Source organism: Chryseobacterium sp. 27AL (genome assembly GCF_057815395.1).
On sequence record NZ_JBYRIW010000001.1, the window covers coordinates 232,804 to 694,176 of the forward strand.

General features: G+C 36.9%; 373 protein-coding genes and 2 tRNA genes (1 of these 375 only partly in view). 228 read left to right on the top strand and 147 right to left on the bottom strand.

The features are described 5' to 3' along the window. Positions 1 to 751: 751 nt before the first annotated feature. From AC3WV0_RS01050 to AC3WV0_RS01065, 4 genes are all read right to left on the bottom strand, one after another. Positions 752 to 1,330: a hypothetical protein gene (locus AC3WV0_RS01050; RefSeq protein WP_488843176.1), complete on the bottom strand. Its 579-nt coding sequence runs from the start codon at positions 1,328 to 1,330 to the stop codon at positions 752 to 754. A gap of 268 nt (positions 1,331 to 1,598) precedes the next feature. Continuing rightward, positions 1,599 to 2,003, bottom strand: coding sequence for a hypothetical protein (locus AC3WV0_RS01055; RefSeq protein WP_488843178.1), 405 nt, complete (start codon positions 2,001 to 2,003; stop codon positions 1,599 to 1,601). A gap of 39 nt (positions 2,004 to 2,042) precedes the next feature. Continuing rightward, positions 2,043 to 2,981, bottom strand: a complete 939-nt coding sequence (locus AC3WV0_RS01060; RefSeq protein ID WP_488843180.1) for a hypothetical protein — start codon at positions 2,979 to 2,981, stop codon at positions 2,043 to 2,045. Then, the gene (locus AC3WV0_RS01065) at positions 2,951 to 3,268 is read right to left on the bottom strand and encodes a hypothetical protein (RefSeq protein ID WP_345767728.1); all 318 of its coding nucleotides are present in this window, start codon (positions 3,266 to 3,268) and stop codon (positions 2,951 to 2,953) included. Before AC3WV0_RS01065 ends, AC3WV0_RS01060 begins: the two co-directional genes overlap by 31 nt. A 102-nt stretch (positions 3,269 to 3,370) precedes the next feature. On the opposite strand from AC3WV0_RS01065, the gene AC3WV0_RS01070 reads away from it, so the two are divergent. Continuing rightward, positions 3,371 to 5,905, top strand: coding sequence for a phosphoenolpyruvate carboxylase (locus tag AC3WV0_RS01070; RefSeq protein ID WP_488843182.1), 2,535 nt, complete (start codon positions 3,371 to 3,373; stop codon positions 5,903 to 5,905). 10 nt (positions 5,906 to 5,915) lie between these two features. Further along, the gene (locus AC3WV0_RS01075) at positions 5,916 to 6,668 is read left to right on the top strand and encodes a hypothetical protein (protein ID WP_488843184.1); all 753 of its coding nucleotides are present in this window, start codon (positions 5,916 to 5,918) and stop codon (positions 6,666 to 6,668) included. A 46-nt stretch (positions 6,669 to 6,714) separates the two neighbouring features. Here the strand turns inward: AC3WV0_RS01075 and AC3WV0_RS01080 are convergent, their stop codons facing one another. Then, on the bottom strand, positions 6,715 to 8,325 hold the full coding sequence (locus tag AC3WV0_RS01080) for a S8 family peptidase (protein ID WP_488843186.1): 1,611 nt from the start codon (positions 8,323 to 8,325) through the stop codon (positions 6,715 to 6,717). Positions 8,326 to 8,412: 87 nt separating this feature from the next. On the opposite strand from AC3WV0_RS01080, the gene AC3WV0_RS01085 reads away from it, so the two are divergent. From AC3WV0_RS01085 to AC3WV0_RS01105, 5 genes are read left to right on the top strand one after another with little or no spacing between them, the layout of a single operon-like run. Next, positions 8,413 to 9,537, top strand: a complete 1,125-nt coding sequence (locus AC3WV0_RS01085; protein WP_488843188.1) for a DegT/DnrJ/EryC1/StrS family aminotransferase — start codon at positions 8,413 to 8,415, stop codon at positions 9,535 to 9,537. A gap of 4 nt (positions 9,538 to 9,541) precedes the next feature. Continuing rightward, complete coding sequence (locus tag AC3WV0_RS01090; RefSeq protein WP_488843190.1) at positions 9,542 to 9,961, top strand: hypothetical protein; 420 nt, start codon at positions 9,542 to 9,544, stop codon at positions 9,959 to 9,961. 55 nt (positions 9,962 to 10,016) lie between these two features. Further along, the gene (locus AC3WV0_RS01095) at positions 10,017 to 10,571 is read left to right on the top strand and encodes a transposase (RefSeq protein WP_488843192.1); all 555 of its coding nucleotides are present in this window, start codon (positions 10,017 to 10,019) and stop codon (positions 10,569 to 10,571) included. A 54-nt stretch (positions 10,572 to 10,625) separates the two neighbouring features. After that, positions 10,626 to 11,660 (top strand): UDP-glucose 4-epimerase GalE, encoded by a 1,035-nt coding sequence (galE, locus tag AC3WV0_RS01100; protein ID WP_488843194.1) that lies wholly within the window; start codon positions 10,626 to 10,628, stop codon positions 11,658 to 11,660. Between the two features lie 14 nt (positions 11,661 to 11,674). Next, positions 11,675 to 12,130: an adenylyltransferase/cytidyltransferase family protein gene (locus AC3WV0_RS01105; protein ID WP_089998654.1), complete on the top strand. Its 456-nt coding sequence runs from the start codon at positions 11,675 to 11,677 to the stop codon at positions 12,128 to 12,130. 47 nt (positions 12,131 to 12,177) lie between these two features. Here the strand turns inward: AC3WV0_RS01105 and AC3WV0_RS01110 are convergent, their stop codons facing one another. The 5 genes from AC3WV0_RS01110 to pnuC all read right to left on the bottom strand — a co-directional run bounded on the left by AC3WV0_RS01110 (position 12,178) and on the right by pnuC (position 18,121). Next, positions 12,178 to 14,745, bottom strand: coding sequence for a TonB-dependent receptor domain-containing protein (locus AC3WV0_RS01110; protein WP_488843196.1), 2,568 nt, complete (start codon positions 14,743 to 14,745; stop codon positions 12,178 to 12,180). Between the two features lie 168 nt (positions 14,746 to 14,913). Beyond that, complete coding sequence (gene mltG, locus AC3WV0_RS01115; protein WP_488843198.1) at positions 14,914 to 15,939, bottom strand: endolytic transglycosylase MltG; 1,026 nt, start codon at positions 15,937 to 15,939, stop codon at positions 14,914 to 14,916. 21 nt (positions 15,940 to 15,960) lie between these two features. Continuing rightward, positions 15,961 to 16,728, bottom strand: coding sequence for a diaminopimelate epimerase (gene dapF / locus AC3WV0_RS01120; RefSeq protein ID WP_488843199.1), 768 nt, complete (start codon positions 16,726 to 16,728; stop codon positions 15,961 to 15,963). A gap of 99 nt (positions 16,729 to 16,827) precedes the next feature. Continuing rightward, a complete protein-coding gene (locus AC3WV0_RS01125; protein WP_488843201.1) occupies positions 16,828 to 17,448 on the bottom strand; it encodes a hypothetical protein in 621 nt (206 codons plus the stop codon). Positions 17,449 to 17,455: 7 nt separating this feature from the next. Continuing rightward, positions 17,456 to 18,121, bottom strand: a complete 666-nt coding sequence (pnuC, locus tag AC3WV0_RS01130; RefSeq protein WP_488843203.1) for a nicotinamide riboside transporter PnuC — start codon at positions 18,119 to 18,121, stop codon at positions 17,456 to 17,458. Positions 18,122 to 18,285: 164 nt separating this feature from the next. On the opposite strand from pnuC, the gene AC3WV0_RS01135 reads away from it, so the two are divergent. The 3 genes from AC3WV0_RS01135 (at position 18,286) to hemN (ending at position 22,612) form a co-directional block, all read left to right on the top strand. Continuing rightward, positions 18,286 to 19,806, top strand: coding sequence for an APC family permease (locus AC3WV0_RS01135; protein ID WP_488843205.1), 1,521 nt, complete (start codon positions 18,286 to 18,288; stop codon positions 19,804 to 19,806). A 52-nt stretch (positions 19,807 to 19,858) separates the two neighbouring features. After that, positions 19,859 to 20,869, top strand: coding sequence for a WD40/YVTN/BNR-like repeat-containing protein (locus AC3WV0_RS01140; protein ID WP_488843207.1), 1,011 nt, complete (start codon positions 19,859 to 19,861; stop codon positions 20,867 to 20,869). A 384-nt stretch (positions 20,870 to 21,253) separates the two neighbouring features. After that, the gene (gene hemN, locus AC3WV0_RS01145; RefSeq protein ID WP_488843208.1) at positions 21,254 to 22,612 is read left to right on the top strand and encodes an oxygen-independent coproporphyrinogen III oxidase; all 1,359 of its coding nucleotides are present in this window, start codon (positions 21,254 to 21,256) and stop codon (positions 22,610 to 22,612) included. 260 nt (positions 22,613 to 22,872) lie between these two features. Here the strand turns inward: hemN and AC3WV0_RS01150 are convergent, their stop codons facing one another. Continuing rightward, complete coding sequence (locus tag AC3WV0_RS01150; RefSeq protein ID WP_488843210.1) at positions 22,873 to 24,234, bottom strand: PQQ-dependent sugar dehydrogenase; 1,362 nt, start codon at positions 24,232 to 24,234, stop codon at positions 22,873 to 22,875. 94 nt (positions 24,235 to 24,328) lie between these two features. After that, positions 24,329 to 25,606, bottom strand: a complete 1,278-nt coding sequence (locus AC3WV0_RS01155; RefSeq protein ID WP_488843212.1) for a T9SS type A sorting domain-containing protein — start codon at positions 25,604 to 25,606, stop codon at positions 24,329 to 24,331. Positions 25,607 to 25,766: 160 nt separating this feature from the next. Between AC3WV0_RS01155 and secD the strand changes: the two genes are divergently transcribed. The 8 genes from secD to AC3WV0_RS01195 all read left to right on the top strand — a co-directional run bounded on the left by secD (position 25,767) and on the right by AC3WV0_RS01195 (position 33,921). Then, positions 25,767 to 28,676, top strand: a complete 2,910-nt coding sequence (gene secD, locus AC3WV0_RS01160) for a protein translocase subunit SecD (RefSeq protein ID WP_488843214.1) — start codon at positions 25,767 to 25,769, stop codon at positions 28,674 to 28,676. A 156-nt stretch (positions 28,677 to 28,832) separates the two neighbouring features. Beyond that, a complete protein-coding gene (locus AC3WV0_RS01165; RefSeq protein ID WP_488844690.1) occupies positions 28,833 to 30,095 on the top strand; it encodes a TCR/Tet family MFS transporter in 1,263 nt (420 codons plus the stop codon). A gap of 111 nt (positions 30,096 to 30,206) precedes the next feature. Continuing rightward, positions 30,207 to 30,968, top strand: a complete 762-nt coding sequence (locus AC3WV0_RS01170; protein WP_488843216.1) for a YHYH protein — start codon at positions 30,207 to 30,209, stop codon at positions 30,966 to 30,968. A gap of 97 nt (positions 30,969 to 31,065) precedes the next feature. After that, positions 31,066 to 31,512, top strand: a complete 447-nt coding sequence (locus AC3WV0_RS01175) for a toxin-antitoxin system YwqK family antitoxin (RefSeq protein ID WP_488843218.1) — start codon at positions 31,066 to 31,068, stop codon at positions 31,510 to 31,512. Next, positions 31,484 to 32,131, top strand: a complete 648-nt coding sequence (locus tag AC3WV0_RS01180; protein ID WP_488843220.1) for an SCO family protein — start codon at positions 31,484 to 31,486, stop codon at positions 32,129 to 32,131. The genes AC3WV0_RS01175 and AC3WV0_RS01180 overlap by 29 nt, the downstream gene beginning before the upstream one ends. A gap of 67 nt (positions 32,132 to 32,198) precedes the next feature. Then, complete coding sequence (locus AC3WV0_RS01185) at positions 32,199 to 32,534, top strand: Sec-independent protein translocase subunit TatA/TatB (RefSeq protein ID WP_488843222.1); 336 nt, start codon at positions 32,199 to 32,201, stop codon at positions 32,532 to 32,534. An 8-nt stretch (positions 32,535 to 32,542) separates the two neighbouring features. Then, positions 32,543 to 33,109 (top strand): phosphatase PAP2 family protein, encoded by a 567-nt coding sequence (locus tag AC3WV0_RS01190; RefSeq protein WP_488843224.1) that lies wholly within the window; start codon positions 32,543 to 32,545, stop codon positions 33,107 to 33,109. Next, entirely contained in the window at positions 33,106 to 33,921 is an 816-nt protein-coding gene (locus tag AC3WV0_RS01195; protein WP_488843226.1) for a tetratricopeptide repeat protein, read from the top strand. The genes AC3WV0_RS01190 and AC3WV0_RS01195 overlap by 4 nt, the downstream gene beginning before the upstream one ends. Positions 33,922 to 33,978: 57 nt before the next feature. Here the strand turns inward: AC3WV0_RS01195 and rlmH are convergent, their stop codons facing one another. Then, positions 33,979 to 34,452, bottom strand: coding sequence for a 23S rRNA (pseudouridine(1915)-N(3))-methyltransferase RlmH (rlmH, locus tag AC3WV0_RS01200; protein ID WP_488843227.1), 474 nt, complete (start codon positions 34,450 to 34,452; stop codon positions 33,979 to 33,981). 117 nt (positions 34,453 to 34,569) lie between these two features. Here rlmH and AC3WV0_RS01205 point away from each other — a divergent pair, with 117 nt between their 5' ends. Both AC3WV0_RS01205 and AC3WV0_RS01210 read left to right on the top strand, forming a co-directional pair. Next, positions 34,570 to 35,589 carry a DUF4421 family protein gene (locus AC3WV0_RS01205; protein WP_488843229.1) on the top strand — a complete coding sequence of 340 codons (1,020 nt, stop codon included), beginning with the start codon at positions 34,570 to 34,572 and terminating at the stop codon, positions 35,587 to 35,589. 1 nt (position 35,590) lies between these two features. Next, a complete protein-coding gene (locus AC3WV0_RS01210; protein WP_488843231.1) occupies positions 35,591 to 36,547 on the top strand; it encodes a YihY/virulence factor BrkB family protein in 957 nt (318 codons plus the stop codon). A gap of 11 nt (positions 36,548 to 36,558) precedes the next feature. Here AC3WV0_RS01210 and nhaA read toward each other — a convergent pair whose 3' ends face one another. The 13 genes from nhaA to AC3WV0_RS01275 all read right to left on the bottom strand — a co-directional run bounded on the left by nhaA (position 36,559) and on the right by AC3WV0_RS01275 (position 52,309). Continuing rightward, positions 36,559 to 37,734, bottom strand: coding sequence for a Na+/H+ antiporter NhaA (nhaA, locus tag AC3WV0_RS01215; protein WP_488843233.1), 1,176 nt, complete (start codon positions 37,732 to 37,734; stop codon positions 36,559 to 36,561). A gap of 2 nt (positions 37,735 to 37,736) precedes the next feature. Beyond that, the gene (locus AC3WV0_RS01220) at positions 37,737 to 39,947 is read right to left on the bottom strand and encodes a RelA/SpoT family protein (protein ID WP_488843235.1); all 2,211 of its coding nucleotides are present in this window, start codon (positions 39,945 to 39,947) and stop codon (positions 37,737 to 37,739) included. A gap of 110 nt (positions 39,948 to 40,057) precedes the next feature. After that, positions 40,058 to 40,420, bottom strand: a complete 363-nt coding sequence (locus AC3WV0_RS01225) for a hypothetical protein (protein WP_488843237.1) — start codon at positions 40,418 to 40,420, stop codon at positions 40,058 to 40,060. 164 nt (positions 40,421 to 40,584) lie between these two features. Then, positions 40,585 to 42,492, bottom strand: coding sequence for an acetate--CoA ligase (gene acs, locus AC3WV0_RS01230; protein ID WP_488843239.1), 1,908 nt, complete (start codon positions 42,490 to 42,492; stop codon positions 40,585 to 40,587). A gap of 40 nt (positions 42,493 to 42,532) precedes the next feature. Continuing rightward, complete coding sequence (locus tag AC3WV0_RS01235; protein ID WP_488843241.1) at positions 42,533 to 44,431, bottom strand: AMP-binding protein; 1,899 nt, start codon at positions 44,429 to 44,431, stop codon at positions 42,533 to 42,535. Positions 44,432 to 44,463: 32 nt separating this feature from the next. Further along, complete coding sequence (locus AC3WV0_RS01240) at positions 44,464 to 44,826, bottom strand: response regulator transcription factor (protein ID WP_488843243.1); 363 nt, start codon at positions 44,824 to 44,826, stop codon at positions 44,464 to 44,466. Positions 44,827 to 44,903: 77 nt separating this feature from the next. Beyond that, the gene (gene tnpA, locus AC3WV0_RS01245; protein ID WP_488843245.1) at positions 44,904 to 45,392 is read right to left on the bottom strand and encodes an IS200/IS605 family transposase; all 489 of its coding nucleotides are present in this window, start codon (positions 45,390 to 45,392) and stop codon (positions 44,904 to 44,906) included. A 20-nt stretch (positions 45,393 to 45,412) separates the two neighbouring features. Continuing rightward, positions 45,413 to 48,130: an ATP-binding protein gene (locus AC3WV0_RS01250; RefSeq protein WP_488844692.1), complete on the bottom strand. Its 2,718-nt coding sequence runs from the start codon at positions 48,128 to 48,130 to the stop codon at positions 45,413 to 45,415. Further along, the gene (locus tag AC3WV0_RS01255; RefSeq protein WP_312899961.1) at positions 48,123 to 48,317 is read right to left on the bottom strand and encodes a hypothetical protein; all 195 of its coding nucleotides are present in this window, start codon (positions 48,315 to 48,317) and stop codon (positions 48,123 to 48,125) included. Before AC3WV0_RS01255 ends, AC3WV0_RS01250 begins: the two co-directional genes overlap by 8 nt. Before the next feature lie 84 nt (positions 48,318 to 48,401). Next, entirely contained in the window at positions 48,402 to 48,629 is a 228-nt protein-coding gene (locus tag AC3WV0_RS01260) for a DUF6814 family protein (RefSeq protein WP_488843248.1), read from the bottom strand. 44 nt (positions 48,630 to 48,673) lie between these two features. Further along, positions 48,674 to 50,254 (bottom strand): MFS transporter, encoded by a 1,581-nt coding sequence (locus AC3WV0_RS01265; protein WP_488843250.1) that lies wholly within the window; start codon positions 50,252 to 50,254, stop codon positions 48,674 to 48,676. A 66-nt stretch (positions 50,255 to 50,320) separates the two neighbouring features. Further along, the gene (locus tag AC3WV0_RS01270; RefSeq protein WP_488843252.1) at positions 50,321 to 51,700 is read right to left on the bottom strand and encodes a porin; all 1,380 of its coding nucleotides are present in this window, start codon (positions 51,698 to 51,700) and stop codon (positions 50,321 to 50,323) included. A 192-nt stretch (positions 51,701 to 51,892) separates the two neighbouring features. Then, the gene (locus tag AC3WV0_RS01275) at positions 51,893 to 52,309 is read right to left on the bottom strand and encodes a transposase (RefSeq protein WP_488843254.1); all 417 of its coding nucleotides are present in this window, start codon (positions 52,307 to 52,309) and stop codon (positions 51,893 to 51,895) included. 160 nt (positions 52,310 to 52,469) lie between these two features. Between AC3WV0_RS01275 and AC3WV0_RS01280 the strand changes: the two genes are divergently transcribed. The 8 genes from AC3WV0_RS01280 (at position 52,470) to argH (ending at position 61,905) form a co-directional block, all read left to right on the top strand. Beyond that, entirely contained in the window at positions 52,470 to 53,066 is a 597-nt protein-coding gene (locus tag AC3WV0_RS01280) for a GNAT family N-acetyltransferase (protein ID WP_488843256.1), read from the top strand. Further along, on the top strand, positions 53,038 to 54,225 hold the full coding sequence (gene argG, locus AC3WV0_RS01285; protein ID WP_488843258.1) for an argininosuccinate synthase: 1,188 nt from the start codon (positions 53,038 to 53,040) through the stop codon (positions 54,223 to 54,225). Before AC3WV0_RS01280 ends, argG begins: the two co-directional genes overlap by 29 nt. Before the next feature lie 298 nt (positions 54,226 to 54,523). Then, positions 54,524 to 55,489: an N-acetyl-gamma-glutamyl-phosphate reductase gene (gene argC / locus AC3WV0_RS01290; protein ID WP_488843260.1), complete on the top strand. Its 966-nt coding sequence runs from the start codon at positions 54,524 to 54,526 to the stop codon at positions 55,487 to 55,489. Positions 55,490 to 55,832: 343 nt separating this feature from the next. Next, complete coding sequence (locus AC3WV0_RS01295) at positions 55,833 to 56,972, top strand: aspartate aminotransferase family protein (RefSeq protein WP_488843262.1); 1,140 nt, start codon at positions 55,833 to 55,835, stop codon at positions 56,970 to 56,972. 303 nt (positions 56,973 to 57,275) lie between these two features. Continuing rightward, positions 57,276 to 58,250, top strand: coding sequence for a Rossmann-fold NAD(P)-binding domain-containing protein (locus AC3WV0_RS01300; RefSeq protein ID WP_488843264.1), 975 nt, complete (start codon positions 57,276 to 57,278; stop codon positions 58,248 to 58,250). A 56-nt stretch (positions 58,251 to 58,306) separates the two neighbouring features. Further along, on the top strand, positions 58,307 to 59,101 hold the full coding sequence (gene argB / locus AC3WV0_RS01305; protein WP_488843266.1) for an acetylglutamate kinase: 795 nt from the start codon (positions 58,307 to 58,309) through the stop codon (positions 59,099 to 59,101). Further along, positions 59,076 to 60,158: a M20 family metallo-hydrolase gene (locus AC3WV0_RS01310; RefSeq protein WP_488843268.1), complete on the top strand. Its 1,083-nt coding sequence runs from the start codon at positions 59,076 to 59,078 to the stop codon at positions 60,156 to 60,158. Before argB ends, AC3WV0_RS01310 begins: the two co-directional genes overlap by 26 nt. A gap of 442 nt (positions 60,159 to 60,600) precedes the next feature. Then, positions 60,601 to 61,905 (top strand): argininosuccinate lyase, encoded by a 1,305-nt coding sequence (gene argH, locus AC3WV0_RS01315; protein WP_488843270.1) that lies wholly within the window; start codon positions 60,601 to 60,603, stop codon positions 61,903 to 61,905. Positions 61,906 to 62,051: 146 nt separating this feature from the next. Here the strand turns inward: argH and AC3WV0_RS01320 are convergent, their stop codons facing one another. Beyond that, positions 62,052 to 62,513, bottom strand: coding sequence for an Lrp/AsnC family transcriptional regulator (locus AC3WV0_RS01320; protein WP_488843272.1), 462 nt, complete (start codon positions 62,511 to 62,513; stop codon positions 62,052 to 62,054). 246 nt (positions 62,514 to 62,759) lie between these two features. On the opposite strand from AC3WV0_RS01320, the gene AC3WV0_RS01325 reads away from it, so the two are divergent. From AC3WV0_RS01325 to AC3WV0_RS01360, 8 genes are all read left to right on the top strand, one after another. Continuing rightward, a complete protein-coding gene (locus tag AC3WV0_RS01325; protein ID WP_488843274.1) occupies positions 62,760 to 63,650 on the top strand; it encodes an aspartate carbamoyltransferase catalytic subunit in 891 nt (296 codons plus the stop codon). Between the two features lie 307 nt (positions 63,651 to 63,957). Further along, positions 63,958 to 65,031 (top strand): carbamoyl phosphate synthase small subunit, encoded by a 1,074-nt coding sequence (locus AC3WV0_RS01330; protein ID WP_488843276.1) that lies wholly within the window; start codon positions 63,958 to 63,960, stop codon positions 65,029 to 65,031. Positions 65,032 to 65,336: 305 nt separating this feature from the next. Beyond that, complete coding sequence (gene carB, locus AC3WV0_RS01335; protein WP_488843278.1) at positions 65,337 to 68,516, top strand: carbamoyl-phosphate synthase large subunit; 3,180 nt, start codon at positions 65,337 to 65,339, stop codon at positions 68,514 to 68,516. Positions 68,517 to 68,713: 197 nt separating this feature from the next. Further along, positions 68,714 to 69,583 (top strand): hypothetical protein, encoded by an 870-nt coding sequence (locus AC3WV0_RS01340; RefSeq protein WP_488843280.1) that lies wholly within the window; start codon positions 68,714 to 68,716, stop codon positions 69,581 to 69,583. Between the two features lie 124 nt (positions 69,584 to 69,707). Then, on the top strand, positions 69,708 to 70,313 hold the full coding sequence (locus AC3WV0_RS01345; RefSeq protein WP_089998725.1) for a DUF2911 domain-containing protein: 606 nt from the start codon (positions 69,708 to 69,710) through the stop codon (positions 70,311 to 70,313). Positions 70,314 to 70,323: 10 nt separating this feature from the next. Next, positions 70,324 to 70,851 carry a GNAT family N-acetyltransferase gene (locus tag AC3WV0_RS01350; RefSeq protein ID WP_312899975.1) on the top strand — a complete coding sequence of 176 codons (528 nt, stop codon included), beginning with the start codon at positions 70,324 to 70,326 and terminating at the stop codon, positions 70,849 to 70,851. Continuing rightward, on the top strand, positions 70,848 to 71,219 hold the full coding sequence (locus tag AC3WV0_RS01355; RefSeq protein ID WP_089998728.1) for a cupin domain-containing protein: 372 nt from the start codon (positions 70,848 to 70,850) through the stop codon (positions 71,217 to 71,219). Before AC3WV0_RS01350 ends, AC3WV0_RS01355 begins: the two co-directional genes overlap by 4 nt. 91 nt (positions 71,220 to 71,310) lie before the next feature. Further along, a complete protein-coding gene (locus tag AC3WV0_RS01360; RefSeq protein WP_488843283.1) occupies positions 71,311 to 71,691 on the top strand; it encodes a PEGA domain-containing protein in 381 nt (126 codons plus the stop codon). 67 nt (positions 71,692 to 71,758) lie between these two features. Here the strand turns inward: AC3WV0_RS01360 and AC3WV0_RS01365 are convergent, their stop codons facing one another. Then, a complete protein-coding gene (locus tag AC3WV0_RS01365; protein ID WP_488843285.1) occupies positions 71,759 to 72,502 on the bottom strand; it encodes a dienelactone hydrolase family protein in 744 nt (247 codons plus the stop codon). Positions 72,503 to 72,916: 414 nt separating this feature from the next. Further along, complete coding sequence (locus tag AC3WV0_RS01370) at positions 72,917 to 73,348, bottom strand: type I restriction enzyme HsdR N-terminal domain-containing protein (RefSeq protein WP_488843287.1); 432 nt, start codon at positions 73,346 to 73,348, stop codon at positions 72,917 to 72,919. Between the two features lie 7 nt (positions 73,349 to 73,355). Here AC3WV0_RS01370 and holA point away from each other — a divergent pair, with 7 nt between their 5' ends. From holA to AC3WV0_RS01400, 6 genes are all read left to right on the top strand, one after another. Beyond that, entirely contained in the window at positions 73,356 to 74,393 is a 1,038-nt protein-coding gene (gene holA, locus AC3WV0_RS01375) for a DNA polymerase III subunit delta (protein ID WP_312899977.1), read from the top strand. A gap of 188 nt (positions 74,394 to 74,581) precedes the next feature. Continuing rightward, positions 74,582 to 75,523, top strand: coding sequence for a thioredoxin-disulfide reductase (trxB, locus tag AC3WV0_RS01380; protein ID WP_488843289.1), 942 nt, complete (start codon positions 74,582 to 74,584; stop codon positions 75,521 to 75,523). A 227-nt stretch (positions 75,524 to 75,750) separates the two neighbouring features. After that, a tRNA-Ser gene (locus tag AC3WV0_RS01385) sits at positions 75,751 to 75,838 on the top strand. Positions 75,839 to 76,089: 251 nt separating this feature from the next. Further along, positions 76,090 to 76,623, top strand: coding sequence for a phage integrase SAM-like domain-containing protein (locus AC3WV0_RS01390; protein ID WP_488843291.1), 534 nt, complete (start codon positions 76,090 to 76,092; stop codon positions 76,621 to 76,623). Continuing rightward, on the top strand, positions 76,595 to 77,311 hold the full coding sequence (locus tag AC3WV0_RS01395; protein ID WP_488843293.1) for a site-specific integrase: 717 nt from the start codon (positions 76,595 to 76,597) through the stop codon (positions 77,309 to 77,311). Before AC3WV0_RS01390 ends, AC3WV0_RS01395 begins: the two co-directional genes overlap by 29 nt. Positions 77,312 to 77,505: 194 nt before the next feature. After that, positions 77,506 to 78,810 (top strand): patatin-like phospholipase family protein, encoded by a 1,305-nt coding sequence (locus tag AC3WV0_RS01400; protein ID WP_488843295.1) that lies wholly within the window; start codon positions 77,506 to 77,508, stop codon positions 78,808 to 78,810. Positions 78,811 to 78,887: 77 nt separating this feature from the next. On the opposite strand, the gene AC3WV0_RS01405 is transcribed toward AC3WV0_RS01400, so the two are convergent. The 6 genes from AC3WV0_RS01405 to AC3WV0_RS01430 all read right to left on the bottom strand — a co-directional run bounded on the left by AC3WV0_RS01405 (position 78,888) and on the right by AC3WV0_RS01430 (position 85,957). Next, positions 78,888 to 79,904 (bottom strand): ComEC/Rec2 family competence protein, encoded by a 1,017-nt coding sequence (locus AC3WV0_RS01405; RefSeq protein WP_488843297.1) that lies wholly within the window; start codon positions 79,902 to 79,904, stop codon positions 78,888 to 78,890. 138 nt (positions 79,905 to 80,042) lie between these two features. After that, positions 80,043 to 81,512: a DNA polymerase gene (locus AC3WV0_RS01410; RefSeq protein ID WP_488843299.1), complete on the bottom strand. Its 1,470-nt coding sequence runs from the start codon at positions 81,510 to 81,512 to the stop codon at positions 80,043 to 80,045. After that, entirely contained in the window at positions 81,509 to 83,971 is a 2,463-nt protein-coding gene (locus AC3WV0_RS01415) for an RNA-directed DNA polymerase (protein ID WP_488843301.1), read from the bottom strand. The genes AC3WV0_RS01410 and AC3WV0_RS01415 overlap by 4 nt, the downstream gene beginning before the upstream one ends. Next, a complete protein-coding gene (locus AC3WV0_RS01420) occupies positions 83,955 to 84,962 on the bottom strand; it encodes a ComEC/Rec2 family competence protein (protein WP_488843303.1) in 1,008 nt (335 codons plus the stop codon). Before AC3WV0_RS01420 ends, AC3WV0_RS01415 begins: the two co-directional genes overlap by 17 nt. A 418-nt stretch (positions 84,963 to 85,380) precedes the next feature. After that, entirely contained in the window at positions 85,381 to 85,557 is a 177-nt protein-coding gene (locus AC3WV0_RS01425) for a DUF3606 domain-containing protein (RefSeq protein ID WP_488843305.1), read from the bottom strand. A gap of 91 nt (positions 85,558 to 85,648) precedes the next feature. Continuing rightward, positions 85,649 to 85,957 (bottom strand): helix-turn-helix domain-containing protein, encoded by a 309-nt coding sequence (locus AC3WV0_RS01430; protein ID WP_415326957.1) that lies wholly within the window; start codon positions 85,955 to 85,957, stop codon positions 85,649 to 85,651. A 502-nt stretch (positions 85,958 to 86,459) separates the two neighbouring features. On the opposite strand from AC3WV0_RS01430, the gene AC3WV0_RS01435 reads away from it, so the two are divergent. From AC3WV0_RS01435 to AC3WV0_RS01455, 5 genes are all read left to right on the top strand, one after another. Beyond that, positions 86,460 to 86,990: a hypothetical protein gene (locus tag AC3WV0_RS01435; protein ID WP_488843307.1), complete on the top strand. Its 531-nt coding sequence runs from the start codon at positions 86,460 to 86,462 to the stop codon at positions 86,988 to 86,990. Positions 86,991 to 87,133: 143 nt separating this feature from the next. Further along, entirely contained in the window at positions 87,134 to 87,295 is a 162-nt protein-coding gene (locus tag AC3WV0_RS01440; protein WP_488843309.1) for a hypothetical protein, read from the top strand. Next, entirely contained in the window at positions 87,268 to 88,431 is a 1,164-nt protein-coding gene (locus AC3WV0_RS01445; protein ID WP_488843311.1) for a TlpA family protein disulfide reductase, read from the top strand. The genes AC3WV0_RS01440 and AC3WV0_RS01445 overlap by 28 nt, the downstream gene beginning before the upstream one ends. Positions 88,432 to 88,549: 118 nt before the next feature. Continuing rightward, positions 88,550 to 91,729 (top strand): SusC/RagA family TonB-linked outer membrane protein, encoded by a 3,180-nt coding sequence (locus AC3WV0_RS01450; protein WP_488843313.1) that lies wholly within the window; start codon positions 88,550 to 88,552, stop codon positions 91,727 to 91,729. A gap of 9 nt (positions 91,730 to 91,738) precedes the next feature. Further along, positions 91,739 to 93,133, top strand: a complete 1,395-nt coding sequence (locus AC3WV0_RS01455; protein WP_488843315.1) for a RagB/SusD family nutrient uptake outer membrane protein — start codon at positions 91,739 to 91,741, stop codon at positions 93,131 to 93,133. Between the two features lie 51 nt (positions 93,134 to 93,184). Here the strand turns inward: AC3WV0_RS01455 and AC3WV0_RS01460 are convergent, their stop codons facing one another. Both AC3WV0_RS01460 and AC3WV0_RS01465 read right to left on the bottom strand, forming a co-directional pair. Then, positions 93,185 to 93,499 (bottom strand): hypothetical protein, encoded by a 315-nt coding sequence (locus AC3WV0_RS01460; protein ID WP_488843317.1) that lies wholly within the window; start codon positions 93,497 to 93,499, stop codon positions 93,185 to 93,187. 278 nt (positions 93,500 to 93,777) lie between these two features. After that, positions 93,778 to 94,206 (bottom strand): MauE/DoxX family redox-associated membrane protein, encoded by a 429-nt coding sequence (locus AC3WV0_RS01465; protein WP_488843319.1) that lies wholly within the window; start codon positions 94,204 to 94,206, stop codon positions 93,778 to 93,780. Positions 94,207 to 94,602: 396 nt separating this feature from the next. Between AC3WV0_RS01465 and AC3WV0_RS01470 the strand changes: the two genes are divergently transcribed. The 3 genes from AC3WV0_RS01470 (at position 94,603) to AC3WV0_RS01480 (ending at position 97,907) form a co-directional block, all read left to right on the top strand. After that, positions 94,603 to 96,276, top strand: a complete 1,674-nt coding sequence (locus AC3WV0_RS01470) for a helix-turn-helix domain-containing protein (RefSeq protein WP_488844694.1) — start codon at positions 94,603 to 94,605, stop codon at positions 96,274 to 96,276. 206 nt (positions 96,277 to 96,482) lie between these two features. Then, positions 96,483 to 97,223 (top strand): hypothetical protein, encoded by a 741-nt coding sequence (locus AC3WV0_RS01475; RefSeq protein WP_488843321.1) that lies wholly within the window; start codon positions 96,483 to 96,485, stop codon positions 97,221 to 97,223. Positions 97,224 to 97,538: 315 nt separating this feature from the next. Next, positions 97,539 to 97,907 carry a DUF421 domain-containing protein gene (locus AC3WV0_RS01480; protein WP_488843323.1) on the top strand — a complete coding sequence of 123 codons (369 nt, stop codon included), beginning with the start codon at positions 97,539 to 97,541 and terminating at the stop codon, positions 97,905 to 97,907. Between the two features lie 56 nt (positions 97,908 to 97,963). On the opposite strand, the gene AC3WV0_RS01485 is transcribed toward AC3WV0_RS01480, so the two are convergent. The 3 genes from AC3WV0_RS01485 to AC3WV0_RS01495 form a co-directional block, all read right to left on the bottom strand. After that, the gene (locus tag AC3WV0_RS01485) at positions 97,964 to 98,446 is read right to left on the bottom strand and encodes a DUF6265 family protein (RefSeq protein ID WP_488843325.1); all 483 of its coding nucleotides are present in this window, start codon (positions 98,444 to 98,446) and stop codon (positions 97,964 to 97,966) included. A gap of 126 nt (positions 98,447 to 98,572) precedes the next feature. After that, a complete protein-coding gene (locus AC3WV0_RS01490) occupies positions 98,573 to 99,388 on the bottom strand; it encodes a DUF6597 domain-containing transcriptional factor (protein WP_488843327.1) in 816 nt (271 codons plus the stop codon). A gap of 20 nt (positions 99,389 to 99,408) precedes the next feature. Continuing rightward, positions 99,409 to 101,250: a hypothetical protein gene (locus tag AC3WV0_RS01495; RefSeq protein ID WP_488843329.1), complete on the bottom strand. Its 1,842-nt coding sequence runs from the start codon at positions 101,248 to 101,250 to the stop codon at positions 99,409 to 99,411. An 808-nt stretch (positions 101,251 to 102,058) separates the two neighbouring features. On the opposite strand from AC3WV0_RS01495, the gene AC3WV0_RS01500 reads away from it, so the two are divergent. From AC3WV0_RS01500 to AC3WV0_RS01515, 4 genes are all read left to right on the top strand, one after another. Beyond that, entirely contained in the window at positions 102,059 to 102,793 is a 735-nt protein-coding gene (locus AC3WV0_RS01500; RefSeq protein WP_488843331.1) for an SDR family NAD(P)-dependent oxidoreductase, read from the top strand. 595 nt (positions 102,794 to 103,388) lie between these two features. After that, entirely contained in the window at positions 103,389 to 104,897 is a 1,509-nt protein-coding gene (locus tag AC3WV0_RS01505) for a gluconokinase (protein WP_488843333.1), read from the top strand. 14 nt (positions 104,898 to 104,911) lie between these two features. Then, entirely contained in the window at positions 104,912 to 106,234 is a 1,323-nt protein-coding gene (locus AC3WV0_RS01510; RefSeq protein WP_488843335.1) for a gluconate:H+ symporter, read from the top strand. A gap of 781 nt (positions 106,235 to 107,015) precedes the next feature. After that, positions 107,016 to 107,429, top strand: coding sequence for a hypothetical protein (locus AC3WV0_RS01515; protein WP_488843337.1), 414 nt, complete (start codon positions 107,016 to 107,018; stop codon positions 107,427 to 107,429). Positions 107,430 to 107,902: 473 nt separating this feature from the next. On the opposite strand, the gene AC3WV0_RS01520 is transcribed toward AC3WV0_RS01515, so the two are convergent. After that, entirely contained in the window at positions 107,903 to 108,472 is a 570-nt protein-coding gene (locus tag AC3WV0_RS01520; RefSeq protein ID WP_488843339.1) for a Crp/Fnr family transcriptional regulator, read from the bottom strand. A gap of 164 nt (positions 108,473 to 108,636) precedes the next feature. After that, the gene (locus tag AC3WV0_RS01525; protein ID WP_488843341.1) at positions 108,637 to 109,812 is read right to left on the bottom strand and encodes an MFS transporter; all 1,176 of its coding nucleotides are present in this window, start codon (positions 109,810 to 109,812) and stop codon (positions 108,637 to 108,639) included. Positions 109,813 to 110,730: 918 nt separating this feature from the next. Here AC3WV0_RS01525 and gntA point away from each other — a divergent pair. Together gntA and AC3WV0_RS01535 are read left to right on the top strand one after the other, a co-directional pair. Next, complete coding sequence (gntA, locus tag AC3WV0_RS01530) at positions 110,731 to 111,417, top strand: guanitoxin biosynthesis heme-dependent pre-guanitoxin N-hydroxylase GntA (protein ID WP_488843343.1); 687 nt, start codon at positions 110,731 to 110,733, stop codon at positions 111,415 to 111,417. Beyond that, on the top strand, positions 111,417 to 111,995 hold the full coding sequence (locus tag AC3WV0_RS01535) for a DUF1989 domain-containing protein (RefSeq protein WP_488843345.1): 579 nt from the start codon (positions 111,417 to 111,419) through the stop codon (positions 111,993 to 111,995). The genes gntA and AC3WV0_RS01535 overlap by 1 nt, the downstream gene beginning before the upstream one ends. Positions 111,996 to 112,403: 408 nt before the next feature. On the opposite strand, the gene AC3WV0_RS01540 is transcribed toward AC3WV0_RS01535, so the two are convergent. Next, complete coding sequence (locus AC3WV0_RS01540; RefSeq protein WP_488843347.1) at positions 112,404 to 113,297, bottom strand: SDR family oxidoreductase; 894 nt, start codon at positions 113,295 to 113,297, stop codon at positions 112,404 to 112,406. 132 nt (positions 113,298 to 113,429) lie between these two features. Between AC3WV0_RS01540 and AC3WV0_RS01545 the strand changes: the two genes are divergently transcribed. Then, positions 113,430 to 114,017 carry a Crp/Fnr family transcriptional regulator gene (locus AC3WV0_RS01545; protein ID WP_488843349.1) on the top strand — a complete coding sequence of 196 codons (588 nt, stop codon included), beginning with the start codon at positions 113,430 to 113,432 and terminating at the stop codon, positions 114,015 to 114,017. A gap of 234 nt (positions 114,018 to 114,251) precedes the next feature. On the opposite strand, the gene AC3WV0_RS01550 is transcribed toward AC3WV0_RS01545, so the two are convergent. From AC3WV0_RS01550 to AC3WV0_RS01570, 5 genes are all read right to left on the bottom strand, one after another. Continuing rightward, positions 114,252 to 119,066, bottom strand: coding sequence for a DNA repair ATPase (locus tag AC3WV0_RS01550; protein ID WP_488843351.1), 4,815 nt, complete (start codon positions 119,064 to 119,066; stop codon positions 114,252 to 114,254). 305 nt (positions 119,067 to 119,371) lie between these two features. Further along, positions 119,372 to 121,381: a flotillin family protein gene (locus tag AC3WV0_RS01555; protein ID WP_488843353.1), complete on the bottom strand. Its 2,010-nt coding sequence runs from the start codon at positions 121,379 to 121,381 to the stop codon at positions 119,372 to 119,374. 113 nt (positions 121,382 to 121,494) lie between these two features. Further along, on the bottom strand, positions 121,495 to 122,142 hold the full coding sequence (locus AC3WV0_RS01560) for a hypothetical protein (RefSeq protein WP_488843354.1): 648 nt from the start codon (positions 122,140 to 122,142) through the stop codon (positions 121,495 to 121,497). A 1-nt stretch (position 122,143) separates the two neighbouring features. Beyond that, on the bottom strand, positions 122,144 to 122,845 hold the full coding sequence (locus AC3WV0_RS01565) for a PspA/IM30 family protein (RefSeq protein WP_488843356.1): 702 nt from the start codon (positions 122,843 to 122,845) through the stop codon (positions 122,144 to 122,146). A 19-nt stretch (positions 122,846 to 122,864) separates the two neighbouring features. Continuing rightward, the gene (locus AC3WV0_RS01570) at positions 122,865 to 123,260 is read right to left on the bottom strand and encodes a YbjN domain-containing protein (RefSeq protein WP_488843358.1); all 396 of its coding nucleotides are present in this window, start codon (positions 123,258 to 123,260) and stop codon (positions 122,865 to 122,867) included. A gap of 116 nt (positions 123,261 to 123,376) precedes the next feature. Between AC3WV0_RS01570 and AC3WV0_RS01575 the strand changes: the two genes are divergently transcribed. Beyond that, on the top strand, positions 123,377 to 124,003 hold the full coding sequence (locus AC3WV0_RS01575; RefSeq protein WP_488843360.1) for a helix-turn-helix domain-containing protein: 627 nt from the start codon (positions 123,377 to 123,379) through the stop codon (positions 124,001 to 124,003). A 190-nt stretch (positions 124,004 to 124,193) separates the two neighbouring features. Here AC3WV0_RS01575 and AC3WV0_RS01580 read toward each other — a convergent pair whose 3' ends face one another. After that, positions 124,194 to 125,414: a cation:proton antiporter gene (locus AC3WV0_RS01580; protein ID WP_488843362.1), complete on the bottom strand. Its 1,221-nt coding sequence runs from the start codon at positions 125,412 to 125,414 to the stop codon at positions 124,194 to 124,196. Between the two features lie 336 nt (positions 125,415 to 125,750). Between AC3WV0_RS01580 and AC3WV0_RS01585 the strand changes: the two genes are divergently transcribed. The 9 genes from AC3WV0_RS01585 (at position 125,751) to AC3WV0_RS01625 (ending at position 133,023) form a co-directional block, all read left to right on the top strand. Next, the gene (locus AC3WV0_RS01585) at positions 125,751 to 128,276 is read left to right on the top strand and encodes a cation-translocating P-type ATPase (protein ID WP_488843363.1); all 2,526 of its coding nucleotides are present in this window, start codon (positions 125,751 to 125,753) and stop codon (positions 128,274 to 128,276) included. A gap of 121 nt (positions 128,277 to 128,397) precedes the next feature. Then, positions 128,398 to 129,015 (top strand): class I SAM-dependent methyltransferase, encoded by a 618-nt coding sequence (locus AC3WV0_RS01590; protein WP_488843364.1) that lies wholly within the window; start codon positions 128,398 to 128,400, stop codon positions 129,013 to 129,015. 314 nt (positions 129,016 to 129,329) lie between these two features. Further along, positions 129,330 to 129,566, top strand: a complete 237-nt coding sequence (locus AC3WV0_RS01595) for a hypothetical protein (protein ID WP_488843365.1) — start codon at positions 129,330 to 129,332, stop codon at positions 129,564 to 129,566. Between the two features lie 12 nt (positions 129,567 to 129,578). After that, complete coding sequence (gene trxA, locus AC3WV0_RS01600; protein WP_488843367.1) at positions 129,579 to 129,875, top strand: thioredoxin; 297 nt, start codon at positions 129,579 to 129,581, stop codon at positions 129,873 to 129,875. Position 129,876: 1 nt separating this feature from the next. After that, positions 129,877 to 130,581, top strand: a complete 705-nt coding sequence (locus AC3WV0_RS01605; protein ID WP_488843368.1) for a thioredoxin domain-containing protein — start codon at positions 129,877 to 129,879, stop codon at positions 130,579 to 130,581. A 98-nt stretch (positions 130,582 to 130,679) separates the two neighbouring features. Further along, positions 130,680 to 131,048 carry a hypothetical protein gene (locus tag AC3WV0_RS01610; RefSeq protein ID WP_488843370.1) on the top strand — a complete coding sequence of 123 codons (369 nt, stop codon included), beginning with the start codon at positions 130,680 to 130,682 and terminating at the stop codon, positions 131,046 to 131,048. Between the two features lie 369 nt (positions 131,049 to 131,417). Then, positions 131,418 to 131,954 (top strand): TlpA family protein disulfide reductase, encoded by a 537-nt coding sequence (locus AC3WV0_RS01615; RefSeq protein WP_488843372.1) that lies wholly within the window; start codon positions 131,418 to 131,420, stop codon positions 131,952 to 131,954. A 14-nt stretch (positions 131,955 to 131,968) separates the two neighbouring features. Beyond that, positions 131,969 to 132,577, top strand: coding sequence for a TlpA family protein disulfide reductase (locus AC3WV0_RS01620; protein WP_488843374.1), 609 nt, complete (start codon positions 131,969 to 131,971; stop codon positions 132,575 to 132,577). Beyond that, positions 132,574 to 133,023, top strand: a complete 450-nt coding sequence (locus tag AC3WV0_RS01625) for a DsrE family protein (RefSeq protein ID WP_488843376.1) — start codon at positions 132,574 to 132,576, stop codon at positions 133,021 to 133,023. Before AC3WV0_RS01620 ends, AC3WV0_RS01625 begins: the two co-directional genes overlap by 4 nt. A 361-nt stretch (positions 133,024 to 133,384) precedes the next feature. On the opposite strand, the gene AC3WV0_RS01630 is transcribed toward AC3WV0_RS01625, so the two are convergent. The 3 genes from AC3WV0_RS01630 to AC3WV0_RS01640 form a co-directional block, all read right to left on the bottom strand. Then, positions 133,385 to 134,278 carry a cation diffusion facilitator family transporter gene (locus tag AC3WV0_RS01630; RefSeq protein ID WP_488843378.1) on the bottom strand — a complete coding sequence of 298 codons (894 nt, stop codon included), beginning with the start codon at positions 134,276 to 134,278 and terminating at the stop codon, positions 133,385 to 133,387. Positions 134,279 to 134,387: 109 nt separating this feature from the next. Beyond that, complete coding sequence (locus AC3WV0_RS01635; protein ID WP_488843380.1) at positions 134,388 to 134,771, bottom strand: YidH family protein; 384 nt, start codon at positions 134,769 to 134,771, stop codon at positions 134,388 to 134,390. 243 nt (positions 134,772 to 135,014) lie between these two features. Further along, positions 135,015 to 135,962, bottom strand: coding sequence for a beta-1,6-N-acetylglucosaminyltransferase (locus tag AC3WV0_RS01640; RefSeq protein WP_488843382.1), 948 nt, complete (start codon positions 135,960 to 135,962; stop codon positions 135,015 to 135,017). A 381-nt stretch (positions 135,963 to 136,343) separates the two neighbouring features. Here AC3WV0_RS01640 and AC3WV0_RS01645 point away from each other — a divergent pair, with 381 nt between their 5' ends. The 3 genes from AC3WV0_RS01645 to AC3WV0_RS01655 all read left to right on the top strand — a co-directional run bounded on the left by AC3WV0_RS01645 (position 136,344) and on the right by AC3WV0_RS01655 (position 138,384). Beyond that, complete coding sequence (locus AC3WV0_RS01645; RefSeq protein ID WP_488843384.1) at positions 136,344 to 137,456, top strand: DEAD/DEAH box helicase; 1,113 nt, start codon at positions 136,344 to 136,346, stop codon at positions 137,454 to 137,456. A gap of 52 nt (positions 137,457 to 137,508) precedes the next feature. Next, the gene (locus AC3WV0_RS01650; protein ID WP_488843386.1) at positions 137,509 to 137,703 is read left to right on the top strand and encodes a cold-shock protein; all 195 of its coding nucleotides are present in this window, start codon (positions 137,509 to 137,511) and stop codon (positions 137,701 to 137,703) included. A gap of 222 nt (positions 137,704 to 137,925) precedes the next feature. After that, positions 137,926 to 138,384 (top strand): MaoC family dehydratase, encoded by a 459-nt coding sequence (locus AC3WV0_RS01655; protein ID WP_488843387.1) that lies wholly within the window; start codon positions 137,926 to 137,928, stop codon positions 138,382 to 138,384. Between the two features lie 80 nt (positions 138,385 to 138,464). Here AC3WV0_RS01655 and AC3WV0_RS01660 read toward each other — a convergent pair whose 3' ends face one another. Beyond that, positions 138,465 to 139,310, bottom strand: a complete 846-nt coding sequence (locus tag AC3WV0_RS01660; protein WP_488843389.1) for a transporter — start codon at positions 139,308 to 139,310, stop codon at positions 138,465 to 138,467. A 138-nt stretch (positions 139,311 to 139,448) separates the two neighbouring features. On the opposite strand from AC3WV0_RS01660, the gene AC3WV0_RS01665 reads away from it, so the two are divergent. After that, complete coding sequence (locus AC3WV0_RS01665) at positions 139,449 to 140,144, top strand: DUF1826 domain-containing protein (RefSeq protein WP_488843391.1); 696 nt, start codon at positions 139,449 to 139,451, stop codon at positions 140,142 to 140,144. A gap of 149 nt (positions 140,145 to 140,293) precedes the next feature. Here the strand turns inward: AC3WV0_RS01665 and AC3WV0_RS01670 are convergent, their stop codons facing one another. Together AC3WV0_RS01670 and AC3WV0_RS01675 are read right to left on the bottom strand one after the other, a co-directional pair. Then, positions 140,294 to 140,815, bottom strand: a complete 522-nt coding sequence (locus AC3WV0_RS01670) for a DUF1440 domain-containing protein (RefSeq protein WP_488843393.1) — start codon at positions 140,813 to 140,815, stop codon at positions 140,294 to 140,296. 221 nt (positions 140,816 to 141,036) lie between these two features. After that, on the bottom strand, positions 141,037 to 141,660 hold the full coding sequence (locus AC3WV0_RS01675) for an RNA polymerase sigma factor (RefSeq protein ID WP_488843395.1): 624 nt from the start codon (positions 141,658 to 141,660) through the stop codon (positions 141,037 to 141,039). Positions 141,661 to 141,894: 234 nt separating this feature from the next. On the opposite strand from AC3WV0_RS01675, the gene AC3WV0_RS01680 reads away from it, so the two are divergent. From AC3WV0_RS01680 to AC3WV0_RS01705, 6 genes are all read left to right on the top strand, one after another. Further along, entirely contained in the window at positions 141,895 to 142,848 is a 954-nt protein-coding gene (locus AC3WV0_RS01680; protein ID WP_488843397.1) for a FecR family protein, read from the top strand. 44 nt (positions 142,849 to 142,892) lie between these two features. After that, the gene (locus tag AC3WV0_RS01685) at positions 142,893 to 146,195 is read left to right on the top strand and encodes a TonB-dependent receptor (RefSeq protein ID WP_488843398.1); all 3,303 of its coding nucleotides are present in this window, start codon (positions 142,893 to 142,895) and stop codon (positions 146,193 to 146,195) included. A 291-nt stretch (positions 146,196 to 146,486) separates the two neighbouring features. Further along, positions 146,487 to 147,788, top strand: coding sequence for a hypothetical protein (locus AC3WV0_RS01690; protein ID WP_488843400.1), 1,302 nt, complete (start codon positions 146,487 to 146,489; stop codon positions 147,786 to 147,788). Positions 147,789 to 147,855: 67 nt separating this feature from the next. Continuing rightward, complete coding sequence (locus AC3WV0_RS01695) at positions 147,856 to 148,785, top strand: T9SS type A sorting domain-containing protein (protein ID WP_488843402.1); 930 nt, start codon at positions 147,856 to 147,858, stop codon at positions 148,783 to 148,785. A 135-nt stretch (positions 148,786 to 148,920) separates the two neighbouring features. After that, on the top strand, positions 148,921 to 149,661 hold the full coding sequence (locus AC3WV0_RS01700; RefSeq protein WP_488843404.1) for a hypothetical protein: 741 nt from the start codon (positions 148,921 to 148,923) through the stop codon (positions 149,659 to 149,661). Between the two features lie 12 nt (positions 149,662 to 149,673). Next, positions 149,674 to 151,032 (top strand): S41 family peptidase, encoded by a 1,359-nt coding sequence (locus AC3WV0_RS01705; protein WP_488843405.1) that lies wholly within the window; start codon positions 149,674 to 149,676, stop codon positions 151,030 to 151,032. Between the two features lie 349 nt (positions 151,033 to 151,381). On the opposite strand, the gene AC3WV0_RS01710 is transcribed toward AC3WV0_RS01705, so the two are convergent. From AC3WV0_RS01710 to AC3WV0_RS01740, 7 genes are all read right to left on the bottom strand, one after another. Next, entirely contained in the window at positions 151,382 to 153,106 is a 1,725-nt protein-coding gene (locus AC3WV0_RS01710) for an FAD/NAD(P)-binding protein (RefSeq protein WP_488843407.1), read from the bottom strand. 170 nt (positions 153,107 to 153,276) lie between these two features. Continuing rightward, a complete protein-coding gene (locus AC3WV0_RS01715) occupies positions 153,277 to 154,407 on the bottom strand; it encodes a serine hydrolase domain-containing protein (protein ID WP_488843409.1) in 1,131 nt (376 codons plus the stop codon). Between the two features lie 173 nt (positions 154,408 to 154,580). Next, positions 154,581 to 154,859, bottom strand: a complete 279-nt coding sequence (locus AC3WV0_RS01720; protein ID WP_488843411.1) for a hypothetical protein — start codon at positions 154,857 to 154,859, stop codon at positions 154,581 to 154,583. Between the two features lie 129 nt (positions 154,860 to 154,988). Then, positions 154,989 to 155,861: a helix-turn-helix domain-containing protein gene (locus AC3WV0_RS01725; RefSeq protein WP_488843413.1), complete on the bottom strand. Its 873-nt coding sequence runs from the start codon at positions 155,859 to 155,861 to the stop codon at positions 154,989 to 154,991. A 67-nt stretch (positions 155,862 to 155,928) separates the two neighbouring features. Beyond that, positions 155,929 to 157,050, bottom strand: coding sequence for an alanine racemase (locus AC3WV0_RS01730; RefSeq protein WP_488843415.1), 1,122 nt, complete (start codon positions 157,048 to 157,050; stop codon positions 155,929 to 155,931). A gap of 1 nt (position 157,051) precedes the next feature. Further along, a complete protein-coding gene (locus AC3WV0_RS01735; protein WP_488843417.1) occupies positions 157,052 to 157,498 on the bottom strand; it encodes a GNAT family N-acetyltransferase in 447 nt (148 codons plus the stop codon). 9 nt (positions 157,499 to 157,507) lie between these two features. Further along, entirely contained in the window at positions 157,508 to 158,416 is a 909-nt protein-coding gene (locus AC3WV0_RS01740; RefSeq protein WP_488843419.1) for a universal stress protein, read from the bottom strand. Positions 158,417 to 159,039: 623 nt separating this feature from the next. Between AC3WV0_RS01740 and AC3WV0_RS01745 the strand changes: the two genes are divergently transcribed. From AC3WV0_RS01745 to AC3WV0_RS01755, 3 genes are read left to right on the top strand one after another with little or no spacing between them, the layout of a single operon-like run. Then, a complete protein-coding gene (locus tag AC3WV0_RS01745; protein WP_488843421.1) occupies positions 159,040 to 159,330 on the top strand; it encodes a hypothetical protein in 291 nt (96 codons plus the stop codon). A 58-nt stretch (positions 159,331 to 159,388) separates the two neighbouring features. Then, the gene (locus tag AC3WV0_RS01750; protein WP_488843423.1) at positions 159,389 to 159,796 is read left to right on the top strand and encodes a hypothetical protein; all 408 of its coding nucleotides are present in this window, start codon (positions 159,389 to 159,391) and stop codon (positions 159,794 to 159,796) included. Continuing rightward, positions 159,789 to 160,046, top strand: coding sequence for a hypothetical protein (locus tag AC3WV0_RS01755; protein WP_089998840.1), 258 nt, complete (start codon positions 159,789 to 159,791; stop codon positions 160,044 to 160,046). Before AC3WV0_RS01750 ends, AC3WV0_RS01755 begins: the two co-directional genes overlap by 8 nt. A 1-nt stretch (position 160,047) precedes the next feature. Here the strand turns inward: AC3WV0_RS01755 and AC3WV0_RS01760 are convergent, their stop codons facing one another. Next, a complete protein-coding gene (locus AC3WV0_RS01760) occupies positions 160,048 to 160,512 on the bottom strand; it encodes a hypothetical protein (RefSeq protein WP_488843425.1) in 465 nt (154 codons plus the stop codon). A 72-nt stretch (positions 160,513 to 160,584) separates the two neighbouring features. Here AC3WV0_RS01760 and AC3WV0_RS01765 point away from each other — a divergent pair, with 72 nt between their 5' ends. The 5 genes from AC3WV0_RS01765 to pgl all read left to right on the top strand — a co-directional run bounded on the left by AC3WV0_RS01765 (position 160,585) and on the right by pgl (position 165,619). After that, positions 160,585 to 161,013: a DUF6876 family protein gene (locus AC3WV0_RS01765; RefSeq protein ID WP_488843426.1), complete on the top strand. Its 429-nt coding sequence runs from the start codon at positions 160,585 to 160,587 to the stop codon at positions 161,011 to 161,013. A 21-nt stretch (positions 161,014 to 161,034) separates the two neighbouring features. After that, a complete protein-coding gene (locus AC3WV0_RS01770) occupies positions 161,035 to 161,412 on the top strand; it encodes a DUF6876 family protein (protein WP_488843428.1) in 378 nt (125 codons plus the stop codon). A 555-nt stretch (positions 161,413 to 161,967) separates the two neighbouring features. After that, positions 161,968 to 163,386 (top strand): NADP-dependent phosphogluconate dehydrogenase, encoded by a 1,419-nt coding sequence (gene gndA, locus AC3WV0_RS01775; protein ID WP_488843430.1) that lies wholly within the window; start codon positions 161,968 to 161,970, stop codon positions 163,384 to 163,386. 11 nt (positions 163,387 to 163,397) lie between these two features. Then, the gene (gene zwf / locus AC3WV0_RS01780) at positions 163,398 to 164,879 is read left to right on the top strand and encodes a glucose-6-phosphate dehydrogenase (protein ID WP_488843432.1); all 1,482 of its coding nucleotides are present in this window, start codon (positions 163,398 to 163,400) and stop codon (positions 164,877 to 164,879) included. 26 nt (positions 164,880 to 164,905) lie between these two features. Further along, entirely contained in the window at positions 164,906 to 165,619 is a 714-nt protein-coding gene (pgl, locus tag AC3WV0_RS01785; protein ID WP_488843434.1) for a 6-phosphogluconolactonase, read from the top strand. 136 nt (positions 165,620 to 165,755) lie between these two features. Here the strand turns inward: pgl and arsB are convergent, their stop codons facing one another. From arsB to AC3WV0_RS01805, 4 genes are read right to left on the bottom strand one after another with little or no spacing between them, the layout of a single operon-like run. Further along, complete coding sequence (gene arsB / locus AC3WV0_RS01790; protein ID WP_488843436.1) at positions 165,756 to 166,787, bottom strand: ACR3 family arsenite efflux transporter; 1,032 nt, start codon at positions 166,785 to 166,787, stop codon at positions 165,756 to 165,758. Positions 166,788 to 166,796: 9 nt separating this feature from the next. Then, positions 166,797 to 167,417, bottom strand: coding sequence for a low molecular weight phosphatase family protein (locus AC3WV0_RS01795; protein WP_488843438.1), 621 nt, complete (start codon positions 167,415 to 167,417; stop codon positions 166,797 to 166,799). Between the two features lie 20 nt (positions 167,418 to 167,437). Next, the gene (locus tag AC3WV0_RS01800) at positions 167,438 to 167,911 is read right to left on the bottom strand and encodes a DUF6428 family protein (protein ID WP_488843440.1); all 474 of its coding nucleotides are present in this window, start codon (positions 167,909 to 167,911) and stop codon (positions 167,438 to 167,440) included. Between the two features lie 55 nt (positions 167,912 to 167,966). Then, the gene (locus tag AC3WV0_RS01805; protein WP_488843442.1) at positions 167,967 to 168,293 is read right to left on the bottom strand and encodes an ArsR/SmtB family transcription factor; all 327 of its coding nucleotides are present in this window, start codon (positions 168,291 to 168,293) and stop codon (positions 167,967 to 167,969) included. A gap of 497 nt (positions 168,294 to 168,790) precedes the next feature. On the opposite strand from AC3WV0_RS01805, the gene AC3WV0_RS01810 reads away from it, so the two are divergent. The 5 genes from AC3WV0_RS01810 to AC3WV0_RS01830 all read left to right on the top strand — a co-directional run bounded on the left by AC3WV0_RS01810 (position 168,791) and on the right by AC3WV0_RS01830 (position 175,058). Continuing rightward, on the top strand, positions 168,791 to 170,044 hold the full coding sequence (locus tag AC3WV0_RS01810; RefSeq protein WP_488843444.1) for a hypothetical protein: 1,254 nt from the start codon (positions 168,791 to 168,793) through the stop codon (positions 170,042 to 170,044). A 174-nt stretch (positions 170,045 to 170,218) separates the two neighbouring features. Beyond that, complete coding sequence (locus AC3WV0_RS01815) at positions 170,219 to 171,649, top strand: TolC family protein (protein ID WP_488843445.1); 1,431 nt, start codon at positions 170,219 to 170,221, stop codon at positions 171,647 to 171,649. 86 nt (positions 171,650 to 171,735) lie between these two features. Further along, on the top strand, positions 171,736 to 172,731 hold the full coding sequence (locus AC3WV0_RS01820; protein ID WP_488843447.1) for an HlyD family secretion protein: 996 nt from the start codon (positions 171,736 to 171,738) through the stop codon (positions 172,729 to 172,731). A gap of 15 nt (positions 172,732 to 172,746) precedes the next feature. Continuing rightward, a complete protein-coding gene (locus tag AC3WV0_RS01825; protein WP_488843449.1) occupies positions 172,747 to 173,913 on the top strand; it encodes an ABC transporter permease in 1,167 nt (388 codons plus the stop codon). After that, on the top strand, positions 173,910 to 175,058 hold the full coding sequence (locus AC3WV0_RS01830) for an ABC transporter permease (protein WP_488843451.1): 1,149 nt from the start codon (positions 173,910 to 173,912) through the stop codon (positions 175,056 to 175,058). Before AC3WV0_RS01825 ends, AC3WV0_RS01830 begins: the two co-directional genes overlap by 4 nt. A gap of 200 nt (positions 175,059 to 175,258) precedes the next feature. On the opposite strand, the gene AC3WV0_RS01835 is transcribed toward AC3WV0_RS01830, so the two are convergent. From AC3WV0_RS01835 to AC3WV0_RS01875, 9 genes are all read right to left on the bottom strand, one after another. After that, on the bottom strand, positions 175,259 to 176,689 hold the full coding sequence (locus AC3WV0_RS01835; RefSeq protein WP_488843453.1) for an anion permease: 1,431 nt from the start codon (positions 176,687 to 176,689) through the stop codon (positions 175,259 to 175,261). A 19-nt stretch (positions 176,690 to 176,708) separates the two neighbouring features. Continuing rightward, positions 176,709 to 177,860 carry a porin gene (locus AC3WV0_RS01840; RefSeq protein ID WP_488843455.1) on the bottom strand — a complete coding sequence of 384 codons (1,152 nt, stop codon included), beginning with the start codon at positions 177,858 to 177,860 and terminating at the stop codon, positions 176,709 to 176,711. A gap of 607 nt (positions 177,861 to 178,467) precedes the next feature. Then, on the bottom strand, positions 178,468 to 178,827 hold the full coding sequence (locus AC3WV0_RS01845) for a prevent-host-death protein (RefSeq protein WP_488843457.1): 360 nt from the start codon (positions 178,825 to 178,827) through the stop codon (positions 178,468 to 178,470). Between the two features lie 126 nt (positions 178,828 to 178,953). Then, a complete protein-coding gene (locus tag AC3WV0_RS01850; RefSeq protein ID WP_488843459.1) occupies positions 178,954 to 181,749 on the bottom strand; it encodes a hypothetical protein in 2,796 nt (931 codons plus the stop codon). A gap of 6 nt (positions 181,750 to 181,755) precedes the next feature. After that, positions 181,756 to 182,781 (bottom strand): hypothetical protein, encoded by a 1,026-nt coding sequence (locus AC3WV0_RS01855; protein ID WP_488843461.1) that lies wholly within the window; start codon positions 182,779 to 182,781, stop codon positions 181,756 to 181,758. After that, a complete protein-coding gene (locus AC3WV0_RS01860; protein ID WP_488843463.1) occupies positions 182,774 to 183,583 on the bottom strand; it encodes a fimbrial biogenesis chaperone in 810 nt (269 codons plus the stop codon). Before AC3WV0_RS01860 ends, AC3WV0_RS01855 begins: the two co-directional genes overlap by 8 nt. Positions 183,584 to 183,669: 86 nt before the next feature. Next, positions 183,670 to 184,194 carry a hypothetical protein gene (locus tag AC3WV0_RS01865; protein WP_488843465.1) on the bottom strand — a complete coding sequence of 175 codons (525 nt, stop codon included), beginning with the start codon at positions 184,192 to 184,194 and terminating at the stop codon, positions 183,670 to 183,672. Between the two features lie 281 nt (positions 184,195 to 184,475). Beyond that, entirely contained in the window at positions 184,476 to 184,898 is a 423-nt protein-coding gene (locus AC3WV0_RS01870; protein WP_488843467.1) for a hypothetical protein, read from the bottom strand. A gap of 53 nt (positions 184,899 to 184,951) precedes the next feature. Continuing rightward, positions 184,952 to 185,782, bottom strand: coding sequence for a helix-turn-helix domain-containing protein (locus AC3WV0_RS01875; protein WP_488843469.1), 831 nt, complete (start codon positions 185,780 to 185,782; stop codon positions 184,952 to 184,954). Positions 185,783 to 186,704: 922 nt separating this feature from the next. On the opposite strand from AC3WV0_RS01875, the gene AC3WV0_RS01880 reads away from it, so the two are divergent. The 7 genes from AC3WV0_RS01880 (at position 186,705) to AC3WV0_RS01910 (ending at position 194,764) form a co-directional block, all read left to right on the top strand. After that, positions 186,705 to 187,493, top strand: a complete 789-nt coding sequence (locus AC3WV0_RS01880) for a polysaccharide biosynthesis/export family protein (protein WP_488843471.1) — start codon at positions 186,705 to 186,707, stop codon at positions 187,491 to 187,493. A gap of 8 nt (positions 187,494 to 187,501) precedes the next feature. Then, on the top strand, positions 187,502 to 189,838 hold the full coding sequence (locus AC3WV0_RS01885) for a GumC family protein (protein ID WP_488843473.1): 2,337 nt from the start codon (positions 187,502 to 187,504) through the stop codon (positions 189,836 to 189,838). Then, positions 189,838 to 190,806, top strand: coding sequence for an SDR family oxidoreductase (locus AC3WV0_RS01890; RefSeq protein ID WP_488843475.1), 969 nt, complete (start codon positions 189,838 to 189,840; stop codon positions 190,804 to 190,806). Before AC3WV0_RS01885 ends, AC3WV0_RS01890 begins: the two co-directional genes overlap by 1 nt. A 19-nt stretch (positions 190,807 to 190,825) precedes the next feature. After that, positions 190,826 to 192,115 (top strand): nucleotide sugar dehydrogenase, encoded by a 1,290-nt coding sequence (locus tag AC3WV0_RS01895; protein WP_488843477.1) that lies wholly within the window; start codon positions 190,826 to 190,828, stop codon positions 192,113 to 192,115. Positions 192,116 to 192,374: 259 nt separating this feature from the next. Beyond that, on the top strand, positions 192,375 to 192,980 hold the full coding sequence (locus tag AC3WV0_RS01900) for a sugar transferase (protein WP_488843479.1): 606 nt from the start codon (positions 192,375 to 192,377) through the stop codon (positions 192,978 to 192,980). Positions 192,981 to 192,990: 10 nt separating this feature from the next. Further along, positions 192,991 to 193,587, top strand: coding sequence for an acetyltransferase (locus tag AC3WV0_RS01905; RefSeq protein WP_488843481.1), 597 nt, complete (start codon positions 192,991 to 192,993; stop codon positions 193,585 to 193,587). 16 nt (positions 193,588 to 193,603) lie between these two features. Continuing rightward, positions 193,604 to 194,764, top strand: coding sequence for a DegT/DnrJ/EryC1/StrS family aminotransferase (locus AC3WV0_RS01910; RefSeq protein ID WP_488843483.1), 1,161 nt, complete (start codon positions 193,604 to 193,606; stop codon positions 194,762 to 194,764). A 167-nt stretch (positions 194,765 to 194,931) separates the two neighbouring features. Here AC3WV0_RS01910 and AC3WV0_RS01915 read toward each other — a convergent pair whose 3' ends face one another. Further along, complete coding sequence (locus AC3WV0_RS01915; protein ID WP_488843485.1) at positions 194,932 to 195,360, bottom strand: hypothetical protein; 429 nt, start codon at positions 195,358 to 195,360, stop codon at positions 194,932 to 194,934. 630 nt (positions 195,361 to 195,990) lie between these two features. On the opposite strand from AC3WV0_RS01915, the gene AC3WV0_RS01920 reads away from it, so the two are divergent. The 32 genes from AC3WV0_RS01920 to AC3WV0_RS02075 all read left to right on the top strand — a co-directional run bounded on the left by AC3WV0_RS01920 (position 195,991) and on the right by AC3WV0_RS02075 (position 253,853). Further along, positions 195,991 to 196,716 (top strand): NUDIX hydrolase, encoded by a 726-nt coding sequence (locus AC3WV0_RS01920; protein ID WP_488843487.1) that lies wholly within the window; start codon positions 195,991 to 195,993, stop codon positions 196,714 to 196,716. Between the two features lie 18 nt (positions 196,717 to 196,734). Then, complete coding sequence (locus AC3WV0_RS01925; RefSeq protein WP_488843489.1) at positions 196,735 to 198,219, top strand: xylulokinase; 1,485 nt, start codon at positions 196,735 to 196,737, stop codon at positions 198,217 to 198,219. Between the two features lie 97 nt (positions 198,220 to 198,316). Further along, entirely contained in the window at positions 198,317 to 199,645 is a 1,329-nt protein-coding gene (gene xylA, locus AC3WV0_RS01930) for a xylose isomerase (RefSeq protein WP_488843491.1), read from the top strand. Between the two features lie 95 nt (positions 199,646 to 199,740). Continuing rightward, a complete protein-coding gene (locus AC3WV0_RS01935) occupies positions 199,741 to 202,611 on the top strand; it encodes a SusC/RagA family TonB-linked outer membrane protein (protein ID WP_488843493.1) in 2,871 nt (956 codons plus the stop codon). An 11-nt stretch (positions 202,612 to 202,622) separates the two neighbouring features. Beyond that, on the top strand, positions 202,623 to 204,590 hold the full coding sequence (locus AC3WV0_RS01940) for a RagB/SusD family nutrient uptake outer membrane protein (protein WP_488843495.1): 1,968 nt from the start codon (positions 202,623 to 202,625) through the stop codon (positions 204,588 to 204,590). A gap of 90 nt (positions 204,591 to 204,680) precedes the next feature. Then, the gene (gene uxuA, locus AC3WV0_RS01945) at positions 204,681 to 205,859 is read left to right on the top strand and encodes a mannonate dehydratase (protein ID WP_488843497.1); all 1,179 of its coding nucleotides are present in this window, start codon (positions 204,681 to 204,683) and stop codon (positions 205,857 to 205,859) included. Positions 205,860 to 205,978: 119 nt separating this feature from the next. Continuing rightward, positions 205,979 to 206,794 carry an SDR family oxidoreductase gene (locus tag AC3WV0_RS01950; protein WP_488843499.1) on the top strand — a complete coding sequence of 272 codons (816 nt, stop codon included), beginning with the start codon at positions 205,979 to 205,981 and terminating at the stop codon, positions 206,792 to 206,794. 112 nt (positions 206,795 to 206,906) lie between these two features. Next, on the top strand, positions 206,907 to 208,325 hold the full coding sequence (gene uxaC / locus AC3WV0_RS01955; RefSeq protein WP_488843501.1) for a glucuronate isomerase: 1,419 nt from the start codon (positions 206,907 to 206,909) through the stop codon (positions 208,323 to 208,325). 137 nt (positions 208,326 to 208,462) lie between these two features. Further along, the gene (locus AC3WV0_RS01960) at positions 208,463 to 209,464 is read left to right on the top strand and encodes a sugar kinase (protein WP_488843503.1); all 1,002 of its coding nucleotides are present in this window, start codon (positions 208,463 to 208,465) and stop codon (positions 209,462 to 209,464) included. Further along, positions 209,461 to 210,096: a bifunctional 4-hydroxy-2-oxoglutarate aldolase/2-dehydro-3-deoxy-phosphogluconate aldolase gene (locus AC3WV0_RS01965; RefSeq protein WP_488843505.1), complete on the top strand. Its 636-nt coding sequence runs from the start codon at positions 209,461 to 209,463 to the stop codon at positions 210,094 to 210,096. Before AC3WV0_RS01960 ends, AC3WV0_RS01965 begins: the two co-directional genes overlap by 4 nt. Continuing rightward, on the top strand, positions 210,097 to 211,371 hold the full coding sequence (locus AC3WV0_RS01970) for an MFS transporter (RefSeq protein ID WP_488843507.1): 1,275 nt from the start codon (positions 210,097 to 210,099) through the stop codon (positions 211,369 to 211,371). A gap of 37 nt (positions 211,372 to 211,408) precedes the next feature. Next, entirely contained in the window at positions 211,409 to 213,868 is a 2,460-nt protein-coding gene (locus AC3WV0_RS01975; RefSeq protein WP_488843509.1) for a glycoside hydrolase family 95 protein, read from the top strand. Positions 213,869 to 214,113: 245 nt separating this feature from the next. Continuing rightward, entirely contained in the window at positions 214,114 to 215,832 is a 1,719-nt protein-coding gene (locus AC3WV0_RS01980; RefSeq protein WP_488843511.1) for a glycoside hydrolase family 43 protein, read from the top strand. 216 nt (positions 215,833 to 216,048) lie between these two features. Beyond that, positions 216,049 to 217,659, top strand: a complete 1,611-nt coding sequence (locus AC3WV0_RS01985; RefSeq protein WP_488843513.1) for a glycoside hydrolase family 43 protein — start codon at positions 216,049 to 216,051, stop codon at positions 217,657 to 217,659. A gap of 333 nt (positions 217,660 to 217,992) precedes the next feature. After that, entirely contained in the window at positions 217,993 to 219,918 is a 1,926-nt protein-coding gene (locus tag AC3WV0_RS01990) for an alpha/beta hydrolase-fold protein (RefSeq protein ID WP_488843515.1), read from the top strand. A 415-nt stretch (positions 219,919 to 220,333) separates the two neighbouring features. Further along, positions 220,334 to 222,778, top strand: coding sequence for a glycoside hydrolase family 31 protein (locus tag AC3WV0_RS01995; protein WP_488843517.1), 2,445 nt, complete (start codon positions 220,334 to 220,336; stop codon positions 222,776 to 222,778). Between the two features lie 37 nt (positions 222,779 to 222,815). After that, positions 222,816 to 225,383: a glycosyl hydrolase 115 family protein gene (locus AC3WV0_RS02000; RefSeq protein ID WP_488843518.1), complete on the top strand. Its 2,568-nt coding sequence runs from the start codon at positions 222,816 to 222,818 to the stop codon at positions 225,381 to 225,383. A 1-nt stretch (position 225,384) separates the two neighbouring features. Beyond that, the gene (locus AC3WV0_RS02005; protein WP_488843520.1) at positions 225,385 to 226,506 is read left to right on the top strand and encodes a glycoside hydrolase family 43 protein; all 1,122 of its coding nucleotides are present in this window, start codon (positions 225,385 to 225,387) and stop codon (positions 226,504 to 226,506) included. An 18-nt stretch (positions 226,507 to 226,524) separates the two neighbouring features. Further along, positions 226,525 to 227,916, top strand: coding sequence for a glycoside hydrolase family 43 protein (locus tag AC3WV0_RS02010; RefSeq protein WP_488843522.1), 1,392 nt, complete (start codon positions 226,525 to 226,527; stop codon positions 227,914 to 227,916). A gap of 128 nt (positions 227,917 to 228,044) precedes the next feature. Continuing rightward, on the top strand, positions 228,045 to 230,063 hold the full coding sequence (locus tag AC3WV0_RS02015) for an NPCBM/NEW2 domain-containing protein (protein ID WP_488843523.1): 2,019 nt from the start codon (positions 228,045 to 228,047) through the stop codon (positions 230,061 to 230,063). Positions 230,064 to 230,069: 6 nt separating this feature from the next. Continuing rightward, complete coding sequence (locus tag AC3WV0_RS02020) at positions 230,070 to 231,476, top strand: glycoside hydrolase family 43 protein (RefSeq protein WP_488843524.1); 1,407 nt, start codon at positions 230,070 to 230,072, stop codon at positions 231,474 to 231,476. A 494-nt stretch (positions 231,477 to 231,970) separates the two neighbouring features. Beyond that, positions 231,971 to 233,338 (top strand): glycoside hydrolase family 43 protein, encoded by a 1,368-nt coding sequence (locus tag AC3WV0_RS02025; RefSeq protein ID WP_488843526.1) that lies wholly within the window; start codon positions 231,971 to 231,973, stop codon positions 233,336 to 233,338. A gap of 2 nt (positions 233,339 to 233,340) precedes the next feature. Next, the gene (locus AC3WV0_RS02030) at positions 233,341 to 235,284 is read left to right on the top strand and encodes a glycoside hydrolase family 97 protein (RefSeq protein WP_488843528.1); all 1,944 of its coding nucleotides are present in this window, start codon (positions 233,341 to 233,343) and stop codon (positions 235,282 to 235,284) included. A 241-nt stretch (positions 235,285 to 235,525) separates the two neighbouring features. Continuing rightward, complete coding sequence (locus AC3WV0_RS02035; protein ID WP_488843530.1) at positions 235,526 to 238,048, top strand: glycosyl hydrolase 115 family protein; 2,523 nt, start codon at positions 235,526 to 235,528, stop codon at positions 238,046 to 238,048. 258 nt (positions 238,049 to 238,306) lie between these two features. Continuing rightward, entirely contained in the window at positions 238,307 to 241,048 is a 2,742-nt protein-coding gene (locus tag AC3WV0_RS02040) for a T9SS type A sorting domain-containing protein (protein WP_488843532.1), read from the top strand. 485 nt (positions 241,049 to 241,533) lie between these two features. Next, positions 241,534 to 244,161, top strand: a complete 2,628-nt coding sequence (locus AC3WV0_RS02045) for a beta-glucosidase (RefSeq protein WP_488843534.1) — start codon at positions 241,534 to 241,536, stop codon at positions 244,159 to 244,161. Positions 244,162 to 244,390: 229 nt separating this feature from the next. Next, positions 244,391 to 246,373 carry an alpha-L-arabinofuranosidase C-terminal domain-containing protein gene (locus AC3WV0_RS02050; RefSeq protein WP_488843536.1) on the top strand — a complete coding sequence of 661 codons (1,983 nt, stop codon included), beginning with the start codon at positions 244,391 to 244,393 and terminating at the stop codon, positions 246,371 to 246,373. 218 nt (positions 246,374 to 246,591) lie between these two features. Further along, entirely contained in the window at positions 246,592 to 248,289 is a 1,698-nt protein-coding gene (locus AC3WV0_RS02055) for a ribulokinase (RefSeq protein ID WP_488843538.1), read from the top strand. A 233-nt stretch (positions 248,290 to 248,522) separates the two neighbouring features. Further along, positions 248,523 to 249,221, top strand: coding sequence for an L-ribulose-5-phosphate 4-epimerase (locus AC3WV0_RS02060; protein ID WP_488843540.1), 699 nt, complete (start codon positions 248,523 to 248,525; stop codon positions 249,219 to 249,221). Positions 249,222 to 249,443: 222 nt separating this feature from the next. Beyond that, positions 249,444 to 250,940: an L-arabinose isomerase gene (gene araA, locus AC3WV0_RS02065; RefSeq protein ID WP_488843542.1), complete on the top strand. Its 1,497-nt coding sequence runs from the start codon at positions 249,444 to 249,446 to the stop codon at positions 250,938 to 250,940. A gap of 21 nt (positions 250,941 to 250,961) precedes the next feature. Next, positions 250,962 to 252,122, top strand: a complete 1,161-nt coding sequence (locus AC3WV0_RS02070) for an aldose epimerase family protein (protein WP_488843544.1) — start codon at positions 250,962 to 250,964, stop codon at positions 252,120 to 252,122. Positions 252,123 to 252,125: 3 nt separating this feature from the next. Beyond that, the gene (locus tag AC3WV0_RS02075; RefSeq protein WP_488843546.1) at positions 252,126 to 253,853 is read left to right on the top strand and encodes a sodium:solute symporter family transporter; all 1,728 of its coding nucleotides are present in this window, start codon (positions 252,126 to 252,128) and stop codon (positions 253,851 to 253,853) included. 166 nt (positions 253,854 to 254,019) lie between these two features. Here AC3WV0_RS02075 and AC3WV0_RS02080 read toward each other — a convergent pair whose 3' ends face one another. After that, a complete protein-coding gene (locus AC3WV0_RS02080) occupies positions 254,020 to 254,706 on the bottom strand; it encodes an NUDIX hydrolase (RefSeq protein WP_488843548.1) in 687 nt (228 codons plus the stop codon). A 522-nt stretch (positions 254,707 to 255,228) separates the two neighbouring features. On the opposite strand from AC3WV0_RS02080, the gene AC3WV0_RS02085 reads away from it, so the two are divergent. The 6 genes from AC3WV0_RS02085 (at position 255,229) to AC3WV0_RS02110 (ending at position 265,372) form a co-directional block, all read left to right on the top strand. Then, positions 255,229 to 257,610: a beta-L-arabinofuranosidase domain-containing protein gene (locus AC3WV0_RS02085; RefSeq protein ID WP_488843550.1), complete on the top strand. Its 2,382-nt coding sequence runs from the start codon at positions 255,229 to 255,231 to the stop codon at positions 257,608 to 257,610. A 15-nt stretch (positions 257,611 to 257,625) separates the two neighbouring features. Beyond that, positions 257,626 to 259,536, top strand: coding sequence for a sialate O-acetylesterase (locus AC3WV0_RS02090; RefSeq protein ID WP_488843551.1), 1,911 nt, complete (start codon positions 257,626 to 257,628; stop codon positions 259,534 to 259,536). 28 nt (positions 259,537 to 259,564) lie between these two features. Further along, positions 259,565 to 261,013 (top strand): MFS transporter, encoded by a 1,449-nt coding sequence (locus AC3WV0_RS02095; RefSeq protein ID WP_488843554.1) that lies wholly within the window; start codon positions 259,565 to 259,567, stop codon positions 261,011 to 261,013. Positions 261,014 to 261,021: 8 nt separating this feature from the next. Next, positions 261,022 to 262,137 (top strand): endo-1,4-beta-xylanase, encoded by a 1,116-nt coding sequence (locus AC3WV0_RS02100; protein WP_488843556.1) that lies wholly within the window; start codon positions 261,022 to 261,024, stop codon positions 262,135 to 262,137. A gap of 90 nt (positions 262,138 to 262,227) precedes the next feature. Next, positions 262,228 to 263,202 (top strand): glycoside hydrolase family 43 protein, encoded by a 975-nt coding sequence (locus tag AC3WV0_RS02105; RefSeq protein WP_488843558.1) that lies wholly within the window; start codon positions 262,228 to 262,230, stop codon positions 263,200 to 263,202. Positions 263,203 to 263,338: 136 nt separating this feature from the next. Then, complete coding sequence (locus AC3WV0_RS02110) at positions 263,339 to 265,372, top strand: alpha-glucuronidase (RefSeq protein ID WP_488843560.1); 2,034 nt, start codon at positions 263,339 to 263,341, stop codon at positions 265,370 to 265,372. 120 nt (positions 265,373 to 265,492) lie between these two features. On the opposite strand, the gene AC3WV0_RS02115 is transcribed toward AC3WV0_RS02110, so the two are convergent. Further along, positions 265,493 to 266,089: a hypothetical protein gene (locus AC3WV0_RS02115; protein ID WP_488843562.1), complete on the bottom strand. Its 597-nt coding sequence runs from the start codon at positions 266,087 to 266,089 to the stop codon at positions 265,493 to 265,495. Positions 266,090 to 266,247: 158 nt separating this feature from the next. On the opposite strand from AC3WV0_RS02115, the gene AC3WV0_RS02120 reads away from it, so the two are divergent. From AC3WV0_RS02120 to AC3WV0_RS02130, 3 genes are all read left to right on the top strand, one after another. Next, on the top strand, positions 266,248 to 267,120 hold the full coding sequence (locus AC3WV0_RS02120) for an AraC family transcriptional regulator (protein ID WP_488843564.1): 873 nt from the start codon (positions 266,248 to 266,250) through the stop codon (positions 267,118 to 267,120). An 81-nt stretch (positions 267,121 to 267,201) separates the two neighbouring features. Further along, complete coding sequence (gene galK, locus AC3WV0_RS02125; protein WP_488843565.1) at positions 267,202 to 268,389, top strand: galactokinase; 1,188 nt, start codon at positions 267,202 to 267,204, stop codon at positions 268,387 to 268,389. Continuing rightward, the gene (locus tag AC3WV0_RS02130) at positions 268,373 to 269,425 is read left to right on the top strand and encodes a UDP-glucose--hexose-1-phosphate uridylyltransferase (protein ID WP_488843567.1); all 1,053 of its coding nucleotides are present in this window, start codon (positions 268,373 to 268,375) and stop codon (positions 269,423 to 269,425) included. The genes galK and AC3WV0_RS02130 overlap by 17 nt, the downstream gene beginning before the upstream one ends. 168 nt (positions 269,426 to 269,593) lie before the next feature. Here AC3WV0_RS02130 and AC3WV0_RS02135 read toward each other — a convergent pair whose 3' ends face one another. Continuing rightward, positions 269,594 to 270,043: a PA2169 family four-helix-bundle protein gene (locus tag AC3WV0_RS02135; protein WP_488843569.1), complete on the bottom strand. Its 450-nt coding sequence runs from the start codon at positions 270,041 to 270,043 to the stop codon at positions 269,594 to 269,596. Positions 270,044 to 270,208: 165 nt separating this feature from the next. On the opposite strand from AC3WV0_RS02135, the gene AC3WV0_RS02140 reads away from it, so the two are divergent. The 6 genes from AC3WV0_RS02140 to AC3WV0_RS02165 all read left to right on the top strand — a co-directional run bounded on the left by AC3WV0_RS02140 (position 270,209) and on the right by AC3WV0_RS02165 (position 275,076). Beyond that, positions 270,209 to 270,877, top strand: coding sequence for a MarR family winged helix-turn-helix transcriptional regulator (locus tag AC3WV0_RS02140; RefSeq protein WP_488843571.1), 669 nt, complete (start codon positions 270,209 to 270,211; stop codon positions 270,875 to 270,877). A gap of 2 nt (positions 270,878 to 270,879) precedes the next feature. Further along, positions 270,880 to 272,349 carry a phytoene desaturase family protein gene (locus AC3WV0_RS02145; RefSeq protein ID WP_488843573.1) on the top strand — a complete coding sequence of 490 codons (1,470 nt, stop codon included), beginning with the start codon at positions 270,880 to 270,882 and terminating at the stop codon, positions 272,347 to 272,349. A gap of 5 nt (positions 272,350 to 272,354) precedes the next feature. Continuing rightward, positions 272,355 to 273,191, top strand: a complete 837-nt coding sequence (locus AC3WV0_RS02150) for a phytoene/squalene synthase family protein (RefSeq protein ID WP_488843575.1) — start codon at positions 272,355 to 272,357, stop codon at positions 273,189 to 273,191. A gap of 22 nt (positions 273,192 to 273,213) precedes the next feature. After that, positions 273,214 to 273,669 carry a sterol desaturase family protein gene (locus AC3WV0_RS02155; RefSeq protein ID WP_488843577.1) on the top strand — a complete coding sequence of 152 codons (456 nt, stop codon included), beginning with the start codon at positions 273,214 to 273,216 and terminating at the stop codon, positions 273,667 to 273,669. Beyond that, entirely contained in the window at positions 273,670 to 274,383 is a 714-nt protein-coding gene (locus AC3WV0_RS02160) for a lycopene cyclase domain-containing protein (RefSeq protein WP_488843579.1), read from the top strand. Between the two features lie 345 nt (positions 274,384 to 274,728). Next, on the top strand, positions 274,729 to 275,076 hold the full coding sequence (locus AC3WV0_RS02165) for a hypothetical protein (RefSeq protein WP_488843580.1): 348 nt from the start codon (positions 274,729 to 274,731) through the stop codon (positions 275,074 to 275,076). Between the two features lie 63 nt (positions 275,077 to 275,139). On the opposite strand, the gene AC3WV0_RS02170 is transcribed toward AC3WV0_RS02165, so the two are convergent. From AC3WV0_RS02170 to AC3WV0_RS02195, 6 genes are all read right to left on the bottom strand, one after another. Further along, the gene (locus AC3WV0_RS02170) at positions 275,140 to 276,570 is read right to left on the bottom strand and encodes a sugar MFS transporter (protein ID WP_488843582.1); all 1,431 of its coding nucleotides are present in this window, start codon (positions 276,568 to 276,570) and stop codon (positions 275,140 to 275,142) included. A gap of 199 nt (positions 276,571 to 276,769) precedes the next feature. Beyond that, a complete protein-coding gene (locus AC3WV0_RS02175) occupies positions 276,770 to 279,226 on the bottom strand; it encodes a glycoside hydrolase family 3 N-terminal domain-containing protein (RefSeq protein WP_488843584.1) in 2,457 nt (818 codons plus the stop codon). A 678-nt stretch (positions 279,227 to 279,904) separates the two neighbouring features. Further along, a complete protein-coding gene (locus AC3WV0_RS02180) occupies positions 279,905 to 280,783 on the bottom strand; it encodes an alpha/beta hydrolase (RefSeq protein WP_488843586.1) in 879 nt (292 codons plus the stop codon). A gap of 353 nt (positions 280,784 to 281,136) precedes the next feature. Further along, positions 281,137 to 282,303, bottom strand: coding sequence for an esterase (locus AC3WV0_RS02185; RefSeq protein ID WP_488843588.1), 1,167 nt, complete (start codon positions 282,301 to 282,303; stop codon positions 281,137 to 281,139). Between the two features lie 275 nt (positions 282,304 to 282,578). Further along, positions 282,579 to 284,870, bottom strand: a complete 2,292-nt coding sequence (locus AC3WV0_RS02190) for a glycoside hydrolase family 3 protein (protein WP_488843589.1) — start codon at positions 284,868 to 284,870, stop codon at positions 282,579 to 282,581. Positions 284,871 to 284,880: 10 nt separating this feature from the next. Beyond that, positions 284,881 to 287,142, bottom strand: a complete 2,262-nt coding sequence (locus AC3WV0_RS02195; protein WP_488843591.1) for a TonB-dependent receptor — start codon at positions 287,140 to 287,142, stop codon at positions 284,881 to 284,883. A gap of 81 nt (positions 287,143 to 287,223) precedes the next feature. Here AC3WV0_RS02195 and AC3WV0_RS02200 point away from each other — a divergent pair, with 81 nt between their 5' ends. The 3 genes from AC3WV0_RS02200 (at position 287,224) to AC3WV0_RS02210 (ending at position 288,903) form a co-directional block, all read left to right on the top strand. Continuing rightward, positions 287,224 to 287,436, top strand: coding sequence for a hypothetical protein (locus tag AC3WV0_RS02200; protein ID WP_488843593.1), 213 nt, complete (start codon positions 287,224 to 287,226; stop codon positions 287,434 to 287,436). A 252-nt stretch (positions 287,437 to 287,688) separates the two neighbouring features. Then, entirely contained in the window at positions 287,689 to 288,438 is a 750-nt protein-coding gene (locus AC3WV0_RS02205) for an NUDIX hydrolase (protein ID WP_488843595.1), read from the top strand. Between the two features lie 3 nt (positions 288,439 to 288,441). Beyond that, positions 288,442 to 288,903 (top strand): NUDIX hydrolase, encoded by a 462-nt coding sequence (locus tag AC3WV0_RS02210; RefSeq protein ID WP_488843597.1) that lies wholly within the window; start codon positions 288,442 to 288,444, stop codon positions 288,901 to 288,903. Positions 288,904 to 288,908: 5 nt separating this feature from the next. Here AC3WV0_RS02210 and AC3WV0_RS02215 read toward each other — a convergent pair whose 3' ends face one another. Then, on the bottom strand, positions 288,909 to 289,142 hold the full coding sequence (locus tag AC3WV0_RS02215) for a hypothetical protein (protein WP_488843599.1): 234 nt from the start codon (positions 289,140 to 289,142) through the stop codon (positions 288,909 to 288,911). A gap of 157 nt (positions 289,143 to 289,299) precedes the next feature. On the opposite strand from AC3WV0_RS02215, the gene AC3WV0_RS02220 reads away from it, so the two are divergent. The 6 genes from AC3WV0_RS02220 to AC3WV0_RS02245 all read left to right on the top strand — a co-directional run bounded on the left by AC3WV0_RS02220 (position 289,300) and on the right by AC3WV0_RS02245 (position 296,880). Beyond that, the gene (locus tag AC3WV0_RS02220) at positions 289,300 to 292,191 is read left to right on the top strand and encodes an AsmA family protein (protein WP_488843601.1); all 2,892 of its coding nucleotides are present in this window, start codon (positions 289,300 to 289,302) and stop codon (positions 292,189 to 292,191) included. A 1-nt stretch (position 292,192) separates the two neighbouring features. Beyond that, positions 292,193 to 292,810: an alpha-ketoglutarate-dependent dioxygenase AlkB family protein gene (locus AC3WV0_RS02225; protein ID WP_488843603.1), complete on the top strand. Its 618-nt coding sequence runs from the start codon at positions 292,193 to 292,195 to the stop codon at positions 292,808 to 292,810. A gap of 109 nt (positions 292,811 to 292,919) precedes the next feature. Beyond that, positions 292,920 to 293,138, top strand: coding sequence for a hypothetical protein (locus AC3WV0_RS02230; RefSeq protein WP_089998988.1), 219 nt, complete (start codon positions 292,920 to 292,922; stop codon positions 293,136 to 293,138). 392 nt (positions 293,139 to 293,530) lie between these two features. Then, a complete protein-coding gene (locus AC3WV0_RS02235) occupies positions 293,531 to 293,761 on the top strand; it encodes a glutathione synthase (RefSeq protein WP_488843605.1) in 231 nt (76 codons plus the stop codon). Positions 293,762 to 293,865: 104 nt separating this feature from the next. Next, entirely contained in the window at positions 293,866 to 294,864 is a 999-nt protein-coding gene (locus AC3WV0_RS02240) for an SDR family oxidoreductase (protein ID WP_488843607.1), read from the top strand. A gap of 216 nt (positions 294,865 to 295,080) precedes the next feature. Next, a complete protein-coding gene (locus AC3WV0_RS02245) occupies positions 295,081 to 296,880 on the top strand; it encodes a hypothetical protein (protein WP_488843609.1) in 1,800 nt (599 codons plus the stop codon). Positions 296,881 to 296,975: 95 nt separating this feature from the next. Here AC3WV0_RS02245 and AC3WV0_RS02250 read toward each other — a convergent pair whose 3' ends face one another. The 7 genes from AC3WV0_RS02250 to AC3WV0_RS02280 form a co-directional block, all read right to left on the bottom strand. Further along, the gene (locus AC3WV0_RS02250) at positions 296,976 to 297,329 is read right to left on the bottom strand and encodes a VOC family protein (RefSeq protein WP_488843611.1); all 354 of its coding nucleotides are present in this window, start codon (positions 297,327 to 297,329) and stop codon (positions 296,976 to 296,978) included. A 71-nt stretch (positions 297,330 to 297,400) separates the two neighbouring features. Next, entirely contained in the window at positions 297,401 to 298,687 is a 1,287-nt protein-coding gene (locus AC3WV0_RS02255) for a TolC family protein (protein ID WP_488843613.1), read from the bottom strand. A gap of 92 nt (positions 298,688 to 298,779) precedes the next feature. Further along, positions 298,780 to 301,218, bottom strand: a complete 2,439-nt coding sequence (locus AC3WV0_RS02260; protein WP_488843615.1) for an ABC transporter permease — start codon at positions 301,216 to 301,218, stop codon at positions 298,780 to 298,782. 175 nt (positions 301,219 to 301,393) lie between these two features. Next, complete coding sequence (locus AC3WV0_RS02265; RefSeq protein ID WP_488843617.1) at positions 301,394 to 303,808, bottom strand: ABC transporter permease; 2,415 nt, start codon at positions 303,806 to 303,808, stop codon at positions 301,394 to 301,396. Between the two features lie 102 nt (positions 303,809 to 303,910). Continuing rightward, on the bottom strand, positions 303,911 to 304,633 hold the full coding sequence (locus AC3WV0_RS02270; protein ID WP_488843619.1) for an ABC transporter ATP-binding protein: 723 nt from the start codon (positions 304,631 to 304,633) through the stop codon (positions 303,911 to 303,913). Between the two features lie 83 nt (positions 304,634 to 304,716). Next, entirely contained in the window at positions 304,717 to 305,493 is a 777-nt protein-coding gene (locus AC3WV0_RS02275; protein ID WP_488843621.1) for a GIN domain-containing protein, read from the bottom strand. Between the two features lie 26 nt (positions 305,494 to 305,519). Next, the gene (locus tag AC3WV0_RS02280; protein WP_488843623.1) at positions 305,520 to 306,761 is read right to left on the bottom strand and encodes an efflux RND transporter periplasmic adaptor subunit; all 1,242 of its coding nucleotides are present in this window, start codon (positions 306,759 to 306,761) and stop codon (positions 305,520 to 305,522) included. 350 nt (positions 306,762 to 307,111) lie between these two features. Between AC3WV0_RS02280 and AC3WV0_RS02285 the strand changes: the two genes are divergently transcribed. Next, positions 307,112 to 308,455 carry a sigma-54-dependent transcriptional regulator gene (locus tag AC3WV0_RS02285; RefSeq protein WP_488843625.1) on the top strand — a complete coding sequence of 448 codons (1,344 nt, stop codon included), beginning with the start codon at positions 307,112 to 307,114 and terminating at the stop codon, positions 308,453 to 308,455. Between the two features lie 98 nt (positions 308,456 to 308,553). Further along, entirely contained in the window at positions 308,554 to 309,870 is a 1,317-nt protein-coding gene (locus AC3WV0_RS02290) for a sensor histidine kinase (protein WP_488843627.1), read from the top strand. Positions 309,871 to 309,936: 66 nt separating this feature from the next. Here the strand turns inward: AC3WV0_RS02290 and AC3WV0_RS02295 are convergent, their stop codons facing one another. The 4 genes from AC3WV0_RS02295 to AC3WV0_RS02310 form a co-directional block, all read right to left on the bottom strand. Continuing rightward, a complete protein-coding gene (locus AC3WV0_RS02295) occupies positions 309,937 to 310,407 on the bottom strand; it encodes a hypothetical protein (protein ID WP_488843629.1) in 471 nt (156 codons plus the stop codon). Positions 310,408 to 310,489: 82 nt separating this feature from the next. Then, a complete protein-coding gene (locus AC3WV0_RS02300) occupies positions 310,490 to 312,484 on the bottom strand; it encodes a PAS domain-containing sensor histidine kinase (protein ID WP_488843631.1) in 1,995 nt (664 codons plus the stop codon). A 131-nt stretch (positions 312,485 to 312,615) separates the two neighbouring features. Then, complete coding sequence (locus AC3WV0_RS02305) at positions 312,616 to 313,227, bottom strand: hypothetical protein (protein ID WP_488843633.1); 612 nt, start codon at positions 313,225 to 313,227, stop codon at positions 312,616 to 312,618. A gap of 152 nt (positions 313,228 to 313,379) precedes the next feature. Next, positions 313,380 to 313,601: a hypothetical protein gene (locus tag AC3WV0_RS02310; protein ID WP_488843635.1), complete on the bottom strand. Its 222-nt coding sequence runs from the start codon at positions 313,599 to 313,601 to the stop codon at positions 313,380 to 313,382. 231 nt (positions 313,602 to 313,832) lie between these two features. On the opposite strand from AC3WV0_RS02310, the gene AC3WV0_RS02315 reads away from it, so the two are divergent. From AC3WV0_RS02315 to AC3WV0_RS02355, 9 genes are all read left to right on the top strand, one after another. Next, on the top strand, positions 313,833 to 314,687 hold the full coding sequence (locus AC3WV0_RS02315; RefSeq protein WP_488843637.1) for an AraC family transcriptional regulator: 855 nt from the start codon (positions 313,833 to 313,835) through the stop codon (positions 314,685 to 314,687). 261 nt (positions 314,688 to 314,948) lie between these two features. Next, positions 314,949 to 315,458 (top strand): hypothetical protein, encoded by a 510-nt coding sequence (locus tag AC3WV0_RS02320; protein WP_488843639.1) that lies wholly within the window; start codon positions 314,949 to 314,951, stop codon positions 315,456 to 315,458. Between the two features lie 494 nt (positions 315,459 to 315,952). Next, entirely contained in the window at positions 315,953 to 316,858 is a 906-nt protein-coding gene (locus AC3WV0_RS02325; RefSeq protein WP_488843641.1) for a branched-chain amino acid transaminase, read from the top strand. A 70-nt stretch (positions 316,859 to 316,928) separates the two neighbouring features. Next, complete coding sequence (gene ilvD / locus AC3WV0_RS02330) at positions 316,929 to 318,611, top strand: dihydroxy-acid dehydratase (RefSeq protein WP_488843643.1); 1,683 nt, start codon at positions 316,929 to 316,931, stop codon at positions 318,609 to 318,611. 533 nt (positions 318,612 to 319,144) lie between these two features. Beyond that, on the top strand, positions 319,145 to 320,887 hold the full coding sequence (ilvB, locus tag AC3WV0_RS02335) for a biosynthetic-type acetolactate synthase large subunit (protein ID WP_488843645.1): 1,743 nt from the start codon (positions 319,145 to 319,147) through the stop codon (positions 320,885 to 320,887). A gap of 177 nt (positions 320,888 to 321,064) precedes the next feature. Continuing rightward, entirely contained in the window at positions 321,065 to 321,655 is a 591-nt protein-coding gene (gene ilvN / locus AC3WV0_RS02340; RefSeq protein WP_027384999.1) for an acetolactate synthase small subunit, read from the top strand. Positions 321,656 to 321,852: 197 nt separating this feature from the next. Beyond that, positions 321,853 to 323,334, top strand: coding sequence for a ketol-acid reductoisomerase (ilvC, locus tag AC3WV0_RS02345; protein ID WP_488843647.1), 1,482 nt, complete (start codon positions 321,853 to 321,855; stop codon positions 323,332 to 323,334). Between the two features lie 573 nt (positions 323,335 to 323,907). Then, complete coding sequence (gene ilvA, locus AC3WV0_RS02350; protein WP_488843649.1) at positions 323,908 to 325,176, top strand: threonine ammonia-lyase IlvA; 1,269 nt, start codon at positions 323,908 to 323,910, stop codon at positions 325,174 to 325,176. A gap of 199 nt (positions 325,177 to 325,375) precedes the next feature. After that, a complete protein-coding gene (locus AC3WV0_RS02355; RefSeq protein WP_488843651.1) occupies positions 325,376 to 326,518 on the top strand; it encodes a cysteine desulfurase family protein in 1,143 nt (380 codons plus the stop codon). On the opposite strand, the gene moaCB is transcribed toward AC3WV0_RS02355, so the two are convergent. From moaCB to AC3WV0_RS02400, 9 genes are read right to left on the bottom strand one after another with little or no spacing between them, the layout of a single operon-like run. Next, positions 326,515 to 327,423 carry a bifunctional molybdenum cofactor biosynthesis protein MoaC/MoaB gene (moaCB, locus tag AC3WV0_RS02360; RefSeq protein ID WP_488843653.1) on the bottom strand — a complete coding sequence of 303 codons (909 nt, stop codon included), beginning with the start codon at positions 327,421 to 327,423 and terminating at the stop codon, positions 326,515 to 326,517. The genes AC3WV0_RS02355 and moaCB overlap by 4 nt on opposite strands. A 3-nt stretch (positions 327,424 to 327,426) precedes the next feature. Next, a complete protein-coding gene (locus tag AC3WV0_RS02365) occupies positions 327,427 to 327,864 on the bottom strand; it encodes a molybdenum cofactor biosynthesis protein MoaE (protein WP_488843654.1) in 438 nt (145 codons plus the stop codon). After that, entirely contained in the window at positions 327,851 to 328,966 is a 1,116-nt protein-coding gene (moeB, locus tag AC3WV0_RS02370) for a molybdopterin-synthase adenylyltransferase MoeB (RefSeq protein ID WP_488843656.1), read from the bottom strand. The genes AC3WV0_RS02365 and moeB overlap by 14 nt, the downstream gene beginning before the upstream one ends. A 3-nt stretch (positions 328,967 to 328,969) precedes the next feature. After that, positions 328,970 to 329,200 carry a MoaD/ThiS family protein gene (locus tag AC3WV0_RS02375; protein WP_488843658.1) on the bottom strand — a complete coding sequence of 77 codons (231 nt, stop codon included), beginning with the start codon at positions 329,198 to 329,200 and terminating at the stop codon, positions 328,970 to 328,972. Positions 329,201 to 329,242: 42 nt separating this feature from the next. Beyond that, positions 329,243 to 329,977, bottom strand: coding sequence for a sulfite exporter TauE/SafE family protein (locus AC3WV0_RS02380; RefSeq protein ID WP_488843660.1), 735 nt, complete (start codon positions 329,975 to 329,977; stop codon positions 329,243 to 329,245). A gap of 9 nt (positions 329,978 to 329,986) precedes the next feature. Continuing rightward, on the bottom strand, positions 329,987 to 331,162 hold the full coding sequence (locus AC3WV0_RS02385) for a molybdopterin molybdotransferase MoeA (RefSeq protein WP_488843662.1): 1,176 nt from the start codon (positions 331,160 to 331,162) through the stop codon (positions 329,987 to 329,989). Further along, on the bottom strand, positions 331,159 to 331,755 hold the full coding sequence (locus AC3WV0_RS02390) for a nucleotidyltransferase family protein (protein WP_488843664.1): 597 nt from the start codon (positions 331,753 to 331,755) through the stop codon (positions 331,159 to 331,161). The genes AC3WV0_RS02385 and AC3WV0_RS02390 overlap by 4 nt, the downstream gene beginning before the upstream one ends. After that, on the bottom strand, positions 331,755 to 332,735 hold the full coding sequence (gene moaA / locus AC3WV0_RS02395; protein WP_488843665.1) for a GTP 3',8-cyclase MoaA: 981 nt from the start codon (positions 332,733 to 332,735) through the stop codon (positions 331,755 to 331,757). The genes AC3WV0_RS02390 and moaA overlap by 1 nt, the downstream gene beginning before the upstream one ends. 10 nt (positions 332,736 to 332,745) lie before the next feature. Beyond that, positions 332,746 to 333,864 carry an XdhC family protein gene (locus AC3WV0_RS02400; RefSeq protein ID WP_488843667.1) on the bottom strand — a complete coding sequence of 373 codons (1,119 nt, stop codon included), beginning with the start codon at positions 333,862 to 333,864 and terminating at the stop codon, positions 332,746 to 332,748. A 251-nt stretch (positions 333,865 to 334,115) separates the two neighbouring features. Here AC3WV0_RS02400 and AC3WV0_RS02405 point away from each other — a divergent pair, with 251 nt between their 5' ends. The 18 genes from AC3WV0_RS02405 (at position 334,116) to AC3WV0_RS02490 (ending at position 365,922) form a co-directional block, all read left to right on the top strand. Then, complete coding sequence (locus tag AC3WV0_RS02405; RefSeq protein ID WP_089998804.1) at positions 334,116 to 334,709, top strand: (2Fe-2S)-binding protein; 594 nt, start codon at positions 334,116 to 334,118, stop codon at positions 334,707 to 334,709. After that, positions 334,706 to 335,683, top strand: coding sequence for an FAD binding domain-containing protein (locus AC3WV0_RS02410; protein ID WP_488843668.1), 978 nt, complete (start codon positions 334,706 to 334,708; stop codon positions 335,681 to 335,683). Before AC3WV0_RS02405 ends, AC3WV0_RS02410 begins: the two co-directional genes overlap by 4 nt. Before the next feature lie 29 nt (positions 335,684 to 335,712). Next, positions 335,713 to 337,938: a xanthine dehydrogenase family protein molybdopterin-binding subunit gene (locus AC3WV0_RS02415; protein WP_488843670.1), complete on the top strand. Its 2,226-nt coding sequence runs from the start codon at positions 335,713 to 335,715 to the stop codon at positions 337,936 to 337,938. 199 nt (positions 337,939 to 338,137) lie between these two features. Then, positions 338,138 to 338,620 (top strand): (2Fe-2S)-binding protein, encoded by a 483-nt coding sequence (locus AC3WV0_RS02420; RefSeq protein WP_488843672.1) that lies wholly within the window; start codon positions 338,138 to 338,140, stop codon positions 338,618 to 338,620. Beyond that, on the top strand, positions 338,613 to 339,632 hold the full coding sequence (locus AC3WV0_RS02425; RefSeq protein ID WP_488843674.1) for an FAD binding domain-containing protein: 1,020 nt from the start codon (positions 338,613 to 338,615) through the stop codon (positions 339,630 to 339,632). Before AC3WV0_RS02420 ends, AC3WV0_RS02425 begins: the two co-directional genes overlap by 8 nt. A 29-nt stretch (positions 339,633 to 339,661) precedes the next feature. Next, a complete protein-coding gene (locus tag AC3WV0_RS02430; RefSeq protein WP_488843675.1) occupies positions 339,662 to 341,899 on the top strand; it encodes a xanthine dehydrogenase family protein molybdopterin-binding subunit in 2,238 nt (745 codons plus the stop codon). Positions 341,900 to 342,265: 366 nt separating this feature from the next. Next, complete coding sequence (locus AC3WV0_RS02435; RefSeq protein ID WP_488843677.1) at positions 342,266 to 342,886, top strand: hypothetical protein; 621 nt, start codon at positions 342,266 to 342,268, stop codon at positions 342,884 to 342,886. A gap of 2 nt (positions 342,887 to 342,888) precedes the next feature. Then, entirely contained in the window at positions 342,889 to 347,247 is a 4,359-nt protein-coding gene (locus tag AC3WV0_RS02440) for a coiled-coil domain-containing protein (protein ID WP_488843679.1), read from the top strand. A 5-nt stretch (positions 347,248 to 347,252) separates the two neighbouring features. After that, positions 347,253 to 348,791 carry a hypothetical protein gene (locus tag AC3WV0_RS02445; RefSeq protein ID WP_488843681.1) on the top strand — a complete coding sequence of 513 codons (1,539 nt, stop codon included), beginning with the start codon at positions 347,253 to 347,255 and terminating at the stop codon, positions 348,789 to 348,791. 10 nt (positions 348,792 to 348,801) lie between these two features. Next, entirely contained in the window at positions 348,802 to 349,521 is a 720-nt protein-coding gene (locus tag AC3WV0_RS02450; protein WP_488843683.1) for a tail fiber protein, read from the top strand. 21 nt (positions 349,522 to 349,542) lie between these two features. Next, on the top strand, positions 349,543 to 352,290 hold the full coding sequence (locus tag AC3WV0_RS02455) for a DUF6603 domain-containing protein (protein WP_488843685.1): 2,748 nt from the start codon (positions 349,543 to 349,545) through the stop codon (positions 352,288 to 352,290). A gap of 1 nt (position 352,291) precedes the next feature. Next, complete coding sequence (locus tag AC3WV0_RS02460) at positions 352,292 to 354,301, top strand: hypothetical protein (RefSeq protein ID WP_488843686.1); 2,010 nt, start codon at positions 352,292 to 352,294, stop codon at positions 354,299 to 354,301. Between the two features lie 171 nt (positions 354,302 to 354,472). Beyond that, a complete protein-coding gene (locus tag AC3WV0_RS02465; RefSeq protein WP_488843688.1) occupies positions 354,473 to 354,658 on the top strand; it encodes a hypothetical protein in 186 nt (61 codons plus the stop codon). A 20-nt stretch (positions 354,659 to 354,678) separates the two neighbouring features. Further along, positions 354,679 to 358,035, top strand: a complete 3,357-nt coding sequence (locus AC3WV0_RS02470; RefSeq protein WP_488843690.1) for a response regulator — start codon at positions 354,679 to 354,681, stop codon at positions 358,033 to 358,035. A 193-nt stretch (positions 358,036 to 358,228) separates the two neighbouring features. Then, on the top strand, positions 358,229 to 360,670 hold the full coding sequence (locus AC3WV0_RS02475; RefSeq protein WP_488843692.1) for a PAS domain S-box protein: 2,442 nt from the start codon (positions 358,229 to 358,231) through the stop codon (positions 360,668 to 360,670). Between the two features lie 412 nt (positions 360,671 to 361,082). After that, on the top strand, positions 361,083 to 363,587 hold the full coding sequence (locus AC3WV0_RS02480; RefSeq protein ID WP_488843694.1) for a PIG-L family deacetylase: 2,505 nt from the start codon (positions 361,083 to 361,085) through the stop codon (positions 363,585 to 363,587). A gap of 100 nt (positions 363,588 to 363,687) precedes the next feature. Next, positions 363,688 to 365,379 carry a sodium:solute symporter family protein gene (locus AC3WV0_RS02485; protein WP_488843696.1) on the top strand — a complete coding sequence of 564 codons (1,692 nt, stop codon included), beginning with the start codon at positions 363,688 to 363,690 and terminating at the stop codon, positions 365,377 to 365,379. A gap of 24 nt (positions 365,380 to 365,403) precedes the next feature. Next, a complete protein-coding gene (locus AC3WV0_RS02490; protein ID WP_488843698.1) occupies positions 365,404 to 365,922 on the top strand; it encodes a DUF2911 domain-containing protein in 519 nt (172 codons plus the stop codon). Positions 365,923 to 366,231: 309 nt separating this feature from the next. Here the strand turns inward: AC3WV0_RS02490 and AC3WV0_RS02495 are convergent, their stop codons facing one another. After that, positions 366,232 to 367,641, bottom strand: a complete 1,410-nt coding sequence (locus tag AC3WV0_RS02495) for an aminotransferase-like domain-containing protein (RefSeq protein ID WP_488843700.1) — start codon at positions 367,639 to 367,641, stop codon at positions 366,232 to 366,234. 94 nt (positions 367,642 to 367,735) lie between these two features. Between AC3WV0_RS02495 and AC3WV0_RS02500 the strand changes: the two genes are divergently transcribed. From AC3WV0_RS02500 to AC3WV0_RS02535, 8 genes are all read left to right on the top strand, one after another. Further along, complete coding sequence (locus AC3WV0_RS02500; protein ID WP_488843702.1) at positions 367,736 to 368,644, top strand: EamA family transporter; 909 nt, start codon at positions 367,736 to 367,738, stop codon at positions 368,642 to 368,644. Then, positions 368,641 to 369,150: a GNAT family N-acetyltransferase gene (locus AC3WV0_RS02505; protein WP_488843704.1), complete on the top strand. Its 510-nt coding sequence runs from the start codon at positions 368,641 to 368,643 to the stop codon at positions 369,148 to 369,150. The genes AC3WV0_RS02500 and AC3WV0_RS02505 overlap by 4 nt, the downstream gene beginning before the upstream one ends. Then, entirely contained in the window at positions 369,147 to 369,608 is a 462-nt protein-coding gene (locus tag AC3WV0_RS02510; protein ID WP_488843706.1) for a GNAT family N-acetyltransferase, read from the top strand. Before AC3WV0_RS02505 ends, AC3WV0_RS02510 begins: the two co-directional genes overlap by 4 nt. Beyond that, positions 369,605 to 370,048, top strand: coding sequence for a GNAT family N-acetyltransferase (locus tag AC3WV0_RS02515; protein ID WP_488843708.1), 444 nt, complete (start codon positions 369,605 to 369,607; stop codon positions 370,046 to 370,048). The genes AC3WV0_RS02510 and AC3WV0_RS02515 overlap by 4 nt, the downstream gene beginning before the upstream one ends. Before the next feature lie 107 nt (positions 370,049 to 370,155). After that, on the top strand, positions 370,156 to 370,659 hold the full coding sequence (locus tag AC3WV0_RS02520) for a DinB family protein (protein WP_488843710.1): 504 nt from the start codon (positions 370,156 to 370,158) through the stop codon (positions 370,657 to 370,659). A gap of 6 nt (positions 370,660 to 370,665) precedes the next feature. Beyond that, the gene (locus tag AC3WV0_RS02525) at positions 370,666 to 371,016 is read left to right on the top strand and encodes a nuclear transport factor 2 family protein (RefSeq protein WP_488843712.1); all 351 of its coding nucleotides are present in this window, start codon (positions 370,666 to 370,668) and stop codon (positions 371,014 to 371,016) included. Continuing rightward, complete coding sequence (locus tag AC3WV0_RS02530) at positions 371,016 to 371,555, top strand: AAA family ATPase (protein WP_488843713.1); 540 nt, start codon at positions 371,016 to 371,018, stop codon at positions 371,553 to 371,555. Before AC3WV0_RS02525 ends, AC3WV0_RS02530 begins: the two co-directional genes overlap by 1 nt. 4 nt (positions 371,556 to 371,559) lie before the next feature. Continuing rightward, on the top strand, positions 371,560 to 372,126 hold the full coding sequence (locus AC3WV0_RS02535; RefSeq protein WP_488843715.1) for a DUF1572 domain-containing protein: 567 nt from the start codon (positions 371,560 to 371,562) through the stop codon (positions 372,124 to 372,126). Positions 372,127 to 372,259: 133 nt separating this feature from the next. Here the strand turns inward: AC3WV0_RS02535 and AC3WV0_RS02540 are convergent, their stop codons facing one another. Genes AC3WV0_RS02540 through AC3WV0_RS02555 form a run of 4 tightly spaced genes read right to left on the bottom strand, consistent with a single transcriptional unit; the run spans position 372,260 to position 378,601 of the window. Continuing rightward, the gene (locus AC3WV0_RS02540) at positions 372,260 to 374,395 is read right to left on the bottom strand and encodes a DEAD/DEAH box helicase (RefSeq protein WP_488843717.1); all 2,136 of its coding nucleotides are present in this window, start codon (positions 374,393 to 374,395) and stop codon (positions 372,260 to 372,262) included. Next, positions 374,392 to 375,708: an ATP-binding protein gene (locus AC3WV0_RS02545; RefSeq protein WP_488843719.1), complete on the bottom strand. Its 1,317-nt coding sequence runs from the start codon at positions 375,706 to 375,708 to the stop codon at positions 374,392 to 374,394. The genes AC3WV0_RS02540 and AC3WV0_RS02545 overlap by 4 nt, the downstream gene beginning before the upstream one ends. Continuing rightward, positions 375,701 to 377,698, bottom strand: coding sequence for a tellurite resistance TerB C-terminal domain-containing protein (locus AC3WV0_RS02550; protein WP_488843721.1), 1,998 nt, complete (start codon positions 377,696 to 377,698; stop codon positions 375,701 to 375,703). The genes AC3WV0_RS02545 and AC3WV0_RS02550 overlap by 8 nt, the downstream gene beginning before the upstream one ends. 12 nt (positions 377,699 to 377,710) lie before the next feature. Next, on the bottom strand, positions 377,711 to 378,601 hold the full coding sequence (locus AC3WV0_RS02555) for a BRCT domain-containing protein (protein WP_488843723.1): 891 nt from the start codon (positions 378,599 to 378,601) through the stop codon (positions 377,711 to 377,713). Positions 378,602 to 379,501: 900 nt separating this feature from the next. Here AC3WV0_RS02555 and AC3WV0_RS02560 point away from each other — a divergent pair. After that, complete coding sequence (locus AC3WV0_RS02560; RefSeq protein WP_488843725.1) at positions 379,502 to 383,968, top strand: T9SS type A sorting domain-containing protein; 4,467 nt, start codon at positions 379,502 to 379,504, stop codon at positions 383,966 to 383,968. Positions 383,969 to 384,481: 513 nt separating this feature from the next. Here AC3WV0_RS02560 and AC3WV0_RS02565 read toward each other — a convergent pair. After that, a complete protein-coding gene (locus AC3WV0_RS02565) occupies positions 384,482 to 384,916 on the bottom strand; it encodes an Lrp/AsnC family transcriptional regulator (protein ID WP_488843727.1) in 435 nt (144 codons plus the stop codon). A 111-nt stretch (positions 384,917 to 385,027) separates the two neighbouring features. Here AC3WV0_RS02565 and AC3WV0_RS02570 point away from each other — a divergent pair, with 111 nt between their 5' ends. Then, positions 385,028 to 385,480 (top strand): carboxymuconolactone decarboxylase family protein, encoded by a 453-nt coding sequence (locus AC3WV0_RS02570; RefSeq protein WP_488843729.1) that lies wholly within the window; start codon positions 385,028 to 385,030, stop codon positions 385,478 to 385,480. Beyond that, positions 385,480 to 385,905, top strand: coding sequence for a GNAT family N-acetyltransferase (locus AC3WV0_RS02575; protein ID WP_488843731.1), 426 nt, complete (start codon positions 385,480 to 385,482; stop codon positions 385,903 to 385,905). The genes AC3WV0_RS02570 and AC3WV0_RS02575 overlap by 1 nt, the downstream gene beginning before the upstream one ends. A 244-nt stretch (positions 385,906 to 386,149) precedes the next feature. Here AC3WV0_RS02575 and AC3WV0_RS02580 read toward each other — a convergent pair whose 3' ends face one another. The 3 genes from AC3WV0_RS02580 to AC3WV0_RS02590 all read right to left on the bottom strand — a co-directional run bounded on the left by AC3WV0_RS02580 (position 386,150) and on the right by AC3WV0_RS02590 (position 388,035). Then, on the bottom strand, positions 386,150 to 386,683 hold the full coding sequence (locus AC3WV0_RS02580) for a dihydrofolate reductase family protein (protein ID WP_488843733.1): 534 nt from the start codon (positions 386,681 to 386,683) through the stop codon (positions 386,150 to 386,152). Positions 386,684 to 386,756: 73 nt separating this feature from the next. Further along, complete coding sequence (locus AC3WV0_RS02585) at positions 386,757 to 387,530, bottom strand: DUF6597 domain-containing transcriptional factor (RefSeq protein WP_488843735.1); 774 nt, start codon at positions 387,528 to 387,530, stop codon at positions 386,757 to 386,759. 417 nt (positions 387,531 to 387,947) lie between these two features. Then, a tRNA-Ser gene (locus AC3WV0_RS02590) sits at positions 387,948 to 388,035 on the bottom strand. 187 nt (positions 388,036 to 388,222) lie between these two features. Here AC3WV0_RS02590 and AC3WV0_RS02595 point away from each other — a divergent pair. Next, positions 388,223 to 388,780, top strand: coding sequence for an NADPH-dependent FMN reductase (locus AC3WV0_RS02595; RefSeq protein WP_488843737.1), 558 nt, complete (start codon positions 388,223 to 388,225; stop codon positions 388,778 to 388,780). Positions 388,781 to 388,948: 168 nt separating this feature from the next. Next, complete coding sequence (locus AC3WV0_RS02600) at positions 388,949 to 389,443, top strand: GNAT family N-acetyltransferase (RefSeq protein ID WP_488843739.1); 495 nt, start codon at positions 388,949 to 388,951, stop codon at positions 389,441 to 389,443. A 319-nt stretch (positions 389,444 to 389,762) separates the two neighbouring features. Here the strand turns inward: AC3WV0_RS02600 and AC3WV0_RS02605 are convergent, their stop codons facing one another. After that, on the bottom strand, positions 389,763 to 390,575 hold the full coding sequence (locus AC3WV0_RS02605) for a class I SAM-dependent methyltransferase (protein ID WP_488843741.1): 813 nt from the start codon (positions 390,573 to 390,575) through the stop codon (positions 389,763 to 389,765). Next, positions 390,572 to 390,940, bottom strand: coding sequence for a hypothetical protein (locus tag AC3WV0_RS02610; RefSeq protein ID WP_488843743.1), 369 nt, complete (start codon positions 390,938 to 390,940; stop codon positions 390,572 to 390,574). The genes AC3WV0_RS02605 and AC3WV0_RS02610 overlap by 4 nt, the downstream gene beginning before the upstream one ends. A 99-nt stretch (positions 390,941 to 391,039) precedes the next feature. On the opposite strand from AC3WV0_RS02610, the gene AC3WV0_RS02615 reads away from it, so the two are divergent. The 4 genes from AC3WV0_RS02615 to AC3WV0_RS02630 all read left to right on the top strand — a co-directional run bounded on the left by AC3WV0_RS02615 (position 391,040) and on the right by AC3WV0_RS02630 (position 397,315). Further along, the gene (locus tag AC3WV0_RS02615; protein ID WP_488843745.1) at positions 391,040 to 391,492 is read left to right on the top strand and encodes a hypothetical protein; all 453 of its coding nucleotides are present in this window, start codon (positions 391,040 to 391,042) and stop codon (positions 391,490 to 391,492) included. 95 nt (positions 391,493 to 391,587) lie between these two features. Then, on the top strand, positions 391,588 to 392,673 hold the full coding sequence (locus tag AC3WV0_RS02620; protein ID WP_488843747.1) for an efflux RND transporter periplasmic adaptor subunit: 1,086 nt from the start codon (positions 391,588 to 391,590) through the stop codon (positions 392,671 to 392,673). Positions 392,674 to 392,688: 15 nt separating this feature from the next. Further along, positions 392,689 to 395,850, top strand: a complete 3,162-nt coding sequence (locus AC3WV0_RS02625; RefSeq protein ID WP_488843749.1) for an efflux RND transporter permease subunit — start codon at positions 392,689 to 392,691, stop codon at positions 395,848 to 395,850. Next, positions 395,843 to 397,315 carry a TolC family protein gene (locus AC3WV0_RS02630; RefSeq protein WP_488843750.1) on the top strand — a complete coding sequence of 491 codons (1,473 nt, stop codon included), beginning with the start codon at positions 395,843 to 395,845 and terminating at the stop codon, positions 397,313 to 397,315. Before AC3WV0_RS02625 ends, AC3WV0_RS02630 begins: the two co-directional genes overlap by 8 nt. 99 nt (positions 397,316 to 397,414) lie before the next feature. Here the strand turns inward: AC3WV0_RS02630 and AC3WV0_RS02635 are convergent, their stop codons facing one another. The 7 genes from AC3WV0_RS02635 to xth all read right to left on the bottom strand — a co-directional run bounded on the left by AC3WV0_RS02635 (position 397,415) and on the right by xth (position 406,513). After that, positions 397,415 to 397,786, bottom strand: a complete 372-nt coding sequence (locus AC3WV0_RS02635) for a response regulator transcription factor (RefSeq protein ID WP_488843752.1) — start codon at positions 397,784 to 397,786, stop codon at positions 397,415 to 397,417. A 111-nt stretch (positions 397,787 to 397,897) separates the two neighbouring features. Then, positions 397,898 to 399,925 carry an LVIVD repeat-containing protein gene (locus AC3WV0_RS02640; protein ID WP_488843754.1) on the bottom strand — a complete coding sequence of 676 codons (2,028 nt, stop codon included), beginning with the start codon at positions 399,923 to 399,925 and terminating at the stop codon, positions 397,898 to 397,900. Between the two features lie 43 nt (positions 399,926 to 399,968). Further along, entirely contained in the window at positions 399,969 to 401,276 is a 1,308-nt protein-coding gene (locus AC3WV0_RS02645; RefSeq protein ID WP_488843756.1) for a glycosyltransferase family 2 protein, read from the bottom strand. Positions 401,277 to 401,282: 6 nt separating this feature from the next. Then, the gene (locus AC3WV0_RS02650) at positions 401,283 to 402,236 is read right to left on the bottom strand and encodes a TackOD1 domain-containing metal-binding protein (protein WP_488843758.1); all 954 of its coding nucleotides are present in this window, start codon (positions 402,234 to 402,236) and stop codon (positions 401,283 to 401,285) included. A gap of 8 nt (positions 402,237 to 402,244) precedes the next feature. Further along, positions 402,245 to 403,285: an HlyD family secretion protein gene (locus tag AC3WV0_RS02655; RefSeq protein WP_488843760.1), complete on the bottom strand. Its 1,041-nt coding sequence runs from the start codon at positions 403,283 to 403,285 to the stop codon at positions 402,245 to 402,247. Beyond that, a complete protein-coding gene (locus tag AC3WV0_RS02660) occupies positions 403,285 to 405,309 on the bottom strand; it encodes a hypothetical protein (RefSeq protein WP_488843762.1) in 2,025 nt (674 codons plus the stop codon). The genes AC3WV0_RS02655 and AC3WV0_RS02660 overlap by 1 nt, the downstream gene beginning before the upstream one ends. Positions 405,310 to 405,742: 433 nt before the next feature. Continuing rightward, positions 405,743 to 406,513, bottom strand: coding sequence for an exodeoxyribonuclease III (gene xth / locus AC3WV0_RS02665; protein ID WP_488843764.1), 771 nt, complete (start codon positions 406,511 to 406,513; stop codon positions 405,743 to 405,745). Between the two features lie 194 nt (positions 406,514 to 406,707). Between xth and AC3WV0_RS02670 the strand changes: the two genes are divergently transcribed. Further along, positions 406,708 to 407,328 (top strand): DUF4142 domain-containing protein, encoded by a 621-nt coding sequence (locus AC3WV0_RS02670; RefSeq protein WP_488843766.1) that lies wholly within the window; start codon positions 406,708 to 406,710, stop codon positions 407,326 to 407,328. A gap of 72 nt (positions 407,329 to 407,400) precedes the next feature. On the opposite strand, the gene AC3WV0_RS02675 is transcribed toward AC3WV0_RS02670, so the two are convergent. Both AC3WV0_RS02675 and AC3WV0_RS02680 read right to left on the bottom strand, forming a co-directional pair. Then, positions 407,401 to 408,012, bottom strand: coding sequence for a DNA-3-methyladenine glycosylase (locus tag AC3WV0_RS02675; protein ID WP_488843767.1), 612 nt, complete (start codon positions 408,010 to 408,012; stop codon positions 407,401 to 407,403). 20 nt (positions 408,013 to 408,032) lie between these two features. Beyond that, entirely contained in the window at positions 408,033 to 408,629 is a 597-nt protein-coding gene (locus tag AC3WV0_RS02680; RefSeq protein WP_488843769.1) for a Crp/Fnr family transcriptional regulator, read from the bottom strand. Between the two features lie 211 nt (positions 408,630 to 408,840). Here AC3WV0_RS02680 and AC3WV0_RS02685 point away from each other — a divergent pair, with 211 nt between their 5' ends. Continuing rightward, entirely contained in the window at positions 408,841 to 409,695 is an 855-nt protein-coding gene (locus AC3WV0_RS02685; RefSeq protein ID WP_488843770.1) for a cyanophycinase, read from the top strand. 71 nt (positions 409,696 to 409,766) lie between these two features. On the opposite strand, the gene AC3WV0_RS02690 is transcribed toward AC3WV0_RS02685, so the two are convergent. Together AC3WV0_RS02690 and AC3WV0_RS02695 are read right to left on the bottom strand one after the other, a co-directional pair. Beyond that, positions 409,767 to 410,129 carry a response regulator transcription factor gene (locus AC3WV0_RS02690; protein ID WP_089999106.1) on the bottom strand — a complete coding sequence of 121 codons (363 nt, stop codon included), beginning with the start codon at positions 410,127 to 410,129 and terminating at the stop codon, positions 409,767 to 409,769. 1 nt (position 410,130) lies between these two features. Next, the gene (locus AC3WV0_RS02695; protein ID WP_488843772.1) at positions 410,131 to 411,630 is read right to left on the bottom strand and encodes a PAS domain-containing sensor histidine kinase; all 1,500 of its coding nucleotides are present in this window, start codon (positions 411,628 to 411,630) and stop codon (positions 410,131 to 410,133) included. Positions 411,631 to 411,875: 245 nt separating this feature from the next. On the opposite strand from AC3WV0_RS02695, the gene AC3WV0_RS02700 reads away from it, so the two are divergent. The 3 genes from AC3WV0_RS02700 (at position 411,876) to AC3WV0_RS02710 (ending at position 415,434) form a co-directional block, all read left to right on the top strand. Next, on the top strand, positions 411,876 to 412,643 hold the full coding sequence (locus tag AC3WV0_RS02700; RefSeq protein ID WP_488843774.1) for a Rossmann-fold NAD(P)-binding domain-containing protein: 768 nt from the start codon (positions 411,876 to 411,878) through the stop codon (positions 412,641 to 412,643). 141 nt (positions 412,644 to 412,784) lie between these two features. After that, positions 412,785 to 412,946 carry a hypothetical protein gene (locus AC3WV0_RS02705; protein WP_164462403.1) on the top strand — a complete coding sequence of 54 codons (162 nt, stop codon included), beginning with the start codon at positions 412,785 to 412,787 and terminating at the stop codon, positions 412,944 to 412,946. A 328-nt stretch (positions 412,947 to 413,274) separates the two neighbouring features. Then, positions 413,275 to 415,434: a glycoside hydrolase family 97 protein gene (locus AC3WV0_RS02710; RefSeq protein ID WP_488843776.1), complete on the top strand. Its 2,160-nt coding sequence runs from the start codon at positions 413,275 to 413,277 to the stop codon at positions 415,432 to 415,434. A 55-nt stretch (positions 415,435 to 415,489) separates the two neighbouring features. Here AC3WV0_RS02710 and AC3WV0_RS02715 read toward each other — a convergent pair whose 3' ends face one another. Beyond that, entirely contained in the window at positions 415,490 to 415,810 is a 321-nt protein-coding gene (locus AC3WV0_RS02715) for a hypothetical protein (protein WP_488843778.1), read from the bottom strand. Positions 415,811 to 415,848: 38 nt separating this feature from the next. Continuing rightward, the gene (locus AC3WV0_RS02720) at positions 415,849 to 416,853 is read right to left on the bottom strand and encodes an SDR family oxidoreductase (protein WP_488843780.1); all 1,005 of its coding nucleotides are present in this window, start codon (positions 416,851 to 416,853) and stop codon (positions 415,849 to 415,851) included. 220 nt (positions 416,854 to 417,073) lie between these two features. On the opposite strand from AC3WV0_RS02720, the gene egtD reads away from it, so the two are divergent. After that, positions 417,074 to 418,063, top strand: coding sequence for an L-histidine N(alpha)-methyltransferase (gene egtD, locus AC3WV0_RS02725; protein ID WP_488843782.1), 990 nt, complete (start codon positions 417,074 to 417,076; stop codon positions 418,061 to 418,063). 17 nt (positions 418,064 to 418,080) lie between these two features. Then, complete coding sequence (gene egtB / locus AC3WV0_RS02730; RefSeq protein WP_488843783.1) at positions 418,081 to 419,253, top strand: ergothioneine biosynthesis protein EgtB; 1,173 nt, start codon at positions 418,081 to 418,083, stop codon at positions 419,251 to 419,253. Positions 419,254 to 419,326: 73 nt separating this feature from the next. Here egtB and mnmC2 read toward each other — a convergent pair whose 3' ends face one another. After that, entirely contained in the window at positions 419,327 to 420,001 is a 675-nt protein-coding gene (gene mnmC2 / locus AC3WV0_RS02735; RefSeq protein WP_488843785.1) for a tRNA (5-methylaminomethyl-2-thiouridine)(34)-methyltransferase MnmC2, read from the bottom strand. Between the two features lie 84 nt (positions 420,002 to 420,085). Here mnmC2 and AC3WV0_RS02740 point away from each other — a divergent pair, with 84 nt between their 5' ends. The 7 genes from AC3WV0_RS02740 to AC3WV0_RS02770 all read left to right on the top strand — a co-directional run bounded on the left by AC3WV0_RS02740 (position 420,086) and on the right by AC3WV0_RS02770 (position 427,156). Further along, positions 420,086 to 421,156, top strand: a complete 1,071-nt coding sequence (locus tag AC3WV0_RS02740) for a branched-chain amino acid aminotransferase (RefSeq protein ID WP_488843787.1) — start codon at positions 420,086 to 420,088, stop codon at positions 421,154 to 421,156. A gap of 370 nt (positions 421,157 to 421,526) precedes the next feature. Beyond that, complete coding sequence (locus tag AC3WV0_RS02745; protein ID WP_488843789.1) at positions 421,527 to 422,036, top strand: FKBP-type peptidyl-prolyl cis-trans isomerase; 510 nt, start codon at positions 421,527 to 421,529, stop codon at positions 422,034 to 422,036. A gap of 81 nt (positions 422,037 to 422,117) precedes the next feature. Continuing rightward, positions 422,118 to 423,155, top strand: coding sequence for a peptidylprolyl isomerase (locus AC3WV0_RS02750; protein ID WP_488844696.1), 1,038 nt, complete (start codon positions 422,118 to 422,120; stop codon positions 423,153 to 423,155). Between the two features lie 249 nt (positions 423,156 to 423,404). Continuing rightward, positions 423,405 to 423,980: a hypothetical protein gene (locus AC3WV0_RS02755; protein ID WP_488843790.1), complete on the top strand. Its 576-nt coding sequence runs from the start codon at positions 423,405 to 423,407 to the stop codon at positions 423,978 to 423,980. A gap of 42 nt (positions 423,981 to 424,022) precedes the next feature. Then, positions 424,023 to 424,568, top strand: a complete 546-nt coding sequence (locus AC3WV0_RS02760) for a helix-turn-helix domain-containing protein (RefSeq protein ID WP_488843792.1) — start codon at positions 424,023 to 424,025, stop codon at positions 424,566 to 424,568. 142 nt (positions 424,569 to 424,710) lie between these two features. Continuing rightward, positions 424,711 to 425,874 carry a retropepsin-like aspartic protease gene (locus AC3WV0_RS02765; protein ID WP_488843793.1) on the top strand — a complete coding sequence of 388 codons (1,164 nt, stop codon included), beginning with the start codon at positions 424,711 to 424,713 and terminating at the stop codon, positions 425,872 to 425,874. 118 nt (positions 425,875 to 425,992) lie between these two features. Beyond that, positions 425,993 to 427,156, top strand: a complete 1,164-nt coding sequence (locus AC3WV0_RS02770) for an aspartyl protease family protein (protein WP_488843795.1) — start codon at positions 425,993 to 425,995, stop codon at positions 427,154 to 427,156. Between the two features lie 459 nt (positions 427,157 to 427,615). Here AC3WV0_RS02770 and AC3WV0_RS02775 read toward each other — a convergent pair whose 3' ends face one another. From AC3WV0_RS02775 to AC3WV0_RS02800, 6 genes are all read right to left on the bottom strand, one after another. Next, entirely contained in the window at positions 427,616 to 428,971 is a 1,356-nt protein-coding gene (locus tag AC3WV0_RS02775; RefSeq protein ID WP_488843796.1) for a M20/M25/M40 family metallo-hydrolase, read from the bottom strand. Positions 428,972 to 429,290: 319 nt separating this feature from the next. Next, positions 429,291 to 430,697 carry a M28 family peptidase gene (locus AC3WV0_RS02780; RefSeq protein WP_488843798.1) on the bottom strand — a complete coding sequence of 469 codons (1,407 nt, stop codon included), beginning with the start codon at positions 430,695 to 430,697 and terminating at the stop codon, positions 429,291 to 429,293. Between the two features lie 54 nt (positions 430,698 to 430,751). After that, entirely contained in the window at positions 430,752 to 431,996 is a 1,245-nt protein-coding gene (locus AC3WV0_RS02785; RefSeq protein ID WP_488843799.1) for a DUF1015 domain-containing protein, read from the bottom strand. 3 nt (positions 431,997 to 431,999) lie between these two features. After that, on the bottom strand, positions 432,000 to 432,962 hold the full coding sequence (locus AC3WV0_RS02790) for a D-2-hydroxyacid dehydrogenase (protein WP_488843801.1): 963 nt from the start codon (positions 432,960 to 432,962) through the stop codon (positions 432,000 to 432,002). 109 nt (positions 432,963 to 433,071) lie between these two features. Beyond that, a complete protein-coding gene (serC, locus tag AC3WV0_RS02795) occupies positions 433,072 to 434,142 on the bottom strand; it encodes a 3-phosphoserine/phosphohydroxythreonine transaminase (protein WP_488843803.1) in 1,071 nt (356 codons plus the stop codon). A 120-nt stretch (positions 434,143 to 434,262) separates the two neighbouring features. Further along, the gene (locus AC3WV0_RS02800) at positions 434,263 to 434,613 is read right to left on the bottom strand and encodes a 4Fe-4S binding protein (RefSeq protein ID WP_034682968.1); all 351 of its coding nucleotides are present in this window, start codon (positions 434,611 to 434,613) and stop codon (positions 434,263 to 434,265) included. A 59-nt stretch (positions 434,614 to 434,672) separates the two neighbouring features. Here AC3WV0_RS02800 and AC3WV0_RS02805 point away from each other — a divergent pair, with 59 nt between their 5' ends. From AC3WV0_RS02805 to AC3WV0_RS02815, 3 genes are read left to right on the top strand one after another with little or no spacing between them, the layout of a single operon-like run. Then, positions 434,673 to 435,707 carry an acyl-CoA reductase gene (locus AC3WV0_RS02805; RefSeq protein ID WP_488843804.1) on the top strand — a complete coding sequence of 345 codons (1,035 nt, stop codon included), beginning with the start codon at positions 434,673 to 434,675 and terminating at the stop codon, positions 435,705 to 435,707. Positions 435,708 to 435,744: 37 nt separating this feature from the next. Next, entirely contained in the window at positions 435,745 to 436,194 is a 450-nt protein-coding gene (locus tag AC3WV0_RS02810; protein WP_488843805.1) for a peptidylprolyl isomerase, read from the top strand. A gap of 48 nt (positions 436,195 to 436,242) precedes the next feature. Beyond that, entirely contained in the window at positions 436,243 to 436,929 is a 687-nt protein-coding gene (locus tag AC3WV0_RS02815; RefSeq protein ID WP_488843807.1) for a Bax inhibitor-1/YccA family protein, read from the top strand. Positions 436,930 to 437,060: 131 nt separating this feature from the next. Here the strand turns inward: AC3WV0_RS02815 and AC3WV0_RS02820 are convergent, their stop codons facing one another. The 5 genes from AC3WV0_RS02820 to AC3WV0_RS02840 form a co-directional block, all read right to left on the bottom strand. After that, positions 437,061 to 437,309, bottom strand: coding sequence for a DUF6952 family protein (locus AC3WV0_RS02820; protein ID WP_488843809.1), 249 nt, complete (start codon positions 437,307 to 437,309; stop codon positions 437,061 to 437,063). After that, a complete protein-coding gene (locus AC3WV0_RS02825) occupies positions 437,309 to 437,614 on the bottom strand; it encodes a thioredoxin family protein (RefSeq protein WP_488843811.1) in 306 nt (101 codons plus the stop codon). Before AC3WV0_RS02825 ends, AC3WV0_RS02820 begins: the two co-directional genes overlap by 1 nt. Positions 437,615 to 437,733: 119 nt before the next feature. Beyond that, on the bottom strand, positions 437,734 to 438,366 hold the full coding sequence (locus AC3WV0_RS02830; RefSeq protein ID WP_089855172.1) for a peroxiredoxin: 633 nt from the start codon (positions 438,364 to 438,366) through the stop codon (positions 437,734 to 437,736). A gap of 364 nt (positions 438,367 to 438,730) precedes the next feature. After that, positions 438,731 to 438,913 carry a hypothetical protein gene (locus AC3WV0_RS02835; protein ID WP_488843814.1) on the bottom strand — a complete coding sequence of 61 codons (183 nt, stop codon included), beginning with the start codon at positions 438,911 to 438,913 and terminating at the stop codon, positions 438,731 to 438,733. A 53-nt stretch (positions 438,914 to 438,966) separates the two neighbouring features. Next, positions 438,967 to 440,160: a pyridoxal phosphate-dependent aminotransferase gene (locus tag AC3WV0_RS02840; protein WP_488843815.1), complete on the bottom strand. Its 1,194-nt coding sequence runs from the start codon at positions 440,158 to 440,160 to the stop codon at positions 438,967 to 438,969. A 127-nt stretch (positions 440,161 to 440,287) separates the two neighbouring features. Between AC3WV0_RS02840 and AC3WV0_RS02845 the strand changes: the two genes are divergently transcribed. The 5 genes from AC3WV0_RS02845 to AC3WV0_RS02865 all read left to right on the top strand — a co-directional run bounded on the left by AC3WV0_RS02845 (position 440,288) and on the right by AC3WV0_RS02865 (position 445,523). Then, entirely contained in the window at positions 440,288 to 441,106 is an 819-nt protein-coding gene (locus AC3WV0_RS02845) for a GLPGLI family protein (protein WP_488843817.1), read from the top strand. Between the two features lie 84 nt (positions 441,107 to 441,190). Further along, positions 441,191 to 441,826, top strand: a complete 636-nt coding sequence (gene rsmG / locus AC3WV0_RS02850; protein WP_488843819.1) for a 16S rRNA (guanine(527)-N(7))-methyltransferase RsmG — start codon at positions 441,191 to 441,193, stop codon at positions 441,824 to 441,826. A gap of 59 nt (positions 441,827 to 441,885) precedes the next feature. Next, positions 441,886 to 442,290 carry a hypothetical protein gene (locus AC3WV0_RS02855; protein WP_488843821.1) on the top strand — a complete coding sequence of 135 codons (405 nt, stop codon included), beginning with the start codon at positions 441,886 to 441,888 and terminating at the stop codon, positions 442,288 to 442,290. A 6-nt stretch (positions 442,291 to 442,296) separates the two neighbouring features. After that, positions 442,297 to 442,824, top strand: a complete 528-nt coding sequence (locus AC3WV0_RS02860; protein ID WP_488843823.1) for a DUF922 domain-containing protein — start codon at positions 442,297 to 442,299, stop codon at positions 442,822 to 442,824. A 5-nt stretch (positions 442,825 to 442,829) separates the two neighbouring features. Continuing rightward, on the top strand, positions 442,830 to 445,523 hold the full coding sequence (locus tag AC3WV0_RS02865; RefSeq protein ID WP_488843825.1) for a PD-(D/E)XK nuclease family protein: 2,694 nt from the start codon (positions 442,830 to 442,832) through the stop codon (positions 445,521 to 445,523). Between the two features lie 96 nt (positions 445,524 to 445,619). Here AC3WV0_RS02865 and AC3WV0_RS02870 read toward each other — a convergent pair whose 3' ends face one another. From AC3WV0_RS02870 to AC3WV0_RS02880, 3 genes are all read right to left on the bottom strand, one after another. Beyond that, positions 445,620 to 446,798: an acyl-CoA dehydrogenase family protein gene (locus AC3WV0_RS02870; RefSeq protein WP_312900926.1), complete on the bottom strand. Its 1,179-nt coding sequence runs from the start codon at positions 446,796 to 446,798 to the stop codon at positions 445,620 to 445,622. A gap of 119 nt (positions 446,799 to 446,917) precedes the next feature. Further along, positions 446,918 to 447,709 carry an NUDIX hydrolase gene (locus AC3WV0_RS02875; RefSeq protein ID WP_488843827.1) on the bottom strand — a complete coding sequence of 264 codons (792 nt, stop codon included), beginning with the start codon at positions 447,707 to 447,709 and terminating at the stop codon, positions 446,918 to 446,920. 22 nt (positions 447,710 to 447,731) lie between these two features. Continuing rightward, positions 447,732 to 448,919, bottom strand: a complete 1,188-nt coding sequence (locus AC3WV0_RS02880) for an MFS transporter (protein ID WP_488843828.1) — start codon at positions 448,917 to 448,919, stop codon at positions 447,732 to 447,734. A 177-nt stretch (positions 448,920 to 449,096) separates the two neighbouring features. Here AC3WV0_RS02880 and AC3WV0_RS02885 point away from each other — a divergent pair, with 177 nt between their 5' ends. The 7 genes from AC3WV0_RS02885 (at position 449,097) to AC3WV0_RS02915 (ending at position 460,712) form a co-directional block, all read left to right on the top strand. Beyond that, positions 449,097 to 452,006 (top strand): SusC/RagA family TonB-linked outer membrane protein, encoded by a 2,910-nt coding sequence (locus tag AC3WV0_RS02885; RefSeq protein WP_488843830.1) that lies wholly within the window; start codon positions 449,097 to 449,099, stop codon positions 452,004 to 452,006. Positions 452,007 to 452,018: 12 nt separating this feature from the next. Continuing rightward, positions 452,019 to 453,560 (top strand): RagB/SusD family nutrient uptake outer membrane protein, encoded by a 1,542-nt coding sequence (locus AC3WV0_RS02890; protein WP_488843831.1) that lies wholly within the window; start codon positions 452,019 to 452,021, stop codon positions 453,558 to 453,560. A gap of 11 nt (positions 453,561 to 453,571) precedes the next feature. Continuing rightward, a complete protein-coding gene (locus AC3WV0_RS02895) occupies positions 453,572 to 454,432 on the top strand; it encodes a hypothetical protein (RefSeq protein ID WP_488843833.1) in 861 nt (286 codons plus the stop codon). A gap of 18 nt (positions 454,433 to 454,450) precedes the next feature. After that, positions 454,451 to 455,932 carry a glycoside hydrolase family 30 protein gene (locus AC3WV0_RS02900; RefSeq protein ID WP_488843835.1) on the top strand — a complete coding sequence of 494 codons (1,482 nt, stop codon included), beginning with the start codon at positions 454,451 to 454,453 and terminating at the stop codon, positions 455,930 to 455,932. A gap of 164 nt (positions 455,933 to 456,096) precedes the next feature. Next, complete coding sequence (gene bglX, locus AC3WV0_RS02905) at positions 456,097 to 458,319, top strand: beta-glucosidase BglX (protein ID WP_488843837.1); 2,223 nt, start codon at positions 456,097 to 456,099, stop codon at positions 458,317 to 458,319. A 79-nt stretch (positions 458,320 to 458,398) separates the two neighbouring features. Beyond that, positions 458,399 to 459,205: a glycoside hydrolase family 16 protein gene (locus tag AC3WV0_RS02910; RefSeq protein ID WP_488843839.1), complete on the top strand. Its 807-nt coding sequence runs from the start codon at positions 458,399 to 458,401 to the stop codon at positions 459,203 to 459,205. A gap of 67 nt (positions 459,206 to 459,272) precedes the next feature. Then, entirely contained in the window at positions 459,273 to 460,712 is a 1,440-nt protein-coding gene (locus tag AC3WV0_RS02915) for a glycoside hydrolase family 30 protein (protein WP_488843841.1), read from the top strand. Between the two features lie 124 nt (positions 460,713 to 460,836). Here AC3WV0_RS02915 and AC3WV0_RS02920 read toward each other — a convergent pair whose 3' ends face one another. Next, on the bottom strand, positions 460,837 to 461,373 hold the 3' portion of the coding sequence (locus AC3WV0_RS02920; RefSeq protein ID WP_488843842.1) for an enoyl-ACP reductase FabI. Its footprint extends 279 nt past the window's final position; only the last 537 of its 816 coding nucleotides appear in the window; its start codon lies beyond the right edge, outside the window; the stop codon is at positions 460,837 to 460,839.

The following is a 461,373-nucleotide window of genomic DNA, read 5'->3' on the forward strand; positions in this document are numbered from 1 at the left end:
ACGCTTTTCTCCATTGCATTGCGAAAACGTACTCGAACTGACGTACCTTTTATTTGATAGGGATGCATTTCGTCAGTTCGAGTGAAATTCTGAAAGAATTTTGTATCGAGAACGGATGTCTTAATTATCAAAATTTCTCGATACGCTTTTCTCCATTGCATTGCGAAAACGTACTCGAACTGACGTACCTTTTATTTGATAGGGATGCATTTCGTCAGTTCGAGTGAAATTCTGAAAGAATTTTGTATCGAGAACGGATGTCTTAATTATAAAAAGTTCTCGATACGCTTTTCTCCATTGCATTCCGAAAACGTACTCGAACTGACGTACCCTTTATTTGATAGGGATGCATTTCGTCAGTTCGAGTGAAATTCTGAAAGAATTTTGTATCGAGAACGGATGTCTTAATTATAAAAAGTTCTCGATACGCTTTTCTCCATTGCATTCCGAAACCTACTCGAACTGACGTATTAAAGTATTGTTGTTTGCAAATGGCATTCAGGCATTCAGTTGCGACCATCAACTACTTCGATAAGATCGTCAACCACTTCGAAGTAGCGATCAATCACTCCGAATAAGCAATCAACCAGTCCGAAGTAGCAATCAACCGTTCCGAAGAGCCGATCAACCACTCCGAAGAGACAATCAACCACTCCGAAGAGCCGATCAACCAGTCCGAAGAAGCAATCAAGTACAATTTGTTATTTTTCAATGCTTTATAGCTTCGTTGAAATCGAACAGACGTATTTATTTAATAAGTTCCATTACTTTTTACCTCATGTTTTCCCGTTTTCCTGTTGATTTTAACGAAAAAAGATTCTTTTCCGGCAGCATTATTTGTAAACTTGGTGAGATAAAGAGAAATATATTTATCATCCATTTTATAAGAGCTTCCCAATGAATTACTCGTGTCAACAGTATAACCATAGGTGTTGACTATTAAAATTGCTTCCGGAAGATTATCAACAAATCCGATAAAATCTCTCAGTTGCTGCTCGGTAGAAAAGTATTTTGTTTTACCTTTTTCACAGGCCAGCAGGTAAGAAAAGCAATCTTCCCCCAGGCATTTCTGGAAAAAACCTTTCTCCGGAGCAGGATCATTTAATGTCATAAAATCCGGTGTCTGACTTTCATAAATAACCGCTTTGTCGGGATCCGGATTATTGCGAAGTACCGACCAGTAATCATATTTTTTGTCAGGAACAATAAAAGGAAAAAGCAATTCGGGATTATCCAAAATTTCCGGGATCTTTTTGTAATCTGCGGGAACAGTTTTCTGGCCGAAAGCCAAAACTGAACATAGAAATAAAACCGGAAGTAATAATTTCATTTTAGAGTATGTTTAAATTATAATTTATTTTTAACATTAAGGAATTAAGCCCCTCCAGCTTAAAAAACTTAATAAAATCAATTTATTGATTCTTAACCGTAAAAGTCTAACTTACTAAAATTGACTACGTCGAATCTAAAGATTTCTTAATGTTAAATAAAGAATAAACAAAGTTTATTTAATTTAGAAAATTAAGAAAAAACGATAAAAACTTATTTAGTAAAATTTAAACAATTTCTTATTGTTTTTAAAAGTTAACAAAATAAATTTACTGGAATATAATTTTGTAATACCCGTTTTCATCTTTTACATCAATTCCAACACCTGTAAAGGTAATTTTATTGATCTGAAACCCTTCGCAACCACTGTTAAATTCGGATGACTGTATAGAAAAATCAAAAAGCTTTACATTAGAATAAAACTTATAATTTTTTGTCCCGTCGTATGCGCCCACATTTTCCAGCAACACTCTGTTGTCTGAAGTTTTTGTCAGCTGTACCCCTGCCTGATTTTCATCCTGAATGGAATAGGTAGTTATTGTTCCGTTGGCAATAAGATTTTCACCGGCAGCATTCACGAATTCAAAGACAACGGGTTGGGGAGCATTGTAGCAGTCTTCACCGCAGGCGGTGAAGAGGAGAAGCGGAAGGAGGAATAGGAGTATTTTTTTCATGGGATTGTTGGCAGTAAATAATTCTGTAAGATTTAGAAATTATTTAAAATTAATTGCAATTTTTTCAGCAATTCTTCTTATTACATATAAATACGGAAGTAATTTTTGATCATTAGGTTTTGTAGGTAATATTACTTTGTTTTCGCGAGATTCTCTTAAGTGGACCAATACATTTCTTATTTTTTCAATATTTTTTTTAATTAAAATTAAATCATCAGCTTTTAAATTATCTACTGAGGATGCATCTTTCAATATTTTATTTATTTTCAAACCACCTTCAAACTCTAAATCATTTGCGAAAAATTCTTTATTAGCATCTATTTCATTTTTTACATCCTCAATAGAAACATTTTCAGTGATTGTTTTTTCTAGTTTAACAGAATCATCTTTTTGTGAAAAATGATCCTTCATTTCTTCAATTATTACTTTAGAAAACTCTTCTGGTTTATCATAAATTTCAGGATTTCTAAAAGTTTGAGTAATTCTATTTTGTATTTTACTTTCTAAGTAATAATATGATGAATATTCTAAGATTTGGAAATAAAATATAAATTTTAACCTTACATTATCAGTTAGGTTTGCTACCATAAAGGTATCTAAAAGAGTTGAATCAATATTTACTGAATTTATCTTTTTTGGAAATGAATCAAATAATTCGAAGTAACAGCCTTTTTTAAAGCTTTCATCAGTAGCAGTTTTTTCATAAATTATTATTTTAGGAGAATCTCTATCAAAATATGTCATGTAGAAATTAAGTGATTTAGATAAATTTACAAAATCGTAATTAATATTTTGAAAATCTCCTTCGGCATAAAAACTTACAATTTTATAATCTTTAAAGGCTTTAATTAAGAAATCTTTTGTTAGTACATCTCTAAGAAGTCTAAGATTACGATATTCAGTTGCAGATTCTACATTATTTTCTGAAAAGTTTGTAGCAATAAATTTTAAATCGCTAGATATTTCAGAAAAAAACAATTAAAGATTTCATTTTTATAAATAAACTCGAATTTTCTTTTAAGTAATTTTGAATCTGAATCAATAAGACTGTATATAAATTCGAGCCTATTCTTTTTTTTATCAAAAATTGCGAATAATTGTTCTGGGAAAATTATATTTTCTAAAAAAGATATTTTTGCACCTTTTTTAAAATTTAAAACAATTGATTCATCATTCCAAATATTCTCTATTGTATAATTTCCATCTTTTAAAGAATATTTTGAAGACGGGTTATTCTCCACTAATGCTTTTAAATACTTACTCATGATTATTATAATTAGTTTTTTGATAAATATAATAAATATTATGAAATCTTAAAATATAAATATTATTTACTAATTATCCCAAAATCTCCTACATTTGTTATTATGATACACGACCAACGCGCAGAAAAATTCAGGCAGATCGTGGAAAATAAGTTCCAGATCTACAATTCATTGTTTATGAGCCTGCCTTATGATAAAATGACGAATATCGGGATGCTCCTTCCGTTTCTTTGCGAAGAAAGCAAAATCGGTTACCAGGCCGGAAAAACACCCGAAGAAATCGTTGAGGAATTCTTTAAAAGTCATACCGATCTACAGACGGAAGAGCAGAAACTCGAACTGCTTTTTAAAATCATACAATACATCGAAAGGCAGGTGGTTCTGTTCGACAGCATCGAAGATGCGGCATTTCCCAAGCTTCATTCTGACAGCGATAAAGGGACGGTCACCAATCTCTATGAGCATTCGCTTCAGGATCATAAACTTGAGGAAGTCCGACAGAAGCTGAAGGATTTTACCGTAAAAATTGTTTTTACAGCGCATCCCACACAGTTTTATCCGAACTCTGTTCAGAGAATCCTTCATGATCTGAGAAATGCAATTACCACAGACTCGATCACCAATATCGATATGCTTTTGCAGCAGCTTGGTAAAACGCCATTTGTCAATAAAGAAAAACCCACCCCGATTGACGAGGCGATGAGCATCATCTATTATTTGAGATATGTGTATTATGATTCGATCGGAGAGCTTTTCACACAAATAAAAACAACTTTTGGAAATGAGCATTTCCATCTTCATGAAGATCTCATCCAGCTTGGCTTCTGGCCGGGCGGTGACCGTGATGGAAATCCGTTTGTGACGGCAGACGTTACCAGAAGAGTAGCGGAAGAGCTTCATTCAGCTATACTGAAAGCGTATTACAATAATCTTAAATCAGTAAGAAGAAGATTGAGCTTCAGAGGTGTTTCTGAAGTTCTTACCAAACTGAGCAATGAGCTGTATGCGGCTATTTTCAGAAACGAAAAAATAACAGCGGAAGATATCATCAGAAGAATTGACGAGGCTGAAGAAATCCTTATAGAACAACATAATTCGTTATTTATTGATCTGCTGACTGATTTCAGAGACCGTGTAAAAATTTTCGGAACCCACTTTGCTACGTTAGATGTTCGCCAGGACAGCAGAATTCATCAGAAAGTAATTGATGAGGTTTTTGCTAAGATAAACGGAAATCCTGATGCTGATCATGAAGAAAAGTTCAACACCTTGATTAATGTTTCGGAAAAGGTAAATCCTGATGATTTTGAAGATATCGTTAAAGATACACTACTTACGGTATCGCAGATTTCGGAAATTCAGAAACTCAATGGCTCAAGAGGAATGAACCGCTATATTATTTCCAATTCAGATGCCGTGAAAGATGTAATGAATGTCTATGCATTTTTCAAAATCTGCGGATATTGGGATGAAGCCATCAATATGGATATTGTTCCGCTTTTTGAAACCATGGAAGGTCTTGCCAATGCAGAAAATGTAATGGGCGAACTGTACCAGAATCCTGTGTACAAAAAACATCTTGAAAGAAGAGGTAATCAGCAGACGATTATGCTCGGTTTTTCAGACGGAACCAAAGACGGAGGTTACCTGAAAGCCAATTGGGAAATCTATAAGGCTAAAGAAGTCCTGACAAAACTATCCGAAGAGTGTGGAATCAAAGTCGTATTTTTTGACGGCAGAGGTGGTCCGCCTGCAAGAGGTGGAGGAAAAACACACGATTTTTATGCCTCTCAGGGTAAAACAATTGCCAATCATAAAATTGAATTAACGATTCAGGGGCAGACGATTACCAGCATTTTCGGAAATAAAGAACAGGCAAAATATAATTTTGAGCAGCTCTTAACCGCCGGCGTGGAAAATGATGTTTTTAAGAATGCTAAAAAAGATCTTACAGAAAAGGAGAGGGCATTAATTATAGAATTAGCGGATATCAGCTATAAAAAATATTCAGATTTAAAGGCTCATCCGATGTTTGTACCTTACCTACAGGAAATGAGCACGCTGGAATATTACGGAAAAACCAATATCGGCAGCCGTCCGTCAAAAAGAGGCGCCGGCAACGAACTTAAATTTGAGGATTTGAGAGCCATTCCTTTTGTGGGATCGTGGGCGCAGCTGAAGCAGAACGTTCCTGGATTTTTCGGATTTGGTTTTGCCATGCAGCAGATGAAAGAGCAGGGAAGATTTGATGAGGTGAGAGAGCTTTATAAAGGTTCGGATTTCTTTAAAACGTTGGTCTTAAACTCAATGATGAGTATGAATAAAACGTATTTTCCATTGACGTACTACATTAAAAATAATCCGAAATTTGGCGCTTTCTGGAATGTTTTGTTTGATGAATACAATCTTTCCAAAAATATTATGCTGGAGCTTACAGGCTTCAAAATGCTTCAGGAAGAAGATCCGCTTTCAAGGAAATCAGTGAAGATCAGGGAAAGAATTGTGCTTCCGTTGTTGAGTATTCAGCAATATGCGCTGATGAAAATTCAGAAGGGAGAAGGAAATAAAGAAGCTTATGAAAAACTTGTGACACGTTCTTTGTTTGGGAATATCAATGCAAGCAGAAATTCAGCTTAAAAATTAGAGTATGAAAAATGTATTCTTTTCAGTTTCTGTATTAATCGTTTTACTGTTGCTGGGTTCCTGTAGTAAAGATTCAACACAGAACAAATTGCCGCCTGCTGCCAAAAATGAAGCATTGTCGGTAGAAAAAGCGCTGGAAGATCATGTGAAAACTACCGAGAAGAAACAGCCTTCTGATTTCGTTCCAAAAGGATTTGTGATTTTTGATAAAACTGAAGGTGATCTTAATAATGACGGACGCAAAGATTATGTCCTGATCATCAAAGGAACCGACAAAGATAAAATTATCACCCATGAATATCTGGGAAAACTGGACCGCAACCGCCGGGGAATGATCATTTTCTTTGAAACCGAAGATGGCAGCTATAAAAAGATTTTGGAAAACAAAAGTTGTTTTTCTTCTGAAAATGAAGATGGCGGCGTCTATTACGCTCCTGAAATGGATGTTTCCATTGATAAAAATAATCTCTATGTGAATTACAGACACGGCAGATACGGCTATTGGACGTATACATTTAAATACAGAAATTCCGGTTTCCAGCTGATTGGATATGATTCAAGCGAAAATAGAGGGCCCGTTGTACAAACGCAAACGAGTGTTAATTTTTTGACGGGCAAAAAACAGTTTAAAGATAATATCAACAAAGATCAGGAAGGAGATGGCGATGAGGTTTTCAAAGAAACCTGGACCAAAATTGATCATCAAAAACCAATTCTTTTATCGGAGATTAAAGATTTTGACAATCTTGATTTTTAATAACTCTGAGAAATGAAAAACCTCTCACGACGAGAGGTTTTTTGCGTTATTCTTTGATGAATTTTTCATAATAGACTTTATCTTTCGTCTGAATTTTCAGATAATAGACTCCTTTCGCAAAATCTTCAACCTTCAGAGATTTTTGATGGTTAACTTTTGTAATTAATCTTCCTAAATTGTCATACACTTCCAACGCTAAAACTTCATTTTCCGAAGCAACATTCAGAATGTTTTTCACAGGATTCGGGAAAATAGCAATATTATTTTTCTTTACCAGTTCTGAAGTATTCAAAACATTGTTGTAAAGACTTCCGAAATTCAATATTCCAAAGCCCATCTGGTCGGAATGATTCGGATAAAGAGATGCCGTTTGTCTTAGTTTATTTCTCATTAAATCCCTGTCCATGGTAGAAAATGCCTGTATTAAACAAGCTACTCCTCCTGCGGCAATCGGAGTAGCAATAGAAGTTCCACTCACCAGAACCGTCGAATCGTTGTTATTAACCGTTGTTGCTAAAGTACCTCTTGCGCTGGCATCCGGCTTTATTACTCCTGCAGAATTAGGTCCGTAAGATGAAAAATCAGAAGAAGCTCCACTGGCATCCACGGAACCGATCGAAAAGACTTTTGCATTGTCAGCCGGTGTCATGATATAATGCCATGGCTGTGTTCCCGAATTACCAGCTGCAAATAGTACAAAAATTCCTTTATTAACGGCAATTTCAGCACCGCGCGCAATAAAAGAAGTACTGCCATTCATATTGGAATATGTATAGCTGTATTTCGGATCATCAAAAGTGGAGTAGCCTAAGGAAGTTGTGATCATATCAACCCCTCTTCTGTCCGCTTCTTCCGCAGCTTCGATCCAGTAGAGTTCTTCTTCAGGGATTTCTACGGTAGCATTTTCACTTCGGTAAAGATAAAAGTCAGCATCCGGGGCAGATCCTACAAACGTGTCCTGTACGTAGCCTCCAATTGCTCCCAAGACTACAGATCCATGGGCGCTAAGCGATGCATTGTAGATATCCGTTCCTTTTGTCACAAAATCGTATCCGCCTTTAATGTGGCCGTTATTCCACAATCTTGTGTAGGCTGAACCTGTATTCACGTTTGGAAAGCCTGCATCAATCACAGCGATGGTGACGCCGGTTCCCGTATAGCCGGCAAGGTGCAACGGACGAAGGTTGATCTGATCAATCTGCTCAGAACCGGAACCATAATCAAAAACAGTTAAGTTTTTATTTGTAGCCGATGAAGGATCTTCCCACTTGTTGAAATGCTTAATCTTCGGAACTCCCGAGGAATTTTTAGCAAAACTTTCTACTGAATCAACATAGCTTTGAGATTCCAGTATTGATATTTGAGCCGGAGTCGCATTTACAGCAACACCGTTCAGCCATTTTGAATAGTCGGTGACAGTGAAGCCCAGATTTTGAATGTTGGTGATATAGGATTGCTCAATGGGAGCGTCCTGATCATTCAATGGTACACCCAGTGTTGCTCTACGGTCGAGAGATTTTTGTGAAAGCTCGGAAAGCGGATTGGCATAAAATGCCGCTTTGTTGGGTTTATCATTAAAAAACACGAAAACAAGCGATGTCTGTGCAAAACTTACCGAATAACCTGCTAAGAGACAAAATAGTAAAGTTTTTTTCATATATCTATTTTTAGATAAAGATAAAACAAAATCAATAAAATTTTTGAAAGGATTTTAAATTCCTTATTTTTACAGAAATATTTATTTATGAAAAAGATTCAAATGGTTGACTTACAAAGTCAGTATTACAAGATAAAGAATGAAGTAGACAATGCAGTTTTAAATGTAATGGATTCAGCGGCTTTTATCAATGGCCCTGAGGTAAAGTCTTTCCAGAATGAATTAGAGTCTTATTTGGATGTAAAACATGTGATTCCGTGTGCAAATGGTACTGATGCCCTGCAGATTGCTTTGATGTCGCTTGATCTTAAAGAAGGTGACGAAATAATCACGGCAGATTTTACATTTGCGGCAACAGTTGAGGTCATTCATCTGCTTAAACTGAAATCTGTACTGGTGGATGTTGATTATGATACGTTTACGATTTCGCCGGAAGCTATTAAAAAGGCTATTACCCCAAAAACAAAGGCCATTATTCCTGTTCATATTTTCGGACAATGTGCGAATATGGAGGAAATTTTAAAGATTGCCGAAGAGCATAATCTATACGTTATCGAAGATAATGCCCAGGCCATCGGTGCTGAATTCACCTTTGCAGACGGAACGGTAAAAAAAGCAGGAACAATGTCTACAGTAGGAACGACCTCTTTTTTTCCATCGAAGAATTTAGGTTGCTACGGCGATGGTGGAGCAATCTTTACGAATAATGATGAATTGGCGCACCGTTTAAGAGGGATTGTAAATCACGGAATGTATGAAAGATATTATCACGATGAGGTTGGGGTAAATTCAAGACTGGATAGTATTCAGGCTGCGATTTTAAGAAAAAAGCTTCCGCATCTTGACAATTATAACGAGGCAAGAAGCAAAGCGGCAGATTATTATGATGAAGCTTTTGCCGGTCATGAGCATATTTTAACGCCTAAAAGAGCAGAAAATTCTACTCATGTTTTCCATCAGTATACGTTGAGAATTTTAAACGGAAAACGCAATGAATTGCAGAAGTTCTTAACTGAAAAAGAAATTCCTGCCATGATTTATTATCCTGTAGCATTAAGAAAGCAAAAAGCCTATTATCAGGAAAGCAACGATGCTGATTTTGTAAATACCGATAAATTATTGGATCAGGTGATTTCTCTTCCGATGCATACAGAGCTTGATGATGAGCAGCTGAAATATATTACGGATGCGGTGTTGGAGTTTATGGGATAACTTAATGAAAGATAAAAGACTATTTTCTAAAAAAATTGTATATGTTGTTAGCTTAATGCTTACCATTTTTTCGGCAATACTATATTTAATGGCTATTGTTGTAAGGATAAATAATGAAATTGATTTTTTAGGTTTAACTTTAATATCTCTTATTTTGATTTTATCATTATTCCAATCTTATTTTTTTATTGTAAAAAACAGAAAAGGTATTTTACTTACAAACATTCATCTTTTCTTGTTACTTTGTTTTATGGTCTTTGAACTGGTCACTTATCTGATTGCTTACAGAACTTACGATCAAGGTACAAACGGAATAGTTATGGGTATTCTTTTCATATTAGCTTCACTTTTTATTGTTAATAAGTTTAAAGTTCCAAAAGTAGAATATGAAGATGTAGAAAAAATAGGAACACATAATAATTAATTACAGCACTTTGTCAAAGTTGAAAATCTTTGACAAAGTTTAAAAACACAATTGTATGAAGATAAGAGAAAGCCATTTGGAAATGGATCGATTTTATCATATTTTCAACAGAGGGGTTAACTCTAAACTGGTCTTTTTGAATGATGAAAATTACAAGTATTTTCTTCAGAAAGTGAAGATGTATCTGATTCCCTATTTTGAAATATATGCTTTTTGCTTGATGCCTAATCATTTTCATTTTATTTTAAGACCCAAGCCCATTAATGATGAGTCTTTGACTTTTAGCGAAACAGGTTTACATTCTGAAGAAAACTTCTTCAGTAAAACAATAGGAAAGCTGATCAGCAGCTATACTCAGGCCTTCAATAAAACATATCATCGAAGTGGCCCTCTCTTTGAATCACCTTTTAAAAGGATTCTTATTGATTCAGAAGATTATCTCAGAAATTTAATTATTTATATACATCAAAATCCTGAAAATTTTCAGAATTATAAATTTTCCTCTTATCTTGCGGTGATTTCTGATGCTGAAACAAACATAAAACGGAAAGAAATGATTGAGTTATTTGAGAACCGTGAAAATTTTTTTGAAAGTCACAAAAAAAATTGAATAAAAACTTTGTCAAAGATTTTTAACTTTGACAAAGTGGTAAAAAAATAAAAAATGGCAATACTTGTAACAGGTGGCTTAGGATATATCGGTTCACACACGGTTGTAGAACTTTTGAATAATAATTTTGAAGTTGTTATTGTTGATGATTTATCCAATACCGAGAGATTTATATTAAAAAATATTGAAGAAATTACGGGTAAGCGGCCTGTTTTCTATCCTTTTGATTTAAAAAGAAGGGAACTTTTAACCCAGGTTTTTGATGCTCATCATATTGAAGGCTGTATCAATTTTGCCGCTTCAAAAGCAGTTGGAGAAAGCCAGCTGAAGCCGGTTGATTATTATGAAAATAATTTATTTTCCTTAATCAATATTTTACAGGAGTTTAAAGAAAGATGTATTTCAAATTTTATTTTTAGTTCTTCCTGTACAGTATATGGTCAGGCAGACAAGATGCCGATTGACGAAAATACTCCTTTGAAAATGCCGGAAAGCGTTTATGGAAAAACAAAACAGATGGGAGAAGAGATTTTATCTGATTTTGCAAAAGCTTATAAGAGAAAAGTTTCTTTGTTGAGGTATTTTAATCCGATCGGGGCACATCCTTCTGCAAAATTGGGAGAATTACCTATAGGAATTCCTAATAATCTGGTACCTTACGTAATGCAAACTGCAGCTGGAATCCGTGAAAAGCTTAATATTTGGGGGAATGATTATCCAACAGAAGACGGAACGGCTATTCGTGATTATATTTATGTGGTAGACCTTGCAAAGGCACATGTTGCAGCTCTGCAAAAATTAATGCAAAATAGTTCTGAAGAGGCTTTGATTGATATCTATAATCTCGGAACCGGAAAAGGATCATCGGTCTTGGAAGTTGTAAAAGCATTTGAACTGGCTAATGATGTAGAAGTTCCCTATCAGATATGTGACCGTAGGGAAGGTGATATTACCATAGCGTACGCCAATGCAGATAAAGCAGAAAGGGAGCTCGGATGGAAATCTGAAACTTCTCTTGAAGAAGCCTTAAAAACGGTATGGGAATGGCAAAAATATCTGGAGACCAGAAATACTGAGATTAAATTATAATTAGTTAAAAATATATGAAAACGCAAAGAATAGGCATTACATTTTCTTCATTCGATTTATTGCATGCCGGCCATATCAAAATGCTTGAAGAGGCTAAAACAGTTTGTGATTATCTTATTGTAGGTTTGCAAATAGATCCGTCGCATGATCGACCTAATAAGAACAAGCCTACACAAACTATCGTTGAAAGATACATTCAGCTGAAGGCAGTGGATGCTGTCGATGAAATTATTCCTTATTACACGGAGCAGGATCTGGAAGATATTTTAAAATCATTTGTTATCGATGTCAGAATCATTGGTGACGATTATATGGATAAAGATTTCACCGGGAAAAAATACTGTGAAGAGAAAGGAATCGAAATTTTTTACAACAAAAGGGATCATAGATTTTCGTCAAGTGATTTACGGCGAAGAATTTACGAAGCAGAATTGGAAAAGGTTTCAAGAGCTGAAGCAGCCATAAAATAAAAAAATCCCGAAAGTAATTTCGGGATTTTGCTGTATGTGTAGGAAGTTTACATTGGTCCTCCCTGCTGATCGTCTCCTGCAGCGTTGGAGTTGATGTCTTTTTTTCGTTTAGGCTGTTCGATTTTTTCTCCCTGCTTGAATCTGTAAGTGAAAGAAAGGGCAAACTGTCTTGGCTGCCATTGCATGTATGAATCTCGTACACTGTTTGCAGTATAGGTTGTAGATCTCATCGCTCTCGTATTGAAGATATCCTGGATGTTGAAAGAGATCGTAGCATTATTGTTCCAAATAGTTTTTGATGCTCCGAAATTAATAACATACATATCTTTTCTGTCTTGATATGCCGTTTTTTGTCCGCCTCTGTAGAACCCCTGCAATTGTAAGCTAAATGTTTTGTCAACTTTCACAGTAGAAGTAAGTCTTGCTCTCGTTGAGAATCCTTTTCCTTCAAAATTAGCCAAAGCCTGAATTGGATTTCCCTTCACATCAAAAGTGTCATAAAACGTACTTCCTTTGGTATTATATCCAAATACGTCTACATTACCGAGAAATTTTAACCAATTTGTTGCATCCCAGTTAAAATTTAAATCTAATCCATAACGATCATCAGTGCCAAGATTAATAGGTTTAGTATGAGACTCAATCACTTTAGGATTAATGATATTTCCATTTTCATCCTCGGCTAATTTATTGTATACCAGCATTTTGGTGTCTTCAGTCTGGTGCCTGTAATATAATGTAGGGTTGATTGTAAATTTCTTTTTAGAAATACTGTAGCCAAATTCATAGGAATCTACATACGAAGGATTCAGATCAATATTACCATCAAAAATATTTTGATTGTCATTATAGTTCGGATTAGGAATCATGAAAAATGATCTAGGGCGGTCAATCCTTCTTGTATAATTTAGTAATAACTGATTGTCCTTAGAAAATTCGTAGCTTAGATAAACACTTGGAAATAGATTATTGTAATTTTTTGTAGTATTGATAGCCGGACTATTTGGTACTAAATTTTTATAAAAAATATCAATATTTGAAATTTCATCTCTTAATCCCAGCTGATATCCCAAATTTCCAATTTTACTCTTAAACTGCAAGTAGAAAGCATTAAATGTTTCTTTATATGTTGCATCGTACGTATAAGGTTTTAAAAAAGACAGTATAGGATTGTCTTTTGTACTTTGCTGAACATCATTGCTGTAATCATTATTGTTGATATCTAATCTATATCCCGCTTCAAGTCTGGAATATTCTCCAATAGGAAGTTCATAGTCTGCTTTAGCTATTACAGATCTGTTTATTGTATTTTGGTCAACAATATTTTTTAGTTCAAAAGCGTTGTTACGTGTCTGGTTAATGTCAGTATCATTATAAGAACGGTTTCTCTGTAAGCTTAAAGATAACGATAAGTTCTGACCTTTATCATCAAATTTATGATCTAATCCGAAATCCCCCTGAAATGCGAGATTATTGTTAGATCCTAATGTTATTCTTTTGGAAGTACTGCTGGCAATATTTAAATAATCATAATAATAATTGATATTTCCAGTGCTTTCATTATCAAATGTTCTCACTGTACCTGATGCGTTTACAGAAGTTTTATCTGTAATATCGTATACAAGTCCGGCCGAAGCATTATAGTTATTATTCTTGCTATTGTTTTCAGAATCTGTATTTCTTTGAATCTGATCATCATCAAGTACCGCATTATTGAAATAATCATCGTTTCTGCTGGTATTTTTAGATTCTCTGTATCCGCCGCCGCCATTCAGAAACCAAGTTAAGTTACCTTTTCTCCAGCTTAAATTAGTATTTAAGTTTGTTTGCGGAAGATATCCTACAGTTCCAGTTACACTACCATTGAAGCCGGTCTTTTTATTTTTCTTTAAAATAATATTTAAAATACCTGCTGTTCCGCTTGCTTCAAATTTTGATGAAGGGTTCGTAATTACTTCAATTCTTTCAATTTGGTCAGCCGGGATACTTTGTAATGCATTGGCGCCGTCATCAATTCCTAGCAGTGCAGAAGGTTTACCATTAATTAAGAATCTTACATTAGAACTTCCTCTCATAGAAACAGTACCATCAGTATCAACTTCTACAGATGGAACATTTTGAAGAACATCCTGAAGATTCCCTCCTTTACTTACGATATCCTGAGAAGGATCATAGGTTCTTTTATCCAGCTCGACTTTATATGGTTTTGTAGAAGGTGCTGTAATAACAACCCCCTGTATGTCTCCGGTTTTGATGTTGGTTGAACTTGCTTCAGGATCAATAGAAAGTGCTCCTATATTACCTGCAGCTGTAATTTGTTTCGTAATAACATTCTTTTTATAATCGATTGCCTCTACGGTAATGTCATATTGCCCTGGTGTAAGGTCAAGTTTGTACTGTCCTTTTTCGTCGGTAAGCGTTGCATCACTGAATTGCTTGTTTGCTTTATTACTGAACGTTACAGATGCGTAAGGAACAGGCTGGTTACTCTTACTGACCACCGACCCCGAAATACCTACCTTCTCCTGTGCAAAAGCCAATGCGGCTGCCGAAAGTACAAAAGTAAGCCCTAAGGTTTTTTTTGTAAAAATGTTAATGATTTCCGTCTGATTCATAAGGTATTTTTTTGTGTAAAATCGTGAAAGATTTCTCTTAATATTGTGAAATTATCAATCGGTTTTTAATTTCAAATATTAAGTCTAATTTATTATTTGTAATATATATGTCGCTTTTAAAGGCGAAATGTTAATTATAAAATTGTTAAAAAAAAGTTAATATGGTTATTACTTTATGTTTTTTGAATTTAGCCAGTCCTGATAGGCTTTTGCATTAATCGCATGCTGCTCTGCACTTGCTGTAAATTTGTGGTATCCCAGTCTCGCCGGATCTGCACACATAAAAATATAATCGTTTTTTTCAGCATTTAAAACAGCATCAACTGAATTCTTATCCACCACACAGATAGGTCCCGGCGGAATGCCTTTGTTGGCATATGTATTATATGGTGACGGCGTAGATAAATGTTTATAAAAAACTCTTTTAATAGGCTGTTTGAAGTTAGTTTGTTTATTAATAGCATAAATCACGGTAGGATCAGACTGCAGTTTCATCCCTTTTCTGTAGCGGTTCAGGTATAATCCAGCGATGGTTTTCATCTCATCTTTTTTACCTCCGGATTCCTTATAAACAATGGAAGCCAACGCATAAATCTGATCTCTTGTAAGTCCTGACTGCTGCTCTTTCGCTTTTCTGTCAGCGTTCCAGAATTCATTATACTGATCGTCGAATTTCCTGAAAAACTCTTCAGGAGTTACCGTCCAGAAAAAATTGTACGTATCAATAAAGAAATATTTTTTAAGATCTTCTGCATTATTATAGCCCTTTTCAGTAGCAATCGTATTCAGACCATTTACAAATTTCAAAGAATCAAGCTCTGTTTTTTTTGTTACTTTACCCAACATCTGATACACGTCTCCAAAGTCACCTATTCTGAAACTGTTTTCACTCTGGTTTCCGGCTTTAATCATATTAACGAGATTCGCATTTCCCAAGCCTTTCTGAAAATGATATCGTCCCGCTTTGAAATGTTTATCAAGCTCTTTTTCTTTAGCAACCGCTTCAAACGTTTCTTTATTATCCACATATTTTGCTGCAGAATCAAGAATCTGTTTAAAATTTGCGTTATGGGGAATCAGAACGTAACCGTCATTTTTAATATTGTTCCCATAATATTTAATATAAAATCTAAAACCAAAAAATCCACCTATGACAAAAACAAGCAGGATAATTATGAGTATAGCTTTTTTCATTTACCGTTGATTAAATTTGTTTTAAATAAGGTCAATTTTACCTTTAAAAACCTGTTTTGCAGGACCTTCCAGCCAAATGTTTTTGAAGGAATTTCCGTCTTTTTCAGCGTATACTTTAAGGTTTCCTCCCAAAGTCTTTACTTTTACGGAAATTAGATTGTTATTTTGAAGAAAAGTTAAAGCTGAAGCCGTAACTCCCGTACCACAGCTGTATGTTTCATCCTCAACGCCTCGTTCATAGGTTCTTACGAAGATTTCATCTTCATTAATTTTTTCCACAAAGTTTACATTGATTCCTTTTTCCGAATAATTTTCAGAATTCCGAATGCCATGGCCTTCAGCGAAAACATTGTAGTTGACTAAATCTTCAACGTATTTTACATAATGTGGAGATCCTGTATTCATGACCGTATCTTGTCCGTCGTTGGAAATTGTATCGACATCAGACATCTTTAATTTTACAATACCATTATGAATTTCAGCCACATGCTCTCCGTCGATCGCAACAAATTTGCAATTGCCCTCAAATATGTCAAGAAAAAAAGCAAAAGCTACCGAGCAGCGCGCCCCGTTTCCGCAAAAGCTTTTTGAACCGTCAGAGTTATAATAATCTACTTCAAAGTCAAAGCCTTCTGCTGCATTTATTTTGATCAGGCCATCTGCACCGATCCCGAAACGACGGTCACAAAGCTTCTGAATATGGGTAATAGAAAGGTCATCCCATTCCCCGGAACGGTTGTCGATCATTACGAAATCATTTCCGGTTCCCTGATATTTATAAAATTCCATATCTAATAGCTGATTTATCCGAATTAAGCATGCAAAATTAGTGCAATTAAAACAAAAAACGAACAGTGTTAGCTGTCCGTTTTCTTATTTATAATCGTTTTATCTAAATCCGCCGCCGTTTGTATTCCTGTTGGTATTCGGCTGAGGCGAACTTTGCTGAGTCGATGACCCGGAATTGTTCCTGAATCCTCCGCTGTTGGAATTATTATTAGACGAATTATTCCTGAAATCACTGTTTGAATTGTTGGATGAATTATTTCTGAATCCACCATTATTATTCTGCTGTTTAGGAGTATTCTGTTGCTGGCTTCTGAATCCGTTATTTGATCTTTGATTACTATTTTGTCTGTTACTGTTTCTGAAACTTCCGTTATTGGATGTTCTGTCATTTACATTTCCACGGAATCCGTTATTTGGTCTGGCAGAGGTTGTTCCGTTATCGGATCTTCTCTCAACATAAACTTTTCTTCTGGAATTGTTATAGTTTTGATAGTAGTATGGAATTCCGTTATCATAGTAATAATTCATATTATTTCGGTAATAATATCCATCATTTCCCCAATATCCGCCGCCACCGTAATATCCCTGTGGTGCATAATAATATCCGTTATCATAATACGGATCTCCATATGTATTTGCATACGGATCCGCGTAGGCTGTACACGATGCTAAACTCGCTATGGTGACAACACTGAATGCTATTTTTAATAAATTTTTCATGACTTTCTTAAACTTTTTTTCTTAAACTTTTCTTCCAGGTTATAAAGCCCTGGATCGCCATTATAGTAAATACCAAATATTGAACCGAAGTGATACCGAGACCTTTATAAATCATCATAGGAATACAGATAAAATCTCCGATGATCCAGAAGATCCAGTTTTCAATACGTCTTTTCGCCATAAACCACATTCCGACCAAAAATACGGATGTGGTAACGACGTCCAGCCAATTGCCCCAGTCCAGATGGTATAAACCGAGGCTGATGTTTTTCATTGAAAACTGATTGTCGATATACGGTTTATAATAATATACTATAGTAACTAAGATTAAACTTATAGCAAAAAGTAAAATCCCATACAGCCATTCTTTTTTTGTAGCCCATGTAACATCTACATGCACATGATCATCTGAGTTCTTTGCCCACAAGATCCATCCGTAAACACTCATCACCGTGTAATATACATTGATCATACAGTCTCCCAAAAGTCCGAAGTTAAAGAGAATATATACATAAATCAGTGTTGAAATAATGCCGGTGGGGTAAACCCAGATATTTTTTTTAATGGAAAAATAAACGCTTAAAATTCCGAATACAGTAGCGAAGGCTTCAAGAAAAATCTGCAGTGTAGTGTAGCTTTCGTAGGGTTTTACGAAAAGATCGTATAGATTCATAAGATCAAAAATAAGCAAAAAAAGCTTACTTTGAAATGGTTTAAATAATATGAAAATCAGATTTTTATATTTCTTTGTTTAAAATAAATCATGAAAATCTACTAATAAACGTTAATGTTTCTAAAATTTTTATATTTTCGTAAATCTTTAATAAATAATAAAATATGTCTAAAATTTGGACCAAGAAACCGATGAGTGCTTTCGAAAATGATATGAAAAGCAGTCAGCTCAAAAGAGTACTCGGTAAATGGAGTCTTACGGCTATCGGAATCGGTGCTATTATTGGTGGGGGAATTTTCGTACTTACAGGTACCGGAGCTTACTACCATGCAGGACCCGCATTAGCCATTTCTTTTATCATTGCAGGTATTGCCTGTATTTTCGCAGCATTATGTTATTCTGAGTTTGCTTCCATACTTCCTGTGGAAGGCTCTGCCTATGCCTATGCCTATGGTACGGTTGGTGAAATCTTTGCCTGGATCATCGGATGGGGGCTCATCCTCGAATATGCAATGGGATCAATGACGGTAGCCGTTTCATGGTCGGGCTATTTTAATAAACTACTGAAAATGTTCGGGATACATCTCCCGGATTATCTTACCTCAGATCCTGCAAGTTATACAGGTGGAGGATTCTCAATGAATTTACCGGCTTTCCTTATTGTTTTATTTGTTATCGGTATTTTGATAAAAGGAACAAAAGAGGCAGCAAAAACCAATAACCTTATCGTAATCATGAAGGTATCAGCGGTGCTTTTTGTAATCATTGCCGGTGTTTTCTTTATCAATACAGCCAATTGGGATCCTTTTATTCCTGCTCCGGCAATGGTAAAGGAAGGTGAGAATATGAAAGAAGCCTATGGTGTTCAGGGAATTATCTCAGGAGCAGCAGCGATCTTCTTTGCCTATATCGGATTTGATGCGGTTTCCACACAGGCGGGGGAAGCTATCAATCCTAAAAAAGATGTTCCTTTTGCGATCATCGTTTCACTTTTAGTATGTACCGTATTATATATTTTAGTATCTCTTGTGCTTACCGGGATGATGCATTATTCAGATTTTGATCCTCAGGGGAAATATCCTGATGCCATCAAGGCACCTGTAGCGTATGCATTTGAAATTGCCGGACAAGGCTGGGCAGGCTACATTATCACTATCGCAGCAACAGTAGGTTTGGTGTCTGTGTTAATGGTAATGATCATGGGACAATCAAGGATTTTCTTAGGAATGTCTAAAGACGGACTGATTCCTAAATTATTCAGTGATGTACATCCTGTGAGAAAAACTCCTGCGAAAAGTTTAATGCTTTTAGGAATTGTAATTGCTACCATCGCCGCATTAACTCCTATCAGCAAACTGGCGGATATGACGAGTTTCGGGACACTTTTCGCTTTCACAATGGTTTGTGTAGCAGTTTGGATCCTTAGAAAAAAAGAGCCTCAGTTACCGAGAACATTTAAAGTACCTGCATTGCCAGTAATTGCCACTTTAGGAATCTGCATCAACGTATACCTGATCTGGAACCTGAGCCACGAAGCAAAATACCTTTCATTAGGATGGCTTGCACTGGGTGTTTTGATTTACTTCACCTATAGTCTTAAAAACAGTAAGCTTCATAAAGTTGGTTATGGCGAAACGTTCAAAGCAGAACAGGAACCTTTAGATAAACCTGATTTAGATTTATAAAAAATATCACTTAAAATCCACAGAATTCTGTGGATTTTTTATTTTTGTTCATATGAAAAAGACCGCACTATTTTTATTCCTGTTCTTGGGTATTTTTACATTTTCCCAACAAATAGAAAGCTTTACAACTATTTTAAATGATAAAATAAGCATCAGAGCGATTGAAATATATGAAAATAAAGTCTGGTACAGCGGAACGGATTCTAAATTCGGTTTCGTTGATCTGAAAGATCCTGAACATGAAAATCAGATTAAATTATCCGATGAAAAACTTCAATTCAGAACACTGGCGCAGGATAAAGATTTTTTTTATGCGGCCAATATTGAAAGCCCGGCTCGTTTTTTTAAGATTGATAAAAAGAATCTTACCTATCAGATTGTATTTACGGATGTGAGCAAAGGAGCATTTTATGACGCTTTTCATTTCGTTAGTAATAATTTAGCTTTTGCGTTTAGCGATACCGATGATGCAAGATTAAAACTGGCGATGTATAAAAATGGAGAATGGAGCTTCTTTAAAAATAATATCAAATTAAATGAAGGAGAGGCAGCATTTGCAGCGAGCAATACCAATATTTCTTCGACAAAAAAATATTTGTGGATTGCGACCGGCGGGAAATCTTCAAGAATTCTAAGGTTGAATTTTAAGAATAATCAAATTGATGTTTTCAATACACCAATTATTCAGGGAGAATCTTCTCAGGGAATGTATTCCATAGATTTTTTGAATGATAAATTCGGGATTGCTGTAGGCGGAGATTATACAAAGCAGGAAGCCAATATCAATAATATTGCTACAACCAATGACGGAGGAGAAACATGGCAAATTCAGGCTTCGGGACAAAATGCAGGATATACGACCTGCGTCAGAATTAAACCTAATTCAAAAGGAAAAGAAATCATTGCAGTTGGAGATCAGCATATCAGCTATTCATCAGATTTCGGGAAAACCTGGAGGAAAATTTCCGATGAAAAAGGATTTTTTGTCTGTAAATGGATTGATGTAAATACAGTTGTATTTGCAGGAAAAGACAAAATTTCTGTTATGAAACTGAAGTTTTAAAAGTAAAACTTACTTAAACTAATTTCTAGAGTAACCAAAAGTCACAAAAGATAATTATAACGCAATGATTAGAATACGTAAAGTTCTAAAAAGAATAAAAATCGAAGATTTTTTAAGCTATTGTTGCCTTTTTCATTCATAGTTATCAACTTGAAAATATAAGTTAAACTCATCTTTTGTGACTTTTGTGGTTATATAAAAAGTTTAAACAGACTTTAATTTAATTAAACTTCATTTAGTAATGTTTACCTCTTTTGTAGTTGAAAAACTTTAAATGGTTCTATTTAAAATGCCCTAATATATTTCATGGTTTAAAATTCATCAGATATGCGTAATTTTGCATTATGAAACTTGTTGGAAGTTCATTAAAATTTTAAATCAAAAATGAATTCTTTAATAGATAAATATAATATTCCAGGTCCTCGTTACACTTCTTATCCTACCGTTCCGTATTGGGATGAAAGCAGTTTTTCTCCCGAACGGTGGAAGCAAAGTGTGATCAGAACCTTTAATGAATCGAATGCTGAGGAAGGGATCTCTATTTACATCCATTTGCCTTTTTGTGAGGCACTCTGCACGTTTTGTGCCTGTCATAAGCGTATTACCAAACAGCACAGCGTAGAAATTCCGTATCTGGAAAGTGTTTTGAAAGAATGGCAGCTTTATCTCAACTTATTTAATGAGAAACCAAAACTGAAGGAACTTCATTTGGGAGGTGGTACACCGACATTTTTTTCACCGCAGAATCTTAAGACCTTACTGGAAGGTATTTTTGAAACAGTTGATATCGCCGAAGATCAGGAGTTTTCTTTTGAAGGACATCCTAATAATACGACCAGAGAACATCTTCAGACCTTATATGATCTTGGTTTCAGAAGAGTAAGCTTTGGAGTGCAGGATTATGATTTGAAGGTGCAGAAAGCGATCAACAGGATTCAGCCATTTGAAAATGTAAAGCAGGTGACAGAATGGGCGAGGGAAATCGGATACAGAGGAATCAGTCACGATCTTGTTTTCGGTCTTCCGCACCAGAGTTGGGAAGCGATGGAGTACACCATCCGAAAAACAATGGAACTGAAGCCGGACAGACTTGCTTTTTATTCTTACGCCCACGTTCCTTGGGTAAAAGGTGTCGGACAAAGAGGTTTTGATGAAAACGACCTTCCAAGCGGTGAGGAAAAGCGCAGGTTGTATGAAAACGGCAAAAAACTATTGGAAGATTTGGGATATATCGAAGTGGGAATGGACCATTTTTCCCTTGAGCATGATGATCTCTACCAGTCTCTGATTCAAAAGAAACTGCACCGGAATTTTATGGGATATACATCCAGCAAGACCCAGCTGATGGTTGGCCTTGGAATGTCTGCTATTTCAGATTCATGGTATGCTTTTGCGCAGAATGTAAAAACAGTGGAAGAGTATCAGAAAATAGTGGAAGAGGGTGAGATTCCTGTTGTCAAAGGCCATATTTTAAATGAAGAAGATCTTGTCGTAAGAAGGCATATTCTTAATTTAATGTGTCAGCTTGAGACCAATTTCGATATCAATAATTCATTCCCGGAATTGCAAAACGCATTCGAAATGTTAAAAGAGATGGAGAATGATGAATTGGTTGAAATTCATGACAATCAGATTAAAATTACAGAAAAAGGAAGAGCTTTTACGAGAAATGTAGCGATGGTTTTTGACCTGCGAATGATGCGAAATAAACCTGAAACAAGGATTTTCTCAATGACGATTTAAAAAAAAACAACATTAAAAAATATTGTTAAAATGTTTCTGTCCGAATAGTAAGGCAGAAACATTTTTTTATTATTCTTTGCATGGTTAAAAATATTCATCCGTATAAAGCTCAAAATTTATCCGTATAAATCTTTGAATTTATCCTGATAATTTCGGAAAATCATCAGGATGAATTTTTAAATTCATGAGGGTTAAATTTGAAAGCAAAATTAAACTCCGGCTGAAATACCGGAGCTTAAAGGATTATGGATGTTTATTTGTTATTTAATAATGATTTTTTTACTGTAAGCTTTCTGATTCGCGGAATTGAGGTTGATGAAATAAACTCCGCTCGGAATTCCTGAAATATTTATCCCGTTGTCGCCTTCAATTTTTCCTTGTTCCAGAACTTTTCTTCCTTCAGTATTCACAATTTCCACGGTTGTATTTTTATCTTTTACCCCTTCAATAAAAACCCTTTTGGAAGCAGGATTAGGATAAATTTTTATTTGTGATGAAAGGTCATTTTCGTTCGTTGCTAAAGATGTTGATGTGACTCTGAATATTTTACCATTATTTACTGCTGCTACGAAAAGCTCATTCTGGTTATTGATTCCGAAAGTGGAAAAATTGTTTCCTGAAAAAGCGGGTGTCCATGTAATGGAGTCGTCAGTATTCAGAATTCCGATCTGGGTCGAGCAATAATCGGCAAAGATATATTTTCCCTGCAAACCGGGATATTGTGTTCCTCTGTAAACATATCCGCCTGTGATAGAGCATCTTCCACCTGAATGATTATAGACGGCAACAGGGAACGTCATGGTAGATTGTGCGGCACATCCTGCCGTGTTGTAAGTGCTATTACCTTCATAGCATCTCCATCCGTAGTTGATGCCTGCCTGTGTTAGAGGCATTCTGTTGATTTCCTCAATCTGTCCCTGGCCTACATCCGCAATCATCACATTTCCTGAGGTTGTATCAAAATTAAATTTCCAGGCATTTCTTAATCCGTAAGCCCATACTTCGTCGGCTCCGTCGGTTCCGACAAAAGGATTGTCAGGCGGAATATTGTAGGGACCTGTCGAATTGATATCCAATCTCAATAATTTTCCTAAAAGAGAGTTTTTATTTTGAGAATTATTGTTCGGGTCTCCGCCGCTTCCACCGTCACCGGTCACGATCCAAAGATAGCCATCGGGTGCAAAATGAATACTTCCGCCATTATGATTATCAAATGGTTTTGGCTGATTTAAAATAATTTTTTCAGTTGCAGCATCGGCTACATCAGGATTGGAACTTCTGGTATATCTTGCGACAGTAATATTGCCGCTGGTATCATTGTAATACACAAAAAAATATCCATTTGTTGAGTATTGCGGATGAAATGCGAGTCCCAAAAGTCCTCTTTCGCCACCGTATGTGATCTTGGAACTGATGTTCAGGAAGTTAGTTGAATTTACAGTTCCGTCGGGCTGTACGATTTTAATGATGCCGTTTTGTTGAACTACAAACATTCTGCTGTCATTGGCATTTGCAATTTCTACCGGGGCTGTAAACCCTGTGGCAAATTCTTCAAGATTAATGCTTTGGGCATTAAACATGGTACAGGAAAGAATGCCTGCGCAAAAAAGTAGATTTTTCATAATATTTTGAAATTTAGAGTATTAAGTGAGAATGAAAATTTCATACCATCTAAATACTGAAAAAAACAGAAATAAATTTAATAATGTTTGATAATTAATTCTTTATTATTTTAGAAATAGTAGTATTTTTTGATAATAACCTTAAATAATAGATACCTTTGGCTAATGTAGATAGGTCAATTTTTGGATTTGTTATTTTTTTCTTAAGAACAGTTTGTCCAACACTATTTATAATTTCAATATTTTCACCAATAATTTTGTCAGATTTTATATAAATAAAATCACTAAATGGATTAGGAAATATTTCAAAATAATCTTTTAAAGGGTCATATACTGAAAGTACACATAAAGGATCAATATTTACATTTGTATATCCACAATAATTTGGCCCAACTTGTATATTAAGATGCTGAATTTCTGAGTTTATATTATCTACGCAGATATGTGATAAGTTTGGATTCCCACAAATAGCATAAGTTGTACCTAAAGTTCCATTTTTTAGATTTAAATAGGATAAAGAATTGTTTTGAGCTTCCAAAACTGCTAATGATGGAGATGTAGAAAAATCTAAAGAAGTAATACTATTATTTTGGCACCAAAAATTATTTAAAAGTGGTGTGTTTTGTAAATTGACTGATTGTAGGTTATTATTATAACAACGTACCTCGGTCAAGTATAATAAGTTACTTATATTAAGGGTTGTTAGATTATTATCTATACAGTGAATTGACGCTATTTTACCAGAATTATTAAAATTTAAAGAAGTTAAATCATTGTTGTTGATTTCAAATGTTATCAACTCAGGAAAATTGTAAACATTAAAATTCGTAAGCTGATTATTATTTAAAGATAGAATTGCTAATAAAGGTAGGTTTTGTAGATTTATTGTTGATATTTGGTTGGAAGCAAGGGATATTAAATCTAAATTGCTGCAGTTTGTAATATTAACATTATTTATTTGATTGTTATCTGCAAAAAAATATTTAAGAACATTATTATTTGTAATTGTAATGCTTGTTAATTGGTTATTACTTATCGCAATATCTTTTAAATTTGGAAAACTTGCAAAATTTATTGTAGTAATTAAGTTTTGATATACATCTAAAGTTTCAAGATTTGTAAAATATTCTAATCCATTTAATGAGGATATATTTTTGTTTTCTAAAATAAGTGTGTTAATTAATAATGCTTCATTTAAACTTATTTCTCCATTATTATCTACATCTGCATCCGTATCCGCAGTTCCGTCATTATTTGTATCAACGCATAATGAAGTTATTAATGCATTTTTAAGATTATTATCGGCAAAAATTATATTTTGTCCATTTACTAGTGAAGTAATCAAGATAAAAAAAATAAAATATTTTTTCATGAGAAATTTTGAGGCAAAAATATTCTTTTTATAACACTAAACCAATAAGAAAATAATTATCCTAATATTATTTTACTTTTATAAAAACTTTAGTTAAAAATTTATAATTCTATTGTAAATCATTATATTTGCCGACTTAATTTAACGTAGTTATAACAAAATGCAAGGAAAAGGACTTATTACAATTGTTGCTATTGTACTAGGGTTGATTTGCTTAAATGAGCTATTACCAACATGGTACGCCAGCAAAATTGAAAAGCAGGCGACTGCTATTGCAGGAGACAATCCGGAGAAGTATCAGAAAGAAATTGCTAGACTTTCTAAGGATACGCTGAATCTTGGATTCACAAAACTTTATTACACAAAAGCCAAAGACAAGGAAATGAAACTTGGTCTTGACCTTAAAGGCGGGATCAACGTTCTTTTGGAGATCAACCAGAGAGACCTGGTGAATGATTTAACCAATTATTCTACCAATCCGGTTCTTATCGAGGCTTTGAACAAAACGGATGAAGTTCAGAAGAATTCTACAAAATCTTACATCGACAATTTCTTTGAGCAGTTCGATGCGATTAACAAAGCAAAAGGTACAAATCTTAAGTTAGCAGATCCGGAACTTTTCGGAAACACAACACTTACTGAAGTAAAGTACAATACGCCTGATGAACAGGTAAAAAGCATTGTTAAAAGAAAAATTGATGCGTCTGTAGGAACGGCTTTCGAGGTTATCAGAACGAGAATTGATAAACTTGGAGCAATCCAGCCAAATGTTCAGAGAGTTCCCGGAACAGCAAGAATTTCTGTGGAAATGCCTGGTATGAAAGACATCGATAAAGTAAAGAAGATGCTTCAGACCTCTGCAAAACTTCAATTCTGGGAAGTACAGCAGGTTCCTGAGATTGGTCCATATTTCCAGACCTTGACTACAATGGTTGCTGCAAAAGGGGATTCAATGGGTGTTGCTAAGACAACAAACTTCATGAACCTTTTACATATTGACAAATTAAGAACAAACGGTGTTGCCAACGTAAAATTATCCGATACGGCTGTTGTAAACAAAATTCTGAACAGCAAAGTAGCGCAGTCTTTACGTCCGGCTAACATTAAATATACACAGTTCATGTGGGGCTACAAGCCGGAAGCTACAGATGCGGAAAGCTTAGTATTATATGCAATCAGAGGAAATATCAACCAAAAAGCTCCGGTAGACGGTGCTGTTGAAACTGCTAATATCGGCTATGATGAGCTGAGCAGAGTAGTGGTAGACATGCAGATGGATTCCAAAGGAGCGAAAGAATGGAAAACCTTAACTGAAAAGAACGTTGGTAAACCGGTAGCGGTAACACTTGATAACAGAGTTTATACAGCTCCGAACGTTGTGAATGCGATTCCTAACGGTAGAACGCAGATTTCCGGTAATTTCTCTCAGGAGGAAGCTAAGGAATTGGTTGATGTTCTAGGTGCTGGTAAATTGCCTGCAGGTGCAAAAGTTGTTCAGGCGACAGTGGTAGGTCCGTCTCTGGGACAGGAGTCTATTGATGCAGGGCTTATGTCATTCATGATTGCATTTGCAATTATTATCGTTTATATTATTTTCTATTACGGAGGTGCTGGTGTGTATGCAGTTATTGCAATGATCATTAACCTGTTCTATATCTTCGGAATTATGGATTCGGGCGACTTTACACTTACGCTTCCGGGGATCGCGGGTATTGTTTTAACCATGGCGGTTGCGGTCGATACGAACGTGATTATTTATGAAAGAACTAAAGAAGAATTATTCTCAGGGAAAAGTATCCTTGAAGCCTATAAAGATGGTTTCAAACATGCATTGAATGCGATTATCGACGGTCATACCACTACTTTCTTAACGGCAGTTGTATTGTTCTTTTTCGGAACAGGGCCTATCAAAGGTTTCGCACTGACGTTGATGATCGGGGTTGCAATGACCTTATTCACGTCTGTATTGCTTTCAAGAGTGATGATCTTCTCAAGATTATCTAAAGGAAAGAGCCTTTCCGTATGGACTCCGGCTACGAAGAATTTATTCAGAAACACCTGGATTGATTTTATCGGGAAAAGAAAGTATGCTTATATTTTTTCAGCGGTTCTCACTGTTGTTTGCCTCATTTCGATTGCTACTCAGGGATTCAAATATGGTATTGATTTTACCGGTGGTAGAAACTATGTGGTGAGATTTAATAAAGAAGTGAAAGCTGAAGATATTGAAGGAAAGCTGGTAAAATTATTTAAAACGGAAGATGGTAAAAATTCTTCAGTAGAAGCTAAAACTTTCGGAAGCAACAATCAGTTGAAAATCTCTACCGATTATCTTATCGAAGATGAATCTTTAAAAGCTGATCAGATTATCGAACAAAAATTATATGAAGGTTTAAAAGCAGAATTGCCTGCTGGAACAACTCTGAAAGATTTCAAATCAGCGGATAAAGAACACGCAGGAATTATTTCTTCTGAAAAAGTAGGACCTTCAGTAGCTGATGATATCCAGACACATGGTATTTATGCGGTATTAGGAGCTTTAGGAATTATTTTCATCTATATTCTATTAAGATTCAGAAAATGGCAGTTCTCTCTAGGTGCGGTGGCAGCATTGTTCCACGATGCGATTATTATTCTTGGAGCGTACTCTTTGCTTCACAAATATATGCCGTTCAACATGGAGATCAACCAGGATTTTATCGCTGCAATTCTTACGGTATTAGGATACTCTATCAACGATACGGTAATTATCTTTGACAGAATCAGGGAATATTTAAGAGAGAAGAAATCATTAACATTAGCAGGATTATTTGATGATTCAATTTCCAGTACATTGGGTAGAACATTCAACACCTCATTTACTACGATCTTAGTAATTTTAGCGATCTTCATTTTTGGTGGAGATAACCTAAGAGGATTCATGTTTGCCATGTTAATTGGTATTGGATTCGGTACCTATTCATCAATCTTCGTAGCATCGGCTATTGCTTACGACTTCCTGAAAACCGGTAAGGAAGAAGAAGTTCACGGTAAGTCGACTACCAATAAAGAAGTACTTGCTTCAAAATAAAGTTTACTACAATAAATAAGAAAAGCCTTTCAGTAATGAGAGGCTTTTTTGTTTGATATTTTTATAATTAATGGATAGTTCCTTCAGAATTAATGGTGAATTTAATTTGCTTAAATTTATTTTACAGCATAAAATTGCCAATTGACAATTCAAACTATTCTCCGATTTCATTATTTTTGCACCATTATGGAAAACTCTAGGAAGAAAGCTGCGATGAGCTTTATATTTATTACGCTTTTAATCGATATTACGGGATGGGGAATCATCATTCCGGTAGTTCCTAAGCTCATTGAGGAACTGATTCATAGCGATATAAGTGAGGCTGCAAAATATGGCGGCTGGCTCGGGTTTGCCTATGCATTTACACAGTTTATTTTCTCGCCGGTTGTAGGTAATCTGAGTGATAAGTTCGGAAGAAGACCGATTATTCTGATTTCTCTTTTCGGATTTGCTATAGATTACATTTTGCTGGCTTTGGCCCCTACAATAGTATGGTTGTTTATCGGAAGAATTATTGCAGGAATTACAGGCGCCAGTGTGACGACTGCAAGCGCTTATATCGCAGATATTTCAACGGATGAAGACCGTGCAAAGAACTTCGGGCTTATTGGTGCTGCTTTTGGTCTCGGATTCATCATTGGGCCTGTTTTAGGAGGTCTTTTGGGACATTATGGGGCCAGAGTTCCATTTTATGCGGCAGCCGGATTGTGTCTGTTAAATTTCCTTTACGGATATTTTATTCTTCCGGAGAGTTTAGATAAAGATAAAAGAAGAGAATTTAACTGGAAACGTGCCAATCCGATTGGTTCCTTTAAATTTTTAGGCAAACATCCGGAAATTTCAGGTCTGATTGTTTCTTTAATTTTAATTTATATTGCAGGACACGCCGTTCAGAGCAACTGGAGTTTTTTCACTATGTATAAATTCAACTGGAATGAAAGAATGGTAGGAATTTCTTTAGGTGTTGTCGGTTTATTGGTAGGGCTGGTTCAGGGTGGACTGATCAGGTGGACGACTCCGAAATTTGGTGAACAGAAAAGTATTTATTACGGCTTAACACTTTATGCAATAGGAATGCTGTTGTTTGCCTTTGCTACACAGGGCTGGATGATGTTTGTTTTTTTAATTCCATACTGCCTTGGAGGAATCTGTGGGCCTGCACTGCAGTCTGTCATTACAAAAAGTGTTCCTTCAAACGAACAGGGAGAATTACAGGGAGCACTTACCAGTCTTATGAGTGCAACTGCAATTATCGGCCCGCCAATGATGACCAATTTATTCTACTTTTTTACCCACGATGAAGCTCCATTTAAGTTTTCAGGGGCGCCGTTCTTTCTGGCATTTATTTTAATGGCGGTGAGTGTAGTAATAACTTATTTTAACTTTCAGAAAAAGAAAATTAAAAAAGAGGAAATTTGATTTATTTAATAATGAACTTTTTGGATAATTGGTTTAATATTTACAGTAATTTTTAATAATTGAATTTTTTTCTTGTGTTATTTTTATATATTTGGATAAAATAACATGAATATGAAAATTATTAAAATTTTATTAGCCGTTGCTTATATAGCAACAATCTCTAGTTGTCACAATAATGATGATTCTACACAAGATAACAATACTGGCAATAATTCTGAAGTTCCGGCTATCTATAAAAAAATCTACGGTGCAACAAGTATTACTTCAGATGGCACCTACGTTTATATAAAATCTAGCGGAATACCGGACCATAAAAGTGTTTATTTTCCCGTGGGAAATAGTTTATATGAAAATTTTTCGGGTACAACTTATGGAGGTAATACATTTGCAAAAAATCCCAATTCTATTTCAACAAAGAACTATACATTTAAAATTCCGATAAATCCTGCTGTTAATTCTGCACATTCCTCAACACCGCTTGGTCCTATTGGGATATCATTAAACGGGGTTCCTCTTTTCAATCAATACGCCGGGCCCAATCAACCTTTATCAGGCGAGATTGTTTCTTTTGATCAGTGGTGGGGACATCCTGCACCAAGCGGAGACTATCATTATCATGTGGAACCCAAATATATTACTACAGTAAAGACATCAAAATCTGCATTATTAGGATTTTTGTTAGACGGATTTCCTGTTTATGGGCCGGAAGAGAATGGGGCAACAGTTACAAATGCTTCACTGGATGCTTATCATGGACATTCTGGTATAACGGCAGATTATCCTGGCGGAATTTATCATTATCATATTACAAGTACTGATCCCTATATTAATGGAAATGGGTTTTATGGCACTCCGGGCACTGTTAGTAATTAATTTTTTACTTCTGTTGGTATCATGTGATTCATCAAAAGACAAGAAATTTAATTGTTATAATCTCAGTAAAATTCGTTTAGAAAATAATAATGGATTGATGTTTCATAACAATAAACCCTTTTCAGGAATTGTGTACTCTTTTTACACCAATACAAAAGATACAGCAGAGGTAATGGGATTCAATAACGGTAAAGAGCACGGTGAATGGAAACAGTTTTTTACCAATGGAAGATTGGCTCAACAGCGTTTTTTCGATAATGGTAAAAAAATTAAGACTTTAAAGGAGTGGTGGGAAAACGGAAATATTAAAATCTGCGGTTCTTTTCTTAATGGAGAAAATGATGGAATATATAGGGAATGGAATAAAGAAGGACGCCTAATCAGGGAAATGCATTATAGATTAGGATATGAAGAAAGAAGTCAAAAACAATTTTATGATAACGGCAAAGTAAGGTCAAATTATTTTGTGAAAAATGGGAAAAGATATGGCTTATTAGGAACAAAAAATTGTGTAAATGTTACGGACAGTATTTTTAAAAAGTAGCCTTATCGCTTTGGTGTTAGTTTTATCTTGTAGCGGGCAGAAAGAAGATTTACCTTATTATAATACCCCTGATTTTACTCCTCTGTTTTTATCCAAAGAAGATGCTTCAAAGAAAATAACCCATCAAATCAGTGCATTTTCATTTGTAGATCAGGATAATGATATTATAACTGAAAAAACGGTTAATCAAAAAATACATATAGCAAGTTTTATTTTTACTTCTTGTGGAAGTATTTGCCCTGTCATGATTAAAAATTTAAATTCAGTAAACAGTGAATACAAAAACGATCCTGATGTTGTTTTTTTGTCGTTCAGTGTAACTCCCTGGATTGATACATCACAAAAACTTAAAAATTTTAAAACACATCATAAAATAACAAATTTTAACTGGCATTTTCTTACCGGAAATAAAGGTGAGATTTATAAACTTGCACGCAAATCTTATTTTGCTGAAGAAGATTTGGGCTTTACCCGTGATAGTAGTGAGTTTCTTCATACAGAACATATTATTTTGGTTGATGAAAAGAGGAAGATAAGAGGTATTTATAACGGGACTTTAGAAACTGATATGCAACAACTTATAAAAGATATTAGAATTCTTAAACAAAATAGTTTTTAAAACTTAATATTTTATTAAAACTCAATATTAAGTATTCAGATTCACATATCTTTTGTAATTTTGTATTATGGAACTAAGCATTGGAGAAATGGCATTAATTGCCATAGCGATCGTAGTATTGTTCGGACCGGATAAGCTTCCCCAAATTGCCCGTGATTTGGGCTCAGGGGTAAGAAAGATGCGTGGTGCAGTAGAAGATATTAAAACGGAAATTATGAAAGAGACAGATAATCCCGTTTCTGAGATCAAACGTGAGATCGAAAAAGTAAAGGATGCCGCAAAAGATTTCAATCCGATGAAAGATGTTCAGGAAAATATCCTTACCGATCCGCAGGCTTCAAATGAGTCTCCTAAATCAAAGCCTTCCGAAGATGAAACTTATGAAGGTCCCGTAAGCAGATAATGTGATTTATGGAGGAAATTATTCAGGAAGATAAAAGACTTTTTTTATTTCTTAACAATTTAGGAAACTCATCTTTTGATCAGTTTTGGATGCTGATTTCCAGCACCTGGATCTGGGTTCCGCTTTATATTATTTTCTGTTATTTTTTATTTAAAAATTATAAACTAAGATCCTTAGTCTTTATTCTGATATTTGTCGCAATTGGAGTGGCGGTTTCTGATCAGGTTGCCGGTATTTTCAAGCATGGTATTGAGAGATTAAGACCGTGTCATGACCCTTCTTTAGAGCATCACATGAGGATTGTAAAATGTGGAGGACAGTTCGGCTTTTATTCTGCTCATGCCTCGAACACTTTCTTTTTGGCAACATATTTAAGTATTCTGTTAAAAAATAAGCTTAAATGGTTTCCTTATGCTATATTTGTGTGGGCGGCAATAGTATCTTACAGCCGTATATATTTAGGAGTGCATTTCCCGATAGATATTTTGGTGGGGGCGTTTGTTGGAATTTTATTGGGAGTGATATTTTCTGCGCTCGCCAAAAAAGTGATCAACAAACAAAATAGTACCTCATGAAAAAACATTTACTCTTTTTAACTTTAATATTTTCCAACTTCTATCTGCAGGCGCAGGATAAAAAAATTGCTGAAGAATGCTTTCAAAAAGCAGATTATAAATGTGCGGAAGAAGAATATTCAAAATTAGTTCAAAGTGAAAAAATTCAGAAATTAAAATCTGAATATTATAATTATCTCGGAACTTCACAAAGAAGACTTGGCAAGACCAATTCAGCTTTTAAATCCTATGAATCGGCATTAAGAGCAAATCCTATGTCTGCTGCTGTGTATGCCAACCTGGGTTCTATTCACGGGCAGAAAGGCAACAAGCAGGCTGCATTGGATTATCTTAACCAAGGACTTAAACTCGAGCCGGAAAATGCTGATATGTATCTCACGCGGGCCAGGATTTATGAAACTTTAGGGAAAAAAGATTTGGCCGCTAAAGATCTGAAGCAGATCTTAAGTTTTGCACCCGATAATATTTATGCAAGAACAGGATTGGCCAATCTTAAAAAGAACAGCGGCGATCTAGAAGGCGCTCTAAAAGAATACAATCAGCTCATTTCCGAAAAACCGGAATCGCTTCTGTATACCGGAAGAGGAGATGTTTATTTTAAATTAAAGAAAAATAAAGAGGCGCTCGCAGATGTCAATAAAGCAATTTCGATTGATCCTAAATTTGCACAGGCTCACGTTAATAAGGCATTAATTCTATTTGAAACTTCAAAACCTAAAGAAGCCTGCGCAAGTCTTGACAAGGCGGTAAGCCTGGGTTATGAAAAGCCTTTGCTGATAGAATATTATTCTAAATGTGAGGTTAAGAAATAATATTTGCATGAGATCTTCAGTTTCGGGCGGCAAAGCCGCCCGAAACTGAAGATCTGCTTAATCATTATGATAAGGTTTTCCCTGCAATATCTGATCCGCACGATAAATTTGTTCTACAATAAAAAGCCTGATCATCTGGTGGGTAAAAGTCATTTTTGATAACGAAATTTTCTCATACGCTCTGTTATAAATTTCCTCGGAAAATCCATACGCTCCGCCAATCAGAAGATGGATTTTTTTTACTGAAGAATTCATCCAGGTATCAATTTTCTGTGCAAATTCCCGGCTTGTAAACTGCTTGCCCTTTTCATCAAGAATCATTACCAGATCTGTTTTGTCAATATTATTCATAAACAGCTTGGCTTCTTCCTTCTTTAAAAGATCAGGGGATAAATTTTTTGCGTTTTTTACATCAGGAATTTCCGTGATTTCAAAGTTCCAGTGCTTGGGAAGTCTTTTTAAATAATAATTTATTAAAGAAGTAATTTCCTTATCATCTGTTTTACCGATACAAAGCAAGTTAATCTGCATTTTTTCTTTAAATTAAGTTTCAAAGATATTCATAAATCAAGAAAAGTCATAGTCACATTCTGTCTTTGCCGGTTTCAAGTCTCAAAAAAATTATTATTTTTGTAATACACCGGTCCGATGAAAGTAGCAATTCCATCTTTTTTGTTTTTCGTTTTTCCATTAATTTCTTTTGCACAGGAAGTTAATGATGAAAAGACAGATCATTATCTTGAAGACGACAAAAAGAAAATTTCTGTTGTTGGCGGATTAAGCTATCTTCATAATTCATTTGGCTTGCTGTACGAGGATAAAGTTTTCCGTTTAAGGCCTAATGACGCATTTTATACTGAATTTTTTCTGAGATATCGCTGGGTTGATGTTAGCTTTTCTTTTGCACCTAAACTGACACACATTAATAATGACGATCCGGAAAAGGGGAAATCAAAATATTTCAACTTTGGATTCACTTTTTTTCTTGCTCCGAAAATCCGGCAGTATGTCTATTTCAGCCAGGTTAAAGGTCTTTATTTTCAGGATACAAAAGAATTTATGCGGCTGTTGTATGGAAACGATTATAATGAAGAAGGCTATCTGCAGTTTCCCGATGCAAAATACCGTTCTTTTAAAGGTGAAACGACATATCTGTGGATAGGAAATAAAAACGACTACAGAAGCTTCAACAATATGACGTATCAACCGTTGAAAGATGTTTTTGTAGTGAGTACAGGACTTTTTTATCAGTATAATATTTTAAGTGATATCGGGAAAATAGTGTATTTGGGAGAAACGTTCAGTGATAGTGATAATTCGCCTTCTAAGGATTTCAGAATTGCTTTAAGGTCGGGTGGCGGTGTTCAGAAGAAAATAAAAAACAACTGGTATGCTATTCTGGAAATTTACCCGGAATTATATTATGCAAAATTAGTAGGTGAAAATTTTCATGAATTTAATGTCGGTATATTTTCGAATACTAGGATCGGCTACGACAACGGAAAATGGTTTTTCGGTGGAGGAGCACAGTTAAATTGGGTCAACAGTGCCGATGAAAACTTCTATTCGACGACGCAATGGCTTTTTCGTGCAGGAATTGGTTTTCGTTTTAATTCCCCTACATTTGTAAACAGAAACTTTGACAAAATAGATAATATTTTAAAATAATATGGGTCTGAAACTTCCGAAATTTATAGTAAAAGTTCATGAATTTTTCGATGATATACATATTCCTCTTTTAGGAATATCGCTCTGGCAGATGTTTCAGATTTATATCAGAGGGATTTTTAAAGACAAGATCGGCAGAAAAGCAGCCGCTATTTCCTGGAGTTTTACGATCAGTTTATTTCCTTTTATTCTTTTTATTCTGTCGGTAATCCCCTATATGCCTCATTATGAGAAGCTTCAGTTTTATATATTCGATGTATTGATGCATAATGTTTTTCCTTCCAATATGGAAGGAGATGTCCGGAATTATATTGAGAAAAGTATTATACCTAATATGAAGGGTATCAGTAATTTAACGATCGTTTTGGCATTGGTGTTTGCAACAAACGGAACATTTTCACTAATCAACGGATTTAATGAAAATACACGTGAGAAAATGAGCGATGTAAAAGAATTTATCCTCTCATTTTTTATTACCATCGGCTTTGTACTGATCGTTTTTCTGGCACTTTTCGGGGTATATTATTCTGAGGTGGTTTTAAAGCTTTTTACGCCAGTTTATGATGTTACCTGGCTGGTGGATAATCTTTCGAAAATTATTGGTTTTGTATCTTTTCCTCTTTTTTATTTTATTCTTCTGACCCTTTTTTACTGGCTCGGAACGGTGAGGATAACAAGATTCAGGCAGGCTATACCGGGAGCAATTCTTACAACCGTTTTATTTGTAGTAACAACGTATTTTTTTGCATTATATGTTAAAAATATTGCACGGTACAATGTCCTTTACGGATCGATAGGAAGCATGATCCTTCTGATGGTTTGGGTAAATGTAAATGTGTATCTGCTTCTTTTCGGAAATGAGCTGAACATGGCCATCAGAAAACTGAGAATCGAGAAACTGCTGTCTGACGAATTAAAAAGATCCAGAAATAATGATACCAGTTCCGCTGATAGCTGATGAATATTGTCCTATTGTTCCTCATTAAAACTTTTTCCTGAACTTAGTTTTAATATAAAATAACCTAAAACCGCAGCCAGAAAAGATGCTATTAAGATTGCAAATTTTGCTTCATTCTGAATTTCAATTTCATTTTTAAAAGAAAGCAACGCAATAAAAATTGACATGGTAAAACCTATTCCTGCCAGAAAGCCTACCCCAAGCATTTGGCTCCATGAACTGTTTTGTGGTAAAGAACTCAGCTTTAATTTAATGGCTAATAAAGAGAACAGGTTGATTCCCAGAAGCTTTCCTAAAACAAGCCCGCAAATAATTCCTACTCCTAGTGTACTGGTAAGACCCGAAAGCATTTCATTATTAAAAGTAATATTGGTGTTTGTCAACGCAAATATTGGCATGATTAAATAGCCTACCGGAAAATGAAGCTGGTGTTCAAGTTTTTCTAACGGTGAAATTTCTGTATCGGAAATATTAGTTGGAATTGAAAATGCCAGTAAAACCCCCGCAATTGTCGCATGAATACCTGAATGATGAAGGAAATACCATAAAAACAAACCAGGAATAACGTAAAAAATAATTTTCGTCACCTTTAAGAAATTTAACAGAAATAATAAAGCCGTAACTCCGAAAGAAAGTAATAAATACATCCAATGGATTTGGTCGGTGTAAAATATAGCAATAACTAAGATAGCTCCCAGGTCATCCACAATCGCCAATGCAGTCAAAAATATTTTAATAGAATTCGGTATTTTTTTTCCCAGGAGTGAAATGATAGCCAGCGAAAAAGCAATATCGGTAGCCATAGGAATTCCCCAGCCGTTTCCATACGTCGTTCCGGAATTAAAAATAATATAGATGACAGCAGGAACAAGCATTCCTCCAACAGCTGCAAAAATAGGGAGAGAAGCGTTTTTAAAGGATGAAAGCTCTCCTTCAACCATTTCTCTTTTAATTTCAAGACCTACCAAAAGGAAGAAAACAGCCATCAGGCCATCATTGATCCAAATGCTGACCGGATATTTTAAATGAAAAACATCTGTTCCCGTTTCTTGATCCAAAAACTTCTGAAAGCTTTCTGCTAAGGACGAATTGGCAATAACTAATGAAATTAAAACGCAGAAAATCAGAATGATTCCTGATGCCTGACTACTGCTGAAAAATTTCTTGAAATATTTTGTTAAATTCATAATTAAGATTGTAATCTTCTCACTTTTGAAACACCATCAATATTATTAAGCTTCTTGAATGTCTGCTCGAGCTGGCTTTTATTTTTAACTTCGAGATTGATCGTCCCCGTAAAAATACCATCATTAGACTCGATAGACATGCTTTTCATATCCATACCCATCGCGCCGCTGATCACGGTTGTAATATCATTGATCATTCCCATTCTGTCAAGTCCTTCGATCTCAATTTTTACCCTGTTTTTAAAGCTTTCTGCGTTAACCCACTTGGCTGGAATGACTCTGTAATCATATTGAGCACGAAGATTAATGGCATTTGGGCAGTTATCACTGTGTACTTTTATTCCATCAGAAATCGTGATAAATCCGAAAATTTTGTCTCCGGGAATTACAGTACAGCATTTTGCATAGGTATAATTGAGCTTTTCTTCATCCTTCCCAAAGACGATCATATCCAGATTCTGCTCTTTAGGCTCTACAAAAGTAGTGTTCTTGGCAGGAGATTTCCTGAATCTTGAAAGTAAGTTGTTAAATACATTTTTACTTTCAATATATTTTCTTAAGCTACTTGCATCCAGTTCGTTACTCTGGAATTTAAGGAAGAGCTCCTGAGATGTTTTAAGATGGAAAAATTTCTGAAGTTTATTTACCTCATCATCATTAAAATTGATTTTGGCATGACGGAGTTTTCGCTGAAGAATTTCTTTTCCTTCTTCTACCAGCTGGTTTTTTTGTGAATTTAAATAACTCTTAATCTTAGACTTAGCTTTGGAAGTTACTACAAATTCCAGCCAGTCAGATTTGGGTTTCTGATTTTGTGAAGAAAGGATATCGACCTGATCGCCGTTTTGCAATACATAAGAAATCGGAACAAGTTTACCATTGATTTTTGCGCCTAAACATTTCATTCCCAGATCCGAGTGCACCGAAAAAGCAAAGTCAAGAGCCGTTGCATTGGTAGGCAGTATTTTGATTTCACCTTTTGGAGTGAATACAAAAACTTCTTTGGAATACAAATTCAGTTTAATATTATCCAAAAGTTCAGAAGTGGAAAGATTCTGTTGTTGCTCAAGCACTTCTCGGATTTCCGTTACCCAATTCTCAAAATTTCTGTCTTCAGAGCTTTGTTTGTAACCCTCTTTGTATTTATAATGAGCGGCAACACCTTTTTCTGCGATTTCGTCCATTCTTTCGGAACGGATCTGCACCTCAATCCATTTTTTATCGGGTCCTAAAACCGTTAAATGTAAACTTTCGTATCCTGTAGAACGCGGCTGTGTAATCCAGTCACGCATCCTGGACGGATTACTGTGGTAAACATCAGTTACGATAGAATATATTTTCCAGGCAAGGAATTTTTCGTTCTTAGCGTCTGATTTATAAATAATTCTGATTGCATAATTGTCGTAAACCTCTTCAAAAGAAACGCCCTGTTTCAGCATTTTCCTGTAAATGGAAGAAATGGCCTTGGCGCGGCCTTTTATTTTAAAGTTTAATCCTTCTTCATGCAGTTTTTCAGAGACTTCTTTCTTGAATTCTTCAATGTATCTTTCACGGCTTTCCTTCGCCAGTTCGAGTTTCTCTGTTATTTCCGTGTAAACGTCAGGATTATTGTATTTTAAAGATAAATCTTCAAGCTCGGATTTTATATTATACAGCCCCAAACGGTGTGCCATAGGAGCATAAATATAGACTGTTTCAGATGCAATTTTTTTCTGCTTATCCGGAGCCATGCTTTCCAGTGTTCGCATGTTGTGAAGACGGTCTGCAATTTTGATCAGGATCACCCGGAAATCTTCTGAAAGGGTAAGCAGGAGTTTTCTGTAATTCTCCGACTGAACCGATATATTCTGGTGGTTCATAATGGAGATTTTCGTAAGCCCGTTGACAATATTGGCTATCTTTTCTCCAAAAATTTTCTTCAGATCGTCGTATGTGTAGTCGGAATCTTCTATCACATCGTGCAAAAGCGCACAGGCAATAGATGTGGCTCCCAATCCGATTTCCGTGGCTACAATCTTGGCCACAGCAATAGGATGGTAAATGTACGGTTCACCAGATTTTCTTCGCTGATCTTTGTGCGCATCCAGTGCGATATCGAATGCTTTTCGGATAAGTTTGTTATTTTCCTCATCCAAAGTTCTGTATGTATTAGAAATCAGATCCTTATAGCGGGCCAGGATTTCTTTATTTTCTTGTTCTAAGTCGTAACTCATTCGTGCTAAAGCCTATATTTAACGAAAATACGAAAAATTTAGCACTTTCAAATACAAAAAATCCGTAGATTGATCTACGGATTTGGGTTATTAATTCTTATCATTTGTTTCTAAAACTTTACCTCGGAGTCCATTCCGCTGGTAGCTCCTTTGATTCTTACATCAGGACTGTTGTGGATTTCCGCTTTGTTCCTGACGTTTATATAGTTTTTAATGTCTGTATAATTGGCCTGTTCGAGACTCATATTTTCAAAAAGATAAGTTTTCATGACGGTATTCTGGCTGAAGATATTCTTGGCACTGTCAACCTGATTTTCTTTCACCGCTACACTTACAATATAAGGCGAATGATGATTATCTTCATTCAGATATACAATATAATCTGAATTTCCAAAGCCTGAATTTTCAAGATCGGCTTCTAGTTTTTTATAATCGCTGTGGGGTTCAAATAATCCAGCTAAAATATTTGACATAGCAATAGTTTTTAATTTGTATTAAAGGTAATGAATTTTTCTGAATTATTCAATTATTTTCAATGTAATATTTAATTTATTGTATTGTCTATAATTAAATCTATTTTTATTTAAAATATCTATTACTCGTTAATAAAATGGGCGAAAACATTCCGCCCATTTTTTTAAACTCTTTCATTTTTAATTTCTTCAACAATTTCGGGATTTAAAAGTGTTGTAATGTCACCAAAATTACCGAAGTCACCTTCTGCAATCTTTCTCAGGATTCTTCGCATAATCTTTCCGGAACGTGTCTTCGGAAGACCTGAAACGAACTGTATTTTATCCAGTTTTGCGATCGGACCGATCTGCTCGGAAATCAGTTGATTAATTTCTTTTTTAAGATTATCCCTCTGTCTGCTTTCGCCAGTTTCTTTTAAAACAACATAACCGTATAAAGCATTTCCTTTAATATCATGAGGATAGCCTACAATCGCAGATTCTGCTACAGCCGGATGCTGATTGATACTGTCTTCTATAGGCGCTGTTCCCAGATTGTGTCCCGAAACGATGATCACATCATCTACACGACCGGTAATTCTGTAATAGCCTACTTCATCACGCAATGCCCCGTCACCTGTGAAATATTTACCCGGAAAAGCCGTAAAATAAGTTTCCTTATATCGCTGATGATCTCCCCAAATCGTTCTGGCAATTCCCGGCCATGGGAAACGGATGCAAAGATTTCCGGTTACCTGATTGCCCATGATCTCATTACGTTTATCGTCCATTAAAACAGGTTGTATTCCCGGTAAAGGTAATGTGGCGTATGTTGGCTTGGTAGGAGTTACGAATGGGAGAGGAGAGATCATAATTCCTCCGGTTTCCGTTTGCCACCATGTGTCGACAATCGGGCATTTTTTCTTTCCTACATGATCATTGAACCAATGCCACGCTTCTTCGTTAATTGGCTCACCTACCGATCCAATGACTTTTAGTGTGCTCAGATCATGTTTATCGACCCATTCCACACTTTCTTTTGCTAATGAACGGATTGCTGTAGGAGCAGTATAAAACTGGGTAACTTTATGTTTTTCAATTACCTCCCAGAATCTGTCCGGTTCCGGATATGTTGGTATTCCTTCGAAAATAACGGTTGTCGCGCCATTCAGAAGCGGACCGTAAAGAATGTAGGAATGTCCGGTAATCCAGCCTATATCGGCGGTACACCAGTAAATGTCATTCTCTTGATAATTAAATACATTTTTAAAAGTATAAGCCGTATATACCATATAGCCTGCGCAGGTGTGAAGCATTCCTTTCGGTTTGCCAGTGGAACCTGAAGTATACAAAATGAAAAGCGGGTCTTCTGCATCCATAATCACACTTACAAAATCCGGTGAAGCACTTTCGTAAAGATCTTCCATCCAGAAATCTCTGTGTTCTTTCATTTTGATGTCGTTACGGGTTCTTTTTACAACCAGCACTTTTTCTACGCTTGGTGTTTTTTCTAACGCTTCATCAACGATACTTTTTAAATCTAAAACTTTATTGCCTCTATAACTTCCATCAGAAGTAATCACCATTTTTGCTCCGCAGTCATTCACTCTCGAAGCTACAGCAGAAGCTGAAAATCCTGCAAAGATTACAGAATGAATCGCTCCCAGCTTGGCACAGGCCAGCATCGCAACGGCCAGCTCAGGAATCATCGGAAGATAGATGCATACTCTGTCTCCTTTTTCAATGCCCATTTCCCGTAAAACATTAGCTGTTTTGTTTACTCTGGTATATAATTCACTATAAGAAATATGCTGTGCTTCTTCTTTTGGATCATTGGGTTCCCAGATAATGGCGGTTTTATCTCCTCTTACGGAAAGGTGCCTGTCCAGACAGTTTTTGGTGATATTTAATTTGGCATTTTTAAACCAGGCAATCTTGGCCTCATTCATATCGTATTTTACGACCTTACTCCAGCGCTGATACCATACAAAGTTTTCATCGGCTATTTTATCCCAGAATTTTTTAGGATTTTTAATCGATTTTTTATAATCTTCGAAATAATGCGGTAAATCTTCAATCAGGTAGTTTCTCATATCCCTTAATTTTATTCTTTTTTATATTTTAAATTTAAACTTAATTTCTCTTTTCTGCTCGATACTCTATGATTTTTTGCTGAATTTCCTCAATGATTTTTTCATCATCTATTGTTGACGGAATCTGAAAATCTTTTTTATCCAGAAGAGTTCTGATGAGCTTCCTCAGTATTTTTCCGGAACGGGTTTTGGGTAAGCGTTTGACGGTCATTACATTTTTAAGACAGGCAACAGCTCCAATTTTTTCACGCACATTTTTCACGATGTCTTTTTCTACATCTTCTTCAGAAATTATGGAACCGTTCTTCAGAACGACTGTGGCAAAGGGAATTTGTCCTTTAAGATCATCATCAATTCCTACCACGGCACATTCTGCAACATCGGGATGAGACGAAACGATTTCTTCCATTTCTGATGTCGAAAGCCGGTGTCCTGCAACATTGATCACATCGTCAACTCTTCCGGTAATAAAAATATATCCGTCTTCATCCTTAATTGCACCATCCCCCGAAAAATAATACCCGTGATACTGCGACAGATAGCTGCTTTGAAAGCGCTCATGATCATTCCAGATTCCGAGTAAAGCACCGGGCGGAAGTGGAAGTTTGATCACCAGGTAACCTTCATGGTGCGGATCCAGCTCATAGCCATTTTCGTCAAAGATTTTTATATCATACCCCGGAATCGGTTTTCCGGCGGAAGCTCTTTTGATGGTATAATCATCATTAGAAGTCATTAAGCCCAGCATCGGCCAGCCAGATTCTGTCTGCCACCAATGGTCGATAGCGGGCACTCCGATATGTTCTGCAAACCAGTCCAGTGTTGCCACGTCACATCTTTCACCTGCCAGAAACTGCTTTTTAAAATGGCTTAAATCATATTTTTTCACCAGTTCTCCGGTTGGGTCTTCCTTTTTTATTGCTCTGATTGCCGTGGGTGCCGTAAACATCACAGAAACTTTATATTCTGAAATAATTCTCCAGAATGTTCCAGCATCTGGTGTCATAATGGGTTTACCTTCAAAAATAACGGTTGTATTCCTGTTGATCAATGGTCCGTACACAGAAAAACTATGACCGACGGCCCATCCGAAATCGGAAGCTGCCCAATACGTTTCGCCGGGTTCGACACCATAAATGTATTTCATGGAAAATTTCAGGGCTGTGGCATAGCCACCAGTATCACGGGTGATTCCTTTCGGCTTTCCGGTAGTTCCGGATGTATACAGTAAATAGAGCGGGTGCGTGGATTCAACAGAAACACAATCTGCTGGTTCTGATTGTTGCACCAGTTCTTCGTAATCAATCAGTCCTTCAAACATTTCGTGTTGATTATCTGCTAATTTCCTGTTAAATACAATAATATTTTCAACCTTATCTTGTGCAAGAGCGATCGCTTTTTCAACCAGTGGTAAGTAAGGAATTCTTTTAGCAATTTCAACACCTGCCGTTGCGGTAATTAAAGCTTTTGGTTTACAGTCGTCGATTCTTACCACGAGTTCGTGCGGTGCAAACCCCCCGAAAACAACATTGTGAATGACGCCTATCCGTGCACAAGCCAGCATGGCAAAAAGTGTCTGAGGAATCATCGGCATATAAATAACAGCGGTATCTCCCTTTTTTAAACCTAAAGAAACCAAGCCTCCCGCTAATTTCGAAATTTCCGCTTTTGCCTGATTGAAAGTATATGTTTTCTTTTGCTCTGTGACCGGCGAGTCGTAGATCACTGCTATTTGTTCTCCATGACCGTCATTGATGTGCTTGTCTATGCATAAATAACACATATTCAATCTTCCGTCGGAAAACCATTGGGTGTAATTGTTTTCGTCTTGCGAGAGAATTTGTGACGGAAATTGAAACCAGTCGATTTCCTGTGCCTGGTTTTCCCAGAAACTTTCTTTATCTTCTATACTTCTTTGAAATAAATTTTCTGCATTCATGATATTTTTATTTTGTGTTTCAATCTTAAAAACTATTCAAACATTTCTTCGATCTGCTGCATCAGTTTCTTGATAGAATAGGGTTTGGTAACGTATGCGTCAGCTCCCATTTCCAGTCCTTTTTCAATATCTCTCGGATTATTTTTCGCACTCAGGAAAATAACTTTGGTTTTTTGTAATTTTTCATTTTGTTTAATAATGTCTAACGTGCTAAAACCGTCGAGATTGGGCATCATAATGTCCAGTAAAATAACATCCGGAATCATATTTTTTAAAAATTCCAGAACTTCAGTTCCGTCCCTGGCAATATATACGTCGTAGCCGTTTTTCTTAAAGCTGTACTCCAGCGACATTAATATCTTGTGTTCATCATCTGCAATAATTATCTTTTTCATTCTCTAATTTCTTCTTTATGGTTCAACTTCATTGTTTGTTTTTTTGGGGAACCCGTAAGGGTTGAATGCATTAATGTTCATTCTGATTCAATTCCATGTTCAGCTAAAAGCTGTTTAAATTCATTTTCAAATGTCTCTATTTTATGGCGTTCTTTTTGACTTTTTATATAATTTATAATAGTTTCCTTGTCTTTTATCGAACTGGTAAATGCTCCGTAACCTTCCTGCCATCCGGTAAATTCAGGAAACAGCCCTGATTCTTTCATCCATAAATTTGTTGCCACTTTAATGTCTTTTACCAGATTGCTGAGATTTATATTGGGATGGAGATCACAAAAAATATGAATGTGGTCCGGCATTCCATTAATTCTGTATAATTTACATTTTTTATTTCTTAAAATACCCCAAATATATTTGTATAGCTCTGTTTCATTCTTTTCGTTAATTGTTGATTCTCTATGTTTTGTTCCAAAAACAATATGATAAAATATTTGTCGATACGTTCCCATTTTTTCATTTGTGTTTTTATTATTGAACCCTGCGGGTTCGGGTTTATTTACATTCACCTACCTCATTTCCATAGGTTTTACCTACGGCTATTGTTGTTGAACCCTTCGGGTTCTTTATCACCGTTCTTATTTCTGCTTGGCAAAATAATCGTAAACGTCACGCCCAACCCGCTGTTTTCTGCTTTTATGGTTCCGCCCTGTGCCTGAACTATTTTTTTACAGATTGCTAACCCAAGTCCGCTTCCTGTAGGTTTTAAAATATTTTGATTTTTTGACTGATAAAATTTATCAAAGATCATTTCCAGATCTTCTTCAGGGATATTTTTTCCCGTATTGAAAATCTTAATAATCAGCTGGTCTTCTTTCTCAGATAATTTTGTCTGAATGGTTCCCTGTTCGTCGGTAAATTTTAAGGCATTTCCCAAAATATTCTGGAATAGTTGAATCATTCGGGCTTCGTCATATTCAAATAAAAAATGATTGAGCAGATTAACTTCGCTTAAGTGAATATTTTTCTGATGAATAAGATGCAAAAGCGGATTTAGCGCCTTTTTATAGGTTTCAATAATGTTATTCTCCTGAATGTGTAACGCTATTTCGCCGTGTTCCAGCTTATCCAGATACAGGATATCATTAATAATTTCACTTAACCTGTCGGATTCTGTAATGATATTATTTAAAAATTCTTTTTTAATCTCTAAAGGAATATCATCATCATCGGCCAGAATTTCCCCTGCTGAGCGGATTGCTGTAATCGGTGTTCTTAATTCATGTGCCACAGAGTCTAGAAAATCATCTTTCTGACGGTCTTTGATGATCAGGTTTTCATTGGCATTTCGCAAATCATTAGACAGTTTTTGCAGCTCTTCCGACTGCTCAGTGAGTTTTTTATTAAGGGTAATATTTTCTTTAGATTCTTCCAGAATGTTTAAAACCTCTTTTAAGGAAATTTTATCTTCTTTTGTTACACCTTCAATTAAAATTTTTGCAGAAGCTGTTCCTATTCTTCCTGCCAGAAGGTTTTCGGAGAACTTAATAAATCGGGAATCTGCCGTTTCCGACTGAGAATCAATATTATACTTTAAATTAAATATCCTTAAAGCCTGTTCCGTTTTGTTTTTACCTAAAAATCGCTCCAGAATATTTTTTATATCTGATACATAGGCTGTTCCGCGCCAGATAAAAGCATTCTCATGATTTTGAATGTATTTATCGATATCGACGTACAGTTCGGCAAAATTTCTTTCACGATAGTTCCCTTTGATGCTTACTGAGATAATCCCAAACAAGCCTGTATTCACCAGCAATGACCAAAAGAAAATCTGTGGAATTCTTCCTAAGTAAGGAATGGTGAAAAAATCAAAAGCGTTATACATATCCCTGAGAACCCCTTTAAATTCCTGATTGTAAGAGAAATAGTACTGAGGAATGATTAACCCGAAATAACAAATGATAAGTCCTGCTAAAAGCCCTATGATAGCACCTTTATAACTTCCTCTTCTCCAGAAAATAGCTCCGAAAAAAGAAGGCGCCAGCTGGGCGATAACGACAAATGAAATCAATCCGACTGAATCTAGAGAAGTTTTTAAAATAAAATATTTATAAAAGGCAAATGCCATGATAATCAGGGCGAAAATGCTGAATTTTCTGACGTTGGTAATATTACGGGTATTCTGGACTTCGTTTTCAGATTTAAATTTTCCCAACAATCCATACGGAATAATCAGGTTATTGGAAAGCATAATGGATAAAGTGATGGCTGAAATAATAATCATCGATATGCAGGAACTTAGTCCTCCCAGGAACACCAAAACTGTAATCAGTGTATTGTTGAAATGCTGCGGAATTAAAATGGAATAGAATTCGGGATTTACTTTCTGACCCTTGAAGATCAGTCGCCCGCCCCAAGCGATAGGAAAGATAAATATAGTGAAAATCAATAAGTAAAGAGGGAAAAACCATATCGCTGTTTTGATGTGCTTCTCTTGTCTGTTTTCCACGATTGCGGTATGAAACTGCCTTGGAAGTATGCAGATTGCTGTTCCGGAAATCATACATAACACCATCCAGTTCATCGCACCTTCAATGCCGTTAAACGTATTTTTTTCTTTAAAATCTTCAAACTGACTTGCCTTTTGGTAAATATCCGAAAATCCGTCAAACACAAAATAAATAACAAAAAGTCCTAAAATAATAATGAAAAACAATTTCAGAAAGCTTTCTAAGGCAATCGCGGAAATAATTCCCAAACGTTTTTCCGAAGCATCTACATATCTGGTTCCATAATATGATGAAAATAAAGCGATCAAAACGACCACAAAAGTCGCATTATCTGAAAGAATGTTTTTTGACATTGGTGTTTCTGTCACCAAATGAAAAGTCTCGGAAATTGCCTTGATCTGCAAACCGATATACGGAACGATAGCCAAAAGGCAGACAATCGTAATTACTGCACTAAAGCTTCTGCTGTTTCCATATCTCAGGGAGATAAAGTCTGCAAGGCTGCTGATCTTATTTACCCTTGAAATCCGTACAATCCGTGTATTGATGTAAATCCATGCAGGAATAATGATGATAGGCCCGATATAGATCGGAAGATAATTGAGTCCGCTTGTTGCTGCAACGCCTATGCTGCCGTAGTAGGTCCAGGCTGTACAGTACACTGCCAGCGAAAGTGCATAAATGTAGGGATTGTTGATCCAAAGTTTGCTCTTTTTCTTCTCCGCCAGATAAGCGACTAAGAACAAAAGTGCCAGGTAAAACAAAACCACGGTGAATAATGCGAAACTACTCATCATATTTTTTTATGATTACAAAAGATATAATGATGGAAATCATCCAGAGAACGAAAATATAAATCAGAATCATCGGATAGCCGAGAACTTCCCGGTCACTATTGAAAAGTAGCGAAACCGGAATACTGAATGCTATTAAAAGTCCGATGCTCAGGATGATTAATTTTTGTTCGTGTCTCTTTTTCATGATTAATGATTGATGAATGATAATTGATAGTTTGACGATTTTGAGTTCATCATGTATCAATTATCATTCATTATTTATTATAAATTATTCTTTATGGTCAGAATATTCTCCCGTCAGCGAGTAATATCCGAAAATGGCCATTCCGCCGGAGATAATCGGCATCAGTACAAAGAGGATGATGATTCCGAAAACCAGGTCTTCCTGTTTTCCTGATGTTATTTTCGGGATTCCCATTACCGTGATTCCGAAGTATCCCACTACCAGAGCGATGGCGATCCAGAGTATACCTAATATTTTTTTGATTCCGTTCATTTTAGTTGTTTTAAAATTAATAAAAAAATTTACTGATTCGGTTGCTAATCATGAATATTATTGTTCTTATTTTTAAGATAAAATAATCCGATTAATAAACAGACTCCGGCAACTCCGATAGGATACCAAAGTCCTTCCAGGTACCAAGTTGCATGTCCTGCCTCTTTTCCTGTGGTAACCAGATAAGTTGCTACAGCTGGAAGCAAGCCTCCGAAAACACCGTTTCCGATATGATAAGGAAGAGACATTGAAGTGTAACGAATCCTCACCGGGAACATCTCTACCAAAAATGCTGCGATAGGACCGTAAACCATCGTCACAAATATCACTTGAATGAATACCATAAAAATGAGATACCATTTTGTATTATCGGCCAATTTGATGCTTTGGGAAACTTTCGGTTCTTCCGCTTTTCCGTCTTTTATAACGGGCCCGGTCGGTGACCAGTGTACAACACTGTCTTTTTTAATTAAAGTTCCGTCGGTGTATAATGTTTCTTTATGGAAGTTTATCAGGCTGTCGGTTGTTATTTTATCATGAATTTTAGCTGTTCTCGTTTCTGTAATTCCATTGGCGGCAACCGTTTTATTCTCAAGATTTACGCTTTTAAACATACTGTCATAAATAGGCCTGTAGACCAGAATAGCAATCAGCATTCCCGTCATCATCACGGCTTTTCGTCCGACTTTATCCGACAGCCATCCGAAGAATACGAAGAACGGTGTTCCCAGAAATAATGCGGTGGCCATTAATGAATCAACCTGTGCAGATTCTACATTCATTACTTTCTGAAGGAAGCTCATTGCATAAAACTGTCCCGTATACCAGATAACGCCTTGTCCCATCGCAGCTCCGAATAATGCGAGTAAAACAAATTTAAAATTGAATTTATTCCCGAAACTTTCTTTTAAAGGGTTTTTCGAAGTTTTTCCTTCACTTTTAGCTTTTGCAAACAGTGGAGATTCTTTCATATTTCTTCTGATGATATAAGAAACTCCTACCATTAGAATGGATATCCAGAATGGTACTCTCCAGCCCCAGCCGTCAAATTCTTCTGCGGAAAGAGTTGTTTTGGTCACAAGAATAACGATTAATGAAATGAAAAGCCCTGCGGTTGCCGTTGTCTGGATCCATGAAGTCCAGTAGCCTCTTCTTCCGGGTTGTGCATATTCTGCGACATAGGTTGCTGCCCCTCCGTATTCACCGCCAAGAGCTAAGCCTTGTAATAATCTTAAAATTAAAACTAAAACAGGTGCTAAAAATCCGATGGTCTCATAACTTGGAATACATCCGATAAGGAAAGTTGAAAATCCCATGATCAGTAAAGTAACCAGGAAGGTATATTTTCTTCCGATGATATCTCCCAGTCTTCCGAAGAATAGTGCTCCGAAAGGCCTTACCACAAAACCTGCTGCAAAAGTGGCTAAGGTAGATAAAAATGCTGCGGTCGGGTTATCAGCCGGGAAAAATTTCGTAGCTAAAACGACGGCTAAACTCCCGAAGATATAGAAATCGTACCATTCGATTAATGTTCCGAGTGATGATGCCGTAATAACGCCCCAAATCGTGCGATTTTTTTGCCTTTCGGTCATATTCTCGTAGCTTACTTGATTGTTATCGCTCATATGATGTAATTTTTAATGTTAATTTGAATTGATTAATGAGTTTCTTACTATTTAAATTCAGCATATCTATAAGTAAATTTGAAACTGTACTATGAATTCCCCCTTGGAAGACGGGCTTTCAGTCGGGCTTGTGTACACTGGCCTCGTAGAATATTGAGTGGTGATTTTAGCATGATGACCGTCTATAAACCAGTTCGCACCGATATCAAATTGTGATGAAGATTTATCGAAAGCTTCAAAGTTTTTATGCGTATACGCCGCAAAAGGCTGGATTCTTATTTTTGGTTTTTCTGCCTGGCTCGGTAATAATAATCCCGCCTGTGCGTAGATAATATTACCTGTTCCGATAGTTGGCTGTAGATTTCCCGGACCGGCAATGGCTTTATTTCCAACAAAATTCGGATCGGAAGATGCGATATTCATGATGCCGATATTTCTGATATAATTGGGGCCAAATTGATAATTGTAGTATCCTGCATAAGCTGAAACCGCCATCTTATTTTTGGCATTTCCCAGCGGAATATCTGCGAAAGCATCAACTGCAACAAGTGTAATGTCATGTTTTTCAATATTGGAATTCACAGAAGTTCTCGTTCCGTCTTTCTGATGATAAAATCCGGCACCTACATTGAAAACTTTTTTGGTTCCTAAGTAAGAACCCACTTTAAAAGGCAACAGATTCGATTCTTCATCCAGAAACTGGTATTCAACATATCCTGCTTTTGAGAAGCTCGGATTTCCGTTGTTGTCGACGGCTACTGCTTTTGATGGATCTGTAATATTCGCCGGAACCAGATCGGTAGCGAAAGGTTTGTTTAAACTGAAACGATATTCCAGTTTTCCATATTTTCCTTTGGCAAACATTCCGAGCTGTCTCGCAAACTGGTCGGAATTATCAATCAGCGGCCACGTGAAAATAGGAGAGTCTACCGTAAGGAAATTCAACGTAGAAGCCATTGTCATACGGGAAAGTCCCATATAATAATGCAATCCGGCTCCTAAAGTCAAACTGAATTTTCCGGCTTCTCCAGGCATAATAACAGCATATTCATTCCATGCATCATGGAAAAACATTTGCGGTTTCTTACCGTTTCCGTAGCCTCCCGTGCCCGAAGTTCCTGAGCCGCCACCATTGATAAAGGTCTGGTTATTAATTCCAAAATGGGCTAAGATCATATATCTTTTGGAAATCTGAGCATATGCCAATGCACGCAACCTTCTATTTCCCAGGCTCCATGAATTATCAGTTGGTTCTCCACCAACCATACTGCCGGGATTCATTTCGGTATTCCTCAACCAAAACTGATCCCATAAAATAAATCTGATGTATTTGTCACCTTGCTGATTGAGATTTATTTTTAATCCACTTCCATAATCAGGTGAACCTTGGGAATATAAAGAATTGCTGATTAGAGCCAATCCGATAAAAGTGAGTAATTTTTTCATAAATTATCAATTTTTGGTATCGTTTTTTATGAAAGCCAAATTGTAATTAATAATTTATTTGAAAAAATTTAATATATATTAGTGCTAATGATATAGTTAATGTTTAATATTCTATGTTTTTAGTTTAAGTTTATATTTATATAAGATCATTTTTAAGATTCACAATTAACTTACTAACAATTGAATAAAGAATTATTTTTTAAATCTTTCCCATTTTATCAGCATATATTTATCAGCGAATTGCGTAATGATCAATCCGGAATTTTTAATATTTTCTTCTTTGCTCATATATTCAATCAACTCATTCTGCTTTAAAATTTTGTACACCGGATGAAATTCAGAATGAGGTGGTCTTGTGATATTGTATTTCTTAATCCATGAACTGATGGTCACATGTGAAACACCAATAATTCTCTCAATCTCACGGAAACTTAATCCTTCCAGATAGAGCTGTAACGCTTTGGTTACGTAATAATCATCGATCTGTTTTCCTAATTTCTTTACCGTAAAATAATAGTTGCAGTCTTTACAGAGAAAACGCTGTTTGTTGTTTACAATTCCGCTTTTTACAACCTTAGTATTGTTACATTTCGGACACCAATTTTCCATGACTATATCTTTTTAGCAAATATATAATAAATTAGCAAAATATTAAATTTACATAAAGATAAAATTACCTGTGTATTAGTTTATTTCAATAAAATTATCTTTTATACTTGTTTATTATGGAAATTATATTTTAAATTTGCCGAAAATTTTAGATAAATAAATGGAAATAGAAATTTCCTCATCCATTCATTTGATGTATGTGAATGAAATACAGCAGGAAATGTATGATTCTGCACAGCGTCGGGGGACGGGCATTGCTAAACGTTCTATCGAATACCTCAGTAAAAAAATTATTGAAGGAAATGCGGTAATGGCTACTGATAAAGGAAAATGGGTGGGTTTCTGCTATATCGAAACGTGGTCTCATGGACAGTTTGTAGCTAATTCCGGACTGATCGTTTCTCCTGAATTCAGGCACTTGGGTGTGGCAAGATTAATTAAAGATAAAGTGTTCACTTTATCCCGAAATAAGTATCCGAACGCGAAAATTTTCGGATTAACTACCGGATTAGCGGTCATGAAAATTAATAGTGATTTGGGATATAAGCCAGTTATTTATTCCGAACTTACTCAGGATGAAGAGTTTTGGAACGGCTGCAAAAGCTGTGTGAATTATGATATTCTAATGAAGAAAGAACGGAAAAATTGTCTTTGCACGGCAATGCTTTTTGTTCCGGAAAATATAAAAAACAGTGCTGAGAAATCTCAGTCTGAAAATCAATACAATAATGAACAAGAAAGTAGTTTTAGCATTTAGTGGAGGTCTTGATACCTCTTACTGCGCCAAATATCTTAGTGAAATACTGGGATATGATGTATATGCAGTCACTGTAAATACCGGCGGTTTTTCTAAAGAAGAAGAAAAAGAGCTGGAGAAAAAAGCCCTTAATCTCGGAGTAAAAGAATACAGGTGTGTTGATGCTCAGGAAGATTATTACAATTCTTGCGTGAAGTATTTGATTTTTGGGAATGTTTTAAAAAACAATACTTATCCTTTATCCGTAAGTGCGGAACGTACCATTCAGGCGCAGGAAATTGCAAAGTTTGCGATTGAAGTCGGAGCTGATGCTATCGCTCATGGAAGTACGGGAGCAGGAAATGATCAGGTTCGTTTTGACTTGATTTTTCAGGTCATGTGTCCTGATGCCGAGATCATTACGCCGATTCGTGATATGGCTTTATCCCGCGAAGAAGAAATCGAATTTTTGAAAAGTTATGGTTACGAAATGGAGTTCCAAAAGGCGCAATATTCTGTAAACAAAGGACTTTGGGGAACCTCGGTTGGTGGTAAGGAGACTTTGACTTCAAGAAATTATCTGCCTGAAGAAGCTTTTCCTTCTCAGATTAAAGAAACTCAGCCTTCGGAATTAGAAATTGAGTTTAAAAACGGAGAAGTTGTCTCAGTAAACGGAGAAAATTTTGAACATTCGGTGTACGCGATTCAAAAAATTGAAGAATTGGCTTCTGCTTATGGAATCGGTCGTGATATTCACGTTGGAGATACGATTGTCGGAATTAAAGGAAGAGTTGGTTTTGAAGCAGCTGCAGCATCGGTGATTATCAAAGCCCACCATTTGTTGGAAAAACATACGCTTTCAAAATATCAGCAGATGATGAAGTCTCAATTATCCGACTGGTACGGAAACTGGCTTCACGAAGCGCTTTTCCTGGATCCAGTGATGCGAAATATCGAGTCTTTCTTAGCTGATTCTCAAAAAACAGTCAGCGGAAAAGTCTTCATAACGCTTCACCCTTACCGGTTTATTTTAAATGGAATTGAATCTGAGCATGATTTAATGTCCGATAAATTCGGAAGTTATGGCGAAGCAAACCGAGCCTGGACAGGTGAAGATGTAAAAGGCTACACAAAAATTGTAAGCAATTCCTTAAATATATATCATCAGATAAATAAATAAGATTTGGGCAGCTTTATCCGCCTTCCGCTCCCAATCTTTTATTCGTCGTTCCTCCTCACAAAAGGATTTCCGCTCAAGTCGGGCTGCGACAGATTCGATGACTATGAACCCGAAGGGTTCAATATGAATAGCCGTAGGTGAAACCTATGGAAGACAAACGAATGATCAAATCAGAACCCGAAGGGTTCAATACAAATAGCCGTAGGTGAAAACCTATGGCTGGCAAAATCAACAAAAATACCGAACCCGATAGGGTTCAATAATAATATTCATGGATGAAACTGTGAAAAATAATGAAATGAAACAAAAGATAGGAATCATTGGTGCCAACGGTTATACAGGAAGCGAACTGGTTCGTCTGCTGGCTTTTCATCCTCATGTGTCTTTGAGCTTTTTATACAGTCGTTCAAATTCAGGAACAAAAATTTCAGATTTGTACCCTGATTTAGCGACAGTTTGTGAAATGGATTTAACAGATCAGCCAGAAGATGTAGATATTTTATTTTTATGTCTTCCTCACAAAGAAAGCCAGAATTGGCTGACTCAAAATCCTGTAAAAGATTCAACGTTAGTCATCGATTTAGGAAACGATTTTCGTTTGGACGCTAATTTCGGAGACAGAAATTTTATCTACGGATTACCTGAAATCAATAAAAAACAACTTAAAGGAGCGAAAAGTATTGCCAATCCGGGATGTTTTGCCACAGCAATTCAGTTGGCCTTGTTGCCTTTAGCGCAAAAAGGATTGTTAAATGAGGTGTATACAACAGGAATTACAGGATCAACAGGTGCGGGTCAGTCTTTGCAGGCAACGACGCATTTCACCTGGAGGAATGATAATATTTCAGCCTACAAAACGATAACCCATCAGCATGTAGATGAAATTTTAAAGCAGTTAGTTTCTTTTAATACAAATGAGGTCAGTATGAACTTTGTTCCATGGAGAGGGGATTTTGCGAGAGGGATTTTTACGAGTTCCACGGTGAAAACAGAGGTAGAGCTTTCAGAAATATATCAATTGTTCGAAAATTTTTATGCAGATGAACCTTTTGTAAAGGTAAGCGAAAAAGCAATTGATCTAAAGCAGGTTGTCAATACCAATCGCTGTGTGATTCAGATAGAAAAGAGTGGAAATGTTGCAGTTATTCACTCAGCGATTGATAATTTGTTAAAAGGTGCTTCCGGGCAAGCTGTTCAAAATATGAATATTGCCATGGGTTGGGAAGAAAACCTAGGATTAAACTTAAAGCCGATTGCGTTTTAAAAGTGAATTAAAAATGTGAATTGTCAATAAGTCAATCGTGAATTTTAAAAACTCAAATCAAAACGACATAGGAAAGTGGAGCGTTAAGAAAAATAATTTTGTGAATGTTAAAAAAATTCTACTGTTCGAAGCGCGACACAAATGCTGAATTGAAGAAATAATCTTGATTTCGCGCAAGTTTTAGAATTTTTAGAGAACAAAAATATTTTTTAGCGGAATTTTCCAAGTCTTGAACTTTTGTTTCTTTTGTTTGACTACGTCGAATCTTCGATTTCAAGGCAAAAGAAAAATATAAAAAAGATAAAATCATTCATCAAACATCAATTATCATTTATAAATAAACATGAATTTATTCAACGTATATCCATTATTCAGCATTAATCCGGTAAAAGCTCAGGGATCCTTTCTTTGGGACGATAAAGGTGAAAAATATCTTGATTTTTACGGCGGTCATGCTGTGATCTCTATCGGTCACAACCATCCGCATTATCAAACTCAATTAAAAAACCAGCTAGATAAAATATCTTTCTATTCAAACTCAGTTCAGAATGAATTACAAACTGAATTAGCTGAAAAATTAGGAAAACTTTCCGGCTTGGAAGATTATAATTTGTTTCTATGCAATTCAGGTGCTGAAGCGAACGAAAATGCTTTAAAACTGGCTTCTTTCCACAATGGCAAAAATAAAGTGCTGTATTTTTCAGGGTCATTTCACGGAAGAACTTCAGCGGCAGTTTCGGTTACAGATAATCCAAAAATTGTTGCTCCGGTAAATTATGATGAAAGATTTATTAAATCTGAATGGAATAATATCGAACAGCTTGAGAAAGTCTTCGAAAAACACGGAAATGAAATTTCATCCGTAATCATCGAAGGAATTCAGGGAGTTGGCGGAATTATGATTCCAACGGCCGAATTTTTAACTAAAATCAAAGAATTATGCGAAAAATATAATGTTGTTTTGATTTTAGATGAGGTTCAGTCAGGGTACGGAAGAAGCGGATATTTCTTCGCCCATCAGGAATTCGGAATTGAAGCCGATATCATCACAACAGCGAAAGGAATGGGGAATGGTTTCCCGATTGGCGGTGTTTTGATTCACCCGAAATTTCAGGCAAGCAAAGGTTTGTTGGGAACGACTTTCGGCGGAAATCATTTGGCTTGTGTTGCGGCGATTGCGGTGTTGGACGTGATGAAAGATGAAAATCTCATCGAAAATGTTCAGACAATGGGCGAGTATATTGAAAATAAAATTAAAGATTTTCCACATATTAAAACGATTCGAAGGAAAGGGTTGATGATCGGAATTGAACTTGACAGGGATTGTTTAGAAGTGAGGAATAGCCTGTTGTATAATCATCATATTTTTACAGGAAATTCTAATGATAAGACGGTGTTGAGGATTCTTCCGGCGCTTACCATTAAAAAAGAAGAAACTGATGTATTCATAAATGCTTTAAAAGAAGTGTTGGAGAATATTTAAGCTGTGAAAATTATACGGTTTGTCATGCTGAATATAAACTGAAGGTTTACGAACGTAGTTCAGAAGTGGAGTTAAGAATCTCTAAAAATAAAGCTGAGATTCTTCCTTCGTCAGAATGACAAACGCAATTATCATTAGCTGAGTAAAACGCCCTTGCGAACGAAAATGTTTTCAATTTAATAAAAAAGCTTCGCGATCATAGCGTTAAAAACTCAACATAATAGGTAAGATCAAAAATCTTTAAAATTAATTCAAAATGAAATGGATATTCCATTTGTCCATTGGAAAAATAAAAATTACCAAATGAAAAAATTCACCTCTGTAAGCGATGTTAAAGACTTACAGCAAATTATAAAAAAAGCTTTACAAATTAAAGAAAATCCTCTTTCGGAACCTGAAAAAGGAAAAGGAAAGACAATCGGACTTGTATTTTTAAATTCAAGTTTGAGAACCCGTTTAAGCAGTCAGATTGCGGCTCAAAATTTAGGTCTAAATGTTTTAACATTAAATGCCGCTCAGGAAGCATGGAATCTGGAATTCGCAGATGGTGCAGTAATGAACGGCGATACGGTTGAACATATTAAAGATGCTATTGAAGTGTTAAATCAGTATTGTGATATTATTGCGGTTCGTTGTTTTGCAGGAATGAAAAGCAAGGAAGATGATGTAAATGAAAGTATTTTAAGCCAGTTTGAGCAATATGCAAAAGTTCCGGTTATTTCACTGGAATCTGCTACACGTCACCCTTTGCAGAGCTTTGCAGACTGCATCACAATTACCGAAAACTGGTACTTCGACAAGCTCAGTGTAACCCGCAAACCGAAGGTTGTTTTAACCTGGGCACCTCACATCAAGCCGATTGCTCAGGCGGTTGGGAATTCTTTCGCAGAATGGATGCAGGAAATGGATGTGGATTTTGTCATCACAAATCCGGAAGGTTATGATTTAGATAAAAACTTTACAAAAGACGTAAAAGTAATTCACGATCAGGATGAAGCTTTAAAAGATGCAGACTTTATTTATGTTAAAAACTGGTCGTCTTTTGATGATTATGCTGCCATGCCGAAAGTGAAAGAAAACTGGATGTTAACAAACGAAAAACTGGAAAATACCAATAATGCAAAAGTGATGCATTGTCTTCCGGTTCGTCGAAATGTTGAATTGAGCGATGAGGTGATGGATGGTGAAAACTCGATTATTTATCAACAGGCAAAAAACCGGATTTTCTCGGCGCAGGCGGTTTTTTCTGAAATTTTGGATGAATTGAATTCTAAATAAATCAAACCTCATAGGTTTCAAAAACCTATGAGGTTAACAATCAAAAATGTATAAAAATGAAAGAAAAATTATACATCATAAAAATTGGCGGTGCATTAATCGATGACGAAGAATTGTTAGATCAATTCTTAGAGCAATTTTCTGAAATTCAGGAAAAGAAAATCCTTGTTCATGGCGGCGGAAAATTAGCAACAACTTTAGCAGACAAGCTTGGAATTGAACAGAAGATGGTAAACGGACGAAGAATCACCGATAAAGATACTTTGGATATTGTAGCTATGGTGTATGCAGGAGGAATTAATAAAAATATCGTGGCAAAACTTCAGCAAAAGAAATGCAAAGCAGTCGGATTTTCGGGCGCTGATGCGAATTTAATTAAAGCTAAAAAAAGAGAGCACGCCGAAATAGATTTTGGATTTGTGGGAGATATCACCGAAAAAAGTGTTAATAAAAAACTGATTTCAAAATTGCTTAAACTGAAATTAGTTCCTGTATTTTCGGCAATTACCCATGATAGAAAAGGACATCTTTTCAATACCAATGCAGACACGATTGCTTCGGTAATTGCTCAGTCTCTATCGGTAAAATATGATGTAGAACTGTTGTATTGTTTTGATAAAGAAGGCGTTTTAGAAGATGTAAACAATCCGGAATCTGTTATAAAAAATATTTCTGAAGAAGAATTTTCGAACTTAAAAGACGAAGGAAAACTTCATAAAGGAATTCTTCCCAAACTGGAAAATGCTTTGGGAGCCGTAAAAAATAAAGTCAATAAGGTATTCTTAATTAAAGAAACCGAACTGAAAAACCATATAGAAAACCATCATGCAGGAACTGAAATCTGTTTATAGTAAAGAAGAATTACTGAATAACGCAGTAGAATTGCTGAAAAAACTGATTGAAATTCCTTCATTCAGCAAAGATGAATTTAATACGTCGGTGGAAATTGAAAATTTTTTCAAAAAACATCAGATTCCGACGAAGCGATTTAAAAATAACATCTGGGCGGTGAATAAAAATTTTGATGTTTTCAAACCTTCTATTTTGCTGAATACGCATCATGATACCGTAAAACCGAATAAAGCTTATACGCTAGATCCTTTTTTACCGATTGAAAAAGATGGGAAATTATTCGGATTGGGAAGTAATGATGCAGGCGCTTCTTTGGTTTCGATGGCGCAGGTTTTTTTGCATTTTTTTACTCAAGAAGATTTAAAATATAATTTAGTTATTGCTTTGACGGCTGAGGAGGAGATTTCAGGTTTTGATGGAATTGAAGCTTTATTTCCACAGCTGCCCAATATCGAGCTCGCCATTGTAGGAGAACCCACGCAGATGAATCTGGCGATCGCGGAAAAAGGATTGTTGGTGATAGACGGTGAAATGAAAGGTACGCCTTCTCACGCCGCTCATCCAAATAATGACAATTCGATTGTAAAATGTATGGAAGACCTGCAACATATTCTGAGCTTTAAATTTCCAAAAGTTTCGGATTATTTAGGTGAGGTAAAGATAACGTTGTCAGGAATTCATGCCGGAGTTCAGCATAATGTGGTTCCGGAATCTTGTACTTTTACTTTAGATGTGAGAGTTACAGATGAATATTCCAACAAAGAAGCATTTGAAATCATCCAATCGCAGATGAAATCAACGTTGACAGCGAGATCTTTCAGGCTAAATTCATCAAAAATAGAAATGGAACATCCGTTTGTACAGGCAGGTCTGGAAATTGGAAGGACAACTTACGGTTCCCCAACTTCATCCGATCAGGCAATCATTCCTTGTACCTCAGTAAAAATTGGTCCCGGAGATAGCACGCGCTCTCACACTGCAGATGAATTTATTTTCATCGAAGAAATTGCGGAGGGAATTGAGATTTATATTAAAATTTTAGAGAAAGTTTTATAGGTTGGAAGCAGGGAGATGGAAGCCTATTCTATTGAGTATAGAACAAAGACCTAGGAAATGGAGGCGTTAAGAAAATTATTTCTGTGAACGTTAAGAAAATTCTATTGTTCGAAGCGCAGGACAAATCTTGAACCGAAGAACGAATTTTGAATTCGCGCAAGTTTTAGAATTTTTAGAGAGCAGAATTAATTTTTAGCCGGAGTTTCCAGTCTTGAATTTTTGTTTTTTTGTTTTAAGACAAAAGAAAATATAAAGAAAAAGATTCAATTGTGTCATTCTGAAAGAAACGAAGTAGATTGAAGAATCTCTAATAATATTTATACAGATTCCTCCTTCGTCGGAATGACAAAATTAAATAAATAATAAATAAAAGGAAGATAAAGCATTTGGTAGTAAAACTTCCAACACCCAGCTTCAATCTTCCATCAAAAAAAGAAATTACATGAAAAAAATATGGCAGAAAGACGATAATGCCACAAACATATTAGTCAATACATTTACAGTCGGGAAAGATCTTGACTTTGATGAACGTTTGGCAAAATACGATGTCAAGGGTTCTATGGCGCACTGTAAAATGTTAGCGGAAGTGGGAATTATATCCAATGAAGAATCCAAACAGATGTTGTCTGTTTTAGCGGAAATTTTGGAAGAAATCGAGAACGGAAATTTTAAAATCGATAAAAATGCTGAGGATATTCATTCGCAAATTGAATCTATTTTAATCCAAAAATTAGGTGATATCGGAAAGAAAATCCATACGGCACGTTCCAGAAACGATCAGGTTTTGTTGGATATTAAACTGTATTTATTAGATGAAATTCGTGAAATTACAGCACTGGCAGATGAATTTTTTCAGATCTTAATCAAACTGGCAGAACAACATAAACATGCTTTGCTTCCGGGTTATACGCACTTACAAATTGCGATGCCATCCTCATTTGGATTGTGGTTTGGAGCGTATGCAGAGGCGTTGTTGGATGATCTGGAAATGTTGTTTTCCGTTAAAAATATCATTAATAAAAATCCATTAGGTTCGGCGGCAGGTTACGGCTCATCTTTTCCGATTGATCGTGAGAGTACAACCTATAATTTAGGCTTTCAGTCGATGAATTATAATTCCGTTTATGCTCAGATGACGCGCGGAAAATCAGAAAAAATGTTGTCGATGGCCATGGCAACTTTGGCAGGAACTTTAAGCAAATTTTCTTATGATGTTTGTCTGTATTTGAGCCAGAATTTTGATTTTATCAGTTTCCCTAAAGAATTTACTACGGGAAGCAGTATTATGCCTCACAAGAAAAATCCGGATATCTTCGAATTGGTTCGTGCCCGTTGTAACAGAATCCAGTCGTTGCCAAATGAGTTTATTTTACTGACGAATAACCTTCCTTCAGGCTACCATCGGGATATGCAGGTGACGAAAGAAATTCTTTTTCCTGCCATTGATTCCTTAAAAGAATGTCTGAAAATTTTAAATTACACCTTACCGAATATTCAGGTGAAAGATGGAATTTTGGATGATGAAAAGTATAAATATCTTTTCAGTGTAGAAAAAATTAATGAAGAAGTGAAAAGCGGAAGTTCATTTCGGGATGCCTATATAAAAGTAGGACAGGAAATTGAAAAGGGAGCGTTTGATTTTGAAATTGGAAATCTTAGCCATACCCATCAGGGAAGCATCGGAAATCTTTGTTTAGATAAGATTGAATATCAGTTTAATAAGCTGAGAAATAAATTATTGGGTTGATTGTTTTTAAACCATTAAGATTTCTATTAAGAAGTTAAGCTTAATTAAGAAAAATCTATAGATTTTTAATTACTGTTTTATTATTCGCTTTCGAATCTTAAATATTCTTAACTCCTTAAATAGAACCTTAATGGTTCAATTTTATTTTAATCCAGATCAATCTTAAACTTCGTAGATTTCTTCACCTCGTGAAGCACGATAGAACTGTGATATTGCCCAATATTAGGAATATTTGAAATAACGTTTACCGCGAAATCATTATATGAATTGATATCTTTAGCAATAATTTTCAGCATGTAATCATATTCCCCGGAAAGACTGATGATCTCCTGGACTTCATCATATTTGCCGATATTTTTTTCAAATGCTTCCAAAACTTTTTGTGATTGCTCTTTGAGTCGGATATTGCAGTACACAACAATATTAAGTCCTAATTTTTCACGGTTTAAGAGCCCAACATATTTCTCAATAATTCCATTTTTCTCCAGCTGCTTGATGCGTTCATAGGTTGGAGTAAAAGTAAGACCGATCTTTTCTGAAATTTCTTTCACAGAATACGTAGAGTCTTCCTGAATAATGCTGAGAATCATTTTGTCTTTTAAATCCATATTATATAAACGTTGAATGGTAACAAAAATAGTATTTAAAAATTAAAATTATTTAAAAATCATGGTATTTTAATATTAATGAAAATTGGTTTTGTCAGTTTGTAAAATTGTTGTATCTTTGCACCTAATGAATAACACAGTATTTATATCATTAGAATTACCGGGCGATAGCGCCCTTTACGATATTTATTTATTTTAAGCGAAGATATTTTCTTCGCTTTTTTTTTGTAAAAAAATTAAAATATTATGTTTACGATTACAGAACTAAGCACCGGGAGAATCAACAGGATAGTGACAGAAGCTTTGGCTTTTGCAAATGGAAAAACGGCTAAAATTGAAGGAGAAGTTTTTTGCTCAAATCTTTTTTTCGAAGACAGCACCAGAACAAAAACGAGCTTTGATATTGCAGAAAGAAAACTGGGCTTGCAGGTAGTGCCTTTTGATGCTTCAAATTCTTCCGTTAACAAAGGGGAAAGTTTGTATGACACGGTAAAAACAATTGAAAGTTTAGGGGTAAATCTTGTCGTAATCAGAGATAAAAAAGACAGATATTTTGATGAATTAAAAAATATAAAAATTCCGGTGATCAACGGGGGAGACGGTACAGGAAACCATCCGTCTCAATGCATGCTTGACCTGATGACGATCTATCAGGAATTCGGAAAATTTGAAGGCCTAAAAGTAGGAATCGTAGGAGATGTAAAGCATAGCAGAGTAGCCAATTCCAACGCAGAAGCATTGAGAAGATTAGGAGCAAAAGTATATTTCTCCGGCCCTGAACAGTGGTTTGATGAAGGAGCATTAATCAACGGGACGTATCTTAGTGTAGATGAATTAATTGCTGAAGTTGATGTTTTAATGCTGTTAAGAATCCAACACGAAAGACACGACGCAAAAATGAGTTTCTCTGCTTCCGAATATCATAGAAAATATGGTTTAACCAAAGAAAGAGAAAAAGCCATGAAAAAAGATGCGATCATCATGCATCCCGCGCCAATCAACAGAGGTGTGGAAATTGATACAGACCTCGTGGAATGCGAACGTTCAAGAGTTTTCAAACAAATGCAGAATGGCGTTTTCGCAAGAATGGCAATTTTAAAAGAAGCTCTGGAGAAGGAAGGCTATATTTTTAAATAAGAACCAAGGTAAAAGAGAAAAGTAAAAAGTTAGCGAGCCCCTGAGGGGCGATCTGTTAATAGCCACGGGTGAAGCCTGTAGAAAACAAAAAACATAAAGATTGTCCAAGCCCTGTAAGGGCGACCTATTAATAGCCGTGGGTGCAACCCATGGAATAAAAGGAATAATAATCCGAGCCCCAAAGGGGCGATCTGTTAATAGCCACGAGTGAATTCCCCTCCTCTGGAGGGGTGGCAAAAATTCAAAGAATTTTTGACGGGGTGGTTTAAAAAGATTAAGAATAAATAATAAGAGATAAAAGTTTAAAATGAAGAAAAAATTAATACTGGAGTCCGGTGAAGTATTTCATGGAGAAGGTTTCGGAGCAGAATTGGAAACGGCAGGAGAAGTGGTTTTCAATACCGGAATGACAGGGTATCAGGAACTTATTTCCGACCCGTCTTATTGCGGTCAGATTGTGTGTATGACCTATCCGCTTATCGGAAACTATGGGATTAATAGAGACGATTATGAGAGTATTGAGCCGGCAATTAAAGGTCTTATTGTAAAAGAACTTTGTGATCTGCCATCCAATTTCCGTACTCAGATTACGTTAGATGAATTATTTAAAAAGAAACACCTTTCAGGAATTTCAGGAATTGATACAAGAAGACTGACTAGAATTCTTCGTAATCATGGGGTTGTGAAAGGAAAAATAGTAAACGCTGATGCCGATGAAAGCACAGTGGTTGCAGAATTGAAATTAACAAACTTCCCTACAAACCAGGTAGAGCAGGTTTCTACAAAAACACCTTATGCTAATCCGGGAAGAGGTTTAAAAGTGGTATTGGTGGATTTCGGTTCCAAATTAGGAATCATCAGAGAATTATCTCAAAGAAACTGCGATATCACGGTAGTTTCTCAGGATGTAACGGCAGAAGAAATTTTACTGATGGATCCTGATGGAGTAATGTTGTCCAATGGTCCTGGTGACCCGGAAGATAACCAACAGGCGCTGGAAATGATCAGAGGTATTTTAGGAAAAGTTCCGATTTTCGGAATCTGTTTAGGACACCAATTAATCGGTCTGGCTTGTGGAGCAAAAACATTCAAATTAAAATTCGGACACAGAGGAGGAAATCACCCAGTGTTGGATTTAGAGAAAAACAAAGTCGCCATCACTTCTCAGAACCACGGGTACGCTGTAGATCAGGAAAGTCTGAAAAATACAGATTTAATTGAAACGCACATTGCGCTGAATGACAGAACTAATGAAGGCTTGAAACACAGAATTCATCCTTGTTTCTCCGTTCAGTATCACCCGGAAGCTAGTCCGGGCCCGGAAGATGCGAATTATTTGTTTGATGATTTTATCCAGTTAATGGAGGATTTTAAAAAGTAGAAGATTAATTTGGGCAGCTTAATCCGCCTGTAGTTTATCCTGAGCGAGTCGAAGGACTCCCAATCTTTTCTGCAGAACTTTTCAGCTAAAGTAGAACAAGCAGGATGGCAAAAAAGGATTTCCGCTCAAGTCGGGCTGCGTGCAATTCGTCGCTGAAATTAATATCAGAATTCAACGAATCCGAAGGATTCAATATGAATAGCCGTAGGTGCAACCTATGGAAACGGTGAACCCCATGAAAATGGTAAAACAACCATCATCAGAACCCAGAAGGGTTCAACACTAACAAAAGGATAAATTTAAAAATGAAAAGAAACGACATAAAAACAATTTTAGTAATCGGTTCAGGTCCAATCATTATCGGTCAGGCGGCAGAATTTGATTACGCAGGGACGCAGGCTTGTCTGTCTTTGAAAGAAGAAGGCTACAAGGTAATTTTGATCAACTCAAACCCTGCAACGATTATGACAGATGTTGAAATCGCAGATAAAGTATACATCGAGCCGATTTCACTTCAGTTTGTAAGTCATATCATCAGAAAAGAACGCCCGGATGCGCTTTTACCGACTTTGGGAGGACAGACTGGTCTGAACATGGCGGTAGAATTGGAAAAATCAGGAATTCTTGAAGAGTGCAAAGTTGAGGTATTGGGAACAAAACTTTCAGCGATCAACAGAGCGGAAGACAGAGATTTGTTCCGTGAATTAATGAGAGAATTAAATGAGCCGGTTCCTGAATCGGATATCGTAAACACGGTAGAAGGAGCATTGAATTTTGCTGATAATATCGGGTACCCTGTAATTGTTCGTCCAGCCTTCACCATGGGTGGAACAGGAGGTGGTATCGCTTCCAACGAGGTTGAGTTAAAGGAAATTGCTGAATTAGGATTAAAACATAGTCCTGTTACGCAATGTCTTATTGAAAAATCAATCGCAGGTTTCAAAGAAATTGAATATGAAGTAATGCGTGATGCAAACGACAACGCAATTGTGGTTTGTAACATGGAAAATATAGATCCGGTTGGAGTTCACACAGGAGATTCAATCGTTGTGGCGCCTTCTCAGACACTTTCTGACAGAGAATATCAGTTGTTGAGAAATGCCTCACTGAAAATCATCAGAGCTTTAGGAATCGAAGGCGGATGTAACGTACAGTTGGCATTAGACCCACATTCATTCAACTATTATATCATTGAGGTGAATCCAAGGGTTTCCCGTTCATCAGCTCTAGCATCAAAGGCAACAGGTTATCCGATTGCAAAAATCGCTGCAAAAATTGCGGTAGGTTTAACGCTTGACGAAATCATGAATCCGGTTACAGGGAAAACATACGCTTGTTTCGAACCGGCCTTGGATTATGTAGTTACTAAATTCCCAAGATTCCCATTCGATAAATTCGAAACAGCAGACAGAAGATTATCAACCCAGATGAAAGCGACGGGTGAAGTGATGGCTATTGGAAGAAACTTCGAAGAGTCTTTACAAAAAGCGATCCGTTCTTTGGAAACCGGAATCAGACATATCGGCTTAAAAACGAAACAGGCTGCAGCTTTAACAGCCGAAGAAATCGAAAGGAGAATCAGAGTTTGTGATGACGAAAGATTGTTCATCATCGGTGATGCATTAAGAAGAGGTTACGACTGGGAGCAGATCGTAGAATGGAGCAAAATCGACAAATTCTTCATCTGGAAAATCAAAAAATTAATTGACTTCGAAAAAACGATTGCTGAAAATAAATTCAACAAAGAAATTCTTTTAGAAGCTAAAAAACTGGGTTTTGCAGATTTAAACATTGCTGTGCTTTGGGATGTTACACAAAGAGAAGTTTTCAATTTCAGAAAAGAAAACGGAATAATGCCGGTTTACAAAATGGTTGATACCTGTGCCGCAGAATTCGAATCTGAAACGCCATATTTCTACGGAACATACGAAGAAGAAAACGAAAGTGTAGTTTCGGATAAAGAAAAAATCATTGTTCTTGGTTCAGGACCGATCAGAATCGGGCAGGGTGTTGAATTTGATTACGCAACGGTTCATTCAGTTTGGGCGATCAAAGAAATGGGCTACGAAGCAATCATCATCAACAACAATCCTGAAACGGTTTCTACAGATTTCTCCATTTCAGATAAATTATACTTCGAGCCTTTGACGGAAGAAGATGTAATGAACATCATCGAATTGGAAAAGCCAAAAGGTGTTGTGGTACAGTTTGGAGGTCAGACAGCCATCAACTTAGCAGATAAATTGGCTTCTCATGGAGTTCAGATCTTAGGAACATCTCTTGAAGATCTTGACAGAGCCGAAAATAGAGATAAGTTTGAAAAAGCGCTTCAGGAAATGCAGATTCCTCAGCCTTTAGGAAAGACTTCCACTTCAAAAGAAGAAGCAATAAAAATTGCCAACGAAATTGGTTATCCGGTATTGGTTCGTCCGAGTTACGTGTTAGGAGGTAGAGCCATGGAAATTGTATACACAGAAACAGAACTGGCGCACTACATGGAAAATGCGGTAGAAGCAAGTCCTGAACACCCGGTTTTGGTTGACAAATACATGGTTGGAAAAGAGGTTGAAATCGACGCGATCTGTGATGGAGAAACAGTAATTATTCCGGGAATTATGGAGCACATCGAAAGGGCTGGGGTTCACTCCGGAGACTCCATTGCAGTATATCCTCCACAGAATATTTCACAAAAAGAAATCGAAACTTTAGTGGATTATACGAAGAGATTGGCAAAAGGATTAAACGTGATCGGGTTAATGAACATCCAGTACGTTCTTTTTGAAGGAAATGTTTATGTAATCGAGGTAAATCCACGTTCTTCAAGAACAGTTCCTTTCTTATCTAAAATTACGGAAGTTCCGATGGCGAATTTGGCTACAAAAGCAATTTTAGGTCAGAAGCTGAAAGATTTAGGCTACGAAAGCGGATTGATTCCGAATAAAGAGGGTGTTTTCGTAAAAGTTCCGGTATTCTCTTTCTCAAAACTAACGAAAGTTGACATTTCTTTAGGCCCTGAAATGAAGTCTACAGGAGAGGTTATGGGTAAAGATACAACATTGGAGAAAGCGCTTTACAAAGGATTGGTTGCAGCAGGAAGAAAAGTTCCGATGCATGGCTCGATCTTATTCACGGTAGCGGATAAGCACAAGCAGGAAGCGGCTGATCTGGCGGCGAGATTCCATGAAGTTGGTTTCAGAATCTGGGCAACGGAAGGAACAGCAAAATTCTTCGAAGAAAAAGGGATTCCTTGCAAAATCGGATATAAAATCGGAGAAGAAAGTGTAAATCTCATCGACCTTATTCAAAAAGGAAAAGTTCAATATGTTGTCAATACCATGACGAAAGGAAAACAGTCAGAAAGAGATGGTTTCCAGATCAGAAGAATGAGTGTGGAAAACGGTGTTCCTTGTTTAACATCCATGGATACGGTTGAAGCCATCCTGAAAGTTATTGAAAGCATGAGCTTCAAAATGGAGACGATGTAATTTTCGGGTTAAAATATTTTTTAAACCTCGTAAGTTTTCTTGCGGGGTTTTTTGTTTAAAAACAGAAACAAACTTACCGGAAACTTAAATAATAATGATTTGATTACCTCTGTATATTTCTTTTTCAAATCATTTTTGTAATTACAATTTGTACTTATTTAAAACAAAATGATATTTTTACGCCTTAATAATTATATATGAAAAAATATGTATTAGGAGTTTCGTTTTTCGTTCTTCTTTCTTGCGGAAGCTCAGATGAATCGGAGAATAACAATTTAAATGTTTTAAACACAAAAATTCAGACGCTTACTATAAAAGATGAAGAAATTCAAAATGGAAACACAACATTGTATGAGAAGCTGGATTTTAAATTTGAATACGATCAGAATAACTTAGTAAAAGTCTGGGATCTGAATAACAATTATACGGAAAATCTGACCTATACAAATAATCTTCTGACCAATATAAGTATTACTGGTTATTCCTACCCACAATTGTCTGATCACTTATTTTTCATGGTAAAGAGAAATCTGTCTTATGATACTAATCAGAGAATAATAAAATCTGAAGTTATAGAAGGTACTGGCAACTATAAATATACAACTTTCGAATATCCTTCTGCGGATATTATTATTGCAAAAAATTATTTCCAGAGTTCATTCGACGGTACAATTACATGGTCCCAAAGGTTTATCATTTATTTAAATAATGGGAATGTTACAAGAGTTGAGCAATGGGCTAATACAATTCCTGCTGTTCAGGTTGGTGTCATAAAATACGAATATGATCAGAAAATGAATCCTAATTTTCTAATTAATGAAAACAGAATTTTAGCGTTACCAGAATATTCTTTCAATGTTTTTGAACTTCAGGATTATTCACAGATCTCTAAAAATAATGTAATCAAGAAATTGAAATATACGATAAATAATGGGGTAGAATCTTTAACTGAAACTGTGAATGTTCATTATGATTACCAGAATAATAATCTACCCTCAACCATTTATTTACAGTACGATTATCCCAATAATATGGGTTTAAAAGTCTCGGCTATATATGGATATTAATTTTAACTTAAGACTCATAAAGAAATTTATAAGCTTTTTTTAAAAAAAATTATATATAAATTATCAAATTTTCAGAAGACTTTTCTTTTTTGATTTCGTATTTTTAGACAAAATTTTTTAAAAAGTGAAAAAGATAATAGTTGCACTTTGCATATCAGCATCAGCATTAAGTTTTGCACAGGATTATTCAGTACCGGCGGTCAGTCCGCGTCAGAAAGTGGAGCAGCAGTTTTCCATGTCTAAAATCACAATTGACTATGGAAGACCAGGTGTTAAGGGGCGCAAAATCTTCGGAGAACTTGTTCCTTATGGTCAGGTTTGGAGAGCAGGAGCCAACTCATCCACGAAAATTACTTTCGGACAGTCGGTAAATTTCGGCGGAAAAATCGTTCAGGCCGGAACATACGGTTTGTTTATCGTTCCTACTGAAAAAGAATGGAAAGTGATCTTAAATAAAGATTTCCAGCAGTGGGGAGCTTATACTTATGACCCTAAACAGGACGTGGTAGATGTAACTGTTCCGGTAAATAAACTTGCAGACAAACAGGAGTGGTTTGAAATTACGCTTAACCCGACAGGTGAAAATTCTGCAAATCTTGTATTGAAATGGGATATGGCTCAGGCTGAAGTGGCTTTGAAACCATCAAGTCCCGATGCAGTAACGAAGATTGCAGATAAATTAAAGGAAATCAAAAAAATAGAAGCTGACGCTGCTAAAACAAAGAGCTAGGCGATACGAAATGAATTTCTCGATTCAGACCATATTAGAAAATCAGCAATATCAACTAATCCCCTTACAGCAAGGGGATTTTGAGTCTTTATATGAAGTCGCCTCCAATCCCGAAGTCTGGAAACAGCATCCTAATAAAGACCGGTACCAAAAAGAAGTGTTTGAGATCTTTTTTAAAGGTGCCATGGAAAGTGCCGGCGCTTTTAAAGTTGTTGAAAAATCTACAGGCAGAACATTGGGAAGCACTCGTTTTTACGACTATAATGAAAAGGAAAACAGTATTTTTATAGGCTACACCTTTTATGGAACAGAATCGTGGGGAAAAGGAATCAATCCGCAGATCAAGAAGCTGATGATGGATTATATATTTCAATTCGTAGATATTATTTATTTCCATGTCGGAAAAGACAATATCCGCTCCCGCACAGCTATGGAACGGTTGAATGCAGAAAATAAGGGTGAATTTGAAATTGCATATTTCGGAGAACCTTCCAAAATAAACATCTTATACCAAATCAAAAAAGAAAACTGGTTATGAAAAAATTTAAAATCCAACAATCACCATTTATTGTCCCAACGACAGACGGAAAGCTGATTGAAGAACACTGGGGAAACTCCACAGGAAATTCCGATATTTCGATCGCACACATGATCGCACCTGCAGGTTGGAGCGAGCCGTATCAGACTCCCGAATTTGATGAGTTTACTCTCATTATTTCAGGAAAAAAGCAGTTCGAAATAGACGGTGAAACGGTCGTTCTGGAAAAAGGACAGAGTATCTTAATTGAGAAAGGGGCAAGAATCCGCTACAGCAATCCGTTTCAGCAAGAATGTGAATATATTTCCATCTGCCTTCCCGCATTTTCCATGGAGTCGGTGCATAGGGAAGAAGAAGGGGTGGATTAAAATGTAATATGCTGGCAATATATTATTTCTTGAATATTGGCGAATTATTCGTAAGTTTGCGCAAATTTAAACAGGAAATAGAAAACTAACTATGAAAAACAAGCTGTCAGCAGCCCTTTTAATGGGGGTTACACTTTCTTTGACTTCATGTGCAACCATCATTACGGGAACAAAAGATAAAATAACATTTAATTCAACTCCGGAAGGCGCTAAAGTAATGCACAAAGGAATTGAAAAATGTATCACTCCTTGCACAGCTGAAATTCCCAGATCTTTGAGTAAACAAATGGTAACTTTCGAAAAAGAAGGATTTAATAGTAAAGAGGTTAAACTTACGAAGAAATTTAACCCTGTTACATTGGTCAATATCCTATTAGGAGGAGCTATTGGTGTCGGAATTGATGCTGCAACAGGATCTCTTACCAAATATTCACCAAAAGAATATACTGTTCAACTTGAACAACAAAATTAATTTGTAATATAAAATGTAACATTGTAACAATAATAATTAAGTAATTGTTACAATGTTACATTTTAACCTATTTCAGAATTTCTTTCAAGAACATCAATGTATGATTCCAAGCTCTTTTTGCCATTACAAGATTATAATCCGGTGACTTCGGATCCGTGAAAGTGTGTTTTGAATGGGCGTATGTGATGATTTGCCAATCCGCATTTCCTTCATTCATCTCTTTAACCAGATTATTGTAATCTTCAGGTGTTACACCCTGGTCATCAGCAGGATTTTCAACTAGAATTTTAGTAGAAATCGGTCCGTTTTTCCTTGACTGATCTTTTCCAATACTTCCGTGAATAGAAACCACACCCACCACAGGAAGGCTTCCTCTCGCAGATTCTAACGCTCCTGTTCCACCAAAACAATATCCGATTACTGCAATTTTATCCGGGATTCCTCCGTTTTTCTTCAACTGTTCCAAGGCCAGCGATATTCTTTTCTGATAGGCTTCATAATCTTTTTTATAGAAGCCTGCTGTTTTTGCAGCACTTGCATTATCAGTAGGAATATTTCCCTCTCCGTAAATGTCTGCAACAAATGCAATATAACCTTGTTTTTCAAGTTCTTTCGCTGCCGTTTTTGCTTCATCATCAATTCCTTTCCAGGCGGGAAGAATCAGCACTCCCGGTAATTTTTTTCCGGCATTGGAAGTCACCAGGCCATTCAGTTTCTGCGAACCATCCTCATAAGCAACAGGTTTTAAATTCTGACCCAAAAATCTTCCCGAAGTCATCAGAATTCCTGCAAGTAAAATTGTACGTATCATATTTTGTAATTTAAGTTTTAAAAATTTTTGACTCTTTTGAATGTATTTTATTTTTTGGAGCTATTTGATCACATCGAAAAGCAATATATATTTAATTGAAGCTTTTTGATTTCGTCGAATTGTATTTGCTTATTTATTTTTTAAAGGAGCAATTTCCCGCTTTCGCTACTCGCTTTTCCTGGTTTCGGCGGGCGGAGCCCGCCGAAACCAGGAAAGAGCTCAAACATGCCGCTCAATCGGGGCTAGGAAGTCTGCAATACATTACTTTTTGCCATTCATAATAAACGATATCAACTCAACAATCTAAATTAACAAAATAACTTACACCATAAAAGTAAAATATTCCCGTATCACTATTTAGCTGAACCTCAACTTTGCCTCAGCCTTAACCTCAAGCTTAGCCTATTCCCTCCATCAATCCCGTTTATAAAACTGATATTGCTCATTTTCATAATACGCATTAATATGCTGTAAACCATTCGTTAAAATAATTTCTTTCGCTCCAACGATGGAGTTATATCTTGCCGTTTGTTCAAACGTTTTTTCAGTCAATTTAATTTGCGGAGCTTTACATTCAATCAAGATGATAGGTTCTGTTTTTTCAGTAATAAGGAGATCAATTCTCTTAGTCAAACCATTCAAAACGATTTTTTTTTCAGTGATTAAAGCAGAAGCAGAATAAGCTTTTACAGTAAGATAATAATGAATCCAGTGTTGGCGCACCCATTCTTCAGGAGTAAGCAAAAGGTAAGTTTTACGAACCAAATCATAAATAAAAAACTTATCTTTGTCTTTCTTGAATTTAAAATCAAAAGTTTCCTGAAAATTCAGTTTTGGAAGTTCCATTTATAAGATGAAAGAATTAGATTTAATCCTCAAAAATATTAAAAATAAAGAAGTTTTACCGATTTATTTTTTTCATGGAGAAGAACCTTACTTTATTGATCTTGCTGTAAAAGCACTCGAGCACGATTTTTTGAATGAAGATGAAAAAGCATTCAATCAGACGGTAGTCTACGGAAAAGATACTTCTTATCAGGAAGTTCTTTCGCTGGCAAGGCAGTTTCCGATGATGGGAGACAAGCAGGTGATTATTGTTAAGGAAGCACAGGATTTAAAACTAAATGAAGAAGAAAACAGAATTCTCGAAGCCTATGTGACAAATCCCGTACCTTCTACAGTACTTGTTTTTGCCCATAAACATAAAAAGCTTGATAGCCGTAAAAAAGCGACAAAAGCCCTTGATAAGGCAAATGCTTTGTTTCTGAGCGAATCCGTAAAAGAAAACAATCTTCCAAAATGGATTGCTGATGAATGTATAAAATTAAACATCAAAACCGCACCAAATATTTCCCATTTGCTCGCAGAATATCTCGGAAACGACCTTTCCAGGATTGCCAATGAACTGAACAAACTGAAGATCATCCTTAAGCCGGGTGAAGCTCTCGACGGAAAAATAGTGGAAGATCATATCGGGATCAGCAAGGAGTATAATGTTTTTGAATTGCAGAAAGCATTAGGAACTAAAAATGCCAATGCCGCTTTTAAAATTGCCCATTTCATGGGTAAAAATCCAAAAAACAATCCGTTTGTGATGATGTTGGCAAGTTTATATAATTATTTTTCCAACGTCATTATTTACAACACAATGGCTGGTCAGTCGCCACAGGTCATTGCCGCACAGATGGGGGTGAATCCTTACTTTATTAAAGATTATGCTGAATCGGCAAGGCTTTATCCTTTAAAGCATGCAACGAGAGTAATATCAATTCTTCGTGAATTTGATATGAAGGGGAAAGGATTAGGTGCTGTAAATATGAGTGAAGCGGAACTCATTAAAGAACTGGTTTACAAGATTATCAATGTCGATAAAATCAAGATGAAAGTGTGAAAAAAGTAAATAGTCAATTGTCAATTCGCTTTGCTCATCAATTTCAAAGTCAGAAATTCACAATTGACCATTGACAATTGATCATTCACATATTAAATATTGACAAGTATCATTAAAATAACTTTAAATAAAACTTAAAAATTACGAACTTAGCGGACGTAAATTTTAACATCTTTTTGAGAGCAATTATGGAGCAAAACATTTTAGATTGTGTGATCGTTGGATCCGGGCCTTCTGGCTTTACAGCAGCAATTTATGCAGCAAGAGCAGATTTGAAACCTGAACTGTATACAGGTCTGGAACCGGGTGGTCAACTTACTACAACTACGGAAGTTGATAACTTTCCGGGGTATCCGGCGGGAATTACAGGTCCTGAAATGATGATGGATTTGCAAAAGCAGGCAGAAAGATTCGACACAAAAGTGCATTACGAAATGATCACAAAGGTTGAATTTTCCAAAGAAGTTGGTGGAATTCATAAATTATATGCCGGCAATAAAGAAATTTTTGCAAGAACAGTAATTATTTCCACGGGTGCTACAGCAAAATATTTAGGCCTTGACGATGAAAAGAAATATGCAGGCGGAGGAGTATCAGCTTGTGCTACCTGCGACGGTTTTTTCTACAAGGGAAAAGACGTAGTGGTAGTAGGAGCAGGGGATACGGCAGCGGAAGAAGCTACTTATCTTGCCAAGCTGTGCAAAAAAGTCACCATGCTGGTAAGAAAAGATGTATTTAGAGCATCTAAAGCAATGATTCACAGGGTACAAAATACGCCCAATATTGAAGTGAAATTTCATCACGAACTGATAGCCATTGAAGGTGAAAATAGTTTGGTGGAAAGAGCTGTAGTAATTAATAACCAGACTAATGAAACCTCTACAATTGATGTAGACGGAATTTTTATTGCTATTGGTCACAAGCCTAACACGGATATTTTTGTTGGGCAGATTGATCTTGATGAAAATGGCTATATTCTCACTGAGAAAGGCTCTGCAAGAACCAATCTTCCGGGAGTTTTTGCGGCAGGTGATGTTCAGGATCATATTTACAGACAGGCTATCACAGCTGCCGGAAGCGGATGTATGGCAGCGATGGATGCCGAAAAATATCTTGCTGAATTACATTAATAATTCAATTTTAAATAAAATTTTTAACGCACTTTTCGAAGTGCGTTTTTTTTGCTGTATGTTTAAAGCTTATGTAAAATGTTTGTAACCCGAAATAAAAAAAATAATTTATCTGATTTATAGTAGATTATTAATTTTTGTTAAAATTTCTTTCTTAAATATTTTGGCAGTACACAAAAACATTCTATATTTGCACCACTGAAAACGACGATATCATCGGAGTTTCTGGAGAGTTGGCAGAGTGGTCGATTGCGGCAGTCTTGAAAACTGTTGACTGTAACAGGTCCGGGGGTTCGAATCCCTCACTCTCCGCCAGGTTAGAAACCAAAATAAGCTAAAACGCTGTAAACATCAATGTTTACAGCGTTTTTTGTTTTAACGCAGTATCAAAAAAAATCAAAATAGGTCACGATTTATATGTCCTATTTCGTGTCCCATTCAAAAAATCACAAAAATAGGTCACGAAAAATCAAGGAAAGCCCGACCAATAGGCAGTCTAACAATTGTACATCTTGCAAAAAGTGGTAACAAAAAGTAAATTATTAAACTATTAAAGTTATCACACAATGAACAAAACATTCAACCTGCTATTCTTTATCAAAAAGAATAAAATCAGAACCAACGGAACCGCACCGATCTATTTAAGAATCACTATAGATGGCAAGATAGCGGACATTGCTGCTAAAAGGTATATTGACCCCCAGAAATGGGATGTTAAAGCACACAAGGCATTAGGAAATACTCAGGAAGCTAAAACACTGAATCTCTATCTTAAAACTTTGGAACAAAAAGTTTACGATTACCACTACCAGATGTTGAAAGAGGAGAATGATGTGACAGCAATGAGTTTAAAATCTAAACTGCTTGGAACAGATATTGAGAAAAGAATGCTCATTCCTATCTTTCAGGAGCATAATGACAAAGTGGAAGCCTTGGTCGGTCAGGATTTTGCCCCAGGAACATTGGAGCGTTATAAAACATCTTTAAAGCATACCCAGGAATTCATTAGTTGGAAATACAAAGTATCTGATATCGATATCACGCAAATTGATCACGGTTTTGTAAGCGATTATGATTTCTGGCTGCGCAGTTGTGCGTAAATGTGGAAACAATACCGCTGTTAAATATCTCAAGAATTTCAAAAAGATCATCCGATTATGCATAGCGCACGGATGGATCACGAAAGATCCTTTTCTCGGCTATAAAGCAAAAATAAAGGCTGTGGAACGTCCTTACCTTACCAAAGAAGAAATTCAGATGATCTATGAAAAGAAATTTGCATCAGATCGATTGAACCAGGTTCGCGACATTTTTCTTTTCAGTTGCTATACAGGACTGGCTTACGTGGATGTCAAGCAATTGTCTAAATCTAACATTAATATCGGCGTTGATGGTGACCAATGGATTTTCACCCATCGTCAAAAGACAGATACCTCAACTAGAGTTCCGCTACTACCTTTAGCTCAGGAACTGGTTTTAAAATATGAGAATCATCCGCAATGTGTCAATTCAGATGTTCTGTTTCCTGTTCTCAGTAATCAGAAAATGAATTCTTATCTGAAAGAAATTGCTAATGTCAGTGGGATTAATAAAGAATTGACTTTCCATATCGCAAGGCATACGTTTGCTACTACTGTTACGTTGTCCAATGGTGTTCCGATTGAAAGTGTAAGTAAAATGCTTGGGCATACAAATATTAAAACGACTCAGCATTATGCGAAGATTCTGGATAAGAAAGTGAGTGATGATATGGCGGTTTTAAAGAATGTATTTGATTTTAAAAGATAACATTAGCATTAATGTGCAGTAGTTTTACGTATTCACGATGAGCGAGTATCTAATAGTTGATAGCTAACAAATGTTGAACTATAATTTTTTTTGTATAGTCGAATAAATAAAAGAATATAGTTTCATCGAAATATACTTTGTAGATACAGATTCTAAATTTTATTATATTTACATTTTAAGATATTTAAATACTAATGACCTCTACTAAAAAAATAGGAGTTGCCTTATCAGGAGGAGGCTACCGTGCTGCTGTTTATCATCTCGGGACATTAAAAAAACTCCACTATTTAGGAGTACTTGATAATGTTGAAAAACTCTCAACCATATCGGGTGGTTCAATTACTGGTGCGGCTTATTGTTTGCACGAAGGTGATTTTAAAAGTTTTGAGGAAAAAATGTTTAATGCCCTAACAAACAAGAGTGTTATCGGCTATGTACTAAGTTCTTGGAAGTTTATAAGACTTGTAATATTAGCGCTTGCTTTTGTGGGCTTTGCCCTGTCTCTTCAGTTCACTCATTTCGCTATCTTGTCTATACCTATCATAATTTTGTTTTTTTATCTGTTGATTAAATTTCAGTTTAAACTTTTTCCGGTCAGTGAAATTATAGAAAAAGCTTATGACGAATTTTTTTACTCGGGGAAGGTACTTTCGCAGTTGTGTGAAAAGCCGGAATTGGCAATAGGTTCTACAAACTTGCAGACCCAAAGACCATTTACATTTTCAAAAAGAAAAATGGAAGACAGCCTGTACGCTCACCAAAATAATCCAGTACTTTTTGACGGAAGGAATTTTCCTGTTTCCAGAGCGGTGATTGCCTCTTCATGCGTCCCGTTCGCATTCACACCGATAAGCATAGACAAAAAATTTTATCAAAATCCCGAGCAGTATGGAACGGTGGATCCAAGACTAGTTGACGGTGGGGTCTATGATAACCAAGGTGCACATAAATTAACCCAGAAAAATAGTTCTTACAAATGCGATGTGGTAATCATAAGTGATGCTGGAAATAAGTTACCATTTGCAAAGTTGTATAACAACACATTTACCCTTTTGCTTAGAACGGTTGATCTATTCATGGTAAGGATTAAACATTTCCAGATGATCCAGAATCTGTATACAGGAAGTGATATAGCTGTGAGTTTCCAGTCTATCGGATGGGATTTACATTCCTGTATCCCCGGTTTTTATAATAACATGGTTGCAGGTAATATTCCTAAGACATTGTGCCAATACCATGAAATGGATGAAGATTGGATTGAGAAACCAAAAGATTATAAAAATAAAATTATAGAACACCTTGAAATAAGATGTAGCTATAAAACAATAAAAGCCGACAGTATTTCGCCTGAAAGGCTAAATAATATTAGAAGTGTAGGGACAAATCTCACTCCCATCAACAGAGAGCTTGCGAAAGACTTAATGTCATATGCTGAAAGTATAACAGAGGTGCAGGTAAGATTATATTGCCCAGAAATAATCAAGAATCGCAGTATTTAAAATTGATGTGTTAAACATCGGCAATGCTGGTGCTATAATCTGAACACTAAAAGGATAAATAAAGTTGTTTTTATGTTTTAATCGAAATATCCTAAATAATAGGCGTCAAAAGCTGCATTATGTAATGAATTGCCTAAATTTCGCTTAGGATTATTTCTAAAAACATCGGCAAACTCTTTGTTTTTTACATAGACATTGATTCTTTCTGTCGTAATATCAAGAATTACATATCCTGCCTGATTATTGGTAATTCTGATCTCGGGATAATTACTATAAGCGAGATGCGTGGAGCTGGCATTTCCCATCAGTGTCAATCTTGGATTTAGGGTTGTTAAAAAGCTAAAATCCCTATTACTTCCTCTTCCATGATGGGGAGCCAAAAGTACATCTATATTTGAAACCAGCTGCCTGTGATTGCTAAGAATGTGCGCCCAAGTTTTATCACATCCATCGCCTGCAAAAAGAATCTTCCAAAAACCACCATTCTGCTTCGGTGGTGTATAAAGAATGGCATATGATAGTTCATTAAAGTCATTATTGGCATTAGCCTCTGCGACCAACTGCGGCGTTGGAGAAAGTATATGTAAATGGTCACCACTGTAATAGTCCCCAGAGTTCCCAGAATATAAAGCTAATCTCTTTGTGTTGTTGTATTTTCCATTTCTTAAATCCATATAAAAATCCCAATCTTCACTATTGTATTTTCCACCAGTGCCGCCATCAAGCTCTTTATTATTATTTGTATCCCAAGTATTTGTGACGTTAAAATCTTGATACAAATCTCTTATTCCGTCTAAATGGTCCATATCCGGATGTGAAATGATAAATCGGAAAATATCTTTTATACCATATTTTTTTAAGTACTCTATAGGATTATCGGGAGAATGTTTTTGACGGAAATTTATTTTTCCGTCCGGAACAAAGTTTCTAGCTTCCATCTCCTGACGTTCAGTTGAATTCCTGACCCTTTGTTCTTGAATGGTCCATTGATCATTTGCAGCATTGGAAACATCCATGACAGTTACATGTCCATTATCATGTTGAATAATATTACAGTCTCCTTCTAAAACGTTTAAAAAGTGTATTCGTGGCATAGTTTAATATTAAAAACTAAATATAATAAAAGCTATTTTATTCAGCAAAAACTAGCATAATAAATAAAATAGAAAATATTAAGGTTTATAAATTATAAAGTCTAAGAATTCTTTTACTTTAAGTCCTAAATTATTTGATTAATTCTCAGAATAAAAATTTTTGATTTCTGCTTTAGCATTTAGACTTTTACAAACTAGTTGAAAGTTGTTGGTAAAACATTTATTTATTTCATCTCGGATTATTTGATCTTGGTTTTTATCAATTTCATATAATGCTCCATCATGAAGGGGAATTAGTAGTTTAACCCCTTTAACTTTTTCATATACATCTACTAATGCTTTTTTAAAAATATAAGATGCAGTAGATTGGATATAGTGACTTAGTATCCAAATATTCTCATTTTGATCAATTAGTTTTCTATGGTTGCCGTGAACAAAAGATGTTACAACGCCCTCATTTTTACTTTTTGTAATAAGTTCATTTTTAAATTTTGTCAGAGATGTAAACTGTTCAAAATACTTAACTGTTTTTTTTCCTATTCCTGTTTTATCGCCACTAAAATCATCTCCATAAAGGTATCTATAAAACAATATTTTTGCTTCTTTTCTATTTTTATGATCTTTGGTGTCTTTATTCATAACTTTTAATACAATATCAGAATAAATATCACCTGTATTGTAGAGTGATATAAGCTTTTGATCATTAGATACATGAGCTAGAATTCCTGCTTCAAACTGTGAATAATCTATATATAATAGCTCCTTATCTGTTTCTGGGACTATAATATCTCTATTTTTCTTTCTTAAATTTTGTAAGGATGGTTCTTTTAAAATAATTCTAGAGGTTATACTTCCAAATCCAATGAAATATGGATGAGCATAATCTCTTCCTCCAAATTGGGAAATCATAAAAATTAAACTCTTAAGATCTTTCTTTGTTCTGATCAATTCATAAAATAAATCACATACTTCATCATCTTTTCTAAGTAAACTTATGGTATTACTAACAGAATTCAGTATTTTATAATTTTTACTTGTTATGTAATTAAATTGAGTTTCCTTTTCTTCAGGAGTGAAAATATTATGTTCAAATTGAAAAGTATTTTTTAATTTATACATATATCTATTAAGCTCTTCACACCTATCTTCAACTAATTGGAAATTTATCTTTATGCCACGTAATTCGGTCTCATAGATGATTTTATTTACTTTTTTTTCTAGTTCATTAAATCTCTCGAGTTCGTCATTAGAATTTGAAATGATTTTTTCATACAGAATATTAAGTTTTAGCATAAAATCTTCAATGCTTTCTATCTTATAATTTTCATTAATTACTTCATATCTACGTAATGTTTTTAATATATGCCATTTACTTTCGCCTAAAATATCTTTACCTGTTTGAGAAAATTGTTTATCCAAAGACTCAAAATCTATAATCTCAGGAACTGATGTTCTCTTTTTTGATTTAAGTAGTCTAATAAAATCAGAGACTTGGAATGTTATGTATTTGTTTCGAGGGCTGACAAAAGTATCTTCTGTAAAGCTCCCATCTTCAAGATTCAAAAAATACCATTTATTACCACTATAACAAACTATGTATTGCTTCATATTGAGAATAATTGTTCGGTTAAATCTGAATTACTTTCAGAAATTTCTATATCATGATAGTGTACTAAATCCTTGTGTCCAAATTTATTAGTAAAAGTGAATGATTCCGTCAAACTTTCATGTATTGAGTCCAAAGGAGGTTCAATTAGATTAAATGACCTCAAAGCTATTAAAGCAGCTCTATTTTGAAAATAACCATCTGTAAATTTTTCTTTTAGTTTTCTTAATAATATTCTTTTAAAATTCTTATCTACAGTACTCAAATATAATATCATAGCAGCAGTAGTGGCCTTTTGTGTTTTATCATTTATTTCAATTTTTTGACTTGCTAATTGAATTAAGTCACTCTCAATTATTTTTTGTTTAGCGAACAACAACCAAATTTGAAACTGTTGATATGAATATAAATTAAATTTATCATTCATTATAACTCCTTTTAGCTCGTCAAGAAAGTTTATTTTAAATTCATTTTCATCTACTAAAGATAAAATTTTACAAACTTGATGGGTTATCCAAGGCTTATCTTTTAATGATTTAACCGCTTTTTTCAAAACTAGATGAAAATCTGATTTAGTTGTTAAAGCGTGAGGTTCTAATTTTACTAAAGTTTGTACATTACCGTCGTTCTCTAATTCATTAGTTAAAAAATGGATTTTAGATTTTCCAAGATCTTCTATTATTGTTAAGGCAAACCTTAGATTTTTAGCTTGTTCATCATTTTCATTTCCATCAATGTTAATATTTTCATTTAATAGATTCACAGCGGAATGAAATGCAAGATTTCTATTTTGATAATTATATGATTTTGAGAAAGTTTTAATTTTAGCTAGTTTAAGATTAAATATTTTGTGATGATTTTCCCTAATATTTTCTTCTGGAGTATCAGATTTTATTTCAGTTTGGTGCTCAATTAGTTCAATTATTTTAGTTTTTTGAGAATTGACCGATAAATGACACCTTTTCAATTCTTGTTCTAAAATTATCAAATACTTTCGAGCCTCATATTTATCTCTGCATAAGATTTTTATATCATCTACGAATCTAAAATACCCTAGAGTATGATTCTGCATAAAAGTATCAACTTGATTTAAATAAAAGGTAGCTAATAATGCCGAAGCATCATTGTTTTGAGGAATACCATTACTTTTTTCTGAGTATTGAAAAAGGAATTTATATAGTAGTTCTATACAATTAATTTGATTTTCATTAATAGCCACTCTTTTAAGCTTTTCAATTAAGAGCTTTTTGTCAATATTATCAAAGTAATTTAAGATATCTACATGTAATATACAGCTGTATTTATATTCAGAATTAATTTTAATATTTAATTCTTCAGATAATTTATACTTCAATTTAATCCATTGCTCAACCCCATTTATTAATAATTTATTGGTGTCATGCTTATTAAATCTTGATGCATAAACATTCGGTATTAATGAATCGTCTATTACCTCTGCTAATTCCCCAACAATGCTCATATATACAATTCTATCAATTAGAGGCAATATATAAGCTTCTCTAAGTGTAAAATTGTTCTTAGGAACATAAAACTTTTCTGCTTCACAAGCTTTATAATTATTGTTGTAGAAATATTTACCAAATTGTGCAAATAGATAGTCTGGAGTTAAAAGATCTATATATTGTAAAGAATCATAAAACCAGTCATCTATTATATCTGATTTTATTCTTTTCAAAGCAAGATTTAAATCTAAATAAGAATTGTTAATCGGGGCTTGATATATTTCTACAATTCTACCCTCTATTTCTCTTTTAAGGAAGCTGGCTTCATTATCTAAAGTGACAAGATTAAGATTTTTAAGCTTGATGTTTATTTTTTCAAAAGATATATTAGAGCATTCAATTGTAGAATTTTCAAAGTTTTCATTAGGATATTTTGATATAATTCCAAATAGGATATTTTTATTGTGTATAAATATTCCACTCCCTGAGAAACCGTGTAAAAAGTCTTTAGTAACAGGGCTTGCTAATTCAACTCTTCTATGCTCTGGATCAGAACGTCTAAAACTAAAAGGATTAAGAGTATCTTCATTTGCTTTAAAAATGGACCAACTAGAAAAATCTAGCTCATCATCTTTTAAAATATCTGCAACAAGAATTGAAGGAAAGCTTAATCCCTTAATTTTTTCAATTTTAATGATTATCAGGTCTTCTTTTTCGAAAATAATTAAGTTTTCGTTTAATTTTAATGCTTTACCTTTATAATATGTTAGTTGTTTGAAAACTTTTTCATAATATTCAATTTTAATATCTTGTACTTTTGAGAGGTCAAAATCTGTATTAGAATCTTCAGAAAGGATATGTTTTGCTGTAAAAATGTAATTGTAGTTATAATCACTTGGAGTTTGATAAATTATACCCGAACCAATTGACGGTACACCAGCAATATTAGCAGTTAGTTTAACCGCACATTTTTTTAAATTCTCAGATGGTAATGCCATAACCCCAACGATCTGTATTTGGTTTTAACTTAATTTTATACTCTATCATTTCTTTATCTGTCATTTTTAACTTATGAATAGCCTCCTCATAGTTAAATAAAAATTCTATAGGCTCAGCTAATTTAAGACTTTGTACAATCTTTATAAAAGCTCTTTTGTTAGGAAGATAATGCTTAGAGCTATTTGTTGAAACAACATAATTCCTACAATTTATTTTCTCCAAAGTTTTAGAGTTTAAGCTTCTATAACTTCCGTGATGAGGTAATTTTATCAAATCAAAATCTGCTTTATCCTTATCTTCTCTGATAATATCTACTATTTTGTCTAATCTTTCGGGCGTTACATCTGCTGTTAGAAGTATTTTTTTGTTTTTTATGGTTAGATAAACTACAATGCTTGTTTTATTACTTGGAGACGTATCTTGACTTTTATCATCAATATACTTTACCAATTCTTTTATAGGAGTATTCCAGTCACATCTATAATCGCTATTCAAATAAGCACCTTTATTCGAAGCATAAGTAAGAAGTACTTCTTTACTTGGAGAAAATATTTTTAAGCTCATTTCTCCAAAGGTATCTTTAAATAGTTCATTTACATTACCATCTAACGTAGTAATCCAATTAATTTCTCTGTTTTTAAATAAGACATTCTCGAGGTCATGTGCTTGCTTGTATGATAATAAGTTTGATGAAATTTCTTCTTTTAACAAATTATTTATCTTTTTTGGAGAATTAAATATTATTGTTTCAATTTCAGGACTTTCATTTTTTGCTTCAATATGCTTAAATAGATCTAGAATCCCTTTTATATGGTCATCATCATGATGCGTAACAATTAATAAATTAATTTTTTCCTCTCTTTTAATTACCTTATAATATTCATCAATTAAAAATGTACTGTCATTGCCTCCGTCTATCAAGATATTTTTCCCTTCATTATGAATGAGTATACTGTCTCCTGACCCGGCTTTTAAAAATTTAATTTCCATATAATTATTGTAAAATGAATATATAAATCATATTGTCATTATGATTTATCTGCTTTTTAAAATATAAAATATTAATTGTAATTTATTTTAAGAATAAAATCGCATGTTATTTGATTTAGAAATGTCTTCATTTATTAGTTTTTATAAAAATATAAAAAATTAGATTATGTATGAATTATCATTATCCTTTTTTATTAAGATTCTGTGATATTATATTTAATCCATTAGTTGTAATCATTTAACTAATTATCAATTTAAATTACAAGAGACTTAATAGTTTTATGAAATTGTTAATTACTTATCCTTCAAACTATACATATATTTAATTATTAAGAGCCCTGATAAATAATTATAAATTCTTCGTACAAAACAAATCCCAACTCTCGTCAGGATTTATTGATTAAATTAAAAACTCACATTATTTCTCAAGATACTTTTGAACTGCTGCGGCAGAAGTACCAACAGCTTTAACTGCTTCGTTTAACTTCTCTTTGGTAACACCAAACTTTTTTGACCAGTATTCTAATTCCCAAGTTTCGTTTACATTCACTTTACTTGCATCTTGTGGTCTTCTTTTACTTAAATCGTCGCTCATAATAAATAATTTTTGATTAGTAAAGTAAATATAAAGAGGTTTTATATTATATCATTACGGTTTTCCGTAAAATGAAAAATCCCAACATTAGTCAGGATTTTCTTATATTATGATTTTTAAATTCTTTTTGGAGACGTTCAATTTCCATATTCAAGTCATTTAATTCTTTTTCATTGAGCTTAGTAAATAAATGTAAGATATCAATCTCAAAAAAATTGCAGAATTTAACCACAATTTCTAACGTCGGATTTGTTTCTGCTCTTTCAATTCTACCCACGTGATTGCTTGATAAGTTAAGTTCATTGCTTACCTGTAGCTGTGAAAGTTTATTTTTCAGCCTATTAAATTGGAATAGTTTTCCAATTTGAAATTTTAGTTCTTCTATCTCCCATATATACATTTAGTAAATTTTGTGTTTTAAAAAGTTTTTCATCAACACATATATGTTGTTGTATTCGATTTTTTATTATATTTGTAAAATAAGTTACTGAAACGTAACTTTGCGATACTTCAACGAATATTAGAAGCTATTGCTTAGAATCTCGCTATTGAAAACTGGTAATTTTTAAACACACGAGAAGATAAGCAGAAAGCTCACGACCTAGGCGTGGGCTCTCTTTATCTGTGTGTAAGGTATACCAGTGCCTCAATAGCGGATATTGTAGAGTTCCACGCCGTTTTATTTACTATGCAGTCCGCTATCTCTACAATTCTCTAAGCTGCTTTTACAAAATACAGTATCAGATTAGGACAGATACAATGGCAGCGCAACCATTGCGGCTTTACAGCTTTCATGGGACACAATTTCATTCATATTAATTTAGGCTTGTATGGGCTGGGAGCTTTGTAAGAAAAACTTCCAAGGTTTCCTCCTATGCGGTCATTAAACCAAACAAAAACGATTGAAAAATAAAAGAATAGATTTTGATGCCCGATTTTGGTCCGGCAGCAGGAAACATTCCAGGATAAAACTTATTGAATCCTTCTTCCATTTTAACAACCTCGTTGCCGCCAAACAGATGCTCAATAACATTATGATCTATGCCGGGAAAAAGAAAAATGCGATCAATGAAGACTCTTCAGCAATCTTCCATTTTCATCAGGCCTTGCGGTCTTTTGTGCGGGCGTGCTATGCAATCAGACTGAAAGAACGGACTTGGGAAATGAATTCTAATCCGGTAAACAATTCTCCGTTAATTCAGGCTTCTCTTTCGGATGAGGAATACCGTAATCCAACCCTGGTATTTCAAAATGCTTTTGCAGAATACAGCATCAGGGATTTCGACTACTACATCGCAGTGGCAGTCTATTTCTCAATAGGTATTTATGCTCACGCAGCAGAGAGCAAAATTTTTGCACCCTACATCCATCTTATTAAAATGATGGATGCGGCACACCTTATCCTCGAAAGAAGAATCCAAAAGAATCAATAACCATTAAAAGTAAAAATCAGAGAATGGAAAACAGTACATAGAAAGCATCCCAATATTAAGAAAGCTCTTTCCGCAAGAGTTTGGCGACCAAACGGAAAGAGCATAATCAGTGATTAATAATTATTAAAAACCTATTCAAAAGTATGAAAAATATCTTTTGCAGGGGAATCCTATCCCTTGTTTTTACCCTTGTGGCAGCCACCGCATTCTTTGCCCAGAATAAGCCTATTGAAGTCGGAGAACCTCTTCCTGCCAATTTCTGGACAACACCTTTTCAGTGGTCAACCACTCGCAGAAAACGTTAAATCTTTCAGAGGATAAAAGCAAATTAATTCTAATAGACTTCTGGAATACCTGGTGCAGTGCCTGCCTGATGAATCTTCCCAAGATCACTGCTTTGCAGCAAAAGTTTGGCAACAGGATCAGGATACTCCCGGTAAGCAACCAGGATAAGCCGGAACTGGATAAATTCTTTGCGTCCCAAAACGGAAGGAAGTTTAATACACTAACCTCCGTTTATAACGATTCCTATTTCCATCCGCTTTTTCCGCACGCCGGCGTCCCCTTTATCATCTGGATCAAAGATGGAAGGCTACTCAGTACAACCGATGCCACGCAGCTTACCGAAGAGACCATTAATGAGATCCTCGATGGAAAGCAATCTTCATTGCAAACCATTATCCAGATGGACAGAAAACGTCCCTTGATGCTTTCCAAGGATTATGACCGTCAGAAGAATATCCAGCTTCTCAATTATTCGTTCTTTGCCAAAGGCCCCATTCCCGACATTGGCTCCGGCGGAACATTCCGGACCACACCATCCGGAACGATCAATGGAAGACAATTCACCAACCTTCCTCTTTGGGATATGTATTATGCCATTGGCTTTGAATTATTCAGACAGCAGTCTCATGAATCCTTTACGGGTAAAAGAATGCTTATTGAGGTTAAAGAACTCCAAAAGCTGATGCTTAATCAAAAGACAGGCGGTTCCAATGATACCTCCAACCTTTACAATTATGAATTTATCATTCCTGAAAGTAAGGCTGATGCGCTTTATCAATATATGCTGGAAGATATCAACCGCTATTCCGGCTACACCGTAACACTGGAAAAGAGACCTGTACAATGCCTGGTTTTGGTGAGAACAAGTCAGAAGGATAAATTGGCGAGCAAAGGCGGAGAAAAACGTTCCTCCTTTCCACGGACACCATCCATCCTCAGAAACGCACCGCTTAGGAATATGATCAATATGCTGAACGGCGAAATTCCCATTAAAGAAATCTTTGTCGATGAGACCGGCTATACAGGAAATATAGACCTGGAAGTCTCCGGCATCAAGGATATCCCGACACTCAGGAAAGAACTTCAGAAATATGACCTTGACCTGATCCCGGCAGAACGTAATCTATTGATGATGGTCATTAAAGATAATCAATAATGAAAATTATATATCATCTATTTATCGTCAAACAAGCTAGATCATTGATCTCTTTGATTCTAAGGTTCACATTTACAAATTCCATTGAATTATCAACAACTCAAAACTATATCCAACTATGAAGAAATTATTAATACTTCCCGCCATCTGCTTTGCTTTGCCCGTAATGGCACAGCAGCTGATTACTGGAAGCGTTTTGGATGAAACAACCCGGTTGCCGGTGAAAGGCATAACGGTAGCCATACAAAATACAAAAACTGCTACCACAACAGACCAAAGCGGAAAATTCAGCCTTAGTACAAACGAAAATAATATCAGCCTTGTGATTCTCGGAAAAGGCTATGAGGAAAAGGTGCTTTCTTTGGAACTCCCACTTTCAGAACCTTTGAGGATTTACCTATTAGAGAAAGTGGCACAAATCGATGAAGTGATACTTACTACAGGATATCAGAAAATACCGAAAGAGCGCTCCACAGGTTCGTTCTCCTCCGTCGGTAAGACCGCCCTGAACACACAGGTCTCCACCAATATTCTTGACCGCTTGGCAGCAACCGCCAATGGCATTGTCATCAGCCGTGGGACTTCCCAGGGAACGCCGCAAATTATGGTAAGAGGACTCAGCACGATTCAGGGACCGAAAGCCCCGCTGATCGTTGTGGACAATTTTCCCTACGAAGGTGACATCAGCAATATCAACCCCAATATTGTTGAGAACATTATCATCCTGAAAGATGCGGCAGCTGCAAGCATCTGGGGAGCCAGAGCCGCCAACGGGGTCATCGTCATTACCACTAAGGGAGCAAAATACAATCAGCCGATAACAGTTGATTTCAATACCTTTCTCACGACAAGCCCCAAGCCTGATCTGAATTACCTCAAAGTCATTTCCAGTGCCGATTTCATCGATGTCGAACAGGAACTTTTTAAAAAGAACTTTTATAACACCGATATCAATTCATCAAGCCATCCTGTTTTGTCTCCTGTTGTGGATCTTCTTAACAAGGAAAAGAAAGGTCTGCTTTCTCACGAAACCGTTCAGAAGGAAATTGAACGACTCAAAGGTATTGATTCCCGTGACCAGTTCAAAAGGTATATGTACCAGCCTTTGGAGAACAGGCAGTATTCACTTAGTCTGGCAGGAGGCGCACCGCAATTTTCGTGGACTTCTTCACTCGGCTACGATGACAATACCGGAAACCTGGGTGAGAATTACCAGCGTATGAACCTGCGTTTCCAGAACAACTGGCAACCTCTGAAGAACCTGACCTTGAACACCGGGATCTTCTTTACCCATTCGGCAACCCGAAACGGCAGAAGTGCTTACGGAAGCATCATTATGAAAACCAATGCAGTTCCCTATATGGAGATGACCGATGCGAACGGTAATACACTTATCGTCTCAAAATCTTTTGAACAGGGTTACAAATCGGGATTGGGCAATGGAAAATTACTGGACTGGAACTACTATCCGCTGACCGACTGGCAGCATTTCTCAGGAACAGGCAGAAGCTCGGAGATCATCCTAAATACAGGATTGAATTACAAGATCCTGAAGGGACTGGATGCTGATCTGAAATACCAGTACCAGAGAACTACCGGTCTATCCAACAGTCTTTATGATGAAGAAAGCTACTACGTAAGAGATTATGTCAACCGGTTCACGGTCATCAATTCCAACGGAAGCCTTACCTATAACGTTCCGAAAGGCAGCATACTGGATAAAACGACCTCACAACTGCTCATCAACAATTTCCGTGGCCAGCTGAATTTCAACAGAGGGTTTGGAAAACATCAGGTTACTGCGATTGCTGGCGGAGAAGTGCGGGATGCCAATTCCCAGTCTGCCAATACCAGATATTACGGTTATGACCCGAATAATCTTTCGTTCGGTACAGTGGACTTTAAGAATAAATACCCTCTGATCACGGGTGGTACTTCTTTCATTGATAACCTTAATGCCCTGCGGGAGACCAATAACCGATTCGTCTCCGTATATGCCAATGCGGCCTATACTTTTGATAACCGCTATACCATTTCCGGAAGTGCCAGACGAGATGCAAGTAACCTGTTCGGACTAAAAACTAATGACCAATGGAATCCATTCTGGTCGGCAGGACTGTCCTGGAATGTCTCCAATGAAAAGTTCTATCCTCTAAAATGGCTGCCTGAACTCAAATTAAGAGGTTCTTATGGCTACAACGGTAATATTAACCCTGCAATGGTTGCCGTGACCACAATGGCCATACTGGGTGTTTCCACCTACACCCAGGAACAGATGGCTAGATTTGACAACTATTACAATCCACAGCTTCGATGGGAAACGGTAAGGATGATTAATGCGGGACTGGATTTTGCGACCCGCAACAACAGGATATCTGGCTCTGTGGAATATTTCCGTAAAAAAGGAGAAAATCTATTCGGGCAGGTTCCGCTGGATTATACTATAGGATTAACCAGCCTGGTATGGAATGTTGCAGGTATTGAAGGGAACGGTATTGATGTGGAATTAAGGACCATCAACATCAATAAAGCATTCAGTTGGCAGACCACGGCTAATTTCAGCACGTACAAGGACAAGGTGACGAAATACTATCCAAGCAGCACTATTGCCAGGAACTTTGTGCTGTCAAGCGTTCCCATTTCAGGAATTGAAGGCTTGCCTGTCTATTCCATATTCGCTTACCAGTGGGCAGGGCTTGATCCGCATAATGGTGATCCCCGAGGATATCTGAATGGCGAGGTCAGTAAGGATTACGCCAAGATGATGGGCGCAGATGTAAAAGATCTGCAATACTTCGGTTCTGCCATTCCTACGGTGTACGGTTCATTTACCAATACCTTTTCTTACAAACAATTGACGCTGGATGTAGGAATTACTTACAAACTGGGATATTATTTCAGAAGGCCTTCGATCAATTACACCAGCCTTTTTAAGGATTGGGTTGGGCACAGCGATTATGCCTTACGTTGGCAGAAACCCGGAGATGAGGCATTTACCGATGTGCCTTCCAATCAATACCAGACCAACTCCAACAGGGATGCCTTCTATGCGGGTTCGGCGGCTCTGATTGAGAAAGGTGATCATATTCGTCTGCAATACATCAACCTGGGCTATGAGATAAACAAAAAGCAGTGGCAGCAAATGCCGCTTAAAGCCTTACAGCTTTACGCCAATGTCAGCAACTTGGGAATCCTGTGGCAGGAAAGCAAAAGCGGGATCGATCCTGATTTTAATTTGGGCAGTTACGTGGTAAAGCCTCCTGTAATGTACACTTTAGGATTAAAAGCTAAATTTTAAAATTATTGAATGAAAAAAATCAGAGATATGAAAACGATCAAGACAATGAACATTATAAAAACACTCTTTAAATCATCATTTCTAATACCGGTAATACTATCCGTTTTGAGCTGTAGTGATTTTTTGGACGAAAAATCAGACCTGAAGCTGGCCACACCCGATAAACTGGAAGATAATCAGATGCTGCTTAATAACTACGGTTTTCTGAATGTCGATTTTGCATCTAGCGGTGAAACGAGTTCGGATGACTATTACCTGACGGATGCGGATTATAACGCATTAAGCTTTGAGGCCTCCAAACGCCTTTATACCTGGATGCCGGATAATGTGGCTACTCCTGTTTCTTCAGGAAATGACTGGTCCGCATGTTACCGGAGCATCTATGTGTGTAATGCCGTACTTTTCAATATGAAGGATAAAAACTATACAGGTGAGCAGGCTGATAATATCAGAGGACAGGCATTGGCATTGCGTGCTTTTCGTTATTTGGATGCCGCACAGATCTGGTGTACAGCCTACAATCCTCAAACCGCAGGTACAGATTTAGGACTTCCTCTTAGATTAGATCCGGATATGAATATTACGTCAGTCCGGTCAACGGTTAAGCAGACCTACGAGCAGATCATCAGTGATTTTCAGACCGCCATTCCACTACTGTTACCAAAACAAATTTCTGGAATGCGAATTTCCAAGGCAGCAGCTTATGGTCTGTTAGCCCGTACTTATCTGTTTATGGGAGATTATGAGAAAGCGCTCAGCAATACGGAAGCGGCACTAAACATCAACAGCGAGCTGATGGATTTTAATTCCCTGAATCCTAATTCAGATTATCCTGTTGCCGAAATGAACAAAGAGGTCCTGCTCTGGGCAGCGATGAAATACGAATATCATTTGATTCCTGCTAAGATTCCAGACCACATTTACCAGATGTACGATAATAATGATTTGCGGAAAACCGTATTTTTCAGGAAGAATGCGGCGAATGAAATATTGTTCAAAGCGTATTACAATAATGCCAACGGACCGCTCGTAAGTGTGGCCATCGATGAGCTGTACCTGATGGCGGCTGAATGCAAGATTAGATTAAACCGGGTTCAGGAGGGAATGAATGATCTTAACAATCTTCTCATTAAACGCTGGAAAACGGGAACCTATGTTCCGATAACTGCCAATTCGCAGTCGGAGGCTTTGGATATTGTTCTGAAGGAACGGCGGAAAGAACTTCTGATCCGTGGGCTCCGATGGCCAGACCTTAAACGGTATAACCGGGACGGAGCTAACATCACGCTGACAAGAACGGTGAAAGGACAAACTTACAGTTTACCTCCTAATGACCCTCGCTATGCGATCGCCATTCCGGAAGATATTATAACTCTGAGCGGAATGCCACAGAATCCGAGATAAAACAAAACAGGGCTGGAATTTTTCAGCCCTGCATTGTTAAGAAATGATCGCTTACGGTCTTCTTTCACTTGGGTGAATCGCAAGAACCTGGGCATTGGTCAGCCCATCGATCACATCACTCAGGCTGCTTCCTTCCGGAACGGTCATCGAACAAGGTCTGTTTCCTGAAGTAATACAGGATGGGCTTGTTCCTTCCTGCCAGTTGGCGACTTCTGCGAAAGCGCCTTCTGACACATCACTGCTGTTGTAAAAGTACTGTTTGTCAGCAGACTTTTTTTCCACCACTTTAAAGGACATTACAGCCCCTGAGAATATCACGGCAGCAATGGCTACCGCATTGGCTTTCAAAATTTGATTAAGTTTCATAATTCCGGTCTTTTTGTACATCAAAAAAGATTACCTTAAAAACTTTAGAAGTCTGTCTGAGAAGTACAATTGAGTAGATTAGGTCATTTAATTATACCCATAGATTAGAAAATCTTGTCGTACCAAATATCCTATTCTATATATTCTCAAACAAATTGTTGTTAATAAATTCATTTTAGAATGTCGGATTGTTAAACAGCTTTCGGCTGTCTAATTTTAAGGTTGAACATTAATTGCAAATTCAGTCATAATTGTCCGTAAATATTACGGTAACACACTTATTCAGCAGGCCTGCTGCATCTTAGATTTAAACCTAAAGCAATAATAGTAAGGACAACACAGCCAATATTGAAATACAGATGCTGGTTCCAACTCATTTTCTCCAAAATTCCGCCGCAGGAACAAGGGAGATTTTTACTTGTCCTTAGCAGTAAAGTGATATATCCCGTGAATATGAGCATCAAAAAAAGGCTTCCTATCAGTCCAATTGTTCTGGTTTTCCGGTAGCATAACAATCCTGCTATAATAACTTCGACAATGATTATCGTGTAAGGCAGGAATTGCGAAAATCCATTCAACAATGGTGATGCTGAAATTTGGACCTGGAACTTTTCGAAATCCAATACCTTACTAATAGCTGCATAGCAGAAGAGAATAACAAAGAAAATGCTTACCGCAAATGGTATTATTTTTTTTAAATATTTCATGACATTAGTTTATTGTTGACAGTATTCTGTATAAGTATATGTCTATTTTTCAAACAATTACTGATCAAATGTAAAACAGAAATTCAACAAAAAAAATGATTTACGATGCCTGTTTCCTATGTCTGATGCCAGTTTATAAACTGATCCTCTGTATCAAAATCCCAGAGCGGCATAGCTGTAGGCTATAGTTTTTTTCATAAAAGTGATTATAAGTTGGAATTAGACATTGTGCTCAAAAAGACAAATGATGCTTATTCAGCACATCAAATGTTATTTTGTGTGAATAAGAACCATAATGGATGGTATTTTGGTTATGTAGTTTACAAACAGTTGGATATTCCATAAAAAATAATGTAATTTTATAAAAGGTTTTAATAAAATGAAGATAACGTGCAGATGTTCAGGTTGTTTATATTACTTTTGGTTTCCACTGCGGAATTATGGGTTGCGCAGAGTACAGACAATGTGGCCTATCATCAAATCAGAAAAAAGTACGATTACAAGAAGGTTAATGATACTACAGCACTTTCTTACGTTGACCTTTTAATTGCCCTCGCGAAAAAAGAAAAAAATTATTCCGAATTAACATATGCATACCAAGATGCCCTACATTTTGAGCCATCAGGATACCGCAAAAAGCTGTATGCAGACAGTGCAATAACTTCCGCTCAGCATAGTTGTAATAACGATCTTATTGCCTCTGCTTATCTTGGAAGGGGAATTGTGTCTTACTTTATTTTTAAAGACTATCAACCTGCATTGGATGATTATATAAAAGCGTTATCCTACGCCAGATATAGCACTAGTCCATACATAAAGTATAATATATTATATCACCTGGGTGTAATGAAGAGTTATCTGGGATATTATAATGAAGCGGTCAGTCAATTTGAGGCCTGTTCTGCATTCTTTAGACAGGAAATTTTGAAAAATAATTCCCCAGATATCCTGTACAATATGCGCAAAGGCTATTATAATACTTTACATCAACTTATCTATTGCTACCAGCAAATAGGAGATGATGATAGTGCCGACCGCTTAATTGAAATAGGCAAGAGGGAAATACCCAAAGATTTAGATTTCGTCCAGTTAAGGAGTTGTTTTTTTAAATCAGAAGGCATTTCTAAATTCCGTAAAGGAAATTACGAGCAAAGTATTGCCGATCTCAATCGTGCACTTCCGGAAATGGTCAGAGTAAATGACTTTGCCGGGGTATCAGTGATCTACTTTTATCTGGGAAAGAATAAATTGGCTCAGCACCGAGAACAAGAATCCTTTAGTTTTTTTAGAAAAGTTGATTCTCTTTATCAGAAATACCATTTTTTCTTTCCTGAGCTTACGGAAAACTATGACATTTTACTGGAGAATGCTCTTAAAAAATCAAATATAAATGAGACCTTATCTCTTGCTAATACCCTCCACGAAATTGAAAAAATAAACATAGAAGACAGACATTACCTTTCTACGAGATTTGAAGTGGAACAGGTAAATATTGAATATTCGAGTATTACCCAGCGTTACAGAAATATTCTCTTTGGAGTTGTAACATTCTCTATGGTTTTACTTATATTCACTATAAACACTTATCTGGAAAAGAAGTCCGAGAAAACATACAATGTGGTCTTAGCGGGTGTGGGTGTTGATATTGAGGGATTAAAAACTGATGTCTCTCCACCAAAATCCACATTGAGTGCAGAGATTCGCAACAGAATTCGGAAGAATTTACAGAAATTTGAAGACGAAAAAGAGTTTTTAAAACCGAACCTGAGTTTGAAAAAAATTGCCATAAGAGTAGGAACAAACGCTAATTATCTATCTGCCTATATTAACACAGAGAAAGGAATGCATTTTAACCGTTACCTAAGTGAGTTGCGCATCAAGTATATCGCCGAATTGCTCGCAGAAGATTCTACAGCAGTTCATCAGAAAACGGAAGTTCTTGCCAAGTTATGCGGAATTGCCTCCCGCTCCAACTTTCTAAAACTGTTTTCTGAGATCTATGGTATGTCGCTGCAAGAGTATCAGCATCAGTGCAGAGAGAAGTTTGCTGCGAATGAAGATCTTAATTAAATTGTGTTTGGATGATGTCTACAACGCTCCTCAAATCGTAAGTTTTCTGATATCTCCATTTTAAAATTGCCTAAATCAATTTCATAGATTTTCTTTGATTCAAGAGATTGAAGGAGATTGAGGAAGATTGAATTGCTGAAATCTTGTAGATATTGATTCAATGCGTATATTTGGAATGTTCAAGAATAATTAAATAAGAGATAAATATGGGATTTTTTGACTTTTTCAAGACAAAACAAAAAAAGGAAAATGAATTAAAAGAAAGTGATGACGCAATTTCACAATCGAAAAAAATCATTGAAAATTCTATTCTTGATGACGGATACCATAAACCATCAAATTGGACGTCGAACTATATTTATGGATTCATTAATGGAAATCCTATGCAAAAAATCTCCAATCATAATGATTTAGTAGAAATTATTAGAAACACGATTGGTAATGGAAAAGGTTATATCGCAATAGATTCAATATTTCATCCTTATAATTTAATAAATCATAAAGGTGCTACTGCCTGGGATTTAGCTTGGTTTTGGTTGTATACTCAGGACCAAGGGAAAATTATTTCTGAAATTGCAAGAAATGAAACTGCTACAATTGTTCAATCTGAAAATTTAAACCTACTGGAGAATTTCAGGATTTGGCCAAATGACAACTTAAATCCCCATAAGAATAATCAATATGATAAATTCGTTCCTTTTGTTCTGCCTTATTTAACTTACTCGATAGATGATAAAGATGAAGAATATTGGGTAAAAATGATAAATACTGAATTGCAATTGCAGGGACACGCTCATACGTATATAGAAAATTTCAACCGTGTCTTATCAAATAATGTTGAAGGACACGTTATGACATTAGGTTTTGGAGAATTTAATAGAGAAAATTTAGACGAGCTGATCAATAAATTCACAGATTTTTATGACCAGAATATGAGTGGAAAATAAAACTCTTAGTTTTACGTGTTGAAATAGAGTCGGAAAAACAACTTTGACGAAGAGATTGCACCGTAAATGTTTGTGTGAAGATCATTTTCATTTCAGGTCATTTCTGGCATTATTTTATCAACACTAATGATAAAAATAGTAAATGAAAGATTTGTTATTTGAAAATTGGGAAAAGCTTGGACAGGTCGCATTGATGACCATTGCGTCTTTTGTCATTCTACTCCTTTTTATCAGAATTTCAGGAAAAAGGACACTGGCTAAGTTCAACGCTTTGATTTTGTGGTCACGGTTGCTCTGGGTTCCACATTGGCCTATATGATGCTTGCGATGGTTCCATTAGCAGAGGGTGTTATGGTGTTATTTCTGATAATAGCATTACAATACCTGTTCGCTAAATTGGCAAGCACATCCGATAAGATGGAGCACCTAATCAATTCCTCTCCACGTTTACTGTTCTATAAAGGCAAATACCTCAAAGACAATATGAACACCGAGGCCATAACGGTTGATGAGATTAACGCTGTAGTGCGTCAGGAAGGAATTGAAAAGTTAGATGATGTTCTGGCGGTTGTCATCGAGCTCAATGGAGAAATCAGTGTCATCAAAAAATCGGATACTCCAGGCGGTAAAAGTTCTTTAGAGGATCTTGATATCCCTGACGGTCAGGGCGGGGCCGATCTGTAGAATTTTTGCAGCTACATATTTGAATTTATTAAATTAACCAAAGCTTATCTACATTTTTACCTTTTCACTCGTTTCATTGGGAAGGTCTGCTTGCGTTTTTGTCCGTTTGTTGTTCCTGAAATTTCGGCGATCAATGAATCGGAAGTAATTTTTGTGTAAGCGATGATCTGCGGAAAGTCGTGCTCGGGATTTTCAAAGACCAATTGATTTTCAGAAATGGTTTTGGCGGCAAAACGAACAGGCAGACCATCATTTTGATTTTTAACAGTCGGAATGTAAAACAACTTTTTATTTTCCTGCACGAGCCGGATATTTTCAAAAACGATCGTGTCTTTGCCTTTGATACTATAACTTTTCCCCGACAATTCATTATTGCCAGTTTTGGTCCAGGTTTCATAGATGTTACCTTGCTGGGTTTTATTTTCCCAGGTACCGATCAGCCATTTCGCTTTTTGAATGTCGCTTTCCTGCTTTATTGTCCAGGCATAAAGAATAGTCAAACTAATGACTGTAATAAAAAATTTTGCTCCTGCTTTCATAATATTAGCTCATTGAATAATTGTCATTTTATTCGATTTCCAAACACTGGATAACTTCCTTGCTGAAAGTTCAGATGACAAAGTTGCAATGTTTTTTTAACCTAAAATTGTAAAAATGGGACAAGTCTAATCCGTTCCGTAAAAAAGTGAAGACATCTTAAGGTGACCACCGTAAAATTCTTTGGGTGTAGACCCGGTAAATTCTTTAAACTCTTTGATAAAGTGCGCCTGGTCATAGTACTCGTTTTCGTAAGCCAGTTCTGCAAGGTTTGGGAACTGATCGTTCAGCAGCATTTTGAGCGCAGACTGCAATCGGATCGTCCTGGATAGTTGTTTGGGACTTAAACCGATGGCTGAAGAAAATTTGCGTAACAATTGTCTTCGATTGACTTGGGTAAGCTGGGAAAGTTCATCGACCGAGAGTTGTCCCTTGGCTGTCATAATGGTTTCAACCGTTGATCTCACAATGCGGTCAATGTTTTCTATGTCAGTCAGTCGATCCAGTAAAAATATTTCAATAAGCTTTATTCTCTCTGAAGTGGAATTGGCATTTAAGATCTGTTGCTCAATTTCCTGTCCATTCTTTCCAAACAGCTTTTCCAATGAAACAGCTGTATTTTCCATCTCTTTTATAGGAAATGTGGTAAAAGGCAAAAACCCTTCGGGATGAAAACGGATGGAAAAAATTCCTATCTCGCCGGTCGGCTCGATCTCAAGTGGTCGAGTCAATTGCCCGATGACAAAACATCTGGGCTGGATAATGCTGTTCCCATTATCCAGGTACTGTTTGTATAGATCGCCATAATGAAAGATCATCTCCATACATCCGTCAGGAACGATGGTTTGCTTTTCAGGCGTTTCTTCTTTCGGGCTTTCCAATGTCCAATAACATCTGATAAATGCTGTCAGGTCCTGATCCGGTTCAAATGTCTGGTAATTCATCTGGTTTCGTTTTTGAAGATCTATTCTGGACCGAATTTATAAAATGTTTTTGTAGTTATGCTATTATTACTGTCAGTTCGATCATTGCTGAAGTAATTAATTTCATTTTTACTATTAATATCTAAAAGATAATAGTAGGTATTTGGTAAAATAGATGCAGGATATATATACCAATTGGTTCCTCCATCAAACGATAAAAATACAGATTCATAACCCACTAAATAAATCTCTTTATCTCTTTCAATAATTGTCTTAATATCAGAATAAACAGAAAATTCATCATTTAAAATCATCTTTCCTGAGCCGTTTTTAAAAACCAGCTCGCGATTACTGATTAGCTGAAAATTCTTATATTCTTTTATACTATCTTTTTTTTGAAAATTCTGTTCTTTGGTGGCGTTCTGAATATACCTTTTTTCATCCACTTGAAACTTCCACTTATCATTGATCTTTTTTAGCGATAATTGAAAATCAACATTGTTATATTGATCTGGCCAGTAATTACCTAATATCACAGAGTCATTTTGAATCGATGGTTCATTATATCCAGAAAAATTATTGTTTTTAGGCGTTTTTAGAGAGTCGATAACTTTCATATTCTTTAGTAAATAATATATACCTTGTACCTTTATTCTGTTTTTAGTTTCATTCCTCTCAATAACCTCTTTGTAATAAATTACTGCGTAATCTTTATCAATAAAAGTAAATTTTCTTTCATTTTTGTATTTATCAAAAATTGAATATTTGTCAAATATCTCTTTTGCTTTTTTGTCCTTTTGCCAGGTTTTACCTTCATCTTTTGAGCTGTAAATATATTTTTCTTGCGGTATCTTATCGTATAAAATCGCTGAGCTATAATCATTAGATTCCTGTTTTATCCATACCGGTAAATAGATCACTTTATTGAAAGAATTCACGTAAGGGCTTTCACAGGTAAAATTCGATCCGTCTTTGTCTGGAAGGAAAAGTTCCATCCTATTTTCTTCCTTTTGTAAAGAAAAAGATGTGGTTATATCCCCTGAGATATCAACCATTCCCCAGAAACGATCAGGATCTCTGGTAGATTCAGGTTTTCCCATCCAGGAATACTTTACGGATAGATTATTAATCTTTGTAGGTTCTGTTCTTTTTTCTAAAGTTAGATGTCCATTCAAAAAGAAATGATCGATTACATATTGATCTTCATCAGATTTCCGCTGATTTCCGCATGTATTTTTGTTATATAGTAAACTTGAATTGTAAATGTTTTGAGGGATGATGAAGTATTTCCGGTTTAAGTTGTTCGTATTTAAAAACTGTACTTTTCCGTTTGTTTTAGGTAATTCTCTTAAGATATATTTTATCCAATTTGGAAAATAATAATGTCCGGCTAGAAATGGCAGCTTATAATCTGCTTCAGGCTTCTCACTTAATTTATCCTGCAAATCCCAAGATTCCAAAATACCACCAGTTCCGGAAGGTTGGCATATCAACATTGTATCTTTTTTATAAATGATTTTTATTTCCAGTCGTTTAGTGTTTTCTTCGACAATTTCTTTTTGAGGAATACTTAAAGAAAAGTCATTGATAAGTATTTGATTTTGAAATCCTTTATCGGTACGTGAAACACGTCTTATGGGATTCTGCGGGATATTGGCACCATTATATAAAATACCATCTATCATTATGCTGTAATTTCCATTCTCTTTAAATGAGATTTCCTTTCCGTTTTGATCTATAATTGTATAAAAGTAGCGTTTTGTAGCATCTCGCCATCCAGGTTGTGCTTTGAGTAAGCCAAATTGTAATATTAAAAATAGAATAATATAAAGTGTTCTGAAATTTTGGACTGGGAATTTGTTGAAATTTGTAGATATTTTCATTGGTTATTATTTTTTGATCGCAATTAAGAAAATAGATCATATTTGATATAAACCTTTGATTGGGAATAAGAATTAATGTTAAAAATAAGTGCAATTCCTATCAGAAATTTCAGAAGAATATTTAGATTTCGATTAGAAAAGGATTAAAACAAAATCAGTGCGTTTCGTAATACGGAACTTATAGCCCTGCTTAAAAATTGAACCACTTTTTTGAAAACCGGCTCAAAAATGTTACCACAAAGGGTTTACCTGGCTCAAAAAGTGAGCCGGTCAATTCTAACCCGGTGCAGAATTTAAGCCGGGTACTGTCGATGCGGCTCAAAAATTAAACCGCCATATTGCTAAACTGTATCAAAGAAACTATAGCAACTCATATCCCTGCGCAAAAATTGAGCACCCTTTTTGAAAACTGGCTCAAAATTGTTACCACAACACGCTTGCCTGGCTCAAAAAGTAATCCGGTCGTCCCTAATTAAAAAAAGATTGGAACGAGTTGTTGCAGTCTGTTGCTGGATTAAATAATATTATTCAAAAGATCATTATAAAACATAAGTCGGAAAAATTGGAAAGAAGAAGCCCGTTGATCACAGAAGATATGACTGCACGGTATTTGTCTTTCTTACATCAATATCCGAATCTGGTCAATCGCATTCCGCTGTCCTATGTGGCCTCATATCTTGGAATGAAACAGCAATCCTTAAGCAGAGTGCGAAAAAGCATCCGCTGATCACTTTTTAACAAATGTGAAAAGATTTTATTTTTTGTTGACCCAAATTTGCAACGTCAAATGTATAGATCAACAGAAAGAATGAAAAAAGCATTCATTACAGGAGCCAATAAAGGAATTGGTTTCGCTACGGCAAAAAAACTTTTGCAGAAAGGATTTTATGTATATCTCGGCTGCCGAAACCACGAAAGAGGCTTACAGGCGTTGGAACAATTAAGATCAGAAGGATTGACCAGCGCTGAAATCGTGCAGATCGATATTACCAGTGATGAGTCTGTAAGCAATGCGCGGACTGAGCTTGGAAAATTAACAAATCGATTAGATGCATTGATCAATAACGTAGGAATTACCGGAGATATGCCACAGGATGCGCTCACTGCAACGGTTACTGAATTTGAAAAAGTGTTTGATACCAATTTATACGGCACTTTAAGAGTCGTTCAGGCGTTTACGGACCTGTTAGATAAATCGGAAGAACCGCGCATTATCAACATCAGTTCAAGTATTGGCTCATTGACGCTTCATAGCGACAGGAATTGGAAATATTACGAGAATGCCAATCTTTTTATGGTGTATGCCGTGTCAAAAGCTGCACTTAATATGTATACTATTTCGCTCGCAAACCAACTTCCGAAGTTCCGAATAAATCTTATTGATCCGGGATTTATAAAAACTGACCTGACAAATAATCAGGGGAGTGGAACACCCGAAGATGCTGCAAATACAATTGTGAATACATTGATGGATAAAAATGTACCGACAGGGAAGTTTGTAAGTGAAGACCACGACCCCGAATCAAAAGAATGTCCCTGGTAATAATTTTAGCTATCGGTAATGTAATCTGGTAAAACCATTATAAATCCCATAGGAAGCAGTGATAGTGAGATCATTTTATTGAAAGCTTTCGCGTGATAGCTGTAGATGTAGATTACATTGACAGTTCAAATATTTATAGAGAAACAAATGTATTATATTAGTTGCCGTCACTTAGGAAACGTAAGAAGAAAAAGCTATAAGAAATAGTGGTGGTGATATCAAAATGACTGATAGGAACAATTATTTTCCCTATCATTATGATATTAATTATTCTTTAATATTAATTAATCCTCATAGTGATGGCTCTACTTTTAGTATGTTTAGTGATTTTAATAATAGCAACTATATACTAAAATGTACCAAGTTAAAAGTATAAAATGGTAAGTGCCTATGTTGAAGCTATTTTATTTTGTATTCAATAATAAAACTCATAATTTAGATAAGGTTGCCATTGGTACAATCACCTTAAATATATTAATTATAAAAGTTATATAATGGATATATTTAAATTTACGTTTGTCTTTTATAATGATTGTTAACGTATTGCATAACTTTTGTATATTTAGAACACTCACCTCACAAAACAATTATAATCATGATAATAGGATTAGACATTGGTACTTCATCTACAAAAGCCGTTGCATTTGACCTGGAAGGTAACGTTTTGGCAACACACATTATATCTTATCCTATACTGAATCCTTTGGAAGGACATTACGAACAGGATCCTGAAGTTATTTATAGCGCATGTATCGATTCCGTTGCGCGTGTGATGATCGAATTACAGGACCTTAATAAGATGCTACAGCCTATGTGTATTTCGGTTAGTAGCGCCATGCACGGATTAATAGCTGTTGACAAACTGGGCAAGCCACTCACAAATTGTATCATTTGGGCTGATCGTAGAAGTGAAGATATAGCTATTGAATTGAAGGCCAATGAAAAAGGACGTCAATTATATCAACAGACTGGAACGCCTATTCATCCCATGTCTGTGCTTTGCAAATTAATATGGATGAGGTCCTATGATGAAAAAGTGTTCGTTCGATCCCATAAATTTATTGGCATTAAGGAATTTCTCTTTTACCGACTTTTTGGAATCTATCTGGTCGACCATTCCATTGCATCGGCTACGGGACTATTTGACATACACCAATTAGCATGGTCGGACTTAGCGTTGAATTTAGCGGGAATTTCTGCTGAACAACTATCAACGCCTGTACCGGTTGATCATGTTTCAAGATTGCTAGACCCAGATATCGCAGCCGCTATGCACATCCCCGAAGGTACTTTATTTGTTATTGGCGGTAGCGATGGCTGTCTGGCCAATTTGGGAGTTGGAGCTGTGGAACCGGGAGTGGCTTCTGTAACTATTGGCACTAGCGGAGCTATACGGGTAACCAGCCCTCTTCCAAACCCAGAGACTAAGCAACGATTATTTAGTTATCTCCTTAGACCAAATGAATATATAATTGGAGGAGCTGTTAATAATGGGGGTGTTTTGCGGAACTGGTTTCGAGATACCTTCTTATACGAATCGCTCGAAAAAATACCGGATAATGATGTTACCGCTTTATTAAACGAAATGATAGATTCTATCAATCCCGGATCAGAAGGCTTGATTTTTTTGCCCTATTTAACTGGTGAACGTGCCCCATACTGGAATTCCAATGCAAAAGGCGTTTATTTTGGGATACAATTGCAACACACCAAGTCCCACTTTGCCCGTGCAATGATGGAGGGCATGCTGTTCGCAATCTATAGTGTGGGAATTGCATTGGAGGAAAATACAGGCCCAATTCACAAAATATATGCAAGTGGTGGTTTTGCGCGTTCTCATAATCTGGTTCAAATGTTAGCAGATATTTTTAATAAGCCTGTTTTCATTAAAAACACAGTAGAAAGCTCTGCATGGGGAGCAGCACTGATAGGTATGGAAGCATTAGGATTTGAGTGTAAACAGCCTATCATAGAACAGGCGGTATCGAATGTGGTAGATCATGCTGAACAATTTTATATGCCAAGTGGGGAAAATCACGCTGTCTATTTAAGAAATTTTGAACAATTTCAGCGACTTTATCATAAGCTAGAAAACGAGTTTTAATTAAATCAATCGCTATGCCTCTAATAATTATCATATTTGGAGTGGTTATGCTACTCATTTTAGTAACTGTAATCAGGCTAAACACAGTATTTTCCTTGCTTATAACATCTATAACTGTGGGCTTTGCCATGCGAATGAGCGTTGTAGAAATCCTTAAGTCTGTTGAGACAGGTGCAAGTAGTACGATGGGACAGTTAGGACTTTTGTTGGCCTTTGGATCTGTTCTTGGGAAATTGATGACAGAAGGCGGTGCTGCAGAGCGTATTACAACGGTATTAACAGCAGTATTTGGCAAAAAGAATTTACCGTGGGCAATGGTGCTTACGGGCTTTTTGGTGGGCATACCGTTATTTTACAATGTTGGATTTATTGTATTGGTGCCATTTGTTTTCATGGTTTGTGCGTCTAACAAATTGCCTATGCTGTATGTAGCCATTCCACTGTTGGCGGCGCTATCCGTAACGCATGGTTATCTGCCTCCTCATCCTGGAGCTATGGCCGTAGCGCTTACCTTTAAAGCTGACATAGGCTTGACGATGGCTTACGGTATTATAGTAGCGATTCCTGCAATCCTTATTGGCGGGATGTTATTTTCACGAACGCTTAAAGGCATCGCAACAAACCCTCCCCCAGAATTTTTTCCTCAAAAACGTCAGGATGATGAAAGAAGACTCCCGGGGTTCGGAATTAGCCTGTTCACAGGTCTGTTTCCCATATTGCTTATAGCGTTGGGTTCTTTTTCTTATTTGATATTGCCGGAAGGTTCATTTGGTCTGATAGCCCTGAAGTTTCTAGGAGATCCTGTAATTGCTTTAATGATTGCATCCTTATTGGCTATGTACACGATGGGCATTCGGCAAGGTAAAAGCTTAAAGCAACAGTCGGAAAGTGTGGAAGAAGCCTTCCGTGGCATAACCATGATCCTTTTTATTATTGCTGCATCCGGCGTTTTCAAGCAGATACTAGTGGATAGTGGCGTAGCTAACTATATAGCAAATTTGACCAACAATCTTAGTCTGTCGCCACTGGTCCTTGCATGGTCTATCGCAGGGATTATCCGACTGGTTATAGGTTCAGCCAGTGTTGCCGGGCTTACGGCGGCTGGAATTATGCTACCTATCGTGCAGGCTGGCGAAGTTACTCCGGAATTAATGGTGTTGGCAACTGGCGCAGGAAGTCTGATGTTCTCACATGTTAATGATCCAGGTTTTTGGATGTTTAAATCTTATTTTGGACTTAGTATACAGGATACGTTTCGCTCCTGGACGATTATGGAAACCTTAGTGTCCCTTACTGGATTAGCGGGCGTATTAGTATTACAATGGCTGGGAATTTAATATTCAATGGTTTCTATTCGCTGACGGATTAAATAGAAACTAAAATACTAATCTTTTGAATCTTTAATTCACAAAGTAACTTGGGGTATCTATTCTAAGCAAGACATTAATTCGCAAAATGAGAAACAGTATAAGTGTATTACGGTATCAGCGGACAATTCGTTGTATGAGCCTTACATTGCTCTCTAAGACATTGCTGAAATCTGGCGTTACGTCGGAGGGATACTTCCCCAGGATTATAAGCCCCACACACTTCCTGACGAGACGAACCTAAAACATCTGCTAGAAGAAGCAAAAGAAGTATCAGCAACCTGGAAAGCCTCTAGCAATAGTTAATATTTTATCGAATTATTTCTATAAATTAGATCACTTTTAAATGAATTATTTTATTATTTTTGAATTAACGAAGAATTAGATGTTTATAAATGAGTAATATATGAAGTTGTAGAGTCTATAAATGTTTTAAAAAAGAATAAGAATTACCTAGTTAATACAATACATTATATAGGAATAACCAGAAAATCCTTTTTAGAGTAGGGATAAATTAACAAACAAAAAATAATTATGAAAAATCTTAATAAACTAAACAAGAGAACAACTAAGAACAATTAGCGGAGGAGACGATTATGGAAAATATTTAGGCGATGCCAATTGTCATTGTCATGGTTGCAAACCAAATGATAATCTTCCAAATGGTTTACCACCAAGTGATACAACGGCAACAAGCCCTAGTGACTGCTGGGCGAAGTGTGATAGATACAGATCTCAATGTGAAATATAGATGAAATTGCAAATTTTGACTTTGTATAATAAAAGGGTACTTAGTATCCTTTTATTATTTCTACTAACAAAGATCTACGGTCAACAAATAACCATCGATAATAAGAATGATTTTATTCTTGAAATCAGTAGTAAAGATCAAATAATTAAATTAGACAAAGGCGAGAAAAAGGAATTTTCTGCTAATGGCTATAGCTCAATATCAAAACATTTATATAAAAAAAATACCAGGGAATTGATCAATTCTACAGAATTAGTTTTGGCAGATTATTTCAGTAAAGTTAAATCCTCACTAAATTCCACCAAAATTATGAGAGGTTCGTCTCAATATATTGAGATAGAAAATTATATTACAACCAGCTGGCTTTCATCCTTATTTTTCTTTATAACAGGTGAAAAAATATTGGACAATTAATCCAAGGAACTGATTTTATATTATTTTAATAAGTACATAAAGAAAGATATAGATAGGTACAAATGTGAATATGATGGTCAGTATAACGTCATTAACGAATTAGCTAAGTATAATAAACAACTAGGCATAACGCTTCCCAGATATGATATTAAAGTAAGTTCGGGATATGACCTTATAAATCAATATTTGCCAGAAAGTTGTCGGTTTTAAGGAATCGGCTTAAAACCAAATAATAAATTGTGTAATAAATTATACGAAAAAATCTACTGTAAAGGCAGGTCATAGTTCATTCGGACAAAATCCTGACTTTTTAATTTTATGTGGTAACTATGTTTCGCAATCTTTTCCTTTAGTAAAATAATACCACTTTTAATATTTCTTATTTCTTTTTGTTTTCATTGCCAATATTTTATAGTTGCAAATTTTGGAATTACGGCACCTCAAAAACATTGACTTGAATCAAAAAATGAAAATCAGAGCTTTGATTTTAGCCGACTTAAAGTTTCCTGAGAAATATTGAGGTATGAAGCAACCATCTTATTGGATAACCTGCGGACAATAATCGGGTTTTCATCCAGTAACTGGCGGTATTTTTCTTTGGCATCCAAGGTAAGAAAAGACATCAGTCTTTTGGTGTTGGTAACGTAAGCAATTTCTAAATAAACCCGGTAAAATTTTTCCCATTGCGGAATAATTTCGAGCAGATGATAAAAATTGGTATGAGTAATGTAGAAAACTTCGGTATCTTCCACAGCCTGTATAAATTCTTTGGCCGGCTCAGAAGTAATGAAGCTAACCAATGCTGTTGCAAATTGATCCTCAAAGGCAAAATATCGTGTAACATCCTGTCCTTCTTCCGTAATGAAAAATATCCTTAAACAACCAGAACCAACGAAGAATGTTCGTTGGCTGATTTGTCCGTCAGTGAGAAGAATTTCATTTTTCTTTAGTTTTATAGGCTTAAAATAAGAAAGTATTACTTCCAGTTCTTCTGCACTGACAGTGATTTTACTTTTAATATAATCGGCTAATTTGTCCTCCATTTCCCATTATTAGTATAATCAGAGGTAAATTTACGAAAATGACTAATATCTTTTATAGACAACACCTTTAGTTTGTTACTCAATGCAAAATCAATCACTTGGGATAGTCGGTACATTGGCCGTTATTATTTATTAATTCGCATTTTACGCAACTACAGCCATTGTTATTTTTTATTAAATAAAAGAATCAGAATAGATACTATAACACTGATACCACCGAATAAATATACCGCTTGATAATCGAAACAACCCGCTATTAAACCTGCCAATGGGCCGGCCAAGCCTAGTGACAAATCAACAAATGCTACATAAGCGCCCAATGCGGTACCTCTCATTTGTGGTTTTACTTTCTGTATAGCCAATACACCCAATGCAGGAAAGACAAGCGAAAAACCAATTCCGGTAAGACCACATCCGATAATTGCCATTGTTTTTGAAACCGAAGTCCAAATCATTGCCTGGCCGATTACTTCAATAATGAGAGATATAAAAGCAATTTTAAAACCTCCATATTTATCAGGAAAAGAGGCAAATAAAATTCTTGTCACTACATAACTTGCCCCAAAAACCGTAAAAGCCAATGAAGCTTCGCCCCAATTTTTTTCGGCAAAAAACAATGAAATAAAAGAAGCTATACAACCAAATGCCATTGATGAAAACGCAAGGCTTAAGCCTTGCCCGGCAACAGCTCCTACAACTTTATAAAACGGTGTTCTGATATGGTTTTTATCTACAGGAATGGAAGGCAGTTTTACAGTAGTTAACCAACTTACAAATGGCAACATGACGATAAGTAAAAACGCATATAAATCCCCAGCACTTTTACTAAGCCAAATACTTAAAGGTGCTCCGATGGCTATTCCTGCATACATAGCAATTCCGTTCCAGGTCATTACTTTTCCAGATTTGGAATGTCCTACCAATCCGATTCCCCAAGTTAAAGCACCGGTTACCAAAAAACTTTCCCCCATTCCGTGAATAACACGAGCCAAAAGCAAAAACAGAAGTGCCATAGTTTTATTTTGTTGAAAAGTAACTGCTAGAATATAAGCAATACCAGCAATCACGGCTAATACTACTCCTGACATTTTACTTTTTTTCGCACCTTTTGTATCAGTTATCTTTCCTGAATATGCCCGTGTTAAAAGAGTTGATAAAAATTGAAGCCCAATAACCAAGCCGACTGTAACGCTATCGTACCCTAATATTTTTTGTACAAACTTTGGTAATATGCCTAATGCAATTCCGATAGTTAGATAAACTCCAAAAACGGAAACAATAATGGGCATCACGACTTTATAAAAATTAATTGTCTGCGCTTTTTCTAATGTTACACTCATATTTTTTATTTTTAAAATTATTACGAGTGCAAAAATGCAAGTACCGGATATTGCAAACATTGACCTGAGTCAAAAAAGAAGATTAAAAAAATGTTGTTTATAAAACTGAAATTTTATAATTAAGTTTGTTTAAACTTTTATATAACCACAAACCAAAGGTTCGACATAGTCAAAGTCACAAAAGAAGAGCTTAGCTTTTATTTAAAGTTGATGAATACGAATAAAAAAAGATCACAATAGTTAAAAAGTCTTCGATTTTTAATTCTTTTGAGAACTTTGAATATGAAGTTGTTTAAACTTATTTAGGGAAAAAAGTTCCAAGAAAATTAGCAATTTTGGATTGCAATTTAAAAAACTAATAATCTAGAACTCATCAGAAGATAAAATAGAGAAATGGATTTTACCCCATCTAAGCAAAGGAAAAAGAGAGTTTTCTACGAAGTTTGAGATGGTAAAAATAATTCAGACCATTATAAACGGCTTAAAACCGGTTGCCAGTGGCGGGAAATTTCGGTAAAAGACTATTTCGGGGAAGAAAAAATAAGCTGGCAGAATGTGTATTATTATTTCAATAAATGGAGCAAGGACGACAGTTTCAGGAGTGTTTGGGTTCATCTTTTGAATCGTAACAAGAGATTGTTGGATATGTCTTGTGTTCATCTCGACGGAAGCCAAACCCGGTGTAGAATGGGCGGAGAATCAACAGGATATCAAAGCAGGAAGTCTGCGAAAACCAGCAATATGATTTCTTTACCGATTTGAGCAGAAATTTTAGTTTTACTAAGTAAAATTTAAATTAGGATTTACCAACTGCTCCGATCTATTTTCTGTTCATTATTTCGAAAGTAAATACGAAAGTCTTAATTAGGACTTTCATATTAATATTTCCGGTGGCACATGCTTTGCGTATTTTAAGGTATGACACCAACCAACAATTCACAAAATACAGAGCGTGCCTTGGAAGTAAGAGATGCTTTCAGGTCATTTATCGATGACAAGTTATTTCCTTGTGTAGCAGCTAAGGCTGCGCTTACAAGAGATCAGATGCATATTTTTGTTGCCGGCCATTTGGCCTGTCCAAAAGATGATCAGGATATACTTGATTTTATTTATAAATTTATTGATGAGTATAGAGCGGCAGATAACGATTTTCACACCGTATGTGTGGTTTTCCCCGAAACACACCCGGTCAGTGAGGAGACTTTTGACCGGCTTCTTTGGGAAAGACTGCAGGCATTGTCTGATTTAGATGCACAGAATTATCCTTATGATTCCCGTGTAGATTCAAATCCTTCATCACCACAGTTCAGTTTCAGTCTGAAAGAAGAGGCTTTTTTTATTATTGGCCTTTTCCCGGGAAGTAGCAGAGACGCAAGAAAGTTCCGTTATCCGGCTATAGTTTTTAATCCGCATGAGCAATTTGAAGAATTGAGATCGTTAAAGAGATATGATAAGATGAAAAATATTGTACGTAAAAGGGATATTGCACTTAGCGGTTCCATTAATCCGATGCTTCGTGATTTTGGTGATGATTCAGAAGTGTATCAGTACAGTGGTATGAGATATGATAAAAATTGGGAATGTCCTTATAAATATAAAAATTAATGAATACAATACCACCACGAAGCGGCACTGCATTTATCCTAAGAAAAGGCGAAAAACTTAAAATTACCGATATTAAAGGAGAGCAGGTTTCAGATTTTATATGCTTTAATCTGAACGATACAAGAGAATATCTCTCATCCGGAAGAACTATTGATTATGCAGAAACCATATTTCTTACCAAAGGAAATCCTTTCTACTCAAACAGAAGTAATGTTATGTTTAACATTATAGAAGATACCGTAGGCCGTCATGACTTTCTGCTGACTCCCTGTAGTGCCGATACGTTCCGCATTATATACGGCGATCAGCATCCTCACCGCGGCTGTTTTGGTAATCTTTGTGAAGCGCTGAAACCATTTGGTATTGAACCTGATACTATTCCTATATGCTTTAATGTTTTCATGCATGTAGCCGTTGACGGTGAGAGTGGCAAAATAAGTGTACTTCCTCCAAAAAGTACAGCTGGAGACTATATCATAATTGAGGCAGAAATGGATCTTATTGTAGGTATGACAGCTTGTTCAGCGGAAATGTCTAATAATTATGCTTTCAAACCCATAGGCTACTCCATCATTTGATTCAGATACAATAATACTTAATTCAAACTTTACAAATGTAAAATACTGCAATTATAAAAATATTTTGTGCCGATTTGAATATACTTACAGATCATCTGAAATAGCAACTCATGAGGAAATGATGTACCTGAAATGAAGCTTTTCAGCAGTATTCAATAGCCGCATTATGCAACTCCAGATTTTGGCGGAGCATCTCTAATAATTTAGTGCGTGCTGTTGTACCACAGAAGACCGCAGGTAATGCCTCCAATAAACAGAAACATTCGGACTTAAAGTCCCATAAGAATAAGTCGGGAGATCATAATGATAAACAATACAGTAATTATGAAAAATCCCGGCTTTTTGTTTGCTGGGATTTTAAATTATCTGATCTCATTTTCAATTCTTCGGCGGAAACTTTTCTGAATTTTAGAAGAAATACTGATTCAGTTCTTCTGCAAAACTTCTTTCAGAAGGTGCCCATCCTAATTTTTCTCGGGTCTGTAAGTTTGTTGCCGGACAATCTGCTCCAACAAAAAAAGTCATCCAGGTAAAATATTCCGGTGCTTTTTCCAGAGATATAGATTTTACAGGAATGTCAAGTTTTTCACCAATTAATTCTGCAAATTCTTTCATTGAGAGTTGTTTATCATTATTAACGGCATTATATCTCGCTCCTTTATCACCTTTTTCAAGTGCCAAACGAAATAGTTTTGCAGCATCTACACGATGAACAGAAGGCCAAACGTTTTTTCCCTCTCCAGTGTAAGCCGCAAATCCTTTAGCTTTCGCTAGCTCAGCAAGCATTACGCCAAAACCTCCTTTAAAACCCAATTCGGAATTTCCATAAACACTCGGGGCGAGACGAATGATAGATGCTTTAACGCCGGATTCTGATAAATCTACGAAAGCTTTTTCTGAGAATCTGATTGATTCTGCCGGTGCTTTACTTTCCTCTGTGATTTTTCCGTCGACAAGTGGAAGTCCTAAGGTTCCTCCTGTCACCACAATGGGTTTATCGGTTCCTTTCAACACTTCGCCCATTGCTTCAATGGCTTTCTGGTCTTTTAGCGCATTACTCTGATAATCTGAAAAATCGTGGATAAAGGCTGTATGAATAACGCCATCCGATTCTCTTGCTCCTTTTTGCAAAATCTCAAGATGATCCAAATCTCCCATTAAAACCTCTGCTCCTGCTTCTCTCACAGATTTTGCAGATTCTTCCGAACGCGCCAATCCGACTACCTGATGTCCGTTTGATAATAATTCTTTTACAACTGCTGAGCCTACAAATCCTGAAGCTCCTGTTACAAATACTTTCATATTCTTGAATTTTTGTTATAATTTCTGATACAAATTTAGCTGTGAATGAAGCCCGAAAACGAGGTCATTTGACACAATTTTTATGTTAATTCAATAAAAAGAATTAATTTTAGATATAATTCAGTTTTGAAAATGTCAGAGATTCTTAAAAATTACTTTCAGAAAATCCTTCCCGATTTCACGGATGAAAAGTTCAGTTTCATCCTGTATAAAAGTCAGCCAATAAAACTTCAGCGTAAAGAAATAATATGCCGGCAGGGTGATATTTGTAACTTGAAAATTTTTGTTGCCAGAGGACTTCTTCGAAATTATTCGGTCTCTGAAGATGGCAATGAGCATATTCTTCAGTTTGTGAATGAAATGTCATGGACAACTGATCCCGAAAGTTTCTACAATAAATCGCCTTCCAAACTCAACATCGAAGCAATGGAAGTGTCTGAAGTCTTCGCTTTCAATCTTGAAGATTTTGCTGAATTAAGAGAACAAATTCCTGAACTTAATATTTTTGTAGAGAACATCCTGACAAGAAAATCTATGGAAATTCATAAGCGGCTTTTGATGAATATCAGCAGCAGCCCAGAAGAAAAATACCTGGATTTCATCAACACTTATCCTGATATTTTCAATCGAGTTCCTCTGCATATGGTTGCTTCTTATCTGGGGCTTTCGAGGGAAACATTATCACGCGTACGAAGAAATATTCTGAAAACTGTGATTTAAATTATTACAATCAAACAAAAAAGAGTTTCAAGTCACGAAACAAAAACCCTTGAAAAGGATCAAAAGAAATTCTTCTGTTTTATGCCGGTATCAAAACAAAAATGGCCCAATTTAGATAAATTCGAGCCATTTGCTATTGATAGAAGTTTTAAATATTCTTACTATATAATTTAAAATTCAAAAAATCGCGGATGATAATCCACAAGTGACCAGCTGCACAGATGCGCACTGGTATTAGGAGTTATTTCTCAGTACATCTTTAATTCCATCAAGCCCTTCACTGAACTGAGCCAGTAAAGCAATTACCTGTGTCATCCGGTCATTTTCGCCCAAGCCTTTTATGGTTTTGTTTTTAATGAACGTCTTCTTGATCTCTTGCCAACGCAAATTTTCATCTTCTGAAATGACATTCATTAATTCTTTTAACTTTAGCATATTTGCTTCAGCTCCGGTAGTTAAAGTCTGAGATTCGTTTTGATAGTGACTTAAAACTATCTGAGTGACTTCTTCCTCTTTCAGAATTGGCTGAATTTCGGAAATTAGCTTATTCATATTCCGGTAAGAACCCTGAAGTTTGAAAGCCGGCTCATTTCTATATTCATCTGACATGGCAGCGGAAGCAATGTACTGTTTATTAACTTTTAAAACAATATCTCTCACTCTCAGCGTATTTTCAAGCACTTTTCTGAAATCTGAAATTTCATTTGAACTGAAGTTGCCTGCCAAATCCACATTTGCAGAACCGGACCGGATGCTTTCGTACAGACGGTAAAGATTTTCCATTCCGGGCTGAGTCAGTCGGGTAAGATAATTGTTCGACATCAGAGCATTTTCGATTAAGCTTAAATCAAATAATTCTGTTTTGCTGCCTGAAATTTCTCCTAAATTATATGTATCGGATCGGTTCGCCAGCATATCAGGAATCCTGAATTTTTCACCACTTTCCGTGTATGGATTTCCTGCCATTACAAGACAAAAACGCTTTGATCTTAGATCATACGTTTTGCTCTCGCCATTGTAAATCCCTTCAATTTTTCTTTGTCCGTCTGCCAATGATATGAATTTCTGTAAAAACTCCGGGTTACAATGCTGAATATCATCAAGGTATAACATCACATTGTCACCCATTTCCAAAGCGAGGTTAAGTTTTTCAAGTTCCTGTTTTGCTCCGGCATTTTTCGCTTCATTCGGATCTGTGGAAACAATATCGTGACCGATTGAAGGACCGTTTATTTTCATGAAAACCAGCCCCATTCGGTCGGCCATGTATTCCATCAACGTTGTTTTTCCATAACCCGGTGGCGAAACCAGAAGCAGCATTCCCATTCTGTCGGTACGTTTGTCATTACCAACTGTTCCTAATTGCTTGGCCAGGTTAGCCCCGATCAATGGGAAATATACATCATTAATCAATTTGTTTCTCACAAAAGAACTTAAAACCTGAGACTTGAAAGTTTCGATTTTCAAAGCTTTTTTCTTGTCGCTTACCCATTTCGCCTTCATCTCCTGAAGCTGTTTGTATTCAGGAACTACGGTTTCATTAAAATAAAATAAACGAGAGGTAAATTCATAATAATTTAAAACATAATCAGCATCTTTTTCTAATGATTTTAATCCTTTTAAAACCGTTTCATAAGTGACATGAAGGATATTTTTAGCATCAAAATTCTGCGTTACAAAAAATACCGATGCTTCGTTTTTAATATCATCTTCAAAGTTCGATTCTGAATTAAATAAAAACGCGCTCAAAGCACTTTCAGCAATTGAAAAACAGGCTGCAGGATACTGTTTCAGCGCATTCAGCTGATCGATAAACTCTAAATCTTTTCCTTTTTCTTTTAAATCTTTTAAAAATAATTCATAAAGCATACCTGCTTTCTCCGAAACCAGAAACGTCGATTTGTTTTCCCTTTTCAGGTAAACAGCAGCATTCCGCTCATTTACTCCGGTAAATAGTTGGTTATTCTGAGCAAACGATTGTATTTCCTTAGACAATTCTTCATTGAGGTATTGAAAACCTTTGTCTGTTGTAAATGATGTTGAAATTAAATTTGCCGCTTCAAACTGCTTCTGATAATATTCTTTTCTTTCCTGATTCAAAAAATACCAAAACAGCTGCGCCAAAGCTCTTTCCTGCGGAGTAAACTGCATCAGTCCCAATTCATTATGCATCTGCTGGAGTTTTGAAACAATTGTCAGCGCATCTTCGTCATGAATACCTTTTACCAAACCTTCCCCAAAATGTTCTGTCATAAACTGCTGGATGGCGGTTCGGTTTTGCTCTTCAGTATTGATGTTTTTATTGTCTGAAAAAACATTCCATGCCAGATATTCAAAGCGTTTTACCGTAGAATTCTCTGAGATGTATTCCTGATTCCAGACTTCTTTATAATCTGAGATAGCTTCAAAATATAAAGGCTCATAAAATGCAGTTCCTGTAAGATGATAATAATACTGTGCATTTCTCATCACCAGCGTCAGGTCTAATTTCTGACGGTTGACTGCAAATTTATAATCGCCCAGAGCAATTATATGGTCTCCGTCAGCATAAATTTCTTTTTTGTCTTTCAGCTTTCGTACTGATTCCTGCTGAGAAGTTTTCAACAAAGTCTGGATTTCTTCCGCTTTTGCAGAATCTTCCATTTCTACGAGCTGTCTCGAAATATCACGAACTTTCTCAATCATTAAATCTGTAGCAAAATAGGCATTGATTTCATTTTCAGAATCAAATGACTCAGATTTTGCCTGAACCGATTTTAAAATCCGTTGTGCAGAATCATACAGACTTTGCGTACGCTTGTTTCTGGCTTCAGTCAGCTGAACCCTTTTATTTTGGAAATGTCCGTAAACTTCTTCTCTTTTTTCTTCAATTTTCAGGATAAATTCTTCAAAGTCAACAAACTTTGTTGCCATATCTTCCAGCTGGATGGAAAGTTTCGTAAGATAATCGTCACATTTTTCCGGGGTCTGAGACAATTCAAGGAAATTAATCACGGTCTGGTCGAACAAAGTCATCTGCGCCTGAAAATCGGCAGACAGTTCTTTCCCTGAAATTTCTCTTTTCCTTTTTGAAAGCTCTAACCGTTCCTGATTTAATCTCGCAAAAATCACCGAAATATTTTCAATGATCTGTGTTGACTGTGAGGTGTCTTCGATCTTTAAATTATTGACAATATCCACCAGAAGTTCAAGCTGTCCCGACAAATTATTGATTTCTTCCTCAATTGTTTTGGCATCAATTGCTTTCTGTAAATTGATGATGTTTTCAGAAATCTGCTGTGCTCTGTTTTGATAGGGGAGCAGCGCATCATCCTGAAGAAGGAAATTGACACACGCATTGGAGAGTTCTTCCGATCTTTCCGTTAAGGATTTGTCTAAAGAATCAAGAGTTGCAACATCCACATATTTTAAATCCCTTGCTCCCGTAATTTCTCCCCGCAAGGCCCTGATTCGGGAAAGCATGTCGATATAGTCTGTCAGTTGGGAATAGTTGATTCTTTTGGTATCATCTAAAATTTTTTCGCAGTAAGCTTTCAGCTTTTCGATCGCCTCGCCCGTATTTTTTTTCTGCTCAACAACTTTTTCATATTCATTGATGGCAGAATGTGCAATATTCCTGATTTCCTTTAAAGGCTGATCAAGATTTTCAACCTCATTGTCACCCAAAAAGTAATACGCATCCAGAATGGTTGTGGAAAGTTTAACAATATCGTCATACAGTCCGCTGTAAGAGTCTTTTTTGTTTAAAAGTGTAATAAGCTCCTGGCTTTCTGCCATCATTCTTACGATATCTTTATTTCCGATTTTATAAAGAAGTGTGCCTGATTTTTCTGTATTCGGCTGTAATTCTTTAGAATACGGTGTCTGCCAGATTTGTGCCAGATGATGTTTTGTCGTTTCTACACTTTCTCTTAAATAAATAAGTTTTCCTTCATTTAATAAAGAATATCCGCTGCAGCGAATCGGTGTTTCAATTGTCTGGCTAATAATATTGTATGAAATCAGCTGATAATTATTGGTTTTATCATCATAAAATACATACATGAAATTTTCGCCATTCGGTTCCTGAATGGTTTTCAGATAATGAAGCCTGTTGATATCCTGAGAGATTACCTTCAGACCTCCTGTCTGCAAAGCATAACCGTTCGAGAACAAAACACCCTGATTTTCGGGAAGCAAAACCGCTGAATGCTTCAAAGTGTCGACCCGAGAAACTGTTTTTTCCTTATGATTGTAAATGAAATATCTTTCTGCTTCCTGATAAGGTTTAATTTTAAATAAAACAAGATTATCAAGATCGCAGAAATGAATCTCCGCATCATCCAGATTCTGATCTTTGTGAATAACATCCTCGGAGTAAATCCCTTTTCCGGTATCTGTATTGTCTTCAATTTTTATGGTTATATCTCCGTGGATAGATTCTACAAAGACTTTATCAGCTAAGGAAACGTGCGGGAATTTTCCGCTTCGCTGCATGTCTCTGGTTGCTTTTGTCCATGCAAAGCCATGCTGAGGCGGATAGGAAACTTCCGAAGCGCTCCTTGAATCAATATAAGTCAGATGGTGATCTTTAATCAGCCATTTGAATGCTTTGATATCAGATGTGCTTTCAGAAAGCTGGAAAACCATATAGAGATAGTTTTCGGTAAAATGAAAGCGGACGAAAAAAGTATTTCTGTAGTACTTATACAGGTTTTTGAATTCTTCAATAAAAGTTGCATCCGAAATAAGATACGGATCCTGTGGCTCAAAACGGTTGTTATTAATTGTATAGATTGAAAAAACATCTGTGATATTAATTTCTGTCTGCAAGCCCAAATGCGCATTGGAACCGAAGATCAAAGTATTTTTCAGCGAAAAAATATCTTTGGCTACACAGTTGTGTTCCGTAGAAATCCTTTCGTTGGCGATGAGTGAAAAATCTACTCCGCCGAAAATTTCTTTACGGTTTTCGTTGAGCTGCTGAAGCTTCTGAATAAGGTTGTTTTTCTGCTCATTCAGACGGCTTTGTATGATTTCGTATGTCCCTGAATTTAATTGTTCTGACATAGGTTTTTTATTTTAAGTTGTTCTGTGGAATCTTTTTAATGTAAAGTCCCATAGATTTTTTTTAATGTTGTGAATTTTTTTTCTTTCGCAAAGGCATTAAACTTCGTCGACTCTTCGATTTCACCCAGCTAGGCTAATGCTATTTTACTTTTGGCTAAAGTCTAACGAATGAACCTGTTATAAATGGGGCCTTCTCAGCCAAGTTTAAGATGTCCGTTTATATTGGAAAACACCAGAAAAAAACTCCCAAAGTATCATTGGAAATCATACAATGAGAGTTTTGCAATATAGTTTTTGTTAAAATTTTATTTAATTGGTTTTTGGTCGATGCCTAAATTTCTTGCCATATCCATTGCTCTGTCGAGAAGTCCTTTTTCCTGTTGGTTTGCAACGCTGTTCAGTTTAAAAATAAGACTTGCGATGCTCATGTTTTTGATATCTTCGGAAGAGATGTTGTATTTATCAACCATTCCCATTACTTTCCCGATGATATTTTCGCCGTCGCCTAAAAGGTTTTCTTTAATCAATGTTGCATTTTCGCTGTGGCTGATAAATTTATCCAAGCCTTTACCTGCAGAAACCTGACGGATAACATTATCGAAGAATGTATTATCTCCGCCTACAATGTCAATTTTTGCAGACTTGAAGGCTTCTGCGAGAACGCCGGCCTGCGCTTGTGCAATATCTTTCTGAATAGCAATCTGTGCCAGCTCTACTTCTTTTTCTTTAGCCAGTGTCAGTCTGAATTCTTCATGATCTTTTCCTGCATCGTTCAGTTTCTTCATGGCTTCAGCTTTTTCGGTGATTCCGGCGGCTTCCGCCAATGCTTTTTCTTTGATGACTTCTGCCTGTGCAATTCCTTCTTTTTTAATAGCGTCTGCTTTTTTCTCAATAACAACCGCTTCTACAATTCCCTGTCTTTCTGCAGCATCTGCTTTTGCGTGAAGAACCTGAGCTTCGGATAAACCTACTGTTGCTTCTTCTTTTGCTTTTGCATCAGCAATGATTTTGCGGGCTTCAGCTTCTTTTTCGGCAGCATCTCTTTTAGCCTGAGCTTCGATCACATATTTCTGAGCGTCTTTTTCTGCTGCCAGTTTTCTGGCTTCTGCCGCTCTTGTTTCTTCGATCAGTTTCTTCTCAGCTTCCTGAGTGGCCAGGGTGATTTCTACCTGCTTATTTCGGTCGGCTGTTTTGAAGGCTTCAAGGTCCTTGATTCCCTGTTGTTCTTCCACAACGGTTTTTTCCATAGTCAGGCGCTCACGAATTGCATCCTGAATGTTTTTCTTTTCCAGTTCGATGGCTTTTTCTTTTTCAATCTGAGCAAGAGAAACAATTCTTTCTCTTTCGGTGGCTTCCAGCATTTTGTCTTTCTGTACTCTTTCGGTTTCCACCAAATCGGCACGTTCTTTATTCTTAGCGGCAATCACTACCTGTCTCAGCTTATTTTCTTCAGCGATCTGAAGTTTTTCTTCGGTTGCAATACGAACGGTTTCGTATTTCAAACGCTCTTCTTCATTTACTTTTAATATTTCGGCATTTTCGCGGGCTTTAATATTGGCAACTTCTCTTTTTTGAGATTCTTCTTTTTCAGCCAGTTGTTTTTCAAGTTCCAAAATCGCTTCACGGGCTTCAACATTCTGTTTTGTGATCGTTTTTTCCTCGTCTCTGCGAACCTGATTGGCTTTAATATTTTGTGTTGCCGTTAATTCAGTTATTTTCTTGATACCCTCAGAATCCAGAATATTGTCTTTGTCTAAGCTGTCGATGGAAGTCTGCTCCAGATAATCAATCGCACAGTCATCCAGAACATAGCCATTAAGGTCTGTTCCGATAATATCAAGGATTTCCTGACGGAACTCGCTTCTTGCTTCGTACAGTTCGATGAATTCAAATTTTTTACCTACCGTCTTCAGCGCTTCCGAAAATTTAGCTTCAAACAGTTCTCTTAAGGTATGGATATCCGAAGCTCTCTGGCAACCGATTGTCTGGGCAACATTCACAATATCATCAACAGATTTATTGACCCTGACAAAAAAAGCTACCTGAATGTCTGCCCGCATATTGTCTTTACAGATCAGGCCTGCTTTGCCTTCTCTGGCAATTTCCAATTTTTTCACGGAAATGTCCATAGATTCCATCCTGTGTATGATAGGAATTACAATTCCTGCATTAAAGAATACCTTTGTTCCTCCGTATCCGGTTCTGAGAATGACGATCCCCTGTACTGTTTTTTTGTACATAGACAGAATCCAGAATATTAATCCAACTGAAGCTACTACAGCAACAATTATCCCTGCAATTAGTGGTAAGTTCATAGTTTAAAGTTTAATTATTGAAATGTGTTTTTTTATATTAATTTTAATGCATAAAGCACAATGAGTATGTTCAGAATGGCTGATCACCATCAGAAAAGTAATCCTGATATTATTTAAAAGCGTATTTCGGTCGCTACATAGAAGTATTTTCTGTTCGGGTCCTCGTCTACAATAAATACCGTTTCTCCATATTCTATTTTCTCGCCGCCTTTGCTTTTTACCATCAGAGTCATCGGATCGCTGCCGATAAAAATTTCGAGAATACCTATTTTGTTTCCATGAATTGTAGATTTTAATCTTCCTGTACGGCCCAGAAAATCATGTGGCCTTTCTCCTTTGTGGTTAATTTCTCTGAAAAAAGGTTTCAAGGGCTTTAGCAGCAGCTTTGTTAAGAAGATGCTTCCCATAAACAGGGGAAAAACCAACAGCGCCGATACCCAAACCTGAAAGGAAGCAAATACTTCGAGGTAAAACGAACCCAGCCAGGTAAAGAAGAGCGAAATTGTCAGGAAATACGCAATCGGCACAATGTCAAGATCCAGAAATGTTAAGAACTGAATCCAGGGAGAAGGGTTTTCCGCCACATGAACCTGACCATCCGGGGTATCCATGTCCATATCCAGATCAGCATCAAAGCCTACATCAATATCTAAACCCGTGACAATAGTAAAAACCCAATAGAGAACAGCCAGAATCAGCAGTATGCTCAAAACGGTGTTCACCGGTGAAAAAGCTGTCTGCAAAAATTCCTCAAAAGTCATATTAGTCTTTTATATGTTTTTCTTTTAACTTTTGTAAAGCTTCTTCAGCCTGCCGGTCATTATTATTTATGACAGCATCAATTTCGTCATCAATGGTTTTTCCTGCACCTGAAATATCAGAGTACGCTTCTGCCAGTGCTTCCTGCTGTTCTGCTCTTTCTTTTAGTTTTTCGAGCATGCTCAATGTGCTCGTTGTGTCCATAAGGGTCATTTTTTTATTAATATCCCTGGTTGCTTCACTGATCTGAACTCTTGCTTTTAGGGTCTTGAGTTCATTTTCCCATTTCGATATGCCGGATTTCAGATTGTTGATGTTGGCCTGCATTTTTTCACATTCTTTATGCAGCTTTTCATGCTCTTTTTCAAGATGTAAAGCATTTTCCTGAGCGCTACTTTGCTTTTTCAGGGCTTCTTTTGCCAACCGGTCTGCTTCTGTCGTTTCAAGTTCTCTGTTTTCAGCTTTCTGGACTAAAATTACCGCTTTGTTGTAATAGTCATTCGCGGTCTGCTTTTCTTTTTCCGATTCGTTTTTCTTTCTTATGGAGAGGGCTTTCAGCTGGGCAAGAGCCTCCATGCTTTTGGCCAATTGGTCCTTCATTTCTCTGATTCCCTGTTCTGTCATATTAATGGGATCTTCAAAACCTTCGATCACTGAATGGATCTCGGCTTTTCCTATTTTGAATAATCTTGCAAAAATGTTCATGTTAAATTTATTTTATGATTTATTTACTCATTTCGATCATTTCATTGCTGAATTCTCCTACCAGAATTCCTAATGAGTTGATGGAGGCAATGACTTCATTCTGTGCCATATTGTCTGTTGGGAGTGTATCGCGGAAAATAACCCTTCTGCCGGTATTGTCCAAAGCGAATGCTCCGTGCACAATATCCCTGTTTTTTTGTAACAGTGACCGATAAATGTTTTGCGAAGGGTTTTTTATTTCAAAAAGAAACTGTTCCATAATAAGTATAGAATCTGAAATAATTAGAATCATATTCTTTATTCCGCTGGATTCTTTTTCAATGATTAGAATTCTCTGAGCTTCATCTTCCAACGTGATGTTGAACTCATAATCTAACAACCATTCTTTAACCGTTCTAAATATTTGATTTCTCATGATCGTAAGTTTTGTGTCAAATTTTCTTAGACAAATATAGAGCAAATTTTTAAAATTGCAAATATTTTTAGCATTATTTTATTTTAATTGTTATATTTGCTAAAAAAAATAGGCTTATGAGTTTTTTCGGAACCAATATTAAAAAAATAAGGCAGGTTAAAGGCTTAAGTCAGAAGGCTTTTGCTGATCTGTTTGATCTGAACAGGGGAGTCATAAGCTCTTATGAAGAAGGAAGGGCTGAACCTAAAATTGAAACCATTCTAAAGGTTGCCAATTATTTTAACCTTAACCTAGATAAATTATTAACTGAAATATTACAGGTCAATCAGTTGGTAAGCGTCTCTGATATTGATCATCTGATGTTTGATTCTGATAAAAATAATGAGAAAGCCCCTATTGTAAATCGCTATAAAAATGGAAATGTTGTTCAGGAGAATGTTTTGCAAAAATTATTAGCAAATGTTGATTTGATTTACGAATATAAAAGTAAACGGGATATGCAGAATTTTTATCAGGATGGCGATTTGTTGTTCTTGATTTTGGAAACATCCGGTTATTCAGCAGACCGTGTTTTTCTGGATGCGGAAGGTTATTTGCAGTTCGCAGGAGATCACCAAAAAAAAGAAAATGTAAATACATCTTTTTACAGAATTATAGGACATGTTTCAACAGGAAGCAAAAATATGTTTGCAGATATTCTCTCTCGGCTTGACCGGCTGGAAAGTAAGGTGTTTGAAATATGATCAATATATTTGATATGTTTAATTCCATATAAAAAGTTTATAATGCCGAATTATTGAGCATTCCTGCTGTGAATAAATAATTGAAGATTTCATGGGGAATTATTTTCAAAGCTGTCAATATCATAATCTTATTCTATAATACTTTAAAATTATTATTGCCAGTGTGAAATTCTAACTTTCGCTGAATATTTTACTTTTTTATTTTTTTCATAACGGTAGTTGCCGAAAACCCGTGCATAATGATGGATAAAAGAATTGTTAAAGAAACAATTGCCCAAAGCTGATCCTGGTGCTCAAAGTTAAATTCGCTGAAACCGAAAGAAAGGTAAAAAATTGAACCAAGGCCTTTAATTCCGAAAAATCCGATCACCCATTTTTCCTTGTTTTTTATTTTAGCGGTGATCAAAGCCAGCCATGCTGAAAGTGGGCGTATCAATAAAAGGAATAGTAGGACAAATACAATCATATTCAAATCAACCGGCTTTAATATGCCCATCACAAGTGTTCCTCCGAACAAAATCATTAGCAAACTAAGCAGGATCCTTTCAGTCTGATCAGTAAATGAATGCAATTCCTTATGATAATGATGATCCTTTTCATAATGCCTTAAAGTGATACTGCAGATAAAAACCGCTAAGAAACCATAACCATGAGCAAATTCAGTAATGCCATATACCAATAGTGTTGCGGCAATCGCCAGAAAACCGTCCCGGGTGGATAAAAAATCGCTTTTTTCGGATATGCGAAACAGCAGAAAGCCAATAGCTTTACCACTGATCCAGCCAATCAATATACCGGCGATCAGCCTGTAGATTAGATCGAACGCAAACCATTCGAGCAAGCTCGTCTGGCTCCCTGAAGTCATTAATCCAAGGCAAATCGCCAGCCATGTAAATGGGAAAGCAACGCCATCATTAAGTCCTGCTTCGGAAGTTAATGTAAATTTTACTTCAGATTTCACTTTATCGTTTGGAGGGCCAACCTGTACGTCTGCAGCAAGAACCGGGTCGGTAGGAGCCAGCGCCGCGCCGAGTAGCATTGCCGAAGCGATGCCAAGGCTGAGAAAATAATATCCCATACATGCAGCGGCTGCGATACAGGCCAGCATAGTAATGCCGATCAGTTTCAACGGGGAGGACCAGGCCTTAAATGAAAACGGGCGGTCAATCTTTATCCCTGACCCCATCAGTGAGATGATGACAATTAACTCGGTAAGGTGGAGCGTTAAGCTTTCATTATGCGTTGGAAGGGGGTCGGGAAGATAGTTCGGAAAGGCGAGGTAAAGCACAACCCCTCCAATGATATAAAATACCGAATACGATATTCCTGTTTTTTTCGAAAATGCAGGCATCCACGCCATTAAAAATGTGGATGCACCAATAATTGTTAAAATAAGTAAATAATGCTCCATAGATTTCGAGTTGTGTTTCTTTCGCCATCAATTATGTTTTTAGATTTGTCAGCGAGCAGGATATTTAATGGACTACCTTCGGTCACGCAAATATCCCGCCACAACGAGTCGGCTTGTTTGCAGGCACAAAATTTATGTTTCTCTGATTGTATTTCATCTTGTATATTTTCTGACAGAATTGATTTTTTTTAATCATCTATATGACATCCAAATCTTTGATGGTCAACTCACATTTCATTATATCTGTTATCCATTACACCGAACCTGATACTTGTCAAAAGGAAATTCAATTTGTATATAATAATTGCTTATTTTTAGATAACTTATTAATTTAATATGTCTTACAGTATACCCGAAGGCTTTAAAGGTCTTACACAGGATGAAGTGACAGCTTCCAGACAGCAAAATGGATATAATCGCCTGGAGGAGATTCATAAGAGTACATGGTTTGATCTGATTGTTAATATTTTAAAAGAACCGATGCTGATCTTGCTTATCATTATTTCACTTATTTATGTGATTGTGGGAGATTATGGGGAAGCCGCTTTTATGTTTGTGGCCATCGTGGCGGTAACCGCTATTTCTTTTTATCAGGATAATCGCAGTAAAAAAGCGCTGGAAGAACTAGAGAAACTGAACGAACCTCTGAGTCTGGTTATCAGAAACTCGCAAATAATGGAAATTCCGACCCATGAAATTGTTGTAGGTGACTTATGTATTACCGAGGAAGGAAAAAACATAAATGCTGATGGAGTGATTGTATACAGCAATGATTTCTCCGTGAATGAATCTCCTCTTACCGGTGAAAGTTTTTCAGTTTTTAAAGATAGCAAATCCGGAGACAATCTTGTTTATAGCGGTACGGTTACGGTTTCAGGTTTGGCCATTTTTGAGGTGCAAAAAGTTGGCCAGGAAACTCGTGTCGGGAAAATTGGAAAATCTATATTAAACATAAAAGAAGAAATATCGCCATTACAGATCCAGATCCGGAAGTTTGTAAAATGGATGGCTGTTACTGGAATCATTATTTTCCTTATGGTTTGCATCTTCAGTTATAGTAAGACCGGAGATGTGATAACGAGTCTTCTTAGCGGATTAACACTGGCAATGTCTGTATTGCCTGAGGAAATTCCTGTAGCATTCACCACATTTATGGCGTTGGGGGCGTGGAAGCTTATGCGGAAAGGAATTATCATAAAACGAAGCAGTATTGTAGAAACTTTAGGAAGCACTACGGTGATCTGCACCGATAAAACCGGAACTATCACAGAAAATTCAATGCAGTTGAAACATTTGTATGATTACCGGTCTGGCAGGACTTATGAAGAAGAGGACTTTAATGCTGAAAATTTGAAAGAGCTGATCGATTATGCAATGTGGAGCAGTGAGCCTGTCCCTTTTGATCCCATGGAAATCACTTTGCATAAAACGTATCAGCAGACTCAAAAAAATGATATTAGAAAAGAATATAAGCTGTTTCATGAGTACCCTCTTGAAGGCAGGCCGCCGATGATGACTCATCTTTTTGAAAATGCAAATAAAGATAGAATTATTGCAGCAAAAGGCGCTCCGGAAGCTATCCTGAATGTTTCCCATCTTTCAGAGACAGAAAAAAAAGAAATAAGAGACATTATAAAAACATTTGGACAGCAGGGCTACCGCGTTTTGGGAGTTGCGAAGTCACAGTTTGAAGGAAACAATTTTCCTAAAAGACAGCAGGATTTTGTATTTGAATTTTTAGGACTTACGGTATTTTATGATCCTCCCAAAGCAGGAATTTATAAAGTATTTCAACAGATCTATGGTGCAGGTATTAAGGTAAAGGTTATAACGGGAGATAATGAAGATACAACCAAAGCTATTGCAATGCAGGCAGGAATTATCAACACGACTCCTGCCATCAATGGCAGTGAAATAATAAATAATTCTGAAGAAGCATTAATGCAAATCTCGGAGCAGACTACTTTATTCACCCGGATGTTTCCGGATGCGAAACTGGCAGTAGTAAACGCCCTGAAAAAGAATGGCGAAGTAGTAGCCATGCTTGGAGATGGTGTAAATGATGGCCCTGCCTTAAAAGCCGCGCATATTGGTGTTGCAATGGGAAATAAAGGAACCGAAGTTGCCAAATCAGCTGCTGCGCTGGTCATTACAAATGATGATTTAGAAAAGCTGATTGTCGGAATTGCTGCAGGAAGAAGGATTTATAACAATATTAAAAAGGCAGTTCAGTATATTATTTCCATTCATATCCCTATTATACTTACGGTATCGCTGCCCCTGTTTTTGGGATGGATATTTCCACACATATTTACTCCGGTTCACGTTATTTTCCTCGAATTGGTGATGGGTCCTACCTGTTCTATTGTTTATGAGAACGAGCCCATGGAGAAAAACACAATGAAACAGCCGCCAAGAGCTATGGGAGATACTTTTTTAAGTTTTGGCGAGCTGGGAATCAGCTTTATTCAGGGGATTGTGATAACCCTCGGAGTTTTATTTGTATATCAGTTTATGGTTCAAAACGGGGGTGATGAACCAAAGACAAGAGCAATGGTATTCAGTACACTGATCTTTGCCAATATATTACTGAGCTTTGTCAACCGATCGTTCTTTTACAGTGTAATAGAAAGTTTCAAAAACCGTAATCCTTTACTTACGGGCATTTCTGTTTTAATATTGATGATGCTTATGGCCATATTATATATAAAACCGATTTCTCTATTCTTTAAAGTAACTGCACTCAATATATACGAATTGGGGATAGCTGTTTTCATCGCAGCGGTTTCTGTTTTATGGTTTGAGATTTATAAATATGTCAAAAGAAAAAGAAAATTAACCTTCAGGAAGAACATACTTTAAGCCGGGGTTTTATCTGGTAATGTCATTTTTCTGGCTGCAGAAAAGAAATGTCAAGTGGAGGAGCTTTCTATAAAGTAATAAGTGAATTAAAAGAATTAATTTTAAAGAAAAAAATAATCATATGTATCAGAAAGATTTTTGGGACAATCGTTACAGTCAGGAAGAGTTTATCTATGGGAAGCTGCCGAATGAATATCTGAAAGAAAAGTTAGATATTTTAAAACCCGGGAAAATTCTTTTTCCTGCAGAAGGAGAGGGTAGGAATGCTGTGTATGCAGCTGCAAAAGGATGGAAATCTGAAGCATTTGACCAAAGTGAAGAGGGAATGAAAAAAGCACTTGTATGGGCAGGCGAAAACAATACGGAAATTTTTTATACATTATCTAATGTAGAAAATATAGAATATCCAAATTCTTCTTTTGATGTTTTAGCTATGATTTACGCTCATTTTCCGGGAGATCATAGAAGAGATTTTCACCAAAAACTCACCCGATATTTAAAACCCGGAGGTTATCTCATAATGGATGGTTTCTCTAAACTTCAGCAAGAATATCAGCAAAGAAATCCTCAATCGGGAGGACCGAGAGATTCTGAAATGCTGTATGATCTTGAGGAGCTAAAAAAAGATTTTGAAAACTTTGATATAAAAGAAGCTACTGTACAGACAATTGTGCTCAACGAAGGAGATTATCATAAAGGTGAAGCATCTGTGGTAAGAATTTTTGCCGTTAAAAAGTAATTTTTCTTTGTGATCAAGGTTACTGAAAAAAGGAGAAATAAGTTATAATTTTGTATCTGTAAACCACAAAATGTAAAAGTAACATTCTGTTTCAGACTATTTATGATAGGTCTTTCGCGGGCCAGCTACTTCATCGAAGTCAGGGAAAGGGTAAAGTGATTGTCATTGACGAAAAGGAGATATCATTATTAAAGTGGTGACAGAGCTGTGATTGCGTATTCTTTGAAGAAAAATGGTTTCGGAATGCTAATAACTTTTCTGATGAATGAAAGAATGGTTAGAAAATGATAATGTTGTACCCAAATAAAAAAGAAATGATACAAAATATATTAAAAGACTGGAACTTTGTACGGTTGCTTCGTTTGGCAATGGGAGTTTTCCTCATCGTGGAAGCCATAAGATCTGGAATGTGGTTTTTTGTTGCTGTTGGAGCAGTTTTTGTTGTCATGCCATTGTTGAACATTGGCTGTTGTACAACTGGGAACTGTTCTGTACCAATTCGCAATTCAAAAAGAACAGATGATGAGGTAGAATATGAGGAAATTAAATAAAAGTATGGCAAAATGAATAAATTTCAAGAACTTATCAATCAGGACAAACCTGTTTTAGTGGATTTCTTTGCAGAATGGTGTGGTCCTTGCAAAATGCAGGCTCCCATTCTTCAGGATTTGAAAAAAAATATTGGTGATGCTGCGAGTATCGTTAAAATTGACGTCGATAAAAATCAGGCCGTTGCTGCACAGTTCGGGATCCGAAGTGTTCCGACTCTGATGATTTTTAAAAACGGGGAAGTGAAATGGAAACAGTCCGGTGTTTTTCAGGCGGATGAATTGGAAAGATTAATCAGGCAAAATAGCTAAGATGTATAAAAACCTAATCGTTGTATTTTTTCTCATCGTATTGACGGGATGCGGAAAAGCTCAGAATAATAATAGTGAAACTAATCTTTCTGCTGTAGAATTTTCTAAAAAATTAAACCAGACCAAAGATGCGCAGTTGGTGGATGTAAGAACACCCGGAGAATTCCGAAACGGACATCTGAAAAATGCAATGAATATCGACTGGAATGCAGATGATTTTACCAAAAAAGCAGAAGTTCTCGACAAAAATAAACCTGTTTTTGTGTATTGTATGAGCGGACCAAGAAGTACGGCAGCAGCTGAAAAACTTCAGAAAATAGGCTTTAAAAACGTCTATGAAATGCAGGGTGGAATGATGAAATGGAGAAATGCCAATCTTCCGGAAATCAAGTCACCCACTTCAGCAGGAATGAGCCTGGCACAGTACAATGAAATGCTAAAAAGTGAAACGCCTGTACTGGTAGATTTCTACGCAGAATGGTGTGCGCCATGCAAGAAAATGGAGCCCTATCTAAAAAAAATGGCAACCGAAATGCCTGATAAGGTAAAAATTGTAAGAATTAATGCTGATGAAAATACAGAACTTTGCAAAGCATTAAATGTTTCGGCGCTTCCTGTTTTAAAATTATACAAAAATGACAAAGTAATTTGGGAGAATCTGGGTTTTGTGTCTGAACAGCAGGTGAAAAATAAGATTACTCAATAATGTTTTTTGTTATAAAATCTGTTAATATTTTTGACAAAAAAAGTTTAAATTATATTTTTGCCTGAATGACCAATAAGAAATTAAATACCAGTCATACAATGAAAAGCATCCTGTCGGTGTTTTTCATTGTATGTATTTTGATTTCTTCCTGCGCTGTAAAATATGGTATCAAAAACCTTTTTAATCTACAGCCGTCCGCAAAAAGCCACACCTCCGTTCCAAAGGAAAAATTTACGGCTAGCACAGCTACAACAGCTGCCTGCAATTTCTGTAAGGAAAAAGAAATTACCGCAAAAAGTAATACTCAGTTTTCCGTATTCGATTTTCAGGAGCTTGCTGCATTTACATTCATTTTATTTTCAGGAGCATTTCTGTTTATAAAACTTTGCAAACATCCCTTTTACGGTGCTTCCAAAATCGGAAATGCCGTTCCCATCTTTATACAATACCGCAAACTTATCATTTGATTTAAAACTTCCCAGATCTTTTATTTTTTAAGAGAATTATACGGTTTTACATTTTTATTAATCCTTACCGGAAGCCATCCGGTAACTTTAATGTTTCATACAATGATAAGAAAAAGTCTGTCAGTCCTTATTCTGGGGCTGATTACACAACAGTCTGTCCTTTATGCCCGGCAAGTATTCTACAGACTCAATCGGGAACCTTTGTGATTACCTTTAATGATAATACGGTGAAGAGAATCACTGTAAAAGAAGAAATTACATATGAAAAGCTGACCGAGGTTTTGGTGCATTTTCCGAAAACGATAAAATTTGAATAAAACCTTCCGAAGATTGGAAGAAGGTAAAATATTAATCCCAAAAAAATAAACAATGACAATGATTTTAAAATCTAAAACGGCTATTCTTATACTGCTAATCTCCCTGTTTTCCTTACAAGCCAATGCAATGCAGTCGGATGCTGAACATAAAATTCAAATCAAAAGTCCGGATAATCTTAATGATGATATTATCTTAATTGACAAAAACGGTAAGAAAATAAGGCTGAGTGAACTGAAAGGAAAAGTAGTGTTCATCAATTTCTGGGCAACCTGGTGCAGACCTTGTGTTGAAGAAATGCCCACACTCAACAAACTGAAAAATAAATTCAAAGGAAATGATAAAATCATTTTTGTTTTTTTGAATGTAGAAGCTAATCTTATAAAATCTAAGAAATTTATGAAGGATAAAAACTACGAACTTCCGGTGTATGTCGCAGCAGATACGATTCCTTCCAGGTATTTTCAGGGAGCAATTCCCACGACTTTAATCTTTAATAAAAAAGGAGAACTGGAAGCACAGATTCAGGGTGGGAGAGATTTTGACCAGCCTCAGATCTATGATGCCCTGAAAACTTTAACTGAACAATAAAATATAGTCAGACAATGGAAAAATTTAAAATATGGCTTCGGAAAAACTGGAGTACAGCCATTCTGGTAGTAATATTCATCGTATTAATGGTAAGTCCCGATGCAAAAGCCTGGCTGATGCGGCAAATCATTTCAACCGGTCTTCTCAATTCGAAAATTGAAGAAAAGAAAGAAGAACCGGTTTCTGAATCAAGTCCTTTAGCAGTCACTGAAAATTTCAGTGTCAGGAATGAAAAAGGAGAGGTTGTCAATACTTCTAAACTGAAAGGAAAAGTGGTTTTTATTAATTTCTGGGCATCATGGTGTCCGCCTTGCCGCGCGGAATTTCCTTCGATTCAGAAGTTTTACAATCAATATAAATCAAATAAAGATCTGGTTTTTCTCACAGTCAATCTGGACGATCAGCCTGCTGCCGGTAAAATGTATCTCGATAAAGAACGGTTTACTGTCCCGTTTTTAGTTCCGGAGGGTTCTATTCCTGCTTCATTTTTTAAAGGCTCGCTTCCCACGACCGTAGTTTTGGATAAATGGGGGAAAATCAGGATGCATCATGCCGGAATGGCAGATTACAGCAAAGATTCTTTCTACGAAGAGATCAATCAACTTTTAAATGAGCAGCTATGAAAAATTTAATAAAAATAATGACCTTATCAGTTTTCCTGACCGGCTCTATGAGCTTTGCTCAAAAGAAAAACTTTTACGAGCCTGCAAAATCTATTAATCAGGAATATAATGCTCTGTATGTTATCAATGAAGCAGATGACCAGAAAATCAAAGCCGTCATCAGAAATATCAATAACGCACTTGAAGATCCGAGACTGAAAGGTAAGCTGAATATTGAATTGCTGGCTTTTGGAGGCGGAGTGGAAATGTTCCGAAAGAAAAACCCATATCAGGAACTTCTTGCTGCTCTGAAAGATAAAGGCGTGATCATGGTACAGTGCGAAAATACGCTTCGCGAGAAAAAAATCGACAAGTCCGAATTGTTTGATTTTGTCAAATATACACCCAGCGCAAACGGGGAAATGATTTTGAGACAGTATGAAGGCTGGGCAATAGTTAAACCTTAAAACTTGAAATTATAAATTATCAATAGGATTCATCAACGATGTTCACGATATTGTGAAAAGCGCAGGAGGTTCCTTAGATACAATAGTGGGTCACTGGGAATTTTAGGCTGCAATATTTTGATGAAAAAACAAATCAATTTTACAACCTACAAAATCTCGGAGATTAAAGGACTGAAAATTGGTATTATTGGGATTTTCGAATATTATTTGAACTACTGAAAAAAGTGAAGGATTTATTTGCCTCAGCGCATATACTCACAACAGAAATGTACGAAGCAGAGAAAGTAGGCATCATACAGTGTGATTGCCAAGCTCTTTGCAGGACATCTGGAGCTTGATATTGAACATTAGCAGTGCTGATCTATTCCGGCTGTATGATCACAAAACGAACTAATTTAAATTCATTTTTTATAGTGTTGCGAATACGCTGAATAGCTTCAGTAATCTCTTCGGTATCCAAGTGGTCTTTAAAGTCTATAATAAGCATCAGAACGACTTCTTCAGGCGATTGATAGGTAGATAATATGCTTTTTGTTCTAAGCACAGCAACATCCTGCTCTGCTAGTTTCGTGATTTTTTCTCTGGTCTCTGGCGCTAATCCTTCTCCCATCAGCAAACTTCTGCTTTCTCTGGCCAGTATAAGAGAGACAAAGACGAGGATTAATCCAACTATAATCGATGCAAGACCATCTAATTCCGGAATTTTAAAATAATGACTTATTCCCATTAATATCATAACAACGATAAGGCCGGATACGGCTGCGCCATCTTCAAAAACAACAAGAAAACTGGAGGGATCTTTGCTTTTAACGATTGCATCCCACCATGCCAGGCCATTACGGGTCTTATTGAATTCTTTCACAGCGATAAAGAGGGATGTGCCTTCAAAAATAAGAGACAAGGACAATACAATGTAGTTCCAAAAGGGATCCTTCATCACTTCAGGTTCCAGTATATGCAGAATTCCCTGGTAAATGGATAAGGCCCCGCCAAGTCCGAATATCAGAATCGAGACAACAAAAGACCAGAAATAGAGCTCTTTTCCGTAACCAAAAGGATGTGATTCATCAGGAGCTTTCTTACTTCTCTTTATACCATAAAGAAGCAATAGCTGATTGGTCGTATCAACGGTTGAATGGATACCTTCAGAGATCATCGACGAGCTGTTGGTGAATGAACCCGCAATAAATTTCGTTAGTGCGATCAAAAGATTGGCGGCAAGCGCACTGTAAATTGATTTGCGATTATTTGCCATTGGTTATAGATTTAAGTAGGAAAGGATTAACAGGAGCTTTACCGTTATCAAGATCATTTCCGTCAATATAATTTTTTTATACACGATGTGCGTAACGTAAATTGTTATATTACATGCTGCTAATGAAATAGCCTATGAGAAAAACGCTGATGGATATAATAAGAATTGTAACGAACAGTATTAACGAATTGCTTTCGACAAACAGATCCTGCCTGATTCTTTTTTGAGTTTTTCGGTAATTGAGGTAAGATAGAAAAAGAATCAAAATACCCGCAGCTACAAGGATGAGTCCTGTAAACCCGGAGTATTCTTTTTGCGAATGGATAATGAGCCTGTTTGAATCAAGCAGTGTAATTTGTTTTAGAAATACAGAGAACTTTACCAATATCAACCCGAAACCCATTAGTGCCACTGAAGTTCTTAACCATGCAAGGAATGTTCGCTCATTAGCAAGATAATCATTTGTCTTGTTTTTTTCGTCTTTATGTACCATCGTAATTTCAATTGCTTAAAATACACATGCAAAATACAATCCAATACCTTTTTTGAGATGGTCTATTTGTATGGAGTAAAGACTTACAGCAGTTCAAGTGTTTAAAGATATGTTATTAAAGATTCTCCATGCTATTTATTGTATGAATTTAAAGTTAAAATAAAGACATTGTTTAACAATTTCAGTTAAAGGAAGTTCTGATTTCCAAAGTAAACTGTCAGCCAAATTGGTGTAAAAATAATTTTAATTATTATCCCGATTATCGCGTTTTAATTCTCTTTCAATCTCATCTATTTCGGGCAAAGGGAGATCGTAACTTTCATGTATATAATTAAGAATATTTTCGTTGGTCTTAGCATTGATTTTCCTTATAAAAAGCTGGTTTTTAACTTTTAATGATCTGATTAGGTGGTTGTTGTACAGATCCTTGTTGAAGAGTGTTTTTTCAATGAATGCTCTTTTATCATCATTTACAATGATATCTTTAAAGATCGTATTCATCAGAACAGTCTGAAAGAATGACTCGGCGGGTAGAAGAGTATGCAGATAATAATCTTCAAAATCCATCACCCTTTTGTTATTTATCAGGAACATGCATGTTTCTCTGGTGAAAATAAACCATTTGCCTCCGATATAAGGCGTTACACCTTCCATAAATTCTCTTTTGTAGATTAAAGATGAGATTTTATGGGTCAGTTCCGTAAAATGATTCTGTATTCTCTGGAGCGTATCGGGCCTGTAAAATTTTTGATCATAATAAAAAAGGTAGTTCTTGCCGTTATTGATGGTAAGAAACTGTCGGATAATAGGTTGTGATTTTAGAGGGTAATCTTCGCCACTTAGATTAATAAAATAATCCCAGTCTTTGCTTACACTGAGCAGATATTCCATGGCGTTAAGCTCTGCCTGAATCATGCTGAATCCTCCCGAGACAATATTCATGCTTTCTAAAATATATACATTGGGAAACTGTGTCAGATATAGCTGGATTTCTTCGGTTACTTCCGCTTTTGCTTTCCGATCTATATGAATAAGATAGAACTGATCGCGTGTGTAAATTTTGCTGAACATCGCTTTAAAGATCTCCGGCTTATGATGTACCATTATAAAGTAAGCAATTCGGATGGATGGAGATTGAAGGGTATCTGAGGTTTGTGATTGTGGCTTTGGCGTGGCAGCAAGAGCTTGCATAAGATTGGAATTTTAAAATCATCCGCACTTTGCAAATAATTTGGTTAATTTGCGTAATGTACGAATATTATTTTGATAATCAGCTAATTATATTGTGCTGTTACTAAATTGTTTTAGCGTAGCTTTGCATTGCATTTATAAAACAGGTTCCTGCTTTGCTATTCTGCAATAATTAAAATCATATTTTATCATTCAGTTTGCTTTTTCAGCTGCCCTATTGTCAACTTATCTTATTAAAATAAAAGCTTCAACTTATAAGCTATCCAAATTTTAAAAGAAAAGTTTTGTGAGTTAAGCATAGAGAATCAATACCATTCCTATGAGTACAATTAATTCTTTTGAAAATGTATTTTCCGTAAAGTGTCGGGAACTGCAAAAAATATGATAAGTTTCAAAAATTTAAAATTAATCAATCCGATTATCCGTGCCATTACAGAAGCCGGATATTCTAAGCCAACCGAAATACAGAATTTTGTAATACCGACTATTTTAGAAGGTAAAGATCTCCTGGCATCTGCCCCGAAAGGAAGCGGAAAAAAATCGGCCTTCACGGTACCCATACTCCAGCTGTTAAAAAGAAATCCGAGCGAGCATACAAACATCCGGGTTCTGGTACTTGCTTCTACAGACCGTTCGGCCATAGAAATTGAAGAAAAAATCAATCAGTCGAGCAAGTATCTGACTTTACTGCATCTTCGTATTAATGATGAGGAATCAACAGAAAGTCAGCTTGCGGCCTTTAGAAAGAGGGTAGATGTGCTGGTAGCAACTCCCGAAAGATTACTGGAGATCATCCGTAAAAGACCAATTAATTTTTCTAAGCTGGAAATTCTGGTTCTGTATGATGCCGATAAAATGCTTGAAAAAGTACTCATAAGCCGGGTAAAAGATGTTCAGAAACTAATTCCTAAAAATATACAGACCTTGGTTTTCTGCACAGAGCCTTCAACTTATGTGAGGAAATATGTATCGGTTTTTCTCAGAAATCCTGTGGAAATTGCCATACACGAACGATCGGTAGAGATGGATAATATTTCGCAGTGTGTATATTTTGTTGAGAAAAGAGATAAATCCGGATTGCTAATCGATTTGCTGAAAAGCAATAAGAAATGCTCCATGGTTTTTACCCATAGCAAATATATTGCTGATGAACTGGTACAAGATCTCGAAAAAGCAGGAATCAGCACAGGATCGATACATGGAAACAGAACTCAGACTGCTAAAAACGGCGTATTGGAAGATTTCAGAAATGGAAAGATCCAGATTTTGATCACCACGGATATAGCCGCAAAAGGCGTTGATTTGGATCAGCTGTTACATATAGTGAATTATGATCTTCCCGATATTCCTCAGACTTATGTTCAGAGAATTGAAAGAATAAGAAAATTCGGAAATGGAGGGTCATTAATTTCATTCTGTACGGCAGATGAGCATATCGATCTGAAGAATATTCAGAGTCTGATTGGTTTTACAATGCCCGTCGGAACAATATAAAATAAAGCTGTAAAATTTACAGATTATCCTATACAATTTAACAATAATTACAATGCAACAAGGCACAGTAAAGTTTTTCGACGAAGCAAAAGGCTTCGGATTTATTTCTCCTGCAGATGGGAGTAAAGATATTTTTGTACATTCTTCAGGATTGACGATGAGATTTCTTCGTGAAAATGACAAAGTAAATTTCGATATCCAACAGGGAGACAGAGGTTTAAATGCTGTAAATGTAAGGCTGGTATAACTACCGGAAAGACCATTGATTTACATATGGCAAAACTTTTATTATTAACACCACTATTGTCTCACTAAATATTATACTTGACTGTTTTAATATATTGTTTGAATGAATATTGATGCAAACTACATCGTTTTCCATGTTCATCAGCCTCTTGCTTTAGTGAGAGGTTTTAATAATTTAAACACTTTAAATCTATTATTAAAGTTTAATTAAATACTTACTAAAATGATCATTATCAATAATTTTAATGAATACAAATTGCTGGAAGGCACTATGGTTGGTACCTCTTTGTGGCACACCATAGATCAGGATCAGATCAACCGTTTTGCGGATGCAACGCTGGATCACCAGTGGATCCATACTGATGAAAAAAGAGCTGCGGAGGAGAGTCCTTATCGATCTACGATAGCTCACGGATATTTGACGCTTTCCCTGATTCCTTATCTCTGGAAACAGATTGCTGAGGTCAGAAATATAACCATGGAAATCAACTACGGAATAGAAAATTTCAGATTCGGACAGCCCGTAAAAGTTGATGATCAGGTATGTCTGCAGGCAACTATAAGATCTGTTAATAACCTTAAAGGAACAGTGAAAGTAGTGGTTGGAGCCAAGCTTCTTATTAAAGATCAGTCAAAACCCGCATACACAGGAGACGTATTATTTCTTTATCATTTTGAATAAGATGATATATTTTGATTTGACTGCTTAGAAAGGATTCAATCAAATTAAAAAAATCCTCATATGTAAAGATTTTTGTCCGATTAATGTAAATATGAAAAACCAACAAAATAATGTTTTTCTGCATGATGCTGAAGTCCGTAATTGAGTCCGGCATCAACTTTAAAGTTTTTAACGACTTCCATTTGAATTGCCGCATTAATGTAATTTGAAAACTGATGAGCTTTAAAATCATACGTATAATAGGTCTCGGCGATACCATCAATATTTTTTGTAATCGGATGACTGATCGTAAGGGTCTGCAGGAATTCAGTATGCATTTCAGGCTGATCCTGATCTTTTAATTTATCAACTTCTACCTGAAATCCTAAATTCCAGTCACCTTCAAATTTATAAAGCATTGGTACAATCAGACCGTATTCTATGCGACTTTCATGATCATATTGTGAAGTCGGAAATTTAACATAAGGCAGAACCGCCATTACAAAATTTCCTTTATCATTACCGATGATATTTTGTTTTATTCTAAAATTGATATCGCCAAAACCATCGGTATGCGAAGTATTTCCGGAACTCTTTTCAGTCTCTTTCTGGAAGCCATAAGTCTGAAATCCGATCTGCATAGCGGTTGATTCTGTAATTCCGATTTTGATATTTCCCTGATTGATCAGCAGTGTACGGGTTTGCGTTAAATCAGAATTTTCTTTCCTCAGCCTGAGCAGATCCGTTTCGTACTGGATATGGCCGGCATCAACCGTATAAGGCGATTCTGTTACATCAGGACGGTCTGTTTCCATTTCCCGCATCATTGATTTTGGAACAGGATTAAATAAAGTATACTTTTTAGGCAATTCCTGTTGGGCATTAAACAGATTTGAAATAAGAAATACAGGAACAATTAATTTCAATACATAATAATGATAAGTCATCGTTTTTTTCACAAATAGTACAAAATGTGTACTAGTATTTATAAAAAATTCAAATGTGGTATTTAAAGTGGGCGTATCGGAGATGTATAAAGTTATGGTAAATGTTTATTTTTGCATGCAATTGAAAAAACGTTTATTATGAATTACATTTCGTCGGAAAGTCATTATGGGATCGTCTCTTCTTTTTCAGATCTTGTTTCTGTAGGTTTTCAGGGGAATGTGAATGCTGTTTGCTGGCAGAGAGATCTTGACGTTGATTTTCATGAAATTGTAGCTAAGCTTACCTTAAAAGAAAATATCACAGAGATTTTTATTGATGATCTTATGAAGCTTGATTTGTCTGAAAAGGGAAATCTGGCAAGAGAAATTATCATCAGTGATATGCAGATGTTGTCTGATTTTGGGGCAGCACCTTCGCTCAATCTGTTAAAAAGCTACGACAGGGACGAAGAATTCGATTTTATTTCAACCGATGTTTATTCATATCACGCCGACCGTTCACCAGTTGCAACGGATACTTTTCTTTGCACTTATTTTGGTGCAGCCAGTGATTTTTTACCAAATGACCAATGTGTACAGAAGATCCTGATTCCCGAAATCCGAGAAAAGCTTCGAGCATTGTGCGATGGTGACGATGAAGAATTTGAAACGTTCCTGAAAGACAATTATTTTGATCTGCACTATCTGCCTAAACCCGGTGCCACACCTGTCAATTTAGGAAATGGTCATCTTTGGAGGCTGGCGGTTGATCATCCCGATCAAAAAGTTTTACCATGCATTCATCGGGCACCACAGGAGAAAGAAGGAGAGTACAGGCTTCTGTTGATTTGTTAAATATTTAAATCTGCATTATTTTAAAATCTTAATACTTTTCTTTTCTGGATTCACAACAATGCTTTTATAATATCCGAGGCGGGTAGCTCAAGACTTTCCGGCCATCAAATATAAGTTTGTTGTTTAAATTAAATAATTAAGTCCAGAAATTAAAAAAGCATATTCATGAGTTTTCTTGTCTGCTCCATGCTCACTCCGAAAATAATATGTGAACCAAATTCCCAGACCCACCAGGATGCCGGCATCTCAGAGACTTTTCCCTGCAGTTTAAGGGCCGGAACGACAGAACCGTGTGTCAGTGCCCATACCACAATTCCTGAGGCGGTGCCTTCACCTACTGTAAAACCTTTGTTTTTATTTGCCAGCATCACATAACTCACACCAATCATTGTTCCTAAAGCGTAATGGATAATTTTCATAGATTTTAAGGTGTCATCATACGAAAGTTCTCTGCCGGCAATGGTAGCATAGACTTCTTTTGCTAAAACTGCCGGCGGCATATTTTCCGGCTGGCGGGTCACATCTGCGCCCCGTAATTCAAGCTCATCTGGTTCTGGTGGAAATTGTTTTTCCCCCAGCTTTTGCAGAGGTGGTTCTACCAGCGATTTAATTAATGAAGCCAACAATCCTACAGCAATTCCTTTTATAATCGTATTTGTGGTTGTATTCATCTGTAAAAACTTAAATTTATTTTATTGTTAAATTTCCGGCGGCCATTGAAAATGGCCGCCGGAATTATATTGTGATTTAAAAAATATAACTGTTTAATGTAACACTATTTATAGGCTTTATTTCGGATATCTGTATACAACTTTATTGCCAATCAGGGATTTCTGTGGCAAATGCTTCAACATTAATATTTATGGTGTATTATTCTTTAGTGGTCACAGCATTACTGATTTCCCATCATCAGCTCAATCATCAGCATAATAGAAATGAATTTTTTGGAAGATTGGTATTTAGGGTTCAGCTGTTGCCGAATTTCGCCAATGGCATTGCTCAGCTTATTACTGACTGTTTTATTGGTTAGGTCTAATGCTTCAGCGGTTTCATTAACAGACATATTTTTACGGATTCTCATGTCATAGACTTTCTGTTCGGTGACAGGCAGGGTAGAAACGACTTCATCAATCATCGCAAACAAATCCGAAATTTCATGCTGATCAAGAATTTCAAAGTATTCTGTGTCGGTAATATCTGTAAAACTTTCAGATTCATCGATCCGTATGGCAGACCATTCTTTTTTATGACTGTTGAAATGATCAATCACTCTGTAATGGAGATGCTTCAGAAAATATCCTTTTGCACTTTCATTTGCGTCGGTTTGTATGCTTTCTGTATTTTCAAGAATTTTAATCCAGAGATTCTGCAGCAATTCTTCTGCAAGCTCTCTGTTCTTTGTCCTTACAAAAACAAAACGGTACAAATCATCCCAATACCTTTCGTAAAGTATCATAAAAGCCGGCCGGTCGCCTGTTTTTATTTTTTTCAATAGTATGTGATCCGTCTGATTCATTGATGCAAAATTACCTAAAGGAAAATTAACTTTTTGTGAACTTTGACAATTGCAATATTAATTATTTCTGAAAATCACAGGCGGAATACGGTTCGAATTCTGAGAAATGGTTAAGAATTACTGCAAATTGTTAACAACTTGATTCTAATATGAATACAATGTTAAATCTGCGCTGGGGAAGTTTTCTGTTTCTGCTGTTTTATAGATGTAACGGCGATCGTTTATCAAGAATTTATGAAAAACCTACAGTATAAAGATATTCAGGCATTCGTTTTCAGACTTTGGGAAAGGGAAGTTTCTGAAGAAAAAATTTCCGGGAAAGAAACCGAACTTTTAAAGCAGTGGAAAATCAGTATGGAAAAAAATCTGGACGAAAATTACAGTAAGGAATCAAGAGAAAGAGTCTTATTTTCATTAGAACCGTATTTCGTTCCAACCGCAATTATTAACGATTCCAATGTCTTCAGTAAATACTTTTTCCGGATCGCGGCTGTGATTGTACTGCTTTTTACATTAGGAGGTTTTTTCATGTACAATACTTTCGTGAAGCCTGACCTCTATTTTGCGGATTCCGAAAGTCAAAAGATTCATCTGGCAGATGGGTCGGTAGTGCTTTTGCTTCCCGGTTCACAGCTTACGGTTGAAAAATCCTTTCCCGCAGACACAAGAGTTGTGAAACTTAAAGGTGATGCAATATTTTCTGTAGCAAAATCAAAAAAGCATCCATTCATTGTAAATGCTGATGGTTTCAGCACCAGGGTCTTGGGAACTGTTTTTAAAATTACCCAAACCGGAAACAACAAAGCGGTAGATCTTTATGAAGGAAAAGTTGCGGTTTCCTATGCGGGAACGCATATCGCTTATCTGAAACCTCATCAGAAATGGACCAACTTCGGCATTGCCCGTACTGCTGCCGTCATTTCTTATGGAAAAGAAAAAAAATCGGATAAGGCATTGCCGTCTTTATTGTCATTAAGCTTTAATGATGTGATACTGAAGGAAGTTACGGACGTTCTGCAAAAAAATTATAACATCAGTATTATTTATCCTAAAGAATTTGCCGAAAAGAAAATAACTGCCGATTTCACAGGTGGAAATACTGATGAAAATATTGAAGCCCTTGCATTCATACTTGGGCTGGAAGTACAGAAAGAAAAGCAGACGTATATCCTGAAAAATAATAAATAAGAAAGCTAATAATCAGATAAATATAATAAAGAGAACACTAAAAAATGAAAAGTTTGAAATGTAGTTTTACCATTGCGGCAATATTTTTCACCATAGCAGCTGAGGCTCAGGAACTGTCACAGAAAGTGTCGTTTTCTGCTCCTGCGGGGAAGCCTTTGATCGAAGCACTTGAAGAGTTTGCGGGTAAAACAAGAATGAGGCTGGCTTATTCTAAAGCAGATATTAAAGAATTAAAAATAAAAACAACAAAATGTGAAAATATTCCTGTCCATGATTGTCTGGATGATATGACTAGCGGACTTCCGATCATGTACCGTCTCCGCGGCGATCTTATTTCAATAAAATATAAATCACAAAACGCTTCTGCCTTCGGAAACGGAAAAATTTCCGGGAAGATCGTTGATGAAGTGGGAAATCCTGTTGTCGGAGCAGAAATTAATATTTCGGGGATCAAAACAGTGACGGATAACAACGGAGATTTTACAGTGGAACTTCCTTCAGGAGTATATACATTAATCGTAAAGTCACCGAAATACAATTCTCTACGGGTAGAAAAACTTTCTGTAAATAATAATGAAACCAATACGGTTTCCTTTGCCATGAGGTCGCTTTCGGATAAAATATCGGATATAAAAGAAGTGGTCATTACAGGAACACGGAAAGCCGATACCCAGGCGGGATTATTAGCTCAACAAAAAAAGGCAGCCCAGATGAGCGACGGGATTTCCGCAGAGCAGATTTCAAAAACACCGGATAATGATCTTGGGGCGACACTGAAAAGAGTGACCGGAGTGACCACCATTGATAATAAATACGTAGTAGTCCGTTCAATGGGAGAGCGCTGGAATACTGCTGCAATGGATGGTATTAATCTTCCAAGCACGGAGGCTTATAACCAGAATTTTTCTTTTGACATTATTCCGAATTCGATGGTGGAAAGTGTCGTTATCAGCAAAACCGCAACACCTGATATGAACGCAAGCTTTGCCGGCGGATTGGTGGAAGTGAGAACAAAAGATATTCCTAATGAAAACTTCACTACCGTAACGATGGGAACTTCCTACAATGATATTGCTACTTTTAAAGAATTTCTGACCCGTAAAAGAGGTAAATATGATTATTTCGGATACGATGACGGAACAAGGGATTTTCCCATGGACCTTGAATATACCGACTGGAACAATCCTCTGTTTTTTGAGCAGTCGAGACGCTTTACCAACGATAATTTTACGAATTACCGTACCAAAGCAGACATGAACTCCAATATGCAGCTCGCACTGGGAAGAAGCTTTAAAATGAAAAATAATAACAAATGGGGATTTGCCGGAGCACTTACGATAAGAAATGAACAGAATAAACTCGATATTGATCATACCGGACGGGGCGGATGGCTTGACAATGCCGGACTCATCAACAATTGGCAGGAACTGGGAGTAGCACCAGTAAAATTTTTTAATTTTAAAAATAAAGGAGCATCTTACAGCTACAATTCCACGATAGGAGCGATGTTGAATTTTGGGTTGCAATTAGGAAAAAACAGACTGTCTTTCAGAAATTCATATACCCATATTTACGATCAGACGCTTACCAGAATTACCGGCTGGAACGAATATACGGGAGGCACCGGACAACCGGCAATGGCAGAAGGTTCATACAATTATTTTTATCATGGGATTATTCCCAATAATGACCCTTCTCAGCTGGCTGCTTTAGACAGACCTTATACGGATAATACGGATTATCCTGTCTACCAGACTTTATTACAGAATAAGCTGGAAGGGAATCACAAGATAAAAGAGGTGGAGATCAACTGGTTTGCAGCAAGAACAGGTGTAATTTCTGATACAAAAGATTATACGCAGTATCAGACATTCTATGATTTTGTAGGAAGTGAAATTTTAACCTACCATCAGATTTATAATTCAGGAAATAACTTTTCAAGAGGATATATCGGAAATAAAGAAACCGACTACAATTTCGGTGCTTCAGCAAAATGGAAAATGGATGTTGGAAATTTTAAAACTGATATTAAAGTAGGATATGCAGGCGCCATAAAGAAGAATACCAATGAACAGCAGAAATTTTTTCTGAAAGTGGATGAAAACCGCGATGTTCCGAATAGTGAAAAGAATTATCTTCTGATGTACGGCTTACTTTCCGACTGGTTTGATGGCTCGCATTACACACAGGGCGGCATCGGATGGCAGACCAAACCACTTTATAAAAATGACAGGTACGAAGGAGAGGTAAAGCAGCACGCACCTTATATCATGTTTGATAACCGGTGGAAAAATAAATTAAGACTCGTTTGGGGACTGAGGGCAGAATATTTTAAATATAATCTGATCTCTCAGCAGCTTGATCCATCTGATCCCAGAAATGTAACCAAGGAAGCTATTGAAGAAAAGCCCTGGCAGTGGATGCCTTCCGCCAACTTTACGTACAGTCCGTCTGGTAAGATTAATGTAAGGCTGGCGTACAACAGATCAGTAATCCGTCCTCAGTTTAATGAAAGAACAGGTCTGCCTTATTTTGATCCTGTTGCCAACGGATTGATCTACAACACAGAGATGACCTCTTCTGTAATCAATAATTATGATTTTAAATTTGAATGGTTTCCGGGTTTGGGAGAAATTATTTCGGCAGGATTGTATTACAAAGATATCGACCGGCCCATAGAACGTGAAGGATACATTTCCAGCGAAGGGAATTTGTTTCTCTATAATGGAAATTCTAAAAATGCCAAACTGAAGGGCTTTGAAGTTGAGGTCAGAAAAAGCCTGGGTTTTATCAGAGAAAGTACATGGCTGCAGCACCTTTTTATCAGCGGGAATTTCACGTACAACACGACAAAAGTAATCGCTTTTAAAGACAATTACAAAACCGAAGATACAGATGCTACCTATGAAGTTGAACGTCCGCTGTATGGGCAGACTCCTTATGCATATAACCTCGGACTTTTATATGACGGTGACCGGTTCGGGCTGAGCTTTTTATATAATGCAAAAGGCGATCAGTACATTACCGTAGGATATGCCTACATCGGGGAAGAGATTCAGAGGCCTTATGCTGTTGCCGACGCACAGATTTCTTATAAATTATTAAAAAATAAAAATTTAGAAGTAAAACTGAATGTCAGAAATCTATTTAACAGGGTAAAAGAATTCTACAACAATTTCAATTCTTATTCTGTATTCAAAGGCAGCGGAACAGATTATGAAACCCAGAGAGAAGCACTCGAACTTTTACCGGGAGCTACCAATAAATACGATAAAGATATCGACAGGGTATTATTCAGGGCGTATAACGGAAGAACTTTTGGCCTAAGTGTGAATTATACTTTTTAGAAATATTAAATAAAAGAAAAGAGCTCATTGCAACGTACAGGTTAACATCCTGAGATTGAATCTAATCATACTGATGATGCGCGCCACAGTATTGATTCAGAATAACTGAGCTGGTATTTTCCCGGATATCAGCGGTGAAAAATAGGGAACTCTTCATTATAGCTCCTCATATAATGCAGCGTAAAAAAAACAACCAAATCGCAGAGATACAGAGGCGGGTATTTCTAAATATTTAAAACATCAGGTCTGGAAAAATATATAAAAAAGCCTGATCATTCAAAAACTTTAACAATGAGAAAATTAACTTTAATCGCAGTTACAGCTTTGTCTCTTACAGCTTGTCAGAATGAAACTTTAGCAGATTCTACATCTCCTTTCGAAATGAAGCCTGCTTCTGCAGAATATTTAACGGCTTCTTCACTTACTGTTACCACAGTTTCTGGTGCAATCACTGCCAATACGACTTGGAGTGGGGTGGTTGAGCTTGATGGTATTGTAACCGTGAAAAACGGAGCGACACTTACTATCCAGCCGGGAACTTTTATTAAAGCAAAACCGACTGCCAACAACACGGCGACAGGAGTTTTGGTAATCTCGAGAGGAAGTAAACTTAATGCTGAAGGAACTTCTTCACAACCAATTATCTTTACAAGTTACAATCTGTTGGATGGTGACGAAAGTACAACTGCAAAACCTGGAGATTTCGGTGGTGTGATCATGCTTGGAGCTGCACCTACCAACAAACCGACGACGACTGTAATCGAAGGTTTATCCGGTGTCGATTATCAGTATGGAGGTTCAAATGCTTCCGATAACAGCGGTATATTGAAGTATGCGCGCATTGAGTTTGCAGGATACGATCTTCTTGCTCCTAATTCAGGAAACGAAATCAACGGATTAACTTTAGGAGGCGTTGGAAGCGGTACTACTTTAGATCATATTCAAGTAGCTTACGGTAAAGATGATTCTTTTGAATTTTTCGGAGGTACCGTAAATGCATCAAACCTTATCTCTTTCGCAGCGGATGATGATAATTTCGATTTCGATTTCGGATATTCAGGAACCATCAACTGTGCTTTGGCTTTGGCAGATCAAAATTCTACGCACAGTCAAAGTGGTGCTAACCCTGACTCCAACGGTATCGAGCTTGATAATGACGGAACAGGTTCTTCTGCATCACCTTTTACTCATCCGGTGATCAATAACCTTACAATTGTTGGCGCTGGTACTTCTACCTACGGGTCATTGTATGAAAATGCAATCCATGTAAGAAGAAACGGGAAATTAACATTGAACAATGCTACAGTTACAGGTTATCCTGTTGGCGTATTATTGGAAACAGTAAGCGGTGCTCCTGTGAATCTTTCTGATCTTAGCTTCACCAATGTACAGGCTTATGGTTATTCTTTCAACTTTGCTTCATTGGTAGGATCTACTAAGGCAGCTCTTACAGTTTCTGGAGGTACAGCGACTACACTTAACGGAGGAATGCCTCAGCCTTTCTTCAATGCTGGTACTGTTGATCTTGGATCAAGAAATTGCGGAAATTTCTTTGCTTCATGGACTAAATATGATTTCTCAATACTTGAATAACTTAATTGCAGGGAGCAGTGTAAAATCGCTGCTTCCTGCCTTTTTTTAATCTGATAAATATTTCATAATGAAAAAGACATTTTTATTTTCTATCCTGTTATTGCCTCTGCTGGCGTATTCTCAGCTTCCTGTCTGGGTAAATTCTTTCGATACTCCTCAGGATCTACAGGGATGGACATTTTATGACGGAAACGGCAATAACAATCAATGGCAGCAGGGAAATAATATTTTTTACAACGGAACGGCCCTGGCCTATGGCTCTTCCGGAGTATTGAGGTATTCTATTAATCTTGTTCCTACTGGTACAGCAGCTAGCTTTTCGACGGAAAACGACTGGGTCGTATCTCCAGAAATCGATCTGACAGCAGCTTCAGGAACGATTACGCTGGCGGCATATATCAGCAGACAGAGAACAACGCATACCATCGTCGGACGTGATCTGTGGATTTATGTAAGCACTCCTCAAAAACCGGTACCTACACTGGCTGACTTTCAGGCACTGACGGTAGACGAAAATGGGAACAATATATCAAGCCAGTATACAATTATTGCCGGAAATACAAATAATCCATGGCCCTCTACGGATTTAAATCAATCTGCAGAATGCCTGGTAAATCTTTCCAGTTTTGCAGGAAAGAAAATTTATATCGGATTCTGGTCAAATAGAACTACTACAGGCCTTAACGCTCAGAATATCAATATAGACGAAATAGGAATTTATGCTTCTTCCCTTGTACTGGGCACGAAGGAATCAAAAAGCCAGAAAGGTATTACTAAAGTAATGCAAAATCCTGTATCAGCTTCTTTACAGCTACAGCTTAACCCGGTTATCAGCGAAAATGCAACCACAGTAAGTATTTATAATATGTCGGGACAGAAGGTTTTAATGTCCAAATATTCAAAAAATATCAATGTGACTGCTTTGTCTGCCGGAACTTACCTTGCAGAAGTATCTGATGGAAAAACTACGGAAAAACTGAAATTTATTAAAAAATAATTCCTTACAAAAGGAAACCATGAAAATTCAAAGTAAACATTTTCAATTAGATTTTAAAATTAGGTAATTGCCCGATGCCAGATCGGTTTTGGGCAGTTTTTTCTAAGCTTCGATTATGATTTAATGATAAATAAGATGAAAAACATTTTTGCACTTTTATTATTTACTGTATTTTTTTCATGTACGGACAACAGTACTTTAGAGGTTTATGATAAAGACCAAAAGGCTGTTGAAGTAAATGTAAAAGGATATTCAAAGCCGGATATGATCCAGATCAGGCTGAATGGTCAGCCGGTTTCCATCAATGGAGCATCTTCTTACGACCAAAAAATAGAAACTAAAATCAATTTTGTATTGGATAAAGGTGAAACTGATGAACTCGGAATTTATAACAGCCAGACAGGTACTCAGATTGCTAAATATTCCATTACTTATAACAATAGTAATGACTATAAAAACCTGAATTTCTTTAATCTGCCCGGGATTTTTTTGCAGACGTATGCGGTAAAGCCGCAGGTCAATTTAGGAAAAGTAGGGTTTGAATTTATCTTTCCTAATCTCGGAGAATTTTCGGGATCATCTCTCGAAGGGGTAAAAGGTGTTCTGAAAAGAGAAAACGGAGTTGTGCTTGCCGAATTTGATAACATCGGCAAAAAGGATTTTACGGGCGTAAAAATATATAATTATTTCAGTGCTTCGGCTCCGGTATATCTGGAACTGTACAAACCAGGAACCATGGAACCTTATACAGGTTCAGCAGTAATAAAAGTAGCTCTAAAACAGGATATCGGTGCCAATATGATCGTAATTCAGGAAAAAATTGAAAACGGTATGCTGGTGCTGAAAGGCGATATTGACGTGGCAGATTATTTATAACGATAATGCTTTATGAAAGACTTTTTAAAAATTCAGTTTATATTGTTAATGTTTTTGTCTGTATGTGCTGTTTCGTGTAACAGGACAGATGACGATGCCCCAAACTTCCAGGAAGGTACGACGGAATATACGAATCTATGGATTCAAGACAGCATGCGCAGGTATTATTACTGGGCAGAGCAAATGCCTGCAAAGCCGGATTATCATCTTCCTGTAAAAGATTTTTTTAAAAGTTTATTGTCAGCTCAGGATCGCTTTTCCTTTATCGTCAATACCGCCGATGCCTCCACTTATCCAAAATCTGTTCGGAATCTGTTCGGTTTCGATTATGCAATTTTACAACTGGCTAATGGGGAAGTAGCAGCAGTGATCAAATTAGTCCTGAAAAATTCTCCCGCCTCCAATTCAGGGCTGGAACGCGGAATGGTGATTAAAAAAATAAACGGACAAACCATTACAGGCACTAATGCGGAACAGCTTGCAGAGAATATTTCTAATCATACAGTTCTGGAGCTGACGGTAGGAAACTGGGAGAACGGATCGATGGTGAATGAAAAAAATGTGACCGTCTATTATGGCTATTCTTTTTCACAGCCATTACTATCCAAGATTTTTGAGCAAAACGGAAAAAAAACAGGATATCTTTATATTTATGATTTTCCGGATGGAATGACTTCCGCTTTGAATCAACAATTTATTCAATTCAAATCAGCAGGAATTCAGGAGCTTGTATTGGATCTTCGCTATAATTACGGAGGTTCTGTTTCATCAGCGGCAGCACTTTGTTCAATGATTCCGGTGGGAATTTCTGCAAACTCTCCATTTATAGTCTATAAAGGAAATAAAAATGGTGGTGAAGTGAAACGCACTTTTGCCCGGCAAATAGCTTATGATGCTGGTGCAATGTCTTTTACTTCGTTGCATGCCAATTCTTTAGGACTAAATAAAGTTTATGTTTTAACTTCAGGAAGCACAGCGTCTGCAGCGGAAATCGTTATCAATAATTTAAAGCCTTACATGGAAGTTATTCAGGTGGGTAATACTACTTTAGGAAAAGATATGGCTGGATTTTCTATTGAAGATAAGCGGAATCCAAAGAAAATTACCTGGCAGATGCATCCTGTCATTTATAAAGTTTTCAATGCTGACGGTGAAGGGGGTTATATCAACGGAATCGATCCGCAATTCTCTGTTAATGAGTTTAATAATTTGCCGTTGCGTCCTCTTGGTGATCCGGATGAAATTTTACTTTCGTATGTTTTTGGTAAAATTTATTCGAAGCAGGGAAATGTAGATCCTGGAAACAATGTTAAGGTGCTGTTTCAGAGTGACAGTCCTGCTGCGGAGTTTTCAAAGTTGAATTTTAAATAAAGAAAAATGCAGGGAATAGAGCCGAAAATCCATACAAGTCTCATAGAACGGATGAAATATTATTCGGATCTTGTAAAGAATTCGAAAAACAATTCGTGTATTAGTACTGAGGAGTCAAATTTAATGATTACCCAGTTGAATGAACTCTATGAAGATTATTTAAGCAAAAAAAGACATCTGGAAAAAAGCATAAAAAGCTACCGTGAATTTTACCACGGACAGCAAAAATTGCTGACTCCTCGAATTCGACAACTTAAAAAGGGCAATAAATAATTTCGACGGTATATGTAAAAAGCCTGCCGTAAGGCAAGCTTGTATTTGTTGTTGTGGATTCATATTCAAGGTGTTACTACGATATTATTTTATCAGCAATAATATCTTGTTTTAAAGATAGAGCTACTCTTTTCCCGGCAGTATCGCAAAAGTCAAGACCTGAATAATCGGGATTTAGTCCTGCAATAAATGGAACGGACATGATAAAGAGATTTTCAGTAGCCTTTCCGTAATAATCGAGTGCCTGAAAGTGATCATTGATATTTAATCCGTCAACACGGAGATAATAATTTTCATCGTCCATTCTGAGAATTTTGCTGCTGTCTTTCTCAAAATGAACCTCTCCGATATGACTATCTTTAAATTTTAAATAACCTGAACTGATGAAACCTTCTTCACGAAGACTTTTGAAAGGAATATCATTGAAATTGACCGGCTGCTGGCCAATAGCGTCGATGTACATTTTATAATGATCAGATTTTTCATCACCTGTATGAGAATCGGTGTAATGATACACAATACCTTCATCGCTTGGCTCTACAGAGCTATCATCACTTACACTTACGAGGCTGATTAATCCCTGATTATACAGTGCAATGATTTCCCTGTATGAAGATTGAGGCAGGGATGCAATGATTACGGAAATTAAAGGAAGCAATGTTTTCCGCATTCTGAGCATATCTTCGGCAGAAAAATGTTTGGCAGGATAATTTATAGCATAGCTGAATGCTGAAAGTGTTTCTTTCCATGCAATCGTCTGATGTCTTTCAATTGATTTCTGGGCTTCATAATATTCAGCTTTAAAAAGTTCAAAACTGTCCAGTTCTTCTCTTATGCTGAGCATTTTTTTTACAAAATCTTCAATACTGAGATCTTTGATTTCATTATAAAATTTTTCGTTTTTCTTACGCAGCGGCTGCTTAAAATTACGCTCAAATACATAATCCAGATCTACAAAGCCGCCGTTATTTTTTTTATAATCGTAAATTTCTTCCTGAGACATGATCCACCCCTCTGAAAAAGCACTGCCTTCCGAATGAAAACGTAATGCAGGCAGATAACCTCTTTTTGAAAATAAAGTAAGTGAAAAATTGCTGCTTTCTTCATTTAAAGTATAAACAATTTCATCATCTTTTTCAGTGAATTTTCCATTAAGTCTTGCCAGCGTTTTGATGGCGTCAACCGCAGTAAGAGAAGTTCCGCGTATCGCGATCGGGTAATTGGTAGGACCGGTAAATTTGGATGGAGGGTAAGGAGAATCATACCAGCCGTTTATCGTGCCTTCATTTTTTTTAGACCAGTGATGACCTGTACATAGTATTGTTGCTAAACATTCGTAGATTTCATCCTTGTCAGTAATTACTTCAAAAAAGTCACCTTTTTTGCGAATGTCCGTAACTGTTGTTTCTGTGTGTATTTTGACATGAACACCCCTTTTACCCGCACTTTTCAGAAGTAGGTTAAACTGTTCTTCAAGATAATCGCCTAAGATAAGCCGTGGAATTACTTTATATTCATTAATGTCATGATAATCAGAAAAATCGGGATGATGCGGGTAGGGTTTTCTTTTGATAAAAGATGAAAAATCCTCTGGCAATTCAGGAAGCTCGTTAGCTGAAACATTAGCAACATGTTCAACGTCAGCACCTTCGTGGCTGTACGGCATTCCTGCTCCAAGTCTTGTCCCTTTTTCAAAGATATACAATGTATGAGGATATATATTTTCGGAGATTAAATGTTTTACAACAAATAATGCTGCAGGCCCGCCTCCAACAATTCCGATACTGTCGATTTTTTCCATATCTATACTCTGTTTTGCAGTGATAAGTGCAGAATCAGGCCGGCTTATACAAAAATATTCTGAAGCGGTTTATGATTGCAGTCATGATGTACCTTCAAAGCGTATGCCAGTACCTAGGTATCCCGGTAAGTGTGGTATGTGTTTCGGTTGGTTGAAGTTCTTTGAATACATTACATGATTCGGGAAAATTCTTCGGCAAAAAGCTTTACCTGAAGAGGTCTTTTCTTTTCGTCTACATCAAGTCTGTTGTAAAAACCGGTTTTTACAATCACCATTTTCTTTTCCGGAATCATAATGATAAACTGCCCTAAAAATCCATAGAAAAAACGGTATTTCAGTTGGCTTTCATCATCTGCCCATATCGTAAAGCAGAATGCATCGTTTATTTTTGTGGGGGCCAGCATTCTTTCGCAGTAATCCCGGCTGATCAGCTGTTTTCCTTTCCATTCCCCGTTTTGCATAATAAGCTGCCCCAATTTTGCAAAATCACGTGGTGTTGCATGAATGCAGCAGAAAGCTTTTTCAACCCCTTTTTTATCAATACTCCATTTTGCCGGAGACTCCATGCCAAGGGGCTTCCATATTTTTTCGGAAAGATAGGTGGCAAGATCTTTTTGTGTAGCTTTTCTTAACGCCAATCCTAAAAGCTGAGCCGCAACACTTTGATATTCGTAATTTTGACCGGGCATTTCTTTACATTCAATTTCGAAAGCCTGTTTGGCAAGGTCTTCAACGAAATATTGTTTTGAATTTTCCGAGAAAGGGTGGTGGTATTCTTCTTTCCAATCCAACCCCGCCTGCATCGTCATCAGATGATAAAGGGTGAGGTGCTTTCCATAGCGACTTTTTTTATACTTAGGAAAAATTGACGACAAAAGCTGGTTTTCAGATTGCAGATAACCATCATCAATAGCGCATCCTACCAATATGGAAAGAACACCTTTTGCCATTGAAAAAGAATTCATTAATGAAGTAGAATTATGGTTTTTCCAATATTCTTCATAAAAAATCTTATGATCACGAATAACAACAAGAGATGATGCGCGTGTTTTTTTTAATTCTTTGAGAATTGCTTCGGAAAGTTCAGCTGAATTATAATCCGGCGCTTTTGGCCAGGGTTCAGGATTAAAATTAGGAATGCTGCGTGATGAAAATTTATCCACATCATCGCTTGAAGGTGTCACAGGTCCCTTTTTTATATTCAATGCAAAAGCTTTAAATATAAAATTATATCCTGAAAGATAAATAACCGCGACTAATGCTGAGGCTGTGACTACAAATGCAGATAAAATTTTCTTCATAAATTATAAAGTGAATACAATCCGTTGATTTACTGTACAGATAACTTTTTATCTTTATTCAAAGGTTATGCCGTCACTTTATTATTGATAAATTTAAGTGGATAAAAGGCTGAAATGCATTATACAGGCATTATGGAATGATTTATTGAATGTTAAATAATAATCGATTATTATTAAGCTATAATTTTTTCAATGTTGGATCTTGCGATCTGTAATGCTTCTTCAGCATCTTCAAAAAGAACTTTCATAGAAATCTGAAACCCATTCATCATAAAGTAGGTGACTTTATTTTCTGTATCAAAACTCAGGAAAGTAACCTGGTTGGCGTTAATAATTAAAGGGTATCCTAAAACCTTTGCACCGTCAATAGAATTTGGTTTACTGATTCTGATGATATTTGAGGCTTTAATGTAAATCAGCCCTTCTTTTGTGGTTTTAATGGTATAAGGCACCGGGTGTATTTTTTGCTAAAGTACTAAAACATCAGATAAAATGTAGATGATGTGGTATCTGGTATATGTTAAGAAGTGTTCAAGAATAATTGTTTATGGTATTGATTTTATGAGATAAAACTGATAGCCTTAAACTCTTTTTTGTGTCCTGTAGCTGTTGGGAGACATATTGTGAGCAGCCTTGAAATACTTCCCGAAATGTGAATTATCGTTAAATCCAAGCTCATATGAAATTTCCGTGACAGATAGTGTGGTATGCAGAAGAAGTCTTTCAGCTTCTAATATTACCCTGTTTTTTATAAGACGACCTGCACTTAAAGCCAGCTGCTCCTTGACAAGTGTATTTAAATAATTAGGAGTAAGATTAAGCTTAGCAGCATAAGGCGCTGTAGTTTTGAATTCCTTATAAAACTGATTAACAAGTTCCGAAAATTTTTCTACAATTTCCCTTTTGTGATCAGCAGGCATATGATTTTCTTTGATCAGTTTTGAAGCCCTTATGAATCTCAATATGAATATTTTAAGCTGCATACAGATGATTTCTCTGTTAAACATGCTGTTTTTCGAATATTCCTTTTTGATGTTGTACAAATTTTGCCAGAATTCATTTCTGGATGAAGTGCTGAGTTTAATATGCTGCGTCATCTCTGCCAATGCGGTATCACTTCGGATAAGCTTATTCCCGGTATATACATGGTTGTAAAAAGATTTGGTGAACAAAACAGCATAACCTTCCGGTTCTGACAGCGGATTAAAATAATATACCTGATTATAGTTTAAAAAAAATAAAAGGTCTTTACCCAGCTCATACAGCTGATCATCAATAACCACTGATCCCGATCCTGTTTTAAAAAGAAAAATGGCATAAAACCGGTTTCGCCAGTGCTTTTGCAGATCGAACCTTTTAAAGAACTCGGCAACAGGCAAAATCAGTATATCATTTTTCAGGTGATGAATCTTTTCCAGATGATGCAGTTGCAGTGTTTTAATGTCCTTTTTCAAAATATAAAGCTTCTGTGATTCACTAAATATAAAGAAAATACCGCAAATTGTCTGCGGTATTGAGATATTACTTAAAATTAATTTCTGATTTTTTGCGTATTTTCTCTATTTTCTTAGTATTTACGACCTTTTTGTCAACATAATCTGAATTCATTGCCCGCAGAACAGCAAGGTAACTCACGCCAAAGTCAATTTCATCGCCTACTTTTACAAGCTTTTCTTCGTCGGTGATATGTAAAATCATCATATCCGAACTTGCTCCGATAACTTCAAAATCTTTATCCAGAGGGTATACCTGTTTTATGTCAATATCAAGAACACCAAGGTCCACGATAGCTCTGAAAGAAGTTTTGTCCTTGTCTTCCTGATTATATTCCGGACTGTCTCCCGTAAGGTTTTTGCCGACTTTTCCGGTAGGAATCATGGGTTTTTCTATCACTTCAATGACTTCGGCTGTTAATTTAAAAACATCACGATGCATCCCTTTAATGAAAGTATCGTTAAAAACGTCGGTACCGAAAAAAAGGCTTTCGCCAATCCGGAAATGGTTAATTCCTTCAGGAACATTACCATCTTTCAGCAATGGAATTGTTACGGAAGATCCGGCGCTGATATAAGGGATTTTCTTTTGAAAATGGCGTTCGGCATCCCGTCTGTACTTCAAGAGAGTATTGAGCTTTCCACGGTCGGGCAGAATCCCGTTGAGGCATTTCAGATTGGTACCTATCCCGGAAACTTCAATATTGGGAAGTTTTATGACTTCAGCATAAAAATCTATCAGAGAATCAGCCATGATCCCTTCACGAAGTTCTCCCATTTCTATCATAATGACAATACGGTGAATTTTTTGCTGTTTAAAAGCTTCTTCTGATAAAGCTTTTATGGTTTCAAGCTGAGAATTAAAACTTACATCAGCATATTTTACAATGCTTGCCGCAAGGCGTTTCGCAGGAGGTTTTATGTAAACGGTTTTGGTTTCCGGTGAAAGCTCTTTAATCTTTTTCAGGTTGCTCAGACGGGAATCACAAATATCTTTATCAACTACGGATAGCAGATTTTTTAAAAATATTTCATTTCCGCAAAGAAGTTTGGCAACGACTGCCCATTCTATTTCGTGTCTGTTAAAAAGATGATTTAAAAAATTATAGTTATGAGTTAGTTTTTGTGTATTTAATGTTATATAAGACATGTTATTTTTTTAATCGCATTTCGAGATATTTGGTTTTGAATCCCAGTTTTTCATAAAGATGTCGGGCGGGATTTTCCTTTTCACAGTGGAGTGCGATATCACCTTCTGTGTTTTCGATTACTTTTTCGAGTATCTTTTTGCCGATTCCCTGGCCCCTGGTCTGTTTATCTGTGGCAATATAGACAAGAATATTTTCCGGAATATATCCGCTCATTCCTGTTTTATTAACTATGCAGACTCCTTTTAGCTCTTCTGTCGATTGATCTTTGGCCATTATGATCAGGCCGCCGGGCTTATTTTCCTTTCTCAAAGCATAATGTATGGCCTTTGTAATGTCAGCCTGTGAATCACCGTACTGTTCAAGATGTTCAAAAAGAAATCCGGAAATTTTATTAATATCAGTTGTTTCATTTAATTGTTGTGGTTTGTATATTTCTATTGTTGTCATCTGTTTATATTATCCCGGGAAGGGTAGTGTGATATCATACCCTGTTGGCTCCGGCCCCGGATCTGTTGCTTCACCATCCTTAAAAAATAACAAAGGCACGGATGTGTTGTTAATGATCTGTTTAAAAAAATTCTCTGAAAAGAAAGATTTCCAGCCTTCTTCATCGTGATAATTCAGGATAATAAGATCAAACTTTGCATCTTTGGAAGCTTTTGAAATTTCCACTGCTTTGTCATTGCTTACAACGAAAGATGCGTAATGTTCTTTCTCATCTCCTTTTAAAGACTCCCTTATTTTTATAAAAGCTTTTCGGATATCACGGAAATGCTCATCTCCTGAAATACCAAGCAAACCTATAAATCCGTTATTTTTTTTGGCAATAAGCTTAGAAATTTCAAGTTTTTCATCAAGCTTTTCAAGAACCCTTATGGGTACCAAGATCTTTTCAAACTTATATTGATGAGAATCTTCCGGCATCATAAGTACAGAGCATTTAGCTCCCGTAAGGATCTGATAGGATGATGATCCCAGAATAAATTCACGGAGTCCCTGTTTTCCGGATGTTCCGGTAATAACGATGTCTACGGATTCAGAATCGATAATTTTGTTGATACTGTTTACAATATTATCATTACCTATAATTTTATTGAAGGTAACATCGCTGTACATTTTTTGCAGATTATTTCTCATGAGTTCGAGGCTGTTTTCTGCATCTTTATAATGTTTACTTACCGTGTCTTCTCCTATCATCTGTCTTCCTGTTCTGTCAATAATAAAAAAGTTCATTACATTGTGAAACAGTATGACCCGTGCATTATGGCGTCTTGCCATATGAACAGCAAGTGTTGTGGCACTATCTGTTTTTTCTGTAAAATCTACAGCAACAAGTATTGTTTTAATTTTGATGTGTTTTTCCATATCATTGTGATTAAGAGTACAAAATTACTCAGAATAAAGAAATTTTTACATCATAAATTATCGGTATTATGGTATATTTTACTTTTATTTCTGTTTAAATTTAAGTTTATATACCACTTTTTAAATTTTTTTAAAAATTTTTTTTCTTTAAAAATTAACTTTTTAATCAAAATTTTAGCTATTCATTGTTGAAAATTGATCAATAACAAAATATTTTATTTAAATTTTTAATCTTATAGTAATATTATATAAAAGTGGAGTTATTTTATGTTAAGTCTATCGTGCTTATTCAAAAACTAATACAAACGTTTTATTTAGTATATTGATAATCATTTGTTTGTGTAATTAATGATATCTTGTGCTTTTAAAGATACTTCAACAGTAATTGAATTATTATTTTCCGGAATTTTGATCAAAGCATAAAAAAATCTGATTTTTATTCTTTATTTTTCCTAAAATCTGAATTTATTTTAGTAAATTTGAATTCAATAAAAGGTGATATAAAACGCCGGAAAATTAACTTTATGTCTATTTTAATATAGGAAATAAGAACTATTTATTTTAATTTTACTATTTTAAATTTAAGTTGTAAGCTTATCTTTAAATGCTAAAATTTTTTTACTATGAACATAAAACTATTATTATCCGGAATCGTATTATTAACACTTTTAACGGCTTGTTCGGACAGGAATGAGGAAACAGATTCTTTACCTGAACAAACCAAAAGTTCCAAAATTTTCAGTAAATCAGGCGAAGAAAATAATGGAACAACAGCGAAAGTAGTAATAGATTCAACTAAAACCAAGGGAATTATCAATGCAACACAAGGACTCCCAACCGAATATACCTCAGAACAAGCAGGGGACAATTCAGGAGAAACAATTGACCCGACAAAACCGGACAGGCCTAAGTAAGCTTATTATTGAGATAACAGCGTCTGTTTTTGTCATTATTTCTGCTATATTGCCATTTTTGAACAATATAGTAGGCTATTTTATGGACGTTAGTGTTGAGCTTGATAATAACGCCGGTGTAAGAAGCCTTGATTTAGATTCTGCGATCTATTTTTTGTCAATACCGGTTTGCATGATACTGCTGGCTTTGGGCGGGCTGTTCCGAGCTAACAGATTTACATTTTATGCCGCGTTAATATCCGGATATTTCCACCTGAGCACATACGTAAAATTTGTTTTTTTCAATCAAAACAAAATTTCCGCTATTGCAGACCTTGCCATTGTAAGCCTGCTTCTGGTGATCATCGTCCTGGTATTTATGCTGGACAGGTACTACAGAAAAATTTATCTTCTGGATAAATTTAACAACAGTACATTAGAGAGATTTTCTTCCATATTATTTAAACGATTAGGTAAACATGAGTAGTCACAGAGATAGATTAAAGATTCTTGTTGCTCTTTCGGATAAATTGTGGGAAGATTATGACAATGCGGTAATATCTGAAGAGGAATATATACAAAAAATGAATCTGGTAAAGAAAGAAATTAACAACGGATTTATCAAAACCCTGGAAGATCTGGAAGTGTTCACTAATGAACTCGGGTATTTGGTTATGTCTGTTCCAACCAAAAGTTTTATCTATGGCTCGGAAAAGATTATAATTAATAAAAACTGATTTATTTAGTAGTTGCTTTCATTTCTGAAAGAATTTCATTGAGCATTTTGTTTTGTTCTGAAATAGCTTTACTGTATTGCTTTTCAAGTTTAGTGATTTGACTTTGCAAAAACATAAGACTTTTGTCCTGAGTATTATACTGGGCAAATAGGTTAGCAAGTAAATCTCCAATTTTATCATTAATATCACTAGTATAAAGATCATCATTTTGATGGTCTTTTTTGTTGCTGTCTGCTTCTGTTAACAACTCTCCTTCTCCCGTGATCAACCATACAAGATTATCATTCAGTTCAGGATACACCTTTAAAATCCGGGCAAGCTTATCTACTCCGAGGTCACTTTTCAGACCAACACCTTTAAAATTTGATGCCGATATTCCCGTTTCCCGGTAAAAAGATTCCTTTCTGATACTGTTCTTTTCAAGAAAAATTAAAATTCTTTCTTTTGTGGTCTGAATTTTGTCCATAAATATTTTTATATAGTCGGAATTTAGTCTATATTTGCAAATATAAAACAAAATTATAGAATATTAGTATAAATGAAAAATTATATGCAATCGGCGAATGACTATTACCGTCATTTTATACAGCCAAACGATTTTGTTGAATTTTATTCAGGATTCTTTTTTTCAGAAGGAATTTTTAAAATTACCGTTGAAGAACAGTGTTCATGGCTTTTACAAATTATTTGCTTTCAGTCTGAAATTTCAGAAACGCAGCTTTTTGAATTCTGGACCCTTAAAAGAAAAGAAGGATTGGAGTTTCTGCTGCAATGTAAAGACAGCCAGGGTAATTTGCTTTTTGAAAAACCTTTTGTTTCTCCTGACTTTTTATTTGACGAGATCGTTATCTGGAAGATTGGTAACTATCTTATCCTGCCGAGTGAATATAATGAATTTTTAAAAAAGATCAGAAATGATGTAGGTACACCTTATCAAAATACTGATACAAAAACAGAAATGAATTAAAAACCTTTATAAACTAATCTCATGAGTATTATTAAACGAAACAAGAAAAGAAATTCTGCAAATACGCTTTACGACGCGTATAAAGCGGTTGAAGACCTTTATGAATACAAGGAAGGTTATAAGTTATCAAAAGGAATTTTTGACGTATCCAGCGGAGAAGACTGTAATTGGCTGCTGGAAATTATCTTAAATGAGCAATCAAAATTATACTGCGAAATCCAATACTGGCATCTTAAAAGAGTAGAAGGCAGCAATTTCACGCTTTACTGTACAGATGAAGAAGGAAATGTCCTTACCGAAATCAATGATATCTCCATCAATTTTTTCTTTGATGACTTATTCTTGGTAGTAAAGAAGAATCTTCTATGCCTGCCTATTGAGTCAAAAATGTACGCATAGGAAGTCTATCATATATTAATATTTTTAGTTAAGTGCTCATTCAGTTACTGAATAACAGCACTTAACTTTTTTATTTATTAGCCAAAAAGGATCCTGATGCCTAATAATTGCTGCTATTACTGCGGGCCGATAGAACCAAGCTTTCACTCCTGAAAAAAAACCGAAGAAGTATAACAACAGTGAGAATCTCTTTCCGGCAAATTGGTTTAAATACGTCTTATATTTTGTGAATTTGTATACCAGTTAATTTGAGTTAGCTTTGATTAAAGCAATTAAAAAATTCTCTGTTAAATATGAAAAGCCCCCTTAATATTTAAAAAATCTAATCTTGATTTCGGTAAAATTTATTGATAATGAAAAGTGAACACAATTTAATTAAAATTCAAATAAATTCACTTTGACTTAAATAAAAAATAAATTTATATTGATTTAAATGAAGATTTAATGATTTTGTTTTTTTATAAAATAAACAATTTTTTGAACATTATTTTTTTCATCATAAGCATTTACGTAATTTTATTCTCTGTATAACAGAATTTATATAATATCATTACAATGGAAGGATATAATTACGGGATGATCGGCCTCGGAGTGATGGGGAGAAATCTTCTCTACAACATTGCTGATAACGGATTCTCTGTAGCGGGTTTTGACCTCGATGAAGAGAAGGTAAATCAACTGCACAGCAATGCCACTTCAGAAATGAAGATCAAAGGTACAGCCTCACTGGAAGAATTTGTAGCCACTTTGGAAACGCCGAGAAAAATCATTCTTATGGTTCCTGCAGGAAAACCGGTGGATGCTGTTCTTGATAATATTTCACCACTTTTAAGTAAAGGAGATATCGTTATTGATGCCGGGAATTCTTATTTCCAGGATACCAATAGACGTATTGCCGATATGGCATCTAAAAATCTTCATTTTATGGGAATTGGTGTTTCAGGTGGAGAAAAAGGAGCCAGAACAGGTCCGAGCATTATGCCCGGCGGAGATGCTGAAGCGTTTAGTCTTCTGAAACCTATGCTTGAAGCTATTTCTGCAAAAGTGGATGGAGAACCCTGTACCGCTTATATGGGAAAAGGATCAGCCGGAAATTATGTGAAAATGGTTCACAACGGAATCGAATATGCCATTATGCAGCTGATCAGCGAAGCTTACGATCTTCTTAAAAGAGGAGCCGGTCTCAGCAATGATGAGCTTTATGAAGTCTTTAAAGATTGGAATAACGGCGAGATGAATTCTTTCCTTATTGAAATCACCAGAGATATATTCAAACAGAAAGATACTTTAACAGATAATGATCTTTTAGACCAGATCTTAGACAAAGCCGGTGCAAAAGGAACCGGAAAATGGACCTCCGAGCAGGCAATGGAAATAGGGGTTTCTATCCCGACCATTGATATTGCGGTCACATCAAGGATTTTATCGGCCTATAAAGAAGAAAGAATTCAGGCTTCAGAAATATATGTTGAGAAAGAAATTACAACTCCTGAAGATAAAGAATTGTTTATTCGCGAAGTGGGAGATGCGCTTTATCTTGCAACACTCATCAGCTATGCACAGGGCTTGGCTTTACTGATCAAAGCTTCTGAAGAATATCAGTTTGAAATCCCTTTAAAAGATGTTGTGAAAATCTGGAGAGGCGGTTGCATTATCCGTTCTTTACTATTAGAGAAATTCTATGCCGCTTATACAGAAAACCCGGGCCTTACCAACATCTTACTTGATAAAGAAATTTCTTCATTGGTAAAATCAAAAATAAACGCATTACGGAAAACAGCATCATTTGCTGTATTAAACGGAATTCCAAGTCTAGGACTACAGACGGCTTTAGGATATTTTGATGCCTATACCACAAAATCGCTTCCGGTAAACCTTATTCAGGCACAAAGAGATTATTTCGGGGCACACACGTATCAGAGAATCGACAGGGAAGGCATTTTCCATACTTCATGGAACAGTACAAATCAATAAATTTCGGGAAAATGAATGACAATAAAAGCCTGAGACCGACTACCATTATCATTTTTGGGGCGACAGGCGATCTTGCAAAAAGAAAACTTTTTCCGGCATTTTATAATTTGTATATCGACGGAAGAATGCCCAAAGGATTTAACATTCTTGCTTTGGGAAGGGCAGAAAATAAGGATGAAGATTTTAAAAGCTATGTAAAAGAAAATCTGGAAAGCTTTTCAAGAAAAAAACTTACGGCGGAAGACTGGGCAGGCTTTCAGGCACACATTACGTATTTCAGGCATCAGCTCGACGAAGAAAATTCCTACAAAGAGCTGCAGCAGAAGCTGAATGACTTCGATAAGATCTACGGCACCAGAGCAAACCGTTTGTTCTACCTTTCTATCGGTCCAAATTTCATTTCTACCATCTCGAATCATATTAAAAGCAGCTCGCTCGCATTTGATCCCAAAAAAGACCGTATCATTATCGAAAAACCGTTTGGGCATGATAAGCAGTCTGCCATTGAGCTGAATAATCTCCTTTCCGAAACATTTGAAGAAGAGCAGATCTACCGTATCGATCATTATTTAGGCAAAGAAACCGTACAGAATATTTTGGCTTTCAGATTTGGAAATTCCATATTCGAACCGCTTTGGGATTCTAAGCACATAGAATCTGTACAGATTACCGTTGCCGAAGAAGTCGGCGTAGAGACAAGAGGAAGTTTTTATGAACAGACCGGGGCACTCCGCGATATGATCCAGAACCATTTGCTCCAGATTCTGTGCATGGTAGCCATGGAGCCGCCTGCATCTCTCGAATCCGGTGAGATCCGTGACCGTAAAGTAGATGTCCTGAAATCAATCCGAAGAATTCCTGCAGATAAAGTAGACCATTATGCCGTAAGGGGACAATACGGAAAAAATGTTGTGAACGGAGTAGAAATAAAAGGCTATCGCCAGGAAAACGGTATTGCCCCGGACTCCAATACAGAAACTTTCGCGGCAGTAAAATTCTATCTCGATAATGAGCGCTGGCAGGGAGTTCCTTTCTACGTCCGTACCGGAAAAAAAATGAAAGAGAAACATTCTTATATTACCATACAGTTTAAGCCGTTACCGCATTCTACTTTTTCAGATACGCCACATCTTTTATCGGCCAACAGGCTTATCATTAATATCCAGCCATTGATGGATATAAGATTGCAGTTTATGGCTAAAAAACCGGGACTTTCACTGGCACTTGAACCGGTAGAAATGATTTTCGACTATTTCGTATGTCAGGAAGATACTCCGGAAGCCTATGAAACCTTGCTGCTGGATGCACTTTTGGGCGATTTAACCTTATTTATGCGTTCCGATCAGGTAGAAGAAGCCTGGGACGTGGTAAAAACAATCCAGGAAGCCTGGGGAAACAATAAAGATGCTTCTTTCCCGAATTACAAAGCAGGAAGCTGGGGTCCGGACGAAAGCTTTGCGCTGGTAGAAAGACAGGGCGACAGCTGGTGGTAAAATAGTATTAATGTAAAAAACTGAAAATGAATATCACAGTATTTGATGATTTAGATAAATTATATACAGCGGCAGCAGAAACTTTTGCTGAGCTTTCACAAAAATCAATACAGGAAAAAGGCCGGTTTGCAGTAGCGTTGAGTGGAGGTTCTTCTCCTAAAGCTATTTTTAAATTACTTGCAACAGATGAATATGCCGGAAGAATTGACTGGAGCAATATCTATTTTTTCTGGGTCGATGAACGATGGGTCCCTTTAAATGACGACAAAAGCAACGCAAAAATGACTTTCGAAACATTGCTTGACAAAGTGCCGGTAAACAGCGATCACATATTTCCGATGTATAAGGAAAATGTTCTTCCCGAAGATTTCGCAAAAGAATATGAAGCTCAGATCCGCAAGGTGCTGGGAGATGATGGCGCTTTTGATTTCATCCTTCTGGGGATGGGAGACGATGGACACACCGCATCATTATTTCCTGGTGAAAAAATCCTTAATGAAAAAGACAAATGGGTCGATGCCTATTATCTGAAACCCCAGGAAATGTTCAGAATTACACTCACAGCACCGATCATTAATAAGGCGGAAAATATACTGGCCGTTGCCTTCGGTGAAACCAAAAGACATGCCCTGAATGAAATCCTGAACGGAGCCTACAATCCGGAATTATACCCGATCCAGCTTATTGAGAAAAAAGAAAACTTCAGATTTTTCACGGATCATAAGGCAATGGGAAATTAATAGGTAATCAAAGTATACATAAGGTCCTGCAGATGTTTCTGCAGGATTTTTTTATAGGAAAGTTTGTCAGCCGATCATGAGGATGGGTTGAGCTTGATTGGCAAAATGCCTTTATTTATTTTTATTAAGATTCGAATTATTTGTAATATATCCGTTTTAGCCATAAACTTATTCTCACAAGTATTATTAAAACAGGTACTTCTACCAAAGGCCCGATTACTCCCACGAATGCCTGTTGAGAGTGAATTCCAAATACTGCAATCGCTACGGCAATTGCCAGTTCAAAATTATTTCCTGTTGCCGTAAAAGCTATCGAAGCATTTTTATCATAAGGAACATTAAATGATTTATTGATAAAGAAACTTACAAAGAACATCACCACGAAGTACACTATCAGCGGTACAGCTACTTTTAAAACGTCTAATGGTAATTCCAGGATCTTATCTCCTTTGAGGCTGAACATAAGTACAATCGTAAATAGTAAAGCATATAATGTTAACGGAGATATTTTAGGAATAAACTTTCTGTTATACCACTCCAAACCTTTCAATTTGATTAAAAAGTAGCGGCTCAGAAAACCTGCTAAAAAAGGAATTCCTAGGTACACCAAAACGCTTTCGGTAACGTCCCTCATTGATACTGTTACATTAAAATCGGCCAAACCTAGCTTTTCAGGTAAAACGTTGATAAAAAGCCAAACCATAAAACTGTAACTTAATATTTGGAATATACTGTTCAAAGCCACTAACAACGCGCCGTACTCACGGTTACCTTTTGCTAAATCATTCCACACAAGCACCATTGCAATACATCTCGCCAAACCAATAAGAATTAAACCAATCATATAATTAGGTTCATTTCTTAGAAAAATGATTGCTAATAAGAACATTAAAGTCGGACCGATAATCCAATTCAGTAACAAAGAAATTCCAATTGCCCTTTTGTCTTGGAAAACTTTAGGCAATAATGAATAATCAACCTTTGCTAACGGCGGGTACATCATAATCATTAACCCAATCGCCAATGGAATATTTGTAGTTCCTATTGATAAGGAATTGGTAACTTCAGAAATATTAGGAAAGAAATATCCTAAGCCTATCCCTGAAAACATGGCCAGGAATATCCACAAAGTAAGGAATCTATCGAGAAATTTTAGTTTTGGTTGCATTACGTTTATTTAATCAGTCTTATTTTTTATCTGTGAAAAGACATAGAACATTTCAGCACCAATCTGCAAGCTCCTTTCACTGTAAACCTTGGTCTGCTCAGAGGTACCATCTGAAATTTTGGGATCTTCAAAAGTTATTGGAATACGTCTGTCTGCTCCTGCAATGAAAGGACATCCGCCATCCGCCTGAGAACAGGTCATAATTGCAGCAAACCCATGTGTAGGGTTAAATAAGCTATCATATCTTTTAGAGAAGCCAATAACCGGATGTTTGTCTTCATCATACTTAATAGCATATACGGGATTTTCTGTATCAGAAATTTTGGTGACAAACAGTCCCTGCTCTTGCAAAGTCTCTACAACTTTGGGAAACATAGCTGTTTCTTCTGTGCCTCCTGAATAACAGGTTACATTCGGAAAATCATAATAATCACTTGCAACCTGTGCCCAAACTTGTGACAAATGACTTCTTCTCGAATTATGGGTACAAATAAAGTTAATGGTGACCTCTTTTTTTTCTTCCAGCCTTTTCTGAATAAAAGCAATTAATGGTGCTAACGTAGCCTTTCTATCTTCCCCGATTTTCTGACGTCTCAGTAATTCTATTGTTTCTAATAATTTAGGATACATAGTTATTTTTTTATTGAATTTTAGCAGCAACCGGAACCTGGAGTGCAACAGGAATTTTGATTATTAGAAAGTTCAGATAAATTTACTTTTTGTTTTTCCGTTGGAATTCCACAAGCATCCTGAGCTAAACACGCTGTTGTTTTATTTTTAAGAACAAAATTTTTCCCGTTAAAGTCCAGATCAAATTTGCCTATTGTTGTATCTTGATATTCAACCTCAATTTCGTCATCTTCAATACCAAGCTTTTCTTCTGATAACTTAATAATATTTAAAAGTTTAGAAGGTTTTAGACGATGTTCAAAATCATCAGCATTCCATAATTGAAAATTGACAACCCTTTCCGTTCGTATAGTCCCTCCGCAGTCAATGAAATGTTTTATTATCGTTCCTACTTCTGTTACATGAAAGTGCTCAGGAACAAAGCTTCCGTTTTCTAATTGAAATTCAACATTTTCCAATGCCGGTAAGATTTCTTTAATTTCAGATAGTTTCATAATTTATTTATTGGTTAAATGCAATATTACGATAGATGTGTTTAAAAAAAATGCCTTAACAGCATTTCTGATGGGTAGTCGTGAGAATTATATTTGAAAAATAATCTTTCAGTATTCCAAAAGTATTTTCATCAATACAGTAGCAAATTGCAGTTCCTTCAATATTACCTTTAATCAGGCCTGCGTTCTTTAATTCTTTTAAATGCTGAGAAACCGTTGCCTGCGCTAATGGTAATTCATTAACAATATCACCACAGATACATGTATTTACCTTCAACAGATACTCAATAATAGCAACTCGTGCAGGATGTCCTAGTGCTTTCGCAATCGTAGCTATTCTGTTCTGTTCATCTGTAAAATGGTCTGTTTTAGTTGCTCCCATAATTTTAAAAAATATTATATCGCAATATTACGATTAATTGTTTTCTTTTGCAACCTTTATTTACGGAATAATTGAAAATTAGTAAAAATCTTATTTTGACATTATTTGTTTAAGAAGATTAAATCTATAATCTTGCGATGCTGGATTACATTTTACCATTTTAGAAAACATTGGAGCAATATGAACATACATTGTTGTGATGTAAGATGCTTTCTTGCAAAGTAAGATAACATTGGAGCTATGTAGACTTACATTATTGCAAAGTAAGATTACTTTATTGCAATATAAAATAACATTGGAGCATTGCGGACTTACATTTTCGCGATGCAGGATAACATTCTCGTACCTGCGATTAACATTCTTATACCTGAAAACAATATTCTTGCGGTATCATCACGAAATGCCACCACAGGCATTACACTTTTGTGGTATTTTTAATAAAATGGTTAAAATTTTTAAACTAAAAAGGTAATTTTATGCTATAAAAATAACTGATTATGGAAACATTAATTAAAAAAATGAAATGCAGTCTTGGGATCATCGTGTTCCTTTTTGTCAGTGTTAGTTTTTCTGCACAAAACTATGTCGGGAAGATTTTTGATCAGCTAAGAGGTCAGTCTTTCTCTCTATATGATAACGGATTAGTAGTTCAGGACGGAAATCCGGGAAACAGAGGTTTTGCCCAGCGTGATCCTTCAGGGATGATGTTTCTGAGACTGCCGGCCGTCAATCCCTACAGAAATGCCTACTTCCTCGATTACCGCGGAAACTTTATCGAAATAGATTATGCCTTAGGAAGCAGGGTAATCGGGAAATACGATTTTCAGCCACCGGCACCGACTATGGTAAATTATCAGCCTCCACAGTTCAATCCCAATATAGGAATTATGACGGCCAGTGGAAATGTGACCCCCATTCCTGTCAATCTCGTGAACCGGGATCAGCCCTTCGGCGATGTGATGATAACCTCGGAGCAGGCCGCTGTTAATTGCTATAATCAGTCACTGACATCCAATAATCAGCTCAATCAAAACGCATTTGGCGACTGTATGATCGCAAGTATGACCGGGAAAAAAGAAAATGAAGTATATAAATGTGTTAAGAATTCCGCGACCGTTGAAGAGCAGACTCTGTGTATGGTATCCGTAATGGGAGGCAGCAGAGAACAGCAATACGCCCAGACTCTTACGAAATGCTATAGAGAATTTGGTGCCGACTACAGCAAGTATCCTTTGTGTCTTGCTGGAGAAGTTTCAGACCCCGATCTGCAGAAACTGGTTTCCTGTGTAAAGCAGCAGGCACAAACCGGTCAGGTTAATTTCATGAATACCGCCATGTGCTACGGAGCAGATAGGTTTAATCTGAATACCGAGGCGACGATTGCAGTTCAGTGTGCAGCAACATCCGGCGGACAGCCCTATGTTTTTGTAGGTTGTGCCGGCGGGCAGCTTACCGCCATGGAACTTAATAAATGCCTTACACAGGGAGTAGGGGGAGATAATGGCTGTTTCGGAAAGAACAATACCATTGTGAAAACCTTGAATTCTCTGGGAAAAGAGATTAGTCAGCATTTTGGTCCTAACAACGATATTGTGAGAAACTTTAATAATGTGGTGCAGGATTTTACAGTCGCCCCGGGATATAATCATGAAGCGGTAAAATTACTGCGCAATACCGGAAACGAGCTGCGTAAAGCCGGAGGAAATATTGAAAGAGAAGTCAAAAGGGTTCTCCCAAGAATAAAATGGTAATCTTTTATTAACAGCCCTTCTTTACGAAGGGTTTTTTAATTTAAAAAATAAAAACAAAGAGTATGTAAAAGGAATAAATCACCATTTTTTTATAGGAAGCCATGAAGTTATTATGGTACTTTTTCATTAAATTTGTTAGTGTTCTGAAAAATTAATCACCACTCACAAATGTTTATGAACATAAAGAAAACCTCTGTGTCGCTTTTTTTGATGCTTTCGGCAAAAATGTTTTGTCAGCAGTTTTCTTTACGATACTGTATAGAAAAGGCGCAACAGAACAATACAGTCGTAAAGCTTGCCGGACAGTCTCTGGAAACGAGACAGAAACTTTTTAAAGCTACACAAAACAACGGGCTCCCCAAGCTGGATCTTCTCGCAGGATACAACTACATCGGTGAACCTCTGCGTGTGAATCTCCAACAGGTAAAAGACGGTATCGTGGAAGGCTCGGCAAATCAGGCAGTATATTCTGCTAACACCGTGTATCAGCAGGTAACAGGAAACCAGCTTTCTCAACAGGTACAGGATGTTATTTATCAGACGTCAAAAGATATCATCAGTGCCGTCTATCCCAATTACAATCCGGAAATTACCAAACAGAGTTACTTTCTTGCAGGGCTGGTCGTGCGTCAGCCGATATATCTCGGAGGAAAATTAAAGTCATCCCGCAAGCTCTCCGAAGAACAGCTGAAAACTGGGGAAGCCAACCTTCAGTCTTCAAAAGATATTACGGCATACAATATTGCTTTACAGTATATTCAGATCATGTATCTGAATTCAATGATCGAGAAACAAAAAAACAGCCTGGAATCTCTGCAGAAAAATGAAGCATATGCAGACAATCTTCTGAAAGCCGAAATCATCCCGCCATATCAGAAAAACTGGGCAGATATTGCCAGAGCTCACGGAGAAACAAACCTGAAGAGTCTGGTGATGGAAAAAGAGAATGCTTTGTTTACGCTGAAAGATCTGATGGGGATTTCTCTTGACGAACCGGTAGAAATCAACGAAAAGCTAAATGAATCGACCGAAATTCCTCCTTTCATCTCTTCTCAGAATAATGCAGATATAAAACTTCTTCAAAGCAAGAAAGCAGAAGCCGAAACCGGACTGTATATTACAAAATCTTTATCAAGACCCAATCTGTTTGCTATCGGAAATGTGCAGTTCTTCAGGAAAGATCTTCCTGTCATCACTCCTCCCTGGCTTGTCGGACTCGAATTGCAGTGGACGCTTTTTGATCCGGAACGCCGCTCCAGAAATTTGGCTTCTGAATCTCTAGTCAAAGAAGCAGATTTGCTCATAGAACAAAAACAGAAATCGGTGAACCTAGCCACCAAAATAGCGGAGAATAAGCTGGTAAGCCTTAAGGAGCAAAGTGAAACATTCGATATATCACGAAAACAGGCCTACAATACCACTGAAATGGTGAGAAAAAGAATGGAAAACAGCCTTTCATCCGTAAAAGATGTGAATGATGCTTTACAATTACAGTACGAAACTGAAAAGCTGTATTACACTTCTCTGGTAGCGTATCAGACTGCATTGGCAACTTATTTTTACATCACAGGAAATCCTGAAAACATCACAAACTATATTCCGTGATTGTAGTTTTAGAATTAAAATAATCTTTAGAAATTAATATAATCAATGATCAACCGGACCCGATCCGAAGCATAACCAAATAACAGATGAAAAACTTTATAAAAAACTATTGGGCTGTTTTTATTCCGATTGCTGTACTTGCGGCAGCATTGGTCTATCTCCTGAAAGATAAGTCTGCCGAAACCCCGAAAGATGCCGTCATCGGAATGGTAGATGCTGAATTTGTCGATGTTTCAGCGTCGCTTCCCGGGCGGGTGCTGGATATTCCGGTCAAAGAAGGGGATGAAGTGAAAGAAGGTCAGGTGGTCGCTCAGATGAAAACTTCCGAGATTGAAACCATTCAGTCCCAGGTTGCCGATGCTGTTGAAATTGCCCGAAACCAACTGGATAAAGTCGACCGTGGCGTAGAGCCTGAAGTATTGGCTTCGGCAAAAAATCTTCAACAGATTGCTCAACAACAAATGGATCTGATGTTTAAAACGTACAGTCGCTTTCAGAATCTGTATTCGGAAGGAGTGGTTTCAGGGCAGGAGCGGGATGTGATTTATTTTAAATATAAAGCAGCACAGAAAGAACTTGAAACTGCTAAACTTAATGTACAGCTATTACAAAGAGGCAGTAATAAAGAATTGAAGAACTCTGCACAGGCTGTTCTTAATCAGGCTCAGAATGCGGAAAAGCTGACCCAGGAAATTAAAGATAATGCTTCTCTGAAAGCGCCGGTATCAGGAAAAATATCAACGATTGTTTCCAATAAAGGCGAAATGGTAAATGCCGGATATCCGATGATGACGATCCAGAAGGACAATTCATTTTTTGTGAAATTCAATTTGCGTCAGAATCAGATGGCAAAAATAGAGAAGGGGAGTGTGGTAACGATGAAAATTCCGGGCTGTGTTCCGGAAACGGTGAAAGGAAGAGTATCTGAATTGGCTCCGGCATTAGGATATGCCGACTGGGTTCCCGAAAAACAAAACGGAGAATTTGAGCTCAGAACTTTTCAGATCAAAGTGAAACCTGAAAATTTAAATACAATAAAAGGACTTCGTTCAGGAATGACCGCACAGCTTATTCTGCCTTAATTAAAACCTTTAACATTGAAAAAAATCAGCAGCATCATGGTACGCGAATGGAAACGGATTTTTTCGATTCCGAATTTTTATGTGGTGTTGCTGGTTATTCCGCCTATTATTTTTCTGTTTTATGGTTTTATTTATCAGAAGCAGTTTGCCCGTGAACTTCCGATGGCGGTCTGGGATGAAGACGGTTCTTCAGTTTCACGGACATTGACCGATATGATGGAGCAGAATGAAAACATTCACTTTACTCATGTGGTTTTCAGCAATGCTGAAATCGAAAAGCTGATGAAGGAAGGGAAAATATTCGGGGCTGTTCATTTTCCGAAAAATATGGAGTCGGATGCCAAGAAAAACCATCAGTCGAATATTACCTTATATACCAATGGTGCTTACTTGGTTCCCGCTAAAATGATTTATAAAGGTGCTGCTGAGATCATCATTAAAGGAGGGCTTGCCGTAGTCCTTCAAAAAGCAGAAAAGCAGGGGATGCCTGCCGATCAAGCAAATACTCTCGTTCAACCGGTTAAGTTGAATACCACCATTCTCTACAATCCGGAATTTAATTACCAGATGTATCTCACGCCCGGACTCGTAACGGTAGGGCTTCAGATGGCATTAATTGTGGCTTCTGTTCTTATTCTTAATCTCGAATTTAAAAGAAATACCATCGACAGCCTTCTGAAGATCTCCACTTCATCTTCACAGATCATTATCGGAAAAATGCTGGCTCACCTTTGTATAGCGTGGATTTTATTTATCCTTATCAGTTTTGTTGTATTTCCTGTTTTCGATCTCGGGAAGCCACAGACGGATTTCAGCTTTTTTATTCTCTATACCTTATTGGCCCTGGCTTGCATAGGAATAGGGATGATGCTTTCAGCGATTTCTGATAATCTTCTCTTTGTGGTGGATGTGGCGCTGTTTTTCACCTCGCCGGCATTTGTATTCAGTGGTTTTACGTTTCCCAGATGGGCAATGCCGTGGTATGATCAGATCTATGCGGATATCATGCCTTATACGCATTTTCTGGACGGATTTATTAAACTGTACTTCATGGAACTTCCCATCAGGTATGCATATCCTGAAATGGTTAAATTGCTGATCTTTATCGGGATTACATTTCCTGTTGCGATTGTCGTTTTTCAGAAGAAGATTAATCAATATGTAAAAAACATTCAGCAGTGAAAGAAATTTTTTATATATTGAAAAGAGAATTGAGGAATATCTCGAAAGATTCGAGCCTATTCCTGATTTTGCTGATTGCTCCTGTGCTGTACGCTTTTATGTATGGCAGTATTTATCTGAATAAAGGCGAAGAAAAGGTAAAGTTTGCCCTGATCGATGCAGACGGAACGGCAGTTTCCAGGCTGCTTACGGATCAGCTTAATTCGACTCCGATGATTGAAATTGTTCCCAGCTCAGATATTGCTGAAGCGCAGGAAAAAATGTATAGGGGAGAAGTTGAAGGCTACTTGTATATTCAAAAGGATTTGGAAAAATTTATTCTTTCACAAAAACAGGCTAATGTGAATCTTGTTCTTAATGCATCCCGTTTTCTGCCTTCCAGCGATTTGCTGAGTACTGTAACCAAAGTCTGTCTTACGATAGGAGCAGGCGTACGGAAAACCTATTTCAATAAGCAGGGAATGAATGAAGATGAATCTATGAAAATGACCAATCCCATCAATATGGATTACCGCCCGCTTTACAATTCCGGGATGACGTATGGCTCGTTTCTTTTGCCGGGATTACTGGCTATTATCCTTCAGCAGACGCTTCTGATCGGGGTTGCTGCCGCTTTCACATCAGAACGGGAAGAGAAAAAACTTCGTCATCTTTATGAAATCTCAGGGTTTAGCATTTCTAAAATAATCCTGGGTAAAGGAATGCTGTATTTCTGTATTTTTATGATCTTCGGGTTGTTTTTTGCAGTGGTTAACTTTTCCATTTTTGGTGTAGCGGTAAGAGGAAGCTTTCCTGATCTTGCAATTATTACAGCTACCTTTATTGCTTCGGTCATTATATTGGGAATGCTGATCGGGAGCTTCTTTAAAAGCAAACTCTTTGCATTCCAGGTGTTGGTTTTTTCTTCTTATCCAATATTTCTGGTGACAGGATATTCAATGCCTTATCAGTCTTTGCCAAAAGGAATTCAGTTCTTTTCTGATCTCTTGCCGACTTCCCCGTTTCTGAAGGTGTATATTTCTATTGTTCAGGCCGGTGGATCAATTGCAGACAATCTGGGTTCTGTTGTTCATCTTTTACTATTGCTCGTAGTTCTTGTAATCCTGCTCATGGCAAGGATGAAATATCTTCTGAGTAAAGCTTAAATGACAACTTTTTGAAGGGTTTTACTCGCTGTTTGTATCAATGTTTTCAAGTGGATGACACTTAGGCGGCTAAGTGGGTGTCACTTAGGGAGCTAAGTGGGGACTCCATAGCAGGCTAAGCGACGCACACTTACGTGCGGAATATTAGGCATACTTTTACTAAGATTAGTAAGAAATTATTCAGTGAGTTACTTTTATCATTAATAATATCCTAACACTTTCATCCAGATTCCGCCAAGTCCCATGTAAATAATAAGGAGAACGATTCCTATTTCCAGGCCGCGCAGCCACCAGGATTTAAGATCTACATATCCGCTACCAAAAAATACCGGTGCTGGGCCGTGACCGTAATGAGTCAGCACCCCATAAATGGATCCCAGGAAACCAAGCATCATCGCCAGCAGCATCGGAGGAATTCCGACTGCAATACCAACGCTCAGCAACGCGGCATACATGGCTGCAACATGCGCTGTGGCACTCGCAAAAATATAGTGACTGAAAAAATAGACAAGAATAATCACCGGAAATGCTACCGTCCAGGTCATTTCGCTAATTTCAGCTTTGATCAGATTGCTGAACCAGCCGATGAATCCTAATTCATTTAACGAACTTGCCATCATCACCAGAACGGCAAACCAGACAATCGTATCCCAGGCGCCCTTTTCAGATTTTACATCTTCCCAGGTCAGCACTGAAGTGAGCAACAGTAAAGTAAGTCCGATGAATGCTGTAGTGGTAGCATCAATGGAAAGACTTCCTCCAAAAATCCAGAGTGCTAATAATATGAAAAAGGCCAGCAGCATCAGCCATTCGTTTTTTGTGATAGGACCCATTTCTTTTAATTTTTCCGCGGCCATTCTCGGAGCATCGCCTGTTTTCTTTAATTCTGGCGGGTACAGTTTATACAACACCAAGGGAACGATAAAAAAAGCTGCTACTCCAGGAATAAAACCTGCGGCAGCCCAGGACATCCAGGTAATATTAACGCCCAGATTGGCAGCAAATTTCTGACACATCGGGTTACTGGCTGTTCCGGTCAGGAACATGGAAGACGAGATGAGGTTCATGTAGTAACTGTTTAAGGTTAAATAAGAACCCAGCTTTCTGTGAGTTTCAGGTTTTTCAGGTACGGAGCCGAAGCTACCCGCCATCGATTTCATAATCGGGTAAATGATACCGCCACCTCTTGCCGTATTACTCGGTATTGCAGGGGCAAGACAGACGTCGGCTAATCCAAGTCCGTAAGCTAATCCCAGTGAACTTTTACCAAAAATTCTGATAAATAAAAAGGCTATGCGGTTACCCAGTCCTGTTTTAATGAAACCTCTGGCTATAAAGAATGATATTCCGATCAGCCAAATTACTTTATCTCCAAAACCGGAAAGTGCTTTGGTGATTGATTTTCCTGCATCTCCGGGAGCTACAACCTGTGTCAGTGCAGTAAAAGCCACGGCCATCATACACATCGTGCCCATTGGAGCTGCTTTTAGGATGATCCCTAAAATAGTGGCTGCAAATATCGCGAAAAGATGCCATGCATTCTCGCTGACCCCTTCCGGCACAGGGATAAACCAAATGATGAGTGCCACTGCAAAAGTGATCGCTACATTTTTAATGTTTATTTCTTTCATGATAATTGGATTTAATGTGTTAGAATCTGCTCTGAACCTGAATAATAAAGAGATTATTGTTGTACTGAGTTGTATTTTCTACCTGATATTTATAGCGGTCAAGCTGCATTCCCAGCTGAATCCGTGCACCGTAATTTTTGAGGAATTCAAGGCCAAACATCGGGGTAATGGTTTGCCTCGGATTTGAATTTAATCTGAAATTGGTGTCTAAATATTCATAGCGGCAGGAAAGCTCAAAAGCACTCAGGTTCCGGTGGTTGATTTCATAGCGTATGTTAGGGAGAAAGTAAGCTCCCCGGATTAAATATTCGTCGGGATTCTGAGGTCTGGTTTCGGGATCGGCAGCAAAGTAAAGGACATGATTTGTTGCCTGTTTAGCTTCAAGCTGCATATCCAGACTCCACCTGGGATCAAATTTGATGAGCGAACTCAGATCGAGTCCAACGGCATATACTTTTTTACCTAAAACTTCGCCGTAGCCGCCATTTAAACCCAAATTTAAATTGTATTTTTCCGACAGACCGAATACGAGCCGGGTTGAATATTGTTTACCGTTGTCATTGTCATTAATCTGGTTTTTACCATTGCCATTAACCACTGATACTGCATACTGAAAAGGCATTTCTCCCAGTTTGAGCTGTCCGGTTGCGGAAAGTCCTATTTGAAAGCTTGTCCAGCCCAGTTTTCCAAACTCTGTATATTGGTTGGACCAGTCCAGCGATTTGATAATGTCGATAGGATAGGTCTCTTCAATCCCAAACCATGGACGGAACTGTCCTACGGTAAAAGCAAGCTTAGGATTGAATGTGTATTTTAAATACGCATTTTCCAGCACTCTTGATTTGGGATCATTCTTAAAATCGGCGAGATTGGCAAGCACCACAACTTCTGTACGTTTACTGATCTGTGCACGAAGCTGAACCCGCATATATTTGATCATGAAATTGTTATCCGTACCGCTGTGATCGGAGTGATGAAGGCCATTTACATCTACATCTTTACTCATTCCTATCAGATAACGGGCCTGGAACAATCCTTTGATCTGGAGTTGTGGATATTTTACTTCTTCCTTTTCCGGATTAATGTATAAAGAATCAGGCTTCTGAGCAGATGCCATGCTGAAAAGTATCAAAAACAAAGGCAGTGCAGCCTTTTGGGTATGAAAAGCCATAATATTGTGTTTGGTGAAATGATGGTTGAATTACTGTAATCCTAAAATTAAAGGTTTTTGATACCTTTAAACTTGGATTAGCTTTTCATTGATATGTTTGAAAGTAATTGTACTGGCAGCAATGATGGTGTTTGTAAACTTTTGTGACTGACCTTGGTATAGGTTTTAGAATGAATGCATGGCGCAAATGGTATAGCACCTTTAACAAAGTTAGGTGATAGTTTTTCATGATATAGCATTTTGTGTGATGTTGTAAGATTATTATTAATAAATCTTTTAATCTTGAAATAAAATTAAAGAAATTATTTCGCAATTAATGGTTTTATTATGATAAATATTTAATGTTTTTAACATCAGACTTAAAACTATTCATGAAATAACAGTTTATAGGGAAAGGTAAGCCACAAATTAAGATAAGCTTGGTAAAGTAAATAAAGTAAATATAATAATAAATAAACTCTCTACTGTCAGAAGGTTTATCCATTTGTAAAATTAACCGGTAAGGCTGTATTTGAGTTTAGCCACTGATGAGGTAATGATGTATATACTGCATGATGCAAATAATGACAGTCATCTCGTTTACTGACCAAACCCAATACAGACGGTATTAGTTTAACTCGTAATTGGCGATAATCAAACTTAACATGAAGTGGATATAGTTTTGATCAGCTTCTTTTCTGTTAAGCAGTTTATTTTTATAATCGTAAGAGTTTAAGACTCTTGATAATTGCAGATAATCTTCAAACTTTTCATCTTTGATCTTTACTCTCAGATTTCCGTCCCTTCTTTTGATAATTTCATCATCCAGTGTTCTTAACTTGAAAATAACCTCACACAATTTGGCGTTAAAATTCATTTTGCCGGTATATCTTTCAATGATATTAACCTTAAATGTATCAAACTTTATGGTGTTAAAGACAAGATTAGAGCCAGACTCTTGCGTGTTGAGCTCAAGCGTATAATTCATAAATTTAAATTTAGTACAAATGTAATCAGAAGCTGAAAAAATTCAAAATAAATAGATCAACTAATATACCATTTATTGCAATTTATTTTTATTCTTCCTTTCCGGGGATTTAAATTTGGGCTAAAATTATTTGCTGTCGAATTTTTTAACCCTGATTTTCTTTTCTTTTACCTTTATAATAAAAGGATTAAGCTGGCTTATTTTTCCTTGTACCACTTTAAAATCCTGTAACGTATTTTCGCAATAGGTATTAGACGGCAATGAGTTTTCGTTCAGTTTTACTTTGTACTCACCGGATTCTATGAAAGATACGATCTCGCCATTGTCATCCGTGATGATATGTCTTATGAGGTTTTCATCTTTATAGATATCAAAAGCAATTCCTCCGGATTTAGGTTCAAATTCAAGAGCTGTTTTGGTATCATACTCATACATTACTTTACCTTGTACAGTGCCATTCTGGTGCAAAGGGATCTGCAGCAAATGCTGATGGGTATTTACATCAAACTCCATTTCATCATAAGACCATCCCTGCTGGATAACCTGCCTTAGCGTGTATTTGTTGTAAGGAATGGCGCGGTATTCAATTGTTCCGTTCTCATCGGTTTTAAATGAAATATTATTAAGCATAATAATGTATCCCGATGCTTTTTCGTCACCTTCATCATAGATATTGTTGTCATTGTGATCGTAATAAACAAAGGCTTTAATATTGCTTTTCTTCCCCGGATCCAGATTATTGCTTCGTAAATTGATGGTGACACCCGCCTCTATGGTAAAAAGATTGTTGCTAAAATTATTCATGGAATAATTGAACCATGATGAATTGAGATAAAAGCCATACCGTTCTTTAGAATATTTTACATTGACAAATCCGGATGGAGACTTTCCGTAAAGTGTGTCATCAGTATAAGATAACCCCGAATTGATGCTCAGCTTTCCTTTCAGCATTCTATTGGTTATAAATGCTGAGGCCGATGTTTTTTCGTAAGTATTGTTAATGCCCAGTAATTTTGAGAAAGCATATTCGGAAAGATAATAGCTTCCGTACTGATAAATAAGCTGGAAATTAAGCCATTTGTAAGCATAGGTTCCGGTAAGCTTCATCTGGTACTGATTTTTTTCAGAATCCGGATAATTTACCAATCCTGTTTCGATACCTACTATGGATGAATGCTTTCTGTTTGTGCTCGACCAGCTTACACGCTCAATCAGCCTTTTGGCGGTCATTTCTTTCAAATCTTTACTTTCTGTAAGTCCGAAAAAAGTGTTGTATGTATTTGAATTTTCATTCTGATATTGCAGGCTGATTCCCAGACCGAAATTCTTTCTTTTAGGAAAATTGAATCCCGTTTCCACTCTGTTGCTGTTGGTTTCTAAATTATTATTGTAAAAATAAAATTTAGGGGAAAAGTTAGAAATCATGACATTGGCATAAATGGAATTATCCTTAAATATGCTGCTGGAAATATTTTGCTGCAACTGGAAAATCCCTCTCTGGTTGCCCGGATAATAATTGCTGCTGAAAGAATAATTTCCGCTGAGATTGATCTTGTTGATAATCCCAGAATACTCCGTTTCTAAAGCTCCTGACGGTTTTGTAATATTAATGCTTTCATAGGTACTCATTCCGCTGAATAATTTCCCGCTGATCTTCCATTCTTTATTAAAAACATACTGAAAATCGGTTCCCAATAAATTATGCTTCGCCTTTTCAAAAGGATCATTTTTAAAGATATATGCTGCTGATATATTACGGCTTGCATTGCTAGCTCCCAATGTTCCGCGGACGTAGAAACCATATCCTAACTTCAGGAAAGACGTTCTTTCAATAAGACTGAAACTCTGATCTATAAACCCGAATTCCAGTTTTTTATTTTTATCAGAAGAAGTAAAGGCATATTCGGCGCCTCTTCCGTACAGTGAAAGTTCTATAATTTTACTGATATTTCCCAGGGTAAACTCACTTTTTTCTCTCTTATATGTTATGAAAGTATTGTTTACCACAGGATCTTCCGGACCATTGGTCTTATAGATATTTCCCCTTATAAAAACATATCCGGACGGAAGATTGAAACCTCCGGAACCGATGAGCTGATACAGAAAAGATTCTCTTCCCAGATAGCGGTAACTTGCTGTAATGCTGTTTTTTGTGTAGCCGAGATTATTATTGTCTAAAGACTGATACCGTTGCATAGAAGAATTATTCTGAATAGAAACATAGCTGTTCCCGAATATTTCTTTGTCGGGTTCTCTGAAGCCTACAATATTTACATTGAACTGTGGAGTCCTTGTCAGATTATTTGAAGGTCTGAATCTATAGATAAATACCGAATCTTTCTGAACGGCAATACTTCCTTTCTTTTCCACAAAAAAATTTCCCTGATCTGCTTCCGGAATTTTAAAAACGATCGTGACATTCTGTCTTTTGTTCCCCAGATTTGAAACTCTTGCCCGAACTTCTATAGAGTCATTGACATTACTCATATAGATAACGGGAGTATCCGTACTGATCGCCATCGAGTTGTTTTCGGCAATATGATGAGTGATTGTTTTAGTCAATAAAATCTTATTCTCAAGGTTGACAAGGTTAAAATCAATTTTACTTTCACCAAAACCGGCATTGCTGTTGATAAGAACCTTTATCGGCAGATAAATATTTCCTCCTGATGAAATCTCAATTTCCGAGGTATTTCCTGAAATATTTCTGAAGCCGGTGGGAACGGTAATGTTTAGTTTTCCTTTAAAATTGCTTTGAGAGTTGTTTTTGATTTCAACAATAGTACTTATAATACGGTCCATTCCTATATCGGATTCCTCACGGATATCCATGCTGAGGCCGTCACTGGTTTGTGCAAAAGCCAGTGATGAAATGAAAAAAATGAAAAATACGATGATTCTCCGAAAATGGTTAAAAGGCATTAGTTTTTATTGAGGTGTTATCTCGTACTGAAGAGTAGCTGAATAGTCATCTGATTTTGCACTGATGAAGATTTCATCATTATGGGTGGTTGAATATTTTACGTCATAATACACCGTGTTACCCTGGGTAGCATTTCCTTTGGCAACCAGTTGGTATAATGGGCTCAATGAAATAGGAAACACGTTTGTATTGGCCGTTGTAGAGGAAAGAACCATTTTTACGGCATCTACAGGAATTGTATTACCAAAAGAAGAGGTAAACTGAGATTGTAATGATTTCAGTTTGATTTGGTAATTCGTATTGCTTTTCACAATGAGCGCATTATTATATGTTACACTGACTCCGTTGGTATAATCGTCCATGCTTTTGAATTCCAACAGTGCATTTTGTGCGCTTGGAGCAAAGGTCAGTGACAATTCAGGAATATCCGTAGGAGGAATTCCGGAAAGTGTACCGATCTGAAGCTCAAAAGTATGATCCATTTTACCGATAACATTATTGTACTGATCGTATACTGTAAATTCTACAGGTGCGTAAAATTTCATCCAGGCAGGATAACTTCCAAGATAAGCTCCGCCCATTACTGTAAGGCTGAATTTAATCTGTAAATTGTAATATCCGTTAGGCTGGCTTGGCTGGTTATACAACGGTGCATTGGAACTAGGAACCAAAAAAACTTCCTGGCCTTCCTGCAAAATGACATTTAATGGCATGCCGATTTGCGGAATGGTAGGTACCGGATTGGGATAAGCCTGGCCCGAAGATGATACAGGATGCAGGGATATTTTATTTCCCGGTATGGTATAATTTCCGTCGGTAGATTTTATTGGCTGCTTGAGCTTTACAGACAAACGCCAGGACGGAACATTAAAATTACCGTTTCCACTCAACATCGCGGTGTAGGCATCGGGATTAGTATTTCCATCGTAAGAATTGATTTGCAGGTAGCTATTGATCCACGAATAATAAGAAATCTGTGAATATAAAAACTGCCCTGCTAACAACAGTACGAGTGAGAGTGTTTTAATCATACATAAAATTTAACTCGCCGAGTTCAAGGTTATTATCACCGTAATCAATCATTACGGATGCTGTATATTTTCCTTTCGGAAGATCTTCGGGAAGAGAAATATCCATCTCTCTTTTATTACCCGGCATGGTATAAAATACGATAGGGTCAATAGACACTTTTTTGCCATTTTCCATATTGACAAGATCTGTGAGAACCTTACCGTCTGTCCATATATTTCCTTCATTTTCGAAAAACAGGTTCAGCTGCTTTTTAGATTTCTCAAAAGTCAGATTCTGTATTTCTATTTTTTTTGTTTTGGCTGAAGGAATTTTATGAAATATCTTTATTCCTGACCGGATACTTACTTTTATCTTCGCACCTTTGCTGTCCACATCATCCACAGGATTCATCTGGTTCACATATAAAACTGCAGTATGCGCTTCCAATGTATCTGATAGTTTACTGGGAACTGTTATGGTAATATCAATATCCCTTCTTTCTCCAGGTCCTAATGTAAAATAATTGTCTTCTTTTTTTACACTTATCCATCCTGCGCAGGATATTTTCAGGCTATTGGCTGCGGACATAATGTTTTCACCCTTCTCATTGTATTCCCAGTCACCAAGGCTTATGGCCAAATCCAAAGAGTTTTTTGCACTCACGTTGGTAACTGTTACTTTCTGTGTATTACTGTTTCCTACGGTTGATTCAAAATACAGCCTCGGAGGCGAAACCGAAATACCGGTCTGTGCCTGAATCATTGAAAAAAAAGAAACCAGAAAAAAAGCTAAAATAAAATGGAGTGGGTGGGTCTTGTTCATTGTAAAAGTAAAGACTGTGACAGCAGAAAAAAAATGCCACAAATTACTTGTAGCATTCTATTTTGATTATAATCTACATTATCTTATTATTGTGCAATAATAGTGTAGGTAAGTTCAGTAGTATATACCGTAGGATCTTGTCCTGCAATATATTTATTTAGATAGGCATTAGCACCTGCACCTTTGTATTCGATATTGATTTTCCTGTCAACACCTCCTAAAGTTGAAGTTACTAAATTAGTTTCGTTTGCAGATAAAGTAGCATTTTGGGCATATTGTGCTCCGTTTAGGCCATCAGTACCTGCGCTGGCTTTAATCCGAATTGTATTAGCCTGAATGCTTTTATTTCCGTTTTGTAAAGCCGAGTTAGCAGCTTTTACTTTCACCTGGAATCCTCCGGTACTATAAATACTCAAGTGGTCAGGATTAAGGGATGATACACCATTAGCATAGTCATCTTTAGTAACGTAGTCTAAGTTTACAATTTTTTGTGAATTGTTAACCACTAAAGTTTGGATTGGTTTTAATCTAACGTTTAAAGTAACAGTTTGTTGTGCCTTCATTGCTGCGAACCCTAACAAAGCAAATGAAGCTAAAATACACTTTTTCATAATACGATTATTTGTTTTTAATATTTAATTCAAAAATTATGATGCAAATGTATTGAGTTGATTTGTTAGAGTTATTGTGAAAAAATACGAATCTTTTGTGATTTTTGTCGCTGAGAATAAGCGATATAGAAGAGTTCTTTTATTGACAATTCAATAAAAGATATTTATGAAAATGGAAATAACTCCATAAAAACGATTATTTTAAAATTAAATAATCATTAATTAATTATGGGTGTTAAATTAATAAAAGTTTAAATCTGTATTTTTTTTATTAAATTTATTTAATTAGACATCATTGTTAAAACATAATACTCCTGATCGGCTGTTGAGGTGTTATTTTTTTTAATGCTTTTTGCATGATGACTAATTTCAAATATTTTTTCAATCACTCCTTTTTTATATTTAATAAGGTTGTGAACTTTATCTTTTTCCCGGGATAGTTTCTCATAGTCAATATCTTTAAATCCTGCTGACTCATTATACACATTTTGCAGCATCTTTACCTCAAATCCTGATGGACTTGATATGATGACAGATCTTGATTCCTGGTCATTATTACTTTTGCCAGGATCGGTTGTTGCTGTGTTAATGGCAAGCGTCTGAACCGGGTATAACCGCACATTTAAGGTCGTTCCGTCGTTTTGGGCACGGAAGAAAGTGAAAGCAAGAAGACAAAACACAATATAAAAATATTTGGTATACATATCCTGATTTATCACCGTGTGGTTACATAATCAAATATACAAATATTTTTTAATTATCTCATCTCTGAAGGATTTTTTTCTGTATGTTTTTTAAAAAAGTTTGTGAAGTTACCTTCATCACTGAATCCCAACTCGTACGCGATCTGAGAAATCGTAAGATTTGTATAGGTCAGCATCTTTTTAGATTCACTGATAAGTTTCTCAATAATAACATGTTTTGCGCTTTTACCTAATACATATTCGGTCATTTCAGTCAGTTTTCTGGGGGTGATACTTAGTTCGCTGGCATAATGAGAAACTTTTTTTGCCTTTTTATAATCTCTCTGCAGAAGAACTTTAAATTTATTCACACAATAAAGATAATCAAATTTTATATCTTTTTTCACTTCTTCGGTGGGAATATGAAGAAAAGCATCAAGAATGAGTCGCTCTATTGCATTATGAGCCGCTGAAACGTACAGACTTTTGTCCTTCCGCCTGAAATTTTCCATTCTTTCCATAAAAACCACCCGCATCTGTTCGATGTTAATAAAAGGTGCGATAAAAATATCAGAACTATAATTAAAGAATAACTGGGAGTTTAAGAATAAGCTGTCTTTTATTGATCTTTCATAGAAACTCGATGAAAAAACAATAAGGAAAGTGTCGTAGCCTGGTGTATTGCCAAATTCAACATTTTTATGCGGACCTACAAATACAATATTTCCTTCTGAAATTTCATATATATTATCTTCTACTTTCAACCGGGTGTCTTCCATAATAATATAGATGCAAAAATATTCCAGTGTATTGAATTTCCGGTTGTTATTGTTTCTTTTGATAATTTGATCTAAACGATTAACACTGAACCCATTTTCTTTTAACTGATTTGTAATAATATACATATTATGTTTCTATAGAATTAATAGCGCGCTAAGATAATTTTTTGCGAAGGTTATATTGATATTATTCTATTAGATATAATTCTATAAAAGTATTAAAATATGTAGTATTTATTCTTATTTAATAAGTGTTATGAATGTGAAAATGATCTTCTGTAATTTTTTAAGTATAAACTTTAAGGGACATAATTCGACTTTATTTTTGAAATTTGTTATTAAAAATATTTGATCAGATTATCAGGGTGTTGCTTTTTTTATCATTGTTTAATGATATTTATATGCGTAACAGTTATTAATAATGATTCCCTAAAGTAAGAGTTAATTGTAGTTATTGTATTCATAATTTATTATCTTTGGCGCGCCGAAATCATATTATATCTAAATAAAATAGTGTGTGGAACTTTAATAGCCTTTTGGAAAGAAATAAAATTTTAACATGGGAAAGTTAGAGTATATACTGGAATAGGTTTTCAACTATTATTCTGATAATTTTTTAGTACTGTTTTATATTTTTAAATATATACTCCATTAGTTGAAAACATCCCTTTTCCCAGATTATTTTTTTTCAATTATAAATATCATTTTAAATGTATATAAAATATTCAATAAATGATTTTGCATGGTTGATAAATTGAATTTTATTATTTAGTGTATTAAAGGAAGATTTGATATAAATTCAAAGCTTCAATTTAAGTAATAATAATTAACAAAAAAATAATGATATTTAATTATACTGATAATCTGACGATTCCATGTGGTACGGGAATAATTTTTTAAATAACAGTATTTCGGCAAAAAAATTGCTATAGGAAAGCATTAAAAAAAATTACAATTAAAATTGAGTTTACACATATATATTATAACTTTAAAAAATAATTTAGCTCTTTTTAAAAGCAGAGTGCTAACTTTAGCAGATTAAATAACTATGGATAAAAATATCATTACGTATCTATTACTGATATCAATTACATTACTATCGTGCAAACCCAAGCAGAATATGGTGTATATGTCTAAAGACAATATGCAAGAAGAAGTTGCCAGAGCCAAATTTCAGGGCCTGCACATACAGGAGGGAGATGTTCTTCTTATCCTTGTTTCTGCGCTGGATGAAGCAGCGGTGAAACCTTTTAACCTTAATACTGCCAATAAAGTAGGCAGTGAAAGCGGAACAGCAATGAATCAGTATGTACAACCTAGCGAATATCTTGTGAATTCAGATGGTTACATCAATTTTCCTGTATTAGGAGATGTGTATACTAAAGGAATGACACAGATACAGTTGAAACAGGATCTTGAATCCCGCCTGAAAAGATATCTTACTGATCCTTTAGTAACAATTACATTGAAAAACTTTAATGTCAGTATTTTAGGTGAAGTAAAACAGCCAGGACAGAAGGAAAGCGTTTCCCAGAAGATTAATGTATTCCAGGCACTTGGCCTTGCAGGAGATATGACGGATTTTGGTGATCGGACACACGTTAAGCTTATTAGAACAACAGACGAAGGCAGTGATGAAGTCGTTAATCTTGATCTTACCAGATCGGACATTGTAAACTCGCCATATTACTATATGAAGCAAAACGATATATTATACGTGCAACCTGATCATAATAAACAGATTCAAGCAAATTCAAATCCAAACAGAGCCCTTACTTTCCAAATTATTGGTACATTAGTAACCGTAGCTACCTTAATTATTGCTTTAAAAAGATAACCGTAAATATGCAACAGATAGAACTTCTGGAAAATGAAGAAAAAATAGATTTAAGGAGAGTGATTACAAAATACCTCTATAAATGGCCTTGGTTTTTAGTGTCGGTATTGATATTTTTATTAATTGCTTTTGCTTATCTAAGATATAGCGTTCCAAAATATCAGACAAAAACAACGTTAAAGTTTGATAAAAAAGAAAATGATCTTACTTCAGCTCTTTCTGATCTGAGTAATCTTGGGATTGGTCTTGGAAATTCCGACGAGCTGAAAAGTGAAGCAGCCGTTGTCACATCCAGACCCATATTGACGCAAGTGGTAAATAATCTTAATCTGAATGTAGAGTATTATAATACGGGAGAAATTAAAGATAATCAGCTCTTTAGTAAAGTTCCTGTGGCGGGAAAAATTGTAACCTTTGATAATAAATTTGTATCTTCAGAATATCATCTTACTAAGATTTCTGCAAATGACTTTACTCTTGTAAATGAACATAATAATGTTAAATTTCTAGGAAAATTTAATATTCCTTTAAAGTTGGATTTTGGGGTTGTAGTGTTAACCAGAAATCCAGAATATGAGGTTAAACCAGGATATAAAATTGTTTTTTGGAACCCGATTGAAAAAGTAAAGAAACTTGAGAAAACAATTCAGGTCGATTTGCCGGATGAGAAAGCCATGTTGATGGACATTAGCCTTATAGGCACAGTTCCTGAAAAATCAGAAACGATTCTTAATGAGGTTACGCGTCAGTATAATCTGGACGGGCAGAAGGATAAAAATCTGCAAGCTGAAAATACACAGAAATTTATCGATAAGCGACTGGAGGTTATAACACGAGATCTTACAGGGGTAGAAAATCAGAAAGAAGACTTCCAAAACCGTAATCGTATTGTTGACTTGCAGGCGCAAGCTGAATTGGCTATGCAAAATACAAGCGAAAATACCAAAGCTTTACTTCAACAACAGGCGCAGCTTGATCTTTTGAATTCTCTGACGACTGAGGCTTCGAAAGGGAATAATCAGCTCATGCCTTCTAATTTAGGCCTTAACCCATCACTTGAGCAGTCTATTGCACAATATAATCAATTGCTCATCAGCAGAAACAAAACGCTGAAACAGGCAACGAATGAAAACCCCGCAGTGATAGAAATGAACCGGGAAATTGCAACATTAAAAGATATTATCAGGGATAATATCCGTGAGCAAAAAGATGTAGTAAAAGCCACCATTTCACAATTGCAAAATCAGATTACCACAAGTAATACGATGATAGAAAAGGTTCCGGGACAATCTAAAATCTACAGGGGAATAGAGCGCCAACAAAACCTTAAAGAACAACTTTTCTTATTTCTTCTTCAAAAAAGAGAAGAGAATGCAATCAACTTATCGGTTGATGTTCCTAAAGCAAAAATTGTAAATCCTGCATTTACTGAAGATGAACCGGTTTCTCCAAAAAAAAATCTCATTCTGTTAGGAGCGGTTTTACTTGGCTTATTGATTCCTTTTGCCATCTTTTATTTAATTTTTATTTTAGATGATAAAATTTACAGTAGAGAAGATATTAAAGAAAGATCTAGTCTTGGTGTTTTGGTAGATGTACCTTCATTAAAAGACAATGACAATCATCTGGTACAGAAAAATGACTTTTCTGAGCTGGCAGAATCATTTAGAGTTTTGGTTTCAAATCTTAAATTTGTATTGCCGAAAAAAGATTCTGCAAAGATTATTATGGTTACCTCTTCAGTAAAAGGCGAAGGAAAGACTCTTGTGTCTGTTAATCTCGCTTTAACGATCGGTAATAAAAACGGAAGAGCACTATTGATAGGATCAGATATCCGAAATCCACAGATTCAGAGATACGATTCTGAACCAATAAAAAGAAAGGGTCTGACAGAATTTTTATATGATGAATCGGTAAGTGTTGATGAACTAATCCATAATTCTTATACTAACCCTTATTGTGATGTAATCTATGCAGGCACTATTCCTCCCAATCCTCAGGAACTGCTTTCTAATGGAAGATACCAAAAACTGATTGAGCAGATGGCTTCAAGATATGCTTATATCATTATTGACTCGGCGCCTCTGATGCTGGTTTCAGATACCCTTAGTATTGCAGATGTTGCGGATGCTACCTTATATGTAGTACGGTCGGGCGAATCGAAAAATATTCTCATCGATTTTGCAAATGATCTGGTGAGAGACAGAAAACTTTCTAATGTATCCTTCGTGGTAAATGACGTTAAGAAACGTGACGGAGGTTATGGATATAATTACAGCTATGGTTATGGGTATAGCCAAGACAAGAATAAGAAAAAGTGGTGGAATAAATTTTTTAAGTCATAATGGATAAAATTTTGATTACGGGAGGAGCAGGGTTTATAGGCTCCAACCTTACGGAGTATTTTTTGAATAAAGGCTTCGAAGTGGTATGTCTGGATAATTTTTCGACAGGACATAGACATAATATTGAGTCTTTTTTAAAAAATCCGAATTATAAACTGATTGAAGGAAGCATCTGTGATCTGGAGGTCTGCAGAACTGCAGTAGAAGATGCAGATTATGTATTACATCAAGCGGCATTGGGCTCGGTTCCGAGATCTATCAATGATCCCATTACCAGCAATGATGTTAATGTGTCAGGATTTTTGAACATGCTTGTTGCTTCAAGGGATGCGAAAGTGAAACGTTTTGTATATGCCGCATCATCTTCAACATATGGTGATTCTGTAGCACTTCCGAAAGTGGAAGAGGTGATAGGAAGGCCATTATCTCCTTATGCCATAACAAAGTATGTAAATGAGTTGTATGCAGACGTTTTTGCTAAAACATATGGAATAGAATGCATTGGCTTAAGATATTTCAATGTTTTTGGCCGTAGACAGGATCCAAACGGAACGTACGCTGCAGTAATTCCTCTATTTGTGAAACAGCTTATGAATCACCATTCACCCAAGATCAACGGAGCAGGTGATTATTCAAGGGATTTTACCTATATTGATAATGTAATCCAGATGAACGAACTGGCGATGCTTACCGAGAATCCGGAAGCCATCAATACAGTATACAATACAGCGGTAGGTGACCGTACTACATTAAATGACCTGGTAACATATATTAAAAAATATTTAAGCGAATACGATCCTGAGATCGCTGATGTTGAAATCGTACATGGACCCAACCGTGTAGGAGACATTCCGCATTCACTGGCTTCTATAGATAAAGCTAAGAATCTTCTCGGATACAACCCGACTCATCCAATTGAAAAAGGATTGAAAGAAGCAATTAGCTGGTATTGGGAAAATTTAAAATAAACAATAAAAAGATAATCTTGTGGAAAAACAATATAAAATTGCTGTTATTGGCCTAGGATATGTAGGACTGCCATTGGCGCGTCTATTCGCAACAAAATATTCGGTTGTAGGATTTGATATTAATAAAAACAGAATCGAAGAATTAAGATCTGGAAATGACAGCACATTAGAGGTTGAAAGTGATATTCTCAAGTCAGTTCTTGTTCATGAGAATCCTTTTGATAAAGAGGAAAAAGGTTTCTTTGCGTCTGACGACCTGAAAGACATTCAGAATGCTAATATTTACGTAGTTACCGTACCAACACCGGTGGATAAACATAACCGTCCGGATCTTACGCCACTTTATAAATCATCAGAAACAGTAGCAAAAGTACTTTCAAAAGGAGATATTGTTATTTATGAATCAACAGTATATCCTGGAGTAACGGAAGAAGAATGCATCCCGGTTCTGGAGCGTGTTTCGGGCATGAAATTCAACGAAGATTTCTTTGCAGGATATTCACCGGAACGTATTAACCCTGGAGATAAAGAGCATACGGTAGAGAAAATTCTAAAGGTGACTTCAGGTTCTACCCCTGAGATCGGGGAGATAGTAAATAATCTTTATAAGTCGGTGATTGTAGCAGGAACACACCTTGCGCCAACCATTAAAGTAGCTGAGGCTGCCAAAGTTATCGAAAATTCCCAGAGAGATATTAATATTGCTTTTGTGAATGAATTGGCAAAAATTTTTAACCTTCTTGAAATTGACACCCATGAAGTACTCAAGGCAGCAGGAACGAAATGGAATTTCTTACCATTTAAGCCGGGACTTGTCGGGGGGCATTGTATAGGAGTAGACCCTTATTATCTTGCACAGAAAGCTCAGGAAAATGGATATCATCCGGAAATTATTTTGGCAGGACGTCGTTTAAATGATTCTATGGGGCAATATGTAGCTTCGCAGCTTGTAAAATGTATGATTAAGAAAAATCTTAACGTCAACGGTGCGGAAGTTTTAAATTTAGGAATAACTTTTAAAGAAAATTGTCCGGATGTGCGTAATACTAAGGCAGTAGATGTGATTCACGGTCTGGAAGATTATTCATTAAAAGTTACGACGTTTGATCCTTGGGCAAATCCTGAAGAAGTTGAGCATGAATATAACCTTGAAGTAGTTAATGAAATCCCAGATAAGAAATTTGACGCGATCATTCTTACTGTGGCTCATAATGAATTCATTAATCTCAACCTCGATGATTACTTGAAAGACGATGGAGTAATTTATGATGTAAAAGGAATTCTGCAAGAATGTGATTCTAGACTGTAATACACTTCAATATATCTTTAGTCCACAAATAATTGTAACAGATAATATGAGATGTTTTATTAACTATAAATATTTATGTTACATGATATTGATATCAGAATAGCAATCACTCAATAACAATTAGTCTCTAGGGTGCATTTTGTTCTTCCCTGAGATTGCATTTTATACCATTGGAATTAATGTGTTATAATTGTATTGTGAGCAGTGTAATCTAGAATAGATTATAAAATAAGGTAAAGCATTCTCAAAGAAAATATAGATGTATAAAAATGTATTTAAACGGATAATTGATTTTATAGTCGCTTTTATAGGTTTGATTGTATTATCACCGGTCTTTATTATCGTTCTGATTGTCCTGTATTTTCAAAATGATGGTAAACCGTTCTTTTTTCAGACAAGACCCGGACTTAATGAGAAATTTTTTAATATCATTAAGTTTAAGACAATGACTGATAAAAAGGACACTCACGGCAATTTACTTCCTGATGCTCAAAGACTGACATCCATTGGGAGCTTCATCCGGCAGACCTCCCTTGACGAGATTCCCCAGCTTATAAATGTGCTGAAAGGAGATATGTCACTGATAGGTCCACGCCCTTTGCTACCACAATACCTGTCTTTATATAATGAATCCCAAAAACGAAGACATGAGGTTCGCCCGGGGATTACCGGATGGGCTCAGGTGAATGGCAGAAATGCAATCTCGTGGTCAAAGAAATTTGAGCTGGATGTCTGGTATATTGATCATTTGTCTTTTATGATGGATTGTAAAATAATATTTCTAACTCTTAAAAAAGTTTTTAAAAAAGAAGGTATTAATAAAGAGGGGCAGGCAACGACAGAGGTTTTTAACGGAAGTAATTAAAAATATAACAATGTATTTATACGGAGCAAGCGGTCATGGCAAGGTAGTTGCTGAAATTGCAGAAGAAAGTGGTTATAATATTGAAGCTTATATAGATATGGATCTATCTAAAAATGAACTACTGAATTATACTGTATATCACAATCCACCACCAAAACATATAGATGTAATAATTTCAATAGGAAACAACAGGATAAGAAAGAATATAGTTGAAGAAAACACGTTATTTAATTATATGAAGTTACTTCATCCGAAATCATCAGTTTCAAAAAGGACACATATTGAAGAGGGAGGTGTTGTTATGGCCGGAGTTACCATAAATGCTTCTGTAAATGTAGGAAAACATTGTATTATTAATACAAATTCTTCTATTGATCATGACTGTGTTTTGGAAGACTTCGTGCATATTTCTCCTAATGCAGCTTTGGGTGGTAGTGTATATGTAGGGGAAGGAACTCATATAGGAATTGGGGCATGTATCATACAGGGGATAAGAATTGGAAAATGGTGTACCATTGGTGCCGGGGCTGTCATTATCAATGATATACCTGATGGCTCAACAGTAGTAGGAAATCCTGGCAAAATTATAAAAATAACCGAATTATAAACAAAAAAGTAAAATTATGAACATTGAGGTATGGCTTTCATCCCCACATATGGGTGGAAATGAAATCAAATATATCAACGAAGCATTTGATACAAATTGGATTGCTCCTTTGGGACCTAATGTAAACGGCTTTGAAACTGATCTGGAAAAATTTCTGAATCAGAAAGTAAAAGTTGCAGCATTATCATCAGGAACAGCTGCTCTGCATCTTGCATTGATTGAATGCAATGTAGGATATGGTGATGAAGTGATCTGTCAGTCACTTACATTTTCAGCATCTGCCAATCCTATCGTATATCTTGGTGCAACTCCTGTTTTCGTAGATTCAGAGAAAGATACTTGGAATATCTGTCCGGTGGCTTTAAGGGAAGCCGTTGAAGACAGAATCGCCAAAAATAAAAAACCAAAAGCAATTATTGCCGTTAACCTTTACGGTATGCCTGCAAAAATGGACGAAATTTTAGCAATATGTTCTGAATTTGATATTCCTTTGATTGAAGATGCAGCAGAATCGCTGGGTTCTAAATACAAAGGTAGAGCTTGTGGGACTTTCGGACGATTTAGTATTTTGTCTTTTAATGGTAATAAAATCATAACTACTTCCGGTGGAGGTGCATTGGTTTGTCATTCCCAGCAAGACAAGGAAAGGGCTGTATTTTTATCAACCCAGGCAAGAGATAAAGCGCCGCATTACCAGCATTCAGAAATTGGATACAACTATAGAATGAGTAATGTATCTGCAGGCATAGGAAGAGGTCAGATGGAAGTGCTGAACACCAGAGTAGAAGGACGTAGAAGGATGCATGATTTTTATACTGAAATTTCCAAAGATCTGGAGGGTGTAGAAGTATTTTGTGAACCCAACAGCGATTTCTACAGTAACCATTGGCTGTCTGTTATTACAATAGATGAAAAATTAGCATCAAAAAACAGAGAAGATCTTCGTCTTGCATTTTTAGAAGATAAAATTGAATCAAGACCAATATGGAAACCAATGCATATGCAGCCTGTTTTCAAAGATGCTCCTTATTACGGAGGTGATTTTGCCGAAAAACTTTTTGAAACGAGTCTGTGCCTTCCTTCCGGATCAAACCTTACGGATAATGACAGAAGCAGAATTGAGAAAGTTATGCTTAGTGTTCTCACTAACAAGAAAAGTCACTTGATATCTCACTAATTGATACCATTGAATAATTGATGTTATTCGCAAATAATTCACACCTATACCACACGTTATCATAAGACTGATAAACGATATTTAAACAAAATAATACTAACCAAAAAATATAAAAGCAGGAATAATTTAATCTATTCCTGCTTTTCTCTATATATTATTTTTGTAATTTAGTGATATTTCCTGTTGGAATTACTGTAATTATTGGCACTTATGCCATGGAAGTTATTGTATGTATAGTAAAGATCTTTAAAATAAATATCTGTTTCTGCATCAATCTTTTCTATCATAGGAATGTTTTTTTCCTTTTTTGAAGCACTGTAAGCATATTTCTTTTTTGAAGCAGCTTTTTTCTTTAAGCAATGACAGTGTAAATGATCTTGAGCTCTGTGCTCATCAAGATCCATAACCTTAATTTCGGTATTTTCTAATTTCTTAAATTTTTCAAAACCATTAATGTCTAAAGTGAACCTTGGCTCACCGTGATAAAAATAATGGTCGGTAATTTCAGGGTGAAAGATATCTTTTTTTTCCAAAGGAGCCGAAGAATAGTAGCCGTTACAATCTGTACACAGGGCAACTTGTATTTTTATAGACATAGTATTTTGATTTAAGTGATTACCATTGCTATATCAGAAGTTGTGCCATTGGTGCAAATCTTAAATAAAAATTAATACTCTCTAATGGTAACATATTACAGAAATATTTGTTTTCATTGGTTGTTTTATTTAAAGCTTCCAGTATGTTAATATTGTTGAATTTATAATCTGTTTAAATAGAAAACCTCTTTCAATTTATTTAATTTTTGGTTATCATAAAATTAATTCAGTTTTTTATTCATATTTCCTTTTTGGTACAAATTCTAGGTCTTGCATATAAAAATGGTAAAGAAAAAATCAAAATTTTAAGGAATTTTAATGCTAAAAAGTGTTTTTTTTACACTTTTTAATAAAAAAGTTAATCTTTTTTTTAAGCTTTCTTATCATAGTATTTTGCATGATATTTTCAATTAAATTTTTCCGATATTTTTTTTACAAGATGTTGTAAACTCACATTTTATGATCTTAATAAGTGTATATTTAATGATAACCTTATCATAATTAATATGCAATTGTTATCATAAAAAATCGATATGTAAATGGCTGATATGTAGGTTGTAGGAGTAAATTTATTTTTTTTATTCGATTGAATTTTTATATTTGTGATGTTACATAAATGTTAACAATTAAATGAGCCCCAACTTTATTCATACGTACGTATCTGTAGATTGTGTAGTATTCGGATTTGATCACGAAAACCGCTTAAACATTTTATTGGTTCAGCGACATGTGGATGAGGTACCTTTGGAAAGACAGAGAAAATTACCCGGCAGTCTTATTTTTAGTGATGAAGATGTAGACGATGCTGCACAAAGAGTACTTCACGAATTGACAGGAATCAAAAAAATGGTTCTCAGACAGTTTAAGTGTTTTGCAGATCCTGGCCGTGCCAATAATGTACATGATATCAAATGGATGGGCAAAGAGTACAAACATGATATCGACAGGATTATTACGGTAGCCTACCTCTCTTTATGTAAGATCGACCATAAGATCAACAGTACGAAATATGATACCGTAGATTGGTTCCCGATTGATGAAGTTCCGCACCTGCCGTTCGATCACAATAAGATTATAAGTGAATCGCTCGTAGAAATCAGAAAATGGATCGAAACAGATTTCTCCATTATTTTTGAGCTGTTGCCGAAAAGATTTACCATTAGGCAACTGTATCAGCTTTACACGGCGCTGAGTGAAAAATATATTGATATTAAAAATTTTCATAAAAAAATATCCTCATTCAATTACATTGTGCCATTGGATGAAATTGAAAAAAATGTATCGCACCGGGCAGCAAGATATTATAAGTTCGATGCTAAAATTTACAAGAAAAACAATACTAAACTAATCAAATAACACGCTTCTATACAAATTATGTACTTACTAGGCTATGATATCGGCAGTTCTTCTGTAAAAGTTTGTCTCATCGAGGCATCCAGCGGAAAAGTGATTGCTTCAGAATTTTCCCCAAAAAAGGAAATGAAAATCACCGCTGTGAATCCCGGATGGGCAGAACAGAACCCTGTCGACTGGTGGACGAATCTGAAACTTGCTCATGAAGCGGTTATGCATGAAGCCGGAGTACATGCTGAAGATATCAAAGGAATTGGGATTACATGGCAAATGCACGGTCTTATCCTGGTAGATAAAGATCAGAATTTACTCAGACCATCAATCATCTGGTGTGACAGCCGTGCGGTGCCTTACGGTGAAAAAGCCTTTAAAGAGATTGGAGAAGAAAAATGCTTATCTCATCTGTTAAATTCACCGGGAAATTTTACCGCATCAAAACTAGCATGGGTAAAAGAAAATGAGCCGGAGATTTTTGAAAAGATTGACAAAATAATGCTTCCGGGAGATTATATCGCCATGAGACTTTCCGGGCAGATCGGAATGACCATCGAAGGATTATCAGAAGGGATTTTCTGGGATTTTAAAAACAACTGTATTTCGGAAGATGTGATCGGCCATTACGGAATTCCGAAAAGTTTCTTCCCTGAGATTATTCCTACTTTTGGAATTCAGGCTACGGTTTCTGCAGCTGCAGCTCAGGAATTAGGCTTAAAAGAAGGTACACCGATTTCGTACAGAGCAGGAGATCAGCCAAACAACGCTCTTTCACTGAATGTTTTTAATCCGGGAGAAATTGCTTCCACTGCCGGAACTTCAGGAGTTGTATATGGAGTGCTGGATCAGCTTGAATACGATAAATTATCAAGAGTGAATACATTTGCTCACGTAAATTATACACCGGAACAGATCCGACTGGGCGTTTTGCTGTGTATCAACGGAACAGGAATTTTAAATTCATGGCTGAAGCATAATTTTGCAACTTCATTGTCTTCATACGGAGATATGAATGAGCTGGCTTCACTTTCGCCCGTAGGTTCTAAAGGTCTCAGCATCGTACCTTTCGGAAACGGTGCAGAAAGAGTGTTGGAAAACAAAGAAACCAACTGCTCAATTCACGGAATTAATTTTAATATCCATACAAAAGGAGATATTCTGCGTGCCGCGCAGGAAGGAATCGTATTTTCTTACGAATACGGAATGAACATCATGAGAAATATCGGGATGGACATTCAGGTGATTCGTGCAGGAAATGCCAATATGTTTTTAAGTTCAATTTTTCGTCAGTCACTTTCAAGTGTCAGCAATGCGGTTATTGAACTTTATGATACCGACGGAGCTGTGGGAGCTGCAAGAGCTGCGGGAATAGGAATAGGATTTTATGCAGATTCCAAAGAAGCATTTTCATCACTGGAAAAGATAGCAGTGATAGAGCCTGAACACGAGAAACAAGAACAATATCTGGAAGCCTACACAAGATGGAAACATCATCTTAATGAAATAATCTAGAAACAATTCAGCGGAAAATATCCATACACTTACTGACTTCAGAAATCAGTGAGAAGGGAATGACTACGCAAACTTTAAAATAAAATAAATATAAAATATGAACACTTTAACAGGTACGAAAGAGTTTTTTACAGGTATCGACAAGATTAAATTTGAAGGAAAGGAAAGCAGAAACCCAATGGCATTCCGCTATTATGATGCTGAAAAAATTGTCATGGGAAAGCCTATGAAAGACTGGACGCGCTTTGCAATGGCATGGTGGCATACCTTATGTGCAAACGGAAGCGATCCATTCGGAGGACCTACGATTCATCATCCTTGGGATATCGGAAATGACGCCGTTACAAGAGCGATGCACAAGATGGATGCCGGTTTTGAATTTATGTCTAAAATGGGCTTCAATTACTACTGTTTCCACGACATCGACTTGGTAGATCCGGCAGATAACTGGAAAGATTATGAAAAAAATCTTCAGACAGTTGTAGAGTATGCCAAACAAAAGCAGGCTGAAACAGGAATTAAACTTTTATGGGGAACAGCAAACGTTTTCACTCATGAAAGATACATGAACGGTGCATCTACAAACCCGAATTTTGACGTTCTTGCCTGCGCAGGAACTCAGGTAAAAAACTCCATCGATGCGACAATTGCTTTAGGTGGTGAAAACTATGTATTCTGGGGTGGAAGAGAAGGATATATGAGCCTTCTGAACACTGACATGAAGCGTGAAAAAGATCATTTGGCACGTTTTCTTTCAATATCCAGAGATTATGCACGTCAGCAAGGATTTAAAGGAACTTTCCTGATCGAGCCTAAGCCAATGGAGCCTACAAAACATCAGTACGACTACGATTCTGAAACGGTAATCGGCTTCCTGAGACATTACGGATTAGATAAAGATTTTAAATTAAATATCGAAGTAAACCACGCTACATTGGCAGGTCATACTTTTGAGCACGAACTTCAGGTTGCTGTTGATGCAGGACTTTTAGGAAGCATTGATGCCAACAGAGGAGATTATCAGAATGGTTGGGATACAGACCAATTCCCGGTGGACTACCTTGAGATGGTTCAGGCTTGGCTTGTACTTCTTCCAGCAGGAGGTTTAGGAAATGGAGGAGTAAATTTTGATGCTAAAATCAGAAGAAATTCTATTGATCCTGAAGATTTATTCATTTCTCACATTTCGGGAATGGATGTATTTGCAAAAGGACTTCTGGCAGCAGCTGATATCCTCGAAAATTCAGATTATAAAAAATTAAGAACAGATCGCTACGCTTCTTTTGACAACGGAAACGGGAAGGCATTCGAAGAAGGAAATCTTTCATTGGAAGATCTTCAGAGAATAGCACATGAAATCGGGGAACCTCAGCCAAAAAGCGGCAAACAGGAATTGTTTGAAGCTATTGTGAATATGTATATCTAACAAAAAAAATGAAAAGGCTGCTAACACTAAGGATTTTCAGAATTATAATTATTAATGGCCTTTTTATTCAACCCTAATATTTAAAAATAATAATTATGAACCGATTTTATTTAGCTAAAACCAATAAGGCGGCCTTGTTTTTTGCCATGGCCTTATTACCTTCCGGCTTGGCGTATTCCCAGGTTAAGAAAGATACGGCGACCAAAGAGAAAAAGATAGAGGAAGTAGTCATGATCGGATACGGTACTCAAAGAAAAGAAGCCGTAACAGGATCTGTTGCTACCGTAAAAGGTGATGCACTTCGTGAGGTACCTTCAGCCAACATTACACAGGCTTTGCAAGGTAGAACTGCAGGTGTAGATATTTCCCAGACTTCTACAAAACCGGGTGCAGCCATGCAGATCCGAATCAGAGGTACAAGATCATTAACAGGTGATAACAATCCGCTAATCGTTCTTGACGGTATTCCGTTTGTGGGATCCCTGAGTGACATTAGTTCGAGCGATATAAAAAGTATTGATATCCTTAAAGATGCTTCTGCAACAGCCATTTACGGTTCAAGAGGGGCAAACGGAGTTATTCTTGTTACAACAAACAGGGGAACAAAAGGACAAAAGCCGAGATTTAGCTATAACTCATTTACAGGAGTTCAAACGCTATTCTCTAAATATCCTATGATGGACGGGCCAAAGTTTGATAAATTACGTAAAGATGCTGGTCTTTATGTTAATGGTGAAGACGAAAAATCTGGCACTAATACAGATTGGCAGGATCTTTATTATAAACCTGCTATGATGACAAGTCAGGATGTAGGAGTTTCCGGAGGTACTGAAGGTGGCAACTATAATGCCGGATTATCTTATTACAGACAGAACGCTTTAGTTCCTCTTCAAAGTTACGAAAGGTTTTCTTTACGTATAGGCTTAGACCAGCAGGTTGGAAAAAATTTCAAGTTCGGTTTCACTACTAATACCAATTATACTGTATCTCGAGGAAATGGCGTTGCTTCGGCACCTACATTGGGCTATTCTCCATTGGCAAGTCCATATGATCAAAACGGTAATTTAAAGAGAACAATGAAAACTGCTTCTGATCAAGATCAGACATGGATATACACAAGGCAGACTCTTGAAAATCTAGGAGATAAGTATGTCGATGAAAGTAAAGACTTTGCGTCATATAACAATCTATATGGAGAAATTACTTTGCCATTAAAAGGATTAAAATATAGATTGAATGCGGGTTTAGATTACCGCACATCCAACAGTGGAAATTATGTTGGAGTTGGTGTATTCAATTATAATGCTGCAGCACCGTCTTCAGCAGGTAAGGGGAATAATCAGACCTATCACTGGGTATTGGAAAACCTATTAACTTATGATAGAACCTTTGGAAAACATAAGGTTAATGCAGTAGGTTTATATTCTGCGGAACAGAATAGATATATAAGCTCATATATGAGCGCGAGAAATGTTCCAGGAGATTTTTTCCAATATTACAATCTTGGTCAGTCTCCACAAGCAGATATTTCTGTAAGACCTGAAGATCAGGTATACCAGCAATGGGGATTAATGTCTTATATGGGAAGGGTTATGTATACTTATGATAATAAATATATGATGACAGCTACTCTTCGTGCAGACGGTTCTTCAAGATTGGCGCCTGGAAATAAGTGGCATACTTATCCGGCATTATCATTAGGTTGGAATGTAACCAATGAGTCGTTTATGCAAAATCTTAAATTCATGAACCTTTTAAAACTAAGAGCAGGCTGGGGGCAAACGTCTAATCAGGCAGTTTCACCATATTCTACATTAGGGTCATTAACTGTGGTTCCGTATAATTTCGGAAATACAAATTCTACTGGTGTTTATGTAAGTCTTGCACCAAATGCAAATCTTGGATGGGAGTATTCTAAAACGCAAAACTACGGTGTGGATTTTGGATTTTTTAATAATAGACTAACCGGGACGGTAGAATATTATAGAACAAAAACTGAAGGACTACTACAATCTGTCTCTTTACCACCATCAGGAGGTCTTCCTACTCAGACTGCAAACGTTGGATCTACTGAAAACAAAGGATGGGAATTCTCTCTTAATGGCAGTATAATTAGTAATCCAGACGGTTTTTCGTGGGATGCTGGTGTTAACTTGTATACCAATAGAAATCAAATATTGTCTTTAGCTTCCGGCAGAGACAGAGATGAAACGAATTTGTGGTTTGTGGGACACAATATTAATTCACTATATGACTATCAAAATATAGGTTTATGGCAGCAGGGTGATCCTTATTTAAATATTCTGGAACCACAACAAGGTGCTGCTGTAGGTATGATAAAAGTACTTTATACGGGTGGATATAATGCAGATGGTACGCCAGTAAGGGCTATTGGAGCTGCAGATAGACAGATTATTGATACAGCCCCTGATTGGCAAGGTGGATTTAATATGCGTTTTGCTTATAAAAACTTCGAGTTAAGTACTGTAGGTGCATTCCAGCACGGAGGTGTATTAATTAGTACACTTTATGGCTCAGCTAGTTATCTGAACCGATTAACAGGAAGAGGAAATAACGTTGATGTGGACTACTGGACTGAAGAAAATCCTAATGTGAGATATCCAAAGCCAGGTGGTTTGAGAGAAGGCGATAATCCTAAATATGCTTCAACATTAGCTCTTTTTGATGGGTCATATCTGAAGTTACGTACAATAACTTTAGGCTATAATCTAGATAAAGAATATCTTAAAGATTTTAATATCACAGGATTGAGAATTTATTTTACGGTAACAAATCCATTGGTTTTATTTTCTCCATATCATAAGGAATCAGGAATGGATCCTGAACCAAACTCACTGGGTGATCAAAACCAGGCTGTAAGCGGATATCGTCAAAGGCAATTGGTTATAGGAACTAATAACCCTTCTACACGTAATTACTTAATGGGTCTTAATCTAACTTTTTAAAATTATTAGTCATGATAAAATTTAATAAAAGAATAATCATAAGTGCTTTTTTCTTATCTCTTACCCTGACAGGTTGTAGTGAGATTCTGGATGAGCAACCAAGATCAAACTATACAGTAGACTTTTTTAATACTGAAGACGGAATAAAACAGGGTGTAACTGCATTATACAGACACTTAAGAACATTATACGGAAACGGTTATTTTATGAGTAACTGTCAGAATGGAACGGATGAAACAACGTGGGCACAGAGTGCTGATGGAAATTTCAAAGATCTTGATATGACAGGTAATGTAGGGAGCCTTAATCCAAATACATTTCCACCAAGCATGGTCTGGGGGTCTGTATTTCCATATATCAATACGGCCAATGGAATCATTGAAAAAGGACCAAGCTTTAACATAGCAGAATCTTTAGTTTCTGAAGCGAGATTTTTTAGAGCATTTGATTACTTCTTGTTAGTACAAACATACGGTGGAGTTCCTTTGGATTTGGGATCCGGTGAGCTGGCATTTAATACTTCTGCAGTTACCACTTCAAAAAGAAATACGGTTCCTGAAGTATACACAAAAGCTATCTTCCCTGATTTATTAAAAGCTATTGATAATCTTCCCGCTTCGCCACGCGTAACTGGTGGTGTCACTAAAAATGTAGCAAGATTATTTTTAGCAAAAGCATATTTAACTTATGGTTGGTGGTTGGAAAATCCAAATAATATTCCAACTTATCCGGAGACACCAAGGACTGATCCTAATGGTCATAACGCCCAATGGTACTATCAACAGGCTTATGACATCTCGCTAACAGGTATTAATAATCCTGGTCCTTACAGCTTACAACCAACTTACTATGATGTTAACGCGGGACAATTTGACCGTAATAGTGAATGTATGTTATACGCAGACCATACTTCATCAAGCACATATTATAATGAAGGTGATCCTGCAGGATATGGATCAGGTTGGTCACCGGATAACTTTGCAGCATGGATGCAAACATGGAATTATCCTAATATTAAGAGTAGCAATTCTGCAACTACATGGACTCCCGTAAGTCCTGTGCAACGTGCTGCTACACAATCCTTAGGGAGACCTTGGGTGCGTATGGCACCAACAATTGGTGTCATTAAAAATACTTTTGCTGATAAAACGAACGATTCTCGTTATGACGGAACATTTGTAAGTACGTACAGAGGCAACTGGGATAAGGCAGGTTTAGGAAATATCACATTATATAATGCCAATAATTTACCAGTTCAACCAGGAGGTGCTATTCTTTCATTCTTAAATGATGATTCGCAGACACCTTCTTATCCAAAATCTACTGATGCCACATATAATAATGGTCAAGGTCTAAGTGGTGTAGGTGCAGGAACATTACCAGGTCGTGCTGATTGGGTAATTTCACCTAATGGAATTAGCAGAATGGTATATCCGGGATTATGGAAAATCGGAACATATAGTACATTAGATCCAACAGGATTAGGCTATCCAAATGCAGGTTTGACTCGTCCTTTCAATGTTGCTAAATTTTCTGAATTCTATTTTATTGCTGCAGAAGCAGCAGTTAAAGGAGCATCAGGTACGATGACAGCAAGAGATTTAATAAATGTTATTCGTGCAAGAGCAGGAAAATGGAAATTCAGTAATGCTCAGAATACAACATATATTGCTGATAATAGTGCTGCCATGATTGCAGCAACTCCATCTACTATTACTATTGATTATATTCTTGCAGAGAGATCAAGAGAATATTATGGTGAATTCTATAGATGGTATGATCTAATCCGAACACAAAAATGGGGAGAATATGCTGCTACTTATCAGATTGGTGGTGTGAATTACGGAGATCACACACCGCAGACATTTACTCGTAATATTCAAAAATTCCACTATTTGAGACCTATTCCTCAGGGGCAATTAGATAATATGAGTTTAAGTGCTGAAGAAAAAGCAAAATACCAGAACCCTGGTTATTAATTGATTTTATTCTTACATTCATATTAACAGCAAAGTAGGTGTTTGTGAAAAAGCACCTGCTTTGTTTAATGAATAAAAATTTTAAAGATTATGGAAAAAACATGGCGTTGGTTTGGGAAGAATGATAAAATAAGTCTGAATACACTTCGGCAAATAGGAGTAGAAGGAATTGTTTCCGCACTGCATGATATTCCCAACGGACAAATCTGGAGTTTAGAGGCGATCAATGATTATAAAAATTATATAGAAAGTCACGGTCTTCGCTGGTCTGTCGTGGAAAGTCTTCCCGTAAGCGAAGCCATTAAATACGGAGGTGAAGACCGGGATTTTTTAATAGAAAATTATATCAAAAGTCTCGAAAACCTGGGTAGAGCAGGAGTGACAACAGTTTGCTACAACTTTATGCCAGTTTTAGATTGGGCCAGAACAGATCTCTTCCACGAATGGGAAGATGGTTCCTCATCGCTATATTTTGATAAAGCTCAATTTGCCTATTTTGAAATTCATATTTTGAAAAGACAAGGAGCAGAAGAGGATTATAATGCAGAAATTCTTCAGAAAGTAGAAGAACTGAAAAATACGCTGACTGAAGAAGAGAACAATGATTTGATTGATTCAGTCATTGTTAAAACTCAGGGGTTTGTCAACGGAAACATAAAAGAAGGAGATTTAAATCCTGTCGAAAAGTTCAATAATTTATTGGCCTTATACCATGGAATTGATAAAAACCAGCTTCGCCTTAACCTTAAATATTTCCTCGAAAAAATAATGCCGGTTTGCGAAGAATGGAATATCCAAATGTGTGTGCATCCTGATGATCCGCCGTTTGCTTTACTTGGCTTGCCAAGAATCGTTACCAATGAAGAAGATATCGACTGGTTCTTACATGCAGTGGATAATCCTCATAACGGACTTACTTTCTGTGCCGGATCTTTAAGTGCTAACCTTAACAATGATGTTCCGAAACTGGCCCAGAAATTTGCACACCGTACAAAATTCGTCCATCTTAGAAGCACCAATGTTTTTGAAAACGGTGATTTTATAGAAGCGCATCATTTGGGCGGAAGAGGAAAACTGATTGATGTTATCCGTGTATTTGAAAAGGAAAGTCCAGATTTACCAATGCGAATTGACCACGGAAGACTCTTAACCGAAGATATCGATAAAGGTTACAATCCAGGGTATTCATTTCTGGGAAGAATGCTGGCTTTAGGTCAGATTGAAGGGGTAATGGCAGCTGTCCAAAACGAAATGTCCAAAGATCTTTAGTTAAAAAAGAACCCGAAGGGTTCAATACGAGTAGCCGTAGGTGAAACCTATGGAAAATGGAAAACAATTTCCAACGAACCCGAAGGGTTCAATAATTATCAATCATCATTAATAGTATAATGAACGAAATATTCAGTATAAAAGATAAAGTGGCCGTCATCACAGGAGCTTCCGGTGTTTTGGGTGGAAGCCTGGCAAAAAGCTTCATTGAAGCCGGTGCAAAAGTAGTTGCATTAGGCAGAAATCAGCAGAAACTGGATGCTTTTGTCACGGAATTGACAGTATCAGGTGGTGACGCATTTGCCGTCGAAGCCAATGTCATGGACATCGAAAGCCTTCAATCAGCATCAAAAAAAATCATAGAAAAATACGGAAAAATAGATATTCTGTTAAATATTGCCGGAGGAAATATTCCTACAGCCACCTTATCTCCCGAACAATCATTCTTTGATATGAATATGAAAGGATGGGATGAGGTGACTGATCTCAATATCAATGGAACAGTATATCCAAGCTATGTTTTTGGAAAAGTAATGGCAGAGCAGGGAAACGGAAGTATTGTAAATATTTCTTCAATGGCAGCCTATTCGGCGATCACGAGAGTAGCGGGATATTCGGCAGCGAAAGCGGCGATTACCAATTTTACGCAATGGCTGGCTTCTGATGTAGCTTTAAAATTCGGAGATAAAATCCGGGTAAATGCCGTTGCTCCTGGATTTTTCATTGGTGATCAGAACCGTGCCATTCTCCTGAATCCTGATGGTTCTCTGACTGACAGAAGTAAAAAAGTAATTGCTAAAACGCCGATGCAGAGATTCGGGGAAGTAGAAGAGCTGAACGGAGCAGTACAGTTCCTTTGCTCAGAAGCCGCAAGTTTTATTACCGGCGCCTTACTGCCTGTTGATGGTGGTTTCAGCGCTTTTAGCGGTGTTTAATCTGAAGTTAAATTTTCTTCATATTTAGATAAACAAGATCTTAAAATAACTTAAGGTCTTGTTTTTAAAAAATTGATTTTTAAATAAAATTTTAAATCATTTAAACCAGATAATGACTTATTCTAATAAAAATAAAGAAGTTTTCGGAGAGTCGTTTTTGCTGGAGTCGGCAAAGGCAGAGAATCTCTATTTCGGATTTGCGAAAGAAATGCCGATTATTGATTATCACAATCATCTGGAGCCGGATGTCATTTCCAATAACCTGAATTTCCGTTCACCAACGGCAATTTGGCTGGATGGTGATCATTATAAATGGCGTGCGATGAGAAATTTCGGGATCGATGAGCAATTCATTTCAGGAGACGCTTCGGATATTGAAAAATTCAGAAAATGGGCTGAAGTTGTACCTTACACGCTTCGAAATCCGTTATTTCACTGGACACATCTTGAGCTTAAAAATCCTTTCGGAATCAAAGAATATCTTTCGCTCAAAAATGCAGATTCTATCTATTCTCAGATGAATGAAAGTTTGCAGACAAACGATTTTTTACCACAATCAATTATAAATAACTTTAAGGTTGAAACGCTTTGTACGACGGACGATCCTGCTGATGATCTGGCTTATCATAAAGCAATTAAGGACAGTAGTTTTGCAACATCGGTTTTACCAGCTTTTCGCCCCGATTCTTACATTAATATCATTAATACTCAGCAATATCTTGCAGGCATTAAAAAACTTGAAAAAGTCAGCGGAATTTCAATAGATTCAGTGTCTGATTTGCTTAATGCGCTTCAGTCGAGAGTTGATTATTTTGCAGAAGCCGGCGCAAAAGTAGCGGATCACGGATTTGAGTATTTCCCTGATACAACGCTTTGGAATAATAATCTTGAACACGAATTTTCAGAATTTCTGAAAGGAAATAAAACTGTATTTTCTAATCCTGAAGCTTTATGCGGGTATGTACTTAAGGAACTTTGCAAAATGTACAACGAGAAAGGCTGGATACAACAATTTCACGTTGGAGCAACAAGAAATAATAATTCAAAAATGCTTGATAAAATAGGCATTAATTCAGGCTATGATGCGATTGGAGAACAATATTTTGCTCAACGGTTGAGTGTTCTTTTAGATGAATTAAATACAGCCGGACAGCTTACCAAAACCATAATCTATAATCTTAATCCAACATTCAATGAAGTTCTCGCATCACTTGCCGGAAATTTCAATGAAGGCGGAATTAAATCAAAAGTACAGTTTGGGGCGGCTTGGTGGTTTTTAGATCAGCTTGATGGAATGAAAAAGCAAATGAACACGCTTTCCAATATTGGACTTATCAGCACTTTTGTGGGAATGCTTACCGATTCCAGAAGTCTTTTGTCATTCTCAAGACATGATTATTTCAGAAGATTGTTGTGCAATATGTTTGGCAGTGACATGGAAACAGGCTTGCTTCCCGATGACGAAGAGTGGGTAGGAAAGATCATTCAGGATATCTGTTACTACAACACCAAAAATTATTTTGAAATATAAAATTTAGGAAGATATCTAGCAAATAGACTGAGACGAAGTTAAGAACCCGGAGGGTTCAATATCAATAGCCGTAGGTGCAACCTATAGAAAAAATATAAAATTAAATAAACAGAACCCGAAAGGGTTCAACCAAAATAATGATTGATTCCAAAAAAATATTGTGTTTCGGAGAGCTATTGCTCCATTTTGCTCCAGATTCTCATGGAAACTGGCTCAATGATCAGTCTGTGAATACTTTCGTAGGCGGCGCTGAATACAATGTGGCTTCGGCTCTTGCCCAATGGAAAAATCCTGTAAAGCTTCTTTCTGCTTTACCTGAAAATTTCATTGGAAATCAGTTGGAAAGTCAGCTTCAAAATAAAGGAATTGAAGTTCTTGCAGAAAAAAATATCGGAAGAATCGGAACTTTTTACCTGTCTTCAGATGGCGATATGCAAAATGCTTCGGTAGTGTACGACCGTTTCCCCTCAGTTTTTACACAGTCGGATTTTTCACAATTTACTTTTGATGAAATATTTTCCGGGGTAAAATGGCTTCATATCAGCACCATTACACCGGCTTTAAGTGAAAATGCCTGTCAAAAATGTGTGAGTTTAATGGAAGAAGCGGCAAAAAGAAATATTATCGTTTCTCTAGATCTGAATTACCGTGCAGCACTTTGGCAGGGAAGAAATCCTTCGGAAACAATAAAAACATTAATGCCTTTTGTTAATGTATTAATGGGAAATATCTGGTCCATCCAACAATTTCTGGAGGTTCCGATAGAATATGAACTGAACGGAAATTTTGATGACGAAAATCTTTTAAAGCAAGCTGAAAAATCAGCATCAGAAATTCAGAAACAATTCCCTAATGTTGCGATAATTGCTAATACTTTCCGGTTTACAAACGGTGAAAAAGTCAATTACTATGCGACATTATTTGAGAATAATGAGCTTTTGATTTCAGAAAAATATAATTCCGAAAAAGTAGAAGAAAGAGTCGGCAGCGGAGATTCTTTTATGGCTGCGCTTATTCACGGTAAACTCAAAGGAAATTCATCGCAGAAAATATTGGAAGATGCCACAAAGGTTGCTTTTAAAAAACTTTTTGTAAAAGGTGATACCATTGATGAATCTATTAACATTGAGAAATTATGAATTCAATTATACAAACCATAAGAAACCAAAAAATCGTTCCGTTGTTCTACAACGAATCATTTGATGTTTCAAAAGATACCGTAAAAGCTTTGTACGAAGCCGGAATTCGTGCCATAGAATATACCAACCGCGGTATTCAGGCATTAGAAAATTTTACAAAGCTGAAAGAAATTTCCGCCATAGAATTTCCAGGGCTTTTACTTGGAATAGGAACGGTAAAAAATACGAAGGAAATGGATGATTATGCCCGTGCAAAAGCCGATTTCATCATCACTCCGGTGATCAGCGAAGAATTGGTAAAACATTCGGTAAGCAAAAATATTCTTTTGATTCCGGGCTGTTTCACGCCATCTGATGTTAATATTGCTTTTCAGAACGGATTAAATTTAGTTAAAATTTTTCCGGCTGATGCTCTGGGTAAAAATTATATCCGGTCCATTCAACCCGTTTTTCCGGGAATGAACTTTATGCCAACCGGCGGTGTAAACGCTGATACAGAAGATATTAACGATTGGCTAAAAGGCGGAGCGGTAGCAGTTGGCCTGGGAAGTTCATTAATAAAAAAGGATTTCACATCACAACAGCTTACAGAAAAAGTTCAGAATCTATTACAACAACTTAATCAAAACTAAATGCAGGCTCCAAAAAATGGCAATATAAGATGGTTTATGCTGTCTCTGGTATTTCTCGCAACGACGATCAATTATCTTGACCGCCAGGTAATGGGCTTGCTGAAACCTATTCTGGAAAAAGAATTTGACTGGAATGAAAAAGATTACAGTTACATCGTAATGGCATTCACTACCACTTATGCGATCGGTTATCTGGCAATGGGAAGATTTATCGACAGAGTCGGAACCAAAATCGGATATGCGGTCTCCTTGATTGTCTGGAGCTTAGCCTCTATAGGACATGGTTTTGTGAAAAGCACGTTGGGATTCATCATCGCAAGAAGCACATTGGGAATCAGTGAGGCCGGAAACTTTCCTGCCGCGATAAAATCTGTCGCCGAATGGTTTCCGAAAAAAGAAAGGGCATTGGCAACCGGAATTTTCAATTCCGGAGCTACAGTGGGTGCTATATTGGCGCCGCTTCTGGTGCCGTTTATTCTCGGACATTACGGCTGGAGAGAAACTTTTGTCTGGATTGGAGCATTGGGACTATTATGGATTATTCTTTGGTGGAAATTTTACCAGATTCCGGAAAAAACAAAAAAACTGAGTCCCGAGGAACTTCAGTATATCAAAAGCGACCAGGATGGAAAGACCGAAGAACAGTCAAAAGTTCCACTTTCTGAATTGTTAAAATATAAAATAACATGGTCTTTTGCCATAGGGAAAATCCTTACCGACCCGATCTGGTATTTCTTTATGTTCTGGCTGCCGGCTTATTTTGCAGATGTTTTTAAAATGGACTTAACCAAACCTTCTGTTCCATTGATTATCATTTATAGTGGAACAACGATTGGAAGTATAGGCGGCGGATATCTTTCTTCATTTTTAATCAAAAAAGGATGGGCAATTGGAAGAGCGAGAAGCCTTACAATGTTATTATTCGCTTTAATGGTCGTTCCGGTAATGTTCTCAAAATATGTTGATAATATGTGGTTGATAACCATTATTATAGCCTTTGCAACGGCTGCACATCAGGGTTGGGGAGCGAATCTGATGACTACGGTTGGAGATAAATTACCGAACAATTATGTAAGTTCTGTGATCGGTTTTGGAGGAATGCTTGGCTCGGCAGCGGGAATTATTTTTCCACTGTTTATCGGGATTGTTTTGGATACTTTTAAAAAAGCCGGAAACATCAACGGCGGTTACAATATCATCTTCTTCATTGCAGGAATCTCGTATGTTGCAGCGTGGGGAATTATTTGGTTGATTAACAGGAAGAAAACAGCTTAACATCAAAATAATACAGTTTGAAGTTTAAAAAGTAAAAATGAAAGCCGGACTTTATATCATATTATGTCTTTTGATAAGTATATTTTCCTCTGCCCAGAAAGGAGGAAAATATAAGCTGTGGTATGATAAACCTGCTAAACAATGGGTCGAAGCGTTACCGATTGGAAATGGCAGATTGGCTGCAATGATTTACGGGGATCCTTCTAAAGAAAAACTTCAGCTGAATGAAAGCACTTTCTGGTCCGGAGGTCCTTCACGGAATGATAATCCGGACGGCCCAAAGGTACTGGACTCCATCAGATATTATTTATTTAACGGAAATTACAAGCGCGCGCAGATTCTTGCGGATAGAGGTTTAACAGCGAAAACGCTTCATGGTTCGGCATACCAGAATATTGGCGATTTCACGCTGAATTTTAATAATCTTAATGATGTTAAAAATTATTACAGGGAATTAGATATTGAAAAAGCTGTTGCCACTACAACATTTACTTCGAATGGAATTCATTTTAAAAGAGAAATTTTTGCTTCAATTCCTGATAATGTTATTGTCATTAAACTAAGTTCAGACAAGAAGAACGCTTTGAATTTCACAGCCAATTTTAACGGTGAACTTAAGAAAAATGTGAAAGCTATTGATGCCAACACGTTACAGATCGATGGATTGTCCTCCACTTTAGATGGTATTCAAGGTCAGGTTAAATTCAATGCACTCGCAAAATTTATCAATAAAGGTGGCAAAACGCAAGCTTCAGAAAACGGAATTTCCGTAAGTAATGCTGATGAAGTGATGATTCTCATTTCTATCGCGACCAATTTTACAGATTACAAAACATTAGATGCAGACGAAGTTTTAAAAAGCAAGAAATACATCGAAGCATCTGAAAATAAAAGTTTTAATACACTATATAAAAATCATCTTGCCGCCTATCAGAAATATTTCAAAAGAGTTGATTTTAATTTAGGAACTTCTGAAGCTGCAAAAAATCCGACTGATATCAGGGTTAAAAACTTTGCTACAAGCTTCGATCCAGAACTGATTTCATTATATTACCAGTTTGGGCGTTATCTCCTGATTTCTTCTTCACAACCTGGCGGTCAGCCCGCCAACCTGCAGGGAATCTGGAACAATTCCAACAAACCGGCCTGGGACAGTAAATATACCATCAATATCAACACAGAAATGAATTACTGGCCGGCAGAAAAGACCAATCTTCCGGAAATGCATGAGCCGTTGATCCAGATGGTAAAAGATTTAAGCGAATCCGGAAAAGAAACTGCAAAAGTAATGTACAACAGCCGTGGCTGGGTTGCTCATCACAATACCGATATCTGGAGAATTACAGGTGTCGTAGATTTTGCCAATGCCGGAATGTGGCCGATGGGTGGAGCGTGGCTTTCCCAGCATCTTTGGGAAAAATATTTGTACAATGGCGATAAAAATTATCTCCAATCCATTTATCCAATTCTAAAATCTGCCGCTCTATTCTATGAAGATTTTCTGATAGAAGAACCGACGCATCATTGGCTTGTTGTAAATCCGTCGATGTCTCCCGAGAATATTCCGAACGGACATCAGGGAAGTGCCTTGGCAGCTGGAAATACAATGGATGATCAATTGATCTTCGACCTTTTTAGTAAAACAAAGAAAGCAGCAGAAATTTTAAATTCAGATTCAGATAAAATCCAGGTTTGGAAAAATATTATTTCAAAATTACCGCCGATGCAGATCGGAAGATACGGACAACTGCAAGAATGGATGGAAGATCTTGATAATCCGGAAGACAATCACAGGCATGTTTCGCATCTGTATGGTTTGTTTCCTTCCAATCAAATTAATCCTTTCACCACGCCGGAATTGCTGGATGCTTCAAAAACTGTTCTCATCCATCGCGGCGATGTTTCCACAGGTTGGAGTATGGGCTGGAAAGTCAATCTTTGGGCAAAATTATTAGATGGAAATCACGCTAACAAATTGATCAAAGACCAATTAACGCTGGTAGAAAAAGATGGCTGGGGAAGCAAAGGCGGAACGTATCCGAATCTTTTCGATGCCCATCCGCCGTTCCAGATCGACGGAAACTTCGGCTGTACATCGGGAATCACTGAAATGCTGCTACAGACACAAAACGGATTCGTCGATATTCTTCCCGCACTTCCTGATGAATGGAAAAACGGAAGCATTTGTGGGCTAAAAACCTACGGCGGTTTTGAAATCAGTATCGTTTGGGAAAACAATAAAGCAAAAGAAATCATAATTAAATCGAATTTAGGCGGAAACTGTAGGCTCAGAATTCCGAACGAAATGGAACTAAAAGGAAAATCAAAACTCAAAAAAGCAGAGGGCAAAAATCCCAATCCTTTTTTTGATGTTCCGGAGATTAAGAAACCAATCATATCCAACGAAGCCAAATTAAATCCTGTAGAAATAAAAGAATCGGTGATGTACGATTTCCCGACGGAAGCAGGAAAAACTTATATTTTAAGAATGAAATAAAAGTGCGTTCCGTAGGAGCGATATCTGTGTAGATGTAGTAAAGTCTAATGATAAAGGAACTCCGTAGGAGTGACCTGATAATAGAAAAAAGTTAATGCAATCAAAGCCTCGTAGAGGCGACCTGTTAATAACAAGAACCGAAGGGTTCAACAACAATAGCCACAGGTGAAACCTGTGGGACAATGTGAAAATAAACTACGAACCCTGAAAGGGTTCAACAAAAAATTAAATAAAAAAAATTATATATGAAAAAGATAACAGTGAATCCCAATTTCCTAAAAAACAAGACCAGCATTTTTGCAGCAGCAGCTTTACTGTCGATGACCAGCATCTCAGCACAGACATTCACCGATTTTCAATATAAAGGAAACGACAAAATATACAACGACAACCCGCTGAAACCGGACGAATTTTATTCCCCGATTCTTCAGGGATGTTATCCGGATCCGAGTATTACCAAAAAAGGAGATGACTATTATCTGGTTAATTCTTCTTTCTCCATGTTTCCCGGAGTTCCGATTTTTACTTCTAAAGATTTGGTAAATTGGAAACAGGTGGGTCACGTTCTCGACAGACCTTCTCAGTTGAAAGTTGAAAAAGGCGGAGTTTCTCAGGGAATTTATGCACCAGACATCAAATACAATAAATACAACGACACTTTTTATATGATTACTACCCAGATTGCGGGTGGCGTCGGAAATATGGTCGTGAAGACCAAAGACCCTGCAAAAGGCTGGAGCGAAGTTCAGAAGTTAAATTTCGACGGCATCGATCCTGCTATTTTCTTCGATGATGATGGAAAAGCCTACATCGTTCACAACGATGCACCGCCAAAAGGAACGGAGCAGTATCAAGGTCACCGCGTCATCAAAATGTGGGACTACGATTTGGAAAAAGACCAGGTTGTCGCAGGTTCAGATAAAATTATCGTCAACGGTGGAGTAGATCTTTCTCAAAAACCAATTTGGATTGAAGGTCCACATTTGTACAAATACAAAGGAAAATATTACCTGATGTGTGCAGAAGGCGGAACAGGAGGTAACCACAGCGAAGTGATTTTTATGGCAGATTCCCCAAAAGGTCCATTTGTTCCGGCTAAAAATAATCCTATTTTAACGCAAAGATATTTTCCGAAAGACAGAAAAGAAAAAGTGGACTGGGCGGGTCATGCAGATTTGGTAGAAGGTCCGAATGGCCAATGGTACGGCGTATTTTTAGCCATTCGTCCGAATGTAAATAACCGTGTGAATAAAGGTCGTGAAACATTTATTCTTCCCGTTGACTGGAGCGGAACGTATCCTGTGTTCCAGAACGGATTAGTTCCTATGAAACCAAAATTGAAAATGCCGCAAGGTGTTCAGAATCAAACCGGACAAAACGGATTCTTCCCGAACGGAAACTTCACGTATAACGATAAATTAACCGATAAAAATTTAGATTTCCGTTGGATTGCGATGCGGGGACCACGTGAAAACTTTATCACGGCTACGAAAAATGGGGTGAAAGTGAATCCTATGGAGACGAATATCAAAGCTTTAGCTCCGGTTTCGGCACTATTCCACAGGTTGCAGCACGAAGATTTTGAAACCTCGGTAACGCTTGATTATAAGCCAAAATCTGAAAGGGAACTTGCGGGAATCACTTGCTACCAAAGCGAAAGATTCAATTATGTTTTCGGAATTACGAAAAAAGACAAAGACTATTATATTGTATTGGAAAGGACTGAAAAAGGAACGTCAAAACTGATCGCAAGTGAAAAAATTTCACTTTCAAAGAACATTAAATTTCAGGTGACTGGAGAAAAAGATGAAATCAGCTTCAATTATTCTTCGGACGGCAAAAATTTTAAAAATCTGGGAGGTCCGGTATCAGGAGACATTCTTTCTACCGATGTCGCAGGTGGTTTCACAGGAAGTTTGATTGGATTGTACAGCACGTCTTCAAATGATATTGTACCGAATTAAATTGAAAATAATCATACGATATCAATAGGAGCGGGCTTTAGCCCGTTTTCAAAGAAGAAAAGATTATTTAGCTTTAGCTAAAATTTAAATAATATTTAGGCTTCGGTATAATAAGACAATCTAAATAGACTTTTAGGATTAGCAATGTCACACTGAGCTTGTCGAAGTGTCTCTTTGATATCGATTAAGAATCGAACCAAACAAAATATCAAAATCGTGAATATTAAAAAATCATTTTATATAGTTTCTTTTTTGGGATTTATCGGGCTGAATCAACTTTCAGCCCAGATAGACCCTTTTCAAAAGAAAGTAACCGAGTTTAAAAATCCCATCATTTGGGCAGATGCTCCGGATTTATCCATCACAAGAAACGGCGACGATTTTTACCTGATAAGCACCACCATGCATCTGATGCCCGGTGCTCCGGTTATGCATTCAAAAGATCTGGTTCATTGGGAAATGTCGAGTTATGTTTTTGATACATTAAATGACAATGCAAAATATGATTTGATTGACGGAAGCGTTTATGGACGTGGACAGTGGGCGTCTTCTATCCGTTATCACAAAGGAAAATATTATGTTCTGTTTTCCCCGAATGACGAACCTTTCAAATCGTATTTTTATGTAACCGATAATCCTGAAAAAGGCAATTGGAAGCTTATCACGAGAACCAGACATTTTCACGATGCATCTTTGCTTTTCGATGATGATGATAGAGTTTACGTTTTTACTTCCAACAAAGTTTTTGAGCTGAGTCCGGATTTTAAAACCATTATTGGAAATCAGGACGGAACGGAAGTTTTTCAGAAAGATGCTTCGGAAACCGGACTTTTGGAAGGTAACCAAATCATTAAAAAAGATGGTAAATATTATATGATGATGATTTCCTGGCCGAGAGGCGGAAAACGCCGTCAGGAAGTTTACAGAGCTGATAAAGTCACCGGTCCTTATGAGAAAAAAGTCATTCTTGAAGACAATTTTCTTGGATTCTCATATGCCGGACAGGGTGCTTTGATTGATGATAAAAACGGAAATTGGTATTCACTGATTTTTCAGGACAGAAATGGAGTAGGAAGGGTGCCTATTTTGCTTCCTGTGAAATGGGAAAACGGCTGGCCAATTTTGGGTGACAACGGAAAAGTGCCTTTAACGGGTGAAGTTCCGCTTGCACCATTCAAACCTAAAAATCATTTAATAGAAAGTGACGAATTCTCAAACAAAAAAATGAAAATCCAATGGCAGTGGAATCACAACCCTGTCAATTCAGCCTGGTCTTTGTTCGACAGAAAAGGTTTTTTAAGGTTGAAAACCAACAGAATAGTTGATAATCTGTACCTCGCTCCCAACACTTTAACACAAAGAATGGAAGGTCCGAAATCCAGTGGCATAGTGGCTTTGGATGTTAAAGGGATGAAAGATGGCGATGTAGCAGGTTTCAGTGCTTTCAACGGCGATTCCGGGATTTTATCTGTGATGATGGAAGGCAATAAAAAGTTTGTCGTCTTTTCAACCAATGAAGTCAGTCTAGATAATAAAACTAAGGCGGTTACAGGTGTTAAAAAAGAAGAGAAAAAACGGATTCCATTGAACTCAGACAGAGTTTATTTTAAAATTGATGCCGATTTTAATCTCGGAAAAGATTTGGCCGATTTTTATTACAGCACCGACCAAAAAAACTGGACCGAAATGGCAAAAGATTACAAAATGATTTTCGATTACCGAAGATTCTTTATGGGATCCAAGTTTGCAATTTTCAATTATGCAACCAAAAATTTGGGAGGTTTTGTAGATGTTGATTTTTTCAGAGTGAATGTAAGTTCGGAATAATTAGAGTTGAATAATTTGGGCAGCTTTATCCGCCTGTAGTTTATCCTGAGCTTGTTGAAGGGTTCCCGCTTTTTTGTTCCGATTCGCTGCACAAAAAGAGCTTCACTCAGGTCGGGCTGCGAGAGATTCACTGTCTAGAAAAAATGAAAATTATTGCTTCGTAGAAGCAAACTGTTAGTAGCAAAACATTGTACCATCAAAATCAAAGCCTCGTAGAGGTGACCTGTCCATAAAAACAGCTGAAAATCTCATAATAAAAAATGAAAAAATAAACCCTTGCCGGTATTATTTTTTTATCTAATTTAATAAGTGTAAAAAATACAAATAAAAATCATGAACAAATCTATCATATTAGTAGTAAGTTTTATGTTATCCGGAATGTTTGTTTCGGCACAAACTCTTGATAAACAGGCTCCACAAGGTTTTGATATTGAAAAACCAACCATTTCCCACGGAAAAATCGATACGATTCAATATGCTTCAAGAACAGTCGGAACTACAAGGAAAGCTTTGATTTACACACCGCCGGGATTCAAAAAAGGGGAAAAATATCCTGTTCTTTATCTTCTTCACGGAATTGGCGGCGACGAAAAAGAATGGTTCAACCAGGGAAAACCGAATGTTATTCTGGACAATCTCTACGCACAGGGAAAACTGCAGCCGATGATTGTTGTTTTGCCGAACGGTCGTGCGATGAAAGATGACAGAGCAACAGGAAATATTATGGCTCCGGATAAAGTCGAAGCCTTCGCAACTTTTGAAAAAGATTTGCTGAATGACCTGATTCCGTTCGTAGAAAAAAAATATCCTGTTAAAAAAGACCGTGAAAGCCGGGCTTTAGCCGGTTTATCAATGGGAGGCGGACAGACCCAGAATTTTGCTTTTGGAAACATTGATAAGTTTGCCTGGTTGGGCGCATTTTCTTCTGCACCCAACACCAAGGAACCGAATCAGCTTCTGCCAAATCCTCAGGAAGCGTTAAAAATGAAACTTATTTTTATTTCCTGTGGCGATGCAGACGGACTGATGCCTTTCAGCAAAAGAACCAGCGATTATCTGAAGAAAAATAAAATTCCGCACATTTTTTACATTGAACCGGGCGGTCACGATTTCAAAGTTTGGAAGAATGATTTGTACATTTTTTCACAGCTGTTATTCAAACCTGTTGATAAAACTAAATTTGATGGATTTACCGTTTTGGGAACGCCTGCAACAACCAATATCAGAAATGCTCAATATCCTCAAATCCTTCCCGACGGAAGAGTGGTGTTCAAAGTAAAAGCGCCGGAAGCACAGAAAGTTCAAATTGATTTAGGAAAGAAATATGACCTTAAAAAAGGTGCAGACGGCTTCTGGACGGGAACAACTGATCCGCAAAGCGGAAGTTTTCATTATTATTCACTATTAATTGACGGAGTTGCAGTGGCAGATCCATCCAGCCAGACATTTTACGGAATGGGAAGATATGCCAGTGGAATCGACATTCCTTTTGATGGCGATGATTTCTATGCCTTAAAAGATGTTCCGCACGGTGATATCCGCATCAAAAATTTCTATTCCAAAGTCACCAACTCATGGAGAAGAGTTTTCATTTACACACCACCGGGTTACGACCAGAATGCTACTGAATCTTATCCTGCATTATATATTTTGCATGGTGGAGGAGAAGATGAGAGCGGCTGGGCGAATCAGGGCAAAACCAATCTGATTCTGGATAATCTGATTGCGGAAGGAAAAGCAAAAAAAATGGTCATCATTATGCCTGATGCTAATATTGGACAAAGCGGAATCAGAAACTTTGGAGAGCGCAATCTTCAAATGTTTGAAAGAGAACTGAAAGAGTCCATCATCCCATTTGCCGAATCCAATTACAGAATAAAAAAAGGCAAAGAAAACCGTGCATTGGCGGGACTTTCAATGGGTGGGATTTATACATTGTATGCCGGAATTCAAAACTCTGATATGTTTTCAAGTCTGGGCGTTTTCAGTTCAGGATATATGTTGCCGATGCTTCAGGACGTTGCCGATAAACAGTACAAATTTTTAAATGAAAATAAATCTGCCTTTTCGTTCAACGTTAAAAATTTCTGGATTTCAATGGGAGGAAAAGAAGATATCGCTTACGAAAACGGTCAGAAAATGCTGAAAGAACTGGATAAAATCGGAATTAGATATTCCTACAGAGATTATCCCGGCGGTCACAGCTGGCCGGTTTGGAGAGACAGTCTTCATCAGTTTGCGCAGGAGCTTTTTAAATAACATAATAAAATACGAATTGTCTTATTTAACTTAATAAAAACAACTTGTTTTTTTAAAAACATTATGACATTAAGTATTCTTAGAATAATTTGCTAAAAATCCTTGTCTGATAAAAATAGAATATAATAAAACAGGTAGCTCTTACAGAGCTTTTAATTCTGAAAATATTGTTATCTATTAACGGTTCGCTCCAAAGGAGCTGAATTTAGTCCCAGCGGGACTTTCTGATAGTAGAAAAAACAAAGTAAAAAAACAAAGCTCCAGAGGAGCGACCTGTTGATTATACTATTAATATTTAGGTTTTAACAATGATTAAATATAAGTCGAAATAGATAAAGAAAATTGATAAATCAAGCTTAATTTGACTCCGTCGAACCTAAAGGTTTCTTAATGTTTTAATCCAAAATCCTATACAATGAATTTCAACAGAATAAAAATCAAAACACTTATTATCACGGTCGTTATTGTATCGGGAAATATCAAGGCGCAATCGTATCAAAAAACAGATTCAGGTTTAAAGTTTTCTGTGGATAATATGAATGTTGAAGTGAAATTGTACGGTGAAAATACGGTTAGAATTATTAAATATCCCACCGGAAAATCATTTGTCAAAAATAGTTTATCGATCATTAAACAAGAACAGAAAACCAGATTTTCAGTTTCAGAAAGTAATCATGTTATTTCATTAAAAACAAATGATGTACAGCTTTTTATTGATGCTAAAAATGGTGAAATAAAGTACAATTCAACTTCTGGAAAAGAACTATTAAAAGAAACCGGAAGCGATTTCAAACCTTTTAATGATGCAGGAAATCAAACCCTGTCCGTTTCACAATCTTTTCAGCTGGAAAAAGACGAACCCATCTACGGCTTAGGAATTTTACAAAACGGGAAAATGTCTCAGCGAAATACGGATGTAAAAATGATTCAGAATAACACTTGGGATTTTGTGCCGTTTTTTCAGTCTGTAAAAGGTTATGGCATTTTTTGGGATAACTATTCTCCGACTCAATTTACCGATAAACCGGACAAAACATCGTTCTCGTCTGAAGTTGGAGAAGGTGTTGATTATTATTTTATCTACGGAAAAAATGCGGACGGTGTAGTTGCCGGAATGCGAAATCTGACAGGAAAAGTGCCGATGATTCCTTTATGGACTTATGGTTATTGGCAAAGCAAAGAGCGTTACAAAAGTCAGGATGAGCTTTTGGATGTGGTTAAAAAATACCGTGATTTACAAGTTCCTTTAGATGGAATTATTCAGGATTGGCAGTATTGGGGCAACAATTACCAGTGGAATGCGATGGATTTCATCAGCCCGGATTTTCCCGATGCTAAGAAAATGATACAAGACATTCACGATATGAATGCGCATCTTTCCGTTTCTATCTGGTCGTCTTTCGGTCCGATGACCAATCAGTACCGTGAAATGGATAAAAAAGGAATGTTGTTCAATTTCAAAACCTGGCCGGAATCTGGCCGGGAAGTTTGGCCTCCCGATATGAACTATCCTTCAGGAGTCCGCGTTTACGATGCTTATAATCCCGAGGCCAGAAATATTTACTGGAAATATCTGAACAAAGGCGTTTTCAGTCTAGGCGTAGATTCTTGGTGGATGGATTCTACGGAACCCGACCATCTCAGCCAAAAACCGGAAGATTTGGACACCAAAACGTATCTCGGCTCATTCCGAAAAGTGAGAAATGCATATCCGCTGATGACAGTTGGCGGAGTTTACGACCATCAGCGTGAAACTACGAGTGATAAAAGGGTTTTTATTTTAACAAGGTCAGCTTTTGCAGGTCAGCAAAGATACGCAGCAAACACTTGGTCGGGCGATGTCAATTCTTCATGGGAGATGTTGCGCAATCAGGTTCCGGCAGGTTTAAATTTCAACCTGACTGGAAATCCGAATTTCAACTCTGATATCGGCGGTTTCTTTGCCGGTGTTTATAAAAGAAATGGAGGCACCAAAAATCCGATGTTCCAGGAATTGTATGTTCGCTGGCTGCAATACGGAACTTTTACACCAATGATGCGTTCGCATGGAACTGATGTTCCAAGGGAAATTTACCAGTTTGGACAAAAAGGAGATGTGGTTTATGATATTATCGAGAAATTCATAAGGTTGCGTTACAGTATGTTACCGTATATTTATTCGACCTCGTGGAATGTTTCTAAAAATAATTCGAGTTTTTTGAGAGCTCTTTCGATGGATTTTTCATCAGACAAAAAAACTTGGGACATCAACAATGAATATCTTTTCGGTAAATCATTCTTAGTTGCACCAATTCTTAATCCTCAATACACACCGGAAAAATTCATTAAAACCGATGAAAATGAAGGCTGGAATAAAACCGATGCCACCAAAAAAGAAAATTCGCTTTCCAATATAGATTTTACAAAAAATAAAGCCGTGAAAGTTTACCTTCCCGCAGGTTCAGACTGGTTTGATTTCTGGACGAATGAAAAGTACAAAGGCGGTCAGGAAATCGAAAAATCTCTTAAACTTCAAAGCATTCCGTTGTATGTGAAAGCGGGAAGCATCATTCCGTTTGGTCCTGATGTACAATATGCTACTGAGAAAAAATGGGATAATCTTACAGTGAAAATCTATCCGGGAACGGATGCCGATTTCGTCTTATACGAAGATGAATTCGATAATTACAACTATGAAAAAGGAGACTATACTGAAATCCCTTTCCATTGGAATGAAAGATCAAAAACCTTGACGATAGATGTCCGGAAAGGCAAATACAAAGGAATGATTGAAAAGAGAATCTTTAATCTGATTTTTCCTGACGGTCAGCAGAAAACGTTGAGCTATTCGGGGAAGAAAGTAGGTGTAAGCTTTAAGTAGCAAATTCTGAGGATAAACAATAAGATAAGTTTTGATTATGAAAAAGCATAGGAAGATTAACAAATTATCAATTCTGTTTTTAATTTTTGGAGTATTGAGAGTCTCAGCACAACAAACTTCAGGAATCACTGCAAATATCATTTCCGATGATACGGGTTTTCCCATCGTTTCAAAAGAGGGAAAAGTTGCAGATTTAAAATATGATAAAGCCGAGAATATCGCAGTTATAAGAGCTGCAGAAGATCTGCAGTCAGATATTCAAAAGGTGACCGGAAAATTACCTGATTTTTCCACAACTGAGACTTCCGGCGAATTTGAGATCATCATCGGAACTGTTGGTAAAAATAAATTAATTGACGGATTAATATCATCTAAAAAAATCAATGCTAAAGATTTAAAAGGGAAATGGGAAAGTTTCGTCATCACAACCATAGAAAATCCAAAATCAAAATCCAAAAAGCAGCTCATTATCTCAGGAAGCGACAGAAGAGGAACGATTTACGGAATTTATGAATTATCAAAACAATTAGGTGTTTCGCCGTGGCATTGGTGGAATGATGTGCCTGTTCAGAAACGTTCTTCAGCGTATGTTGTTCCGGGATATTTTGCTTCAGGCGAGCCTAAAGTAAAGTATCGCGGCATTTTCATTAATGATGAAGAACCTGCATTTGGTACCTGGGCAAGAACAAAATTCGGAGGTATCAACAGCAAAATGTATGCGAATATGTTTGAGCTTTTGCTTCGTCTCAGAGCCAATTATTTGTGGCCCGCCATGTGGGGAAAAGCTTTTAATGAAGACGATCCGCTTAACCCGAAAGTTGCCGATGAATATGGAATCGTAATGGGCACTTCACACCACGAACCGATGATGCGCGCCCAGAAAGAATGGGGAAATCACCGCAAAGAATATGGAAACGGTGAATGGAATTACCACACCAATAAAGATGCCCTTCTGAAATTCTGGGAAGACGGATTCAGCAGAAATAAAAATTATGACAATCTCGTAACAATGGGGATGCGCGGCGACGGTGACGAACCGATGAGCGATTTGGGAAGTGCTGAAGCCAATTTCAAACAGTTGGAACAGATAATGAACGACCAAAGAAAAATCATTGAAAAAGTAACTAAAAAGCCGGCTAAAGAAACGCCTCAGCTATGGGCTTTATACAGCGAAGTTTTGGATTATTATGACCAGGGAATGAAAGTTCCAGACGATATGACGATTCTGCTTTGTGACGACAACTGGGGAAATGTCCGCAGATTGCCTTATCTCAATGCAAAAAAGCATCCGGGTGGCTACGGAATGTATTATCACGTCGATTTGCACGGTGCACCGAGAGCCTATCAATGGCTGAATATGACGCAGATTCCGCATATGTGGGAACAGTTGCAACTAACTTATAGTTACGGAGTTGATAAAATCTGGATTCTGAATGTCGGAGATTTGAAACCCAACGAATATCCAATGGATTTTTTCCTGAATATGGCTTGGAACCCGACCTCTTTTAACCAGGATAATCTTGAAAATTACACTGTAAAATTTGCAGAAGAACATTTTGGAAAGAACGATGCGAAGGAAATTGCAGAAATCATCAATTTGTACTGTAAATATAATTCTAGGGTGTCTGCAGAAATGCTGAATCATAAAACCTACAATCTCCAGACTGGAGAATTTCTACAGGTAAAAGATTCGTATTTGGCTTTGGAAACAAGAGCTTTAAGGCAGTTTATGAAATTAGATGAAGCTTATAAAGACACTTATAAGCAGATTGTTTTGCATCCGGTTCGTGCGATGGCAAATCTCTACGATATGTATTATGCGGTTGCAATGAACCATAAGCTGGCAGAGGAAAAAGATCTAAAAGCCAATTATTGGGCAGATTATGCCGATGAGTGTTTCGCCAGAGATGCAGAATACACCAAAGATTACAACCTGAATATCTCCGGCGGAAAATGGAATCATATGATGGATCAAACTCACATTGGCTACAAATCCTGGGACGAACCTAAAGAAGGAAACATCAAGCCAACGGTTTACAGAATCACAAAAGAAGAAGCAAAGACAGGCGGTTATATTTTTGAAGAAAAGAATGGCGTAGTTGTCATCGAAGCCGAGCATTTCTTTAATGCTAAAGCTCTTTCAGATACAAAATGGACAGTCATTCCTGAATTGGGAAGAGCACTTTCCGGAATTGCATTGATGCCATACACTGAGAAAACAGAAGGATCTTCAATAGCTTATCAATTTAAATTAAAGAATAATCCTGCGACCGTAAAAGTGCATTTCTTTTTTGATTCTACACTTCCGTTCAAAAAAGGAGGCCACAGCATTAAAGCTTATTTTGATAAGAATGATTCTAAAAAAATTGGTATTAATCAGGATTTGACTTGGGCAAATAATTATACCAAAATGTATCCTGCGTCCGCCGCAAGATTGGTGGAAAAAGTAGAAACCTTTATTATTCCGGCAAATGAGAAAGGAAATTATACTTTGACTATTGAACCGTTAGACCCGGGAATTGTATTGTATAAAGTCGTTATTGACAACGGTGGTTACGAAGAAACTTATTTAAAAATGGATGAAAGTCCCTATAAAAGAAAGTAATATGATAAAAATTTTCAAAAATATTGTGATAGCTTCATTATTCATTTTTGCTTTGAATAATGTTTTTGCTCAAACAGAGAAAAGCAAAACTTCTGTACAGAAAGAATTTCGCTACACCAATCCGGTTACCAGAGATTCTGCTATTTCTATGCGCGACCATTTCATTATTAAAGTTGATGATTTGTGGTATTGCGTGGGGACTTCCAATCCGGTCTGGACAGGCCCGAATCCGGGTGTCCGAATGTTGGTTTCTAAAGATTTGGTGAATTGGAAACAGCATTCTTTTTTGATTGATGCTAAAAAACTTCCCGAAGATTGTCCTTACAACGGCAGGTTCTGGGCTCCCGAAATTCATTTCATCAAAGGGAAATATTATCTGATTGTAAACAGTGGAAAGGTAACCAAAGAAGACCCGAAAGGAATGGCGACACACAGCGTTTGGTTATTTTCAGCCGATAAAGTGACAGGTCCATATAAACTGCTCAACGGTCCGCTTACTCCACAATATAATAACGATGCCACTTTGTTTGAAGACGAGGATGGGCAAGTCTACCTGTATTGTAGCGGGAATGGATTGTTTCAGGCTAAAATTGATTTGAAAACAGGAAAATTAACCACTCCTATTCAGAAATTTCTTGATAAAAAGCAGCCAGGCTGGCCGGAATGGATGGTTGGCGGAATAGAAGGTCCGTTTGTAATAAAAAAAGAAGGTACCTATTTTATGTTTTTCTCCACCTGGACGAGAGGATATGAGGTTGGCCTGTTAAAATCAAAATCACCTTTAGGACCTTGGGAACTTGCTTCTCCGGAACCGATTTTCGGAACCCGTAAAAAAGGCTACAGACAGCAAATGGCAAAAGATGGTGGTTACGAAAATTTGCAATTTACCGATACGGAAGACCCATATCAGGAAACAGGACACAATGCATTATTCATCGGTCCGGATGGAAATCTCTGGAATTCCTGCCATTATTTTATGTATGAGAAAAGGCCATACCCGTACAGCCAGACTTTTCAGCCTTGGGAATTGGGTCCGCAAATGGGAATCGAACCTGTTCATTATAAAAACGGAATGTTTTATATCGATGGTCCGACCTGGACAGAACAAATCATTAAATATTAAGTTCATAAAAAACTGATTATGATTAAGAAAACATTTTTAAAATATACTTTAAACATTGGAGTAATGCTTACAGGATTTTCACTGTCTGCCCAGAATCCCATTATTCAGACCAAATTCACGGCAGATCCTGCACCGATGGTTTATAAGGATACAGTTTATCTTTACACCAGCCACGATGAAGACGATGCTTTCGGATTCAAAATGAAAGACTGGTTGCTATACACTTCCACAGATATGGTCAATTGGACAGATCACGGTGTAGTCGCTTCTCTAAAGGATTTTAAATGGGTAAATACCGACAACGGTGCCTGGGCGCCACAGGTTGTTGAAAGAAAAGGAAAATTCTATATGTATTGTCCAATGCCCAACAATATGGGTATTGGAGTCTTGGTGGCGGACAGTCCATATGGACCTTTCACCGATCCTATCGGCAAGCCTTTGATCAAAAATTCTCTGGATGACATCGATCCCACAGTTTTAATTGATGACGACGGGCAGGCTTATCTCTACTGGGGGAATCCGAATCTTTGGTATGCTAAACTCAACGAAGATATGATATCTCTTGCCGGACCAATTACCAAAGACCCTTCATTTGCGAAGGTGAAAGACCAGCCAGATCCTTTCAAGTATCAGGAGGGACCTTGGGCGTGGAAAAGAAACGGAATCTACTATATGGCTTATGCTTCTAAATGTTGTCCGGAAGGAATTGGTTATGCAATGGCAAAATCACCTACAGGTCCGTGGAATTATGGAGGTGTGATAATGGATGGCGACCAGAGATCCAGCGGAAATCATCCCGGTATCATAGATTTCAAAGGCAAATCTTATGTTTTCGGATTCAACCATATGCTTAGAATGCAGATCATGAGCAAGCATTACGAACGCCGGTCTGTTAGTGTCACAGAAATTACCTACAATGCAGATGGAACCATTCAGAAGCTTCCTTTCTGGACTACGGATGGTGCAAAAAGAGTGGGTACTCTGGACCCTTATAAAAAAGTGGAAGCAGAAACAATGGCTTACAGCGAAGGGCTGAAAACAGAAATGGTCACAGAATGGGAACGTAATCAACCCTATAACAGAGGTAAAAAAATCACAGACCGTGTCATCGTTACCTCAATTAACAATGGTGATTATATTAAAATCCAAGGGGTAGATTTTTCCAAAGGCGTAAAATCTTTGGATGTAAATGTTGCTTCTCTTTATGGCGGAAAAATAGAAGTGCGTTCAGATGCTCTTAATGGGCCATTGCTGGGAGTTGTTAACGTTACAGGAAAAGGTGAGGGCGACTTATATAAAACCATTAATACACCTCTTAAAAATGTAAGGGGAATCCACGATTTATATTTTGTTTTTAAGGGAGAAAACGACCTTTTCTATTTTGATTGGTGGAAATTTAATGAAAATTAAAGCTGAATTCAGAAATATCAATAGGAATGGGCCTTAGCCCATTTTATAAAGGTGAATATGATTGGCTTCAGCCAAAACTTAAGTCATTTGTTATGAGTTATATTAATATATCAGTTACAATTTTAAAAATGTTCAGATTTAAACTTTTTGTTCTTAGCTTTCTCATTGCCGTATGCTATTTAAATGCGCAGTCAACCGTTTGGTTAGACCAGTTGGATTTAAGCGTTGCCACACAAGGAAACGGAAAACCGGGCATTAACACTTCGGTGGACGGAAAACCTATGATGATTGCCAGCGAAGTTTTCAAAAGAGGCTTCGGAACCCACGCAGAAAGTTCTTTGTTGATTAAATTAAATGGCAAAGCAAAAAGCTTTTCAGCAATGGTGGGAATGGATGATGAAATCAAAGGTCAAAATCCCGCTGCCGAATTTGAAATTTACGGCGACAACAAAAAGCTTTGGTCAAGCGGAATAATGAAATTAGGCGATAAAGCAAAGCCTGTTTCCGTTTCGCTGGAAGGTGTACAACAATTAGAATTAGTCGTAACAGATGGCGGAGACGGACCTTATTACGACCACGCTGATTGGGCAGATGCTAAGTTTGAAACTTCAGACGGTGCTAAGCTGATAACATTTAACCCGATTTCGTCAATACCTTATATTTTGACGCCAAAACCTGCGGCAACGCCAAAAATCAATTCAGCAGGTGTTTATGGCGTTCGTCCCGGCTCACCTTTTTTGTTCAGGGTTGCGGCAACGGGTGACAGACCAATGACTTTTACGGCGAAAAATCTTCCGAAAGGTTTAACAATAGATTCCAAAACCGGAATTATCAGCGGAAAAATAGATACGAAAGGAAGTTATGAAGTGATTTTGAATGCTAAAAATGCTAAAGGCACAGTTTCAAAAAAATTAAGAATCGAAAGCGGTGACAAAATAGCTTTGACACCAACAATGGGATGGAACAGCTGGAACTGTTTCGGGCACGAAGTTTCTGCCGACAAAGTAAAACGAGCTGCCGATGCTTTGGTTAAAACAGGTTTGGTAAACCACGGCTGGAACTACATCAACATCGATGATTCGTGGCAATTTAACAGAGACGGAAAAGACCCTTCCTTTAAAGGAAAAATGCGTGATGAAAACGGTTATATTCTGACCAATTCCAAATTTCCGGATATGAAGGAATTAACCGATTACTTTCATTCAAAAGGTCTGAAAGCAGGAATTTATTCCTCTCCTGGACCTTGGACGTGTGGCGGCTGCGCAGGAAGTTACGGCTACGAAAAACAGGATGCCGAAAGCTACGCCAAATGGGGAATCGATTATCTGAAATACGACTGGTGCAGCTACGGCGGCGTGTTGGATGGTTTGCCCGATAATGACCCAAATAAAGTTTCTTCTCTCAATTTTCAAGGTGGAGGAGATTTGGATAAAGGCGTGAAACCATTCAAATTAATGGGAAATTTATTAAAAAACCAGCCTCGTGATATTGTGTATAATCTTTGTCAATACGGCATGGGTGATGTCTGGAAATGGGGAAATGATGCCGATGCACAATCCTGGCGAACGACCAATGACATCACCGATACATGGGCAAGTGTTAAAAATATTGCTTTGGCTCAGGACAAAGCCGCTCCTTACGCAAAACCCGGCAACTGGAACGACCCCGATATGTTGGTAGTAGGTGTCGTAGGTTGGGGAAACCCACATCAGAGCCGATTGAAATCGGACGAACAATATTTACATATCAGTCTTTGGAGCATATTTTCAGCACCATTACTGATTGGTTGCGACCTAGAGAAACTTGATGATTTTACTTTAAATCTTTTAACGAATGATGAAGTTATCGCCGTAAATCAGGATGCTTTAGGAAAACAGGGCGTTTGTCTTCAAACCATTGGCGAATTGAAAATTTACGTAAAAGACCTTGAAGACGGCGGAAAAGCGGTGGCTTTTGCCAATTTCGGAAGGGAGAAAATTAAGTTTTCTTACAAAGATTTTAAGCAGCTCGGTATTTTCGGTCGTCAAACCGTAAGAGATATCTGGAGACAGCAGGACATTGCAAAAATCAATACAACGAATCAGGCATTATCGCTTGATATTCCGGCGCATGGTGTGGCTTATTATAAATTTATTTCATCAAAATAATTAAATATGATTCAATTTAAATCAAAATATATCGCCTTATCATTTTTGCTAGCAGGAATTTGTATTTCCGCCCAGAATCCTATAATCCAGACTCATTTTACACCGGACCCTGCGCCGATGGTGTACAAAAACAAGATGTACGTCTACACCGGAGATGATATTCCCGGCTATGATTTTTATTATATGACGAAATGGAGAGTATATTCTTCTGATGATATGGTCAACTGGACCGACCACGGTTCTCCATTGTCACTGGAATCTTTCAGCTGGGCTCGTGACAGAGCCTGGGCAGCGCAATGTATTGAACGTAACGGTAAATTTTATTGGTACATCTGCGTTCAAACCGTTGATAACAATATGGCAATTGGCGTTGCAGTATCAGACAGTCCGACAGGTCCTTTTAAAGATGCACTCGGAAAACCATTAGTGACAACAGGAACCTGGGTTAATATCGACCCGACGGTTTTTATTGATGATAACGGACAGGCCTATTTATATTGGGGAAACAGCAAATTATTTTATGTGAAACTCAACAAAGATATGGTTTCCTACAAGGGAAAAATCACCGAAATTCCACAATCGGTGGAAGCTTTTGGAGGATTGAGACGGCCCGGAAGAAGCGATGAGGTTTTGCAGAAACAGGAACAATTTAAAGATGTTTTTGTGGAAGGCCCGTGGTTCTACAAACGCAACAAGCAATATTATATGATGTATGCCGGAATGACCGACCGAACCGAATGTCTGTCTTATTCCATAAGCGATTCACCAACAGGACCGTGGAAATATCAGGGAAAAATAATGACAGGTCAGCCAACCAATAGTTTTACCAACCACGGCGGAATTATCGATTTTAAAGGCAAATCCTATCTGTTCTATCACACAGGATTATTGCCCGGCGCAGGAAGTTACGGAAGGTCAACGTCTATTGAAGAATTCAAATACAATCCGGATGGCAGCATTCCAAAAATTTCTATGACCAAAGAAGGCGTAAATCCCGTTGCAACACTCAATCCCTACAAAAGAAATGAAGCGGAAACAATAGCCTGGTCAGAGAAATGCAGCACTTCCGAAAACAAAAAGATGGGAGTTTATGTTTCCGATGCCAGAGTAGGTGGTTATATCAAAGTTCGTTCGGTAGATTTTGAAAAAGGCGCCTCTGAATTTTCAGCTTCAATTGCCGCAGGTGTTGACGGTGGAATTTTAGAAGTGAGATTAGATAAATTGGACGGAAATAAAATTACCGAGATTGAAGTACCGAGAACCGGTGGCTGGGAAGAATTTAAAACCCTGACATCAAAAATTTCAGAATCGGTTTCCGGCGTTCACGATGTATATTTTGTCTTTAAAGGTAAAAACATTACGGCAGGAAGGGTGCTTTTCAATTTCGACCACTGGAGTTTTAAAAAGAAATAAGATAAAAATTCCCCCTCTGGAAATCGAGGGACGAGATTCGCCGAAACAAAAAAATAAATTAATAAATATTGAGGCACTGGTGTAGAAAATTCAAAGAATTTTTGACGCGGTGGTCTTTCACGGACGGTAAAAATTTAACCACAAAAGCCACAAAAGATATTGATACCGTTTATTAAAGTTGAATGTAATATGTTGAATAAGCTCACGAAACCTTTAAAAATCTTTGATTTTTAATCTGATGTGCTCTAAAATATATACAATACTTAAAATTAAAAATTCTGATGTGACTTAGGTGTTAAAAAATTAAAATACAATGCAGACTATTAAATATCAACATAACAAAAATTCCTCCAAAGGAGGGGTGGCAAAAATTCAAAGAATTTTTGGCCGGGTGGTTAATAGCGTAAGACTTTTATAAGCATTAGCGACTTTGTGAAACTAAAAAAATATTGATAATTAAAAACTTTGTGTCCTTAGTGTTCAAAAAATTAAATATGAAAAAAACAATACTCAATCTCTGTTTAATAGGATATTCGGGAATATTATTTTCTCAGAATCCCATTATTCAGACCAATTATACGGCAGACCCTGCGCCGATGGTGTATAACGACAGGCTTTATGTCTACACCACTCACGATGAGGACGATTCCACTTGGTTTGTAATGAACGACTGGAAGGTCTATTCCACCAACGATATGGTGAACTGGACCGACCATGGAAGCATTCTGAGCTATAAGGATTTCGACTGGGCAAAACGTGATGCCTGGGCAGCGCAATGCGTGGAAAGAAACGGCAAATTCTTTATGTATGTTCCGATGTGGTCCAAAACCAACAACAAAGGAGCGATTGGTGTTGCGGTGGGTGACAGTCCGTTTGGACCATTCCATGACCCGCTTGGAAAACCATTGGTTCAGAGTGAATGGGGAGATATTGACCCGACGGTTTTTATTGATGACGACGGTCAGGCCTATATGTATTGGGGAAATCCCAAACTTAAAATGGTTAAGCTCAATCAGGATATGATTTCCTATTCCGGCGAAATTGTGGAAGTGCCAATGACCGCAGAATCTTTCGGAAAAAGGGACGGAAAAGAAAACCCTGAAAGACCTACAAAATATGAGGAAGGGCCTTGGCTGTACAAAAGAAAAAATCTGTATTATCTGTTCTGGCCGGGCGGTCCGCTCCCTGAATTCATTGGATATTCAACCAGCAAAAGTGCACAGGGACCCTGGAAATACGGCGGAATTGTAATGCCAACCGAAGGAAAATCTTTTACCAACCATCCCGGAATTGTTGATTTCAGAGGGAAATCCTATTTCTTTTATCACAACGGTGCTTTGCCGGGAGGAAGCGGGTTCACAAGGTCGGTGAGTGTGGAAGAACTTAATTTTAATAAAGACGGTTCTATTTCACCTATTAAAATGACGAATGGCATTACCAAAGCCATTGCAACCGTTAATCCTTATGCTTTTAATCAGGCAGAAATGATTGCGTGGTCTGAAAATGTAAAATCTTATCAGAACAAAGAAGCAGGCGTCTTCATCAAAGCTAAAAAAAGTGGCGCTTATACGAGCGTGAAAAATGTTGATTTTGGCAAAAAAGGAGCATCGACATTTTCGGCCAGAGTTGGAACGACTCACAACAGCGATGTAACGATGGATGTTCATTTGGACAGTGTGAGCGGACCTATTATCGCTACGGTAAAAGTTCCGTTGACAGGCGGAGACGACCGTTGGGAAACGGTGAAAGCCGAAGTAAAGGAAAAAATTACCGGTGTTCACGATGTATATTTTGTATTTAATGGAAAAGCAGCAAAAGATATTATGTTTTTCGATTATTGGACTTTTCTTGAAAATAATTAATTATGATTAAACTTTTTTTTAAACTATCACTTACCTTTAGTATTCTCATTATGAATACTGTTTTTGCACAGGTTGCAGAAATCTCCAGTCCTGACGGAAAATTGAAACTGAATGTCTTTTCGGAGAATGGAAAAGCACTTTATAATGTTACTTTTCAGGGAAAGACAATGCTTGATAAATCTCCATTGGGCTTAATCACCAATGAATCTGATTTCTCTAAAAATTTAAAATTCATTGACAGCAAAAAAGATAAGGTTTCCAAAAATTATACAAACGAAAAAATCAAAAAATCACAGGTTAGTTATGTGGCTAATACTCTGACAGTCAATTTTACCAATGCAGATAACTTCAATATGGGGATTGAATTTCAGGTGAGCGATAATAATGTCGCTTTCAGATATGAGATTCAGCCGATGAAAGACCGTTTGAGCGCCGTTGTACAGTCGGAAATTACAGGTTACAGATTTCCCTCTCAAACCACAACGTTTCTTTCTCCCATGATGAAGCCGATGACAGGTTTTGCCAGAACCGCTCCAAGCTACGAAAGCGGTTACAAAGCTGATGCGGAATTAGGAACAAAAGCTGATTATGGTTACGTTTTTCCGGGACTGTTTCATATCGGAAACGACGGCTGGATTTTATTGTCCGAAACAGGAGTGAACAGTTTGTACTGCGCTTCACATCTCGATACAACTTCTGAAAAAAATCTTTACCAGGTTGCTTACCCGAATATGGCTGAAAACAACGGATTCGGAAGTACCGGAGCTGCCATTTCACTTCCGGGAAAAACGCCTTGGAGAACTATCACCATTGGCAATTCCCTGAAACCAGTTGTTGAAACCACTATTCCTTTTGATGTCGTAGAACAGATGTATGAGCCTTCACAAAAATACACTTTCGGAAAATCTACATGGAGCTGGATTTTGTGGCAGGACAACAGTATGAATTACGAAGACCAGAGTCTCTTTATCGATTTAGCATCAAAACTAGGTTATGAATACATTTTGATTGATGCGCTTTGGGACAAAAATATCGGAAAAGAACGGATGAAAGACCTCATTCAGTACGCCAAATCCAAAAATGTCGGAATTCTGTTATGGTACAATTCCAACGGTGCTGCGAATGACGCGCCGATGGGACCGAGAAACAAAATGAGCTCATCCATCGAACGAAAAAAGGAAATGAAATGGCTGAAAGATGTCGGTGTCAAAGGTCTGAAAGTCGACTTTTTCGGAGGAGACAAGCAGGAAACGATGCGTCTTTACGAAGATATTCTTTCCGATGCCAATGATTTTGGATTAAAAATTATTTTCCACGGAGCTACTTTGCCGAGAGGCTGGGAAGTCATGTACCCGAATTATGCAGGAAGCGAAGCGGTTTTGGCGTCAGAAATGCTCTATTTTTCTGAAGATGTCCGCAAACAGGAAGCGTTTTTTGCGACGTTGCACCCGTTCATCAGAAATACAGTCGGAAGTATGGAGTTTGGCGGAACTTTCCTCAACAAATATTTAACAAAATCCAATAAGGATAAAAATAAAAGATACACCACCGATGGTTTCCAGTTGGCAACGGCTGTTCTGTTTCAAAATCCGGTTCAGATGTTTGGTGTAATGCCGAACAACCTGAGCGACGCACCAAAATTCCAGCTCGATTTTATGAAAGAAGTTCCGACGCTTTGGGACGAAACGGTGTTCATTGACGGATATCCGGGAAAATATTCCGTGATTGCCAGAAGACATAATGATCAATGGTATGTTGCCGGAATTAATGCCGAAAAGATTGTTAAAAAACTGAAAATCAGCCTTCCGATGTTAGCCGGAAAAATGTTGAAATTAATTAACGATGATGCTCAGGGAAATTCATCAGAAAAAGTGGTGAAAGTTAATGTGAAAGGTGAATTTAATGTGGAAATTCAGCCGAATGGAGGATTTGTTTTGAGAAATTAAAATAATTATTTGGGCAGCTTAATCCGCCCTCCGTTCCCGCTTTTTTGCTCGTCGTTCCTCCTCACAAAAAGAGCTCCACTCAGGTCGGGCTGCTAGAGATCATTGCAAAAGAATCCGAAGGATTCAATATCAATAGCCGTAGGTGCAACCTATGGAAAACGAAAAGTAAATAAAATCCGAACCCTGAAAGGGTTCAATTAATTAACTGTTAAGATTTGTTTATCAATAAATATAAAAGATTATGAATCAAATAAAAATATTTTTTCTTGTCATATTATTTGGATGCTGTCTACAGCTTAATGCTACAGAGCCATTCATTAGTACAGAGAAAAATTCTGAGACGATTGTTTTAAAAGAAAAATCGGTTAATCTTTCAATTTTCGTTAATTCAGGAATGGATAATGGGATATTGAGAGCTGTTAAAAATTTACAATTCGATTTTCAGAAAGTTACGGGAAACCAGCCAAGTATTCTGAATGAGATTTCAGGACAGCAATTTCCGCTGATTATCATTGGAACAGTCGGAACAAAATCTGTTATTGATGATTTAATTAAACAGAAAAAAATTGACGGAAAATCCTTAACCGGAAAAAAGGAAAAATACATCATCCAAAATATCAGCAATCCGTTTCCCGGTGTTTCCGAAGCGATTGTGATTGCAGGAAGCGACAAACGCGGAACGATTTACGGAATTTATGAAATGTCTCAGCAAATTGGGGTTTCACCTTGGTATTATTGGGCGGATGTTCCGGTTCAGGCAAAAGAAAATTTATACTTCAAAAAAGGAATTTATACCGATGGAGAACCGGCTGTTGAATATCGAGGAATTTTTCTTAATGACGAAGAACCTTCATTGGGAGGATGGGCAAGAGCGACTTTTGGAGGAATCAATTCCAAATTTTATGAGAAAGTATTTGAATTAATTCTTCGTATGAAGGGCAATTACATCTGGCCTGCCATGTGGGGAAAAGCTTTTTATGATGATGACATTTTGAACGGGCCTTTAGCCAACGAAATGGGAATCATCATGGGAACTTCACACCACGAACCGATGGCTCAAGCTCAGACGGACTGGAAAAGATACATCCAGAAGAATAATCTGCAGAATATCTGGGATTATTCGAAAAATAAAAAAGTACTGGACGAATTCTGGAAAAAAGGGATAGAACGTTCCAAAAACTGGGAAAAACTGGTAACAATAGGAATGCGTGGTGATGGCGATGAAGCAATGGGAGAAGGCACCAACATTGCCCTCCTCGAAGAAATTGTAAAAAACCAACGTAGGATAATTGCCAATGTTACCGGAAAAAAAGCGGAGAAAACGCCTCAGGTTTGGGCATTGTACAAAGAAGTTCAGGACTATTATGACAAAGGAATGCGCGTTCCGGACGATGTGATTTTATTGTTTTGTGATGACAACTGGGGAAATGTGAGAAAACTTCCGGACCTTTCAAAACCTTTACACAAAGGCGGTTACGGGATGTATTACCACTTCGATTATGTGGGCGGACCGAGAAACTCAAAATGGATTAATATCAGTCCGATTCAGAGAGTTTGGGAACAGATGAATCTTTCTTACGAACATAAAGTGGATAAGGTTTGGGTCGTCAATGTCGGGGATTTAAAACCGATGGAATTCCCAATCAGCTTTTTCCTGGAAATGGCCTGGAATCCGAAACAATTCAATTCAAAAAATCTTTTGGAATATACTGAAAAGTGGGCGGCGCAACAGTTTGGTGAAAAATATGCCAAAGAAATTGCAGGAATGATTAATCTTTATTCAAAATATAACCGTCGTGTAACGCCAGAAACATTGGACTGGAAAACTTACAGCCTTCAAAATTATAATGAATTTGAAACGGTTTTAAATGATTACAGGTCTTTGGCATTAGAAGCATTACGTTTGAAAGAAAAAATTCCGGCAGAATATCAGGATGCCTATTTTCAGCTGGTTTTATATCCGATTGACGCTTGCAGCAATCTGTATGAAATGTACTACGCGGTGGCAAAAAACAAAGAATTGGCAGCTAAAAAAGATGTTGAAGCTAATGTCTATGCCGATAAAGTCAAAGAATGTTTTGATAGAAATACTTATCTCGACAATCAGTATAACAACGTCATTACCGGCGGAAAATGGCAGCATATGATGGACCAGATGAGAATAGGATACAAAGCCTGGTTTGACGGAAAAGAAAATATAATGCCTGAAGTTACCCGTGTTTCTGAGTCTGAAGTTCCGAAAGATAAAGTATTTCAGGAGAAAAACGGTTATGTTTCCATAGAAGCGGAAAATTTTGCAAGAAATAATAATTCAGACCGAATCCATTGGGAAGTGATTCCTGATTTTGGAAAGACAAAATCCGGTGTAACGACTTTACCTCAAAACGTTTATCCGAAAGCTGATGAAAATATTTATCTGGAATATGATATGAATTTTGAATCCAAAGGTGAATTTGAAGTCCAGTTGTTATTAGCTCCGACTTTGAATTTCAATCATAACAAAGGATTGCGTTATGAGATTTCCTTTGATGGCGGAACGCCGCAGGTGGTCAATTTCAATGGCCATTACAGAGGTGAATTGGGAAGATGGCAGTCCGAGCATATTATTAAGTCTATAACGAAACATCAGATCTCTCAACCCGGAAAACATAAGTTACGATTCAGAGTACTTGAGCCGGGAATCGTGCTGGAAAAAATATTGATCAATACGGGAGGCTTACTGCCTTCTTATCTGGGTGCACCCGAAAGTGAAATTCTTCACTAAAAATCAGCAGAATATTAATAATAATCTACGTTTTGCCTATGAAACATTAATTTATTTCACCTCTGAATGCTAAGTATCGTTTTTCAACAAAATAATGTACAGGAAAGAGCTAAGGATCTTGTAGTATAACTTTATTTACGATAGCTGCCTGAAACTTTTCAGGGTATTTTCTTGATGGTTTTTAATTATAAACTGTCTTGAAGGGGATTGTATTATCCAAACTTTACTGAAAATTATCAAAATTAAAACTAGAACATTATGAGAAAAATTTTAAACCGGATGCTTGCTCTGGCGGTAGGCATCACCTGTACTCAATTTGCAGATGCACAGACAGTATTACCTGCGAAAGTAAAAATCGACAAAAATATTGTGTATCAAAATGTGACCGGCTATGGCGGTTTCGTATGCAGTCCGCAGTTTGCGTACAATCACATGACTCCGGCGGAGATTCAAAAACTTTGGGGGACCGGCGCAACCGACGCAGGATACAATATTTTGAGGTTATATATTCCTGAAAATCAAGCGGACTGGCCGCAGGTTTTGGCAACTGCTCAGCAGGCAAAAGCAATGGGACTGATCGTTTTCGCAAGTCCCTGGACAATGCCCGCGGCATGGAAAACCAACAACAATTCGAATGCAGTTTATACGGATGCCAATGGTATGCAGCAGATCGGCTATCTGAAACCGGAACATTATCAGGATTACGCTTTGCATTTGAACAGTTTTGTAACCTATCTGGCAAATAATGGCGTGGCGCTGGATTACATTTCAATTCAAAACGAGCCGGATGAAATGGCGCAATATGCTGGTTGCATATGGACGCCGACACAGATCGCAAATTTTGTAAGGGATTACGGCCAGCTCATCAACTGCAACGTCATTGCTCCCGAAAGTGTTGGCTTTACTGATAATTTTGCCAATGCCTTTTTAAATACGGCAACCATGGCCAATTTTGAAGTCTATGGCGGACACCAATATGGAAGTATGCAGTCCGTTTACAAGCAGTTTCAGGCGAATAATAAACAGATCTGGCAGACAGAATATCTGATCAATTGGAACTCTAATGCAAGTGTTCCTGCACGTGATTTCAGCTGGTCGATTGATGGTTTTTCTTTTGCAAAAGCGGTCAACAATGCGATGCTCGGAAATGTGAACGCATGGGTACATTATGCATCCAAAAGATATTATGGAATGATGGGGGACGGTACAAACGGAACCGTTGCAGGTGAAATGACCAAACGCGGTTACATTTTATCTCAATATGCTAAAACCACCACCAACAAAAACAGAATTGATACCAAATGGGAAGTGGCGACAGGCAGTCTGGAAGGTTCTTCCTATATTTCTCTTGATGGAAATCAGGTGACGTTAATGGTAATAAATTCCTCCTCAAACACTTATAATCTTAAGGTTGATCTTCCTTTTTATACCAATTCTGCGAACAGCATTACTACTTCTCAAGTGCAGAATATGATGTCGGCACCGCTAACCTTTACTACGGATACATTCAGACCGCAGGTTTCTGTGGCACCGTCTAGTGTAATGACTTTTGTGTTTACAAAAAGTGGCGACCGACCCGTTTCTAACATGACCGGAACTGAAATTCATTACAACAAAATTGAAACTTTATCAACGACAAATCCGGCCTTTGGTACAGCATACCAGATTTCGGGACAGACAGTGACGTTTTATAATTCAACACCGCTTTTCAGCCAGAATATGACGGCGGCAAACGGGTATATTGCTTTGAATGACCGTTATAATAAGTTGGTTTTAAATGTTCTAAGTTATACGACAACGCTTGGCCAGTCATCATCAAATACGACATTGTACTATGTTGATAATGATAATGTAGTAAGAAATTACAATTATGGAAGTGTGAATTTGCCAGCACCCGGATCAGGAAGCTTTAATCTGGTTTTTGATCTTTCGAGGGCAACACTTCCGTTCGGATGCAAAGGGATTTTAGGCTTAAGAAGCGGAAATTACAGTTCTATTTTAACCTTAAACCTGGGTGATGTTTATTTTAATGTCGGAAACGAAAGAGCCGCAAAATTTACCGGAGCATATACCGAGACAGACAGCAGTCTTTTAGATGCGATGGAAAACAGCCAGTATACTTCATTAGATTTCCGTACGGCAACCGGCATCACTCCAACTTCAAGCTGGATCGCTGGTGCTGAGAATAAGAACAGTATTTTTTATGTTAACAGCAGTGTGGCAAACACCAATACCAATGTCATTTCAGGAACAAACTGCACTACACTGACACTTTCAGATCAGGGCAAAGATTTCCAGATTCCGTTTAATTTTACCGCTGCGGCAGCTTCTTACAGCAGGACTTTTAATGGATACGATGTGTTGTTATTACCTTTCGAAGCAAATATTCCTTCAGGAGTAAATGCATATCTCATGACACCAGGTTCAGCGGCAGTTTCGTGTACCCCGCTTTCCAATACAATTCCTGCGAACACCCCGGTTCTTGTGAATGCAACAGGAAGCTTTACTTTTACCGGTACAGGAAATGTTTCTACACCGAAGGCCATTACCGTAAATCAGATGAACGGAGTTTATCAGGCTATTAAAGTTCCTGCCAATGCCTATGTTTTAAAAACAGAAAATGGAGTGACAGGATTTTATAAAGTAACGGTAGGAAGCGAGCCATTGATTAATCCTTTCAGAGCTTATCTGAGCGAAGAAAATGCATATTCGGCAAGTGTTCTTCCTTTAAATTTCTCAGTTCTTTCTACAAAAGAAGAAATGACAAATAATGAAGCTAAAATATATCCTAATCCTGCCAAAACAGAGATCTTTATTGAAATAAAGAATGATGCTAAAGCCTCAGTTTTTGATTCCAAAGGAAGTCTGATCATCTCAGATTTAAAAATGAAATCAGGAAAAAACAGGATTGATATTTCAACATTAACTTCGGGGATTTATTTCATTGAAATAGCTGATGGAAAAAATAAAATTTTAAACAGCAAATTTATTAAGCAGTAATTTATTTCAGATCACTAGTAAAGAATTTCATTCGAGACTGTCCTAAAGTTGGGGCAGTCTCTTTTTGGGTACCAAAATGAGCAGTCCAATCATTTAATTTAGTTTCAGCACGAAAAGTTTAGGTCTTGTAATAATAAGTTTATACCTTAAAGTTAAATTTTTAAGTGTTAAATATAAATTTTTAGGTCTGAGACGTAAAAATATAAGTATTAAGTATATTTTTTTAAGCTTTAAATAGATATTTTTTAGTCCTATAGAAATAATTATTTATTTAAAACGTAAAAACATCATTCCGTTACATTTTAAACTCATTAGCGCGCTGCAATAAGAATAAGCTTCTTTTTGGGAAAGAATCAATTTGAAAAATTAAGTGTAAACAATACATTTATTTAAAATAGAATCTTATATTTGTTTTTCATAAAAGCAGGCAGATAGTTAAATTTCTGTCAAAATTTTTAACCATATAATATTCTTGTTGTATCCAAATGAAAAAGATTCTGTTAAATATATCAATCTTCATCTGTGCGTTCTCATCTGCACAAAATTTTAAATATCCTTTTCAAAATCCCAAGCTTCCGGTCGATCAGAGAATCGAAAATCTTCTCGGATTATTAACGGTGGATGAAAAAATCGGGATGATGATGGACAACTCCAAAGCAGTTCCGAGATTGGATATTCCCGGTTATGGCTGGTGGAACGAGGCACTTCACGGTGTTGCCAGAGCAGGAACCGCAACCGTTTTTCCTCAAGCCATCGGAATGGCGGCAACCTGGGATGTTCCGGAACATCTCAAAACTTTTGAAATGATTTCCGACGAAGCCAGAGCAAAATACAATAGATCTTTTGACGAATCCCAAAAAACCGGACGTTACGAAGGTCTTACATTCTGGACACCGAATATCAATATTTTCCGCGACCCGAGATGGGGAAGAGGTCAGGAAACCTATGGTGAAGACCCATATCTGACTTCCGTTTTGGGTGTTGCTGCCGTAAAAGGTTTACAGGGAAATGATTCGAAATATTTCAAAACCCACGCCTGCGCCAAACATTTCGCCGTTCACAGCGGCCCGGAATGGAACCGCCATTCTTACAACGCCGAAGTTTCAAAACGGGATTTGTATGAAACTTATCTTCCGGCTTTCAAAGCCTTGGTTTTGGAAGGAAATGTGAGAGAAGTGATGTGTGCCTACAATGCGTTCGACGGACAGCCTTGCTGTGCCAACAATACTTTATTAACAGAAATTCTCCGTGGAAAATGGAACTACGATGGAATGGTCGTTTCCGACTGTTGGGCATTGGCAGATTTCTACCAGAAACAATATCACGGAACACATCCTGACGAAAAAAGTACCGCCGCAGATGCTCTGAAGCATTCTACAGATCTGGAATGTGGCGATACATATAATAATTTAAATAAATCTCTCGCAAGCGGATTAATTACCGAAAAGGACTTAGATATTTCAATGCGAAGAATTCTGAAAGGCTGGTTTGAGTTGGGAATGCTCGACCCAAAATCTTCCGTTCACTGGAACTCAATTCCATATTCAGTTGTTGATTCTGAAGAGCATAAAAAACAGGCGTTGAAAATGGCTCAGAAATCTATTGTATTGATGAAAAACGACAAAAATGTTTTGCCTTTAAATAAAAATATCAAAAAAATCGCGGTTGTCGGCCCAAATGCTGATGACGGACTGATGCAGCTGGGTAATTACAATGGAACACCTTCATCCATTGTAACGATTCTGGATGGAATCAAAACCAAATTTCCAAACGCAGAAATCATTTATGAAAAAGGAACTGAAGTTGCCGATCCATCTTCCAGAACATCGCTTTACCAAAACTTTTTAAGCCAGAAAAAAGGCGAAAAAGGAATGAAAGTAACATTTTTCAACAACAATGAATTTAAAGGAATTCCTGCTAATATCTCTGTCAATAAGACAGGAATCAACTACAACAGCTTCGGCGGAACTCAGCTTGCTCCGAATGTGGGAAGAGAAAATACGTCGGCGATTATTTCCGGCGTTTTCAAAAGTCCTTACACGGGCGATGTGATTCTTTCGCCTTCAACATCCGATGTTTACACACTTTTTGTTGATGGGAAAGAAATTGCCACCAGAAAAGGTCCCGATGCCAGACATCCTTCAGAATTTCCTGTGAAAATGGAAAAAGGGAAAGAATATCTGATTGAGTTACGCCACACTCAGAAAGGAAAATATGTAAGCATCACTTTTGATGTGTACAGAAAAGACCCTGTCAATTTCGCTGCAGTTAGGGATAAAGTGAAAGATGCGGATGTAATTGTTTTTGCGGGCGGACTTTCTCCAAGTCTGGAAGGCGAAGAAATGATGGTGAATGCAGAAGGTTTCAAGGGCGGCGATAAAACTTCCATTGATCTTCCGAAAGTTCAACGTGAATTATTGACCGAATTGCACAAAACAGGGAAACCTATTGTTTTTGTTCTGTGTACAGGAAGTTCATTGGGATTAGAACAAGACGAAAAAAATTATAACGCTTTATTGAACGCTTGGTATGGCGGACAAGCCGGAGGAACTGCGGTTGCAGATGTTTTGGCGGGAGATTATAATCCGTCTGGAAGATTGCCGATTACCTTCTATAAAAATCTGGAACAGCTTGACAATAATTTATCTAAAACCAGCAAACATCAGGGCTTTGAGAATTATGATATGCAGGGAAGAACCTATCGTTATATGACCGAAAAACCTTTGTACGCTTTCGGTCACGGTTTAAGTTATTCAAAATTTGTTTACGGAAATGCTAAGCTGAACAAAAATATTATCAATTCTAATGAAAATTTGACGATTACAGTTCCTGTTACAAATAATTCGGAAAGAGACGGCGAGGAAGTGATTCAGGTGTATGTCAAAAGAAATAATGATCCTTCGGCACCTGTAAAGACTTTGAGAGCTTTTGAAAGAGTCTTGATTAAAGCGGGTGAAATAAAGAATGTTCAGCTTACTATTTCTCAGGATTCATTTAAATTTTATGATGAAAAAGTAGATGACTTAGCTCCGAAAGCAGGAGATTACACGATTTTCTACGGCGGAACTTCCGACGAATCCGGATTGAAAAATCTTCAGTTAACAGTAAACTAATCTTTTACTGTTAAAATTTAAATGTTCAAACTAATTTTAATTAAGCGCAAAAGTGACAAAAGATTTATTGAAATAATTTATAGTACCTCAAAAGTTTACAAAGAAAAAAATCAAAGATTTTTTAAACTTATGTGTTCTCTTGGGAAAGCTAATTATTAAGCTAAAATAATTAAAGAGCTAAAATCTTTTGTGGCTTTTGTGGTTAGAAAAACTGCCCAAAAACCAATCAATGAAAACAAAAACCAAAATATTCACAGCCGCTATTTCGCTAAGTGTTGCATTTTTTTCAGCCCAAAATAAAACTATCAAAACCCATTTTCTCGAATTGGACGGAACTTCCACCAACATCAAAATCCAACCCACGATGTACGGGATTTTCTTCGAAGACATCAACTTTGCGGCAGACGGCGGATTGTATGCGGAACTTATTAAAAACCGCAGCTTTGAATTCGACGAACCTTTAACAGGCTGGAAACAACCCAACACAAAAACACTTTCTCCAAATCTGGATTCCGGTTTTTTGACAATTATCACCGACAAATCTAAAACCAATAAAAACTACGCAAGAATCACGGTTTGGAACGATAAAAATTATCTGCTTGAAAACGAAGGTTTCAGAGGAATTGGTTTGCATCAGGGTGAGAGTTATGACTTAAGTTTCAATCTAGAAAACATTTCAGGAAATATTTCTGCCGTTAATACAAGTCTGATTGATGAAAACGGAACAGTGATTTCCTCAGTTTCCTCAATCATAAAAGGTGGAGGATGGCAAAAATATACTGCTGTTTTCACACCTTCTAAAACGGTTGAAAAAGCAAAGTTACAAATCACATTTACCGGAAAAGGAATTGTGAATATGGATATGATTTCACTGTTTCCGCAAGACACCTGGAAAGGCAGAAAAGGCGGTTTAAGAAAAGATTTGGTTCAAAAATTATACGATTTACAGCCAGGATTTTTACGCTTTCCCGGTGGATGTATTGTCGAAGGAAGAACGTTGGCAGAACGTTATCAATGGAAAAAAACGATTGGTAAAGTGGAAGACAGGGAAAATCTTATCAATAAATGGAACAACGGATTTGCACACCGTCTCACTCCGGATTATTGGCAGTCTTTCGGGCTTGGTTTTTTTGAATATTTCCAGCTGGCGGAAGATTTGGGCGCAGAACCGCTTCCGATTCTCAGTTGTGGAATGGCTTGTCAGTTCAACACAGCCGAACTCGTAAAAATGGAAGATTTAGATCCGTATGTTCAGGATGCTTTGGATCTGATTGAATTTGCAAACGGTGACTCTAATACTAAATGGGGGAAAATCCGTGCCGAAATGGGACATCCGAAACCTTTCAACATGAAATACATCGGTGTTGGAAATGAGCAGTGGGGAGCTGACTATATCGAACGTTACAAAGTTTTTGAAAAAGCGATACATACGAAATATCCCGATATCAAGATCATTTCCGGAAGCGGACCGTCTCCCGATGGCGAATTTTTCGATTACGGCTGGAAAGAACTTAAAAAACTCAACGCTCAGATTGTGGACGAACATTACTACAATTCCCCTGAATGGTTCTTGAAAAATGCAGATAGATATGATAAATACGATAGAAGAGGACCAAAAGTTTTCGCCGGTGAATACGCTGCACAGTCCGTTGGCGTTGTAAAACCAGATAACAAAAACAATTGGTTGACCGCACTTTCAGAAGCTGCTTTTATGACCGGATTAGAGCGTAATGCAGATGTAGTGACGATGACTTCCTATGCTCCGCTTTTCGCCCACGCAGACGGTTGGCAATGGACGCCGGATTTGATTTGGTTTAATAATCTTAAATCTTACGCTACTCCGAATTATTACGTTCAGAAATTATTCTCCAACAACAAAGGAACTGATTTAATTAAAATCTCCGAAAACGGGAAGCCGTTAAAAGGTGAGAATAATCTCTATGCATCGGCAGTTCGTGACAACAAGAAAGAAGAAACCATCATTAAAATTATCAATTCCAGTCCTCAGGAAACTTCCGTTGAAATCAATCCGAAAAACATCAAAATGGGCAATCAATTAACCAAAATTGTACTGACTTCCGCAGGACTTTCCGATGAAAATAATTTCCAATCAGAAATCATTATGCCAAAAGAAGAAACGCAGATCATCAAAAAAGGGAAAGTTTCTGTTGAAATTCCTTCAAATTCTTTGGTCATTTTGAAAATGAAATAGCTGTAAACTGCCATCAATAAAGGGAAAATTAAAATTAAGTGTGATTATTACATTTATTTAAAATAGAATCTTATATTTGTTTTATCTCTTAAATAGAAAATCGAAGAATTCTTTAAGGTAAATGAAAACTTAAAGAGAAATCTTTGCAGAATGTAATCCATTACATCTGTTGTTTTAAAAAGAGCTAAAACAAATAATCAAATAAATCACTTTCGTTAATGAAAAAGTACGTTATCGGCTTAGATTATGGGACAGATTCTGTTCGAGCCGTTTTGATTGATACGGAGAATGGGGCAGAGCTGGCGACTTCCGTAAGTTATTACCAAAGATGGAAAGAGGGAAAGTTCTGTAAGCCGGAAGAAAATCAGTTTCGTCAGCATCCGCTCGACCACATCGAAGGCTTGGAAAAAACCATTTCAACTGTTGTAAAAGAAAGTGGCGTTGCTCCTGAAAATATCGTCAGCATTTGTATTGATACCACAGGTTCATCACCGCTACCAGTGAATAAGGACGGAATTGCCTTATCCCTTTTGCCTGAATTTTCAGAAAATCCGAATGCCATGATGGTGTTGTGGAAAGACCATACTTCCATCAACGAAGCCGAAGAAATCAACCATCTGGCAAGAAACTGGGGCGGCGAAGATTATACGAAATTTGAAGGCGGAATTTATTCTTCCGAATGGTTTTGGGCTAAAATTCTTCACATCAACAGAGAGGATGAAGCCGTAAAAAATGCGGCCTACAGCTGGATGGAACACTGCGATTACCTTACCTTTTTACTTTCCGATAATCAGGATTTGGCAACATTCAAAAGAAGCCGTTGTGCAGCCGGTCACAAGGCAATGTGGCACGAATCGTGGGGCGGACTTCCTTCCAAAGAATTTTTAAATCAGTTGGATTCTTCATTAGCAGAACTGCGTGACCGATTGTACGATAAAACCTACACTTCCGACGAAATTGCCGGAAATCTGAATGAAGAATGGGCAGCAAAATTAGGCTTAACAACCAACACGGTAGTTGCTGTCGGAACTTTCGATGCGCATTCCGGAGCGGTTGGTGCAAAAGTCGAGGAAAATACGCTGATCAGAATTATGGGAACGTCAACCTGCGATATTATGGTGGCTCCCAACGAAATCATCGGCGACAAAACGGTTAAAGGGATTTGCGGACAGGTCGATGGTTCCGTTATTCCTGGATTGATGGGATTGGAAGCGGGGCAATCCGCATTTGGTGATGTTTTGGCGTGGTACAAAGACATTCTGACCTGGCCAACTCACAATATTCTGATGAATTCCAATGTCATTGATGAAAATCAAAAGCAGTTGCTAAAAGAAGAAATAGAGAACAATCTTATTCGCAATCTCACTTTGGAAGCGGAAAAAATTCCACTGTCGGAAGTTGTTCCGATTGCTCTGGATTGGATCAACGGACGAAGAACGCCTGATGCTAATCAGGAACTAAAAATGGCGATCAGCAACCTTTCCTTGGGAACAAAAGCGCCTCATATTTTCAAAGCTTTGGTGAATGCGATTTGCTTTGGAGCAAAAAAAATCGTTGACCGTTTCGAAGAAGAAGGTGTAAAAATCGAAAAAGTAATCGGAATCGGTGGCGTTGCCAGAAAATCCCCTTTCATTATGCAGACGTTGGCCAATGTGCTGAATATGCCGATTGTCGTTGCAGCATCAGATCAGGCTCCGGCTTTGGGCGCAGCTATTTATGCGGCAGTTGCAGCAGGAATTTATCCGACTGTTCAGGAAGCCAGTCAGAAAATGGGCTCCGATTTCGAAGCAGAATATTTCCCACAGGCAAAAAAGGTCGAAAAATATGCAGAATTTATGAGTCAGTATCAGATTCTTGCCGAATTCACCGAAAACAATATCAAATCAAAGAAAAAGTTGACGGTTGAAAGTTTATAGTTTTTGGAATTAAAACTCCCCGGTGAGCTCCGTAGGAGCGCCCTGTTAATAGCAAATATGTAAATATTGTCATCACAAAGAAAGCCTCGTAGAGGCGACCTGTTAAATATTTGCAATAATTACAACTAACAACCAAATTGATTCGTTGGAGAGAACCCAAAGGGTTCAATACAAATAGCCGTAGGTGAAACCTATGGAAGAAAAAACAGATTTTCAAAAAATATGCAAATAAAATGAGCATCTATAAAGAATTAAAAAGAGAATGTTACGAAGCCAATATGCAGCTCGATGCATTGAAGCTGGTCGTTTACACATTCGGAAACGTGAGCGCCGTTGACCGTGACAAAGGAATATTTGCTATCAAACCGAGCGGTGTTCCTTACGAATTATTGAAACCGGAAGACATTGTGATTTTAGATTACGATGCCAATGTGGTCGAAGGAAATTTAAGACCGTCTTCCGACACCAAAACCCATGCTTATCTTTACAAAAACTGGAAAAAAATCGGCGGAATCTCACATACGCACGCTATCTATTCCGTAGCTTGGGCACAAGCGCAGTTGGACATCCCGATTTTCGGAACGACCCACGCAGACCATTTAACGTCAGATATTCCCTGTGCACCGCCCATGCGGGATGATTTAATCGAAGGCAATTACGAGTACAATACCGGAATTCAGATTCTGGATTGCTTCAAAGAAAAAAACTTGTCTTACGAAGAAGTGGAAATGGTTCTTATCGGAAATCACGGACCTTTTACCTGGGGAAAAAATGCTGAAAAAGCTGTTTACAACAGCAAAGTTCTCGAAACCATAGCGGAAATGGCGTATCTCACAAGACAAATTAACCCAAATGCATCTCGCTTGAAAGATTCATTAATCAAAAAACATTACGAACGCAAACATGGCAAAAATGCCTATTATGGACAGTAGTTGGCGGCTGGAAATTGGCTTTTAGCTTATGGCTATCGTCTGTGTCCTAAAAAACGAACCCGAAGGGTTCAACATCAGTAGCCGTAGGTGTAACCTATGGAGGAAAATGTACAAAATCTACAGAATCCGAAGGATTCAATATTAATAGCCGTAGGTGAAACCTATGGAAAACAAATTTGTAATAAAATCATTTATCAATTATAAATCATCATTTATAAAAATATGTTAACACCTCTCAATACAAAAGAAATCTGGTTTATCACCGGAAGCCAGCATTTATACGGCCCTGAAACATTAGCCCAGGTTGCAGAACATTCAGCAAAAATCGTAGAAGCACTTAATGCATCTTCGGAAATTCCTGTAAAAGTTGTTTTAAAGCCAACAGTAAAAACGACGGAAGAAATTTTTGAAACCCTTACAGCTGCCAACTTCGCAAAAGATTGTATCGGAATCGTAACCTGGATGCACACTTTTTCACCTGCAAAAATGTGGATTCGTGGGCTGACTGCTTTACAAAAACCGATGCTGCATCTTCATACGCAGTTTAACCAGGATATCCCATGGTCTACGATGGATATGGACTTTATGAACCTGAATCAGGCTGCTCATGGTGACCGTGAGTTCGGATTTATGGTGAGCCGTCTTCGTAAAAACAGAAAAGTGGTTGTAGGACATTGGGCGGAAGAAAGAGTTCAGAAACAAATCGGAGAATGGAGTAGAGTTGCCGCAGGTTGGGATGATTGGCAAGGTGCAAAATTTGCCCGTTTTGGTGATAATATGAGATTTGTAGCCGTTACCGACGGAGATAAAGTGGAAGCGGAAACCAAGTTCGGATTTTCGGTAAACACTTGGGGAATCGGGGATTTGGTAAGCGTTGTCAATTCGATTGGCGATGGTGAAATCAAAACCTTAATTGAAGAATATGAAGCTTCATATAAAATGGCAGAATCCCTTCTTTCCGGAGGTTCAAACAGAAAATCTCTGGAAGTTGCTGCAAGAATAGAATTAGGATTAGAAAAATTCCTGAAAGACGGAAATTTCAAAGGTTTTTCCGACACATTCGAAGACCTTCACGGCTTGGAACAATTGCCTGGAATTGCCGTTCAGAGATTGATGGAAAAAGGTTACGGTTTTGCCGGAGAAGGTGATTGGAAAACTGCCGCTTTGGTTCGTGCGATGAAAACGATGGGACAAGGTCTTGAAGGCGGAAATGCCTTTATGGAAGATTATACGTATCATTTAAATCCTTCAAATCCTTCGATTTTAGGCTCGCACATGTTGGAAGTTGACCCTGTTTTGGCGGTTGACAAACCTTCTTGTGAAATTCATCCGTTGGGAATTGGCGGAAAAGCAGATCCTGTACGTTTAGTATTTAACTCAAGAGGAAATATCGATTCTTTAAATGCTGCGTTGATGGATTTCGGAAATCATTTTAGGCTGTTAATTAACAAAACAAGAGCATTGGAAATTACTGAAGAATTGCCGAAGCTTCCTGTTGCAAGAGTCCTTTGGGAACCACTTCCTGATTTGTACACTGCAGCTGAAGCCTGGATTTTGGCAGGTGGAGCACATCACACGTGTTATAGTGAAAACATCAGTGTGGAACAATTAGAAGATTTTGCAGAGATTGCAGGTATTGAATCGTTGGTGATTGATGAAGACACGAAAATCCGTGATTTTAAGAATACACTACGTTGGAATGAAATATATTATCGTTAAACTTGCAAAACTTTCTCAACAATGAAAAAAACAAGTATCAATCTGCTCATTCTTTTTGCCTTTTTATGTATTTTCGGCTGCAATAAAAAGGAAAATCAAACAAAAACTCAAGCGCAACCCATGGAAAACATACAGGTTTCAGATTACGGAGTTACCTCAAAAGGTGATTCTATCAAAAAATATACTTTGACCAATAAAAACGGGATGAAGCTGGAAGTCATCAACTTCGGCGGAATCATCACTTCACTTACCGCTCCCGATAAAAACGGAAAATACGAAGATGTCGTTTTAGGATTTACCAAGCCTGAAGATTATTTCAATGGAAATCCGTATTATTTCGGAGCCTTAATTGGCCGTTACGGAAACAGAATTGCCAATGCCAAATTCACTTTGGAAGGTAAATCGTATGACATAGACAAAAATGATGGACCAAACAGTCTTCACGGCGGAAAAGAAGGCTTTCATACCAAATTCTGGAATATTGAACCTGTAAAAGATGCAAAATTCCCGACTTTAAAACTGTCTTACACAAGCGCAGACGGTGAAGAAGGTTATCCTGGAAAATTAACGACAACAGTTTTATATACTTTGACAGACGAAAACGCTCTGGAAATTTCTTACGAAGCGGAAACGGATAAACCAACTGTTGTTAATTTAACTCAACATTCGTATTTCAATCTTTCAGGAAATTTCTCAAAAACCATTCTTGACCACGAACTACAAATCAATGCGGATAAATTTTTACCTGTAAATGAAACATTGATTCCTACTGGTGAGCAAAAAGCGGTGAAAGGAACTCCTTTCGATTTCACGGTTTCAAAACCTATCGGAAAAGACATCAATGCTGACGACGACCAATTGAAAAAAGGGAAAGGCTACGACCACAACTGGATTCTGAACGGAAGCGGATTGAGAAGCATTGCCAAAGTTTATCACCCGGAATCAGGGAGAGTAATGGAAGTATTAACTGATGAACCAGGGGTTCAGTTCTATTCAGGAAATTTCCTTGATGCAAAATTTGACACCAAAACCGGTGGTAAAAATGAGTTAAGAACAGGTTTCTGTCTGGAAACACAGCATTTTCCGGATTCTCCGAATCAACCGAATTTCCCTTCTACAGAGCTGAAACCGGGACAAAAATACCAGTCGAAAACAATTTATAAATTCTCAGTTAAAAAATAAAGTATGGGAAATTTAGCAACTCTTGATATCATCATATTTCTGGTTTATTTTGTAGTGGTTGCAGGCTACGGAATCTGGATTTATAACAGAAAAAAATCTGCAGCTACAGGCAGTAAAGATTATTTCCTTGCGGAAGGTTCACTAACTTGGTGGGCGATTGGAGCAAGTTTAATTGCTTCTAATATTTCGGCAGAACAGTTTATCGGGATGTCTGGCGAAGGCTTTTTTGTAGGGGTAGCGGTGGCTGCTTACGAATGGATTGCTGCGTTGGCGCTCATCATTATTGCGATCTGGTTCATTCCGATTTATCTTAAAAATAAAATTTACACCATGCCGCAATTCCTGGAAACCCGTTACAACAAATCGGTTTCCCTGATTATGGCGGTGTTCTGGCTGTTTTTATATGTAATTGTAAATTTAACCTCAATTCTTTATTTAGGTGCTTTGGCAATTGATACTTTGCTTGGCGGCGGCAGTCTGCATATCATCATGATCGGATTACTTCTGATGGCTTTGTTAATCGGTCTTGGCGGAATGAAAGTAATCGGTTATACCGATGTAATTCAGGTGGCGGTTTTGATCATCGGAGGTTTTGCCACAGTATATATGGCGCTTCAGATCGTTGACCAAAGAGTGAACGGTGCGGCGGTAGGAAACGCTTTGGCGGGCTTCAATACATTAATACACGAAGCACCTGAACATTTTAAATTAATGCTTGATAAACCGGCGACCACAACTACAACTTTGGCAATGCCTGAAAATCTTAACGTTCAAAAATATGTCGTTCTTCCGGGATTGGCAATGTATTTTGCCGGACAGTGGATTGTAAATTTAAATTATTGGGGCTGTAATCAGTACATCACGCAAAGAGCCTTAGGAGCTGATCTGAAAACGGCTAGAACCGGAATTTTATTTGCAGGATTCCTGAAATTATTTATGCCGATTATCGTAATGCTTCCGGGAATTGCAGCTTATGTTTTATACACGAAAGGTCATTTGCCTGGTTTCAATGGAGTGAAAGACGGTGCCTATTCTGCAATCTTAGGATTTTTACCGGTTGGTCTGAAAGGTCTTGCTGTAGCAGCTTTAACGGCGGCAATCGTTGCTTCACTGGCAGGGAAAGTAAATAGTATTTCGACGATTTTCACCTTAGATATCTATAAAAAATATTTAAAAGCTGATGCCACAGAAATTGAGATGGTGAGAACCGGACGTTGGGCAATTATCATTGCGATGTTTGTCGCTTTAGCATTTACCTGGACAGACGTTTTAGGAATTGGCGGTGAAGGTGGATTTACCTTCATTCAGAAATATACAGGATTCATCAGTCCGGGAGTTTTTGCGATGTTCCTTTTAGGAATGTTCTGGAAAAGAACGACCGGAACTGCAGCTTTGGTAGGCGTGATTTTAGGATTCGTTCTTGCGATTTTCTTCAACAGTTTTGCTGTGGATATTTTCGGAAAAGAAACTTGGCTATACACTGCTTTTACCTATGAAAAACTTGAAAACGGCGTAGTTCATACCATTACTGAAATTCCGTTTTTAATTAATATGGGATGGTCATTCTTTATCACAATTGTAGTTATGATTCTGATAAGTCTTGCCGGTCCGAAAATCAATCCAAAAGCTTTCGTTATCGACGCTTCAATGTTCAAAGTAGATAACAGAACGTTGGTTCTGATTGTAGTGACTTTACTTTTACTGACAGCACTTTATGTGAGGTTCTGGTAAAATTATCATACCCTAAAATAAATGCAGGATGCCGAAATGGTATCCTGTTTTTTTTGTCTGAAATTACAAGTAAATCTGGCTTCTCCGTAGGAGAAATGTCTGTGTAGAAACAATTTGTAAACGAAGGGGCGAACTCCGTAGGAGTTCTATCTCTATCCAATAGAATTTAAATCTTAAACATAAAACCTTCAGCAAGCTTTTTCTTATATTTACCTTCATCAAAACGGTACAGAAAAGATCCTTTTTTCGAAGATGTCATATCTTTTTCCTCCGTTTTTACGAGAATATCCAGCGCATTGATTTTACTGATGAAATTCCGTTTGTCGTATTGCTCATTGAAAATGGCTTCATAAAGACTTTGAAGATCTTTCATAGTAAACTTTTCCGGTAACAGCTCAAATCCAATAGGTCTTGTAGAAGCTCTTCTTCTTAATCGTAATACTGCATCTTTCACCATTTCGTTATGATCAAAAATGAGAGTAGGGAAATCCTGAAGATCAAACCATTTGGCGCTATACTTCTCATTAATCTGAATATTTTTCTCAATATTGATCAAAGCATAATAAGAAATAGAAATAATTCTGGCGGTCGGCTCACGGTTGATTTCGGTATATGAATTGAGCTGCTCGAGATAGATGTTTTCAAGCCCGGTAAGCGTATTCAGAACGCGATTCGCTGCTTGGTCAGAGCTTTCTTTATCATCAATAAAACCGCCCATCAGCGACCATTCTCCCAGTTTGGGTTCAAAATTTCTTTGTACAAGAAGAATTTTAAGATTTTCACCGTCGAATCCGAAAATTATACAGTCAACTGCTACCAAATGTCTGGGATATTGAGAATAATCCTGTGTCATCTTTATATTTTGTACAAAGGTAAAGTATTTAGTGTTACGACGATATAGAAATGTGTTTTTTACACTTTTTTTCTGAATTTTTTTATTTTGTTTAAAATAAGAGCTGTTGGAAATGATTTCGGGAGAAAAAAAATCCAATTTTATGTAATTTTTATCAGTAAAAACCATTAATTGAACATGAAATCAATGTTAAAATTATGTTAATTTTTGAATTTTGATTCAGTCAAGAACCAGAAAATAATTTTTTAACCTTACTATTAAAAATACGATAAGTGGTTTTTGAATTATAAATAATTTTAGTTAAACATTGTGTATTCATTTTGTATACAATCATTTAATTTTATCGATCTGATTTTCTTATGGATTCATAATCTTATTTTTTATGATAAGTTACTGAAGTTTTATTCATTTTAAATTGTATTTTAAATCTTCTGCTTAAACGATTTTGCCTTACAGATTCCTAAAATGTTTTGTATATAGATTCTTTCTTTTATTTTAGAAATGTTGAAATAACATTTATTAATGAATAAAAAATTCTCCATTATAGTATTAGGTTTTGCATCGTTGACTTTCGCACAGGTGAGTCAGAAGATCCAATATTTTCCATTGCGGGATGTCAGGCTGTCGGAAAGTGTTTTCAATAAAGCCATGCAGGCTGATAAAAATTATATCCTCTCCATGGAACCCGACAGGCTTTTGGCCCCTTATCTCAAGGAAGCAGGCTTAAAACCAAAAGCGGAAAACTATCCGAATTGGGAAAATACAGGTCTTGACGGCCATATCGGAGGGCATTATCTTTCGGCGTTATCACTGATGTACGCATCAACAGGAGATCCTAAAATCAAACAGAGACTGGATTACATGATTGATGAGCTTGACCGTTGTCAGATGTCGTCCGGGGAAGGTTATATTTCAGGAGTTCCTGCAGGCAAAAAAATTTGGAAAGAAATTTCAGAAGGTAACATCCGCGCTTCCAGTTTTGGACTGAATGACAGATGGGTTCCTTTATACAATATTCATAAAATTTATGCCGGACTTCGGGATGCTTATTGGTATGCCGGAAGCGAAAAGGCAAAAAATATGCTCGTTAAGCTTACCGACTGGATGGCCAATGAAGTTTCAGGACTTTCTGATGAACAGATCCAGGATATGCTTCGAAGTGAGCACGGTGGACTAAATGAGGTTTTTGCGGATGTTTATGAAATTACGAAAGATAAAAAATATCTTAAGCTTGCCCACAGATTTTCGCATCAGGCGATTCTTAATCCTTTGCTTCTGGGAGAAGACAAGCTTACCGGAATTCACGCCAATACCCAGATTCCGAAAGTAATAGGATATAAGCGCATCGCCGATCTTGAAAACAACCAGCAATGGAATAATGCGGCGGATTTTTTCTGGCACAACGTTACTGAAAAAAGGTCTTCTATTATCGGAGGAAACAGTGTCAGTGAACATTTTAATCCTGTTAATGACTTCAGCAGTATGATCAAAAGTATCGAAGGCCCTGAGACCTGCAATACCTACAATATGCTGAAGCTTACGAAAGCTCTTTTTGCGACATTACCCAAGTCCTATTATATGGATTATTATGAGAAAGCGCTTTATAACCATATTCTTTCTACCGAAAATCATGATAAAGGAGGTTTTGTGTACTTCACACCCATGCGTCCAGGGCATTATCGTGTATACTCACAGCCACAGACAAGTTTTTGGTGCTGCGTAGGTTCAGGACTGGAAAATCACGCCAAATATGGTGAAATGATTTATGCACATTCAGATAATGACCTTTACGTTAATCTGTTCATTCCATCAACGCTCAAATGGGCAGACAGGAAAATTTTGATCAGACAGGAAAATAATTTCCCGGAAACTCCATCCACCAAATTAATTGTTGATTTGGCGGGAAAGGGAAATTTCAACCTGAAACTGAGATCTCCGGAATGGGCTAATCCTTCTGAAGTAACCATTTCAATTAATGGAAAACAGCGACATGTACAGCCTGATGCCGACGGTTATTTTACTTTAACCAGAAAATGGAAAAAAGGAGATGTGGTCGAAATGAATCTTCCGATGCATCTTTCTGCAGAGCAATTGCCGGATAAATCAGATTATTACGCTTTTAAATACGGACCTGTTGTTCTTGCCGCTACATACGGAACAGAAAATCAACAGGGATTATTAGCTGATGATAGCCGTGGAGGGCATATCGCCCACGGACCGCAAATTCCGTTAAATGACATTCCTGTTATTTTAGGAAATGGTAAGGAAATTATTAATCACGTGAAACCGGTTAATGATAAAGATCTTACATTCAGTCTTACAGGACTTTACCCTAAAGAAAAGTTTGATAAAGGCTTTCAGCTGGTTCCGTTTTATAAAATTCAGGAAGAAAGATATATTTTGTATTGGCCACAGGCAGATCAGAATAGAATAGAAAGCATCCAGAAAAAGAAAGCGGAAGAAGAGGCCGAAACCAGAAAACTTGATCTCATCACCGCAGATAAAATTCAGCTGGGTGAGCAACAGCCGGAATCTGATCACAATTTTGAAAGCAAAGATTCAAATACCGGATATATGGAAGACCGTCATTTCCGCGATGCAAAAGGATGGTTCAGCTACAGAATGAAAAATCCGGGTAAAAATGCTGCTTATCTGTACATTTTATATTTTGATGCTAATGCAAACCGTGCTTTGAATGTAGATATTAACGGAAAAAAAGTATCTGCTAAGAAGTTCGAAGGCAAAGCAGGGAATTCACCCCAGTATATGCTTTTGCCGATTCCGGAAACAGAAAAGAATAAAGAAATTCTTAGTGTAAAATTTTATACTGAAGAGCAGATGACTACTTCAAAGATCATTGAGGTACGTCTGCTGACAAAGGATTATAAAAAATCTGATCAATAAAAATTAAAAAATCCAATGAAAATATATTGTTCTAAAACTTTATTTTTAATTATAGCCATTTTCAGTGTTTGTTTATTTAATGCTAAAGTAAAGCTTCCCGCATTGGTTTCAGACGGAATGATTCTCCAAAGAAATCAGAAACTGAAGATCTGGGGCTATGCAGATGTAGGCGAAAAGGTAAATATTAAATTTTTAAATAAAACGTATTCTACAACAGCTGATAACGCAGGAAACTGGAATGTTACGCTTCCCGAGCTCAAAGCCGGCGGACCATTTGTAATGACAATCAATGATATCACGCTTAAAGATATCTTAATTGGTGATGTCTGGGTAGCTTCCGGTCAATCGAATATGGAACTTCCGATGAGAAGGCTTACGCCGCTTTACGGAGAAGAAATGAAAATCGTTAATAATCAGAATATCAGGTTTTTTACCGTTCCTCAGCAATACAATTTTAAAACTCCTCAGAATGACCTTATTGGAGGTAAGTGGGAAGCAGCCAATCCGCAGACAATTTTGAATTTTTCGGGAGTTGCCTATTTTTTTGCTAAAAATCTTAATGGAAAAAATAAAATACCTGTAGGAATTATTCACACCAGTCTGGGCGGTTCGCCGGTGCAGGCCTGGATGGATGCAAATTCTCTTAAAAAATATCCTGAATATATCGAAGAAGCCGAAAAGTGGAAAAATGATGATTTAATTAAATCTACAGAATCTAACGAGCAGTCATTGAGCAGAGCATGGTATGCCGAACTTGATCAAAGTGATATCGGTTTAAATCAACACTGGGAAAATTTTGATCTTGATGATTCTTCCTGGAAAACAATGAATGTTCCGGGATCATGGGAAGATCAGGAAGGACCGTTTGAAGGCTCTGTCTGGTTCAGAAAAGAAATAATTCTGCCGAAAGGTTCAGCACAAAAAACAGCGTTCCTTAATTTGGGAAGAATAAAAGATGCTGATGTGACTTACATCAACGGGGTAAAAGTAGGAAACGTTACGTACGAATATCCTCCGAGATGGTATGATATTCCAGCTGGTGTTTTAAAGGAAGGAAAAAATATTATTGTCGTAAGAGTTACCAATGGCAGTGGAAAAGGACAATTCATTGCTGATAAACCTTACTACCTTGAAATAGATGGCCAAAAAATCGATCTTAAAGGTCCATGGAAATACAGAATTGGTGCGAAGATGGAAAAAATGGCTCCCGGGCAGACCTTTATCCGCTGGAAGCCGACCGGACTATACAATTCGATGATCAATCCGTTGATTAACTATAAAGTGAAAGGATTTCTGTGGTATCAGGGAGAAAGCAATACCGGAAAACCTAAAGAGTATGGTGATCTTTTAACGACAATGATCAACGACTGGCGTTCCAAATGGGATGAAAAAGAGGCACCATTCCTGATTGTTCAGCTTGCTAATTTTATGGAAGCTAAAAATCAGCCTGTGGAAAGTAACTGGGCAGAGCTCAGAGACCAGCAGCGGAAAGTTTCGCTCAATGTTCCAAAGTCCGGGCTTGCCGTAATTATAGACGTTGGAGAATGGAATGATATTCACCCTTTAGATAAAAAAACAGTAGGAGACAGGCTGGCTTTACAGGCATTAAAAATAGCCGATAACGAAAATATTATTGCAGACGGACCTGTTTACCAATCCATGAAAACTGATGGAAATAAGATTATCCTTTCCTTCAAAAAAGGAACTGATGATTTTGCACCGGTTTCAGAATTAAAAGGCTTTGCGATCAAAGGAAGAGATGGAAATTATCAGTGGGCAAAAGCCAAAATCCAGGGTAAAAATATCATTGTGTGGAATGATGAAATAAAAGATCCTGTTTCCGTACGATATGACTGGGCAGACAATCCCGACGGAAATTTAAAAAACAAAGCCGGGCTTCCCGCTTCACCGTTTACAACAGAATAAAATAATTTAAAGAAATCAAATATTTGAAATGAATAATCAGCCACAAAAAATATCGGTTATAGAAAAAGTAGGCTACAGTTTGGGAGATCTCGCTGCCAATCTTGTTTTTCAGACGCTGGTAACCTATCTCGCATATTTTTACACGGATATTTACGGATTAAAGGCAGAAGATGCTTCGGTAATCACGCTAATTGTAGGATTAATTGCCGGTTTCGGTTTCAATCCGATGATTGGAGCGTTAGCCGACCGTACCAGCACTAAATGGGGGAAATTTCGTCCTTGGATTTTATTTACTGCAGTTCCGCTAGGTATGGCCGCATTATTGGCTTTCAGTACACCAGACTTTACCTATAAGGGCAAAATGATTTATGCAGCAGCAACTTACTCATTATTGTTGTTATTGTATGCGGCTAATAACTTACCTTATGCAGCACTAAGCGGTGTGATCACAGGGGATATGGGGGAAAGAAACAGTATTTCATCCTATCGTTTTGTAGCGGTGATGTTTGCACAGTTTTTTGTTCAGGTATTTATGTTGCCGATCATTTTATCGGTTGGTCATGGTGATAAAGCTGCCGGTATCGAGACGGTGATGACCTGGCTTGCTGTAATTGGTTCTGTAATGCTTCTGATTACATTCTTCACCACAAAAGAAAGAATTATTCCTAAACCGGAACAGAAATCTACTTTAAAAGAGGATTTAAAAGATATTTTCCAGAACAGACCATGGATCATCATGCTCACCGTAACGGCTTTTATTTTCATTACGCTGGCAATGAAAGGAGGGGCGTATGTGTACTATTTTAACAATTATGTAGATGAAGCTTCGCTTAAAAGTTTTATTTCACCGATTACAGCATTTTTCAATTCAATAGGAATGAATTTCTTCGGGGAAGATCCTAAATCAGCAGGTTTCGGATTATTTAATGCAGGAGGAATTATCATGATGATTATTGGAATTACTTTCTCTAAAAGGTTTGCAGACAAATACGGAAAGCGCGACACCTTCATTGCATCACTTTTCATTTCCACTCTATTTGTCCTGTTCTTTATTTTTTACCCTCCGAAAGCAGTAGGGATTATGTTCATGTCACAGATTTTACATGGGTTCTTTTACGGGATCAGCACGCCGTTGTTGTGGGCCATGATTGCCGACGTTGCCGATTATTCCGAATGGAAAAACAACAGGAGAGCAACAGCGATTATCTTTTCTGCCATGATGGTAGGTTTAAAGGTTGGCTTAAGTATCGGAAGTTCGTTAGTAGCATTAATTATCGGCAAATACGGATATGTTTCTACGGAAGGAAGTGTAAATGTAATTCAGCCTGAAACAGTAGCGACCGGTGCTAAAATGTTGGTGAGTGTATTTCCATCGATCCCATTTTTCATAGCATGTGGACTGCTTTTATTTTACAAAATTAACAAGAAAATGGAAGTTCAGATTGAGAAAGATCTGGCGGAAAGAAGAAAACAATAATTATGAATATGAAGCGTATTATTTTATTTGGTTTAATGACCTTGGCTGTTTCAAATGTAGTAGCCCAGAAAAATGAAAATTCTCTGAAGAAAGCTTTTAAAGATAAATTTTATATAGGTACGGCCATGAGTCTTCCGCAAATCAACGGAACAGATGTGAAATCAGACAAGATTATTACTTCACAGTTCAGTTCAATTGTTGCGGAAAACTGTATGAAATCTATGTTTTTGCAGCCTCAGGAAGGAAAATTTTTCTTTGATGATGCCGATCGTTTTGTGGCTTTTGGTGAGAAAAACAACATGTTTATCATCGGTCATACACTCATCTGGCATTCGCAGTTACCCAAATGGTTTTTTGTGGACAAAAATGGTAAAGATGTTTCCGCTGAAGTGCTTAAACAGCGAATGAAAAATCATATCACCACCGTTGTCTCAAGATACAAAGGCCGCGTGAAGGGCTGGGATGTTGTAAACGAAGCCATTATGGAAGACGGAACATACAGAAAAAGCAAGTTCTATGAAATTCTTGGTGAAGAATTTATTCCATTAGCGTTCCAATATGCACAGGAAGCCGATCCGAATGCTGAATTATACTACAATGATTACAACGAATGGTTTCCTGAAAAAGTGAAAACTGTAATCAATATCGTTAAAAAGATGAAATCCAGAGGGATAAGAGTTGACGGTGTTGGTATGCAGACCCACGTAGGCCTTGACAATCCGAAACTGGAAGAATATGAAAAAGCGCTAGTAGACTATGCTTCCGCAGGAGTAAAAGTAAATGTCACCGAAATGGAAATTAGTGCATTGCCTTCACCATGGGGAACTTCTGCCAACGTTTCAGATACGGTGGAATACCAGGCAAAAATGAATCCTTATACCAAAGGTTTACCGCAAAATGTGCAGAAAGAATGGGAAAGCCGTTACCTCGATTTCTTCCGTCTGTTTATCAAACACCAAGACAAAATCAGACGAGTGACGATGTGGGGCGTTACGGATAACCAATCCTGGAAAAATGATTTCCCAGTAAAAGGAAGAACGGATTATCCATTACTCTTTGACCGAAATTTTAAAGCAAAACCTGTGGTGGAAAAAATTATTGAATTAACAAAAGAAAAGAAATAAATGGTAATTGTTGTGATGACAATTAATAACTATAGTCATCAATTATCAATTATAATTTATAAATCTATTATCAAAAAAGTCTAAACTAAAATGAACAAAGCAAAATATCTATTCCCGAAAGACTATATGGCAGATCCTTCCGTACATGTTTTCGAGGGTAAAATTTATATCTATCCTTCCCATGACCGTGAAAGCGGAATTGAAGAAAATGACAACGGTGATCACTTCGATATGAATGATTATCACGTTTTTTCTTTAGATGATGTAGAAAACGGAGAAATTACGGATCATGGTGTGGTGCTTTCCGTTAAAGATATTCCATGGTCGGGGAGACAGCTCTGGGACTGCGATGTTGCTTTTAAAAACGGCAAATATTATATGTATTTCCCATTAAAAGATAAAAATGATATTTTCAGAATCGGTGTTGCAGTGAGCGACAAACCGTACGGACCTTTTGTTCCTGAAAAACATCCGATGATGGGAAGTTATAGCATCGATCCATGTATTTTTGAAGAAAACGGAAAACATTATATGTATTTTGGAGGAATCTGGGGCGGACAGTTACAACGTTACCGGAACAATAAAGCCTTGGAATCTGCCGTAATTCCTCAGGATAATGAACCAGCTATCCCATCTAAAGTTGCTTTACTGAGCGACGATATGCTTGAGTTTGCCGAAGAGCCTAAAGATGTTCTTATCCTCGATGAAAACGGAAATCCTCTGCTTCACGGAGACAAACACCGTTTCTTTGAAGCTTCATGGATGCACAAATACAATGGAAAGTATTATTTTTCCTATTCAACAGGTGATACCCATTTACTTTGTTATGCAACCGGAGATAATCCTTACGGACCATTTACTTTTCAGGGTGAAATCTTAACACCGGTGGTCGGCTGGACGACCCATCACAGTATTGTTGAGTTTAAAGGAAAATGGTATCTTTTCTTTCACGACAGCGTTCCAAGCGGCGGAAGAACCTGGCTCAGAAGCATGAAAGTTGTTGAACTGGAATATGATGAAAACGGTAAAATAAAAACCATCGAAGGATTGGACGAAAATCAGTAAAATGCAATCAACTTTGTCAAAGTTCTGAACTTTGACAAAGTTTTTAAACCAATTTCACACGCGGAACCCGAAGGGTTCAATAACAATAGCCCTAGGTAAAACCTATGGAAAATAAAATTAATTAAAGTAAATCAAAATGCAACATTTCCGAGCTTATTTTGTACTATTTCTAATGATTCCGTTAATGATTTTTGCCGAAGACGGAAGTCAGCTTTGGCTTCGCTTTCCAGCAAAAAATGAGATATCGGCAGATCAGATCATTGCTAAAGGAAATAGCCAGACTTTAAATATTGCCAGAAAAGAATTAAGCAGTCATTGGCAGGGACAAACGGTGGAGCTGAGAACCGATAAATCATTAAAAAATCTAAAGGATGGCTACACAATAAAATCCACCCAGAATAAAATTGTAATTTCTGCCGGAAAGGAAATAGGTTTGCTGTATGGAGTGTATCATATTTTAAGGCTTCAGCAGACTCAAGTTTCAACGTTAAATTTAAATATTACAGAAAAACCTTCGTACGATGTAAGAATTCTAAACCATTGGGATAATCTGGACGGAACCATCGAACGTGGTTATGCCGGTCATTCGCTTTGGAAATGGGAAGATTTACCCAATACAATTTCTCCCCGATATGAAGAATACGCAAGAGCGAATGCTTCTGTCGGCATCAATTCTGTAGTATTGAATAATGTTAATGCTTCTCCGAACATGCTTCGGGAGGATTACCTGAAGAAAGTAAAAGTGCTGGCAGGTATTTTCAGACCGTACGGAATCAGGGTTTATCTTTCGGTAAATTTTGCCTCACCCAAAGTATTGGGAGGAACCGAAAATTCAGATCCTTTAAATAAAAATGTTCAGAAATGGTGGAAAGATAAAGCTTCAGAAATTTATAAATTAATTCCGGACTTCGGTGGTTTTTTGGTGAAAGCCAATTCAGAAGGTCAGCCAGGGCCTCAGGATTACGGGAGAACGCATGCTGACGGAGCCAACATGATGGCAGATGTCCTGAAGTCTTATGGAGGAATCGTTATGTGGAGAGCTTTTGTGTACAGCCCAAGCAAAGACGACCGTGCCAAGCAGGCCTACCTTGAATTTGTACCTCTTGATGGGAAATTCAGGGATAATGTGATTATTCAGATTAAAAATGGACCTGTTGATTTTCAGCCTCGCGAAGCATTCAATCCGTTATTTGGAGCATTAAAGAAAACTCCTGAAATGGTGGAGTTTCAGATTACACAGGAATACCTGGGGCAGGCTAATCATCTCGTTTATCTCGCTCCTTTATTTAAAGAAACTCTGGAAAGCGATACTTATTCTAATGGCAAAGGGTCCACAATTGCTAAAATTACAGACGGGACATTAAGACCTGCTAAATTGACAGCCATTTCCGCTGTGGCTAATATCGGAGAAGATACCAACTGGACAGGTCATCATTTTGCACAAGCCAACTGGTATGCTTTTGGACGCTTAGCCTGGAATCATGAACTCAGTGCAGATCAGATCGCAAAAGAATGGATCACCATGACTTTTACCGATAATGAAAAGTTTCTTAATCCAGTAAAAGAAATGATGCTCACTTCAAGAGAAACCGCTGTTGATTATATGATGCCTTTGGGACTTCACCACATTTTTGCAGGAGGACATCATTATGGTCCCGAACCTTGGGGAGATTATAAAGGCGGAAGACCGGACTGGTCGCCGGTATATTATCATCAGGCCGATAAAAATGGAGTAGGATTCGACAGAACCAAAACGGGAAGCGATGCCGTTTCGCAGTATTTTCCACCGCTTAATGAGATCTATGGAAATATTAAAACCTGTCCTGAAAATCTTATTCTGTGGTTCCATCATGTTCCGTGGGACTATAAAATGAAAGACGGAAAAACGTTGTGGGAAGAACTTTGTTATAAATATGATTCAGGAGTTCATGAAGTGAGAGATTATCAGAAAATCTGGGATCAGATGGAACCTTATATTGATTCACAAAGGTTTACAGACGTACAGTCAAAGCTGAAAATCCAGTCTAAAGATGCCGTGTGGTGGAAAGATGCCTGTTTATTATATTTCCAGACATTTTCTAAAATGCCGATTCCTTACGATATCGAAAGACCGGTGCATGAGCTGGAAGATCTGAAAAAAATAAAGCTTAAGATGGGCCACCATAATTAAAAAAATAAGGCAACTCTTTTTCCATAATTTGAAAATAAGAGTTGCCTCATAAAAAAATAACTGTACGTAAAATTTATCCGGGACTAATCGGATCAACTATATAAATAATTTAGTTTAAGATTATTTCAGAGAAATTATCTTGTTAAAAATATTTCCATTTTCTTCTACTCGGATGATGTAGTTTTCTGAAGTATTTCGGTTAAGATCAAATGTCAAATCCAGTTCCCCATCCGCAGATTGTTTAGTTTGATTATAATAACTGTTGTTTGCAAAATCCATTACAGAAATATTCACCGGATTTTTTGTGTTGGATAAATGAAGCTTCACCAGATTATCTGAAATTGTATATTCAGGTTTATTGATTACGCTCACCGGAGTTTTGTCAACTTCCATCACGTTATTCTTAGTGATATTAATTCTGTATTTTTCAACTTTTGTTTCAGATTCTGCAACCAGGTAATACGTTCCTGAAGCAAATTCATTCAGATCATAAGATTTTGATACCGAATTTTCGGTATTTAATTTCTCTGAAAATAACTCACCGTCAATATCGTTATAAACAAACAATGAAACATTTTTAGCATTTGATATTTCAAAGTTTAATGTTTTTGAATTTACATTTCCCAAAGAGATAGAAAAATCTCTGTCCTTACTCATCAAACTTGCTGAGATTAATAAGAATCCTGCAAGAAAACCAGATTTTAATAATTTATTCATAATGATAAGTTTTTTTTGTTGAATTTATACTGCAAATCTACAGCAGTAATCTTGTTGTTTCTACAATACAATTTTCATATATATGTACAATATTACCCTTTTGTCTATGTTAATTAAATATTAATTGTTAATTTTGCATATATAATATAAGGCATAACATGAAACATTCACATCCTGCTTTTGAAGCCATAAAACCTAATATTGGCAGTAGTTTTACCAGCCTTAAATTTCTTCGGAATGAAAATATAAAATCACATGTCTGGCATTATCATCCTGAAGTTGAGCTTATATTTGTCTGCAAAGGATCAGGAAAAAGACAGATAGGAAGTAATATTTCTTATTTTTCAGATGGCGACCTGGTGCTGATCGGGAGCAACCTTCCACATTGTGGACTTACCAATGAAAATACCAATAATGATTACGAAATGGTGATCCAGTTCAAACCCGATTTCCTGGGAGAAAATATATGGGAAACTCCTGAGATGCACAGAATTTCTGCTTTGCTTGAAAAATCAAAAGCCGGAATTGTTTTCGAGGAAAACATTAAAAAAACAGTCGGAAAAAAAATAGCCGATATGCACGAAATGTCATCGTTGAGCAAGCTCATCAGCTTTCTCGAAATATTGGATGAACTGGCCACTACACAGGATTATAGAATATTAAACGCCGGAAAATATTATCTGCAGACACAGGTGGAGGACAATGAAAGAATCAACCATATTTTTAATTATGTGAAAGATCACTTCAAAGAACAGATCACCCTTGAAGAAATTGCCGATCTTGCCAATATGAAAGTTCCTTCATTCTGCCGTTATTTTAAGAAAATTACGAATAAAACATTCACCCAGTTCGTGAATGAATACCGGATTACGCACTCTCTGAAACTCCTTGCAGAACAGCCTTTAAGCATTACTGAAGTTTGTTTCGAATCGGGCTTCAACAATTTTAGCTATTTTAATAAAACTTTTAAAGAATACATTAAAAAAAGTCCGTCACAGTACAGAAAAGAGTTTAATTATTTTATGGAATAATTTCAAAGACAATAATTGTTTATTTTAAAATATACGTGTAAATTTAACACTTATAAATTACAGCATAAAAACATTCGTATTTTGATCCAGGAAAAATTAATTAATGATACAAAAGAGGCTTTTAAAACTGCTTTTCAGTCAGAGCCCGAACATATCTTTCTTTCACCGGGAAGAATCAATATTATCGGTGAGCACGTTGATTACAGTGATGGCTTTGTTTTACCCGCCGCAATCGATAAATACATCTGTTTTGCAGTAGAAAAGGTGGATTCTGAAACCTGTACTTTTTTTGCAAAGGACTTTAATGACAGTTTCAGTTTTAATATTAATGAAAAGCAATCACCTGTTGCACAAACCTGGGTCAATTATTTACTCGGTGTTTTCAATGCCATTCAGGAAGAAGGAAAGACAATCGGAGGATTACGGATTGCTTTCAGCAGTACGATACCGATGGGTTCCGGACTTTCTTCATCTGCAGCGCTGGAATGCGGTTTTGCTTTTATTCTTAATCAGATTTTTAATCTTGGTTTTTCTAAAAAAGAAATTTCATTGATTGGTCAGAAATCAGAACATACATTCGTTGGCGTCAAATGTGGAATTATGGATCAGTTTGCCTCCGTTTTCGGAAAAGACGGAAAAGTGATCATGCTCGACTGTCATTCGCTGGATCATCAATATTTTAATGCAGATCTTGAAGGCTACAGTTTGGTATTGTTCGACAGCTGTGTAAAACATACGCATCTCACATCGGGATACAACGACAGACGCCGGGATGTTGACAATGGGAAAAAAGCTTTATGGGAAAAATTTCCACATATTAAGAGATTCAGGGATTTCAGCTTTGACATGCTTGACCAGGTGCGTGAGGAAATAGGAGAGATCTCATATAAAAGATGCTTTTATCTTTTGAAAGAAATCAAGAGGGTAGAGCAGGCAGCACAGGCTTTGTCTGAAAATAATGCCATTCGCCTCGGAGAACTTCTTACCGAAACCCATTCCGGACTTTCTACAGAATTTGAGGTCAGCTGCAATGAACTTGATTTCCTTGTAGAACAGACCTTAAAAGAAGACGGCGTTCTCGGCGCAAGAATTATGGGCGGCGGATTTGGCGGCTGCAGCATCAATCTCATTAAAGAAGATTTTGTAGATAAAGTCATTAACACCATAAGTGAAAAATATCAGACTGAATTTAATATTCAGATGAAAATATATCAGGTAAAAATTTCAGAAGGAACAAAAGAATACACAACCAATGAGTTTAGCATTTGACAGTAAGCAGCATCCGCACAGAAGATACAATCCGCTTTTGGACGAATGGATTTTGGTTTCTCCCCAACGCGCCAAAAGGCCCTGGCAGGGACAGACTGAGAAACCTGTAGAAGAGAAACTTCCGCAATATGATCCGGAATGCTATCTGTGTTCAGGAAATGTTCGGGTGAATGGTCAGAGAAATCCGGATTATAAAGGGGTGTATGTTTTTGATAACGATTTTGGCTCTTTGCTCAATGAAAAAGTCGAATTCTCTGAGGATCATTCAGATTTTTTTTCTCTTAAGCCGGAACGCGGAATCAACAGGGTAATCTGTTTCTCAGAAAACCATAGCTTGACATTGCCTGAAATGGAGGTTGAAGATATTAGAAACGTTGTGGATATCTGGCAACAACAATATGAGGAACTTGGAAGTGAAGATTTTATCAACCACGTTCAGATTTTCGAAAATAAAGGACAGGTCATGGGATGCAGCAATCCACATCCGCACGGACAGATTTGGGCGCAGTCATCTATTCCGTCTGCAGTGGTTAGAACTCAGGAAAATTTAAGGTTTTATTTTGAGAAAACAGGAAGATCACTTTTAGAAGATTACCTACAAAAAGAATTGGAAGTAGGTGAAAGGATTATTCTGGAAAACGAAAGTTTTGTGGCGCTGGTTCCTTTCTGGGCGGTATGGCCTTACGAAACCATGATTATCAGCAAAAGAAAAATAGGTAATCTGCTTCACTTTTCGGAAGATGAGAAAATATTATTTGCAGAGATTATCAAGGATCTTACAACAAAATATGATAATCTTTTTGAAATATCATTTCCGTATTCGGCGGGCATTCACCAATCTCCGACAGATGGACTGGAGCATCCCGAATGGCATTTTCACATGCATTTTTATCCGCCATTGCTTCGAAGTGCAGAAGTGAAAAAATTTATGGTTGGCTACGAAATGCTTGCTGAAGCACAAAGGGATATAACTCCCGAACAAAGCGCAGAAATCCTGAAGAGGCTTTCAACAGTACATTATAAAAGTGGAAATTGAGGCGTTGTAATAAAATTAAGTAATTAAGATTTATAATTTCTTAAGCTCAAATCATTACTGGTAAAGATAAACTGATTTAATTTGCAACAATTTAAAACCTTTAATAAAAAATAAGAGGACCCTTCTAAAGAGTTCTCTTATTTCTAATACTATACGAAACAGTATGTGTTAATTTAATTCTTCCAGATTCTCAAATCTTGCATAAGAAGACTTCAAATGATGAAGGTGGTCAGAAACTACCTGTGAACTTTCCGGGCAAAGATCTCCGCTGTCCAATGCATCCTGGTAGGCATTAATAGCCGCTTTTTCACCAAAAACAACATTTTCAAGTGTAGATTCATCTTTGTCTCCGGCAAATGAATTTTTAACATCAATCCAGGCTCTGTGAAACGCTCCGGCAGTACTTGTCGTATTGTCAACCTCACCGCCACGCTCATTAATAAGTCTCACAAGATCAGATTTCATCGTTTGAGACTGGGAAACCATTTGATCATAATCATTCTTCAGGGCAGAATGGGTATCCCATACTTTGTCTTCTACTTTAGAAAATCCTTCAATTCTGTCATTCGTAATGTTCAGTAAATCGTTTAGTACTGATACTGTTTTTTCGTTGTTCATATTAAATTTTTTTATTGGTGTCCCTTGTAAGTTGCAATAAGCATGCCTTCATAGATTAATTTTATTTAAATTTTAAAAAATAAGTTTGGCATAAAAAGTGATGGTGGTTTATAATTATACTAAAATTTTTATATATTGGTATATTTATAAATTAAATTCAATATCATGAATTACGGAATGACAAAAGAAGTCATTGATCTTCTTGAACAGTTTGAAATTGAAAATACAGATAGCTATTATCCTGCCAATATAAATGGTTTTAAAGAATGGCTATGTGATAAATCATCGTTTGAAAACAAACATAAAGAAGAACCATACTGGGAAGGAAAGGAAAACGGAAGAACCCCCGAAAGTGCTATAAGTACATTGTTAGTCCATGTAAACCGATACGCCAAGACCTACTCCAAGTCTGCTATTTCAGATTCCGATTTTACGACACAGGAAGATTTTATTTATCTTATTAATCTTAAAGCGTTCGGTAAAATGACGAAAATGGAGCTGATCAAAAAAAACATCCATGACAAACCTGTGGGGATGCTCATCATTACAAGGCTTCTGAAACAGGGCTGGATAGAACAGGCAGAATCTGATATAGACAAAAGGAATAAAATCATATCCATCTCAGAAAAAGGAAAAGAAGCTCTTGAGACACAGATGAAAAGAATAAGAGAAGCTACCGACATCGTTGCCGGAAATCTTACCTATCATGAAAAAATGGAACTTATAAGAATCCTTAATAAATTGGACCGTTTTCATTATCCCATCTTTTCAAGAAATATCGACAGCAAAGATCTGATCAAAACCGTTTACGAAGAATATTCATTTAAAAATTAATTATGAAAAAGAAAATTGCGGTAATAGGATCAGGATTTTCAGGGCTTTCGGCTGCAGCTTATGCTTCAAAAGAAGGTCATGAAGTACATCTTTTTGAGAAAAATAATGATCTTGGAGGAAGAGCAAGAAATTTTAAAACCGAAAATGGGTATACATTCGATATGGGTCCCAGCTGGTACTGGATGCCCGATATTATAGAATCCTTTTTTAATGATTTCGGGAAAAAAGCTTCTGACTTTTACACGCTTGTTCCTTTAGATCCGCAATTTGAAATGGTTTTCTCCGACGGAACAATGAATATTCCGCACAACTACCAGGAGATGAAAGACCTTTTTGAGAAAACAGAACCCGGAGCCGGAGATAAGCTCGATGCATTTATGGAAGATGCACAGTACAAATATGAAGTCGGAATGCAGGATTTCGTCAATAAACCCTGCCATTCATGGTTTGAATTTGTTTCACCTAAAATAGCCAAAAGCGCTCTGAAGCTTGATCTTCTCACCAATTTTCAGCGATTTGTACGAAAATATTTTACTCATCCAAAACTGATTGTTTTAATGGAGTTCCCTGTTATTTTTCTGGGCGCTGCACCAAAGGATATTCCTGCGTTGTACAGTTTAATGAACTACGGAGGATATAAGTTAGGGACATGGTATCCAATGGGCGGTTTCTCGAAAATTATTGATGCAATGAAAAACATTGCAGAAGAGCAGGGAGCTCATTTTTACGTTAATGCAGATGTTGAAAAGATTAATGTAAAGGATAAAAAAGCCTCTTCATTGATGGTAAATCAGAAGGAAATTGATTTCGATGTCATCATTGCCTCTTCAGATTATCATCATACGGAAACAAAACTTCTTTCCCGCGAATACAGAAACTATACGGAAGACTACTGGGAACAAAGAATTTTCGCTCCTTCCTGCCTGATCTTTTTTCTTGGATTTAAAGAAAAAATTCCAAATCTCAAGCATCATACCTTATTTTTTGAAAACGATCTTGATCTTCACACCGAAGAAATTTATAAAGATAAAAAATGGCCGACAAAACCTTTGTTTTACGCCTGTTGTCCTTCCAAAACCGATGATTCCGTAGCGCCTGAAAACTGTGAGAATGTCTTTCTTCTAATGCCTGTAGCACCGGGAATTGAAGATTCTGAAGAAATAAGAGAACGGTATTTCATGGAAATGATCTTAAGATTGGAAAAACACACAGGAGCCACCGACCTTCTTCTGAAAATCGACTATAAAAGAAGTTATTGTGTAAAAGATTTTAAAGAAGACTACAACGCTTATCAGGGAAATGCATACGGTCTTGCCAACACATTATCCCAGACTGCAGTGCTGAAACCATCGCTCAGAAATAAAAAAATAAAGAATCTCTTCTATACGGGGCAGCTTACCGTACCCGGACCGGGTGTACCGCCGTCTATCATTTCAGGAAAAATAGCTGCAAATGAAGCCAACAAAAATTGATTGCTATGAAAAAACTATTTGACGAACTTTCTTATAAAGTCAGTAAAGAGACCACAAAACAATACAGTACAAGCTTTTCCCTGGGAATTTTAGCTTTGTCATCCACGATCAGAAATCCTATCTATGCCATCTACGGCTATGTGCGCCTGGCAGATGAGATTGTGGACAGTTTTCATGATTATAATAAAGAAAGATTATTAAAAAAATTCAAAGAAGAAACCTTTCAGGCGCTGGAAGACCGTATTTCACTTAATCCTATACTGCAGTCTTTCCAGGAAACGGTACACCGTTACAATATTGATGAAAAGCTTATTCATCAGTTCCTGAAAAGCATGGAAATGGACCTTCAGAAAATCGATTATAATTCCGATCTTTACAAAGAATATATTCTGGGTTCCGCAGAAGTGGTAGGTCTCATGTGCCTTCAGATATTTGTGAATGGTAACAGGGAGCAATATGAGAACCTTAAACCTTATGCCATGATTTTAGGATCAGCTTTTCAGAAGGTTAATTTCCTAAGAGATATGAAAGATGATTATGAGATATTAGGAAGAAGCTATTTTCCAAACCTTGATATGACTTCATTTGATAATAATATAAAGCTGTCGATAGAAAAAGAGATTGAAGAAGAATTCAGGCAGGCACTGATCGGAATCAAAAAACTTCCTGCATCCTCGAGATTCGGAGTATATCTTGCCTACAGATATTATGTTTCTCTGTTTAAAAAGATCAAGAGAAAGTCGGCTCAGACCATCATGAGCGAGAGAATAAGAATATCCAACGGCGCAAAAATCTCCCTGATGATGAGCTGTTATGTTCAGTACAAAACTTCTTTTTTATAATGACATTTATACCAGTTAAAAGATGAATTTCCTAATTGTAATAGCAACTTTTTTTGTGATGGAGGGCATGACATGGCTCATTCATAAATACATTATGCACGGACTGCTGTGGGCCTTACACAAAGATCACCACGACCACAGCAATGAAGGACATATGGAAAAAAACGACTACTTCTTCGTGATATTTGCTGTTCCTACTATTGTTCTGATGTACTATGGAACAGTCAATGGCTTTAATCATTGGTTCTATATAGGACTTGGAATTGCACTCTACGGGATGGCTTACTTTTTTGTTCACGATATTTTCATTCATCAAAGAATAAAGCTGCTAAGAAATACCGAAAACCCTTATCTCTTGGCCATCAGACGTGCGCATAAACAACATCATAAGCATACAGGAAAGGAAGAAGGCGAATGCTTCGGATTCCTTTGGGTTCCCATCAAATATTTTAAAATGTACTTCAATAAAAATAAATAAATGCAGCAATACATCTACCTTCTTATCAATTTTTTTACGGTCATTATATGTTTTATTTTTTCTTTTCACCATAAGATAAGATTCAGTAGATATTTCGGTCCGTTTCTTACTGCCTCGCTGATCGTCGGTGCTGTATTCGTAGCGTGGGATGCCTGGTTTACCAGAATAGGAGTGTGGTGGTTTAATGACCGGTACCTTTTGGGAATACGGTTTTTCGGGTTACCGCTTGAAGAGTTGCTTTTTTTCATATGCATTCCTTTTGCCTGTATTTTCACTTATTATTGTCTGGATAAATTTTTTAAGCTCGACTGGAGACCTCTTCCGCAAAATATTTTTGTCCTGATCAGCATTTTAGGAGCGTTATTTATCAGTGTCTGGTTTTGTGACAGGATCTATACTTTCATTACTTTTCTGACGACCGGCTGCAGCCTTTTTATTCTGCGTTTTATCCTTAAAGTAAAATGGATTGGTAAAGCTTCCTTCGTATACCTGCTTCTGATGCCAGGATTTTTAATGGTCAATGGAATTCTTACAGGAACCGGCCTGGAATCTCCTATTGTCAACTACAATCCTGAAGATTTTATTGGATTAAGAATTTTAACAATTCCGATTGAGGATACTGTCTATGGCTATGAACTGATTCTGTGGAATATTTTTCTATTCGAAATGTTTAGAAAAAATGAAGAAAAGCCTGTTATTGAAGTAGAAGCCTGATTTCAACAGGTTTAAATCCTTGTTAAAACTGCTACAATAATGAACCACTTACATTCCGGACCTGTTTGGATATATTGTAAATGTTTCGGAATAGGTTAAGATTTATTGGTCTAGCTTTATCTTATTTAAGGATAATTCAAAATAAAAAACTCTCAATTCAGTAGGCCGCTTAGTCTAATGTCATTAGTTAGTGAAAATTACGATCTCTTTTTGATTTTTAGTGATTTGATGACAGTGTGTTTGCGCTGACGTTCAATAATTTTAGATACGTTAAAAAAAGTTATTTTTTTATCCGCTAATAAATTTATTTGTTCTTTTGTATAACTTTAAACTAAATAATAAACAATGAATAAAAATTTAAAACTTTTGGGCGTATTTTTACTGTTGCTTTGTTCTCACCAAATCTTCTCTCAACAGCAAACAGATGATGATCAATTGAGATTCAAAGGTGATAACGCCAAAAGAAATTTAAAAGAAAAAACAACAGTTTTTACAGGAAATGTCTCTTTGTCATCAAAGAATATCAGCTTTGAAAATGCAGAAAAGGTAATTGTTGATGAAATGACAAATGAAGTGAAAATTTATAAGCCACAGAATTTTAACGTTATTCACGTAGAAGGCTTATCTAAAACAGGGAAAAATCCTGAAGAGGTAATTATTTACAATACCAAAACAAAAACAGTTTCGATATAATTTTATTAAATGGAAAAACAAAAAAACCTGCCCAATGGCAGGTTTAACTATATAAAAAAATATCTAATGTCCTGATTTTGCGTCTGCATCCTGCTTTACATGTCCCAGATATTTGGTACAGTAAGCTCCAAAAATAAGAATCACGACGTAGCAGAATACCGGAATGATAAACGAATGCTGCACGCCGAACACATCCGCCAGATAACCCTGTAAAATAGGTACGATAGCGCCCCCTAAAATAGCCATTACGACTAATGAAGACCCTTGACTCGTATATTTACCTAATCCTGAAATGGCTAACGTATAAATATTCGAGAACATAATGGAATTGAATATTCCGATTCCCAGAATGCTGTACATTGCCATTTCACCATGATTTAACATAGCAGAAATCAACAGAACAACATTCACTGCTGCAAAGATAGACAAGGTTCTTGCCGGAGCTGCTTTCCCGATAAAGAATGCGATAAAATTTAATGCAATAAATACAAGGAAGAAGCTGATCTGCGCAAAACTGAGATCAACAATACTGAAGATCACTAAAAACACAGCCGCCGCTGCTCCCAGCATATACAAAGCTTTTTTTCCCTGACTGATGGACTGGTTCAGTGAAATTGCTCCCAGGAAACGTCCGATCATGGCGCCTCCCCAGTATAATGAAAGATAGTTTTTACTTACCACTTCAGATAAATTCATGACTTGTGGTTGCTCAAGGAAACTGATGATAAAACTTCCCACGGCTACTTCTCCGCCTACATAGCAGAACATAGCCAAAACGCCAAATTTCAGGTGATTGTGCTGTAATGCGCCGAAACCTTTTACGATTTCTTCTCCTTTTACCTGGAAATCAGGAAGCTTAACTCTTGAAATTAACAAAGCTACAAGTAAAAGAATTCCCGCAAAGATCAAATAGGGAATTTTAGTCGCTGCTGCAGAAAACGAGCCGTCAGGTGCAGAAAACAATTCGAAAATAAGATGTCCGCCCAAAACCGGTGCGATCGTTGTCCCGAAAGCATTAAAAGCCTGCGTCATATTCAGTCTGCTGGATGCAGATTCTTCCGGACCCAGCAAAGATACATAGGCATTCGCGGTGATCTGAAGTACTGTAAATCCTAATCCTAAAATGAACAGTGCTCCTAAAAACAATCCGTATGAAGCAAAGCTTGCTGCAGGATAAAAAAGAACGCAGCCTAAAGCCGCAAGGAAGATTCCGAAAAGAATTCCTTTTTTATAACCCACTTTATCAATCGGATCGCCCTGCGTACTCGATATTAAAAAGTAAATCAGGGAACCGATAAAATAGGCACCGAAGAAACAAAACTGCACCAGCATCGATTCAAAGAATGACAAGCTGAACAGCTGTTTCAGATAAGGAATCAGGATATCATTCATACAGGTAATGAATCCCCACATGAAAAACAAAAGGGTGATGGTAATGAGAGGAACTGTATAATTCCTGCCTTTAGCCTTTACATCATTGATCATAACATTCATTTATTTTAAAAAGTGGTTAAAGATACCTATTTTAAAGATAAAATCTTAATTTGAGACATTAAACTTATCATGAAATATCTTTATATCATTAAACATAAAGAAGCTGAGAAATAGATGCACAAAAATGTTTTGGGTTCTAATTTTTGAATTAAGTGTATGAATGTGTACATTTAAATCTGCAGCTCCTTTTATGTAAATTTTATGGTTTCAGATCTTCAAATTTAGTATCCGCAGGGAAAACGTGCTGAACTTTTTCAACGACCAATTCTTTCGGAACAGAGAATTCCGCCGTTTGCCTGATGTCTAAAGAAGAGGCTCCGACAGAAACTTTATAATTTCCTGCTTCGGCAACCCAAGCTGATTTTGCCATTTCAAATGATGCTAAATCTTTGGGATTAAGAGTCAAAGTAATAGTCTGAGATTCTCCCGGTTTCAAATCTTTGGTTTTAGCATAAGCTTTCAGCTCAGATGTTGGCTTGTCTATACTTTTGTTCGGTGCAGAAAGATATAATTCAACAACTTCCTTTCCGTTTACCTTTCCGGTATTTTTAACATCAACACTTACTTCCAGTTTATTATTAAAAGTTTTTGAATCGGTTTTAATATTGGAATAAGCAAAATCGGAGTAAGATTTTCCGTAACCAAATTCATACGAAGGTTTTACACCAAATGTGTTGAAATAACGGTATCCGACATAAATACCTTCCTGATAGGTCACATCTTTAGGGTTATCCGCTGGTACTCCCGGGAAATTCTTTGCTGAAGCATGATCTGTATAGTTCACTGGGAAAGTCATTGTCAATTTTCCTGAAGGATTTACCTTTCCTGAAATCACATCAGCAACGGAGTGTCCACCTTCCTGTCCCGGTTGCCAGGCCAGTAAAATGGCATCTGCTTTATCTTTCCATGAAGCCGTTTCTATAACGCCACCGATATTTAAAATCACAACCACTTTCTTCCCTTTGGCATGGAATGCTTTTGAAATCTTATCCAGCATTTCGATTTCTTCCGTCGCCAGATTAAAGTCATTATCGACAACCCTGTCGCCGCCTTCCCCAGAGTTTCTTCCCAACGTCACAAAAGCAATTTCCGAAGTTTGAGCTTTTTTAGCATAGAAAACATCATCTAATTTCATTTCAGGAAGCCTTTCAGGTAAAGCTAAAATTCCCTTTGATTTTCTTCTTTCTTTTTCGGCGGCTACTTCTTTTTCAGCATGAGGCTTGTATAGGTCCACTAATTCTTTGTCTAATTTGTAACCTGCTGCGTTCAAACCTTCCAAAAGAGAGACCGTGTGTTTGTTATTTACGCTTCCGCTTCCTGTTCCACCTGTAATCCATGCATAGGAAGTTACGCCGAATAAGGAAACTTCTTTTTGCTTATTGGCAAAAGGCAGCGCATTGTTTTCATTTTTTAGCAAAACCATTCCTTCTGTCGCAGCGTTTCTGGTTACTTCTGCGTGTTCAGCCAGGTTGGGCTTATCGCTGTATTTGTATTGTGCGAAAGTCGGTGTTTTAAAAATATATTCTAAAATTCTTTTTACATTTAAATCAGCCACTTGCTGAGACAGTTTACCCGAATTAAGAGCTTCCAGCAACACTTTTTTCTGCGCAGGAATTCCCGGCATCAGAAGGTCATTTCCGGCATTCATCTGTTTTACAACATCGGAAATCCCACCGGTTCTGATGGATTCAAAACCTGGGAAACCTCCGAACCAGTCGGTCATTACAATGCCTTTGAAACCCCATTCGTTTCTCAAAACCTGAGTTAATAAATCTTTTGAATCCGAGGTGTAGACGCCGTTCACTTTGTTATAAGATGACATTACCGTCCAGGGCTGAGATTCTTTAACGGCGATTTCGAAATTTCTAAGGTACAATTCTCTCATTGCTCTTTCAGAAACGTGAGCATTGATGGTTAAACGGTTGGTCTCTTCATTATTTGCTGCAAAATGTTTGATGGAAGTTCCTACACCCTGAGACTGTATTCCGTTTACAATGGCGGCAGCTGTTTTTCCTGAAATTAAAGGGTCTTCAGAGTAATATTCGAAGTTTCTTCCGTTCAACGGATTTCTCTGAATGTTTAAAGCCGGCGCTAAAAGTACGTCTACACCGTATTCTTTCACCTCATTTCCCATTGCTTTTCCAACCTGTTCTAACAATGATTTATTCCAGGTTGAAGCCAAAGCAGTTCCCACCGGAAATGCCGTTGCATAATAGGTTTTTGAATTATTTTCTCTTGTCGGTGCAATTCTCAAACCGGCTGGTCCGTCCGCAACCACCGTTGCCGGAATTCCGAATCGTTCGAAATCAGCTGTTCCGCCCGCCGCTCCGGGAACCAAACCTTGCTTTGAATCTCCTACAGGACCAGTCAGAACTTCAATTCCAGGCATTCCTGTTCCGACTAGCAGATTGACTTTTTCTTCGTTGGTCATTTGCTTGATAATCGCATCTATTCTTTTGTCCACCGAAAGCCTTGTATCTTCCCATGCATCCAGTTTACCATTTTTGTTGAGGTCTTTGAATGTTTTTCCGTTAACCGTTACTGTTTGATAATTCTGGGCTTTAACAACTGGTGAAGCTGCTAACAAAGCCATAAATAATCCTGCATATTTTGCTTTCTGAGAAAGTGCTGTCAATGTTGATATGTTCTTCTTCATAATATTTCTTTGTTTGATATTTTAATTTCTTTTTAACCACAAATCGAAGATTATTTTTTTAGTCGATAAATATTTATTTTGATGAACTAAAAGGCATTTTTTAACCACATTAATTTTAGGAATTGTTTTCCGATAAAATTAAAATACATTTAACAGGTCGCTCCTACGGAGCTTTTATCACAAAATACAATGACTTTCTATTATCAGTTAGCTCCTAATGGAGCTACATTTAGTCCCATCGGGACTTAATGTTAATAGAAAAATGTAATACCAAAACAAAGCTCCGTAGGAGCGACCTACAGAATGACTTCCCATAGTCGGTTTGATTCTAATGGAGCTACATTAGTCCCATCGGGACTTACTGTTAATAGAAAAAATGTAGTGCCAAAACAAGCTCCGTAGGAGCGACCTGCAGAATGACTTCCCATAGTCGGTTTGATTCTAATGGAGCTACATTAGTCCCATCGGGACTTACTGTTAATAGAAAAAATGTAGTGCCAAAACAAAGCTCCGTAGGAGCGACCTGATGGTTTAGCCTAAAAATGAATTTGTTAAATTTCTGGAATTCTTATCGCACTGAAATTAATATTAATCTTTGATTTCCATTTTTGAAAACTTTTCAAAAGCATTATTTAAAACTTTACGCTTTTGTGACTTAACTTTTTATGTTCTAATTGATTATAAAAACTTATGAAATTTCAACCAATCCAAATAAACATTAGACCAGTTATCAACCGGACTATCCTGTTTTGCCATTCCGAAACCATGTCCGCCTTTTTCATAGATATGCAGTTCTACCGGTTGCCCTGCCTGTAACCATTTACTGTAAAGCGAAATTGATTTTGGCGCAAGCTTCAGCTGGTCGTCGCTGGCTGCACAGATGAACAGCGGTAGAGTAGTGTTTGGTATTTCTGTATTTAAAATTTCTTCACTCGGTCCTCCGTAAATTGAAGCAGCAAAGTTGGGTAATGTGGATGCATCTTTGCTGTGAAGGATGCTTTCCAAAATGACACTCGCTCCGGCAGAAAACCCAATGACACCTAGTCTTTCTGTGTTGATATTCAGTTCTTTAGCATGGGCTCTGATGTAAGAAATGGCAGTTTTGATATCATTACCAGCCATTACTTTTATCGGTGCTGTTTTTGTGTCGAAAGCTTTTCTGTCTTTGATGTTTTCCATCATTTCGCGAGCCGGGTCACCAGTTTTGGTTTCAAGCAGACGGTATTTTAAAACGACCGCTGTAATTCCTTTTTCCTGAAGTATTTTTGCTAAATCCCTTCCTTCTTTATTAATGGAAAGACTTTGAAAACCACCTCCGGGAGCGATAACAATTACGGTTCCGTTGGCTTTTGCCTTTGGTGCTTCGTAGATTTCTATTGCTGGAGCGGCAACGTTATAAACTAAATGTGTTTTGAACAAATCAGAATCCATTTCTTTTTCGGAATACGTCCATTTTTCGGAACCAGGCGCTTTTCCCTGATATAACGGAATTGATTTCTGAGCATTGATAGAGTTTAATCCGAATAGGAAGATACTTACTATGATTAATTTTTTCATTTTGATTTTAGATTTTAACGCAAAGAGCGCAAAGGTTTTTTTAATGTTGTTATGAAAAATTTTTTGTTCGCAAAGGCGTTTCACTCAGCTAAGACCGCAATAAGCTGACAGTTTTTTTGTCATTCCGTAGGAATCTCAGCACGAATTGAAAGTTTAGATTCCACGCTTCACTTCAGAACTTCGTTCGTAAACTTTCGGTTTATGCTCCGAATAACAAAAATGCTGTTGATTTTTTTATCAGTTTTAACAGCGAATCTCTCGCAGCCCGACCTGAGTGGAGCTCTTTTTGCCGAAGCGTAGCGGAGGCAAAAAAGCGGGAACGGAGGGCGGAAATAGCTGCCCAAATATTTATTTTATTTAAATAATAGAGGTACAAATTCGTTGAGATACGTTCTCCAATTGCTCCACGTGTGACCGCCTTCAGATTCTACATACTGATATTTGAAATTTATTTTGTCGAGCTTCTGACGATAATCCGATACATTTTTGTATAGAAAATCTGTTTTCCCGATTCCGATCCAATACAGTTTGTATGAATTGTTCTGCTGGTTTTTCAATTTTTGGTCTAAATTCTGGTAAACCGGACTTTTCTTTTCGTCAGGAGGAAGAATCGCCGGGGAAAATAAACCCACATAATCAAAAGTTTTCGGCTGATTGGCAGAAATGTACAATGAATGAAAACCACCCATTGAAAGTCCGGCAATTGCCCGATTTTTAGCATCAGCTTTTGTGCGGTAGTTTGCTTCGGTAAAATCCATAATTTCCTTGAAATATGTTTCCATATCTCCGCTGAAAATATCGGGTGTTCTCATATCAATTTTATAAAAACCTTTTGAGGACTCACCGGGAGCTGCAGCATTGCTTGTATGGCCATTCGGCATGATAACGATCATCGGCTTTGCTTTTCCCTGAGCAATAAGATTATCTAAAATCTGGGAAGCTCTCCCCAAAGTCATCCATGCTTCTTCGTCGCCACCCATTCCATGCAAAAGGTATAAAACAGGATATTTTTCTTTGGAATTTTCGTAACCCGGCGGTGTGTAAACGGTTAATCTTCTGTCTTCTTTCAGTCCGTTTGATTTGTACCATCTTTTGGAAATTGTTCCGTGTGGGACATTGTGGACCTGATAGTTTTCAGATTCTTTACCATCAACCAGAAACATACTCATCACCGAAGATACATCGCGAACCTGATAAGCATTATTAGGATCATTAGCTTTAACGCCATCCACAATAAATGAATAGGTGTAGATATCGGGATTCAGATCATTTTTTGAAAATGACCAGATTCCGTCCTGATCTTTCTGTAGCTCAACAGTTCCTGCTTCCCAGCCTTTTCCCGGCATCCAGTTTCCCTGAAGTTTTACCGTCTTGGCTTCGGGAGCCAGTAATCGGAATGTTACATTCTTGCCGTTAATTTCAGGAGAAACAATTACTTTCTTTCCGCTGAAATCAAGGTTTTCCTGGGCAAACATTAATGAACTTAGCATTAATGAATAGATTGTGTATTTGATTTTCATATTACATTGTTTTTTACCACAAATCGAAGATTCGACGGAGTCAAAAGGCACAAAACTTTTTGATTTTGACACATTAGTCACATTAGATTTAAGTTTAAAGCTTTGAAAATATTAGAACACATTAGTTTTAAAAATCTTTGATTTTTAGTTTTGTGAACTTCTTTAAAATATTAATTAGCTCTTAATCTTTTGTGACTTTTGTGGTTATTAAAAGACAGTTTTTAATTCAAAAATAAAATTCTGAGCCCGTACAATTACAGACTCAAAACTATCAATTATTTTTTATATTTCTCTGTTCTTGCATCTTTGATCACGCCGGACCAGTTCATTCCGTACCCGAAATCGTAGTTATGACCTTCAGAATCTTTGTGCGTTTCCATATCGTAAGGTACGTCTTCTTTCTGCTTTTCAACAGTCGCCATATTTGCGGGCATCTGAAGAGGAAGTAGTCCTGAAGGCTCGTATTTTCCTGTAACAATATCTAAAACAGCCTGATTTGAGACATTGAAATTCATTAAAATCGCATCAGCATGTTTTTCAAATTCATTGAAAATCATCGGTTTTGAAGCCGTTACAGAAACAATCACAGGCTTTCCGTTCATTGCTTTGTAAGTATTCTGGATTGTTAACAAATCTGTGAAATTGGTTGCTGTCGAAGTTTTATTTTTATACGTTCTATCGTGTACGTTTGGAGCTACCACAGGATCACCAGAGGCAATACTTTTTTCACGGGCTTCCATTGCTGTATAAGTCTGGTACTGAAGCGATATCGGAAGGTAACCATTTCCGCCCTCTGCGGCATCAATGTCGCTGTAACCGCCTTCTTCACTGTGCGGACTTTTCACGAAAACCAATGCAAAATCAGCTTTTGAAGGGTCTTCAGTGACGTTGAAATGTTTTTTTACTTTCTCAATATCAACGGGATATTCTAAAGATGGAGCTGTATAAACGCCCCACCAGTTGAACGTTGCCGGAGAATATCTCTTCGGAATGTAAACCGTTTTTCTTTCTTTGATTGGAAGAATATTCGCTTTGTTTTTCAACAGTACGATGGATTTCACCTGAGCTTCGTAACCAGCTTTCATAAATTCAGGATTACCAACTATTTTTTTGGTTTCTTCAACATTAACGTATGGATTTTCAAACAATCCGGTTCTGAAGAAATTTCTCAGCAAACGGACTGCAGACTGCTCAAATTTAGCACGATACGCTTTTTCGCCGTGTTCTTTTACGCCCATTTGATACGCTTCCAAAACAGGCCCTTTATCATTATTTCCACCGAATTGGTCAACTCCGGCTTCTAACACTTTATAATGACGTTCCGCAATGGAAAGTTTTTCAGCACCCCAAGGTTTTCCGGCAAATCCGCCCGGCGTTTTTGGTTCGTCAGCTGTAATCAACCAGTCGGTACAAACTACACCGTCATATTTATATTTTCCACGAAGTAAATCTGTGATTAAATATTTGCTGTAACCGTTTCCAACATTCTCGCCGTTCTTTGTATCCTGATTAAAGCTAATCGTATAATATGGCATTACCGCAGAAGCTTCTTTAGTTCCTCCAGTTAGTTTGAAAGCACCTTCTGTAAAAGGTTTTACGTGATTTTGAAAATTATTTCCCGGATAAACTGCAAATTTCCCCATTGCCCAATGACCGTCGCGACCACCTTCTTCAGGTCCGCCTCCCGGCCAGTGTTTTACCATTGCATTTACGCTTTTGTTTCCCCAACCGTTTTTGCTCCCGGTTGTTGTCTGGAAACCGTCAATATAGCCTCTGGCCATATCTGCTGTCAATTCCGGACTTTCAGAGAAAACATAGGCGATTCTGTACCAACGCGGTTCTGTTCCCAAATCGATTTGAGGTGACAATGCGGTTGAAATTCCTAATGCTCTGTATTCCTGAGCCGCAATATTTCCGAATTTTTTCACCAATTCCGGGTCGAATGTTGCGCCCATTGCCAAACCATCCGGCCAAAGAGAAATCTGTCCGCCGGCTCCTTCATTAAATTCGGCTGTTACCGTTGCGGAATGTCTCGGGTCTGTACTGTTGTTCGCAGGAATTCCCAATCCCAAACCTTCAATATAAGCCTGAATATTGTTGCTCCATTGTGCTGCAATTGCAGGAGATTCAACCGTTGTTACCAAAACGTGACGAAGGTTGTCTTCCTTTAAAAATTTCTTTTGCTGGTCTGTTAAATCAGAGGCTTTTGCGCCGCTTTCTTTATAAAATTTGCCGTTGTATTTTCCTGCCCTAATACCATCTGGAGGCGCCGGAACCGATTGATGGCCACTGTACAACATCAAACCCGCAATCTGTTCGATAGACATTTTTGAAGCTAAATCTTTCGCTCTTTCATCAACCGGAAGTCTCCAATCTTCGTATTTATCGAGTTTTCCGTTTTTGTTTAAATCTTTAAATTTATTGCCACCAATCGTTAGAATTTTTACACCTGAATCTGCGGAATATCCTAAAACCGGACCTTTAGGATTCGTAACTGTCTGAATATTCTGTGAGAATGCCGTTATTCCTAAAAATAATGCAGCGACATTTAAAACCGTTCTTTTCATTGTTTATATTTTAGAAATTAAAGCTTACTGATAACTGACCTGTCAATGGCATAATATACGTTCCTGTCAACAGTTTTCCGTAGTACGGACTTGCATCGGTAATGAGTTCTGCACCGTTGATCGTTCCGCTGGCTCCTCTCTGATTAAGGAAGTTGATAACCGTTGCCCCAACATTGATATTTTTGTTAACTGTATAACTTACCCCACCAAAAGTTTCCCATCTTGGAGCGAAGTATAAAGCATTCGTAAGGTTCGCATATTGTTTTGAGAAATACCTGAAACTTGCCCAGAATCTCCATTTGTCAATAGAATAACTAGGGTCGATTTCCATCAATACTTTAGCAACGCCTAACACATTGTTATCGCTGTAATTGTAATCTTTTCCGAAAGCATTGAAATTAAATTTCTTATACACCGGATTTTGGAATGTCACGAGATAATGTAAATTGAATCCTTTGAAAGGTTTCAATACGAAATCGGTTGTCCATCCCAAAGTCTGAATATCATAATAAACCGTAGTCGTTTGAGCCTGAGAGCTATTCGCTGGGTTTACAAGGTTGTATCTATTAAGATTGTTGTTCTTTTTAAGATAAGTCGCCTGAGAAATCAATTGAATCCAGTTTGTATTCCAGAAAACTCCGAATGCGCCCAACGGGCTTTTAATTTTATTGGTATTCGGTTCGAAAGCCTGAGAGTAACTTTCAAGCCTTCTGTTTTCTTCGGTGTATAAGAAGTTGGCTAAAACTCCGAAGTTTTTGGTAATGTTATAAGTCGCATTTAAACTTCCTGCAATCTGGAAGAAACTTTGACTGATATGATCGAACTGGGCAGGATCTGTAAAACTGAAACCAATGGTTCTTGGTGTCAAAGAATATTCTCCGTCAAGGATGTGGTTTCTTAAATGTAAGCCATAGCTTACATTAAAGTTGTCCGAAACTTTCCATTCATCCGTTCCATAGACTGAAAGTTTGTTTTCTGTTCCGCTATGATATTCTCCACCAGCATTATAGTTGTAAAAGCCGTCTGCATCTGTATTTGGACCAATCAGTCTCTGAGGCTGCGGTTCAACAGTCTGGAAGAAGAAAGTACGGTCGGATGTGAATTTGTCAACGTGATAATATTGTTCCAATACTCCGAGTGTCACATTATGATTTCCAAGCTGTTTATTTAAAGAAAAACGTCCGGCAACACTGGTAATAGGGGTTTCCGGAGTGTACATCCCCAGAATAGTTCCTACCTGTCCGGAATAAGGTTGACCGTTAGAAGCCAGTGTATATCCTGCTGAAGAATCTGCATTAAAAATACTTAAAGGAATCATATTGGACATTTTCACTTTAGAAAAATGTGCTCTTGTTGAGAATTTAAAATTCCAACCATTGTCTAGAAGGTAATTACCGAAAATATCGATATTATGCGATTTTGACCTGTTATCATTTCCATTCATCGAGCGCCACGAATACTCACCGGTAAGAATATCTTTGACTTTCATCAGTCCATCCCGCACTACATAAGAGTCTCTACCAATTTTGAAATTATCCAGCTCGGTTACTTTACCTTCTGCTCCGTATTGGAAAACGGCATAATTGGTGATGCTGTAAGAATCTGCATATTTGTATAAAACGGAGATTTTACCCTTATCATTGTTGAAATATTTGGTAATACCTGCTCTGAAAATTTTGGTTTCATCGGCATTTCTTGCAAAGCCTAATTTGTAGGTACTCGGGTCAAAGTTGGCAAAAGCACCTACTGTATAAGTCCAGCCGTTTTTGGAAATCGGTCCTGAAGCGTTTACGTCACCCTGTAACCAACCAAAAGTACTCGTTGTTAATTTTCCTTTTAATTTGAAATCCTTTGTTCCCGTTTGAGAATAAGAATTAACTGCAAAACCAAGATCACCCATTGTGTTGGCCAATTGGTCCATTTTCAAAAGTCCTGTTTTTTCCAGGCCTACACTTTGTCTCCATGTTTTGTTTGGAAGCTCAGGCCAGAAAAAATAAACTACAGGAAGATCATTCTCAAGAATCGTTATTCCGCCTACTGTGGAAGGTAAGCCGATATTTACATCTCTCGGACTTGTATTGTTGGCTGCATTCAGCATTACATTTCTGTTATTGTCTTCTTTGGAAGTGGCTACTGTTTTTACCCCTTCTTCATTTTTCACTGCTGCCTTCACTGCAGTTTTTACAGAAGCACTGTCGGTTTCCTGACCAAAAGCTGTTGCGAAGGAAAGCATCAGTCCCAATGCCGAAATTTTAAGAGTTGATTTTCTCATTGCTTAGTTATCTAAATTCTATATAGTTGTTATCGTACATGTTTAAAGGCATAGTTCATCCTGCATCCAAAAAATGTATGGATGAAACTTTATTTCAGCACCGGGATTGTTTTTGCCGGTTTTCCTCAGCATCAGATTCTTCGAAATGTATCAGCAGCACTACTTTTTACCGATATATTTTCGATTCGGTTAGGAAAATATTACTGTGTTTCCATTAATCGATATACTCTTGGAACGGTATATATCGAATTAATTTCGTTCAGCGTAGTATTTATTTTCATTGCTTCATTATGAATCATTACAATACTACATTCTTTCTTCCAATTATGCAAAAAAATGTTAATAAAAATTTAATACTGTAATTAAATTGCTGTATATCAGGTTTTTATTTTTAAACTGTTTTATAAAAATCCATTGATTCTATACGAAACAATGATTAAACTTAACCAAATTGTTCCCCAAAAAGTATGACAGTACAGCCTATTTTAAGTTTTTTCAAAATTTTCACTAGATTTGTTTCAATAAAATTTTCCCTAATTTTTCCAAATGGATTCCAAACAAAAGATTTTAGACAAGTCGAATGAACATAAAGAGTTTTTCTTACCCCATCTTTCTGCAGATCCTGTGATTTTCGGATTTGATCAAAATGAGCTGAAAGTTCTTCTTCTTAAAATGAATTACCGCAAACAATGGCTTCTACCCGGAGGATACATCCGCAAGGATGAAGATCTTGATGAAGCAGTAGTGAGAATTTTAAAAGAAAGGGCAGGGATTACCGATGTTTATCTTGAAGAATTCGGTGTTTTTGGAAAAAAAAACAGGAGCGAGTTTTATTTCGAAGATTTTGATGAAACGCTCTTTCACAAGCAGAGATTTGTTACAATAGGATATTATGCACTATATAACCCAGACAGATTTAATCTGATAGCGGATGAATACAGTGAAACCTGTGAGTGGATTTATCTGAGCAAGCTTCCGGAAATTGAGCTGGCAATGGATCACAGAGATATTATTGAAAAAGCATTGCTGACATTACGAGAAAAAATTTCGCATAAACCTATAGGATACAACCTGTTGCCTGAAAAATTTACCCTTTCGGAACTTCAGAAATTATATGAAGTTATTCTCGGAAAAGAGCTTAACAGAGGAAATTTCTACCGAAAAATTAAAAATCTCGGGATTTTGAAAAAACTTGACGAACAGAGAAAGGGTGGTGCGCACAAAGCTCCTGATCTGTATTCTTTTGATGAGAAAAATTATCTTAAAGCTCTTGAAAACGGCTTAAGCAGCTGGTAATCCATGAAAATAAGTGCTGGAATTTTACTGTTTAAAAGAGAAGATGGGAAATTCTTTTATTTTCTTGTCCATCCCGGCGGACCTTTCTGGAAAAATAAAGACCTGGGCGCGTGGTCGATACCAAAAGGTGAAGTTTCTGAAGGTGAAGATCTGCTGGAACGGGCAAAAATAGAATTCTCAGAAGAAACAGGAAAAACAATTGACGGCAATTTTACTGAATTAAATTCTATTACTCAAAAGGCAGGTAAAAAAGTCTTCGCCTGGGCTGTGGAAGGAAATATTGAAACTTCTGACATGAGCAGCAATAGGATAATCATAGACTGGCCACCAAAATCCGGCAGAAAGATGGAAATTCCGGAGGTAGATCGTTGGGAATGGTTTTCTGCGGATGAAGCGAAACAAAAAATAAACCCTGCACAGGCAGGATTTATTTTACAGGTTGAAGAAATTTTCTCATTGAAATGAATAAACTATTCATTGTCAGTTTCTTTTTTAAAGCTCACCACTTCATAATTCCCGTCAGAGCAATATTTTTTACAGCTTTCATCGTTAAATGATTCCGGAGACTTCAGGAAATCTTCAATAAATTTCGCACTTTCATCCGTGTTGGAAGGCGTGATGACCACATGAAAGAGGTTTAATACCGATTCATCAGCATTTTTCAGTGATTCTTTTTTATGTTCTTTAGCTTCTTTGAAATTCATATTACTATTTTTAATTTTTTGGCTAATGAATAAATTATGCCATCCCAGTTATTTTTGTGTAATAATTAAACCTTTATGGTATTTCTGTAAAATAATTTCAATTTCTATGGCGTGATTTTAGATAAGTGTAATTTATTAAACTCAAAATTACATGCTGATGGAACGGTTTAAAAGAATAATTCTAAAAATTCTGAAGTGGGTGGGTATTTCGATAGCATCCATTCTTTTTTTAATGTTTATCATCCCCATTCTGTTTCCGGGAACAATTTCGGAACAGGTAAAAATATTTGCCAATCAACATCTTGCAGGAAAGCTGGATTACAGGAAAACACATCTTACGTTTTTCAGGCATTTCCCGTCGCTTACTGTTTCTGTAGATGATTTTTTACTGAAAGGTTCAAAGCCTTTTCAGAACGATACTTTATTGGCGGCAAGGGAAGTAGCAGTAGGAATCAATCTTAAAAATTTAATATTTGACCGTGAAGTAAAGATCGATGAAATCTACGTTACCGATGCCTATGGAAATGTTTTTGTCAACAGTAAAGGAGAGGCAAATTACAATGTCTATGTTGCCAAGCCCTCACAAAAGCCTAAGGATACAACCGGTTCCGGAACTTCCATAAAACTTGATCTTATTAAACTTAAGAACTGGAATATTACATACAGAGATCATTCTGCAAAAGTTTTGGTAGATGCCAAAGGCCTTAATTATACAGGAAGAGGCGGACTTAGTGAAGATATTTTCGATCTGGAAACCAATCTGGATATTAATAAAATTGATTTTAGCCTGAACAGAATTTATTATGCAAAACAGAAAACGGTACATGCTGATCTTATTACAAGAATCAATACCAATGCGTTGACTTTTGTTTTAAGGAAAAATGAATTAAGAATCAACGATCTGCCACTGAAATTCACAGGCTTCTTGAGCATTCTGAAAGACGGATATAATCTGGATATCAATGCTGCTTCCGAGAAAACGACCATCCGCGATATGATCTCCGTTCTTCCGCCACAGTATCTTGATTGGGCAAAAGACACCAAAATTGAAGGGAATAGTGATCTTTTTTTCAATCTGAAAGGCAGATTCAGCGAACAACAGAATCTTAAGCCAAGACTTAAAGCAAGATTACTGGTATCAGACGGTTTTGTTTCCAATGGAAAAGCACCGGTTCCGATGAACAACCTTAATATGGACCTTAATGTAGATCTGCCTTCTCTTGATACGAATCAGCTGGCGATTGATCTTAAAAATCTTGGTTTTGATCTCGGACCGAACAACAGCTTTAAAGCCGTAGTTAAAACAAAAGGTTTAAACGAAATGCAGGTAAATGCTGACATAAAGGGCGCTGTTGATCTTCAGACTCTTGATCAGGCACTTGGGCTGAAGGATATCGATGTTCGCGGTTTAATGAATACCGATATTAAAGCGAATGGAATTTTTAGCCTTGATAAAAAATTATTTCCAAAGACAAATGGTTACCTGAATCTCAAAAATGGCTGGCTTAAAACAAAATATTATCCGAATCCTATTCAGAATATCAATATTGTAGCGAATATCATCAATACAGACGGAACATTTAAAAGTATTGGTGTGAAACTCAATCCTTTCAAGTTTGACTTTGAAGGTAATCCTGTGTTCGTTAATGCAGATCTTCAGAATTTTGAAGATGTTCTGTATAAAGTAAGGGCAAAAGGGGTTTTAAACGTTGGAAGAATCTATCGTGTTTTTGCCAGAAAAGGTTTTGATGTCAGCGGACTAATAATGGCGGATCTTTCGTTAAACGGAAGACAAAGCTATGCTACAACAGGCCAGTACAGCAAGCTGGACAATAAAGGAACTTTAATTTTAAAAAATATAAAGGCGACCACCGAATTTTTACCTAAATCATTCTTTATCAAAGAAGGGAACTTCCGTTTTGAAAATGAGAAAATGTGGTTTACTAAATTTCTCGCCACGTATGGAAAATCTGATTTTGCCTTAAATGGTTATCTTTTAAATACAATTAATTATTTTATTGAAAGAAAAGGGACGCTCCACGGGAAATTCACGTTGAATTCCAATTATGTTCTTGTTGATGAATTCATGGCTTTAAAAAATGGAGATAATTCAAAAAAATCAATTGACGTAGAATATGCCAAAGTAGAAAATCCAAAAAGCAGTGGGGTAGTAATCATTCCAAAAAACCTGGATGTTTCCCTGCAAACCAATATTAGGAAAGTAGAGTTTAAAGGATTAGGCTTAAACCATCTTAAAGGTCAGGCTTCTGTAGATAAAGGTCAGGTTTATCTTAAAAATACATCGTTTGACGTTATCGGAAGCAAGATGAATATTGATGCACGATATCAGGACGAATCTCCGCTTACGGCCAACTATGATATTGCGCTGAAGGTATTGGATTTTGATGTTCAGCGGGCTTATAAGGAAATTGATATGGTGAGAGAAATGGCAACTGCCGCCAAAAATGTGAAAGGAATTGTATCTATCGATTATAAATTAAAAGGAGACTTTGATAAGAATATGAAGCCTATTTATCCATCGCTTGAGGGTGGTGGCATTGTCAACCTTCGTGATGTTGAAGTTAAAAATTTAAAAATGCTTTCTGCAGTTGGAGATAATATCGGTGCAAAAGCATTCAATAATCCGGATATGAAAGGTGTCAATATTGAAACCCATATTAAAAATAATCTTATTCATGTGGATAAATTTACCTTTAGAGTTTCCATTTTAAGGCCAAGCATTAGCGGAACGACAAGTTTCAACGGACTCCTTGATCTTAGGGTCAGAATTGGAATTCTTCCGGGGGGCCTCATCGGATTTCCAATTGTAGTGACTGGAACACATGAAAATCCAAAGATTAAAATTTTCACTAAAAAAGGTCAGGGCATTCTGGATGCAGCCTACAACAGGAAGCTTAATAAAGTTATTCGTGAAGAACGAAGAGCTGAAAGAAAGACGAAAAGGCAACAGCGTAAAGAAAAAGAAGCGCAGGAACAGCGGGCAAAAAATGCTGAAAAGCAGATTACTAAAGATTTAAAGGAAAAATAAAATGAGCCAGTTAAGTCTATTCGGTTCAGATGAATATTATGAGTTTCCGGAAGAACTTTTGGAGTATACCGATCAGTTTTTAACAGATAAGGAAGCAACAGAACTACAGGAAAACCTGATGCTTTCAACGCCCTGGAAGCAGAATACACAGAAAATGTACGACAAAACGGTACTGACTCCACGTTTAACGGCATGGTATGGCGACAGCAGCAAAATGTATCATTTGGGAAACAATGATTTTACGGTGAATGAATGGTCACCGGAATTACTTACTTTAAAAGAAAAGATTGAAACATATTCGGGTTATATCTTTAATTCTGTGCTGCTCAATTTGTATCGTGATGGAAATGATTCAGTCGCATGGCATCGTGATAAGGAAAGTGAACTTGGAAATCGTCCTGTGATTGCTTCCGTAAGTTTGGGGCAGGTGAGAAATTTTGATTTCAGAAAAGTTGATGACCATCAGAAGAAATACAGTCTGGCTTTAAATCATGGTTCATTACTAATCATGAAAGGTAATCTGCAGATGCATTGGGAACACCGGATTGCAAAATCATCCCGGAAAATGAAGCCGAGAATCAATCTGACATTCAGGTTAATCCGTGAGATTAAGGAATAAATAGTAATAATTATTTATTTAATACCATAAAATATAAAATAAAATATTCCTTAACATAATTTGGCAAAGAAATTGTCTATTGATAACCAAAGTATTAAAAACATCAGCTATGAATATTTCTTATTACGATTTTAAAAATATGCCTAATCAGGATCAATTCAGTTTAGTGATGAATGAAGGACGTGTCATGAATGAGAGAACCGTTAATACACTAAGATATGTTCTTTATGAAATTTCACATTTTACAGTTGAAATGATTTACAATATTCAAAAAGATAAAATTGAAGGAATCAATGTCTTTCAAAATAAAGGAGCATACGCCATCTAAACAACACAACAGATCGAAATAAATGGGAGCAGTTTTTTTTAAGCTGCTCTTTTTTTTGTTGAATGTAAACAAATTCATAGAGAAAAATTAAATTTTCGATTTAAAATGAATGACATTTAACAGAAAACAATAGCATAATTGAATGTTTAAAATACAATTTTTAACACATCAATAACGGATCCTTTATAAAAACAAAAAATCCTCAGAAAACTGAGGATAAAAACTAATAACCATGAAAACTCAAATTAAACATGAGTATTAATTAGTATTAAAATATTATGCCATAAAATCTAATCGTAGAATATTTTTAATAGTATTTATGATATTTTAAGAAAAAATAATAATCTTAATTCTTGGCACGGTTTATTCTTTATCCAATCTAAAAATAAATTATGGCGCATAGAAATTTTAGAAAAGAAGATTTTGTAAAGGATGAAGCCTCAAACCAATATCAGGTTGAATTCAAGAAAGGAAATATCGGTATAGGTTCTGACTTAATTGTTGAAAAAGAAAATGAAAATGGTGAATATGAAACACTTCAGGCTGAAATCAGAAGACACGACGACAGCATTTTTATATGCTGGAGTGAGCCATTCAACGGCAGAGTAATTTTTGATGAATAAAACTGGAAATCCCGAATAATCTTCGGGGTTTATTTTGCCGTATAAATTCGCTTATGGCATAATAATAGGTTCGTTATAGATAACTAACCAAAACCAATTGCAAAATGAAATCCAATAATGAAATTCAACATAGCCTTAGAGGAAAAACAGTAGTGATCACCGGAGGAAGCAGTGGAGTAGGAAGAGCTGCCGCCGAAGCGTTTGCACTGGAAGGCTGCAATATAGTAGTCGCCGCAAGAGGGAAAGAAGCGCTGGATGAAACGGTAGATTTATGCCGAGATCTGGGCGTTGCTGCGCTGGCGGTACCAACTGATGTATCAATCGCTGCAGATGTTCAGAACCTGGCGAATAAAGCATTACAATTCAATGGCAGAATCGATATTTGGATCAATAATGCAGGGGTAATGGCAAGCGGAAAGTTTGAGGAAATCCCGATGGATGTAAACGAGCAGGTCATTAAAACCAATCTTTTCGGCTACATGCATGGTGCTTACAGTGCTTTGCCGATTTTTAAAAGACAGGAGGAAGGGGTGCTGATCAACAATGTTTCGATTGGCGGATTCATGCCGGCTCCTTACAGCGCAGTCTATTCTGCCACAAAATTTGGAATTCGCGGGATGATGGAATGTCTTCATGGTGAAATCTCCGATTTCCCTAATGTACATATCTGTAATCTTTACCCGCAAATACAGCGATCTACCGGAAATATGCATTCGGCGAAGTTTTCGGGTCTAGATTTTAAAATTCCGCCTTTTGCTGCGGATCCCAGAGATACAGCTGCGAAATTTGTCGAACTGGCAAAAAGTCCTCAAAAAGACATGTTTCCGGATGTTACTTCAAAACTCTTAACAGGAATGTATAAGTTATTTCCGAAACCAGTTATTAATACCGCTTCAGCCGGAATGAGACTGATGATGAAACTAAAAAATGCTCCTTCAGACTCAGGGAATGTTTTGGAACCTTCACCTCAGCCACACAAAATTTATGGGGAAACGATGTTGCCTGTTCCGTCAAAAAAGACAAGATTAGCAGTACTGGCCGGACTAGGATTGGGACTTGCTTATATGTTTCTTAAAGTAAAATCTTCCGGAAGTGAAGAATAAAGATTAAATATTACAAGAGATTTATAAATAGCATACAGGGAAATTTCCGGGCAAATCGAAGATTTGCCCGGAAATTTCTTATCTACAATGATTTAAAACATTTATGAATAAATTAGCTGTTATTGTATGCATAATTAATTTTAAACTTATACTTTTGTGCCAGTGAATAGTTGATGGGAATTTAGAGGTAAAAAATTATTTTAATCAATATAAAAAATGATCAAAAAGCCTTTGCACAATTTCCATATTCCCGTCATGGGATTGGCTTACACGATAGACAGTCCTATCCGTGTAGCGCAATACGGTATTTCATCCGTAGTTTCTATAATCGATGATGAGATTGTAGAGAAAATGAAAAATTTTTACAGTACAAAATTCAACCTGAATTACACAAGTATTTCCACCAGGGTGGAAGATTACCGTGCAAAAAGGATCACCGCATATCTTGACATGCTGGATGATATCGTTAATGAAAAGTTCGAAGCCTTTAAAGAAGAGATTTCAAAGAACAAAACAGCACTGATGAATTTTGTGGAAATGCTTCCCGGTACTTCAGAAGTAAAAACCGGATTACAGAATTTTCTTACCCAAAAAGAAGGCATTACCTCGTCCATTAAAAACTTTATTGAAAAACACCTTTCTCCCGGAAATATTGATGTCAATATTATGACTAAGGTAGATAAGGACAATTTTAAAAATCATCAGCAATTGCCTGTCATATACAATGATGCGCATGCTTCGTTACGTGGTTTTGCAAAAAGCAGATTGTCGTCTTCTATGGTTCTTTCGGCAGGAATGAATCCCCGGTTGTACAGTTATATAGAAGAATTTGACGATTTTTATCCGGATGAAAATGGATATATTAAAAAGAAAATTATCCTAAAGGTCAGCGACTTCCGTTCGGCGATGATTCAGGGGAATTTTTTGGCTAAAAAAGGACTTTGGGTTTCAGAATACAGAATTGAATCCGGACTAAACTGTGGCGGACACGCTTTTGCAACCGAAGGCTTATTGCTGGGCCCAATTCTCGAAGAATTTAAACAGAAAAAACATGAGCTTGTCGAATCTTCGCATTTACTTATGATTAAAGCATTGGAACAGAAGGGAAAATGTACGGTTACAGAACCATTGGATATGAAAATAACCGTGCAGGGTGGAGTAGGAACAGCCGAAGAGCATGAATTTCTTCTTAATACCTATCAAGTTGACAGTATCGGTTGGGGATCGCCTTTTCTGCTTGTACCGGAAGCTACATCTGTAGATCAGGAGACACGAAAACTTCTTTTGGAATCGAAAGAGAAAGATTTTTATATCAGTCACCTGTCACCGCTTGGAGTTCCTTTTAATACGGTTAAAGGATCATCCAATGAAATGATCAGGCATCAGAAACAAGCTAAAAACCGTTTTGGTAGTTCCTGCCCGAAAAAACTGCTGGCATTAAGCAAAGAATATTCCCCGGAAGGAATTTGTACCGCCTCAAAAAAATACCAGGATCTGAAGTTGGAGGAGCTTGAAGCTGAAAAAAATACAATTTCACCTGAAGCTTACTCTAAGAAAAAAGAAAAGATCACTGAGAAAGCCTGCCTTTGCGTAGGACTGGTAAATTCTGCATATCTGGAAAACGGACTGGAAATAAAAGGTGAAAAACAGGGGGTTGTAATTTGCCCCGGACCAAACCTGGCGTATTTTGACAAGGAAGTTTCACTCTCTGAAATGGTAAAGCATATTTACGGGAAAACCAATGTTATTTCACACAAAAGCAGACCTAATATTTTCATTAATGAATTGAAAATGTATATAGATTATCTTAGAAATGAGATTGAAGAATGCTGTGGAAATTTCACTACAGGCCAGATAAAAAAATGGAAAATTTTTAAGGAAAATCTTTTACGAGGGATCGACTATTATGAAAATTTACTGCAAAAAACGGATTTTTTCAAAAAAGATCTCAATATCAAATGTCATTTACAGCACAGTAAAATTTTGATTTCTAAAATCGAAATTCCTGAAAAATAAGATCAGACAACCTTCAATAATTTTGAAGGTTGTTTTTTTATCACTCTATGCAAATTTCTCTTTCGCTTGTTCACTTACAGGAGTGAAAAAATTAATCAGATTCCCGTCCGGATCCCGGAACAATAATGATCTGTTGCCCAAGGCATCGTGGTCGGTTTTTGAACAATTTCATGGGTTAAATCTTTTATTCTTTCATAATCATCGTCTACATTTTCTACGAGAAATTCTATGATTACACTTTTGTTAGCAGCAGGTTCAGCAATTCCTTCTCCAAAAAAAGTCAAGGTTCGGGTACTTCCAATGGCCAGGGTAAAAGAATTTGATATTATTTCTGCAAAGTCTTCCGTTGCCCATTTGGCTGTCGCTTCTGTTGCCTGTTCATAGAATTTCACCAATCTTTTAATGTCGGAAGTAATTATTCTTAATGATACTAAATTTGTCTTGTTCATTTTTTTGTTATATTATTGATACAAAGGTAAAATGGAGCTGCGACAACAGTATGTCAGGAATAATTAAATTATTACAATCCGTTTTCTAAAACTTTAAGCAGTTCAGTCTGCTGCATAACATCATTTTTACTGCTGATTACGTTATAATTAGCCTGTAGCCAATTGTTTCTTACCAAGAAAAAAGTGTAGGCATCCATCAGTCCCTCCTTATATTTTTCTTCAGATTTTTGGAATGATAACTTTTGATTTTCGAAGTTGGCTGAAAGCAGGTTGTATTTTTCCTGGGCATTCAGAAATTGTGCTTTAATGGAATTGATACTTTTTGTTAAATCATTAATAATAATGTCTTTCTCATAATTGGAATTAATGACATTCAGTTTGGCGATCTCTACATTATTCTTTACCTGTAATTTATTGAAAACCGGGATGTTGAGTCCAAAAGATAATTGTTGATTTTTATTAAGTTTTATCTGTTCTGAAAAATCAGCAGCGGGTTGTCCTAAAATTTTATTGTAAAAGCTTGACCATGTATAAGATCCGTTCAGGGTGGGCAGATATCCTGATCTTGCAATATCAACATTTTTCTGTTGTGCCTGAATTTCCTTTAAAACCGACTGATAAGCCGGATTTTTTTCTAAAAGGTTCTGAACAAAATTGCGGTCATTAAAATTTGAATTAATAAGATGCTCTTCAGTCATGGTAAAATCAAGCGTGTCTTTTGTAATCGCCAGGGCATTCAACAGATTGATTTTTGAAAGGTCCCTGGAATTCTTAGCCGTCACCCATTGTTCCTGCATTGTTCCAAGGTTGGCTTTGATATCATAAATATCACTTTTCGGACGATTTCCTATTTCGACCTCCTTTTCAGTACGTTTGATCTGGTCTTCAATTCCAGAAAGCTGAGTTTCCAAAACCTCCAGCCAGCTTTTACTGTTCTGATAGGCGAAAAACATCATAATGACATTCATTTTAACCTCATTCTGAGCCAGCTTCATCTTATATACCGAACTTTCCTTGTTGATTTTGGAAAGAGAAATGGTAAGATAATTTCTCCAGTTCACCAGTTCCCAGTTGGCTTGTGCATAGATCTGGTCATATTGTGTATTAATAGCCTCTCTCTGGTTAGTATTCTGGTTGATAGAAGATCCGAAGCCATAATTATGACTTACTCCGGCATTTACAGACGGAAGCAGCATTCCTTTGGCAGCAGAAATTTCTCTTTCATTTTTGCGAATGTTTACCGATGATTTCATTACTGAAGGATGATTAGCGGCAGCATAATCCAGGCATTGTTTCAGGGTCCAGCTTTCCTGGGCCGAAAGTAAATTGATAAATAATATAAAGAATAGTTTTTTCATTGTCTTATATGGTTGGATGAGGGATGCTGGAAGATGGAAGTTTGATTGCCGTTTATAAAAAACTTCCTGCTTCCGTCACCCAGCTTCCGGTTTTATTCATATTTCATGTATTTCACAAGATTGATTTTTGTAGCGCGGTATGCTTTGAAACTGACTACGATAAAAGTAAGTAACAATAACAAGATCATGCTTAAAACATATGGCCAGACCGGCATGTCAATTCTGTAAGCGAAATCTTTCAGCCACTCATTCATTGCATAGTAACCGAACGGAATACTGATAAAAACAGCAATCACACAAATCAGCAGGAATCTTTTCGTCAAATCCCATACAATTGTTTTCTCGTCTGCACCCAACGTTTTTTTGATGGCGACATCTTTTAACTTCTGTTCAATTAATAATGATGATAAAGCAAATAATCCTAATAATGCGATCACCAGAACCACAATATTCAAAGCTGTAAATAACGTTTGTTGCTTCTGGAATTTCTCAAATGTTTTGGCAAACTGCTTATCTACAAATTCAAAATCGTAAGGGTAGCCAGGTTCGGCTTTTGTTGTCCAGAATTCTTTAATCCGGTCTAAAGTGCCGTTGATATCATTTTTATCCAACTTTATCTGAAGATTGAGCATGTTATTTTTTGCCCAGTTTCTGTCATAATTAAAGAACAGCACGGGCTCTACAGGTTTGTCAACACCGTTAAAATAAAAATCTTTTAAAACACCTATGATTTTATATTTTTTCTTACTTTCCCAGCCAGGGTAAACTTCTTTTCCCAATGCCTGATTTTTATTCCAACCCATTTTTCTGATAAATGTCTCATTGGCAACAGCTCCGCTAATAGTATCGGATGCAAAGCGCAAATCAATATCTCTTCCCGATACAAATTTCATTTTATAGAATTTGAAATAATTGTAATCAATGGCACCAAGAAGAACATTTGGGATTGATTTTGTGGTATCTGCAGCATTTTTCACGATGGATGCGTTTGCAATTCCCAACCCTATAGAATTAACAGAACCTGTAATGTCGTTTACCCCGGAGATTTTTGAAATTTCATTTTTAAGCCGAAGGTACTTTTTATAATTGTAAGTATTCTGCCAATCGGTTTTCTTAAACTGAATCTGAATGACCTGATCTCCTTTAAACCCCAAATCTTTGTTCATCATATAAGTAACCTGCGAATGGATAATCAAAGAGCAGATAATGAAAAAAGATGAAATGATCAGCTGTAGTGTAAGAATAGAATTTCTTAACCAGACACCGCTTCTGCTTCGGGAAAAATTTCCTTTCAGCGTGTTAACCGGTTTGAAATTGGATAAGTAAAGGGCTGGAATTAATCCTGAAGTCAATGAAAATAGAACAAGTAGCAATCCGGTGTATATAAAAACGTCCGAGTTATTCAACTTGATTTCTTTGTTTAGGAATTTATTGTATGCAGGCAGCAGAAGCTCAACCAATGCAAAAGCAATAATGTAAGCGGCAAAACAAATTATGAAAGTCTCCATCAAAAACTGTAAAACAAGCTTTGATTTTGTGCTTCCAACCACCTTTCTAATTCCAACTTCTTTGGCCCGCTGAGAAGCCTGCGCAGTTTTAAGATTGATCAGATTGATTCCTGATAAAAGCAATATCAGTGCTGATAAACTCAGCAAAATCATAATTGATTTTTTGTCACCCTTTTCTACACCTTCGCTTTTTGCATTCAGTTTCATTTCACTGACGGGTGTCAGAAAGACCTCAGCTTTGTTTTTCTCATCATATTTTTCGCCCCATTTTAAGGTAGCAATCTTTTCCTGTTTAGCCATCAGAGCAGAGAGCTTCTTTTCCAGATTAGCTACATCCGTTCCGGGTTTTAGTTTAAAATATCCTACATAGCTGTAATTTGTCCACTGCAGGTTAGAATCATTTTTATCATCTAAACCTTGGTTTCTCATTACAAAACCTGGTTTAAAAACGCTGTTTTGTTCAGGATTTTTATAGACAGCTGTTATAACAAGCGGTGTAGAGTCCGAGACATCCAGGGTTATTGTTTTTCCGATACATGCTTTATATTCATCTCCGAAGAGCATTTTAGCGGTATCTTCTGAAATTGCAATTTTTGTTTTGTCGCTAATGGCGTTTTTAAAATTTCCTGCTACTTTTTCAAAAGGGAAAAAATCAAAAAAAGAATCTGACGCTCTGCAAGATGATACAAAGGCAGATTTGCCTCCGGACATCAAACGGACTTTGTAATTTTTCCAAAGATTAGCGATGGTATAATTTTCTATCTCAGGAAATTTTTCTTTGGAAACCGCCAATTCCGGATAACTGGAAACAACCATATTTCCAAAATAACCATTTTTATTCTCAACAAGATAAATATTCTCTTTATCTGGAATCCATTGTTCGTAGGACTTTTCGTCCTGCCAATGGATAAATATCAACAGGAAAACACACAAACCTACACTCAATCCCAAAATATTGATTATTGTGGAAAGCCAGTTTTTTCTGTAATTGATGAATGCTATTTTGAGCCAGTTTTTTAACATAGTTTCGTTTTTAGGGTTGGAAGATGGATGTCACATGATACGTTATCTCAAATTCCATGGTTTTACCTACGGCTATTTATATTGAACCCTTCGGGTTCGTTATTCGTATTTATATATTTCACCGGATCCCATAGGTTTTACCTACGGCTATTGATATTGAACCCTTCGGGTTCGTTTATTCATACTTTAGATATTTCACCAGATTCACTTTGGTTGCCTGATAGGCTTTAATACTTACCACCGCAAAGGTTAGAATCAATAATAAAATAAGACTCAGAACAAATGGAAAGACCGGCATATCGATTCGGTAGGCAAAATCCTTCAGCCACTCATTCATTAAGTAATAACTGATTGGAATGCTTATTACTACAGCTGTTAGTGTAATCCAGAGAAACTGTTTTGTCAGTCCGATAATGAGGGTTTTGTCTGATGCGCCAAGTGTTTTTCTGATGGCTACATCTTTCAGTTTTTGCTCAATCATCAACGAAGACAAAGCGAATAATCCAAGTAAAGCAACCATTAAAACCATTGCATTGAGAATCGTGAATAGGGTCTGCTGCTTCTGATATACCTCGAAAGTTTTGGCAAATTGTTTGTCAATGAAATAGGATTCGAACGGATAGCCGGGTTCTACTTTACTTTCCCAATACCTTTTAATTCTTTTTACAGTTGCCGGTATATCATCCGGTTTTAGTTTCAATTGGATATTGTAAACGTTGTATCGCTTCCAGGATGTTGTACGATAATGAAAGAATACAATAGGTTCAATTTCAGCTTTTAAGCTTTTGAGATTAAAATCCTTTACAATTCCTACGATTTTATATGGTTTATCATCAAAACCCGGACGGAATTCGTTTTTGAGTGCCTGGTCATCTGTCCAGCCAAATTGCTTAACAAAGGTTTCATTTACCAAAACATTATTAATCGTATCTGAAGCTAATTTAGGATTCAGCCAACGGCCTTTGAGAAGTTTAACACCCATAAACTGAAGATAATCGTAATCCATCGAACCGTGCTGTGCGTAGATCGTTTTATCCATGTAATCCATATTGGAATTGCTGTAACGGTAGCTTCCTGCTACAGCTTCTCCATAAGAAACGGCATCAACACCTTGTATTTTTTTCATTTCATTTTTAATTCGTTCATACTTCAGCCAGGGTTGAGGATTATTTTCACTGAAAGAAACCAGAAAAACCTGTTTACCATTAAAGCCGAGGTCCTTACTCATCATATATTTCACTTGGGAATTTACAATCAGACCGCCAATGATAAAAAAAGATGAGATGATTAATTGTAATACGAGAATGCTGTTTCTGAGCCAAACGCCGTGCCTGCTTCTGGCAAAATTTCCTTTTAGTGTTTCAATGGCTTTAAAGTTTGCCAGATACGTTGCAGGAATCAAACCGGAAATCAGTGTAACTGCCAAAACCATTGCGAATGAATAAAAATAAATATGCCAATCATTCATCACGATTTCCTTCCCGAAGAATTTATTGAAGCTCGGTAAAAGAAGTTCTGTTAATGCCAGTGCTAAAATGTAAGAGGCAAAGCAAATAAGAAAAGTCTCTAACAAAAACTGCAGGACAAGTTTTGTTTTGGTGCTTCCAATCGCTTTTCTTACCCCAATTTCTTTTGCACGTTGAGAAGCCTGAGCTGTTTTCAGATTAATAAAATTGATGGCTGATAAAATTACAATTAATACCGAAAGGCTAAAGAGAATCAGCATTGTTTTAAAATCTCCGGTGCCAAACCAATAGGCTTTTCCGTGAAGTTTCATTTGGTCCAAAGGAGTCAGTAAACTTCCTTGCGGCCCGTACAATTCCAGATATTTTTGAGGTGTGACGCCTGCTCCCTGTGCATTTATTTTCGCTCTGTACTCAAAGACGTCTTTTAATAACTTGTCCTGAACAATTTTCGGATCCGCATCTTTATCCAGTATCATGAAGCATCCATAATTAAAATTGCCCCAGGCTTCTTTATCATTCTTCAGTTGTTCATAAGCCTGCATTACAAATTCCGGTTTTATGACACTGTTTTCTTTTGGCAATTCATAGACAGCAGTAATAATGTAATTTTTGTTGTCAAATTTTACGTTTTCCCCGGCTACATTTGTTTTACCGAATAAATTTTTTGCTGCTTTGGTTGAAATGGCAAGTGAATTTTCATTTTTTAAAGCATCCTTGAAACTTCCTGATATCAGTTTGAAAGGAAAGAAGTTGAAGAAATTTTCAGAAACGGCCATACCATCTTTCTGATAAATGGTTTTCTTGTTGGTTGTCATTTTATACCCCATTCCGGAACCACTGAACAATACATAGTTCTTAATTTCAGGAATCATTTTTACCGCACGTTCTGCAATGGGATAAGAAATGCTTGGGCTGTAGGTATTTTCTTTTTTGTTATGCTGTTGAAATCCATAGATCATATCTTTTTTCGGATTCCATTTTTCGTAGGATTCTTCATCATTCCAGTGCATGAGAATGAGCATGAAGCCTGTCAGTCCGATCGTTAATCCAAATAAATTAATAATCGTTGAAAGCCAATTCTTTTTATAATTGATAAAGGCAATTTTGAGCCAGTTATTTAGCATAATTGTAGTTTTTTAGGTTGTAAACAGGATGATGGAAGCAGGAAGTTATTGAATGTAATAATTTAGACATCCGGCTTCCATCATTCAGCTTCCCGCTTTTTCTTACTCGAAGTTTTTTGCATCGGCTTTTTCGAACACATCCTTTCTCTGAGAAGAGTGTTCTTCTGAAAAAATTTCGCCGTCTTTCATATTCACAATTCTGGAGGCATAACCGGCATCATAGGAAGAGTGCGTTACCATTGCAATCGTAGAGCCTTCTCTGTGAAGTTCTGCGAGAAGGTTCATTACTTCATTTCCGTTGGAACTGTCTAGGTTTCCGGTTGGCTCATCGGCAAGAATCAATTTTGGCCTGGTTACTAATGCTCTCGCTACCGCTGCTCTCTGCTGCTGACCGCCGGAAAGCTGTTGTGGATAATGTTTTGCCCGGTGAGCGATATTGATTTTCTCCATAATTTCTTCCACTCTTCTTTTTCTTTCTGAGGAAGAAACACCGTTATAAATCAAGGGAAGTTCAATATTTTCATAAACCGTCAGTTCATCAATCAGATTAAAATTCTGGAAAATGAAACCGATATTTTTTTTTCTGATATCCGATTTTTTCTTTTCGGAAATTCCGATGGTTTCAATCGATTCAAACTGGTATGAGCCGGAAGAAGCACTGTCCAACAATCCAAGAATATTAAGAAAAGTTGATTTTCCGCAGCCCGAAGGCCCCATTATCGCCACAAACTCGCCTTCTTTGATTTGCAGGCTTACATTGTTTAATGCGTTGGTTTGAACATCCTCAGTTTTATAAATTTTTGAAAGATTATGAATTTTTATCATTTTTAATTTAGTTTAAAGTTTATAGTTTATAGTTCTATGTTTTAAGGTTAGAAGATCATTTAAATTATAATCATTACCTGTATCTAAAGCATATCGATGGTTCCCCCGGAATCTCTTTTTGCAGAAAATTTGATACCGGACAACGTTTTGTATCTTATTTTTGCCAAAGAACTTGCAGAGGCATTCAGTTCTTTTGAAACGCTCAAAATGATCGATGATGTTGCTCTTGCAGTTACTTTTGCAGTTTGTATGTTCATATTTTTTGCGTCCAGAGAACTCGCATTATCCGAGTTGATTTCCGCATTATCGGCAAAACCGCTGATTTTTATCATACCTGCAGAATTAGCATCAATGTTTAGTTTTTTTGTATTGATTTTTCCCGAAAACCTGCCTGAACTATTGGTGTAGATATTGACAGTCGAAGCTCTTGAATCTGCATAAATTTTACCACCTTCATTGCTTTCAAAAGTCTGTTCAGAGTTTTCAAAAATACTTTTTACTTTTATAGTCGATGCATTTCCTGCTTCAGCTTTTACCAGATCTTTTGCGTACACAATCACTTTTGTGTCTGCATTCTGAAGAGAAATACTGGAGCTGTAGCGGATGTAAAGTATTTTATTTTTTACTTCAATTTTCACTTCAGACAAATGCGTGCTGGTCACAACCGCTTTTTCATCGGTTGATTTTACAATTTCCACTTCAATTGCTTGAGAGGTTTTCACTGCATTAAACGGACTCAAATTAAAAGTTTTGGTTTCCGGTTTTTCAATCTTATTAGAAAAATCATTTCCTTTCAACGTTATCAAAGACATCAGAAATCCGATAATCATTGTCATTAATAGTAATAATAGTTTTTGCATTATAATTAGTTTTTTTTGATTTATTGTTATTTTTGAATATCAAGCATTTCATATTTTTTAAGCTCAGAATAATCCGAAGTAATTACTTTTTCACCTTGTTTCAATCCGGAAACCACTTCGTAAAATAAAGGATTTTCTCTTCCCAGGCTGATGTTTCGTTTTTCGGCTTTGCTGCCTTTTACCACAAAAATCCATTTTCCATTGGTATCTTTATAGAAACTTCCTTTCGGGATCATCATACTTTGGGTGTCGGCAGATAATTTCAGTTTTACCCCGAAAGTCATCCCGATTTTCAGATTTTCAATTTTGTTATCAATAAAATTCAGTTCCACAGAAAATTGTCCGTCTTTCACTTCCGGAAGAATTTTAGTGATGATGACTTCATATTCTTTTCCGTTATTATCCAATGTCCCTTTGATCCCGTTTATAAGTTTGTTGATGTAATATTCATCCACTTTTGCCACCAGTTTGTAGCCTCCCATTAAATCGATTTTTCCAATGCTTTCTCCCGCCGTTAAGTTTTGTCCAAGAGAAATATTGAATGACGACAATCTTCCCGAAGCCGGCGACATAATGAGGAAATTATTTTTGTTGGAACGAAGAATATTCAAACTTTTCTCCATCTGATTAATGGATTTATTAATCGCTGAAAACTGAGCATTTCTCGAAATTTTCTCATTAGAAGCGCCTTTTTCCACGATTTGTTTTCGGTCTTTCTGATAATTCAGATTCTGAAGTGCAATGTCATAATCGGTTTTCTTTCCGATTTCCGCATCGTACAGTCTTTTCTGTAAATTAAAAGTCTGCAATGCCGTATTGTAATCGTTCTGAGACTGCAATAACTCCTTATCCTGACTGAACTCCTGATTTTTCAGTTCCAAAAGCGAACTTCTCATCTGGCTGATCTGCTGCATAATTCCCGTTTCCTGATTAAGATAATTGAATTCTGTATTCGGATTATAAACTCTTGCGATAGGTTGTCCTTTCGTCAGCATTTGTCCGTCTTCCGCAAAAATTTCTTTCACCGCACCGCCTTCCAGAACATTTACGAGAGAAGAATTAAGCGATTGCGTTTGCGCCGTTACCATCAGCATATCTTCGAATTTTCCATTTGTCACTTCATCAATTGTGATATCTTCTGCTTTTACATTATATGTTTTTTTCTGGTTAAGAAAATACCATCCAAAAACCGAAACTGCCAAAGCAGAGACGATAATGATAAAGATAAATTTCAGTTTAGATTTCTTTTTTACTATTTTCGTATCCATATTTAGATAACTGTTTTACTTACAGGTGATTACACAATGAGGATGCCACAAGTTTATGATCTTGTAATGTTCTGTAAATGAGATTAAAGATAATTTTATTAATTTTAAAACTGTTCATTATCGGACACTTTTTGTGCGAAAACGAACAGAATTAATTATAATAATGAGCGATAAATGATTTTACTTTAGGCTGAAATTAATGATTAAAAAAATTAATACTTAAGAACTATTAGCAACAATATTAATATCAATAGGAATGGGCTTTATCCCATTTAAGGATTTTACAATACAACAGGCTTTAGCCAAAAATAAAGAAGGACAATTAAACAATAATTGATTTAACTTAAAAAATGCGAAAAAAAGAAGCTCATATTTTAATTGTTGATGATGACGAAGACATTTTGTTTTCGGCGAGAGTCTGGCTTAAGAAGTTTTTCACGGAAGTGAGCTGTCTCAGTCAGCCTAAGAATATTCTGAAATTTTTAGCCGAACAGCAGGTTGATACGGTTTTGTTGGATATGAATTTCCGGAAAGGTTTTGAGAGCGGACAGGATGGGCTGTACTGGATGAAGGAAATCAAAACACTGGAACCTCAGCTTCCGATTATACTGATGACCGCTTACGGTGAAGTGGAGTTAGCTGTTGAAGCCTTGAAAAATGGCGCTTCCGACTTTATTTTAAAGCCATGGAATAACGAAAAATTATATGCTTCCGTAAATCTGGCTGTCGATATTTCCCGGAAAAACAAGAAACTGAATCAGTGGGAAAATGTAAGCGCCAAAACCAATCAATATCAACTGGAAACCCAATCTCCGGCGATGCAGGAAGTGATGGACCAGATTGAGAGAGTGGCTGCAACTGATGCCAATGTTTTGCTGTTGGGCGAAAACGGAACCGGAAAATACGTGCTTGCAGAACGTATTCACGAATTGTCGGAAAGGAAAAACCAGCCTTTTGTTCATATTGATCTGGGAAGTCTTTCTGAGAACCTTTTTGAAGCTGAATTATTTGGATATAAAAAAGGAGCATTTACCGATGCCCATCAGGATTACGCCGGAAAAATCGAAAATGCCGAAAATGGAACTGTTTTCCTGGATGAGATTGGAAATCTTCCGCTCCATCTCCAGACTAAATTATTGAGTTTAATTCAAAACAGAAAGTTATCGAGAATAGGGGAGAGTAAAGAACGTTTACTGGATGTGAGATTTATTTTTGCAACTAATGAGAATCTTAAAAAAGCTGTTGCAGAAAGTCGTTTCCGGAAAGATTTATATTACAGGATCAACACAGTTGAATTAAATATTCCTAGTCTGAGAGAACGTTTGGAAGACATTCCGACTCTGGCTGATTATTTTCTGGATAAATACAAGCAGAAATATCATAAACCTGATTTGGTTTTGAATGAAGCTTTAATTTCAGAATTAAAACATTATTCGTGGCCAGGAAACATTCGTGAACTCGACCACTGCATCGAAAGAAGTGTGATTCTTTCCAATGAGAAAAACCTTAAACTGCTGATGCCTCAGGATGAAGAATCTGAAAAGACGATTGTGAATCTGAATATCGAAGAAATGGAAGAAATCCTGATTAAAAAAGCTTTGAAAAAACACCGCGGAAATATTTCTCTGGCAGCGGAAGATCTGGGATTATCGAGGGCAGCATTGTACAGAAGAATGGAAAAATTTAGTTTATAGAGACGGGTGCTTGATATTAGGTGATGGATGTTTTTATATTGTGTATAGAATAATTTCCGAATTGCAAGACATCATGTGCCCTTCATCCCCTTAAAAAAATGAAAAAACAACAAATATTCTGGTTAATCTTCATTCTGCTTTCAATTGTCTGCGGAATTTTTGCCTTTGATTTTTATTCACAGCACAAGTGGATTAACTGTATTTTATTTTCTTTAGTGAGTTTGGGTTGCGTTGTTATGGCGCAGACTTCGGCTTTGTCTTATGTTCAGAAAACGGAAAAACTGCTGTTGGCAATTCAGAAAAAAGATTTTTCACTTTTTCCGAAAACCGAAGAAAACAGTCTGGTCGATAATGCCGTAAAGCTTTATTACCAAAGCAAAGAAGAACATCTTTCACAATCATCTTACAAGCTTTTATATGAAGAAATTCTGAATCAGCTGGAAATAGGATTGATGATTTTGTCCGAAAAGAGTAATCATTGGGAAGTCTTTTATGTAAATCCTGTTTTTCTCGAAATCCTTCAGATTCCGAAGTACAATTCGTGGAATCTTTATGAAAATAAAACGCCCGATTTTTATAAGATCATCGAACAAACCAGCTATGAAAATTCTCAGGAGTTCTTCGATGTTTCGATTAACGAGAATACAAAACAGTCATTTTCCCTCAGAACGAAGAAAGTTCAGAATGCGAAACATCGTTTTTGTATCATCAGTTTAGAATCGGTTCAGAAAATCATAGAACAGAAAGAAAAACTGGCATGGAACAATCTGATGAAAGTAATTTCGCACGAGCTTCTGAATACTCTTACGCCGGTGAATAGTCTGATTCAGAATTTAGAATATATTGCAAATCAGGAAATTATAGAAAAGGAAGATCAGCAGGATATGAAGGAAAGCCTGATGATTATTAATTCAAAATCTAAGCAGTTATTAAATTTTGTGGATGATTACAGACAAGTTGCAGAACTTCCGAAACCTGTTTTCAAAACAATTTCATTAACCCAGATTGTAGAATCAGCACTTAATTTCCTAAAGCCTGAATTTGAAAAAAATCATATTAAAATCATCAATTCATTGGAAAATAATACGATTTTGGCTGATGAAAAAATGATTGAAAGATGTTTGATAAATCTCTATCTCAATGCAATTTATGCTGTTTCAGAAAATGTGGAAAGAACCATTAAAACAGAAATCAAGACTCAGAACAAACGGATTATTCTGAGTGTGGAAGATAACGGAATCGGAATCCAAAAGGAAATTCAGAATAAGATTTTCCTTCCGTTTTTCACGACGAGAAGCAATGGCTCGGGAATTGGTCTGACGCTTAGCAAAAGTATTATTGAAGCGCATAAAGGTTATTTAAATTACAGGCCTTTGGAACAGGGAAGTCGGTTTGAGATCTGGTTTGTGGAATAGTTATAATTAAGAGATTTTAGTGATGTATTTGTTCGAAGATGTATAAATCGTTGATTTAAAGTAAGGTTATCGTATGAGAGAATATATTGCTACACCAATACCTGCATAAACCACAACGGTAATAATATCAGCGATGGGTTGTGAAAAGCGTTTTTCTGCAATTCTCTCGCTATTGATCTGATTCTTGTGGAATTTCAGAGTTCTTTTAGGATTATGAACTGCATGTGCAACCAGGCTGTCACTTTCCCATTTGTCAACTATTATTTTATACGTCTTGCCATCGGCGTGTATTTTGAAATTTTTGCCGGGTTTAAGTTTCTCCTGAACATTGATGGGAATCGGTGCTTGTTGTGAATTTACATTTTTTGATTCAGCTGCCGTATTTTTCGATTGGGGAGAATTATTATTGGCAAGAGATGTCCCATTTTTAAATTCCTGCTTGCTGTCAGACGCTGTATCTGGCTGTTTTTTAACCTGATAAGTATAGCAGCTGATGAGTGAAAATGAAATGATTATAAGAAGAAAAAATTTTTGCATGGCCTAAATTTAAGAATTAAACGGAATATTCAGCATTTTCTTTTGAAAATTCTATTTAAAATCGATCTGCTATATTTTGAAATCAGGAAAAATTTCTGGTTCCATCAATCGGTAAAACAAATGAGAAAACTGAACCTTCATCTTCGGTGCTTTCAACATCAATATCACCTTTATGAAGTTGAATAATTTCCTTACAAAGATAAAGTCCAATGCCAAAACCCGCGATCGATGCGCTGTGAGTATCTTTTACACGATAATAGCGTTCAAATATCCGTTGCCGATCATTCTGTGAAATTCCTTTCCCTTGATCGTAGACGTTAACTTTTAAACTGTTATTGCCAGTTGTTACATATTCTACAGTGATTACTGTTCCCATCGGAGAATATTTAACGGCATTTCCGATCAGGTTATGGATTACCTGCGATATCTTCTCGCGATCCGCCAGTATCGACAATGGCCCGGATGCCTTAAAAAGAAACTTGTGAGTGTGGATGGTTGAAAGTACTTCATCCTCAATTTCCGAGAATAATGATTGGAAATCAAAAACTGTTTTCTCAATATGCATTTGTCCTGTATCAAAACGAGAGACATTAAGGAAACCATTGATCATACTATTCATATTATCCACCTGCTTTAAAGATTTTTCAAGTGTATTCTGCTGCGTAGGATTTTCTGATTTTGCAGTCATTCTCAGCAGGATCTGAAGATAAGCCTTAAGTGAGGTAAGCGGTGTTTTAAGCTCATGGCTAACCATTCCCATAAAATCATCCTTTCGCTCTTCCTCTTTTTTTTGTTCCGTAATATCTCTTAGCGTGCCATTAAGGCTCAGCGGATTACCCTGCGGATCATAGAAAACTCTTCCATTGGCCTGTAACATCCTGGTCTTCATATCTACACTGTTTTTAATTCGGTATTCTATAAAATAATTTCCGTCAGAATGTTTGCTAAGAGAGTCTGTAATGGCAGAAATTACGCGTTCACGGTCTTCGGGTACAATTACTTCTAGTGCCAAAGACAGATCCAGATCTTCCTCAGAAGAAAGGCCGAACCATTTTTTTAACAGAGCATTTCCGGAAAAGAGGTTGGTGTCGGGTTGGTAATAAAATGTAGCAAGTTTTCCTGCATCAATAGCCAAAGCGAGCATTTGCTGGTCATTTTCATTCTTTCGTCTGTCTAAAACCTGTTGAGTGATCTCCTCAAGGATAATCAGGATACCAGATATTTTGCCATCAGCAGAAAATATAGGCTGGTATATTGAGTTGACAATAGCTTCTCTTAATCCGCCATGATGATACAGCTTTACCAGAAATTCACTGTTAATTTTTGGTTCTCCAGTCTGGAAGACTTCTTTAAGCCACTTATTTACTGGCTGTCCTCGTAACTCAGGGCGCACAGTCTCATGCGGATAACCGATTACTTCTTCTTCGGTACGTCCCCATATCTTAAGTATTGCCGGATTGGCGATTTCAATTATATGATCCGGTCCTTTTAACATCGCAATTCCAACAGGAGCCTGTTCAATGATTGCCCGAACGTGCTCTCTGCTATGGGCAAGCAGCTTTATATAGTCATTGAGTTCTTCGTTGGTGGAGGTCAATTCTTCAAGGGTTGCTGCCATTTCCTCTTTCAGTACCTGTTCCTTTTCTTCTTTCTGCTGTATGCGTTGCAGGAATTCCCGGCGTGAAGTTACCTCAAGCGCAGTATTAAGGATACACCATGTCTTTTTATTTTCATCAAGAAGTGCTCTGTATTCGTAATCGAAATAATCAAGTGTTTCCACTCCGTTCTTTATCAGTTTTGCCGGAGCTTCGGATACAGAATACGTTTTGCCGGAGCGCCAGACTTCCTGTAATAAAGCTAAAAACGGTTGCCCTTCCAATTCAGGAATCGCTTCCATCAGGGGTTTGCCTATTACCGATGCATCTTTGCCCCAAAGCGCCAGCATGCCCGCATTGGCAAAGCGTATGACCATCTCTTCACCTGAATAAATAGAGGTAGGAGCGGGGGAAGCAGCCAGTGCCTGAATGATTAAGTCGGTGCTGAAGCTGTTGTAGGATGAATTTTCTTCGGTAATCATAAATTTAGCAAATATATGCAAAAGCAGTTTCACGCCATCTACACTGCATTCAAAATTTTAAAAATTCTATAACGACTTATCAAAGTAATTTTCAGAAGATAAAAGCAAAATCTAAAATCTATTTGTGAATATTAGCTTTCACAAATATCAGGTACCATAGATAGGGAAGGAATGAATGGTTTTGAAGATTGATAATACTCTTTTTCTTTAGAAGTAAGAGTTGTTATTGGCAATTTTAAATTAGGACGTTGGCCTTTGCTAAAAGATAGGTTTTCTTTTATATCAATCGTAATACATTGTCCATCATCATTATAAGAAAATACACAGGTGGAGCCGTTGGGCATATGGTAGTATTTTTTTGTCTCCCTGTGAATCTCATGTCCCGATAAAATATCAATTGCATGAAAACATATGATCTGTTGATCCATACTGTTAAGTGTTCGGGTCTTTTCCGTTACAATACCTTCATCATACAGGTCAATCTCCTGAATCTGATAAGGCCCTTCGTAAGAAATACGATAGAAAGAAACCTTGCAGTTTTTGTATTCGTTCAAAAGACAGCCAATATTTTCTTCAGTATCCAGATAATGATGTACGTGGCGTATATTTTTGTCCTCAATCAGGTATCTTGTCTTAAGTACGTCTTCTACATATACTTCCCTAAAATATAGTTTTAATGCGTTACTTTGTTCCCTTGATATTTTTTTACCGTAAATATCCTTCAACTGATAAAATTTTCCCATAACTTTAATGTATTAAAGCTCTAATGTAAAATATACTTTTTACGAAAAGTATGATTGAAATCAAGCCTGTTGAAATCGTGACATTCGTTAAAGACCTGTTGCTCATAATATTTAATAAACAAATACTCCAAATACTTCGGAGTATTGATGTTTTAAAAGTTTACCCTTATATCTGCTGGCTTCTTCATTTTTATAGTTACCTTGTTGAGATCATCAGTAATTTCATAATCTGCATCTGTAAATGTTTCATCATCTGTTTTTTCCTGTACCGTGATTTCACCGAATCCTACTTCTTCTTTAGAAATATCAATTACAAAATCTTTGGTTTCCTCATCCTGCGTAAAATGTTCTTTTTTAAAATCGATAAACTGCATAATAGTGTGTATTTGGTTGTGTGGTGTATGCAGCAAATCTTGTGCAAATCATGGTTTTTATCAAGATAAAGTGAAATTAATATTAAACAATTTCCAGAGATCAAGTTTTATCATTTTTAAATAGTTAAATAACAGGTTAAAACATGTATTATAGCCACTGGATGAGTTTACCTGAAAACTTTCTATATTTGAAAATCAGAATAACAATTTAAATTAAATATCTGGCAGATTATGGTCAATGACTATAAAAAATACGAACTATTCGGGAAAACGCTGATGCAGAGAATCGATCTGACGGCACCTTTCAGATATGATTTTCCGGTAGCTGAGCAAGCCTGCTTCATATATGTTTTAAAAGGAGAGCTTCAATATCAGGTAAATCAGGAACAAATAAATATTCCTGCCGATTATTCATTGTTTCAGAATTGTATAAGTTCAGGAAAGAGAATCCATCATTCCAAACAGGAAAAAAATTGTCAGATTGTTATTGTTAATTTCTATCCGGATATTTTAAAGAAGATTTATGACAGGGAATTTCCTACGCTTTTGCAGAAACCGAAGCATTTAATTTCAAATAAATCCAGTGAAAAAATAAACAACGATTTTCTCATTAAAAAATATGTTGAAGGTCTGCTTTTTTATTTTGAAAACCCATCGCTTGTCAATGAAGATATTCTGATCCTTAAGTTAAAGGAAATTATTTTATTGCTGGCTCAGTCACAGAGTGCAGATTCTATTCAATTGATTTTGTCGCAACTTTTTTCTCCCACAACGTACTCTTTTAAACAAATCGTTGAAGCTCATTTATTTTCACAACTCACGATTGAGCAGTTGGCAGAACAAAGTAATTTAAGCGTATCATCTTTCAAAAGAGAATTTGCAAAAATTTACAACGATACACCTGCAAATTATATTAAAAATAAAAAGCTTGAAAGAGCGGCTGAACTGCTTCTGATCTCCAGCGAAAGAATTACCGATATTGCTTTTGATTGCGGGTTTAACGATCTTGCCACATTTACAAAAAGCTTCACCGATAAATTTCATCTTACCCCTACCAATTATCGCATAGAGCATAAAGATAAATAGATACAGGAATTTTTAATCTTGAATTTTACTTAAAGCATTTTTGTATAAAGAATTATGCACTTTTTTAGTAGAATTGAAATGCTTTTTGAACCAAATTCTCAAATATCTGAACCAAATCACAAAACCATTTTTGTATTTCCGTTGCAACTTTGTATCGTTCCTTTCAGGGAGTAATTTCTTGTTAATTTTTTATGAGAAATAACTAAGGAACTAATATAACAGAGTTTTTAGTGAATATTAATTAACAAAAATAAAACAAAAATGGGTTTATCAGGTTTAGGAATTTTTCATACCATTATTGGTATTTCGGCCATTGCAGGAGCAATCATTGGATTTGTGAAATATGGAAAGATCAATCTTGCCACAAGGTCCGGAAAATTATATTTTTATGCAACGCTCGTGACCTCAGTTACAGCATTAGGAATTTCAAAACATGGCGGTTTTAATGCTGGACACGTGTTTTCATTATTCATCATCGTTCTGATTGCTATTGCCTTTTTTCTATTTTCAAATAAAAAGGAAAGTAAAAAAGCCAGGTATTTTGAAAACTTCTTATTATCATTCAGCTTTTTTCTGTCACTTGTACCAACAGTAAATGAAACATTTACAAGAGTTCCTATCGGTCATCCGTTGGCGAAAGATATTAAGGATCCGATTATCGGTCAGACACTTCTGGTGCTGTTCGTCCTTTTCATCGCAGGTTCCATTATTCAATTTGTGAAGCAAAGGAAGATTAACAGAAGAGTTGCATTGCTTCATGCAGAAGAGTAAAATGATTTATAATGGATGTTTGTTGATATTAGCATTAAAGATTCTAACGAATTTGTCTCACTTTTAAGGAGTTTCTGTGTTTTTTTTTGTTTTGATCGGCTACAAATTCAAAATATGACCTTAAATATTGCATTCCGGGCAAAATTTTGACATCGTAAATCTTTAATGTTTAACAAATTGAAAATCAACACTTCGTATGATATTTTTGTTTTAACGAATATCGTAAAAATAACAGTATCTTATGTGTTTTTACTATTGATGTAAGGAATTTTTTACGAAAAATACAATATTAGTCTCTACATTTGTATCGTTCAAAACAAAAACAGATGAATAACACAATCATTATTATTGTCATTCTTGTCATTATCGGATTTCCGGTGGTGAGTGGTGGCTTGTGATAATTTTTGAATTGAAATACGACAGACCATTCTCATCACGGGAATGGTTTTTTATTTAATAGATAAACAATTAATCAATAATAAAACCAATACAGAATGTATTACAATGATGACAGCGTTCTCTTCTTTGATGGGGAATATGTGAAAGCAAAAGAAGCCAAGACCGACTTGTACGGTCAATCGTTACACTACGGATATGCTGTTTTCGAGGGGATCAAATCTTACAAAACAGCTAATGGGACTAAAATTTTCAAAGCAGAAGAACATTACGACAGACTTAGAAAATCTGCCGAAACAATGATGATGCCTTTCGATTATTCCACAGAAGAAATGGTAGAGGCAACTTATAAACTGCTTGAAATTAATAATCTAAGCAATGCATACATTCGTCCATTGGTCATTTGTTCTCCAAATATGGCCTTGTCAAAAGGACAAAAAAGTTATCTGGTAATTGAAGCCTGGAATTGGGATAACGGTTATCTCGCCAACAAAATGAGAGTTATGACGTCTTCATTTGAACGCCCGAATCCAAAAGCTTTCAAGGTCGAAGCAAAAGTCAGCGGTCATTATGTGAATTCGATTTTAGCTTGTCAGGAAGCTAAGGATAAAGGTTTTGATGAAGCTTTGGTTCTGGATGCTGAAGGCAATGTAGCAGAAAGCTCCGGCGCCAATATCTTCTTTGAAAAAGATGGGAAACTTTTCACACCGGCAAAAGGAAGCATACTTCCTGGAATTACCAGAGCGACAGTTTTTGAAATCTGTGATAATCTGGGAATCCCTTATGAAGAAAAATTCTTCAAACCGGAAGAAATGCAAGGTGCAGATGCAGGTTTTTTCTGCGGAACCGCGGCCGAAATCGTAGCCTTGGATTCTCTTGATAACATTCCTTTCAAACTGAATTGGGAAGACAGTTTAGCATTTAAAATTCAGACGGCTTATCGTCATCTTGTATTAGAAGAGGATTATTTATACCTAAAAAGCGAGAATTTAATTTTAGAATAAAATCATAAAGTCCCAAAGGGACGGCCTATTACAGGATAGGATGAAGTCCTATCATCCAAAAAAATAAAATATGTCAGAAAATTTAAATAAATATTCCAAAACACTCACAAAAGACCCTACCCAGCCTGCAACCCAGGCGATGTTTTATGGGATTGGTTTTCAAAAAGAGGATTTCGACAAAGCACAGATTGGAATTGCAAGTATGGGTTATGACGGAAATACCTGTAATATGCACCTCAATAGTTTGGCTGAGATTATAAAAAAAGGAGTGAAAGAACAAAATCTTGTTGGATTAATGTTCCACACCATCGGAATCAGCGACGGAATGACCAACGGAACCGACGGAATGCGATATTCTCTCGTAAGTCGTGACATCATTGCAGATTCCATCGAAACGGTTTGTGCCGGACAATATTACGACGGATTGATTACCGTTCCCGGTTGCGACAAAAATATGCCGGGCTCCCTTATAGCAATGGCGCGCCTTGACCGTCCTTCTATAATGGTTTATGGCGGAAGTATTGCCCCAGGACATTACAAAGGCGAAGATTTGAACATCGTTTCCGCTTTCGAAGCGTTGGGAAATAAAATCGCAGGTAAAATTTCCGAAGAAGATTTTCAGGGTGTGATTCAGAATTCCTGCCCAAGTGCAGGAGCTTGTGGAGGAATGTACACCGCCAATACAATGGCTTCCGCAATCGAAGCGTTGGGAATGAGTTTGCCTTATTCCTCGTCTTATCCGGCTCTCAGTCGTGAAAAAAAAGAAGAATGCCAGTTTGCCGGGCATTACATTAAAATTCTTTTAGAAAAAGACATTAAACCATCGGACATCATGACGCCAAAAGCTTTCGAAAATGCTTTGAGGCTGATTATGATTCTGGGTGGAAGTACCAATGCGGTTCTCCATTTTATAGCCATTGCAAAATCCATCGGATATGATTTGACTTTAGATGATTTCCAGAGAATCAGCGACGAAACACCATTTTTAGCCGACCTTAAGCCAAGTGGTAAATATTTGATGGAAGACCTTCACAAAGTAGGCGGAGTTCCAGCCGTGATGAAATATCTATTGGATTTAAGCTTGCTTCACGGTGATTGTTTGACGGTTACGGGAAGAACCATTGCGGAAAATCTGGAACACGTCACTTCAATTATCGACAGACAGCAAAACATCATTCACGATATCAAAAATCCAATCAAAGAAACCGGACACATCAGAATTATGTACGGAAATCTTGCCGAGAAAGGCTCTGTTGCAAAAATCACAGGAAAAGAAGGCGCTTATTTCAAAGGAACGGCGATTGTTTTTGACGGTGAAAAAGAATTCATCAAAGGTATCGAAGATAAAAAAATTAAGGAAGGAAACGTCGTGGTAATCAAAAATGAAGGCCCAAAAGGCGCACCCGGAATGCCGGAAATGCTGAAACCGACTTCCGCTTTGATGGGCTCTGGCTTAGGTAAAAATGTCGCATTGATTACCGACGGAAGATTTTCTGGAGGAACGCACGGTTTCGTTGTTGGTCATATCACGCCGGAAGCTTTTGCCGGAGGATTGATTGGTTTAATTAAAGATGGAGATGTGATTGAATTGGATGCCGAAAAAAATACCATCAACGCATTGCTGTCAGACGATGAAATCGCCAAAAGAAAGGCCGGATTCCAACAACCTGAATACAAAGTGAAGAGCGGGGTGTTATACAAATACGCCAAATCTGTAGCAGATGCCTCACAAGGCTGTGTCACCGATTTGTAAAACGATAATGAGTAAGATATTATTTTGGGCAGCTATTTCCGTCTTCCACTCCCGCTTTTTTGCGAACAAAATAAGCAATCCGTTGAACTTTTGGTCATCGCAAAAAGAGCTCCGTTCAAGCCGGGCTGCAATCGTATGACATACCAAAATAATGTTTCAAGAATAATCCGGAGGATTCAATATGAATAGCTGTAGGTGTAACCTATGTGAAAAAAATCAAAATCAGCAACGAATCCGAAGGATTCAATATCAGTAGCCGTAGGTAAAACCTATGGAACAAGTCAACCAAATCAGAATCCGGAGGATTCAATATGAATAGCCGTAGGTGTAACCTATGTAAAAAAGAATCAAAATCAGCAACGAATCCGAAGGATTCAATATCAGTAGCCGTAGGTAAAACCTATGGAACAAGTCAACCAAATCAGAATCCGGAGGATTCAATATGAATAGCAGTAGATAAAACCTATGGGATGAATATAAACCCAACAAATCAGAACCCGAAGGGTTCAATTTTAAACTGAAAAATATTAAAAATGAATAATACCATTTCACAAATAGAAAATATAGAATTAGAACAGCCAAAATCGGTAGAAATACCTGGTTCCAAGGCTGTTTTAGAAGCTCTGTTGCAGGAAAATGTACATACAGTTTTCGGTTATCCCGGTGGCGCAATTATGCCGATTTATGATGCTTTGTACGATTATTCCGAAAAGCTGAAACACATTTTGGTTCGCCACGAGCAAGGCGCCATTCACGCTGCACAGGGATTTGCAAGAACTTCCGGAAAAACGGGCGTTGTATTTGCAACCAGTGGTCCGGGAGCAACCAATCTGGTGACAGGTCTAGCCGATGCGATGATAGACAGCAATCCGATTGTCTGTATCACAGGTCAGGTTTTTGCCTCACTTTTGGGAACGGATGCTTTCCAGGAAACCGATGTCATCAATATCACAACGCCGGTTACAAAATGGAATTATCAGGTAACCGATGCAACCGAAATCCCGGAAGCGATTGCGAAAGCTTTTCATATCGCAGGTACGGGTCGTCCCGGTCCGGTTTTAATTGATATTACCAAAAATGCCCAGTTGCAATTATTCGAATATTCGGGGTATGAAAAATGCAATCATATCAGAAGTTACCGCCCGGAGCCGGAAATCAGAAATGAATATATCGAACAGGCCGCAGAATTGATTAATCAGGCGAAAAAGCCATTTGTTTTGTTTGGACAAGGGGTGATTTTGGGAAAAGCCGAAGAAGAATTCAAAGCTTTTATTGAGAAAGTTAATCTTCCTGCAGCAGCAACTGTAATGGGATTGAGTGCGCTTCCAACAAGCCACAAGCTACACGTCGGAATGCTGGGAATGCACGGCAATTATGCACCCAATGTAATGACCAACGAATGTGATGTTCTGATTGCGGTCGGAATGCGTTTCGATGACAGGGTTACGGGTCGTTTGGATAAATATGCAAAACAGGCAAAAATCATTCATCTTGATATTGACCCGGCCGAAATTGATAAAAATGTGAAGACCACCGTTCCGGTTTGGGGAAATTGTAAAAAGACGCTTCCGATGTTGACGGCGCTTCTCAAAGAAAACGACCATTCAGCTTGGTTGGAAAAATTCCGTGAGTTGGAAAAAGAAGAAATCAAAGAGGTCATTCAAAATGAACTGAATCCCACAACCGATGTAATGACAATGGGAGAAGTCATCAAAGTTCTGAATGAGCTGACTAATGGCGATGCCATTATAACGACCGATGTTGGTCAGCATCAGATGGTGGCGTGTCGATATGCTCAATTCAATAATTCTAAATCCAGCGTAACCTCAGGCGGATTGGGAACAATGGGATTTGGTTTGCCGTCTGCAATCGGCGCTTGGTATGGCGCACCAGAAAAAACGGTAGTCGCCATCATTGGCGATGGCGGATTCCAGATGACATTACAGGAATTAGGAACCATTATGCAGTTCGGAGCGAAGGTCAAAATCCTGATTCTAAACAATGAATTCCTTGGAATGGTAAGACAATGGCAACAGCTGTTCCACGACAGGCGTTACTCTTTTGTAAATATCACGAGCCCTGATTTTGTTGCCGTTGCAAAAGGCTATTACATCGACGGACAAAAAATATCAGAGCGAAAAGACCTCAAAACAGCTTTGGAAACAATGCTCAATCACGATGGTGCTTATCTTTTGGAAGTAATGGTGGGAAAAGAAAATAACGTTTTTCCAATGGTAGCCCAAGGAACCTCGGTTTCAGAAATTCGTTTAAAATAAATTTTCAACAAGGTCCTGAAAGGACGATTTAATAAAGAATAGGATGAAAATCCTATCAAAACCCGAAGGGTTTAATATGAATAGCCGTAGGTGGAACCTATGGCATAAAAAATTAACATCCACCGAACCCGAAGGGTTCAATATCATTCCAATAACGGGAATTTTGAAAACAAAACAATGGAAAAACAAGAATTTACCATCACATTATACACCGAAAATTCTGTTGGATTAATTGGCAGAATTTCAGGGATTTTCTCACGAAGAAAAATCAATATCGAGAGTCTTAATACATCTCCTTCCGAGGTGGAAGGCATTCACAGATTCACGATTCTCATTAATGAAACCGAAGAAGTCGTAAGAAAACTCTGCCGTCAGCTGGAAAAGCAAATCGACATTCTGAAAGCTTATTTCAATACAGATGATGAGATTGTCTGGCAGGAACAGGCACTTTACAAAGTCCCTGCAAATGTGGTGACAGAAAAGGTCTATGTAGAACGATTGCTTCGTCAGTATGGCGCATCTACAGTTGTGATTCGTCAGGATTACATCGTTTTTGAAACGGCAGGACATCGGGAAGAAATCGACCGGTTAACTGAAGAGCTCAACAAATACGGACTCATCGAATTCGTGCGTGGAGCAAGAATCGCAATCATCAAAAACAGCGCAGGAATCCACGAAAAAGTCCTCGAGTTCGAAAAAAGAGAACCATCTCCCGAACTTATTGAAAACGAATATCTTGATAAAAGAGACGATGTTTTCACAATGTAAATAAACAATCAAACTTTGTTTAGCTTAAGCGCCTTTGTGAACTTAAAAACATTGAATTGTTGAAAAACCTTTGTGCGCTTTGTGTTTAATTTTCAATAAATATTCAAAACAGAATTTAAAAATCAAAAAAATATTAATCCTAAAAAGTAGTTACGGTAATCTTTTTACTTGATACTTTTTACTTTTTACTTAAAAATATGGCAAATTATTTCAATACCTTATCACTCAGAGACCAGTTGCATCAGTTAGGACAGGCAGAATTTATGGACAGTTCAGAGTTTTCTGATGGCGTTTCTGCATTGAAAGGAAAGAAAATCGTAGTGGTTGGCTGCGGCGCTCAGGGGCTGAATCAAGGTCTGAATCTCAGAGACAGCGGACTGGACGTTTCTTACGCATTGCGTCAGGAAGCTATCGACCAAAAGAGAGATTCGTGGAAAAACGCAACCGAAAATAATTTCAAAATCGGAACTTACGAAGAACTGATTCCCACTGCGGATTTGGTCATCAATTTAACGCCTGACAAGCAACACACTTCGGTAATCAATGCAGTTCAGCCTTTGATGAAACAGGGTGCGACTTTGTCCTATTCACACGGGTTCAATATCGTGGAAGAAGGAATGCAGATTCGTAAAGATTTAACCGTTATTATGGTCGCTCCAAAATGCCCGGGTTCCGAAGTTCGTGCCGAATATCTGCGAGGTTTCGGTGTTCCGACGCTGATTGCCGTTCATCCTGAAAATGACCCTCAGGGAAAAGGCTGGGCAGAAGCAAAAGCATATTGTGTAGGAACAGGCGGTCACAAAGCCGGTGTCTTGAAATCCTCTTTCGTTGCCGAAGTGAAGTCCGATTTGATGGGAGAACAGACGATTTTGTGCGGACTTTTGCAGACAGGTTCTATTCTTTCGTTTGACAAAATGGTCGAAAAAGGAATTGATGCAGGTTACGCTTCCAAATTGGTTCAATACGGTGTTGAGGTCATTACAGAAGCCTTGAAACACGGCGGTGTAAGCGGAATGCTGGACAGACTTTCGAACCCAGCGAAACTAAAAGCCTTTGAATTGTCAGAAAAACTGAAAGACATTATGCGTCCGCTTTTCCAAAAGCACCAGGACGATATCATCTCCGGCGAATTCTCCAAAACAATGATGGAAGACTGGGCAAACGGCGATGCCAACCTTTTGAAATGGCGTGCAGAAACAGGAGAAACAGCTTTTGAAAAAACACCGGCAGGCGATGTGAAAATCGAGGAACAGGAATATTTCGACAATTATCTTTTGATGTCGGCCTTCATCAGAGCGGGTGTTGAATTAGCGTTTGAAACGATGGTTGAAGCCGGAATCAAGCCGGAATCCGCTTATTACGAATCGCTTCACGAAACCCCTTTGATTGCCAATACCATCGCACGAAAAAAACTGTTCGAGATGAATCGTGTGATTTCCGACACTGCAGAATACGGCTGTTACCTGTTCGACCAGGCTTGCAAACCTTTGTTGGCAGATTTTATGAAGTCGGTGGATACAGATTTGGTTGGAAAAAACTTCAACGAAGGCAAAAAAACTTCGGTTGACAACGCACAATTGGTTTATGTGAACGATGTTTTGAGAAATCATCCGGTAGAAATTGTCGGCAGAAAACTGCGTCAGGCAATGACGGCGATGAAGTCTATCAAAACAGTTTAAAATATTTATTTGGGCGCCTTTATCCGTCTTCCACTCCCGCTTTTTTCTGTCATTGCGAACAAAGTGAAGCAATCTGTTGAACTATTGGTCAATCGCAACGACAGAAAAAGAGCTCCGTTCAAGCCGGGGCGCGTTAAAACCAACAGCATTTTTGTCATTTCGTAGAAATCGGAATGATTTCGCCTGAGTTGCATTGGTATTTCGATATGAATGCGAATGTCGGACAAACCGTTGCTTCCGGTTTTTTTGATTCGATGTCGTTGTTTCGGAAGCTGAGTTTTGTCCAGCAACAACAATTGGAATTACCAAAAAAACTCAGTCACAAACTCGTTCTGGAAAACGGAAAAGTCAAAATTAATAGTTTGTTTGGATTGTTAAACATTAAGGAATTAAGAACTTAATATTCTTAAATTAAATTGATTTATCAATTTCTTAAAAGCAAATCGTCGAAAATAAAAGATAAATCTAAACTTCTTAATGTTTCAAAAAAATTAGAATAAACAAGTTTATTTTAATTAAGAATATTAAGTAAAACAATCATTAAAAACAAAATCAAAGAATCTGTAATTATAAATGAAGATGAATGAAACGATGATATTTCCAACATTGGAAGCGGTAAAAGAAGCCCGAAAAAGTATAGAAAATGTGGTGAATTACACACCATTGCAATACAATGCCCGCTTGTCAGAAAAATTTAGCGCAAATATTTTTCTCAAAAGAGAAGACCTGCAACCTGTGAGGTCATATAAATTGCGCGGGGCTTACAATAAAATCAAAAGTCTTTACAATAAAGGCAAAACCGTGGACGGAATAGTTTGTGCCAGCGCCGGAAATCACGCTCAGGGGGTGGCTTTTTCATGTAAAAAGCTTCAGATTAAAGGAACGATTTTTATGCCCGTGACAACTCCGAAACAAAAGCTGGAACAGGTAGAAATGTTCGGCGGAAATTTTGCCGAAATCAAATTGGTCGGCGATACTTTCGATGCTTCAAAAAATGCAGCCTTGGAATTTGCGCAAACTTCAGGAGCAGCTTTTATCCATCCTTTTGATGATGTTCAGATCATTGAAGGACAGGCGACGTTGGCTTTGGAAATTTTAGAACAGACAAAAGAAAATATTGATTTTGTTTTCATTCCGATTGGCGGTGGCGGTTTGGCTTCGGGAATTTCTATTGTTTTTAAAGAATTGTCGAAAGAAACACAGTTGATTGGAGTTGAACCAAAAGGAGCACCTTCTATGAGAACTTCCATCGATAATAATCTTAATACCGAACTTTCAGAAGTTGATGGTTTTGTAGATGGAGCAGCAGTAAAAAGAGTAGGGGATTTGACTTTTGAGATTTGCAGAAATGCGCTTGCAGATTGCATTTCTGTGGATGAAGGGAAGATTTGTGATACGATTCTTCAACTCTATAACAAAGATGCAATTGTTTTGGAACCGGCCGGAGCGTTGTCTATATCAGCTTTAGAAAAATATCGCAATCAGATTAAAGGTAAAAATGTGGTTTGCATCGTCAGCGGAAGCAACAACGATATTACAAGAATGGAAGAAATCAAAGAACGCGCTTTGCTTTACAATGGTTTGAAGCATTATTTTATGGTCAAATTCCCACAGCGTCCCGGTTCTCTGAAAGACTTTGTGCTGAACGTTCTAGGTCCGGATGACGATATCACCCATTTTGAATATACCAAGAAAAATTCAAGAGAAGCTGCGTTGGCAATTGTCGGAATCGAGCTTTCCACCATTTCTGATTTTAATGGTTTAAAACAGAGAATGCAAAACCTTGGTTATTTTGAATCTTATCTTAATGATAATCCTGACGTGCTGAATATGCTTGTTTGAATGTAATTGTTGATTTTTGTAAGAATTTGTTTTGATTTTGTTAACCCAGGATTTTTATAGCGTTCTACAATATAACATTCGCTTGTATTGGTAGATAGTTCCTTCACAGTTACTAAATCAAAATAAAGAAATATCTTTTACGGAGATTTAAGTTAAACTAAAAAAGATCATTATTTTTATACTGAATTAAAATGTCAAGATGGATAATGATTTCGTTTATTTAGATTACAATGCAACAACTCCTGTCGATCCAAGAGTCCTCAATGAAATGTTACCTTATTTCAATCAATTATATGCAAATTCAGGAAGTGCTCATCTTTTCGGGCTTACTGTAAAAGAGTCGGTTGAAAATGCAGCAGAAGAAGTTGCAGAACTTATCTGTGCAGATTCTAAAGAAATTATTTTCACATCGGGCGCAACAGAATCTGTAAATCTAGCATTAAAAGGATTTAAGGCAGATAAAAATAAAAACCACATTATTACAGTTACCACAGAGCATAAAGCTGTTTTAGACACCTGCGCCCAACTTGAAAAAGACGGATTTAAGCTTGATTATCTTAATGTTGATCATCTTGGAAATATCAATCTTTCTGAGTTGGAATCCCTGATCAATGAAAGAACTTTGATGGTTTGTATCATGTTCGTTAATAATGAAACAGGAGTCATTCACCCAATAAAAGAAATCGCCGAAATTGCGCATCGAAACGGCTGTTATTTTTTTTGTGATGCAACACAGGCTGCAGGAAAAATCCCGGTTAATGTAAAAGCATTACATATTGACCTGATGGCTTTTTCAGCACATAAATTTTACGGGCCGAAAGGAGTAGGGGCACTTTATATTTCTTCTGACATTAAAAATAAGATACAGCCACAAATTCAGGGCGGTGGGCAACAGAATAATCTGAGAAGCGGTACTTTAAATGTTCCGGGAATTGTCGGGATGGGAAAAGCGGCTCAGATCGCAGTTGAGGAAATGGAAATAGATGCTCAAAAAGTTAAAAAATTAAGAGATCAACTTGAAAACGAACTGCTAAAAATTCCTCAAACATCTATTAACGGAGATCATTCAGCAAGAATTTTCAATACCACAAATATCTGCTTTGAAGGGATCAATTCCGAAGAATTAATTCTTTCTTTAGGAAATATCTGTGTTTCAAGTGGTTCTGCCTGCAATGCAGTCACTACTAACCCCTCTCACGTTCTTCAGGCAATGGGAATGAGAGATCACGATGCGTTGTCTTCAATACGATTCAGCATAGGGAAATACACCACACTTCCAGAGATTGAACTAGCCGTGGAAAAAATACAGAAAGCAGTACTTCATCTTAGAAATGAAAACTAATGACCATCACCTTTTTTTACCGAAAATACATGTAAAACCTGCGGAAACAGAGCCTGGAAATATTCCTTTACAGCACCAGCAGATCCTGGGAAGGTTAAAATCAGCATATCATCAGAAAAGCCTGCTATTCCTCTGGAAAGCATGGAGGTTTTCACCCGATCCTGCCCATAGTTTCTTGCCGTTTCCATAATTCCCGGAATTTCTTTCGTAATAAATGGTAAAACCGCTTCCGGAGTAACATCCCGATCGGAAAGTCCTGTTCCGCCCGTAAAAATAAGAAGATTACAGCCTTTATTTTTTAAAAGTTCTATCTTTTCCTTAATCGCAGAAATATCATCGGGAACAACTGAATAATCAACGTCAGCGATTCCCTGATTTTTAAGAGATTTAACCAAAAATTTTCCGGAAGTATCATTTTTAAGTCCCTGAGAAACAGAATCACTGCACACCACTACCGCTGCTGTAAGATTTTCAGCTTCTATATTTTTCTGATTGCTTTTTCCGCCCTGCTTTTCCAAAAGCCTGATGTTGGAGATTTCTACGTTTTTATCAATAGGCTTCAGCATATCATAGATCACCAAAGCGGCTACGGAAGCTCCATGCATGGCTTCGACCTCTACACCGGTCTTGTAGATGGTATGAACCTCAACAGTGATGTTAATATGTAAACCGCTCATTTCATAATTAATGGCAGCATATTCTACAGGCAAAGGATGGCAATCCGGAATCACATCGCTGGTTTTCTTGATCGCCAATAAAGCGGAAGCTCTTGCAAACTCCAGAACATTACCTTTCGGAACTGTTCCGTTTTGAACAGCTTCTACAGTTGAAATGTCTGAAGTTTTAATGGTTGCCGCTGCAATTGCTTTTCGCAGCGTAAAAGTTTTAAAAGTAATATCTACCATGGTTTATTGGTTTATTTTCCATTGATGTGTCTCATCTTCAAAGATTTCTTTTCCCCAGATCGGAAGTTCGTTTTTGATACGTTCAACCACTTCATTGCAGGCAAGTGTCGCTTCTTTTCGATGTTTGGATGAGGTGAATACAAAAAGGCAGATTTCCCCTGTATGAACAATACCCAAGCTGTGATGAATATGCATGCAGGTAAGGTTGTATTTTGCAAAAATCTCTTCGCGTATCGTTGCCATTTGAGTCAGTGCTAAATCTTCGTACGCTGTATATTCGATTGCTTTAACGGTTTTATTGTCAATTTCATCTGCCCGGATCTGGCCCAGAAAAATCTGATGTGCTCCGATTTCAGTTTTCGTGGAATGTTTTGTAATACTTTCCGCGATGAATAAAGGTGAAATAGGAGAGTCCTGAAATATATTTTTAATATTGCTCATTAATTTTTTTATTTAAATGATTGATCCCGCCTTCCAGATGGCTAATCTTGTATTCCGGTCCTAAAATTTCCTGCAAAATTTTCGCTGCGGTAATACTTCTTTTACCGGATTGACAGACAACAATAATATTATGATTGTGGATCTTGTTATAATTTTCCTTTAGCTGAGATAAAGGTATCGAAATATACGGAAGATCAAGCTTTGGATTTTCATCTGGTTCACGAACATCAATCACGACTGTATCATGAAGTTTTGCTGTTTCTTTAAATTCTGAAGGTAAAATATTCTTAATTCCATCATATTCAATTCCGCAGTGAAGCTGATAATTCATATTCTCAAATTCTTCAATGCTGTAAGGGATATTTATATCCGTTAAATTTAACGAAGGTATTTCAAAAACCGCAGTCTGATAATTCATGATATTGATGGTCATTAATTTATTGATCAATGGTTCTCCGATTCCTGTAATTAATTTAATCGCTTCGGCAGCCTGAATAGTTCCTATCACTCCTGGTAAAACGCCCAAAACCCCGGCATCATTACAATCCGGAACTTCTCCCGGCCCCGGAGGTTCAGGAAAAAGATGTCTGTAATGGGTGACAGATTCTTCTTCATTTTTGACATTAAAAACAGCGATCTGACCTTCATACTGATAAATTGCCCCGAATATCAGGGGTTTTTGTAAAATCCTGCACAGATCGTCAAGCAGATAGCGTGTCGGAAAATTATCGGTACAGTCAATAATTACATCATAACCGGATATGATCTTAACGGCATTTTTTGTAGCAATTCTTTCAGGCATTAAGCTGAATTTTACTTCGGGATTCATTGCATTCAGCCTTTCAAAAGCAGCTTCGGTTTTCAGTTTCCCAATGTCATTAGAATTATAGAGAATCTGTCTGTGTAAATTGCTTAATGAAACCTGGTCATCATCCACAATGCCTATATTGCCGACACCAGCTGCAGTCAGATATTGGAGAACCGGACATCCTAAGCCGCCGGCTCCGATCACTAAAACCTTTGCTGAGGCAAGTTTTTTTTGAGCTTCAATCCCGAAACCCTGCAATTTGATTTGTCTATCGTATCGTTCTAAATTTAACATAATTTATCCTCCTGAATACGGTGGCATTAAAGCGACCACGTCGTTGTTTTGTAAAGCTTTGTTTTCTGAAATAATTTTCTGGTTGACCGCAATTCTTACTTTCAAATTTTTCAACTGAGGAAACTTTTCAGTCAGCTGACTAAGCAATTCATCAGTATTTTCGGATTCAATTTCAAAATCCGGACCTAAAATCTCTTTCAGTCTGCCAAAGCTCATTATTTTTACGGTACTCATTTAATCACTTTTTTTAGCTGCATTGTATTATCTTCCGTTATTTTAAATAGTGCTTGATATTAATTTATAGGAAGCCATCAAAAGTACAACAGCAAGTACATATTTCAGACCATTTTGATTTAGTTTTTTTGAGGCTAAATAAGCACCAAGCAATCCTCCTGCAAACGCACAGATGATGTACATCCACATATCGCTTGTAAAGGAAATTTCTTTGGTAAACATTCCTCCCAAACCTGCTATGGAATTAACAAAAATAAAGGCTGCACTGATGGCCGCCGTCTGTTTCTGATTCGTCCATTTCAATAAAATAAGCACCGGAGACAACAAAATTCCTCCGCCAATACCGATCATTCCTGACAATAAACCAATAACACCTCCGAATAGTAAGGATAGATAGATTTTTGGCTCTTTCAGCTCACGGTCATCCGGACTTTTAAAAAAGAAAAAACGAAAAACCGGAAAAAGTAGTAAAATACCTAAGATACGTTTGTAAAGAGTATCTTCAACATGAATCATTCCTCCTACAAAAGCCAGAGGAATAGAGGCCAGAGCAATCGGAATAAAAATGCGGAGTTTAAAATGTCCTCCACGATAATATTGAACAAAAGAAGTGAGTGATACAAACAGATTAAGCACAAGAGCGGTAGGTTTCATTTCTTTGGGCGCTATGCCATATAGAGCCATCAACGCCAGATAACCGCTTGCTCCTCCGTGTCCTACTGCTGCATATAAAGCCGCGATGACAAATAAAATCAGATAAAAAAATTCGACGCTCATTATGTGATTTTATTTTAACAATATAATTTCAACCCGTTCATCTTTTTTACAGCCTTCTGAATCTTCAGGTAAAATCATCAGGCAATTGGCTTCTGCAAAAGACTGAAGACGATAAGATTCCTGTGCATGAAGTGGCGTTACTTTTCCGTTGTCATAAGTTGCTTTCAGAAAATGAGTAAGTCCTGTTTTCTTTTCATACGAAGAAGTTGAAGTTGCATTGGCTTTTTCTGTAATAGCTTTACGTTTCATCATTTTTGAGAGTAAAGGAGCGATATATAAGTAAAAACAGGTCAACGCCGATGATGGATTTCCTGGTAGTCCGAAAACGAGTTTCTCTTCTTTAGTTCCGAAATAGAACGGTTTTCCGGGTTTTTGTCGGATTTTATGAAATTTCTGCTCGACACCACATTTTTTTGTGGCATCAATCACAAAATCATAATCGCCGACGCTCACACCACCTACTAAAATTACAATATCTGTTTTGAAAATTGCCAAATCCAGCGTTTTTTCAACTTCAGAAGGATCATCTTTTACCCAAAAACTTTCAATAGTTTTAATTCCACATTGTTTTAAAACACTTTCCAGCTGATAGGAATTGGATTCATAAACCTGCCCGAAACTTAAATTTTCTCCGGGCTGTACCAATTCGTTTCCTGTAAGAATTAACGAAACGGATGGAGGGGCGAAAACCTTCACTTCTGTACGTCCGATGCCTGCCAGATAGCCGATTGCAGCAGCAGAAAGATAACTTCCGGAACTTATCGCCACACTGCCTTTTTTTGCATCGCTTCCGGCATTTCTTACATGTAATCCTTTTTCGAGTTCATAATCATTAACTGTAAGATATCCGTTTTCAATGAAGGCTTTTTCCTGCATAACGATCGTATCTGCACCTGATGGAAGCGGCGCTCCTGTAAAAATACGGCAGGCAGTTCCTTTTTCAAGATGAAACTGTTCTGTCGATCCGGCCTGCATTTCACCTGCTATTTTTAACTTTACATCTTTATCTTCAAAGCGGATTGCGTAGCCGTCCATCGAAGATTGCGAAAAATTCGGAATATCGTATGCTGAATGGATATCTTCAGCAGTGGTGTATCCGAATGCTTCTTTCAAAGGAAGAATCTCGTGTTTGCTTTCCGGGGTGTTTTGTTCGATTATTTTTTCTGCTTCCTCTACGCTTATCATGCTTTAGTTTTTAAATGATCATAGTCTGACGGGGTGTCGATATCAATTTCGCCTTTTGCAAATGCAAACGTTTCGACGTCTTCCATATTCTGCCGGATGATTTTTTTTGCACCCTGTTCACCGGTAAGTTCTATTAATTGTTTAAAATATTTTTTAGAAAATAAAGCCGGAACGCCAACCGTATCGGCATATGTAGCGGCAACAATTTCCTTTTGGGAAGTGTCTTGTAACTGCGACATTTTCAAAAATAACTCACCGGTAAGGTAAGGCTGATCGCATACCGAAATAAAACATCTTTCCATTTCAGGAAAATGATCTGATAAGGTTTTCAGTCCTGATTTTATCGACGAGGCCATACCTGATTCCCAATCTTCATTAATGGCGATCAATATATTTTTATCTTTAATAGTTGAAGATATTTCATCGTGATTTGCTCCTAAAACCAAAATAATCTGATCTTTATCAAATACTTCAAGTGCAGTATCAATGATTCTTTCCAGAAAGGTTTTTCCCTCATAGCTTAAAAGTTGCTTTGCAGATCCCATCCTCGAAGAATTTCCTGCTGCCAGTAATATAATTCCTGTATTTTTCATTATCCGCCAATATTGATCATGCTTCTGTTCTGAATGATGGAAGTATTTATTTTTTCAAATTGTTCATTCAGTTGCCCGCCCTGCTTCTTCGCTTTTGACCAGACTGCAGACTGTATGATCGGTAAAATATCCTGACCGTTTCGAAAAGGGGTCAGAAGATCGGTTTCCTGTTTTGAAAACAGACAGTTTTTTAATTTGCCGTCTGCTGTTAGTCTTATCCTGTTACAGCCACTGCAAAAAGGCTCGCTCATTGTACTGATGATCGAAAAACTTCCTTGGTGCCCCTGAATTTTATATTGCTTCGCTGTATCATGAAAACCGATAGGCAGCGGAATAAAATCGTATTTTTCTCTGATGATATTCAAAATGTCTTTTTGTGTCATCACCTGATTGCTGCTCCATTTATTTCCGCTAAAAGGCATAAACTCGATAAACCGAACCTCTACAGGATTATCTTTTGTAAAAGCTATAAAATCTGAAATCTCATTATCATTGATATCTTTCATTACGACAACATTGATTTTGGTTTTTATAGTATGCTGCAGTAAAAGATCAATATTTCTTACAACCCGGTCAAAATAATCACGGCGGGTTATCTTTAGAAATTTTTCCTTCTGTAAAGTATCAAGGCTGATGTTAATGCTGTGGAAATTTGCCTGAATAATCTCAGGAAGCATATCATCAATACGAATACCGTTTGTGGTACAGGTTAATTGGACAGGCAGTTTACCTAAATTCCTGATGATCTTTGAAGCATCTTTTCTTACGAATGGCTCGCCACCGGTGAGTCTTATTTTATTAATGCCCTGTTTTACAAATAGTTTTGCTATGGTATCAATTTCATCGATTTGCATCAGTTTTGAATGTGGTGTAAAATCATAATTTTCTTCCGGCATACAGTAGAAGCACCGCAGGTTACAATTGTCCGTCAAAGATATCCGCAGATAGTTATGGTTTCTCCCGAATTGATCTGTTAGCATAATTTTTTCCTTATATACTGAGAATATCAGTATGTATTTTTTCCGGTTTATCCCGTAATGATAAACCCTTTTTCTGGCTCAAGACCGCTTTGATCTCTGCAATTACTGAAATGGCAATTTCTTCCGACGTTTCAGCACCAATATCTATTCCAACAGGACCATAAAGTTTATTTAATTCTTTTTCACCGATATCAATTCCTGAACTTTTAAGATCATCCATCATTCTGTTGAACCTGGTTTTAGGCCCCAATAATCCTATATATTGTATGGGCTGATGGATGATGAGTTTCAGCAAAGCGAGATCATAATTATAATTGTGTGTCATCATAACAAAAACCGTAGACTCATCAATTTCGATTGCCTTAATGATTTCTTCCGGCGTTGCAAGTAATACTTCATCTGCGAGAGGAAATCTCTTTTTCAGAGCGTGCGTTGATCTTCCGTCTGCAATTACTGTTTTCCAGCCTAAAATGGAGGCAGTGTCTACCAGAGGCTTAACATCATTTCCAGCTCCTGCAATGATCAGTGTTGTTTGTGGAGGAATGTATTGAAGCAAAATTTCATTCGATGAAAGTCTGGTCAGTATATTTTGTTTTTTTTCTAAAACTTCTGAAGAAAAATTCAGCAGTTCTCTTTCTGAAATAGAACTTGAATCCGACAAAACAGTATTTTGATTTCGTACCAATCCAACGGTTCCGGTCTGTTTGCTTCTTTTTTCCAGTGAAAATAGGGTGGTGATGACAGATTCACACCTGTTTTCAATTGTTTTCTCTAAAAGAGAGATCGGATTTTGAGAAGAATTTTCATCAATGTATTCAAAAAGAATATGTACGATTCCATTACATCCCAACTGGACACCAAATTCCACATCATCGGGATTACTGGTGTCATAAGTGATAAGCTTGTTGTTTTTCTGATGGATTGCAAGTAATGCCTTTCTTAAAGCATCTCCCTCCAAACATCCGCCACTGATGGCGCCGGTGAGTTGTCCGTCTTCGGTAACCAGCATTCGTGCTCCGGCCTGCCTGTAAGAAGAACCTTCAACCTTTACAACTGTTGCAAGAGCTGTTTTTAACCCATTAATCTGCGCTTGTTTATAAGCTTTTACAATATCATTGATCTCTTTCATCAGAAAACATTTTTATGGATTAATAATTGTTTTTTAATTTTAAGTATGATTTTTGTTGAATTAAAATCATTAAAAAGTTATTATCTATTCAAATTTACATAAATAATATCTGTTTTTTTCGCATCTTTAATCGAAAACAGTAATATTGGTATATAAAACTGTAATTTGTATCATCGATTTGTAATTTTATTTATTGATATTTGTTAGAACCATATCCGTATACAATTATATTGATTTAAAAAAATATTTTTATGGAATTAAAAGGACAATACAGTAGGAGGAACTTCCTCAAGGTTTCGGGATTACTGGCTGGTTTTATGGCTATTCCGTCGTCGGTAAAAGCTTTCTATCAGGACGTAAAGCAATATCTTGTTCCCAAGAAAAATGTATCCAGGCTTACCTTATCCATTAATAAAAAAAGTCATACCCTCTATGTTGACACCCGTACTACCTTGCTTGACCTTTTAAGGGAACAGCTTAATCTAACAGGATCAAAAAAAGGTTGTGACCACGGTCAGTGCGGTGCCTGTACCATACACATTGACGGTGAAAGAGCATTGGGTTGCCTTACCTTGGCAGCGATGGCCCAGGGAAAAGAGATTACTACGATTGAAGGTTTGGCAAATGGTGATGAGCTTCATCCAATGCAGAAAGCGTTTGTGGAATGCGACGGCTTTCAGTGTGGATATTGCACGCCAGGTCAGATTATGTCTGCTGTTGCCTGTGTAAATGAAGGCCATACAGGTTCTGTGGAAGAGATTAAAGAATATATGAGCGGCAATCTTTGCCGTTGCGGAGCGTATAACGGTATTGTTCAGTCCATTCAAAAAGTTGCAGCCCGATGAGACCATTTAATTTTGAAAAAGTAAAATCTACAGCTGAAGCTTCTTCAATGAAATCAGCAGGCGGTCAGTATATCGCAGGCGGAACGAACCTGGTAGATCTGATGAAGAAAAATATTACTCAGCCGGAAACCCTGATTGATGTAACAATAGCGTTGTCTGATACGGTAAATCATCAAAATAACATATTGCAGATTGGAGCAATGGCTAGCAACAGTAAAGTAGCAAATAATAAAGATGTTGTTGAAAAATTTCCTCTTATTTCAAAAGCTATTTTGGCCGGTGCATCACCTCAGATCAGAAATATGGCGAGCTCAGCAGGAAATTTGCTACAGCGTACAAGATGTCCTTATTTTTATGATATCACAACACCTTGCAACAAAAGAAAACCCAACAGCGGGTGCAGTGCGCTTAATGGAGCCAACCGAATGAGTGCCGTTGCAGGATATAATAATCAGTGTGTTGCCGTACACCCTTCCGATTTCTGTGTTGCTCTGACAGCTCTTGATGCAACTGTGACAGCACAGACAAAAGATCAGAAAGAAGTTAAAATACCATTTAAAGATTTTCATAAATTACCGGAGAACACACCCTGGATCGATAATAATTTGCCACAGGACGCTGTTATAACCAGTATTGAAATTCCGGATAATGCTTTTGAAAAACATTCTGCCTATGTAAAAGTAAGAGACCGGACCTCATACGTATTTGCATTGGTTTCTGTCGCAGCAGCACTGGATCTTGACGGAAAAACAATAAAAAATGCACGTCTGGCATCAGGAGGAGTGGCACACAAGCCATGGCGTTGGTTTGAAGTGGAAAAATTTCTGAATGGCAAACGCGCTACAACAGATGTTTTTGAGGCGGCAGCAAGATTGGCAACCAAAGATTTGAAACCCTTATCCGAAAACGGCTATAAGATTCCAATGCTTCAGGGAGCTATGGTAACAGCATTGCAAAATTGTGTAAATCAATAAGGTTAGGATATATTAAAAAAGTAACAATTATGGGATTACTCGAATTACTGAAAATTAAATCCAAAAGACCCGAAGGACGTGTTGAAGGAGTCGAAAAAGTTACCGGAAGCGGTAAATATGCTGCTGAATATGAAGTGAAAAATATGTGTTATGCCGTGTTGGTAAACAGTACAGTGCCTTCCGGTAAAATACAATCGATATTGGTTGATAAGGCTAAGGCGGTAGAAGGTGTTATTGATGTGATCACACATTTACACAAGCCTTCGGTTCCTGGTCTGGCGACTGAAGAAAAAATTAAAGAAGCAAAATTCGGATTACCGATTTTTCATACTGATAGAATATTTTTTAAAGGTCAGCCTATTGCAATGGTCATTGCAGAGACACTGGAAGACGCAACTTTCGCAGCTTCATTGGTAGAAGCTGAATATCAGAAAGATAATTTTAATGTCGATTTTAATTCTGCAAAAGAATCCGTTGCTTTAAAAGCAGAAGGTAAAGAAAGAGGAAGCTTTGACAGTTGGCAAAATTTACCTTTTATTATAGATCAGCAATACAATATTAAGGCAGATGTGCACAACCCAATGGAAATGCATGCCACAATCGCCCATTGGACGGGAAATGATACGTTGCGTCTTTATGATAAAAACCAAGGCGTAAACAATGTTCAGAAAACGTTTGCCAAATTATTTGAACTTCCTGAAAAAAATATAGAAGTATTCAGTGAATTTGTAGGGGGTGGTTTCGGATCCGGATTAAGGGTCTGGCCTCACGTTTTGGCTTCAGTTATGGCAGCAAAGCAGGCTGGGCGCCCTGTAAAACTCATGCTTACCCGTCCGCAGATGTTTGCGGCTACCGGATATAGACCAGCTTCCTGGCAGAGAGTCAAAATAGGATCTGATCAGTCTGGGAATTTTTTAGGAATTCTACATCAGGCAAAGAATGAAACTTCAGTGTATGAAAACTTTAACGATGGTATTACCCGCGTTACAAGATTAATTTATAAGTTTCCCAATTTAAAAACAGAAGCAGCAAATGTCCCTTTAAATTTAAGTACACCAACCTGGATGCGGGGCCCGGGCGACTGTACCGGAGTATTCGCTTTAGAGTCGGCAATCGATGAATTGTCTTATAAACTTAAAATGGATCCAGTTGAATTAAGGTTAAAGAATATCTCCCTGGAAAAACATCCCGATTCAAATCTGCCATGGTCTACTCATTTTCTTGATGAAGGATTAAAGAAAGGTGTTAAAATGATTGGATGGAATGCCAGAAAATCAACCCCTGCCACCGTCACTGATGGAGATTGGTACATTGGCTACGGAATGGCTGTCGGAATGTGGAATGCAGGAAGGAGAGAAGCAAAAGCAGCGATTGTCATGCGTAAAGACGGAAACATTGTCGTACAGACCGCTATGACCGATATCGGAACCGGGACAGGAACTGGAATGCAGAATATTGCCCACGAAATTACCGGAATTCCAAAAGATAAAATCAGCATAGAACTGGGAAATTCAGCGCTGCCTCCTGCACCAAGTCAGGGTGGAAGTACAGGGCTGTCTTCCGTGAGTGGTGCCGTGTTTGATGCAAGTAATCAGCTAAAACAGAAGCTGGCAGAATATGCATCGTCGGTTAACCAAGGCTTTAAAGGAACTGTTCTGGAAAATATTTTTCTGTCGGATAAAGGTATCAGTTTAAAAAATAATTCAAAAGCCTTTGTTTCTTACGAAGAATTGTTTGAAAAGAATAATCTTACTGAAGTACGTCTTGAAGTAGCATCAAAGCCGGGAAGTGAACGTGAAAAATTTGCGTTCTGTTCATCTGCGGCACATTTTTGTAAAGTGCGTGTCAATAAGCGAACCGGAAAAGTGAAAATAGAAAAGCTTGCCGTCGTGGGAGATGGTGGAAAAATCATCAACACGCAGGCAGCAGCAAATCAGATGTCCGGAGCTGCGGTTGGCGGAATCGGTATGGCTTTAATGGAAGAAAATCAGATCGATGCAAAATTAGGTACACTCATCGGTAATGATCTTGCTGGATATCATTTTGCCGTAAATGCCGATGCACCTATTATTGAGGTTGAATTTATTAATAAACCCGATCCAAATATCAATCCTTCAGGTGCCAAAGGTTTGGGAGAAGTGGGAATTATTGGTACGGCACCGGCAATAGCAAACGCAATTTATAATGCTATCGGTGTACGGATGAGAGATTTACCGATTACCCCCGATAAAATAGTAATGGAATTATCTCGCTGATAAAGTCATATCTTAAACTATACAATCATAAATATTCTGTATCGCAATGGTACAGGATATTTTTTATTTATTAATAATCGATTCTTATTTAGATTGAATATATTTTAATCAATTCAGTACGTAATATACCACATAAGACCTGTTTTTGCGAATAACGGTTTCCTTTTTGTATCATAACCGATAACCAAATTACAGATTTATGTCAAATACTGGAAAACAATCTATTACACTAAACGTAAATGGAAAGGAACACCATCTGGATGTACTTCCCTGGGTTTCACTTCTTGATGCTCTACGAGAAAATCTGCATTTTACAGGAACAAAAAAAGGCTGCGATCACGGTCAGTGTGGAGCATGTACGGTTTTGATCGACGGAAAGAGAGTTTTGAGCTGCCTCAGTCTCTGTGTAATGAAAACTGATGCGGAAATTACAACGATAGAGGGCGTTTCCGACGGTGAAAACCTGCATCCTGTTCAGCAGGCTTTTATCGATCATGATGCTTTTCAATGCGGATATTGTACTCCGGGACAGATCTGCAGTGCCATAGGATTATTAAATGAAAATAAAGCAAAAACCCGTGAAGAAGTTCAGGAACTGATGAGTGGTAATCTTTGCCGATGTGGGGCGAATAAAGGAATAATTAACGCTGTACTATCAGTAAAACAAGGTATTTATGAATAATTTTTCCTATACAAAAGCGTACAGTGTTGATGAAGCAGTTTCATTGACAACTATAAATGAAGATAACAAAATCATTGCCGGCGGTACCAATATTATCGATCTGATGAAGTATTTTGTTACTCAAGCAGAAACTTTAATCGATATTAATAAAATTGAGAGAATAAGCGATATTTCTGAACTGAATGATGGAGGAATTCTTATTGGTGCCTTGATGACCAACGCCGACACGGCATATCACCCACTTATTGAAGAAAAATATCCGCTGCTTTCAAAAGCGATTTTGGCAGGAGCTTCGGCACAGATCAGAAATATGGCGACTAATGGTGGAAATCTGTTACAGCGCACAAGATGTTATTATTTTTACGATATCCATACGCCCTGCAATAAAAGAACTCCCGGATCCGGATGTTCTGCCATTAAAGGATACAACCGTATTCATGCTATTTTAGGTCACAGCGATAATTGTATTGCTGTTTTTCCTTCGGATATGTGTGTAGCATTGGCTGCTTTGGCTGCAATTGTCCATATATCGGGACCGGATGGAGAACGGACATTAGCATTTTCCGATTTTCACAGGCTTCCGGGCGATACTCCGAATATAGACAATAATCTGAAAAAAGGTGAAGTCATCACCGGGATTGAACTGCCTGCGAATGGATTTTCAAAAAATTACTCTTATCTGAAATTGAGGGACCGAAGTTCTTATGCATTTGCATTGGTTTCGGTTGCAACAGGTCTGGAACTTGAAGGTAGAATGATTAAAGAAGCAAGAATTGCGCTGGGTGGTGTTTCTCACAAACCCTGGCGTGTACAAGAAGCTGAAGAATTTTTATCAGGCAAGGAGGCAAATGCAGAAAATTTTGCTTCCGCTGCTGATATTATTTTAAGGGGAGCCATAGGTTTTGAACATAACAATTTTAAAATTAATCTGGCTAAAAAAGCTATCGTGAGAAACTGTATGATGGCGCTTGACCCATCTTCTCAGAGACCGGGTGCAAAACCTTCTTTATAATATTTATTCTTAATGCTAATTAAAATTTTATGAAAAATACACCATCTGTCGGGCAACCCATTAATCGTCTGGAAGGTCATCTGAAGGTGACAGGACAAGCAAAATATGCCGCGGAATATGATGCTCCCGATTTATTATATGGATATATCGTAAACAGCACGATCACAAAAGGTAAAATTAAGACCATCGATACATCAGAAATAAAGAATATGGAAGGCGTTGTTGAGGTTTTTACCCACGATAACAGACCTTCGACTGCCTGGTTCGATTTTCAGTATGCCGATATGGATGCTCCTCCGGGAATTGTTTTTAAACAGCTTAAAGACAATGAGATTAAATACAATGGTCAGCCCATTGCTTTGGTCGTTGCAGAAACCTTTGAAATGGCTCGTTATGCGGCAGCAAAAATTAAAGTAATTTATGAAGAAGAGGATTTTGAAACAGATATGAAGGTGAATCTTGAAAAGGCACGAGATCCTAAAAAAGGTCTGGCATCACTGCTGAAACCGCCTCCACCAAAACCTACCGGTGATTTTGAAAAAGAATATGAGAATTCATTTGTAAAAACAGACAGTCACTTCAGTCACGGAACCGAGCATCACAATCCCATCGAAATGTATGCTTCCACCGTAATTTACGAGGGTAAAGATAAACTGACCATCTATGACAAAACCCAGGGAACCATCAATTCACAAATGTATGTTGCGAATGTTTTCGGGCTTAAACTGAAGAATGTACGGGTCATTTCACCATTTGTCGGTGGTGCTTTTGGATCAGGTCTTCGTCCGCAGCAGCAGCTTTTTATGGCGGTAATGGCGTCATTAGCACTAAAGCGAAATGTTCGGGTAACCCTTGATCGGACACAGATGTACATGATCGGGCACAGGCCTCCGACGTTGCAACATACCAGGTTTGGTGCTGATAAAAACGGAAAAGTAAATGCTATTTATCATAAAGGAATTGGTGAAACTTCGCAGTTTGAAGATTATGTGGAAATTGTTGTGAATTGGGCCAATATGCTGTATCCCGCAGAAAATACCCTGCTCGAACATCAACTTGTTCCGCTGGATGTTTACAGCCCGCTTGATATGAGGGCACCCGGAGGAAGCACCGGAATGCACGCTATTGAAGTAACGATGGATGAAATTGCTTACCAATTAAATATAGATCCGTTGGAATTGAGACTTATCAATTATTCAGAAATTGATAAGAGCAGCGATAAGGAATATTCAAGTAAGGAGCTCAGAAAATGTTATCTGGAAGGCGCGGAAAAATTCGGATGGAATCAGAGAAATCCTGAACCCCGAAGCATGAAGCGAGGAAATAAGCTGGTCGGCTACGGAATGGCAACCGGAATTTGGGATGCCAACCGTATTTTGGGCCGTGCAGAAGCAATCATGACTGCTGATGGCAAAGTAGAAATAAAAAGTGCTGTGACCGACATCGGAACCGGCACGAAGACAATCATGACGCAGATTGCAGCCGATGAACTTGGACTTCCAATTGAAAATATTACATTTTCATATGCTGACAGTAAGATGCCGTTTGCTCCTATTCAGGGTGGGTCGTTTACTACAGCAACCGTTGGACCTGCCGTACAAAATGCCTGTCAGGCTTTGAATAAAAAACTTTTCAAAAAAGCAAGAGACTTGGAAGGGTCATCATTTAAAAATGTCAAATTCAGAGAGGTTATTTTTAAAAATGGTTTTATCATACTTAAAGAGCAGCCTGAAGTACAGATTGGTATTAAAGAAATTTTAAAAGCAAATGATGGAAAGGCTGTTCGAACGACCAATTCTGCGATGCCTAATCCTTTGACCTATGGAAAAAAAGCAAGGGCGGTTCACAGTGCGGTTTTCGTTGAGGTAGAAGTAGATGAAGAGGTTGGAACTGTTGAAGTGAAAAGAGCCGTTACAGCTGTAGCAGCAGGTAAAATTATCAATCCTAAAACAGCAGAAAGCCAGGTTTTGGGAGGAATGATCTGGGGAATCAGCAAAGCGCTGCACGAAGAAACCATACTCGATCATCAATTCGGAAGATATATGAATGCCAATCTAGGGGAATATCATATTCCTGTACATGCAGATATCCATGATCTGGAAGTGATATTTGTAGAAGAAAATGATTCTTTTGTGAATGATTTAGGCGTTAAAGGAGTCGGTGAAATCGGTGGAGTAGGAATGCCGCCTGCTATTACAAATGCCATTTTCCACGCTACAGGAAAGAGAATTTACGACCTTCCTATCCATTTTGACAGGTTAATTTAATTCATTTTAAAGTTATATCTTAAGGATCATTAATCAACATATACCGATTTAAAAATATGAATCACGTCACTTGTTTTTGTGATGTGATTTTTTATGAATTAATATAATCATAAAACTGACTTTAGAATTTAGTTAAAAAACCAGTATTTATACTGAAATAAATAATATTAATTTCCTTTATATTTGTTACTTACCAGCTAAATCACATAAGAATAGTAAATGAAAATTTTGCACTGATTTTATCAATTTTAAGATCAGGAATATACATGACAGTACTGTTTAATTTTCAGGCTTATTTTAAATTATAAAAACAATAATCATGGAGACCAGAAACCATTACAAACGGGGCGTAATCCGAAAAGCCATATGAGTAGGAAATTAAAAAAATATATTATGGCCCAATTTCAATTAGGAGTGTCCTTAACTTTTTTAAAAAGAGATTTAGCTTTAATGGTTCAAAGTACTGAAAAGAAGATTTCAGGTACACCGGGAAAAGATATTATTGTTAAAGAATATCTGCTTATTCCAAAAACGGTTCAATCATCAAATTATGTAACCTACAGTGAATTAAAAGATGATTTTAATAAAATATTTGGTAAGGATTCTAACGAGGCTACAGGTAAAATCGAAAATCAATTAGAGCAACAAAGCACTGAAAAAGACACTTTTGACATTGATAAGATTCATTTTTATTTAAAGACTGCTTATTTATATAAAAAGGCATATTATATAAAAAAAACAGCAACGGAATCAGAAAAAGAGTGTGATGAAAGTGGAAATGAGTTAGCGGATGAAAAAAAAGCAAAATGGGAATATGCATTATCAATCAGCATCGACAGCAAGGATTTCTTTTCAGAATTTGAAACAATATCTATTAACTCTGTAAATTTTTCCATCTGGAATACAGACCGCACTGTCGTAAAGAAAATGATGACATTGGGAACAACAGATGAGATCTTTAAACAGTTAGAAGAATCCAGCAAGTAATTATGCCCGCTATACTTCCTCTCCGGATAAATGCTTTGTATCTTGAGTCGCCTCAGCAGGTAATTGGCCAGGATATCCGTTTTGAAAATGTTCCCTGGATGAATGCAGAGCATGATGTTTTTGAAAATCCTAATGTACCTTTAGAAACGAACTCTATTATCCCAAGACCATTCTCCTGGGATAATGGCATTTATCTGGATGAGGGAGTCCATGTTCATTTTATTCTGCCTTCCTGCTTTAAAAAATTTGATGATAAAGGAACTCTTCCTAAAGCTCCTAACCGTTGGTACGTAAAAAGAGAACGAGACGGTAAAGAATGGATTGTTGAAAGTGACTATATCTGGAATATTAATGATCCGGAACTCGATAAGAATATTACTTGTACTTATGCAGAAGAAAAGGGAGATGATTTTCAATTTAAATATGTCGGAAGAAAATACAGGTTAGAAGAGTGGCTCGATAAATCTAATGCTGAAGGTAATTATATAAAAAATCTCAGTGCTTTAGGCTGGGGAAGTTTTTCATTTGATATCCATTACCCGAATTGCAGAAGCGTATTTGGTTTTTATGACGAAGAAGGTATGGTAAACGATGCTTACAGTGTTGTAGGTTGGGTAGAGGCTTATGGACAAGTTATTTCTGAAGAATACATCGTTGCGGGTAAATTTCAGTTAAAACCAGATACCTCAGATCAAAATGAACAATCATTTGATATTGCCATCGCCAATACGTTGCCGGAAACACTTTCTGCACTGATTATCAATGCTAATAATCCGAATTTGTCAAAGCAGGATCTGCAAAAACAGGAAGAACAGATTGCCTCAATCATCAATTTTGACGAGCTGAAAGATTTGAACCTGGATTGGATTTCCAGATTGAGACATAAGCAGCATGAGCAGCAGTTTAATAAAACTTCCGGCACTACCCAATATATCTTCAATATTGTAAGTAATGAGCCTGAAAATTCGGTTCAGGAATATGATTTTGATATTAATCTTTTGGATTTTGAGTTTAGTAAGAATATTGCCAATCTGTATGCAAACATCAGGGAAAGATTAAACAGGCTGGACCAGTCTGAATTATCAGATGAAAACATTCTCGCTATTTGGGAAGGAATAAGCTTTCCGGATCTCACCAATATTTCTTTTAATGAATCTCTGGAAGATGAGCTGGACACCATCAACAGAATACTGAATAATTATGAGTTGGATACTTTCAGGCTCCAATCTAAAATTGAAAGTTTATATCTGCACTGGTCTACTTATCTGAACGCTTTATTCTTAACAAAAGATAAAAACATCAATAAGCTTAAAGAAGATTTAAAACTATTAATTTCTCAGATTAACATATTAAAGAAAAAGCTGAAAAATACCGAAACTAAGATCGCAAATTTAGAAGCTTTATTTTCTGAAAAAATATCCGGTTACTACAATAAATACGGTGATTATGAAATCATTACATTTTTAATGAAAGCGCAGCAGTCGGGTGATCCTGTTGATCAAAAAGAATTTCAGATTCTGCTCAATAAGAGATACAAAACTAAAATAATCTTATCTAAAAAAAGCAGGACAGACTACTATAATCCGTTGCCTCCCAGTATCATTATTTCGTCTCCGAAAAAGAATAATATATTTAATCTTTTCGACAATCCATTGGCTCCGAAAGAAGTTAAATCGACTTTATTTGATGCTAATCAGAAAGAAAGTTATCAGCATATTTTGGATCAGATTAATGATTTTCAAGAAATAACTGTTAATCAATGGTATACGTACAAAGTAGAATGGGAGAGTTCATTTTTACCTAAAAAGGAAGGTCATTATCTGGTCGCAGATAAAAGATTTAATGAAAATTTTTTACGGGATACTTATATTTTAGATGAGCTTAATGCTGATCTGATCAAAGAATACAGATTAAATGACGTCGCATATATGCCCAATCCCAATATCTATTATGGGCATTCTTTTGTAAGCAATACGGTTCAGGAGTATGTAAAAGAAAAATTAGAAAAAAATATTGCCAGGATTGATGAAGCAGATAATGCTCCATTGATAGAACGGATGAAGTTTTTTTTGCAAACATTGGAAGGCACTTCATTATTTGAATTAACGCTTTCTGATTTCAATAATTTAATGCTCCAAAGGAGTAATGGCTTATCGGTTATACCGCTGATTCCTAACGGATTTAAAGATCATAAGGAAATTGCAAAAAGTATAGAAAGTTTGTGTAAAGAATATTTTAACAACTTAAATCTTTTAACCCCCAACCGATTGTCAATTTTCAATCCGTTCCGGAATGGGGCTTTTAAAATGAACAAGTTCAGGGTTATTGATTCTTTTGGAAGGGACAAAATCATAAAGCCTGGAAAAATTTTAACAACCCACGTGCAAAAAATCGAAAATAAAGATAACTGGGTCATGCTGCCACCGAGATATCTGCAGTCTGCGGCCTTAAGTACAAGATTTAACCGAACAATAACAGACAACAAGAAATCTCCTGTACTTGGCTGGATGGTTCCTGTTTATCTGAATCAGCGTATCGAATTTTTTGATGCTCATGGAAAACATTTAGGAGCGATAGATACCGAAGGTCAGTGGGAATCTTCGCCTTTTGATATTGAAATAGCTCAGGAAAATACCGGATATAAATCGGTTGTAAAAAATCCTCATCTTAAAAGAATCATTCACTGGATGATAGAACGAATTTGTAAATCGAATAAAAAAGATCAGTTCATTAAAGAACTGCAAAAGACGATGGAGCATACGTCACCAGAAGATTACGCCAATCCCTCTCTGTTGGAAACGATTTCTTCTGTTCCTATAGCCATTACCTTAGTGAATATCAATGTATTTACCAAAGGTGAAGCACTTTATGATATTAATTATTCGGAAAATATCAGTATCAATACGTATGACAATCAGAGGAAATATGATAAAGTTAAAATTCCGATGTCAATTGGTGATTTAAATCAGTACAATGACGGAGTACTGGCCTACTGGCATTACAATCTCAAAGAAGAAGATAAAGATTCTGATGAAAAATTAGGTTTAAAATATCTGGAAAGTAAAATTTATTTTAATAATGATGTCAATAAAAAGATAGCTAATCACCCGTATTCGCTGAAAGATTTTTTAAAAGAAAACCCTATTGACGGCAGGGAAAAATGGAACGAAATTGAAAGTAAGCCTTTGATCAGCTCTTCAATTAATTATAAACCTCAGGATAAAGAAAGTTATCTGGCATTAAATGACACTTTAAGCGCCTGCCAGAGATACGTTCTGATGCATCCAAAAGGTAATTTAAATATCAAAACCGGGATTTTGCCGGAGAAAGCCATAAAGTTACCGTATAACAGAATCAAAAATGCTTTAAAAAGGATTGAACTGACTTTATTAACGACCCCCATTTTAACGCCTAAAGAAAATCTTCAGATTTCCCTGGCGAAGGATAACCGTTATGAATGGTCATGGATTGAGCTGGAAAAGAAAAACAAAAAAGAGCGTTTATCTGTAAAAAATCCACCGGTCAAAAAGCGTATCACTCAAAATCTGGCGATCGATTTCAATAAAAGTATAGAGGCAGAAGCTTATATGCAGACTTTATTATTGGATTTAAAAAATGATGGTCTCCTGGTTGATGAATTGTCAGCATTTTTTCCGGGTGAAAAAATCTATTTTATCAATAAAGAGGAATTTGAGAAAAAGAATGAAGCCGGACGGGATCACATAAGATCTGGATTTATTAATCGTGAGGTTTCTAGTCAAATATTTAAAGATGAGAATGTTAAATCAAAAAAAGTAGCATTTGATTTTAATAATTTCAAAAATAAAAAATATACAGCCCTTAAAGAATTTCTTATCAGGGAAAAATATGTCATTCAATCTGAAACAAACTTGTTGAATAACGAAGTGTATTTTATTGATTTTGAAAAAATAAATGCATTACAGATAAAAAAACAAGCTGCTTTAAATGACTTCGAGAAAGATATCATGGATTTATTAGCATTAAAAACGTCTAATAAAGTAATAGATCTCAAAGAAATGTTTACGAATTTATATGTCTTTAATGCAGAAAATGCTTCTCTGATGATGAATGATCAGTTTAAGCAATCCCTGATGAGTAAAAAGATTGTTCAGCAAGATGCTTTTTATCCCGACGACCATATCTATTTTATAAATATTGGTGAATTGGAAAAGATTAAATTAAAAGAGCACCCGGACGAATATGAAAGCATATTATTAAAACTGATAGAAGAAAAGTCTCAAACCATTCTGCAGATCAGTGATTTTAACACAAATTCCGGGAGTATTCCCATTCTGGTTTTAAAAGAAGGGTGGCTATCCATAAAATCGACTACATTTTAAACATCATGGCAAAATTATTATATTATTTTCCATTAGATAATTTAGTGAATAACGAAATTATTAACAACTATAAAAGTCAGGTTCAATCGAGTTTAGAAAATAATAATCTTGAGGTTGATTTTGATGAATACAAAGGTTCTTACCTGAATTTTAAAGATGAAAGTAAACTGGAACTGACATTCAAAAAAACAGTAAGTAAAGGAGGGACTTTGATTAATTTCTTTTTCAATTACAATAAAAAAAATAATAATGGTTCTATCAACCTCATTACGATGGGGGAAAAAATATTGAGTGTTATCAAATCCAACAACAGAAATGCGATTTCTTTTAAAGACAGTATTAAAGTCAATGACGCTGATTTTAAGATCAGGGAAAACCATTGGTTCAACGGTTCTGTATACTTTGATGATTCGGGTAATGTTGATCTCTATCTGACCGATGAAAATTTTTTACTGCACCGAAAAGCTATCATCTCAATTAATACTAATTCTGCTGAAGATCAGAATATTATGGTCGGTGGAAATAAAGAAGGGGATCAGCTCAGGATTGCCGATCTGTCGATTTATGGCGATGTCACAAAAGATGAAATTGAAAATATGATTAATAAAACCATAGCGCAACATCTTACCCTGTTGTCAAAATCTGCTGTAACCGATACGGTAACTTTCAAGCTTACCAACAGTAGTGAATATGATAGTTTAATTATTGAAAATGAACAGCTTCCTCTATCCTTCGAATTTTTCCCAGGCGATATGACGCTCGAAAAATATGATCGTTGTATTGCAAAACTTAAAGTAAAAAAAGGATTTTTTAAATATATTTCAGCAAATAATGATACCCAAGAATCTGATGAGCTTGATATTCCTTTTGATCTTAAAAATCAGCAGGCTGGTAACGGAAGTTTAACGGCAGTGCTGGACGGTGTATCCATTATCAACCGGTTAGAGCAGGAAAGGGTATTGGTTCAGCTGGAAATGTATAATCTCACGCTCACGAAAGATGACTTTTCTACAACGTATACCAAATCTCAGCCTTTTATTATTGATAAAGTGTTTGAAGTCATAGATTTACGGGGTGGAAATGAATGTCCGTTTGATGTATTTATCCTTGGAAATGATACCTTAAACAATGGGACAGAAAATAATACTCAGACGATCAAGATTTTAATAAACAATATAACGGATGCAGATCTGAAATTTTCAGATACCAGTGGTTTCAGGATGAGCGGTAATTTTCTCACGATACTGGAAAGTGATGTGCAGCAAACTGCTAATTTAAAACTGAAAGAATTTCAATCTTTTCGTGATATTTCGACTAAACCCAGATCGACAGGAAATGACTTTTTATATTATCAGAATGAGTATGTATTAGGTAAAGAAGAGTCCATAATCTTGGAGATTTCGGGATTGAAAGCTAAGCAGCCAACCCCTGCAAATCCATCCGGTGCTTATCCTTTTTATCTGGAATACAAGAACATTCCGGGGTATAGAAACGGAAAAGTCAGGTTTTATATAAAAACAGGTAAAATGTTCTATTCACTTTAAGTTTTAAACTATGTCAGAAAAATTAAATATACATGAATTTGAAGCCAGTCAGGCAAAAGTTGACAAGTTAACTGTCAATACTTTAGATTCGCAAAATGCTGTAATCAATGCGTTGACAACCGATATGATCAAGCTTAAAAATCAAATCGAGCTGTTGAGCAGTGAATTGACGATTGTAAAGGGTTCAAATGAAATAATGAAAATCAGTTCAGAAAAAACAGAAATTGAAAATAATCTGTATGTTAAAAACGAACTGGTTTCTTTACCAATAGGCACTGTAATCGCTTTTGCCGGAAAAAATATTCCTGACGGCTGGTTGATTTGTGATGGAGGCTTTACTAATGAGCATCCAAAATTAAAGGAGATCATAGGAGATCGTGTGCCTGATTTAACAAGTAGATTTATTATGGGTCTGTCAATAAAAGACAATCTAAATTTAGAATGGAAAAATAGGTATGCGGGCAGTTTTTCAGTACAATTAAGAGAAGAAAATCTTCCTCCTCATACACATATATTTTCATATAATACTGAATATTACCAATACAAATTCAGTAGATATGATAAAGATTCCGGATTTGGAAAAACGACAACAACATTAGACGGGTACACTGAGATGAATACAAGAAATAGCTATAGCGAAAAAACAGCACATAATGAAAACTTTAAATCCTTACCTATTGATATAACTCCTCCGCATTTTAAATTATTATATATTATTAAAGCAGAATAATATTAAATCAAGCACTTCTTCATGAGTCCTAAAAGTTTAAAAACCAATATCCAGCTCGAGCTCGACGTCACAATAAAAGAAGTTGACCTTACAATCACAGGAAATGTTATCAGATTAAATGATGATATTTCCGTAACGTCGTTTGCTGGTAAGCTACCTGATGTTTCAAAGAATATCTCTAAACTTTTAGCGGATGAAGATGAGACTAAAGATCACATCGCTCCTTTTCTCCCTGATGAGCTGAATTTCGGCATTTATAAAATTTCAAATGATAATGAAAAACTGACCGCTTTTCAGTTGGCAGCAAGGTATTCAAAGCTTAAATTAAAAGGTATTTTTTCTGATCAATTTAAACTGTTTTCAGTATCCATAAAAGAAGGAGTCAGTTTTGCGAAAATGCCTTTGGTTGGAGAGTATCTTAAAGATTATTCCATTTCTGCCATAGAGCTGGTATATCTTTCTCAAAAAGGCGGACCGTCAAATAATGAGCAACTCAAATTAATCAATACGTCCAAGAAAAATTTTGTCGACAATAAAATCTGGTTAAACAAAGAAAAACTCTCTCTGTCTGCAGGATTCAATGCAGGTATGATTTTTAAAGATGGGAATGAAGAGCAAAAAATCACCTTTCCCGGTTTTGATCTGAAAGGCATAAAAGTTCCTGGTTTACCTGTTTCTGATTCAGGATCTTCAAAAAAGGAAAATCAGGGTAAAGCAGGCAGTATTCAAAAAGAAAATGGTAAAAAGAATTCGTTAGTACAAATCCATGAAGTAAAGCCCTCCATCGAAAATAATATCATCCATTTTTCTGTATCAGCAGATTTTAATGTGGGACCCTTCGGCTTACAGCTTGTCGGATTAGGGATTCAGGTTCCTTTTACTGTTTTTCAGAATTTCAGCCTCGAAAAATTATGGCAGGAAATTCAATTTACCTTAAAAGGACTGGCAATTATTTATGATACGCCAACGCTTTCCATAGCAGGTGCGTTTTTAAGAGAAACAAATAACGGGACAGAAGAATACAATGGTTTACTGACCTTCAGACTTGGTAAAATTGAAATCATAGCCATCGGATCTTACATTAAAACACCGAGCTATTCTTCATTGTTCGCATTTGGATATTTGGGGATTCCGATTCCTGTAGATCCTGCTTTTTATATTCACGGATTTGCCTTGGGATTTGGGTTAAACCGAAACTTTATAATGCCTGATATCACCGAAATTCCTGATTTTCCGCTAGTCAAAATCGTTCATCAGGGAGGCTTAAAGCAAGGCGATTCTATTAAGAAGATTTTTAATGATTTAAACCGTTATCTTCCCGCCAGTGAGAATACCTATGTAATTATAGCAGGAATTAAATTTGATTCCTATAAGATGATTTTTACCACAGGGATATTGGCCATTGCTTTTGGAAACAAGACTTCTTTAAATCTTTTAGGCTTATCAACAATGAAGCTGGAAGGCGTTTACAATTTTGAATTTGCCTTTTCCATGCGTGCCGATTTAGATGAAGGAACCTTTTTAGTGCGGGGTCAATTGACGGATAACACCTATGTATTGTTGCCCCAGCTGAAATTAACAGGCGGCTTTGCGCTGGGAATGTGGCTGAAAGGGGATGTTGCCGGCGATTTTGTATTTACGTTGGGAGGCTATCATCCTGATTTTAAGGTGCCCACTCATTATCCAAATAATACTCCTCGTTTAGGATATAGTTTTAATTTAGGCTCCGTTCAGTTCTATGGCAAAGCGTATTTTGCTTTAACGCCAAGCTGTATTATGGCAGGTATTGCGGGCGGTCTAAGTCTTGTGCTTGATGGAAGTGTGGTTTATGCTGAAATTGGAGTACTCTTCAGTGCAGATTTTATTATTTCATGGAAGCCATTTTATTACAAAGCAGAGGTATATGTACAGATTTATGCTAAAATAGTCGTGGATGTATGGCTCTTCAGTATTAATCAATCTTTTAATCTCACAGCTAAATTAAATCTCGAAGGACCTGATTTCAGAGGACTGGCAACTTTTAAAGTCGCGGGATATGAATTGGAAGTGAAATTCGGTAATCATCATAAACTTGTCGATAAAACGTTAAGTAAAGAAGAATTTATAGCTGCTTTTTTACCGGACGCCACTAAAATACTTACCTGCAATATAACATCAGGGATCATAAAAAAAATAAAAAATGCAGATGGAATTGAATCTGTAGTCGTTAATCCGAAAACTTTTGCACTGGAAATTTATTCGGAAATTCCGATAACTGAAATTGATGGAGATCAATTGGTTACCAGAGAATTAAACCCTGAAAATATTTATCCGGTATATGCGGCATCTCCGAGATTGCAAAATAAGATCAGTTTATCAGTTGATGGTGCAGCCCATCATTTCTTATCCTTTACAGGTTCTCCTATTTTAAAATCAGTTCCTGGATCGATCTGGAATCACTCCAATACAATTCCGGATAATCAGGAAATATTATCAGATCCTAAATTATTGAAAGATATATGTAAAGGGGTTCGTTTGGAATTTTCTAAAGTAAATTCTAATATTTACCCGGTAATTATTTCTTTATATGATACTTGTGTTAAAGATTATAAGAATAGCTTTATGGCCAGCGAAATAAAGCACAAGCAAAGTTCAGCTATATTGAATGGCAGTGTCATGAATCTTTTTGAAATTCTGGATGAAGATGAAATAGATTATACCGACTTAGAAAACACTGTTGATGTTTATAAATACAAAAGGAAATCTTTAGGAACATATCAAATCGCTTAAAATGACACAGGAAGAAATCGGAATTGCTCCGTCACACATCCCCACTGTTGTCTCAGGAAAATATGAGATGAAGGCCAATCTGCAGAACAATCTTACCAATGTTGATGAGCAGAACATTGTTTTCTATGTGGCCGGTTATAATTATACTATTCCTCAGAATGAAATATTGGCAGTGCATCCTCCTATGGAACATACGGGCGACTTTGCCGGTACTTTTCCGCATATACAATTCAGAAGAAGTACGTTGCCCTGGGAGTTTGACTGCCGGTCAGAAGGAAACAGAATACCTTATATTTTCCTGGTTTTACTTAAGGAAGATGAACTGGCGTCCGGAAAATTTGAAATATTGGAAACCAACACCAATGACTTAAAGGATTCATTAGAAGATGTAAATGAACCGAAACCACTGAAAATTCTTAATGTTCTAGACGATAATAACAAGATTTTTCCTTCTATAGATTTTGTATCCCAGCTAGCACATGTAAGAGTTCAGGAACATGAAGAACTTAAAGACCTGAACCTTCCCAAAGAAACAAGTATTGTCATTTCTCATCGTATGGTGGAACCTGATACAAAGTATAAAGCTTTCGTCTGCTACTATTCTGCTGAGATCGTTATCAAGGAAAAGGATAAATATCAATTAAATAATTCAAATTCAAACAATGAATATCAAAGGACAAAATCATGTGTAGTTTTATCTGAATGGTCTTTTGAAAGCATCAGCGCTGATTTATATCAGATTGATACAAATAAGCTGAAGACGCATCCGGATTTTAGTGTCTTTCAAAAAGATTTAGCCGAATCGGAAGTTTTACCGTTAAAAGATTTAAAAACAGTTGCAAATGTTGAACTTCGTAAGTTAATTTCCATTAATGAAGCTTATTTAAAAGGACGTAAAGACCGATGGAAAACATTACCTGAACCCAAATCCGTTCGTGATTTTGAGTATAATGAAGAGATTAATTTTAAAGAAGAAAACAATTATATTCTTGAATATTTAAAGTACAGTGGCAAAAACCTAAAAGGTTATTTATATGAACTAAAGCTTGAATCTTTTAAGACTAAAATCAACATCAATAATGAAGCGGTTGTCAAATTGCTGGATGTCGCAAAAGTGCCGGTAGAACATCAGCTGAAAGCGGGTGGAAAAATCGTTTCATGGTATCAGGGGTCTTTTACCAACTGGAATTATTCATTTAACCTGAACAGTTTAATACAAGATAAAGGCTGGACAGATGTTCCCGATCATCAGGATTACCTGAATCTTTTTAACGATGATACGAAGATGTATGATATGACCTACGCTGCGGCGTGGCAGTTAGGCCGGTTAATGATCATGAACGATAACAAAATCCTTCAGGAACTGAAAAAATGGAAGAATGAACTGGAATTACATCATTTGATACAAGAGCAAAACCGATACAGCTATCTGCCTAATCTGGCAACCCAGGCGCCACAGCTTCCTGATTTATTATCGGATTATATTGCAGACTTGCTTCGGTTTAAAAATTTTCCTGTTTATTACCTGCTTCCTCATGCAGATTTAAGTACTGAAGAAAGCATTAAATACTTTAAAATTGATAATTCCTGGATGTTGGCATTTTTATACGGGATTTTTAGTGCCGGTCCAAAACTAAGTCTAAAAGATTTTGAAGAGTACATTTTAAAAAACAAAACGCTTCATCAAGTATTCGATGATAATAAGTCCTATTACGGAATTTTGCTTCAGTCACAAAGTATTAAAAACTGGCCTCATCTGGTCATAGAATTGAATAGAAGCACTGATTTTCATTATGTAACGGAAATTAATGATACCATCCGTCTGTACGTCACTGATCAGAAATTCTCTGATATCGAAATTTATCTCAAAAATGAAAACGCTCATTTTGGAAAAGAATATAACGCTGAAGAAGATAAGTTCACTGAACTGTCAACTGACAGTGTAAAATTGGCTAATAATTATCTGTACAAACAGCCTAAAGTAGAATTTAAACTAGGCTGGATGCAATAAATTTATCTTCAATTATAATATTTTTATCTTGAATTTTATGGGTTATTTTAACTGATTATCTTCTGCGTATTGTTCTTTTCAGTAATATGATTGATATTTTGCGATTGCAGTACAAATTTTGATAATGAAGTCTTTGAAACTTACACTATATTTGTAAATCGCTGCTAAAAAATGAAAAATATACCCATATTATTGGTTCTTTTAATTTTGATCTGTTGTAATTCTGACAAAATTTCAGAAAATTCAATAGATTTTAATAACAAGGCTGTACATTCTCTTCGTTCTGAAAAATATTCTGAAGCGCTGAATTATTCTGAAGAAGCTATTCTGGCAGACGATAAAAATTATCAGGCTTAATAACCATAAACTAATTTTAAATGAAAAATAGAATTATACGAAATATTCGGATTGGAGTAATACTCGCTTTACTCCTGCTGATTGGGAGTTCTATCGCATCTTATATTAGTATACAGAAGCAGACGGAGAACAGAAAAAGTCTTTTAAAAAGTAAGGAATCCATAAGCTTAGTAAAAGATGTTTTAAATTCCCTCTTAGATGCAGAAACGGGCATCCGAGGATATCAGCTTACCGGTCATGAAAGTTTTCTTGAGCCTTTCACGAAAAGTGAGAAGAAATATCCGCAGCTTGTCGCCGATAAAAACAGGCTGGATCTTAAAGATAAACACCAGGTTGCGCTTCTTGATGAACTCATGCGCACTTCAGATATCTTGATGGAAGGGGATTCATTACTCATTGAGAACCGTAGAAAAGGCATATTAATGACCAGAGAAGAACTTGTACAAAACAAGATCGCTATGGACAGATGTCGGATATTGGTACAGCAATTTGTTAAATATGAAGAAGTTCAGCAGGCCATTAAGAATAAAGATCTGAACAAGTCTTCAAACTCGACAGTTGTATTTATCATTTTTTCTGCCATAGCAGCCATTGCGGTTACCGTTTTCTTTTACATGCAGGTAAGATCTGATCTTATTCGCAGGGACAAATTAGAAAAAGATTTGTTTTATACCAAGGAAATTCTTGAGCAAACCAGCACGGTAGCACAGGTAGGAGGCTGGGAAGCAAACGTAGATACAGGCGATCTCTTCTGGTCGGAGAGTACCAAAGAAATCCATAAAATAGACAATGATTTTCATCCGGATTTCGAAAATGCCATAGCATTTTACAAAGAAGACAACAGGGAAAGGATAAAATATCTTTTTGATAGGGCAGTGAAAGAAGGAATTTCTTTTGATGAAGAGTTTCAGCTCGTCCGTAATGACGGCGTTACGATCTGGGTGAGAGTAAAAGGAATTCCTGAATTTGAAAATGGCGTATGCAAGAGGGTTTTCGGAATTATCCAGGATATTGATGCCTACAAAAAAATGTTTTTGGAAATTACCAGAAAGGAAGCCATGATGCAGTCTTTTGTAACCGATGTTCCGATTCCTCTGGCCATGTTTGATAAAGACCTGAACTATGTTTCGGTAAGCAACAGATGGAAGGAGGAATTCAATATGCATGATATGGATCTTATCGGAAACAATTTATTCACCATATCTCCCAATGTTCCCGAAGAAAGAAAAGAAATATACCGTAATGCTCTGTTGGGAAAAACCTATATCAATGAAGACTTTACGGTAAAATTAGACAGTAAAGAAGAAGTTCAGCATTATGACCTTAAAGTAGGACCATGGTATCTTACGGAAGATGAAGTGGGTGGTATAATAATTTCCGTACAGAATATTACCACTGCAGTACAGGTAAATGAAGAACTGAAAAATGCCAAGGAAATGGCGGATATTGCAAGCAAAGCAAAGTCTGAGTTTCTGGCCAATATGAGCCATGAGATCCGTACTCCTTTAAATGGGGTTATAGGATTTTCAGACCTTTTATTAAGGACACCACTTACGGAAACACAGATGCAATATCTGAACTATATCAATGAATCGGGGGAAAACCTGCTGAATATTATTAATGATATTCTGGATTTTTCTAAAATAGAGTCTGGGAAAATGGAGCTTCTCATTGAAAAAAGTGACGTTTATGACATGCTGAGCCAGGTAATTAACGTTATTCTCTATCAGTCCCAGAAAAAAAATATCGAACTTCTTCTGAATATTGAGCCGGGACTTCCGAAAACGCTTCTTATTGATGAATCAAGATTAAAACAGATCCTGATCAATCTTTTGGGAAATGCCGTGAAATTTACAGAGAAAGGCGAGATCGAGCTGAAAGTGGAGAAGCTGGAGATGAATGATAAAAATATAGCGTTGCGCTTCTCTGTAAGGGATACAGGAATCGGTATTCCTGTTGAAAAACAGAAATTTATTTTTGATGCTTTCACCCAGGAAAACAGCTCTATCAGTAAAAAATATGGCGGAACGGGCCTTGGGCTTACTATTTCAAACAATATCCTGAAATATATGGGAAGTCACCTGTCGCTGATCAGTGAGCCGGAAAAAGGTTCTGTATTTTTCTTCGATATTGAAATACCTTATGAAATTTCTGAATTCAGGGAAGAAAACGATCTCACCATCAAAAGAGTACTGGTGGTGGATGATAACGAAACCAACAGAATTATTCTTGAGCATATGCTTGCCTATAAGAATATCGAGTCCACACTGGCTGCCAACGGAATGGAGGCCCTGGAGATCCTGATGAAAGGTGAGCGTTTCGATGTGATTCTGTTGGATTATCATATGCCTATCATGTCCGGATTGGAAACGATAGATAAAATAAGAGAGCTGTTCAATCAGCGAAAAGAGATTTCCCCATTCATCATACTTTCTTCTTCCTCGGAAGAAATAGACGTAATAGCTTCAATTAGGGAAAGAGAAAACTCTTATTTGCTGTTAAAGCCTGTCAAATCAGATGACTTATATAAAACGCTGAAAAAGGTAGCTCAGAATAATGTTGTAGAGATCATTCAGGATCAGTCCGAAAAAAACTCTTATTCCTTTGCCCAGGAGCTTGAAGTTCTTTTGGTCGATGATAATCCGGTGAATATGGTACTCAATAACAAAATGATACATTCAATGACTCCCGATGCGCACATTACCGAGGCTGTCAATGGTCTGGAAGCTTTGGAAGAGTGCCGCGGAAAACAGTTTTCCATTATTCTTATGGATGTTCAGATGCCAGTGATGACCGGTATAGAAGCAACACAACAGATACGTAAATTGTCGGGCTACGAAAATATACCCATTATAGGGGTTACGGCTGGAAATGTATTAGGTGAAAAAGAAAAATGTCTGGAAGCCGGTATGACTGATTTCCTTCCCAAGCCTCTCCGCCAGGCAGATCTTCAGGAAATACTCAAAAAATATATCAGTATCAGCGCCCGTGATGATAAAAGTGCTGACGCTAATCATTATGCACAAGATCAACCGGAAATAAAACCTGAAAAATACATCAATATTAAGATGCTCAACGAACAGATCGGCGATGATGATGATTTCAAAGAAATGTTCCTCGATCTGCTTATCCAACAGCTTACCGAGGCAGAAAATAATATAGAAAGAGCAGCAGAAGAAAAAGATATTGCAGAAATGCGCACAGTTCTTCATAAACTGAGAGGTACCGGAGGAAGTGCCGGACTTTTTAAACTTTCGGAATGCGCCCTGAAATGGGAAAAAATGGAGGAAGACCAAATGAATTTTTCATTGATGAATAGTGAAATTAAACAGCAAATAAAGCTAGGATTAATTGCTGTTAAAGATTTTATGAAGTAAAAGGACTTTATAAATTATTTAATTACGCTAATTTATTCACTAAGTTGGATTTGTGGTACGCTTTTCGGCCTCGTGGGAATAAGACATAGCTCCTATTTTTGTATTTTCGTGTACCGAAACTTTAGCAACAATGAAGGATAATGTACCACCCTTAAATTTTGAGCAACTTATTAACGTACTTTCTTTCACAAACATGGCTACTGCTGTACATGTTGGCGAAGATGCAAGGATTGAATTTGCAAATCAGGCGATGTTAACCATCTGGGGCAGAGGGCCAGAGGTTATCGGAAAAGGCCTTGGAGAAGCAATGCCCGAACTATCGGATCAGCCATTTATAGAAATGTTTGCAAAAGTCTGGCGTGAAGGCATTACCATTTCAGGAAATGATACACCTGCAGAAATATTAGTAGATGGTAAGCTGGGTACTTATTACTTCGATTTTGAATACCGTGCCATAAAGGATGCAGATGGTCGTGTAATAGCCATATTGCACACTGCTACTGATGTCACCGAGCGCTATCTCAACAGACGCGAACTGGAAGAGGCTAGCCAGAATAAAAAATTACTGATCCGCGAGCAGTCACTCAATGAGCAGCTTGCAGCAGCAAATGAAGAATTAAGTGCAATCAATGAAGAACTCCATGCCAGCAGGGAAGAGCTTTCAAGGATGAATACCGAGCTGGAGCATATCGTGGAAGATCGTGTGAAGGCTTTAGTTGAGAGTGAAGAACGCTTTAGATCTATGGCTGATAATACAGATGTTCTCATAGCTGTACGCGATGAGAAGGGCCAGCTGATTTATTTTAATAAGGCATGGGAACAGCTTAGCGGGCGAACCAAAGGACAGCTTATCAGCATGGGATGGCATGATTTGATTCATCCTCACGATAAGCAAAGATTTTTGGAAACTCATCAGCAGGCGTTTGCCCGAAAAGCTTCGTACAGCGCTGAGATGCGGCTGCTCGGGTCAGACGGATCTTATCATTGGCTGCTAAAAAAAGGCACACCCAGATTTTTTTCTGACGGAAGCTTTGCCGGCTTTATCAGCTCCTGCGTCGATATTACACAGCTAAAGCTGAGTGAGCAGCAGCTGCAGGATATGAATGAAGAATTAGCAGCTTCCAATGAAGAGTTTGCCGCTCTCAATGAGGAACTTGCAACAACCAACGAAGAACTTGCAGAATCCAATGAAGAGTTGCTGCGCAGTGAAGCAAGATTCCGGAATCTGATAAAACAGGCACCGGTTGCCATATGTGTGATCCGGGCTGAAGATCTGATTGTTACTGAAGTGAATGACGGTTATCTCGAATTGGTAGGGAAATCGAGGGAACAGTTAGAAAAACGTTTTATTTGGGAAGGCGTGGCTGAAGCTGCTGAAGTATATTCACCCATCATGCAGCAGGTGATCACAACAGGAGTTGCCTTCCACGGAAGAGAACACGAACTTATTTTGAACCGCAATGGCGTAGATGAAACTCTGTTTATTGATTTTGTTTATGAGCCGGTGACTGACTTAAAAGGAAAAGTTATAGCAATCATGGTGGTAGGAAACGATGTGACTGATAAAGTAATGGCAAGAAGACAGATTGAAGACGTTGAAGAGCGTAACCGTCTTGCTATTGAAGCGGCAGAAATTGGCACCTACGAATTCACCTATGCAGACCAGTCTGTGATTGGTTCTAAGCGTTTTGATGAGATCTTTGGAGTAATAAGTCCCGTTCCGAGGGCACAGATACTTGCTGCTTATCACCCTTTGGATCTTCACCTGAGTGATCAAGCTCATGAGATTGCCCGAAAAACCGGAAAGCTCTTTTATGAAACCCGTATTGTGCTTGCGAATGACTCCGTGAAATGGGTTCGCTTGCATGGGAATGTCCATTATGATGATAAGGGTAATGTAAAAAAGTTGCTTGGTACCGTGATGGATATTACCGCTCTAAAACAAATCCAGCAACAGAAAGATGATTTTATTTCGATTGCGAGTCATGAACTCAAAACACCGCTTACCAGCCTGAAGGCTTCTTTACAGCTTCTCGAGCGGATGAAAGCAAACCCAACTGCTTTGCTTCCACGGTTAATTGATCAATCCAACAGAAGTATGGAAAAGATTTCCGAGTTAGTTGAAGAATTGTTAAACGTGACCAGAATAAATGAAGGCAAGGTTATGCTAAACAAAAAGAAGTTTGATTTAGCACATCTCGTAGAAGAATGCTGCTCACATGTCATACATTTAGGAACCCATGAGCTGGTGGTAGAAGGTGAAAGCAATTTGAAGATCACAGCAGATGAAAACCGGATACAGCAGGTCATTATTAATTTTATTAATAATGCCATCAAATATGCGCCTCAAAGCAGACAGATATTCCTGGCCATCGAACATGTTATTGATTCGGTTAAGGTTTCAGTCACGGACACAGGTCCTGGTATTCCGGCTGATAAGCTACCGTATCTGTTCGAAAGATATTATCGGGTAGATCCGAAAGGGATACAAGCTTCAGGATTAGGCTTAGGATTGTATATCAGTGCAGATATTATCGAACGTCATGGTGGAAAGATCGGTGTTGAAAGCATCGAAGGTAAAGGAAGCACTTTTTGGTTTACGCTGCCTGATGAGGTTGAAACGCTTGACGAATGAATCAAGGCCTAATGAACTGATAAGAAACTGTCCGGGTGATTATAGCTGCATTTTCTGTTAAAATGAAAGAGTTTAATGGATATTCAAGCCACGCCAATGGAATTTTGAAATTTACACAATAGGACAGGGGATCTGTCCGTTGTAGTTTGTGCTGAATGTTGTGACACAATGTAATTAGGATAATTTTTTAGCAATTAAATTAAATTTTTACGTACTACCCGCATTCAGTAAATTATTTTTAGCTGAATTTGCAGATTTACGATTATCTTATTGTGAGTTGGAAAATTAGGATATAATTAATTCTAATTGATAAAAAAACGGCACCACCACAAATATGCTTCCGCTTTGGCATTTTCTTTTAAGACTGAAAGAAAAAACGATTTACTTATATTTGTCTTGCAAATCAAATCAAATGTTCAAAAAAGTAATCATTGTACTTATCCTTTTCTTTTATACGGTTTTTTGTTCGGCCCAACAGGTTCGGCCCGCCAGATCATCTGAAATTTACCGCGAACTCAAAACACTTAAGAACCTGCCTAAAGTTTTATACCTTGCGGCTCACCCCGACGACGAAAATACAGGATTACTCTCCTGGCTGGTAAACGACCAAAATCTAGAAACCGCCTACTTGTCGTTAACAAGAGGTGATGGCGGTCAGAATTTATTAGGTACAGAACAGGGGGCTGCATTGGGCTTAATCAGAACGCATGAGCTGTTGGAAGCAAGAAAATTGGATGGTGCGCAACAGTTTTTTACCCGGGCAATTGATTTCGGGTTCTCTAAAAATACTACCGATACCTTTAAACAATGGGATGAATACAGTATTATTGCTGATGTAGTCTGGGTAATTCGTAAATTCCGCCCGGATGTTATCATTTGTCGTTTTCCACCTAATGCTGCGGCAGGTCACGGACAGCATGCCGCTTCGGCCGTGGTTGCAGAAAAGGCTTTTAAGCTCGCTGGTGATAAAACCGTTTTCCCGAATCAGTTAAAATATGTCAATGCATGGCAGCCAAAACGTGTATTATGGAACACTTTCCGGTTCGGTGCAGTCAATACAACTGCTGAAAATCAGCTGAAAGTCACGGTCGGGCAATATGATGCACAACTGGGAATGGGCTATGGTGAACTCGCAGGATTAAGCAGAAGTTTACATAAAAGTCAGGGGGCGGGGACACAGTCTGTAGCCGGGATAAAAACTGAATATTTTGCTCATGTTGCCGGCGAGCCTGCTAAAACGACACTTTTTGACGGAATCGTTAAAACCTGGACTAAAGAAGGAAATCCTGATATTGACCAAGCTTTAGATAAAATCATTTCCATTTTTAATTTCAATAATCCGGAAAACAGCTTGCCTGCCTTGCTTGTTTTGCGGAAAAAAATGATGGCGTTACAAAATTCGGAGCTAAAAATAGATAAACTCAAAGCTCTTGACCATATCATTTTAAGCTGCGCTGGTTTTATGGGTGAGCTCGTTACCAATCAGGCCGAAGCTGTTGCCGGTGATCAATATAATTTTAAGTTAAATCTGATTTCAAGAGCTACAAACCCTGTGGTTTTAGAAGATGTACAATGGCTAAGTAAATCAGAAAACTTCAACAGAAAACTGTCAAAAGATTCCTTAATTACCATTCAGCAAGACATTCAGATTCCTGAAGATGCAACACTCACAGAACCTTACTGGCTGTCAAAACCAGCCTTAAATGCGGCAACTTTCTCTGTTACGAATGATACGTTAATCGGTTTGCCTGAGGAAGAATCACCACTGAATGTTTTGCTTGGTTTAAGAATAGGTTCGGAAAAGTTTCAGGTGAAGATTCCTTTATCATTCAAGAAATTAGATCCGGTTCGTGGTGATGTAGTGGAAGCCTTGCGTATTGTTCCCGCCCTGGAACTGAAGTTTACACAATCTCTCTATTTAGTTAAAGAAAATGAAGATTTACATGTGGGTGTAAATGTTAAGGTTAATTCGGGAAAACCATTCGTCAATGGTAAGCTCAACCTGATGTATAACGGAGAACGATTAGGCGGCGCTGATGTAAGTTCGATCAACGGGAAAGATTTTACCATCAATTGCGTTATTCCCAAAAATAAACTTGTCTCAGTACATTCAAATCGTTTGCAGTTGGAAGCAAATTATGTTGCAGATGGAGTAATGTTTAATAAAAAACAAGTATTAATTCAGTATCCGCATTTACCCTCCTTACAGTATTTTGCGCCTGCATCGGTCATCGTAATGAAAGGCGATATTCAGGCAAAGATTAAAAAGGTTGGCTACATCGAAGGTGCGGGCGATTTTATTCCGGAGTTTCTCCGTATTGCTGGCATTCAGGTAGATGTTTTAAAAGACGAAGATTTTTACGGTACCATAAATGAATCCGGCGGAAACGGGAATTTAAACAAACTTTCGCAATACGATGCCATTGTAATGGGTGTCCGTGCAAACAATACAGAGAAAAAGCTGGGTCGCTGGATGCCTTTTTTATGGTCTTACGTAAAAAACGGAGGAAATTTGGTAATGCAGTATAACACGAACCAGGATAAAACTGTTGATCAACTGGGGATATATGATTTTCGTATTGCAAATAAGCGGGTTACCGAAGAAAATTCCGCGGTCACATTTTTAAATCCGGATCATAAATTACTGAATTTTCCCAATAAAATTACTGCCGATGATTTTAAAGGCTGGGTACAGGAGCGTGGCGCCTATTTTCCTGATCAATGGGACGCAGCGTATGAACCGCTTTTTGAAATGCACGATACGGATGAAGAGCCGTTGCAGGGTTCAACATTATATGCCAGATACGGGAAAGGTAACTTCATTTATACTCCGCTGGCGTTTTTCCGACAGCTGCCTGCCGGAAATATTGGTGCAGCAAAATTATTTTTAAACTTTTTATCCGCCCAGAAAAACTGATGAATAAGAAAGTTAGAAATTGGAATACCTGGTATATATTATTAGTAGCTGCAACGGTTTTTCAGATTGCATTTTATTATTGGTTTACTAAATTCTGGTCATGAGTAATATAGATTGGGGCATTCTCCTATTTACCCTTATTGCAGTGGTAATTTACGGTGTATTTATCGGCCGTGGACAAAAGAACAATGAAACCTACCTGAAAGCGGATAATAAAATGCCCTGGTACATCGTGCTTATCGGTATTATGGCTACGCAGGCAAGTGCCATTACCTTTCTTTCGGCGCCGGGTCAGGCTTATACCGACGGCATGCGTTTCGTTCAGTATTACTTTGGTTTGCCACTGGCGATGATTGTGATCTGCATCACCTTTATCCCGATTTTTCAGCGCTTGAATGTCTACACCGCCTATGAATATTTGGAAAACCGCTTTGATAAAAAAACCAGGGTGCTCACTTCATTGCTTTTCCTTTTTTCCAGAGGTTTATCAACAGGAATCAGTATTTACGCTCCGAGTATTATCTTATCAAGTGTTTTAAACTGGAACATTTATGTAACCAATATTTTAACAGGTGGAATTTTGTTGATTTATACCTACGTTGGCGGAGCCAAAGCGATTGCACACACCCAAAAACTGCAGTTTCTTATTATCTTGGGAACCATGGCTTTTGCCGGTTATCTGCTTATTCAGAATATGCCGAGTGGAATCGGTTTTAAGGATGCGCTTTATCTGGCCGGGAAATCCGGAAAGCTGAATGTAATCACCACAGAATTCGACTGGAAAGATAAGTACAATATCTGGAGCGGGTTAATCGGCGGTTTTTTTCTGGCGCTTTCTTATTTCGGGACAGATCAGAGTCAGGTCGGAAGATATATTACTGCAAAAGACAATACCAATGCAAAAATGGGCTTGCTGCTGAACGGATTGGTTAAAATCCCCATGCAGTTTGCGATTCTCCTGATAGGTGCTTTGCTTTTTGCCTTCTTCTCTTTAAAACCGGCACCGATTTATTTTAATGAACGTTCATATCAATACTTAAAACAAAATCAGCCTGAGAAGGCTGCGGTATTCGAAAAAGAGCATCAGGATTTACAGGCAAAATTTAATGCAGAATCGAAAGAAATTCTGAAGCTTAAAGAAGCTCAAGCTCCGCAGTTGGAAGCAAAAATTCAGGATTTTAAAAATACTCAGGCCCGGGTAAAAGCACTTCACGGCAGGGTAGAGGAAGCAATCAATCTATCAAACTATGATGCGGAGAAAACGGATACCAATTATATTTTCCTGTATTTTGTAAAAAACACTTTGCCTGTAGGAATGATCGGTTTGTTGTTTGCCGTTATCTTTCTGGCAAGCTGGGGTTCCATCTCAGCAGCGCTCAATTCCCTTGCTGCCTGCTCGTTAAAAGATATTCATTTGATCTTCAAAAAAGAAATTCCTGATGAGAAAACCGAATTGAAGTATAGCCGCCTGCATACTTTAGCCTGGGGGATTTTCTCTATTGGTGTCGCCATGTTTGCCACGCAGATGGGTTCCCTTATTGAAGCGGTGAATGTATTAGGTTCTCTTTTCTATGGTCCTATACTGGGAATTTTTCTGATTGCATTTTACTATAAAAAAATCAACGGACAGAATGTATTCATTGCTGCAATCTTAGCAGAAATTGCGGTAATTGCCGTGTATCAGTTTGATGTCGTTTCATTTCTCTGGCTCAATGTAATCGGAGCGGCAGCAGTAGTTTTATTTTCGGCAATCGGGTTATTGTTTTATAAGCCGAAAGCAGTAAATTCGTAAACAATATAAACAAACAAAAATATTATGAAAACGATCCTTAAATCTGCTACCGTACTTGTTGCTGCAATGACGATTTCTGTAAATGCATTTGCACAGGAAACTAAAAAACCTGCAAGTCCTGCAGCTACTGCTACAGGAAAAATTAAAGATGCCAACATTAGCATAAACTACAGCAGCCCTTCTGTTAAAGGGCGTACGATATGGGGAGATCTGGTACCTTATGATAAAGTTTGGCGTGCGGGTGCTAATGAAGCAACTACTTTCGAAACGGATAAAGACATTACTGTTCAGGGTAAAAAACTGCCTGCCGGTAAATATAGCTTTTTCTTAATTCCTAAGGAATCCGGCACCTGGACTGCGGTTTTCAACAAAGAGCCAAAACAATGGGGTGCTTATAAATATGAAGAAGCTAAAGATGCTTTACGTGTTGACGTAAAAACAAAAGCTTTACAGGCAAAACAGGAAACTTTAGTTTATAAAGTAAACAAAAATGGATTCACTATGGATTGGGATAAAATCTCAGTTCCTGTTGAGGTAAAATAAATTATTAGGATCCTGTATTTCTAGCCCTGAAATTTGATATTGTATTAAAAATAGAAAAGCCAGATCATGTGGGCTGATCCATGTAATATTAATCGTTTCATGTCTTACCCGCAAATGCTATAATTCTTTTCATAAAGCCCGGAAACATAATACAGAATTTCCGGCTTTATGCTTTTATATGAAAAAGTGTTAATTATCGGACCAATAAAGTCGTTGCAGGAGCCGCGATTATTCCTGATGTTCCATCTATGCCAAAAATATAACTGGTACATACTAAATAGATCATAAAATTATTTCTACTGGATAAATTTAAATCAACCCTTTAGCAATTCTCCCCAACTGTTTCAGTTTGTCATCTATCTGTTCCGACCAGCGTTGTCCGTAGCTCAACCGCATACAGTTAGTAAACTGGTTTTGCAATGAAAACATCCTGCCCGGAGCAATACTTATTTTTTGACGGATAGCCAGATCGTACAATTCCGTAGTATCAATTCTTTTGTCCAGTTCTACCCAAAGCATAAACCCGCCTTGCGGTTGGCTTATTTTGCTTCCTTCCGGAAAATACCCGGCAACTGCTCTGGCAAATTGCAGACTATTGGCGTGCAGCTCACTTCTTAATTTCCGAAGATGATGCTCATACCTGCCTTTTTCAAGGAAATTAGCGATAGCTTCCTGTGTTATCGTGGTAGAAGATACAGTATGAATGAGCTTCTGATGAACGATTTTATCTTTAAACTTTCCCGGAGCTAACCAGCCCACACGATACCCCGGAGCTAATGTTTTGGACACCGAGCCGCTCCAAAGAACCAAACCTTCCTCATCAAATGCTTTACAAGGTTTAGGACGGCTGTTCCCGAAATATACATCGCCATACAAATCATCTTCTATGAGTGGAATGTTTTTTTCGGCAAGCATTTTTACGACTTCTTTTTTATGCTCATCGGGCATACAGCTTCCCAACGGGTTGTTGAAATTAGAAACCAGGATGCACACTTTTATTTTGGGCAGGACTTTTTTTAGAGCATCGGGTTTAATTCCGGTAATAGGATGTGTTGGCAATTCAAGAACTTTTAATCCCAAACTTTTTGCCAGTTGCAATATGCCGAAATAAACAGGACTTTCAACAGCAATCGTATCGCCTTTTTGTGTAAGTGCCATCAACCCGAATGAAATGGCATTCATCGCTCCGGCTGTGGTAACAATGTCGTCTTCATTCAAATTTCCATTCCAGGTATAAGTCAATCGGGCAATATCCCTGCGTAATTTTCGGTTTCCCTGAATTTCTTCGTATTCCGTACCGCTTCCCTGAAGGTTACGCATAGCATTGACCAACTCTTTGTTGAGTTTGGCGATAGGTAGCAATTCGTTTTCGGGGACGCCAAGAGAAAACCGGGTAACATCTTTATTGCTTAACGTCGAATATACATTGGAAATCAGTTTTTCTACACCTATTGGTTCAGCTCCGCCGGAAGGTTTACTGACTGAAGGAACAGATAAATATACAGGTTTGTAACTGACATAGTAGCCGGACTGTGGCCTGGAAATAATCATTCCTTTCGCTTCCAGCTCAAGATAGGCTTTTACAGCTGTTGTCATACTCACGCCATATTCACGGTGCAGTGTACGCAGTGAGGGAATCTTATCTCCTGTTTTCAGTGTGCCGTTTCTTATTTTTTCTTCTAATGCACAAGCGATTTTTTGATATAGGCTTTCTTTCATAGTCATTAAACTGTATTCTGTAAAATTATAAAAATTGTATCTGTACTTGTATCTTTTTTATGCGTTATTTTGCTTTGTAATTTATCAGTTTACTATGGGCAATCATAAAAATTGGCTGGCATTTGCTGCTCTGGCTGTCGTTTGTTTAGTTTGGGGAACCACTTATTTTGCTATTCGCATTGGGGTAGAAACCTTTCCGCCCTTTTTATTTGCAGCGGTAAGACAAGTCATTGCAGGAGGTATATTATTGCTGGTGCTTCAACTCACGGGGAACCTGGAACTAAGCAAAAGGGACTTTTTATATCAGTCCGTTCCGGGCGTTTTGATGGTAGCATTAGGAAACGGCGTGATTGGTTGGTGCGAACGTTACATTTCGAGCGGACTGGCAGCATTGATTTTGTCGCTCATTCCGGTTTTTGTTGTAGTGATCAGTTATTTGTTCGGGTTTGACAGAAGAAAACCTCATTGGCTAATCGTTACAGGCTTGGTATTAGGTTGTTTGGGAATAACGCTTATTTTCAAGGATAACCTGAAAGATCTTGCCAATCCTGAATATTTTATGGGGATGCTGATAGCTTTCGGGGCTTGTTTGGCCTGGGCTTCGGGGAGCGTATATGCTAAATACAAAATCCCCAACAGCAAGAATGTATTGCAAAATGCAGCTTTACAACTTTTTTCCGGAGGTATTGCCCTCTTTGCCTTCAGCACTTTTTTGGATGATTATACCGAATTGAAAACCGTTACATCGTCGAGCATCTGGGCATTGGTTTACCTGATTATAATAGGTTCCATCATTGCATATTCTGCTTTTGTGTACGCCCTGAAACATTTGCCGATAGGCATTTCATCCCTGTATGCCTATATCAATCCGTTCATTGCGATTATGCTCGGATTTCTCTTCCTGAATGAAAAACTAACCGGTATCACTTTATGGGCATTGGTCGCTACTTTGGGCGGTGTGTATTGCATTAATAGAGGTTATCAGAAAATGGCAAAGAAATGAGAATAGAGCGAACCATCATAGAAGATATTCCAATGATAGAAAAGATATACCGCGAAGCAAGAACCTATCAATTTCAGCAAACTGGATACGGTTGGCCTGTATTTAGTAAATCATTTATTGAAAATGAGATTACAGATAAAAGACACTTTAAAGTAGTGGATGAAGAGGGCGAAATGGCAGGCGTTTTTTCCACAGTAGTAGTCGAACCCATTATCTGGAATGACAAAGACGGAAAGCAAGCCATTTATTTACACCGTATGGCGATACGCAACCGGTACAGAGGGAACAATATTGCAAAAGAGGTAGTGAACTGGGCGATGACCGAAGCGTGGAAACACAAGAAAAAATTTATACGAGTTGATACTTGGGCAAACAATGATGCATTGACCGACTATTACCGAAAATTAGGATTTGAATGGGTAGGTAAAAAACAGTTACCACCGACAAGCGATTTGCCGGAACACTATAACAATATAGAGGTCAATTTATTCGAGATAAGATTATGAAAGCGATAAACATTGAAAGTTACCGTCCCGAATGGAAAACCTATTTTGAGCAATTCAACCGGGCGTGGATTGAAAAATATTTTGTGTTGGAAGATATTGACAAATATGTTCTTTCCAATCCCGAAGAAGCTATTTTAAAAGGTGGTGGGAAAATCCTGTTCGCTGTTTATGACGGTAAAGTAATCGGAACTGTCGCTTTGAAAAAAACGGATGATGAAACAATGGAACTGACCAAAATGGCGGTGGATGAAAATTATCAGGGCATCGGAGCGGGAAAAATGCTGTGTCAGGCTGCTATTGATAAAGCAAAAGATTTGAGCGTAAAAAAGTTAGAACTCTACACGCAATCTGCATTGAAAACGGCTTTGGGCATTTACAGAAAATTAGGTTTTGCTGAAGTTCCCATTGAGCAAGGAAAGTACCAAAGGGCAGATATAAAAATGAAAATGGAATTATGAAAAAAGAAAAAACAGATAGTTTTCATATCAAAACTGGCTTTAAAAATATGAACGTAAAAGCTGTACATCAGTTTTTAAGTACAGAAAGCTATTGGGCAAAAGGAATTCCGTTGAAGACCGTAAGTACCGCATTGAAAAATTCTTTTTGTGTAGGATTATTTGAAAATGAAAAACAGATTGGCTTTGCCCGACTGGTAACAGACTATGCCACTTTCGGTTATTTGGCAGATGTGTATATTTTGGAAGAATACAGAGGGAAGGGATTATCAAAAATGATGATGAAACACCTAATGGAATTGCATTTTGTAAAAGGGCTAAGAAGGACATTATTGGCAACATTAGATGCTCATTCGCTTTACCGTCAGTTTGGATTTCAATCTCCTGAAAACCCGGAGCGATTGATGGAAATAAAAAAGAATAATCTTTATAAAAGTATTTAGTCTATGAATCTATGGGACTTTGACTGCGTCGAACCTTTGGTTTGTGGTTATATAAAAAGTTTAAACGGACTTATTTAAAAAAACACCTGACAAAAAAACAGATTAATATGGAGATTACCAATATTAAATCTTTTCTTGAGTATTACGATAAGATACGGCAACGCACCAATCGTCTGATTGCCTTTATTCCACCGGAGTATATGGACTGGGCATACAAGCCCGGAAAGTTTACCATTGCCGATCAGGTAAGACATATTGCAGCCATTGAGCGGTATATGTTTGCCGAAACCATTTTAGGAAATCCTTGCATTTACAATGGGTGTGGTAAAGAACTCGCCGACGGCTATGATAATGTGGTTCATTATTTCAACGAGAAACACGAAGAATCATTAGCCATTTTCAAAAGTCTGAGCGATGAAGATTTACAACGTAAATGCCTGACACCCGGTAATGCTCCAATTACAGTTTGGAAGTGGCTTCGGGCAATGACCGAACACGAGATTCATCACAGGGCACAGCTTTATATTTACCTGAACCTGTTGGACGTAAAAACGCCACCAATGTTTGGGTTGAGTTCAGAGGAAATTATTCAAAACAGCCAATCAAAATAAACGGATATGAATACATACTTTGCAAAAGAATGGCTTGATGCCTGGAACAGCCACGATTTAGATAAGATCATGGAGCATTACAGCGAAAACATAGATTTTGTTTCTCCAATTATTCAACAAATGGAAATAAACGCAGAAGGCAAAATTTCCAACAAAAGAGATTTAAGGGAATACTTTTCCAAAGCCCTGCAAAAATATCCCGATTTGCATTTTGAATTCTACCACGAACTTAAAGGAGCCCATTCAACCGTTTTGTTCTACCGAAGTGTCAACAATTCCCTTTCGGCAGAATATATGGAATTGAACAATGAAGGGAAAGTAAGTAAAGTCAGGGCACATTATAAATTTGAAACATAATGAAAAACTTATTTGTCATTACGGGCGGGCCCGGAGCAGGGAAAACAACTTTGTTGAATGCTCTGTCAGCAAATGGATATAAAACCATTCCGGAAGCTGCCAGAGAAATTATTCGTGAAGAAACAGAAACAGACGGAGAGGCTTTGCCGTGGAAAAACAAACCCCTTTATACAGATAAAATGATAGAGGCATCCATTTTAGATTACAACAGAGCAACGGCAAGTCTCCCAAATGAAATCTGCTTTTTCGACCGCAGCATTTTGGATGCCGTTTGTTATGCGGATATGATTGGCTATGTACTTTCAACGGAAACGATGAAAAAAGTGCTGAATTGCTCATACAATCCTAAGGTATTTATCCTGCCACCCTGGAAAGAAATTTATCATACGGACAGTGAACGAAAACAGGACTGGCAGGAAGCTGAATACACCTACTTCCAAATTAAAAATGTCTATGAAAGATACGGTTATGAAGTCATAAACGTACCGAAAGTAAATATCGATGAAAGAAAAGAATTTGTATTAACCCAAATAAAATAGAGAAATGAACAGCTATTTAGAAAGTATCAAAAAGCAATTCCTGTATTACAAAATGCTTGGAGAAAAAGCAATGGAACAATTACTGGAAGATCAATTATTCTGGCAGTATAACGAGGAAAGCAACAGTATTGCCATTCTTGTCAATCATATTGCAGGAAATATGTTGTCAAGATTTACGGATTTCCTGACCACAGATGGAGAAAAGCCCTGGCGAAACCGTGATGCGGAATTTACCAACCCTTTTCAGAATAAAGCTGAATTAATGGCCCATTGGAATAAAGGTTGGGATTGCCTGATGAATGCTTTAAACCAGCTTACGGAAGCAGATTTAGAGAAAATAATTTATATACGTAATGACGGTCATACGGTTACCGAAGCCATCAACCGGCAGTTAGCCCATTATCCTTACCATATTGGTCAGTTGGTTTTTATAGCCAAAATGCTGAAAAATGAAGACTGGCAAACTTTGTCTATCGCACGAAATACATCCGAAGATTACAACAACCGCAAGGTTTCACAGGAAAAGACAGACGGAACTATACGGATGATTTATAGAAAGATAACGATATGATATCCCTTCCCTAAAATCTCAAGATAAAGTGATCGGGGAAGCGATTTATCTTGCTTCTGTTTTTATTTTTATTTTTAGTTTATGGTTGTATTATCTCATTCTTTTTAATATTTGATAAGGAAATTACACACTGTCAATTGGTTATTAATTCTAAATGCTTTATAAACTCTTTACATTTATTAAAATCGTAGTAAGAATTCTTTAATTTTTCAATTTGAAATTTCAGTGGTAAGAACTTACCGTATTTCGAAAAATCCAGAATCTCAGGAGTATTTTCCAGAAGATTTTCTAAAATGAAATCGAAATTAATATTGCATGATTCTATGCTTTTTAATTTTAACATAAATTCTTCCTGAGTAGTTTTTATCTCAAAAGAAGAATCCAGATCAGAGTAAATATTCTGAATTCCTAAAATGTCAAACATAAGTTTCAGTGTTCTGTTTATTTTCGAGCCTGTAAATGAGTAAAATATAAGATTTTTGTTGGTTGAAAGTAAAGGTCGTTCTGTGATAATATCTGAAAAATCAAAGACTGAAAATTCTTTCTGCATTTCCAATATAACATCCTGGCTTTGTTCATCAAGAAAATAATATTCTTTTTTAGAAACCAGCACTTCCAGCATTTTTTCTCTGATTTTGTCTGCGATATTGGCTCCGTTGCCCTCAAAGACTGGTTTCTTACCATCTTTTGCAGGAATGACTTCTATTTTCTTTGATTTTAAGTCAATTGCTATGATTTTCCAGATTCTTGCAGATAAGTAAATATTTTCATCTTCTCTAATCTGTAGGGTTAATGGGATTTCGCCCACCTTATTTCCTTTATGAGATACTTTGAATAAATTTTCGGTTTGAAAAACGCTGTAAAACTCTCTGTTGTTAACAATTTTCTCTCCCTCAATTCCTAAAATCAATTCTGAACCAAGTTGTTCAAGAAGATCTTTTTCAACCAAGAATGCAATGATTTCTTCGATTTCATTTTCTGATATATTTTTGAAAGCACAGTTATGATGTAATTCACTAAGCAAATTTTCTTTTGATATTCCAGAACTGCCTTTTATGATGGAAAGTATCTGGTGAAGTAATATATCGTAAGACTTTTCATTCAAAGAAACCGGCTCAATATACTTCTCATCATATAAAAGCCAACATGCAACTGATTGTAATAGTGTCCAACGATTAGTAGCATACAAAAACAAATTACTTGCTTTGTCATCTCTTCGTCCACTTCTTCCTACTCTCTGTATTAATGAAGCAATGCTATGTGTAGCATCAATCTGAACGACTTGGTCCACACTTCCAATATCAATTCCTAATTCCAATGTGGAAGTACACGCTATACTAAAGTTTTCATATGTGTTATTCTTTGCAAAGAATTCTACATATTCCCTCACTTCCTTATCTACGGAAGAATGATGGGAAAAGTAATTTTGGTGTCCTCCGACTTTATCAGAAATCTTTCTCAATTTCACGGCAACTTCCTCAACTCTTCCCCTTGCATTTGGAAAAATCAATGATTTGCTATTTCTTGTCTGAATATATAAATCTTTTAATAATTCAAGAGGCAGTTCTGCACCGCTGCCTTCAAAATATCTGAAGACTGCATTAATAGGTTTGGGGTTTGTATCCCGTATGATTTTTGTGCTTTCAACGTCTCCGAGGAAACTTTTCAGTTCTAAATATTGGTTAGAATCACTGACGGTTGCAGAAAGTGCTATCGTTTTGAATCTGGTTTTATTTATTTTTTGTAAACGTGATAAAATAGATTGCAATTGAACGCCTCTGTCGGAACCTAAAAAAGAGTGAACTTCATCAATTACTACATATTCTAATGAAGCAAACAAATGTTTTACGTTATAGGGTTTATTCACAAACATTGCTTCTAAAGATTCCGGTGTAATCAGAACGATTCCGTTCGGATTTTTCAGCAGTTTATCTTTCTGGCTTTTGCTCGCCTCACCGTGCCATTTGGTTACACTGATGTCCAAATATTCACACAATTCTTCAACACGACGGAACTGGTCATTAATCAAAGCAATCAAAGGAGAAATGTAAAGAACTTTCACACCCTCTTCTCTAAAATCTGTTCTTGATAAAATGGGTAGAAACGCAGCTTCCGTTTTTCCGGAAGCCGTTCTGGAAATTAACACATAATTATTCTCAGTTGATAATATTCTTTGGATGGCTGCTTCCTGAATCGGTCGTAAACTTTCCCAGCCTTTGTCTCTGATGTATTTCCTTATGGGTTCAGAAAGTAGATTGAATGCTGTCATAATTCTTCAATACTATCCAGAATATTTAAGTCATTTGGCCGCTCGTCTTCAATTTCAATGTCACCAAACAATTGCTTTTTGTCAACATTCGGGTTTTGACGAATGATATTGAGAATATTCAAGAAATCACGAATAACTTCTCTGGGTGTCAGGAATTCTGATGCACCTGGCTTGTTAAACATTTCTTCCATAAAAGCAGAAATCTCCTCATCAGAAATATTTATTTCAGTTTTATAATTGAAATCAAAGATTAATTTCAGTTTTTTCAAAAGAACAAATATTTCGTTATGGTCCAAAGGCGTAAGTTTAATAACAGGCTGTGCAAAGTCGCGTATTTCCAACGTTTCAAATTTGTTGGTCTGCAATCTGGATTTTAATGCCTGGTAGCTAAACAAACCTCTTCTTTCGTTTTCAAGAAATTCTCTTGTCCCGGCAAAGTTGATGAATAGATTAGACACTTTTCCCTGAAAACAGTCATTGTAAATCGTAAGAATTTTCTCATAGTTTTTCTCACGCATTACGGAGGTGGAAATTTTATAAAGGTTGATAGCCTCGTCAAGATTTATCATAAATCCGCTATATCCCATACTTACAAACAGCTTGCAGAAATTTTTGAGCATATCATAAAAATTATGGTCATTGATAATCTCCCGGACACCCAAATCCTGCCTTGCTTCGGTCTTTGTTTTATATTCTCCCTTCAGCCACTTTAATGCATTCCTTCTTAAAAGTTCATCATTTTTGATATAGCCTTCGTAATATTTAACGATGACTGAACCAAAATCAAAACCGCCTACTTCTGTGATTTCGTTGATGGTTTTCATTATGGTGTTTTGAATGAGTCCAAGATATTCTTCATTACGGATATCAACCAATGAAATATTGTTTTCCTGCGCCGTTTTTGAAATAACCTGCTCAATCCATTTTTCCAATAATGTCTGTAGAGCACTTCCTTCCGGCTTGGTCTGGATAGCAATGTTATCCATAATTGCCGAATATAATAAAACACTTTTTCCATCATTGGCATAAAGGCGGTTATCCGGAGTAAAATCTGCATTTGCAACCACAAATTTTTGTTTTAGGGCTACAGTATTAAGCAGATGAAGCATAAATGATTTACCGCTTCCGAAGTCTCCGATCCAGAATTTTGCAATGCTGTGTCCGTTGTTCACGTCATTCAGTGCCGTAATAAAGGCTTCTATTTCCTCTGTTCTTCCTACTGTTATATGCTGCACTCCGATTTTTGGAACAACACCTCCCACAAGAGAGTTAATAATAGAGGTAGCTTCTTTTGGTTTAATATTATCAATCATTGTTTAATAGTTTTTTGTAATAATCTGGAGATATGGTAAAATAGTCGTCGTCTTCTTCAATCAATACATCATCCAGTGCTTCATAACAGGATTCATTAATTGAATCAATAACCGAGTTCATCATTTGGTTTTTGCTTTTCAATACTTCTTCCAATTCATTTCGGGAAATACTGAAGCTGTTTTTTTCAAAGATTTCCAATACCTCTTTCTGAAGTTCTGAAAGGCGTAAATCTGAATTAAATCTTGATATGGCGGATTCTGTATTATTATCGCTGGCTATATGAATCTGAACTTCTGCGGTTTCATTTTCTTCTGCGGAATCAGATGTTTTTACGTCATCCTCCAATTCGTCCTGAAGATATTCATTCAGAAGATTGACCGTTCCGGAATGCTGTTTCTGAACCTCTTGTATTGAATTTCTGTCGATAACAATTTTTTTTCGTTTTGGCTCATATAGGGAAGCTATTCTGTTCAAGGCATTTTCAAGTTGCCTGTCTTTAATAAAATCATTCAGAATCTCTTCAAAATCTCTTAATTGTTCATCAGTTTTAAAAAGACTTTTCTGAATGGTCTTATTCATCTGCTTGTTATCAAACTTTGATGATTTCAAATCGGAATCTATGTAATAAACATAAAGCTTAAGAGAACTTAGCTTATCCAGTTTCGCCATAAACTTGGAAGCTTCATAAAAAATATTTTCTACGGAAGGATTTTTTATGTTTTCATCGGCTAGTCTGATAATTTGATTTTCAAAGTCGACTATATCCGTATAAGTTTGTGTTATTGTTTCAAATTTAGATTTCCAGCGGGTGGTATTGCTTTCGTTCAATAACTTTTCGGTTTCAGTATCAGGAGAAAGAATATTCTTCTGATCATCAATTAAGAACACATCTAATTTTGAAATCACTTTTTCATAGTACGGTGTAAAAATTTCAGGTGAATTATAATTAAACTCTGCTGTCAGTTTCCTCTTATTTGAGTAAACCTCTCTGACATTGTTTTCACTTAATTTCAGAATGTGCCCATAAATTTCACCTTTTACCGAATCAAAACTATATTTATAGTTTTGACTGCCTTTTCTGTATCGGTAATATTTTCTAACAATTAAATCAGACAATTCATCCATCAGATTAACGAATGAATTATCATTAGAAACATAATTGTTCTGAAGAAAATCGACAGCCCTTAAAAACTGTTTCAGGATTTCAGTTTTACAGAATTCAACACTATTAAAGACATTAGTTTGAAGCCAAATTCTGTTTAGGATTTCTTCTTGCTCAGTTGAAAGATTAAGCTTTTTCTTATATTTTTTACCAAGCTTCCAATAATCATAATCATATTGTTGATTTTTTTCTCTGAAATGTTCTGCTTCGTCATCCATATTAAATTCTTCAAGCTTCTGTAGCAGAAATGACACACCATATGATTTTGTTCGCGGAAAAGTATTTCCTAGCATTTCTAATTGATATTCGATTTTTTTATAATCCTTATGAACTTCAAAATCATTTAATAAATCGAAAAGTAGAATAAAGGCATAGTTTGTATTTCCATTGAGAGAAAGAACATTCCCCTTTAAAAATTCCGTTCTGAATTTGTCATAAAAATTTCGCTGCTCTTTTGTTGCGTAATTAATTTCATCATAAGAGTAGACATACTGATGCGGCCAATAAGGAACAGAAGAATAAGATGATGACGAAGACGAAGATGAATACCCTGATGTAATCTTTATATTACTTATCACAGTGCTCATCAAATCGGATACATCAATAATTGAATCATCCTTCATTTTAGATTCTACAGAATTTATCTGTTTTTCAGGTTGGGATGGGATGATCTCTTTTCTTTTTTCGCTATACTTTTTTTGAGGTTGTACTTTTACGGCATTAGAACTTGTATTCTTAAAAGTCACTTTGTTTTTAGGCGTTTTCTTTTGATTTTTGCTTATGGCAATGATAAAAAATAAAATTACCAGAATGATAAAAAAAGTCATATTTTCCTATGTTTATATGGCGTCAAACACATCAAATTCGTGAACCAAAACAATGGTATGTCCTGACTTTCTCAAGTCCAATGCTTTTTCTACTTTTCTACCATAGCAGGCATAGCTCCAGCAGGCATTGCTGGTATCGCCAATAATCAGATAATCTGTTTTTTTTGAAATAGAATTTACAGGAATTCCTCCTTTATCTTTAATGGCATTCTGAAGTTCGGTTCTGGTTCCTCTGCTGAGAATTCCTGTGACACAGAACGTTTTATTTTCAAATATAATCTCAGGGTCAACTGCACATATTCCGGAAATATTTATATCTGCCGTTGCTCTATCAATTGATACTTTTACCTCAGTATTGCTAAGTTCAACGAATTGCCTGATAAATGCCATAAGTATTAATCTCTCGTCTTCATCAATTTTCTTATCAGAAACCACCGAAAGGACAAGACTTCGTATTTCATCATAAGGGTAATAGGAATTCAGATGCTCATTTTCTGAAAGCCATTCGTGAAGTTTAAAAATTTCTGTATCATTGAGTTCTCCATCAGATAAGATTCCGTGAAATATTCCTTGTAATTGTTGTAAGTCCGAAGTTATACCATTGTAATAAATGCTGTCGTGTTCATATTTTTGGCAAAGCCAATAAAGGTCTTCAATAACCTCCTTTGGCGGAATGCCGTTAGACACCGTATTATCAATCAGTGACATAAATTCCCGAAAAGGATTTCTGTTCACTAAATAGTAGTGTTCTCTTGCCCACAACTGCAATTCCTTCATCTCATAAGAGTCTATTTTATCATCGGAAATAATTCCTAATAAAATGCCTTTGAGAGAATTGATTGCCTTATCAGCTCTTGCTTTAACGGTTACGATTTGCTGTTCTGAGTTTTCAAAGTTTGCCATAGTTTTTAATTCCTGTTTATTAGAGATTCCAATATTTAGAATCTAGCAAAATTAAATTATTAGTTTTAGTAAGATTTACGGTTTTCCGTAATCGTATGTTTTAAATCTTTAAAATTAATTAAAAATCTGATTAAATTTAAGTTTTGAGAAATTTATGATCGCCAAAAATATGGTACATCATTTAAAATATGTTTACAAGGCAAAATAAGTCCATTAGAAAGATATATCATTATATTTTATTACAACTTATTTGTTGAATTTTTTATTAGAACAGTTTTTGTTTTAATCCTTTTAATCGAAATTGATACCTTTTTAGCCATAATGCCTTCCAGCCCCATTTTTTGCAGCCTCCAGAAATTAAATTCCTGACGGTGAAATGCTGGCTGAGGATTACAGATTTACTCGACGGAAGAATATTTTCCAGAAGCTCGCTGCGGTCTGTAAGCGGCAGATCTTTAAGATCCTTCACTGCACAACACAAGATGTCAATACGTAATATACCAGATCTCCGTCAGCTTCGCTTCGCCAGTTCTGAAGGGAACCGAAGCTATGTCTTTAACAAGAATTTTTTTACTAACTCATTATAGATAATTCAATCATAATTTATAATTATTAAGTAAAATTTCAAAATATAATCAAATATTGATTATATTTAGCTATCTACAGTAAGATGACATTATCGAATTTAATTGTTTTATTTTTATTTTAAAATCATAATTTAGCATAAATTTTCATTTTTATTTAATTTATAGTATTTTATTATAATTGAAATTGCAAAAAATATCAATTGTTTAATTTTATTATTTTTGTAATGTTTTTTTATATATATTTGAATTATTAACCATAAAATCAAAAAATGTGAGACAAAGCTATCTTTTGTTGTTGATGATTTTAATAATCTTGAGCAACAAAGCCTTCGGGCAAACCAGTACAGAACAATTCGAAACCGAGTCCAACGGGAGTACAAGCTTCACGGACAATGGTGTAATCTTTAACATTATATCAAATGTAAACACATATGATATTCAGGCTAATTATCCTGGAACGGGATGGAACGGAACTTCTATTGATAACAGGTATATTGATAATTCCGGATCGGGTAATCAGTCAGCAGGAACATCGTTTAGTATCAAAACAACATCCAATTTATTTAAGGTAAACAGATTCTGGGTATATGCAGCTGCAGGAAATGGTACTTTAGGAGTTGCAGGTACGCTTACCATTACGGGAAAACTTTCGGGGGTTACAAAATTTTTACAGACTAAAACAACCGGATTCACTTCCAATATCTCAATCGCCAATGGTTATACTTTAATTGATATGACCAATCTCAATGGGCAAAATTATTCGAACATTGTCATTGATCAGTTACAGATAACGGCTGGGGGAAATTTTCAATACCTCGCATTTGATGCCTTTACCTGGGTCAAGGACTCTGGTCTCGTACTCGGCTCATTAACACTTAATGCTGCCGCACAGACCAACGTCTCCTGTAATGGGGGGGCTAATGGAAGTGCAACAGTGGGAGTAACTGGTGGGACAGCTCCTTATACCTATAGTTGGTCACCAAGTGGCGGAACTGCAGCGACTGCTACAGGACTTGCAGCGGGAACTTATACTGTGACGGTAACGGACGCTGCCAATACCACCAAAACACAATCATTTACCATTACTCAGCCACCAGCTCTTATTGCGACCACTTCCCAGACGAATATCGCATGTAATGGAGGATCAACAGGGGTAGCAACAGTCAACGTTTCAGGAGGAACAGCACCTTACACTTACTCATGGTCACCAACAGGCGGAACAGCGGCGACAGCTACAGGCTTATCCGCAGGAACCTATACCGTGACGGTAACAGATGCTAATTCATGTACATTAACAAGAACATTCACAATTACCCAGCCAACAGCTATTTCGACTACAGGTTCACAGACCAATGTGGCTTGTAACGGCGCATCCAATGGTTCAGCCACGGTAACAGCATCCGGTGGAACAGGTCCTTATACGTACAGCTGGGCACCAAGCGGCGGAACAGCAGCTGCAGCTACAGGTCTTGCAGCGGGAACTTACACTGTGACTGTTACTGATGCTAATGCATGTACCGCAACAAGAACATTTACTATTACTCAACCAACAGCTCTTAGTGCGACTACTTCCCAGACGAATATCGCATGTAATGGAGGATCAACAGGAGTAGCAACAGTCAACGTTTCAGGAGGAACAGCACCTTACACTTACTCATGGTCACCAACCGGCGGAACAGCGGCGACAGCTACAGGCTTATCCGCAGGAACCTATACCGTGACGGTAACAGATGCTAATGCATGTACATTAACAAGAACATTCACAATTACCCAGCCAACAGCTATTTCGACTACAGGTTCACAGACCAATGTGGCTTGTAACGGCGCATCCAATGGTTCAGCCACGGTAACAGCATCCGGTGGAACAGGCCCTTATACATACAGCTGGGCACCAAGTGGTGGAACAGCAGCGACAGCTACAGGACTTGCAGCGGGAACTTATACTGTGACGATAACAGATGCGAACAACTGTAGCGCAACAAGAACATTTACCATTACCCAGCCTGCAAGTGCAGTAAGTGGAACTACGGTAGTAACCAACGTGGCATGTAACGGTGCTTCCAATGGAGCTATCAACCTTACGCCTGCTGGAGGAACAGCGCCTTACACATTCAACTGGGGTGGCGGTGTTACAACAGAAGACAGAACTGGTCTTACTGCCGGAACGTATACGGTAATTATTACTGATGCAAACGGATGTACAGCAACGGTTAATGCTACAGTAACCCAGCCAACAGCTATTTCGACTACAGGTTCACAGACCAATGTGGCTTGTAACGGCGCATCCAATGGTTCAGCCACGGTAACAGCATCCGGTGGAACAGGCCCTTATACATACAGCTGGGCACCAAGTGGTGGAACAGCAGCGACAGCTACAGGACTTGCAGCGGGAACTTATACTGTGACGATAACAGATGCGAACAACTGTAGCGCAACAAGAACATTTACCATTACCCAGCCTGCAAGTGCAGTAAGTGGAACTACGGTAGTAACCAACGTGGCATGTAACGGTGCTTCCAATGGAGCTATCAACCTTACGCCTGCTGGAGGAACAGCGCCTTACACATTCAACTGGGGTGGCGGTGTTACAACAGAAGACAGAACTGGTCTTACTGCCGGAACGTATACTGTAATTATTACTGATGCAAACGGATGTACAGCAACGGTTAATGCTACAGTAACCCAGCCAACAGCTATTTCGACTACAGGTTCACAGACCAATGTGGCTTGTAACGGAGCTTCCAATGGTTCAGCCACGGTAACAGCATCCGGTGGAACAGGTCCTTATACATACAGCTGGGCCCCAAGCGGTGGAACAGCAGCGACAGCTACAGGACTTGCAGCGGGAACTTATACTGTGACGATAACAGATGCGAACAACTGTAGCGCAACAAGAACATTTACTATTACCCAGCCTGCAAGTGCAGTAAGTGGAACTACGGTAGTAACCAACGTGGCATGTAACGGTGCTTCCAACGGAGCTATCAACCTAACCCCTGCTGGAGGGACGGCACCTTACACATTCAACTGGGGTGGCGGTGTTACAACAGAAGACAGAACCGGTCTTGCTGCCGGGACGTATACCGTAATTATTACTGATGCTAACGGATGTACAGCAACGGTCAATGCTACAGTAACCCAACCAACAGCTATCTCGACTACAGGTTCACAGACCAATGTGGCTTGTAACGGAGCTTCCAATGGTTCAGCCACGGTAACAGCATCCGGTGGAACAGGTCCTTATACATACAGCTGGGCACCAAGTGGTGGAACAGCAGCGACAGCTACAGGACTTGCAGCGGGAACTTATACTGTGACGATAACAGATGCGAACAACTGTAGCGCAACAAGAACATTTACCATTACCCAGCCTGCAAGTGCAGTAAGTGGAACTACGGTAGTAACCAACGTGGCATGTAACGGTGCTTCCAACGGAGCTATCAACCTTACGCCTGCTGGAGGGACGGCACCTTACACATTCAACTGGGGTGGCGGTGTTACAACAGAAGACAGAACCGGTCTTGCTGCCGGAACGTATACGGTAATTATTACTGATGCAAACGGATGTACAGCAACGGTTAATGCTACAGTAACCCAGCCAACAGCTATTTCGACTACAGGTTCACAGACCAATGTGGCTTGTAACGGCGCATCCAATGGTTCAGCCACGGTAACAGCATCCGGTGGAACAGGCCCTTATACATACAGCTGGGCACCAAGCGGTGGAACAGCAGCGACAGCTACAGGACTTGCAGCGGGAACTTATACTGTGACGGTAACAGATGCGAACAACTGTAGCGCAACAAGAACATTTACTATTACCCAGCCTGCAAGTGCAGTAAGTGGAACTACGGTAGTAACCAACGTGGCATGTAACGGTGCTTCCAACGGAGCTATCAACCTAACCCCTGCTGGAGGGACGGCACCTTACACATTCAACTGGGGTGGCGGTGTTACAACAGAAGACAGAACCGGTCTTGCTGCCGGGACGTATACCGTAATTATTACTGATGCTAACGGATGTACAGCAACGGTCAATGCTACAGTAACCCAACCAACAGCTATTTCGACTACAGGTTCACAGACCAATGTGGCTTGTAACGGCGCATCCAATGGTTCAGCCACGGTAACAGCATCCGGTGGAACAGGTCCTTATACATACAGCTGGGCACCAAGTGGTGGAACAGCAGCGACAGCTACAGGTCTTGCAGCGGGAACTTATACTGTGACGGTAACAGATGCCAACAACTGTAGCGCAACAAGAACGTTCACCATAACTCAAGCGGCGCCGGTAGCTGCACCTACGGGACTGGCTATTCAGAATTTTGTCAGCGGCAGTACATTGAGTGCTCTGGTTGTCAACGGTCAAAACATCAAATGGTATGTATCGGCAAGTGATGCAAGTAATCATGTAAATGTATTACAAATGAGTACTTTGCTTGTGAATAATACTACTTATTATGCTACACAGACCATCGGTGGTTGTGAATCACAGGTATCTCTTGCAGTAACAGTTGTTGACGGAACATTAGGTGTGAGCAATGTGACAGGACCTACAAAAATCCAAATCTATCCTAATCCTGTTCATGATGTTCTTCAATTCACAGGTGAAAGCAAAATCAACAAGGTGATCGTCTTATCTATCGATGGCAAAAAAGTAATTGAGAAAATCATGGGAGACCAAAGAAGACTCGATGTCAGTCAGCTTGTTCAGGGCACATATCTGATTCAGATTGTAACAGAACAAGGTATTCAGACTATGAAGTTTATTAAAAAGTAATAAATTTTAACAGCTTTAAAAAAAAAGCCATTGCTACTAGCAATGGCTTTTTACTGTTTTAACATAATTGTTCCGTGCTTTTGGTTTTTAAAAAAGATGAATCTTCACGTCGCTGAAAGCTCAAGCCGAAAAATAATTTATATTTAAAATATTTAAAATCAAAGAAAATTTGACTAAGAAAGCCAACATTACAAGTTGGCTTTTTCCTGCTTATGGACTTATCTTTAAGTCGATTACAACAATTTTTAGACACTTACTAAGATATTAAAGCAGGAAACAGTGCCGATCATAATGGCATTATTTTATCATCATTTATAAATGTAGAAAAATGAAAATTTGGTAATTGAAAATTGGAAAAAAACCAGGATAGGTGGTTGATGACTACCGTCATTGTTATCCTGTTTCATTCCAGCAGGAAGCATATGATTTACCTCTTGTGTATAATTCTAATTTTTAAGATGCAATAGATAATGCTTTTAAATAAAAATATAATCACAATCCAACACCTCGGTTTTAAATTTTCTGCCGGTTTATTTCTGAAAGCTGAATGGATGTTGTTGGGATTCCGTAGGGAATTAGCCTGTCTATGAGGTTTTCAAGGTGAGAACTGTCCCGTAAGATACATTCGGTAATCAGACAATATTCACCCGTTACTCTTTTGCAATTTACAACTTCCGGAAATTTCTCCAGATCTGCAGTGAATTTTCTGAAATCATCATTTTTAAATTTCATACTGATCAGTACCTTCAGATCATAACCTAATTTCTGATAGTCTATTTCTACGCTGAACCGACGTATTATTCCATTATCAACCAAATTCATCACGCGCTCTTTTGTAGCAGATTGTGACAGCGAAATGAGTCTTCCTATTTCGGCGTAGCTGAGCCTTGAATTCTGGCTTAAGATCTGAAGAATCTTCTGGTCAAAATCATCCAAAGTTATTTTCATTGCAAAATTAAGTATTAGCAGTTAGATCAATCAAAATTAGTAAATAATTCCATTAATTCCGTTTCATCATGTTTGTTTAAATATTGAAATTTGTGATATAAATAAAAAAATATGGTAAGAATTAAATTTTCGAACAATGGAAACACCCCATTTGAAAGACTTATCGGCCACAATACCGATTTTCTTAAAAAGTGGAATGATCTGGAGGAAACTTTATGGAAGAGAACGTTGCTGGCCCCGGATTTATTGGAGCAGGTTCGCAGAACAATGGCCTTTGGAAATGGTTGTGAATACTGCATGGTAAAAGGCGGAAAGCCTGATTTTGACGAATCACAAATTAAAATCTCTACAGCGGCATCTTTTGCCGAATTATTTTGCATAGACCACCGTTCTGTCTCAGATGCACATTTTGAAATGCTTCGGGAATATTTTTCAGATGAAGAAATTTCGGAATTATGTGTTTTCATCGCCTTTGTAAATGCGTCACAAAAGCTGGGAAAAACACTGAACTTAACGGAGGACCTACAGGCAGAAGCAGTTGTGAAATTAAAAGATATAGAATAATGCAAATCGTCGTTTTAAATAAAGCCAGTCTCAACGCAAATGTCCAGCATCAGGTTTGTGAGCTATTTAAGCAACTGAGTCCTCACAAAAAACAGCTGAAACTGGATGAAATTTTAATGGAGGATAACCCAGTGACATTGCTTGGATGTTTCATTGACAATAAAATCGTGGGAATTGCTTCCATGGCCATCTATAAGGTGATCTCTGGTAAGAAAGGCTGGATCGAAGATGTGATCGTGGATGAAAATTATCGTGGAATGGGAATCGGGGTGAAGCTCATCGAAAAGTTGCTGTCGATCTCCAACGTGCAGCAACTGAGTGAAGTATTGCTTTTTACCGAAGAACACCGAACCCCAGCTATCAGCTTGTATGAAAAGCTGGGTTTCAGTAAAAAGAGAAGCAGCATTTACACACTTAAGAAGTAATAAGCGTCTTTGCAATACAGAAAAGCCATTTGATACCCGGGTAGAGACAGCCTTCTTTCTCATGATTTTATTTCTGAAAATTATGGATAGGAAGCTTCTGACGCAGAGAGAACATCTAATTCAGAAATATATTGCTGAAACGTACGGGAATGTTTTGGAATTTCTTGTCCTGGCTGAGAATCCATGCTTTTTATAAGTAGGAAAAACAGATTTAAACTCAAATTAAGATTTTTATGACTTACCGTTATTTTTTACTCTTATAGTACAATTGTGTTAATCCTGTATCAAAAGTTTCCGTTGTTATCAATTCAAGTATTTTTTCCGGTCTTCCATCTTTAAATAATCTTGTACCGTTACCCAACAGAACAGGAATCACCGATATTATAAACTCATCGACTAAGTCGTACCTTAATAGTTCATTGATTACTTCAGCGCCTCCGTCGCAATAGATGTTTTTTCCATTTTGTGATCTGAGCTTGCCAATTAATGTAGGTAAGCTGCCTGTATAAAAAGTCGTTCTTCCTATTTTAGGTCTTTCCGTTCTTGTTATAACATAAATGTCCCTCTGTCCGTTGTCGTAGTGAGCTGCTCCTATTTCCCTGACTACGTAGTCGTAGGTCTTTCTTCCGATAATTATGGTGTCGATATTGGAAGTAAACTGCGCATAGCCATAATCTTCTCCTTCTTTTTCTACGAGTTTCAAAAAACTTAGATCGTCATTTTGCTTTGCAATATAACCATCCAGGCTCATAGCAATGAATAGTGAAACTTGTCGCATAATTTTCTAATTTTTAATGTTTCCACAAATTTATATTTACGTTTTCAGCGGCGCTTTGTAAAAATGCGACAAATTAAAGTAATGATGGTGATAGTCCTGTATTTCGTTTAATTTCATTGCTCAAATGCGAATGATCGTAATACCCACATTCAAATGCAATATCCAATAAACTTCGGTTTTGCGTAGAATCTTTGATTAAGGACAAAGCATGCTGAAAACGAATGATATTCGAATATTCTTTTGGTGATAAGCCGATAAGCTTCTTGAAATTTCGTTCCAGTTGTCTTACTGTTGTACAATTTCTTTTAGCGAGCTCGTGAATGCTGATTCTTCCGTTTGAAGAATGAATATCGTTAAGTTCTGATTGCAGCGGATTGTTTTTATTTCTGATTCTCTCTGAAAAAAAATAGTCAAAATATCCGAATGAATTTTCAAATATTTCATCTGCGATAAACGAGTTGGATTTTTCCAATTCAATAGTGCTGTTTGTCAGCTCGTTCTGTGAAGCAAAGCTGTAGAAATTAGCAAAGGCTGCCGGCTTCAGACAAACGCCAATTAAATGCGTATCGTAATCAATAAAGCTGTCCTTAAAAGATTTCATTGCACCTACGACATACGTTTTACCAGATTCCATTGAAAATGTCCCGTTATCGGTAAGACATTTATTGCCCACGTTAAGTAAAACACCTGCACAGCCATCAGGAAAAATCCTTTCCCATTGCTCTTCGTTTTCATTTCCCTTCAGTTCCCAATAAAAGTGAATGAATGGTTCTAAATGTATGGAAGGCTTTACTTTCTTGTATTTCACTGATTTTGTGATGATATTATCTTCTTTTTTAAATTTCATCAAAATAGATCATAACTTTTTTCGGTTTCGTTTTGTAAAGTTACGTTGTTACATTCATTCGTAAAAATCCGATAAGGTCGAATGCCTCAAAATACTCACCTCATCCTATTTCAGTAATGCGTAATAAGTTCAGGAACAGAAACGATTTCATTCCGCTGAAAGAAATCCATCGAACTTTAATGGTTTAATAATTTACTTTTTGTTACCACTTTTTGCAAGATGTACAATCGTTAGACTGCCTATTGGTCGGGTTTTCCTTGGTTTTTCGTGACCCATTTTTGTGATTTTTTGAATGGGACACGAAATAGGTCATATAAATCGTGACCTATTTTTGTTTCTTTTTGATACTAAAGCTAAAATAAAAAACGCTGTAAACATTGATGTTTACAGCGTTTTAGATTATTTTGGTTTCTAACCTGGCGGAGAGTGAGGGATTCGAACCCCCGGACCTGTTACAGTCAACAGTTTTCAAGACTGCCGCAATCGACCACTCTGCCAACTCTCCAGAAACTCCGATGATATCGTCGTTTTCAGTGGTGCAAATATAGAAATATTTTTTAATACCGACAAAATAATTTTTTAAAGCAAATTAATTGATGGAAATTTTTGTGAAAGAGTTTTTCAGATTGTAATTTATCCTCAGGTTTTTATGGCTTAGTTATTGAAAGAATTTCAAATAAATTATACACATTATGAACAACAAAATAGGAATTATTGCAGGTAGTCTTCGTAAGGAATCGTTTTCAAAAAAGATTGCAAAAGCAGTGACTGATTTACAACCGGAAGGAGTTTCATTTGAAATTGTCTCTATTGATGATCTTCCCATTTACAATCAGGATTTTGACGATTTGAATGACGTGCCCGAGTCTTACACAACTTTTAGAACAAAAATGAAGGAATATGACGGTTTTATTTTCATCACTCCTGAACACAACCGTTCCATTCCTGCGGTACTGAAAAATGCAATCGATGTGGGTTCCAGACCAACGGGAGAAAGTGTCTGGGATAATAAACCCGCAGCTATTTTTAGCAGTTCGCCCGGAAGTATTTCAGCTTTTGGTGCCAATCATCATTTAAGGCAGTGTTTTGTTTACCTCAATCTATTGACCATGCAGCAGCCGGAAGTTTATATAGCCAATATTTCAGAATGGTTTGATGATGATGACAATATAAAAGACGAAGAAAACAAGAAATTTCTGAAATCGTCTGTAGATGCTTATGTAAAATGGTTTAACAGATTAAAAGAATAATCAATTTATAAATCCTGTTTTGGTTAACAGGATTTTTTATTTATAAGTGAAAAAAGATTTTAAATCAATTCATTTTTTTAAGCAAAAGAACTGATTGATTTGTTTTAAAATAAAATTGATCGCCCATGAAATTAATTTATATGTTTAATTTTATTGCAATATTATAATATGGAAAATATAACGGTAAGAAAAGTAAAGGAATCAGACAACGAAGCACTTGCAAAACTGATCAGGGATACCTTTGAAGAACACAATGCACCGAAGGAGGGAACCGTGTACTCAGACCCTACAACATTTGCGCTTTACGAATTGTTTGCAATTCCGGGTTCTGTACTTTGGGTAGGAGAGATCGACGGTGTTATTTCCGGTTGTTGTGGTGTTTATCCTACAGAAGGTTTGCCTGCCGGTTGTGCTGAACTGGTAAAATTTTACCTTAAACCTTCATCCAGAGGTAAAGGTTTAGGAAAAATGCTCATGAATGAAAGTATAAAAAGTGCAAAAGAATTCGGATATCAGGATCTTTACCTTGAAAGTCTGCCGGAGTTCTCTAAGGCAGTGAAAATGTATGAAAATATGGGTTTCAGGCTGTTGGATAAACCGTTGGGTAATTCCGGGCACCATTCATGTACGTTATGGATGATTCGTAGTCTTGATGCTCTTTAGATTGAATTTATCTGCTCATATTAAGATTTTTAAACACCACTATATATTTTGAAAATTTTAATATTCGATTCGTCAGTTCGAGTAGGTTTTTCGTAATGAAAATGGAGAAAAATTGTATCGAGAACGTGTGATGAAAATATCCATTCTCGATATAAAATTCTTTCAGAATTTCACTCGAATTGACGAAATGAATAAAATGCACAATGGATTTTTAAACAATTAATATATATCAGAAGAACTGAACAAAATAAAGCTTCATTAGCAATAAAATCGTTCAGTTTTCTGATACATAATTATTTTTTTATTAAAATTAATATCTTCAATCTTTAATCCTGGCTGCAAGCACAATATGTGGACTGAAGCTAAGTAATTCAGTGTCCTTTTCCGTGAATTTAACCAATTGTAAAAGTCGATTACGCTTAACAGGATCTGCCCAGCTTTCAAAAAAACTGCCATCCAGCCAGGCAATTCCTTCTACGGGAAGTAATTCAATGGGCTCAAAACCTGCCATCTCAAATTCTGAAACTAATTCCGAAGGCCTGTGATAAAAGGCATCTGCGAGCATAAAAGGAAACCCTTCGGGCGGATGATGAATGCCGGAAGATAATTCTTCTTTACACATAGCAAATATTTCAGTGTTGTGAATGAGTCCACTGTGCAAAGCTGCAATAGCAGAAGCAGAATGCGTTATCGCAAATCCTAAAACAATTCCGTTTTTTTTCAAAACTCTTTTAGCCTCATCCATCGCCGCCAATCGGTCTTCCTGCTGTTGTAAGTGATATAAAGGACCGTGTAAAATGACCAGATTCTGGCTTGCATCATCTAATGGTAAGTTGCGAGCTTCGCCAAGAATGCATGTAAAACGATTATTTTGTCTTGAGCGTTTCCTGGCCAGATCAATATGTTTTTTTACCGGGTCAATCAATACAACATCGTGGCCAAAACCGGCAAGCCATTCCGCATAATGTCCCGGACCGCCGCCGATATCAGCGATGTGGGAATGCTTATTCAGGTAACGTTGAATGATTAGTTTATTTCTCTCGAATTCCAGTGGGCCCAGGCCTACTGAAAGTCTTGCTTCTTCCTGTTTTTTAGTATAGAAACGATCTATAGATGGGTCAATAAGATTCATTTTGTTTCTTTTGATAGTATTAAATAAAATAACATCCGGTCATAAGAAAAACCGGGATGAGAATGACGCAGAAGCGTCTCATGATATTTAAGAAACAATTGTGATGTTGCAAATATATATAATTTGTTTAAATGACTCACGGTAAGTAGAATATTATTCAAGGTCCGTAAAGCATTTACCATAATGAAGTAGAGTGTTACCGTAGTGAAGTAGAGTGTTACCGTAGTGAAGTAGACTGTTACCGTAATGAAGTAGAGCGTTACTGTAATGAAGTAGAACGTTACCGTAGTGAAGTAGAGCGTTACTGTAGTGAAGTAGAGTGTTACCATAGTGAAGTAGACCGTTACCGTAGTGAAGTAGAGCATTATTCTAGATCAGTTTTAAATTCATATTAAATTTTTAACTTTTTTTTAATCTTATATTCATTGTGTTCAAATTCAAGTTTACTTACCTTTGTCACCGCAATGAAGGCAAGGATTTATCAATATTTATACAGCGTACTGTTTGTCCTGTCAACCGTTATGAGTTGGTATTACGGACAGGTACAGCAGTATATTTCTGATGATAATACTTCTGATATTGAATTCCTTACTGATATTCATGGTGTAAAAAAGAAAACAACAGATTCATTTCTTTTTGCTAAAAATAATAGTGCTTTTCATTATAACAGCAGCCATCCCCGTTACAATAAATTAAGAGCAAACCTTTCCGAAAATGACAATGAGAATGATGATAACACCGATTCATCAGGATCAACAGAGCTGCTTAAGATCGCCAGAGATGAATTTGGCCATTCGTTCGCAGATTGTGTCACCATATTCCACGACAGGAAAATTGCAATTTCTCTTTTAAATACTGAACTTTTAAATTCCCCTCATGATGACTTGTACCTTCAGTACAGGGTCATCAGACTGTGAGATTATAATTCTTTTTACGAACAATAAAACGGCTTTCATACTGAAGGCCAGTAATTCTATTTTTCAAATTTAAATTATTATAAAACATTATGATCATGGTCAAGAAAAGTCTCATGTATGTAAACCTGTGCCTTATTCTTTGGTGCATAAGCTGTAATTCCGAGAAAAAAGAAAAAACCGAATCTGCAACATTCAACGTTACCAGTCCTCTGGTAAAAGATACACTGATAGACAAAGAGTATGTAGCGCAGATCCGATCTATCAATCATATTGAGCTTCGCGCTCAGGAGAAAGGATATATTCAATCCATTTATGTAGATGAAGGACAATTTGTTCATAAAGGACAATTGCTATTTAAGATTATGCCTAATCTTTACGAATCTGATGTCAACCGTGCCAGAGCAGAAGCCAAATATGCCGAAATTGAATATCAGAATACCAAAAATCTCTCCGACAAAGATATTGTGGCCCCGCAGGAAATGGCGATGGCAAAAGCCCGTTACGAAAAGGCTAAAGCGGAACTGTCATCTACCAATACCCATCTTCAGTTCACTGAAATCCGAGCGCCATTTTCAGGAATAGTAGGAAAGCTCCACGTGCGTAAAGGAAGCCTCGTTGATGATGGAGAACTTATCACAGAACTTTCTGACAACAGCAAAATGTGGGTTTATTTCAATGTTCCCGAAGCCGAATATCTGAATCAGATGGATCAGAGAAAAGGTAATGCACCATTACACGTTCGCTTAAAAATGGCAAACGGGAAAGAATTCAGTCAGGACGGTGTCGTAGAAACCATAGAGTCTGATTTCGACAATGAAACCGGAAATATTGCCTACCGGGCTACCTTCCCAAATCCTAACGGACTTTTACGATATGGTGAAACAGGAAATATTCTCATCACATCACCATATGCAAACGCTGTTATGATTCCCCAGAAAGCCACTTTTGAAGAATTGGAGAAAAAGTATGTTTACGTAATTACCAAAGACAATAAAGTAAAAGCCCGGGAAATTAAAATCGCTGCTGAATTACCTCATATCTATGTCGTAGCATCAGGTTTGGGAAAAGATGAAAGAATTCTTCTTGATGGATTGAGACTGGTTCAGGAAAACCAGAAGATCACGTCAAAATACCAGAAACCTGAAAAAGTAATGTCTAATCTGGATCTGTACGCAGAATAACCCAAAAGCTGAATTATGTTTAAAAAAGTAATACACAGACCGGTTTTTGCGATTGTGATCTCGGTAGTGATCTTATTTATCGGAGGGCTGGCGATCAAGCAGCTGCCTACAGAACAATTCCCAAAAATTGCCCCGACTACCGTAGCTGTTTCCATCGCATATCCGGGTGCGAGTGCCGATGTTTTGGTTAAATCTTCATTAATTACCATCGAAAACGCCATCAACGGGGTGCAGGGGATGCGGTATATCACGACGGATGCTACCAGTGCCGGAGAAGCAACAGTCAACGTGGTTTTTGATCCCGGAACAGATCCCAATGCCGCAGTAGTATTGGTGAAGACAAGAGTTGATCAGGTAATGCCTTTGCTTCCTGAACTGGTACAGAAAGAAGGGGTAGTGGTAAACCCAATTCAGCCGAGTATGCTGATGTACGTCAACCTTTACAGCACCAGTAAGGACATGGATGAAAAATTCCTGTATAACTATGCGACGGTAAATATCATCCCGGAAATAAACCGTATTCACGGGATTGCCAAATCACAGATTCTCGGAAGTAGAAGATATGCTATGAGAATATGGTTAAACCCCGACAGGATGCGTGCTTATGATCTTTCTGTGGATGAAGTCATGAAAGCGATCGGCGAGCAGAGTATCATCGGTCGTCCCGGAAGGATTGGGCAGAGTTCGGGAATTGCCGCACAGTCGCTGGAATACGTACTCACATACAAAGGTCAGTATAATACACCCGAAGAATATGAAAATATCATTGTCCGCTCCAACTCAGAGGGAGAAAATATTAAGCTGAAAGATGTTGCGAAAGTAGAGCTTGGAAGTGAATTTTTTGATATTTATTCAAATTTGGACGGGCATCCTTCTGCTTCGATTGTATTAAAGCAAAACTACGGAAGTAATGCCAATGACGTCATTAAAGATGTAAAAGCAAAACTGGAAGAAATGAAAGTGAACTTCCCACCGGGAGTAGATTATAAAATCAGTTATGACGTTTCTCAATTCCTGGATGCTTCGGTGGAGCAGGTGATGCATACATTGCGGGATGCATTTATTCTCGTAGCCATTGTCGTATTTATATTCCTGGGTGACTGGCGTTCGACATTAATCCCGATTATTGCTGTTCCTGTTTCCCTGATCGGGACTTTCTTTGTCATCCAGCTTTTCGGATTATCCATAAATCTCGTAACGCTTTTTGCGCTTGTATTGGCCATCGGTATCGTAGTGGATAATGCCATTGTGGTAATAGAAGCCGTTCATGCCAAGATGGAAGAAAGCGACATTTCTCCGTACAAGGCTGTAAAAGAAGTAATGGGCGAGATTGCAGGAGCCATCATTGCTATTACTGCGGTAATGGTAGCGGTATTCATTCCGATATCGTTTATGACGGGACCTGTGGGAACATTCTATCGTCAGTTCTCTATTACGATGGCAAGTTCTATTGTAATTTCTGCAGTCGTTGCTCTTACCCTGACTCCGGTTCTTGCAGCGATGTTATTGAAAAATAGCCATGGAAAACCTAAAAAATCAAACCTTTTTACCAGATCAATGGATTCTTTTAACAGAGGATTTGATAAGATTACCGGTAGATATGCTTCATTTTTAAGGAAGATTGTCAGCCGTAAAGTGGTGACCTGGGGAATTCTGATCGCTTTCTGTGTGGGTATTTTTATTGTTAATAAAACACTTCCTGGAGGATTCATTCCTAACGAAGACCAGGGAACCATTTATGCTATCGTTCAGACACCTCCGGGATCTACACTGGAGCAGACCAATAAAGTTTCAAGAGCTTTACAGAAAATATGTCAGGGCGTAGACGGCGTTGAATCTGTTTCTTCGCTGGCCGGATATGAGATCATGACAGAAGGACGTGGTTCCAATGCCGGAACCTGCCTCATCAACCTTAAAAGCTGGGGAGACCGTAAGCATAATGTGAAAGAAATTATGGAAGAGCTTGAGGAAAAATCTAAGAATCTCGGGGCTACCATAGAGTTTTTTGAACCGCCGGCAGTTCCCGGATTCGGATCTTCAGGAGGATTTTCCGTAAGATTGCTTGATCTTAACAGAACCACCAATTACCAGGATTTTGACAAAGTAAATAAAGACTTTATTGCCCAGCTTAAAAAACGTAAGGAACTCACCGGGGTTTTTACATTCTTCGCTGCCAATTATCCTCAGTATGAACTGGTTTTTGATAACAATGCGGCCATGCAGAAAGGTGTTTCTATCGGTAAAGCGATGGATAACCTGAATATTCTGATCGGAAGCACCTACGAACAGGGATTCATCCGTTTCGGACAGTTCTTTAAAGTTTATGTTCAGTCATCTCCGGAATTCAGAAGACTTCCTTCAGATATCATGAATCTTTACGTGAAAAATGATCATGACGAAATGGTTCCTTATTCGGCATTTATGACCTTGAAGAAAACCCAGGGACCAAATGAGATTACCCGGTACAACATGTACAATTCAGCAGCCATCCGCGGACTTCCTGCTGAAGGATATACTACGGCGGACGCTATCCAGGCTATTAATGAAACCGCTGCCAAGAGTCTGCCTCACGGTTATAAAGTGGCCTGGGAAGGTTTATCTTATGACGAAGCACAGCGTGGTAATGAAGCTATTTATGTATTCCTGGTGGTTCTTGTTTTCGTATATCTTGTGCTTGCAGCCCAGTATGAAAGTTTTATCATTCCTTTTGCCGTATTGTTATCACTTCCGGTAGGGGTTTTCGGATCTTTCTTACTGTTGAAGGCGATGGGACTGGAAAATGATATTTACGCGCAGGTAGGACTCATTATGATTATCGGGTTATTGGGTAAAAATGCCGTGCTTATCGTGGAATTTGCCGTTAAAAGGCGGCAGTCGGGAGATTCTATCCTTGAGGCAGCAATTGAAGGCTCAAAAGCTCGTTTTAGACCGATTCTGATGACATCTTTTGCCTTTATTGCAGGATTGGTTCCTTTGGTTTTTGCCAGCGGTGCCGGAGCGATCGGAAATCATACCATCGGAGCTTCTGCATTAGGAGGAATGCTCATCGGAACGCTGTTCGGGGTGATTGTTATCCCGGGACTCTATTACATTTTTGCCAAGCTATCAGACGGCAGAAAGATGATTAAAGATGAAGACGAATCACCATTAAGCGAAGATATGATCCATTATGAATAAGAAAAAAAATAAAATATATCAGTATACAGCAGTTTTGCTGCTGCTCAGCGTTGCGGCATGTAAACCGGTAGAGATACAGCAACGTGCCGAAAACAGAATCGTACCTGAAAAATATACTTCTGAAGATCAAAATACCAGCAACTCAGGAAAACTGAAATGGAATGAATATTTCAGTGATCCAAATCTTCAGGCACTTATCAATGAAGCCCTTAAAAATAATCAGGAACTGAATATCATGCTTCAGGAAATTGAAATTTCAAAAAATGAGATCAGAGGCAGAAAAGGGGAGTACCTACCATCTGTAGGCCTGAAAGCCGGTGCAGGGGTTGACAAGGTAAGCCGGTATACCAATATCGGAGCCATGGAAGCCAATACGGAAATCGAGCCGGGAAGAGAAATGCCGGATCCTCTTTTTGATTTTGGGGTTGGTGTTCAGGCTAAATGGGAAACGGATATCTGGGGAAAGCTTCATAATGCTACCAGAGCTCAGGTACAACGGTATCTGGCCAGTATTGAAGGCCGGAACTTCATGATGACCAACCTGATTTCAGAAATCGCCGATTCGTATTACGAGCTGCTTGCTATGGATAATGAGCTTGTTACCTTAAATCAGAATATTAAAATTCAAAATGATGCGCTCAGTATCATTAAGGAATTAAAAAAGAATGCCCGGTCTAACGAGCTGGCTGTGAAAAGATTTGAAGCCCAGGTATTGAAAACCCAAGGAATGCAATATGATATTCAGCAGAGAATTGTAGAAACTGAAAATAAAATCAATTACCTGGTCGGAAGATTCCCACAGCCGGTAGAACGCAGTCATGATAATTTTGATGAAATTGTTCCGCAGGTTGTTTATACGGGAATTCCTTCTGAGCTGCTCGAAAACCGCCCGGATGTTAAGCAGGCTGAGTATGAGCTTGCCGCTTCAAAACTCGATATCAAATCGGCGAAAGCAAGGTTTTATCCTTCACTGGATATAGGGGCTGGTTTTGGATTGCAGGCATTTAATCCGACGTATCTGATTAAACCTGAATCATTCCTTTTTTCATTAGCCGGAGAGCTTACGGCACCACTTATTAATAGAAATGCTATAAAAGCCGCTTATTACAATGCCAATGCAAAACAGGTGCAGGCAGTGTACCATTATGAGCAGACTGTTTTGAGTGCTTATATTGAAGTGGCCAATCAGATCTCTAAAATTAAGAACCTGAACAGCAGCTATGATATCAAGGCTAGGGAAGTAGATGCTTTAACGAAGTCTATTGACATCTCCAATGATCTGTTCAAATATGCACGGGCAGATTATATGGAAGTTCTGCTGACGCAACGTGACGCTCTTGAGTCAAAATTTGAGCTCGTAGAGAAAAGAGTGAATCAGCTGAAAGCCAGTGTTGCGATTTACCGTGCACTCGGAGGAGGATGGGATCAGAATTCTTTGGTACCGCCTGACATTATTAAAAAATAATATCTTTTCATACCAATTCTTTAATCGTAGAGCTTACCGAAAACCGGTAAGCTCTTTTGATATATTTTTTAAATTGATAGACAAATAATCTATAAAATGTTAGTTTGAATTAGTGGGTATTAACAGGTTTTCAATCTGTAGCAAAACCGCATCAATATCAAAAGGTTTGCTCACAAATTCATCTGCGTTACATCTGCTGGTCACTTCATGATCTTTCGCATGGGCACTCATGATCATTACTGGAGTATTGGCCGTTTCAGGTTGTGATTTTAATTCATTGCATACGTCAATTCCTGAGCCGTCAGGCATCATTACATCCAATATGAAGATATCCGGAACAACCGAGCGATCTCTGTTGTTGAATGCTTCTATGGTAGAAAAAGAACGAACATCATAATCTTCAAATGACAGGAGTAGCTGTAATGCATCTCTGATGCCTGTCTCATCTTCAAGTATAAAAATTGTTTTCATATTTCTTGCATCGCAAAAACAAAGCCAATCTGTTATGCGTTTAGATTAAATAACAAAAAAATCCGGAAAAACTTCCGGATTTATATATGATCAATAAATTTTATCTGAGATTTAATTTATCTTAAGGATATTCAATCCTGATTGTCCTGTAGCAACAAACGCCAAATTATTATTGATGTAGATATAGTTGGCAGAACCGCTTAGCTTGTAATATCCAACTACTTTAAATGTATTTTTGTTTAATACAATAACACCATCGGTACCATTGGCAAGATACAGGTAACAGTTGTTGACTGCAACAGCGTTAGTAAGACCTGTCTGACTGAATACATTTTGATCGTTTACTTTGAAGTTTCTTGGAACGAAACTGTTCATTAGCTGTCCATCGCTTAATCTGATTTTAGCTACTCCTTTATCACTTAGTGCAAGGTAAACATATTCATTATCCAGAACGATCACATTTTTACCGTCGGTAACAGACTGTGTAAGACCTGGGTAGTTATAGACATGTGGATTTGATCCGTCGTTATTGGCAACTCTAAGGGATGCACCATTTGCCTGAGTTGCAAAGAATACCTGGTACGTATCGTTGTGGGCAACATATTTAGCTCTTTCTCCTGCAAAATTGAATTGCTCAGATACAGAATATCCATTATTAGGGTCCAGTTTAAAGAATCCTCCACCGGTTGTTCCTGTTGAAGCATATAAATAATTATTGTAGAAATAAGAATTTTTTGCGGTAGAACTAGGGAGTTTATAATTCAGGAATGAAGACAAATCCTGCGTATTGAATACATTATTCGTAAGTGGAGCGGTAACTAATTTTGCGCCGTTTTTATCACCACCAACAGCATACAGCTTATTGTTGACAACATCAACGTTATTGAACTCAATATTGTTGAATAATGCTTCATTTACCAGAGAAGGAGCGTTGTAATCGGTTACATTAAAGATTCTGATCGCACCTTTTGTAGTACTTCCTGAAACGGCATCATTGGTATGATAAGATACATAAGCGAAACCATTGCTCATGGTAACTCCTGTTGCGCTTAACGTTGTATTGCTGATAGAAGGACTTACCACATTCGCTACCAAGGTAAACTGTAATTGGTTGTCCGAACAAGGTGCAATACCTTTCTGAGGCGTACATTCTCCTGCCTGGATATATGCATTTGAATTTATAGTAACCTGATTATTGATCTTGTTTTGTATTGCAGTATAAGAAGTATTCACAAAGTTCAGGTCAATATGTCCCATGAAAGCAATATTCGCATTAATATTCCCGAAAGACATATTAGAGAAATCCATTCTTGCAAATCCATCTCCGTTTCCGTTGGCTTTTATCTTACCGTCTATCGATACCGTTCCGCCGGTAACTTCAGTATATGACTGGCCTTTCAGATTCAGTGCTCCGGAACTGTTGATATGGAATCCTTTCTCAAAGGTAAGATAGCCTTCATTATTCAGGTTCGAATTCAGGTAATTGTTCTGTGCATTGAAGACCATTCTGCAGTAGTTATTTACTGTAGAGCTTGCATTAAGGCTTTCAGAATTGCTGAAGTTCAGGTTGTTGTAATTGTTGATGATACCATCAACAGATCCTGTGCTATAGGTCACAAATCCGTAGTTGTCTAATTTACCCGCAGAATTCAGGTGAAAATTGACTGTACTTGAGATTTTACCATTGTTTCCTACTTCCACTCTGCCACCATTGGGAACGTTGAGCCAGTTTGATCCGCCCAGTTCACCAAGAATGATGATTTTTCCTCCGGAATTGAAGTTGAATCCTCCTGTAAAAGTAGTTCCTTCAGGAATGTAGTAAGTTTCTCCGTTGTTAATGTTATACCAGTTACTTCCTGTAGCAGCAATTGCACCTGAAAGATTTGGGGTATAAGTTACAGTTTTCTGAGCGGCTGAGAATTTCTGACTGTTTGGGTCGAATTTTACAAAGTCCACCGCAGAATTTTTCATTTCAATACTTTTGCTGAGATCTCCGCTTCCGTAACGGAGTGTGATGTCACCATTGGTAATGGATTGTGAACTTTCACTGTTTTCAGGAAGCAGACTGTCTTCAGACGAACATCCGGTTGCAGCAACAAGAAGGAAAAATCCCATTGCTACGCTTAGTTTTTTTGTCATTAAGGGTTAAGTTTTATTTTATAAGGGTTTGTTAACACGGTAATTATGCTCCGAACTCACGGGCTTTTCTAGAGGTTTTCTGAGGATTCCAGGGGTCTTTATAAGAATCATAAAAGAATAATTCATCGAAATAAGCAATTGTCCTTACAATACGCATAAAATAACCCATGTATAAAGGGTAGAGTGGGACATAAATTATTTTTGAGAAATATTTCTTTTTATTTTTCACTATTAATAAGCAAATCAGAAACTGCGTAAAATACAGCAGCAAATATACTAAATATTTGAATGGCAACCAAAAAACTAAGAATTCCGGGTTTTCAATTATTATTCTTAGCATATAAATCAGCCAGGTGATATCAAGTACAAGTCCGAAAAAGACATTTTCAAAAAAAGAGAAAAAGTTTGACCATCGGAAATTCTTATTCGGAAGCCATATATCATAATGTTTTCTAAGCCTGAAACGTACGAGCGAACGTGACCAGCGCAAGCGCTGCTTGGCAAGCTTTCTCCATTCTACAGGAACGTGCGTATTGCAGACTGCTGTTTGCTCAAAATGAATCTGGTAGCCAATCTTCCGTATCTTTACAGTAAGATCACCATCAAGGCCAGGGCCTACATCCCAGCCCCCAACTCTTTCAAGAACCTTTCTCGGAAAAACACCAAAGGCTCCCGAAATGATCTTATAAATCCCAAGACTGGAAAGAACAATCCTTGAGATGCTGATCGATTGCTGGTACTCCAGGTACTGCATCGTTGAAGTAAGAGAGTCCTGATCATTTCTTACCATCAGGTTTCCGCCGACACCACCGATATTCTTACGCACATAGAAGGGAAGCAACGCCTTTTCAATGGCATCATTATCTAAAGATGAATCTGCATCAATATGAACTACAAATTTACCTTTTGAATATTTCAAGCCAAGGTTGGCCGCTGATGCTTTCCCGCCGCGTATTTCGGAACGAAGAAATTTGGTGATAAAACCTTTCTTTTCAAAAGATCTCCCAATCATTCCGGTGTGGTCGGTAGAACCATCATCAACCACGATAATTTCAATATTCTTATACGTTTGTTTCTGCATGGAAACCACCATTTTATGGAGATGCTTTCCTTCGTTGTGTCCAGGAACCAGAACCGTTACCAGGGGCAGTTCTTTCATCAGTTTTCCGTGAGCCAGTTTCCATTTGTCTTCATTAATAAACCGTTTCCTGAAGGTCACATAAAGCACAATAACCTCTAAAAGAAGAAATCGTGGAATATCGATGATAAAGACATACCATCCCCAGTTCAAAATGCTAGACCAGTTTGAATATCTTAAATTAGAGTAAATGATTTCCCAGAAATTTTCCACGTTGGATTAATTGAGAATTTCATTGATGGCTTTCTGGGTAAGCTCGTAATTGTAGATCTTTTCCAGCTTCAGTTCAGAAGGTGTCTGCTCTGTTTTGCAGTTGATGCAGTGTACGCCGATCAAAGGTTTCTGAAATTCGTTTTTGCATGTATCATTCAGGCAATAAAACACTTTTCCGGGCTTGTCGTAATCTACGCCAAGATTTTTCAACTCCATGCTGCATTTAGGGCATATCAGCCTGTCTCCCTGTTGAAAACTCTGCTCCGTAGCTACATAGGCACATCTGAAATGATGTATAAGCACTCTCACCTGAAGATTATGCTGTTTACATTTCGGGCATTCTTCGCGGTAGTTCAGAAAACCGGAATTGCATTTCTTGCATATATGAGAGGTATCCACGTAGTTTCTGCGAAAGTAGTCGTTTTTATAAGCACCGTTTAGTAAAGATCTTCCATGGGTATATGAATCCTCTGTACTGTCATAATATGCTTCTATTCTGGGGTAAGAATATCCGTTGAGAGAACCGGCACTCTCATAAAATTCAATATTTTTATTTCTCGAATAGTAGTATAGTATTGTTCTCTTTAGCAGCTCATCATCATGCAGTAGCAAAGAGTCATTCAGTCGTTGTATAAAATTTAAAACAAATCTTATCTGAGGTATTTTATTTTGAATATTTACATCCTGAATATAGCCGTCGCATAAATGCTTGAGATTATAGTTTCTATATTCTTTATAAATTTTCTTTAAACCTTTCTGCAGGAAGACAGGTTTCAGAAAAACCTTAGGATCAGAATGCCTGATCACCGAGATTAAGAATTTTCTTACGCTTGTTGCATTATCATTATTAATAATCCATATATCTGCTTTAGTAGGATCAGGGATTTCATTTCTGTCGACACAATCTTCTAAAAGTTGTGCGCTAATTCCGTTTTCGAGTTGCAATATTCTTTCAGGCATAGTGTTTTTTATGTAAATCTCAATTTTCTAACTTTCACCGGAATATTACTGATTTTTACTGCTTCCCAGGACTTTCCGTCTATGGGTACAATATCGATCACAACTCCGTATTTATTATCACTTAAAGTTTTATTAATTAAAGTATTATCCTTTATCTCTGATATAGAGTAGATTTTTTTAACCTGCCCTGTAAGCGTTTTATTAAATCCATAAGGAAGTTTAATGGCTACTCGATCTCCTTCATGAAACTCATCCAGATCACTGATGTCGATGTATGCCTGTACAAACTGTTTTTTGCGGACTACTGATGTAATAATGTCTGATTTATAAGCCACCTGTCCGTCGGTTATACGAAAACGGTCTGTATTTCCATTGATAGGAGATACATAATAATTTTGCATGGCGGAAGCTCTGTTTTCCTCTTTTGCCAGAAGGTTTTTATGCTTATTAATCAGTGATGTTTTTGTGATTTCATCATTTAATGCTTTAATATCGGCATTTAATGAAGCAATTTCGTATTTAAGATCGTCGATCGAGCGGTCTACATTGGCCAGTTCGTTGGGAGTGATTTGATCGATATATACCAGTTTTTCTTTTCTCTTTTTCTCACTTTCCCAGTACGCAACTCTTTTCTTAAGATCGGCAACAAGACCTTTCTTTTTTAAAACCTGAGCGCTGATAGAAGCAAGGTGATTTTCAAAAGTCGTATTATCAACAAGATTTTTCAGGGAATCCTGCAGGCTGCTTTTACGAATATTGGTGTCATAAAATTCATAACTGAAAAGAGTATCTCCCTTTTTTACAGGCGAGCCTTCCTTTGCGTAGTAATTGAGAATTCTTATATCAGTGGTAAACTTCACATCAAACTGCTGCTGCTTCAGAAATCCGTCGGCATAATCAAAAATCCAGGATGAGATGAGCCATTTCAGCACCGAAAATACAATCAATAGTAAGACGGCGAAATAGATATAGCGATCCCATCTGCGTTTCTTTACCGGCTTCTCGTATGAATCTTCTGTTATTTTATCGTCGTTAAAATTGATTTCCATTATGGTTTAAAATTATTCATTTGTGATAAGTCGTAATACCCGATTTTTGTAACGCCAGCGGCCTGTACATAAGACTCCGCATCCAATAGATCGCTGAAAACCTGAAAATCGTTAATACGGAATACCCATACATAATAGTCTGTGGTTAATATGCTTCTGATGAGGGCTGTTTTATTTAGCTTTTTATCAAGACTCAAGACATCATAAGCCATGATATAGGTCATGATGCTGTTGTCATGCAGAGCGGTTGCCACTTCTGCGGGGAGCTGCATAGGAACGCTTACTCCGAGATCCATATTATTCTGGTTGCACCATGTCTTTGAATTGGTAAACAGGTTGATGAGTCTTTGTGCATAAAGGTCAACATTCGTTTTGTAGTCGTCAAAAGTATGAGGTTCGATATCAAGATGTACTCCTGCAAATCCCATATCTTTCGCAGACTGCAATGCAACCTGAAGATCTGTAAAGCCATCATCCGTTTTAGCATATGAGTTTTCCCCGATGAGGCGGTATACCTGAATGTTGTTTTGAGCAGCCATCATCATAAAATCATTTACTTTCGCAAGATCATAAACTTTGCCGGGAGACAGGAAAACCCTGTTGACGTGCCAGTGATTCATCAGATTGATGATATAGGCATTGGAATAATTGGTAAAGAAGCTGCTCCATATATAAGTTTCGTTACCTGCATTATCATCATTCAGTTTGCTCTGAAGGTTGGTTGTTGGGTTGTCGGTTCCTGATATCATTTTATATTCAAGGTATTTTTCATACAGATCAGATTTTTTGTCACAGATCTGTAATTGGTTATTTAAAAGTTTTTCTGCCGTAGCAAGATAGGATGCCGGACTGAAAGTATTGCTTTTCTCGTTGCTGGAATTCACTTTAAGTTCAGCTTCAAGATAATTTACCTCACTTTCCAATACCTCGATTTCAGACTTCAGGAGATAATATTCTCTGAATAATGTGCTAAGTCTGTCACGATAGATCATTTGCATATCCTGCAAGGCGTTTTCCTTCCATTTAAAATCGCTTTCAGATTCATAATCTGTTTTGCTTCTGCTTACAGGAAGGTTGATTGTAGCTCCTACACTTGCAAAATTGCGGTCTCTTGACAAAGCAGAATAATAATTGTATCTTAATTTTAATCGAAGATCCGGTTGCTTGTCTCTTTTACGCTTCATATCTGCTATTTCCTTCTCCATTTTCAAAGCGGTTTCCCTGTCTTTTACCAAAGGGTTGAGATCAATATTTTCAACAGGCGTAAGATCCGGGATTTCAGAGTTCAGGATTTCACCGGTAAAAGGATTTCTTTCATTGGTTTTCTGAAGGCTTTCCAATGATTTTTTTTCAATGGCTATTTTGTCAAGACGGTATTTTGACTGTGCTGTTTCAGCGTCATTTTTCAGCCCGACTTTATTCTGGTTTATTGTGAATTCGTTCTGTAATTTCAAAAGTCTTTCATAATCAGATAAAAGCTTTATCTTTTTTTCGTCGAAAGCCGTTCTTACCTTGTCAATATTCGCTCTGTAGTCAAGTTCCTTCTTATATTTTACCTTTTGTAAAACATCAATATTTCTTAGTTTTTCATTTAAAGAATTCTGGATTTTCTGATTCTTCATACTTCCTTCTCCCAAAGCAAGCCAGTCTATCCCGGATGACACTCTGGCGCGGTAAAAGATATTATCATCATCGCTAAATCCGGGACTGAAATTGTAGCTCATATCAGAAACCCAGTTCAGATGCAGTTTGTTTTTATATTCCGTATTTTTTGAATCAATATTAAGTTCACTCTTGCTCAGTGAAGCATTGCTAGTTGAAAAATCCAGATGGCTATTTTCCGTATGATTATTTCTGTTATGTAAAAGATCTGCCATAATTTCCTTGGCAGCCTCATATATTTTATTGTATTCTGCAGTAAGAACACTTAAAGATTTTGAGTTTATGCTTAATGTCGATTTGTTTTGAGCATTAAAAAAAATGAAAAAATTCAATAATAATAGAATCTGTAACGTTTTTCGCATATGGTTCAGGATATTTTTGCAAATTTAGAGATTTGGATTTAAATTTTATATGTTTATTTGTCATGTTACGTAAATTTTAATGTTTTTTTAAAAGGTCTTTAACGTGTGAAAAAATGCTTAAATATTGATTATGTAAGGTATTAATGATTATGTTAATTAATTATGTGATGGTTTAGTGATAGTTATAGATTTTATCTAAATATTTTATTTTATAGTTGATTTAGTATATTATGGTAGTATTTTAAACTTTATTTAAAAAACCAGTGTCAATTTTCTTTTTTCTAAAATTTATAATAAGGGTTAAAAACAGCTATATCGTTTGGGTAAATTAGGCTGATCACAAAATTATGTGCAATCAAATTTCAGATGGTGAAATTATGTATTCCTATAAACAGTTCATATTCTTTCTTAAAGCTTACAATCATTATTGAACTTATTCAAGCGAAATCCATACCGGGGCGTGGTCACTGCTTTTTTCCCATCCCCGGACATGCTTATCTACGTTCCCTCCGCTAAGTCGACCGGCAATATAAGGACTCAGCAAAATATGATCCAGACGCATTCCCGCATTGCGGTCATAAGATTTATACAAATAATCCCAGAAAGTATAGATTTGTTCGTCAGGGTAGAGTGAACGGATAGAATCCTGCCAACCCTTTTTGATCAGCTGTTGATATGCTTTTCTTACTTCTGTCCGGTATAAGGCATTGTCTTCCCAGCGTTCCGGTTTATAAACATCAAAAGGTGTAGGAATGATATTAAAATCTCCAATTACAATAGCCGGAAGATCCATTTCGATCAATTGATTGGTTCTTTTCTTCAGGCGTTTGATCCATGAAAGTTTAAAGTCGAATTTTGGTCCCGGATACGGATTTCCGTTCGGAAGATAAAGACAGCATATCACAATCTGGTTGATGATCGCTTCAATATATCTGCTCTGCTCATCTTCAGGATCACCCGGCAGAGATCTCTGAACCTCTGTAATCTCCATGTTGCGGGCAAGTATGGCAACTCCGTTCCAGCTTTTTTGCCCTTTCCAGATGGCATTATAACCTGCAGCATTGATTGCGTCTATAGGAAAGCGTTCTTGTGGGGCTTTCAGCTCCTGAAGACAGACAATATCAGGTTGTGCCTCCTGAAGCCATCGGAGCAATACGGGCAGTCTGCCGTTGATGCCGTTTACATTATAAGTTGCGATTTTCATTGTTTTATCATTTAATTTTTTTAAAACTACACAATATCCGTTCCATGTAAATGTTAAATTTTCACCCGGAGTCTATGGCTACAGCTGCAATGTGGTACATGAAGATTAATTTATTAAAACTTTGGCAAATAAATTGTTACTATCTGCGGTGAGCAATAATAATTGCGATTTATTTTAACCATTTACAATATATTATGAAAAATTCAATCTTAACAATTCTTGCAGTTGCCGCTATGGTAGCCTGTAAGAAAAATGAAACCACGACTGCCGATCAGTCTTCAGACACTACAACATCAATGTCTGCACCGGCTGACACTTCTATGGCAACAGGAGATTCTGCAACGACTGCGGCGCCAAATTCTGACACAGCTACGAATACATTGAGCGCACAGGACAAATCATTCGCTGATGCTGCAGCAAAAGGAGGAATGATGGAAGTTATGCTTGGTAAGCTTGCTGCTACGAATGCCAGCAATGCTACTGTAAAATCATTAGGTGCCATGATGGTAAAAGATCACGGAAAAGCTAATGATGAGCTTAAAAAATGGGCATCTGCTTCGGGATATACTTTGCCTACAAGCCTGGATGCCGACAAACAGAAAAAATATGACGATTTGAAGGCAAAAAAAGGAGCTGATTTTGATCGTGCATATGCTGATCTTATGGTAGAAGATCATAAAGAAGATATTGCTGCATTCAAAAAGCAGGCATCGGAAGGATCAGAAGCTTCTCTGAAATCGTTTGCCAGCAACACACTGCCTACACTGGAACATCACCTGATGGAATCTGAAAAAGCAAAGAATGCTGTAAAATAGTGTAGAATACCATTTATTCATTATTATAAATCCAATTTATTCCGGAAGATTTGAAAAAGGTCTCCGGAATTTTTATTTTAACTTATGAGTTATATACCGGCTTTCTTTTACATAAAACCGGAGTGGCAGCAATGCGTGATCTTTTGCATAAGCAACACCAATTCTCGGAGCGGAAACTATTTCATTGAGACTGTATTTCATTCCTAGATCTTCAATCCATATCTCATCGCCGTCTATGGGCTTTTTATTGAAAGAAAGATCAATTCCCAATGCTTTTGAAACCGAGCCGGGACCTGATGAAATGGAAGGGTCGGATGAAGGTTTATTTCTTCTTCGTTCAATAACCGATATTCCTTTATAGGGCTGAACGGATCTTATGAGAACGCTTTTAGGATCATTATTATCTGAAGCAACAATATTCAAAAGATGATGAATACCGTAGCATAAATAAATATAAGCAATCCCTCCCGGATGATACATCGCTGCAGTACGGGCCGTTCGAAGGCCGCCGTAAGCATGAGAAGCCTGATCTTCTGTCCCGAAATAGGCTTCTGTTTCGGTGATGATCCCGGCCGTAATTTCCCCATGATTATTTGTAAATATTACTTTACCTAACAAATCTTTGGCGAGAAAAACGACATCAGGATTTTGAAAGTACAGCTTCTGAAGTTTTTTTGCATTCATTTGGATAACAGCTTTAGCTTTTAAACATATATTTTCCGGTCAATAATCTTAAGGTAATTTTCCTGCTCCAGTTTTTTAATCACTCTTACTACTGTTTCTGTCCGAAGACCGGTCATTGCAGCTAGTTCACGACGTGTAAAAGGAACTTCAAAAGAAAATTTTGCCTGATTGTCGCTGAAGCTTTTATGATATTCTAAAGCCCCTCTGATTCTTACATCCGGATGAAGCGAAGTGTTGTTCTGCAGCATGATATATTTAAAATAAAGCCGTTCAGACAAAAAGCTGTTAATATCTCTGGAAATATCAGGATTTTCATTCAGAAGTTTTAAAAACTTTTCTTTTGAAAGTGTAACGATTATTGTGGGTTCGATAGCAATAGCGTTTACGGGATATTTTTTATCAATAAAAAGCAGCATCTCACATACGCTGAGACCTTTATGCAGAACTCCAAGAATGAGTTCTTTACCATCTTCATTATAATGGTTTAGTTTTATCCTTCCTTTCTTTATCTGATAAAATTCTCTCGGGGTATCACCTTCGTTGAAAATAACATCAGCAGTCTTCAGATCTTCAATTTCGGCACCATATGAAAGTAAAATTTTTTCCTCGATTAGCATAAGTTCTATTGTTTAAGTTTTAAAGCCTATGAATTTTTAGTAGGCAGCTTTAGAAATTCATTACTCTTTCCGAATTTATCATTATAAAAAATAAAAAATTATGACCCGTATCATATATAAATTGAATTAAAAGATTGATTTGAGTCAGTGATATTTATAATAATCTTTCTTACATTCGGTAATACGAAAAAACATCAATCACAATATGAATATGAAACCGGAAAAAAAGCTCATCATTCCGAAGGGTAAATTACTGATCATCGGCGGAAAAGAAGACCGAAACGGGACAAAAGTGGAAATAAAAAATAAAAATCATGAGTTTTCACCACATGAAATTCTAAAACTTCTTGTATCTGATAAACACGATAGAATAGAAGTGGTCACCACAGCAAGTTCCGAGCCTGAAAGTATGAGAGAGACGTACACGAAAACATTTGAAGAAATAGGATTTACCAATTTTGGATTTATTCATCTGACGGATGATGCTGACAGTCACGATATTAAAAGAATTAAAAGCACTAAGGTAGTTTTCTTTACAGGAGGAGATCAGAATAGGATTTGCAACGAAATTAATAATTCTCCGGTACTCGAAATTTTGCGCGAACGATATCTTAATGATAAAGATTTTCTCATCGCAGGAACCAGTGCCGGAGCGATGTGCATGCCTGAAATTATTATTTGCGAAGCGGAAGACGGAGAGGCTATATTGGAAAATGATATAAAGCTGGCATCAGGGCTCGGGCTTTTATCCGGATGTATTGTCGATACGCATTTCGTTCACAGAGGAAGATTCGGAAGACTGGCACACGCTGTAATGCTACAACGGGAATGTTTCGGAATTGGCCTGGGAGAAGATACGGCGCTTTTGATCGAAAACGGTCATAAAGCAATCTGTAAAGGCTCAGGAATGGTTATCGGAATAAGTGCAAAACATCTTGGTAAAACCAATACCGATACCGTGAAAAAAGGATATCCTGTATACGGGGAAAATTTAACGGTACATATTATAACGGAAGGTTGTTCTGTCGATCTTCAGTCCGGAAAATTTATCGCTGCCGATCATTAAATGTTTAAATAGTAAAGGAATATGCTTAAAATACTGCATATTCCTTTATCATATATAAGTGAGTCTGAATTTTAAGCGAGTAAACCATTGATTTTTGAAACAATGACATCGAGATCAAAAGGTTTGGCTACAAAATCATTTGCTCCCGCATCAGAGGCAATATCATCACCGTCTACACTAGCAGAAAGCACAATGACCGGAAGATCTTTAATACCCTGTGTACTTCTGATTGCTTTTAATACCTGATCCCCGGAAAGAAGTGGCATCCACAGATCCAATAATATTAAATCAGGATGATCGACCTGAATCTGCTTTATCAGATTCGTACTGTTTATTTCGGTGAAGACTGTAAAACCTTCTGATTCCAGAAGCATTTGGAGGACATCCAGTATACCCTGATCATCATCACAAACCATTATCTTTTTGCTATTCATTTCAGTGATTTTTCATTATGGGTAATGTGAAACTAAATGTTGATCCTTCGCCCACCTCGCTTTCTACCCAAAGAGTTCCGTTGTGGTTGGCAATGATTTCATGTGAAATATAAAGGCCGATTCCCAGCCCCGGAAATTTTTTCTGTATATCTCTCGCTCTGAAGAAACGGTCAAAGATTTTTGCCTTGTCCTGTGAGCTTATACCCATTCCATAATCAGTTACTGAAACTTTTACAAAGCTTCCGACCCGGTTAATATACACATCTACTTTATCTGATCCAGGAGAATATTTTATCGCATTTGAAATCAGATTGTTAATGACCTGCGAAATCTGAAGTTCATCACCAAGAATAACAGCGTTGGTAGATCCTGATAATGATATTTTATGATTCGGTGCTGATACTGATAAGTTTTCGACAGTATCACGAATGGTTTTATCAATTTCAAACGGATCGACATGCAGCTCTATGTTTCCTGATTGTATCTTCGAAGTATCCAACAGATCTGAAATGAGGATATTAAGTCTATCTACATACACCGAAACTTTATCCAGGGTTTCATTAAATCTTTCCGGTGAATCTTTAGGAACCATTCTTTGAAGCAGCTGTACAAGGCCTTTAATCGTGGTAAGAGGGGTTTTGAGCTCGTGACTTGCGATTGATAAGAAATCATCTTTTCTGCGGTCTAATTCTTTTTTCTCTGTAATATCTTCAATAGCGATCAGTATTCTGTCTTTATATTGACCTTCAAATTCAATACGGTAAGCATTAAGCAACATTACTTTTTTACCGATGTGTGGAAAGTCGTGCTCAACTTCATAATCGATGACCGGATTATTGGTCGGCAAAATCTTCATCAGAAGCTCTTTCAGGGTTTCGATGTCCCATTGATGATTTCCAAGTTCGAAAAGAATTTTTCCTACCGTATCTTCTGAGGTAACTTTAAAGGAATTTAAAAAGTGCGTGTTGGCACTCAGTACTTTGTAATTTGCATCAAGAACCAATAAACTTTCTCTTACGGTCTGAACAATACTTGAGAGAAACGCTTCACTGTCTACGAGCTCTTTTGTTCTTTCCTTTATTTTTCTTTCCACTGAAGATTTTTCTTCCCTCAGTTCATGCTCGGCTTTTTTACGTTCTGTAATATCATTTTGAACCCCAATAAAATGCGTGACTACGCCTTCACTATTTTTTACGGGAGAGACATAGAGTTCATTCCAGAAGAGATTGCCGTTCTTTTTATAATTCCGTATTTCAAGTTTACAGTCTCTTCCTTCACTGATGCATTTTTTGATATAACTTCTTTCAGGTTGAGATCTGTCCTGGCCCTGCAGGAACCGGCAGTTGTGCCCGATGATCTCGTCGTGCGAATATCCTGTAATTGTTTCAAACGCTCTGTTGCAGTAGACAATAGGATTATCGGGTTGCGTATTATCTGTTATGATGATACCGCAGTTAGCCGAATCCAGTGCCTGTATGTATAGTTCAATGTTGTTATTCATCGGATTATAGCTGTTTTGTCAAGTTCCAAACTTAAACTTTCATTGATATGCAAATATGGGAAAAAGGATAATGTTTTCCAAATTTGTATAGTCAGTAAATATCAGACGCAAATAATATGCCTTCACTAAATATTATTAATCAATTTGTTAAAAAAAGATAATATTTTTTTTAAACTTAATGTATTGGGTGGTTAATAAATCAATACCTTTAACCAATATTGAAATATCTTTCATAACGGCATAGTATGAGAAAAATTGGCATTATCGGATTTGGCTGGCTAGGTTCCAGGATTTCACGGGATGTAAAAGGCAAATTCGAAATTTTTACAACGACAAGGTCACAGGACAAGTTTCAGGAGATTGAAGCTGAGGGAGTTCATGCAGAACTCGCCGTCTTCAATGATACTGAAGAAAACTTTCCTGATCATTGGTCTGTCATTTCGGAATTGGATGCGATCATTATAACAGTACCTTTTTCAGAAAGGAGATCGTCTCGTCAATCACTGCAATTAAAGCTTTCAAAGCTATTTTCATTTATAGGAAGCTATGAAAAACAGATCTTTTTTACAAGTTCGACCAGTGTTTATCCGGATGAACCCGGAGTTTTCACAGAAGAAATGGTTTTGCCTGAAGATATTTTTGTTGAAAATTTAATGAGAAAAGCATTTCCACAGATTAATATCCTCAGACTTGGTGGTTTAATGGGAGATTCTCGGCTTCTGAAAAATTTTAGTATTTCAGATCCTGATACTGTTGTCAACCACATTCATTTTAAAGATATTTCAACAATAATTCAATTGATGATTGAAAGAGAAAGTCACTCAAAGATTTATAATGTTGTTGCACCGCTTCATCCTGCGAAAAATGAGGTTGTTGCAGCCCAGAATAATGAACTTTTAAAAGATGTTCAATACAATAATAATAAGGAACAAAGAATTATTTCTTCAGAGAAATTGATCTCAGAGCTTGATTTTACATTTCAATATCCCGATCCAAAATATTTTCATATGTAGTGATATGAATTGTTTTCATAATTTTTTAGTTATTTAATCAAAATTTATTGCTGTTTAATTAAAAGTGGTCTGCTTTATGCTAAGACAATAATAAGTTACTTTAAAACTTACACTTACACAAACACCTTAAAATATTAAATTATGAAAGAATTTACTCAATGGGAAAATTCCCCGTCGCTTAACAGAGAGATCGAACGTCAGAAAGCCCTTAAGGCCCTTGAAAAAGCAAAAATGATAAAAAGAAAAGTCGTTTTTCTTCCCAAAGGAGCTTCAGGAAGTACGAAGTTTAATGATCTTTTTTAATACAGGTCTTGGAGAATCTTTGTAAATATAGACCAGAATACAAATAATAAATTAAGCCATAGCAGTTTTCTGTTATGGTTTTTTTTATCATTAATAACGTAGAAAAAATTTAAACAAAATATCAATACGAATATCAATGCTATATTAAATTGATTCTAATACATCAGATTGATAATTATGGTGAGTTTCTGACAGCAATATTAATAATTTCTTTTTTGCAATTATCAATATTAAGATACCTACGATTATTCTATATATAAATCATTATGCGTGAAAACATTGTTCTTCGGTAAAACTTTCTTTAACTTTATAAAACCAAATTACTTATATGAAAAAATATACAATTGGAGCATTATTGTTCTCAATGATGTTTGCGGGCGTTAGTGCACAATCTTTAAAATCGCCGGACGGAAAATTTGAAATGAATTTCCAGCTCAAGCAGGGTGTTCCGTATTATAATCTGAAATACAATGGCGATATAGTCGTTGAAGATTCAAAACTGGGACTGAGATTATTTAAAGATACTTCCATCAAATTTGCGTCTGAAATCGCAAAACCTGAAGATGCAAAATTTGACCTGAACAACGGCTTTACAAAAACAGAAGAAAAGCGGGATTCTAAAAATGAAACCTGGCAACCGGTTCTGGGAGAAAAGAAAAATTACAACAATCATTATAACGAATTAGCCGTTAGGCTTCATCAGGATACTACTGACAGAAATATTATTGTTAAGTTCAGACTCTTTAACGATGGATTGGGCTTCAGATATGAATTCCCGCAACAGAAAAACCTGAATTATTTCGTGATTCGTGAAGAAGATTCTGAGATTGATTTCCCAGCCGATATGAAAGCCTGGTGGATCGTTGCCGATTACGACTCGCAGGAATATCAGCCCCAAACAACAAAAATCTCTGAAATTCCCGGCCGCTGGGATCAGGCATTTGATAAGCATTCTTCGCAGACGTTGATAAAAAATGCGGTTCAGACCCCTTTAATGTTGAAAAAAGAAGGAAAAAATCCTTTATATATAAATCTTGGAGAAGCTGCTGTGTTGGATTATCCGGCTTCCCATCTTGAAGTGGATGCTGTTAATTTTAAATTTAAAACACATCTTACGGCAGATCGACAAGGGGCAAAAGGATATATTCAGACTTCTACAGTTTCTCCGTGGAGAACGATTATTGTTTCTCCAAAGGCAGAAGAAATACTCGATTCTAAAATGATGTTTAACCTGAATGAACCTACAAAATATACCGACACTTCCTATATTCATCCTACAAAATATATGGGCGTATGGTGGGAAATGATCATCGGAAAGTCCCAGTGGGCCTATTCTACGGCTGATAATGTTCATATCGGAGTGACGGATTTTTCTAAATTAACACCCAACGGAAAACACGGTGCCAACAACACAAAAGTGAAAGAATATATTGATTTCGCAGCAGAAAATGGCTTTGGAGGGCTTTTAATTGAAGGCTGGAATATCGGCTGGGAAGACTGGATTGGGCACAATAAAGAATTTGTTTTCGATTTCATCACTCCTTATCCTGATTTTGATATCAAAATGCTGAATGAATATGCACATTCAAAAGGCATCAAGCTGATCATGCATCACGAGACTTCTGCTTCGGCAACCAACTATGAAAGATGGGCTGATAAAGCTTTCCAGCTAATGAATCAATATGGTTATGATGCGGTAAAGACGGGTTATGTAGGCGATATGGTTCCGAGAGGGGAGCATCATTATTCTCAATGGACTATTAATCACTATTATAGAATTGCAGAGAAAGCCAATGAATATAAAATCATGGTCAATTCTCACGAATCGGTCAGGCCGGGAGGGGAGAGCAGAACCTACCCGAACTGGATTTCCGCAGAAGCAGCGCGTGGAACAGAACATGAAGCTTTTCAGGGAAATAATCCCGACCATCAGACTATTCTTCCTTTTACCAGATGGATAGGAGGCTCGATGGATTATACACCAGGGATTTTCCAAACTAAGTTGGATTACTATTTCCCGGGAGATAAACGTTTTGTAAAGACAACTTTAGCAAAGCAGTTAGCGCTCTATGTAGTGATGTACATGCCACTCCAGATGGCTGCTGATTTACCAGAAAATTATAAAAGACATATGGAGGCTTTCCAGTTTATTAAGGATGTAGCGGCCGATTGGGATGATACTAAAATTTTATCAGCTGAGCCTGGTGATTACATCATCACTGCAAGAAAAGCAAAAGGTACGGAAAACTGGTTTGTAGGCGGTATTACGGATGAAAACAAGCGTAATTATACTGTAGATTTCTCATTCCTCGATAAAGGCAAAAAGTACGAAGCGACTATTTATGAAGATGGCAAAGATGCAGATTACATCGACAATCCTCAAAGCTATCATATTTATAAAAAGCAGATCACGAGTAAGTCTAAGATCAGTTTTAAAATGGCACGAAGCGGCGGTTTTGCAATTACGATTAAACCAATTGTAAAGTAATATTAATTCATATAAAATAAAAGGCTCGGGTATTATAACCTGAGCCTTTTGCACTTTAATGATGTCTGACACCTTTCTGATGATAATTAATGTCTTTATTGACCGTCTCATAATTCTTGGGCAGATGATCAGCATGTTCGTCGAATGTCTGATTTTCGGCAGTGTTCTGGTTCATTTCCGGAGTTTCAAAATGGATTTGTTTACCATTCTTATAAAGTTTATTATCAAAAGTCCTGTAAAGTTGGTTTTCCTGATAAGTATTTCCATCGGGAGCTGTAAAGGTTTTCAGCTTTCCTTTGTTTTTCCTGTTTATTCTCCAAGCTACTACTGCTCCTGCTCCTATGAGTGCTAAAGCAACTTTTATTTTGTTATTCATAATATGATAATTTAATTTGGTTAAAAATATTTTATTAATTACGGCTGTCCGCTTCCTCCGGCAGCGCCATAAATTTGTCCTGTTGCAAAACTGGCGTCATTGGCAGCGAGCTGTACGAATATAGAGGCAAGTTCGGCAGGCTGTCCCGGTCTACCAAGAGGAGTATCGGCTCCGAATTTAACAAGATTTTCCTGGGTTTGTCCACCGCTTACTTCAAGTGCTGTCCACACCGGTCCCGGCGCCACTCCGTTTACTCTTATGCCTTTTGGTCCAAGCTGTTTGGCTAATGATTTAACATAACTTGTTGTTGCCGCTTTGGTTTGTGCATAATCATACAGGTTTTCAGAAGGATCATAAGCCTGAACTGAAGAAAGCCCGATAATGCTGGAGCCCGGTTTCAGATGAGGAAGTGCCGCTTTAATAATCCAGAATGGTGCATATACATTGGTTTTCATCGTTCTTTCAAACTCTTCTGTGCTGATATCCAGAATCGATTCATGGGTTTTCTGATGGCCTGCATTGTTGACGAGGATATCAAGTCCGCCAAGTTGTTGAACTGCTTGTGATACGAGCTTCTTACAGAATGACTCATCTCTGATATCCCCGGGAATTGCTATGGCTTTACGGCCGGCTTTCCTAATAAGGTCAATAACCTGTACGGCATCAGGTTCTTCTTCGGGTAAATAATTGATGGCCACATCGGCTCCTTCGCGGGCATAAGCAATAGCAGCAGCACGGCCTATCCCGGAATCTCCACCCGTAATTAAAGCTTTTCTTCCCATCAGCCTTCCTGAGCCTACATAGCTTTTTTCTCCATGGTCTGGAACAGGATCCATCTTACTAGCTAAGCCCGGAAAAGGCTGAGACTGGCTTTTAAAAGGAGGCCGTGGGTATTTTGTCGTAGGATCCGTAAGATCCGGGCCGGTAGAATTTTGAGGTTTCTGATTTTGAGATTGTGCCAATACTCCCGGTGAAACGGCGGCAACAGCAAGGGTTGCTGCTATTTTACCGATAGCATTTCGTCTTGTGATTGATTTTTCCATAATATTAAGATTTGTGGTGTGGTATGGCTCTGGAAGCCATTCTGATGAATATATAGCAATGAATATTCCAAGCTTTGAAAACTTTTGCTTTTTAAAAAGATTTATGATAATTATTTACATTATGAAGCGAAATAAAATCACAGTAAAGAAATATTTCGTTAAAAATTTTATAATAGCGGCAAGATAGTTGTAGAATTTTCAAAACCAAATGACAACTTATATGAATCTGCAATTAATCAAAGAATCAAAAAAAAGCAGCGAAAAAGATCATACAGATCATTTTCTAAATGATGTTCTTACAGGACTGCAAAGTACACCGAAACATTTGTCATCCAAATATTTTTACGATAAGACTGGTGACGAATTGTTCCAGAAAATAATGGCAATGCCTGAATATTACCTTACGCGATGTGAACTGGATATTTTTAAGAATAAAACTTCAGAAATTGCAAAAAGCATCAGGGCAGATCAGGAACCTTTTGATCTTATTGAGCTAGGAGCGGGAGATGCAATGAAATCTACTTATCTACTTAAGCATCTTAGTGAAACAGAAACTGATTTTACCTATATGCCCATCGATATTTCAGGAAATATTCTTTCGGTACTGGAGAGAAATTTAAAAAGGCAGCTCCCTGAAATAGACATCGAGCCATTAGAAGGAGAATATTTTGAGATGCTTGAAAAAGCCATGAAGCTTTCATTACGAAGAAAGGTCATTTTATTTTTAGGAGGAAACATTGGAAATATGAACAGGAAGGAAGCTGAAAATTTTTGTATAGCTCTTCATCAGTTATTAAATAAGGAAGATATTCTTCTGATTGGTTTTGATCTTAAAAAAAATCCTTACACTGTTTTGAATGCATATAGTGATAAATCAGGAATCACAGCAGCATTTAATCTGAATCTTTTATCAAGAATCAATCGCGAGCTTGACGGTAATTTTAATATTGATGATTTTCAGCATTACGAATCATATGACCCAATTACGGGTGCCTGCAGGAGTTTTCTTGTAAGTCTTAGAGATCAGAAAGTAAATATTGCAGGCCAACTCATTTCATTTGAAGAAAATGAAGTTATTGACATGGAAGTATCACAGAAGTTTTCAAGATCAGAAATAAGGAAACTGGCTGAAAAAACCGGCTTTAAAATCACTGGTGAAATTGCTGATTCTAAAGACTGGTTCGTTGATAGTATCTGGAAGGTAAGTTAATAATTAAATTAAAAAAAATGGAAACCAATACAATTATAAATCCTCTGGTAAGAAAATTCCGTGACATCAGAAAACGTTCGGAGAATATTTGTCAGCCCCTTGAGATTGAAGATTATGTTGTTCAACCAATTGTTGACGTAAGCCCTCCCAAATGGCATTTAGGACACACCACCTGGTTTTTTGAAACATTTATTCTGATTCCCAATTTTCCTTCTTATGAAGTTTTTGATGACCAGTATAATTTTGTATTCAATAGCTATTATGAAACTATTGGCGCAAGAGTAATCCGTACCGATCGTGGAAATCTCAGCCGGCCTTCAGTTTCTGATATTTACAGATACAGAGCATATGTTGATGAAAAAATGACTGAATTTCTCAACAGCCATCATATGAATGACAGCATTCTACCGCTTTTAGAGCTGGGCCTCAATCACGAACAGCAACATCAGGAACTTTTAATTACTGACATAAAATATATTCTTGGTCATAATCCACTTTTTCCTGTTTATAAAAAAGAAATTAAAAACACCCACAAAACAACGGTAGAGAAAAGAATGCTCAGATTCTCGGAAGGAATTTATGAAATTGGCTTCGAGGGTTTGGGATTTTGTTTTGATAATGAACTAAACAGGCATAAAGTCTATCTTCATGATTTTGGAATTTCAAACCGTTTGGTGACCAACAGAGAATATCTTGAATTTATGGAATCCGGAGGATATTCTGATTTTAGATATTGGCATGCTGACGGCTGGAACTGGGTGAAAGAAAATAAGGTTAAATCTCCTTTGTATTGGCATAAAATCGATGGAAAATGGATGTGTTATACTTTGGGTGGACTGGAAGAAGTTGATCCTGATGCTGAACTTTGTCATGTAAATTTTTATGAAGCTTCAGCGTATGCTTCCTGGAAGGGAATGCGTCTTCCAACCGAACAAGAATGGGAAGTGGCTTCTCCTCATTTTGAATGGGGAAAACGTTGGGAATGGACCAATAGTGCATACCTCCCTTATCCCGGATTTAAAAAAGAAGCCGGAGCAGTCGGTGAGTACAACGGTAAATTCATGGTCAATCAAATGGTGTTGAGGGGGGCATCTGTCGCTACACCACCGGGACACAGCAGAGATACCTACCGTAATTTCTTCCAGCCCGATCTGAAGTGGCAGTTTACAGGAATAAGGCTTGCCAAATAACAATATATTAATGTACCAATGTAACAGTTTACCAGTGATCATTGTTAAATTGGTACATTCATATATTATAAGTTCATTTCTTCACCGCATTGATCATTTCTCTTTTTCCCGGCGGCCCCTGCTTTTTTTCCACTTCAAAATTAAGTTCCTGAAGAATTCTTCTTACGCTTCCTTTAGAAGAATAGGTTGTTAACAATCCGTTAACCGCCATTTTGTCAGAAACCATTTCAAACAACGGCTTTTCCCAAAGATCAGGCTGTACTCTTGCGCCGAAACAATCATAATACACAAGATTTATTTTAGGTAAGTCTATGTTTTTCAGATCAAAAAAGTCGCATTGTATTTTTTTTAATGTAAAACCACTAACAATTTCAGTCTGCTTTTCCCAGTCTGCTTTGTGAATTTTTTGATAAATATTTTTAAATTCCAGGTCATCAAAAAGCTCATCGTATGCCAAATTGTTCATTTCTGATTCATTTATTGGGTATTTTTCAAGCGTAAAATAATTGATGATATGATTTTTGTCAGTTTTTAAATATTCATTAATTGTCACCAAAACGTTCAAACCTGTTCCAAAACCGAGTTCTAAAATATTAATTTCGTAATGATTTAAAAGATTTAATCCGTTTTTGATAAACACGTGTTTTGCTTCCTGAAGCGCTCCGTGATGGGAATGATAGTTTTCATTTAAATCATTGATATATAACGTTTTACTACCGTCGTTTGTAGTTTTAATTTCTCTTTTCAAGCTATTTTTTTACAAATTTACTCTAAAATTTTTATATTTAGAAAATTATGTTAAATTTGTAGAACATCATAAAAAATTTTAGAAATGATAATTCAAAAAACTGAAAACTCCCGAATTTCTACATTCGACCCAAACAATTTTTCTTTCGGAAATACTTTTATTGATCATATGATTATATGTGAGTACGAAAATGGAAAATGGGGTGATGTAAAATTGGTTCCTTATGGTCCTTTAATGTTTACTCCTGCCATGATGGGTGTAAACTACGGACAAGCTTGTTTTGAAGGCATGAAAGCTTACAAAGACAAAGACGGACAGGTTTTCCTTTTCAGGCCTGAAAAGAATTTTGAGCGTATCAACAAATCGGCGAAGCGTCTTGCAATGCCGGAAGTAACGGAAGAAATGTTTTTAGACGGTTTAAAAGCATTGGTAGACATTGACAGAGACTGGATTCCTTACGGAGAAGGAATGTCATTGTATATCAGACCATTGATTTTTGCTACTGAAGAAGCACTTAAAGCAAGGGTTTCGAATAAATATATGTTTGCTATTGTGGCAACACCGGCAAAAAGTTATTATACAGAGCCAGTATCAGTGAAAATTTCAGACCATTATTCAAGAGCGGCAAGCGGTGGAGTAGGTTTTGCAAAAGCTGCAGGAAATTACGCTGCTTCTTTTTATCCTACACAATTGGCAATCGAAGAAGGCTATGAGCAGATCATCTGGACCGATGATGCTACCCACGAATATTTTGAAGAAAGCGGAACGATGAATGTATTTGTAAGAATCAACGATACTATTTATACACCGCCAACATCAGAAAAAATTCTTGATGGTGTTACCAGAGACAGCTTTATTCAGTTGGCTAAAAAGAGAGGAATTGAAGTAAAAGTTGAGCCTATTAAGGTAAAAGACGTTATTGAAGCACAGAAAAACGGCACTCTGAAAGAAGTTTGGGGCGTTGGAACAGCTGTGGTGACGACTGTTTTCCAGGCTTTGGGATACAATGGTGAAAAGCTTCAGCTGCCAAGATTATCAGATGAAGAAAGCTATGCAGAATTACTTAAAAATGATCTTGTTAGCATCCAGAGCAATCTTTCAGAAGATCCTTTCGGATGGAGAGTTCAGGTAGATCATGTATTGGAAACTGTTTAATTTTATACTTAAATATATATGCAAGCCGGGATTTCCCGGCTTTTTGCGTTAACTAATATTTCAGCTGAACAAAACATAGTATAGTGACGAACAACATACTGATGAGATTCTTAATCGGAATAACAAAAGATGATCTCAACCCTAGCCCGGATTGCAGCTTTGTTTGAGCTCATTTTCTTGGTTTCGGCTGCGGCGGCGAAGCCGCCGCAGCCGAAACCAAGAAAATAGCGAGTGCGGAAAGCCGGATAAAGCTTCAAAGAAAAACAGACTGGCACAATTAAAGTTCAGCTCAGGATGACGTTGAAAATGTTTAAACTTTTTTTACAAGTTTTGTTAATCATTCCTGAAATGTGTATTTTCGCAAAAGTTTATGAGAAAAATACTCTTCATATCGGTTCTCAGCTTCTTAAGCTGCAGCAAGAATACGCAGACCCATCCACCAGTCGGCGGAGTTCTCAGCAAGAATGATCTTGATGTTTCCAGGCAACGGATGAAAAACCTGAATGCGCAGGAAAGATATCATATTCAGGAATGGATCAATAATCAGCCTGTGAAATTTTATCCTACCCAGCTTAATTACTGGGTGAATATTAAGGGATTTGATCAGAGGCAGAGAAGACAGGATGAAAGCTTTATTTCTTATTCGTATGATCTTTATGACTTTGATCAGACCAAGATTTACGATCAGCCAATCGAAAGGAGAGATGCCAGATTCGGGCACTTTGACGAATTGAAAGCGGTAGAAGATGCTTTGCGTTTTATCCATAATGGTGAGGAAGTTACGCTTTTGGTTCCTTCAGCTCTTGCATATGGTACGTATGGAGATGAGAAGAAAATAGACAACGATATCCCGTTAATCATAAAATTAAAAGCATTATAATCAATGAAATTGTTTAACAAGAATATAATTCTGGCAGCGGCAAGTATTTCGCTCATGAGTTGTACACCAATTTATAAAAAAATGAACGTAGACAAAGAAACTTACGAAGGTCTTAATGACGGACTTTATGCAAACCTTCAGACGACGAAAGGAAATATGATCGTAAAGTTTGAAGACAAAAAAGCACCTGTAACTGTAGCCAATTTTATTGGTCTTGCAGAAGGGAAAATCGACAACAAAGCAAAAGCGAAAGGAGTTCCTTACTATGACGGAACGATTTTCCACAGAGTAATCAAAGATTTCATGATCCAGGGAGGTGATCCTCAGGGGACGGGAATGGGAGATCCTGGATATAAATTCGAGGACGAAAGAAACGACCTTAAACATACTGGAAAAGGAATTCTTTCTATGGCAAATTCAGGACCGAACACCAATGGTTCTCAGTTCTTTATTACTGAAGTGGCTACACCTTGGTTAGATGGAAGACATACCATCTTCGGAAAAGTAGTAAAAGGTGAAGAAGTGATCGATGCGATTGCCAACGTAGAAAAAGGTCCTCAGGATAAGCCTAAAACGGATATTGTTTTGGAGAAAGTTTCTGTTTTCAGTAAAGGAGACGAGTACAAAAATTACGATGCTGCTAAAACTTTTAACGAAGGAAAGGCAAAAATCGCTGAGAATAACAAGGCTTATTTAGCAAAAGAAGAAGCTGAGAAAAAGAAAAAAGAAGAAGAGTTTAAAACAAACCAGGAGAAAATGGTAGAAGACTTAAAAGCAGGAATGCAGAAAACAGAGTCCGGGCTTTACTACAAGATCACCAAAACCACTGACGGAAAAGCTCCGAAAGCAGGTGATAATGTTTCTGTACACTATGCAGGGAAGCTGGTTGACGGCACTGAATTCGATTCTTCATTCAAAAGAAATGAGCCGATCGAAATTCCTATCGGAATGGGAAGAGTAATCAAAGGTTGGGATGAAGGAATTCTTTTATTAAAAGAAGGTGAAACGGCTACTTTATTAATTCCACCGGCAATGGGCTACGGAGAAAGAGGTGCAGGTGGCGTGATCCCGCCAAATGCATGGCTGATCTTCGATGTTGAGCTTGTGAAAGTGAAATAATCAGACCTGAAATATATTGAAAAGCCGTCCGTAAGGATGGCTTTTTCTATTTTCACAGCGTAAAAATACTTTTGTAACGATTTTACTAAATCAAGCGACAGATTCAGAACAAATATCACTTTGAGTAGGTTTTTTGAAGAAAATCGTATCGAAAAATTTATTTAAATAAGCTCAAAAAATATCTCGATAATTTTCATTTCATTACGAAAAACACTCGAACCTGACGTAAATAAAGTTTAAAATTAAATTATGAAAACCAGATCACTTCTATTGCTGTTCGCGCTGATTTCTTTCCTGTCATTGGCACAGGCCAAAGCCAATCCCGATGATGCAGCCATCAAAAAAAATCTTACTTATTTCATGAATTCGGTCATAACTAAAAAGATCGACCAGGCAGTGAGTTGTATTTATCCTAAATTTTTCACGATTGTACCGAAAGATCAGATGACACAGATTCTGAACATGACGTATAATAATCCCTTCATGAAGATCGAAGTTAATAATCTGAAGTTTGGAAATATTGAAAAACCGGAACTCATCAATGGTGAATATTTTTCTATTGCCCACTATTATTTTACCATGAAATGCAATATGGGTTCTCTGAATGACGACATGAAAAAACAGATCAGTACCATGCTGGCAAAGAAATACGGAAAAAACAATGTACAGTATCTTTCGAAAGAAGGCGTCTATACCATCAATGCCGCTATGAAAGCCTGCGCTGTCTCTAAAGACCGTAAGTCATGGAAGTTTGTAGTCCTTGAAAAAGAATATAAACCACAGCTGGTAAAAGTGCTACCGAAAAAGGTATTGGATAAAATTTAGGCATAAAACTGCAAGATAAAACAAAAATCTAATAAAAAGGTCATGCATAAATTAGCCGGAAAAAGAGAATTACTCAACCTGACACAAGAAGAATTAGCCGAAAAGTCGGGTATTTCAGTAAGAACTATACAGAGAATTGAGGCTGGACAAATACCAAAAGGATTCACACGTACATCACTTGCTAAAGCATTAGAAATCGATGAGTCATATTTTGACAATGAAAATACTCTTGAAATTGAAAGTCAAGATGCATTGAGGTGGAATAAAATTGTGAATCTTTCCGCATTGCCATTTATATGTTTTCCTCCACTTAATATACTGATTCCATTTTTTCTTGTTTTTTGGAAAAAGCAATCGAATACACTCAACAAAAAATTGCTTTCTATCCAGATCATCTGGAGTCTTATTTCTATTATATTGTTTGTATTTATTTTAATTCTTAACGACTGGCTTCTGGTAAAAAGCAATTTAAAAATGCTGATCCCAATAGTCTGGATTTTAATAAACGGCATTATAATCATTAGAAATGCATTGTTCCTAAGTAATGAAAAACCAGACCATATCTTTCCAAATATCAATATTTTATAATAATGGCGGATAATTGACAGCCAGGTGTCGGGGAATTGGCAGCTTATATTTTCCTTTCTGTTGTGAGTAAATTCAGTTCTTTGCTCATAATATTGAAATAGAAAGAAATATGATAACTTGTAAGCAAAAAAATTTTATAAGCTTGATTATCCTGATTTTCGGAGTCAATGCTGTATATGCGCAAAAAAACATAAGAACAATAACTGCTACTTCAAAAAAAGCATCGATTACTGATGGCAAGAATGTGAAGCTTGATTGGAACCTAGAACCAGATGCCAGGCCCGATATTTATTATGTGAATATTCCATCGAAAAAGAGCATTATCAAATTTAAAACAGATAAAGACCAACTGGCCATAAAAACTCAGCCGGGAAAAAAATATAATTTTGTTGTCTTGCTCAACGGGAAAGATAGTTGCCATGTTCAGATAGCCTCAATCTTACCTCCGGATTTACCTGATTTGAAAAAAACATCAGCTTATCCGATCCATTTACCATTTAAATTAATTAATTCAAAGATTTTTTTTGATGGTCAGGTCAATGGTAAAAATGTACTCATTCAGTTTGATCTTGGAGCTGGCACTAGCGTTGTCAACAGAAATTCTTCTGAGAAAATTGGTCTCGAATTTTCCTCGCATACAATAGTCAGCAATACAGACGGGGTCAATAAAGAAAAAACAAGTCTCCATAATATTTTAAAAATTAATAATCTGGAATGGGAAGAAATTCCTTTGACCGAGGTCGGCAATATGGAGGCTTTTGAAGACATTATTATCGGAAACGGATTTTTCCGGGATAAGATCATTGGAATTGATTATGACAAACTTGAGTTTACCATTTATGAAAGCTTGCCGGCCGAAGCAGATCAATATAAAAAAACACCTGTTTTTTATGTACAAAATCGTCCGATGTTCAAAGTGAAATTTATTCATAATACTAAAAAATATGATTTCTGGTTTCTTTTTGATACAGGAAGAAACGGTTCTATGCTTCTCGGAAATGATTTTACACAATCAGACCATAACTGGGAAAATCTTCAGCCGCTTACGATAATTAATGGACGTAAAATAATCCGTCTGGATGCATTTATTGCAGGAACTGAATTTAAAGATATTGTAACGAACGCCTCAAATCCCGCTGTACCAAATGGAAAAGCAAGTCTTTTTGGAAATCAGATTTTAAAACATTTTAATGTAATACTTGATAACAAAACCGGAACTTTATATCTGAAATCCAATAGCCTTATCCATGAACCTTATTTTAATTATCAAAGTTATCTTAAGGAAATGTCTAACAAATCGAAGTAATATCTTATTAATTTATTTTTTTAAATAACCGTAAAGATTCATGTTTAAATTGGAGTTATTCATTGATGGTTCAGCATTATTATTCAAAAAACTCTTATTTTAGCCATAAAATAAGTCAATGCGAAAGATCCTATACTCACTATTCATATTTTCCGCAATTACAGTTATCGGACAAACTAAAAAGTTTTTTGAAAAAGGAGAGGTGCAGATGCCGCATCCGGTAGAAAAAATAAACCTGAAATTTGAAAATAATCTGCCATTTGTAAAGGTGAGTATCAACGGAAAATTCTATAACTTCCTGTTTGATACCGGAGCACCGACTGTAATTTCACAAAATATTTACAACGAACTTAATCTTAAAAAAAAGTATAAAAAATCAATCAAAGATTCGGATGAAAAGGTACAGCAGCAGATCTTCACCGAACTTCCGGAAATGAAGATCGATGAGTTGGTTTTTAAAAATGTAGGCGCTGTTGTTCTCAATCTCAATTCCGCAGAACTTAGCTGCCTGAAAGTCGACGGTATTATCGGAGCCAATCAGATGGCTAAACTGTTCTGGAAAGTCAATTATTCACAGAATTCTCTGGAAGCATCAAAAGATCTTTCACTTTTTGATATCCGGGATTATGAGGTTGTAGTTCCTTTTGAAAGCCAGCTACAGAAAACTCCGATAGTGCAGGCTTCAGTACTGAACAAAGAAATAAAACTTACTTTTGATACCGGCTTTTCCGGCAGGCTGGAAGTAGCGGGTGATAATATAGATCCGAAGGCACTTCAGCATTTAGTAAAGACTTTCGGAACCCGTACCACCGGCGCTTTCGGGACAGCCATGCCTGCATCGGGATATATTTTCCGAGTAGAGGCTATGAAGATGGGAAACACAATGTTTAAAGATGAAATAATGGCTACCGGAAAAACAGATTATATCGGCAACGATTTTTTTAAAGACTTCACTTTTATACTGGACTGGAACAATAACAAAATTTACATGAAAAGAATAGGTACAAGTCCGTCTACTCTTGAATCTTTTGGTTTCAGTTATCGCTTTGTCAATGGAAATGCGATGGTCACATTTATTTTTCAAGAAGAAAATTTTCCAATTGAAATAGGAGATGCAATCATCAGCATCAATGGGGTAAAGCTTGAAAATCTTGATAAAAACGCAGTCTGCCATTATTTCATCAATCGCTTGGAAAAAGACCAGAATACTCTCAGTATAAAGATCAAGAGGGGTGGGAATATTATCGATGTCAAGCTTGATAAAAAAGTTTTTTTGACGTAGGATATTTTGCTTTAAACGTAAGGAAAAAAGAAGTTTGAGTAAGTTATCGTATGTATTAGCTTTCATTAATTGATGCTTAAAACATCGCTATCATTAGCTGAGCGTTAGCGCCTTTGCGAACGGAAAATATGCGCAATCATTTAAAATAAAACCTTGCCAACGTTGCATTAAAAATTTAAACTTAAAGAGGTAACCAGAATTTGTACTTTCTTTATATTGTATTGCGCTTTATCGGAAAACTTGTTGCGAGGGTGCAACACACTTTCTGGTTTACCAGAAAAGTCATTGCAAGGGTGCATGGAACTTTCTGGATTACCCGAAACCTTGTTGCAAGGGTGTGACAAACTTTCGGATGTTTCCGAAAAGTCATTGCAAGGGTGCAACAGCTTTTCGGAACAGCAATACAGAAAGAGAATCATTTCATAAAAAAAAACCTCCAAAAAGGAACGGTTTAGTATATTACCAGTTTTTATCAATCATATAGATCAACTGTGTCATGGCCACTGCTCCCAGCAGAAGCTCTCTGCGATTTACCTTTTCAAAAGTATCTTCTTCCGTATGATGGATGTCGAAATACCGTTGAGAATCGGGAACCAGCTCTGCGGTAGGAATTCCCATATCATGAAGAGGATAAAGATCGGTTCCGGAATAGGTGTTTTTAAAATCATAAATCCCATAAGGCAGGAACAGCTCTGACCAGCTTTGAATCTGCTTTCTTTTTTCACTGTCCATGTCTAAAGAAATTCCACGTGGAGTAAATCCACCGGCATCAGTTTCAATGGCAAAAAGATGTTTCTCATTATTCTCTTTTACCATTTTCCCATATTGAACTCCGCCTTTCACGCCGTTTTCTTCATTAGCGAAACAGACCATGCGAATGGTATGATTGTTTTTGATCCCTAAATTTTTGAAAGTCCGCAATACCTCAATGCTTTGAACAATTCCTGCTCCGTCATCATGAGCGCCTTCACCCACATCCCACGAATCAAGATGTCCACCCACGAGAATTACACTTTGATCTTTTTTGCCGGTAATTTCCCCGATGACAGAGTGGGAGAGTTTTTCACCTTTCATCCCGCAATTAGAGTTTAGTTTAGCGGTTACTTTTTGTGAAGTTAAAAGAGCTGCCAGCTCATCAGCCGTTGTACTTCCGATAGCCACCGCAGGGATTTTGTTATCGTCTCCATACCGCATGGCTCCGGTGTGCGGAACATCATCAAAAGCAGAAGAAAGCGAACGGATAATAGCAAACTTACCACCTTTTTTTGCCGTTAAGGTAGCGGCGGTAGTCCTGTATTTTGCTGCATCACTATATCCTCTGAACGTTTCAATATAAGACTGACTAAACGGATAATTAAAGAAAACGATCTTATCTTTTACCTGTTCATTAGACAACTTGTCGTACTCGTCTATTGAGCGGACCATAATGATTTCCCCGGAAATATCTTTTCCACCTGTACCTTCGGAATTTCCGAGTGAAAGCATTTTTAAGTTTTTCCACTTTACGTTGGCGGTCTTGATCTGTAACGATTCTTTACCTCTTATCCAAACCGGAACCATTACCTCCTGAAGCCACACTTTATCTGCTCCTGCATCACGGAGTTTCTGTTCGACCCACTGTACGGCCTTTTCATAAGAGTCGGAGCCACTAAGACGGTGTCCGATATTTTTTGTCAGCTCCCGAAGTTCGGTATAGCTTTTTCCTTTATTTAATATCTCCGTGGAAATTTCTGCAAACTGCACTGAATCTTGTTTTTCCTGTGCCGAAAATGCCATAGTACCCAGCAATATTGCAGCTGCTATAATGTTTTTCATTTTCTTCTCCTTTTATTCTTTAGTTTAAATTTTAATAAATAAATACTAGTTTGCCGATTATTTTAAATTTAACAATCATATTTATTATAGTTCATGATACGAATCTATACAGTTTCTTGAGTACTTACTGCCTATTTTCAATGTAAAGTGTATAATGAAATAGTATTTGTTTTTGCCTGAATAAACCGAAGCGGACTTTTGTATATCTTAAATCATTCATTAAAGCAAAACAGACTTGTATAGCTATGCGATAAAAGAAAAATCAGCTTATCTTAAAATACACATTTATCAATTAAGATTTTTCAGAAATTAAAGTACACTACCAGTTCTTATCAATCATAAACACCATCTGTGTCATCGCGACTGCACCCAGCAAGAGTTCTCTTTTATTCACTTTGTCAAAAGTATCTTCTACGGAATGATGATAATCAAAATACCGTTGTGTATCGACAACCAGTTCAGCCAATGGAATGTCAAGCTTTTTTAACGGAGAAATATCCTGAATCGCTTCGGTTTGGTCAAAATCATAGACGCCATATGGAAGAAAATAATTTTTCCATTCAAAAATCTGCCTTCTTCTTTGTGGCGACATATCCAGAGAAAATCCTCTTGGAGAATAACCTCCGGCATCCGTTCCAAGCGCGAAAACGTGCTTTTCTTCTTTTTTCTTAACATAAGCTGCGTACATTTCCCGGCCCTGTCCGCCATTCTCACTGTTGGCATACAGTACCACACGAATCGTGTGATTATTTTCGATACCGAGTGCCTTTATTGTTCTTAGTACTTCTATACACTGTACGACACCGGTTCCGTCATCAATGGCACCTTCCCCAAAATCCCAGGAGTCGAGCTGGGCGCCGAGAACAATTACTTTAGAATCTTTCTTTCCCGGTATTTCAGCGATGATATTTGGATTGGTGGTTTCACCTTTTGACTCGGCGGTCATATTGATTTTTGCGGTTACTTTCTGCTTTTTAAGTAGCTTTTCAAGCTCATCAGCAGATCTTGCGCCGATGGTCAAGGCTGGAATTTTTACTTTATCATCTGGTTCATAATAGATCATCTTTGCATGAGGCGTGTCGTCATTTGCCGTGGTTAATGATCGTATGATTAGAGCTTTTGCCCCCGTTTTAGCAATCACGGAAGGGGAGATGAGCTTAGATTTTGCCGTAATCAGGTAAGAATCGCTGGTATTGATAATTCTCGGATCCATAGGAAGGTTGACAAAAGCTATTTTATCTTTTAACTGTCCCCAAGACATTGCATTGAGTTCAGAAGTCGTGTTGATGAGAACGATTTCACCCATAAGATCTTTTCCTCCTGTCCCTTCAGAGTTTCCGAAAGACAACATCCTGATATTTTTCCATTCACCATTGCCCGTTTTTATCTGTAACGATTCTTTTCCTCTGACCCATATCGGAGCCTTCGCTTCCTGTCGCCAGATCATTTCAATACCGATTTCCTTAAGCTTTCTTTCGGCCCATTCTACGGCTTTCATATATCCCGGTGTAGCACTGAATCTTGGTCCGATCCCTTTGGTAAGTTCGCCAAGATTGTTGTAGGCGGCTCCGTTCATCATGATCTCATCCGAAATCTTTTTAAACTCATCGTGATAGTTGAGTTTCTGAGTGATGCCGGTTTTCTTTACCGGCTTTTTCAACGGCTTTTTTTGAGAAAATAAAAATCCACCCAAAAAGAGTGGAATGATAATGAAGATCTTTTTCATTTATTATTTACCTTTCTTTTTCCATGCTAAAAGTAAGGAAAAATTGGTTAGTTTTTACTGTTTCATATCGTACATCAGAAGGGCTGTAACAAGTTTTGGTTCAATGAATGTACATTTTGGCGGCATGCTCAGCTTCAGATCGGAAATTTTAATCATATCATTGAAACTTACAGGGTAGATTCCGAATCCTGCTTTGCCTTCTCCGCTGTCTATTTTTTCTTTAAGCTGATTAATTCCTTCAATGTTAGAGGTGCCCTTTATATAATCTATCTTTTCAGAACTGTCGGGATCTTCTATTTTTAAGATATTTTTAAACACATATTTATCAAGAAGATGATGATCAAGATTATCCAGTGACATTTCCTGGGAACGGAGATCATGTTTTACGTGAAGTGAATAAAATTTACCATCCATGTACATTGATATGTGAAACTTCTGGGATGGGAAATATGCCGTTTCACCCTTCTCGTGGATAAGAAAATATTTTTCCAGTTCGCTTAAAAATTCTTCATTTGACAGCCCGTTAAGATCAGTCACGATTCTGTTGTAATCATGGATTTTAATAGACTGGTTGGATACGATGAAGCTGTAGACGAAGTTGTAAAGTTCTGTTCCGTTATGTCTTTTGTTTTTATCTTTCTGATGTTTCGCATTCAGGGCGGTAGACCCGATTCTGTGGTGACCGTCGGCAATGTAGAAAGAATCGATCTGGTCAATTACTTCTTTAAACTGCTGTAATTTAAGGCGGTTGTCAATCCTCCAGATCTTGTGCCTTATTCCTTTTGTATCTACATGATTGAAGATCGGAACATTCTTCTCTTCGTGATTCATGAGCAGCTCAATTTTGGAGTTGGCGGTATAGGTAAGTAATACCGGTTCTGCCTGCAGATTTACCTTTTCAAGATAATGGGCCAGTTTTTCTTTTTTCTGCGGAATGGTACTCTCATGCCTTTTGATCTTTCCGTTCCAGAAATCCTCGATGCTGGCAAGGCCCAAAAGTCCTCTGAAAACCTGTTTATCGGGATAGATCTGCTCATAAAGATAATACGCCGAATTGTCCTGAACGAGTTTATTCTCATTTATCAATTCTTCAAACGTCGACCGGATCTTTCTTAAATTCCTATCGATATCTTTAGATTTACTGACAACATATGGCTTGATCATATTGATGTAAGTATCTTCAACTTGAGCTTTTTCCGCTATCTCTTCCTGCGTGAAATTGTCCAGAGGATGAGTAGGGAAAGTGCTCTCATAGTCTTTATGAGGTCTTATTCCGCGAAAAGGTTTAAAAACAGGCATATTTTATTTTATAGTTTCTTTGATCTTAATAATTTGTTCTGCAAGCTCTACTCCGATTTTTTCCTGGGCATCTACGGTGTTTCCGCCTACATGCGGTGAAAGTGAAAGGGCAGGATTCATCAGCAGAAGTACTTCAGGATTGGGTTCTTTTTCAAAAACATCCAGTGCGGCACCGGCTACTTTTCCTGATTCGATAAAATCGATAAGGGCCACTTCATTCATCACGCCGCCTCTTGCAGTATTAACAATATAGACGCCATCTTTCATTTTTTCAAACTGAGGAGTGTCTATGATATATTCATTTGTTTTAGGGGTATTGATGCTGATAAAGTCTGCCTCCTTGAGGAAAGCATCCATATCATTGGTGGAAGTAATCTCGAAATTCACGGATTGTCCGTCGAAAAATTCAAGCGTAAGGACTTTTTTCTGAGGTTTTCTGGTGAGGACAATTACTTTCATTCCTAAGGAAATTCCCATTTTTGCAACTTCCTGACCGATACTTCCAAAGCCGATCACCCCTAATGTTTTTCCTGAAAGTTCGTATGCTTTGCTAAAGGATTTTTTCATGGCATCAAAATGAGTTTCTCCTTCCAAAGGCATCAGCCTGTTGGATTCATGAAGAAATCTCGCCAGTGAAAAGAAATGCCCGAAGACCAGCTCTGCAACGGATTTTGATGAAGCAGTAGGCGTATTGATAACATACAGCCCTTTTTCAATAGCATATTCTACATCAATATTATCCATTCCGATACCGCCTCTCCCGACGATTTTAAGCCCCGGACAGGCATCAATGAGTTCCTGTCTCACTTTGGTGGCACTTCTTACAAGAAGAACATCAACTTTATTGTCATTGATAAAGCTGATGACATGATCCTGTGCAACCCTGTTGTCCAGAACTTCAATTCCGGCATCTTTCAATGCCTTTTCTCCTGCTTTGGAAATACCGTCGTTAGCTAAAACTTTCATGGATCTTTTTATTTAATTTAAATAGTTAAAGATGAATTATTAAAAATTTAAATAGTTGCGCAAATTAAGAAAATTTAAAATAATGATCGTGATCTTTAATTCCGCATTTCTAATTTTTATTGAACGACTTCATTACATCTACCAAAATCTGAACACTCTCAATTGGTAAGGCATTGTAAAGACTTGCTCTGTAACCTCCAAGACTTCTGTGGCCGTTCAGACCGCTGATACCTGCAGCTTTCCATGCATTGTCGAATTCTTCTTTTTTGCTTTCGTCAGTAATTTTGAAGGAAACATTCATTAAAGAACGGTCTTCTTTTACGCAGAACGTCTCAAATAGTGGATTGCTGTCAATCTCGTCATAAAGAAGTTTTGCTTTGGCTTCATTTCTTGCTTCGGCACCGGCAATCCCTCCGTTGTTTTCCAGGTGCTGTAAAGTAAGTAAAGATGCATAAACCGGGAAAACCGGTGGCGTATTATACATCGATTCTTTGGCAATATGCTGAGAATAATCCATGATGGAGAACATATTTTCTCTTCCTGTTTTACCAAGGATTTCTTTTTTTATAACCACCAACGTCACTCCAGCTGGTCCCATATTTTTCTGTGCCCCAGCGTAGATCAGGTCAAATTTAGAGAAATCCAATTTTCTTGAGAAAATATCAGAACTCATGTCGCAAACCATTAAGGTATCCACTTCGGGGAAAGATTTCATCTGAGTACCATAAATGGTATTGTTTGACGTGCAATGGAAATAATCATATTCTGAACCTACTTTATAATCTTTAGGAATAAATGAATAATTTTCTTCTTTTGAAGATCCTACAACATCTACCGTTCCTACTTTTTTTGCTTCTTTAATAGCTCCGGCAGCCCAAGTTCCTGTATCAAGATAAGCTGCTTTTCCGCCTACTTTCATCAGGTTGTACGGAACCATGGCAAACTGCAGGCTGGCGCCACCTCCCAAATATAAAACTTCGTAATCATCACCTAAGTTCATCAGTCTTTTTACAATGGCGCGGGCTTCGTCCATTACCGCAACAAAATCTTTGCTTCTGTGTGAAATTTCAAGAAGTGATAATCCGATTCCGTTGAAATCCAGAATGGCCTGTGCTGATTTTTCGAAAACTTCCTGAGGTAAGATGCATGGTCCTGCGCTAAAGTTGTGTTTTTTGCTCATATCATTTATTTTTTTGCTTTGCCGTAAAGTAATCCTTACGGCTTCATTTATAGTTGGTTGGTAAATAAATACAGATTTCGTATATAAAAAACCGCCTCATGATGTATGAGACGGCAGTTTTTATTCTCCGTGTAAGAATGCTTTTTTATTTAGCAGTGCTTCTTCAGATTCTACATGATCTTCATCAGGCACACAGCAATCTACAGGACATACTGCTGCACACTGCGGCTCTTCGTGGAAGCCTTTACATTCTGTACATTTATCTGTCACAATGAAATACACATCATCGCTTACAGGCTCCTGTGGTGCATCTGCATCTACTGTAAGGCCTGATGGCAATGTTACGGTTCCTTTCAATTCGGTACCTTCTGAAGCTTTCCAATCTACTGCTCCTTCATAAATTGCATTATTTGGACATTCTGGTTCGCAGGCCCCGCAATTAATGCATTCATCAGTTATTTTAATAGCCATCGCTAATTTTTTTTAAATTTGCACAAAATTACAAAATATTCCCCAATTTTACAGTACTTATGAATATTGAAAATCAAGTTTTAGGACTTATAGAACTTAGTCGCTATATATCAGAGTTTTTAGCAAAAAAAAATGAAGATTATAATGAAAATGATGTTGATTTTGAACTTTTAATTAAAAAGTCTGAAATTGAAAACCCATGGTTTACGGTTGAAAATCAGAAATTTGCTTTACGACAGTGGGCAGATCTGCTTACGGAACAAAATATAAATAACTGGCTTAAAGAATATTCTATCTCCAAAACATCAAAAAGAGTGGGGCTTATTTTAGCGGGAAATATTCCTTTGGTTGGATTTCATGATGTGATTTCGGTAGTGTTGAGCAATCATATTCCAGTAATCAAACTATCATCGAAAGATCGATACATGATCCCGTTTTTACTTAAAAAATGGAATGAATTTTCCGGGGGTAATGTCAGGTATGAATTTGTGGAAAGGCTTGAAAATTTTGATGCAGTCATCGCTACAGGTAGTAATAATACCGCAAGATATTTGGAATATTACTTTAAAAACCATCTTCATATCATCAGAAAAAACAGGACTTCAGTAGCAGTTTTAAAAGGAGACGAAACCGAAGAAGAATTGAAACTTCTTGCAGAAGATATTTTCAGGTATTTCGGGTTGGGTTGCCGGAATGTAACGAGACTTTTTATTCCTAAAGATTACGTAATTGACAGATTATTTGAGAGTTTTATTGGTTTCCAGGATATTATTAACCATAATAAATATGCCAATAATTATGATTACAACAGAGCGGTTTATCTTCTCAATCAGGAAACATTTTGGGATAATAATTTTGTAATGCTGAAAGAAGATGAAAAGCTTTTCAGTCCGCTTTCGGTAATTAATTTCAGCAGATATTCTTTGTTGGATGAAGTGAAAAATTTTATTGCTGAAAATCAAGAAAACATCCAGTGTATTGTGGCAAAAGAAGAACTTGGATTGGATTCCGTAGCTCTTGGCGAAGCTCAGAATCCTGGCCTGGACACTTATGCTGATAATGTTGATACTATGAAATTTTTATCGGTAATATAATTCTTCGTATCTTGCTGTCAACCAATCATAGATTTATATGAAAAAAATACTTCTGATATGTGCATTTTTTGTTTTTCACTGGGCAATTTCCCAGCAGAAAAGTACAATAAAAGTAGTTGAAAGCAAGAAAATTGAGCTTACTTCCGAACTTCCCAAGGATAAAATTGATCTGTACAATCAGGCATTTATGAAATTTGTCGCTGCATTGAAATCTTCGGATAAAGAAAAAATTAAAACTTTGGTTTCGGATAAGATAGCGTATTATATGTCTGATGATATCATCTCAAAATTATCTGGAGGAATCAGTTTTGACCGGAAAATGGTCGTATACAAATCGGGATATCAGAAATTGTATGAGAACGAGACCTATCCGATCATTCAATATAAATATTCCGATGATCGACAGAATCCGCCACGGGATATTATTACAGTAATTTTTGAAAACGACGGAAAGATTCTTGGAGTAAAGCCTGAATATGCGGAATAACCCATGAGCAATAAACAGTTATAAAAAAATAATATTAAAATTAAAACTATGATGACAGATGTTTTGGTTGCGCATTCTTCAGATGTGGAGAAAGCTGACTTTTACAAAAAAACGTATTTGCATGTCGCATTGTCTATTCTTGCATTTATTGGGGTAGAAAGTGTTTTGTTGAAAACCGTTCCGGATCAGTTGATCTTTGCCATGTTTGCCCAGCGGTATATCTGGCTTTTAATTATCGGAGTATTCTGGTTGGCTTCAGTTTTAGCTACAAAATGGTCACTTTCATTGAGTAAATCAACGCAATATTTTGGCTTAGGATTTTATATTTTGCTGGAAGCGGTCATTTTTCTTCCATTGATTAAAATTGCTACACTTTACAGCGGACCGCAGGTGATTTACCAAGCAGCGATGCTTACTATCGCAATGTTTGCCGGGATTTCATTCATCGCTTTTACTTCAAAAAGAGATTTTTCTTTCCTTAGAAATATCATTGTGATCGGAGGATTTATTTCTCTTGGATTAATTGTAGGAGGAATGTTATTCGGATTTAATCTTGGACTTTGGTTCTCTGTAGGAATGGTAATTCTTGCTTCTGCAACCATTCTTTATCAGACTAGTAAATTAAAGGATTCTTACAGTACCAATCAATATGTTGGCGCTTCTTTACAGCTTTTTGCTTCGATTATGCTTTTATTCTGGTATATCTTAAGTATTTTGATGAGCAGAAGAAACTAAATGTAAGTTATAAATTACAAGTTTTGAGTTAAGAATTTCAAAACTTTCATAAATTCAAAAAATCCTGATGTTTTTTCATCGGGATTTTATTTTGGTTATTTAAACACTAATCCATGGAATTGTGTTAAATATTATTTGTCAATCGATCCTAGAACCTTTTGTGCAAATGAATTTAAAGCGTCTTTTTCACTCATTCCTGTTTGTACGTTGGCGTGAACTTCAAGTGCGCCGCAGATGTTGGTGATCAATTCTCCGACAACATTCAAATCTTCTTCACTTACTCCTCTGAACTCTGAAAAACTTTCCAGGACTTCCAGTGTTTTCTCAAGATTTTCGGGAGTCTGACTCTGATAAAACTGTCTTATTACCGGTAGTTTCATTATAATTCGTTAAATAAGTTAATTAAACTGTCTGCCTGATTGGTCTGAACCTGATTTACAAGTTCACCGTTTCTGAAAATTGCAAAAGTCGGCAGATTATCTACTTTAGCCAGTTTTCTGCTTTCCGGCAATTTCTCAGCATCTACATATAGGAAAGGAATACTGTTGTTTTCAGAAGCTAATTTTTTGAATTTTGGCTTCATAATTCTGCAGTTTCCACACCATGTTGCGCCGTATTGAACGACTACTTTTTCATTTTCGCTTACAATATTCTGCAGCGTATCTTCTGTTAATTCTGTATACATAAGTTAAATTTTAAAATAAAATTTAACAATGTACCAATAAAACAATGTAACAGTTTACCAATCATCTTCTTCTGCATCATTGTTACATTATTAGATTGATACATTGCTAGATTAAAAATTTAGTTTTTCGCTAAATATTCAGCGGTAGAATTTCTGTCAGCTTTCATTGCTTCTTTTCCTTCTTCCCAGTTGGCAGGGCAAACTTCACCATGCTTCTGAACGTGAGTATAAGCGTCGATTAATCTTAAATATTCTTTTACATTTCTTCCCAAAGGCATATCATTTACAGACTCGTGGAAAATTTTTCCTGTCTCATCGATAAGATATGTTGCTCTGTAGGTAACGTTTGAACCTGTGAAAACCTCTTCTCCTTCGTCATTATATTCAAAATCCTGATCAACAATTCCTAAAAGATTAGCAAGCTGTCTGTGTGTATCAGCCAAAAGAGGATAAGTAACTCCTTCGATACCGCCGTTATCTTTAGAAACATTCAGCCATGCAAAATGCACTTCGTTTGTATCGCAAGATGCACCGATCACTTTAGTGTTTCTTTTTTCAAATTCACCTAAAGCCTCCTGGAAAGCATGAAGCTCAGTAGGGCACACAAAAGTAAAATCTTTCGGGTACCAGAATAAAAGAACTTTTTGCTGATTTGCAGTAGCCTCTTCAAAAACGTTAATTCTAAGATCATCACCCATTTCAGACATTGCGTCAATGGTTACATTCGGGAATTTTTTTCCTACTAAAGACATAATTTCTTGTTTTTTATATTTAAATTTTCTGCTGCAAATATAGAAATGATTCGTCTATCAAACAAATCATTATTGATTAATAAAATCTATTATTGTTTTAGCTTAATAATAAATAAAAAAGCCCTGAATTCAGGGCTTTAAGTTATTTTTAGTAACCAAAAATCTCGGTTAAGTTTAATTTTTTCACTTCTCCAAGCTTCTGCATATCTGCTTCATTTACTTTGTCCTGAGAAGCAACTACACAATAGGTAAAATTTTTATCTTTCATATATCTTGCTTACATAGATCAGTGAGAATAAAATTAAACTATTAAAAATAAAATAGGGCTTAAAAGTGCCCTAAATCTATTTACAAATTTTTTTTACTATGATATATCAAATCCGCCTCCTTTGCATATCATTTTTGCAGCTTCAGCAATTTCTGCAAAACTTTCTACATTGTGAGCTTGGCCAGTCGTCCCATTATCACATTGGATGTAGACTGTTTGGCTACCTTTAATTGTCTGCAACTTTTTTCTTGTTAATTTTTTTGTCTTTAGATTTTTCATTTTTATATATTTTGAATTCTAAAGCTAGTGAATTATTTTTACAGCTACAATACCTAACTGAATTTTTCTAAGACACTCTTAATTCTTCTCATGGCTTCAGTAAGCTCTTCTTCAGAAGCGGCATAGGAAAATCTGATGCATTCCGGGCTTCCGAAAGAAACGCCGCCTACGCATCCTACATGTGCATTTTCAAGAAGGAACATGGCAAAGTCGTCAGAATTTTTAATCTCTGTTCCATTTAACGTTTTTCCTATGTAAAATGAAATATCCGGAAAGAAATAAAAAGCAGCTTTTGGCAACAATACTTTGAATCCAGGAATATCTTTCATTAAATCGTATACCAGATCTCTTCTTTTTTTGAAGGCATCGATCATATATTTGTATTCTGAAGGATCTGCCTGTAAAGCGGTAATTGAAGCTCTCTGAGCCACTGTATTTGCGCCGCTTGTCATTTGTCCCTGAACTTTTTCGCAGGCTTTGGCCAGCCATTCCGGGCATGCAGAATAACCGATTCTCCATCCTGTCATCGCAAAAGCCTTTGACATTCCGTTGATTACAGCCGTCTGTTCATACACTTCAGGAAACTGGGCAATTGAAATTGTTTTTGTTTCGTAGTTGATGTATTCGTAAATCTCATCTGAAATGACGGTTACGTGAGGATATTTAGCAATAACTTTTGCAAGAGATTTCAATTCATCATACGTATAGTATCCGCCTGAAGGATTACAGGGTGAGCTGAACAATATGGCTTTGGTTTTATCGGTAATGGCTTCTTCCAGTTGTTCTGCCGTAATTTTAAAATCGGTAACATATGAAGTCGGCAGCATTACAGAAACTCCGCCCATCATCTTTACCATTTCATCATAACTAACCCAGTATGGATTTGGAAGGATAACTTCATCACCATCGTTAAGAAGTGCTGCAAGAACATTTATAATCGCCTGTTTGGCGCCGTTTGAAACACAGATTTGTGCAGGTTTATATTCTAAATTATTGTCTCTTTTCAGTTTGTGAGCGATGGCTTCACGCAGTTCCAGAAATCCTGGGACAGGGGAGTAGTGACTGTAGTTCTGATTGATGGCATCGAAAGCGGCCTGTTTTATATTGTCCGGAACGTCAAAATCAGGTTCGCCCAAAGTAAGGCTGATGACATCTATTCCGCTGGCTTTCATTTCTCTGGCCTTATTTGACATAACGAAAGTTTGTGAGTAACCAAGTCTGTTTACTCTTTCTGAAAGTTTCTCCATTTAATTATTCAATTTTAACAAATATATTAATAAAAAATATTTGAAGGAAATAAAAGGTTTTGTTCAGTTTAAAGTTTATCACTATGTTTGTAGTTATCCAATATGGGTTTAAATAAAATACCTGAACATGTACAAATTCTTTTTCCTTTTTATAATGTCATTTGTTTCTGCTCAGCATTACCGTTTCGTCTACGAATACAGAATGAAGCCTGATGTCAACAAAAAAGATTCTATCATTACCGATGTTATGAATCTTGATACCGATGGTAAAGAGTCATACTTTTATAATGCCGTAAAATATGAAAGAGATTCCACGTATGCTGCAACAAAAAGTTACAAGGATTTGCTTTTGTCTAAAAATTACGACCAAAATCTCAGCTATATTGTTGAAAAAGATTATGTTGCGAAGACTGTAAAATTCTATGATAAATTCAAGACTGTCAACCTGCTGATTCGCGAACGTGAAATTCCTGAATGGAAAATTGAGAAAGAATTTTTAAAGATCAATAATATTGACTGTCAAAAAGCCACCACAAACTTTAAAGGAAGAAGCTGGGAAGCCTGGTTCAGCAAAGATTATCCTGTAAATGACGGACCGTACAAGTTTTCCGGACTTCCGGGACTTATCGTGAGCATTAAAGATTCAGAAAATGATCATGTTTTTAATTTAATTCAAATCAAAAAGATCAATGAAATATTTTCACTTTTGCCGAAATCTACCAAAGAAATGACTTTTGCTGATTATAAAAAGACGATGGGTAGTTTTACTTTTACCACAGACGATATTGAAAGCCTGAGTATTAACAAGCAGACAGGAAAAGCAGATATTCAGGTAAAGGATGGTTATTTTGTAAGGATTGGAATCGATGAAATGAAGTCAGGCAAGTTAGATGAAAAAATTCTTCTGCGTTTAAAAAGAACGAATAATTATATTGAAAGAAACTAAAAACAACAGTATGGAGCAATCTTATTTTTTTTGAATTTGAATTAAGCCGATAAAAACTTATTTTTGCTTTCTATAATATTTCACATGTCTACAACGTTACTACTAAAATACTTTCCGGATCTTACAGAAAAACAGATCGAGCAGTTCCAGAAACTGGAAGATTTATACCATGAATGGAATGAAAAAATCAACGTAATTTCAAGGAAAGATATGGAATCTCTGTATGAAAAGCATATCCTGCACTCTCTCGGAATCGCGAAAGTGATGGAATTTGCTCCCGGAACAAGGGTTTTGGATATCGGAACAGGAGGCGGTTTTCCGGGGATTCCATTGGCGATTTTATTTCCTGAAACAGAATTTACTTTGATTGATTCTATCGGGAAAAAGATAAATGTTGTAAAAGCAGTTGCCGAAGGAGCCGGATTGCAGAATGTTACAGCGATTCACGGGAGGGCCGAAAAGCTGAAAGAGAAATTTCATTTTGTAGTAAGCCGTGCGGTGACACAAATGCCGGAATTTCTGAGATGGCTGAAAGGTAAATTTGAAAAAGATCAGTTTAATGCCAAGCATAACGGAATTTTATATTTAAAAGGCGGTGATCTTGCTGAAGAACTTGCCGGACTCAAATGTGAAATTTTTAACCTTAAAAACTATTTTGATGAAGAATTTTTTGATACTAAAAAAGTGGTTTATGTATCAAAAGGAAATTTTAATTCTTAACTTAGCATTTAAGGAATACCATTTGATGAAAATATTGTAATAATCAAAATTTTGTAGTTATGAAAAATTTTTTCCGTTTTGGTTTTTCTGCATTTTTTTTAGGATTATTTTTTATTTCATGTAATGACGATGATTACCAAACCATTGAATCGATTGATAAAATCAAAATTGACACTGTAAAGATTGTTAAGGATACGATGGATGTTTTCAGTATTCAGAGCATCAGGACGTATTCTACCTATCCGTCTCACTGTGAGGGTTTTTACGGGTATGATTATGTCCGGAATGATAATTTGACCAGAACGGTTACATCATACAAATACACCACCAGCGGACCTTGTACACAGGCAGGTTATACCTCTGCCAACCAGATAAATTTTAGTCCGCAACAGGTTGGTACTTATACTTTTAAATTCTGGAATGGTGGCAACAATTGGATCACCAGGACAATTGTAGTTGAATAGAAACAAATGAAATGGATTTTTTTAGCCTGTTTTCTGATTTCCAATATTGTATTCGGACAGAAAATATACTGGGCAGAAAATGTGAAGTTAAACTGGAGTAACTTCAAAAGCAAAATAAACAACCAGCGGGGTGCCAATGTTGTAGCTTATACCAATTGCGGATGGATTTATTCTTATGTAAAATCTTCCAATCCCAAAGCACCGGTCAAAATAGAAATTCAGACTGTTTTTAATGAAGATAAGTCTTGGAAAGATGTAAAAAGAATCAATGACTATGTGCTTCTTCACGAGCAAAAGCATTTTGATGTTGCTGAACTATACGCCCGAAAGCTTCGTAAGGAAGTGGCTGAAAAAATAAAAACGTCTTCAGATTTTGATAAATATTTTAAAGCGATTTATAACAAAAATCTAAAAGAATACCAGGATTTTCAAAGGACATATGACAGCGAAACAAAAAATGGAATGCTGGAAGATAAACAGTCGGAATATAATCGTATTATTGCTGAAGGATTGGAAAAATATAAAAGCTATTAATCGTCTTGAAATTCCTGAACAAAATTATTGATGAACTTCTTGCCCAAAACACTGATCTTTCAGGGTTCAGTATCGTTCTACCCGGAAAAAGACCAATTGTTTTTATCCGTGAGATTTTAAAAGAAAGAAATTATTCGGGCTTTCTTCCTGATTTTCTTACAGTTGAGGAATTAATTCACCGGATTGCAGATAAACAGGAAATTCAGGGGATTTCATTGTGGCTTTTTGCTTTTGATGTCTATAAAAGTCTGAACCTTATCCCAAATGATGATTTTTCTGAATTCTTGAAGTGGTTCCCTACCTTGCAGAAAGATTGGGATGACATGATGAAATTTTCGGAAAATGATCAGGCTGTTCTGCAATATATGTTTGATGAAGAAAGGATCAAAGACTGGGCACAAAATCTTGGAGAAAACGATGATGTGCCGAGAAAAAAATTCCTTAATTTCTGGAAAAATATGAATGTTTTTCTTCCGGTATTGAAGAAAAAACTGCAGGAAAAAGAGTGGGGAACTTCAGGAATGATTCATGAAACAGCGAAAAAAAGAATTGAAGAATTTGCCAAAAATACAAAAGAACAATTCGTTTTCTGTGGATTCAATGCCTTTACTCCAGTAGAAGAAAAGCTGCTAAGAACCCTTTTACAATGGAATAAAGGACAGTGTTTTTTCCAGGCCGACCGATACTATTTTGATGATGAAAGGCAGGAAGCAGGAAAATTTCTCAGAAATCATAAAACCTGGAAAGAATTTAATGACAGCCGTCTTTTCAATTGGATTGAAGACGATTTTAAGCAGCCTAAAAATATAAAAGTCTACGAAGTTTCAGGAAATATTACCCAGACGAAAATTTTACCGGAAATTTTTAAAGAGATCGAGAATAAAACATATTCGAATACAGCCGTTGTTTTATTGGACGAAAATTTGCTTCCTGCAAGTCTAGATGTCATGTATGGAATTCAGAATCTGAATATTACAATGGGTTTTCCATTGAAAAATCTTTCCTTTTCAAATGCTGTCAAACAGCTTTTTTATCTTCAGAAACAACTGGAGAAAAACAAATCATCCTATTACTACCGAGATATTTTTCCTATCCTTGAAGAGCTTCCGAAATCTACTGAGGATGAGCTGATTATCAATAATTTTAAAACTAAAATTGAAGAAAGAAATATAGTTTATATCTCTAAAAAGCTTATGAATGAGCTTTTAAACAAACTTTCTTACTTTAATCTGCTTAAAAAAGCTGTTTCAACTAATGACTATTTAGATGCACTGATTGCATTTTGCAGGCAGATAAAATGGCTTGAAATTGATGATATTCAATATGAAAATGTATCTCATTTCGAAAATGCGTTCAGGATCATTAAAAACCAGCTAGCTCCGTATCAGTTTGAGATCAGGATGGAAACGCTGGAAATTCTTATTAATCAGCATATCAATTCTGAAAGTATTGATTTTCAGGGCGAGCCTTTAAGAGGACTTCAAATTATGGGGCTTTTAGAAACGCGTCTTCTGAATTTTGAAAATGTCATTTTATTATCTGTGAATGAAGGAAAGCTTCCGTTGGGAAATTCGCAGAATACTTATATTCCTTTTGATGTACGGAAGTTTTTTGATCTTCATACTTTTTTAGAAAATGACAGCATATACGCATATCATTTTTACCGTCTAATCCAGGATTCTAAGAATGTTCACTTGTTGTTTAATGCGTTGAGTTCAGGAGTTAATACAGGGGAAAAAAGCAGATTTATTACCCAGATCGAAATGGAAAGCTCACATCAAATTGAGCACCTGATCATTGAAAATTCGTCAGAACCAATCATTACGCAGCCAATCGAAATTAAGAAAACAGAAATTGTTTTAGAAAGACTTGAAAAATGGAAATCAAAAGTTTCGGCTTCACATCTTACAAGCTATCTTTATAATCCGATTGATTTTTATCTTTCCAAGATATTGAATACTTCAGAAACTGATGAAATTGAGGAAGAACTTTCTGTCAGAAATTATGGAAATTTGGTTCATTATTCACTTCAAGAAGTTTATGAATCGTTAAAAGGTAAGGTTTTAAAAGAGAATGATTTAAAAAACTCAATTAAAGCTATAGATCAATATATTGAAATCGCTATTGACAAATTAAAACACCAACCAGAATTTTACGATAAAGGGATGAATTTCATTCATAAAGCGATAGCTAAAAAAGTGATTGAAACAATTCTTACTCATGATTTAGAATTGGTAAAAGCAGGCAATACATTAGAGATTATTGATATCGAAAAGCGTTTTGAAGGAGTAGATTTTTATTTAAATGAAACAGATAAAATTTCTTTTTTCGGATTTATTGACAGAATTGACAGACTGAACGGAACACTAAGAATTATTGATTATAAAACGGCAAAAATAAAAAATCTTGTTGTGAAAATTGATGAAGATAAAGTCGACGAATATTTTCATAACAGTGATAGAAAACAAGCTTTACAGCTTTGTATTTATCAATATGTGGTCGAAAACTTACCCGAATTCTGGGGCATGCCTGTTGAAACGGGAATATGGAGTTTTGCCGAAGCAAAAAAAGGCGTTGTTTCGTTACAGTTTGAAAAAGGAAATATCGAGGATGCCATGAAATCTGTTAAAAGTTTGATTGAAGAAATCCTGAATCCGGATATTAATTTTGTAGAGGAGATTAAAGCATATTCCAATTAAAAAGGTGACTTCGAAGTCCTCAGCCACCTTTTTTGTGTATAATATGACTTATAGAAAGTTACAGTGAATGAGTATCTCGAATCACCGTTCTATAATTTAAAATGCATTTATTCCAGTAATATCAAGACCAGTAATCAATAAATGAACGTCATGCGTCCCTTCATAAGTGATAACGGACTCAAGATTAGCCGCGTGTCTCATCATCGGGAATTCGCCCATGATTCCCATTCCACCAAGGATTTGTCGGGATTCTCTGGCAATATCAATCGCCATTTTCACATTGTTCCTTTTGGCCATAGAAATTTGTGCCGGTGTTGCTTTATGATCATTTTTAAGATTACCTAACTGTAAGCAAAGTAACTGGGCTTTAGTGATTTCTGTTAAGAATTCTGCCAGTTTTTTCTGTTGAAGCTGATAAGACCCGATTGGTTTTCCGAACTGTTTTCTTTCTTTAGCATATTGAACTGCTGTACAATAGCAATCAATAGCAGCTCCGATTACACCCCAGGAAATTCCATATCTCGCTGAATTTAAACAAGATAAAGGACCTTTAAGACCTGTAACACCAGGAAGCAGATTTTCTTTAGGCACTTTTACATTATTAAATACCAATTCCCCTGTTTTTGAAGCCCTTAGACTCCATTTATTATGGGTTTCAGGAGTGGTAAAGCCTTCCATTCCTCTTTCAACGATAAGTCCCTGCACTTTACCTTCTTCATTTTTAGCCCAGACTACTGCGATGTCGCAAAGTGGCGAATTGGTGATCCACATTTTGGCACCATTTAAAAGATAATGATCTCCCATATCTTTGAAATTCGTTTCCATAGAACCGGGGTCTGACCCGTGATTAGGCTCGGTAAGGCCGAAAGAACCGATCATTTCTCCGGCAGCCAGTTTAGGCAAATATTTTCTTTTTTGTTCTTCAGAACCAAATTCATTAATGGGAAACATTACCAAAGAGCTTTGTACAGAAGCAGCAGAGCGCACTGCAGAGTCACCTCTTTCAAGCTCCTGCATGATTAATCCGTAGGAAATCTGATCAAGCCCGGAACCTCCGTATTCAACAGGAATGTAAGGACCAAGAGCTCCGATTTGTCCCAATTCTTTCATTAAATTAGGAATATCGGTATGGTTTTGTGCAGCATGATCTATCTGAGGCATTACAAAACTTTCTACCCAGTCTCTTACTGACTGTCGTATAAGTTTATGTTCTTCGGTAAGTAAAGAATCAATCCCGTAATAATCGGGAATGCTTGTAAGGGAATAATATGACATTATATTTTAATTTTCCTAAAAATAAGACTTTTAGGGTATTCAGAAAAATTTTTTTTCAATGTCGTTTATTCGTTGATTTTTAGTATTTTAAATACAAAACTTAATCATTTGGTTAAAAATCAGTTTTCCGCAGCTTCGTTGGAAATAGGGTATTGGTTGGTAGGATTATAAATTCTGTTTTTAAACTTATACAGATAGGGAGCCTTATTGGCAGAGCCGTCATAGAGCTTCTCAAGTCGGTCTAATATATTTAAGCTAAGTATTTTACGCTGGAAGTTATTTCTTCGGAATTTTTCACCTAAAATCGTCTCATAGAGACACTGAAGATCTTTCATCGTAAACTTTTCAGGGAGAAGATTGCTTGCTGCAACTTCTGTATTGATGTTCATTCTTAAATATTCCAGACCGGTTTCAATAATCCTGTCATGGTCAAAGGCCATTTGTGGTAATTTTCCTACTTCAAACCATTCACAGGTTTCATTAAAAGCATCAGGAAAAGTATTGGCAATTGAAAAATCAATAAGACTGCAATACCCTACCGTAATGAATCTCTGGAAGATCCAGTGGTCTTTCGGGACTTCAATGCCTTTATTTTTTAACAGGATCTGATGAACATTATTTTCCGTTCTGTCTATTCTGCCAAATGTATGAAATTGTTTTAAAAAGATGTCTTTAAGGTGCGTTCTTTCATATAAGACACGTGCTGCCGCCTCACGAAGATCTTCATCATTAAATACAAATCCGCCGGGAAGTGACCATAAATTCAGATCGTGGTACTTTAAAAGCAGGACTTTCAGAATGTTATTATGAAAACCGAATATAGTGCAGTCTACAGATACATGTGCTACAAAGTCTTTTGTATCAATGAGTTCCTGAAGTGTTTCCTTGTTTTTTTCGGTATTAATTTTCATGGAGTAAAAATAAAATTATTTTCTAAATTCTTTTATCTGCAAATCTAAAATAAATTAAACTAATTATAAAAATCACAATGACAGCAGATAAAATGTACAAAGGATAAAAATTTAATAATTGGTTTCCAAATAAAGCCGCCATCATAATTGAACTTACGGAACTGCCCAGCGAAGAGAAAATAACAATAAGGGAAGTAAAGAGATTGGCTTTAGATTTATCAATTTTAGCAATCATTTTAGAATTAATAACAGGGTAGAGTGGCGATAAAAACAATCCGATTACCGGAAATAAAAATAACAGCGTTTTTGAATCCTGCGTGTCTACAAACTGTATCCCGATGATAATTAACAAAACTATTACAATTAACGATATACAAAAAGTGTAATATTTTGATAATGAAAACCGATGAATAATATTTGCGGTGACCGTTCTTCCTATATATGAAAACAATGCCAGAAAAGAAGAAGCCTGTAGTGCAAAAAATGAATTTACTTTCAAGTGTTTTTTATAAAAGGACGGCAGCCAGGAATTAAAGCTCTGTTCAAGAAAAACGATTGAAAAGATGATCGCTAAAAAAATGATCAATAACGGATTGAATAATGCTGAAAGATCTTTTATAATATTTTCTTTTTCAATCTTTGCCGGTTCTGCTATCGAAAGTTTTAAAAACAAAAAAATCGCAATGGCAGATAATATCGAAACAGATAAAAAACCAAATTTCCAGAATTGGGAAAACTGACTCGAAATCAGCCATCCGAAACCTATATTAACCAAAAAAATACCTATCATAAAGGATGCTTCGACGCTGTTCATTGTTTTTGCCAGGGATTTTTCTTCTGAAATATTGTTCCGGATAATCCCGAAAACACATATTTTTCCTATGGCGAAACAGGTTCCGATAATGGCAAACCATAATTTATAAAACCAGAAAACTTCTACAAAGGGTAAAATAAGTGAACAAATCCCAACAATTGTTAAAGCGAGTATAAGTGACTTTTTTGTTCCGAATCTGCTGATAAAGTTTACTGCAAAAAGTGAAATAATAGCAATTGGAAGATCTTTAAATGATTCCAGAAATCCAAGCTTCTCATACGTAACTTTTGCCTCCGAAAGCTGCAGAATCACGATGCCCATACAGTTGAGCACGATTGAAAAAATCAGGAAAGTAAGCTTCAAAGGAAGTGATATTTTGGAATGTTTGCTTATCATTTTGGGGACTCTTATCATTAAATTTTAAGGAAAATTTGCAGTTTTAAAGATAAAAATTATGCCTTTAAACCCCCAAAAATAAACGAAAAATTAAAATAATTATTAATAAAATGTTAAATAAAAGAAAAAAAATATATTTTTATTGTCTCAATTTGAGAATTAAAAAACTAACTGTATATGAATGTAAGAATATCTAGAAGTTTAGGGATGGTTGCAGTGCTCTATTTTACTGCAAATTTCAATGCCCAGAACACAAAGAATGACACCCTTCCGAAAGAGCAGAAAATAGAGGAAGTGGTAATGATCGGTTACGGCACTCAAAAGAAGAGTAACGTGACGGGTGCGATTTCAAGTATTAAAGCTTCCGATTTGGAGGATGTCCCAATGGGAAGACCTGAACAAGTTCTACAAGGTAGGGCTGCAGGGGTCTCTGTAATCTCAAATTCCGGACAACCTGGATCTGCAGCAACAGTAAGGGTTCGTGGTATCACGAGTTTTGGTGCTGGTAGTAATGATCCTCTTTGGGTAGTAGACGGAATTGTGGTAGACAATATCGAATGGTTGAATCAGGCTGATATTGAAAATATGGAAATTCTGAAAGATGGTGCTTCTGCTGCAATCTACGGAGTTGCTGCTGCAAAAGGTGTAATTTTGATTACAACTAAAAAAGGATCAAAAGGAAGATTAAATCTTAACTATAATGGCTTCTTTGGTGTTGGATCTGCTGCTAGAAAGCTAGATCTTTTGAACGCAACGCAATACGCAACAATTATTAATGAGGCATATGTCAATGATGGTGGTTCACCACTTTTTTCAAATGTTTCGGGTTTAGGAACAGGAACTGATTGGCAAAAGACGATTTTTAATAGTGCTCAAAGACAATCTCATGAATTTAGTATTAGCGGTGGTAGTGATAAATCTACATTCTTTACTTCATTTGGTTATTACGATCAAGAAGGTATTGTTCTAAGAGATATATCAAATTATAAGAGAATTAATGCAAGATTTAATTCAACTCACAAAGTTTTTGATTTTCTTACAATTGGACAAACATTTGCCTATACACATAAAAAATCAGCAGGGATCAATGCAAACGGTGAATTCGGTGGGCCTTTAAGTTCTGCGATCAATTTAGATCCTATAACTCCTCTTCTTGTAAATAGTATATCACAACAGCCCTTTCCTGGAGATTATACAAACCAATACATTGTTAGAGATCCAGATACAGGATTGCCTTTCGGAATTTCCCATTATGTAAATCAGGAAATGTCAAACCCACTGGCTTTTCAGCAAACACAACTAGGAAGGTATAACTGGGGAGATGATTTTGTAGGTAATGTTTTTGCAGATTTAAAATTTTTAGATCATTTTAATTTTAAAACTACGGCCAACGGAAAACTTTCTTATTGGGGACAACAAGGTTTCACTCCATTATTTTATTTGAGCCCTTCTTATAAAAATGATACTTTCAACAGTTTATTCAGGCAAAATGAAAAGAAATTTGAATGGAGCACGGAAAATACACTAACTTATCAAAATAAATTTGGAGGCCATAATCTAAGTGTATTATTGGGACAAGGATATTATGAGTATAATATTTCTTCTGGACAAAATGTTACTTATACTAATCTACCTGTAAATAACTGGCAAGATGCTTCATTTAACTTTGATATTCCGCAGAGTGACAGAAGTACAGCTGCCTGGGATGGCAAAGAAACACATAAGACTTCTTATTTTGCAAGAGTAGTTTACGATTATGAAAACAAGTATCTTTTCACTGGAACAATGCGTAGAGATGGATCTTCAAAATTTGCTAAAGCTCACCATTGGGGTAATTTCCCAGCGTTCTCTTTAGGTTGGAATGTTTCTAATGAAAACTTTTGGCCACAAAATAATATCGTAAACAGTTTAAAACTGAGAGGAGGTTATGGAGTTTTAGGAAATGATGCAATTGATGATTTTCAATTTGCTAATTTCTTAGTTCCGGGAAGTAATTATGCATTTGGTGATAACATTATCAGAATTGGATATGCGCCAAGTACTCTCGAAAATCCTGATTTAAAATGGGAAAGAACATCTCAGCTTAATATTGCAGCAGACCTAAAACTATTCAAAAACTTCGACTTAACCGTTGATGTTTATAGAAAAAAAACATCTGATATTTTAAGAAGAATTAATATTCCAGGATATCTAGGATTAATAAATAATCCATGGAGAAATATCGGAGATATGAACAATGATGGGATTGAAGTTAGCTTAGGATATAAGAAAAACTTTGGTGATTTTGGAATTTCTGCCAATGGAAACTTCGGATATTTGAAAAATGAAATTACAAGACTAGAAGATAATAAAGTTTATGAAAACTTTGCTTCATTTCAATCAATGGGTAATGTATCAAGACTTCAGGTTGGAAGTCCTTACGGATCTTTCTTTGGATTCCAAAATTTAGGAATTTTCCAAAATCAGGCTGAAATTGATGCTTATAGAAATTCAAACGGAGCACTTATTCAACCAAATGCTAAGCCAGGAGACTTTAAAAGACTGGATGCAAACGGAGATGGAAAAATTGATGAAAATGATTACGTATACCTAGGCAACTCAGTTCCAAAATATACTTTTGGATTTACTTTAAACTTAAATTATAAGAATTTTGATTTAATGGTATTTGCTCAGGGCCAGGCAGGAAATAAAATTTTCCAAGGACTTAGAAGGCTTGATATTGCAAATGCGAATTATCAGACTGCAATACTTGATCGTTGGGTTGGTGAAGGAACATCCGACTCTACTCCAAGAGTAACCGTGGCGGATCCTAACCAAAACTTTACAAGAATGTCAGATTATTATTTACAAGACGGAAGTTATTTGCGTTTAAAACTTGTTTCATTAGGATATACATTACCTAAAGATATCACTAAAGCATTTGGAGCAAGTAAAGTAAGGTTTTATGTAACAGGAGAAAACTTGGTGACCTTTACAAAATATACGGGCTTTGATCCTGAAATTGCAGGAGGAGATACATTTGGTATTGACCGAGCATACTATCCTCAGGCAAGAACTTTCCTTTTTGGTGCTAACATTCAATTTTAATTTATAAGAAAAATGAAAAATAAAAGATTTATATATAAAAATGTTGCTGTTTTATTATTAGCAGGGATCAGCTTTGGATCTGTATCCTGTAATAATAGTAACTTAGAAGATGTACAAAACACAGGAACTTTCGATACTGAAAATTTCTTTAAAAACGAAGAACAATCATATGCAGGTTTAGTTGCTACCTATGATCTTTTAAGAAAATATTCCGGAGGATTTGAAAACATGGTAACATTTTTCAATGCAGCTTCCGATGACTGTTATTCAGGAGGGGGAAGTTCAACTGATGGGGCCGGCATTCAAGGATTTGCTAACTACAGCATAAATCCGATCATTATGCCAGCAAGTTATTGGAGAGATTACTATCAGGGAATTGCTAGGGCTAATCTTTTATTGGAAAGAATTCCTAATGCAAGCATGGATGATAATACAAGAAAAATGTTTATTGCGGAAGCTAAGACTTTAAGAGCATTATATTATTTTGAATTGGTAAGAATGTTCGGAAATGTTCCATTGATTTTAAAACCGGTAAAATATAATGATGACTATTATAATATTCCACAGGCTCCAAAAGCTGAAGTATACACTCAGATTGAGACTGATTTATTGGCTGCAATTAATGACCTTCCTGCTGTTCAATCTCAAAAAGGCCGAATTACACAAGGGACAGCTCGTGCAATTTTAGGTAAAATTTACTTATATGATAAGAAGTACAGTGATGCCGCAACGCAATTGAGGTTCGTTAACGGAGAAACTCCTGGAGGTGCTGCAAGCCAATATGGTTATGCATTGGTTTCACAGTATAGTAAGCTATGGGAGATCGATAATAAATTTACATCAGAGTCAATTCTGGAAGTAATGAGCACGAATAAAGGAAATTCAGATTGGAGTTTTTGGGGAACAGGAAAAGATGAAGGAAATTCTATATGTGTTATGACTGCAATTAGGTCATACAGTTTAAAGGCACTTGATCCTCCTGCTATAAATGACGCGCCAAAAATTTATTCAGGATGGTCATTCAATCCTATTACAGAAAGTTTATTTGCTTTTATGCAAAATGATCCACGTATGAATGCTACTATATTTAATGCAAAACAGTTGGTACAAGAAGGTAAGATTACTTATTCAGCAGCTTATAAGGATACTGGTTATTTTCTGAATAAATTTTTACCGCGAACTACTGACGTTTCCACACTACCTGGGGCTGCTGAACTAAACTTCCGTCAAAATTATATAGCAATACGCTTAGCAGATACTTATTTAATGGAAGCAGAGGCGCTTGGAGGCTCAGGCTCCAGGGCTCAGGCACTATTAGATGCAGTTAGGGCAAGAGTTGGACTTACTTCCGTTCCCGTTTCTATGCAGGCGATCAAAGATGAGAGAAGAAGGGAATTAGCAGGTGAAGGTCACAGATGGTTTGACTTGGTAAGATGGGGTGACGCTCCTGCAGTACTAGGATCACGAGGATTTACAGCAGGTAAGAATGAAATTTTACCAATTCCTTTCAACGAACTTACAAATACACAACTCAAACAAAACCCTGGATATTAAAAAAATTAAGTATGATAACTAAATATATTAATAAAAGTCTTTTAGTAGGTTCTGCTGCTTTTTTCCTAGCGGCTTGTTCTCCTGATTCGGTAGAAGAGGGAAACGGATTGACACAGCAATCTGCAGATGCAAAGTTTACAATTACTAAAACAAGTGAGAATCATTATCATTTAAAAAGAGTGAATGATAATAATGTTGGTTTTATCAATTCTCAATGGAATATTGATGGTGATGGATTTACAAATGGTAAAAATGAAATTGATATTTTCCTGCCGGATGCCGGTACATATGTTATTCAGCATAGTGCTGTTGGCATTGGTGGGCAGTCTGGTGGCATGACAAGCCAAACTATCGTTGTTCCTACTTCAGATCCTGTTGCGGGAAATATTATTCAGGGTGGAAGATTTGATACTCCTGATGAAGTTTCAAAATGGACTATTTTTCCAATAAGTTCTACTGGTGCACAATGGGTTTTTGCCAATGGAAAAGCTACAATCGTTGCTTCAAATAGTAATCAACAAGCTTTTTATCAGGCTGTAAATGTTGTAGCAGGACAAAAATATGCTATAGATATGGTTGCTTCGTCTGCAACAGGCTTGGAAGATACGTGGTTTGAAGTGTACATGTTAAACAGTTTACCAGCACCAGGTAATGATTTAAGCGGTAGTGTATACAGAAATATTAATACTTGGGATGGCTGTGGTAAAACGGCATTTGGAGGGAAAGTTTCTGCAATAGGTTGTAATGCTGGTAAGAACAGTGGTATTTATACTGCAACGACTACTGGAACCGTCTATTTAGTAATTAAATGCGGTGGAAAAACAGTCAACAGCTTAAGTGTTGATAAAGTTGAAATAAGAAAAACTACTTAATCAACCTAAATTAAATTAATGAAATTACAATATTCACAATATTCATATAGTTTCGTACTTAGAAGTGCTGCACTTTGCGGTGTAGCGCTTCTTTCTTTTTTAAACTGTAGCAGTACATCTTCTGATCTGGCAAATAATAATAATGATAATTCAGGAAGTAACGGAGGTGGAAATACTTCCGGCGATCCTGTACAGGTTTGGGTCACGAAAGGAGATCAGTCAATAAAATTGCAGCAACAGAATACGGCATATTTTTCCGGAAATTCCGCTTCAGGAACATCTATTGAAGTGAATGCTTCACAGGTTTTCCAGACGATTGATGGATTCGGATATACTTTAACCGGAGGAAGTGTGCAGGTAATTAATCAGTTAAGCGCTGCCAAAAAGCAAGAATTACTTAACGATCTATTCAGCAGTTCAGGTATTGGTGTCAGTTATCTGAGAATAAGTATCGGAGCTTCTGACCTTAACAGTGAAGTTTTCTCTTATGATGATATGCCGGCAGGACAGACAGATCCTACATTAGCTCAATTTAGTTTGACGAAAGATCAGGCGGTAATTCAGATGCTAAAAGATATTCTTGCAATCAATCCGAATATTAAAATATTAGCAACACCGTGGTCGCCACCGGTTTGGATGAAGGATAACGGAAGTAGTATCGGAGGAAGTCTAAAGTCTGAATTTTATGGTGTCTATGCACAATATTTCGTAAAATACATTCAGGCTATGCAGGCGCAGGGAATCAAAATTGATGCGGTTACACCTCAAAATGAACCTTTACATCCGGGAAATAACCCGAGTATGTATATGACAGCCACACAGCAGGCAACTTTCATCAAAAATAATCTGGGCCCGGCTTTTCAGGCTGCGAATATTACTACAAAAATTATTGCGTACGATCACAACTGTGACAATCCTGCTTATCCATTGGCTGTTTTAAATGATTCCGGTGCAAATCCATATGTTGACGGATCTGCCTTTCATTTATATGCGGGAGATATTTCGGCTTTAAGTACAGTTCACAACTTATTTCCTAGTAAGAATGTGTATTTTACAGAACAATGGACAAGCTCTACAGGAAATTTCGGAGGAGATTTGGATTGGCACACAAAAAACATTATTATTGGGTCTATGAGAAACTGGAGCCGAACAGCATTGGAGTGGAATGTGGCAAATGATGCTTCATTCGGTCCTCATACACCGGGAGGATGTACACAATGTAAAGGAGCCGTTACCATCAACGGATCTGGCAACTATGAAAAAAATGTGGCCTATTATATTATCGCTCATGCCTCAAAATTTGTTCCGGCAAATTCACAGAGAATTGAATCTACACAAGGAGATAATCTTTCAACAGTAGCTTTCAAAACACCGGCTGGAAAAACTGTATTGATCGTTCAAAATGGCAATTCAACGGATAAAGCATTTAATATTAAATATAATCAGAAAACAGCTCCGGTAACGATTCCGGCAAGTTCAACAGCAACTTATATTTTCTAAGTTAAAATATGATTATCTGAAATTTGTAAAGAATAAAAACTTCTTGTTCTTTTGTTAAGTAGAATATCTTTGTAAACTTTAAAAACAAGCAGTTAATAAAAGAATCTTTGCGAACTTTGTGTTAACTAAACAGCAAAAAGCGGATAATCAAAAATAAATTATAAATGAAAAGAGCTTATTTCTTATTGGCAATGACAGCGTTTGGAATGAATGCATTCGGACAAAAAACCATCGATCAAAAGGTTACCGAATTGTTGTCGAAAATGACGTTGGAAGAAAAAGTAGGACAGTTGGTTCAATACAGTGGTTTTGAATATGCCACAGGACCACAAAATTCCAACTCTGCGAATGTATTAAATGAAATAAAACAAGGGAAAGTGGGCTCGATGCTCAACGTAGCGGGAGCAGAAGAAACCAGGAAATTTCAGGAATTAGCTTTAAACTCAAGATTAAAAATTCCATTATTATTTGGTTTAGACGTTATTCATGGTTACAGAACAACCTTTCCCGTAAATATTGGACAGGCGGCAAGCTGGGATTTAGGATTAATCGAAAAATCTGAAAGAATTGCGGCCACCGAAGCTTCAGCCTACGGAATCCACTGGACTTTCGCACCGATGGTAGACATCGCAAGAGATCCGAGATGGGGAAGAGTAATGGAAGGCTCGGGTGAAGACACTTATCTTGGTACACAGATCGGTCTGGCTAGAGTTCGTGGCTTTCAGGGAAAAGGACTTGGAAATCTTGATGCCATCATGGCGTGTGCTAAGCATTTCGCAGCATACGGAGCAGCTGTTGGAGGCAGAGATTACAATTCAGTAGATATGAGTTTAAGACAATTAAACGAAACCTATTTACCACCTTTCAAGGCTGCAGCAGAAGCAGGTGTTGCAACTTTCATGAACTCTTTTAACGATATCAACGGAATACCGGCAACTGCCAACAAGTATATCTTAAGAGATTTATTAAAAGGGAAATGGAACTTCAAAGGATTTGTCGTTTCTGACTGGGGAAGTATTGGCGAAATGGTAAACCACGGATATGTAAAAGACAATAAAGAAGCTGCAGAAAAAGCAATTACGGCAGGCAGTGATATGGATATGGAAAGCCGTGCCTATATGGCTGAACTTCCAAAATTAGTTCAGGAAGGAAAAGTTGATCCTAAATTTATTGATGATGCTGCCAGAAGAATTTTGGTTAAGAAATTCGAAATGGGATTATTTGATGATCCTTATCGTTTCAGCAGCGAAAAAAGACAAAAAGAGCAGACCAATAATAATGAAAATCGAAAATTCGGCAGAGAATTCGGATCTAAAAGTATTGTTTTATTAAAGAACGAAAAAAATATTCTGCCTCTTTCGAGATCAACGAAAACGGTTGCCCTCATTGGCCCTTTCGGGAAAGAAACTACTGCCAACCACGGATTCTGGTCGGTTGCATTTAAAGATGATAATCAAAGAATTGTAACACAATTTGACGGGATTAAAAATCAACTTGATAAAAACTCAACATTACTGTATGCAAAAGGTGCGAATGTTGATGATCAGGACAGATCCATGTTTGCAGAAGCTGTGGAAACGGCTAAGAAAGCAGATGTTGTCATTATGACTTTAGGCGAAGGTCACGCAATGAGCGGTGAAGCGAAAAGCAGAAGCAACATCCATTTTTCCGGAGTTCAGGAAGATCTTTTAAAAGAAATTGCAAAAACAGGAAAGCCGATTGTTTTAATGATCAATGCTGGAAGACCTTTGGTTTTTGACTGGGCTGCAGACAATATCCCGGCAATTATGTATACATGGTGGCTGGGTACGGAAGCAGGCAATTCTATTGCAGATGTCCTTTTCGGAACAGTGAATCCCGGAGGAAAACTTCCTATGAGTTTTCCAAGAACAGAAGGGCAAATACCTGTTTACTACAATCATTACAACACGGGCAGACCAGCGAAGAACAATACAGACAGAAATTATGTTTCTGCTTATATTGATTTGGACAATGATCCGAAATACCCTTTTGGATATGGCCTGAGCTACACTAAATTTACCTATTCGGATATGAATGTAAGTTCAACGAATCTTAAAGGCAATCAGACTTTAAACATCAGTGTAAAAGTTTCCAATACCGGAAACTACGATGGGGAAGAGGTGGTTCAGCTATACATAAGAGATTTGTTCGGAAAAGTGGTAAGACCGGTGAAAGAACTGAAAGGCTTTCAGAAAGTTTTCATTAAAAAAGGGGAAAGCAAAACAGTAAATTTCACTTTAACACCTGAAAATCTGAAATTTTATGATGATGAATTAAATTTCGACTGGGAAAGTGGAGACTTCGACATCATGGTAGGAACCAATTCACAGGAAGTCCAGACAAAGAGAATTAATTGGTCTAAATAATAAATAGTTTACTTTACTAAGAGCGGGATAATACCCGCTTTTGGTGGTAAAAGACAGATGTTTTTAACAAAACTTTAATATGAAAATTAAACTTCAATATATTTTTAATGTAATCATCGGAGGGAGTCTTGCCTTCTCTTTATTAAACTGCACTGCTAACAAACATCCTGGCCAGAAACTGATATGGTCGGATGAGTTTAATTATAAAGGATTACCTGATTCCACCAAATGGAATTACGATATCGGAGGTCACGGATTTGGAAATGAAGAATTACAGTTTTATACCAAAAACCGTCTCGAAAACGCAAGAGTGGAAAAAGGAAACCTTATCATCGAAGCAAAAAAAGAAAACTGGGAAGAAAGCAAATACACTTCAGCAAGACTTCTTACAAAAGGTAAATTTTCTTTTGAATACGGAACTGTTGAAGTGAGAGCTAAATTACCTAAAGGCCGTGGCACATGGCCAGCCATCTGGATGATGAGTGAAAAAATGAAAACCTGGCCAGATGACGGTGAACTTGATATTATGGAACATGTGGGATATAACCAGGGATTCATCCATGCTTCTGCGCATACCAAAAATTACAACCATAAAATTAATACTCAGAAAACAGATACAATATTCGTGAAGGATGCCAGTGAAAACTTTCATGTTTACAAAGCAGACTGGACTCCTGAAAAGATCGATATTTATGTTGATGATAAGAAATTTTTCACTTATGAAAATAAGGAGAAAACCTATGGTGCCTGGCCTTTTGACCAACCTTATTTTATAATATTAAACCTCGCCGTAGGAGGATTATGGGGCGGTAAAGAAGGAATCGACGATACTGTCTTTCCTCAGAAGTTTGAGATCGATTATGTACGGGTTTACCAAAATAAATAAGGTGAAAGGTTCAGATTTAGACCACATAAATTACAATAAAAAGAATAGAAAAAAGAAGAAGAAATAAATGAAAAAGCTAATTGTAAGTTGCTTGGTGATAGGTATTGCTTTTAACGCCAATGCACAAAATTATTGGAAAAAGAATGCCGGGAAAACAGCAAAAGTTTTTCTTACCCATTCTAAAACCAATGAAAAAATGGTTGACAAAGGAAATGTAAAGTTTGAAAAAATGGCTCAACCTAAAGAAATTGATGCCTGTATTTTTGTAGATCCGGATTTTAAATACCAGAAATTAATCGGTATAGGTGGGGCTATTACGGATGCAGCAGCAGAAACATTCTATAAACTTCCTAAAAATAAACAGAAAGAAATCATCGATGCCTATTACGGAAAAAACGGATTGGGCTATACTGTGGTGCGCACCAATATGAATTCATGTGATTTCTCAAGCGATTCATATACTTATGTGCAGGATAATGATACTTCTTTGAAGACCTTTAATGTGTCTCATGATGAGAAGTATAAGATACCCATGATTAAGGAGGCTCAGAAAACAATAGGAAAAGATTTTACATTTTATTTTTCACCCTGGAGTCCACCTGCTTGGATGAAATCAAATAAAAGTATGCTTAAAGGCGGAAGACTTGAAAATGCTTTTTATCAGACCTGGGCAGATTATTATGTTAAATTCATAAAAGAATACGAAAAAAGAGGAATAAATGTATGGGGATTAACAGTTCAAAATGAACCCATGGCAACGCAGACCTGGGAGTCATGTATCTACACGGCTGAAGAGGAAGGAGATTTTCTTAAAAATAATTTAGGCCCCACACTCTGGAAAAACGGATTCAAAGATAAAAAAGTAATGATTTGGGATCACAACCGTGATCTGATTTATCAAAGAGCAACCACAACTTTGAGTGATCCTGAAACTTCAAAATATGCTTCCGGAATAGGATACCACTGGTATGAAACCTGGAATAATAAAACACAGCTTTTTGATAATCTAGCTGAAACCCAAAGAGCTTTCCCTGATAAATTTCTGGCTTTTACAGAAGGCTGTAAAGAACAGTTTGATATGTCTAAAATTTATGATGTAAAATTGGGAGAACTTTACGGAAGAAATATGCTGAATGACTTTAATAAAGGCACTGCTTTATGGACCGACTGGAATGTTCTTCTCGATGAAACCGGAGGACCAAATCATGTAGGAAATTTCTGCTTTGCACCCATTATTGCCGATACAAAGACAGGCGAATTGCACTATACATATGAATATTATTATGTAGGGCACGTCTCAAAATTCATTAAGCCTAATGCACAAAGAATCGGAACTTCCTCAAACAGGGTAGCGCTTACTTCCACCACATTCATGAATGAGAACGGACAATTGGTAACGGTCATCATGAATGATTCAGATGATGATATTGACACCAATCTCTGGATTGAAGGAATGTCTGCAAAACTGGCAGCACCTGCACACTCTATACAGACCGTAATTTTATAAACTTCATATTAACATTATTTTTAATGTTTCGGCGGCATCGAAGATGCCGCCGAAATTATTTTCATTCCATTTAACACAAAAAAAACCGGAAGAATATTCCGGTTTATTATTTTAAGAACAATTTTTAATTGTTTTCAGAATCATATTTGCTGATTACTCTTTGAGTAACACCTGAGCTGCTGAAACCTCCGTCATGGAAAAGGTTTTGCATCGTTACTTTCTTCGTAAGATCAGAGAATAAAGTGACACAGTAATCTGCACACTCAAGAGCAGTAGCATTTCCCAGAGGAGACATATCTTCAGCATATCCCAGGAAACCTCCGAATCCTTTCACACCGCTACCGGCAGTAGTAGGAGTAGGAGATTGAGAAACCGTATTTACGCGCACTTTTCTCTCACCCCAATAGCCTCCGAAAGTTCTTGCGATACTTTCAAGATAAGCTTTGTTATCAGACATATCATTATAATCAGGGAACGTTCTTTGAGCAGCAATATAGCTTAAAGCAAGAATGCTTCCCCATTCATTCATACAGTCTTTTTCCCACGCCACACGCATTACTTTATGGAAAGAAACGGCAGAAATATCCCACCCTTTTTCCAACCAGTCGTAGTTCATTTCTGTATAATGTTTTCCTTTTCTTACATTGATAGACATTCCGAT

Bases quoted from the DNA above. Each gene is read 5' to 3' on its own strand.
- AC3WV0_RS01050 (WP_488843176.1), bottom strand. From the start codon at position 1,330: ATGAAATTATTACTTCCGGTTTTATTTCTATGTTCAGTTTTGGCTTTC.
- AC3WV0_RS01055 (WP_488843178.1), bottom strand. From the start codon at position 2,003: ATGAAAAAAATACTCCTATTCCTCCTTCCGCTTCTCCTCTTCACCGCC.
- AC3WV0_RS01065 (WP_345767728.1), bottom strand. From the start codon at position 3,268: ATGAGTAAGTATTTAAAAGCATTAGTGGAGAATAACCCGTCTTCAAAA.
- AC3WV0_RS01070 (WP_488843182.1), top strand. From the start codon at position 3,371: ATGATACACGACCAACGCGCAGAAAAATTCAGGCAGATCGTGGAAAAT.
- AC3WV0_RS01075 (WP_488843184.1), top strand. From the start codon at position 5,916: ATGAAAAATGTATTCTTTTCAGTTTCTGTATTAATCGTTTTACTGTTG.
- AC3WV0_RS01080 (WP_488843186.1), bottom strand. From the start codon at position 8,325: ATGAAAAAAACTTTACTATTTTGTCTCTTAGCAGGTTATTCGGTAAGT.
- AC3WV0_RS01085 (WP_488843188.1), top strand. From the start codon at position 8,413: ATGAAAAAGATTCAAATGGTTGACTTACAAAGTCAGTATTACAAGATA.
- AC3WV0_RS01090 (WP_488843190.1), top strand. From the start codon at position 9,542: ATGAAAGATAAAAGACTATTTTCTAAAAAAATTGTATATGTTGTTAGC.
- AC3WV0_RS01095 (WP_488843192.1), top strand. From the start codon at position 10,017: ATGAAGATAAGAGAAAGCCATTTGGAAATGGATCGATTTTATCATATT.
- galE (WP_488843194.1), top strand. From the start codon at position 10,626: ATGGCAATACTTGTAACAGGTGGCTTAGGATATATCGGTTCACACACG.
- AC3WV0_RS01105 (WP_089998654.1), top strand. From the start codon at position 11,675: ATGAAAACGCAAAGAATAGGCATTACATTTTCTTCATTCGATTTATTG.
- AC3WV0_RS01110 (WP_488843196.1), bottom strand. From the start codon at position 14,745: ATGAATCAGACGGAAATCATTAACATTTTTACAAAAAAAACCTTAGGG.
- mltG (WP_488843198.1), bottom strand. From the start codon at position 15,939: ATGAAAAAAGCTATACTCATAATTATCCTGCTTGTTTTTGTCATAGGT.
- dapF (WP_488843199.1), bottom strand. From the start codon at position 16,728: ATGGAATTTTATAAATATCAGGGAACCGGAAATGATTTCGTAATGATC.
- AC3WV0_RS01125 (WP_488843201.1), bottom strand. From the start codon at position 17,448: ATGAAAAATTTATTAAAAATAGCATTCAGTGTTGTCACCATAGCGAGT.
- pnuC (WP_488843203.1), bottom strand. From the start codon at position 18,121: ATGAATCTATACGATCTTTTCGTAAAACCCTACGAAAGCTACACTACA.
- AC3WV0_RS01135 (WP_488843205.1), top strand. From the start codon at position 18,286: ATGTCTAAAATTTGGACCAAGAAACCGATGAGTGCTTTCGAAAATGAT.
- AC3WV0_RS01140 (WP_488843207.1), top strand. From the start codon at position 19,859: ATGAAAAAGACCGCACTATTTTTATTCCTGTTCTTGGGTATTTTTACA.
- hemN (WP_488843208.1), top strand. From the start codon at position 21,254: ATGAATTCTTTAATAGATAAATATAATATTCCAGGTCCTCGTTACACT.
- AC3WV0_RS01150 (WP_488843210.1), bottom strand. From the start codon at position 24,234: ATGAAAAATCTACTTTTTTGCGCAGGCATTCTTTCCTGTACCATGTTT.
- AC3WV0_RS01155 (WP_488843212.1), bottom strand. From the start codon at position 25,606: ATGAAAAAATATTTTATTTTTTTTATCTTGATTACTTCACTAGTAAAT.
- secD (WP_488843214.1), top strand. From the start codon at position 25,767: ATGCAAGGAAAAGGACTTATTACAATTGTTGCTATTGTACTAGGGTTG.
- AC3WV0_RS01170 (WP_488843216.1), top strand. From the start codon at position 30,207: ATGAAAATTATTAAAATTTTATTAGCCGTTGCTTATATAGCAACAATC.
- AC3WV0_RS01175 (WP_488843218.1), top strand. From the start codon at position 31,066: ATGTTTCATAACAATAAACCCTTTTCAGGAATTGTGTACTCTTTTTAC.
- AC3WV0_RS01180 (WP_488843220.1), top strand. From the start codon at position 31,484: ATGTTACGGACAGTATTTTTAAAAAGTAGCCTTATCGCTTTGGTGTTA.
- AC3WV0_RS01185 (WP_488843222.1), top strand. From the start codon at position 32,199: ATGGAACTAAGCATTGGAGAAATGGCATTAATTGCCATAGCGATCGTA.
- AC3WV0_RS01190 (WP_488843224.1), top strand. From the start codon at position 32,543: ATGGAGGAAATTATTCAGGAAGATAAAAGACTTTTTTTATTTCTTAAC.
- AC3WV0_RS01195 (WP_488843226.1), top strand. From the start codon at position 33,106: ATGAAAAAACATTTACTCTTTTTAACTTTAATATTTTCCAACTTCTAT.
- rlmH (WP_488843227.1), bottom strand. From the start codon at position 34,452: ATGCAGATTAACTTGCTTTGTATCGGTAAAACAGATGATAAGGAAATT.
- AC3WV0_RS01205 (WP_488843229.1), top strand. From the start codon at position 34,570: ATGAAAGTAGCAATTCCATCTTTTTTGTTTTTCGTTTTTCCATTAATT.
- AC3WV0_RS01210 (WP_488843231.1), top strand. From the start codon at position 35,591: ATGGGTCTGAAACTTCCGAAATTTATAGTAAAAGTTCATGAATTTTTC.
- nhaA (WP_488843233.1), bottom strand. From the start codon at position 37,734: ATGAATTTAACAAAATATTTCAAGAAATTTTTCAGCAGTAGTCAGGCA.
- AC3WV0_RS01220 (WP_488843235.1), bottom strand. From the start codon at position 39,947: ATGAGTTACGACTTAGAACAAGAAAATAAAGAAATCCTGGCCCGCTAT.
- AC3WV0_RS01225 (WP_488843237.1), bottom strand. From the start codon at position 40,420: ATGTCAAATATTTTAGCTGGATTATTTGAACCCCACAGCGATTATAAA.
- acs (WP_488843239.1), bottom strand. From the start codon at position 42,492: ATGAGAAACTACCTGATTGAAGATTTACCGCATTATTTCGAAGATTAT.
- AC3WV0_RS01235 (WP_488843241.1), bottom strand. From the start codon at position 44,431: ATGAATGCAGAAAATTTATTTCAAAGAAGTATAGAAGATAAAGAAAGT.
- AC3WV0_RS01240 (WP_488843243.1), bottom strand. From the start codon at position 44,826: ATGAAAAAGATAATTATTGCAGATGATGAACACAAGATATTAATGTCG.
- AC3WV0_RS01250 (WP_488844692.1), bottom strand. From the start codon at position 48,130: ATGAGTAGTTTCGCATTATTCACCGTGGTTTTGTTTTACCTGGCACTT.
- AC3WV0_RS01255 (WP_312899961.1), bottom strand. From the start codon at position 48,317: ATGAAAAAGAGACACGAACAAAAATTAATCATCCTGAGCATCGGACTT.
- AC3WV0_RS01260 (WP_488843248.1), bottom strand. From the start codon at position 48,629: ATGAACGGAATCAAAAAAATATTAGGTATACTCTGGATCGCCATCGCT.
- AC3WV0_RS01265 (WP_488843250.1), bottom strand. From the start codon at position 50,254: ATGAGCGATAACAATCAAGTAAGCTACGAGAATATGACCGAAAGGCAA.
- AC3WV0_RS01270 (WP_488843252.1), bottom strand. From the start codon at position 51,700: ATGAAAAAATTACTCACTTTTATCGGATTGGCTCTAATCAGCAATTCT.
- AC3WV0_RS01275 (WP_488843254.1), bottom strand. From the start codon at position 52,309: ATGGAAAATTGGTGTCCGAAATGTAACAATACTAAGGTTGTAAAAAGC.
- AC3WV0_RS01280 (WP_488843256.1), top strand. From the start codon at position 52,470: ATGGAAATAGAAATTTCCTCATCCATTCATTTGATGTATGTGAATGAA.
- argG (WP_488843258.1), top strand. From the start codon at position 53,038: ATGAACAAGAAAGTAGTTTTAGCATTTAGTGGAGGTCTTGATACCTCT.
- argC (WP_488843260.1), top strand. From the start codon at position 54,524: ATGAAACAAAAGATAGGAATCATTGGTGCCAACGGTTATACAGGAAGC.
- AC3WV0_RS01295 (WP_488843262.1), top strand. From the start codon at position 55,833: ATGAATTTATTCAACGTATATCCATTATTCAGCATTAATCCGGTAAAA.
- AC3WV0_RS01300 (WP_488843264.1), top strand. From the start codon at position 57,276: ATGAAAAAATTCACCTCTGTAAGCGATGTTAAAGACTTACAGCAAATT.
- argB (WP_488843266.1), top strand. From the start codon at position 58,307: ATGAAAGAAAAATTATACATCATAAAAATTGGCGGTGCATTAATCGAT.
- AC3WV0_RS01310 (WP_488843268.1), top strand. From the start codon at position 59,076: ATGCAGGAACTGAAATCTGTTTATAGTAAAGAAGAATTACTGAATAAC.
- argH (WP_488843270.1), top strand. From the start codon at position 60,601: ATGAAAAAAATATGGCAGAAAGACGATAATGCCACAAACATATTAGTC.
- AC3WV0_RS01320 (WP_488843272.1), bottom strand. From the start codon at position 62,513: ATGGATTTAAAAGACAAAATGATTCTCAGCATTATTCAGGAAGACTCT.
- AC3WV0_RS01325 (WP_488843274.1), top strand. From the start codon at position 62,760: ATGTTTACGATTACAGAACTAAGCACCGGGAGAATCAACAGGATAGTG.
- AC3WV0_RS01330 (WP_488843276.1), top strand. From the start codon at position 63,958: ATGAAGAAAAAATTAATACTGGAGTCCGGTGAAGTATTTCATGGAGAA.
- carB (WP_488843278.1), top strand. From the start codon at position 65,337: ATGAAAAGAAACGACATAAAAACAATTTTAGTAATCGGTTCAGGTCCA.
- AC3WV0_RS01340 (WP_488843280.1), top strand. From the start codon at position 68,714: ATGAAAAAATATGTATTAGGAGTTTCGTTTTTCGTTCTTCTTTCTTGC.
- AC3WV0_RS01350 (WP_312899975.1), top strand. From the start codon at position 70,324: ATGAATTTCTCGATTCAGACCATATTAGAAAATCAGCAATATCAACTA.
- AC3WV0_RS01355 (WP_089998728.1), top strand. From the start codon at position 70,848: ATGAAAAAATTTAAAATCCAACAATCACCATTTATTGTCCCAACGACA.
- AC3WV0_RS01360 (WP_488843283.1), top strand. From the start codon at position 71,311: ATGAAAAACAAGCTGTCAGCAGCCCTTTTAATGGGGGTTACACTTTCT.
- AC3WV0_RS01365 (WP_488843285.1), bottom strand. From the start codon at position 72,502: ATGATACGTACAATTTTACTTGCAGGAATTCTGATGACTTCGGGAAGA.
- AC3WV0_RS01370 (WP_488843287.1), bottom strand. From the start codon at position 73,348: ATGGAACTTCCAAAACTGAATTTTCAGGAAACTTTTGATTTTAAATTC.
- holA (WP_312899977.1), top strand. From the start codon at position 73,356: ATGAAAGAATTAGATTTAATCCTCAAAAATATTAAAAATAAAGAAGTT.
- trxB (WP_488843289.1), top strand. From the start codon at position 74,582: ATGGAGCAAAACATTTTAGATTGTGTGATCGTTGGATCCGGGCCTTCT.
- AC3WV0_RS01390 (WP_488843291.1), top strand. From the start codon at position 76,090: ATGAACAAAACATTCAACCTGCTATTCTTTATCAAAAAGAATAAAATC.
- AC3WV0_RS01395 (WP_488843293.1), top strand. From the start codon at position 76,595: ATGATTTCTGGCTGCGCAGTTGTGCGTAAATGTGGAAACAATACCGCT.
- AC3WV0_RS01400 (WP_488843295.1), top strand. From the start codon at position 77,506: ATGACCTCTACTAAAAAAATAGGAGTTGCCTTATCAGGAGGAGGCTAC.
- AC3WV0_RS01405 (WP_488843297.1), bottom strand. From the start codon at position 79,904: ATGCCACGAATACACTTTTTAAACGTTTTAGAAGGAGACTGTAATATT.
- AC3WV0_RS01410 (WP_488843299.1), bottom strand. From the start codon at position 81,512: ATGAAGCAATACATAGTTTGTTATAGTGGTAATAAATGGTATTTTTTG.
- AC3WV0_RS01415 (WP_488843301.1), bottom strand. From the start codon at position 83,971: ATGGCATTACCATCTGAGAATTTAAAAAAATGTGCGGTTAAACTAACT.
- AC3WV0_RS01420 (WP_488843303.1), bottom strand. From the start codon at position 84,962: ATGGAAATTAAATTTTTAAAAGCCGGGTCAGGAGACAGTATACTCATT.
- AC3WV0_RS01425 (WP_488843305.1), bottom strand. From the start codon at position 85,557: ATGAGCGACGATTTAAGTAAAAGAAGACCACAAGATGCAAGTAAAGTG.
- AC3WV0_RS01430 (WP_415326957.1), bottom strand. From the start codon at position 85,957: ATGTATATATGGGAGATAGAAGAACTAAAATTTCAAATTGGAAAACTA.
- AC3WV0_RS01440 (WP_488843309.1), top strand. From the start codon at position 87,134: ATGAAAAATATCTTTTGCAGGGGAATCCTATCCCTTGTTTTTACCCTT.
- AC3WV0_RS01450 (WP_488843313.1), top strand. From the start codon at position 88,550: ATGAAGAAATTATTAATACTTCCCGCCATCTGCTTTGCTTTGCCCGTA.
- AC3WV0_RS01455 (WP_488843315.1), top strand. From the start codon at position 91,739: ATGAAAAAAATCAGAGATATGAAAACGATCAAGACAATGAACATTATA.
- AC3WV0_RS01460 (WP_488843317.1), bottom strand. From the start codon at position 93,499: ATGAAACTTAATCAAATTTTGAAAGCCAATGCGGTAGCCATTGCTGCC.
- AC3WV0_RS01465 (WP_488843319.1), bottom strand. From the start codon at position 94,206: ATGAAATATTTAAAAAAAATAATACCATTTGCGGTAAGCATTTTCTTT.
- AC3WV0_RS01470 (WP_488844694.1), top strand. From the start codon at position 94,603: ATGTTCAGGTTGTTTATATTACTTTTGGTTTCCACTGCGGAATTATGG.
- AC3WV0_RS01475 (WP_488843321.1), top strand. From the start codon at position 96,483: ATGGGATTTTTTGACTTTTTCAAGACAAAACAAAAAAAGGAAAATGAA.
- AC3WV0_RS01480 (WP_488843323.1), top strand. From the start codon at position 97,539: ATGATGCTTGCGATGGTTCCATTAGCAGAGGGTGTTATGGTGTTATTT.
- AC3WV0_RS01485 (WP_488843325.1), bottom strand. From the start codon at position 98,446: ATGAAAGCAGGAGCAAAATTTTTTATTACAGTCATTAGTTTGACTATT.
- AC3WV0_RS01490 (WP_488843327.1), bottom strand. From the start codon at position 99,388: ATGAATTACCAGACATTTGAACCGGATCAGGACCTGACAGCATTTATC.
- AC3WV0_RS01495 (WP_488843329.1), bottom strand. From the start codon at position 101,250: ATGAAAATATCTACAAATTTCAACAAATTCCCAGTCCAAAATTTCAGA.
- AC3WV0_RS01500 (WP_488843331.1), top strand. From the start codon at position 102,059: ATGAAAAAAGCATTCATTACAGGAGCCAATAAAGGAATTGGTTTCGCT.
- AC3WV0_RS01505 (WP_488843333.1), top strand. From the start codon at position 103,389: ATGATAATAGGATTAGACATTGGTACTTCATCTACAAAAGCCGTTGCA.
- AC3WV0_RS01510 (WP_488843335.1), top strand. From the start codon at position 104,912: ATGCCTCTAATAATTATCATATTTGGAGTGGTTATGCTACTCATTTTA.
- AC3WV0_RS01515 (WP_488843337.1), top strand. From the start codon at position 107,016: ATGAAATTGCAAATTTTGACTTTGTATAATAAAAGGGTACTTAGTATC.
- AC3WV0_RS01520 (WP_488843339.1), bottom strand. From the start codon at position 108,472: ATGGAGGACAAATTAGCCGATTATATTAAAAGTAAAATCACTGTCAGT.
- AC3WV0_RS01525 (WP_488843341.1), bottom strand. From the start codon at position 109,812: ATGAGTGTAACATTAGAAAAAGCGCAGACAATTAATTTTTATAAAGTC.
- gntA (WP_488843343.1), top strand. From the start codon at position 110,731: ATGACACCAACCAACAATTCACAAAATACAGAGCGTGCCTTGGAAGTA.
- AC3WV0_RS01535 (WP_488843345.1), top strand. From the start codon at position 111,417: ATGAATACAATACCACCACGAAGCGGCACTGCATTTATCCTAAGAAAA.
- AC3WV0_RS01540 (WP_488843347.1), bottom strand. From the start codon at position 113,297: ATGAAAGTATTTGTAACAGGAGCTTCAGGATTTGTAGGCTCAGCAGTT.
- AC3WV0_RS01545 (WP_488843349.1), top strand. From the start codon at position 113,430: ATGTCAGAGATTCTTAAAAATTACTTTCAGAAAATCCTTCCCGATTTC.
- AC3WV0_RS01550 (WP_488843351.1), bottom strand. From the start codon at position 119,066: ATGTCAGAACAATTAAATTCAGGGACATACGAAATCATACAAAGCCGT.
- AC3WV0_RS01555 (WP_488843353.1), bottom strand. From the start codon at position 121,381: ATGAACTTACCACTAATTGCAGGGATAATTGTTGCTGTAGTAGCTTCA.
- AC3WV0_RS01560 (WP_488843354.1), bottom strand. From the start codon at position 122,142: ATGACTTTTGAGGAATTTTTGCAGACAGCTTTTTCACCGGTGAACACC.
- AC3WV0_RS01565 (WP_488843356.1), bottom strand. From the start codon at position 122,845: ATGAACATTTTTGCAAGATTATTCAAAATAGGAAAAGCCGAGATCCAT.
- AC3WV0_RS01570 (WP_488843358.1), bottom strand. From the start codon at position 123,260: ATGAGAAATCAAATATTTAGAACGGTTAAAGAATGGTTGTTAGATTAT.
- AC3WV0_RS01575 (WP_488843360.1), top strand. From the start codon at position 123,377: ATGAGTTTTTTCGGAACCAATATTAAAAAAATAAGGCAGGTTAAAGGC.
- AC3WV0_RS01580 (WP_488843362.1), bottom strand. From the start codon at position 125,414: ATGGAGCATTATTTACTTATTTTAACAATTATTGGTGCATCCACATTT.
- AC3WV0_RS01585 (WP_488843363.1), top strand. From the start codon at position 125,751: ATGTCTTACAGTATACCCGAAGGCTTTAAAGGTCTTACACAGGATGAA.
- AC3WV0_RS01590 (WP_488843364.1), top strand. From the start codon at position 128,398: ATGTATCAGAAAGATTTTTGGGACAATCGTTACAGTCAGGAAGAGTTT.
- AC3WV0_RS01595 (WP_488843365.1), top strand. From the start codon at position 129,330: ATGATACAAAATATATTAAAAGACTGGAACTTTGTACGGTTGCTTCGT.
- trxA (WP_488843367.1), top strand. From the start codon at position 129,579: ATGAATAAATTTCAAGAACTTATCAATCAGGACAAACCTGTTTTAGTG.
- AC3WV0_RS01605 (WP_488843368.1), top strand. From the start codon at position 129,877: ATGTATAAAAACCTAATCGTTGTATTTTTTCTCATCGTATTGACGGGA.
- AC3WV0_RS01610 (WP_488843370.1), top strand. From the start codon at position 130,680: ATGAAAAGCATCCTGTCGGTGTTTTTCATTGTATGTATTTTGATTTCT.
- AC3WV0_RS01615 (WP_488843372.1), top strand. From the start codon at position 131,418: ATGACAATGATTTTAAAATCTAAAACGGCTATTCTTATACTGCTAATC.
- AC3WV0_RS01620 (WP_488843374.1), top strand. From the start codon at position 131,969: ATGGAAAAATTTAAAATATGGCTTCGGAAAAACTGGAGTACAGCCATT.
- AC3WV0_RS01625 (WP_488843376.1), top strand. From the start codon at position 132,574: ATGAAAAATTTAATAAAAATAATGACCTTATCAGTTTTCCTGACCGGC.
- AC3WV0_RS01630 (WP_488843378.1), bottom strand. From the start codon at position 134,278: ATGGCAAATAATCGCAAATCAATTTACAGTGCGCTTGCCGCCAATCTT.
- AC3WV0_RS01635 (WP_488843380.1), bottom strand. From the start codon at position 134,771: ATGGTACATAAAGACGAAAAAAACAAGACAAATGATTATCTTGCTAAT.
- AC3WV0_RS01640 (WP_488843382.1), bottom strand. From the start codon at position 135,962: ATGCAAGCTCTTGCTGCCACGCCAAAGCCACAATCACAAACCTCAGAT.
- AC3WV0_RS01645 (WP_488843384.1), top strand. From the start codon at position 136,344: ATGATAAGTTTCAAAAATTTAAAATTAATCAATCCGATTATCCGTGCC.
- AC3WV0_RS01650 (WP_488843386.1), top strand. From the start codon at position 137,509: ATGCAACAAGGCACAGTAAAGTTTTTCGACGAAGCAAAAGGCTTCGGA.
- AC3WV0_RS01655 (WP_488843387.1), top strand. From the start codon at position 137,926: ATGATCATTATCAATAATTTTAATGAATACAAATTGCTGGAAGGCACT.
- AC3WV0_RS01660 (WP_488843389.1), bottom strand. From the start codon at position 139,310: ATGACTTATCATTATTATGTATTGAAATTAATTGTTCCTGTATTTCTT.
- AC3WV0_RS01665 (WP_488843391.1), top strand. From the start codon at position 139,449: ATGAATTACATTTCGTCGGAAAGTCATTATGGGATCGTCTCTTCTTTT.
- AC3WV0_RS01670 (WP_488843393.1), bottom strand. From the start codon at position 140,815: ATGAATACAACCACAAATACGATTATAAAAGGAATTGCTGTAGGATTG.
- AC3WV0_RS01675 (WP_488843395.1), bottom strand. From the start codon at position 141,660: ATGAATCAGACGGATCACATACTATTGAAAAAAATAAAAACAGGCGAC.
- AC3WV0_RS01680 (WP_488843397.1), top strand. From the start codon at position 141,895: ATGAAAAACCTACAGTATAAAGATATTCAGGCATTCGTTTTCAGACTT.
- AC3WV0_RS01685 (WP_488843398.1), top strand. From the start codon at position 142,893: ATGAAAAGTTTGAAATGTAGTTTTACCATTGCGGCAATATTTTTCACC.
- AC3WV0_RS01690 (WP_488843400.1), top strand. From the start codon at position 146,487: ATGAGAAAATTAACTTTAATCGCAGTTACAGCTTTGTCTCTTACAGCT.
- AC3WV0_RS01695 (WP_488843402.1), top strand. From the start codon at position 147,856: ATGAAAAAGACATTTTTATTTTCTATCCTGTTATTGCCTCTGCTGGCG.
- AC3WV0_RS01700 (WP_488843404.1), top strand. From the start codon at position 148,921: ATGAAAAACATTTTTGCACTTTTATTATTTACTGTATTTTTTTCATGT.
- AC3WV0_RS01705 (WP_488843405.1), top strand. From the start codon at position 149,674: ATGAAAGACTTTTTAAAAATTCAGTTTATATTGTTAATGTTTTTGTCT.
- AC3WV0_RS01710 (WP_488843407.1), bottom strand. From the start codon at position 153,106: ATGGAAAAAATCGACAGTATCGGAATTGTTGGAGGCGGGCCTGCAGCA.
- AC3WV0_RS01715 (WP_488843409.1), bottom strand. From the start codon at position 154,407: ATGAAGAAAATTTTATCTGCATTTGTAGTCACAGCCTCAGCATTAGTC.
- AC3WV0_RS01730 (WP_488843415.1), bottom strand. From the start codon at position 157,050: ATGTCTTATATAACATTAAATACACAAAAACTAACTCATAACTATAAT.
- AC3WV0_RS01735 (WP_488843417.1), bottom strand. From the start codon at position 157,498: ATGACAACAATAGAAATATACAAACCACAACAATTAAATGAAACAACT.
- AC3WV0_RS01740 (WP_488843419.1), bottom strand. From the start codon at position 158,416: ATGGAAAAACACATCAAAATTAAAACAATACTTGTTGCTGTAGATTTT.
- AC3WV0_RS01745 (WP_488843421.1), top strand. From the start codon at position 159,040: ATGAACATAAAACTATTATTATCCGGAATCGTATTATTAACACTTTTA.
- AC3WV0_RS01755 (WP_089998840.1), top strand. From the start codon at position 159,789: ATGAGTAGTCACAGAGATAGATTAAAGATTCTTGTTGCTCTTTCGGAT.
- AC3WV0_RS01760 (WP_488843425.1), bottom strand. From the start codon at position 160,512: ATGGACAAAATTCAGACCACAAAAGAAAGAATTTTAATTTTTCTTGAA.
- AC3WV0_RS01765 (WP_488843426.1), top strand. From the start codon at position 160,585: ATGAAAAATTATATGCAATCGGCGAATGACTATTACCGTCATTTTATA.
- AC3WV0_RS01770 (WP_488843428.1), top strand. From the start codon at position 161,035: ATGAGTATTATTAAACGAAACAAGAAAAGAAATTCTGCAAATACGCTT.
- gndA (WP_488843430.1), top strand. From the start codon at position 161,968: ATGGAAGGATATAATTACGGGATGATCGGCCTCGGAGTGATGGGGAGA.
- zwf (WP_488843432.1), top strand. From the start codon at position 163,398: ATGAATGACAATAAAAGCCTGAGACCGACTACCATTATCATTTTTGGG.
- pgl (WP_488843434.1), top strand. From the start codon at position 164,906: ATGAATATCACAGTATTTGATGATTTAGATAAATTATATACAGCGGCA.
- arsB (WP_488843436.1), bottom strand. From the start codon at position 166,787: ATGCAACCAAAACTAAAATTTCTCGATAGATTCCTTACTTTGTGGATA.
- AC3WV0_RS01795 (WP_488843438.1), bottom strand. From the start codon at position 167,417: ATGTATCCTAAATTATTAGAAACAATAGAATTACTGAGACGTCAGAAA.
- AC3WV0_RS01800 (WP_488843440.1), bottom strand. From the start codon at position 167,911: ATGAAACTATCTGAAATTAAAGAAATCTTACCGGCATTGGAAAATGTT.
- AC3WV0_RS01805 (WP_488843442.1), bottom strand. From the start codon at position 168,293: ATGGGAGCAACTAAAACAGACCATTTTACAGATGAACAGAACAGAATA.
- AC3WV0_RS01810 (WP_488843444.1), top strand. From the start codon at position 168,791: ATGGAAACATTAATTAAAAAAATGAAATGCAGTCTTGGGATCATCGTG.
- AC3WV0_RS01815 (WP_488843445.1), top strand. From the start codon at position 170,219: ATGAACATAAAGAAAACCTCTGTGTCGCTTTTTTTGATGCTTTCGGCA.
- AC3WV0_RS01820 (WP_488843447.1), top strand. From the start codon at position 171,736: ATGAAAAACTTTATAAAAAACTATTGGGCTGTTTTTATTCCGATTGCT.
- AC3WV0_RS01835 (WP_488843453.1), bottom strand. From the start codon at position 176,689: ATGAAAGAAATAAACATTAAAAATGTAGCGATCACTTTTGCAGTGGCA.
- AC3WV0_RS01840 (WP_488843455.1), bottom strand. From the start codon at position 177,860: ATGGCTTTTCATACCCAAAAGGCTGCACTGCCTTTGTTTTTGATACTT.
- AC3WV0_RS01845 (WP_488843457.1), bottom strand. From the start codon at position 178,827: ATGAATTATACGCTTGAGCTCAACACGCAAGAGTCTGGCTCTAATCTT.
- AC3WV0_RS01850 (WP_488843459.1), bottom strand. From the start codon at position 181,749: ATGCCTTTTAACCATTTTCGGAGAATCATCGTATTTTTCATTTTTTTC.
- AC3WV0_RS01855 (WP_488843461.1), bottom strand. From the start codon at position 182,781: ATGATTAAAACACTCTCACTCGTACTGTTGTTAGCAGGGCAGTTTTTA.
- AC3WV0_RS01860 (WP_488843463.1), bottom strand. From the start codon at position 183,583: ATGAACAAGACCCACCCACTCCATTTTATTTTAGCTTTTTTTCTGGTT.
- AC3WV0_RS01865 (WP_488843465.1), bottom strand. From the start codon at position 184,194: ATGAAAAAGTGTATTTTAGCTTCATTTGCTTTGTTAGGGTTCGCAGCA.
- AC3WV0_RS01870 (WP_488843467.1), bottom strand. From the start codon at position 184,898: ATGTATACCAAATATTTTTATATTGTGTTTTGTCTTCTTGCTTTCACT.
- AC3WV0_RS01875 (WP_488843469.1), bottom strand. From the start codon at position 185,782: ATGTATATTATTACAAATCAGTTAAAAGAAAATGGGTTCAGTGTTAAT.
- AC3WV0_RS01880 (WP_488843471.1), top strand. From the start codon at position 186,705: ATGGATAAAAATATCATTACGTATCTATTACTGATATCAATTACATTA.
- AC3WV0_RS01885 (WP_488843473.1), top strand. From the start codon at position 187,502: ATGCAACAGATAGAACTTCTGGAAAATGAAGAAAAAATAGATTTAAGG.
- AC3WV0_RS01890 (WP_488843475.1), top strand. From the start codon at position 189,838: ATGGATAAAATTTTGATTACGGGAGGAGCAGGGTTTATAGGCTCCAAC.
- AC3WV0_RS01900 (WP_488843479.1), top strand. From the start codon at position 192,375: ATGTATAAAAATGTATTTAAACGGATAATTGATTTTATAGTCGCTTTT.
- AC3WV0_RS01905 (WP_488843481.1), top strand. From the start codon at position 192,991: ATGTATTTATACGGAGCAAGCGGTCATGGCAAGGTAGTTGCTGAAATT.
- AC3WV0_RS01910 (WP_488843483.1), top strand. From the start codon at position 193,604: ATGAACATTGAGGTATGGCTTTCATCCCCACATATGGGTGGAAATGAA.
- AC3WV0_RS01915 (WP_488843485.1), bottom strand. From the start codon at position 195,360: ATGTCTATAAAAATACAAGTTGCCCTGTGTACAGATTGTAACGGCTAC.
- AC3WV0_RS01920 (WP_488843487.1), top strand. From the start codon at position 195,991: ATGAGCCCCAACTTTATTCATACGTACGTATCTGTAGATTGTGTAGTA.
- AC3WV0_RS01925 (WP_488843489.1), top strand. From the start codon at position 196,735: ATGTACTTACTAGGCTATGATATCGGCAGTTCTTCTGTAAAAGTTTGT.
- xylA (WP_488843491.1), top strand. From the start codon at position 198,317: ATGAACACTTTAACAGGTACGAAAGAGTTTTTTACAGGTATCGACAAG.
- AC3WV0_RS01935 (WP_488843493.1), top strand. From the start codon at position 199,741: ATGAACCGATTTTATTTAGCTAAAACCAATAAGGCGGCCTTGTTTTTT.
- AC3WV0_RS01940 (WP_488843495.1), top strand. From the start codon at position 202,623: ATGATAAAATTTAATAAAAGAATAATCATAAGTGCTTTTTTCTTATCT.
- uxuA (WP_488843497.1), top strand. From the start codon at position 204,681: ATGGAAAAAACATGGCGTTGGTTTGGGAAGAATGATAAAATAAGTCTG.
- AC3WV0_RS01950 (WP_488843499.1), top strand. From the start codon at position 205,979: ATGAACGAAATATTCAGTATAAAAGATAAAGTGGCCGTCATCACAGGA.
- uxaC (WP_488843501.1), top strand. From the start codon at position 206,907: ATGACTTATTCTAATAAAAATAAAGAAGTTTTCGGAGAGTCGTTTTTG.
- AC3WV0_RS01960 (WP_488843503.1), top strand. From the start codon at position 208,463: ATGATTGATTCCAAAAAAATATTGTGTTTCGGAGAGCTATTGCTCCAT.
- AC3WV0_RS01965 (WP_488843505.1), top strand. From the start codon at position 209,461: ATGAATTCAATTATACAAACCATAAGAAACCAAAAAATCGTTCCGTTG.
- AC3WV0_RS01970 (WP_488843507.1), top strand. From the start codon at position 210,097: ATGCAGGCTCCAAAAAATGGCAATATAAGATGGTTTATGCTGTCTCTG.
- AC3WV0_RS01975 (WP_488843509.1), top strand. From the start codon at position 211,409: ATGAAAGCCGGACTTTATATCATATTATGTCTTTTGATAAGTATATTT.
- AC3WV0_RS01980 (WP_488843511.1), top strand. From the start codon at position 214,114: ATGAAAAAGATAACAGTGAATCCCAATTTCCTAAAAAACAAGACCAGC.
- AC3WV0_RS01990 (WP_488843515.1), top strand. From the start codon at position 217,993: ATGAACAAATCTATCATATTAGTAGTAAGTTTTATGTTATCCGGAATG.
- AC3WV0_RS01995 (WP_488843517.1), top strand. From the start codon at position 220,334: ATGAATTTCAACAGAATAAAAATCAAAACACTTATTATCACGGTCGTT.
- AC3WV0_RS02000 (WP_488843518.1), top strand. From the start codon at position 222,816: ATGAAAAAGCATAGGAAGATTAACAAATTATCAATTCTGTTTTTAATT.
- AC3WV0_RS02005 (WP_488843520.1), top strand. From the start codon at position 225,385: ATGATAAAAATTTTCAAAAATATTGTGATAGCTTCATTATTCATTTTT.
- AC3WV0_RS02010 (WP_488843522.1), top strand. From the start codon at position 226,525: ATGATTAAGAAAACATTTTTAAAATATACTTTAAACATTGGAGTAATG.
- AC3WV0_RS02015 (WP_488843523.1), top strand. From the start codon at position 228,045: ATGTTCAGATTTAAACTTTTTGTTCTTAGCTTTCTCATTGCCGTATGC.
- AC3WV0_RS02020 (WP_488843524.1), top strand. From the start codon at position 230,070: ATGATTCAATTTAAATCAAAATATATCGCCTTATCATTTTTGCTAGCA.
- AC3WV0_RS02025 (WP_488843526.1), top strand. From the start codon at position 231,971: ATGAAAAAAACAATACTCAATCTCTGTTTAATAGGATATTCGGGAATA.
- AC3WV0_RS02030 (WP_488843528.1), top strand. From the start codon at position 233,341: ATGATTAAACTTTTTTTTAAACTATCACTTACCTTTAGTATTCTCATT.
- AC3WV0_RS02035 (WP_488843530.1), top strand. From the start codon at position 235,526: ATGAATCAAATAAAAATATTTTTTCTTGTCATATTATTTGGATGCTGT.
- AC3WV0_RS02040 (WP_488843532.1), top strand. From the start codon at position 238,307: ATGAGAAAAATTTTAAACCGGATGCTTGCTCTGGCGGTAGGCATCACC.
- AC3WV0_RS02045 (WP_488843534.1), top strand. From the start codon at position 241,534: ATGAAAAAGATTCTGTTAAATATATCAATCTTCATCTGTGCGTTCTCA.
- AC3WV0_RS02050 (WP_488843536.1), top strand. From the start codon at position 244,391: ATGAAAACAAAAACCAAAATATTCACAGCCGCTATTTCGCTAAGTGTT.
- AC3WV0_RS02055 (WP_488843538.1), top strand. From the start codon at position 246,592: ATGAAAAAGTACGTTATCGGCTTAGATTATGGGACAGATTCTGTTCGA.
- AC3WV0_RS02060 (WP_488843540.1), top strand. From the start codon at position 248,523: ATGAGCATCTATAAAGAATTAAAAAGAGAATGTTACGAAGCCAATATG.
- araA (WP_488843542.1), top strand. From the start codon at position 249,444: ATGTTAACACCTCTCAATACAAAAGAAATCTGGTTTATCACCGGAAGC.
- AC3WV0_RS02070 (WP_488843544.1), top strand. From the start codon at position 250,962: ATGAAAAAAACAAGTATCAATCTGCTCATTCTTTTTGCCTTTTTATGT.
- AC3WV0_RS02075 (WP_488843546.1), top strand. From the start codon at position 252,126: ATGGGAAATTTAGCAACTCTTGATATCATCATATTTCTGGTTTATTTT.
- AC3WV0_RS02080 (WP_488843548.1), bottom strand. From the start codon at position 254,706: ATGACACAGGATTATTCTCAATATCCCAGACATTTGGTAGCAGTTGAC.
- AC3WV0_RS02085 (WP_488843550.1), top strand. From the start codon at position 255,229: ATGAATAAAAAATTCTCCATTATAGTATTAGGTTTTGCATCGTTGACT.
- AC3WV0_RS02090 (WP_488843551.1), top strand. From the start codon at position 257,626: ATGAAAATATATTGTTCTAAAACTTTATTTTTAATTATAGCCATTTTC.
- AC3WV0_RS02095 (WP_488843554.1), top strand. From the start codon at position 259,565: ATGAATAATCAGCCACAAAAAATATCGGTTATAGAAAAAGTAGGCTAC.
- AC3WV0_RS02100 (WP_488843556.1), top strand. From the start codon at position 261,022: ATGAAGCGTATTATTTTATTTGGTTTAATGACCTTGGCTGTTTCAAAT.
- AC3WV0_RS02105 (WP_488843558.1), top strand. From the start codon at position 262,228: ATGAACAAAGCAAAATATCTATTCCCGAAAGACTATATGGCAGATCCT.
- AC3WV0_RS02110 (WP_488843560.1), top strand. From the start codon at position 263,339: ATGCAACATTTCCGAGCTTATTTTGTACTATTTCTAATGATTCCGTTA.
- AC3WV0_RS02115 (WP_488843562.1), bottom strand. From the start codon at position 266,089: ATGAATAAATTATTAAAATCTGGTTTTCTTGCAGGATTCTTATTAATC.
- AC3WV0_RS02120 (WP_488843564.1), top strand. From the start codon at position 266,248: ATGAAACATTCACATCCTGCTTTTGAAGCCATAAAACCTAATATTGGC.
- AC3WV0_RS02130 (WP_488843567.1), top strand. From the start codon at position 268,373: ATGAGTTTAGCATTTGACAGTAAGCAGCATCCGCACAGAAGATACAAT.
- AC3WV0_RS02135 (WP_488843569.1), bottom strand. From the start codon at position 270,043: ATGAACAACGAAAAAACAGTATCAGTACTAAACGATTTACTGAACATT.
- AC3WV0_RS02140 (WP_488843571.1), top strand. From the start codon at position 270,209: ATGAATTACGGAATGACAAAAGAAGTCATTGATCTTCTTGAACAGTTT.
- AC3WV0_RS02145 (WP_488843573.1), top strand. From the start codon at position 270,880: ATGAAAAAGAAAATTGCGGTAATAGGATCAGGATTTTCAGGGCTTTCG.
- AC3WV0_RS02150 (WP_488843575.1), top strand. From the start codon at position 272,355: ATGAAAAAACTATTTGACGAACTTTCTTATAAAGTCAGTAAAGAGACC.
- AC3WV0_RS02155 (WP_488843577.1), top strand. From the start codon at position 273,214: ATGAATTTCCTAATTGTAATAGCAACTTTTTTTGTGATGGAGGGCATG.
- AC3WV0_RS02160 (WP_488843579.1), top strand. From the start codon at position 273,670: ATGCAGCAATACATCTACCTTCTTATCAATTTTTTTACGGTCATTATA.
- AC3WV0_RS02165 (WP_488843580.1), top strand. From the start codon at position 274,729: ATGAATAAAAATTTAAAACTTTTGGGCGTATTTTTACTGTTGCTTTGT.
- AC3WV0_RS02170 (WP_488843582.1), bottom strand. From the start codon at position 276,570: ATGAATGTTATGATCAATGATGTAAAGGCTAAAGGCAGGAATTATACA.
- AC3WV0_RS02175 (WP_488843584.1), bottom strand. From the start codon at position 279,226: ATGAAGAAGAACATATCAACATTGACAGCACTTTCTCAGAAAGCAAAA.
- AC3WV0_RS02180 (WP_488843586.1), bottom strand. From the start codon at position 280,783: ATGAAAAAATTAATCATAGTAAGTATCTTCCTATTCGGATTAAACTCT.
- AC3WV0_RS02185 (WP_488843588.1), bottom strand. From the start codon at position 282,303: ATGAAAATCAAATACACAATCTATTCATTAATGCTAAGTTCATTAATG.
- AC3WV0_RS02190 (WP_488843589.1), bottom strand. From the start codon at position 284,870: ATGAAAAGAACGGTTTTAAATGTCGCTGCATTATTTTTAGGAATAACG.
- AC3WV0_RS02195 (WP_488843591.1), bottom strand. From the start codon at position 287,142: ATGAGAAAATCAACTCTTAAAATTTCGGCATTGGGACTGATGCTTTCC.
- AC3WV0_RS02200 (WP_488843593.1), top strand. From the start codon at position 287,224: ATGAAACTTTATTTCAGCACCGGGATTGTTTTTGCCGGTTTTCCTCAG.
- AC3WV0_RS02205 (WP_488843595.1), top strand. From the start codon at position 287,689: ATGGATTCCAAACAAAAGATTTTAGACAAGTCGAATGAACATAAAGAG.
- AC3WV0_RS02210 (WP_488843597.1), top strand. From the start codon at position 288,442: ATGAAAATAAGTGCTGGAATTTTACTGTTTAAAAGAGAAGATGGGAAA.
- AC3WV0_RS02215 (WP_488843599.1), bottom strand. From the start codon at position 289,142: ATGAATTTCAAAGAAGCTAAAGAACATAAAAAAGAATCACTGAAAAAT.
- AC3WV0_RS02220 (WP_488843601.1), top strand. From the start codon at position 289,300: ATGGAACGGTTTAAAAGAATAATTCTAAAAATTCTGAAGTGGGTGGGT.
- AC3WV0_RS02225 (WP_488843603.1), top strand. From the start codon at position 292,193: ATGAGCCAGTTAAGTCTATTCGGTTCAGATGAATATTATGAGTTTCCG.
- AC3WV0_RS02230 (WP_089998988.1), top strand. From the start codon at position 292,920: ATGAATATTTCTTATTACGATTTTAAAAATATGCCTAATCAGGATCAA.
- AC3WV0_RS02235 (WP_488843605.1), top strand. From the start codon at position 293,531: ATGGCGCATAGAAATTTTAGAAAAGAAGATTTTGTAAAGGATGAAGCC.
- AC3WV0_RS02240 (WP_488843607.1), top strand. From the start codon at position 293,866: ATGAAATCCAATAATGAAATTCAACATAGCCTTAGAGGAAAAACAGTA.
- AC3WV0_RS02245 (WP_488843609.1), top strand. From the start codon at position 295,081: ATGATCAAAAAGCCTTTGCACAATTTCCATATTCCCGTCATGGGATTG.
- AC3WV0_RS02250 (WP_488843611.1), bottom strand. From the start codon at position 297,329: ATGAACAAGACAAATTTAGTATCATTAAGAATAATTACTTCCGACATT.
- AC3WV0_RS02255 (WP_488843613.1), bottom strand. From the start codon at position 298,687: ATGAAAAAACTATTCTTTATATTATTTATCAATTTACTTTCGGCCCAG.
- AC3WV0_RS02260 (WP_488843615.1), bottom strand. From the start codon at position 301,218: ATGTTAAAAAACTGGCTCAAAATAGCATTCATCAATTACAGAAAAAAC.
- AC3WV0_RS02265 (WP_488843617.1), bottom strand. From the start codon at position 303,808: ATGCTAAATAACTGGCTCAAAATTGCCTTTATCAATTATAAAAAGAAT.
- AC3WV0_RS02270 (WP_488843619.1), bottom strand. From the start codon at position 304,633: ATGATAAAAATTCATAATCTTTCAAAAATTTATAAAACTGAGGATGTT.
- AC3WV0_RS02275 (WP_488843621.1), bottom strand. From the start codon at position 305,493: ATGCAAAAACTATTATTACTATTAATGACAATGATTATCGGATTTCTG.
- AC3WV0_RS02280 (WP_488843623.1), bottom strand. From the start codon at position 306,761: ATGGATACGAAAATAGTAAAAAAGAAATCTAAACTGAAATTTATCTTT.
- AC3WV0_RS02285 (WP_488843625.1), top strand. From the start codon at position 307,112: ATGCGAAAAAAAGAAGCTCATATTTTAATTGTTGATGATGACGAAGAC.
- AC3WV0_RS02290 (WP_488843627.1), top strand. From the start codon at position 308,554: ATGAAAAAACAACAAATATTCTGGTTAATCTTCATTCTGCTTTCAATT.
- AC3WV0_RS02295 (WP_488843629.1), bottom strand. From the start codon at position 310,407: ATGCAAAAATTTTTTCTTCTTATAATCATTTCATTTTCACTCATCAGC.
- AC3WV0_RS02300 (WP_488843631.1), bottom strand. From the start codon at position 312,484: ATGATTACCGAAGAAAATTCATCCTACAACAGCTTCAGCACCGACTTA.
- AC3WV0_RS02305 (WP_488843633.1), bottom strand. From the start codon at position 313,227: ATGGGAAAATTTTATCAGTTGAAGGATATTTACGGTAAAAAAATATCA.
- AC3WV0_RS02310 (WP_488843635.1), bottom strand. From the start codon at position 313,601: ATGCAGTTTATCGATTTTAAAAAAGAACATTTTACGCAGGATGAGGAA.
- AC3WV0_RS02315 (WP_488843637.1), top strand. From the start codon at position 313,833: ATGGTCAATGACTATAAAAAATACGAACTATTCGGGAAAACGCTGATG.
- AC3WV0_RS02320 (WP_488843639.1), top strand. From the start codon at position 314,949: ATGGGTTTATCAGGTTTAGGAATTTTTCATACCATTATTGGTATTTCG.
- AC3WV0_RS02325 (WP_488843641.1), top strand. From the start codon at position 315,953: ATGTATTACAATGATGACAGCGTTCTCTTCTTTGATGGGGAATATGTG.
- ilvD (WP_488843643.1), top strand. From the start codon at position 316,929: ATGTCAGAAAATTTAAATAAATATTCCAAAACACTCACAAAAGACCCT.
- ilvB (WP_488843645.1), top strand. From the start codon at position 319,145: ATGAATAATACCATTTCACAAATAGAAAATATAGAATTAGAACAGCCA.
- ilvN (WP_027384999.1), top strand. From the start codon at position 321,065: ATGGAAAAACAAGAATTTACCATCACATTATACACCGAAAATTCTGTT.
- ilvC (WP_488843647.1), top strand. From the start codon at position 321,853: ATGGCAAATTATTTCAATACCTTATCACTCAGAGACCAGTTGCATCAG.
- ilvA (WP_488843649.1), top strand. From the start codon at position 323,908: ATGAAGATGAATGAAACGATGATATTTCCAACATTGGAAGCGGTAAAA.
- AC3WV0_RS02355 (WP_488843651.1), top strand. From the start codon at position 325,376: ATGGATAATGATTTCGTTTATTTAGATTACAATGCAACAACTCCTGTC.
- moaCB (WP_488843653.1), bottom strand. From the start codon at position 327,423: ATGGTAGATATTACTTTTAAAACTTTTACGCTGCGAAAAGCAATTGCA.
- AC3WV0_RS02365 (WP_488843654.1), bottom strand. From the start codon at position 327,864: ATGAGCAATATTAAAAATATATTTCAGGACTCTCCTATTTCACCTTTA.
- moeB (WP_488843656.1), bottom strand. From the start codon at position 328,966: ATGTTAAATTTAGAACGATACGATAGACAAATCAAATTGCAGGGTTTC.
- AC3WV0_RS02375 (WP_488843658.1), bottom strand. From the start codon at position 329,200: ATGAGTACCGTAAAAATAATGAGCTTTGGCAGACTGAAAGAGATTTTA.
- AC3WV0_RS02380 (WP_488843660.1), bottom strand. From the start codon at position 329,977: ATGAGCGTCGAATTTTTTTATCTGATTTTATTTGTCATCGCGGCTTTA.
- AC3WV0_RS02385 (WP_488843662.1), bottom strand. From the start codon at position 331,162: ATGATAAGCGTAGAGGAAGCAGAAAAAATAATCGAACAAAACACCCCG.
- AC3WV0_RS02390 (WP_488843664.1), bottom strand. From the start codon at position 331,755: ATGAAAAATACAGGAATTATATTACTGGCAGCAGGAAATTCTTCGAGG.
- moaA (WP_488843665.1), bottom strand. From the start codon at position 332,735: ATGCTAACAGATCAATTCGGGAGAAACCATAACTATCTGCGGATATCT.
- AC3WV0_RS02400 (WP_488843667.1), bottom strand. From the start codon at position 333,864: ATGAAAGAGATCAATGATATTGTAAAAGCTTATAAACAAGCGCAGATT.
- AC3WV0_RS02405 (WP_089998804.1), top strand. From the start codon at position 334,116: ATGGAATTAAAAGGACAATACAGTAGGAGGAACTTCCTCAAGGTTTCG.
- AC3WV0_RS02410 (WP_488843668.1), top strand. From the start codon at position 334,706: ATGAGACCATTTAATTTTGAAAAAGTAAAATCTACAGCTGAAGCTTCT.
- AC3WV0_RS02415 (WP_488843670.1), top strand. From the start codon at position 335,713: ATGGGATTACTCGAATTACTGAAAATTAAATCCAAAAGACCCGAAGGA.
- AC3WV0_RS02420 (WP_488843672.1), top strand. From the start codon at position 338,138: ATGTCAAATACTGGAAAACAATCTATTACACTAAACGTAAATGGAAAG.
- AC3WV0_RS02425 (WP_488843674.1), top strand. From the start codon at position 338,613: ATGAATAATTTTTCCTATACAAAAGCGTACAGTGTTGATGAAGCAGTT.
- AC3WV0_RS02430 (WP_488843675.1), top strand. From the start codon at position 339,662: ATGAAAAATACACCATCTGTCGGGCAACCCATTAATCGTCTGGAAGGT.
- AC3WV0_RS02435 (WP_488843677.1), top strand. From the start codon at position 342,266: ATGAGTAGGAAATTAAAAAAATATATTATGGCCCAATTTCAATTAGGA.
- AC3WV0_RS02440 (WP_488843679.1), top strand. From the start codon at position 342,889: ATGCCCGCTATACTTCCTCTCCGGATAAATGCTTTGTATCTTGAGTCG.
- AC3WV0_RS02445 (WP_488843681.1), top strand. From the start codon at position 347,253: ATGGCAAAATTATTATATTATTTTCCATTAGATAATTTAGTGAATAAC.
- AC3WV0_RS02450 (WP_488843683.1), top strand. From the start codon at position 348,802: ATGTCAGAAAAATTAAATATACATGAATTTGAAGCCAGTCAGGCAAAA.
- AC3WV0_RS02455 (WP_488843685.1), top strand. From the start codon at position 349,543: ATGAGTCCTAAAAGTTTAAAAACCAATATCCAGCTCGAGCTCGACGTC.
- AC3WV0_RS02460 (WP_488843686.1), top strand. From the start codon at position 352,292: ATGACACAGGAAGAAATCGGAATTGCTCCGTCACACATCCCCACTGTT.
- AC3WV0_RS02465 (WP_488843688.1), top strand. From the start codon at position 354,473: ATGAAAAATATACCCATATTATTGGTTCTTTTAATTTTGATCTGTTGT.
- AC3WV0_RS02470 (WP_488843690.1), top strand. From the start codon at position 354,679: ATGAAAAATAGAATTATACGAAATATTCGGATTGGAGTAATACTCGCT.
- AC3WV0_RS02475 (WP_488843692.1), top strand. From the start codon at position 358,229: ATGGCTACTGCTGTACATGTTGGCGAAGATGCAAGGATTGAATTTGCA.
- AC3WV0_RS02480 (WP_488843694.1), top strand. From the start codon at position 361,083: ATGTTCAAAAAAGTAATCATTGTACTTATCCTTTTCTTTTATACGGTT.
- AC3WV0_RS02485 (WP_488843696.1), top strand. From the start codon at position 363,688: ATGAGTAATATAGATTGGGGCATTCTCCTATTTACCCTTATTGCAGTG.
- AC3WV0_RS02490 (WP_488843698.1), top strand. From the start codon at position 365,404: ATGAAAACGATCCTTAAATCTGCTACCGTACTTGTTGCTGCAATGACG.
- AC3WV0_RS02495 (WP_488843700.1), bottom strand. From the start codon at position 367,641: ATGAAAGAAAGCCTATATCAAAAAATCGCTTGTGCATTAGAAGAAAAA.
- AC3WV0_RS02500 (WP_488843702.1), top strand. From the start codon at position 367,736: ATGGGCAATCATAAAAATTGGCTGGCATTTGCTGCTCTGGCTGTCGTT.
- AC3WV0_RS02505 (WP_488843704.1), top strand. From the start codon at position 368,641: ATGAGAATAGAGCGAACCATCATAGAAGATATTCCAATGATAGAAAAG.
- AC3WV0_RS02510 (WP_488843706.1), top strand. From the start codon at position 369,147: ATGAAAGCGATAAACATTGAAAGTTACCGTCCCGAATGGAAAACCTAT.
- AC3WV0_RS02515 (WP_488843708.1), top strand. From the start codon at position 369,605: ATGAAAAAAGAAAAAACAGATAGTTTTCATATCAAAACTGGCTTTAAA.
- AC3WV0_RS02520 (WP_488843710.1), top strand. From the start codon at position 370,156: ATGGAGATTACCAATATTAAATCTTTTCTTGAGTATTACGATAAGATA.
- AC3WV0_RS02525 (WP_488843712.1), top strand. From the start codon at position 370,666: ATGAATACATACTTTGCAAAAGAATGGCTTGATGCCTGGAACAGCCAC.
- AC3WV0_RS02530 (WP_488843713.1), top strand. From the start codon at position 371,016: ATGAAAAACTTATTTGTCATTACGGGCGGGCCCGGAGCAGGGAAAACA.
- AC3WV0_RS02535 (WP_488843715.1), top strand. From the start codon at position 371,560: ATGAACAGCTATTTAGAAAGTATCAAAAAGCAATTCCTGTATTACAAA.
- AC3WV0_RS02540 (WP_488843717.1), bottom strand. From the start codon at position 374,395: ATGACAGCATTCAATCTACTTTCTGAACCCATAAGGAAATACATCAGA.
- AC3WV0_RS02545 (WP_488843719.1), bottom strand. From the start codon at position 375,708: ATGATTGATAATATTAAACCAAAAGAAGCTACCTCTATTATTAACTCT.
- AC3WV0_RS02550 (WP_488843721.1), bottom strand. From the start codon at position 377,698: ATGACTTTTTTTATCATTCTGGTAATTTTATTTTTTATCATTGCCATA.
- AC3WV0_RS02555 (WP_488843723.1), bottom strand. From the start codon at position 378,601: ATGGCAAACTTTGAAAACTCAGAACAGCAAATCGTAACCGTTAAAGCA.
- AC3WV0_RS02565 (WP_488843727.1), bottom strand. From the start codon at position 384,916: ATGAAAATAACTTTGGATGATTTTGACCAGAAGATTCTTCAGATCTTA.
- AC3WV0_RS02570 (WP_488843729.1), top strand. From the start codon at position 385,028: ATGGTAAGAATTAAATTTTCGAACAATGGAAACACCCCATTTGAAAGA.
- AC3WV0_RS02575 (WP_488843731.1), top strand. From the start codon at position 385,480: ATGCAAATCGTCGTTTTAAATAAAGCCAGTCTCAACGCAAATGTCCAG.
- AC3WV0_RS02580 (WP_488843733.1), bottom strand. From the start codon at position 386,683: ATGCGACAAGTTTCACTATTCATTGCTATGAGCCTGGATGGTTATATT.
- AC3WV0_RS02585 (WP_488843735.1), bottom strand. From the start codon at position 387,530: ATGAAATTTAAAAAAGAAGATAATATCATCACAAAATCAGTGAAATAC.
- AC3WV0_RS02595 (WP_488843737.1), top strand. From the start codon at position 388,223: ATGAACAACAAAATAGGAATTATTGCAGGTAGTCTTCGTAAGGAATCG.
- AC3WV0_RS02600 (WP_488843739.1), top strand. From the start codon at position 388,949: ATGGAAAATATAACGGTAAGAAAAGTAAAGGAATCAGACAACGAAGCA.
- AC3WV0_RS02605 (WP_488843741.1), bottom strand. From the start codon at position 390,575: ATGAATCTTATTGACCCATCTATAGATCGTTTCTATACTAAAAAACAG.
- AC3WV0_RS02610 (WP_488843743.1), bottom strand. From the start codon at position 390,940: ATGCTCTACTTCACTACGGTAACGGTCTACTTCACTATGGTAACACTC.
- AC3WV0_RS02615 (WP_488843745.1), top strand. From the start codon at position 391,040: ATGAAGGCAAGGATTTATCAATATTTATACAGCGTACTGTTTGTCCTG.
- AC3WV0_RS02620 (WP_488843747.1), top strand. From the start codon at position 391,588: ATGGTCAAGAAAAGTCTCATGTATGTAAACCTGTGCCTTATTCTTTGG.
- AC3WV0_RS02625 (WP_488843749.1), top strand. From the start codon at position 392,689: ATGTTTAAAAAAGTAATACACAGACCGGTTTTTGCGATTGTGATCTCG.
- AC3WV0_RS02630 (WP_488843750.1), top strand. From the start codon at position 395,843: ATGAATAAGAAAAAAAATAAAATATATCAGTATACAGCAGTTTTGCTG.
- AC3WV0_RS02635 (WP_488843752.1), bottom strand. From the start codon at position 397,786: ATGAAAACAATTTTTATACTTGAAGATGAGACAGGCATCAGAGATGCA.
- AC3WV0_RS02640 (WP_488843754.1), bottom strand. From the start codon at position 399,925: ATGACAAAAAAACTAAGCGTAGCAATGGGATTTTTCCTTCTTGTTGCT.
- AC3WV0_RS02650 (WP_488843758.1), bottom strand. From the start codon at position 402,236: ATGCCTGAAAGAATATTGCAACTCGAAAACGGAATTAGCGCACAACTT.
- AC3WV0_RS02655 (WP_488843760.1), bottom strand. From the start codon at position 403,285: ATGGAAATCAATTTTAACGACGATAAAATAACAGAAGATTCATACGAG.
- AC3WV0_RS02660 (WP_488843762.1), bottom strand. From the start codon at position 405,309: ATGCGAAAAACGTTACAGATTCTATTATTATTGAATTTTTTCATTTTT.
- xth (WP_488843764.1), bottom strand. From the start codon at position 406,513: ATGAAAATCGCAACTTATAATGTAAACGGCATCAACGGCAGACTGCCC.
- AC3WV0_RS02670 (WP_488843766.1), top strand. From the start codon at position 406,708: ATGAAAAATTCAATCTTAACAATTCTTGCAGTTGCCGCTATGGTAGCC.
- AC3WV0_RS02675 (WP_488843767.1), bottom strand. From the start codon at position 408,012: ATGAATGCAAAAAAACTTCAGAAGCTGTACTTTCAAAATCCTGATGTC.
- AC3WV0_RS02680 (WP_488843769.1), bottom strand. From the start codon at position 408,629: ATGCTAATCGAGGAAAAAATTTTACTTTCATATGGTGCCGAAATTGAA.
- AC3WV0_RS02685 (WP_488843770.1), top strand. From the start codon at position 408,841: ATGAAACCGGAAAAAAAGCTCATCATTCCGAAGGGTAAATTACTGATC.
- AC3WV0_RS02690 (WP_089999106.1), bottom strand. From the start codon at position 410,129: ATGAATAGCAAAAAGATAATGGTTTGTGATGATGATCAGGGTATACTG.
- AC3WV0_RS02695 (WP_488843772.1), bottom strand. From the start codon at position 411,630: ATGAATAACAACATTGAACTATACATACAGGCACTGGATTCGGCTAAC.
- AC3WV0_RS02700 (WP_488843774.1), top strand. From the start codon at position 411,876: ATGAGAAAAATTGGCATTATCGGATTTGGCTGGCTAGGTTCCAGGATT.
- AC3WV0_RS02705 (WP_164462403.1), top strand. From the start codon at position 412,785: ATGAAAGAATTTACTCAATGGGAAAATTCCCCGTCGCTTAACAGAGAG.
- AC3WV0_RS02710 (WP_488843776.1), top strand. From the start codon at position 413,275: ATGAAAAAATATACAATTGGAGCATTATTGTTCTCAATGATGTTTGCG.
- AC3WV0_RS02715 (WP_488843778.1), bottom strand. From the start codon at position 415,810: ATGAATAACAAAATAAAAGTTGCTTTAGCACTCATAGGAGCAGGAGCA.
- AC3WV0_RS02720 (WP_488843780.1), bottom strand. From the start codon at position 416,853: ATGGAAAAATCAATCACAAGACGAAATGCTATCGGTAAAATAGCAGCA.
- egtD (WP_488843782.1), top strand. From the start codon at position 417,074: ATGAATCTGCAATTAATCAAAGAATCAAAAAAAAGCAGCGAAAAAGAT.
- egtB (WP_488843783.1), top strand. From the start codon at position 418,081: ATGGAAACCAATACAATTATAAATCCTCTGGTAAGAAAATTCCGTGAC.
- AC3WV0_RS02740 (WP_488843787.1), top strand. From the start codon at position 420,086: ATGATAATTCAAAAAACTGAAAACTCCCGAATTTCTACATTCGACCCA.
- AC3WV0_RS02745 (WP_488843789.1), top strand. From the start codon at position 421,527: ATGAGAAAAATACTCTTCATATCGGTTCTCAGCTTCTTAAGCTGCAGC.
- AC3WV0_RS02750 (WP_488844696.1), top strand. From the start codon at position 422,118: ATGAACGTAGACAAAGAAACTTACGAAGGTCTTAATGACGGACTTTAT.
- AC3WV0_RS02755 (WP_488843790.1), top strand. From the start codon at position 423,405: ATGAAAACCAGATCACTTCTATTGCTGTTCGCGCTGATTTCTTTCCTG.
- AC3WV0_RS02760 (WP_488843792.1), top strand. From the start codon at position 424,023: ATGCATAAATTAGCCGGAAAAAGAGAATTACTCAACCTGACACAAGAA.
- AC3WV0_RS02770 (WP_488843795.1), top strand. From the start codon at position 425,993: ATGCGAAAGATCCTATACTCACTATTCATATTTTCCGCAATTACAGTT.
- AC3WV0_RS02775 (WP_488843796.1), bottom strand. From the start codon at position 428,971: ATGAAAAACATTATAGCAGCTGCAATATTGCTGGGTACTATGGCATTT.
- AC3WV0_RS02780 (WP_488843798.1), bottom strand. From the start codon at position 430,697: ATGAAAAAGATCTTCATTATCATTCCACTCTTTTTGGGTGGATTTTTA.
- AC3WV0_RS02785 (WP_488843799.1), bottom strand. From the start codon at position 431,996: ATGCCTGTTTTTAAACCTTTTCGCGGAATAAGACCTCATAAAGACTAT.
- AC3WV0_RS02790 (WP_488843801.1), bottom strand. From the start codon at position 432,962: ATGAAAGTTTTAGCTAACGACGGTATTTCCAAAGCAGGAGAAAAGGCA.
- serC (WP_488843803.1), bottom strand. From the start codon at position 434,142: ATGAGCAAAAAACACAACTTTAGCGCAGGACCATGCATCTTACCTCAG.
- AC3WV0_RS02800 (WP_034682968.1), bottom strand. From the start codon at position 434,613: ATGGCTATTAAAATAACTGATGAATGCATTAATTGCGGGGCCTGCGAA.
- AC3WV0_RS02805 (WP_488843804.1), top strand. From the start codon at position 434,673: ATGAATATTGAAAATCAAGTTTTAGGACTTATAGAACTTAGTCGCTAT.
- AC3WV0_RS02810 (WP_488843805.1), top strand. From the start codon at position 435,745: ATGAAAAAAATACTTCTGATATGTGCATTTTTTGTTTTTCACTGGGCA.
- AC3WV0_RS02815 (WP_488843807.1), top strand. From the start codon at position 436,243: ATGATGACAGATGTTTTGGTTGCGCATTCTTCAGATGTGGAGAAAGCT.
- AC3WV0_RS02820 (WP_488843809.1), bottom strand. From the start codon at position 437,309: ATGAAACTACCGGTAATAAGACAGTTTTATCAGAGTCAGACTCCCGAA.
- AC3WV0_RS02825 (WP_488843811.1), bottom strand. From the start codon at position 437,614: ATGTATACAGAATTAACAGAAGATACGCTGCAGAATATTGTAAGCGAA.
- AC3WV0_RS02830 (WP_089855172.1), bottom strand. From the start codon at position 438,366: ATGTCTTTAGTAGGAAAAAAATTCCCGAATGTAACCATTGACGCAATG.
- AC3WV0_RS02835 (WP_488843814.1), bottom strand. From the start codon at position 438,913: ATGAAAAATCTAAAGACAAAAAAATTAACAAGAAAAAAGTTGCAGACA.
- AC3WV0_RS02840 (WP_488843815.1), bottom strand. From the start codon at position 440,160: ATGGAGAAACTTTCAGAAAGAGTAAACAGACTTGGTTACTCACAAACT.
- AC3WV0_RS02845 (WP_488843817.1), top strand. From the start codon at position 440,288: ATGTACAAATTCTTTTTCCTTTTTATAATGTCATTTGTTTCTGCTCAG.
- rsmG (WP_488843819.1), top strand. From the start codon at position 441,191: ATGTCTACAACGTTACTACTAAAATACTTTCCGGATCTTACAGAAAAA.
- AC3WV0_RS02855 (WP_488843821.1), top strand. From the start codon at position 441,886: ATGAAAAATTTTTTCCGTTTTGGTTTTTCTGCATTTTTTTTAGGATTA.
- AC3WV0_RS02860 (WP_488843823.1), top strand. From the start codon at position 442,297: ATGAAATGGATTTTTTTAGCCTGTTTTCTGATTTCCAATATTGTATTC.
- AC3WV0_RS02870 (WP_312900926.1), bottom strand. From the start codon at position 446,798: ATGTCATATTATTCCCTTACAAGCATTCCCGATTATTACGGGATTGAT.
- AC3WV0_RS02875 (WP_488843827.1), bottom strand. From the start codon at position 447,709: ATGAAAATTAATACCGAAAAAAACAAGGAAACACTTCAGGAACTCATT.
- AC3WV0_RS02880 (WP_488843828.1), bottom strand. From the start codon at position 448,919: ATGATAAGCAAACATTCCAAAATATCACTTCCTTTGAAGCTTACTTTC.
- AC3WV0_RS02885 (WP_488843830.1), top strand. From the start codon at position 449,097: ATGAATGTAAGAATATCTAGAAGTTTAGGGATGGTTGCAGTGCTCTAT.
- AC3WV0_RS02890 (WP_488843831.1), top strand. From the start codon at position 452,019: ATGAAAAATAAAAGATTTATATATAAAAATGTTGCTGTTTTATTATTA.
- AC3WV0_RS02895 (WP_488843833.1), top strand. From the start codon at position 453,572: ATGATAACTAAATATATTAATAAAAGTCTTTTAGTAGGTTCTGCTGCT.
- AC3WV0_RS02900 (WP_488843835.1), top strand. From the start codon at position 454,451: ATGAAATTACAATATTCACAATATTCATATAGTTTCGTACTTAGAAGT.
- bglX (WP_488843837.1), top strand. From the start codon at position 456,097: ATGAAAAGAGCTTATTTCTTATTGGCAATGACAGCGTTTGGAATGAAT.
- AC3WV0_RS02910 (WP_488843839.1), top strand. From the start codon at position 458,399: ATGAAAATTAAACTTCAATATATTTTTAATGTAATCATCGGAGGGAGT.
- AC3WV0_RS02915 (WP_488843841.1), top strand. From the start codon at position 459,273: ATGAAAAAGCTAATTGTAAGTTGCTTGGTGATAGGTATTGCTTTTAAC.